This is a genomic window from Halopseudomonas sp. MFKK-1 (assembly GCF_027474385.1).
Lineage (GTDB): Bacteria > Pseudomonadota > Gammaproteobacteria > Pseudomonadales > Pseudomonadaceae > Halopseudomonas > Halopseudomonas aestusnigri.
Map to the genome: position 1 here is coordinate 629,751 of NZ_CP114836.1, position 461,373 is coordinate 1,091,123.

General features: G+C 61.9%; 410 protein-coding genes, 4 tRNA genes, 5 pseudogenes and 1 riboswitch (2 of these 420 running past the window's edge). Of the genes and pseudogenes, 199 read left to right on the forward strand and 220 right to left on the reverse strand.

Features of this window, described 5'->3' with window-relative positions:
- From O5O48_RS02865 to O5O48_RS02890, 6 genes are all read left to right on the forward strand, one after another.
- Positions 1–706 carry the 3' portion of a symmetrical bis(5'-nucleosyl)-tetraphosphatase gene (locus O5O48_RS02865; RefSeq protein ID WP_228245523.1) on the forward strand. 107 nt of this gene lie to the left of the window's left edge, so only the last 706 of its 813 coding nucleotides appear in the window; its start codon lies beyond the left edge, outside the window; it ends in the stop codon at positions 704–706.
- Positions 707–717: 11 nt separating this feature from the next.
- The gene (glpE, locus tag O5O48_RS02870; RefSeq protein ID WP_269688097.1) at positions 718–1,038 is read left to right on the forward strand and encodes a thiosulfate sulfurtransferase GlpE; all 321 of its coding nucleotides are present in this window, start codon (positions 718–720) and stop codon (positions 1,036–1,038) included.
- 511 nt (positions 1,039–1,549) lie between these two features.
- Positions 1,550–3,472: a PrkA family serine protein kinase gene (locus tag O5O48_RS02875; protein ID WP_269688098.1), complete on the forward strand. Its 1,923-nt coding sequence runs from the start codon at positions 1,550–1,552 to the stop codon at positions 3,470–3,472.
- A 149-nt stretch (positions 3,473–3,621) separates the two neighbouring features.
- Positions 3,622–4,893 carry a YeaH/YhbH family protein gene (locus tag O5O48_RS02880; RefSeq protein WP_269688099.1) on the forward strand — a complete coding sequence of 424 codons (1,272 nt, stop codon included), beginning with the start codon at positions 3,622–3,624 and terminating at the stop codon, positions 4,891–4,893.
- The gene (locus tag O5O48_RS02885; protein WP_269688100.1) at positions 4,890–6,443 is read left to right on the forward strand and encodes a SpoVR family protein; all 1,554 of its coding nucleotides are present in this window, start codon (positions 4,890–4,892) and stop codon (positions 6,441–6,443) included. Before O5O48_RS02880 ends, O5O48_RS02885 begins: the two co-directional genes overlap by 4 nt.
- A gap of 229 nt (positions 6,444–6,672) precedes the next feature.
- On the forward strand, positions 6,673–7,911 hold the full coding sequence (locus O5O48_RS02890; RefSeq protein WP_269688101.1) for a multifunctional CCA addition/repair protein: 1,239 nt from the start codon (positions 6,673–6,675) through the stop codon (positions 7,909–7,911).
- Here O5O48_RS02890 and folK read toward each other — a convergent pair.
- Positions 7,890–8,432, reverse strand: a complete 543-nt coding sequence (gene folK / locus O5O48_RS02895) for a 2-amino-4-hydroxy-6-hydroxymethyldihydropteridine diphosphokinase (protein WP_269688102.1) — start codon at positions 8,430–8,432, stop codon at positions 7,890–7,892. The genes O5O48_RS02890 and folK overlap by 22 nt on opposite strands.
- Complete coding sequence (folB, locus tag O5O48_RS02900; RefSeq protein WP_088274355.1) at positions 8,429–8,791, reverse strand: dihydroneopterin aldolase; 363 nt, start codon at positions 8,789–8,791, stop codon at positions 8,429–8,431. The genes folK and folB overlap by 4 nt, the downstream gene beginning before the upstream one ends.
- A 69-nt stretch (positions 8,792–8,860) precedes the next feature.
- On the opposite strand from folB, the gene plsY reads away from it, so the two are divergent.
- Positions 8,861–9,430, forward strand: coding sequence for a glycerol-3-phosphate 1-O-acyltransferase PlsY (gene plsY / locus O5O48_RS02905; protein ID WP_269688663.1), 570 nt, complete (start codon positions 8,861–8,863; stop codon positions 9,428–9,430).
- On the opposite strand, the gene tsaD is transcribed toward plsY, so the two are convergent.
- Positions 9,420–10,457, reverse strand: coding sequence for a tRNA (adenosine(37)-N6)-threonylcarbamoyltransferase complex transferase subunit TsaD (gene tsaD / locus O5O48_RS02910; protein WP_269688103.1), 1,038 nt, complete (start codon positions 10,455–10,457; stop codon positions 9,420–9,422). The two genes, plsY and tsaD, sit on opposite strands and share 11 nt — an antisense overlap.
- 208 nt (positions 10,458–10,665) lie before the next feature.
- Between tsaD and rpsU the strand changes: the two genes are divergently transcribed.
- The 11 genes and pseudogenes from rpsU (at position 10,666) to O5O48_RS02965 (ending at position 22,946) form a co-directional block, all read left to right on the forward strand.
- Positions 10,666–10,881 (forward strand): 30S ribosomal protein S21, encoded by a 216-nt coding sequence (gene rpsU / locus O5O48_RS02915; protein ID WP_088274353.1) that lies wholly within the window; start codon positions 10,666–10,668, stop codon positions 10,879–10,881.
- Between the two features lie 220 nt (positions 10,882–11,101).
- Positions 11,102–13,081, forward strand: a complete 1,980-nt coding sequence (gene dnaG / locus O5O48_RS02920) for a DNA primase (RefSeq protein ID WP_269688104.1) — start codon at positions 11,102–11,104, stop codon at positions 13,079–13,081.
- 86 nt (positions 13,082–13,167) lie between these two features.
- A complete protein-coding gene (gene rpoD, locus O5O48_RS02925; RefSeq protein ID WP_228245531.1) occupies positions 13,168–15,024 on the forward strand; it encodes an RNA polymerase sigma factor RpoD in 1,857 nt (618 codons plus the stop codon).
- Positions 15,025–15,174: 150 nt separating this feature from the next.
- Positions 15,175–18,207, forward strand: a complete 3,033-nt coding sequence (locus O5O48_RS02930; protein WP_269688105.1) for an EAL domain-containing protein — start codon at positions 15,175–15,177, stop codon at positions 18,205–18,207.
- Positions 18,208–18,228: 21 nt separating this feature from the next.
- A tRNA-Ile gene (locus O5O48_RS02935) sits at positions 18,229–18,305 on the forward strand.
- Positions 18,306–19,127: 822 nt separating this feature from the next.
- Complete coding sequence (locus O5O48_RS02940) at positions 19,128–19,862, forward strand: substrate-binding periplasmic protein (RefSeq protein ID WP_269688106.1); 735 nt, start codon at positions 19,128–19,130, stop codon at positions 19,860–19,862.
- Between the two features lie 130 nt (positions 19,863–19,992).
- Positions 19,993–20,088 (forward strand): annotated as a pseudogene (locus O5O48_RS02945) (LysR family transcriptional regulator); the annotation flags it as partial.
- Between the two features lie 73 nt (positions 20,089–20,161).
- Entirely contained in the window at positions 20,162–20,872 is a 711-nt protein-coding gene (locus O5O48_RS02950; RefSeq protein ID WP_269688107.1) for a LysR substrate-binding domain-containing protein, read from the forward strand.
- A gap of 75 nt (positions 20,873–20,947) precedes the next feature.
- Positions 20,948–21,301: a DUF7352 domain-containing protein gene (locus O5O48_RS02955; protein ID WP_269688108.1), complete on the forward strand. Its 354-nt coding sequence runs from the start codon at positions 20,948–20,950 to the stop codon at positions 21,299–21,301.
- Positions 21,302–21,386: 85 nt separating this feature from the next.
- Entirely contained in the window at positions 21,387–22,337 is a 951-nt protein-coding gene (locus O5O48_RS02960; protein ID WP_088277053.1) for a sodium-dependent bicarbonate transport family permease, read from the forward strand.
- A 114-nt stretch (positions 22,338–22,451) separates the two neighbouring features.
- A complete protein-coding gene (locus O5O48_RS02965; RefSeq protein WP_228245570.1) occupies positions 22,452–22,946 on the forward strand; it encodes a M48 metallopeptidase family protein in 495 nt (164 codons plus the stop codon).
- Here the strand turns inward: O5O48_RS02965 and O5O48_RS02970 are convergent.
- The 8 genes from O5O48_RS02970 to O5O48_RS03005 all read right to left on the reverse strand — a co-directional run bounded on the left by O5O48_RS02970 (position 22,943) and on the right by O5O48_RS03005 (position 30,592).
- On the reverse strand, positions 22,943–23,440 hold the full coding sequence (locus O5O48_RS02970) for a nucleoside 2-deoxyribosyltransferase (RefSeq protein WP_269688109.1): 498 nt from the start codon (positions 23,438–23,440) through the stop codon (positions 22,943–22,945). The two genes, O5O48_RS02965 and O5O48_RS02970, sit on opposite strands and share 4 nt — an antisense overlap.
- Positions 23,441–23,459: 19 nt before the next feature.
- Positions 23,460–24,044 carry a nucleotidyltransferase family protein gene (locus O5O48_RS02975; protein WP_269688110.1) on the reverse strand — a complete coding sequence of 195 codons (585 nt, stop codon included), beginning with the start codon at positions 24,042–24,044 and terminating at the stop codon, positions 23,460–23,462.
- Positions 24,044–24,337, reverse strand: a complete 294-nt coding sequence (locus O5O48_RS02980) for a putative quinol monooxygenase (protein ID WP_088277061.1) — start codon at positions 24,335–24,337, stop codon at positions 24,044–24,046. The genes O5O48_RS02975 and O5O48_RS02980 overlap by 1 nt, the downstream gene beginning before the upstream one ends.
- Complete coding sequence (locus O5O48_RS02985; protein WP_269688111.1) at positions 24,338–25,513, reverse strand: XdhC family protein; 1,176 nt, start codon at positions 25,511–25,513, stop codon at positions 24,338–24,340.
- Between the two features lie 19 nt (positions 25,514–25,532).
- Entirely contained in the window at positions 25,533–26,756 is a 1,224-nt protein-coding gene (locus O5O48_RS02990; protein ID WP_269688112.1) for a cytochrome c, read from the reverse strand.
- 12 nt (positions 26,757–26,768) lie between these two features.
- A complete protein-coding gene (locus O5O48_RS02995) occupies positions 26,769–28,952 on the reverse strand; it encodes a xanthine dehydrogenase family protein molybdopterin-binding subunit (RefSeq protein ID WP_088277067.1) in 2,184 nt (727 codons plus the stop codon).
- On the reverse strand, positions 28,949–29,410 hold the full coding sequence (locus O5O48_RS03000; RefSeq protein WP_088277069.1) for a (2Fe-2S)-binding protein: 462 nt from the start codon (positions 29,408–29,410) through the stop codon (positions 28,949–28,951). The genes O5O48_RS02995 and O5O48_RS03000 overlap by 4 nt, the downstream gene beginning before the upstream one ends.
- A gap of 240 nt (positions 29,411–29,650) precedes the next feature.
- Positions 29,651–30,592, reverse strand: a complete 942-nt coding sequence (locus O5O48_RS03005; RefSeq protein ID WP_228245539.1) for a LysR family transcriptional regulator — start codon at positions 30,590–30,592, stop codon at positions 29,651–29,653.
- A 120-nt stretch (positions 30,593–30,712) separates the two neighbouring features.
- Between O5O48_RS03005 and O5O48_RS03010 the strand changes: the two genes are divergently transcribed.
- Complete coding sequence (locus O5O48_RS03010) at positions 30,713–32,026, forward strand: serine hydrolase domain-containing protein (protein WP_269688113.1); 1,314 nt, start codon at positions 30,713–30,715, stop codon at positions 32,024–32,026.
- 146 nt (positions 32,027–32,172) lie between these two features.
- On the opposite strand, the gene O5O48_RS03015 is transcribed toward O5O48_RS03010, so the two are convergent.
- The 5 genes from O5O48_RS03015 to O5O48_RS03035 form a co-directional block, all read right to left on the reverse strand.
- Entirely contained in the window at positions 32,173–34,089 is a 1,917-nt protein-coding gene (locus tag O5O48_RS03015) for a metallophosphoesterase family protein (RefSeq protein WP_088277075.1), read from the reverse strand.
- A gap of 115 nt (positions 34,090–34,204) precedes the next feature.
- Entirely contained in the window at positions 34,205–35,140 is a 936-nt protein-coding gene (locus O5O48_RS03020; RefSeq protein ID WP_088277077.1) for an SdiA-regulated domain-containing protein, read from the reverse strand.
- Positions 35,141–35,245: 105 nt separating this feature from the next.
- Positions 35,246–36,721 (reverse strand): AMP nucleosidase, encoded by a 1,476-nt coding sequence (gene amn, locus O5O48_RS03025; protein WP_269688114.1) that lies wholly within the window; start codon positions 36,719–36,721, stop codon positions 35,246–35,248.
- Positions 36,722–36,888: 167 nt separating this feature from the next.
- A complete protein-coding gene (locus tag O5O48_RS03030; protein ID WP_088277081.1) occupies positions 36,889–37,227 on the reverse strand; it encodes a YegP family protein in 339 nt (112 codons plus the stop codon).
- A 109-nt stretch (positions 37,228–37,336) separates the two neighbouring features.
- A complete protein-coding gene (locus tag O5O48_RS03035; RefSeq protein ID WP_269688115.1) occupies positions 37,337–38,401 on the reverse strand; it encodes an AraC family transcriptional regulator in 1,065 nt (354 codons plus the stop codon).
- Positions 38,402–38,528: 127 nt separating this feature from the next.
- Here O5O48_RS03035 and O5O48_RS03040 point away from each other — a divergent pair, with 127 nt between their 5' ends.
- Entirely contained in the window at positions 38,529–39,437 is a 909-nt protein-coding gene (locus O5O48_RS03040; RefSeq protein WP_269688116.1) for a TauD/TfdA dioxygenase family protein, read from the forward strand.
- Entirely contained in the window at positions 39,434–40,207 is a 774-nt protein-coding gene (locus O5O48_RS03045) for a 2-keto-4-pentenoate hydratase (RefSeq protein ID WP_269688117.1), read from the forward strand. Before O5O48_RS03040 ends, O5O48_RS03045 begins: the two co-directional genes overlap by 4 nt.
- A gap of 290 nt (positions 40,208–40,497) precedes the next feature.
- On the opposite strand, the gene O5O48_RS03050 is transcribed toward O5O48_RS03045, so the two are convergent.
- The 3 genes from O5O48_RS03050 to O5O48_RS03060 form a co-directional block, all read right to left on the reverse strand.
- Entirely contained in the window at positions 40,498–41,508 is a 1,011-nt protein-coding gene (locus tag O5O48_RS03050) for a class 1 fructose-bisphosphatase (RefSeq protein WP_088277089.1), read from the reverse strand.
- Positions 41,509–41,659: 151 nt separating this feature from the next.
- Positions 41,660–43,438 (reverse strand): acyl-CoA dehydrogenase C-terminal domain-containing protein, encoded by a 1,779-nt coding sequence (locus tag O5O48_RS03055; protein ID WP_269688118.1) that lies wholly within the window; start codon positions 43,436–43,438, stop codon positions 41,660–41,662.
- 225 nt (positions 43,439–43,663) lie between these two features.
- Complete coding sequence (locus O5O48_RS03060; protein ID WP_269688119.1) at positions 43,664–45,454, reverse strand: acyl-CoA dehydrogenase C-terminal domain-containing protein; 1,791 nt, start codon at positions 45,452–45,454, stop codon at positions 43,664–43,666.
- A 187-nt stretch (positions 45,455–45,641) separates the two neighbouring features.
- Here O5O48_RS03060 and selO point away from each other — a divergent pair, with 187 nt between their 5' ends.
- Together selO and O5O48_RS03070 are read left to right on the forward strand one after the other, a co-directional pair.
- On the forward strand, positions 45,642–47,066 hold the full coding sequence (gene selO / locus O5O48_RS03065; protein ID WP_269688120.1) for a protein adenylyltransferase SelO: 1,425 nt from the start codon (positions 45,642–45,644) through the stop codon (positions 47,064–47,066).
- A gap of 131 nt (positions 47,067–47,197) precedes the next feature.
- Positions 47,198–48,985 (forward strand): SLC13 family permease, encoded by a 1,788-nt coding sequence (locus tag O5O48_RS03070; RefSeq protein ID WP_269688121.1) that lies wholly within the window; start codon positions 47,198–47,200, stop codon positions 48,983–48,985.
- A gap of 222 nt (positions 48,986–49,207) precedes the next feature.
- Here the strand turns inward: O5O48_RS03070 and O5O48_RS03075 are convergent, their stop codons facing one another.
- The 13 genes from O5O48_RS03075 to O5O48_RS03135 form a co-directional block, all read right to left on the reverse strand.
- Positions 49,208–50,482 carry a bifunctional O-acetylhomoserine aminocarboxypropyltransferase/cysteine synthase gene (locus O5O48_RS03075; RefSeq protein ID WP_228245553.1) on the reverse strand — a complete coding sequence of 425 codons (1,275 nt, stop codon included), beginning with the start codon at positions 50,480–50,482 and terminating at the stop codon, positions 49,208–49,210.
- A gap of 85 nt (positions 50,483–50,567) precedes the next feature.
- Positions 50,568–51,338 (reverse strand): ParA family protein, encoded by a 771-nt coding sequence (locus tag O5O48_RS03080; RefSeq protein WP_228245554.1) that lies wholly within the window; start codon positions 51,336–51,338, stop codon positions 50,568–50,570.
- A 55-nt stretch (positions 51,339–51,393) separates the two neighbouring features.
- Positions 51,394–52,476: a uroporphyrinogen decarboxylase gene (gene hemE, locus O5O48_RS03085; RefSeq protein ID WP_228245555.1), complete on the reverse strand. Its 1,083-nt coding sequence runs from the start codon at positions 52,474–52,476 to the stop codon at positions 51,394–51,396.
- Between the two features lie 114 nt (positions 52,477–52,590).
- Positions 52,591–54,009, reverse strand: a complete 1,419-nt coding sequence (locus O5O48_RS03090) for an FAD-dependent oxidoreductase (protein ID WP_088277105.1) — start codon at positions 54,007–54,009, stop codon at positions 52,591–52,593.
- A 108-nt stretch (positions 54,010–54,117) separates the two neighbouring features.
- Entirely contained in the window at positions 54,118–58,569 is a 4,452-nt protein-coding gene (gene gltB, locus O5O48_RS03095) for a glutamate synthase large subunit (protein ID WP_269688122.1), read from the reverse strand.
- 266 nt (positions 58,570–58,835) lie between these two features.
- Positions 58,836–60,407, reverse strand: a complete 1,572-nt coding sequence (locus tag O5O48_RS03100; protein WP_269688123.1) for an AAA family ATPase — start codon at positions 60,405–60,407, stop codon at positions 58,836–58,838.
- On the reverse strand, positions 60,404–61,483 hold the full coding sequence (gene aroB / locus O5O48_RS03105; RefSeq protein ID WP_269688124.1) for a 3-dehydroquinate synthase: 1,080 nt from the start codon (positions 61,481–61,483) through the stop codon (positions 60,404–60,406). Before aroB ends, O5O48_RS03100 begins: the two co-directional genes overlap by 4 nt.
- Before the next feature lie 87 nt (positions 61,484–61,570).
- A complete protein-coding gene (gene aroK / locus O5O48_RS03110) occupies positions 61,571–62,080 on the reverse strand; it encodes a shikimate kinase AroK (RefSeq protein ID WP_228245559.1) in 510 nt (169 codons plus the stop codon).
- A 5-nt stretch (positions 62,081–62,085) separates the two neighbouring features.
- Positions 62,086–64,221 (reverse strand): type IV pilus secretin PilQ, encoded by a 2,136-nt coding sequence (gene pilQ, locus O5O48_RS03115; RefSeq protein WP_269688125.1) that lies wholly within the window; start codon positions 64,219–64,221, stop codon positions 62,086–62,088.
- A 56-nt stretch (positions 64,222–64,277) separates the two neighbouring features.
- Positions 64,278–64,790: a type 4a pilus biogenesis lipoprotein PilP gene (pilP, locus tag O5O48_RS03120; RefSeq protein ID WP_228245571.1), complete on the reverse strand. Its 513-nt coding sequence runs from the start codon at positions 64,788–64,790 to the stop codon at positions 64,278–64,280.
- Positions 64,791–64,804: 14 nt separating this feature from the next.
- The gene (locus O5O48_RS03125; RefSeq protein WP_088277117.1) at positions 64,805–65,428 is read right to left on the reverse strand and encodes a type 4a pilus biogenesis protein PilO; all 624 of its coding nucleotides are present in this window, start codon (positions 65,426–65,428) and stop codon (positions 64,805–64,807) included.
- A complete protein-coding gene (locus O5O48_RS03130) occupies positions 65,425–66,003 on the reverse strand; it encodes a PilN domain-containing protein (protein ID WP_233048949.1) in 579 nt (192 codons plus the stop codon). The genes O5O48_RS03125 and O5O48_RS03130 overlap by 4 nt, the downstream gene beginning before the upstream one ends.
- Positions 66,003–67,067 (reverse strand): pilus assembly protein PilM, encoded by a 1,065-nt coding sequence (locus tag O5O48_RS03135; protein WP_228245562.1) that lies wholly within the window; start codon positions 67,065–67,067, stop codon positions 66,003–66,005. Before O5O48_RS03135 ends, O5O48_RS03130 begins: the two co-directional genes overlap by 1 nt.
- A 184-nt stretch (positions 67,068–67,251) precedes the next feature.
- On the opposite strand from O5O48_RS03135, the gene O5O48_RS03140 reads away from it, so the two are divergent.
- Positions 67,252–69,651, forward strand: a complete 2,400-nt coding sequence (locus tag O5O48_RS03140) for a penicillin-binding protein 1A (protein WP_269688126.1) — start codon at positions 67,252–67,254, stop codon at positions 69,649–69,651.
- Here the strand turns inward: O5O48_RS03140 and O5O48_RS03145 are convergent.
- Positions 69,606–70,556: a LysR family transcriptional regulator gene (locus O5O48_RS03145; protein ID WP_228247636.1), complete on the reverse strand. Its 951-nt coding sequence runs from the start codon at positions 70,554–70,556 to the stop codon at positions 69,606–69,608. The genes O5O48_RS03140 and O5O48_RS03145 overlap by 46 nt on opposite strands.
- Before the next feature lie 154 nt (positions 70,557–70,710).
- On the opposite strand from O5O48_RS03145, the gene O5O48_RS03150 reads away from it, so the two are divergent.
- Both O5O48_RS03150 and O5O48_RS03155 read left to right on the forward strand, forming a co-directional pair.
- Positions 70,711–72,411, forward strand: a complete 1,701-nt coding sequence (locus O5O48_RS03150; RefSeq protein WP_269688127.1) for an AMP-binding protein — start codon at positions 70,711–70,713, stop codon at positions 72,409–72,411.
- A 3-nt stretch (positions 72,412–72,414) separates the two neighbouring features.
- Positions 72,415–75,699, forward strand: coding sequence for an acetyl-CoA carboxylase family protein (locus O5O48_RS03155; RefSeq protein ID WP_269688128.1), 3,285 nt, complete (start codon positions 72,415–72,417; stop codon positions 75,697–75,699).
- Here O5O48_RS03155 and cydC read toward each other — a convergent pair whose 3' ends face one another.
- The 7 genes from cydC to O5O48_RS03190 all read right to left on the reverse strand — a co-directional run bounded on the left by cydC (position 75,700) and on the right by O5O48_RS03190 (position 83,112).
- Positions 75,700–77,334 carry a thiol reductant ABC exporter subunit CydC gene (gene cydC, locus O5O48_RS03160; RefSeq protein WP_269688129.1) on the reverse strand — a complete coding sequence of 545 codons (1,635 nt, stop codon included), beginning with the start codon at positions 77,332–77,334 and terminating at the stop codon, positions 75,700–75,702.
- Positions 77,327–79,057 (reverse strand): thiol reductant ABC exporter subunit CydD, encoded by a 1,731-nt coding sequence (gene cydD / locus O5O48_RS03165; protein WP_269688130.1) that lies wholly within the window; start codon positions 79,055–79,057, stop codon positions 77,327–77,329. Before cydD ends, cydC begins: the two co-directional genes overlap by 8 nt.
- Complete coding sequence (gene cydX, locus O5O48_RS03170) at positions 79,029–79,142, reverse strand: cytochrome bd-I oxidase subunit CydX (protein ID WP_083728321.1); 114 nt, start codon at positions 79,140–79,142, stop codon at positions 79,029–79,031. The genes cydD and cydX overlap by 29 nt, the downstream gene beginning before the upstream one ends.
- Before the next feature lie 15 nt (positions 79,143–79,157).
- Entirely contained in the window at positions 79,158–80,297 is a 1,140-nt protein-coding gene (gene cydB, locus O5O48_RS03175; RefSeq protein WP_172409678.1) for a cytochrome d ubiquinol oxidase subunit II, read from the reverse strand.
- The gene (locus O5O48_RS03180; RefSeq protein WP_228247641.1) at positions 80,297–81,853 is read right to left on the reverse strand and encodes a cytochrome ubiquinol oxidase subunit I; all 1,557 of its coding nucleotides are present in this window, start codon (positions 81,851–81,853) and stop codon (positions 80,297–80,299) included. Before O5O48_RS03180 ends, cydB begins: the two co-directional genes overlap by 1 nt.
- Before the next feature lie 180 nt (positions 81,854–82,033).
- Entirely contained in the window at positions 82,034–82,741 is a 708-nt protein-coding gene (locus O5O48_RS03185; protein ID WP_228247644.1) for an LrgB family protein, read from the reverse strand.
- A gap of 11 nt (positions 82,742–82,752) precedes the next feature.
- Entirely contained in the window at positions 82,753–83,112 is a 360-nt protein-coding gene (locus O5O48_RS03190; RefSeq protein WP_088277139.1) for a CidA/LrgA family protein, read from the reverse strand.
- Positions 83,113–83,298: 186 nt separating this feature from the next.
- Here O5O48_RS03190 and O5O48_RS03195 point away from each other — a divergent pair, with 186 nt between their 5' ends.
- On the forward strand, positions 83,299–85,824 hold the full coding sequence (locus tag O5O48_RS03195) for a bifunctional diguanylate cyclase/phosphodiesterase (protein ID WP_269688131.1): 2,526 nt from the start codon (positions 83,299–83,301) through the stop codon (positions 85,822–85,824).
- Between the two features lie 157 nt (positions 85,825–85,981).
- Positions 85,982–86,758, forward strand: a complete 777-nt coding sequence (locus tag O5O48_RS03200; protein ID WP_434006951.1) for an outer membrane protein OmpK — start codon at positions 85,982–85,984, stop codon at positions 86,756–86,758.
- A 59-nt stretch (positions 86,759–86,817) separates the two neighbouring features.
- Here the strand turns inward: O5O48_RS03200 and O5O48_RS03205 are convergent, their stop codons facing one another.
- The 3 genes from O5O48_RS03205 to O5O48_RS03215 form a co-directional block, all read right to left on the reverse strand.
- Complete coding sequence (locus O5O48_RS03205) at positions 86,818–87,960, reverse strand: acyl-CoA dehydrogenase family protein (RefSeq protein WP_269688132.1); 1,143 nt, start codon at positions 87,958–87,960, stop codon at positions 86,818–86,820.
- A 12-nt stretch (positions 87,961–87,972) separates the two neighbouring features.
- On the reverse strand, positions 87,973–89,151 hold the full coding sequence (locus O5O48_RS03210; protein WP_269688133.1) for an acyl-CoA dehydrogenase family protein: 1,179 nt from the start codon (positions 89,149–89,151) through the stop codon (positions 87,973–87,975).
- A gap of 115 nt (positions 89,152–89,266) precedes the next feature.
- Complete coding sequence (locus O5O48_RS03215; protein ID WP_269688134.1) at positions 89,267–90,301, reverse strand: AraC family transcriptional regulator; 1,035 nt, start codon at positions 90,299–90,301, stop codon at positions 89,267–89,269.
- A 93-nt stretch (positions 90,302–90,394) separates the two neighbouring features.
- Here O5O48_RS03215 and O5O48_RS03220 point away from each other — a divergent pair, with 93 nt between their 5' ends.
- Complete coding sequence (locus tag O5O48_RS03220) at positions 90,395–91,870, forward strand: flavin-containing monooxygenase (protein WP_269688135.1); 1,476 nt, start codon at positions 90,395–90,397, stop codon at positions 91,868–91,870.
- On the forward strand, positions 91,854–92,798 hold the full coding sequence (locus O5O48_RS03225) for an alpha/beta hydrolase (RefSeq protein WP_269688136.1): 945 nt from the start codon (positions 91,854–91,856) through the stop codon (positions 92,796–92,798). The genes O5O48_RS03220 and O5O48_RS03225 overlap by 17 nt, the downstream gene beginning before the upstream one ends.
- Here the strand turns inward: O5O48_RS03225 and O5O48_RS03230 are convergent.
- From O5O48_RS03230 to rutR, 8 genes are all read right to left on the reverse strand, one after another.
- The gene (locus O5O48_RS03230; RefSeq protein ID WP_233048940.1) at positions 92,777–93,553 is read right to left on the reverse strand and encodes an SDR family NAD(P)-dependent oxidoreductase; all 777 of its coding nucleotides are present in this window, start codon (positions 93,551–93,553) and stop codon (positions 92,777–92,779) included. The two genes, O5O48_RS03225 and O5O48_RS03230, sit on opposite strands and share 22 nt — an antisense overlap.
- Positions 93,554–93,719: 166 nt before the next feature.
- Positions 93,720–94,649, reverse strand: coding sequence for an ABC transporter permease (locus O5O48_RS03235; RefSeq protein WP_088277156.1), 930 nt, complete (start codon positions 94,647–94,649; stop codon positions 93,720–93,722).
- A complete protein-coding gene (locus O5O48_RS03240; RefSeq protein WP_269688137.1) occupies positions 94,649–95,743 on the reverse strand; it encodes an ABC transporter permease in 1,095 nt (364 codons plus the stop codon). The genes O5O48_RS03235 and O5O48_RS03240 overlap by 1 nt, the downstream gene beginning before the upstream one ends.
- Positions 95,736–97,253 carry an ABC transporter ATP-binding protein gene (locus O5O48_RS03245; RefSeq protein WP_269688138.1) on the reverse strand — a complete coding sequence of 506 codons (1,518 nt, stop codon included), beginning with the start codon at positions 97,251–97,253 and terminating at the stop codon, positions 95,736–95,738. Before O5O48_RS03245 ends, O5O48_RS03240 begins: the two co-directional genes overlap by 8 nt.
- On the reverse strand, positions 97,250–98,341 hold the full coding sequence (locus O5O48_RS03250; protein ID WP_088277159.1) for a BMP family ABC transporter substrate-binding protein: 1,092 nt from the start codon (positions 98,339–98,341) through the stop codon (positions 97,250–97,252). Before O5O48_RS03250 ends, O5O48_RS03245 begins: the two co-directional genes overlap by 4 nt.
- 33 nt (positions 98,342–98,374) lie before the next feature.
- Positions 98,375–98,761, reverse strand: a complete 387-nt coding sequence (locus O5O48_RS03255) for a VOC family protein (RefSeq protein WP_269688139.1) — start codon at positions 98,759–98,761, stop codon at positions 98,375–98,377.
- 1 nt (position 98,762) lies between these two features.
- On the reverse strand, positions 98,763–99,770 hold the full coding sequence (locus O5O48_RS03260) for an isopenicillin N synthase family dioxygenase (protein ID WP_269688140.1): 1,008 nt from the start codon (positions 99,768–99,770) through the stop codon (positions 98,763–98,765).
- 242 nt (positions 99,771–100,012) lie between these two features.
- The gene (rutR, locus tag O5O48_RS03265; RefSeq protein WP_269688141.1) at positions 100,013–100,741 is read right to left on the reverse strand and encodes an HTH-type transcriptional regulator RutR; all 729 of its coding nucleotides are present in this window, start codon (positions 100,739–100,741) and stop codon (positions 100,013–100,015) included.
- Positions 100,742–100,977: 236 nt separating this feature from the next.
- Between rutR and rutA the strand changes: the two genes are divergently transcribed.
- The 6 genes from rutA to rutF are packed head-to-tail and all read left to right on the forward strand — an operon-like array spanning position 100,978 to position 105,142.
- Entirely contained in the window at positions 100,978–102,066 is a 1,089-nt protein-coding gene (rutA, locus tag O5O48_RS03270; RefSeq protein WP_233048934.1) for a pyrimidine utilization protein A, read from the forward strand.
- Positions 102,066–102,818 (forward strand): pyrimidine utilization protein B, encoded by a 753-nt coding sequence (rutB, locus tag O5O48_RS03275; protein ID WP_269688142.1) that lies wholly within the window; start codon positions 102,066–102,068, stop codon positions 102,816–102,818. Before rutA ends, rutB begins: the two co-directional genes overlap by 1 nt.
- Positions 102,815–103,198 (forward strand): pyrimidine utilization protein C, encoded by a 384-nt coding sequence (gene rutC / locus O5O48_RS03280; RefSeq protein WP_088277171.1) that lies wholly within the window; start codon positions 102,815–102,817, stop codon positions 103,196–103,198. Before rutB ends, rutC begins: the two co-directional genes overlap by 4 nt.
- A 13-nt stretch (positions 103,199–103,211) precedes the next feature.
- The gene (gene rutD / locus O5O48_RS03285; protein ID WP_269688665.1) at positions 103,212–104,015 is read left to right on the forward strand and encodes a pyrimidine utilization protein D; all 804 of its coding nucleotides are present in this window, start codon (positions 103,212–103,214) and stop codon (positions 104,013–104,015) included.
- A gap of 12 nt (positions 104,016–104,027) precedes the next feature.
- Positions 104,028–104,618: a malonic semialdehyde reductase gene (locus O5O48_RS03290; RefSeq protein WP_269688143.1), complete on the forward strand. Its 591-nt coding sequence runs from the start codon at positions 104,028–104,030 to the stop codon at positions 104,616–104,618.
- Between the two features lie 11 nt (positions 104,619–104,629).
- Positions 104,630–105,142 carry an NADH-dependent FMN reductase RutF gene (gene rutF / locus O5O48_RS03295; protein ID WP_269688144.1) on the forward strand — a complete coding sequence of 171 codons (513 nt, stop codon included), beginning with the start codon at positions 104,630–104,632 and terminating at the stop codon, positions 105,140–105,142.
- A 45-nt stretch (positions 105,143–105,187) separates the two neighbouring features.
- On the opposite strand, the gene ppnN is transcribed toward rutF, so the two are convergent.
- The 9 genes and pseudogenes from ppnN to O5O48_RS03340 all read right to left on the reverse strand — a co-directional run bounded on the left by ppnN (position 105,188) and on the right by O5O48_RS03340 (position 120,918).
- Positions 105,188–106,561, reverse strand: coding sequence for a nucleotide 5'-monophosphate nucleosidase PpnN (ppnN, locus tag O5O48_RS03300; protein WP_269688145.1), 1,374 nt, complete (start codon positions 106,559–106,561; stop codon positions 105,188–105,190).
- Between the two features lie 153 nt (positions 106,562–106,714).
- Positions 106,715–109,555 carry a bifunctional diguanylate cyclase/phosphodiesterase gene (locus tag O5O48_RS03305; protein ID WP_269688146.1) on the reverse strand — a complete coding sequence of 947 codons (2,841 nt, stop codon included), beginning with the start codon at positions 109,553–109,555 and terminating at the stop codon, positions 106,715–106,717.
- A 485-nt stretch (positions 109,556–110,040) separates the two neighbouring features.
- Positions 110,041–110,814: pseudogene (locus O5O48_RS03310) on the reverse strand (IS256 family transposase); the annotation flags it as partial.
- Positions 110,808–111,563, reverse strand: coding sequence for a uroporphyrinogen-III C-methyltransferase (cobA, locus tag O5O48_RS03315; RefSeq protein WP_269688147.1), 756 nt, complete (start codon positions 111,561–111,563; stop codon positions 110,808–110,810). The pseudogene O5O48_RS03310 and the gene cobA, both read right to left, overlap by 7 nt.
- Before the next feature lie 75 nt (positions 111,564–111,638).
- Entirely contained in the window at positions 111,639–113,306 is a 1,668-nt protein-coding gene (locus tag O5O48_RS03320; RefSeq protein ID WP_269688148.1) for a bifunctional protein-serine/threonine kinase/phosphatase, read from the reverse strand.
- A 10-nt stretch (positions 113,307–113,316) separates the two neighbouring features.
- Complete coding sequence (locus O5O48_RS03325) at positions 113,317–114,531, reverse strand: nitrate/nitrite transporter (RefSeq protein ID WP_228247662.1); 1,215 nt, start codon at positions 114,529–114,531, stop codon at positions 113,317–113,319.
- 357 nt (positions 114,532–114,888) lie between these two features.
- Positions 114,889–115,464, reverse strand: a complete 576-nt coding sequence (locus O5O48_RS03330) for an ANTAR domain-containing response regulator (protein ID WP_228247667.1) — start codon at positions 115,462–115,464, stop codon at positions 114,889–114,891.
- Positions 115,465–115,479: 15 nt separating this feature from the next.
- Positions 115,480–116,673 carry a CmpA/NrtA family ABC transporter substrate-binding protein gene (locus O5O48_RS03335; RefSeq protein ID WP_269688149.1) on the reverse strand — a complete coding sequence of 398 codons (1,194 nt, stop codon included), beginning with the start codon at positions 116,671–116,673 and terminating at the stop codon, positions 115,480–115,482.
- A 126-nt stretch (positions 116,674–116,799) separates the two neighbouring features.
- Positions 116,800–120,918 carry a bifunctional nitrate reductase/sulfite reductase flavoprotein subunit alpha gene (locus O5O48_RS03340; RefSeq protein WP_228247666.1) on the reverse strand — a complete coding sequence of 1,373 codons (4,119 nt, stop codon included), beginning with the start codon at positions 120,916–120,918 and terminating at the stop codon, positions 116,800–116,802.
- Positions 120,919–121,525: 607 nt separating this feature from the next.
- Here O5O48_RS03340 and nirB point away from each other — a divergent pair.
- A complete protein-coding gene (gene nirB, locus O5O48_RS03345; protein ID WP_228247660.1) occupies positions 121,526–124,069 on the forward strand; it encodes a nitrite reductase large subunit NirB in 2,544 nt (847 codons plus the stop codon).
- Positions 124,069–124,473 carry a nitrite reductase small subunit NirD gene (nirD, locus tag O5O48_RS03350; RefSeq protein WP_228247659.1) on the forward strand — a complete coding sequence of 135 codons (405 nt, stop codon included), beginning with the start codon at positions 124,069–124,071 and terminating at the stop codon, positions 124,471–124,473. The genes nirB and nirD overlap by 1 nt, the downstream gene beginning before the upstream one ends.
- A 568-nt stretch (positions 124,474–125,041) precedes the next feature.
- Here the strand turns inward: nirD and O5O48_RS03355 are convergent.
- The 4 genes and pseudogenes from O5O48_RS03355 to O5O48_RS03365 all read right to left on the reverse strand — a co-directional run bounded on the left by O5O48_RS03355 (position 125,042) and on the right by O5O48_RS03365 (position 129,337).
- A complete protein-coding gene (locus O5O48_RS03355) occupies positions 125,042–125,812 on the reverse strand; it encodes a hypothetical protein (RefSeq protein WP_228247658.1) in 771 nt (256 codons plus the stop codon).
- Positions 125,813–125,832: 20 nt separating this feature from the next.
- Positions 125,833–127,842, reverse strand: coding sequence for a DUF262 domain-containing protein (locus tag O5O48_RS03360; protein ID WP_332367354.1), 2,010 nt, complete (start codon positions 127,840–127,842; stop codon positions 125,833–125,835).
- Between the two features lie 104 nt (positions 127,843–127,946).
- A pseudogene (locus O5O48_RS17740) lies at positions 127,947–128,072 on the reverse strand (helicase); the annotation flags it as partial.
- A gap of 41 nt (positions 128,073–128,113) precedes the next feature.
- Positions 128,114–129,337, reverse strand: a pseudogene (locus O5O48_RS03365) (IS256 family transposase).
- Positions 129,338–129,406: 69 nt separating this feature from the next.
- Between O5O48_RS03365 and O5O48_RS03370 the strand changes: the two are divergent.
- Positions 129,407–130,597, forward strand: a complete 1,191-nt coding sequence (locus O5O48_RS03370; RefSeq protein WP_269688150.1) for a UvrD-helicase domain-containing protein — start codon at positions 129,407–129,409, stop codon at positions 130,595–130,597.
- A gap of 390 nt (positions 130,598–130,987) precedes the next feature.
- Here O5O48_RS03370 and trfA read toward each other — a convergent pair whose 3' ends face one another.
- From trfA to O5O48_RS03420, 10 genes are all read right to left on the reverse strand, one after another.
- Positions 130,988–131,791, reverse strand: coding sequence for a plasmid replication initiator TrfA (trfA, locus tag O5O48_RS03375; protein ID WP_269688151.1), 804 nt, complete (start codon positions 131,789–131,791; stop codon positions 130,988–130,990).
- Positions 131,792–132,188: 397 nt separating this feature from the next.
- Positions 132,189–133,259 carry a site-specific integrase gene (locus tag O5O48_RS03380; RefSeq protein ID WP_269688152.1) on the reverse strand — a complete coding sequence of 357 codons (1,071 nt, stop codon included), beginning with the start codon at positions 133,257–133,259 and terminating at the stop codon, positions 132,189–132,191.
- A gap of 106 nt (positions 133,260–133,365) precedes the next feature.
- A tRNA-Thr gene (locus O5O48_RS03385) sits at positions 133,366–133,441 on the reverse strand.
- 337 nt (positions 133,442–133,778) lie between these two features.
- Positions 133,779–134,984 (reverse strand): class I SAM-dependent methyltransferase, encoded by a 1,206-nt coding sequence (locus tag O5O48_RS03390; protein ID WP_269688153.1) that lies wholly within the window; start codon positions 134,982–134,984, stop codon positions 133,779–133,781.
- A gap of 10 nt (positions 134,985–134,994) precedes the next feature.
- Positions 134,995–135,699 carry an ABC transporter permease gene (locus O5O48_RS03395; protein ID WP_233048825.1) on the reverse strand — a complete coding sequence of 235 codons (705 nt, stop codon included), beginning with the start codon at positions 135,697–135,699 and terminating at the stop codon, positions 134,995–134,997.
- Entirely contained in the window at positions 135,696–136,388 is a 693-nt protein-coding gene (locus tag O5O48_RS03400; protein WP_269688154.1) for an ABC transporter permease, read from the reverse strand. The genes O5O48_RS03395 and O5O48_RS03400 overlap by 4 nt, the downstream gene beginning before the upstream one ends.
- Before the next feature lie 42 nt (positions 136,389–136,430).
- A complete protein-coding gene (locus O5O48_RS03405; protein WP_228245753.1) occupies positions 136,431–137,180 on the reverse strand; it encodes an ABC transporter substrate-binding protein in 750 nt (249 codons plus the stop codon).
- A gap of 11 nt (positions 137,181–137,191) precedes the next feature.
- Positions 137,192–137,959, reverse strand: coding sequence for an ABC transporter ATP-binding protein (locus O5O48_RS03410; RefSeq protein ID WP_228245752.1), 768 nt, complete (start codon positions 137,957–137,959; stop codon positions 137,192–137,194).
- Between the two features lie 1,014 nt (positions 137,960–138,973).
- A complete protein-coding gene (locus tag O5O48_RS03415) occupies positions 138,974–139,462 on the reverse strand; it encodes an ImmA/IrrE family metallo-endopeptidase (RefSeq protein WP_269688155.1) in 489 nt (162 codons plus the stop codon).
- 105 nt (positions 139,463–139,567) lie between these two features.
- Entirely contained in the window at positions 139,568–139,942 is a 375-nt protein-coding gene (locus O5O48_RS03420) for a helix-turn-helix domain-containing protein (RefSeq protein WP_269688156.1), read from the reverse strand.
- 427 nt (positions 139,943–140,369) lie between these two features.
- On the opposite strand from O5O48_RS03420, the gene O5O48_RS03425 reads away from it, so the two are divergent.
- Positions 140,370–140,999, forward strand: coding sequence for a recombinase family protein (locus O5O48_RS03425; protein WP_269688157.1), 630 nt, complete (start codon positions 140,370–140,372; stop codon positions 140,997–140,999).
- 67 nt (positions 141,000–141,066) lie between these two features.
- Positions 141,067–141,423, forward strand: coding sequence for a KilA-N domain-containing protein (locus O5O48_RS03430; protein WP_269688158.1), 357 nt, complete (start codon positions 141,067–141,069; stop codon positions 141,421–141,423).
- 195 nt (positions 141,424–141,618) lie between these two features.
- On the opposite strand, the gene O5O48_RS03435 is transcribed toward O5O48_RS03430, so the two are convergent.
- Entirely contained in the window at positions 141,619–141,870 is a 252-nt protein-coding gene (locus O5O48_RS03435) for a hypothetical protein (protein ID WP_269688159.1), read from the reverse strand.
- 596 nt (positions 141,871–142,466) lie between these two features.
- On the opposite strand from O5O48_RS03435, the gene rnhA reads away from it, so the two are divergent.
- Positions 142,467–142,949: a ribonuclease HI gene (rnhA, locus tag O5O48_RS03440; RefSeq protein ID WP_269688160.1), complete on the forward strand. Its 483-nt coding sequence runs from the start codon at positions 142,467–142,469 to the stop codon at positions 142,947–142,949.
- A gap of 88 nt (positions 142,950–143,037) precedes the next feature.
- Here rnhA and O5O48_RS03445 read toward each other — a convergent pair whose 3' ends face one another.
- From O5O48_RS03445 to O5O48_RS03470, 7 genes and pseudogenes are all read right to left on the reverse strand, one after another.
- The gene (locus O5O48_RS03445) at positions 143,038–144,591 is read right to left on the reverse strand and encodes a site-specific integrase (RefSeq protein ID WP_269688161.1); all 1,554 of its coding nucleotides are present in this window, start codon (positions 144,589–144,591) and stop codon (positions 143,038–143,040) included.
- A gap of 51 nt (positions 144,592–144,642) precedes the next feature.
- Positions 144,643–144,780: pseudogene (locus O5O48_RS17745) on the reverse strand (DUF6538 domain-containing protein); the annotation flags it as partial.
- A gap of 97 nt (positions 144,781–144,877) precedes the next feature.
- Positions 144,878–144,953 (reverse strand) — tRNA-Phe (locus O5O48_RS03450).
- Between the two features lie 87 nt (positions 144,954–145,040).
- Entirely contained in the window at positions 145,041–145,313 is a 273-nt protein-coding gene (locus O5O48_RS03455) for an oxidative damage protection protein (RefSeq protein ID WP_088276171.1), read from the reverse strand.
- 13 nt (positions 145,314–145,326) lie between these two features.
- On the reverse strand, positions 145,327–146,385 hold the full coding sequence (gene mutY, locus O5O48_RS03460; protein ID WP_269688162.1) for an A/G-specific adenine glycosylase: 1,059 nt from the start codon (positions 146,383–146,385) through the stop codon (positions 145,327–145,329).
- Complete coding sequence (locus tag O5O48_RS03465) at positions 146,382–148,553, reverse strand: AsmA family protein (RefSeq protein WP_269688163.1); 2,172 nt, start codon at positions 148,551–148,553, stop codon at positions 146,382–146,384. The genes mutY and O5O48_RS03465 overlap by 4 nt, the downstream gene beginning before the upstream one ends.
- 45 nt (positions 148,554–148,598) lie before the next feature.
- Positions 148,599–149,639, reverse strand: a complete 1,041-nt coding sequence (locus tag O5O48_RS03470) for an NAD(P)/FAD-dependent oxidoreductase (protein ID WP_269688667.1) — start codon at positions 149,637–149,639, stop codon at positions 148,599–148,601.
- Positions 149,640–149,864: 225 nt separating this feature from the next.
- On the opposite strand from O5O48_RS03470, the gene hisB reads away from it, so the two are divergent.
- The 4 genes from hisB (at position 149,865) to hisF (ending at position 152,806) form a co-directional block, all read left to right on the forward strand.
- Positions 149,865–150,458 (forward strand): imidazoleglycerol-phosphate dehydratase HisB, encoded by a 594-nt coding sequence (gene hisB / locus O5O48_RS03475; RefSeq protein WP_269688164.1) that lies wholly within the window; start codon positions 149,865–149,867, stop codon positions 150,456–150,458.
- A gap of 3 nt (positions 150,459–150,461) precedes the next feature.
- Complete coding sequence (hisH, locus tag O5O48_RS03480) at positions 150,462–151,106, forward strand: imidazole glycerol phosphate synthase subunit HisH (RefSeq protein WP_088276176.1); 645 nt, start codon at positions 150,462–150,464, stop codon at positions 151,104–151,106.
- A gap of 95 nt (positions 151,107–151,201) precedes the next feature.
- The gene (gene hisA, locus O5O48_RS03485; RefSeq protein WP_269688165.1) at positions 151,202–151,951 is read left to right on the forward strand and encodes a 1-(5-phosphoribosyl)-5-[(5-phosphoribosylamino)methylideneamino]imidazole-4-carboxamide isomerase; all 750 of its coding nucleotides are present in this window, start codon (positions 151,202–151,204) and stop codon (positions 151,949–151,951) included.
- A gap of 81 nt (positions 151,952–152,032) precedes the next feature.
- Complete coding sequence (gene hisF / locus O5O48_RS03490) at positions 152,033–152,806, forward strand: imidazole glycerol phosphate synthase subunit HisF (RefSeq protein ID WP_088276179.1); 774 nt, start codon at positions 152,033–152,035, stop codon at positions 152,804–152,806.
- 444 nt (positions 152,807–153,250) lie between these two features.
- Here hisF and O5O48_RS03495 read toward each other — a convergent pair whose 3' ends face one another.
- The 4 genes from O5O48_RS03495 to gpmI are packed head-to-tail and all read right to left on the reverse strand — an operon-like array spanning position 153,251 to position 158,282.
- A complete protein-coding gene (locus tag O5O48_RS03495; RefSeq protein ID WP_269688166.1) occupies positions 153,251–154,201 on the reverse strand; it encodes a divergent polysaccharide deacetylase family protein in 951 nt (316 codons plus the stop codon).
- A gap of 3 nt (positions 154,202–154,204) precedes the next feature.
- On the reverse strand, positions 154,205–155,497 hold the full coding sequence (locus O5O48_RS03500; protein WP_269688167.1) for a S41 family peptidase: 1,293 nt from the start codon (positions 155,495–155,497) through the stop codon (positions 154,205–154,207).
- 55 nt (positions 155,498–155,552) lie between these two features.
- Positions 155,553–156,737, reverse strand: coding sequence for a murein hydrolase activator EnvC family protein (locus tag O5O48_RS03505; protein ID WP_088276182.1), 1,185 nt, complete (start codon positions 156,735–156,737; stop codon positions 155,553–155,555).
- 6 nt (positions 156,738–156,743) lie between these two features.
- A complete protein-coding gene (gene gpmI, locus O5O48_RS03510) occupies positions 156,744–158,282 on the reverse strand; it encodes a 2,3-bisphosphoglycerate-independent phosphoglycerate mutase (protein ID WP_269688168.1) in 1,539 nt (512 codons plus the stop codon).
- A gap of 159 nt (positions 158,283–158,441) precedes the next feature.
- Between gpmI and O5O48_RS03515 the strand changes: the two genes are divergently transcribed.
- The 6 genes from O5O48_RS03515 to O5O48_RS03540 all read left to right on the forward strand — a co-directional run bounded on the left by O5O48_RS03515 (position 158,442) and on the right by O5O48_RS03540 (position 161,455).
- Positions 158,442–158,864, forward strand: coding sequence for a rhodanese-like domain-containing protein (locus tag O5O48_RS03515; protein ID WP_228245743.1), 423 nt, complete (start codon positions 158,442–158,444; stop codon positions 158,862–158,864).
- Position 158,865: 1 nt separating this feature from the next.
- A complete protein-coding gene (gene grxC / locus O5O48_RS03520) occupies positions 158,866–159,123 on the forward strand; it encodes a glutaredoxin 3 (protein ID WP_228245742.1) in 258 nt (85 codons plus the stop codon).
- Between the two features lie 50 nt (positions 159,124–159,173).
- Positions 159,174–159,662: a protein-export chaperone SecB gene (gene secB / locus O5O48_RS03525; protein WP_228245741.1), complete on the forward strand. Its 489-nt coding sequence runs from the start codon at positions 159,174–159,176 to the stop codon at positions 159,660–159,662.
- Between the two features lie 136 nt (positions 159,663–159,798).
- Positions 159,799–160,308 carry a disulfide bond formation protein B gene (locus tag O5O48_RS03530; protein WP_269688169.1) on the forward strand — a complete coding sequence of 170 codons (510 nt, stop codon included), beginning with the start codon at positions 159,799–159,801 and terminating at the stop codon, positions 160,306–160,308.
- Between the two features lie 125 nt (positions 160,309–160,433).
- Positions 160,434–160,907: a sigma D regulator gene (gene rsd / locus O5O48_RS03535; RefSeq protein ID WP_228245739.1), complete on the forward strand. Its 474-nt coding sequence runs from the start codon at positions 160,434–160,436 to the stop codon at positions 160,905–160,907.
- A 29-nt stretch (positions 160,908–160,936) separates the two neighbouring features.
- Complete coding sequence (locus tag O5O48_RS03540) at positions 160,937–161,455, forward strand: hypothetical protein (protein WP_228245738.1); 519 nt, start codon at positions 160,937–160,939, stop codon at positions 161,453–161,455.
- On the opposite strand, the gene O5O48_RS03545 is transcribed toward O5O48_RS03540, so the two are convergent.
- Entirely contained in the window at positions 161,439–161,918 is a 480-nt protein-coding gene (locus O5O48_RS03545; RefSeq protein WP_228245737.1) for a TIGR02444 family protein, read from the reverse strand. The genes O5O48_RS03540 and O5O48_RS03545 overlap by 17 nt on opposite strands.
- Positions 161,919–161,959: 41 nt before the next feature.
- Between O5O48_RS03545 and O5O48_RS03550 the strand changes: the two genes are divergently transcribed.
- Positions 161,960–163,873, forward strand: coding sequence for an ATP-binding cassette domain-containing protein (locus tag O5O48_RS03550; RefSeq protein WP_269688170.1), 1,914 nt, complete (start codon positions 161,960–161,962; stop codon positions 163,871–163,873).
- 13 nt (positions 163,874–163,886) lie between these two features.
- A complete protein-coding gene (locus O5O48_RS03555) occupies positions 163,887–164,333 on the forward strand; it encodes a YaiI/YqxD family protein (RefSeq protein WP_088276194.1) in 447 nt (148 codons plus the stop codon).
- A gap of 4 nt (positions 164,334–164,337) precedes the next feature.
- Here O5O48_RS03555 and O5O48_RS03560 read toward each other — a convergent pair whose 3' ends face one another.
- Complete coding sequence (locus O5O48_RS03560; RefSeq protein ID WP_269688171.1) at positions 164,338–165,846, reverse strand: methyl-accepting chemotaxis protein; 1,509 nt, start codon at positions 165,844–165,846, stop codon at positions 164,338–164,340.
- Positions 165,812–166,411: a DUF6436 domain-containing protein gene (locus O5O48_RS03565; protein WP_233048814.1), complete on the reverse strand. Its 600-nt coding sequence runs from the start codon at positions 166,409–166,411 to the stop codon at positions 165,812–165,814. Before O5O48_RS03565 ends, O5O48_RS03560 begins: the two co-directional genes overlap by 35 nt.
- Positions 166,412–166,652: 241 nt before the next feature.
- Here O5O48_RS03565 and O5O48_RS03570 point away from each other — a divergent pair, with 241 nt between their 5' ends.
- From O5O48_RS03570 to ppk1, 3 genes are all read left to right on the forward strand, one after another.
- Positions 166,653–167,885: a GGDEF domain-containing protein gene (locus O5O48_RS03570; RefSeq protein WP_269688172.1), complete on the forward strand. Its 1,233-nt coding sequence runs from the start codon at positions 166,653–166,655 to the stop codon at positions 167,883–167,885.
- A 98-nt stretch (positions 167,886–167,983) separates the two neighbouring features.
- Positions 167,984–168,946: a porphobilinogen synthase gene (hemB, locus tag O5O48_RS03575; RefSeq protein ID WP_434006960.1), complete on the forward strand. Its 963-nt coding sequence runs from the start codon at positions 167,984–167,986 to the stop codon at positions 168,944–168,946.
- Positions 168,947–168,962: 16 nt separating this feature from the next.
- Positions 168,963–171,179, forward strand: a complete 2,217-nt coding sequence (ppk1, locus tag O5O48_RS03580) for a polyphosphate kinase 1 (protein ID WP_088276199.1) — start codon at positions 168,963–168,965, stop codon at positions 171,177–171,179.
- On the opposite strand, the gene ppx is transcribed toward ppk1, so the two are convergent.
- Positions 171,158–172,663: an exopolyphosphatase gene (gene ppx, locus O5O48_RS03585; protein ID WP_088276201.1), complete on the reverse strand. Its 1,506-nt coding sequence runs from the start codon at positions 172,661–172,663 to the stop codon at positions 171,158–171,160. The two genes, ppk1 and ppx, sit on opposite strands and share 22 nt — an antisense overlap.
- A 151-nt stretch (positions 172,664–172,814) precedes the next feature.
- On the opposite strand from ppx, the gene trxA reads away from it, so the two are divergent.
- The 5 genes from trxA to O5O48_RS03610 all read left to right on the forward strand — a co-directional run bounded on the left by trxA (position 172,815) and on the right by O5O48_RS03610 (position 178,044).
- The gene (trxA, locus tag O5O48_RS03590) at positions 172,815–173,141 is read left to right on the forward strand and encodes a thioredoxin TrxA (protein ID WP_088276202.1); all 327 of its coding nucleotides are present in this window, start codon (positions 172,815–172,817) and stop codon (positions 173,139–173,141) included.
- A 213-nt stretch (positions 173,142–173,354) separates the two neighbouring features.
- Positions 173,355–174,620, forward strand: coding sequence for a transcription termination factor Rho (gene rho, locus O5O48_RS03595; RefSeq protein ID WP_088276203.1), 1,266 nt, complete (start codon positions 173,355–173,357; stop codon positions 174,618–174,620).
- A 173-nt stretch (positions 174,621–174,793) separates the two neighbouring features.
- Positions 174,794–176,260: a 4-hydroxy-3-polyprenylbenzoate decarboxylase gene (ubiD, locus tag O5O48_RS03600; protein WP_088276204.1), complete on the forward strand. Its 1,467-nt coding sequence runs from the start codon at positions 174,794–174,796 to the stop codon at positions 176,258–176,260.
- Positions 176,260–177,237: a 2Fe-2S iron-sulfur cluster-binding protein gene (locus O5O48_RS03605; RefSeq protein WP_233048811.1), complete on the forward strand. Its 978-nt coding sequence runs from the start codon at positions 176,260–176,262 to the stop codon at positions 177,235–177,237. The genes ubiD and O5O48_RS03605 overlap by 1 nt, the downstream gene beginning before the upstream one ends.
- 72 nt (positions 177,238–177,309) lie before the next feature.
- The gene (locus tag O5O48_RS03610; protein WP_269688174.1) at positions 177,310–178,044 is read left to right on the forward strand and encodes a substrate-binding periplasmic protein; all 735 of its coding nucleotides are present in this window, start codon (positions 177,310–177,312) and stop codon (positions 178,042–178,044) included.
- Here the strand turns inward: O5O48_RS03610 and O5O48_RS03615 are convergent.
- From O5O48_RS03615 to O5O48_RS03640, 6 genes are all read right to left on the reverse strand, one after another.
- Positions 178,011–179,243 (reverse strand): heme biosynthesis HemY N-terminal domain-containing protein, encoded by a 1,233-nt coding sequence (locus O5O48_RS03615; protein WP_269688175.1) that lies wholly within the window; start codon positions 179,241–179,243, stop codon positions 178,011–178,013. The two genes, O5O48_RS03610 and O5O48_RS03615, sit on opposite strands and share 34 nt — an antisense overlap.
- Positions 179,236–180,366, reverse strand: coding sequence for a uroporphyrinogen-III C-methyltransferase (locus O5O48_RS03620; protein WP_269688176.1), 1,131 nt, complete (start codon positions 180,364–180,366; stop codon positions 179,236–179,238). Before O5O48_RS03620 ends, O5O48_RS03615 begins: the two co-directional genes overlap by 8 nt.
- A gap of 14 nt (positions 180,367–180,380) precedes the next feature.
- Positions 180,381–181,136: a uroporphyrinogen-III synthase gene (locus tag O5O48_RS03625; RefSeq protein ID WP_228245727.1), complete on the reverse strand. Its 756-nt coding sequence runs from the start codon at positions 181,134–181,136 to the stop codon at positions 180,381–180,383.
- Positions 181,133–182,071 (reverse strand): hydroxymethylbilane synthase, encoded by a 939-nt coding sequence (gene hemC / locus O5O48_RS03630; RefSeq protein ID WP_228245726.1) that lies wholly within the window; start codon positions 182,069–182,071, stop codon positions 181,133–181,135. Before hemC ends, O5O48_RS03625 begins: the two co-directional genes overlap by 4 nt.
- Positions 182,072–182,149: 78 nt before the next feature.
- Positions 182,150–182,899 carry a LytR/AlgR family response regulator transcription factor gene (locus O5O48_RS03635; RefSeq protein ID WP_088276212.1) on the reverse strand — a complete coding sequence of 250 codons (750 nt, stop codon included), beginning with the start codon at positions 182,897–182,899 and terminating at the stop codon, positions 182,150–182,152.
- On the reverse strand, positions 182,880–183,983 hold the full coding sequence (locus O5O48_RS03640) for a sensor histidine kinase (protein ID WP_233048807.1): 1,104 nt from the start codon (positions 183,981–183,983) through the stop codon (positions 182,880–182,882). The genes O5O48_RS03635 and O5O48_RS03640 overlap by 20 nt, the downstream gene beginning before the upstream one ends.
- Positions 183,984–184,077: 94 nt before the next feature.
- On the opposite strand from O5O48_RS03640, the gene argH reads away from it, so the two are divergent.
- Positions 184,078–185,472: an argininosuccinate lyase gene (gene argH / locus O5O48_RS03645; RefSeq protein WP_269688177.1), complete on the forward strand. Its 1,395-nt coding sequence runs from the start codon at positions 184,078–184,080 to the stop codon at positions 185,470–185,472.
- Between the two features lie 47 nt (positions 185,473–185,519).
- On the opposite strand, the gene O5O48_RS03650 is transcribed toward argH, so the two are convergent.
- The 7 genes from O5O48_RS03650 to O5O48_RS03680 all read right to left on the reverse strand — a co-directional run bounded on the left by O5O48_RS03650 (position 185,520) and on the right by O5O48_RS03680 (position 193,330).
- Positions 185,520–186,875 carry a hypothetical protein gene (locus O5O48_RS03650; RefSeq protein ID WP_269688178.1) on the reverse strand — a complete coding sequence of 452 codons (1,356 nt, stop codon included), beginning with the start codon at positions 186,873–186,875 and terminating at the stop codon, positions 185,520–185,522.
- Positions 186,876–187,016: 141 nt separating this feature from the next.
- Complete coding sequence (gene aguA / locus O5O48_RS03655; protein WP_269688179.1) at positions 187,017–188,117, reverse strand: agmatine deiminase; 1,101 nt, start codon at positions 188,115–188,117, stop codon at positions 187,017–187,019.
- Between the two features lie 4 nt (positions 188,118–188,121).
- A complete protein-coding gene (aguB, locus tag O5O48_RS03660) occupies positions 188,122–189,000 on the reverse strand; it encodes an N-carbamoylputrescine amidase (RefSeq protein WP_269688180.1) in 879 nt (292 codons plus the stop codon).
- Positions 189,001–189,164: 164 nt separating this feature from the next.
- Entirely contained in the window at positions 189,165–189,935 is a 771-nt protein-coding gene (locus tag O5O48_RS03665) for a zinc-dependent peptidase (RefSeq protein WP_269688181.1), read from the reverse strand.
- Between the two features lie 9 nt (positions 189,936–189,944).
- Positions 189,945–190,571, reverse strand: a complete 627-nt coding sequence (locus O5O48_RS03670; protein WP_269688182.1) for a TetR/AcrR family transcriptional regulator — start codon at positions 190,569–190,571, stop codon at positions 189,945–189,947.
- Positions 190,572–190,583: 12 nt separating this feature from the next.
- On the reverse strand, positions 190,584–191,843 hold the full coding sequence (locus O5O48_RS03675; protein ID WP_269688183.1) for an NAD(P)/FAD-dependent oxidoreductase: 1,260 nt from the start codon (positions 191,841–191,843) through the stop codon (positions 190,584–190,586).
- Between the two features lie 65 nt (positions 191,844–191,908).
- Positions 191,909–193,330 carry a glutamine synthetase family protein gene (locus O5O48_RS03680; protein ID WP_088276221.1) on the reverse strand — a complete coding sequence of 474 codons (1,422 nt, stop codon included), beginning with the start codon at positions 193,328–193,330 and terminating at the stop codon, positions 191,909–191,911.
- 277 nt (positions 193,331–193,607) lie between these two features.
- Here O5O48_RS03680 and O5O48_RS03685 point away from each other — a divergent pair, with 277 nt between their 5' ends.
- From O5O48_RS03685 to O5O48_RS03730, 10 genes are all read left to right on the forward strand, one after another.
- A complete protein-coding gene (locus O5O48_RS03685) occupies positions 193,608–194,369 on the forward strand; it encodes a gamma-glutamyl-gamma-aminobutyrate hydrolase family protein (protein ID WP_228245716.1) in 762 nt (253 codons plus the stop codon).
- 7 nt (positions 194,370–194,376) lie between these two features.
- Complete coding sequence (locus tag O5O48_RS03690) at positions 194,377–195,723, forward strand: glutamine synthetase family protein (RefSeq protein ID WP_088276224.1); 1,347 nt, start codon at positions 194,377–194,379, stop codon at positions 195,721–195,723.
- Positions 195,724–195,785: 62 nt separating this feature from the next.
- Positions 195,786–197,150 (forward strand): aspartate aminotransferase family protein, encoded by a 1,365-nt coding sequence (locus O5O48_RS03695; protein ID WP_228245715.1) that lies wholly within the window; start codon positions 195,786–195,788, stop codon positions 197,148–197,150.
- Between the two features lie 116 nt (positions 197,151–197,266).
- Positions 197,267–198,361 (forward strand): extracellular solute-binding protein, encoded by a 1,095-nt coding sequence (locus tag O5O48_RS03700; RefSeq protein WP_269688668.1) that lies wholly within the window; start codon positions 197,267–197,269, stop codon positions 198,359–198,361.
- Positions 198,362–198,478: 117 nt separating this feature from the next.
- On the forward strand, positions 198,479–199,570 hold the full coding sequence (locus O5O48_RS03705) for a polyamine ABC transporter substrate-binding protein (protein ID WP_269688669.1): 1,092 nt from the start codon (positions 198,479–198,481) through the stop codon (positions 199,568–199,570).
- A gap of 135 nt (positions 199,571–199,705) precedes the next feature.
- Complete coding sequence (locus tag O5O48_RS03710) at positions 199,706–200,842, forward strand: ABC transporter ATP-binding protein (RefSeq protein ID WP_228245713.1); 1,137 nt, start codon at positions 199,706–199,708, stop codon at positions 200,840–200,842.
- Positions 200,839–201,738 (forward strand): ABC transporter permease subunit, encoded by a 900-nt coding sequence (locus O5O48_RS03715; protein WP_269688184.1) that lies wholly within the window; start codon positions 200,839–200,841, stop codon positions 201,736–201,738. The genes O5O48_RS03710 and O5O48_RS03715 overlap by 4 nt, the downstream gene beginning before the upstream one ends.
- Complete coding sequence (locus O5O48_RS03720; protein ID WP_228245712.1) at positions 201,735–202,601, forward strand: ABC transporter permease subunit; 867 nt, start codon at positions 201,735–201,737, stop codon at positions 202,599–202,601. Before O5O48_RS03715 ends, O5O48_RS03720 begins: the two co-directional genes overlap by 4 nt.
- 103 nt (positions 202,602–202,704) lie before the next feature.
- Complete coding sequence (locus O5O48_RS03725; RefSeq protein ID WP_088276230.1) at positions 202,705–203,310, forward strand: TetR/AcrR family transcriptional regulator; 606 nt, start codon at positions 202,705–202,707, stop codon at positions 203,308–203,310.
- 185 nt (positions 203,311–203,495) lie between these two features.
- A complete protein-coding gene (locus tag O5O48_RS03730; protein ID WP_269688185.1) occupies positions 203,496–204,620 on the forward strand; it encodes an aminotransferase class V-fold PLP-dependent enzyme in 1,125 nt (374 codons plus the stop codon).
- 236 nt (positions 204,621–204,856) lie between these two features.
- Here the strand turns inward: O5O48_RS03730 and O5O48_RS03735 are convergent, their stop codons facing one another.
- On the reverse strand, positions 204,857–205,570 hold the full coding sequence (locus O5O48_RS03735) for a VC0807 family protein (protein WP_228245709.1): 714 nt from the start codon (positions 205,568–205,570) through the stop codon (positions 204,857–204,859).
- Positions 205,571–205,665: 95 nt separating this feature from the next.
- A complete protein-coding gene (locus O5O48_RS03740) occupies positions 205,666–206,637 on the reverse strand; it encodes a calcium/sodium antiporter (RefSeq protein WP_228245708.1) in 972 nt (323 codons plus the stop codon).
- 185 nt (positions 206,638–206,822) lie between these two features.
- On the opposite strand from O5O48_RS03740, the gene O5O48_RS03745 reads away from it, so the two are divergent.
- Positions 206,823–208,445: a methyl-accepting chemotaxis protein gene (locus tag O5O48_RS03745; protein WP_233048799.1), complete on the forward strand. Its 1,623-nt coding sequence runs from the start codon at positions 206,823–206,825 to the stop codon at positions 208,443–208,445.
- Between the two features lie 15 nt (positions 208,446–208,460).
- On the opposite strand, the gene O5O48_RS03750 is transcribed toward O5O48_RS03745, so the two are convergent.
- Entirely contained in the window at positions 208,461–210,158 is a 1,698-nt protein-coding gene (locus O5O48_RS03750) for a long-chain-fatty-acid--CoA ligase (RefSeq protein ID WP_233048798.1), read from the reverse strand.
- Between the two features lie 287 nt (positions 210,159–210,445).
- Here O5O48_RS03750 and O5O48_RS03755 point away from each other — a divergent pair, with 287 nt between their 5' ends.
- The 3 genes from O5O48_RS03755 (at position 210,446) to O5O48_RS03765 (ending at position 216,009) form a co-directional block, all read left to right on the forward strand.
- A complete protein-coding gene (locus tag O5O48_RS03755) occupies positions 210,446–211,537 on the forward strand; it encodes a methyl-accepting chemotaxis protein (RefSeq protein ID WP_269688186.1) in 1,092 nt (363 codons plus the stop codon).
- Between the two features lie 114 nt (positions 211,538–211,651).
- Positions 211,652–212,896 carry an efflux RND transporter periplasmic adaptor subunit gene (locus tag O5O48_RS03760; protein WP_228245704.1) on the forward strand — a complete coding sequence of 415 codons (1,245 nt, stop codon included), beginning with the start codon at positions 211,652–211,654 and terminating at the stop codon, positions 212,894–212,896.
- A complete protein-coding gene (locus O5O48_RS03765) occupies positions 212,893–216,009 on the forward strand; it encodes an efflux RND transporter permease subunit (protein ID WP_228245703.1) in 3,117 nt (1,038 codons plus the stop codon). Before O5O48_RS03760 ends, O5O48_RS03765 begins: the two co-directional genes overlap by 4 nt.
- 429 nt (positions 216,010–216,438) lie before the next feature.
- Here O5O48_RS03765 and O5O48_RS03770 read toward each other — a convergent pair whose 3' ends face one another.
- Together O5O48_RS03770 and O5O48_RS03775 are read right to left on the reverse strand one after the other, a co-directional pair.
- Positions 216,439–217,359, reverse strand: coding sequence for an SPFH domain-containing protein (locus O5O48_RS03770; protein WP_088276241.1), 921 nt, complete (start codon positions 217,357–217,359; stop codon positions 216,439–216,441).
- Positions 217,360–217,385: 26 nt separating this feature from the next.
- Positions 217,386–217,856 carry an NfeD family protein gene (locus O5O48_RS03775; RefSeq protein WP_088276242.1) on the reverse strand — a complete coding sequence of 157 codons (471 nt, stop codon included), beginning with the start codon at positions 217,854–217,856 and terminating at the stop codon, positions 217,386–217,388.
- 154 nt (positions 217,857–218,010) lie between these two features.
- Here O5O48_RS03775 and O5O48_RS03780 point away from each other — a divergent pair, with 154 nt between their 5' ends.
- From O5O48_RS03780 to O5O48_RS03795, 4 genes are all read left to right on the forward strand, one after another.
- Entirely contained in the window at positions 218,011–219,099 is a 1,089-nt protein-coding gene (locus O5O48_RS03780) for a transporter substrate-binding domain-containing protein (RefSeq protein WP_233048793.1), read from the forward strand.
- Between the two features lie 220 nt (positions 219,100–219,319).
- Positions 219,320–220,267, forward strand: a complete 948-nt coding sequence (locus tag O5O48_RS03785; protein WP_233048792.1) for a triacylglycerol lipase — start codon at positions 219,320–219,322, stop codon at positions 220,265–220,267.
- Between the two features lie 56 nt (positions 220,268–220,323).
- Positions 220,324–221,331, forward strand: a complete 1,008-nt coding sequence (locus tag O5O48_RS03790) for a lipase secretion chaperone (protein ID WP_269688187.1) — start codon at positions 220,324–220,326, stop codon at positions 221,329–221,331.
- Between the two features lie 37 nt (positions 221,332–221,368).
- Positions 221,369–222,019, forward strand: coding sequence for a DUF3047 domain-containing protein (locus O5O48_RS03795; RefSeq protein WP_233048790.1), 651 nt, complete (start codon positions 221,369–221,371; stop codon positions 222,017–222,019).
- Here O5O48_RS03795 and O5O48_RS03800 read toward each other — a convergent pair.
- The 3 genes from O5O48_RS03800 to O5O48_RS03810 are packed head-to-tail and all read right to left on the reverse strand — an operon-like array spanning position 221,994 to position 225,142.
- Positions 221,994–222,341 carry a YdbL family protein gene (locus O5O48_RS03800; protein ID WP_269688188.1) on the reverse strand — a complete coding sequence of 116 codons (348 nt, stop codon included), beginning with the start codon at positions 222,339–222,341 and terminating at the stop codon, positions 221,994–221,996. The genes O5O48_RS03795 and O5O48_RS03800 overlap by 26 nt on opposite strands.
- Before the next feature lie 23 nt (positions 222,342–222,364).
- On the reverse strand, positions 222,365–222,556 hold the full coding sequence (locus tag O5O48_RS03805; RefSeq protein ID WP_228245698.1) for a YnbE family lipoprotein: 192 nt from the start codon (positions 222,554–222,556) through the stop codon (positions 222,365–222,367).
- A gap of 12 nt (positions 222,557–222,568) precedes the next feature.
- A complete protein-coding gene (locus O5O48_RS03810; protein WP_269688189.1) occupies positions 222,569–225,142 on the reverse strand; it encodes a YdbH domain-containing protein in 2,574 nt (857 codons plus the stop codon).
- Positions 225,143–225,271: 129 nt separating this feature from the next.
- Between O5O48_RS03810 and O5O48_RS03815 the strand changes: the two genes are divergently transcribed.
- On the forward strand, positions 225,272–226,708 hold the full coding sequence (locus O5O48_RS03815) for a phospholipase D-like domain-containing protein (RefSeq protein ID WP_269688190.1): 1,437 nt from the start codon (positions 225,272–225,274) through the stop codon (positions 226,706–226,708).
- Between the two features lie 75 nt (positions 226,709–226,783).
- Here O5O48_RS03815 and gabT read toward each other — a convergent pair whose 3' ends face one another.
- The 3 genes from gabT to O5O48_RS03830 all read right to left on the reverse strand — a co-directional run bounded on the left by gabT (position 226,784) and on the right by O5O48_RS03830 (position 230,209).
- Positions 226,784–228,055, reverse strand: coding sequence for a 4-aminobutyrate--2-oxoglutarate transaminase (gene gabT, locus O5O48_RS03820; RefSeq protein ID WP_269688191.1), 1,272 nt, complete (start codon positions 228,053–228,055; stop codon positions 226,784–226,786).
- A gap of 63 nt (positions 228,056–228,118) precedes the next feature.
- The gene (gabD, locus tag O5O48_RS03825) at positions 228,119–229,579 is read right to left on the reverse strand and encodes an NADP-dependent succinate-semialdehyde dehydrogenase (protein WP_269688192.1); all 1,461 of its coding nucleotides are present in this window, start codon (positions 229,577–229,579) and stop codon (positions 228,119–228,121) included.
- A gap of 162 nt (positions 229,580–229,741) precedes the next feature.
- A complete protein-coding gene (locus tag O5O48_RS03830) occupies positions 229,742–230,209 on the reverse strand; it encodes a MarR family winged helix-turn-helix transcriptional regulator (protein ID WP_088276256.1) in 468 nt (155 codons plus the stop codon).
- Between the two features lie 248 nt (positions 230,210–230,457).
- Here O5O48_RS03830 and O5O48_RS03835 point away from each other — a divergent pair, with 248 nt between their 5' ends.
- Entirely contained in the window at positions 230,458–232,533 is a 2,076-nt protein-coding gene (locus O5O48_RS03835; protein ID WP_269688193.1) for a TonB-dependent receptor family protein, read from the forward strand.
- A gap of 9 nt (positions 232,534–232,542) precedes the next feature.
- Here the strand turns inward: O5O48_RS03835 and O5O48_RS03840 are convergent, their stop codons facing one another.
- Both O5O48_RS03840 and O5O48_RS03845 read right to left on the reverse strand, forming a co-directional pair.
- Positions 232,543–233,691 carry an MFS transporter gene (locus O5O48_RS03840; RefSeq protein ID WP_269688194.1) on the reverse strand — a complete coding sequence of 383 codons (1,149 nt, stop codon included), beginning with the start codon at positions 233,689–233,691 and terminating at the stop codon, positions 232,543–232,545.
- A gap of 208 nt (positions 233,692–233,899) precedes the next feature.
- Positions 233,900–235,399, reverse strand: a complete 1,500-nt coding sequence (locus O5O48_RS03845; RefSeq protein ID WP_269688195.1) for an aldehyde dehydrogenase — start codon at positions 235,397–235,399, stop codon at positions 233,900–233,902.
- Between the two features lie 241 nt (positions 235,400–235,640).
- Here O5O48_RS03845 and O5O48_RS03850 point away from each other — a divergent pair, with 241 nt between their 5' ends.
- From O5O48_RS03850 to O5O48_RS03865, 4 genes are all read left to right on the forward strand, one after another.
- Positions 235,641–236,978, forward strand: a complete 1,338-nt coding sequence (locus tag O5O48_RS03850; RefSeq protein WP_269688196.1) for an aspartate aminotransferase family protein — start codon at positions 235,641–235,643, stop codon at positions 236,976–236,978.
- 55 nt (positions 236,979–237,033) lie between these two features.
- Positions 237,034–237,396, forward strand: coding sequence for a cupin domain-containing protein (locus tag O5O48_RS03855; RefSeq protein ID WP_233048782.1), 363 nt, complete (start codon positions 237,034–237,036; stop codon positions 237,394–237,396).
- Between the two features lie 79 nt (positions 237,397–237,475).
- Entirely contained in the window at positions 237,476–238,231 is a 756-nt protein-coding gene (locus tag O5O48_RS03860; RefSeq protein ID WP_269688197.1) for a substrate-binding periplasmic protein, read from the forward strand.
- A 190-nt stretch (positions 238,232–238,421) separates the two neighbouring features.
- Positions 238,422–240,329, forward strand: coding sequence for a beta-ketoacyl synthase (locus O5O48_RS03865; protein ID WP_269688198.1), 1,908 nt, complete (start codon positions 238,422–238,424; stop codon positions 240,327–240,329).
- A 40-nt stretch (positions 240,330–240,369) separates the two neighbouring features.
- Here the strand turns inward: O5O48_RS03865 and O5O48_RS03870 are convergent, their stop codons facing one another.
- Both O5O48_RS03870 and O5O48_RS03875 read right to left on the reverse strand, forming a co-directional pair.
- Positions 240,370–241,377, reverse strand: coding sequence for an adenosine deaminase (locus O5O48_RS03870; protein ID WP_233048779.1), 1,008 nt, complete (start codon positions 241,375–241,377; stop codon positions 240,370–240,372).
- A gap of 450 nt (positions 241,378–241,827) precedes the next feature.
- A complete protein-coding gene (locus tag O5O48_RS03875; protein WP_233048778.1) occupies positions 241,828–242,487 on the reverse strand; it encodes a glutathione S-transferase family protein in 660 nt (219 codons plus the stop codon).
- Positions 242,488–242,645: 158 nt separating this feature from the next.
- On the opposite strand from O5O48_RS03875, the gene O5O48_RS03880 reads away from it, so the two are divergent.
- A complete protein-coding gene (locus tag O5O48_RS03880) occupies positions 242,646–242,888 on the forward strand; it encodes a TIGR02647 family protein (RefSeq protein ID WP_088276268.1) in 243 nt (80 codons plus the stop codon).
- Positions 242,889–242,896: 8 nt separating this feature from the next.
- A complete protein-coding gene (locus O5O48_RS03885) occupies positions 242,897–245,737 on the forward strand; it encodes a class I adenylate cyclase (RefSeq protein ID WP_269688199.1) in 2,841 nt (946 codons plus the stop codon).
- 12 nt (positions 245,738–245,749) lie between these two features.
- On the opposite strand, the gene O5O48_RS03890 is transcribed toward O5O48_RS03885, so the two are convergent.
- Both O5O48_RS03890 and cyaY read right to left on the reverse strand, forming a co-directional pair.
- Positions 245,750–245,947, reverse strand: a complete 198-nt coding sequence (locus O5O48_RS03890) for a DUF1289 domain-containing protein (RefSeq protein ID WP_088276270.1) — start codon at positions 245,945–245,947, stop codon at positions 245,750–245,752.
- Positions 245,944–246,288, reverse strand: coding sequence for an iron donor protein CyaY (gene cyaY, locus O5O48_RS03895; protein WP_269688200.1), 345 nt, complete (start codon positions 246,286–246,288; stop codon positions 245,944–245,946). Before cyaY ends, O5O48_RS03890 begins: the two co-directional genes overlap by 4 nt.
- Positions 246,289–246,410: 122 nt before the next feature.
- Here cyaY and lptM point away from each other — a divergent pair, with 122 nt between their 5' ends.
- The 6 genes from lptM to O5O48_RS03925 are packed head-to-tail and all read left to right on the forward strand — an operon-like array spanning position 246,411 to position 250,959.
- Positions 246,411–246,551: an LPS translocon maturation chaperone LptM gene (gene lptM / locus O5O48_RS03900; protein ID WP_103904635.1), complete on the forward strand. Its 141-nt coding sequence runs from the start codon at positions 246,411–246,413 to the stop codon at positions 246,549–246,551.
- Positions 246,552–246,558: 7 nt separating this feature from the next.
- Positions 246,559–247,812, forward strand: coding sequence for a diaminopimelate decarboxylase (gene lysA / locus O5O48_RS03905; protein ID WP_088276273.1), 1,254 nt, complete (start codon positions 246,559–246,561; stop codon positions 247,810–247,812).
- A 1-nt stretch (position 247,813) separates the two neighbouring features.
- A complete protein-coding gene (dapF, locus tag O5O48_RS03910; protein WP_088276275.1) occupies positions 247,814–248,644 on the forward strand; it encodes a diaminopimelate epimerase in 831 nt (276 codons plus the stop codon).
- On the forward strand, positions 248,641–249,345 hold the full coding sequence (locus O5O48_RS03915) for a DUF484 family protein (protein ID WP_228245681.1): 705 nt from the start codon (positions 248,641–248,643) through the stop codon (positions 249,343–249,345). The genes dapF and O5O48_RS03915 overlap by 4 nt, the downstream gene beginning before the upstream one ends.
- A complete protein-coding gene (gene xerC / locus O5O48_RS03920) occupies positions 249,329–250,252 on the forward strand; it encodes a tyrosine recombinase XerC (RefSeq protein ID WP_269688201.1) in 924 nt (307 codons plus the stop codon). The genes O5O48_RS03915 and xerC overlap by 17 nt, the downstream gene beginning before the upstream one ends.
- Positions 250,249–250,959 carry an HAD family hydrolase gene (locus O5O48_RS03925; RefSeq protein ID WP_228245679.1) on the forward strand — a complete coding sequence of 237 codons (711 nt, stop codon included), beginning with the start codon at positions 250,249–250,251 and terminating at the stop codon, positions 250,957–250,959. The genes xerC and O5O48_RS03925 overlap by 4 nt, the downstream gene beginning before the upstream one ends.
- A gap of 18 nt (positions 250,960–250,977) precedes the next feature.
- Here O5O48_RS03925 and O5O48_RS03930 read toward each other — a convergent pair whose 3' ends face one another.
- The 18 genes from O5O48_RS03930 to O5O48_RS04015 all read right to left on the reverse strand — a co-directional run bounded on the left by O5O48_RS03930 (position 250,978) and on the right by O5O48_RS04015 (position 265,867).
- Positions 250,978–251,295 carry a hypothetical protein gene (locus tag O5O48_RS03930; protein WP_088276279.1) on the reverse strand — a complete coding sequence of 106 codons (318 nt, stop codon included), beginning with the start codon at positions 251,293–251,295 and terminating at the stop codon, positions 250,978–250,980.
- A gap of 108 nt (positions 251,296–251,403) precedes the next feature.
- Positions 251,404–252,246: an ABC transporter ATP-binding protein gene (locus O5O48_RS03935; RefSeq protein ID WP_269688202.1), complete on the reverse strand. Its 843-nt coding sequence runs from the start codon at positions 252,244–252,246 to the stop codon at positions 251,404–251,406.
- Positions 252,247–252,250: 4 nt separating this feature from the next.
- Complete coding sequence (locus O5O48_RS03940; protein WP_269688203.1) at positions 252,251–253,093, reverse strand: ABC transporter permease; 843 nt, start codon at positions 253,091–253,093, stop codon at positions 252,251–252,253.
- The gene (locus tag O5O48_RS03945) at positions 253,090–253,848 is read right to left on the reverse strand and encodes a hypothetical protein (protein WP_269688204.1); all 759 of its coding nucleotides are present in this window, start codon (positions 253,846–253,848) and stop codon (positions 253,090–253,092) included. The genes O5O48_RS03940 and O5O48_RS03945 overlap by 4 nt, the downstream gene beginning before the upstream one ends.
- Complete coding sequence (locus O5O48_RS03950) at positions 253,845–254,627, reverse strand: N-acyl homoserine lactonase family protein (RefSeq protein WP_269688205.1); 783 nt, start codon at positions 254,625–254,627, stop codon at positions 253,845–253,847. Before O5O48_RS03950 ends, O5O48_RS03945 begins: the two co-directional genes overlap by 4 nt.
- Positions 254,624–255,271: a cysteine hydrolase family protein gene (locus O5O48_RS03955; protein ID WP_269688206.1), complete on the reverse strand. Its 648-nt coding sequence runs from the start codon at positions 255,269–255,271 to the stop codon at positions 254,624–254,626. The genes O5O48_RS03950 and O5O48_RS03955 overlap by 4 nt, the downstream gene beginning before the upstream one ends.
- 1 nt (position 255,272) lies before the next feature.
- On the reverse strand, positions 255,273–256,043 hold the full coding sequence (locus tag O5O48_RS03960; RefSeq protein ID WP_269688207.1) for a creatininase: 771 nt from the start codon (positions 256,041–256,043) through the stop codon (positions 255,273–255,275).
- Positions 256,043–256,924, reverse strand: coding sequence for a DMT family transporter (locus O5O48_RS03965; RefSeq protein WP_269688208.1), 882 nt, complete (start codon positions 256,922–256,924; stop codon positions 256,043–256,045). The genes O5O48_RS03960 and O5O48_RS03965 overlap by 1 nt, the downstream gene beginning before the upstream one ends.
- Complete coding sequence (locus tag O5O48_RS03970) at positions 256,924–257,679, reverse strand: SDR family NAD(P)-dependent oxidoreductase (protein ID WP_269688209.1); 756 nt, start codon at positions 257,677–257,679, stop codon at positions 256,924–256,926. The genes O5O48_RS03965 and O5O48_RS03970 overlap by 1 nt, the downstream gene beginning before the upstream one ends.
- Positions 257,679–258,470, reverse strand: a complete 792-nt coding sequence (locus O5O48_RS03975; RefSeq protein ID WP_269688210.1) for an SDR family NAD(P)-dependent oxidoreductase — start codon at positions 258,468–258,470, stop codon at positions 257,679–257,681. The genes O5O48_RS03970 and O5O48_RS03975 overlap by 1 nt, the downstream gene beginning before the upstream one ends.
- Positions 258,467–259,492 (reverse strand): fatty acid desaturase family protein, encoded by a 1,026-nt coding sequence (locus tag O5O48_RS03980; RefSeq protein ID WP_269688211.1) that lies wholly within the window; start codon positions 259,490–259,492, stop codon positions 258,467–258,469. Before O5O48_RS03980 ends, O5O48_RS03975 begins: the two co-directional genes overlap by 4 nt.
- Before the next feature lie 52 nt (positions 259,493–259,544).
- The gene (locus tag O5O48_RS03985; RefSeq protein ID WP_269688212.1) at positions 259,545–260,552 is read right to left on the reverse strand and encodes an ABC transporter substrate-binding protein; all 1,008 of its coding nucleotides are present in this window, start codon (positions 260,550–260,552) and stop codon (positions 259,545–259,547) included.
- A gap of 55 nt (positions 260,553–260,607) precedes the next feature.
- A riboswitch (guanidine-I (ykkC/yxkD leader) is annotated at positions 260,608–260,712 on the reverse strand.
- Between the two features lie 216 nt (positions 260,713–260,928).
- Entirely contained in the window at positions 260,929–261,354 is a 426-nt protein-coding gene (locus O5O48_RS03990) for a secondary thiamine-phosphate synthase enzyme YjbQ (RefSeq protein ID WP_096004567.1), read from the reverse strand.
- 26 nt (positions 261,355–261,380) lie between these two features.
- The gene (locus O5O48_RS03995; protein WP_065335639.1) at positions 261,381–261,842 is read right to left on the reverse strand and encodes a hypothetical protein; all 462 of its coding nucleotides are present in this window, start codon (positions 261,840–261,842) and stop codon (positions 261,381–261,383) included.
- Between the two features lie 61 nt (positions 261,843–261,903).
- Complete coding sequence (locus O5O48_RS04000; protein WP_269688213.1) at positions 261,904–262,644, reverse strand: glutaredoxin family protein; 741 nt, start codon at positions 262,642–262,644, stop codon at positions 261,904–261,906.
- 151 nt (positions 262,645–262,795) lie between these two features.
- Complete coding sequence (locus O5O48_RS04005; protein ID WP_269688214.1) at positions 262,796–263,515, reverse strand: copper resistance protein B; 720 nt, start codon at positions 263,513–263,515, stop codon at positions 262,796–262,798.
- Entirely contained in the window at positions 263,512–265,368 is a 1,857-nt protein-coding gene (locus O5O48_RS04010) for a copper resistance system multicopper oxidase (RefSeq protein ID WP_269688215.1), read from the reverse strand. The genes O5O48_RS04005 and O5O48_RS04010 overlap by 4 nt, the downstream gene beginning before the upstream one ends.
- Positions 265,358–265,867, reverse strand: coding sequence for a cupredoxin domain-containing protein (locus tag O5O48_RS04015; protein ID WP_269688216.1), 510 nt, complete (start codon positions 265,865–265,867; stop codon positions 265,358–265,360). Before O5O48_RS04015 ends, O5O48_RS04010 begins: the two co-directional genes overlap by 11 nt.
- Before the next feature lie 160 nt (positions 265,868–266,027).
- On the opposite strand from O5O48_RS04015, the gene O5O48_RS04020 reads away from it, so the two are divergent.
- Both O5O48_RS04020 and O5O48_RS04025 read left to right on the forward strand, forming a co-directional pair.
- Positions 266,028–266,693: a response regulator transcription factor gene (locus tag O5O48_RS04020; RefSeq protein ID WP_269688217.1), complete on the forward strand. Its 666-nt coding sequence runs from the start codon at positions 266,028–266,030 to the stop codon at positions 266,691–266,693.
- Positions 266,671–268,014 carry an ATP-binding protein gene (locus O5O48_RS04025; RefSeq protein ID WP_269688218.1) on the forward strand — a complete coding sequence of 448 codons (1,344 nt, stop codon included), beginning with the start codon at positions 266,671–266,673 and terminating at the stop codon, positions 268,012–268,014. Before O5O48_RS04020 ends, O5O48_RS04025 begins: the two co-directional genes overlap by 23 nt.
- Positions 268,015–268,132: 118 nt before the next feature.
- On the opposite strand, the gene O5O48_RS04030 is transcribed toward O5O48_RS04025, so the two are convergent.
- Complete coding sequence (locus O5O48_RS04030) at positions 268,133–269,380, reverse strand: ammonium transporter (RefSeq protein WP_088276302.1); 1,248 nt, start codon at positions 269,378–269,380, stop codon at positions 268,133–268,135.
- A gap of 51 nt (positions 269,381–269,431) precedes the next feature.
- Positions 269,432–269,770, reverse strand: a complete 339-nt coding sequence (glnK, locus tag O5O48_RS04035; RefSeq protein ID WP_088276303.1) for a P-II family nitrogen regulator — start codon at positions 269,768–269,770, stop codon at positions 269,432–269,434.
- 572 nt (positions 269,771–270,342) lie between these two features.
- Here glnK and O5O48_RS04040 point away from each other — a divergent pair.
- Both O5O48_RS04040 and O5O48_RS04045 read left to right on the forward strand, forming a co-directional pair.
- A complete protein-coding gene (locus O5O48_RS04040) occupies positions 270,343–270,588 on the forward strand; it encodes an accessory factor UbiK family protein (protein ID WP_269688219.1) in 246 nt (81 codons plus the stop codon).
- 83 nt (positions 270,589–270,671) lie between these two features.
- Entirely contained in the window at positions 270,672–272,177 is a 1,506-nt protein-coding gene (locus O5O48_RS04045) for a YifB family Mg chelatase-like AAA ATPase (RefSeq protein ID WP_269688220.1), read from the forward strand.
- Between the two features lie 127 nt (positions 272,178–272,304).
- On the opposite strand, the gene O5O48_RS04050 is transcribed toward O5O48_RS04045, so the two are convergent.
- Entirely contained in the window at positions 272,305–274,011 is a 1,707-nt protein-coding gene (locus O5O48_RS04050) for a putative bifunctional diguanylate cyclase/phosphodiesterase (protein ID WP_140418580.1), read from the reverse strand.
- A 302-nt stretch (positions 274,012–274,313) separates the two neighbouring features.
- Between O5O48_RS04050 and rep the strand changes: the two genes are divergently transcribed.
- The gene (gene rep, locus O5O48_RS04055) at positions 274,314–276,323 is read left to right on the forward strand and encodes a DNA helicase Rep (protein WP_228245657.1); all 2,010 of its coding nucleotides are present in this window, start codon (positions 274,314–274,316) and stop codon (positions 276,321–276,323) included.
- Positions 276,324–276,382: 59 nt separating this feature from the next.
- Here the strand turns inward: rep and O5O48_RS04060 are convergent, their stop codons facing one another.
- Positions 276,383–276,805 (reverse strand): c-type cytochrome, encoded by a 423-nt coding sequence (locus O5O48_RS04060; protein ID WP_160003183.1) that lies wholly within the window; start codon positions 276,803–276,805, stop codon positions 276,383–276,385.
- Between the two features lie 257 nt (positions 276,806–277,062).
- On the opposite strand from O5O48_RS04060, the gene O5O48_RS04065 reads away from it, so the two are divergent.
- Positions 277,063–277,139 (forward strand) — tRNA-Arg (locus O5O48_RS04065).
- A gap of 52 nt (positions 277,140–277,191) precedes the next feature.
- Here the strand turns inward: O5O48_RS04065 and rsgA are convergent.
- The 17 genes from rsgA to O5O48_RS04150 all read right to left on the reverse strand — a co-directional run bounded on the left by rsgA (position 277,192) and on the right by O5O48_RS04150 (position 291,653).
- On the reverse strand, positions 277,192–278,346 hold the full coding sequence (gene rsgA, locus O5O48_RS04070) for a ribosome small subunit-dependent GTPase A (RefSeq protein ID WP_269688221.1): 1,155 nt from the start codon (positions 278,344–278,346) through the stop codon (positions 277,192–277,194).
- 460 nt (positions 278,347–278,806) lie between these two features.
- Positions 278,807–279,406, reverse strand: coding sequence for a hypothetical protein (locus tag O5O48_RS04075; protein ID WP_269688222.1), 600 nt, complete (start codon positions 279,404–279,406; stop codon positions 278,807–278,809).
- 86 nt (positions 279,407–279,492) lie between these two features.
- Positions 279,493–279,684, reverse strand: coding sequence for a 4-oxalocrotonate tautomerase (locus tag O5O48_RS04080; protein ID WP_088277039.1), 192 nt, complete (start codon positions 279,682–279,684; stop codon positions 279,493–279,495).
- Between the two features lie 10 nt (positions 279,685–279,694).
- The gene (gene dmpH, locus O5O48_RS04085) at positions 279,695–280,498 is read right to left on the reverse strand and encodes a 2-oxo-3-hexenedioate decarboxylase (RefSeq protein WP_269688223.1); all 804 of its coding nucleotides are present in this window, start codon (positions 280,496–280,498) and stop codon (positions 279,695–279,697) included.
- Complete coding sequence (gene dmpG, locus O5O48_RS04090) at positions 280,495–281,529, reverse strand: 4-hydroxy-2-oxovalerate aldolase (RefSeq protein WP_118130074.1); 1,035 nt, start codon at positions 281,527–281,529, stop codon at positions 280,495–280,497. Before dmpG ends, dmpH begins: the two co-directional genes overlap by 4 nt.
- Before the next feature lie 10 nt (positions 281,530–281,539).
- The gene (locus O5O48_RS04095; RefSeq protein ID WP_269688224.1) at positions 281,540–282,478 is read right to left on the reverse strand and encodes an acetaldehyde dehydrogenase (acetylating); all 939 of its coding nucleotides are present in this window, start codon (positions 282,476–282,478) and stop codon (positions 281,540–281,542) included.
- Positions 282,479–282,542: 64 nt separating this feature from the next.
- Positions 282,543–283,328: a 2-oxopent-4-enoate hydratase gene (gene dmpE / locus O5O48_RS04100; RefSeq protein WP_088277031.1), complete on the reverse strand. Its 786-nt coding sequence runs from the start codon at positions 283,326–283,328 to the stop codon at positions 282,543–282,545.
- Between the two features lie 2 nt (positions 283,329–283,330).
- Positions 283,331–284,185, reverse strand: coding sequence for an alpha/beta fold hydrolase (locus tag O5O48_RS04105; protein ID WP_269688225.1), 855 nt, complete (start codon positions 284,183–284,185; stop codon positions 283,331–283,333).
- Positions 284,186–284,192: 7 nt separating this feature from the next.
- Positions 284,193–285,653, reverse strand: coding sequence for a 2-hydroxymuconic semialdehyde dehydrogenase (locus O5O48_RS04110; protein WP_233048738.1), 1,461 nt, complete (start codon positions 285,651–285,653; stop codon positions 284,193–284,195).
- Between the two features lie 31 nt (positions 285,654–285,684).
- On the reverse strand, positions 285,685–286,608 hold the full coding sequence (locus O5O48_RS04115) for a catechol 2,3-dioxygenase (protein ID WP_269688226.1): 924 nt from the start codon (positions 286,606–286,608) through the stop codon (positions 285,685–285,687).
- Positions 286,608–286,937: a 2Fe-2S iron-sulfur cluster-binding protein gene (locus O5O48_RS04120; protein ID WP_083727634.1), complete on the reverse strand. Its 330-nt coding sequence runs from the start codon at positions 286,935–286,937 to the stop codon at positions 286,608–286,610. Before O5O48_RS04120 ends, O5O48_RS04115 begins: the two co-directional genes overlap by 1 nt.
- Before the next feature lie 99 nt (positions 286,938–287,036).
- Positions 287,037–288,098 (reverse strand): NADH:ubiquinone reductase (Na(+)-transporting) subunit F, encoded by a 1,062-nt coding sequence (locus O5O48_RS04125; RefSeq protein WP_118130079.1) that lies wholly within the window; start codon positions 288,096–288,098, stop codon positions 287,037–287,039.
- Positions 288,099–288,108: 10 nt separating this feature from the next.
- The gene (locus O5O48_RS04130) at positions 288,109–288,468 is read right to left on the reverse strand and encodes a phenol hydroxylase subunit P4 (RefSeq protein ID WP_233048736.1); all 360 of its coding nucleotides are present in this window, start codon (positions 288,466–288,468) and stop codon (positions 288,109–288,111) included.
- 62 nt (positions 288,469–288,530) lie between these two features.
- Positions 288,531–290,075 carry an aromatic/alkene/methane monooxygenase hydroxylase/oxygenase subunit alpha gene (locus tag O5O48_RS04135; protein WP_269688227.1) on the reverse strand — a complete coding sequence of 515 codons (1,545 nt, stop codon included), beginning with the start codon at positions 290,073–290,075 and terminating at the stop codon, positions 288,531–288,533.
- Positions 290,076–290,085: 10 nt separating this feature from the next.
- Positions 290,086–290,358 carry an MmoB/DmpM family protein gene (locus O5O48_RS04140; protein ID WP_269688228.1) on the reverse strand — a complete coding sequence of 91 codons (273 nt, stop codon included), beginning with the start codon at positions 290,356–290,358 and terminating at the stop codon, positions 290,086–290,088.
- Entirely contained in the window at positions 290,355–291,356 is a 1,002-nt protein-coding gene (locus tag O5O48_RS04145) for an aromatic/alkene monooxygenase hydroxylase subunit beta (RefSeq protein ID WP_269688229.1), read from the reverse strand. Before O5O48_RS04145 ends, O5O48_RS04140 begins: the two co-directional genes overlap by 4 nt.
- Before the next feature lie 45 nt (positions 291,357–291,401).
- Entirely contained in the window at positions 291,402–291,653 is a 252-nt protein-coding gene (locus O5O48_RS04150; protein WP_088277011.1) for a phenol hydroxylase subunit, read from the reverse strand.
- Positions 291,654–292,018: 365 nt separating this feature from the next.
- Between O5O48_RS04150 and O5O48_RS04155 the strand changes: the two genes are divergently transcribed.
- From O5O48_RS04155 to O5O48_RS04185, 7 genes are all read left to right on the forward strand, one after another.
- Positions 292,019–293,734 (forward strand): sigma-54-dependent Fis family transcriptional regulator, encoded by a 1,716-nt coding sequence (locus tag O5O48_RS04155; RefSeq protein ID WP_269688230.1) that lies wholly within the window; start codon positions 292,019–292,021, stop codon positions 293,732–293,734.
- Positions 293,735–294,035: 301 nt separating this feature from the next.
- Positions 294,036–295,031, forward strand: a complete 996-nt coding sequence (locus tag O5O48_RS04160; protein WP_269688231.1) for a WD40/YVTN/BNR-like repeat-containing protein — start codon at positions 294,036–294,038, stop codon at positions 295,029–295,031.
- 9 nt (positions 295,032–295,040) lie between these two features.
- Positions 295,041–297,476 carry an efflux RND transporter permease subunit gene (locus O5O48_RS04165; RefSeq protein ID WP_269688232.1) on the forward strand — a complete coding sequence of 812 codons (2,436 nt, stop codon included), beginning with the start codon at positions 295,041–295,043 and terminating at the stop codon, positions 297,474–297,476.
- A 44-nt stretch (positions 297,477–297,520) separates the two neighbouring features.
- The gene (locus tag O5O48_RS04170) at positions 297,521–299,410 is read left to right on the forward strand and encodes a DUF1302 family protein (RefSeq protein ID WP_269688233.1); all 1,890 of its coding nucleotides are present in this window, start codon (positions 297,521–297,523) and stop codon (positions 299,408–299,410) included.
- A gap of 13 nt (positions 299,411–299,423) precedes the next feature.
- Positions 299,424–300,743: a DUF1329 domain-containing protein gene (locus O5O48_RS04175; protein WP_228245648.1), complete on the forward strand. Its 1,320-nt coding sequence runs from the start codon at positions 299,424–299,426 to the stop codon at positions 300,741–300,743.
- Between the two features lie 316 nt (positions 300,744–301,059).
- Positions 301,060–301,776, forward strand: a complete 717-nt coding sequence (locus O5O48_RS04180; RefSeq protein WP_269688234.1) for a hypothetical protein — start codon at positions 301,060–301,062, stop codon at positions 301,774–301,776.
- A 160-nt stretch (positions 301,777–301,936) separates the two neighbouring features.
- Positions 301,937–302,791, forward strand: coding sequence for an SDR family NAD(P)-dependent oxidoreductase (locus O5O48_RS04185; RefSeq protein WP_228245646.1), 855 nt, complete (start codon positions 301,937–301,939; stop codon positions 302,789–302,791).
- A gap of 149 nt (positions 302,792–302,940) precedes the next feature.
- On the opposite strand, the gene O5O48_RS04190 is transcribed toward O5O48_RS04185, so the two are convergent.
- Positions 302,941–303,096, reverse strand: coding sequence for a hypothetical protein (locus tag O5O48_RS04190; protein WP_228245645.1), 156 nt, complete (start codon positions 303,094–303,096; stop codon positions 302,941–302,943).
- Positions 303,097–303,234: 138 nt separating this feature from the next.
- Positions 303,235–305,418: a heavy metal translocating P-type ATPase gene (locus tag O5O48_RS04195; RefSeq protein WP_269688235.1), complete on the reverse strand. Its 2,184-nt coding sequence runs from the start codon at positions 305,416–305,418 to the stop codon at positions 303,235–303,237.
- A gap of 76 nt (positions 305,419–305,494) precedes the next feature.
- On the opposite strand from O5O48_RS04195, the gene cadR reads away from it, so the two are divergent.
- Complete coding sequence (gene cadR / locus O5O48_RS04200) at positions 305,495–305,941, forward strand: Cd(II)/Pb(II)-responsive transcriptional regulator (RefSeq protein ID WP_269688236.1); 447 nt, start codon at positions 305,495–305,497, stop codon at positions 305,939–305,941.
- Here cadR and O5O48_RS04205 read toward each other — a convergent pair whose 3' ends face one another.
- Positions 305,942–306,628, reverse strand: coding sequence for a tellurite resistance TerB family protein (locus tag O5O48_RS04205; protein WP_088276982.1), 687 nt, complete (start codon positions 306,626–306,628; stop codon positions 305,942–305,944).
- Between the two features lie 168 nt (positions 306,629–306,796).
- Here O5O48_RS04205 and O5O48_RS04210 point away from each other — a divergent pair, with 168 nt between their 5' ends.
- From O5O48_RS04210 to O5O48_RS04225, 4 genes are all read left to right on the forward strand, one after another.
- The gene (locus O5O48_RS04210) at positions 306,797–307,465 is read left to right on the forward strand and encodes an NAD-dependent dehydratase (protein WP_269688237.1); all 669 of its coding nucleotides are present in this window, start codon (positions 306,797–306,799) and stop codon (positions 307,463–307,465) included.
- 139 nt (positions 307,466–307,604) lie between these two features.
- Positions 307,605–309,209 carry a response regulator gene (locus O5O48_RS04215; protein WP_269688238.1) on the forward strand — a complete coding sequence of 535 codons (1,605 nt, stop codon included), beginning with the start codon at positions 307,605–307,607 and terminating at the stop codon, positions 309,207–309,209.
- Positions 309,206–309,904: a sensor histidine kinase gene (locus O5O48_RS04220; protein WP_233048723.1), complete on the forward strand. Its 699-nt coding sequence runs from the start codon at positions 309,206–309,208 to the stop codon at positions 309,902–309,904. The genes O5O48_RS04215 and O5O48_RS04220 overlap by 4 nt, the downstream gene beginning before the upstream one ends.
- Before the next feature lie 98 nt (positions 309,905–310,002).
- Positions 310,003–310,374 (forward strand): YbaN family protein, encoded by a 372-nt coding sequence (locus O5O48_RS04225; RefSeq protein ID WP_269688239.1) that lies wholly within the window; start codon positions 310,003–310,005, stop codon positions 310,372–310,374.
- On the opposite strand, the gene amt is transcribed toward O5O48_RS04225, so the two are convergent.
- From amt to O5O48_RS04245, 4 genes are all read right to left on the reverse strand, one after another.
- Positions 310,371–313,760: an ammonium transporter gene (amt, locus tag O5O48_RS04230; RefSeq protein WP_269688240.1), complete on the reverse strand. Its 3,390-nt coding sequence runs from the start codon at positions 313,758–313,760 to the stop codon at positions 310,371–310,373. The genes O5O48_RS04225 and amt overlap by 4 nt on opposite strands.
- A 262-nt stretch (positions 313,761–314,022) precedes the next feature.
- Complete coding sequence (locus O5O48_RS04235; RefSeq protein ID WP_088276970.1) at positions 314,023–315,045, reverse strand: NADP-dependent oxidoreductase; 1,023 nt, start codon at positions 315,043–315,045, stop codon at positions 314,023–314,025.
- A gap of 142 nt (positions 315,046–315,187) precedes the next feature.
- The gene (locus tag O5O48_RS04240; RefSeq protein WP_228245636.1) at positions 315,188–316,258 is read right to left on the reverse strand and encodes a GGDEF domain-containing protein; all 1,071 of its coding nucleotides are present in this window, start codon (positions 316,256–316,258) and stop codon (positions 315,188–315,190) included.
- A 53-nt stretch (positions 316,259–316,311) separates the two neighbouring features.
- Positions 316,312–316,857, reverse strand: a complete 546-nt coding sequence (locus O5O48_RS04245; RefSeq protein WP_233049917.1) for a gamma carbonic anhydrase family protein — start codon at positions 316,855–316,857, stop codon at positions 316,312–316,314.
- 128 nt (positions 316,858–316,985) lie between these two features.
- Here O5O48_RS04245 and prlC point away from each other — a divergent pair, with 128 nt between their 5' ends.
- Positions 316,986–319,028 carry an oligopeptidase A gene (gene prlC / locus O5O48_RS04250; protein ID WP_269688241.1) on the forward strand — a complete coding sequence of 681 codons (2,043 nt, stop codon included), beginning with the start codon at positions 316,986–316,988 and terminating at the stop codon, positions 319,026–319,028.
- Positions 319,025–319,291 carry a YheV family putative zinc ribbon protein gene (locus O5O48_RS04255; protein WP_233048718.1) on the forward strand — a complete coding sequence of 89 codons (267 nt, stop codon included), beginning with the start codon at positions 319,025–319,027 and terminating at the stop codon, positions 319,289–319,291. Before prlC ends, O5O48_RS04255 begins: the two co-directional genes overlap by 4 nt.
- 36 nt (positions 319,292–319,327) lie before the next feature.
- Here the strand turns inward: O5O48_RS04255 and O5O48_RS04260 are convergent, their stop codons facing one another.
- On the reverse strand, positions 319,328–319,972 hold the full coding sequence (locus O5O48_RS04260) for a hypothetical protein (RefSeq protein WP_269688242.1): 645 nt from the start codon (positions 319,970–319,972) through the stop codon (positions 319,328–319,330).
- A 405-nt stretch (positions 319,973–320,377) separates the two neighbouring features.
- Between O5O48_RS04260 and coxB the strand changes: the two genes are divergently transcribed.
- Genes coxB through O5O48_RS04280 form a run of 4 tightly spaced genes read left to right on the forward strand, consistent with a single transcriptional unit; the run spans position 320,378 to position 324,595 of the window.
- Positions 320,378–321,502, forward strand: a complete 1,125-nt coding sequence (gene coxB / locus O5O48_RS04265; protein WP_228245631.1) for a cytochrome c oxidase subunit II — start codon at positions 320,378–320,380, stop codon at positions 321,500–321,502.
- A gap of 10 nt (positions 321,503–321,512) precedes the next feature.
- On the forward strand, positions 321,513–323,096 hold the full coding sequence (gene ctaD / locus O5O48_RS04270) for a cytochrome c oxidase subunit I (protein ID WP_233048716.1): 1,584 nt from the start codon (positions 321,513–321,515) through the stop codon (positions 323,094–323,096).
- Positions 323,097–323,111: 15 nt separating this feature from the next.
- Entirely contained in the window at positions 323,112–323,678 is a 567-nt protein-coding gene (locus O5O48_RS04275) for a cytochrome c oxidase assembly protein (RefSeq protein WP_269688243.1), read from the forward strand.
- 29 nt (positions 323,679–323,707) lie between these two features.
- Positions 323,708–324,595, forward strand: a complete 888-nt coding sequence (locus tag O5O48_RS04280) for a cytochrome c oxidase subunit 3 (RefSeq protein ID WP_269688244.1) — start codon at positions 323,708–323,710, stop codon at positions 324,593–324,595.
- Positions 324,596–324,616: 21 nt separating this feature from the next.
- Here O5O48_RS04280 and O5O48_RS04285 read toward each other — a convergent pair whose 3' ends face one another.
- A complete protein-coding gene (locus O5O48_RS04285; protein WP_233048713.1) occupies positions 324,617–324,829 on the reverse strand; it encodes a DUF2909 domain-containing protein in 213 nt (70 codons plus the stop codon).
- Between the two features lie 52 nt (positions 324,830–324,881).
- Between O5O48_RS04285 and O5O48_RS04290 the strand changes: the two genes are divergently transcribed.
- The 5 genes from O5O48_RS04290 (at position 324,882) to O5O48_RS04310 (ending at position 328,871) form a co-directional block, all read left to right on the forward strand.
- A complete protein-coding gene (locus O5O48_RS04290; protein WP_269688245.1) occupies positions 324,882–325,646 on the forward strand; it encodes an SURF1 family protein in 765 nt (254 codons plus the stop codon).
- Positions 325,627–326,226, forward strand: a complete 600-nt coding sequence (locus O5O48_RS04295; protein ID WP_269688246.1) for a hypothetical protein — start codon at positions 325,627–325,629, stop codon at positions 326,224–326,226. The genes O5O48_RS04290 and O5O48_RS04295 overlap by 20 nt, the downstream gene beginning before the upstream one ends.
- Before the next feature lie 3 nt (positions 326,227–326,229).
- Positions 326,230–327,276 (forward strand): COX15/CtaA family protein, encoded by a 1,047-nt coding sequence (locus tag O5O48_RS04300; protein WP_269688247.1) that lies wholly within the window; start codon positions 326,230–326,232, stop codon positions 327,274–327,276.
- 63 nt (positions 327,277–327,339) lie between these two features.
- On the forward strand, positions 327,340–328,245 hold the full coding sequence (gene cyoE, locus O5O48_RS04305) for a heme o synthase (RefSeq protein ID WP_269688248.1): 906 nt from the start codon (positions 327,340–327,342) through the stop codon (positions 328,243–328,245).
- On the forward strand, positions 328,242–328,871 hold the full coding sequence (locus O5O48_RS04310; RefSeq protein ID WP_233049916.1) for an SCO family protein: 630 nt from the start codon (positions 328,242–328,244) through the stop codon (positions 328,869–328,871). Before cyoE ends, O5O48_RS04310 begins: the two co-directional genes overlap by 4 nt.
- A 7-nt stretch (positions 328,872–328,878) precedes the next feature.
- Here O5O48_RS04310 and znuB read toward each other — a convergent pair whose 3' ends face one another.
- The 3 genes from znuB to O5O48_RS04325 are packed head-to-tail and all read right to left on the reverse strand — an operon-like array spanning position 328,879 to position 330,918.
- Positions 328,879–329,664, reverse strand: a complete 786-nt coding sequence (znuB, locus tag O5O48_RS04315) for a zinc ABC transporter permease subunit ZnuB (protein WP_269688249.1) — start codon at positions 329,662–329,664, stop codon at positions 328,879–328,881.
- Positions 329,657–330,427 carry a zinc ABC transporter ATP-binding protein ZnuC gene (znuC, locus tag O5O48_RS04320; protein ID WP_088276938.1) on the reverse strand — a complete coding sequence of 257 codons (771 nt, stop codon included), beginning with the start codon at positions 330,425–330,427 and terminating at the stop codon, positions 329,657–329,659. The genes znuB and znuC overlap by 8 nt, the downstream gene beginning before the upstream one ends.
- The gene (locus O5O48_RS04325; RefSeq protein WP_088276936.1) at positions 330,424–330,918 is read right to left on the reverse strand and encodes a Fur family transcriptional regulator; all 495 of its coding nucleotides are present in this window, start codon (positions 330,916–330,918) and stop codon (positions 330,424–330,426) included. Before O5O48_RS04325 ends, znuC begins: the two co-directional genes overlap by 4 nt.
- A gap of 106 nt (positions 330,919–331,024) precedes the next feature.
- Between O5O48_RS04325 and O5O48_RS04330 the strand changes: the two genes are divergently transcribed.
- The 3 genes from O5O48_RS04330 to O5O48_RS04340 all read left to right on the forward strand — a co-directional run bounded on the left by O5O48_RS04330 (position 331,025) and on the right by O5O48_RS04340 (position 333,071).
- Positions 331,025–331,921, forward strand: coding sequence for a zinc ABC transporter substrate-binding protein (locus O5O48_RS04330; protein ID WP_233048708.1), 897 nt, complete (start codon positions 331,025–331,027; stop codon positions 331,919–331,921).
- Between the two features lie 388 nt (positions 331,922–332,309).
- Positions 332,310–332,645 (forward strand): hypothetical protein, encoded by a 336-nt coding sequence (locus tag O5O48_RS04335; RefSeq protein ID WP_233048707.1) that lies wholly within the window; start codon positions 332,310–332,312, stop codon positions 332,643–332,645.
- Positions 332,646–332,717: 72 nt separating this feature from the next.
- The gene (locus O5O48_RS04340; RefSeq protein ID WP_269688250.1) at positions 332,718–333,071 is read left to right on the forward strand and encodes a DUF4870 family protein; all 354 of its coding nucleotides are present in this window, start codon (positions 332,718–332,720) and stop codon (positions 333,069–333,071) included.
- 12 nt (positions 333,072–333,083) lie between these two features.
- Here O5O48_RS04340 and O5O48_RS04345 read toward each other — a convergent pair whose 3' ends face one another.
- From O5O48_RS04345 to O5O48_RS04355, 3 genes are all read right to left on the reverse strand, one after another.
- The gene (locus O5O48_RS04345; protein WP_233048705.1) at positions 333,084–333,614 is read right to left on the reverse strand and encodes a metal-dependent hydrolase; all 531 of its coding nucleotides are present in this window, start codon (positions 333,612–333,614) and stop codon (positions 333,084–333,086) included.
- An 89-nt stretch (positions 333,615–333,703) separates the two neighbouring features.
- Positions 333,704–334,657, reverse strand: coding sequence for a homoserine kinase (locus tag O5O48_RS04350; RefSeq protein ID WP_233048704.1), 954 nt, complete (start codon positions 334,655–334,657; stop codon positions 333,704–333,706).
- 8 nt (positions 334,658–334,665) lie between these two features.
- Positions 334,666–334,950, reverse strand: coding sequence for a DUF2782 domain-containing protein (locus O5O48_RS04355; protein WP_088276924.1), 285 nt, complete (start codon positions 334,948–334,950; stop codon positions 334,666–334,668).
- Between the two features lie 72 nt (positions 334,951–335,022).
- On the opposite strand from O5O48_RS04355, the gene polA reads away from it, so the two are divergent.
- Positions 335,023–337,764 (forward strand): DNA polymerase I, encoded by a 2,742-nt coding sequence (gene polA / locus O5O48_RS04360; protein ID WP_228245614.1) that lies wholly within the window; start codon positions 335,023–335,025, stop codon positions 337,762–337,764.
- Positions 337,765–338,145: 381 nt separating this feature from the next.
- Here polA and yihA read toward each other — a convergent pair whose 3' ends face one another.
- Complete coding sequence (yihA, locus tag O5O48_RS04365; RefSeq protein WP_228245613.1) at positions 338,146–338,796, reverse strand: ribosome biogenesis GTP-binding protein YihA/YsxC; 651 nt, start codon at positions 338,794–338,796, stop codon at positions 338,146–338,148.
- A gap of 323 nt (positions 338,797–339,119) precedes the next feature.
- Between yihA and O5O48_RS04370 the strand changes: the two genes are divergently transcribed.
- The 7 genes from O5O48_RS04370 to O5O48_RS04400 all read left to right on the forward strand — a co-directional run bounded on the left by O5O48_RS04370 (position 339,120) and on the right by O5O48_RS04400 (position 346,830).
- Complete coding sequence (locus O5O48_RS04370; RefSeq protein ID WP_088276918.1) at positions 339,120–339,728, forward strand: c-type cytochrome; 609 nt, start codon at positions 339,120–339,122, stop codon at positions 339,726–339,728.
- 162 nt (positions 339,729–339,890) lie between these two features.
- Positions 339,891–340,529, forward strand: a complete 639-nt coding sequence (locus O5O48_RS04375; RefSeq protein ID WP_233048701.1) for a thiol:disulfide interchange protein DsbA/DsbL — start codon at positions 339,891–339,893, stop codon at positions 340,527–340,529.
- Positions 340,530–340,580: 51 nt separating this feature from the next.
- Positions 340,581–341,390, forward strand: a complete 810-nt coding sequence (locus O5O48_RS04380) for an endonuclease/exonuclease/phosphatase family protein (protein ID WP_088277045.1) — start codon at positions 340,581–340,583, stop codon at positions 341,388–341,390.
- A gap of 53 nt (positions 341,391–341,443) precedes the next feature.
- On the forward strand, positions 341,444–343,129 hold the full coding sequence (locus O5O48_RS04385; protein ID WP_269688251.1) for a GGDEF domain-containing protein: 1,686 nt from the start codon (positions 341,444–341,446) through the stop codon (positions 343,127–343,129).
- Positions 343,126–344,010 carry an N-acetylmuramoyl-L-alanine amidase gene (locus O5O48_RS04390; RefSeq protein WP_269688252.1) on the forward strand — a complete coding sequence of 295 codons (885 nt, stop codon included), beginning with the start codon at positions 343,126–343,128 and terminating at the stop codon, positions 344,008–344,010. Before O5O48_RS04385 ends, O5O48_RS04390 begins: the two co-directional genes overlap by 4 nt.
- A gap of 7 nt (positions 344,011–344,017) precedes the next feature.
- Entirely contained in the window at positions 344,018–345,247 is a 1,230-nt protein-coding gene (locus tag O5O48_RS04395; RefSeq protein ID WP_269688253.1) for a nucleoside recognition domain-containing protein, read from the forward strand.
- A gap of 218 nt (positions 345,248–345,465) precedes the next feature.
- Complete coding sequence (locus O5O48_RS04400) at positions 345,466–346,830, forward strand: ribonuclease J (protein WP_269688254.1); 1,365 nt, start codon at positions 345,466–345,468, stop codon at positions 346,828–346,830.
- An 84-nt stretch (positions 346,831–346,914) separates the two neighbouring features.
- Here the strand turns inward: O5O48_RS04400 and O5O48_RS04405 are convergent, their stop codons facing one another.
- Together O5O48_RS04405 and O5O48_RS04410 are read right to left on the reverse strand one after the other, a co-directional pair.
- A complete protein-coding gene (locus O5O48_RS04405) occupies positions 346,915–348,219 on the reverse strand; it encodes an NAD(P)/FAD-dependent oxidoreductase (protein ID WP_269688255.1) in 1,305 nt (434 codons plus the stop codon).
- A 101-nt stretch (positions 348,220–348,320) separates the two neighbouring features.
- Positions 348,321–348,815 (reverse strand): Lrp/AsnC ligand binding domain-containing protein, encoded by a 495-nt coding sequence (locus O5O48_RS04410; RefSeq protein WP_088276904.1) that lies wholly within the window; start codon positions 348,813–348,815, stop codon positions 348,321–348,323.
- Between the two features lie 143 nt (positions 348,816–348,958).
- Here O5O48_RS04410 and O5O48_RS04415 point away from each other — a divergent pair, with 143 nt between their 5' ends.
- The 4 genes from O5O48_RS04415 (at position 348,959) to O5O48_RS04430 (ending at position 352,433) form a co-directional block, all read left to right on the forward strand.
- Positions 348,959–350,260 carry a D-amino acid dehydrogenase gene (locus O5O48_RS04415; RefSeq protein WP_269688256.1) on the forward strand — a complete coding sequence of 434 codons (1,302 nt, stop codon included), beginning with the start codon at positions 348,959–348,961 and terminating at the stop codon, positions 350,258–350,260.
- On the forward strand, positions 350,235–350,594 hold the full coding sequence (locus tag O5O48_RS04420; protein WP_269688257.1) for a RidA family protein: 360 nt from the start codon (positions 350,235–350,237) through the stop codon (positions 350,592–350,594). The genes O5O48_RS04415 and O5O48_RS04420 overlap by 26 nt, the downstream gene beginning before the upstream one ends.
- Before the next feature lie 113 nt (positions 350,595–350,707).
- Complete coding sequence (gene alr / locus O5O48_RS04425) at positions 350,708–351,778, forward strand: alanine racemase (protein WP_269688258.1); 1,071 nt, start codon at positions 350,708–350,710, stop codon at positions 351,776–351,778.
- A gap of 106 nt (positions 351,779–351,884) precedes the next feature.
- A complete protein-coding gene (locus O5O48_RS04430) occupies positions 351,885–352,433 on the forward strand; it encodes a cupin domain-containing protein (protein WP_228245601.1) in 549 nt (182 codons plus the stop codon).
- Between the two features lie 96 nt (positions 352,434–352,529).
- On the opposite strand, the gene O5O48_RS04435 is transcribed toward O5O48_RS04430, so the two are convergent.
- The 3 genes from O5O48_RS04435 to O5O48_RS04445 all read right to left on the reverse strand — a co-directional run bounded on the left by O5O48_RS04435 (position 352,530) and on the right by O5O48_RS04445 (position 358,356).
- The gene (locus tag O5O48_RS04435; protein ID WP_269688259.1) at positions 352,530–353,948 is read right to left on the reverse strand and encodes an efflux transporter outer membrane subunit; all 1,419 of its coding nucleotides are present in this window, start codon (positions 353,946–353,948) and stop codon (positions 352,530–352,532) included.
- Positions 353,941–357,111: an efflux RND transporter permease subunit gene (locus O5O48_RS04440; protein ID WP_269688260.1), complete on the reverse strand. Its 3,171-nt coding sequence runs from the start codon at positions 357,109–357,111 to the stop codon at positions 353,941–353,943. The genes O5O48_RS04435 and O5O48_RS04440 overlap by 8 nt, the downstream gene beginning before the upstream one ends.
- A 75-nt stretch (positions 357,112–357,186) precedes the next feature.
- Positions 357,187–358,356, reverse strand: a complete 1,170-nt coding sequence (locus tag O5O48_RS04445) for an efflux RND transporter periplasmic adaptor subunit (protein ID WP_269688261.1) — start codon at positions 358,354–358,356, stop codon at positions 357,187–357,189.
- A gap of 386 nt (positions 358,357–358,742) precedes the next feature.
- On the opposite strand from O5O48_RS04445, the gene O5O48_RS04450 reads away from it, so the two are divergent.
- Positions 358,743–359,699 (forward strand): AraC family transcriptional regulator, encoded by a 957-nt coding sequence (locus O5O48_RS04450; RefSeq protein ID WP_269688262.1) that lies wholly within the window; start codon positions 358,743–358,745, stop codon positions 359,697–359,699.
- Here the strand turns inward: O5O48_RS04450 and O5O48_RS04455 are convergent.
- Positions 359,696–360,259, reverse strand: a complete 564-nt coding sequence (locus O5O48_RS04455; protein WP_269688263.1) for a DUF4136 domain-containing protein — start codon at positions 360,257–360,259, stop codon at positions 359,696–359,698. The two genes, O5O48_RS04450 and O5O48_RS04455, sit on opposite strands and share 4 nt — an antisense overlap.
- Positions 360,260–360,596: 337 nt before the next feature.
- On the opposite strand from O5O48_RS04455, the gene O5O48_RS04460 reads away from it, so the two are divergent.
- The 4 genes from O5O48_RS04460 (at position 360,597) to O5O48_RS04475 (ending at position 364,716) form a co-directional block, all read left to right on the forward strand.
- Entirely contained in the window at positions 360,597–361,427 is an 831-nt protein-coding gene (locus tag O5O48_RS04460) for a BON domain-containing protein (protein WP_269688264.1), read from the forward strand.
- A gap of 71 nt (positions 361,428–361,498) precedes the next feature.
- The gene (locus tag O5O48_RS04465; RefSeq protein WP_269688265.1) at positions 361,499–361,930 is read left to right on the forward strand and encodes a ferritin-like domain-containing protein; all 432 of its coding nucleotides are present in this window, start codon (positions 361,499–361,501) and stop codon (positions 361,928–361,930) included.
- A 97-nt stretch (positions 361,931–362,027) separates the two neighbouring features.
- Positions 362,028–362,192, forward strand: coding sequence for a DUF1328 domain-containing protein (locus tag O5O48_RS04470; RefSeq protein ID WP_088276880.1), 165 nt, complete (start codon positions 362,028–362,030; stop codon positions 362,190–362,192).
- Between the two features lie 169 nt (positions 362,193–362,361).
- A complete protein-coding gene (locus O5O48_RS04475; RefSeq protein ID WP_269688266.1) occupies positions 362,362–364,716 on the forward strand; it encodes a xylulose 5-phosphate 3-epimerase in 2,355 nt (784 codons plus the stop codon).
- Here the strand turns inward: O5O48_RS04475 and O5O48_RS04480 are convergent.
- Entirely contained in the window at positions 364,702–367,389 is a 2,688-nt protein-coding gene (locus tag O5O48_RS04480; protein WP_269688267.1) for a cation-translocating P-type ATPase, read from the reverse strand. The genes O5O48_RS04475 and O5O48_RS04480 overlap by 15 nt on opposite strands.
- Before the next feature lie 13 nt (positions 367,390–367,402).
- The gene (locus O5O48_RS04485; RefSeq protein WP_269688268.1) at positions 367,403–368,806 is read right to left on the reverse strand and encodes an MBL fold metallo-hydrolase RNA specificity domain-containing protein; all 1,404 of its coding nucleotides are present in this window, start codon (positions 368,804–368,806) and stop codon (positions 367,403–367,405) included.
- Positions 368,807–368,951: 145 nt separating this feature from the next.
- Between O5O48_RS04485 and O5O48_RS04490 the strand changes: the two genes are divergently transcribed.
- Entirely contained in the window at positions 368,952–369,329 is a 378-nt protein-coding gene (locus O5O48_RS04490; protein WP_233048683.1) for a carboxymuconolactone decarboxylase family protein, read from the forward strand.
- A 12-nt stretch (positions 369,330–369,341) separates the two neighbouring features.
- On the opposite strand, the gene O5O48_RS04495 is transcribed toward O5O48_RS04490, so the two are convergent.
- Entirely contained in the window at positions 369,342–369,707 is a 366-nt protein-coding gene (locus tag O5O48_RS04495) for a glutaredoxin family protein (RefSeq protein WP_269688269.1), read from the reverse strand.
- Between the two features lie 125 nt (positions 369,708–369,832).
- On the opposite strand from O5O48_RS04495, the gene O5O48_RS04500 reads away from it, so the two are divergent.
- The 3 genes from O5O48_RS04500 to O5O48_RS04510 all read left to right on the forward strand — a co-directional run bounded on the left by O5O48_RS04500 (position 369,833) and on the right by O5O48_RS04510 (position 371,678).
- A complete protein-coding gene (locus O5O48_RS04500) occupies positions 369,833–370,066 on the forward strand; it encodes a DUF3820 family protein (RefSeq protein ID WP_233048681.1) in 234 nt (77 codons plus the stop codon).
- Between the two features lie 117 nt (positions 370,067–370,183).
- Positions 370,184–370,783: an NAD(P)H:quinone oxidoreductase gene (wrbA, locus tag O5O48_RS04505; protein ID WP_269688270.1), complete on the forward strand. Its 600-nt coding sequence runs from the start codon at positions 370,184–370,186 to the stop codon at positions 370,781–370,783.
- A 100-nt stretch (positions 370,784–370,883) separates the two neighbouring features.
- On the forward strand, positions 370,884–371,678 hold the full coding sequence (locus tag O5O48_RS04510; protein ID WP_269688271.1) for an SDR family NAD(P)-dependent oxidoreductase: 795 nt from the start codon (positions 370,884–370,886) through the stop codon (positions 371,676–371,678).
- Between the two features lie 34 nt (positions 371,679–371,712).
- On the opposite strand, the gene O5O48_RS04515 is transcribed toward O5O48_RS04510, so the two are convergent.
- Positions 371,713–372,267, reverse strand: a complete 555-nt coding sequence (locus tag O5O48_RS04515) for a TetR/AcrR family transcriptional regulator (protein WP_269688272.1) — start codon at positions 372,265–372,267, stop codon at positions 371,713–371,715.
- A gap of 87 nt (positions 372,268–372,354) precedes the next feature.
- Between O5O48_RS04515 and O5O48_RS04520 the strand changes: the two genes are divergently transcribed.
- Positions 372,355–372,855, forward strand: coding sequence for an HPP family protein (locus tag O5O48_RS04520; protein ID WP_269688273.1), 501 nt, complete (start codon positions 372,355–372,357; stop codon positions 372,853–372,855).
- A gap of 429 nt (positions 372,856–373,284) precedes the next feature.
- Here O5O48_RS04520 and O5O48_RS04525 read toward each other — a convergent pair whose 3' ends face one another.
- The 4 genes from O5O48_RS04525 to O5O48_RS04540 all read right to left on the reverse strand — a co-directional run bounded on the left by O5O48_RS04525 (position 373,285) and on the right by O5O48_RS04540 (position 379,287).
- The gene (locus O5O48_RS04525) at positions 373,285–373,848 is read right to left on the reverse strand and encodes a TetR/AcrR family transcriptional regulator (protein WP_233048675.1); all 564 of its coding nucleotides are present in this window, start codon (positions 373,846–373,848) and stop codon (positions 373,285–373,287) included.
- A gap of 30 nt (positions 373,849–373,878) precedes the next feature.
- Entirely contained in the window at positions 373,879–376,977 is a 3,099-nt protein-coding gene (locus O5O48_RS04530) for an efflux RND transporter permease subunit (protein ID WP_269688274.1), read from the reverse strand.
- A 1-nt stretch (position 376,978) separates the two neighbouring features.
- The gene (locus tag O5O48_RS04535; RefSeq protein WP_269688275.1) at positions 376,979–378,091 is read right to left on the reverse strand and encodes an efflux RND transporter periplasmic adaptor subunit; all 1,113 of its coding nucleotides are present in this window, start codon (positions 378,089–378,091) and stop codon (positions 376,979–376,981) included.
- A 65-nt stretch (positions 378,092–378,156) separates the two neighbouring features.
- Positions 378,157–379,287 carry a thiolase family protein gene (locus O5O48_RS04540; protein WP_269688276.1) on the reverse strand — a complete coding sequence of 377 codons (1,131 nt, stop codon included), beginning with the start codon at positions 379,285–379,287 and terminating at the stop codon, positions 378,157–378,159.
- Between the two features lie 228 nt (positions 379,288–379,515).
- Here O5O48_RS04540 and O5O48_RS04545 point away from each other — a divergent pair, with 228 nt between their 5' ends.
- The 3 genes from O5O48_RS04545 to O5O48_RS04555 are packed head-to-tail and all read left to right on the forward strand — an operon-like array spanning position 379,516 to position 381,431.
- A complete protein-coding gene (locus tag O5O48_RS04545) occupies positions 379,516–380,109 on the forward strand; it encodes a TetR/AcrR family transcriptional regulator (RefSeq protein ID WP_269688277.1) in 594 nt (197 codons plus the stop codon).
- Positions 380,099–380,980: an alpha/beta hydrolase family protein gene (locus tag O5O48_RS04550; protein ID WP_269688278.1), complete on the forward strand. Its 882-nt coding sequence runs from the start codon at positions 380,099–380,101 to the stop codon at positions 380,978–380,980. Before O5O48_RS04545 ends, O5O48_RS04550 begins: the two co-directional genes overlap by 11 nt.
- A gap of 19 nt (positions 380,981–380,999) precedes the next feature.
- Complete coding sequence (locus tag O5O48_RS04555; protein WP_269688279.1) at positions 381,000–381,431, forward strand: PaaI family thioesterase; 432 nt, start codon at positions 381,000–381,002, stop codon at positions 381,429–381,431.
- Between the two features lie 116 nt (positions 381,432–381,547).
- Here O5O48_RS04555 and O5O48_RS04560 read toward each other — a convergent pair whose 3' ends face one another.
- The gene (locus O5O48_RS04560; RefSeq protein ID WP_269688280.1) at positions 381,548–382,240 is read right to left on the reverse strand and encodes a type 1 glutamine amidotransferase domain-containing protein; all 693 of its coding nucleotides are present in this window, start codon (positions 382,238–382,240) and stop codon (positions 381,548–381,550) included.
- A gap of 143 nt (positions 382,241–382,383) precedes the next feature.
- Between O5O48_RS04560 and O5O48_RS04565 the strand changes: the two genes are divergently transcribed.
- Genes O5O48_RS04565 through O5O48_RS04575 form a run of 3 tightly spaced genes read left to right on the forward strand, consistent with a single transcriptional unit; the run spans position 382,384 to position 384,760 of the window.
- On the forward strand, positions 382,384–383,127 hold the full coding sequence (locus O5O48_RS04565) for a 5-oxoprolinase subunit PxpA (RefSeq protein ID WP_269688281.1): 744 nt from the start codon (positions 382,384–382,386) through the stop codon (positions 383,125–383,127).
- Positions 383,124–383,822, forward strand: coding sequence for a 5-oxoprolinase subunit PxpB (gene pxpB, locus O5O48_RS04570; RefSeq protein WP_269688282.1), 699 nt, complete (start codon positions 383,124–383,126; stop codon positions 383,820–383,822). The genes O5O48_RS04565 and pxpB overlap by 4 nt, the downstream gene beginning before the upstream one ends.
- On the forward strand, positions 383,819–384,760 hold the full coding sequence (locus O5O48_RS04575; RefSeq protein WP_269688283.1) for a biotin-dependent carboxyltransferase family protein: 942 nt from the start codon (positions 383,819–383,821) through the stop codon (positions 384,758–384,760). Before pxpB ends, O5O48_RS04575 begins: the two co-directional genes overlap by 4 nt.
- 87 nt (positions 384,761–384,847) lie before the next feature.
- Here the strand turns inward: O5O48_RS04575 and O5O48_RS04580 are convergent, their stop codons facing one another.
- Entirely contained in the window at positions 384,848–385,072 is a 225-nt protein-coding gene (locus O5O48_RS04580; protein ID WP_269688284.1) for a DUF2798 domain-containing protein, read from the reverse strand.
- 1 nt (position 385,073) lies between these two features.
- On the reverse strand, positions 385,074–385,580 hold the full coding sequence (locus tag O5O48_RS04585; protein ID WP_269688285.1) for a DUF2938 domain-containing protein: 507 nt from the start codon (positions 385,578–385,580) through the stop codon (positions 385,074–385,076).
- Between the two features lie 82 nt (positions 385,581–385,662).
- Between O5O48_RS04585 and O5O48_RS04590 the strand changes: the two genes are divergently transcribed.
- The 4 genes from O5O48_RS04590 to O5O48_RS04605 all read left to right on the forward strand — a co-directional run bounded on the left by O5O48_RS04590 (position 385,663) and on the right by O5O48_RS04605 (position 389,271).
- Entirely contained in the window at positions 385,663–386,097 is a 435-nt protein-coding gene (locus O5O48_RS04590; protein ID WP_269688286.1) for a helix-turn-helix domain-containing protein, read from the forward strand.
- Positions 386,098–386,808: 711 nt separating this feature from the next.
- Positions 386,809–387,399, forward strand: a complete 591-nt coding sequence (locus O5O48_RS04595; RefSeq protein ID WP_269688287.1) for a hypothetical protein — start codon at positions 386,809–386,811, stop codon at positions 387,397–387,399.
- A gap of 60 nt (positions 387,400–387,459) precedes the next feature.
- A complete protein-coding gene (locus O5O48_RS04600) occupies positions 387,460–388,230 on the forward strand; it encodes a hypothetical protein (protein WP_269688288.1) in 771 nt (256 codons plus the stop codon).
- A gap of 93 nt (positions 388,231–388,323) precedes the next feature.
- Positions 388,324–389,271, forward strand: a complete 948-nt coding sequence (locus tag O5O48_RS04605; RefSeq protein WP_269688289.1) for a DUF4062 domain-containing protein — start codon at positions 388,324–388,326, stop codon at positions 389,269–389,271.
- A 490-nt stretch (positions 389,272–389,761) separates the two neighbouring features.
- Here O5O48_RS04605 and O5O48_RS04610 read toward each other — a convergent pair whose 3' ends face one another.
- Positions 389,762–390,658: a pirin family protein gene (locus O5O48_RS04610; protein WP_269688290.1), complete on the reverse strand. Its 897-nt coding sequence runs from the start codon at positions 390,656–390,658 to the stop codon at positions 389,762–389,764.
- Between the two features lie 136 nt (positions 390,659–390,794).
- Between O5O48_RS04610 and O5O48_RS04615 the strand changes: the two genes are divergently transcribed.
- Positions 390,795–392,510, forward strand: coding sequence for a sulfatase-like hydrolase/transferase (locus tag O5O48_RS04615; protein ID WP_269688291.1), 1,716 nt, complete (start codon positions 390,795–390,797; stop codon positions 392,508–392,510).
- Positions 392,511–392,522: 12 nt separating this feature from the next.
- On the opposite strand, the gene O5O48_RS04620 is transcribed toward O5O48_RS04615, so the two are convergent.
- On the reverse strand, positions 392,523–395,591 hold the full coding sequence (locus tag O5O48_RS04620; protein ID WP_269688292.1) for an efflux RND transporter permease subunit: 3,069 nt from the start codon (positions 395,589–395,591) through the stop codon (positions 392,523–392,525).
- Complete coding sequence (locus O5O48_RS04625; protein ID WP_269688293.1) at positions 395,592–396,698, reverse strand: efflux RND transporter periplasmic adaptor subunit; 1,107 nt, start codon at positions 396,696–396,698, stop codon at positions 395,592–395,594.
- 223 nt (positions 396,699–396,921) lie between these two features.
- Between O5O48_RS04625 and O5O48_RS04630 the strand changes: the two genes are divergently transcribed.
- Positions 396,922–397,971: an MBL fold metallo-hydrolase gene (locus O5O48_RS04630; RefSeq protein ID WP_269688294.1), complete on the forward strand. Its 1,050-nt coding sequence runs from the start codon at positions 396,922–396,924 to the stop codon at positions 397,969–397,971.
- Between the two features lie 240 nt (positions 397,972–398,211).
- Positions 398,212–399,282, forward strand: coding sequence for a BMP family ABC transporter substrate-binding protein (locus O5O48_RS04635; protein WP_147811324.1), 1,071 nt, complete (start codon positions 398,212–398,214; stop codon positions 399,280–399,282).
- A 286-nt stretch (positions 399,283–399,568) separates the two neighbouring features.
- Here O5O48_RS04635 and O5O48_RS04640 read toward each other — a convergent pair whose 3' ends face one another.
- Positions 399,569–400,921, reverse strand: a complete 1,353-nt coding sequence (locus O5O48_RS04640) for an amidohydrolase family protein (protein ID WP_269688295.1) — start codon at positions 400,919–400,921, stop codon at positions 399,569–399,571.
- Between the two features lie 559 nt (positions 400,922–401,480).
- Here O5O48_RS04640 and O5O48_RS04645 point away from each other — a divergent pair.
- Entirely contained in the window at positions 401,481–402,494 is a 1,014-nt protein-coding gene (locus tag O5O48_RS04645) for an isopenicillin N synthase family dioxygenase (RefSeq protein WP_147811326.1), read from the forward strand.
- A 72-nt stretch (positions 402,495–402,566) separates the two neighbouring features.
- Here O5O48_RS04645 and O5O48_RS04650 read toward each other — a convergent pair whose 3' ends face one another.
- The 8 genes from O5O48_RS04650 to xdhA form a co-directional block, all read right to left on the reverse strand.
- Positions 402,567–403,100 carry an REP-associated tyrosine transposase gene (locus O5O48_RS04650; RefSeq protein WP_269688296.1) on the reverse strand — a complete coding sequence of 178 codons (534 nt, stop codon included), beginning with the start codon at positions 403,098–403,100 and terminating at the stop codon, positions 402,567–402,569.
- A 150-nt stretch (positions 403,101–403,250) separates the two neighbouring features.
- A complete protein-coding gene (locus tag O5O48_RS04655) occupies positions 403,251–404,468 on the reverse strand; it encodes a urate hydroxylase PuuD (RefSeq protein ID WP_269688297.1) in 1,218 nt (405 codons plus the stop codon).
- Positions 404,449–405,810, reverse strand: a complete 1,362-nt coding sequence (guaD, locus tag O5O48_RS04660) for a guanine deaminase (RefSeq protein ID WP_269688298.1) — start codon at positions 405,808–405,810, stop codon at positions 404,449–404,451. The genes O5O48_RS04655 and guaD overlap by 20 nt, the downstream gene beginning before the upstream one ends.
- Position 405,811: 1 nt before the next feature.
- Positions 405,812–406,153, reverse strand: coding sequence for a hydroxyisourate hydrolase (gene uraH / locus O5O48_RS04665; protein ID WP_083728547.1), 342 nt, complete (start codon positions 406,151–406,153; stop codon positions 405,812–405,814).
- Positions 406,150–406,650 carry a 2-oxo-4-hydroxy-4-carboxy-5-ureidoimidazoline decarboxylase gene (gene uraD, locus O5O48_RS04670; RefSeq protein ID WP_088277914.1) on the reverse strand — a complete coding sequence of 167 codons (501 nt, stop codon included), beginning with the start codon at positions 406,648–406,650 and terminating at the stop codon, positions 406,150–406,152. Before uraD ends, uraH begins: the two co-directional genes overlap by 4 nt.
- Positions 406,647–407,519 (reverse strand): xanthine dehydrogenase accessory protein XdhC, encoded by an 873-nt coding sequence (gene xdhC / locus O5O48_RS04675; RefSeq protein WP_269688299.1) that lies wholly within the window; start codon positions 407,517–407,519, stop codon positions 406,647–406,649. The genes uraD and xdhC overlap by 4 nt, the downstream gene beginning before the upstream one ends.
- On the reverse strand, positions 407,516–409,873 hold the full coding sequence (xdhB, locus tag O5O48_RS04680; protein WP_269688300.1) for a xanthine dehydrogenase molybdopterin binding subunit: 2,358 nt from the start codon (positions 409,871–409,873) through the stop codon (positions 407,516–407,518). Before xdhB ends, xdhC begins: the two co-directional genes overlap by 4 nt.
- On the reverse strand, positions 409,866–411,332 hold the full coding sequence (xdhA, locus tag O5O48_RS04685) for a xanthine dehydrogenase small subunit (RefSeq protein ID WP_338212550.1): 1,467 nt from the start codon (positions 411,330–411,332) through the stop codon (positions 409,866–409,868). Before xdhA ends, xdhB begins: the two co-directional genes overlap by 8 nt.
- Before the next feature lie 262 nt (positions 411,333–411,594).
- On the opposite strand from xdhA, the gene O5O48_RS04690 reads away from it, so the two are divergent.
- The 14 genes from O5O48_RS04690 to O5O48_RS04755 all read left to right on the forward strand — a co-directional run bounded on the left by O5O48_RS04690 (position 411,595) and on the right by O5O48_RS04755 (position 426,119).
- Positions 411,595–413,139, forward strand: coding sequence for an ABC transporter ATP-binding protein (locus O5O48_RS04690; protein ID WP_269688301.1), 1,545 nt, complete (start codon positions 411,595–411,597; stop codon positions 413,137–413,139).
- Complete coding sequence (locus O5O48_RS04695; RefSeq protein WP_147811335.1) at positions 413,126–414,208, forward strand: ABC transporter permease; 1,083 nt, start codon at positions 413,126–413,128, stop codon at positions 414,206–414,208. The genes O5O48_RS04690 and O5O48_RS04695 overlap by 14 nt, the downstream gene beginning before the upstream one ends.
- Before the next feature lies 1 nt (position 414,209).
- Complete coding sequence (locus tag O5O48_RS04700; RefSeq protein ID WP_228247627.1) at positions 414,210–415,136, forward strand: ABC transporter permease; 927 nt, start codon at positions 414,210–414,212, stop codon at positions 415,134–415,136.
- Between the two features lie 57 nt (positions 415,137–415,193).
- Positions 415,194–415,958 (forward strand): outer membrane protein OmpK, encoded by a 765-nt coding sequence (locus O5O48_RS04705; RefSeq protein WP_088277928.1) that lies wholly within the window; start codon positions 415,194–415,196, stop codon positions 415,956–415,958.
- Positions 415,959–416,023: 65 nt separating this feature from the next.
- Complete coding sequence (locus O5O48_RS04710) at positions 416,024–416,674, forward strand: TetR/AcrR family transcriptional regulator (RefSeq protein ID WP_147811338.1); 651 nt, start codon at positions 416,024–416,026, stop codon at positions 416,672–416,674.
- A complete protein-coding gene (gene puuE, locus O5O48_RS04715; RefSeq protein ID WP_269688302.1) occupies positions 416,671–417,603 on the forward strand; it encodes an allantoinase PuuE in 933 nt (310 codons plus the stop codon). Before O5O48_RS04710 ends, puuE begins: the two co-directional genes overlap by 4 nt.
- Positions 417,604–417,605: 2 nt before the next feature.
- On the forward strand, positions 417,606–418,622 hold the full coding sequence (gene alc / locus O5O48_RS04720; RefSeq protein WP_269688303.1) for an allantoicase: 1,017 nt from the start codon (positions 417,606–417,608) through the stop codon (positions 418,620–418,622).
- Positions 418,619–419,122 carry an ureidoglycolate lyase gene (locus O5O48_RS04725; protein ID WP_269688304.1) on the forward strand — a complete coding sequence of 168 codons (504 nt, stop codon included), beginning with the start codon at positions 418,619–418,621 and terminating at the stop codon, positions 419,120–419,122. The genes alc and O5O48_RS04725 overlap by 4 nt, the downstream gene beginning before the upstream one ends.
- A 93-nt stretch (positions 419,123–419,215) precedes the next feature.
- Entirely contained in the window at positions 419,216–420,562 is a 1,347-nt protein-coding gene (locus O5O48_RS04730; RefSeq protein WP_269688305.1) for an amidohydrolase family protein, read from the forward strand.
- Positions 420,563–420,594: 32 nt separating this feature from the next.
- Complete coding sequence (locus tag O5O48_RS04735) at positions 420,595–421,545, forward strand: isopenicillin N synthase family dioxygenase (RefSeq protein ID WP_269688306.1); 951 nt, start codon at positions 420,595–420,597, stop codon at positions 421,543–421,545.
- Positions 421,546–422,257: 712 nt separating this feature from the next.
- Positions 422,258–424,081, forward strand: a complete 1,824-nt coding sequence (locus O5O48_RS04740) for a DUF4365 domain-containing protein (RefSeq protein ID WP_269688307.1) — start codon at positions 422,258–422,260, stop codon at positions 424,079–424,081.
- 427 nt (positions 424,082–424,508) lie between these two features.
- A complete protein-coding gene (locus O5O48_RS04745) occupies positions 424,509–425,141 on the forward strand; it encodes an HNH endonuclease (protein WP_269688308.1) in 633 nt (210 codons plus the stop codon).
- A gap of 53 nt (positions 425,142–425,194) precedes the next feature.
- Positions 425,195–425,581, forward strand: coding sequence for a hypothetical protein (locus O5O48_RS04750; protein ID WP_269688309.1), 387 nt, complete (start codon positions 425,195–425,197; stop codon positions 425,579–425,581).
- Between the two features lie 22 nt (positions 425,582–425,603).
- A complete protein-coding gene (locus O5O48_RS04755) occupies positions 425,604–426,119 on the forward strand; it encodes a hypothetical protein (RefSeq protein ID WP_269688310.1) in 516 nt (171 codons plus the stop codon).
- A gap of 171 nt (positions 426,120–426,290) precedes the next feature.
- Here the strand turns inward: O5O48_RS04755 and O5O48_RS04760 are convergent, their stop codons facing one another.
- Positions 426,291–427,658: an 8-oxoguanine deaminase gene (locus tag O5O48_RS04760; RefSeq protein WP_269688311.1), complete on the reverse strand. Its 1,368-nt coding sequence runs from the start codon at positions 427,656–427,658 to the stop codon at positions 426,291–426,293.
- A 319-nt stretch (positions 427,659–427,977) separates the two neighbouring features.
- On the opposite strand from O5O48_RS04760, the gene O5O48_RS04765 reads away from it, so the two are divergent.
- Both O5O48_RS04765 and O5O48_RS04770 read left to right on the forward strand, forming a co-directional pair.
- Positions 427,978–428,907 carry an isopenicillin N synthase family dioxygenase gene (locus O5O48_RS04765; RefSeq protein WP_269688312.1) on the forward strand — a complete coding sequence of 310 codons (930 nt, stop codon included), beginning with the start codon at positions 427,978–427,980 and terminating at the stop codon, positions 428,905–428,907.
- 24 nt (positions 428,908–428,931) lie between these two features.
- Positions 428,932–429,921: an ABC transporter substrate-binding protein gene (locus tag O5O48_RS04770; RefSeq protein ID WP_228246050.1), complete on the forward strand. Its 990-nt coding sequence runs from the start codon at positions 428,932–428,934 to the stop codon at positions 429,919–429,921.
- Between the two features lie 36 nt (positions 429,922–429,957).
- Here O5O48_RS04770 and O5O48_RS04775 read toward each other — a convergent pair whose 3' ends face one another.
- Together O5O48_RS04775 and O5O48_RS04780 are read right to left on the reverse strand one after the other, a co-directional pair.
- On the reverse strand, positions 429,958–430,710 hold the full coding sequence (locus tag O5O48_RS04775) for an alpha/beta fold hydrolase (protein WP_269688313.1): 753 nt from the start codon (positions 430,708–430,710) through the stop codon (positions 429,958–429,960).
- Complete coding sequence (locus O5O48_RS04780; RefSeq protein WP_233048643.1) at positions 430,703–431,671, reverse strand: isopenicillin N synthase family dioxygenase; 969 nt, start codon at positions 431,669–431,671, stop codon at positions 430,703–430,705. The genes O5O48_RS04775 and O5O48_RS04780 overlap by 8 nt, the downstream gene beginning before the upstream one ends.
- A gap of 106 nt (positions 431,672–431,777) precedes the next feature.
- Between O5O48_RS04780 and wrbA (O5O48_RS04785) the strand changes: the two genes are divergently transcribed.
- The 11 genes from wrbA (O5O48_RS04785) to O5O48_RS04835 all read left to right on the forward strand — a co-directional run bounded on the left by wrbA (O5O48_RS04785) (position 431,778) and on the right by O5O48_RS04835 (position 442,246).
- The gene (wrbA, locus tag O5O48_RS04785; protein WP_233048642.1) at positions 431,778–432,431 is read left to right on the forward strand and encodes an NAD(P)H:quinone oxidoreductase; all 654 of its coding nucleotides are present in this window, start codon (positions 431,778–431,780) and stop codon (positions 432,429–432,431) included.
- A gap of 183 nt (positions 432,432–432,614) precedes the next feature.
- Positions 432,615–433,625 carry an ABC transporter substrate-binding protein gene (locus O5O48_RS04790; RefSeq protein ID WP_088277761.1) on the forward strand — a complete coding sequence of 337 codons (1,011 nt, stop codon included), beginning with the start codon at positions 432,615–432,617 and terminating at the stop codon, positions 433,623–433,625.
- Between the two features lie 49 nt (positions 433,626–433,674).
- Entirely contained in the window at positions 433,675–434,553 is an 879-nt protein-coding gene (locus O5O48_RS04795) for an ABC transporter ATP-binding protein (protein WP_269688314.1), read from the forward strand.
- On the forward strand, positions 434,550–435,353 hold the full coding sequence (locus O5O48_RS04800; RefSeq protein ID WP_088277757.1) for an ABC transporter permease: 804 nt from the start codon (positions 434,550–434,552) through the stop codon (positions 435,351–435,353). Before O5O48_RS04795 ends, O5O48_RS04800 begins: the two co-directional genes overlap by 4 nt.
- Position 435,354: 1 nt before the next feature.
- Positions 435,355–436,317 (forward strand): DMT family transporter, encoded by a 963-nt coding sequence (locus O5O48_RS04805; RefSeq protein ID WP_269688315.1) that lies wholly within the window; start codon positions 435,355–435,357, stop codon positions 436,315–436,317.
- Positions 436,318–436,546: 229 nt separating this feature from the next.
- Positions 436,547–437,542: an ABC transporter substrate-binding protein gene (locus O5O48_RS04810; protein WP_088277753.1), complete on the forward strand. Its 996-nt coding sequence runs from the start codon at positions 436,547–436,549 to the stop codon at positions 437,540–437,542.
- A gap of 2 nt (positions 437,543–437,544) precedes the next feature.
- Complete coding sequence (locus O5O48_RS04815) at positions 437,545–438,330, forward strand: ABC transporter ATP-binding protein (protein WP_269688316.1); 786 nt, start codon at positions 437,545–437,547, stop codon at positions 438,328–438,330.
- Positions 438,311–439,102: an ABC transporter permease gene (locus O5O48_RS04820; RefSeq protein ID WP_269688317.1), complete on the forward strand. Its 792-nt coding sequence runs from the start codon at positions 438,311–438,313 to the stop codon at positions 439,100–439,102. The genes O5O48_RS04815 and O5O48_RS04820 overlap by 20 nt, the downstream gene beginning before the upstream one ends.
- 57 nt (positions 439,103–439,159) lie before the next feature.
- Positions 439,160–439,642 carry a nucleoside deaminase gene (locus O5O48_RS04825; RefSeq protein WP_088277747.1) on the forward strand — a complete coding sequence of 161 codons (483 nt, stop codon included), beginning with the start codon at positions 439,160–439,162 and terminating at the stop codon, positions 439,640–439,642.
- Between the two features lie 126 nt (positions 439,643–439,768).
- Positions 439,769–441,697 (forward strand): methyl-accepting chemotaxis protein, encoded by a 1,929-nt coding sequence (locus tag O5O48_RS04830; protein WP_269688318.1) that lies wholly within the window; start codon positions 439,769–439,771, stop codon positions 441,695–441,697.
- A 156-nt stretch (positions 441,698–441,853) separates the two neighbouring features.
- A complete protein-coding gene (locus O5O48_RS04835) occupies positions 441,854–442,246 on the forward strand; it encodes a globin (RefSeq protein WP_269688319.1) in 393 nt (130 codons plus the stop codon).
- Positions 442,247–442,272: 26 nt separating this feature from the next.
- Here the strand turns inward: O5O48_RS04835 and O5O48_RS04840 are convergent, their stop codons facing one another.
- The 6 genes from O5O48_RS04840 to O5O48_RS04865 form a co-directional block, all read right to left on the reverse strand.
- Positions 442,273–442,629, reverse strand: coding sequence for a hypothetical protein (locus O5O48_RS04840; protein WP_269688320.1), 357 nt, complete (start codon positions 442,627–442,629; stop codon positions 442,273–442,275).
- A gap of 234 nt (positions 442,630–442,863) precedes the next feature.
- Positions 442,864–443,676, reverse strand: a complete 813-nt coding sequence (locus O5O48_RS04845) for an ABC transporter ATP-binding protein (protein ID WP_269688321.1) — start codon at positions 443,674–443,676, stop codon at positions 442,864–442,866.
- Positions 443,673–444,728, reverse strand: coding sequence for an ABC transporter substrate-binding protein (locus O5O48_RS04850; RefSeq protein ID WP_269688322.1), 1,056 nt, complete (start codon positions 444,726–444,728; stop codon positions 443,673–443,675). The genes O5O48_RS04845 and O5O48_RS04850 overlap by 4 nt, the downstream gene beginning before the upstream one ends.
- Positions 444,729–444,800: 72 nt before the next feature.
- The gene (locus O5O48_RS04855; protein ID WP_269688323.1) at positions 444,801–445,616 is read right to left on the reverse strand and encodes an ABC transporter permease; all 816 of its coding nucleotides are present in this window, start codon (positions 445,614–445,616) and stop codon (positions 444,801–444,803) included.
- A 9-nt stretch (positions 445,617–445,625) separates the two neighbouring features.
- Positions 445,626–446,642 (reverse strand): fatty acid desaturase family protein, encoded by a 1,017-nt coding sequence (locus O5O48_RS04860; RefSeq protein WP_269688324.1) that lies wholly within the window; start codon positions 446,640–446,642, stop codon positions 445,626–445,628.
- Positions 446,643–446,646: 4 nt separating this feature from the next.
- Positions 446,647–447,516: a sugar phosphate isomerase/epimerase family protein gene (locus tag O5O48_RS04865; RefSeq protein ID WP_269688325.1), complete on the reverse strand. Its 870-nt coding sequence runs from the start codon at positions 447,514–447,516 to the stop codon at positions 446,647–446,649.
- A gap of 192 nt (positions 447,517–447,708) precedes the next feature.
- Here O5O48_RS04865 and O5O48_RS04870 point away from each other — a divergent pair, with 192 nt between their 5' ends.
- On the forward strand, positions 447,709–448,089 hold the full coding sequence (locus O5O48_RS04870; protein WP_269688326.1) for a hypothetical protein: 381 nt from the start codon (positions 447,709–447,711) through the stop codon (positions 448,087–448,089).
- Between the two features lie 2 nt (positions 448,090–448,091).
- Here O5O48_RS04870 and O5O48_RS04875 read toward each other — a convergent pair whose 3' ends face one another.
- Positions 448,092–449,072: an AraC family transcriptional regulator gene (locus tag O5O48_RS04875; RefSeq protein ID WP_269688327.1), complete on the reverse strand. Its 981-nt coding sequence runs from the start codon at positions 449,070–449,072 to the stop codon at positions 448,092–448,094.
- Positions 449,073–449,220: 148 nt separating this feature from the next.
- Between O5O48_RS04875 and O5O48_RS04880 the strand changes: the two genes are divergently transcribed.
- From O5O48_RS04880 to fos, 6 genes are all read left to right on the forward strand, one after another.
- Complete coding sequence (locus O5O48_RS04880) at positions 449,221–450,555, forward strand: flavin-containing monooxygenase (protein ID WP_269688328.1); 1,335 nt, start codon at positions 449,221–449,223, stop codon at positions 450,553–450,555.
- Entirely contained in the window at positions 450,552–451,502 is a 951-nt protein-coding gene (locus O5O48_RS04885; RefSeq protein WP_233048635.1) for a bile acid:sodium symporter family protein, read from the forward strand. The genes O5O48_RS04880 and O5O48_RS04885 overlap by 4 nt, the downstream gene beginning before the upstream one ends.
- Before the next feature lie 2 nt (positions 451,503–451,504).
- Positions 451,505–452,434: an SDR family oxidoreductase gene (locus tag O5O48_RS04890; RefSeq protein ID WP_269688329.1), complete on the forward strand. Its 930-nt coding sequence runs from the start codon at positions 451,505–451,507 to the stop codon at positions 452,432–452,434.
- 146 nt (positions 452,435–452,580) lie between these two features.
- Positions 452,581–453,366: an SDR family oxidoreductase gene (locus O5O48_RS04895; RefSeq protein WP_269688330.1), complete on the forward strand. Its 786-nt coding sequence runs from the start codon at positions 452,581–452,583 to the stop codon at positions 453,364–453,366.
- Between the two features lie 22 nt (positions 453,367–453,388).
- Positions 453,389–454,144 (forward strand): sulfite exporter TauE/SafE family protein, encoded by a 756-nt coding sequence (locus tag O5O48_RS04900; RefSeq protein ID WP_269688331.1) that lies wholly within the window; start codon positions 453,389–453,391, stop codon positions 454,142–454,144.
- 499 nt (positions 454,145–454,643) lie between these two features.
- Complete coding sequence (gene fos / locus O5O48_RS04905; protein ID WP_269688332.1) at positions 454,644–455,060, forward strand: fosfomycin resistance glutathione transferase; 417 nt, start codon at positions 454,644–454,646, stop codon at positions 455,058–455,060.
- 69 nt (positions 455,061–455,129) lie between these two features.
- Here fos and O5O48_RS04910 read toward each other — a convergent pair whose 3' ends face one another.
- The 3 genes from O5O48_RS04910 to O5O48_RS04920 all read right to left on the reverse strand — a co-directional run bounded on the left by O5O48_RS04910 (position 455,130) and on the right by O5O48_RS04920 (position 457,295).
- The gene (locus tag O5O48_RS04910; RefSeq protein WP_269688333.1) at positions 455,130–455,909 is read right to left on the reverse strand and encodes a DUF4394 domain-containing protein; all 780 of its coding nucleotides are present in this window, start codon (positions 455,907–455,909) and stop codon (positions 455,130–455,132) included.
- 124 nt (positions 455,910–456,033) lie between these two features.
- On the reverse strand, positions 456,034–456,750 hold the full coding sequence (locus O5O48_RS04915) for an anti-sigma factor (RefSeq protein WP_269688334.1): 717 nt from the start codon (positions 456,748–456,750) through the stop codon (positions 456,034–456,036).
- Entirely contained in the window at positions 456,747–457,295 is a 549-nt protein-coding gene (locus O5O48_RS04920; RefSeq protein ID WP_269688335.1) for a sigma-70 family RNA polymerase sigma factor, read from the reverse strand. The genes O5O48_RS04915 and O5O48_RS04920 overlap by 4 nt, the downstream gene beginning before the upstream one ends.
- A 242-nt stretch (positions 457,296–457,537) precedes the next feature.
- On the opposite strand from O5O48_RS04920, the gene O5O48_RS04925 reads away from it, so the two are divergent.
- Together O5O48_RS04925 and O5O48_RS04930 are read left to right on the forward strand one after the other, a co-directional pair.
- Positions 457,538–458,320, forward strand: a complete 783-nt coding sequence (locus O5O48_RS04925) for an SDR family oxidoreductase (RefSeq protein ID WP_269688336.1) — start codon at positions 457,538–457,540, stop codon at positions 458,318–458,320.
- Between the two features lie 98 nt (positions 458,321–458,418).
- The gene (locus O5O48_RS04930; protein WP_233048627.1) at positions 458,419–459,096 is read left to right on the forward strand and encodes a cytochrome b/b6 domain-containing protein; all 678 of its coding nucleotides are present in this window, start codon (positions 458,419–458,421) and stop codon (positions 459,094–459,096) included.
- 76 nt (positions 459,097–459,172) lie between these two features.
- Here the strand turns inward: O5O48_RS04930 and O5O48_RS04935 are convergent, their stop codons facing one another.
- The 3 genes in view from O5O48_RS04935 to O5O48_RS04945 are tightly spaced (at most 30 nt apart) and all read right to left on the reverse strand, a layout consistent with a single transcriptional unit that may run on beyond the window.
- Positions 459,173–459,637, reverse strand: a complete 465-nt coding sequence (locus O5O48_RS04935; protein WP_269688337.1) for a c-type cytochrome — start codon at positions 459,635–459,637, stop codon at positions 459,173–459,175.
- 30 nt (positions 459,638–459,667) lie between these two features.
- The gene (locus O5O48_RS04940; protein WP_233048625.1) at positions 459,668–459,853 is read right to left on the reverse strand and encodes a YgaP family membrane protein; all 186 of its coding nucleotides are present in this window, start codon (positions 459,851–459,853) and stop codon (positions 459,668–459,670) included.
- Between the two features lie 2 nt (positions 459,854–459,855).
- Positions 459,856–461,373 carry the 3' portion of a SulP family inorganic anion transporter gene (locus O5O48_RS04945; RefSeq protein WP_269688338.1) on the reverse strand. 228 nt of this gene lie beyond the right edge of the window, so 1,518 of the gene's 1,746 nt are visible here — the last part of the coding sequence; the start codon falls outside the window, past its right edge; the stop codon is at positions 459,856–459,858.

A 461,373-nucleotide genomic window follows, 5' to 3' on the forward strand; every position in this document is an offset into this window, starting at 1 on the left:
TGACATGGTCAACCGCGGTCCCGACTCGCTTGGCACCCTGCGCTTTCTCAAGCAGCTCGACAACGCCTGCGTTGCGGTTCTGGGCAATCACGACCTGCACCTGCTGGCCGCCAGCCGAGCTGGCAGTCGCTTGCGCAAGTCAGACACCCTCAAACCCCTGCTCAAGGCCGACGACCGTGTCGCCCTGCTCGACTGGCTGCGCGAGCGCCCGCTTGCCCACCTCGACGCAGAGCTGGGCTATGTGATGACCCACGCCGGCATCCCGCCAATCTGGAGCGTACAGCAGACAATGGAGCTGGCCGCCGAGGTGGAAACCATCCTGCGCTGCGACAAGCGTCTGCCAGACTATCTGGACGAGATGTACGGTAACGAACCGGCGCGCTGGAAGCCCGGCCTCAAGGGCATCGACCGGCTGCGTGCGATTACCAACTACCTGACCCGCATGCGCTTCTGCAAGCCGGACGGGACGCTGGAGTTCAAATCCAAGGAAGGGCTGGATACCACGCCCAAGGGCTTTGCGCCGTGGTTTCGTTACCCGCGCCGCGACCCTGACATTCAGGTCATCTTCGGCCACTGGGCAGCGATCGAAGGCCGCACCGGCGTGCAGGGCGTACATGCGCTGGACACCGGCTGCGTATGGGGTGGCCGCATGACCCTGATGAACCTGGATACCCACGAACTGCATCACTGCGACTGCGCGACCTGAGAGGAACCAGCATGAGCGATTTCAAACGCATCGACCCGCAAACCGCCAGCCAGTTGATCGCCAGCAACGCCCAACTGGTCGACATCCGCGACCCGCAAAGTTTCGACTTTGGCCACATCCCCGGCGCCATCCGCCTGGACAACGACAACCTTGCCGACTTCGTCGCCAACGCCGACCAGCAGGCGCCCCTGATAGTCTGCTGCTACCACGGCAACTCCAGCCAGGGCGCCGCCGCCTATCTGGCCAGCATCGGCTTCGCCGACACCTACAGCCTCGATGGCGGCTTTGACCTATGGCGCCAGACCTATCCGGAGCAGGTAAGCTGCGACTGAGGCTCGGCCGCTTGACCGCCCAGTAGGGCGGACTAAGCGCAGCGTGTCCGCCGGCGTTGCCACACGAGCCCTTGCTCAAACGCAGCGCCGATCCCACACCTATCCGGTGGAGACGCTGCGCTTTCTCCACCCCACAGCCCCGCCCCCCTCACCCGATCCACACTAAACGAATAGCCCGCAGGCCACGCCAGCCGCGCCTTCAGCCTCCCGCAACAAAATTTCCCGAGAAATCTTCTGTTGCACTGCGTATTTGCAACTATCCTGAGGTCAGGCGAATCAAGAAAGAGAACGTCGGTCTGCCGGCTTCCGATAAACACGGGAGCCTGCCGGATCCACCGTACGACCAGTCATCGATTGGCCGCCCGGCGCCTCCGACAGACTCCTGACCGTGCTCGCAGTTGCGCCTTGGGGGATTCACGCATCAGGAAATGCCGTCGCCCGGTAAAGCGCGTCATGCGGGCTGCTGCCCGGAAGCGCCAGACCTCTTATCTGGTAACAGCGAGGTCGTGTCATGAGCATATTCAGCCATTTCCAGAACCGCTTTGAAGCCACCCGGCAAGAGGAGTACAGCCTTCAGGAATACCTGGAACTCTGCAAGACTGACCCTACCGCCTACGCGACCGCCGCCGAGCGCCTGCTGATGGCCATCGGCAAGCCCGAACTGGTCGACACCTCCCTCGACCCACGCCTGTCACGCATCTTTTCCAACAAGGTCATCAAGCGTTATCCGGCGTTCGCCGACTTCCACGGCATGGAAGACGCCATCGAGCACATCGTCTCCTTCTTCAAGCACGCCGCCCAGGGGCTCGAAGAACGCAAGCAGATTCTCTACCTGCTCGGCCCGGTTGGCGGCGGCAAGTCCTCGCTGGCGGAGAAGCTCAAAGAGCTGATGCAGCAGGTACCGTTCTATGCGATCAAGGGCTCGCCGGTGTTCGAGTCGCCACTCGGCCTGTTCAATGCCACCGAGGATGGGGCCATCCTCGAAGAGGACTTCGGCATCCCGCGGCGCTACCTCAACAGCATCATCTCGCCCTGGGCGGTGAAACGCCTGCACGAATACAACGGCGATATTTCCCAATTCCGCGTGGTCAAACTCTACCCCTCGGTGCTGCAGCAGATTGCTGTCGCCAAGACCGAGCCCGGTGACGAGAACAACCAGGACATATCTTCACTGGTCGGCAAGGTTGATATCCGCAAGCTGGAAGAGTTTCCGCAGAACGACCCGGACGCCTACAGCTACTCGGGCGGCTTGTGCCGTGCCAACCAGGGCCTGCTCGAGTTCGTCGAGATGTTCAAGGCACCGATCAAGGTACTGCACCCACTGCTGACCGCCACCCAGGAAGGCAACTACAACAGCACCGAAGGCATGGGCGCGATTCCGTTCAATGGCGTAATTCTGGCCCACTCCAACGAGTCCGAGTGGCACAGCTTCCGCAACAACAAGAACAACGAAGCGTTCATCGACCGCATCTACATCGTCAAGGTGCCCTACTGCCTGCGCGTCAGCGACGAGATCCAGATCTACGAAAAACTGCTGACCAACAGCTCGCTGGCCAATGCCCACTGCGCACCTGACACCCTGAAGATGCTCGCCCAGTTCACCGTACTCTCGCGGCTGAAAGAGCCGGAAAACTCCAATGTCTACTCGAAGATGCGCATCTACGACGGCGAGAACCTGAAGGACACCGACCCCAAGGCCAAGTCGATTCAGGAATACCGCGACGCGGCGGGCGTCGACGAGGGCATGAACGGCCTGTCGACCCGTTTTGCCTTTAAGATCCTCTCCAAGGTCTTCAACTTCGACACCACCGAAGTGGCCGCCAACCCGGTGCACCTGCTCTACGTGCTGGAGCAGCAGATCGAGCAGGAGCAGTTTCCCAATGACGTGAGCGAGCGCTACCTGCGTTTCCTCAAGGAGTACCTGGCACCGCGCTACGTCGAATTCATCGGCAAGGAAATCCAGACCGCCTATCTGGAGTCCTACAGCGAGTACGGCCAGAACATCTTCGACCGCTACGTCCTGTACGCCGACTTCTGGATTCAGGATCAGGAGTACCGCGACCCGGAAACCGGCGAGATCCTCAACCGCGCGTCGCTCAACGAGGAGCTGGAGAAGATCGAGAAGCCGGCCGGCATCAGCAACCCGAAGGACTTCCGCAACGAAATCGTCAACTTCGTGCTGCGTGCCCGCGCGCAGAACAACGGCAAGAATCCGAGCTGGCTGTCCTACGAGAAGCTGCGCGTGGTGATCGAGAAGAAAATGTTCTCCAACACCGAAGACCTGCTGCCGGTCATCAGCTTCAACGCCAAGGCCTCGACCGAAGATCAGAAGAAGCACAACGACTTCGTCCACCGGATGGTCGAGCGCGGCTACACCGAAAAGCAGGTGCGGCTGCTGTCGGAATGGTACCTGCGGGTGCGTAAGGCGCAGTGACGGCTGCGCCGTCGCTGGGCAGCTTCAAGCCGCAAGCGACAAGCGGCAAGCAGCGCGGCGCCGCCTGAGACCATGCGCTGCGCCTCAAAGCAGCACGGCCAGCTTCAAGCTTGCAGCTTATGGCTTGCGGCTGGCCCGGAGGGCCCTGAATGAGCTACGTGATTGACCGCCGTCTGAACGGCAAGAACAAGAGCACCGTGAACCGCCAGCGGTTCCTGCGGCGCTACAAATCACACATCAAGAAGGCGGTTGAAGAGGCCGTGGGGCGTCGTTCGATCACCGATATAGAGCACGGCGAAAGCATCAGCATCCCCAACCGCGACATCGACGAGCCGATTTTTCACCATGGCAAGGGCGGTCGCCAGACCCAGGTGCACCCCGGTAACCGCGAGTTCGCCACCGGCGACCGCATCGCCCGCCCGCAGGGTGGCGGTGGGGGCCAGGGCGGCAGTCAGGCGGGCGACAGCGGCGAAGGCATGGATGAGTTCGTCTTTCAGATAACCCAGGACGAATTCCTCGACTTCATGTTCGAGGATCTCGCCCTGCCCAACCTGGTCAAGCGCCAGTTGACCGGCACAGACACCTTCAAGCCGGTCCGCGCCGGCATCAGCCAGCAGGGCAACCCCTCGCGGATCAATATCGTACGGTCCATGCGCGCGGCGCAGGCACGGCGCATCGCACTCTCGGGCGGCAGCCGCAAGCGGCTGCGCGAGGCACGCGCCGAGCTGGAGCAACTCAAGCGTGAGCATCCGGATGACATTACCGGTATTGCGCAGCTGCAGGAGGAAATTGCCAGCCTCGAGGCACGCATCGAGCGCGTTCCCTTTCTCGATACCTTCGACCTGCGCTACAACCTGATCGTCAAGCAGCCAACGCCGTCGTCCAAGGCAGTGATGTTCTGCCTGATGGATGTCTCCGGCTCCATGACCCAGGCCACCAAGGATCTGGCCAAGCGCTTCTACATTCTGCTCTACCTGTTCCTGCGCCGTAACTACGAGCGCATCGAAGTGGTGTTCATCCGTCACCACACCAGCGCCAAGGAAGTCGACGAGGAAGAATTCTTCTACTCGCGCGAAACCGGCGGCACCATCGTGTCCAGCGCCCTGCGGCTGATGCAGCAGATCATTGAACAGCGCTACCCGCCCGGCGAGTGGAACCTGTACTGCGCCCAGGCATCCGACGGCGACAACTGGAACGACGACTCGCCGATCTGCCGCGACCTGCTGGTGCGCCAGATCATGCCGGCGATGCAGTACTACTGCTACGTGGAAATCACCCCACGCGAGCATCAGACCCTGTGGCACGAGTATGAAGCGGTCGCCGAGCACTTTGCCGACAGTTTCGCCCAGCAGCAGATTGTCGATGCCGGGGACATCTACCCGGTGTTTCGCAAGCTGTTCCAGAAGAGGATGGCGACATGAGCCGGAACCCCATATCCACCGGCTCGGAGTGGACCTTCGAGCTGATCCGCGAGTACGACCAGGAGATCGGCCGTATCGCCCACGAGGTCTACGGACTGGATACCTATCCCAACCAGATCGAGGTCATCACTGCAGAGCAGATGATGGACGCCTACGCCTCGGTAGGCATGCCGCTGGGCTATCACCACTGGTCCTACGGCAAGCATTTTCTCGCCACCGAAAAAGGCTACCGCCGAGGCCACATGGGGCTGGCCTACGAAATCGTCATCAACTCCGACCCCTGCATTGCCTACCTGATGGAAGAGAACACCATGTGCATGCAGGCACTGGTGATTGCCCACGCCTGCTACGGCCACAACTCGTTCTTCAAGGGCAACTACCTGTTCCGCAGCTGGACCGACGCCAGCGCGATCATTGACTACCTGGTGTTCGCCAAGCAGTACATCAGCGAATGCGAAGACCGCTACGGGATTGACGCCGTCGAGGACCTGCTCGACTCCTGTCACGCCCTGATGAACTACGGCGTCGACCGCTACAAGCGGCCCTACCCGATCTCTGCCGCGGAAGAACGGCAACGCCAGCAGGAGCGCGAGGAGCACCTGCAGCGCCAGGTCAACGAGCTGTGGCGCACCATCCCGGTCAACCCGCACCACGCGCAGGATGAGCAGGTACACCCCCGCTACCCGAGCGAACCCCAGGAAAACCTGCTGTATTTCATCGAGAAGAACGCACCGCTACTGGAGCCTTGGCAGCGCGAAGTCGTCCGCATCGTGCGCAAGGTCGCGCAGTACTTCTACCCCCAGCGCCAGACCCAGGTGATGAACGAGGGCTGGGCCACTTTCTGGCACTACACCCTGCTCAACCACCTGTATGACGAGGGCAAGGTCACCGACGGCTTCATGATGGAGTTTCTGCAGTCCCACACCAGCGTGGTCTACCAGCCACCGTTCGACAGCAACTGGTACAGCGGCATCAACCCCTACGCGCTGGGCTTTGCGATGATGCAGGACATTCGCCGCATCTGCGAACACCCGACCGAGGAAGATCGCCGCTGGTTCCCCGATATTGCCGGCAGTGACTGGCTGGAAACCCTCAAGTTCGCCATGCGCACCTTCAAGGACGAAAGTTTTATCCTGCAGTACCTGTCACCCAAGGTGATCCGCGACTTCAAGCTGTTTGCCATCGTCGACGACGAAGCCGACGACCACCTGGAAGTCGCCGCCATTCACGACGACAGCGGCTACCGCGCGGTACGCGAACTGCTGGCAGCGCAGTACAACCTCGGCAACCGCGAACCGAACATCCAGATCTGGTCGGTGGACCGCCGCGGCGACCGCTCCCTGACCCTGCGCCACCAGCGCCATCAGGGCAAACCGCTCGGCGAATCCACCGACGAAATGCTCCGCCACCTGCATCGCCTGTGGGGGTTCGACATTCACCTGGAAAGCGTCGACGGAGAACGAATCGTGGCCGAAGCCCACATCCCGCCCCGCCCCAAACCGGAGGAAGACCGCCTGCCGCGCTTCGACCTGAATATTCCGCCCATATAGGGGCGCGGTGCGCCAGCTGCAAGCTGCAAGCTGCAAGCTGCAAGCTGCAAGCTGCAAGCTGCAAGCCTAATCAGGGTGAGTTCGGCGGCTATGCCGTCAAGTGTTGCTCAAGTTTCTGCGGTCATGTGCAGCCAAAAGAAAACCCGCGCGACTAGACACCGCGCGGGTTTTGCTTGCAGCTTGCAGCTTGAAGCTTGAAGCTACTCCCCTTTAGCCAGAGTCCGTGTCGATGCCTGAGAGTTACTACACCTACCTGGTCGGCGGCGCAGTCCGCGACCAACTGCTTGGTTTGCCGGTAACAGACCGCGACTGGGTTGTGGTTGGCGCGACGCCGGAGCAGTTGCAGCAGGAGGGTTTCCGTCTGGTCGGCCAGGACTTTCCGGTGTTTCTGCATCCGACCTCGGGCGAGGAGTACGCACTCGCCCGCACCGAGCGCAAAAGCGGCGTTGGCTACGGCGGGTTTGTCTTCCACACCAGCCCGGACGTCACCCTGGAAGAGGATCTGATCCGCCGGGACCTGACAGTCAACGCCATGGCCCGGGCCGAGGACGGCCGGATCATCGACCCCTACGGCGGCCAGCGCGACCTGCAGGCGAAGATATTGCGCCACGTCTCCCCCGCCTTTGCAGAAGATCCACTGCGGGTGCTGCGGGTTGCGCGCTTCGCCGCCCGTTACGCCAGCCTCGGCTTTCGCGTGGCCGACGAGACCATGGCGCTGATGCGCCAGCTGAGTGAGTCGGGCGAGCTGCAGAGTCTGACTGCCGAGCGCAGCTGGATGGAAATCAGCCGCGCCCTGATGGAACCGAGCCCGGACGTATTCATTCAGGTACTGCGCGACTGTGGCGCACTGGCCGAACTGCTGCCGGAAGTCGACGCCCTGTTTGGCGTGCCGCAGCCGGAAGCGCATCACCCGGAAATCGACACCGGCGTCCACGTCCTGCAAGTACTGCAGATCGCCGCCAGAGACCAGCTGCCGCTGCCGGCCCGCTGGGCCTGCCTGCTGCATGACCTTGGCAAGGGGCTGACGCGCCCGGAGCACTGGCCAAAGCATCACGGCCACGAGACCAGCGGCCTGAAGGCCGTCAAAGCCGTCAACCAGCGCTGCAAGGCACCGCGTGAGTGTCAGGAACTGGCACTGCTGGCCTGTGAGTATCACACCCACTGTCACAGAGCACTGGAGCTGCGCCCGCAGACATTGCTCAAGCTGTTCAAGGCGCTGGATATCTACCGCCGCGGCGAGCGCTTCGAGCAGTTTCTGGCGGTATGCGTGGCCGACGCCCAGGGCCGCACCGGGTTTGAACAGCGCCCCTACCCGCAGGCGGACTACCTGCGCGGCGCGGCGCAGGCCGCGCGCGCGGTAGATATTCAGCCGTTACTGGATAAGGGCCTGCAGGGCGCCGAGATGGGCCGCGCCCTGGAGCAGGCGCGGCTGGAAGCGTTAAGCGACTACAAGGCCTCGCGCGGCTGATACCCCGCCAGCAGTTCGACCGGCGTCAGTGACCGACCACGCCATGTGAAGGCGACCGGCCACAGCGCCTGGTTCCCCTGCCAGCCCTCCCAGAGCTGACCGAATGTCTGCCCGCTGCCGGGCAGTTTGGCCTGCGCTGCGACCAATGCCAGCGGCCAGAGCACAAAGGCGTTGCGGATGACTTCCGGGCGCGGCAGGGTAATGCCGTCATGCACGCCGGCCAGATCGCCATAACAAAGCACGTCGATATCCAGCGTGATGCGCCCGGGTTGCGGCGACTCACGCCGGCCGCAGGCGGCCTCGATCGCCTTCAGCGCCGCATTCAGATCCGCCAGCGCCAGCCGCGTTTCGACGGCGACCACCATGTTGTAAAAGCGCCTGCCGAGCACCCCGACCGCGTCGCTTTCAAACACCGGCGACAACTGCAACTCGCCGCACAACTCGGCCAGCGCATCCAGCCCGCGCTGCAGGTGATATTCGCGTTCAGTGTTGGTGCCCACACCCAGATAGACGATGGTCACGCGGGTTTGACTCCCCGCTCGATCAACACCCCGACGCCGCCGGATGCCGCCGGCACCGCGCCCGGCTTGGTGACCTGCAGACGCAGCCAGGGAATGGAGAATTCGTTCATGAGCAGCGCAGCCAGCTGCTCGGCCAGCGTCTCGACCAGCAGGAAGCTGCTCTGCTCGACAAAGCCCTGCACGCGCTCGCTGATTGCCGCGTAGTTGAGGGTGTGCTCAAGCGTGTCGCCCGCGGCAGCCGGACGGATGTCCCAGCCCATATCGAGATCGAACACCAGCCGCTGGCGGATGGTGCGCTCCCAGTCATAGACGCCAATGACGGCATCTACCGCTAACCCTTTGATAAAAACCTGATCCACAGGTTGCTCCCGTGTCGACTACAATCAAACGTCATTTTGCCCGGGATCCGCTGCATGCATACCCAGTTTCTGTTCTGGCTGGTCATCGCCTATCTGCTCGGCTCGGTCTCCTTTGCCGTGCTGATCAGCCACCTGCGTCACCTGCCGGACCCGCGCAAACTGGGCTCCGGCAACCCCGGCGCCAGCAACATGCTGCGCCTTGGCAACCGCTCTCTGGCGCTGGCCACCCTGGCCGGCGATCTCGGCAAGGGCGCACTGGCCGTGGCGCTGGCACGCTATGCCGACCTTTCTCTGCTGCAACAGGGCTGGGTCGGTCTGGCCGCCGTGTGCGGCCATATCCTGCCTATCTTTCATCGCCTGCAGGGTGGCAAGGGTGTTGCCACCGCTGCCGGCGTTATGCTGATGCTCTGCTGGCCTGCGGCCCTGATCGCAGCGCTGGCCTGGGGCCTGACCTTTTACTGGCAGCGGATCGCCTCACTGGCATCGCTGCTGGCCAGCCTGACGCTGCCACCAGCCCTCGCCTGGCTGGCCCCGGCACTGCTGCTGCCGGTCACACTGATAGTGCTGCTTATTCTGCTGCGCCACCGCCTCAACATCGGCCGGCTGCTGGCAGGAGTAGAAAACCGCTTCAGGCCTTGACCGCAATCGGCGGCAACTGCTCCATCGGCCAACGCGCCCGCGTTTCGATACCGCCCTCATCCTGCTGGCCGGCCAGCAGCCGCTGGCATCCGGCATAGGCGATCATTGCGCCATTATCGGTGCAATACGCCGGGCGTGCATAAAACACGTTGCCCTTCAACTCGGCGGTCATGCTCTCCAGCTGCTGTCGCAGGCGGCGGTTGGCGCTGACGCCGCCGGCAATGACCAGGCGCTTGAGCCCGGTCTGTTTGAGTGCCCGGCGGCACTTGATGGTCAGCGTCTCGACTACCGCCGTTTCAAAGCCGAGCGCGATATCGGCCAGCGTCTGCTGATCCGGCTGCCCCTGCTGCGAACACGCCTGCCATGCCGTCAGCACGGCGGTTTTCAGGCCACTGAAACTAAAGGTCAGGCCGGGGCGGTCAGTCATCGGACGGGGAAATACAAAGGCACCGGGGCGCCCCTGCTCGGCCAGCCGTGCAATCTCGGGGCCGCCCGGATACGGCAGCCCCATCAGCTTGGCGGTTTTGTCGAAGGCTTCCCCGGCGGCGTCGTCCAGCGACTCCCCCAGCAACTGGTATTGGCCGATACCGTCTACCCGGACAAGTTGCGTGTGGCCGCCGGACACCAGCAAGGCGACGAACGGAAACTCGGGCGGATGCTCCTCCAGACAGGGCGCCAGCAGATGCCCCTCCATATGGTGAACACCCAACGCCGGCACGCCCCAGGCAAAGGCCAGCGCCCGCGCAAAGGCACCGCCAACCAGCAGGGCCCCCACCAGACCGGGACCGGCCGTGTAGGCCACCGCATCAACCTCACCCGGCTGCAAACCGGCCTTGGCAAACGCCTCGCGCATCAGTGGTACCATGCGCTTGACGTGATCGCGCGAGGCCAACTCAGGCACCACGCCACCGTACACCCGGTGCAGGTCGATCTGGCTGAACAACGCGTCCGCCAGCAGGCCTCGCTCACTGTCGTACAGCGCGATGCCGGTTTCGTCGCAGGAAGTCTCAATACCCAGAACGCGCATGCTTGGCCCTGTGCCTCGAATTACATGAATGTCATCTGCCGCGCATCATAATCAGCCAGACGCCCACAGGCCAGTTTTTTACCCTGATGGACGTCATAGGCTTTGCTTTTTACAGATGAAGGCGGTAACATCCGCGTCCCTTGAAATGCAATCGCCGCAGGCAATATTGCCTACGGCCATGACTACCAACGTTTGAGAAAGGTACGAAATGCCTGCCGTCAAAGTTAAAGAGAACGAACCCTTCGACGTGGCCCTGCGTCGTTTCAAACGCTCCTGCGAAAAAGCCGGTGTTCTGGCTGAAGTGCGTCGTCGCGAGTTTTACGAGAAGCCCACTACCGAGCGCAAGCGCAAGGCAGCTGCTGCTGTAAAGCGTCACGCCAAGAAAGTTCAGCGCGAACAGCGTCGTCGCGAGCGCCTGTACTGAGTTCCAATACTCAGCTCTGATCGGGCCTGATCACAGGCCCACCGATGCAGCGCACCGCGCTCGCATCACCAGACTGAACAGCACTGGAACACGCATCTTTCCGGCCTTCCGAAAGGAATTGGCTGGATTTTTGCGTCTTTGTGCATTTGCCAGCGCATAAAGCCACGAACAGTACAGTACGCCGGCAACGACGCACTCTCGCAGGGGCACCGCAGACAGCATGGCCGGACTTATTCCTCAGGGCTTCATTGATGACCTGCTCGGACGGATCGACATTGTCGAAGTCGTCGGGGCACGGCTGAAGCTGAAGAAGACCGGCAAGAACTACTCTGCGCTCTGCCCGTTCCACAACGAGAAGTCACCGTCGTTCAGCGTCAGCCCGGACAAGCAGTTCTACTATTGTTTCGGCTGCGGCGCCGGCGGCAGCGCACTGAGCTTCGTGATGGATTTCGATCGTCTGGATTTCCCCCAGGCGGTAGAAGAGCTCGCACGCCAGGCCGGCGTCGAGGTGCCGCACGAGGAGCGCAGCGATGGTCGCAAGAGCAACAACCGGACACCGCGCAAGGACAACCCGCTTTACGCCCTGCTGGAGCAGGCTGCCGCCTACTATCGGCAGCAACTGCGCCAGCATCCGGCTCGCCAGCGGGCGGTCAGCTACCTGAAAGGACGCGGCCTGTCGGGGCAGATCGCAAAAGTGTACGACCTGGGCCTCGCCCCGCCCGGCTGGGACAACCTGATGTCGCACCTGGCCCGCGACACCAGCGAACAAAAAGCCCTGATCGATGCCGGCCTGGTAGTGGAAAACCCGGACAGCGGCGGCCGGTACGATCGCTTCCGCGACCGCATCATGTTTCCGATTCGCGACAGCCGAGGCCGCACCATCGGCTTTGGCGGCCGCGTACTGGGCGACGAGAAGCCCAAGTACCTGAACTCCCCGGAGACCACGGTCTTCCACAAGGGACAGGAGCTGTACGGGCTTTATGAAGCCAAGCAACAGAATCGGCAACTGAACGAGATTCTGGTCGTCGAAGGCTACATGGACGTGATCGCGCTGGCGCAGCACGGCATCACCAATGCCGTTGCCACACTGGGCACCGCCACCAGCGAAGAGCACCTCAGGCGCCTATTCCGACTGGTGCACAATGTGATTTTCTGTTTCGACGGCGACCGCGCCGGACGGCAAGCCGCCTGGCGCGCACTCAATTCGGCGCTCCCGGTGCTGGAAGATGGTCGCCATGTGCGCTTTCTGTTCCTGCCGGATGGCCAGGACCCGGACACCATGGTGCGCGAAGAAGGCACCGACGCCTTCCGTCGTCGACTGGAACGTGAAGCGCTGCCGCTTACCGACTATCTGTTCCGGCACCTTGCCGAAGAAACCGGCGCCGACAGCCTGGAAGGCAAGGCGCACATGGCCTCACTGGCCCTGCCGCTGATTGACCAGATCCCCGGCAGCATGTTGCGCCGCCTGCTGAGGCAGTCGCTGCAACAACAGACCGGGCTTGACCTGGACAGCATTGAACCGGCAGCGATGCCGACGGCGACAGAGCAGCCTGCGGGCAACGACGCAGGCAACCATGCGTACCCGCGCCATGACGAAGCCGTACCAATGGACGCCTGGGGCGACTGGTCGGAAAGGGATGACTCCGACGGCGACTACTACCTGCCGGAAGGTATGGACAGCAAACCGCCGGCCACATCGGAGAGCCGCCGTTTCACTCCGCGCGACAGCGAACGCAAAGGTCGCAGCGGCGGCAAAAAGGCGCTGCGCAGGGAAGTAGACAGCCCGTTACTGCAAGCCGTGCGAACCCTGCTGCACCACCCGCACCTGGCCGCACATGCCCAACAGGCCAATCAAATGGCCGACGAGGACGACGACGAGGCAAGGCTGCTGGTAGCGCTGGTTGACGCTGCGCAGAAACAGCCCGGGCTGACTACAATTGAACTGCTGGCGCGCTGGCACGGCACGGCGATGGGGGAGCAGTTGAATCGCCTGGCAGAACAGGAGTGGCTGCTGACCAGTCCCGGCGTGAACCTTGAACAACAGTTTTTCGACACCATTAACAGACTAACCGCTCAACAAAACGAGCGACGACTTCAGCACCTCCTCGACAAATCGGTCACCGAACCGCTCTCTGCCGAGGAAAAGCAACAGCTGCGAGACCTGCTGGGCTCACGAAACACCCGGAAAAACGACGGCTGACCGCGCCTCAAGTGGCGTCAGCAGGCGAAATCAGGGTATAATCCGCAGCTTATTTTTTGCACACCTAGGCATCCACAAGGGTTGTTATGTCCGGAAAAGCGCAACAGCAATCCCGTCTTAAAGAGCTCATCGCCCGCGGTCGCGAGCAGGGCTATCTGACCTATGCGGAGGTCAACGATCACCTGCCCGAGGATATCTCCGATCCGGAACAGGTGGAAGACATTATCCGCATGATCAACGACATGGGCATCACGGTTTTTGAAACCGCACCCGATGCCGATGCGCTGTTGCTGGCCGATAATGATGCCGACGAAGCTGCCGCCGAAGAAGCTGCCGCTGCCCTGGCTGCCGTGGAAACCGATATCGGTCGCACCACCGACCCGGTCCGCATGTACATGCGCGAAATGGGTACGGTCGAGCTGCTGACTCGCGAAGGCGAAATCGAAATCGCCAAGCGCATCGAGGAAGGCATCCGTGAAGTCATGGCGGCCATCTCCATGTTCCCCGGCACCGTCGACGGCATCCTTGCCGACTACGCTCGCGTGGTTGAGGAAGGCGGTCGCCTGTCCGACATTTTCAGCGGCTATATCGATCCCGATGACGACGGCATGTCCGGCGTCAACAGCGACGACATACCCGCGGTCGCCTCCAAGGAAACCAAGAAGGACGACGACGAGGAAGACGACGAGGAAGACTCGGACGACGACAGCGATGACAACGAAGGCGATGGTGGCCCCGATCCGGAAGTGGCCCGCCTGCGCTTTACCGCCATCAAGGAACAGCTGGAAAAACTGCAGAAGGTGCTGAAGAAGCACCCGCGCAACAGCCCCAAAGCCGTTGCCGAGCAAGAGGCCCTGGCCACCCTGTTCATGCCGATCAAGCTGATCCCGAAACAGTATGAAGCGCTGGTCAACCGTGTCCGTGATGCCCAGGACCAGATCCGCAAGCAGGAACGCGCCATCATGCAACTGTGCGTCCGCGACGCACGCATGCCGCGCGCCGACTTCCTGCGCAGCTTCCCCGGCAACGAAGTCAATGAAGGCTGGGTCGACTCCCTGCTGGCCGACAGCCCGCGCTACAGCGAAGGCCTGGAAGCCCTCAAGGGTGACATCCTGCGCGCCCAGAAGAAGCTGGCCGAGCTGGAAGAAAACGCCAGCCTGACCATCTCCGAAATCAAGGACATCAACCGCCGCATGTCCATCGGCGAGGCGCGTGCGCGTCGTGCCAAGAAAGAGATGGTTGAGGCCAACCTGCGTCTGGTGATCTCGATCGCCAAGAAGTACACCAACCGCGGCCTGCAGTTCCTTGACCTGATTCAGGAAGGCAACATCGGCCTGATGAAAGCGGTAGACAAGTTCGAATACCGTCGCGGCTACAAGTTCTCGACCTACGCCACCTGGTGGATTCGTCAGGCCATCACCCGCTCCATTGCGGATCAGGCCCGTACCATCCGTATTCCGGTACACATGATCGAGACCATCAACAAGCTCAACCGAATCTCCCGCCAGATGCTGCAGGAGATGGGTCGCGAGCCGACCCCGGAAGAGCTGGGCGAGCGCATGGAGATGCCCGAGGACAAGATCCGCAAGGTCCTGAAGATCGCCAAGGAACCGATCTCGATGGAAACCCCCATCGGTGACGACGAAGATTCGCATCTGGGCGATTTCATCGAGGACGGCACCATGGAATCACCGATCGATTCGGCGACCGTGGAGAACCTCAAGGAAGCGACCCGCGACGTACTGTCCGGCCTCACTGCCCGTGAAGCCAAGGTACTGCGCATGCGCTTCGGCATCGACATGAACACCGACCATACCCTCGAGGAAGTCGGCAAGCAGTTCGATGTTACCCGTGAGCGGATTCGTCAGATCGAAGCCAAGGCACTGCGCAAGCTGCGTCACCCGACCCGCAGCGATCACCTGCGCAGCTTCCTCGACGACTGAGTCACCTGCATGCAGTCAATAGCAACGCCCGGCCTGTGCCGGGCGTTGTTGTTTGTGGCCCTGCGCCAGCGGGGGGTGGGCATGCACCGCATCCTGGGGCTAAACTGGCGAAACAATATCGAGTAGCCATGGATACAGGTTTCCCGTCGAATGAACGTCGCCGCAAAGGGATTGGTTGCCGCAGGGCTGGCAATGGCCGGCGCAGGATGCAGTGCCATCAATATCCCCATGGCACCCGACCTGCAGATCACGCAGGCTGGCGTGCTGCTGCTGTCCTGCATACTTCTGCTGGCGGCGCACGGCCTTAATCAGCTGCGCAGGCGCGCCGTGATGCAGCGCCAGGAAGCACTGGAGCTGCTCAGACAGCAGGAACACCGCTACCGCACCCTGGTTGAGAAGCTGCACGTCGTCACATGGGAAATGTCCTACCCCTCACTGCGTTTCATTTATACCTCGCCCCACGCAGCCGACCTGCTTGGCTACCCCGCCAGCAACTGGCTAAGCCCCGACTTTCTGGCCGACCACCTGCACCCGGAGGATCATCGCCGCGTTCTGGACAGCCTGCGCGACCATGCACTGACCCATCAGCAGCAAAGCTTCGATTTCCGCCTGTACCGCGAGTGTGGTGATTATGTATGGGTGCGCGCCATCATCAACCGCGTCACCAGCCAGGAATACGAGGCAGCCTCACTGCACGGCCTGCTGATCGACATTCAGGAACAGAAGCTCGCCGAACAGGCCCTGCGCAGCTCGGAACAGAAATTCTCGTCGGTCTTTCACAACTGCCCGGACACCATCGTTCTGGCTGACGCCGAAGAGGGCCGGTTGATGGCCGTCAACCAGACCTTCGAGGAGCAGTTCGGCATCAGCATGAGCGACGCCGTCGGCCATACCGCAACGGAGCTGAACCTGTGGAACGAACCGGGCACAGGGCCCAGGCTGCTCGCGCTCCTGCTGACCCGAACCAAGAGCAACGTTGAACTGGAGTTCCGGCGGGCTGACGGCAGCCGCTTTACCGGTCTGCTCTCGGCCCGACCGGTGAGCATCGACGGCCAGCCGGTCCTGGTTACCGTGATTCGAGACATCTCGGCCCTGAAGCTCACCCAGGAACAACTGCGCCTGTCCGAGCAGAAATTTTCCCGCGCCTTCCACGCTTCACCAGACGGCCTGCTGATCACCAAGGCCAGTGACGGCATGCTGCTCGACGTCAACGAAGGCTTCACCCGCATCACCGGCTACACCCGCACCCAGGCCATCGGCAGCAGCACGCTCGCCCTGCGAATCTGGCGCAACGATGCCGACCGCACGCGCATGGTGGACACCCTGCGGCGCGAAGGCCGGGTGCGTGACATGCTCTCGCAGATCACCACCGCAAACGACGAGGTACGCTGGGTCGAGATCTGTACCGAGGCGATCACCATCAACGACCAGGAGTGCATGCTCAGCATCGCCCGTGACGTCACCGAGCGCCTGGAAATGGAAAACTCCCTGCGCCAGGCCGCAACCGTCTTCGAGAACACGAACGAAGGCGTGATCATCACCGATTCCTCCGGCAATATCGCCGCAGTCAATCGCGCCTTCAGCCAGATTACAGGTGTCGACGCCGCCGACGCCATTGGCCAACCACTGCACATGCTGTCAGCCAACGTTGAAGATCAGGAGGTAGTCGCACAGGCATCTCGCGCCATCCGGGAACAGGGGCACTGGCAGGGAGAGTCCTGGAACCGCCGCCCCAACGGCGAACTCTACGCCTCCTGGTCCAACGTCAGCCAGGTGCTTAACGTCGACGGCAGCCTGAGCCATCTGGTTGCGGTGTTCAGCGACATCACACCGCTCAAGCACACCCAGGCGCGACTCGACCATCAGGCCCACCATGACCCGTTGACCGGTCTGCCCAATCGCACCCTGTTCGAGGCACGACTGCGAGAGTCGCTGCACAGCCAGGCACTCAATCACGAGGAACACATCGGCGCCCTGCTGTTTATCGACCTTGACCGTTTCAAGCAAATCAACGACAGCCTGGGCCACCCGGTTGGCGATAGCCTGCTGCAACTGGTCAGCCAGCGCCTGTGCTCGGTCCTGCGTGACATCGACACGGTCGCCCGGCACGGCGGCGACGAGTTCATCGTCCTGCTTCCCAATCTGCGTACCGACACCGACGCCGCCGCCATTGCCGACAAGCTACTTGCCGTCTTCCGCGCCCCGTTCATCTGCGCCGGCCACGAACTCTTCGTCAGCGCCAGCATCGGCATCAGCCTGTTCCCAACCGACGCCGACGACGTCAACAGCCTGATCAAGCATGCCGATGCCGCCATGTACAGGGCCAAGAACCAGGGGCGCAACCGCTACGCGTTCTATACCAGCGACCTGACAGCCAGCGCCCACCAGCGCCTGGAGATGGAAAACGACATGCGTCGCGGCCTGGAGCGCAACGAGTTTGTGCTTCACTACCAGCCCAAACTGGACCTGAGCAGCGGCAAGCTGGACGGCGCCGAAGCACTGGTACGCTGGAACCACCCCCAGCGGGGCATGGTCGAACCCGACCAATTCATCCCTCTGGCCGAAGAAACCGGCCTGATCGTGGATCTGGGCCGCACCATCCTCAACATCGCCTGCGCCCAGCTCGCCCAATGGCGCGACCAGGGCCTCACCGCACCGCGCATGGCCATCAACGTCTCCGGCGCCCAACTGATCGGGGACCACCTGGTAAACGATATTCGACGCGCCCTGGCCAAACACAGCCTGTCCGCCAGCCAGCTTGAACTGGAGATTACCGAAGACTTCGTGATGAACCAGAACCGCGAAGCCATCGTCCTGCTCGATCTGTTCAGCAGCATGGGCATTCACCTGTCCATCGACGACTTCGGCACAGGCTACTCCTCACTGGCGTACCTGAAGGAACTGCCGCTGGATACCCTCAAGATTGACCGCAGCTTTGTTGCCGGCTTGCCCGGCAACCACCACGATGCCGCCATCAGCCAGACCATCATCGTACTGGCGCACAATCTTGGCATGGCCGTGATCGCCGAAGGCGTGGAGAACGAACTGCAGCGCGAACTGCTGCTTGAACAGGGCTGCGACAGCATCCAGGGCTACCTGGTAAGCCGCCCGCTTCCCGCCGACGAATTTGCCAACGCCTTCCTCCGCCGAGCGCCTAGTCACCAGCCATCACAGCCCGTATAATCCCCGACGCTATAACAGCGTGGGCCTATAGCTCAGTTGGTCAGAGCAGGCGACTCATAATCGCTTGGTCCCAGGTTCAAGTCCTGGTGGGCCCACCACTCTCCCCTCCCCGCTGCACCCCGTATGCTCTTCGGACCATAGTCCGTCCACTTTGGCCAAACGTTGGTAAAAATTTTACCTGCCATGGCCGCGAGCAACTCTGCGTGCGCCTGACTCGACAGTAAGAACAAGCGACACTGGCAGACCGGCTTATCGCGGCCGCCTGCCCATTCCAAAGCTCGAACCAGACGCTTCTTCCTGACCAAGCTGATCAAAACCCTGCCTGGGTATCGTCTCGCACCATGGGGAAGGCTTTGCGCCGCTCAACTGATGGCCAGCCCAACACTCCAGAGATACTGCTTGCTGAAGAGCCTCCGCTTTCGGCCGATTCTGTTGAAAAACTCGGTTCAACGTGAGTAACGACCTGTGCAGCCGTTGATGCCATCGCAGATCCCGTAGCTTTTGGCCAAGCTATGGTCACAATCTAGAGCCAAACTATGGTTTCACGCACACGGCCCACTCGGGTTTGACTGATTTCGCCAAACCGCTAACCCTTTTTACCAACACCGCGATGCATGGCGCAGACAAAACTATCGGTTCAACGCAAACCGATTCATTTCACTCACGTCGCCAAAGCCACTCAAGCCCACTCGGCGCAGCCGCAACGAGCGCAACTCAATCGGGGCTGTAAAGCACAAAAGTATGGAAGCCTAAACGGTGTCATGCCGTGTACCCATCACAAATTTGCGGCAAAACTCGGCGCACCGTCTCGTCACTAAACCTGCCGCCATCTCGCCTTCATGCTGTTTGTACCTATCGCCCGCGTTTGACTATGCTGCAGCTAGCTACACACCGATCCTCATCAGGCCCAAAACTGTCCCGTGAAGAACAGCGTACTGCTCGTCACACTGCTATGCATCCTGCTCGGCGCAAGAGCCAAGGCGGATGAGTATCGAATCGTGACCGAGGAGTGGGCACCCTACAACTACCTGCAGGACGGACAACTGACCGGACTGACGACAGAGGTAGTGAACGCAATCATGGCGCTTACCGGTGATAACTTCCCGATTGAGGCGGTGCCCAGCATGCGAGCTACTTACGACCTTCGCCAGCAGCCGAAAACGATCATGTACTCATTGTTTCGCACGCCTGAGCGCGAGTCTAGCTACCGCTGGGTTGGCCCCATCGCTGAGGAAGCTATCTACCCTTACCAGCTAGCCAGCAGCGAAGCGCCCATACACTCGCTGGCACAGCTGATGCAGGCGCCGCGCATCACCACCCGGCATGCCGGTCTGGTACCCGACACCCTTGAATCGCTTGGCTTTAGAAATCTCGATCGCAGCGCGAATCAGAACGTTCAGCTGTATCGAATGCTGCTGGCCGGCCGCACTCAGATCATTGTCGGAGACACCCCGGCCGGGGTGGCCTACTACAGCAGGCTCTTGCAGATACCCGCTGGCACCCTGCGACAGATTCCGCTGGAGCTGTTTCGCTCTTCGCTGTACATCGCTTTCAGCCGCGACAGTTCAGAGGCCGTCGTTACCCGCTGGGCGGAGGCGCTTGACCAGTTGCGCAGCAGCGGAAAACTGGAACAAATTCGCCTCGCCTATGAATAGCGCGGCGCCGGCATAATCGACCGCTGCAAGCGCGGGACTGTTAACATCTAGCCTGCAACAAATCATCCCTCTAGCTGATGAGCGCAGACCAGTGGAACACCTCAACCTTCGCCACCTGCACTATTTTTGGATGATCGCTCGCTCAGGCTCGATTGTCCGGGCGGCGGAGAGTCTCGACCTTTCACCGCAGACCCTGAGCGGCCAGCTGGCAACGCTGGAGGCGTCGCTGGGTGGTGCACTGTTCAAGCGGGCCAACCGCTCGCTGCAGCTGACCGACTTCGGCAAGACGGTGTTTTCCTATGCCGACGACATTTTCCATGTCTGTGCAGTCGTTGACCGAGGTTCTGCAGCAGCCGCCGGAAAATCGCCCGTTGACGCTGGCTATCGGCATCGCCGCCTCCATCCACAAACTGATCGCCTACCATTTGACCGAGCCTGCGCTGTCGCAGCCGCGGCCGGTGCATCTGGTCTGCCAGACCGGGGAGACGGGGCAGTTGCTGCGCCAACTCGGCCAACGGGAGCTGGATATTCTGCTGACCGACCGCCAGCCCGACTTCAAGGACGCCGGCCAGTTTCGCGCCACGCGGCTGGCCAGCTCGTCCATATCCCTGTTTGCCACCCCGGAGCTGGCCGCGCGGCTCAGGCCCGGCTTTCCCTTGAGCCTGGACCGCCAGCCCTTTCTGACGACCTCTCTCAATGCGCCCTATATCAACGAGCTGATGAACTGGTTTGCAGCCAAGCGGATCCGCATCAATGTGGTGGCCGAGGTCGACGACAGTGCGTTGATCAAGGTATTCGGCCGCCAAGGGCTGGGCTACTTTGCCGCCCCGACGGTGATTCACGATGAGGTATGTCGCCAGTACGAAGTGGAGTGTATCGGCTCGATTGGCGAGGTCAGAGAGACGCTCTACGCCGTCACCCGCGCGCGCTCCAGCGGCAACCCGGCCATTGAGGCACTGTTGAAGTCTCGGCCCGAGCTGGACGATAGCATCGAAAAAATCGAACTATAAATTCCAAATAGATCGATTTATAAAGACCCTCATTTAGCTGACCCTGAATCCGTCAAAACTGTTCGGAGACAGGTCATGAAAACCATCCATCAGTATCAACTGGCCAATGACAAGCAGGTGACCAGCCTGGCCCTGCGCGAGGGGTTCCGGATCGTGCGCTGCGAGTATGTGGTTGCCCAGAAACGCGTATACCTGTGGGTCGAAGAGCCACTGAAGATCGACCTGCCGGTAAGCGAGCATCAGTTCATGGTGGTTGGCTCGGGTGTGCCGGTGCCGGTTAGCCATTGCTACGTAGACACGGCCGTTGATCCCTTTGGCCCGGAGGCCTTCCATGTCTATCAGGTGGTGAACAATGCTGCCAGCGCAACGGACGAGGAACGCTCGGTGCACAGACCGCCTGCAGAGAACGCACTCAGGCTCAGCGCCTGAAGCCTGAAACTCACCGACCAGAGCCCCGCACAGGGGCTCTTTTTTGGCCTACGCTTTTTAATCAAGCCCCTGCGGAACATGCTTCATGCCCGATATCATCGTCATGTTTTTCATTCTTGGTCTGATCGCCGGCTCCCTGCGCTCGGACCTTGCCATCCCCAAGGCGGTCTACGACATCCTGTCGCTGCTGCTGATGCTGACCATCGGCCTGAAGGGTGGCATGGCCCTGCACGGCAACCTGCACTGGTCGCTGCTGGGGGAAGTGCTTGCCGTTACCGCGCTGGGCTTTCTGATTCCCTTGCTGCTGTACCCATTGCTGCGCTATCTGGTGCGCCTGAACGGGGCGGATGCGGCCAGTTTCTGCGCCCACTACGGCTCGGTAAGCGCCGGTACCTTTGCGGTGGCGCTAGCCTGGACCGAGTCACGCGGAATGATGGTCAGCGGGCAGGTCACGCTGTATCTGGTGCTGCTGGAGCTGCCCGCAATTATCACCGGGCTGTGGCTGTATCGCCGACTCGGTAGCCCATCCGGCCCGGCCCAAACGGTTGCGAGTACGCCGCTCTGGCAGGAGACGCTGACCAACCGCAGCGTAATTCTGCTGGTGGGCGGTGTGGTGATTGGCCTGCTGTACGGCAAGCAAGGCGGCAGCCAGGTCACTGGCGCGCTGACCAGCGGATTTTCCCTGATTCTTGCGCTGTTCTTGCTGGAAATGGGTCTGGTAGCTGCAGAAACCCTGCGCAAGGTCCGACTGCAGCACTGGCGGGTTATCGCCTTTGCCCTGTGCATGCCCACACTGCTGAGCTTGCCGGGCATGGCGACCGGGCTGCTGCTGGGGCTGGCTCCGGGCACGACGGTAATCCTCGCGACCCTGACCGCCAGCGCCTCCTACATCGCCGCTCCGGTCGCGGTGCGCCACGCCATTGAAGAGGCCGACATCGGGCTGGTAATGCTAGCCTCGCTGGGCGTCACCTTCCCGTTCAACGTGCTGGTGGGCATTGAGCTGTACGCTAGCATCCTGCAGCGGCTGACCGGCTAACGGCTCAATGTACGGGCAGCCCGGAGGCTGCCCGTGACAGCGGCTGCCGGAGCACCGATACTGCGCGCAACAGAATCCACATCAACAGCTGGATGACCCGCGGAGGACAACACCCTGGCAACCCTGAAATACCTCGCGGGCTACAGCCCCGATCTGCGCCAGCAGGTCCAGCAGTTGATCGATCGTGGCCAGCTCGGCGCCTGGCTTGAGCAACGTTACCCGTCCGGCGAGCAGCATTCGATCCAGACCGACGCTGCACTCTACGACTACACCCAGCGCCTCAAGCAGCAGCACATGCGCAGTAGCGGGCCGATCAGCAAGGTGTTGTTCGATACCCGCATGCACGTGATCGACAATGCGCTGGGGCAACACCAGTTTGTCAGCCGGGTGCAGGGCGGCAAGTTGAAGAGCAAGAACGCGATCAAGATCTCGGCCATCCTCAAGAGCCTGCCCGAGCCGCTGCTGCGCATGGTGGTGGTGCACGAACTGGCGCACCTGCGCGAGAAGGAACACAACAAGGCGTTCTACCAGCTGTGCCGGCACATGGAGCCGGACTATCACCAGCTGGAGCTGGACCTGCGGCTGTTCCTGACCCTGCGAGACGGCTAGCGCGTTTGCGGGTTGGCGTGCAGCCAGGCGGCCAACTCGGCAACGGCCTGGGGCGCCGTTCTGCTGGCACCGACCCAGCTGCAGGCCAGCATCAGGTTGCGCGGCAGGCCGAAGTTCTCGACCACAAAGCCGTCCGGACACAGCCCCTGCTCATCACGCGGCAGTTGCTCGATCATAGGCTGTTGATCGGGGAAGTACGCCCACACCGGTTTGCCCAGCGCACAGGCAAAGCCCACCTCGAAGACGGTGCCGGAATCCGGCTCGTTACCGCGAAAGTGGCCCAGATTGGCCAGCACCGCGTCGGCGCGGCGCAGGCTGTCGAGGTTGGCCTGACAGATCCAGCCAGCCGGGTCGCTCAGCCCCTCCGGCAGGGCCGCATCCAGCGGATAGAGCCCTTCCAGGCCATGCGTGGCGCACAGCGCCTTGAGATACTCGCCGCGCGCCTGTGCGTCGGGATAGAACACGTCAAAACCGGCCAGATATACCGATGGCACCGGGGATCTCCTGCGTGGATCAGACAAGCGGATTCAGCGTGGCAAGGTCTGCGGCCTGGTCCAGATCGAGACAGACACCGGCATCCTCCACCGCCAGCACCTTAACGCAATCGGCATGGGCGCGCACAATCTCGCGTCCGCCGCGGTCACCACTGAGGGTCAGCAGCTGCGGCCAGAAACGCCGGCCGAACAACACCGGATGGCCGCGCTGACCCTGCCAGCTCGGCAGCACAATATCCTCCGGACCACACCGCTGCGCCAACGCTTGCAGGGTGGTCGGCTGGATACACGGCATGTCGGCGAGCAGCACGGCGATTGCCTCCGCATCACCGTGCCGCAGATATTCAATACCCAGTACCAGCGAGCTGGCCATGCCCTGCGCGCTATGCGGGTTGAACAGCACGTCGACCGCCTCCGGCAGCGCCAGTGCTTGCGGGTCATCATCGCTGCGCAGCACCAGAGTTACCGCGCCGAAGGCCGCCAGTGCGTTCTCCAGTGCACGATTGAGTACCGTCTGGCCGCTGGCCAGACGTGCCTGCCGTTTGTCGCCGCCGAAGCGCCGGGAGAACCCGGCGCCAAGCATCAGGGCGGCAACCCCTGGCATCAGGCCTTGGCGTCCAGCAGCATCACTTCGCGCTCGGCAATCAGGCCTGCCAGCGCCTTGCCCATTGCCTGATAGTGCGGCGCCTGACGGTGCGCTTCGATGGCCTCCATCCCGGCCCACTGCTCAACAAACACGAAGCGACTGGCATCGCTGCGGTCGTGGTGCAGCACATAACCTCGGCAACCGGCCTCGGCGCGCGACGGCTCGACCGCGTCGGCAAGGATGGCTGCGACCTGTTCGGCTGCGCCAGGAACGGCGCGCAGCACCGCTACGACGGTAATGATTTCGGACATTTAATTGCTCTCGATAGTGGAGGGTGCTGGCAAATCCTGCTCGCACCCGTCATGGATATGAATTGCAGAAGGTTCGTGGATGGCAGACCGCCGCTGCTGCAGCTGGCCACCGGCGCGTTCGTTGAGTACTGCTGTGATCTCGCCCAGAATCGCCAGCGCGACGGCTTCCGGGGTATCGCCCCCCAGGTCGAGACCGACCGGGTAATGCAGCCGCTCGACGCCCGGCAAGTTGGCTTGCGCCATGCCGGCCAGCAGCCGCTCGGTGCGCTCACGCGGTCCGAGCTGGCCGATGTAGCACGCCGACGACGCCAGCGCCTGCGCCAGCCACCAGGCATCCTGCTGCAGACTGTGGGTCATGACCACTACCGCCGCGTCGGCCAGCAAATCCTTCAGTGCGAAGCTGTTGTCCAACTGCCCGAGCAACACCGCATCGGCCTCCGGAAAGCGACTGCCCCGGGCAAAATGCGCCCGACTGTCAATCACCGTCACATGCAGGCCCTGCAGTTTGGCCATCCGCACCAGCGGCTGGGCATCGTGCCCGCCACCGAAAATCACCAGCCGCTGCGCCGGGCGCAGGTGCTCGATCAGCACCTCAACCGCGCCACCGGGCTGAAGAAAGCGATGCAACGCAGCACGTCGGGCAGAGCGCGCCAGGCGCAGCAGTGGCAGCAACGGCGCCGACCAGGCATCGGGCAGGCAGCCCTGCAGCTGATCATCGGCAGTCAGAAGCAGTCGCTGCCCGAGCAACTCAGGCTGTGATGCGCTGACGACGGTCGCCACACTGAGTCCAACAGCGCCATTGATCAGCGCCCGGCAGCCATCCAGCAACAGCTGACAGGCCGCGGAATCGACACGCTCGAACAGCAGGTGCACGGTACCGTTGCAGCCGAGGCCAAAACGCACTGCCGCATCGCCATCTTCATCATCTTCGGCGGTGCTGTAGCTGCGCAGCGCCGGCCCGCGTTCGGTCAACCAGCGCGCCGTGCGCGCCACCTCGCTTTCCAGGCAGCCGCCGCTGACAGTCCCCTCGGTCTGCCCCAGGGGGTTGATCAGCATCCGCGCGCCGGGGCGGCGGTAGGCCGAGCCCTCGACCTTGACCACCGTTGCCAGCACCGCATCGTCGCCCTGCAGGGCGGCCTCATCGACCGCCTTGAGCAGCTGTTCCACTGCAGACATCACACCTCCCGCTGTCGGCTCAGTGGCCGGTGTTACCGCGCTTGGCCGCAACATCCTCAGCACTGAGGCTGCTGCCACTCTGACCGAAGTGCTGCAGCACGAAGCTGCCGACCGCAGCCAGCTCGGCATCCTGATAGCCCGCAGCGAAGGATGGCATCTGCTGGTCTACCCGTGCGCCCGGGCCGCCGTGACCGCGCAGCAGGATACCCAGCAGGTTGGTGCCGGCCGGATCATTGACGGTTTTCAGGCCGCCGAGCGCGGCAATCGGCGACTGGGTGCCGCTGCCGTCCCAGGCATGACAACCGGCGCAGTTGCCGGCAAACAGCTTGCTGCCGAGCGCACCATCGGCTACCGGGGTCGCATCCGGCACCACCTCGGGCCGGGCGATGCCGGTGGCCTGCGCCGGGGTGCTGAGCAGGTAGGTCGCGATGGCAGACAAGTCGTCCGGGGTCAGATGGCGCAGGCTGTGATTGACTACATCACCCATCGGCCCGCTGGCCACGCCCTTGCCCGGGGCATACCCCTTGCTGAAATAACTGACCAGTTCGGCCGGCGACCAGGCACCGATGCCGTAGGTCTCGTCCGAACTGATGTTGTAGGCCTGCCAGCCCTGCACCAGGTTGCCCGCCAGCTGCTGGCTGCTGCTCAGCGCCTGGGCAAAGTTGCGCGGGGTATGGCACTCGCCGCAGTGACCCGGCCCTTCGACCAGATAGGCGCCGCGATTCCACTCCTCGGACTGGTTCGGGTCAGGCTCGAAGCGTTCGTTATCGTGAAATACCAGGTTCCAGAAGAACATGCCCCAGCGCTGGTTGTAGGGGAAACTCAGGGTGTTCTCCGGCACCGTATTGCTGACCGGTTCCAGGCTGAACAGATAGGCCTTGATGGCCTTCACTTCGTCGTCCGGCATCAGGGTGTAGGAGGTGTAGGGAAAGGCCGGGTAGTAGCGTTTGCCATCCTTGCCGACGCCCTCATGCAGCGCGCCGAGGAAGTCGGCGTCGGTCCAGTCGCCAATGCCGGTCGCCTTGTCCGGGGTGATATTGGGCGAATACAGCGAGCCAAACGGCAGCTTGAATTCGACACCCCCAGCGAACGGCTTGCCGCCCGGGACAGTGTGGCAGGCCACACAGTCGGCCGCGGCGGCTAGATACTTGCCACGGGCGATCAGCTCATCGTCAGCGGCCTGCACGGACAACGCCGAGGCAGCCAGCCCCAGCCCGAGAATCACGGATTTGCTCAGATGCATGGGTTCAGCTCCTTAAACCGGGAAGTAACCAGCGCGGCTCAGCGGCAGACGCCGCAGACGCTCGCCGGATGCAGCGGCCAACGCGTTGAGCAGCGCCGGACCAATCAGTGCGGTCCCGGTTTCGCCGACTCCGCCGGGTGACTCTGTGCTGGGCACAATGTGCACCTCGACGCCGGGCGCTTCACCGATGCGCAACTGCCGGTAGGTGTTGAAATTGCGCTGCTGCACCTGGCCCTGCTCAATCGTGATTTCATTGAACAGCGAGGCCGACAGGCCGAACAGGGTGCCGCCTTCAATCTGCGCCAGCACCGAGGTCGGGTTGGTCACCAGACCGCAGTCGATGGCGCTGACCAGACGTTTGATGCGGATGCCCTTGTCCGCCTGCATTTCCAGCTCGACCACGGTCGCGACGAAGCTGCCGAACACCGCGCTGACCGCAATGCCACGCCCCTGCCCGACCGGCAACGGCGTTTGCCAGTCGGCCTTCTCGGCAGCCAGCTTGAGCACCGCCTGGGCCCGCGGATGCTTGTCCATCAGCGCCAGCCGGTAGTCGACCGGATCCTTGCCGGCGTTGTGCGCCAGCTCGTCGATAAAGCACTCCACCGCCAGCGTGCTGCGCAGCGGCCCCACTCCGCGCCACCAGGAGACCGGAATCACCTTGGGCTCCTCGCGGATGTAATTGACCTGCAGACTGTCCAGCGCATAGAGCGGGTCAATGGCCACTTCCACCGCATCGGCATCCACGCCGCTCGCCGGCAGGCTGCCGACATAGCGCGCCAGCACCGACGCGCCGGCAATGCGATGCTGCCAGCCCTGCGGCTTGCCGTCGGCGTCCAGTGCGGCGGTCAGCCGGTCGACGTAGTGCGGACGGTACATATCGTGGGTCATGTCCTCTTCGCGACTCCAGATCAGCTTGATCGGGTAACTCACCTGCCGCGCAATCGCCACCGCCTGGGCGATAAAGTCGTAATCCAGCCGGCGGCCGAAGGCGCCACCAATCAGCTGGTTGTGCACGACCACCTGCTCCGGCTTCAGCCCGGTGATGCTGGCGGCAGTCTGCTGGGCAAACACCGGCACCTGAGTGCCGACCCACAGGTCACAGCCATCCGGGCGCACGTGCGCTACGCAGGTCATCGGCTCCAGCGGCGAATGGGACAGGAACGCCTGTTCGTACACCGCTTCAAAACGGCTGCTGGCCGCCTCCAGCGCTGCTGCAACATCGCCGCTGCTGTGAGCAACCACGCCGTCTGCGCTGGAAGCCTTTTGCAGCGCCGCATCCAGCTCGGGCGAGCTGATCGAGGCGTTCTCGCCCAAATCCCATTCGATCTTCAGCGCCTTGAGCCCCTGCTGACAGGCCCAGTAGTTGGTTGCAGTCACCGCAACAGCGTTATCCAGCGTGACCACATCGCGTACACCCGGTACCTGCCGCGCCGCGCTGGCATCAACCGATTTCAGGGTGCCGCCGTAAACCGGACAGGCCAGGCTGGAGGCAACCAGCATGTCCGGCACCTGCAGGTCGATGGTGAACTTCGCCTTGCCGTTGACCTTGTTCGGGGTATCAATGCGGCGCGCCGGGGTGCCGATCAGGCGGAACTGATCCGGGGTTTTCAGGGTAATGCTGGCTGGCAGCGGCAGGGTGCTGGCCAGATCGACCAGCTCGCCATAGCCCGCCTGACGATCGCCCGGCCCGTAGACCACGCCCTCGCGCGCCTCGCACTGGGCAGGGTCGACCGACCATCGCTGAGCAGCCGCCTGAATCAACAGCAGCCGCGCGGTGGCACCGGCCTCGCGCAGGGGCTGCCAGGCATGCCGTGTGGACGTCGACCCGCCGGTAGCCTGAAATTGCATGATCGAGTCCGTGTAGAGTTCGGCGTCCGGTGGTGCATCCTCGACGCTGACATCAGCCAGTCGCACTTCCAGCTCCTCGGCCAGCATCATGGCGATACCGGTATGCGCCCCCTGCCCCATCTCGATTTTCGGCGATATGACGGTCACCTTGCCGTCGTGGCCGACGCGCACATAGGCCCCGTAGCCGCGCGGCGTCTGATCACCGAGACGGCCGGCGGCGGTCGCTTCGGCCGCGACGCTGTCCGGGATAAATCCCGGCAACCAAGTGCTGAGCACCAGGCCGCCCATCACTGCGCCGGAGCCTTTCAGGAAGCCGCGCCGAGAGACCTGCCGTGATTGCCTGCTCATGCCTGATCCCCCTTGCCGACGTCCTTGATGGCCGCACGAATGCGGGTGTAGGTCGCGCAGCGACAGATATTGCCCGCCATACCGGCGTCAATCTCCGCATCGCTGGGGTTGGGTTGGCGCTGCAGCAGCGCGGTGGCCGACATGATCTGACCGGACTGGCAGTAGCCACACTGCACCACCTCGTGCTCCAGCCAGGCCTGCTGCACCTGACTGCCCAGCGCCGACTCGCCAACCGCCTCGATGGTGGTCACCGCACGGCCGGCCACAGCACCCACCGGCAGCACGCAAGAGCGCACGGCTTCACCGTCCAGATGCACGGTACAGGCGCCGCATTGGGCGATACCGCAGCCAAACTTGGTGCCGGTCAGACCGAGCACATCGCGCACTACCCAGAGCAGTGGCATGTCGGCGGGAACGTCGAGCTCATACCGCTCGCCGTTAACGGACAACTGGATCATAAGTACCTCGTCAGGCAACGCAGGTTATTGGAGTTCCGTTCACTGTAGCATTCGAGGCAGGCATGGGACGTTGCGACGCAGAACGCCCTCAACAAGACGCATGACAAACGCCGGGACAGCTGCCGCCAATGTCGTGAAAAACGGACAGAATGCAGGGAGGATAACCAGCACGACGGCAGGGCCGATAGCACAAAACCCCGAAAGCCTTGCGCTATTGCCCAGCGGCCGGCCCCGTTGGCACTACTGCCCACACTCCCGTTCGGCGACCTCGCGAATCATCGCAATGGCGCGCTTTGCAGGTGGTGACAAACTGCGATCGGCGAGCTGCATCAGGTGGCTGTGCAGACGGTATTGCAGCGCCGGAAGATCAGGCGGCAGCCAGGCCGTCAGGTCAACCAGCGCTTCCTGAGCCAGATCCTCCTGCAGCCAGCCATCCCAGGTAAAAAGCAGGCTGTCAGTGTTAAGCACGGTATGGCGCAACAGGGACAGGCTGTTGCAGCTCATCAACGCCCGTGGCCTGACCTCGGATGACAGCCCCAGCAACGCCAGCAACTGCGGCAAAGAGGCATCATCCAGCAAGGCGGCAGACCAGGGGTAGTCAACCAGCAGCTCGGCCCGAACCGGACGGCCGGCTGACAGCAGCGGATGCTGCGCACGACAATAAATCGCGGTGGCCCGAGACGGCAGTGGCGTGACCGCCAGACCCGGCGGAGGCTGCAACGGCCCGGTACCTCCGACCAGAAACTCGATGCGCTCCTGCTCCAGCAGACGCAGCAGATTCTGCCAGTGGTCGACCTCCACATTCAGCCGCAGCCCCGGGCAATCACGCCGCAGCCGCGGCAGCACCTCCTGCATATAACTGTGCGCTGCCAGCAGACCAACGCCGAAGTTCAGCTCGCCCCCCTCGGCATCGGCCAGAAACTGCGCCGACGCACTCAGGCTCTCGGCCCGTCGCAACAGGTCACGGGCCTGCTCCAGCAGTTGCCTGCCCGCCGCGGTCAGTTGCACGCTGCGGGTTCCCCGGTCGAACAGGCGCAGCTGCAGGTCGTTTTCCAGCGACTGAATGCTGCGGCTGAAAGCGGTTTGCGACAGGTGCGCACGCTTGGCCGCCCGGGAGAAATGCAGCTCCTCACTGAGCAGAACCATGTGAGTGAGACGCTTCAGATCAATTAATGAACTCATTGCATCAATAACTCGCAATATATGCATTGGACCTGATGTATAGCACTAACCAATACTGCCACCCAAGGGGCTGCTGCCCAGCCAGCCCGCCAAGAACAACAAGATAAAAGGGGGGACCCCATGAAACGCACAACCCGATGGCAGCACACCTGCCTGTCCCTGCTGCTCGGCGGCCTGCTGGCCGGCCCGGCACTGGCGGACCAGCAACCGCTCGACGCCCGCGCCAGCGATCCGAACGTCATGGGCTGGATGCAGGGCTTCCCGCCGGCAGCCGACAAACAGATCAACGCCCGCAACTACCTGCTGTTTCCACAGACCCGCTGGTCTTTCTCGCATATTCGCCAACTGCTGCCGACGGCGACAGTCGGCCGCGGCACCGGTGCCGTCAGCCCATTGCCCGACGCCCGCCGGGATGACATTGACGCGGTGCAGTTCAAGCTGGCCGACGGCTCGCAGATGAGCTGGGAGCAATCGCTGGCAGCCAATTACACCGACGGCATCGTGGTGCTGCACCGCGGCCAGGTGGTCTATGAGCGGTACTTCGGCGCCCTGCAGGCCGACCGCCCGCACATGGCCTTCTCGGTGACCAAATCGTTTATCGGCACCCTGGCGGCGATGCTGGTTGAAGAGGGTGTGCTGGACGAGCAGGCTCCGGTCTCGCACTACGTTCCCGAGCTGAAAGACAGTGGCTTTGGCGACGCCACCGTGCGTCAGGTGATGGACATGACCACGGCCATTCGCTATTCCGAGACCTACTCCGACCCGAGCGCCGAAATCTGGGAATACTCAAGGGCCGGCAACCTGATACCGCGCCCGGCCGACTATGACGGCGCCACATCCCTGTACGGTTTTCTGCAGAAGGTACAGCCCGAGGGGCAGCACGGCGAGGTGTTCGCCTACAAGACGGTCAACTCCGACGTCCTCGCGTGGATCGTTCAGCGCGCCACCGGCAGTTCCTTCGCCGACCTGTTGCAACAGCGGATCTGGAGCAAGCTGGGCGCCGAACAGGACGCCTACATCGTGGTTGACCAGATCGGCACCCAGTTCGCTGGAGGCGGCCTGAATGCCAGCCTGCGTGACATGGCCAGGTTCGGCGAAACCCTGCGCAACAACGGTCGCTTCAACGGCCAGCAGATCGTCCCGCAAGCCGTGGTTGCCGATATCCGCCGAGGCGGCGATCAAGGCAAATTCGCCCCCGCCGGTTACGCCACCCTGCCCGGCTGGAGCTACCGCAATATGTGGTGGGTGTCGAACAACGACCATGGCGTGTTTGCGGCGCGCGGTATCCACGGCCAGACCATCTACGTCGACCCCAAGGCAGAAATGGTGATCGCCCGCTTCGCCTCCAACCCGGTGGCGGCCAACGGCGCCAACGACCCGATCTCGCTACCGGCCTACAACGCGCTGGCACAACACCTGATGCGCCAGCCGTAACAGGACTGGCACAAGCGCCATGCCTGCAAGGTCAGCTTCGCCGGTCGATCCGGTTGCCCCGTAAAAGCACCGCGCCGGATACCAAGGGCATCCGGCGCGGCATGGCAAAAGCGGGGCTACCTGCATCGCAAAGGTAGCCGCTGCACTCAACGATCAATCAGGGCAAAGGCGCCCTCACGATCCAGCCGTACCCAGAAGTGCGGCGTGCCTACCGACACCAGGCCGGCAGCAGTGCTGCACTCGGCACCCACATCAGCCGGCAGGCTGGTCAGATAGCTGCTGTCGTAGTCCAGTGCACTGAGGCACTCGGCTGCTACCACCGGCTCCCAGCTGCCCTCTGCATCATTCCAGCGAGCCAACTGCAGGCTGCTGGCATCCGCGCCGGACGGCACGTTGAATTGCAGCACGAAGTCATCACCACGCGAATCATCATCCAGCGTCCAGTTGCTGTTGACCCGGCCTTCCGGCAACAAATAGGGCTGTTTGCCCAGCTCGCTGCCATCTCCGTAGCTGCCGGCGAAACCGGTGTCGACGGCCAGGCTCTTCTGCGCCCCACGCGCACCGTTGTAGGTGCCGTCCTGGCCCTGAATTCCGCTGACCAGCAGAACCGCACTTTTTGCTCCCTCACGCGCGGCTACCCAGCTGAGCGATACCTGCTTTTTGAGGTCGATGGTCGTCTGGCGGATTTCCACCTCTTCGTCTTCCGTGCCCGCGTTGATCAGGCGCACGCGCTGGCTGTTGTTCAGGTTCGGGTTATAGCTGGCATGGGGAATATGCAGCCAGCGGTAGTAGCGAGCGGCAAGTGCAGAGTTGCTCTGCGCGGTTGAGACACCTGGCTCGACGCTGGTGGTACGGGTGCGGGTGTCGTAGCGATTGAATATACGGTTCTCGCCATCCAGAATCCGCGCTGCCTCTCCCGATCCGGCCACACACAGACTGGTGCGGTAACTTTTGTCATGGGTCATGTTCAACTGATTGCCGGCGGGGATGCTCGCCGGAAACACGATCTTGTCGCAACGCTCGGCGGAGCGGGTAAAGCGGTCGATCAGCTTCCAGTCCGGCGTTGCCAGCTCGCGCATGCCATCTTCGTTGCTGCGAATCGTGTGGCTTTCGTAGTAGGAGCGATAATCGACCAGTGTGCCATTGAACGTCAGAATCGAGGCGTTGACGTCGAGAGTGCCATCGACACTGCCGTCGTTGATTTTGGTCATGACCACCTGCTGGATCAGTTCGCTCTCGCCATAGCGGCTGTCGTAGCCCTTGTAGGACGCGTTACCGCTGACCAGTTCGGTGTAGTGTCCACCGTAGTAGCCCGAAATCAGACTGCGAAGGTACTGATGCTCATGACCGGCGACATAGATGACGTCATTATCGGCAAACAACTGGCGATAATCCTCGTGCACCAGCAGAAACTGCTGATCCCCGGCGGAGGTGTCATAGGCTTCTACCGCACGCTCGCGGATGTTGCCGTAACGGCTGCCGACCATGGTGTTATGGGAAGACACGATGATGTGATCAACCTGATCACGGTAGGTTTCGATCATCTCCCGAACAAAGTCATAGGCGAACGGAATCTGTCCGTACGAAACCGTGACAATAAGCACGTTGTCCCGCACCAGGGCATAGTTCTTGTCTGTCTGACCGGCCATCTGAATGGCGTCGTCCGGAATCAGGTCACTGACGTTGTCATACCAGTCCTGATCAGTGCCCTTGATATCGTGGTTGCCCTGCAACGGCAGCATGACGAAGTCATCCCGGTAATCGTCGACAACACTGCGCCACTGGGCATATTCGGCAGGAGTGGCCTCCTCAGACAGATCACCGACAATCAGCAGCAGGTCGACGTCCTGCTCACGGTAAAACTCCATCAACGCGCGCATCGGCATCACCGACGCATTCTGACCTCCGCCCTGGGTATCGGGAATGATCCCGACCCGCAGGGTCGGTGCCTCCGGCGCAACCGGCGGCCCTCCAGCATCGCTGCTGCTACTGCTTTCCGACGAAAGGCAGCCGGTCAACAGACCTGCCGCCAGTAAACAAACCAATCCTGTACGAATAAACATGGCGCATCCTTAACGAACCATATGAGTGAGTCGCAAAGACTACCGATGCGCTGTGAAAACCCCGAGACAGAGCGGTTACACTCTGATCACAAGAATGTTGCATGGAGCAGCGGAGCTACCGCACGAAGCGATAGAAGAGGTTGGGCTCGCTGACGACAAACAGCTCGCCGCGGCTATCCAGCACCACCCCTTCCGGCTGCGGGATGTCGGCATCAAGGCCGCCACCAGCCCGCAGGCTGCGGCAGTCGAGAAGCGCCCCGTCAGAGCCCAGTTCAAACAACACCTGCGACTCATCACTGAGCAGCAACAGGTGGCCGCTGTCAGGCTCGACCGTGATGGCGGAAAGGTCTTTTGACACACCGGCGGCATCGATCCAGTCACTCAGATCCCGGATATCGAGTTGCAGATTTCCAGCCAGGGTGGGACGCAGGCCGCTGATGCGGTAGAGCTGCTGGGCGTCACGTTCCTTGACCACGTAAAGCAGATCACGCCGGTGGTCGTAAGCGGCACCTTCAAAACCCTTGTTGTCATCCGACAAGGCCAGTCCCAGCGTCAGTTGCCGCGCCTGATCACGCCTGATCGGGGCAGGATGCGCGGGAAGACGGACCACATTCAACCGCTGCACCCGCTCTTCAACAATCAACAGCAGCCCGTCGCCCAGCCAGGCCAGATCTTCCGGGTCCTCGAAGCCGATCAGTGGATAGAGGCCAAGCAGCCGGCCCTGTCGGTCAAGGGCCAGTACCTGAACAGGGCCCGCGTTGGTGATCGCCAGCAGCCGGTCGTTATCGGCATCGTGGGTGATGCCGGACAGGTCATTGCCGATGCCGGCAATGACCTGTGCCTGATGTTTCACCCGGTAATCCGCAAGCCCGAACACGCCGCGCCCGTCGCTGATCGCCGCACCGCTGAAGCGGAATCCGGTCAACTCGACCAGCGTGTATCGCCACGCAAAGACTGCCGCCATCACACTCGCGGCAAGCAGCAGTAACAGCAGGCGTTGCGGCCAGCGTCTGCGCCTGAGCGGCCCGCCCCATTCAAGCGTGCCCGACATGGAGACGCCCCTTGCTGTTATGCCGCTTCATCCAACCTGCTCCTGTTCGCTGTCGGGCCGATACTAGGCGACAGCGGTGACAGGGCAGTGACAGTGCAGTGCTGGCTAGCGGAACGGCGGCTCGTCGAAACTGCGCAGCTTGCGCGAATGCAGCGAATCGAGCTGGCTGCGCATCAGCTCCAGCGCATGAATGCCGATATGCAGATGCTGAGTCACGGCGCGCTCGTAAAAGGCGCCCGCCGCGCCCGGCAGCTTGATCTCGCTGTGCAGTGGCTTGTCCGATACACACAGCAAGGTGCCGTAGGGCACCCGCAGACGGTAACCCTGAGCCGCGATGGTGCCGCTCTCCATGTCGACCGCAATCGCCCGCGCCAGATTGATCAGCGGCCGTTCCTGGGCCCAGCGCAGTTCCCAGTTGCGGTCGTCATAGGTCAGCACCGTGCCGGTGCGCAGACGGCGCTTGAGGTCATCGCCCTGCTCGCCCGTCACGTCGGCTGCCGCCTGCTGCAGCGCCTGCTGCACCTCGGCCAGCGCCGGCAGCGGAATATTCGGTGGCAGCACCCGGTCGAGGATACCGTCGCGGCGCATGTAGGCGTGCGCCAGCACATAGTCACCGATGGTCTGCGACTGACGCAGACCGCCACAGTGACCGATCATCAACCAGCAGTGCGGCCGCAGCACGGCCAGATGGTCGGTGATGTTCTTGGCGTTGGATGGGCCCACGCCGATATTGACCAGGGTGATGCCTTCGCTTGGGCTATTGCCCTGCAGGTGATAAGCCGGCATCTGGAACCGGTGCCAGACCACCGACTCGATGATCGCCTGCATCTCGCCTTCGGACATGCCGCGTTCAACCACCACGTTACCGGGCAGTACCATGCGCTGGAAGCGCGAGTCGGCCTGCAGCATGTTCAGCCCGTGGCGGATGAACTGATCCACGTAGCGGTGATAGTTGGTCAGCAGAATCCACGGCTGTACATGCCGCCAGTCGCTGCCGGTGTAATGCACCAGACGACGCAGCGAAAAGTCGGTGCGGGCGGCGTCAAACAACGCCAGCGGCAGCGGGTCCTGGTCTTCCCAGTCGTACAGGCCGTCGGCGGTGCCGTCATTGGCGGCGGACAGGTCGGTACTCGGGAACACCCGCGCCAGCTCGGCAGCGGTCACGCCCGAGGCGCCCAGTTCGTCACCCTGTTCGACCACATACGGATAGGGAATATTGGCCTGACTCGGGCCCACTTCCACAGTGACGGTAAAGTCGGACATCAGTGGCCGCAGCTGATCCAGCAGGTAGGTACGGAAGGCGTCCGGCTGGGTCACGGTTACCGCGTAGGTGCCGGGCACCTGTACCTTGGCGTAGGCGCGCACACTGCTCGGCACTTCACCCTGGCAGTGATAGGTGAGCCGCAGCTCAGGGTAGCGGAACGCGCAGTGCGCGGCACTTGGCGGATTGCGATCCTTGAGGTACTGCTTGAGAGCGCTGCGCAGCGCATTGGTGGCCTGCTGGTAAAGCATGGCCAGGCGGTCGACCGCCGCTTCCGCGGAATCGACCTTTACAAAATCGTCAGGACAAACTTGATTCACGAGGTGCCTCTGGGTTGTTCACGTGCCCCCATATTGCGCCCTCAGTGCGGTCTGCAACAAGCGATGGCCGCACATTCCGGCCAGTCACTCTGACAACAGCGGGCACAACCGGGCCAGCCTGCCGGACAGGGCGCGTCAAGCAGGCAGGGGCAAAAACGAGGCCAAGCTCAGCTGCCGGTCTTGTCCTTGATGACGTCGCTGGTGCCGTTGCTCTTGACCGACTCGATGCCCTTCTCGCAGCTCGCCGCCGCGGAGTACATCTGGCTGGTGCCGATCACCTGATGATTGGCCGCCTTGAGATTGAAGAAATGGCGTCCGTCCTTTGCCTCCTTGCGCTCATAGCGCCCATCCTCCGTGCAATTTTTCTGTACTGACGCGATGCCGTTCTCGGCGCTGGCGCGGGTCTTGTACAGCTCACTGGTGAGGATGGTTTCAGCGTTTCCCGCCTTGAGGACAAAGCGGAACTGCCCGTCCGTGCTGTTGCTCAATTCATACCAACCAGACATATGAAGCACTCCTTATCCAACGTCGGTGGACTAGCTGCGCATCCGCCCGGATGCGGACGACTTGGTCAGTATAGACAGGAGATACGTACTGTCTCGCAATCGAGACCTATTAATATTGCCGAGACGGAACAACTGCCGGCGAAGACGGTTCAAGCCCCAGCGCTGCTGCCCGCTGAGCTGCACGCCAGTGCGACGGCGAGACGCCGGTCCAGCGCTTGAAGGCACGGGAAAAACTGGCCGCTTCGCTGTAGCCCAACTGCGCGGCAATGGCATCCAGCCCGAGGTCACTGTCGCCCAGCAGGCGTTCAGCCAGGCGCGCGCGCACCCGCTCATCGAGCTGACGAAAGGGTTGTCCCTCGGCCGCCAGCCGGCGATGCAGCGAACGCTCGGATATACCCAGTGCCGCCGCCACCTCGACGGCGGCGGGAGGTTCACCCGAATGGCTGATCAGCACCTGAAGAACCTGCCGCGCGAACGGCGACACCACGTCTTCAAGCCCATCACACAGTTGCCGGCACAGGGCCGCACAGGCGTTGCGGGTAAGCTCGTTGGCGAGCGGCAGGGCGCTGGTCAGGTCCGCGTCCGCAATCAGTACCGCGTTACTGGCAGCACCCATTACCACCGGGCATTCGAAGTAGGTTTCGTAACACTCGGCGGTGGCAGGGCGCGACAGCGCCAGCTCCACCCGAACCGGCACAAAGGGGCGCTGCAGCAACTCACCGAAGATACGCTTCCAGACAGCCAGCCCGCGCTCGGCAACCATATCCTGTGCATCCGGAGGCAGTACCCTGTGGTCCAGGCTCATGCGCACGCCACCGTCAAAGGGCTGCAACTGAACCGGACAGATCGACAGCGTCAGTTCACGAAACTGGGTACTGACCACCAGTGCCTCATGCAGATTGCGACAGGCCAGCATGGTGTAGCCGAGCAGCCCCAGACTGGTCAGTTGATATCGACTGCCCACCAGCAGCCCGAGACCGGGTTCCGGCGCCAGCGCCACCAGATTGCGGATCACGGCCAGTTCCTGCCAGCGCTGTATCCTGGCCCCGGCACTCAGCACGCCCTCGTCCAGCCCGCTGCCCTGCAGACACGCCTCGACGGAACAGCCAAGACTGCGCGCAGTGTTCAGCAGATGGCGCACGTTGGTGGCATCACGTACTTCACGCCAGTTCATACAACCTCGTGGCAGTTACTGTCATGTCATGGCAGAAATTATCATGGATAGCCACCGCGCACAGGCGCAATCTTGCCTGGCAGAACAAAAACATCAACAACAAGACAGACCACTGCAGGTGACAGCCATGCCCGAGTTCTTCTACACCACGGCGAAAAATAATCAGGCCCGCTCCAGCAACCATTTCCGCACCGTACCGGTGGCAGGCTCACTGGGTGCAGACATCCACGACATCGACCTCAACAACCTCAGTGACGCCGGACAGGCCGATCTGCGCCAGGCACTGATGGACCATGGCGTGCTGTTCATCCGGGACCAGAACCTGAGCGTCGAGCAGCTCGAAGCCGTGACGCTGCGTTTCGGCAAGTTCGGCAAGGAACCCTATGTGCAGCCGATGGCCGATCATCCGCATGTGGTGCATGTGCTCAAGGAAGCCGGCGAAGGCAGCCCATTCGTGTTCGGCGGCGCCTGGCACAGCGACTGGTCATTCCAGGAGCGGCCGCCGGCCTTCACCCTGCTGTACGGCCACGATGTGCCGGAAAGCGGCGGCGACACCCTGTTCAACAACATGTACCTGGCCTGCGAGTGGCTGTCTCCCACCTTGCGCAATCTGCTGCGCCAGCTCGACGGCATCCACACCCCCGAGTTCGGTTACGGCCCCAATGCCGTGCACAACGCGGGCATCGAGAACATGCAGATCCGCTACGGCAACAAGGTGGATGAGGATGTGCGCACTCACCCGCTGATCACGCGCCACCCGGAAACCGGCCGCGAGGTACTGTTCGCCAATCCGGCCTACACCCTCGGCATCGCCGGCATGAAGCCGGAGGAGTCACGCCCGCTGCTCGACTACCTGTTCAGCGTCGCCGCCGCCCCGGCCTTTACTTGCCGCATGCGCTGGACGCCGGGCACACTGGCGATCTGGGACAACCGCTGCGTCTGGCATCAGCCCATTTCGGACTACTTCGGCAAGCGCCGCGAGATGTTCCGCACCACGGTTGTCGGCGAAAAACCGAGCCGGGGAGAAACGGCATGAGTCATATAGAACAGGCCGCAGAGGCGCTGCTGGAGGCCCGCAGCAGCGGAATGCCGCGCGGCTCGATCGCCACCGAGTATGCCCTGACCGACCTGGCGTCCGCCTACGCGGTACAACACGCGCTGATCGCCCGCCAGCTGAACGGCGCGCGGCCGGCCGGTTACAAGCTGGGGCTGACCGACGCCCGGGCCCGAGCGGCACTCGGCGTCGCCGAACCACTGCGCGGCGTGCTGCTGGCGGCCAACGAATATAACGACGGCGCCACCCTGCGCCACGCTGACTTTATCGCGCCGCGACTGGAGGTTGAGGTTGCGATGCGCCTGGCTCGCGATATCGAAGATCCTCTGGCCGATCGCGCCGAACTGATCACGGCGCTCGAAGGTGTGATGCCCGCGCTGGAGGTGTGCGACTCAGCCTATGAGGGCTGGCCGAAGTCTCTGGCTGATGCGGTAGCCGACAACCTGTCCTTTGGTGCCCACGTGCTGGGCCAGTGCGTTGCAGCAGACAGCGTGCAGCTGGATGACCTGCCGGTGGCTCTGAAGCTCAACGGCGAAAAGGTGGGCAGCGGAAACACCGGCAGCAGCATGGGCAACCCGTTGGATGCAGCCCTGTGGCTGATCAATCAAATGGTCACTGCCGGGCAGCACCTGCGCAGCGGAGACGTCATCATGACCGGCGCGCTGGCGGGCATGCAGCCGGTTGCTGCCGGCGATCTGGCCGAAGTAGAGATGGGCACGCTGGGCAGTTTGAGCTGTCGTTTCAGCGGCTGAGCGGTGCAACGGGGGGTACGTGCTGACGTATCCCCGGACAAATCGCAGGCAAGAAAAAACCCCGCCGAGGCGAGGTTTTGCAGAAAGGATCCTGATCATCCCTAATGTGTTGTGCCTCCGAGGCACCGTCCCTGTTCCCTGTTGTTCTGGTCGCTTCCTGCGATGCTCCTAGCGCTTTTGATACTACGCAGCATCGCAGGGTGTGCCCATAGGCCAACGCCAGCACAACGCGTAAGCAAATGCTTACATCGGGTCATCAGGCCCCGACCAGGCCGGCGGCCTGACCCGGCTCAGCCCTGGTGATAGCCGGTAACCCGCTCAACTTCTTCCTTCGAGCCGAGGAACACGGCAACCCGCTGGTGCAGGGACTCCGGCTGAATATCGAGAATGCGCTGAGTACCGTTAGTCGCGGCGCCACCGGCCTGCTCGATCAGCATCGACATCGGGTTGGCCTCGTACATCAGGCGCAGTTTGCCCGGCTTCTCCGGCTCGCGGCCATCGCGCGGGTACATGAATACGCCGCCACGGGTAAGAATGCGGTGCACATCGGCGACCATGGAGGCAATCCAGCGCATGTTGTAGTTCTTGTTCAGCGGCCCCTCGACGCCTGCCAGCAGTTCGTCAACATAGCGCTTGACCGGTGCTTCCCAGTGACGCTGATTGGACATGTTGATTGCGAACTCGGCGGTACTGGTCGGCACCTTGAGATTTTCGTGAGTCAGGAAGAAGCTGCCCATCTCCCGATCCAGAGTAAAGCCCATGACGCCATCGCCCAGGGTCAGCACCAGCATGGTCTGCGGGCCATAGATGGCGTAACCGGCAGCCACCTGCTCGGTACCCGGCTGCAGGAAGGCGTGCTCATCGAGGCTGCCGGTCTGCTCGACATACTTGTCAGGGCAACGCAGCACGGAAAAGATGGTACCGACCGAGACGTTCACGTCGATATTACTGGAGCCATCCAGCGGATCGAACACCAGCAGGTAGGCACCTTTGGGATACTGCCCCGGAATCTGATAGGCATTGTCCATTTCCTCGGACGCCATGCCGGCCAGGTGGCCGCCCCACTCGTTGGCCTCCAGCAGGATTTCATTCGAGATCACATCAAGCTTTTTCTGCACTTCACCCTGGACGTTCTCGGTACCCATGCTGCCCAGCACACCACCAAGGGCACCCTTGGATACGGCATGGCTGATTTCCTTGCAGGCGCGCGCCACCACCTCGATGAGGAAACGCAGGTCGGCGGGGGTATTGTGACTGCGCGTCTGTTCGATCAGGTAGCGGCTGAGAGATACACGGGACATGAGCAAGCTCCGGGGAGAGAAAAGTAAAATCGCGCACAGTTTACCCGCTCCGGCAGCGCTTCGCCTCCTGAATAGGTCCGACGACAGCAACAATGCCGCGCAGAAACGAAAAAGCCCCGTCGAAGCGGGGCCTTTCGTGGCACGATCCGAGTTAGAACTGATCCGCTGTCAGCAAATACAGTGCATCACTGCCCGCCTTGACCGACGAGGTCAGTGAGTGGATACGCGGCAACAGACGGGCGAAGTAGAAACGCGCAGTGCCCAGCTTGCTCACGTAGAACTCGTCTTCCGCCTGCTTGGCCATGGCGGTACGCGCCATCAGTGCCCACATGTAGGCATAGGCGGTGTAACCGAAGGCCTGCAGATACTCGACCGAGGCCGCGCCGATTTCATTCGGGTTACCCTTCGACTGCTCGATAACCCAGGCGGTGAGTTCGTCGAGGTTGCCGATGGCCGCTTCCAGCGGGCCGGTGAACTCGGCCAGAGAAGCATCGGCACTGGCAATGAAGGCTTTGACCTCGTCGCTGAAGTGCTTGTAGAACGCCCCACCGCTGCCGACGATCTTGCGGCCCATCAGGTCCAGCGACTGGATTCCGTTGGTACCTTCGTAAATCTGGGTGATACGGCAGTCGCGGATCAGCTGTTCCTGACCCCACTCACGGATAAAGCCGTGGCCGCCGAAGATCTGCTGGCCGTGCACTGTGGTTTCCAGCCCCATGTCGGTGAGGAATGCCTTGGCAACCGGCGTCAGCAGTGCAACCAGTTCCTCGGCGCGCTTGCGGGTGGCCGGGTCCTCGCTGTACTTGGCGGTATCGAGCTGCATGGCAACGTAGCTGGAGAAGGCGCGACCGCCTTCATTCAGCGCTTTCATGGTCAGCAGCATGCGACGCACGTCCGGGTGAACGATGATCGGGTCGGCAGCCTTGTCCTTGTTGACCGGGCCGGTCGGCGCACGACTCTGCAGACGATCACGGGCGTACTCGATGGCATTCTGGTAGGAGCGTTCACCCAGCGACAGGCCCTGGATGCCTACACCCAGGCGCTCGTAGTTCATCATGGTGAACATCGCATTGAGGCCCTTGTTCGGCTCGTCGACAATCCAGCCGGTAGCGCCGTCGAAGTTCATCACACAGGTGGCAGAGGCCTTGATGCCCATCTTGTGCTCGATGGAGCCGCAGGACAGGGAGTTCCTCTCACCCAGCGAACCATCGTCATTGACCATGACCTTGGGCACCAGGAACAGCGAAATACCCTTCGGGCCAGCCGGTGCGTCAGGCAGCTTGGCCAGTACCAGGTGAATGATGTTCTCGGTCAGATCGTGTTCACCACCGGTGATGAAGATCTTGGTACCGGAAATCTTGTAGCTGCCGTCAGCCTGCGGCTCGGCCTTGGTGCGAATGATGCCGAGGTCGGTGCCGCAGTGCGGCTCGGTCAGGCACATGGAGCCTGCCCAGGTACCGGCATACATATTCGGCAGGTACTTTTCCTTCAGCTCTTCGCTGGCGTGGTTGAGGATCGACAGGCAGGCACCGGAGGTCAGCATCGGATACAGACCGAAAGACAGGTTGGCCGAGTTGACCATTTCCTCGACCTGGGCACCGATGACCTTGGGCATGCCCATGCCACCAAACTCGGGCGCCCCGCTGACACCAACCCAGCCGCCTTCGGCGTAGGTCTTGTAGGCTTCCCGGAAGCCGGCCGGCGTCGTTACGGCGCCATTGTTCCAGGAGCATCCTTCCTCGTCGCCACTGCGATTCAGCGGTGCGACCACACCACCGGTTACCTTGCCGGCTTCTTCCAGAATCGCGGCTGCGGTGTCTTCGTCAACAATCTCGGCAAGACCGGGCAGCTCGGCCCAGAGCTTGGAGATCTCGAAGACCTCGTTGAGAACGAAGCGCATGTCGCGCAGGGGAGCTTTATAGTCGGCCATGGATATCTCCTCATGATTCAGTGCCGGGATATACCGGCGCAGGCGGGAGATTGTATATCGACAACAAAAAAACCTGTAGCGTCTTTTTATGACTTTTTATTATTGATTGGTCACCATAAGCAACATCGGCAGATCAGGGTCAGACGTGCCAAGCATTACCCAAAGCCTGCACGCCAGACAATAAAAAACCCCGGCAAGCCGGGGTTTCCTGGACCAACGGATGGATCAGAACTGCTCGACAGCAATATCCATCAGAGTAGAGGCACCGGCGCTCAGCGCCTCGGCGTGAGCCTGGGCGCGCGGCAGCAGACGCTGGTAGTAGAACGCCTGGGTCGCCAGCTTGCCCTTGTAGAAGTCGACCTCGGTGGTGCCGGCATCCAGCTTGGCCTGAGCGACCAGTGCCATCTTCAACCAGAAGTAGGCGTGCACAACGTAGCCGGAGAACGCCAGGTAATCAACGGACGCTGCGCCCACTTCCTCGGGGTTCTGCATCGCCTTCATACCAACGGCGGTAGTCAGCTCGCCCCACTGGGTGTTGAGCTGGGCCAGTTTCTTGGCGTACTCGCCAAAGGTGGCGTTGCCTTCCACTTCCTTGCACAGCAGGTGAACCTGCTTGGTGAAGGTTTTCAGCAACTTGCCCTGGCTACCCAGCACCTTGCGACCGAGCAGGTCGAGGGCCTGAATGCCGTTGGTGCCTTCATAGATCTGGGCGATACGGCAATCACGCACCTGCTGCTCCTGCCCCCACTCACGGATGAATCCGTGACCGCCGAAGATCTGCTGACCCAGCAGGGTGGCTTCCAGACCGGTATCGGTCATAAAGGCCTTACAGATCGGCGTCAGGAAGGCCAGCTGGGCCTCAGCATCAGCGCGGGCCTCTTCTTCTGCCGCGTAGTGAGCCTGATCCAGCAGGCTGGCGGTGTGGTAGGCCAGCGCGCGGTTACCTTCGTTGAACGCTTTCATGGTCAGCAGCATGCGACGCACGTCCGGATGAACGATGATCGGGTCAGCCGCTTTTTCCGGGGCAGCCGGGCCTTTGAGCGAACGCATTTGCAGACGGTCTTTGGCGTAGGCCAGCGCCGACTGATAGGACGCTTCACCGTGACACAGACCCTGCATGCCGGTACCCAGACGGGCGTGGTTCATCATGGTGAACATGCAGTTCAGACCCTTGTTGATGTCGCCGATCAAAAAGCCGGTAGCATCGTCAAAGTTCATGACGCAGGTAGCGGAGGCCTTGATGCCCATCTTGTGTTCGATGGAGCCGCAGATCAGGCTGTTGCGCTCGCCCACTTCGCCGTTGGCGTCGGGCAGGAACTTGGGCACGATGAACAGCGAGATACCCTTGGTGCCAGCTGGCGCGTCGGGCAGCTTGGCCAGAACCAGGTGGACGATGTTTTCGGCCATGTCGTGCTCACCGCACGAAATGAAGATCTTGGTGCCGGTGACCTTGTAGGTGCCGTCAGCCTGCGGTACGGCGCGGGTCTTGATCAGGCCCAGGTCGGTCCCGCAATGCGGCTCGGTCAGACACATGGTACCGGTCCAGGTGCCGGGGGTCAGCTTGCTCAGGTAAAGGTCTTTCTGCGCCTGGGTACCGTGCGCTGCAATTGCCGCAGCACAGCCGTGGGACAGGCCCGGGTACATGCTGAACGAGTAGTTTGCAGAGGCAACCATCTCGCTGATGATCAGCCCCAGCGAAGACGGCAGGCCCTGTCCGCCGTATTCCGGCGATGCGGTCATCGAGCCCCAGCCGTTCTCGCAGTAGGCCTGATAGGCTTCCTTGAAGCCCTTCGGAGTGGTAACCACACCATTTTCGATATGGCAGCCTTCTTCGTCACCGCTGCGGTTAAGTGGAGACAGTACCTGGTTGGTGAACTTGGCGCCCTCTTCGAGGATCGCGCTGACCAGATCAGGGGTGGCATCTTCCAGACCATAGGCAGCATAGCTGCCGGTCATGTCCAGCAGTTCATCCATGACGAAGCGCATATCGCGCAAGGGGGCGTTATATTCAGGCATGTCGACTCTCCAGGGGGCGCCAGACAGAACTGGCAGCATGGTTTCATACAGGTGTTTGAACACTAGGGATGCCCGTCCCTGTGGTCAAGGTTTTGGCTCGTCCATTACCCCGCCTGATGGAGAGCCATAACACCGGAAGCATCCTGCTGTAGCATAGGCACTGCATCCATTGCTTCGGGAACCCGCTGTGTCCACTCTGGCCGATCTGCACTTTGATAACCGCTTCGCCGCACTGGGCGACACCTTCTCCAGCAAGGTCCTGCCCGACCCGCTGCACAACCCGCGACTGGTGGTATGCAGCGAGGATGCCCTGCGGCTGCTCGATCTGGACCCGGCCGAAGCAACAGACCCGCTGTTCACCGAGCTGTTTTCAGGCCACAAGCTGTGGAGCAGCGCCGAACCACGGGCAATGATCTATTCCGGCCACCAGTTCGGCGCCTACAACCCGCAGCTTGGCGATGGCCGCGGCCTGCTGCTGGGCGAGGCGGTAAACCAGGCCGGCGAGCATTGGGATCTGCACCTCAAGGGTGCCGGCAGCACGCCCTACTCGCGCATGGGCGACGGCCGTGCGGTACTGCGCTCGTCGATCCGCGAGTTCCTCGCCAGCGAGGCGCTGCATGCACTTGGCATCCCCAGCAGCCGCGCCCTGTGTGTGACCGTCGGCGACAACCCGGTCTACCGCGAACGGGAAGAGCGTGGCGCCATGCTGCTGCGCCTGGCGCGCTCGCATATTCGCTTCGGCCACTTCGAGTACTTTTATTACACCCGCAAACACAACGAGCTGCGCCAGTTGCTCGATTTCACCCTCGACACCTGCTACCCCGACTGCCGCAACCAGCCGGAACCCGAGCTGGCGATGTTTCGCAGTGTGCTCCAGCGCACTGCCGAGATGATCGCCCACTGGCAAGCCTGGGGTTTCTGTCACGGGGTGATGAACACCGACAATATGTCGATTCTGGGCATCACCTTCGACTTCGGCCCTTACGCCTTCCTCGACGCCTTCGATGCACGGCATGTCTGCAACCACTCCGACCACGAAGGCCGCTATGCCTTCCATCGGCAGCCGACGATCGCGCAGTGGAATCTCGCCTGTCTGGCCCAGGCGCTGACGCCGTTTATTGCGGTCGATACGCTGAAAGCCGAGCTGGCGCAGTTCATGCCGACCTTCGAGCAGCACTATCTGACGCTGATGCGCCGACGACTCGGCTGGGGCGACGCCCGCCCGGAAGACGTCGAGCAACTGGACGCACTGCTGCAACTGATGCAAACCAGTGGCGCCGATTACCACCTGACCCTGCGCAAGCTGGCCGAAGACAACCCGTTGGTGCGTGATCAGTTCATCGACCGCAGCGCTTTCGACAACTGGTATCGCGAGCACCAGCGCCGTTGCCAGGCCAGCCCGGCCGCGCGCCAGGCTGCCAACCCGCTGTATGTGCTGCGCAACTATCTGGCGCAGAACGCCATCGCCGCCGCCGAACAGGATGACTTCGATGAAGTACGTCGCCTGCACCACATCCTGCGCCGGCCGTTCGAGCCACAGCCCGGTGCCGATGCCTATGCGGCGACGCCGCCGGACTGGGGCAGGCATCTGGAAATCAGCTGTTCATCCTGAGCCTCGCTTATTCCTTGCAAGCATATAAAAATCAGTTTTTGTGCTTGGACAAATATAGCGCCGCCTCTTAATGTGACGCCCTGCAAGGGTCCAAGCATGGACCCGATACCTCACGAGAGAGTTCGGTACCGATGAGCTGGGATTCACTGCCACTGATTGGCGTGGCACTGCTGTTGTGCTGGGTGTTCTACGCGTTCGCACGGGAAAGGTTCAGCCCCGACGTGGTCGTCGGCATCGCCGTTGCCGTGCTGCTGGTCAGCCAATTGCTGAGCCCGGCCGAGGTAATGGGTGTGTTGTCGAACAGCGCGCCCATTACCATCGCCTGCATGTTTATTCTGTCTGCCGCGCTGGAGCGCACCGGTTGCGTTGAAACCCTGGGCAACTGGCTCGCGCGCATGGGCGGGGGCAGCCAGTGGCGCACCCTGTTCAGCCTGATGATGACCGCCCTGCTGCTGTCGACCTTTATCAACAATACCCCGGTGGTCGCGATTCTCACGCCGGTCGCCATCGCGCTGGCCACCGGAATTGGCAGCAAGCCTTCAAAAATGCTGATCCCGCTGTCCTACGCCACCATTTTTGGCGGCACCATGACCATGATCGGCACCTCGACCAACATTCTGGTCGACGGTGTAGCCCGGCAAATGGGCATGGAGCCCTTCGGCATGTTCGACATTACCCTGCCCGGCCTGATTCTGGCCGGTATCGGTATGGCCTTCGTGCTGCTGATTGGTCACCGCCTGCTGCCGGAACGCGAGAGCCTGTCGCGCCAGCTGCGCCCGGATCAGTCCCGTACATTCATGACCGAGCTGCTGGTACCGCACGACTCGCCGGTGATTGGCCAGACCATCAGCCAGGCCAACCTGAACGGCAACAGCGGTATCCGGGTGCTGAAAATCTTCCGTGGCGACGACGAACTGTCGACCCCGCTCAACGACACCCGGCTGCTGGCCGGCGACCGGCTGGTGCTGCATGCCGGCATGCGCGACTTCGTCGAACTGCGCCAGAACGGCCTGCTGGCGATCAACCGCCCGGACAGCTTCGAGACCATCTCGACCCGCGACGTGATGCTGGCCGAGGCCATCGTCGGTCGTAACTCACGCTACAGCCACCGTCCGATGCGCGACCTCAACCTGACTGCGCGCTACGGTATTCACGTGCTGGCAGTGCATCGCCATAACGAGAATATCCAGGACAACCTGGACGACTTCGAGCTGCAATTCGGCGACGTCATGCTGGTCGAAGGTACTCCCGCACAGATCAAGAAGTTTGCCGACAACGGCGAGCTGATCAGCCTCAACTCGGTACAGGAACGCGCCTACCGCCGCGACAAGGCGCCGATTGCCATCGCCGCCGTGCTGGCCGTGATGGTGCTGGCCGCCTTCAAGGTCATGCCGATCGAGGGGCTGGCAATGATCGCCGCCGTACTGGTAGTTGCCACCGGCTGCCTGGATACCGAGGACGCCTACAAGGCCATCGACTGGCGCATCCTGACCCTGATCTTCGGTATGCTGGCGATCAGCATCGCAATGAACAAGGTCGGCCTGGTCGACACCGTAGTCAGCCACGTCATGACCCTGGCACCGCTGCTTGGCCCGCTGTTCATGCTGTCGTTCATCTACCTGCTGACCTCGGTGCTTACCGAAGTCGTCAGCAACAACGCGGTCGCTGTACTGGTTACCCCGATTGCCATTGGTGTAGCCCAGCAACTCGGTGCCGACCCGACGCCCTTCGTTGTCGCCGTGATGTTCGCCGCCAGCGCCAGCTTCGCCACCCCGATCGGCTACCAGACCAATACCTTTGTCTACAGCGCCGGTGGCTACCGGTTCGCCGACTTTATGCGCATCGGTGTGCCGCTGAACCTGATCATGTGGGCAGCAGGCTCGCTGATCATTCCGCTCGTCTGGCCGCTGTTTCCCTAGCGCGCGCAGGCGCGCGCGAGCTGCAAGCTGCAAGCTGCAAGCTGCAAGCTGCAAGCTGCAAGCGCAGTCAGGATGAATTGGCCTACAGGCAGTCAAACGCTTTTTAGCATTCAGGGTGCTATCCCAGCCAAAAGAAAACCCGCGCGATTCAACACCGCGCGGATTTTGCTTGTGGCTTATGGCTTGCCGCTTGCGGCTCAGCTCCCGCAAAGCGGGAGGTGACTAAAGCGAAGCGTCGAGCGCCTGCGACAGGTCGGCAAGAATGTCGTCGATATGCTCGATACCGATCGACAGACGCACCATGTCACGCGGCACACCGGCCTTGGCCAGCTCCTCGTCGTTCAGCTGACGGTGGGTGGTCGAGGCCGGGTGGCAGGCCAGTGACTTGGCGTCGCCGATGTTGACCAGTCGCACCACCAGGTTGAGCGCGTCGATAAAGCGCGCACCGGCTTCCTGGCCGCCCTTGATCCCGAACGACAGTACCGAAGCCGGCTTGCCGCCCATATAGCGTTTGGCGAGGGCGTGCTCGGGGTGATCTTCCAGCCCGGCGTACTGTACCCAGGCGACCTGCGGGTGGTTCTTCAGGAACGCCGCCACCGCCATCGCGTTGTCGCAGTGGCGCTCCATGCGCAGCGCCAGCGTTTCCAGCCCCTGCAGGATCATGAAGGCGTTGAACGGCGACAGCGCCGCGCCCATGTTGCGCAGCGGCACAACGCGGCAGCGGCCAATGAAGGCGGCCGGGCCGAAGGCCTCGGTATAGACCACGCCGTGATAGGACGGGTCGGCGGTATTGAGCAGCGGGAAACGTTCCGCGTTCTCGGCCCACGGGAAACAGCCACCATCGACAACGATGCCGCCCAGAGTGGTACCGTGACCACCCATGTATTTGGTCAGCGAGTGGACCACGATGTCCGCGCCGTGCTCAAACGGGCGGCACAGTGCCGGTGTGGCCACGGTGTTATCGACGATCAGCGGGACGCCGTGGCGGTGAGCCGCGTCGGCCAGCGCCTGAATGTCGATAACGTTACCGGACGGGTTGCCGATGGATTCGCAGAACACCGCCTTGGTGCGCGCGTCGATCAGGCTTTCCAGCGCGGCGATGTCGTCGTGGGCGGCAAAGCGGGTCTCGATGCCCTGACGCGGCAGAGTGTGGGCAAACAGGTTGTAGGTGCCGCCATACAGCTTGGCCACCGACACGATATTGTCGCCGGCTTCGGCCAGCGTCTGGATCGCATAGGTAATCGCGGCCATACCGGAGGCCACCGCCAGCGCACCCACGCCGCCCTCGAGCGCGGCAACCCGCTGCTCCAGCACATCGTTGGTCGGGTTCATGATGCGGCTGTAGATATTGCCAGGCACCTTCAGGTCGAACAGGTCGGCACCGTGCTGGGTGTTGTCAAAGGAGTACGAGGTGGTCTGATAGATCGGCACGGCCACCGCGTGGGTGTTCGGGTCTGGGGTATAGCCGGCGTGAATGGCGAGCGTTTCAAGCTTCATTGCGCTGTCCTTGTTATCGAGTTGTTCAAGCCCAGCGCCGAGCATGCAGAAGGAAGCCCGGACGGTCAATCCGGACAGACGTGACTTATTGACTCTCGATGTGGTCGTGCAGCGCCATAAACTGCTGGGTCAGCTTGTGCCGACCGTCGAGGAAGATCAGCGGAGTGGCCGCCTCATGCGACTCGCGCATGCGTACCGAGCTGTTCAGATGAACCGGCAACACCGGCAACCCCTCGGCAATGAGTTCATCAAGCATCTTCTGCGGCAGCGCGGCACGCGGCTGGAACTGGTTGACGACGATACCTTCAACCGCCAGATCCTCGTTATGCTCTTCACGCACGTCTTCCAACTCGCTCAGCAGACCGTAGAGCGCCTGCCGGGAGAAGCTGTCGCAGTCGAACGGGATCAGCACGCGGTCGGCGGCAATCAGCGCCGACATGGTATAGAAGTTGAAGGCCGGCGCGGTGTCGATGTAGATGCGCTCGTAGTTGTCCTTCAGATCGTTCAGCAGCTTGCGCAGCTTCTGTATCTTGTAGCGCGACTCCAGCTTGTGCTGCAACTCGGCCAGCTCGGGGCTGGCCGGCATGAGCCAGAGGTTCTCGAACGGTGTCTCGGTGACGAAGTGCTCGGCCTTCTTGCTGAACAGGCCGCTGGACAGGGTCTGGGCGAAGAAGTCGGCGATGGTGGTATCGACATCCGCCATGCGCTCGCCCAGCAGGTAGTGACTGGAGTTGGCCTGCGGGTCCAGGTCAATCACCAGGGTCTTGTAGCCCGCCGCGGCACTGACCGCGGCGAGGTTGCAGGCGATGCTGGATTTACCGACCCCACCCTTCTGGTTGAACACTACCCTGCGCATACGCCTTCTCCTTGTTCAGTCGCTTCCGTCGTGCGCCATCTTGGCGCAGGAACCGTCAGACCACGATAGCATTCGGATCGTGATAGATCGCTGACAATTCATGCACCGCCTCGATAAAGGCACCGGCGTGAGCCGGGTCAACCTCGGGTGTAATACCGTGGCCCAGGTTGAATACATGGCCGCTGCCCTTGCCGTAGCTGGCGAGGATGCGTGCCACCTCGGCACGAATCGCCGCCGGCTTGGCGTACAGCACCGTCGGGTCCATGTTGCCCTGCAATGCAACCTTTGCACCAACCCGCGAGCGGGCGACGCCAATATCCATGGTCCAGTCCAGACCCAGCGCGTCGGCACCGGCATCGGCGATGCTTTCCAGCCACAGGCCGCCGTTCTTGGTGAACAGGATGACCGGAATCTTGCGACCGTCATGCTCGCGAATCAGACCGGAAACGATCTTGCGCATGTAGGCCAGCGAAAACTTCTGGTAGGCGTCGGCGGAGAGGTTGCCGCCCCAGGTATCAAAAATCTGCACCGCCTGGGCGCCGGCAAGAATCTGGCCGTTCAAGTAGCTGGTGACAGACTGGGCGAGCTTGTCGAGCAGCAGGTGCATGGCCTCAGGCTGGTCGTAGAGCATGGCCTTGGTCTTGCGGAAGTCCTTGGAAGAACCGCCCTCGACCATGTAGGTCGCCAGCGTCCAGGGGCTGCCGGAGAAGCCGATCAGCGGCACCCGGCCGTTCAACTCACGGCGAATGGTGCGCACCGCATCCATCACGTATCCCAGATCGTTCTCCGGATCGGGAACCGGCAGCGCCTCGATATCGGCCAGACTGTTAATCACCTTGCGAAAGCGCGGACCTTCGCCGGTCTCAAAGTACAGGCCCTGCCCCATGGCATCCGGAATCGTCAAAATATCGGAGAACAGAATGGCCGCGTCCAGCGGGTAGCGATCCAGCGGCTGCAGGGTTACTTCGCAGGCCATCTCCGGATTCATGCACAGCCCCATGAAATCGCCCGCCCGTGCACGCGAGGCGCGATACTCCGGCAGATAGCGGCCAGCCTGGCGCATCATCCACACAGGGGTGACATCCACCGGCTGACGCATCAGCGCGCGCAGGAAACGATCATTCTTGAGTTCGGTCATGGGGGCACATCCAGTCGAAAAAGTCAGCGGCCATTGTAGCGGCAATTGGCGGGAAAGATCAGGGCCAGAAACAACAAGGGCGCCCGAAGGCGCCCCTGTATGTGTGACCGGTTGTCACACGCCGAGGAAGTCGAGGATACCCTCGGCAGCCTGGCGACCTTCGAAGATCGCGGTCACCACCAGATCGGAGCCGCGCACCATGTCGCCACCGGCAAAGATCTTCGGGTTGCTGGTCTGGAACTTGTACTGACCTTGCTCAGGCGCAATCACGCGACCCTGGCTGTCAGTCTCAACGTTCTTGTCAGCAAACCAGTCGGCCGGGCTCGGACGGAAACCGAAGGCGATGACCACGGCATCGGCCGGCAGCACTTCTTCGGAACCCGGAATCGGCTCGGGACTGCGGCGACCGCGGGCGTCCGGCTCACCCAGACGGGTTTCCACCACCTTGACGCCTTCAACCTTGTCTTCGCCAACAATGGCGATCGGCTGGCGGTTGAACAGGAACTTCACGCCCTCGTCCTTGGCGTTCTTCACTTCCTTGCGCGAACCCGGCATGTTGGCTTCGTCACGGCGGTAGGCGCAGGTCACTGCGGTCGCACCCTGGCGAATGGACGTGCGGTTACAGTCCATTGCGGTATCACCACCGCCGAGCACAACCACCTTCTTGCCCTTCATATCGATAAAGTCGTCAGCGGACTTCTCGAACCCGAGGTTGCGGTTGACGTTGGCGATCAGGAAGTCCAGGGCGTCGTATACACCAGGCAGATCTTCACCCGGGAAGCCGCCCTTCATGTAGGTGTAGGTACCCATGCCCATGAACACGGCATCGTACTCGGCCAGCAGGTCGTCGATCATGACGTCCTTACCGATCTCGGTGTTCAGGCGGAACTCGATACCCATGCCTTCGAATACTTCGCGGCGGCGTGACAGCACGCTCTTCTCGAGTTTGAACTCGGGGATACCGAAGGTCAGCAGGCCACCGATTTCCGGGTAACGGTCGAATACCACCGGGCTGACACCGGCACGCGCCAGCACGTCGGCGCAACCCAGACCGGCCGGGCCGGCACCGATGATGGCAACGCGCTTGCCCGTCGGCACGACACCGGACATGTCCGGGCGCCAGCCCATGGCGAAGGCGGTATCGGTAATGTACTTCTCGACCGAGCCGATGGTGACCGCACCAAAACCGTCGTTCAGGGTACAGGCGCCTTCACACAGACGGTCCTGCGGGCACACGCGGCCGCAGACTTCCGGCAGGGTGTTGGTCTGGTGCGACAGCTCGGCGGCTTCGAGGATGTTGCCCTCGGAGACCAGCTTCAGCCAGTTCGGAATAAAGTTGTGTACCGGGCACTTCCACTCACAGTAGGGGTTGCCACAACCGAGGCAGCGGTGCGCCTGGTCGGACGCCGCTTCCGGCTTGAACTGCTCGTGAATCTCGACGAACTGGGTCTTGCGCACGCGCAGCGGGCGCTTCTTGGGATCTTCACGACCTACATCGATAAACTGGAAGTCGTTGTTCAAACGGTCTGCCATATCTCAACCTCTAAACTGCAGCGGCGGCTTCATCACACCACTGCAAGACTCATCAGGGCCAGCGGCAGGCTGGGGCGCTCGGTGCGCGGCAGCCTGCCTGCGGCGGCTTTATTGTGGGTTCGCTCGCGTGCTGGTCAGCAGGGCCCGCAGGCTTGCGGCCTTCGGCTTGACCAGCCAGAAGCGGCGGATGTAGTCGTCCAGGTTGTCCAGCACCTCGGCACCCCATGCACTGCCGGTTTCGGTGACGTACTCGGTCAGCACCTGGGTCAGGTGGCTGCGGTACATCTCCATCGCCTCGTTGCTGATGCGGTGCAACTCGACCAGCTCATGATTGAGCTTGTCGAAGAAGGTATTGTCCATATCCAGCACATAGGCAAAGCCACCGGTCATACCGGCACCGAAATTGTGGCCGGTACTGCCGAGTACGCAGACCATACCGCCGGTCATGTACTCACAGCAGTGGTCGCCAGCGCCTTCGATGACCGCGTGCGCACCGGAGTTACGCACCGCGAAGCGCTCGCCGGCCACGCCGGCTGCGAACAGCTTGCCACCGGTGGCACCGTACAGGCAGGTGTTGCCGATGATCGAGGTCTGCTCGGAGCGGAACGGGCTGCCCTTGGGCGGTACAATGGTCAGCTTGCCGCCGGTCATGCCCTTGCCGACGTAGTCGTTGGCATCGCCTTCCAGATACATGTGCAAACCACCGGCGTTCCAGACGCCGAAGCTCTGACCGGCCGTGCCCTTCATGCGGAAGGTGATCGGTGCGCTGGCCATGCCCTGGTTGCCGTGTACCTTGGCGATCTCGCCGGACACACGGGCACCGATGGAACGGTCACAGTTGGTCAGCGACAGCTCGAACTCGCCACCGGTACGACCGTCGATGGCGGCACGCGCCATCTCGACCATCTTCTCGGCAGTCAGGCCCTTGTCGAACGGCGGGTTACGCGGCGACTCGCAGAACTGCGGCTTGTCGGCCGGAACGTCCTTGCTGAACAGCAACGGCTCGAGATCCAGGTTTTGCTGCTTGGCGGTCGTGCCGGGCAGGATTTCCAGCAGATCGGTACGGCCGATCAGGTCCTGCAGACTGCGCACACCCAGCTTGGCCAGCCACTCACGGGTTTCCATGGCGACGTAGGTGAAGAAGTTCATCACCATCTGCACGGTACCTATGTAGTGGTTGTCACGCAGGTGCTGGTTCTGGGTCGCAACACCGGTCGCGCAGTTGTTCAGGTGGCAGATACGCAGGTATTTGCAGCCCAACGCGATCATCGGCGCGGTACCGAAACCAAAGCTCTCGGCACCGAGGATCGCCGCCTTGATCACGTCCAGACCGGTTTTCAGACCACCGTCGGTCTGTACCCGGACCTTGCCACGCAGATCATTGCCGCGCAGGGTCTGATGGGCTTCGGACAGGCCCAGCTCCCAGGGCGAGCCGGCATAACGGATGGAGGTCAGCGGCGAGGCGCCGGTACCACCGTCGTACCCGGAGATGGTGATCAGGTCAGCGTAGGCCTTGGCCACACCGGCGGCGATGGTACCCACGCCCGGCTCGGATACCAGTTTGACCGACACCAGCGCCTGCGGGTTGACCTGCTTGAGGTCAAAGATCAGCTGCGACAGATCTTCAATCGAGTAGATGTCGTGGTGTGGCGGCGGTGAAATCAGCGTCACACCCGGGACTGCATAACGCAGACGGGCAATCAGCTCGTTGACCTTGCCACCCGGCAGCTGGCCACCCTCACCGGGCTTGGCACCCTGGGCAACCTTGATCTGCAGCACCTCGGCGTTGACCAGGTATTCCGGGGTCACACCAAAGCGACCGGAAGCGATCTGCTTGATCTTGGAGGTGCGCTCGGTTCCGTAGCGAGCGGGGTCTTCACCACCTTCACCAGAGTTCGAGCGTGCGCCCAGACGGTTCATCGCCTCGGCGATGGCCTCATGTGCCTCGGGAGACAGTGCACCCAGCGAGATACCGGCAGAGTCAAAGCGCTTGAAGATCGACTCCAGCGGCTCGACCTCATCCAACGCAATCGCCTGCTGGTCGTCGCGCACCTTGAGCAGGTCACGCAGCGCCGCAACCGGACGGCTGTTCACCAGCGCGGCGTACTCCTGATACTTGTCGTAGCTGTCGCCCTGCACCGCATCCTGCAGCGCGCGGACCACGTCCGGGTTGTAGGCATGATATTCGCCACCAAACACGAACTTGAGCAGACCGCCCTGCTGGATCGCCTTGCGCGGGTTCCAGGCTTCCTTGGCCAGCAGCGCCTGTTCGGCCTGCAGGTCCTGGAAGCGGGCACCCTGAATGCGGCTGGCAACGCCCTTGAAGCAGACATCAACGACTTCGTCGGCCAGACCCACTGCTTCAAACAGTTGGGCACCACGATAGGACGCGATGGTGGAGATACCCATCTTCGACAGGATCTTCAGCAGGCCCTTGGAAATACCCTTGCGGTAGTACTTGAAGGTTTCGTACAGGTCGCCAATGACTTCGCCGGTACGGATCAGGTCACCCAGCACTTCATACGCCAGGTACGGGTAGACTGCGGTCGCACCGAAGCCGATCAGCACCGCGTAGTGATGCGGATCACGGGTGGTCGCGGTTTCAACCAGGATGTTGCACTCGCAACGCAGACCCGTCGCGGTCAGGTGGTGATGCACAGCACCTACAGCCAGCGCCGCGTGGACCGGCAGCTTGCCCTGCTCGATAGCCCGGTCGCTCAGCACGATCAGCGTCTTGCCTTCACGCACGGCGGCCTCGGCCTGGGCGGCGATATCGCGCACGGCCTCGCCAAGCGGCGTGCCTTCAGCGACGTTGAGGTCAATGACGTGGCGCGCAAAACCGGGACGCTCGTCCAGGTTCATGATGGTGCGCCACTTGGCCGGAGAGATCACCGGCGAGCTGAGAATCGCGCGATTGGCGTGATCGGCAGTCTCTTCAAAGACGTTGCGCTCGGCACCCAGGCAGGTTTCCAGCGACATGACGATGGCTTCACGCAGCGGGTCGATCGCCGGATTGGTCACCTGGGCGAACTGCTGACGGAAGTAGTCATAGACCGAACGCACGCGACCGGACAGCACCGCCATCGGCGTGTCGTCGCCCATGGAGCCGACCGCTTCCTGACCGTTCTCGGCCAGCGGGCGCAGCACCTGGTCACGCTCTTCGAAGGTGACCTGGAACATCTTCATGTACTGTTTGAGACGCTCGGACGAGAGGAAATCGGAGCCGTGGTCGCGATCATCCAGCGTAGCCTGGATGCGCAGGGCATTTTCCTTCAGCCACTTGCGGTACGGATGACGGGACTTCAGGCGATTAGCCACATCATCGGTGTGCAGCACTTCGCCAGTCTGAGTGTCGACAGCCAGAATCTGACCCGGACCAACACGGCCCTTGCTGACGACGTCTTCGGGCTGGTAGTCCCACACGCCGATTTCGGAGGCCAGGGTGATATAGCCGTTCTTGGTGATGACATAACGCGCCGGGCGCAGACCGTTGCGGTCGAGCAGACAGACCGCGTAGCGACCTTCGGTCAGTACAATACCGGCCGGGCCGTCCCAGGCTTCCATATGCATGGAGTTGTATTCGTAGAACGCCCGCAGATCGGCATCCATGGTCTCCACGTTTTGCCACGCCGGCGGCACAACCATGCGGATGGCGCGGAACAGATCCATGCCGCCGCAGATCAGCAGCTCAAGCATGTTGTCCATGCTCGAGGAGTCGGAACCGGTGGTGTTGACCAGCGGTGCCAGGCTGTCCAGATCGGGCATCAGATCGTTGGTGAACTTGTTACGGCGCGCCTGGGCCCAGTTACGGTTAGCGGTGATGGTGTTGATTTCACCATTGTGGGCAACCAGACGGAACGGCTGCGCCAGCGGCCACTTCGGCAGGGTATTGGTTGAGAAGCGCTGGTGGAACACGCTGATCGCGGTTTCCATTCGGGCATCACCCAGATCCGGATAGAACTTGTCCAGATCGGCCGGCATCATCAGGCCCTTGTAGGACACGACCTTGTGCGACAGGCTGCAGACATAGAAGTTGCTGTCGGCCTGCATGGCGATTTCGGCCTTGCGGCGCACGTAGAACAACTTGACGGCAAATTGCTGCTCGTCCAAGCCCTCGCCTGATACGAACACTTGCTCAATACGCGGCATGCTGCTCAGGGCCAGCGGGCCGAGAACCGACGGATCGACCGGCACTTCGCGCCAGCCCAGACCGGTCAGCCCCTGATCACTCAAGGCGTCGGCAAAAGCCTGTTTGGCAGCGGTGCTGGCAGCCTCGTCGGCACCCATGAACACCATGCCCACGGCGTACTGGTCGGGCAGTTCGACCGCCAGCGTCTCGCGGGCAACCTCGCGCAGAAAACGGTCCGGCTTCTGAATGAGCAGGCCGCAACCATCGCCGGTCTTGCCGTCGGCGTTAATGCCGCCGCGGTGGGTCATGCACGTCAGCGCTTCAATTGCCGTCTGCAGCAGGTGATGACTGGGCTGGCCTTCCATGTGGGCAATCAAACCAAAGCCACAGTTATCCTTGAACTGATCAGGCTGGTATAGACCTGCTTTCATAGGCACTCTCTCAAAAAGCTAGTAAATTCGGGCGCGTTAGACTCCAGATCACAGAGAAATCTGGCCCTGCGCCGGACAAAAGGGGAGTAATTGTACACAGCGGCATCAGCGCCCACAATTTTTTTTGGGCAAAAAATGCCGCTTGGGCGTATCCAAATGTCGTAAATAGGAAACTTTTGCCACCCCTGCCAAGCGCCCGAAGGCGCTTTACAGATCCTGCCACAGGGCGCGGCGCACCCGTCAGCCTTGCACCGACGGGCTCAGGCTCAGCGCAAACCGCCCTGAATGTCCCCAATGCTGCGCGGCCAGGGCTTGCTGTCGCGCAGAACAGCAGGCAGCTCGGCAATTCCGGCCTGGGCAGCCTGGCGGGAAGGATAAATGCCCTGGGTGACCACAAACCAGGCAGCACCCTGATGCGTCGTCTCGAAATAGCCCAGATCAGAGACGCCGGCGTGCTTACCGATAAAACTGCGGGCCGCCGCCTCTGAGCGCGTACCCAGCAACTGAACCACATACTCGGAACCCGCGCGCTGACGGTACCACTGCGCGTCATGCGTAACCGATGACGCAGCGGACGCAACAACCGGCGCCGTAACGGGAGCAGGCGCTGGCGTCGGGACTGGAGCTGGAGCTGGAGCTGGAGCTGGAGCTGGAGCTGGAGCTGGAGCTGGAGCTGGAGCTGGAGCTGGAGCTGGAGCTGGAGCTGGAGCTGAAACAGGCTGTGGCGAGGAATCGGATTGCGCAACCTCCAATTCGGGTGCACGAGCAGGGACAGTTTCATCGCCCTCTACCAGCACCGGCGCATCAACCAGGCCAGCCACTGACGGCGCTGTTTGGTTGCCGCCGTCATTCTGAGCAGCAGCCGAGGCCGGCGCCGGCGGCGCAATCGGCTCGGGTACTTCAATTTGCGCCTCAACGACCGGCTCCGGCAACTGCAGCACCGTGCGCTCCGGCTCAACCGGGGCTCGATCCCCCATGTACCAGGCCACGGCAACACCCAGCCCAATCAGGCCAAGCGCTGCCAGCGCCTTGAAGGGTATACCGCCTGAGCTTGAAGTGCGCGCTGCCAGTGGCGCCTGCTGCATCGCCCGAAGCATAACCTGACGTCCTGCCAGATTGATCCCGCCGGGCCAGCCGCCGCTGAGCCGGTGAATCTCCTCAATCTGCTCGTCGCTGAGCAGCTCGATTCCCTGACCGGCGCCTTCCAGGCGCTGGGCGAGATAGTCGCGGGTTTCGTTAACATCCAGCGCGGCCAGACTGACAACATGAACATTGCCAGCCTCCTCACCCGCAGCGGCAGAAGCAAAACGCCCCACCGATTCGCTATCGGCAAACAGGAATACCCGCGGTGCAAAGCTGCCGGCTTCAGCGATTTCACACAACATGCTGATGGCCGACGACTCAAGCAGTTCGGCATCATCAATGACCAGATAGAGCTGAATGCCTACCAGCTCGCTTTGCTGCGCCTTCTGCAGCAGACTGGCCACATCGCGCTGTTCGGTATTGAGCGCCTGACAAAGCTGGGCCAGCAGGGCCGCCTCAGACGCGTGCTCACGCGCAGACAATACAACACACTGAACGGTATCCTTGTTACTGCTGGCAACCAGCGCCTGGCGCAACAACGTCTTGCCGGCACCCTGCGGCCCCGCTACCACCAGCACCTTGTGGCCATAACGAGCGAGATGGTGCAACTCGGCGAGAACCGGCTTTCTTTTCGGCGTAAAGAACTTGAAGCCTGGAGCCCGCGCGGCAAAGGGATCGTGACTGAGCTGGTAATGCTCCAGCAACTCGTCCGGCTGACTCACCGCACTGAAAACCTCATCAAAACCATTACTCATTGTTCACTGTCCTGCAGGCATTCACGAAGCGCCAAGACATCATAATCGGCCGTCACTTCTGCGTCGCCAATCCGGCGCAGCAGCACCAGGCGCAGCTGACCGTCGAGAACCTTTTTATCCACTGCCATCAGGCGCTCAAAGTCGGACGCCCGCATACCGGCAGGCGCACGAACCGGCAATCCAGCTGCGGCGATGACGGATTCGCCACGCTTTCGATCAACATCCGAGATCCAGCCAAGCCGCTCCGACAGGTCAAGCGCCATGACCATTCCGGCGCCCACGGCCTCTCCGTGCAGCCAGCTGCCGTAGCCCTGGTGTGCCTCAATGGCGTGGCCGAAGGTATGACCCAGATTGAGAATCGCGCGCACACTGCCTTCGCGCTCGTCAGCAGCAACAACCTCGGCCTTGATAGCACAGGAGCGCATGATCGCCTCGGTCACCAGCGTCGTATCGAGTTGACGCAAGCCGACCATGTTCCGTTCCAGCCAGCCAAGAAAGGCTTCATCCCTGATCAGGCCGTACTTGATTATCTCCGCCAGCCCGGCGCTGACCTCACGACCCGGCAGGGTCTTGAGGCTGTCAGTGTCGATAATCACCGCCTTGGGCTGATAGAAGGCGCCGATCATATTCTTGCCTGCCGGATGATTGATGCCGGTCTTGCCGCCCACAGAAGAGTCAACCTGCGACAACAGGGTGGTAGGCACCTGAATGAAATCGACACCGCGCTGGTAGGCAGACGCAGCGAAGCCCGTCATGTCACCAATTACACCACCACCAAGGGCAATGAGCGTTGTTCGGCGATCATGGCGCTCCGCCAGCAGGGCATCGAAAATCTGCTGCAGTGTTGCCCAGTTCTTGTAGGCCTCACCCGTCGGCAAGACCACCGAGGTTACCTTGTAGTCACTGAGCACCTGCTGCAGAGACTCAAGATATAGCGGCGCGACGGTATCATCGGTGACGATGCACACCTGCCGACCGCCGATATGACGAGCGAACATCTCAGCCTGGGCCATCAGACCCGAGCCGATATAAATTGGATAACTGCGATCACCTAGATCGACATTCAGAACCTGCATCAATGCACTCCCCATTCAGCTGGCACAGGATACAACAGTCGCGGGAAGCTGCGATACGGGAGGGAGGAGAAGCAAAAGCTGTAAAACTCAGGCTTCCTGCAGCTTGGCCAGAATGGCGTTAACAACCACCTTGGGGCCGCGTTGATCCGTTTCGATGATCAGATCGGCAATTTCCCGATAGAGCGGATCTCGCTTGGCCATCAGGTCACGCAGCACCGCCTCGGGATCGGCGGTTTGCAGCAGAGGGCGCTGACGATCCTTGGCCGTCCGTTGCAGCTGCTGCTCGACACTGGTGCACAGGTAGACGACCAGACCACCGGATTTAAGCGCAGCACGATTGGCCGGGCGCATGACAACGCCACCGCCGGTCGCCAGCACGATTCCGTCCTCATGGACCAGCTCGGCAATCATCGCCTCCTCACGCTGGCGAAACCCCTCCTCGCCCTCAACATCGAAGATCCAGGGGATATCGGCACCAGTGCGCACCTCGATCTCTCGATCGGAGTCCTTGAAGGGGTATTTGAGCTCTTTGGCAAGCAAACGCCCGATGGTGCTTTTTCCAGCACCCATCGGGCCTATCAGAAAGACGTTACGCAAGAAGATTACCTGGCCAGCGTGATGGCACCGTTGTTGATGATCCGCGGCGTCAGGAAAATCAGCAGCTCGGTCTTGCTCTCTGCCGTTACGTCACGACGGAACATCCGACCGAGCAACGGCAGATCACCAAGGAAAGGTACCTTTTCCTGAGCACTGGAGGTCTCGCTCTGGAATACGCCACCGATCACGATAGTTTCACCGTCGGCAACCAGGATATTGGCATTGACCTCATTCTTGCGAATGGTCGGCACCCCATTCACCTGGTTGGAGAAGTCCGGCTCATCCTTGGTCACGATAACTTCCATGATCACCTGGTTGTCCGGAGTGATCTGGGGGGTCACTTCCAGCGACAGCACTGCATCGGCAAAGGACGTCGTGGTTGCACCGCTGGAGCTGGCTTCCTGATACGGAATTTCCGAACCTTTCAGGATCTTTGCCGTTTCCTTGTCGGAGGTCACCACTTTCGGCTGGGAAATCACCTCACCGTTACCGGTGCTCTCCATCGCGGACAGTTGCAGATCCAGAATGGTGTTGTCGGTAATAAAGCCGATGCCGATCCCCGAGGTGGAGCCCACTACGCCCATATCGACGAACGGAGAGTTTGCCGGGCGCTCCGGTACACCGTAATAGCCACCAGAGGTAGTATCCGGGGGCAGAAAGTCCGGCGCGTCAACGATGTCGGTCTGGCCGTCCTTACCGAAAGCGGAGAAGTTCCCGCCCAAATTGAACGCGCCACCCCAGCGCACGCCCAGCGCCTTGTCGAAGCCGACGTTGGCCTCAACAATCCGGGCTTCGATCATGACCTGACGAACCGGAATGTCCAGCTGAGTCACGATGCGGCGCAGCTCGTCCAGCTTTTGCTGGGTTTCCAGCGCGATAATGCTGTTGGTACGCTCATCAACCGTCAGCGAACCCCTTTGAGAGTCGGCGTCAGCTGCCGTCACTGAGGCAAACAGCTTGGCAATATCCGCCGCCTTGGCGTAATTGACCTGAATCAGCTCGCGACGCAGCGGCGCCAACTCGGCAATCTGCTTCTGCGCCTCCAGCTCCTGACGCTCGCGTGCAGCGATCTCGTCTGCCGGCGCTACCAGCAACACATTACCCACCTGACGCTTATCCAGACCTTTGGTCTTGAGCACCAGATCCAGCGCCTGATCCCATGGCACGTTCTGCAGGCGCAGCGTGATGCTGCCCTGAACGGTATCGCTGGCTACCAGGTTCAGGTCGGTGAAGTCGGCAATCAACTGCAGCACCGAGCGCACTTCGATATCCTGGAAGTTCAGCGACAGCTTCTCACCGGTATAGGCGAACGCGTCAGCACGACGCTGCTCCACCTCGGCACGGGTCAGCGGCTTGAAGCTGACGGTCAGGCGATTGTCAGCCTGATACACCAGATGCTCGTAATAGCCGGTCGGCTCAATCACGATAGACGCATTGTCGCCGCTGCCACTGGCATTGACGAAGTTCACCGGCGTGGCGAAGTCCTTGACGTCCAGCTGAACACGCAGCTCGTCAGGCAGGCGGGTATTTGGGAAGTTGAGCTTGACGCGACCGCCCTGCTCCTCCACGTCGACCCGGATAGTCGGATCACTCAAGTCAATGACGACATTACCGGAGCCGTCACTGCCACGCTGAAAGTCCAGGCTGGTGATAGCGCGACCACTGGCGACCGGACTGGATACCGCCGGCTCGTTGTCCGTGCGCCAGTTATTGTTGGTGGCCACCGGAGTGGCGGCGGCCGTGGTTGCCGGCGCTGCCGCTGCCGTTGCACCAACCATCACGTACAGGTCATTGCCTTCGGCGCGGGTGGTGTAGGGCGCCAGGCTGGTCAAATTGATGATCAGGCGGGTACGGTCACCGGCCTCAACGACGGTCACGCTCCGGGCATTACCCAGACCGAGTTCGCGGCTGCGCTCACCAAGCTTGTTCTTGACGCCTGGCAGGTCCAGCGCGATCCGCGCCGGCTGGTCGATGGTGTAACCCTTCGGCGAGCCGGTGACAGGCTCGTCGAAGCTCAGTTTGAGCTCTACCCGATCCCCCGGCAGAGAAGCGACATCCATACGTTGCAGATCAGCCGCAAGGGCCAACGGACTCAGCAGTGACATTACTGCTGCGAGCGGAAAAATTCTGGTCAGAGACATTTGCTTGCGTTCCACGCGTGACTGTTTGCAGTTCATGTTTTCTCTCCCTGGTTGTCCTACCCGCGCTCAGCAAGGCTGAGGGTGCGCGGTCGCTCCAACCACCCGCCTTCTCCGTCCGGCACGATTTCAACTACATCAACGCGATTTTCTTCGATCCCGGTGACACGTCCATGATTACGCCCTAGGTAATCGCCAATTCTGACCCGATGCACACTGCCGGCACCGGAGATGAGCGCCTGCATTCCCTCGGCGTTACTGATGGTACCGACCATCTGGAAACTCTCGATGTTGAACCCTTCAAGGAACTGCTTGACGCGGTTTTCGTCAGGCTTGATGTCCTGAGACCCTTTTTGCCGCTGCGACAGATCAATCTTGATCGGCGGCTGGAAGGGGCTGCGCAGGGACGCTGCGCTGTAGGTGAAGGCCTCATAGGGTTCAAAGCGTGGCAACGGCTCGATCTTGCCCGCAGGACGCGCGCGCACATCGTCCATGAATTTCTGCAGATCGGAAAAATCGTTACTGCCACAGCCACTGAGCGAAAACGCCGCCAGCAGCGTCAATCCGGTCATTCGCCAGGTCAAGTTCATTGCTGACCTCCGGCATCATTGTAGCGGTAGGTTTTCGCGACGATATTCATCGCCAGCAAATCAGGGTTGTTCCCGCTGACCGGTTTGATAGTGAAGTCACCGAGCGTCACGATCCGCGGCAGGCCGGCAACACCGCTGACGAAGGTCGCCAGATCATGGTAGCTGCCACGAACCACGATATTGATCGGCAGTTCAACATAGAACTGCTTGGCCTGCTCGGGACGCAGGGTGATCGACTCGAACTCCAGGCCGCTGTTCAGCCCCATCTGGGTAATGTCTTCGAGCAAACCGGGGACTTCGCTGTCCTTGGGCAGCTGCTTGAGGAGACCGCTGAAGCGCTCCTCGATTTCAGCCAGTTGCTCCTTATAGGCTTCAAGGTTCGCGGCGCGGAACGACTTGTCCTCGAACTCCTTGCGCAGAGCCACTTCCTGAGCCTGAACACGCTCCAGCCCTACTCTCAGATCCTTCAGATGGAACTGGTAGCCCGCCGCCAGCAGCGCGATGAACACCAGCACGCAGACGATGACCTTGAGCGCTCCCGGCCAGGAGCCAATATTGTTGAAGTCAAGATCGTTTAAATCGATCTTCTTCAGACTTTCCATGGATTGAGCGAAACTCATTGCTGCTGCTCTCCCTCAGCGGCACCGGCTCTGGGCTCGGTTTGTTTTACGGTCAACTCAAACACGTTGGCCTGATCCAGAGCACCCGAGGTAACCGCCTTGACGGCAGTCAGATTCGGAGCGGTCAGCCAGTCAGACGCATCCAGCTGACGCATCAGATTGGACACTCGGCTGTTGGACTCTGCCCCACCCTTGATGGAAATCGCACTGCCCTTCATGCCCACGTCAGTGAAATAGACTCCATCGGGCAGCGTACGCGCCAACTCATCAAAGACACGAACAATGATGGGCCGCTTGCCCTGCAGATCCTGAATAATCTTCATCCGATCCAGCAACTGGGCGCGCCGCGCCTGCAACTGTTCGATTTCCTTGATACGCCGCTCAAGCTGGGCAATTTCGCTCTTGATAAAGGCATTGCGCGCGTTCTGATTCTCGATCTGCCCATTGACGTAGCGGTCAGCCAAAAACACCAGCGCCCCTGCAAACAGGACAACCAGTGCCAGAATGGTCAGAAATTCCTTTTTTCGCTCTTCCCTCAGCTGCTCGCGCCAAGGCAACAGGTTAATGCGAGCCATCAGTCAAAACTCCTCATTGCCAGACCACACGCAATCATCAGGGCGGGCGCGTCATTGCTCAGGGCAACCGCATCAACCTTGTTTGACAGGGTCATGTTTGCAAAGGGGTTGGCAACCAGAGTGGTGGTACCAATTTTCTGCTGTACCAACTGATCCAGCCCTGGAATCGAAGCGGTACCACCGGCCAGCAAGATGTAGTCGACGTCGTTGTATTGCCCGCCGGCAAAGAAGAACTGCAGCGATCGAGATACCTGCTGCACCACTGCATCCTTGAAGGGACCCAGCACCTCGACTTCGTAATCGTCGGGAAGACCGCCCTGCTTCTTGGCCAGCCCGGCCTCGTCCTGGGACAAGCCGTAACGGCGCTGAATCTCATCCGTCAGTTGCTTGCCGCCAAACAGCTGCTCGCGGGTATAAATGGTACGACCACCACTGAGCACACTCAGGGTCATCATGGTTGCACCGATGTCGATCACCGCGATGGTCAGGTCGTCGTTGCCCGCATCCAGCTGCCCGATAACAAGCTCGCAGGCACGCTCCATCGCGTAAGCCTCGACCTCGACAATCTTGGCGGTCAGACCGGCAAGTGCCAGTGCGGCTTCGCGGATATCGACATTTTCACGGCGACAGGCAGCGAGCAACACTTCTTCTCTGGCGGGATTGCGGGGGGAAACGCCCTGGACTTCGAAGTCTATGGCAACCTCGTCCAGCGGGTAGGGGATGTACTGGTCGGCTTCGATCTTGATCTGTTCTTCCATCTCGTCAGGATCAAGCCCGGCATCCATCTCGATCACCTTGGTGATCACCGCGGATCCGGCTACCGCCACTGCGGCCTGCCTGAGCGACGATTTCGATCGCGCCAGTACCTTCTCCAGCGCCTGACCGACGCCTTCGAGTTCGACAATGTTCTTCTCCACTACCGAAGCGGGAGGGAGAGGTTCGACCGCGTAGGCCTCGACCTTGTAGCGGCCACCGGAGCGGCTGAGTTCGAGCAGCTTCACGGTGGTGGAGCTGATGTCGATGCCCAGCAGCGTATTCGCTTTTTTCTTGAAGAGCCCTAGCACAGCCAATTTCCTATCAGCATCCGACACTTACGGACGGTTTATGTTTTCCTACATTAAATAACAGGACTTGTACAAGCGCAAATGGCTAAAACAAAAAAAATACGCTTATAATGCAGACTGTTATCCCGTTCTCGTTTAGCAATCCTGCTAACGTTCTAATTAATCAGGGAATTCCGCATCCCTTATGCGATTGCTGAAGTTTCTATTCTGGTCAGTTCTGGCGCTTGTAAGCGCTCCAGCCATGGTGCTCAGCGGCGTCGCGCTCTATCTGAGCCCCTCGCTGCCTGACGTCGAAACCCTTCGAGACGTCGAACTGCAGACTCCGTTGCGGATATATAGCACAGATAATCGACTGATTGCAGAGTTCGGCGAAATGCGCCGTTTCCCGATCAGTTACGAGCAGATTCCACCGGCCTTCGTCCACGCCCTGCTTGCTGCAGAAGATGACAACTTCCTGAATCACCATGGCGTCGACCCAATGGGCCTGCTGCGCGCTGCCGCAGAGCTTGTGCAGACCGGTCACATCCAGACCGGCGGCAGCACAATCACCATGCAGGTCGCCAAGAATTACTTCCTGTCGAGCAAGCGCGTGTTCTCGCGCAAGCTGAACGAAATCCTGCTGGCTCTGCAAATCGAGCGCAATCTCAGCAAGCAGGAGATTTTCGAGTTATATGTGAACAAGATCTACCTTGGCAATCGCGCATACGGGATCGAAGCCGCCGCGCAGGTGTATTACGGCAAATCCATTAATGAGTTACCCCTGGCGGATCTGGCCATGATCGCCGGCCTGCCCAAGGCGCCTTCGCGCTACAACCCGATTGCCAACCCGGAACGCACCAAGGTGCGTCGAGACTGGATTCTCGACCGCATGCTGACGCTTGGCTATATCGATGAAGCGAGTTATCGAGAAGCCGTTGCGACGCCAATTACCGCACGCAATCACGGCGCCAACCCTGAAATGGAAGCACCCTATATTGCCGAGATGGCCCGCCTTGAGATGGTTGAGCGCTACGGCAACGAGGCTTACACCCAAGGCTTCAACGTCTACACCACCGTCGACAGTCGACTGCAGGAAATGGCCAACAGCGCCCTGCGTGACGGCCTGCAGGAGTATGACCGCCGCCACGGTTACCGTGGCCCTGAGTCGCGCAACCCCGAGATCACACTGGAGCAGGGCCTGGCCATGCTCGAAGGCTACCGCAGCATGGGCGGACTGGAGCCGGCGCTGGTTTCGGCAGTGAACAGCGACAATGTCGAGATTCGCCTGCGCCGCGAGCAGACGGGGATCATCGCCTGGGAGAACATGAACTGGGCACGCCCCTACCTCAGCGCCAACAGCATGGGGCCGCGTCCGGGCAAACCCTCCGACGTGCTCAAACCGGGTGACATCATCCGGGTCAGCCGTCTCGAAGGTGACCAGTTCCGCCTGGCGCAAATCCCGCAGGCGCAGAGCGCACTGGTGGTGCTGGGCCCGCAGGACGGCTCAATCAAGGCACTGATCGGCGGTTTCTCGTTCCTGCAGAGCAACTATAACCGGGTTACCCAGGCACGCCGGCAGCCCGGCTCCAGTTTCAAGCCATTCCTGTACTGCGCGGCACTGGATAACGGCTACAACCCGGCCAGCCTGGTCAACGATGCGCCGCTGATCTTTGTTGACGACTATCTGGACTCGATCTGGCGCCCGCAGAACTCGGGCGGTGATTTCCTCGGCCCGATCCGCCTGCGCGAGGCGCTGTATCGTTCTCGCAACCTGGTTTCCATTCGCCTGATGCAGGATCTGGGCGTCGACAAGGCACTGACCTATATCGAGCGTTTCGGCTTCAGCCGTGAGGAGCTGCCTCGCAACCTGTCTGCCTCACTCGGTACCTCCGAGCTGACGCCACTGCAGATTGCCCAGGGTTATACCGCCTTTGCCAATGGCGGCTATGCGGTCAAACCCTACCTGGTTGAGCGCATCGAAGACCGTTACGGCAACCTGATCGACTACGCCAGGCCGGCGGTAACGCCCGACCTGACCGAGGAGCAAACCGCTCGCCTGCAAAGCTATGCAGAACGCCAGGAAACCGAGACCGCAGAAGAGCCGGTCGCCGCGGAGCGCATCGTCGACGCGCGCACCATCTACCAGCTGAACAGCATGCTCCAGGACGTTGTGCGCCGCGGCACCGCCGTCCGTGCTCGGGCACTGCAACGCAATGATCTGGCGGGCAAGACCGGGACCACCAACGACCAGAAGGATGCCTGGTTCTCCGGCTACAACCCCGATCTGGTGGCCACCGCCTGGGTCGGATTCGACCAGCCCGCGACGCTGGGGCGCCGCGAATACGGTGGTACCGCCGCACTGCCAATCTGGATGCAGTTCATGGGCGCCGCGCTGGAAGGCGTCCCGGACCGGACCATCCCCATGCCGAGCGGGCTGGTAACGGCACGCATCGATCCCACTACCGGGCGCAGCGCGCCGCCCGGCAGCAGTGATGCCTTCCTGGAAATCTTCAAGCAGGAAGAGGCGCCGCCGCCCTACAGCGAATTGGAAATGGGTGGCTATAACAATGGCGACGGCAGCGTCTCACCGCTAGAGCTGTTCTGAGCCAACGCATGGACCTGGCGCCGCAACCAGCGGTTGACCGGGTCATGCTCCATGCCCTTGTGCCAGTAAAGCGTCAGACCAATCTCCGGTAGTGGTAACGGCATGTTCAGCAGCCGGTTTCCCAGCGGCCGGTTGATCAACTCGGCATGACGCCGCGACATGGTCAGCAACAAGGGCGTCTGCGCCACCACCAGGCTCGCCGCCTGATAACTCTGGCACTGCTGCACCACATTGCGCATCAGCCCCAGATGCCCCAGTGCCAGATCCTCGTAGGACAGCCCACGCCGCCAGGACGCCACCGCGATATGCTCGGCGGCCATATAGCTGTCGGCCGTCAGCTCGCCCTCAAACTGCGGCCCGGCCACCACGCAGAGCGGCTCCTTGACCAGTTGCATCTGCCGCAGACTGGCGTCCGCCGGTCGCGCGATCTGCACAGCGAGGTCAATCCGTCCCGCGGCTAATTCCAGCTTCAGCTCAGACCAGCGCACACCCACGGTGCGCACCCGGCTGCGCGGCGCCAATTCACGCAACCGGGTCAGCAGCGGCGGAATCAAGACCGGCTCCAGTTGCTCCGGCAGGCTGATGGTGAAGGTGCGCGCGTCTTCCTGCGGATCAAACTGCTGCAGATAGCCGAGGCTCTGCTGCAGCCGACTCAGACTATCGATAATCCCGGGCGCCAGCCGCATTGCCGCGGCGGTCGGGGTCACGCCCCTGCCCTCACGCACGAACAGCGGGTCGGAAAAGTGCTCTCGCAGCCGTGCCAGCGAGTGGCTGACCGCGGACTGGCTGACATGCAGCACCGCCGCCGCACGGGTCAGGTTGCGCTCGCGGTAAACCACCTCGAATACCCGAAACAGATTGAGATCAATCCGGGCCAATGATGGGGAATCATTCTTTTCACTCATCAACAAACACCTGCGCCATGGGCTATAGGCCCGAGATTACGCGCCTGCAGCCAAACCATGAATAGCAATCATGGTTCTGAATGAATATTGATCGCTTCTTATCCGCCTCGACAGCTCCTAAGCTTGAGCGATAACAACAGCAAGAGGCACGGACATGCACGAGCAGGACTATCTCGATACCCTCAAGGCGATTCAGGCCAAGGTCTGGCCGGCAGGCAAACCGACCAACCCCGTCTACCCACAGGGTGAAAGACCGCTGACCGAATATCTCGCCCACTGGGCGCACACCGCGCCGGACCGGGTTGCCGTGCATTTCTATGGTCACCAACTGACCTACGCCGAGCTGGATGACCTGAGCAACCGTTGCGCCGCCCTGTTGCAGGCCCAAGGTATCAAGCCGGGAGACCGGGTCGCGGTGTTCATGCCCAACTGCCCGCAGCTGCATATCGCCTTTTACGGCATTCTCAAGATGGGCGCGATCCACGCCCCGGTCAGCCCGATGGCCAAGGGCATGGAGCTGAGCTATCAGCTCGACGACTGTGGCGCCCGCGCCATCATCTGCTTCGACCAGTTGCTGCCGGTGGTACGAGAGATTCGCGAGCAGACCGCGCTGGAGCAGGTGTTCTCCACCAGCTTGTCCGAACTCTGCCCGGCCCAGCCGCCGATTCCGGTACCGGACCTGCTGCAGGCACCCAAACTGCCCGTCACCGACAGCATCGACCTGATGCCCGCACTGGCTGCCACAGATCCCGCTCCGCAGAACCTGCCCAGGCTGAATCTGGACGACACCGCCGCGCTCAACTACACCGGCGGCACCACCGGTCTGCCGAAGGGCTGCATTCATACCCACGGCGACATGCTCTACACCTGCGCCAGCTTTGTTCCGGTCGCCATGGGCTTTGACGAGGAGCGCATCGGCCTGAACTTCATGCCGGAATTCTGGATCGCCGGCGAGAACTCCGGCCTGCTGTTTCCCGTGTTCGCCGGCACCACGCTGGTGTTGCTGGCCCGCTGGGACGCGCTGACCTTTATGAGCGCCGTTCAGCACTATCGGGTTACCCAGACCGGTCTGCTGGTCGACAGCGCCTCCGAGGTGCTAGATCACCCGCAGGTCAGCGAGTTCGACTTCAGCTCGCTTGAAACCACCAGCTGCGTCTCCTTCATCAAAAAGCTGACTCCGGAATACCGTCGCCGCTGGCGCGAGCTGACCGGCTGCACCCTGTTCGAAACCAGCTTCGGCATGACCGAAACCCACACCTGCGACACCTTTACCGCCGGCCTGCAGGACGATGACTTCGATCTGAAATCCGAGCCCACCTTCGTCGGCCTGCCGGTACCCGGCACCGAGTTCAAGGTCTGCGACTTCGAGACCGGCGCGCTGCTGCCACTGGGCAGCGAAGGCGAGCTGTGCCTGCGCAGTCCGTCGCTGCTCAAGGGCTACTGGAACAAACCCGACGCCAGCGCCGAGGCACTGCGCGACGGTGGCTGGCTGCATACCGGCGACAGCGGCGTGATCACCGAGCAGGGTTTTATCCGCTACCTCGGTCGGCGCAAGGAAATGCTCAAGGTCAATGGCATGAGCGTGTTCCCCAGCGAGCTGGAAGCCATGCTCGGCCAGCACCCGGACATTCTCGCCTCGGCAGTCATCGGCAAGCCCGACCCGCAGCGCGGCCAGACGCCCCTTGCCTTCATCATCACCAAGCCCGGCAGCCACGCCAGCTCCGAGTCACTGCGCGACTGGTGCAAGCAGGCGATGGCAATCTACAAGGTGCCGGAGATTCGGCTGGTCGATACACTGCCGATGACCGCGACCGGCAAGGTCAAAAAACAGGAACTACAGGACTGGATCAACTAACCCATGGCATTCAACCGCATTCTTATCGCCAATCGTGGCGAAATCGCCATTCGTCTGGCCCGCGCCATCGCCGACTGTGACGCCACCAGCGTTGCCGTCTACGCCGAAGATGACGCCCAGTCGCTGCACGTACGCAGCGCCGATCAGGCCATCGCCCTGCAGGGCCAGGGTGTTGCCGCCTATCTGGACGCCGCCCAGCTGATTCGCATCGCCACGGAGCAAGACTGCGATGCGATCCACCCCGGTTACGGTTTCCTCAGCGAAAACGCCGACTTCGCCCGCGCCTGCCAGCAGGCCGGCATCACCTTTATCGGCCCCGCGCCGGAGGTGCTCGACACCTTTGGCGACAAGGCCAGTGCGCGCCGACTGGCGCAGCAGCAGGGTGTGCCCCTGACCCAGGGCACCAACGAGCCGACCACGCTGGAGCAGGCCCGCGACTTTATGCAGTCGCTCGGCGACGGCGCCGCGGTAATGCTGAAAGCCTTGGCTGGCGGCGGCGGGCGCGGCATGCGCGCGGTACACGACCTTGCCGAGCTGGACGACGCCTTCGCCCGCTGCAGTTCGGAGGCCACCGCCGCCTTTGGCCGCGGCGATCTGTATGTCGAACGGCTGATTCGCCGCGCCCGTCATATCGAGGTGCAGATCATTGGCGACGGCACTGAGGTTGCCCACGTCTGGGAGCGCGACTGCACACTGCAACGCCGTAACCAGAAGCTGCTGGAAGTGGCTCCGGCGCCGAGTCTTGATCCGGCTGTGCGCGAGCAACTGCACGCCGCCGCCTGCACCCTGACCCGCGCGGTCGGCTACCGCGGCCTGTGCACCGTCGAGTTTCTGCTCGACGAGGAGCGTGGCGACTTCGTGTTTATGGAAGCCAACCCACGCATTCAGGTCGAACACACGGTAACCGAAGCGGTAACCGGTCTGGATCTGGCGGTAACGCAGATTCAGCTCGCCGCTGGCAAGACACTGGCAGAGCTGGGTCTGACCCAGACCAACATCCCGGCTGCCCGCGGCTTTGCCGTGCAGCTGCGCATCAATCTGGAAAGCATGGCCGCCGACGGCAGCACTCGCCCGGCCGGTGGCACGCTCAGCGCCTATCAGCCGCCCAGCGGCCCGGGCATCCGCGTCGATGGCTACGGCTACGCCGGCTACACCACCAGCCCACGCTACGACTCGCTAATGGCCAAGCTGATCGTGCACGCAAACGGTGATTACCCGAACACCCTGCGCCGCGCCTACCGTGCGCTGTGCGAATTCCGTCTGGAGGGCGCCGCCAGCAACCTGCATCTGCTGCAGAACCTGCTGCAGCACCCGCAGGTGCAGAGCAACGACGTCTCCACCGCCTTTATCGAAGCCGAAGCCGCCAGCCTGACCGCCGCCCACCCCAGCGCCCACCCGCACCGTTTCTTCCAAGGCAGCGCAAGTAGCGCCGCCACCAGCAGCGCGCAGACCGACGCTCCGGCCGGCACCGAGCCGCTGAATGCGCCGGTACAGGGCGTGCTGGTCAGTCTGGATGTACAGGTTGGCGACAGCGTCGCCGTCGGCCAGCAGGTCGCGATCATGGAAGCCATGAAAATGGAGTTCGTGGTCAAGGCGACCCAGAGCGGTATCGTCCGCGCGCTGGCCGCCAACGCCGGTGACAGCCTGTTCGAAGGCAGCGCCCTGCTCTATCTGGAGCCTGCCGAAGTGGCGGGCAACGCCCAGCAGGATGAAGAGTCCGTCGCCATCGACCATATCCGCGCCGACCTGCAGGAAGTGCTGGAGCGCCGCGCCGAGCTGACCGACGAGCGCCGCCCGGACGCCGTCGCCAAGCGCCGTAAGACCGGTCAGCGTACCGCCCGCGAGAACCTCGCCGACCTGCTCGACGACGGCAGCTTTATCGAATACGGCGGCTTTGCCCTCGCCGCCCAGCGCACTCGCCGCACCCACGAAGAGCTGCTGAAGATGAGCCCGGCCGACGGCCTGATCAACGGCATCGGCACCATCAATGCCGACAAGTTCGGCGAACACGCCGCCCGCTGCATGGCGCTGTCCTATGACTACACGGTGTTCGCCGGCACTCAGGGTGTCACCAACCACAAGAAGACCGACCGCATGCTGGAGCTGGCCGAGCAGTGGAAGCTGCCGCTGGTGTTCTTCACCGAAGGCGGCGGCGGCCGCCCGGGCGATATCGACAAGGTCGGCGTGGCCGGACTGGATTGCACCACCTTCATGCGCATGGCGCGGCTGTCCGGCATGGTACCCACCGTCGGTATCGTCTCCGGCCGCTGCTTCGCCGGTAACGCCGCGCTGCTGGGCTGCTGCGACGTAATCATCGCCACCGAGAACGCCACCATCGGCATGGCCGGGCCGGCGATGATCGAAGGCGGCGGTCTGGGCCGTTTCACCCCCGAACAGGTTGGCCCGACCAGCATGCAGAGTCCGAACGGGGTAATCGACGTGCGGGTGCGCGATGAGGCTGAAGCCACCGCAGTGGCCAAACAGTACCTGTCCTACTTCCAGGGTGATCTGACGGACTGGGAAGCGGCGGACCAGCGCGAGCTGCGTCACCTGATTCCGGAAAACCGCCTGCGCGTGTATGACATCCGCAAGGTGATCGAAACCCTGGCCGACCGCGATTCGGTGCTGGAACTGCGCCGCGAGTTCGCGCCGGGGCTGATCACCGCGCTGATCCGTATCGAGGGCCGCGCCTTCGGCCTGATCGCCAACAACCCGATGCATCTCGGTGGCGCCATTGATGCCGTCTCCGGTGACAAGGCGGCGCGCTTCATGCAGCTGTGTCAGGCCCACGGCTTACCGATGGTTTCGCTGTGCGACACCCCCGGCTTTATGGTCGGCCCGGACGCCGAGCAGCAGGGCACCGTGCGCCACGTCTCGCGCATGTTCGTCACCGCCGCCAGCCTGAGCATCCCGTTTTTCACTGTGGTGCTGCGCAAGGGCTACGGCCTGGGCGCGCAGGCAATGGCGGCGGGCAGCTTCCACGCACCGATGTTCACCATCGGCTGGCCAAGCAGCGAATTTGGTGCGATGGGTCTGGAAGGCGCGGTGCGTCTGGGCTACTCGAAGGAACTGGCCGCCATAGAGAACGAGGGCGAGCGCCAGGCGACCTTCGAGAAACTGGTCGCCGAGCTGTACCAGCGCGGCAAGGGCATCAGCATGGCCAGCTTCCTCGAGATCGACGCCGTGATCGACCCGCTGGAAACCCGCGACTGGCTGATGCGTGGCCTGCACTCGGCGCCGGACGAGGCGCTGAAGAAGGGCACACGTCCGTTCGTCGACACCTGGTAATCAGCCAATACGCAGGTGGCGGGCCTCCGGGACCGCCACCTGCTGGTGGCTGACTATTACGATAATGCCCTGCTCGCGCCGACGCAGCAGGGACGCCAGCACCCGCTCGCGGGTATCAAAATCCAGCCCGGCAAAGGGCTCATCCAGCAGCAGTAGCGGCCGTTTGGTCAGCAGCAGACGGGCCAGGGCAATACGCCGCGCCTGCCCACCGGAGACTTTGGCACCGAACTCGCCCAGCGTGGTGTTCAGGCCATGCTTGCGCCCGCGCACCCAGTCAGCCAGCGCGACATCGTCCAGCACCTGCCAGAGCGCCTCGTCACTGGCCTCCGGATCGGCCAGACGCAGGTTCTGCGCCAGTGTCATATCGAAGATATCCAGCTGCTGCGGCAGGTAGCCGATCAGCTCACGCAGATTCCAATGCTCAAAGCCCTGACCGTTGATCAGCCGTTCCCCCGTGAACGCCAGCGGCTCGCCCGCCAGCACCTGCAGCAGGGTGCTCTTGCCACCGCCGGACGGCCCTTCGATCAGCAGCACGTCGCCCTGTTGCAGGGCGATGGACACATTTTCCGGGCCGTTCAGCGCGCCGGGCATTCTGGCGCTGAGGCCAGACAGCACCAGGCTAAGTGGCTGCTCAGGCGGCGCGGTTGCGGTGCCGGCAAGGTCGGTCTCGGCGGCGGTCAGCTGATTCAACCGATCCCGCGCCGCCTGGCTGAAGCCCAGCGAAATAAAGCTCGCTGCCAGCGGCAGCAGGGCTTCGGCCAGCCCCATTACCGACAGCAAGGCGGCCAGCAGCCAGGGCACCGACAACGCCCCCTGCTGCAACAGCGCATGCCCCTGCCAGAGCACCGCAAGCAACGCCAGCGCCAGGCCCAGTTGCTGCCCCAGCGCCGTCAAACTGACCAATTTCTGCTGTCGCAGGCGCTGCTGCAGCCAGGCATCATCCTGCTGCAGAAATGCCGCCTGCTGATCGTCCCAGCGCTGCCACAGCAGCAGCGAGGTCAACAGTTGCAAGCGGTCGAGCAAAAATTCGCGGCGTTGTTCGGCCAGTTCGGCATCACGGCGGGCCAGGCGCGCAGCCAGCCGACCGCCGAGCATTGGCACCACCAGCCAGGCCAACAGCAGGCCCGGCAGCGCGGCAACCGCCAGCGAGCTGTCGAGCAGCGCCAGCCAGCCAAGCACCAGCAGTGTGAGCATGGAGGCCCAGAACCAGGGCGCGACAAAGCGCAGCGGGAAGAAGTCGAGCAGATCGATATCGGCTACCAGCCGGTGCATGGCAATCGCCGAGCGCGCCGCCGGAGTGAGCCGGCGCTGCCCGGCAACGCGGGCAAACAGGCGCGTACGCAAATCCTTGAGCAGGGCCAGTGCAGCGTTGTGCGAAGCCAGCCGTTCGGCGTAGCGGCCGGCAGTACGAACGATGGCGAAGAAGCGGATGATGGCTGCCGGGCGGAAGTAATCGAAACCGTAGGCCGCGACCGTCGCCAGCCCGGCCAGCGCCGCCGCGCTGATAAACCAGCCGGAGGTGGCCAGCAGGCCGATTGCCGACCACAGCGTCACCGCGCCGAGAAACAGCGCCAGACTCCACTGCCCGAGGCGGCTGCGCAGCAGGGTCCGCAGACGAATGGGTTGCTCAGACATCGGCAGCCTCCAGGCGTTGCTCAGACTGGCCGAGCGTCACCACCCGATCAGCCCAGTCCAGTCCCTGCAGATCGTGGCTGACCAGCAGCAGTGTGCGCCCCTGGCTCAGGCGCTCCAGTAGCGCATGGATCAACTCGGCGGTGTCCGCATCCAGGTGGGCCGTCGGCTCATCCAGCAGCCAGACCGGGGTATCGCGCAGCAGCAGCCGCGCCAGCGCCAGCCGGCTCAGCTGCCCGCCCGACAGCCCCAGCCCGCGCTCCCCCAGCTCGGTCTCCAGACCCTTGGGCAGTTGGCGAATCAGCGGCCAGAGCGCGACCTGCTCCAGCACTGCGATCAGCTCGGCGTCAGTGGCCGCGGGCGCGGCAAGGCGCAGATTATCGGCGATGCTGCCGTGCAGGATCGGTACCTGCTGGGCCAGATAACCAACGTGCCGCAGCCAGTCGGGTCGCGACAGATCCAGCAGCGAGCGACCATTGATCAGCAACTCACCCTGCCAGGGCACAAAGCCCAGCAGCGCTTCGAGCAGGCTGGACTTGCCGCTGCCGCTGGCGCCCTGCAGCACCACCCGCTCGGCCGGCTGCACACGCAGATCGAGCGGCGCCAGGCGACCATCAATTGCCAACTGATAGCACTCGATACGCGGCGCGGCGCTGAGCGTCACCGGCTCACGCCCCGGGTGCGCCCACACCTGCTGATTGAGCAGTGGCAGCAGCTCGGTCATCGCCCCTTCGGCTTCCGCCTTGGCGTGATAATCCGCGCCGAGCTGACGCAGCGGCGCATAGAACTCCGGCGCCAGCAGCAGAATGAACAGCGCGCCCAGATAGGGAACCGGAATTTCGCCCTTGGCCCAGGGCAAAATACCGAGCAGCCCCAGCCCCAGGTAGAGCGCCACCAGCGCGATCGCCAGCGAGGAAAAGAGCTCCAGGACAGCACCGGAGAGAAAGGCCATACGCAGCACCCGCATGGTGCCGGCGCGGTAGTGTTCGGCGGCGGTTTCCACTTCCGCTTCGGCGGCGGGCAACGCGCCCAGATGGCGCAGCGTCCAGCTACCGCGCAGCAGGTCACTGAAGCGCCCGCTCATCCGCGCCAGCGCAACGAACTGGCGCTGACTGGCGGAGGCCGCGGCCTTGCCCAGCAAGATCATGAACACGGGCACCAGCGGCGCAGTCAGCAGCAACAGCACCGCTGCCAGCGGACTGAACACAGCGGTGCAGATGATCAGCAGCACGGGGACCAGCAACACCAGTTGACGCTGCACCCGGTAGCGGCTGATATAGCCGTCCAGCGCCTCGACCTGCTCCAGCAAACGGCTGCCGAGTTCCGCGTCAGCGCCCAGTTGCGCCCGGGCAGGCCCCAGCGCGGCAAGTCGTTGCAGCAGTGTGCGGCGCAACTCGCCGCGGGCGCGCAGACTGGCCAATTGGCTGGTCTGCTCGCGGCCGTACTGCAATAACGGCCGCAGGACCAGACAGAGCGCCAGCCAGGGCAGCAGACTGCTCAGCAGCTGCGTCTGCGTCTCACCCAGCCCGCCCTGCTGCCAGGCCACCAGCCAGCCGGAAAACAGCTGCGCCAGCAACCAGCACTGCCAGATAAAAAGCCCCGCCGCCGCCAACGCGAACAGCAGGGCCAGATTGAGCAGGGAAGCCTGCGGTGCCAGCAGCCGGGTCAGCCAGCCGCTGGCGGTACGCGAATCAATCTCAGTCGACTTGATCTTCTTCACCGACATAGCCATTGAGTTCCAGCCACATGGCATTGACGATGCCAAAAGCACAGGCCAGCAGTACGCCGAGAATCCAGGTGAAATACCACATAGTCTTCTCCTTCCGTTAATACATGCTGTGAGTGTTGTCGCGGATGTGCTGCTCGTTCAAACGGCCGCGCATCACGAAGTAGCCCCAGGCGGTGTAGCCGAGAATCAGCGGCACAAACACACAGGCCACACAGAACATGATGAACAGCGTGGTTTCACTGGCGGTGGCATCCCACATGGTCAGACTGTGGTTGGGCATGCTCGAGGACGGCATCACGAAGGGGAACATGCTGATGCCGGTAGTGATCAGCACCATCGCCATCGCCAGCCCGGAGCTGACAAACGCCATCGCATGCGCCCGCGCCTTGCTGAACAGTGCGCAGAGCACGAAGCAGATCACCCCGAGCGCCGGAACAGCCCACAGCAGCGGCGCCTTGCCGTAGTTGATAAACCAGGCACCGGACATGATCTCGACGGTCTTCTCGACGGTCCGGTTGCCACCGTTGGTGTCGATCACGCTGGTGACGATATAGCCATCAATGCCAACCCACAGCCAGACCCCGGCCATGACGAATACCACCGCACAGACCAGCGCCAGCAGCGAAGAGATCGCCTCGGCACGCGCCTTGATCTGCCCCTCGGTCTTGAGCTGCAGATAGGTCGCACCGTGGTTGACGATCATCAGCAGACTCAGCACCCCGGCGAGCAGCGCAAAGGGGTTGAGCAGCGCCCAGAAGCTGCCGGTGTACTCCAGCCGCAGCAGGTCGTCGAAATGGAATGGCACGCCCTGCAGCAGGTTGCCAAAGGCCACACCGAAGATCAGTGCAGGGATCGCCGAGCCGGCGGTCAGCGCCCAGTCCCAACGGCTGCGCCACAGCTCATTATCGATCTTCGAGCGGTATTCAAATGCCAGCGGGCGCAGGAACAACGCAAACAGGGTCAGCATCATGGCGATATAGAAACCGCTGAAGGAGGCCGCATAGACCGTCGGCCAGGCCGCAAACAGCGCGCCGCCAGCGGTCACCAGCCAGACCTGGTTGCCATCCCAGTGCGGCGCGATCGAGTTGATCATCACCCGGCGTTCATCGTTGCTCTTGCCAATGATCTTCAGCAGCGAGGCAACACCCATGTCAAACCCGTCGGTGACCACAAAGCCAATCAGCAGCACTCCGATCAGCACCCACCAGATAAACCGTAACGCTTCGTAATCCATGATCAGGCCTCCTGTGCTTCGGCAGTTTCCAGGTCATAGCGACCGGTGTGCAGGCTCGACGGCCCCTTGCGCGCGTATTTGGTCATCAGCCAGATCTCGATGATCACGAAAATGCTGTAGAGCACGGCGATCGAAATCAGGGTAAACAGCACATCGCCCGGGCTCAGCTGCGAGACAGCCAGGTGGGTCGGCAGGATTTCACCGATAGCCCAGGGCTGACGGCCGTACTCGGCGACGAACCAGCCCATTTCACTGGCGATCCACGGCAGCGGCAGGCTGAACACGGCAAACTTGAGCAGCCATTTGGGCTTGTCGACGGTGCGGCGTGCGCTATGCCAGAAGGCGCAGGCGAACAGCAGCAGCATCAGGAAGCCGCAGGCAACCATGACCCGGAAACTCCAGAACAGCGGCCAGACCTTCGGCACGGTCGCCTCGACTGCGTTGGCGATTTCTTCCGGCGTCGCGTTCAGCACATCATCGGTGTAGCCACTGAGCAGCAAACCAAAGCCCAGATCAACACGCACTTCGTTGAAGCGATCGACCGTGGCAGAGGACTTGTCTCCCGCGCGGATACGCTGCATCAGGTCATAGGCTTCCTGCCCGCGGATAATGCGCTGCAGGTTCTCTTCCTTGATCTGCTGCAGGCCCTTGACCTCTTCGCTGACCGAGCGGGTCGCAATCAGGCCGAGTACCGCCGGAATCTTCAGCGCGTAATCGGTGCGTTGCGTTTCCTCGTTGGGGATGCCGAACAGGGTAAAGGACGCCGGCGGCACCTGAGTTTCCCACTCGGCTTCCACCGCTGCCAGCTTGACCTGCTGCACCTCACCGACTTCGTAACCGGACTCGTCACCCAGCACGATGACCGACAGCGCGCTGGCCAGGCCAAAGGCCGAGGCAATGGCGAAGCTGCGGCGGGCGAAGGCCAGATCGCGGCCCTTGAGCAGATAGTAGCTGGAGATCGCCAGCACGAAGATCGAACCGGTTACATAGCCGGCCGAGACAGTGTGAACGAACTTGACCTGGGCCACCGGGTTGAGCAGCACCTCGGCAAAATTGGTCAGCTCCATGCGCATGGTTTCGATGTTGAACTCCGAGCCCACCGGGTGCTGCATCCAGCCGTTGGCAACCAGAATCCACAGCGCCGACAGGTTGGTGCCCAGCGCCATCAGCCAGGTCACCGCCAAATGCTTGACCTTGCTCATGCGCTCCCAGCCGAAGAAGAACAGACCGAACAGGGTCGACTCAAGGAAGAACGCCATCAGCGCTTCGATCGCCAGCGGCGCACCGAAGATATCGCCGACGTAATGAGAGTAATAGGACCAGTTGGTGCCGAACTGGAATTCCATTGCCAGGCCGGTGGTAACCCCCAGGGCGAAGTTGATACCGAACAGCTTGCCCCAGAACTGGGTCATGTCACGGTAGATGGTCTTGCCGGTCATTACATAGACCGACTCCATGATCGCCAGCAAAAAAGCCATACCCAGCGTCAGAGGGACAAACAGGAAGTGAATCATCGCCGTCAAGGCGAACTGCATTCGGGAGAGCTCTACAATATCCATCTGCGTACTCCGCTCGGAGAAGTCATCGTCAGGTCAATTCTGCACCGCAGGCAGGCCCGGTTTTCCGAGCCTGCCGACACAGTGTGCCGCAATCATCGCTCCAGCGGCGATTGGGCGAATTGACGCACAGCAAACAGAACGCAGATTAGTCCAGAATGCAGCCGCCGGCTGGCGACTTGCCTACCACATCATCCAGATGGATACCGCCAGCGGCAGCAACAGGGCCGTTGCCGTGCCCATCAGACTCATTGCCAGGGCAGCGAAGGCACCGGCCTCCTCGCCTTCCTCCAGCGCCCGAGAGGTGCCAACCGCGTGGGCGGTGAGACCCATCGCCATGCCCCAGGCTGCAGGATGATCGACTCCGCACCAGCGCAGCAGCATCGGGCCGAAAATCGCGCCCAGTACCCCGGTAAACATCACGAATACCGCTGCCAGCGCGGCAACACCGCCGATCTGTTCAGCTACCAGCATGGCGATCGGCGAGGTCACCGACTTGGGTGCCAGCGTCATCATGATCATGTCCTCGGCGCCCAGCGCCCAGGCCAGCACGATGGCCAGAACGGTCGCAAAGGTCCCACCCACCAGCAGGCAGGTAAGCACCGGCACCAGGTAGCTGCGAATACGCTTGAGGTTCATGTACAACGGCACGGCGAGCGCCACGGTTGCCGGCCCCAGCAGCACCAGCAACGGCTGCACCGCGTCACGGTAATGCGGGTAATCCTCACCGGCCAGCCAGATCGCCAGCACCAGCACCGGGGTCGAGACCAGTACCGGGTGAAACAGCGCCAGCCGGGTGCGCTGATAGAGCGCGAGGCCGAATTGATAAGCGGCCAGTGTCACTCCAACCCAGAACAGAGGATGGCCAAGAATCGCCTGCCAGGCCTGCATCAGCGTCCCGGTCACTGGCCGGCCCTCCGATCCTGTCGCTCGATCATCTTCTGCATCAGCCAGCCGCAGAACGGCAGGCTCAGCGCCAGCGACGCCCCCAGGGTCAGCAGAATCGCGGTAGCGTCCGCCAGGATTTCTGAGCCGTAGGCCATGATACCCACCGCCGGCGGCACCAGAATCAGCGGCAGATAGGTCAGCAGCCCGCTGGCCGCCAGGCTGATCGACTCGCTCACGCCGCCACGCAGGCTCAGATAGACCACCATCAGCAGCATGCCGATGATGGGGCCAGGGAGAAATGGCAACAGCAGGACATTGAGCCCGGTACCCAGCAACTGGAAGAACACCAGCCAGGTCATTCCACGTAAGAGCATTGATTTGAATCCAGCAGGACAGACACCCCGAAAGGGTAAACACTCCGCTGCGCAGTGCCTAGTACCGTGCGGCCTAAAACGCCCTTTTCGGGCAAATACCGACATGGATCAATGGATAATCGACAAGTGCCTGATAAAGTGCGTCACTTATCTCCCAACCCCCGGATCAGTTGTCGTACCGAGGCCATGCCGATACCCCTGCGCCACCTGTGGCTGTTTTCCAGCCGTCACGCCAGCCACCGCCAGGGCCTTCGTCGCTCGGCGCTGCTGCTGGGCACCCTGTGCCTGGCAATGCTGCTGTTCGCTGTTGTGCCGCTCCCGGCACTACTCGGCCAGGCAGGCTACCTGCCGCTGCACATGCTGCTGGAGACGCTGGCGATCGTGGTCGCTGCAATGGTGTTCGCCATCAGCTGGGCCAGTTATCGGCGACTGCGGGCCGATACCCTGCTGAGCCTGGCCTGCGGTTTTGCCGGCGTGGCGATTCTCGATTTCAGCCACATGCTGTCATTCCAGGGCATGCCCGATTTCATTACTCCGGCGGACCCGGAAAAGGCGATCTCCTTCTGGCTGGCCGCCCGGGGCATGGCCGCCGGCACCCTGCTGTGGGTTGCACTGCGCCCATGGAAAGCCTCCGGCCGACCCTTTGAACGCTGGGCCATACTCGGCCTCAGCCTGTTCGCGGTTGCCGTGGTTCACATCACCGTTTTCGGCTATCAGGAACTGCTGCCTCGTACCTTTATCGAGGGTGTGGGACTGACCCGGTTCAAGGTGGGCTGCGAGTACCTGCTGATTGCCGTTCACCTGCTCACCGCTGTGTGTTTCTGGCGCAGCATGCGCCGCCCACAACCATTCAACATTGCCGCGCTGTTCTGCGCATCGCTGCTGATGGCCCTGGGCGAGCTGTGCTTCACCCTCTACGCCAGCGTTACCGACCAGTTCAACCTGCTCGGGCACCTGATCAAGGTGATTGCCTACTGGCAGCTGTATCAGGGCATCTTCGTTGAGGCGGTCGAACAGCCCTACGATCAGTTGGCCCGCTCCCGCGCCCAGCTGCAGGCCACCTTCGACGCCATTCCGGACATGCTGTTCGAGCTGGATGAACAGGAGCGCGTAGTCAACTGCCACTCTTCGGCCGACGCTCGGTTGCAGGTAGACCCGGCCAGAGTTATCGGCAAATCGGTTGCAGACCTGCTGTCTGACGACACGCTGGAACATTGTCGGCAGACGATGGCCAGCGCCAGCGCGCAGGGCTACGCCCAGAGCCAGCCCTTCCTGTTCGAGCAGGGCAACCTGTCAATCTGGCTGCAGTTGTCGGTATCGGCGCGGCGCATCGGTCGCCACCTGACAGGGCATATCCTGCTGGTGCGCGACGTCAGCCAGCTGAAGCAACAGGAAGAGCGAATTCTCCATCTGGCCCATTTCGATACACTGACCGGCCTGCCCAATCGCACCCTGTTCCGCCAGCGAGTGACGCTGTCATTGGGTCTTGCCAGGCGCCATCAGCAGTCGGTGGCGTTGCTGCTGATTGACCTTGACCACTTCAAACATATCAACGATACCCTTGGACACAACGCTGGCGATCAGTTGCTGTGTGCCGTCGCCGAACGGCTGCGTCCGCATCTGCGCAGCGAGGATACCCTGTCGCGCCAGGGCGGCGACGAGTTCATCATTGCGCTACCCGACATCGACGCCGATGGTGCGATGCACATGGCCACCCGATTGCTTGAAAGCCTGACGCAACCGCTGCATTTCGACCATCACGTCACTACCACCAGCGCCTCTATCGGCATTGCCCTGTACCCGAACGACAGCGACGATCTGGACTGTCTTATCCAGCACGCCGATGCCGCCATGTACCTGGCCAAGCAGCGCGGTCGCAACAACGTGCAGTTCTACACGGCCGATCTGCAGGCGCGCATGTCCCGCCTGATGGAGCTGGAGAATGCACTGCGTACCGCAATCGATCGACACGAGCTGGCACTGCATTATCAACCGCAGTGGGCACTGGTAGGCCAACGGCTGACCGGTTTTGAGGTGCTGCTGCGCTGGCAACATCCGGTACTGGGGCAGGTCTCTCCGGCCGAATTCATACCGGTCGCCGAAAGCAGCGGTCAGATCGGCCAGATTGGCGAATGGGTACTGCAGCAGGGCGTGGCTCAACTGGCACGCTGGCGCGCGCAGGGCTTCACCTCTATTACCCTGGCAATCAATCTGTCGGCCGCGCAGTTCCGCCGCACCGATCTGGCCACCCAGGTGGCTGACCTGCTGCACCACCATCAGGTTCCGCCCGAACGTCTGGAGCTGGAGCTGACCGAAGGAACAGCCATGGAAGACCCGATGCAGGCGCGCCAGCAGTTGACCAGCCTGCATCGTCTGGGCGTCAGGCTGGCAATCGACGACTTTGGTACCGGCTTCTCCTCGCTGGCCCAGCTGCGCCACTTCCCGGTCGATACGCTGAAGATCGATCGCAGCTTCGTGCAGGACGTCGATGTCGACCAGGGCAGCGCCGACATGGTACGCAGCATCATCCAGATGGCCCACAACCTGGGCATCAGCACCCTGGCCGAAGGGGTAGAAACAGCCCGACAGCTGTCACTGCTGGAGCGGCTTGAGTGCGAGGCCATCCAGGGCTACCTGTGGGGCCGCCCCTTGACCTGTGCCGACGCGCAAAAACTGCTGATCAACCAGAGCCAGGCCGTCCTGACGCCCTGACAGACGGCGCGGCAAAATGTAGCAACATGCCCATGAACCGCTGCTTCCGGACGCGTTTTGCTATACCATGCGCGCCGGATTACTGGCCCAACCAAGCTGTGCATTACCGGGCCACTGCGTTACACCCACAATGCCAATACGAAATGGAGCAACATCCATGAACAGCCTGACCCGCGCCGCACTGGGTAGCACCCTGATGCTGGCCAGCAGCCTTGCACACGCCTATCCCCTGCTGTGGCAGAACAACAGCATTACCTATCTGTACGGCACCGACTTCCAGGTTGATCCTGACACCCAGCAAACCGTGACCTTCGAGCACGCCAGCGGCTGGACCAAGGGTGACCTGTTCGCCTTCTTCGACACCATCCACTACAACGGTGGTACCAACAGCGAAGACCAGAACAGCAGCTACTACGGTGAAATCTCCCCGCGCCTGTCGCTGAGCAAGATCACCGGCCAGAGCTTCGCCTTCGGCCCGATCACCGACGTACTGCTGGCCGGCACCTACGAGTTTGGCCGCAACGACGTTAAAAACTACCTGCTCGGCCCGGCCGTTGACCTGAGCATCCCCGGCTTCGACTACTTCCAGCTGAACACCTACTACCGTCATGCCGATACCGACGAAGGCGGCCGCGGCGTATGGCAGATCACGCCGGTCTGGGCCTACACCGTACCGGTGGGCAACTCCGACATCCTGATCGACGGCTTCATCGACTGGGTGGTCGACAACGACGGCGACAACTACCACGCCAACCTGCACATCAACCCGCAGGTCAAGTACGACCTGGGCAAGTCGCTGGGCTGGTCCGCCAAGCAGCTGTACACCGGTATCGAGTACGACTACTGGAAGCACAAGTACGGCATCCAGAACGGCAACTTCGGACTGGACACCCACCAGAGCGCGACCAACCTGATCGTCAAGTTCCACTTCTGATCAGGACATAAAAAAACCGCGGCCAAGGCTGCGGTTTTTTTACGCCAGAATCGCGCCGATCAATACCCCCGCAGCGCCGCAAAGCGGTTGGCGTGATAGCGGTAGTCGCCAAACAGCGTCTGCACACTGCGCGCGCGCTTCATGAACAGGCCGATATCAAACTCGTCGGTCATGCCCATGCCGCCGTGCATCTGCACCGCTTCGTTGGTCGCCAGCTCGGCCACTTCGCAGGCCTTGGCCTTGGCCAGACTGACCCACTGCGCTGCCTCGGCGTCACCGGCATCCAGCGCCATCTGCGCCTTCAGCACCGCCGACTTGACCAGCTCCAGCTCGCTGAACAGATGCGCGCAACGATGCTGCAGCGCCTGGAAAGTGCTCAGGGTTACGCCAAACTGCTTGCGCTCCTGCAGATAGGCGACAGTGCGCTCGAATACCTCCAGCGACAGGCCCAGCAGCTCGCCGGCCAGCTGTGCGTTAACCACGTCCAGGGTCAGCTCAAGCGCAGCCCAGGCATTGCCCGCTTCACCCAGCAAATCACCCGCGGCAACCTTCACGTTGTCAAAGCTGACAATCGCCGCATTGCGGCTATCCGCCATGATGGTGCGCTCGACACTCACGCCCGGCGCAGTGCGGTCCACCAGCACCAGACTGATACCGGCCTGATCAGCTTCGGCGCCCGCGCTGCGGGCGGAGACGATCAGTTTGTCGGCCACATGGCCGTCGACCACGAAGGTCTTGCGGCCATTGAGCAGATACCCGCCATCAGCCGCCTGCAACCGGGTTGCTACCCGGTTCGGCGCGTGCCGCGGCGCTTCATCAACCGCCAGCGCCAGCAGCAAACTGCCTTCGGCGACCTGCGGCAGCAGCGCCTGCTGCTGTTCGCTGGAGCCGGCCAGCAGCAGCGCGGCCACACCGCCAATGGCGGTCGAGATCAAGGGTGACGCACTCAGGTTGCGACCAGCCTGCTCGCTGACCTGACCCATGCCGACGTAGCCAAACTGGGCACCGCCGAGGGCTTCGGGGATCAGGGTGCCGACAAAACCCATCTCGACCATGCTCTGCCACAGCTCGCGGGAGAAGCCGGTTTCGTCGCGGCTGTCGCGCAGCGCACGCAGCTGGCTGACCGGGGCGCTCTCGCTCAGAAAACGCTTGGCCGCGTCCTTGAGCATCTGTTGTTCTTCGTTAAGTACCAAAGCTGCCATGATGCTGTCCCCTCACTGAAGGCCGAGAATGTTGCGGGCGATGACGTTGAGCTGCACCTCGCTGGTGCCGCCCTCGATCGAGTTGCCCTTCGAGCGCAGCCAGTTACGGGCGATGGCCCCCTCGCGAGACGCCTCCCCTTCCCAGAGCAGACCGTCACTGCCATGCAGGGCAACCATCAGCTCCTGCCGACGCTTGTTCAGCTCGGTGCCGTAGTACTTGAGCATGGCCGAGGCCGCGCCCACGCCCTGACCGGCCTTGGCTTCATCCAGCACCCGCTCGGCGGTCAGCGCAAAGACAGCCGCATCCAGATCCCATGTCGCCAGCTCGCCACGCAGCATGCCATCGGCCAGCTTGCCGTCTTCCAGCCCAACAGCATCCACCGCAATCTGCGGCAGGGTCTTCTGACCTGCGGCGGTGCGGCCCATGCCGCCAATCATTTCCCGCTCGTGGGTCAGCAGATACTTGGCGATGGTCCAGCCGGCGTTGATCTCGCCCACGACCTGGCTTTTTTCCACCCGCACATTGTCGAGGAAGGTTTCACAGAAAGGTGAGCTGCCGGAAATCAGCTTGATCGGCCGAGTGCTGACACCGGGGGTGGTCATGTCGAACAGCACCAGACTGATGCCCAGCTGCTTCTTGGCATCCGGGTTGGTACGCACCAGACAGAACATCCAGTCGGCCTTGTCGGCGTAGGAGGTCCAGATCTTCTGGCCATTGACGATAAAGTGGTCGCCGTGGTCTTCGGCACGGGTCTGCAGGCCGGCCAGGTCGGAGCCGGCACCCGGCTCACTGTAGCCCTGACACCAGCGGATTTCACCGCGGACAATCGGCGGCAGATGCTGACGCTTGAGTTCTTCGGAGCCGAACTTGAGAATCGCCGGGCCGATCATCCAGACACCGAAACTCGACAGCGGCGGGCGCGCATTGATGCGCGCCATCTCTTCACGCAGCACCTTGTGCTCCTGCTGACTGAGGCCACCGCCACCATACTCGGTTGGCCAGTCGGGTGCGGTCCAGCCGCGTGCGGCCATGCGTTCGAGCCAGAGTTTCTGGTCTTCGCTGGCAAAGGTGAAGTTGCGTCCACCCCAGCAGGCATCGTTATCCGAGCGCTGCGGCGTGCGCATGCTCTGCGGGCAGTTCTCTTCCAGCCAGTCGCGGGTTTGCTGGCGGAATACGTCCAGATCGGCCACGGGCATTCTCCTTTGTTGTCGTTGTGAGTGGTCCGACAGCAAAGATACTCCGGCAGGCGCCTCGCGGAAGCGGCTGTTGACTGACCGAATAGTCACCCATCATTGGGGATGATGCTCAAACACGCTCGCTGCGGCAGTACTGCCTCGGCGTCATGCCCTTCCAGCGGCGAAATGCATGAACAAAGTTGGACACCTCGCCATAACCAAGCCGCACCGCCACCGCCTCCAGTGACAGCCCCGGCATGCGCAGCAGTTCCTCGGCCAGCGCTTCGCGGGTTTCCTCCTGCAACTGACGGAAGCTGGTCTGCTCTTCGCCCAGACGACGGCGCAGCGTGCGCTCGGTCAGATGCAGCCTGGCCGCAACAGTCGGCATGTCCGGCAACGCAGCGCCCCCCTCCAGCAGCAACTCACGCACCCGTCCCGCCAGCCCGTCACGCGCCCGGTAGCGTTGCAGCAACTGATGGCATTGCAGCTCGCAAGCCTCACGCATGGCGGGGTTGTCGCCGGGCAATGCCCGGGCCAGTAGTTCCGGGTCCAACTCCAGCAGGTGCTCTTGGGCATTGAACTGGGGCGTACAGCCATAGGCTTCGGTGAAAGCCGCCAACTGCTCAACGGGCGGCGCAGGCAATGCCAGTTGGACCGACTTGAAAGGCTGCCGCAGCCCGGTCAGCTCACGGTGAATGCGCGCAATAGCGGAGCTGTCGCGCAGCAGCAGAAAACGGCGTACTGACGGCTCAACCCAGCTGTCATCCACCACCAGCCAGTGGCCAGAGGCATCCTTGCGGGCATGGATACGACAGAAGGCAAAGGTCAGATCGAGGTAGCGCAACCCCATGTCCAGCGCCTCGCCGAGTGAGGCACTGCACAGCAACGCATATCCCCAGATTCCGTAACGGCTGAGCTGGTAGCGACGCCCGGCCAGCAGCCCCAGCAGCGGCTGTTCGGGCAAACCGGCCAGCAGGTTGCTGACCACCTGCAGCTCCTGCGCGGCCTCGACCTGCGCTTGCCCGTCGGCCAGCGCCATCACATCCAGTCCGGTCTGGGCGAGGCATTGCGGCACCGTCAGGCCCAGTTCCGTGCCCAGCTGGGTCATCAGTTGCACGCTGCCAACATTGCGCAGGCGTGGCCAGGGAGGTGTCGAGGCGGTCATGGCGTGTCCGAAACTCACAATTTTTTGACCGACTATGCCATACCCGCGCCGCCAGGCAACACCTAATATGCTGACAACAGGAGGAAGCACACAATGACAAAAACACGCTCACCTGCCGCACCACTCGACGCCATCATCATTGGCAGCGGGTTTGGCGGCCTCGGTATGGCCATCCAGCTGGATCGCGCCGGCATCAGCCAGCTTCTGGTGCTGGAAAAGGCCGCCGACATCGGCGGCACCTGGCGCGACAACCACTATCCGGGTTCGGGCTGCGATGTGCCCTCACACCTGTATTCCTACTCGTTTGAACCGCGTACCGACTGGCCGCACAAGTACGCACGCCAGGACGAAATCCACGCCTATATCCGCCACTGCGCAGGCAAATACCACCTGCGCGAGCGCATTCGCCTCAATTGCGAAGTCCGCGACGCTCGCTTCGACGCCGACAGCGGCTGCTGGCAGGTCACTACCGCCAGCGGAGAAACCCTGGTCGCACGCAACCTGATCGCCGCCACCGGCCAGCTCAACCGCCCGCTGATGCCGAACATCGACGGGCTCGGCAGCTTTGCCGGCCCGGCCTTTCATTCTGCCGAGTGGCAGCACGACGTTGATCTGAAGGACAAGCGGGTCGCGGTGATCGGTACCGGCGCCTCGGCAATACAGTTCGTGCCGCAGATCGTGCCCGAGGTTGCCCAGCTCGACCTGTACCAGCGCAACGCCGCCTGGGTGCTACCCAAGGATGATGCCGAGTACAGCGATTCGCGCCGACGCTGGCTGAGTCGCCTGCCGCTGCTTCATCAGCTGGATCGTGCATGGCAGTACCTGACCCACGAAGTCCGCGCGCTGGCTTTCGTGCATTTCCCGGCACTGGTCAAAAGCAGTGAACGGGCCGCCAAGCGTCATCTGGACCGTCAGGTCAGCGACCTCGCCAAGCGCGCCGCACTGACCCCGGACTACCCGATGGGCTGCAAGCGCATCCTGATCAGCAACAACTACTACCCGGCGCTGGATCAAAAGCACGTCAACATCGTCAGTGACGGCATCGAGAAAATTGTCCCGGAAGGCGTCGTCACCAACGACGGCACCCTGTATCCGGCCGACGTGCTGATCTACGGCACCGGCTTTGCCGCCACCGAGTTCCTCGCGCCGATCCGCATCAGCGGGCTGGACGGCAAAGACCTGAACGACGCCTGGCGCGACGGCGCAGAAGCCTACAAGGGCATCTCGGTCTCCGGCTTCCCCAATCTGTATGTGCTCTACGGGCCAAACACCAACCTCGGCCACAACTCGATCATCTACATGCTGGAAAGCCAGTTCCGCTATGTCGTTGCCTGCGTAAAGGCCGTGCGCGATCGTGGTCTGCGTTACCTTGATCTGCAGCCCGAAGTGCAGGTGCGCTACAACCGGCAGCTGCAGGAAGATGCCCGCGGCACGGTCTGGGCCCGGGGCTGCCAGAGCTGGTACCTGACCGCCGACGGCAAGCAGACCGTCAACTGGCCCGGCTTTACCTTCACCTATCGATACATGACCCGCAAACCGACATGGAGTGACTATGTCCAGGTACGTTGATGAGCTGTATCGCAACCCAGGGCAGCCCGGGTTGCGCGCCCTGCTGCGCGGCATGCTGAAACTGCTGTTTCGCGGTCTGATCCGCCCGCCCGTGCCCTTTGCCGTGCAGGCACTGGTGCTGCGCCTGCTGACCCTCGGCATGCCGCTGGCCAAAGGCGTGACTCGCAGCGCAGAGCGGATCGCCGGACGGCCCTGCATGTGGCACCGCCCGGCCGCTGGGGGCAACGGCCGCGTGCTGCTGTACCTGCACGGCGGCGCCTTCGTCATCGGCTCGCCGCAGACCCACCGCGGCACCTGCTCGGCCCTGGCCGCCCGTGGCCAGTTCGATGTCTGCGCACTCGATTACCGACTGGCGCCGACGCACCCGGCACCGGCGGCCTGTGACGATGCGGTCGCCGCCTATCAGGCCCTGCTGCAGCGAGGCTATGCGCCCGCGCAGATCACCCTGATCGGCGATTCGGCGGGCGGCAACCTGGTACTGGTGACCGCGCAGAAACTGGCCGAGCTCAAGCTGCCGCTGCCGGCCTCGCTGGTGTGCTTTTCACCGGTCACCGACATGACCGCCGAACAGCTGCACGCGCCTGCGGCCGGCGATCCACTGCTGCATCCGTCCTGGCTAGACAGCGCCCGCGACGCCTACTGCCCGGCCGGGCTGGACCGCGCCGACCCGATGGTGTCGCCGCTGTTCGGCCAGCTCAAGGGCCTGCCGCCATTGCTGCTGCAGGTCGGTGAAGACGAGGTGCTGCTGAACGACAGCCTGCGGCTGGCCGAAGCCGCGCGCGCAGCCGACGTTGCCGTACGGCTGGAGCGCTACGAAGACCTGTGGCACGTATTTCAGGCCCACGCCGGGCTGCTGCACAGCGCCGATGCGGCGCTGCAGCGGGTGGTGGACTTTGTGAACAGCGCTCAGACCGACTCGGTAAGCTGATCCCGGTGAATCGCGTAAGGCCCCCAGGCCTGACGCACCGGCACCACTTCCAGCCGGTTGATGTTCATGTGCGCCGGCAGCGCGGCGATGTAGCCCACCTGTGCGGCTACATCGTCGGCGGTGAGCGGCACCGTGCCCTGATAGACCTTGTCCGCGGCACCCGAGTCCCCGGCGTTGCGCACCAGACTGAACTCGGTCTCGGCAATACCCGGCGCCAGATCAGTCACCCGCACGCCGGTGCCCTGCAGGTCACAGCGCAGGTTGTAGGAAAACTGCTGCACGAACGCCTTGCTGGCACCGTAGACATGACTGCCCGGATACGGATTGCCGGCGGCAGTGGAGCCGATGTTGATGATGGTTGCACCGCTACCCCAGGCGATCAGTTTAGGCAGCACCGCGTGGGTGACGTTGACCAGTCCGGTGATGTTGGTGTCGATCATGGTGTGCAGGTCGCTCAACTCAACCGCCTGCGCCGGGCCCGGCGCCAGCGCCAGCCCGGCGTTGTTGACCAGCACCTGAATCCCGGAGAACGGCTCCGGCAGCTCATCGATGGCGCGCTGCACGGCGATGGCATCGCGTACGTCCAGCTGCAGCGGCAGAACGCTGGTCAGCTCGCTGAGTTCATCGGCCAGCGCCTGCAGCCGCTCCAGACGGCGACCACAGAGAATCAGCGGCCAGCCCTGGCGCGCCAGACAGCGCGCGCTGGCGGCGCCAAACCCGGAGGTTGCGCCGGTAATCAATACTGCACCTTGCATGGGTATGTCCTGTTCATAATGAGATCACTAGCCGCAGTGGAAAGCGTTGGCGAGGCAGTCAGCGCAAGGCAAGAGTCGGCGAAACAGCGCAGTTTACGAACAGTAAATGAGCATGTTGAACCGACTCTTAACGCTGCGCTGGCCACGCAGCCAGCGTTCAACGCGGCTAGCGCCGTTCTTCTCGAATAAAAGGCTCCCCCAACGCCCCGGGCTGGCTGCTGCTGTCGCGGCTGGCCAGGGCTACCCAGATCATCACCCCGAGGGTGACGGCGTAGGGGGTCATGAATACGAAGTACTGCGGCAGGCGAATACCGGAGGCGGCCATCTGCGGAATCAGCGCCTCGATACAGCCAAACAGCACGGCACCGGCCAGCGCCTTCCACGGCGACCAGCGGGCAAAAATCACCAGCGCCACGGCAATCCAGCCGCGCCCGCCAACCATGTCGGCGATCCACATCTTGGTGCTCAGCACCGAGATATAGGCACCGGCCAGACCGATCAGCATGGAGCCGGCAACAATGGCGGCGCAGCGATAGCCCAGTACCGGAATACCGGCGGCATCCGCCGCCTGCGGGTTCTCGCCGACCGCACGCAGGCGCAGACCCAGCACACTGCGATTGAGCACCAGCACCACCACGACGAAGATCAGCGGCGTAACGAATACCAGCGGGTTCTGCACAAACAGCTTGCCCACTACCGGCAGCTCCGAAAACGGCCAGAGCGAGACCGCGTGCAGCCCGGCGACCGGCTTGTTGGTCCAGTCCAGCAGGGTGCCGAGCAAGCCGGTCAGGCCCTGACAGAAGAACACCAGTGCAAGGCCCGCGATCACCTGATTGATGCGCATCACCAGCACCATCAGGGCAAACAGCAGCGAGACAACCCCGGCCGCGCACATCGCCAGAATCAATGCCCAGACGGTTGCGCCGCCGGTCATCAGTGACGCGCCGATCCCTGCCAGCGCACCCACCAGCATCAAGCCCTCGGCACCCAGTGCCAGCACCCCGGAGCGTTCGATCACGATCAACCCGAGCGCCGCCAGCGCAAAGGGCACGGCAAAGTCGGGAATGTTGCCGATCCAGCTTGCAATCATGTCCATCAGACCTGCCCTCCCTGAATGCGGCGAATACGGTGGCGGATAAAGAACTCCGAAGACGCCACGCAGATCACCAGAATCGCCTGGATCAACTGCACCATCGAGAACGGAATCTGATAGAACACCTGCAGACTGCGCCCGGCGACAAACAGGGTGGCCACCAGCACCGCTACCACGGTCGCGGCAATCGGCTGATTGCGCGCCAGAAAGGCGATCAGAATCCCGGAAAAGCCATAGCCAGCGTAGAAGGAATGGGTCAGCCGCCCCTCCTGCCCGGCGGTAATCATCAGCCCGGCCAGACCTGCCAGCGCGCCCGACAGCAGAACGGTACCGAGGATTACCCGCTTGACCGGCACACCGACTGCGCGGGCCACGCCCGGGCTGCTGTCGACAAAGCGCAGGTACAGGCCAGCGCGCGAGATACCGGTAAACCAGAGCACGAACAGCGCGACCACCAGCGCCAGCACCACCGCCAGACTGACGCCATCGAACAGCTCGGGCAGACGCTCGAATACCTTGTACTGCGGCGAATAGGGGAAGGAGTCACGCGGGTCCTTCCAGCTGCCGTAGACCAGATGCAGCAGGAAGTTGATCGCAATGTAGTTGAGCATCAGCGTGGAGATGATCTCGTTGACCTTCAGGTGCAGCTTGAGCAGCACCGGCGCCAGCGCCCAGAGCAGGCCGCAGACCATGGCGCAGACCATCATCAGCGGCAGGCGCAGCGACGGCGGCCCGATCTCGAACAGCGAAACGGCCGTCGCGCCAATCGCGCCCCAGATCATCTGGCCTTCCAACCCCAGATTCCAGAACCGCGCACGGAACGCCAGGCAGCCGGCCAGACCGACCATGATCAGCGGCGCGGCCTGAAACAACACCGCGCGCAGACTCTGGCTGTCGAACAGGGTGAGGATGACAAACTCATTGAGCAGCTCACCGGCGGGCACCCCGGCGCTGACCAGAATCGCCGCCGAGATCAGCATGCCGACCAGCAACGCCAGCGCGATGACCAGCGCCTGCCAGTACCAGGCCATCTGCTGACGTACTTCAAGGGTGTACCGGCGCGCCAGCAGCGGTTGAAAATTCGTTGTATCAAACATGATTCACCATGGCCTGCCCGATTGCCTGGCGGTCCGCCGGCTGGGCAAACTCGCCGATGATACGTCCTGCCGACATCACGCCAATGCGGTCTGCCAGCGCCATCACTTCGTCCAGGTCTTCACTGATCAGCAACACCGCAGCGCCGGCATCACGCGCGCTGCGCAGCCGTTCGTGCACTGCCAGGGTGGCGCGCACATCCAGCCCGCGGCTGGGGCTGTGGACGATGACCAGTTGCGGGATGCGGGCAAACTCGCGGGCAATCACCAGCTTCTGCGCGTTGCCGCCCGACAGCAGCGCCGCCTTCTGCTGCAGCGAGCGCACGCCCTGCACATCAAACTCGGCGACCGCGGCGGCAGTGTCGGCCTCAATCCGCTTGCGGCGCAGAAACCAGAACGGCCCGTAGCGGCCGCTGTGTACATCGCCCATGGCAAAGTTGTCGCTGATCGACAGCGGTGCGGCGAGCGCCGAGCTGTAGCGGTCGGCGGGAATGCAGGCGATGCCCAGCTCGCGGCGACGGGCCGCGCTGAGGCTGTTGAGATCACCTTCACCGACCAGTTCCATCTCGCCGGACACCGGCTCGGGCAGGCCCATCAGTGCGCCGGCCAGTTCACTCTGACCATTGCCACCAACCCCGGCGATGCCGTAAATCTCGCCAGCGCGCAGCTCAAGATTGACACCGCGCAGCGCCGGCGCAGCGCCGCTGGAGCGCAGATCACGCACCGCCAGCCTGACCTCGCCCGCGTCTCGGCTGGACGGAATCTGCGGTGGAGTCGGCGCGTCGCCAACGGTCAGTTTGACCAGCTCACCGACCGACACGGTCTGCGGCTTGAGGCTGACAACCGTTGAGCCTGTGCGCATCACCGTCACCTGATCGGCGTAGCGCATGACATCATTCATTTTGTGGGTCACCAGGATGACGGCAGCGCCTTCCTGATGCGCGAAATTCTGGACCGTGGTCAGCAGGTTTTCTGCTTCCGCATCGGTCAATACCGCGGTGGGTTCATCGAGAATCAGAATGCGGGCACCGGCCAGCAGCACCTTGAGAATCTCGACCCGTTGCTGCTCGGCTACCGACAGTTGATCCACCCGCGCGTGGGGTTCGATGCTGAAACCCAGGCTGGCGGCCATGGCGGTGATCTGCTCGGCGGTCTGCGCCAGCCGCTGCCGGTAGGTACCGGCCTGCAGGTGACGAAGACCGAGCAGAATGTTCTCTGCCACGGTGAAGGGTTTCACCAGCTTGAAATGCTGGTGAACCATGCCGATGCCCTGTGCGGCAGCATCGAGCGGCCCCTTCAGACGAACCGGGTTGTCGTCGATGAACAGCGATCCGGTTTCCGGCGCATACAGCCCTGCGGCGATGTTCATCAGGGACGACTTGCCCGCTCCGTTCTCGCCCAGCAGAGCATGTACCTCGCCCCAGCGTGCGGTGAAGGAGGCCTCGGACAGCGCCTTGAAGCCGTCAAACGACTTGCTTACGCTGTCCAGCCGGATCGCGTTCGGGTTACTCATTGCTGGGTAATCACTCCCTTGACGAACCAGTCCATGGACCAGAGTTCACCGTCCGACAGCGCCTCACCCTCAGCAGCCTTGACGTTGCCGTCACGGTCAGAGATCGGGCCGGCGTAGATCAGTTTCTCGCCGTTCAGCAGTGCCTCGCGAGCAGCCATGATCTTGGCTTTCTCTTCTTCATCGATACCCTTGCCGCAGCAGGAGACGTCGGTACCGCCCTGCTCCATCGACAGCAGCGCACCGTTCTCCGCCGGGACCCAGTTGCCGGCCATGATTTTCTTCAGCTCCGGTGCCAGGAAGCGATCCCAGACCCAGACAGAGGAACACACGGTGGCCTCAGGCGCGAACTCGCTCATGTCACGGTGGTGACCAGTGCCATAGACGCCGCGCTCCTGAGCAACGATCTGCGGGGTCGGGCTGTCCACGTGCTGGCCGATGACGTCAGCGCCCTGGTCGATCAGTGCGGTGGCTGCCGCGCGCTCCTTGACCGGGTCGTTCCATGCGCCGGTGTAGATGACGGTGACGGTCGCATCCGGATTCATCTGCTGCGCGCCCATGGCGAAGGCGTTGACGGTCCAGTTCACCTGACCGAAGGGGTTGGCCGCTACAAAGCCCAGCTTGCCGGTTTCAGAAGCGGCACCCGCGGCCATGCCGCACAGGTACTGGCTCTCGTAGGTACGACCGTAGAAGGACTCCAGGTTGTGCGAGTTGGTGGTGCCGGAGCCATTCAGGAAGGCCACTTCCGGGTACTTGTCGGCCAGTTCCTTGAAGGTGTCGGAGTAACCAAAGGCGGTACCGATGATGATGTTGGCACCACGCTGAATCAGCCGTTCAACGGTCGGTTTAATCGCCGAGGCGGTTTCCGGCACGCTTTCTACGTACTGAATCTTCTGGCCAATCTCGCCTTCCAGACGCTGACGCGCCTCGTCGAACGCCTGGGTCCAGCCGCCGTCATTGCGCGGGCTGATGTAGAGCATGGCGATCTTCGCCGGGCCGGTCAGGGTAAAACCGCCTTCCTCGGCAGCAGCCAGGGTCGGCAGGCCGCAGGTGGCCAGGGCGCATACGGCGCCCGCAATCAGTTTTTTCATTGCCAAAGTCCTTCTTGCGATCAGGTGGTGTGACTACATCATGTGGTTGATACGGAACACGTTGCCTTCCGGATCCATCAGCACCGCCTGATACCAGTTGTAATAGGTGGTATACGGCGGCTTGATCAGGGTGGCGCCCGCCTCGACGGCGATCGGCACCATGCGGTCGACCTCGGCGGAGCTGTCGACGTCGATGTTGAGCAGAAACTTGCAACCGCGGGTGTCGGAGTGCTCGGCCAGATGCAGCAGCTCGTAGGCATCCGGCGCGTTGAAGCCGATACAGCAGGTGCCGGCATCCAGGCCGACGAAGATCGGCGAGCGAATCGCCTCCACTTCCGGAAAGTCGAACACCCGCTGGTAGAACCCGCTGAGCGCTTCGATGTCGCGGGCGAATACGTTGACGTAGGAAAGTTTGCTCATCTCAGGCCACCTTGCTGCCGCCAAAGGTCGTCTGACGGACGAACTTGGACTTGAGGTGATCGCCGGAGCTGACCGGTGCATACCGCGGCGTCTCGCCCTCGGCCAGGCAGCTTGGCAGGCATTCGACCATCACGTCGTAGTTGGGCTGATGGAAGAACACCAGCGACTGGCGCTGCTGATCGCCGGCGGCGTCTTCCGGCGGGTTGATCACGCGGTGCAGGGTCGAGATCCACTGGTCGTTGGTCCACTGCATCATCAGGTCACCGATGTTGACCACGAAACCGTCTTCAACAAAGGGCACATCGACCCATTCGCCGTCGCGGTTGCAAACCTGCAGGCCACCCAGTGCGCCGTCGGGTTTGACGATGGTCAGGCTGCCGTAATCGGTATGCGCACCGGCGCGCAGCTGACCTTCCTCGATACCCTCTTTCAGGTGCGGGTAACGCAGGCTGCGGAACATGCTGATGTGCTTGTCGATCTTGTCGTCGAAGAAGGTCTCCGGCAGCTCCAGCGCCAGCGCAAAGATGCGCATCAGCGAACGGGCCAGATCGCCCATGGCTTCAAAGTATTCGGTGTAGGCCTGCTGAAAACCGGGCAGGTCGGACGGCCAGACGTTAGGCGCAAAGTGCGGACCGGCCATGGCTTCGGAATAGTAGGGCTCGGCCGGTACGTTGCTCGGGCCGATCGAGAAGGATTCCTTGAGGTCGCCCGGCGCCGCCTCTTCCATCGAATAGGACAGGCTTTCCTCGGCGACTGCGCTGTAACCGCGCACCATGTCGGGACGCGGGCGGTTTGCCTTGCGCTTTTCTGCCATCGGCAGATCAAAGAACTGCGAGGTCAGGGCATAGACCCGCTCGATCAGTTCCCTGGGAATCTGATGCTCGGTAATGACCAGAAAGCCGATGTCGCGACAGGCCTGGTTGACCGCTCTGGCCACCTCAGCCTTGCCCTCGGCGGTGCCGCTGAAATAGGGTCCAAGATCGATGATGGGAACGTATTGAAGCGTCATACAACCGTTTCCTCCAAATGGAGCTCAGCGGGAGCGCTGGGCAGAAGAAGCGACGCGAGGAGTGTTCGACGCGCCATTTTCCAATCAGCGGAGACGGTTGCAGCAACTATGCCAAAAAGCGTTTTTACTTAAAAAACAAATAGATAATGAAAAGTGACCGCTTGCTTTGGAACAAACGGTCTGATCTAGAGCACTCGGTTTGTGCGTTTAGCCCAAAAAAGGGGCGGAGATATTGATCTGCATCAAGAGCGCGGACAAACGCCCTGCAACACCAATGCCTTGAGATTGGTCAGCGTCTCGGCAAAGAAGGCCGGATCTTCCAGGGTACGACCAGAGACGGCCTCAACCTGGGTACGAAAGTCGGCGTAATGCTGGGTCATCGCCCAGAGCGAAAAGATCAGATGGTGCGGCTCGACCGGTGCCAACTTACCGGCCTCGATCCAGGCATTGATGACGCTGACCTTGGATTCGACGATATCACGCAACGAGCCCTGCAGCTCGCCCAACAACAGCGGTGCCCCCTGAATGACCTCCAGACAGAACAGCCGCGACTCGGCCGGATGATCTCGCGACAGCTCCAGCTTTACGCGCAGGTAGTCACCAATCGCCTCGGACGGATCCTGTTCGACAGTGAACGCCTTGAGCGGGCTGAGCCAGACATCCATCAACTGACGCAGCACATTGATGTACAGATCTTCCTTGGAAGCAAAGTAATACAGCAGGTTGGTCTTGGACACGTCGGCCTGGCTGGCCACCTGATCAAGACTGGTGCCGTGCAAGCCGTAACGGGAAAACACATCCAGCGCCGCTTCCATGATGGCGCTGCGCTTGGTTTCCATCAGCCGCTTGCGCCGATTCAGCGTGGCCTCACTGGGCACCCGAGTCCGCGCCTTGGGCTTCTTGGCAGGTGTTGCGGGACGCTGTATCTGTTTGCTCACTGGGAGGTATGCCTCTTCTTTTAACGCCCGCATTCTACCCTTGGGGATGGCAGACAACTCAAGCCCCAAAATGGGCCCCAAAGCGAATCGGCATGCACAAACCAAGTGCTCTAATTCGGACTAAATGGTCTAACTTAAACCAGTAAAACCACCCAAACCATTGATTTAAATCAATAAAAAAAACATGGCCTGGATTGTGCTTTTCAGCTGTTCAGCGGCCGGCAGGGTATGCCGACCTTCCGAACAAATGGACCACGGAGTGCAATCCAATGAATGTAGGTATCTTCATCCCGATCGGTAACAACGGCTGGCTGATCTCCAAGAACGCGCCGCAGTACATGCCGACCTTCGACCTGAACAAGGCCATCGTGCAGCGCGCCGAGCACTACGGCTTCGAGTTCGCACTGTCGATGATCAAGCTGCGCGGCTTTGGCGGCGAGACCGAGTTCTGGGAACACAACCTCGAGTCCTTCACCCTGATGGCCGGCCTGGCCGCCGTGACCGAGCGCATCCAGCTGTTCGCCACCGCCGCCACCCTGACCCTGCCACCGGCCATCGTTGCGCGCATGGCCTCGACCATCGATTCGATCTCCAACGGCCGCTTCGGCGTCAACCTGGTGACCGGCTGGCAGAAGCCGGAGTACAGCCAGATGGGCCTGTGGCCGGGTGATGAGTTCTTCGCCAACCGCTACGACTATCTCGGTGAGTACGCCACTGTGCTGCGCGACCTGTGGACCACCGGTCGCAGCGACTTCAAGGGCGAACACTTCCAGATGGACGACTGCCGCGTCAGCCCCAAACCACAGGCCGACATGAAGGTCATCTGCGCCGGCCAGAGCGAGGCCGGCATGGCCTTCACTGCCAAGTACGCCGATTACAACTTCTGCTTCGGCAAGGGCGTGAACACCCCAACCGCCTTCGCCCCGACCGTCGAACGCCTGGTCAAGGCCACCGCAGAAAGCGGCCGCGACGTCACCTCCTGTGCGCTGTTCATGATCATCGCCGATGAGACCGACGAAGCCGCGCGCGCCCGCTGGGAGCACTACAAGGACGGCGCCGACCACGAGGCCATCGCCTGGCTCGGCGAACAGGGCGCCGCCGACACCAAGTCCAAGGGTGACACCAACATCCGCCAGATGGCCGATCCGACCTCTGCGGTGAACATCAACATGGGCACCTTGGTGGGTTCCTACGAAAATGTTGCGCGCATGCTCGACGAAGTCGCCACCGTGCCCGGCAACAGCGGCGTGATGCTGACCTTCGACGACTTCATCAAGGGCATCGAAGACTTCGGCAGCAAGATCCAGCCGCTGATGAAAAGCCGCCAACACGTTAACGAGATGCTGGAGAGCGCGTGATGAACAGCCTGACCAAACCTGTTGTCGGTCATGCACCGCTGCGCAATAACCCGACCGATGTGATTCTGCCCGCGCGCCCCGAGTCGCTGGCGATGAACAGCGGCGAGACCGCGCTGATCGTAGTCGACATGCAGAACGCCTACTCGACCAAGGGCGGCTATCTGGATCTGGCCGGCTTTGATGTTTCCAGCACCGGACCGGTGATCGAGCAGATCGCCCGCGCCATCGAAGCGGCCCGCGCCGCCGGCGTGCAGGTGATCTTTTTCCAGAACGGCTGGGACAGCGAGTACGCCGAGGCCGGTGGCCCCGGCTCGCCGAACTGGCACAAATCCAACGCGCTGAAGACCATGCGCAAGAACCCGGAACTGCAGGGCAAGCTGCTGGCCAAGGGCACCTGGGACTACGATCTGGTCGACGCCCTGCAACCGCAGCCGGGCGACCTAGTGGTGCCGAAACCGCGCTACAGCGGCTTCTTCAACACCGCTTTCGACAGCCTGCTGCGCGCCCGTGGCATCCGCAATCTGGTGTTTACCGGCATCGCCACCAACGTCTGCGTGGAATCCACCCTGCGCGACGGGTTCTTCCTCGAATACTTCGGCGTGGTGCTGGCCGACGCCACCCATCAGGCCGGCCCGGAATTCGTCCAGCAGGCCTCGCTGTACAACATCGAAACCTTCTTTGGCTGGGTCAGCAGCGTCGATGACTTCTGTAATGCCCTGACCAAGCCCGTTACCCAAGGAGCATCCGCATGAGCAAAACCACCGTACTCCCCGCCGGCACCGGCAAACCGCTGGCCCCCTACGTTCCGGGCTCGATGGCCGATGGCATTCTCTACGTCTCCGGCACCCTGCCCTTCGACAAGGACAACAACGTGGTTCACGTTGGCGATGCCGCCGCGCAAACCCGCCATGTGCTGGAAACCATCAAAGGTGTGGTCGAGGAGGCCGGCGGCACCATGGATGACGTCACCTTCAACATGATCATGCTGCGCGACTGGAGCGATTACGCCGCGATCAACACCGTCTACGCCGAGTACTTCCCGGGCGAAAAGCCGGCGCGCTATTGCATCCAGTGCGGTCTGGTAAAGCCGGACGCGCTGATCGAAATCGCCAGCATTGCCCACGTCGGCTGAGGCCGCGGCCGTGATGCATATCGAAATCCACGGCCGGCGTGATGCCGACGCCCCGACGCTGGTGTTCAGCTCGGGGCTCGGCGGCGCGGCGCATTTCTGGATGCCACAGCTGGATGCCCTGACCAGCGACTATCGCGTGGTGCTGTACGACCAGCTCGGCACCGGCAAGAGCCCCGCCACGCTGCCCGCCGACTACAGCATCGACGCCATGGCCAGCGAGTTGCGCACGCTGCTCGCCAGCCACGGCATCGGCGACTATCACCTGATCGGTCATGCCCTCGGTGGTCTGGTCGGCCTGGCACTGGCCATGCAGCAGGCGCCGGGGCTGCGCAGCCTGACGCTGATGAACGCCTGGTCGCGGGTCAGCCCGCATACCGCGCGCTGCTTCTCGGTACGCAAGCAATTGCTGGCCGGCAGCGGCCCGGCTGCCTACGTCGAGGCGCAGGCGCTGTTTCTCTACCCGCCGGACTGGATTGCCGCCAACATCGAGCAGTTGCAAATCGACGACCGCAAGCACGTGGCCGGCTTTCCGCCGACCGACAATCTGTTGCGGCGCATTGCTGCTCTGCAGGCCTTTGCGCCGGATCTTCAGGCGCTGGCCGGCATTCGCCAGCCAACGCTGCTGATCGCCAACCGAGACGACATGCTGGTGCCCTGGCAGTGCTCGCGAGAGCTTGCCGAGCAACTGCCGAACGCCCGCCTGGAATGCTTTGACTACGGCGGCCACGCCTCCAGCGTGAGCTGCCCGGACACCATCAATACGACGCTCAGGCGCTTTCTTGCCAGCGTCATTCACGACACCGAATACGCCGCCTGAGTGAGGGCAACCATGCACGAACCATTGGATCAAAGCGCCCTGGCGCAACTGTTTACCGAGGCCCGCAGCCACAATGGCTGGCTCGATCAGCCGGTGCCCGACAGTCTGCTGGAAGCCATCTACAACCTGACCAAGATGGGCCCGACCTCGGCCAACTGCAGCCCGGCGCGCTTCGTGTTCGTGCGCACCCGGCAGGGCAAGGAGCTGCTCAAGCCGTGCCTGTCATCGGGCAACCTGGAGAAGACCATGAGCGCGCCGGTCACCGTGATCGTCGCCTATGACTCGCGCTTCTACGACGCGCTGCCCGAACTGTTCCCGCATGCGGACGCACGCAGCTGGTTCACCGGCAGCCCGGAAATGATTTACGAGACCGCGTTTCGCAACAGCTCGATGCAGGCCGCCTACTTCATCATGGCCGCCCGCAGCCTGGGACTGGATACCGGGCCGATGTCCGGCTTTGACGCCAAGGCGCTGGACGCCGCGTTTTTCAGCGACAGCCACTGGAAGTCCAACCTGTTGATCAACCTCGGCTACGGCGACAGCAGCAAGGTGTTCGACCGTTTGCCGCGCCTGGCCTATTCCAAGGCCTGCATTCTCACCTGAAGGAGCCCGTCATGCTCGCAGTCAAGATAGTGGAACCCATGCCCGCCCCGGTCACCAAGGATGCTTTTCGCAACGCGATGTCGGTGCTGGCGTCAGCCGTCAACGTGGTCACCACCGATGGCCCTGCCGGCCGCGCCGGCTTCACCGCCACCGCCGTGTGCAGTGTGTCGGACGAGCCGCCAAGCCTGCTGGTCTGCCTCAACCGCAGCGCATCGGTCTACGACATCTTTCAGACCAACGACCATCTGTGCGTGAACACCCTGACCTGCGAGCAGCAGGCGCTGTCCAACCTGTTCGGCGGCAAGACGGCAATGGATGAGCGCTTCGCCAGTGCCGACTGGAGCACCGATGTCAGCGGTGCGCCGATGCTGGATGACGCGCTGATCAACTTCGATTGCCGCATCAGCAACCGGGTTGCCGCCGGCAGCCACGACATTCTGATCTGCGAGATTCTGGCGATCCGCCAGCGGGACAGCGGCGACGGTCTGGTCTACTTCCAGCGTCGTTACTGCCAACCGGTCTGAGCAAGCACTACCTCGCTGCAGCCGCAGCGAGGTAGCTCTCCTCCATCAGCTGACCACGCGGTAGCACGGCTCGTAGGCCGCGCCACCCGGCAGCTTCATCCGATGCTGATCAACAAAGGCCTGCAGCAGCGCATCCAGCGGCTGCATGATGCGCGGGTCGCCGTGGATGCGATACGGCCCGTGCTCCTCAATCAGGCGAATGCCCTTGTCCTTGACGTTGCCGGCGACGATGCCGGAAAACGCCCGACGCAGGTTGGCAGCCAGTTCGTGCGGCGGCATGTCGAGCGTCAGCTGCAGCGCTTCCATGTTGGCGTGGGTCGGGTCGAATGGCCGCTGAAAGCTCTCCTCGATGTGCAGCAGCCAGTTGAAGTGGAAGGCGTCGTTACGCTCGCGCCGGAACCGCTCCACCTCCTTGAGGCCGGCGGCCATGCCGCGCGCGACCTCGATCGGATCGTCGATGATGATGCGGTAGTGCTGCTGCGCCTCGGCGCCCAGGGTCGCACCGACAAAGGCATGCAGTTGCTGCAGATAGGCCTCGGCGCTGCGCGGGCCGGTGAGGATGACCGGGAACGGCAGATCACGGTTGGTCGGGTGCATCAAAATACCCAGCAGGTAGAGAAACTCCTCCGCCGTGCCGGCACCGCCCGGGAAGATGATGATGCCGTGACCGACCCGCACAAACGCCTCCAGACGCTTCTCGATGTCAGGCATGATCACCAGTTCGTTGACGATCGGATTCGGCGCCTCGGCGGCGATAATGCCGGGTTCAGTGATCCCCAGATAGCGCCCCTCGACGATGCGCTGCTTGGCATGCGCAATGGTCGCGCCCTTCATCGGCCCCTTCATTACACCCGGCCCGCAGCCAGTGCAGATGTCGAGATTGCGCAGGCCCAGTTCGTGCCCGACCTTCTTGGTGTACTTGTACTCCTCGATGCTGATCGAGTGCCCGCCCCAGCACACCACCATCTTTGGCTCGAGCCCGGGGCGCAGGGTGCGCGCGTTGCGCAGCAGATGAAAGACGTAGTCAGTGATACCGGCCGAGCTATCCAGGTCAACCCGTGGGCCGCCCAGCTCGCTTTCCGTGTAGACGATATCGCGCAGCGCGCTGAACAGCATTTCCCGGGTACTGGCGATCATCTCGCCATCGACAAAGGCGTCAGCCGGGGCATTGATCAGCTCGAGCCGCACGCCACGATCCTGCTGGTGAATCTGCACTTCAAAATCGGCGTAAGCCTCAAGAATGGTCTTAGCGTTATCGACGCGCGCGCCGGTGTTGAGAATCGCCAGCGCACACTGGCGGAATAGCTGATGCAGGCCACCGGAGCCGACCTTGCCGAGCTGTTGGACTTCACGTTGAGAGAGGGTTTCCAGGCTGCCTTTGGGGCTGACCGATGCATTGATTACGTTGGGTCTTGTCATGCGAGGCTTCCTTGGCAGACACCGACGACCACGCCGTCGGGTGACGATAGATACGACCGCGATGGTCGCAAAGGCGCCTTCATTCTCGACCCCGGCAGCCTGCCTTGGCAATCGCCGGTGGCGCAAAATGGCGCCCGAGAGGCAGGTAACCGATCAGCTGGTTGCCAATGACTCACGACTGCGTCCCAGCGCGGCCGCTTCAACCGGGCGACCAAACAGGTAGCCCTGAAACACCTCACAGCCGCTGTCGACCAGAAAACGCATCTGCTCGACGGTTTCCACGCCCTCGGCCACGACGCCCAACCCGAGCGTTCGCCCCAGCGCCACAATGGTGCCGGCTATCGCCGCGTCGTTGGCGTCGGTGAGAATGTGGTCGATAAAGGACTTGTCGATCTTCAGCTGATCCAGCGGCAGTCGCTTGAGATAACTGAGCGAGGAATAACCGGTGCCAAAGTCATCCAGCGAGAAACGGATACCCATCTGTCGCAGGGTGCGCATCTTGCCGATGGTACGCGGCAGGTTGTCCTGCAGCATGCTCTCGGTCAACTCCATGCGCAGCCTGGCAGCAGGTGCGCCCGTGGCGTCGATGACAGCGGTTACCTGATCGACAAACTCGACCTGATTCAGTTGCCTGGCACTGACGTTAACGGCGATATGCCAGTGGGCGCGTTCCGGGTCCTGTGCCCAGCTGACCAACTGGCGGCAGGCCGTTTCCAGCACCCATTGACCTATCGGCAGGATCAGCCCGCTGTCCTCGGCCAGCGGAATGAAGGTGGCCGGCGAGACCATGCCACGCTGGGGGTGTTGCCAGCGGATAAGGGCCTCGACACCCAGTATCCGCTGCTGCCCGTCCACTACCGGCTGATAGAACAGGCAGAACTCATGGTTCTCCAGCGCCTGACGCAGGTCGCGCAGCAGCATCGCGCGCGCCACCACCTCGGTCTGCATCGCCGGATCAAAGAAGCATACCTGATCACGACCCGCATCCTTGGCCCGATACATCGCCATGTCAGCCTGTTTGACCAGCTCCTCCGGCTGGTCATCGATCAGGGAGAACAGCGTGACGCCGATACTTGGTGACACACCCAGCTGCAGACTGCTGAGCTGATAGGGCTCACCCAGCCGCTGACGAATGTGCTCTGCGCGCGCGGCGACCCGGGCGACGACCTGGTCCAGATCACTGCCCAGGTCCTCAAACAGCAGCACAAACTCGTCCCCACCCAGCCGGGTCACGGTGTCCACGTCACGAACCACTTGCTGCAGCCGTCCGGCGACCTGACACAGCAGTGCGTCTCCCTGGGCATGACCAAGGGTATCGTTGATCTCCTTGAAGTTATCCAGATCGATCATCAACACCGCACCGTAACTGCCGCTGCGCACAGCCTTGCGGGTCGCCTGCAACAGGCGTTCGGTCATCAGCCGGCGATTGGGCAGGCCGGTCAACTCATCGTGCAGAGCGATATGCAGTGCCTGCGCTTCAGCCTGCTTGCGCTTGGTAATATCGGCGCGGATGGCGATATATTGCTCCGGCAGGCCGTTGTCACCGACAAAGGGCACGATGGTTGTCTGCACCCAATACAGCGAGCCATCTTTCGCCCGGTTGCAGACCTCGCCATTCCAGACCTCGCCCTGGGTAATGGTGCGCCACAGATCGACGAAGAAGGCCCGCGGATGGGAGCCCGAATTGAGCAGGCCATGGGTCTGACCGATCAGCTCATCACGGGCGTATTGGGAGATCGCGCAGAACTTGTCGTTGACCTTGGTAATCACGCCACGCGCATCAGTGAACGCAACAATGGCATGAGCGTCCAGTGCCAGCCTAATATCACTGTTCTCGCGCATCGACAGCTCCAGCTTTTGCAGGTTCCGCTCGCGCTCAGTGGTATCGGTAAAGATCGCCATGACGCCGTCGCCATCAGGCACCACGATGGCGTGGCCATGGCGCAGCTCTCCCTGCGGCGCGCGGTAAGCGCCATCAAGCTGTCCACGCTCACCGCGCAGTGCATTGCGCAGCAATGGCAACAGCTGCCCAAAAAGATCAGCATTGATCGCCCACTCAAATGGCCGCCCGGTCTCTGCAGAGGAAGCGCCGGCAAAGGCACGGTCAAAGGCCGGATTACGAAAGCGGATCGCCAGACTCGGATCCAGACGCACCACACCGACCGGCAGATTTTGCATCAACCTGTTCAGGTCCTGCTCCCTGGCCTGCGCAAGTTCGGTGGTTTGACTCAAAAGCGCATAGGGCTCATGAACCGCGACGATAAATGCTGCCCGATAGATAAAGATGTAGGCCAGCACCTTGTAGAAGTGCCCCAGCAGGCTGATGGCGTCAGACGGATCGACATAGCCGGTAAATGCCAGTTCACCCACCCCCATGACAAAGCTTGCCAGGCCGAGCCAGAAGAAACGGACATTGCCCTCGCGACGGAAGCGGATAAACAACCAGGCTGCCAAAACCAGGTTGGCCGTGCACAGCACATACTCGATCCCGGCCTTGAATGGGGTCACGCCCTGACCCGGTATAAAGGTGTCCGGCAGAAAGGATACCGCGTAGACACCGATCAGGATCAGTAGCACCAACAGCATCAGCCCGGCCAGCAACCAGCGCGCCGGCGAACCGGGAAAACGTATACCAGCGGCGACCAGCAGCAAACAAAGCGCCTCAAGAGTGCGCCCTGCCAGCCAGAAAAAAATGGTCAGCTCGATACTGCCATCGACAATCAGTGATGGCATGCCTTCATACACCAGGATATGAACCAGATCCGCGCCCGCCACAAGAGTGAAGCCGAAGATCAGCACATTGGCGCTTGGCATATCACGCTTACCCAGCGCACCCCAGGCAGTGGTAACGACCATCGCCGAAACAATGACCGCAACCAGCTCAAGCAACAGATGAAGCGACAGATAATCCTGCGGTCGCTCGACAAAAAGCGGGATACGCGGAAGAGACAGGGCAACCACCATCAACGCAGCCGACATCAGGCACGCAAGCATCGCGAACCGCCACTTAGGGTCACCACCAGGATGCATTCGAATACTCCGCAAAGCCAGACAGCTGCAGCGCCCGTCGCAGCAGGGTTACGCAAGACACAAGCAATGCCAGCCCGCCTGACGGGCCACCATTGATGCCCGGTTGCACTGGCGTATCGCCGCCGGGCGGCGGTGCATCCGAGCACGCCAAGGGTCGGGCAGATCCGATCTGCCTCTTGCAACAACCGCTGAAAAACAAAAAAGGCCTGCGATTTCTCGCAAGCCTTTTGTGTTGTGGTGCCGGCACCAAGAGTCGAACTCGGGACCTACTGATTACAAGTCGCTAGATGTTACGCCAAGGCCAGTAAAGTCTAGGCTAGTATTGCCGAGGGTACAATAGGGTTAACTAGTTGTTTATGCTTGGTTTTCACGAGTTTTCCCGAGATCGCAAAAACTGGGCACTGTACCGCGAGGGTGTGCAGAATTCTGTGTAACCGGGGATGGGGTTACTACTGTGGCAGCCTGCCTTCGTAGCTGATCGTAAAGCGTGTCAGTGCCGCTTTCCAGTCACGGATCGGCATCGTCCATTTCTTGCTGATGTTGCGTAGCGCCAGATAGAACAGTTTCAGCAGCGCCTCGTCGCTGGGGAACGAGCCGCGGTTCTTGGTTATCTTGCGCAAACTCATGTTCACCGACTCAATGGCGTTGGTGGTATAGATCACTTTGCGGATCTCCGGTGGGAAGTCGAAGAACGGCGTGATCCGAGCCCAGTTGCGCCGCCAGGACTGACCAATTGGCAGGTAGTCGTCATCCCATTTGGTTTCGAACTCGCCAAGGCGCAGCTCAGCCTCGTCCGCCGTGCTGGACTGGTAAATCCGCTTCAGGTCAGCCGCTACCTCGGCGCGCCGTTTCCAAGAGACGTAGTTCAGGCTGTGCCTGACCATATGCACGATGCACAGTTGCACGCTGGTGTGCGGGAAGACCGCCTCGATGGCCTCGGGGAAGCCCTTCAGGCCATCCACGCAGGCGATGAAGATGTCCTGCACGCCACGGTTGCGCAACTCGGTCACCACCTGCAACCAGAACTTGGCACCCTCGCTCTGGGCGATCCATAGCCCGAGGATTTCCTTCTCCCCGGCCAGGTTGATGCCCAGCGCCAGGTAAACCGCCTTCACCCGCACGGCACCCTCACGCACCTTGGTGTGGATGCAGTCGAGGTAGACGATGGGATAGACCGCGTCGAGCGGCCGTGACTGCCAGGCCTTCACCTCATCGGTTACGGCAGATGGCTATCGATGATCTCTAGGCATTCCCTTTTCACGCGCCCTTGTCCTGATACCTCTCCAATTACAATCACAGCAGGTGACTTAAGTCTGAAAGTTTGGGCGACGTTACTCATGTTGGCCAAATCACTTCGACACTCGCGCTGACGGGGTAGAGAGGCGTTTTCAATCATGGCGACCGGGGTGCTGGCAGTCAGCCCGCCGGCAAGCAATTCCCGTTGCACTTCTTCCAGCTTGGCCACACCCATGTAAACCACCAGGGTGGTGCCCGTCTGCGCTAGGGCCTGCCAGTTTAGGCTGCTGTCGTCCTGGGTGTGGGCAGTGACCAAGGTGACGCCTCGCGCCACGCCTCGCAAGGTCAGAGGAATGCCACATTGCGTGGCACCGGCTAAACCTGCAGTGATGCCGTTCACCAGTTCCACTTCAATACCTCGGGCGCCTAGCCATTCGGCCTCTTCGCTGCCACGGCCAAATATGCACGGATCGCCGCCCTTTAGACGCACCACACACTTGCCTTGACGCGCGTAGCGCAGCATCAAACGGTGAATGAAATCCTGCGGGGTAGAGCGGCAACCGCCACGTTTGCCGACGCCAATCACCTTTGCGCTTACACAGTGTTCGAGCACAGCTGGATTAACCAGGTCATCAATCATGACAATGTCGGCACTTTTAAGGGCGCGCACGGCCTTGAGGGTGAGCAATTCAGGGTCACCGGGACCGGCACCCACTAACCAGACTTTTGCGATCACAGGATCTTCCTTATCAGGGCTGTGTATGCGTCGCAGAGAGCTTTCACGCTTGCTGCGCTCTTGTGTTGTTTGAAGTCATGCGTGCAGCAACCAAATCAACAACAGGCCATTGACCAATAGCGAGGTCATTGCCACAACTCGCCACACTTTCAGCGGCTCTCGTTCAAGCAATGGCCGGGATCGAGTGCTAGGTTGGTGTTCGCCATGATGCAGAGCCAATAGCCACTCTTCGGCGGTTTCAAAACGCTTGGCGGGGTCGCTGGTCAAGGCTTTTTCGAGGTTGTGCACCAGCCATTCTGGAAGGTCCGGGCGGTAGCGATTAGCGGCCACAGGATTACCAAAGCGCGGGTGCTGAAACGCCTCTATTTCGCCGTAGGGGTAGTGCCCAGTAAGCAGGTAATACAGCGTAACGCCGGCGCTATAGATGTCTTGCGCAGCACTGGGCTGCGCGCCCGCATAGGCTTCCGGGGCAATAAAACTGGGCGTGCCGGGCAACTCACCCACTGCCTGATTGGAAAGTCCAGGGCAATAGGCCAAACCGAAATCCAGGATTCGCAGCTCGCCATCAGCACTGAGCAGCAGATTCTCCGGCTTGATATCCCGATGGACTATGTTACGTCGATGCAGCATGCCCAGCGCCTTTATAAGGCGCTGGGCGATTTCCAGCCATTGATTAAGGCCGAAGGCGCCGTGCATGTGATAGTGCTCGGCCAGGGTGATGCCGGAGTATTCGCGCATCAGGTAGTAAAGGTGCTGACGCTGGTTGGCGTGGTGCACTTCGGGAAAGTAACGCCCGGCCACCCGCCGCAGAAACCACTCTTCCTGCAATAGGGCATTCCCTGCTGTGCTGTCACTTTCCCTGCTGGCTGGTAGGGTTTTTAACAGCCAGGGTTGTTGCTGTTTGTCATACACCCGGTACAGCACTGACTGCCGGCTTTGCCCCAAGAGGGCTTCCACCTGCCAACCTTCAAATAGCTGCCCGGGTTTTAAAACTGGTGGAACTGGCCATTGCTCCAGCTGCCCCAGAGTGTCGCTCAAGCTGATCTCTCCCAGCTCATCGACCCGCACCAACACAGCACTTGCGTTGTCCTGGCTGCCAGCATGATGGGCAGCGCTAACCAGAGCCTGGGTGGCTGCTTGCAGTTGCTGTTCATCACACAGAATACTGGCAATCGAGGCCTCACTTAAGGTGGCCCAAACGCCATCGCTGACTAGCAGGAAACTCTCGCCAGGGCGCAACTCACCATTCAGGTAATCCACTACTACATGCTGCTCCAAGCCCATGGCTCGCTTGAGCACATGCTGCATACCCGGTTGGCCCCAGACGTGGTCTTCACTGATGCGCTGTAACTGCCCGCAAAACCAGCGGTACACCCGGCAGTCGCCGATATGCGCGAGCGTAAAGTACCTGCCGCGCAGCACCAAAGCGCTGAGGGTTGTGAGCAGCGGCTGGCCGCCGCCATTGGCATGTAACCAGCGGTTTTGTGCCAGCAGCAGACGGTCCAGGGCTTGCGCCACGCCCCAGGTTTCGGGGGTTGCGTAATAATCGTGAGCCAGGGCTTGCAAAGTTGAACGTGCAGCCAGGCCGCCGTCTGCGCATTGGCTTACGCCGTCAGCCAAGGCAAATAAAAACCCCTTGCTGCCAGCCAGCGAAGGCGCCGGAGTGACCAAGCGCACCGCGTCCTGGTTTTCCGCGCGCGGTCCGCTGGCGCTGTACTCGGCGCAGCTCAGTCGTAGGCCCATGATGGTTTACTCAGACCCTTGCAGCAGTCAAAGCAGCCGAACCCCACGTGGTTCTCCAGCGATTTTTCACGCCGTGCAAACCAAACCAAGCAATTAGACCCAAGCTGGCAAATAACCACAGTCCGATTTGGTAGTCGCCGGTATTCTGTTTGATTGCTCCGAGGCCAGCAGCCAGGAGGAAACCGCCTATACCGCCGGCCATACCGATAAGACCGGTCATCACGCCAATCTCTTTACGAAAGCGCTGTGGCACCAGTTGGAACACGGCACCGTTACCTGCACCCAATCCCAACATGGCGCTAACGAACAAGGCCAATGCCGCCACTGAACTGGAAAGATGGAAGCCCACCGCCGCAATACAAATGGACGCCACTGCATACATACCAAGTAAGGTGCGAATACCGCCGAAGCGGTCAGCGAGGGCTCCGCCCAATGGGCGCATCAAGCTACCACCAAACACGCAGGCCGCAGTGTAGTAACCGGCTGTGACCGGGCTAAGGCCGTATTGGTCGTGGAAATAACCAGGCAGAGCGCTGGCAAGGCCGATAAAGCCGCCAAAGGTGACGCTGTAGAAGAACATAAACCACCAGCTATCACGGTCGCCCAGAGCCTTGAAGTAATCGGCCATGGATTTTGCTTTGCTTCGATTGGGTGCGTTGCGCGCCATCAAGGCGAAGGCTATCAGGGTCAGTAGCAGCGGGATCAGAGCCAGGCCAAACACATTGTTCCAGCCAAAGGCGGTGGCTAACACGGGGGCAGCCAAGGCGGCGATAACAGTTCCAGAGTTACCCGCCCCGGCAATGCCCATAGCTTTGCCTTGGTGCTCTGCAGGGTACCACTGCGAAGCCAGCGGCAAGGCCACGGCAAAAGACGCACCTGCCATGCCGAGGAATACGCCCAGCAGCAACGCTTGTTCATAGCTATGGATGCCCAGTTGCCAAGCTGCCAGCAGTGCACCGATGACCACTACCTGACCGAAGATGCCTGCAGTTTTTGGCGACAACTGATCTGCCAGCATGCCCATAAAAAAACGCAATAGAGCGCCAGCAAGGATCGGCGTAGCCACCATAAATCCGCGTTGCTGAGTGGTTAATTGCAGGTCTGTAGCAATCTGAACTGCCATTGGGCCTAACAGGTACCAAACCATAAAGCTCAAATCGAAATACAAGAAGGCGGCAAACAACGTTGGGGTGTGACCGGCTTTCCAGAAACTGTTGGTGTTCATTCCCAGCACCTCATCTGCAAATAGGTAGTTATGTTTGCAGGTGGGTAGCTTGGAAAGCTGCCCACCAAGCCCCGTTTCCAAGGCCATAAACGCAAAAACGCCGCAGTCCCAAGTTCGCTTTAGCGAGGGGAGTGCGACGTCATTGTCGTGATGGGGCAACCGCCGTTGGCTACCTGTAAGAATAGTAAGCAGCTTCTATGCCATTATGTATTGGGGTCTCTAGATCAATGGTTTCGCTTCTGTTTACAGAGCCTTTCAGGCTGAACGCCATCGCTCTTGGTGCAGTGTGCTGTGTTATGGAGCAGGCGCAGCGTTTGGTTTTCTTAGAGGCCTATCGGGCAGTTACTGTTTTTACGGTTAACCCAGCAACTCATTCATCGCGATAATCTGCTCTGCCACCTGAATCAGCTTCTGTTGTTTGCTCATGGCTTGGCGACGCATCAGGGTGTACGCATCCTCTTCGTTGCAGTCTTTCATCTTCATCAACATGCCTTTGGCTAATTCAATCCGTTTGCGTTCAGCCAACTGCTGGTCTCGGGCGTGCAGTTGCGAACGCAGCATCTGGTCGCTTTCAAAGCGCGCCATGGCCACGTCCATGATCGGCTGCAGGCGCTGGGCATGAATGCCTTCGACGATATAGGCGCTCACCCCAGACTTAATCGCCTGGCGCATGACACCGGGATCGTGTTCGTCTGTAAACATCACAATCGGCCGTGGCTGATCGCGGGTCACAAGCACCACCTGTTCCATCACATCGCGGCTTGGTGACTCAGTGTCGATCAAAACCACATCCGGCCGCACGGATTCAACACGGGTGGGCAAGTCGATGGTCAGCCCAGATTCGTCGATCACTTCAAAGCCCGCTTCGCTCAAGGCAGTGCGCAAACGTCCAACTTTTTTGGATGTGTCGTTGATCAGCAAGATACGTAGCATGGCGGCCATCTTCAGTCAGTGGTCATTGAGGGCATGCAGGGTAAAACTGCGGGCATAGCCGGCAGGGTCGGCACCATTCCATACGCTTCCATCAAGCAGGCGGCTGCTGCGTATTGCGGTATCAGGCACAGGAATGTTCAGGGCGGTTGCGGCGGCGCTGTACAGCTCAGTTTGCTGTACCTGGCTAGTGACGGCGAGATAGTCAGGGTCCTCGCGCAGCAAACCCCAACGACGGAATTGAGTGAGAAACCACATCCCGTCCGACAGGTAGGGAAAGTTAGTGGCACCGTTGTTATGAAAGCGCAAGGAGTGAGCATCATGCCATCGATTGCCCAGGCCATCGCAGTACTCGCCTAGCAGGCGCGGTTCGACACTCGATAACGGTGCATCGAGGAACTCACTGCAGCTCAAAAGTTGTGCTGTGCTACGGCGGTTTTCGAGGCTTTTCTCAATAAACCGGCTGGCATCCAATACCGACATCACCAAAGCGCGGGCGGCATTGGGGTTTTGCTCAACAAATTCGCGTGTGCAGGCCAAGACTTTTTCCGGATGGTCCGGCCAGATTGCTTGGCTGGTGGTTAGGGTAAAGCCCTGGCCATGCTCCACGGCATGGGCAGACCAAGGCTCGCCCACGCAAAAGCCATCAATGCGTCCGGCTTCCAAATGCGCGAGCATTTGCGGCGGCGGCACTACCACGCTGTTTACATCCTGCAGCGGGTGAATGCCCTGGCTGGCCAACCAGTAATAAAGCCACATGGCATGGGTGCCGGTTGGGAAAGTCTGGGCGAAGGTAAGTTTTGTGCCTTTTTGGTGCGCGTGCTGTTGCAGTGCACTGGCGCTGGTCACGCCAGCTTCTTTCAGTGGCTGTGACAGATTGATGCTCTGGCCATTCTGGTTCAAACCCATAAGTATGGCCATATCAGTTGCAGCGGCGCCGCTGATACCCAACTGAATGGCATAGATCATACCGTACAGGCTGTGGGCAGCGTCCAGTTCGCCGCTAAGCAGCTTGTCATTTATGCCTGCCCAGGAGGTCTGGCGTCTGAGATTGAGGGTTAAGCCGTAGGGCTGGCCAAACCCCTGTGTGGCTGCCACGACCATGGAGGCGCAGTCCGTCAGCGGCATATAGCCGATATTAAGGGCATTCTTTTCTGGAGCATCGCTGCCCCCAACCCAGGCCAGAGAGTGCATATGCAGGCCATCGCTCATAGGGGTATTCCTGAAAACCTAGACCGCAAAAAGCACAGCAATTGCTGTGCCGTGGTCGTGTTAGGTGGGTTCACTTTTTGATCTGTGTAGGAGCGGTTTCAGTCGCAATCCCAGCAAACACGGGCATCAATACACATCGCGCAAATACCGCCGCTCTTTGCTCATACCGCTTACGTACAGGGCGGCAGCGCCACTGCTCATTTTCCCATGTACATGCACGATCTTTTTTAGGGCGGCGTCGACGTCTTTGGCCATGCGTGCGGCGTCACCGCAGACGCATACCGATGCACCTTGTTGCAGCCAGCTCCACAGCAACGCGCCATGTTCGAGCATGCGTTGTTGCACATAGATTTTTTCTGCCTGGTCCCGGGAGAAGGCAGTGTCTAAACGAGTGAGTAGGCCGCTAAGTTGCCAGTTACGCAGTTCATCGTGATAGTAAAAGTCGCTTTCGGCGCGTTGTTCGCCAAAGAACAACCAGTTTTTGCCAATTCCGCCTTGGGCTTGTCGCTCCTGCAGAAAGGCGCGGAACGGGGCAATTCCGGTTCCTGGGCCAATCATGATCAGCGGCATCTGCGGATCTTGCGGGGGGCGAAAGTGTGCCGAGCGTTGCAGAAATATCCTTGCGCCTTGGCTCTCTGCACGGTCGGCTAGAAAGGTTGAACAAACGCCGCCACGCTCCTTGTTCTGGTGCCGGTAGCGCACGGTAGAAACGGTGATATGCACTTGGTTCGGATGCGCTTTAGGGCTCGATGAAATGGAATATAGGCGCGGCTGCAGAGGTTTGAGAAAGCTCAGCAGTTCGTTGTTGTTGAGGTGTATGGGGAACTCCAACAACAGGTCGAGCAATTGACGTCCCCAGAGCCAATCCTTGAGGTCGTTTTGTTCGCCGCTGCGCAGCAGCTCCGCCAAGAGCGGACTGGCCGAGCGCTCGCATAACCATTGCAGTTGCTGAGGGGTGATTCGGGCGATTTCCAAATGCTCCTCAAGGGCTATGCGCAAGGGCATGGGTGGTTGTTCTTTCAGTTCAACGCTGCAATTACCATCAAGCTGCAAGGCCTCCAGAAAGGCGTTGACCTGCTCTGGGCAATTTTTTGGCCATACACCCAGGGCATCCCCGGCTTGGTAGGGGAAATCGTGGTCGCCGAGATCGAAGACGATATGGCGGGTTTCCTTCTGCGCCCCCGGGCTGTTGAGAATGCGGTTTTCTAGCAATCGACTGGTCAGCGGGCTGTGACGGTTATAGCGACTGCTCTCGACGGAGGCTTGCAGCACGTTGTAGTTTTTTTCCATTGTGGCAATGGACCCGCTTGGCATGGTTGTACAGATTTTTTCCAGCCATTGCTCAGCGACTTGTTGAAAGTCTGGTTCGCAATCTTGTCGCGGGTGCAGGCGTTCGCCGCCAAGGGCTGCTAGGCGCTCATCCAGCTTGCGACCAAAACCACAGAATTGGTCGTAATTGGAGTCGCCTAGCGCCAACACGCTGTAACGGATGTTTGCCAAGGCTTGGGCTTCGGCATTTTCTAGGCTGGCCCAAAAACTGATGGCATTGTCCGGTGGCTCGCCATCGCCAAAGGTGCTGGTCACCAAAAGTACGCAGGCAGCGCCTCGCAGGTCCTCCAGCTCGGCGTTATCCATAGCCAACATGCGCGCGCGTTGGCCTTTACTGACTAGGCGTTGTGTGAAGGCTTCGGCCAAGCCTTCGCTATTGCCGGTTTGTGAGGCCCACAGCACCAACCACTGCGGGCTCATCAGGTCAGCTTGTGTTGCGCTAAGCAGTCCTGACGTATCGCTGGTCATAGTCACACCGGCGCTTTGGCGAGAAAACAATCCTGCCAACATGCCGTCCAGCAAGAGGCGTTTGTTTTCCGTTAGCGGTGCACTGGTGGGTAGGGTAGGTACGCCACTTAAACACCCTTCAACGCTACTGAGACCCAACAGATAACCCTGCATATAAAGCTGCTCGGCAGCGTTTAGTTGCAAATTTGCCGGGGGGTCGAGGTTTAGCAGGCGAGCAAAGGCATTGGTCTGCATGGGGTGGGGCTCCTCGGAAACAGTTGTCCCTAGAATGGACAGCGCAGATCTGACGGCTTTTAGATTGACTGCGCAGAACTTGAATGCCGGCTGAAAGGATATGGGGTCTATGTCGTCGCTGGTCACAGCGTTAATGGCCAGCTGTTCACCAAACACATCGTTCCAGTGGAAGGGCGCAAAGCAGTTGCCTGGGCGCACACGGTCGCTGATTAGAGCTGGTAGTACCGCGACGCCATGGCGGGAGCGAATTTCCACGTCGTCGCGTTCATTAATGGCCAGGCGGGTGGCGTCGCTCGGGTGAATTTCTACAAAGGGGCCGGGATGGAGTTTGTTCAGCGTGGGCACTTTGCCGGTCTTGGTTAGGGTGTGCCAATGATGCTGCAAGCGACCTGTATTGAGCACCAGAGGGAATGCCTCGTCGGGCAGTTCTGCAGGCAGCAAATGGGGGCGTGCAAAGAACTGCGCTTTGCCGCTTTCTGTTGCAAACACTAGTGCAGGTTGGCTGCCATCTGCAGCCAGTTTCAAGCATTGACTGACATTGTTATTCAAGTAACGGATTGGATTGCGCGTGACCGCATTGCTATCGGCAATAGGCCATTGAAGCGGTTGCTCGCGTAGGCGTTCATAGCTGGCACCACGAATGTCATAGCCGGTTTGGGGGTTCCAGCAGCGTTTGATTTCTTCAAATACTTCGCTTGCGCTGGTGTAGCTAAACGCCTCGCTGTAGCCCATGGCGCAGGCTACACGGGCGATAATTTCCCAGTCAGGCAAGGTATCGCCTGGCGGCATTACGGCTTCCTGCATTAGCGTAAGGTTGCGCTCGGAGTTGATCATCACCCCCTCGGCTTCCGCCCACAGCGCCCCTGGTAGCAGGATGTCGGCGTAGCGATTGGTTTCGGTATCCAGGTAAGCGTCCTGAGTGATTACCAGTTCTGCCTTTTGCAATGCCTCAATCACGGTTTTGCGATTGGGCACACTGGCCACCGGATTGGTACAAATAATCCAACAGGCTTTAACTTCACCAGCGGCCATGGCCTCGAATAGGGCCACCGTGCCATCGCCACCCTCACTGCGCAAACTGCCGGGCTTGAGGGCCCAAATTCGTTCAATGAACGCACGGTCCTCTGCTATCAAGGCAGAGCGTTGTCCTGGTAGGCCTGGGCCCATATAGCCCATCTCGCGCCCACCCATGGCATTAGGTTGGCCGGTAAGGGAGAACGGCCCGCTGCCTGGACGGCAAATGGCGCCGGTGGCAAGGTGCAAGTTACATAGGGCGTTGGTGTGCCAGGTTCCTTGTATGCTTTGGTTAAGGCCCATGGTCCAGCAGCTCATCCAGTTTTTTGCTTCACCTAGCCATTGCGCAGTCTGGCGAATATCAGCCTCGTTCAGGCCGGTGATGGCGGCGACTTTTTCGGGCGAGTAGTCCTCAAGAAAACTCGGCATTACATCCCAGCCTTCGGTGAATTCAGCTATAAACGCTGGGTCGGTATGGCCGTTTTTCATCAGTAAATGAAGCAAACCATTGAGCAGCGCCAGATCTGTGCCCGGGGCGATTTGTAGGTACAGACTGGCCTTTTCTGCAGTGGCAGTGCGCCTCGGGTCGATGACGATCAGCTTGGCCCCGGTCTTAACTCGGTCGAGCAGGCGCAGAAATAGGATTGGATGGCAGTCGGCCATATTGGAACCGATCACTAAAAACACATCGCTGTGTTCAAAGTCGCTGTACGCGCCGGGTGGGCCATCGGCACCGAGGGATTGTTTGTAGCCGCTGCCGGCGCTGGCCATACACAGCCGAGAGTTGGATTCGATATGGCTGCTGCGAATAAAACCCTTGGTAAGTTTGTTGGCCAGGTACTGCGCCTCCAAGGACATTTGCCCACTGACATACAGGGCCACGGCATCCGGACCATGCGCGTCAATGATGTCGCGCAGGCGCCTGGCGGTAGTATCGATGGCTTCGTCGATGGCCACGCGCATAGGGTCGCAGCTGCGCGCCTGGCGCACAAACGCGTACTCCATACGTCCACTGTTAGCGACGGCTTGGCCGCAGGTAGTGCCCTTGGTGCACAGGCGACCGAAGTTACTTGGGTGCTGTTTATCTCCGGAAACTTTGACGATCAGGTTGTCTTCTACCTGCATAACAATGCCACAGCCCACCCCACAGTAAGGGCATACGCTTCGCACTGTTTTGCTGACCGTCGGTTTTGCTGACATCGTCGTATCCATCTGTGGAAACGACAAAGGCGCCATGCTGCTCCTCGTCTTTTAACGGGAACTGCACGGCGCCTTTGTCGTGTGTATTGCTTGAATGTTTCGACCATCTTCGTTGACGGCCTTTGCGTATACGAAGCAATGGTTGGGCCAAAAGCATCGCAAACTCTTACGCGGCACAGTGTGAGCGGCTTCAGTTGCGAGTTCTTGACTTTAAAAGCATCGAAGCTGAAACCACTTAAACGAGTACTTTGTGATGTCTAAATTGCGTCACATTGGGGCGATAGATCGAAAACTGCACTGTTTTAGTTCTGAATTGGTACGTGAGCTAATTCCCCTGTCTGGCAGGAAGCCCGTAAATGTGGCGTTTGCAGAAGGCTAATAAATTTCTGGCACAGCCACTGCATAGTCTCGATCAGCTCACTGCCATTGCGTAGGTGAGGCACCCCGTCGATCAATGGCGATCGTTGACTGAGAAAAGTCCGGGTGACAAGGACTGCATCAGGCGTATAGGCCGGCAGTACGAACAGGCAAAGGCGCCTGGAACCTCTTGGTTCCAGGCGTTTTTTTTTGCTCAAAACAAACCGTAGCGGCGTGGGCGGATTTACACATGAACAGTACAGATCTTCAGCAATTGGTCATCATTGGCAACGGCATGGTTGGTCATCACTGCTTAGAACAGTTAGTTCAACGCGGTGCGTTGAGCCGCTACCAGATTCATGTGTTCAGCGAAGAGCCGCTGCGCGCCTACGACCGTGTGCACCTGTCCGAATACTTCGGTGGCCGCGATGCAGAATCCCTCGCCCTTGGCGACTCGGCGCTTTATCAAACCCCAGGTGTCACTCTGCACCTGAGTGTGCCGGTGCTGGAAATCGACCGCGACAGCCGCAAGATAATTACCGCAAATGGTTGCGTGCTCTATGACCAGCTTGTACTGGCAACCGGCTCGTTCCCCTTTGTGCCGCCGATTGAAGGTGCCGCCGGTAACTCTCGATTGGTCTACCGTACTCTGGCCGACCTCGATACCATCCAAGCAGCCGCCAAGAACGCCCGCCGTGGCGTAGTGGTGGGGGGCGGTTTACTCGGTCTGGAAGCGGCCAACGCCCTTAAGAGTTTGGGCCTGGAAGCCCATGTGGTGGAGTTCGCTCCACGTTTGATGCCTGTGCAGTTGGATGACCACGGTGGCCATGCCCTGAAGTCGCGTATCGAAGCCCTTGGCGTTAGCGTGCATTTATCTCGCAGTACCCAGTCGATTTCAGCCGGCTGCGAATACCGCTACCGAATGAACTTCGCCAACGATGAGTTCTTGGAAACAGACCTGATCGTTTTCTCCGCAGGCATTCGCCCTCAGGATGCCCTGGCCAAACAATGCGAATTAGAGCTAGGACCACGTGGCGGTATCGCCATCGACAGCCAATGTCGCAGCAGCGACGCTAACATCTACGCTATCGGCGAATGTGCGGCATGGAATGGCAGCATCTTTGGTTTGGTTGCGCCGGGTTACCAAATGGCCCGCAGCGTAGCCGCGCAGCTATGTAACGAAGCAGCTGACCCGTTTATGGGGGCTGATATGTCGACAAAGCTCAAACTACTTGGGGTCGATGTCGGTTCCATTGGCGATGCCCAGGGCACCATTGCCGGATCGCGCAGCTACCGCTTTATTGATGAGGCCAGCGGCAGCTATCGTCGCTTGGTGGTTTCTGCCGACGGCAAGCAAGCCCTGGGAGCAGTTTTGGTAGGAGATAACAGCTACTACGACACCTTGCTGCAATATGTACAAAACGGCATTACTCTTCCTGCCGATCCCTCGTCGTTGATTTTGCCCCGGAGCGAAGCCGCACCTACGCTAGGCGTCGATGCCCTGCCAGCCACTGCCACCGTATGCTCCTGCCATAACGTCAGTAAAGGGGCGATCTGCAGCGCTATCGACGCTGGTTGTGACGACCTTGCCGGCCTCAAAACACAGACCAAAGCCGCCACTGGTTGCGGTGGTTGCGCCAGCTTGCTTAAGCAGGTGTTCGAGCATGAGCTTACTGCTCGTGGCGTTAGCGTTGACAAGAGCTTGTGCGAGCACTTTGCATTCACCCGTCAGGAGCTTTACTCCGTGGTTCGTGTTGAAGGCATCGAAACCTTTGACGAACTGCTGGCCCGCCATGGCAAAGGCCAACTGGGTTGTGATATCTGCAAACCGGTCGTGGGCTCCATTCTGGCGTCGTGCTGGAACCGCCAAATTCAAGAGCCCTGGCTGGTACCACTGCAAGACACCAACGACACCTTTATGGCCAACATGCAGAAGAACGGTACCTACTCAGTGGTGCCGCGGATTCCCGGTGGCGAGATCAGCCCAGATGGTTTGATTGCAATTGGTGCAGTGGCGAAAAAGTACGACCTGTATACCAAGATCACTGGCGGCCAGCGTATCGACCTGTTCGGCGCGCAACTGCACGAACTGCCAGATATCTGGGGGGAGCTGATTGCTGCCGGCTTTGAAACTGGTCACGCCTATGGCAAGTCCACCCGCACTGTGAAAAGTTGCGTGGGCAGTACCTGGTGCCGTTATGGCGTGCAAGATAGTGTCCAAATGGCTTTGAGGATTGAGGACCGCTACAAGGGTCTGCGCTCACCGCACAAGCTTAAATTTGCGGTATCTGGTTGTACCCGCGAATGCGCAGAAGCGCAAAGCAAAGACGTTGGCGTAATCGCTACTGAGAAGGGCTGGAACTTGTACATCAGTGGCAACGGCGGTATGCGCCCGCGCCACGCCGAATTGTTCGCCACCGACCTCGATGACGACACTTTGATCCGCTACATCGACCGCTTCCTGATGTTCTATATCCGCACAGCCGACAAGCTGCAACGCACGTCTGTATGGCGCGAAAGCCTGGAGGGCGGTTTGGACTATCTGAAGGCCGTGATTATCGACGACAGCTTGGGGCTGGCTGCAGAGTTGGAAGGGCAGATGCAGTTAGTGGTTGACCGCTATGAATGCGAATGGGCCAACGCCCTAAAAGACCCAGAAAAGCTCAAACGCTTCCGTACCTTCGTCAACAATAACGGCGCTGACCCAGATATTCAGTTCGTCAAAGAACGCGGCCAACGCCGCCCGATTCGTGCAGAAGAGCTGCACCTAGTAGCCGCAGAGGAGATTGTCTGATGAGCCAAGCTAATACTGCCGCTGTTGCCCAATACACCTACTGGCAAACCTTATGTCGCCGTCAGGACTTGGTCGCTAATTCCGGCGTGGTGGCTTGGTTGAATGGCGTCCAAGTGGCGCTGTTCTATCTGCCCAATGAGCCGGAAGGTAATCGCTTGTTCGCAATTGAAAACCGCGATCCGAAGTCGGGCGCAAATGTGATTGGTCGTGGTTTGGTGGGTAGCTTGGCTGGAGATTTAGTGGTGGCTGCGCCGCTTTATAAACAGCACTTTCGCTTACAAGACGGCACTTGCCTCGAATATCCTGAACAAACGTTAAACGTCTGGCCGGTGCGCTTTAATGGAGACGCCGTTGAGGTGCAGCTCCCCTCAAAGCAAAAAGTCGAGGGTGCAATTTGGGGTTGATTAACCCACAAATTATTATAAAAGCCTGATCTTGCTGACCCCTGCCAGCCATGACTGGCAGAGGTCGGACATTAGCGTTCGTCACATGTTTAAATCGACATGGCCACAAAATTTTGGTTGCCGGCAATCACGACGATGCAATCGAAAAGCACCCCGAGCTGATTCCAAAACTGCTTCCGACCACCCATTACCTTCAGGACAGCGGAGTAGAAATCGGGGGAGTTAAGTTCTGGGGATCACCGTGGACACCCCGCTTTCACGGAGGCGCATTCATGCTAGATCGAGGGAGTTCTTTGAGATCACAGTGGGGTCTTATTCCAGATGACACCGACGTCCTGATTACGCACGGGCCGCCCTACCTGAGCGGTGGCAGAGCCATAGATGGAATGCTCATTATCAACGTAGGTTGTGAAGAACTATATTACCGCACCCGAGACATGCCCCTGCAGACACACGTATTCGGACACATTCCAAGCCCGCTCAGCGCGGGCCTTTTTGTGCGATCACTTATGGCCCAAACAATGGTCGCGGTAGGCACGACAGTTACATTCGCCATTAGCTGAGCAGTTCAAAGCTGCTCAACATTCTCCATAGTTATCTGATCCAGGGACTGACCAGAAGCCTGCTCTCCCAGCCTGAGAATCAGTCGCTTGACCGCTTGCTCCAACCAGTTTTTTTCAATAGGGGAAAGCTCATCAAAGCCCGCTGACTGTGCTTTCCTGGCCGTCAAGGCACTACCGCGTTCGCTACACAGATCGCCCATTTTGGTACGCACTGCCATATCGATTTTAAACAGTTCGCAGGCCTTTGCTCTGCTGCCTGCAATTCGCTCGACGAGCGTGATGACGAAGTACGCCATGGCCTGCAATGGCTCCTGCCCATTTCGGTAGCTCAACCATCGCCGATAGGCATGTTGGGCATGCTCCGACGCACTAAAGCGCTCTGGCGGTTCGGGGTAACGCCCAAGAGCCACATGGAAATGGAAGTTATCGGCGATAGCAACCCCTGAGCAGATGCCTACGGCCTGTACAACTTGAGGCTTTCCTGGTGGCGGGGGATTACGATCAATCAAATCAACGTGGGAGTATGTGAATCTAATCGTTCCAGGATTCTTCTTGAGATCCGCCTCAATCTCCCAAGCACGAAGAAATCCGTCAATAGCCTGGCAAGCTTCCTGGCCGCTACCAAAATGCTCGGCTGGGACAACCTTCAGCACTCCGTCCGAGAGACAGTACTCGCCAAGATGGTTCTGGAACGTCAATGGATCCGGATCCTTGTAGGAGATGTCCTCGCCGGAGCTGACCTTGAAGTAGACCGCCTCTACATGTGGATCTCTCACACTGCCTCCTTATCGGGCAATCAAACGTCCTGAGCTGGGCACCTGGAGATCGCCGACGCTACCGCAACGGGTGCGGCGGTGCCGTCTACCGGCTTCTGCCACACAAGTAGCGCGGCTTTCAGCAGGGCTTTAGCTCGACTTTCAATGGCCAGATCGTCCCATGTCGCAAGCTCTGCCTGGTGGAAGTAGGTATTCAACAGAAGAGCGCTTTGACCTAGCCGAGATCGTTTGCCCAGAACCTGCTCGCCTTCAACACCTACGGTATCAGCAAAGGGGCCATTGCTGATTGAGCTGTTCAGCGGCTGAGTCAGAAGTGTCAGATTCCCAAAACTATGAACAGCAGCCTCTCTGAGTTGACGCTGTCCTTCGTTCATACCTTCGACCTGGTAAAAGGGGAGGGCTTCCCAGCTCTGTGGCAATACGTGCTCGACGGTCAAATCAGACTGGGTTGGTACATGGTTGCTCCCTTGCTGGGGGCCACGGGCTGCATATTCCAGTGCCCGAAGGACAGCACACGTTTTTGCGGGCCGAAGCTCCTCGTATACCCGGCGATGGCACCATTTGTCGCTAAAGAGCGCGTCCTCTGGCCAAACCTCGCTGGGTGCTGTTGCCACTAAAAGCACCTTGCGAAGAGCCATGTGCGGAGCTTCTGGCGCCCCCGTCACAGCTTGAAGCACTCGCATGAAAAAGCGGTTATAGCCCTTGGTAGTCAAACCGCATACCGCTCGGCGCGTCAGATAGGACGCTAGATCACCGAGCGCTTGTTTCAACTCGTCGCTATCGCTTGCTAGTTGCTCACGCAGTGCGAGGTAAACCGGCGTGACCGTACCCACATCTAGTGATTTAACCAACCGAGCAAACTCAGCCAAGTACCCAGTTCCCTCGGGAGATACCAGCTCCCGAAAGTGGCGGCTGGAGGTAACCAGTTGCTCCAGTTCGCCTTCAAGATCACGAGGCTGTTTTTGCCACCATGCTTTGAATGACTGAAATACGTGGTTGGCGAGGGTCACTTCCTGGCTACGCAAAGTCGCGTAGTTGTAGAAAAATAGATCAATGCGCGGATAGGTCAGACGCCCCTGGCGCTCCTTTTCCCTCCAGTAAGCATTGGCGGAGACACCTTTGCCGGTGGTCGCGACAAGGTCAAATTGGCTCCAGTAGCGCTCGTATAACTGTGGAACAGGCTTCCCCTGTCGAGCAGCTTCGAGGAACACGAAATTGCGTACTAGGTCAGACGCCAGTAGCGGTTCTCCTCGTGCATTGAGTGTTTCAAAGATGACTTGAGGATCATCCTCAACTTCCAGCGTCAGAGTCATGATCTGCACGTGATCGGACAAAGCCATATAGAGCGCCTGAGCGCGCTCTGGCTCTAGCTGTATATCGGCTTTCAGCGGTGACACCTCGTCATGGCGGCGGATATCCGCGATCAGCGTATTCCCGAACGTAGGGTCAGCCGCAGGGTCTACGACATCGGAGAGATCGACACCCCGCATGTAAGCGAGACAAGCGTGGTAGAGGTAAAGATAAGCCTGCACCATCAAAGGCCGCTCAAGCTTTGCACGGCCATCTCGTGCCGGATACATGGCGCATATGTCTTTGATGCTAGTAGCCGTGTCATTCAGGCGTCGCATCTCATCCTGCCCCGCCTGAGTAGGCCAGACCTTGTAATGGTCTTCTACGCGCTGATAAGGGCCGGGGTTTCGTACCAAACCATCGAGCATTTGCGGTATGGGACTACCCACCAACTCACGTGCAGCTTGGCGAAAAGCGAGCAGCAGGAGTTGTAACGTAGTGGAACGCTGCTGACCATCGATCACCTCAAAGGCAGGCACTCTGCCGAAACTGTTAGGGACCGGTGTCATCACAATGGAGCCCAAAAAGTGCTTCTGTAATGGCTTCAATGCCACAGTATTACCGTTAGATGCCAACGCTTGTTGCTCCAGGACAGCATCTGCTCGGTCCTGGATGTCAATCCACAAGGGGCCGACCTGCTTCTCCAGCGTCCAGACATAACCCCTTTGAAAAATCGGGATCTGATACTGATGAGGGGGTGCTGAATAAGCTAGTCACCGTAGCTTTGCTGGGTTGCATGCTGAATTCCTTATCTGCGTTTCAATAATCAATGACGTCAGTTGCCCTAGCCGATGTCGAGAGCAGGCAGCGCCTTGACGATTTTTTGAGTCTCCAGGCTGACGGTGACCACTCGCTGGAACAGCTCAAGCGGATACTTGGAGTTGCCCATGGTTTCGATAGCCCAGTCGTTAGGAGGGTGTGCAGAATTCTGTGTAACCGGGGATGGGGTTACTACTGTGGCAGCCTGCCTTCGTAGCTGATCGTAAAGCGTGTCAGTGCCGCTTTCCAGTCACGGATCGGCATCGTCCATTTCTTGCTGATGTTGCGTAGCGCCAGATAGAACAGTTTCAGCAGCGCCTCGTCGCTGGGGAACGAGCCGCGGTTCTTGGTTATCTTGCGCAAACTCATGTTCACCGACTCAATGGCGTTGGTGGTATAGATCACTTTGCGGATCTCCGGTGGGAAGTCGAAGAACGGCGTGATCCGAGCCCAGTTGCGCCGCCAGGACTGACCAATTGGCAGGTAGTCGTCATCCCATTTGGTTTCGAACTCGCCAAGGCGCAGCTCAGCCTCGTCCGCCGTGCTGGACTGGTAAATCCGCTTCAGGTCAGCCGCTACCTCGGCGCGCCGTTTCCAAGAGACGTAGTTCAGGCTGTGCCTGACCATATGCACGATGCACAGTTGCACGCTGGTGTGCGGGAAGACCGCCTCGATGGCCTCGGGGAAGCCCTTCAGGCCATCCACGCAGGCGATGAAGATGTCCTGCACGCCACGGTTGCGCAACTCGGTCACCACCTGCAACCAGAACTTGGCACCCTCGCTCTGGGCGATCCATAGCCCGAGGATTTCCTTCTCCCCGGCCAGGTTGATGCCCAGCGCCAGTTAAACCGCCTTCACCCGCACGGCACCCTCACGCACCTTGGTGTGGATGCAGTCGAGGTAGACGATGGGATAGACCGCGTCGAGCGGCCGTGACTGCCAGGCCTTCACCTCATCGGTTACGGCATCGGTCACCGAGGAGATCAGACTGGGCGATACCTCGGCGCCATACATCTCCTGTAGGTGTGCCTGAATCTCGCGCACGGTCATGCCCCGTGCGTACAGCGAAAGAATCTTGTCGTCGAACCCCACCCAGCGGGTCTGGTGCTTCTCGACAATCTGCGGTTCGAAGGTGCCATGCCGATCACGCGGCATCTCAATGGGCAGCTCGCCGAACTCGCCCTTGAGCTTCTTGCGGCTAAAGCCGTTGCGGGTATTGCCAGACGAGTTACCGACCGGCTGATGCTTGTCGTGCCCCAGATGGTGAGTCAACTCGGCATCCAGCGCACGCTCAACCAGCTTTTTGGTCAGCTGCTTGAGGATGCCTTCGGCACCAATCAGGTCTTCAGGTTTTTGATAGTTGGCCAAGAGCTGATCCAGCAGCTCGTCGGTGATGGGATGTAGTTTCTTGCTCATCGTGTCTCCGGTTCGGAGCGACAGTGTCGCTCATTAGCCGGTTACACAAAAATTCGTACACCTCCTTGCTTGGCCTACCCCCAAAGCTCCGGCTGGGCGACTGAAAACCCGACCGGCAAGCAGTGGAACAAACTCTATGAAAGCTGCTCTGGATTGCTGAAAAAGCAGTTCATTCGCCGTGTCGTATCGGCCACTTACACGGGAGTCTATGTAGACGAATACCAAGACTGCTCCGATTCTCAGCACTCTCTGGTCTGTGCCTTAGCAGATGTCTTTCACTGCCGGATCCTGGGCGATCCTCTGCAGGCCATCTTCGACTTTGAGGATGGTAAGCCTGTGGACTGGAACGAAAGTGTCTACCCTACTTTCGAACGCCTGGGCGAGCTAGATACCCCTTGGCGTTGGAAGCAGGCTGAAGCACATGAGCTGGGCGCTTGGCTGAAGGAGGCGCGGAAGCAAATTGAGCTGGGGCAGAAAATTGATCTAGTTGATGGACTGCCACGCAGCGTGATTCACGCTGAAACCGCCCCCGCGTTCCTGGAGGCCAAACAGCATTCATCGCTCTGCGGCCAGCTAGGGCACAACGAGAGCGTGATTGCTCTGCACGGTGGGGACCCCAGGTCCAAGAATAAGACCCACCGTTTGGCCCGAAGCATGGCAGGTCGATTTTCTTCTATCGAGGAAGTTGAAGGCAAAGACCTTCACTTATTCATCAAGAAGCTAGGAGCCGCGAAGACTGCCCAAGCAGGATTTCTTATCGTCTTGGATTTTGCGAAGAAGTGTTTTACTGGCGTGACCAAGGCTTTGACTGCTGGAACCCAGAGAGGCGAGGTGGCGAAACTTAGTAGAACCACAAAGCACCCCTTGGTCCTGCATGCGGCGAATGACTACCTCAACAACCCATCAAGCAGCCACCTCAAGTCGTTTTACCTGGCGTTGAATTCAAATCCAGAAACATCGCCGTATCGCCGTGACCTCCTGTATCGCTTACTCAACGTGCTCCAGCTACACATAGATGGAGAGGGAGCAACTCTCTCAGAGGCCGCAAACCTGTATCAGCGCGAAATGAGACATACGGGGCGACCTCTCAGCCACAGGAAGCTCATTGGGACAACGCTGCTGGTCAAAGGCCTGGAATACGACCATGCAGTCGTCCTCGATGCAGACTCGCTTGACGCTAAGCATCTGTATGTCGCGATGACACGTGGGGCGAAGTCCCTCACCATCATCGGTACGGGTAGATACATTCCAGCAAAATGATCTGACGCCATAGATCCATAGGGCAGAGACTTCTGGGGCGCCTGTGAGCCCCCTCTCAGTTTTTAGCAAATCAGTCCGCTTTTGGCCGATTTCTGCCGGTTACGATCGCAAGGCGTGACGGTCAAATCGAACGCAAACAGGTGGTCAAGTCAGCGCAATTACCCATTCCCCTGTTAGATAACTTGTAAACTGCAGGTAAAAACCACTAGCAAACACAGCCGTAGAGGAAAACTCTTTTATAATCGGCAGCTTACTGGAAAACCACCCGAGCACCCCTACCGCTGAGGCCGGACTTTTCTACCGTCAAGGACGGAAAAAACTACCGCTCAGAACGGCCGGTTCTACCGCCTAGGACAGAGTTCTACCGTTAAGAACGGACCCACCTACCGGCTAGAACGGCCTCTTTAACCAGAAAAAACTTACTCGCCCTTGAGCTCCCCCCTCTACCTCGAATTGACAATATTTTGCGTTTTCCTCCGCCGCCGATTGGACCCTTGCCAGAGCAACCCGCAATTGCTGGCAAAATTTATCCCGTGACGCCACGGTGCTGCCTGAAAGCTCTCGAAGGGTATCGACCTTGAGGGTGTAGGGGTCCCGGTGAGATACATAAAAACCATACAGCCACCCAGCAAGCGGCTGGCCGCGCAGAGCCAACCGAATTCTTAAATCGAGCAGTGTATAGCGGCCTGCAGAGAACATGGCTGCCATTCTCTCACTCAAACTAACCTCCAGCACTCCAAAATCATTGAGCTCTGCGGAATAGACGAGATTGCCAACGTACCTGAAGCCCGTGCCCTCGATTGTCAGATTCGTCTTGCTCAACCGCATCAATCTCGCCCAGGTTTTATCTCGATTTTTTCCACTGTCAGTGAGACCCTGAGCACGCAGAACCTTACTCATGCGGCACCTGACCGTTTGCCCGAACGGGGCTTGATGGAGAAGGGCTAGCAACGCCATCCAGAGTTCCAAATCCGCTTGGCATAACTGAGGCCCGGTATGAAGCACGCGCACGCCTTTTAGGCCACGGACCTCTCGGTCGCAATAAAAGTAGCGGTCTCTTTCCTCAGACAGGTCTGGTATGGCGGCAAAGAGTGCTGAGCGAATGATAGCGTTAGGCACGCCCACGCAGTCACGGGCCCAGGGTTGGATCGAAACACCACCAGCATCGAGCAACCCTCTCAATCTGCCAGCCATTAAGGGGCAATCCCCCCCGCAAGGATGATCGCCAGATCAGGTGCCCGATAGAATGTTCTGCGGCCAATTCGCAATGTTGCAGGCTCAAGGATCTGTCTAAGACTGCTATCAGCCCTGCCCAGCTCCCAACTGAGCCCGCTGGCCTTGCGATTTAGTACATTAGCAAGCTGCTCACGCGTGAGCAGGATGCCATAGAGTGAGACTAATTGAGCCTCAAGCTTTGCCACAGACACAGTGTCGGGGTTATGCATGATAGTGAAACTCCAATTTCAGAGGTGTTTCACTAATAGTGCGAAGGGGGGCCCCTAAATCGGGTCCTTTTTAGGCGATTCTCGGCTCAACTCGAAAAAAAATATTTGAACACCGAAAATCACTCTAATTTCACGGATCGACAGGCCTACCCCCGCCCCCTCTCATCAAGCTCGTCAATGGTGGCAACCAAGTCCTCAGCCCGCAGGTGCGTATAGCGCCGCAGCATTTGCATGGATTTGTGGCCACTGATCGCGGAAACCTGCATATCTGATAGCCCCGCCTCGACGAACCGTGAAACGGCCTCGTGTCGCAAGTCGTGGAAACGCAGGTCCGACATCCCAAGTTCTGCCCTGAGCGCTCGCCAGCATTTCGAGAAAACGTAAGGCCGGCGCTTCCCGTCCCTACCTGGCTCCCCAAAAAAGATCAGATCAGTATCGAGCGGCCTGATTGGGTGGCCCAAGGCTTTCCTAAATACAGTGGTCGCCTCACGGCTAAGGGGCACCAGACGCGAGGACCCGTTCTTGGTGTTGTCCAGCCGCACAATTCGCCGGGCTACATCAACCTGATCTATGCGTAGCCCCGTTATTTCGGAAGACCGCATTCCTGTCTCTACCGCGATACGGACGATCCAACCCCAAAAGGGATTGGTGTGAGCATCAACCGCAGCGTACAAACGAGCCTCCTCACTTACACTGAGACGACGATCTCGACCAGCACCAGGGGAAGGCTTTCTAATGTTTAGCAGCGGATTCCCAGAAAGCCCCACCCCCCATTCTCGAATGGCGGTATTAAAGAGATGACTGAGAAGAGCAAGCTCTAACCGAACCGTATTGTTGCTAACCGGGGTTTTACGCCTGGTGCGCTCTGATAGACGTTTATCGCGATACTCGGAAATGACTTCTGCTGACAGCGCCGCCAATGAGTAGCTACCAAGCTTTTCCATGAGCTTCTTCGCGCTGCCAATCTCGCTTTGGGCGGTCTTAGGGGCTTTTGTAGGGCTTACCTCTGCGAGGTAGCGCTTGAGTGCCTGTTCGAGCGTCATACGCTCGGAGGCTGTGCGCTGAATATAAACGCCGCGCACCATCTCATCCTCGACACGCCGGGACCAGTCAAGGGCATCACGTTTTGTACGAAAGGTCTTCGAGGTGGTAGGCCATCCGTGCTTGCGGATGAGAGCCTTCCAAGTACCAGAGGGGGTTTTGACGATCGTTGCCATGCTGTTCTCCGAGGTGGCGATCAGTACGACTGTACTGAAACTGTACCTCGGGAACATCTGAATGCGGGGTCAAAAACTGCAGAATCGCTGCAGCCCTTGATTTGTCTGGTGCCGGCACCAAGAGTCGAACTCGGGACCTACTGATTACAAGTCAGTTGCTCTACCAGCTGAGCTATACCGGCGCGGGGTGCATTATATATCGCCAAATTTCTGTGTAAAGAGATCAGCGGCGTGCAGGCGCTGATTATCCTCTATTTTTTCCTGTGGATACCGTTCGTCCACTTGTGCATGACTTTTCGATCAACACTTCATAAAGGCTACGCAAGCCCTTGTTTTCATGCATCAAACACAACTGATCAACAATTGACCTGACACCGCAAAGCCGCGTGGATTCTCGCTTTGAGGTAGTTACTACAACCTCATCAACACAGTTATGCACAGAAGGCGTGGATAACCACAGATACACACAAGTTGTGGATAAGTCTGTGCGCAAGCGGTACATAGGCTGGTGATGGCCTGTCAGTTATCCCGCTGAGCCAGCAACAGCAGGTTGCGCGGTGTCAGTGCCGGCTCGCAGAACTCGCCGAGCCGCACCCGATAGCCCGCCTCCTGCAGATACAGAGCCCGCTCCAGCACCAGCCACAGCTCCAAAGGACGCCGGAACAGGCCGCCAACCAGTTCCAGATTGCGTACCTGGGCCAAGCGCTGCCAGCCATGCGCTTCCAGCGCCTGCCAGTCCGCCGGTACCGGCAGCTGCAGGTCGTGGTAAGCGGCCATGGCGAGGCAAAAGTCTGCGAGCGTTTGTGGCTGCGGGCCGGGCGCACGTGACGGGGTAGGCAGGTAGCTATCCACTCCCCTGCCCTCACGCTGCCAGTGATCAAACGCCAGCCGCCAGGCCATCGAGCGGTCACGCTGGCGCAGCTCACGGGCGCCGGCGGTGGCACTCTGCTGCAGTGCCAGCCCCAGCTCATCGCGGCTGAGCGGCAGCGCCGCCGTCTTTCCGGCCAGCGACAGCGGCTGGTGGCTCGCGCCGGCGATGCGGTTGTAGCAGCAGGGCGACAGCGCCAACTGTCGGCACTGACGAGCAACTACCTGCTCGATCAACTGTCGATGCAGATCGCCACAGGCATGCAGCGCCACTAGCGTATCGCTGCGTTCAAGTCGTTCGGCATTGCTGACCTGCATGACGTCGGCATCCAGATGCTGCGCATCAACCTGCAGCCGCGCACTCAGTTCGGCGCCGGCGCGGTTCAATTCGGCATCCCACTCCAGGCAGCAGACCGGGCAACCGCTCTGCCAGGCCAGCAACCGGCCCAGATGACCCTTGCCGGCACACCAGTCGACCCAACGTTCAACCGGCGCCGGCGTGCGCGCGGTGGCTACCGCAGCAAAGCGGGTAATCTGCTGCCACTTGCGGCCGGGGATGTGACGGTGCAGCAGCTCGGGCACCGACGGGGAAACGGCGGCCTCCCAACGCGGCAGCACGCAAAGCGCTTGCGCCTCTGCGGCCAGCTGGCCAAATGGCTCCGGCGCCCCCAGAAGCTGGACCGGTTGCGACTGCGCCGCTTCGGCATCGGCCAGCGAGCGTGCGCGCAACCAGCCGGCCAATTCGGGCCAGTCGGCTTCCCACGCAAGCACAGGGGTTGTGAAAGGTCGGGCTCGCCACAGCGCCTGATGGCGCTGCAGCCAGTCCGTCAGGCGGGTGAACCGCGTGAGCAGATCCACGCCGCAGGGGTCAGCGCTGCGGGCGACTGGCGTCAACCTTGAGCCAGCGCTCGACCAGCCGGAACAGCTGGGTAAAGACCAGCGTGATGATCAGATACATGACCCCGGCCACCAGGAAGAACAGCTCGTACTGGTAGGTGCGCGAGTTGATGGTGCGGATTACACCCATGATGTCCATCATGGTGATGGTGTAGACCACGGCACTGGCCTTGAGCATCAGGATCACTTCATTGCCGTAGGCCGGCAGGCCGATGCGAATGGCACGTGGCAGGATGATGTACTGCAGCGCCTGACGGCGGGACATGCCCAGCGCCCGCGCAGCTTCGACCTCACCCGGCGGTACCGCCTGAATCGCGCCACGCAGGATCTCGGCGATATAGGCTGCGGTATGCATGGTCATGGTGATCAGCGCGCACCAGTATGGCTCGCGCAGATAGGGCCAGAGGAAACTCTTGCGCACGACTTCGAACTGGGAGATGCCGTAATAGACCAAAAACAGCTGCAATAGCAGCGGTGTGCCACGGAAGAAGAAAATGTAGCTGTAGGGCAGCGCCCGGATATACCAGTGCCGCGACGCCCGCGCCAGCCCGAGGGGAATGGCAAAAAACAGACCGATGACCACCGCCAGCCCGACCAGCTGCAGGGTAACCAGGGTACCGTCCCAGAGTTGCGGCAAAAAGCGCTCGATCAGCGCCCAGCGTTCGGCCCAGGTCATAGTTCAGTCCTCACAAAACCCCGGTTGGCACGACGCTCGAACCAGTGCATCGCTGCCATGATAAAGACCGTGAGGAACAGGTAGATCAACGCGGCCAGCAGATAGAAGGTGAACGGTTCCTTGGTCGCATTCGCCGCGGTCTGGGCTTTGCGCATGATCTCTTCAAGGGTAATCAGCGAGACCAGCGCGGTATCCTTGAGCATGATCAGGTACAGGTTACCGAGCCCGGGCAGCGCCACACGCCAGAGCTGAGGCAGAGTAATGCGCCAGAAGATCCGCAGGTTCGACATGCCCAGCGCCAGGCCGGCTTCCTTCTGCCCCTTGGGAATGGCCAGCAACGCACCACGGAACACCTCGGTCGCGTAGGCACCAAAGCACAGCGCCAGCGCCAGGGTACCAGCAACAAACGGGCTCAGTGACAGGGTCGGATTGCCAAACCAGGCACCGATGGCATTCATCGCCGACACCGTGCCGAAGTACATCATCAGTACCCAGACGGTCTCCGGCACGCCACGCACAACCGACGTGTAAAAGCCGCCGCACAACCGCGCAACGCGATTGCCGGAGACCTTGGCGGAGGCACCCAGCAGGCCAAACAGCAGGCCGAACACCAGCGCGGCCAGTGACAGACGTAGAGTCATCCAGGTCCCTTCGAGCAGGGCTGGACCAAAACCTTGAAGATCAGGCATGAGTTTACATCCAGGTCGGGCCCCGCAGGGCCCGACTGGTCATCAGTAGATGCTGAAGGGGAAGTACTTGGCGTTGATGGTCTCGTAGGTACCGTTCTCGACGATCGTCTGCAGCGCCGCATTCAGACGCTCGCGCAGCGGGTCGCCCTTGCGCACGGCAATACCGATCTGGTCGTTGTCGAACACCGGCTCGCCCTTGAACTCGAAGTCTGCGCCAGCATCGCTCTGCAGCCACTCGTACTGCACGAAGTTGTCGGCCAGCACACCGTCAATACGGCCCGCGCTCATGTCCAGGTAGGCGTTCTCCTGGGTGTCGTACAGGCGGATGTCGACCACATCACCCAGATTGTCTTCCAGCCACTGGCCGGCGATGGTCGCGCGCTGCGCACCAATGGTCTTGCCCTTCAGGCTTGCTTCGTCGGTAGCGAAGTCAGACGACTTGGGCGCAACGAACTGCAGCTTGTTGGTGTAGTAGGGGTTGGTGAAGTCTACCGCCTGCTTGCGCTCGTCGGTGATCGACATGGAGGCGACTAGGAAGTCGAACTTGTTGTTGTTCAGAGCCGGAATGATGCCATCCCAGTCCGAGGTCACAACGGTGCACTCGACCTGCATCTCGGCACACAGTGCCTTGGCGATATCCAGGTCAAAGCCGACAACCTCTCCACTGGCGTCGATCTGGTTGAAGGGAGGGTAGGCCCCTTCTGTGCCGATACGCAGGCTCTCGGCAACGGCGGGAGCACTTACAAACAACGCTGTGGCGACTGCCAGCAAGACTTTCTTGTATTGCTTCATGGAAGGACTCCTTACTTATGGCTTGACATGAACTGTCGGCAGCGTTCGGAAACGGGATTGCCGAATACCTGCTCCGGAGTGCCGATCTCTTCGACCTGCCCCTGGTGCAGAAATACCACTTCACTCGATACCTGCCTGGCGAACCCCATCTCGTGGGTTACCAGAAGCATAGTACGCCCCTCTTCCGCCAGCGCGCGGATCACGTTCAATACTTCCTGCACCATCTCGGGATCGAGGGCGGAGGTAGGCTCGTCGAACAGGATCACGCGTGGCTGCATGGCCAGTGTGCGGGCAATCGCTGCGCGCTGCTGCTGACCACCGGAAAGCTGTGCCGGGAAGGCGTGGCGCTTGTCGGCGATCCCCACCTTCTCAAGAAAGGCCTCAGCCGCCTCAACGGCCTCGGCCTTGGACTGGCCCAGCACACGGCGCGGCGCCTCGATAATGTTGTCGAGGATGCTCATGTGCGGCCAGAGATTGAAGTTCTGAAAGACAAAACCGACGCGGGCACGCAGTCGGTTGATCTGGCTGTTGTCTGCGGCAACCAGGTCGCCCTGCCGACTGCGCTTGAGCTTGAGCTCTTCGCCAGCGATCAGGATCTGCCCTTGATGGGGGTTCTCCAGCAGATTGATGCAGCGCAGCATGGTGCTCTTGCCGGACCCGGAAGAGCCGAGAATCGAGATAACGTCGCCGTCGCGGGCGACCAGATCAACGCCCTTGAGAACCTCAAGGTCGCCGTAACGTTTGTGCAGGTTGCGCACTTCCAGAGCGGGTGAAGTCACGTATCAATATCCACCAGGCTGTGTTGGCCGTCAGGTATGGGGCTATCACACTCGTGGTGCGATGCCATCGGGAAGCGTTCCCTATGCAGTCATCCGAGTGCGGTACTGATGGCAAACCTAGCACAGCTGCCAACCATGACCAAGATCAGCCGTTCGGTCACACCGGGCAATTAACAGGCAAGAGTCTTGCCAACCCCGATGCCAGACGCCTCGAATCACTAAAAACAAAAAAGCCCGCTGGGGTTGCCAGCGGGCTTTCTAAATAGTGGTGCCCGGGGACGGAATCGAACCGCCGACCAGTGGGACCACCTTGAAACCCCTTGCAGAATGCCGCCTAGCGGTCATTCGGAAGCGCGGCAGTGTACGCATTAGGTGTACTCAACTCAAGAGGGGACGGGCTGCTTTTCATCTGAAAAAACCGTGACGCACCAGCCAACAGAGGTTTCATCTATCACCCCCGGCGGCACCTTCAAGCGCAACCGAACGAAAACCAGCAGGGTATTATTGGCCAATACCAGAGCACGACCAAACGGTGATGAGTACTAAGTGAGCAGAGCCATTCCCCCGCATCGCCAGCCAGAAGGAGTCCCTTCAAAACCCGGGGATAAGCAGCATATGCGCCAGAAAAAGCAGCGTTAGTGTCCGCAGAAAGACCAAGCCGAAAACCGCAGGCGACGGCCCAGAGGGCCGCCACCTTTGGACTTAAAACAGGTCAAGTTGACCCGGGTGTGTACGCCAGTGTTGGCAAACGCTTTCCCAGCGGCCGAAACGGAACCGCATATAGGCGTGCACGAACACTGTCTTGATACCGGAATGAGCCATGATTCGGCCCTCCTTACGACAGACGGAAGGGTTTTGGCTTGCCCGACACAGTCGCAAGGACTACACTCCCTATCGTCTTCCCCAAGACAGATAAGTAGGTTATCGGGTGGTTCGGTAGACCCTCGTTCACCTCACCAAAGGCTCAGGGTGTTAGCGCACTTCTGAGCTTTTTTATTTGGCTGAGCTAGTTTCTCAGTAGAAAAGCCTCCTCTGCCCCTTCATCTCTCCTTGCTGCTTCAGCTTGTCCAGTCTGTAGGAAGCACTTGCCACGCTCGTACCACACAGTTCTGCGAGACGCTCTGGCGTTTCAGCTTCTTTACATGCCGAGACGGGCATCATAATCGCAGCAGTTAGTGCCTTGGCTTGCCATTCCGAATCTTCATAGAACTTATGCTGCCCAAGCACTGCCCCTCGATGGAAGGTAGCCGCATGATTGAGAACAATATGAGCCATCTCGTGCACCACAGTACTGCGCCCGAAAACGTGCTGCGCATGCAGCATGTCGTAAATGTCCTCTCTGAAAACCAATAGACTCTCGGTGGGGACAGTAAAGGCAGCGCAGTCTTCTAACTGATCTATCTCGGCAATTTTGAGATTGTAACCAGCGCTTGGGAGGAGCTTCTCAAGTATCTGAACGCAGTTCAGGTTGTACTTCTCACCTGGAAGCACCGGCAGGGCCATTCGTATACCCTCCGCTACGCGCTCAAGCGACGCGTAGCTTTGAGGGCTCACTTTAAGACCTTGCGGCGTTCGAGGCTGACCATTCGAGTAAAGCGTTGCCAAACCTTATTTCTCCTTCATCGGTTGCGCTTGATCTTGAAGCCATCGCTTGATTTCTTCTGTAGGTGCACTGCCCTCCTGAAGGCGACGCGCAAACGCCGCTACCAACCCTCTTGCTTCCGCGTCTAGGTCAGCCGTATTGACAACGTCTTTGGAGCGTTCCGCAGCAATCCTTAACTTATGGAGCTGCTCTGCGTCCGCATACTTTGCAAAAAATTCAATAGCCGAATCGATATGCTTATCTGAGAGGCGCTTCTCGCCGTACTCAATTCCGCTTAAATGTGCGGAGCTAATAGTCATCGCTTCCGCCATGGCCTTGAGAGACAGGTCGAACCTCATCCGAAGCGTACGAGCCGCTTCTCCAAAAGGTGTAAGTCTCATCTGCTCATCATCCCGTAAACCCCACTCATCGGCACCTTCTCCTTGGCTATGATATTTTCCATTTAGAGAAGATCGTAGCCAAACAAATGAAAAAGCGCAAGCGGGTATCTGGACAGAGCACAAACCAAGCCCTTTTGGTGCAGAAAATCTGCGAGGCCTCAATAGATAATGGCTTCAAACCTGTTCCCCCCGTACCGGGTACGGGTCACGTTTTTTCGCCAACCTCTCCCGCAAACTTGAGCGCACCAAGCGAGCCCACAGCCTGCTCTCACCAGCCACAGGCCTACGCTCTTCTGCTGCTTCGTTTGGGTATACCTGAGCGACCACGCTAACACAGCCGCCATTCGTAGTCGTATAGGACCAATTGACAACGTATGCGAGCACACCAATACTGACCACACCTTAACGAACACAAGGAGCAGTCAGCATGTACGTCCGGGCATACCTCCGAGCATCCACCCAAGAGCAGGACGCGACACGCGCCAAGGAAGCACTGACAGCCTTTGCAGAGCAGCATGGGCAGAAGGTTGCCGCCTACTACGTCGAGAACCAGAGCGGAGCGTCTCTGCAGCGTCCTGAGCTGTTCCGTCTGCTGGACGATGCACACCCCGGCGATGTTCTGCTGATTGAGCAGGTCGACCGCCTATCACGCCTGACGGAGGATGACTGGCAGCAACTGCGGCAGACCATCAGAGCCAAGGGCGTCTTGGTTGTCGCTCTCGATCTGCCCACCTCTCACCAGTCTATGCAGCAGACCAACGCTGACGAGTTCACCGGGAGGATGCTGGCAGCAATCAACAACATGCTCCTAGACATGCTCGCAGCCATCGCCCGGAAGGACTACGAAGACAGACGCAGGAGGCAGGCTCAGGGCATCGAAAAGGCCAAGGCCAAGGGAGCGTTCAAGGGTAAGCAGATCGACAAGCAACTACACCAGCGCATCCTGACCTGTCTGGCAAAAGGCATGAGCATCAGGGAGGCTGCAGCAGCGACAGGCGCAAGCACAGCTACAGTGCAGAGGGCCAAGAACAGAGCGGCAGAGTCAGAGGCAGGCTGACACCACCATCATCACCCGCGAATACAACAACAACGTCTTCCACTTCCGCGAGGACGGCTACTTCAACATGACCAAGGCCGCTAAGGCGTTCGGGAAAGACGTCTACGAGTTCCTACGCCTGCCCAGCACTGTTGAGTACACCGAAGCCTTAACCGGGATTTTCCCGGATAAGGAAATCGTAATCCGCAAGCGCGGCTCCGGCCTGCACCCACAAGTCGGCACCTGGGGTCACCCCAAGCTGGCCGTCTTCTTCGCCCGCTGGCTGGACGTGAAGTTCGCCGTCTTCTGCGACATGGTCATCGACGACATCCTGAACAAGAAGGCTGAGCTGACCATCACCAAGCCGGAAGAGTCTGCCGCCATGGCGCTGCCGAAGACGCAAGAGACCATCAACAATAGTTATAAGACCATGCACCCAATATAACTGGAGATTTACCCCCAGTCATAGCACTCAGTTACCTCTAAGAGATTGCCTAGTCCAAAGAAAAGACCAAAGCAAAGACAACTCTAAAGACTATCTATAAGAGAACCTACAGAGTCCCTGAAGATACCTTATAGACAATGGGAAGCAGTGGAGGAGAATGCAGCCCCAAGCAATGGACTCAGGGCTGGCCTATCATCAGGCAAGGAAGGAAGTCAGCCCCAACCGATGGATGGCAGCTTCAGGGGACAGTAGCGAGCCTTTGTAGGGTCTTGCCCACCAGCAGCCGAGGCCGTCGTTTATCACTATCTGCCCTCCGACCTTCTCCAATGCTTCTGCCAATGGCTTGGATATACACCACCACTCTGCAACACCTGCGCTCTCGTACAGCTCAGGCATCAACACGGCGATGAGTTCGGATTGCTCAACGAAGATATGCGGGCTAGCCATCGTTCATGCTCCTTGTGTTAGTGATGTGAGGTGCAGAAGGATGCAACAGAACAGCCCAGCGGGGAAGGCTGCAAATACGGAGAAAACAGACGTATAATCCTTTTACTTTCAAAGAGATAGATACGCAGACGTAGTAACATGCAGAGCGCCAAGTAATCTCGGAAGCGTAGCGTTTCCCAGTGCTGCACCGAGACTACACAGCCGGTCGCTCAGACTGCCACCTCGGACGCTCTCAAAGGCCCAGATACGCGCGTAGAAGAGGTCGTCACGCCAACCCAAAGGACAACCATTGCCAGAGTCAAAAAGCGACTCCTAGCGCCCTCTGAAGCCGTTACAACCCTACCTCAATAGCCGCACCTAGCGATGACGGAAAGACTCCTGAATTAACGTCGCAATATACAAGACCACAAAGACCAACGCTCAAGACCACCAAGCCACCCTCTGAGTGTTTGTCGTTGTAGTTGTCTCTTCACCTCCCCTATCACCAAGCCTTCAACGCCTCGACACCTGACAGCCTCTTTCCAAGCGCCAGCAAAGCGCACGTCAGGTCACGAGGCCAGTCACCTAGCAATCCACCTGACAGGAAATCACCAACAATGACTGCAATCATGGTCTTCACCGATGGAGCATGCTCCAACAATGGCAACAACTCTGCCCAAGGCGGCTGGGGAGCCGTTCTAATCAATGCTCAGGGCCAGCGTCTTGAGTTAGCCGGGCCGCTGTCTGGAGACAACCAGACCAGCAACAGAGCGGAACTCACGGCAGCAATCGAAGGACTGTCTGCGTTGAAGCGTCCCTCCTCCGTCATCCTCACCACCGACAGCCGCTATGTGGAGCAAGGCTGCAGGGAATGGCTCCCCAAGTGGCAAAGCAACGGATGGAAGAGCAGCAACGGAAAGCCGGTGAAGAACCAAGACCTATGGCAGCAGATGGCAGAGCTGCTAAAGCTGCACACCGTCGAGCTGCGCTGGGTCAGAGGCCACACCGGCCACCCAGAGAACGAAAGAGCGGACACGCTTGCAACGATGGGCGCAGCAGGCAAGCGCATCAGGCGTCGGAGCAAGCGGAAGGCGGCTTAGGCAGCAAGCCAAGGGGACACCAAGGCAATGGACAGGGGACGTCCAGACCAACGGGGGAAGCAGCCATCTGCTCCCCTGTCGTTTTTCTTCAGTCGTCCAGCAAGCCAGCCATACGGGCCAGACTCGGGAGCCTCTTCACTTCCTCGTACATCCTCCGCATCGGGTAATGCCCATAGGTTGCACCGACGTTTGCAGGCGCATGCCCGGTCAACCAGTCGGCCAACCGCTCATCAATACCAACGTCTCTGCACAGAGTCTTGAACGAATGCCGGAAGCCATGCGAGGGAGAGGCAGCAGTCTCCAACCCCACCACATCATCAAGGTAGCCGCTCCAAGTCTTGCCTATGGCATGGCCGTAACCGTCTACCGGATGCAGGGTCAGCTTCGGGAACAGACGCCCATCAGCAGGCAAGCTGTTACGGTAGTCGATGAATCCCAGCGCCAGCAGGTCAGGATGCAACGGCACCTTGCGGAAGCTGCTGTAGGTCTTCAGCGTCTTGCCTGCCCCCGGGCGAATGTCCAGATACCAGCAGTCGGCCTCTTCGTCGTAACAGACATCAGACACCAGCAACTGCGCCATCTCTTCCCGGCGGGCACCGGTGTATGCCATCAGCAACGGCAACCAGTACAGAGCCTGCCCATAGTCAGCACGAGGGGGCGACCACTGCCCACGGAAGAGCGGGCTGCTGAAGATGCGCTGCAGCTCCTTGCGGCTGTATCCCTTCTCGTCCTGTGAGCGGGTCTCGGACTTCTTCACAGACTTAGCCAGGGTACGCAGCAAGCCAGAGGCAGACACTGGCTCTTCCTGAATCAGGCCCAGACGCTCACGGGCAAAATGCAGAACCGTTGAGAGCACCTTGAGCTGCTTGCGCACGGTTGCAATGCCCGGCAGCGGTAACCCTTCAGCTTCCCCCCTTGCGATTGCCTGAGCCACAGTCAGCGAGCGGATGCCCTTGCCACTGGTAGGAATCTTGGCAAGAGAGGCCCGGAACTCTTGGCAGGTCGCCCGGGTGATGCTGGTCACTGGCATGTCACCGTGCAGCTCAATGAAGCGGCCTATCACAGTCTCAAACTCAGCGATGGTCTTGGCCGTGCTGCGGTCGTCGCCATCGTCCAGACGCTTGGCCTCAGCCCACGCCTTGAGAACCTCAGAGATGGGACGATTGGCTGCAGCGTCCCGCTCCTGCTTTCGGGCCTGCTCAACTGAGAGAGGCTCACGGGGAGCGACAGGAGGTGCAGCAATGTATCTGCCCTGCGCGTGAGCCTGAGCATAGGCCCAGTCCGACAGCAGCAACAGCTTATCCCTGAAGGCTTCCAGCAGTTGAGAACGTAGCGGCGTACCTGCAGGGGGCATGGGCAGGCTATGCGCTGACAGGGCTGCTTCAACGAAGGGGAGGACAACGTCAGCAATGGCTGCTTCTGTCAGGTCACTGAAGACGCTGTGCATGCTGTCCCAGTAGGAAGCCACTCCCTCACCATCCTCTGCATCGGAGCCGGACACACCACGGCACTCCAGCAGGTAATCAGTGAAGGCACCGCTGCGGCGCATCTTGGCGTGTTCTTCGGTAAACCACCGGGAGGCGAGCTGCTCCACGTCTGCAGCATTGAGGAGGCTGTTGCCTGCAAGCTGCGCACGAGCCAAGGCGAACCGCTCAACGGACTCTTGGTATGCAGCAGGGAAACGCCGCGCAGCCTCTTCAGGGTCACGGGTCGATAGGGAGCGTTTGTATTCGGTACGCCCAATGATGGGCCGAAGCTCTGCGGGAACCTTCCGGCGTAGCCAGTAAACGCCACGCCTATCCTTGTGCGGTCTACTCATTGCCAAAACCATCTGGTGTACCCTCCCGGTGTACGCAAATCGGAAGGGGTTAAGGCAGCCCAGATACAAAAAACCCCCGAAACCGTTAGGAATCAGGGGCTTAAATGTATGGTGCCCGGGGACGGAATCGAACCGCCGACACGGGGATTTTCAATCCCCTGCTCTACCAACTGAGCTACCCGGGCAACGTGGGCGCCATTAAATAGATTGCGCCTCGACCTGTCAAGCACCCTGGAAAATATTTTCCATTTTTTCAGCTGCTTACCGGCAAATTACTCGCTGGGAGGAACGTAACCCTCGGCCTGCGCGTACTCTTCACCGGCCAGGAACTTGTCCATTTCCTGCTGGATGAAGCGGCGATCCTCGGGATCCATCATGTTCAGACGGCGCTCGTTGATCAGCATGGTCTGGTGCTTTTGCCACTCATCCCAAGCCTTGCGCGACACTTCGTTAAAAACCGCCTGCCCCTTCGGGCCCGGATAGGGTGGTCGGTCCAGCCCCGGCAGCTCCTTCTTGTACTTGCGGCACATCACCATGCGTGTCATCGACAAACTCCTCTCAGGCCAGTGACGGAACTCGCGCTTCGATCTGGCGCAGCAACTTCTTCACGGGAGCCGCCAGACCCAGCGATTCAGGGTGCCGCAGGTTATACCAGACCTGCCCGGATTCGGCCACGGCAGGACGCGCCGAGACCCGCAGCAGCAGGGGCTGAATGTCCAGATGAAAATGGCTGAAGGTATGCCGCAGGGGCGCCAGCGCCTCGCGCTCATGCGCAGCCATCTGCAAGCGGCCGAGCAGGTCGGCCAGCTCGTCTTCGGCATCCAGTTCCGGCGGACACCAGAGCCCGCCCCAGAGGCCGCTGGACGGCCGGCGCTGCAACCAGACGGCGCCCTCCTCGTTCATCAGCAGCGGCATCACGCAGCTGCGCACCGGCAACACCTTGCGCGGCCTCGATGCCGGAAAGCGCTTCGGTTCGCCCAGCGCGCGCGCCTTGCAGCCATCGCGCAGCGGGCAGAGCAGACAGGATGGATTGCTGCGGGTACACAGGGTCGCGCCGAGGTCCATCATCGCCTGGGTGTAGTGGGCCACCCTGTTTTGGGGCGTGAGCGACTCGGCCATGCGCCACAAACGGTCATGTACCGCCTTCTCGCCGGGCCAGCCGTCGACCGCCTCGAAGCGGGTCAGCACCCGCTTGACGTTGCCATCCAGGATCGGTGCACGAATGCCCATGCTGAGCGATGCCACCGCGCCCGCAGTGGAACGACCAATGCCCGGCAGCGCGCACAGCCCCTCGACACTGCGCGGAAACTCGCCGCCGAGCTGACTGACAACCAGCCTGGCAGCCTTGTGCAGATTGCGCGCTCGGCTGTAATAACCCAGCCCGGTCCACAGGTGCAGCACCTGATCCTCGTCAGCCGCCGCCAGCGCCTCAACGCTCGGCAGTTCCTGCATGAAACGCAGATAGTAGGGAATGACCGTGGCCACCTGCGTCTGCTGCAGCATGATCTCAGACACCCAGACCCGATAGGGGGTCATATCCTGCTGCCAGGGCAGGTCGTGCCGCCCATGCTCGTCATACCAGTCCAGCACGCGCTGGGCAAAAACCTCAGGTATCACCGTGAAAACAGCCCTTTGATGGCGTCACGCAGTTCCGGTGCCTTGTCGCCGAGAGAATCGTCAATGCGCTCTTCCAGTTTGCGCTGCACTTCGTTACCCACCAGTTTGGCGGCGATCTTGCCCACACCCTCGGTATCCACACCACAGCTGCTGCCGGCGTTATGCAGATAGCCATTGCAACGGATCGGCCACTCGATATCGGCATAGCGCTCATTAACCTGGCAGGCCTCGTCCGGCATCTCGCTGCGATCACCTTCCAGCAGCAAGCCGAGCCGATAATCAATCCGCTGATCCGGCAGATTGATCTCGCCCTGCCCCTTGCCGGCCAGCCCCGGCAGGTCAGCCACCAGATCACGGTTGCTGACCACGCCATTTCGAATGGTGAAGCTGCCGCTCAGTTGCTCGAACGGCGTGTCTTCACTGCCGTGCTCGGCGCTCAAGGACTTACGATTGGCCAGTGCAATAGCGCGACAAACCTGCTGCTCCAGATTCACGCCGAGCAGCGCGCCATCATCTACCTTGAAGTTGGCCGAGCCGTTCAGGCTGTTCATCCAGCGACGCAGGCTGTTGCCGCCAGCGGTGACATCCAGATTCAGATCCATCAGGCCGCGAACCTGCTGCGGCACATCATAAGCCTGCTGCGCGGCCGCCGAATCAATCCCCTTGAGCTGCGCTTTCAGCGCATTGCTGACCGGCGTCTTGCGGGTGTCGATACTGCCACTGGCCGCGAAGGTGCCACCGAAGATGCCGCCATCGAGCTGCGTCAGCCGTACCAGACCGTCACGCGCCTTTACTGCCACACTGAACGGCTTGATATTTTGTCCGGTCAGGGTGACTTGCTGCAGCGCCAGCTTGCCGTCCACGTCTAGGCTCGCCAGCACATCCAGTGGCAGCAGCGCTTCATCGCTCCACTCCTCCGGCGCCGACTGTGAGCGGCTGCCACCGGAGCCGGCAGCAGCACCAGTGCTCTCACCCGCCTCGCGCGGCGGCAGGTAGTTATCCAGATTGAGGTTGTCGCCACTCAGGTCAAAGCGCAGCGCCTGACGCTCGAAGTCAGCGACGCCCAGCGAGCCGTTTAGCGCAAAGCCGTCCAGCGCCAACTGCAGGTCGTTGAACATGATGCTGCTCGCACCGCCCTTGAGGTTGGCCGACAGCGCCACACTCGAGAGCGCACCGGGGTCTGCCATCTCCGGCAATTGCTGGCCGATGTCACGCAGCAGGTCACGGGCATCGAAGGCAGCGACGTCAAGCCGACCGGTCAGCTGCGGCTCGGTGCTGAGCCCCGTCACCTTCACCTGGCCAGTCGCGCGCATATCCGCCAGCGACAGCCGCAGCTGGCTCAGCTCGGCAACCTGCTCGGCAAGGTCAAGCATGCCGTCGCCCTGAAGCTGGAAATTAACCGCACGACCGTCGAACGGCTCACCGCTGGCGTCGACCTTCAGGTCCACAGCGCTGAGCTGATAGCGCTGACTCTCAGGCTGCAGGGTCGCCACCGAGGACAGATCCACACGCACCCGCATGGCCGGTTGATCAGTCGTCAGCAGTCCCTGAAAAGACACATCGAAGGGCTCGTCGGGAATCAGTGCGCCAGTCATGAAGTTGGCCTCATCCAGACTCAGGATGCGGCCGCTCTGGCGGTCTTCGTAGCGCACGCTGGCGTTGGTCACCCGCACGCTTTCGACGGTGATATCGAAGCTGCGGCCACTGTCCGCCGACTCTTCGCCGGCTGCACCGTCGCCTCCCGCACCTGCCGTTTCGGGCTTGGCTTGCGGGCCGACGCTTTCCCAGTTGCCAACACCCTTGTCGTTACGCACCAGTTGCAGCTGGATATCGTCGAGAATCACGTCACTCATGCGCAGCTGCTTGCGCAGCAGCGGCAGTACCTTCACGCCCAGGCCAAGGCTGCCAACGGAGGCCAGCGGCTGATCGGGCGTTGCCACCGGCGCCACACCCACGTTCTTGAGTTCGATACCAAGCCAGGGAAACAGCGACCAGCCGATATCACCATCCAGCGTCAGCTCGACATTGGCCTGCTCACGCGCGGCCTGACGAATGTCGTCCTTGTAGTCATTGGGGTCAAACATCCGGGTCAGGAAGAACAGCGCGCCGATCACCAGAATGACGATGCCTGCCAGCACCATCCCCAATACCTTGGCAAAGGATTTCATACTTGCTCCTTGTCGTTTGCGGCCTCCGCGCCGCCTGCATGCAGCCTACACGGCATCCAGCCTGATCGCGACCTGTTCGGCCAGCGCCAAACAGGCAGTCAAGCCCGGGGACTCGATCCCCAGCAGGCTGACCAGCCCGACAATACCGTGAGTCGTGTGGTCTTGGATGACGAAATCCCGGGCCGGTTCCCCCGGGCCGGACAGCTTGGGCCGCACGCCGGCGTAAGCCGGCTGCAGCCGCCGGGCATCGCAATCGGGCCAGTAGCGGCGAATCGCGCCGGCAAAGACATCGCGCAAACCCTCGTCGACCTGATAATCCAGTTGATCGATATAGCGCACATCCGGGCCAAAGCGCAGCTGTCCACCAAGATCCAGCGTCGCATGCACGCCGAGCCCTGCCGCATTGGCTTCCGGCATGGGGTAGACCAGGTGGGAAAAGGGCGAGCGACCGCTGTAATTGAAATAGCGCCCCTGACACAGCTGCAACGGCGGGATCTCACCCGCACCGGCGGCAGCCTGCACCTGCTGCGCGAACAGCCCGCCGGCGTTGACCACCTGTCGAGCGCTGACAACGAAGGGCTCGCCCGCGCTGGTGCCGGTCACGCGCAGCCCTCCGCTGATCGACTCCAGCCCGGCGACCCGGGTGTTGCAGTACAGCTCGCCGCCGGCGACCTGCAGCGCCGCCTCGAACGACTGCATCAGCGCATGACTGTCGACAATCCCGGTGAGCGGAGAGAACAGTCCGGCCACCGCCCGCACCTGCGGTTCACGTGCGGCGACATCGTCGGCACTCTGCCAGAGCAGCTCGACGCCATTGGCCGCGGCGTTGGCCTGCAACCGTTCAAGTGCGGGAATCTCGTCTTCGGTGACCGCCACCAGCAGCTTGCCGATGACGTGATGCGGCACCGCATGGGCGCGGCACCAGTCATACAACAGGTCGCGCCCATGCCGGCAAAGCTGCGCCTTGAGCGAGCCCGGCGCATAGTAGATACCCGCGTGAATCACCTCGCTGTTGCGGCTGGAGCAATGCTGACCAATGCTGCTTTCCTGCTCCAGCACCAGCACGCTGCGGCCGCCGCGCGCCATGCGCTGTGCGACAGCCAGCCCGACAACCCCTGCTCCGATGACCACCAGATCCACATCCACGCGCAGCTCTCCTCCTGTTTCGCTGCCATTGTGCCGTCAGCCATGGTCCGGCAACAGCCCTTCCTATCAAGCCGATTGGCAGACCCCATCAGTCACCGGTAGCCCTTCTGGCTGGCAGGCACGTATAATGCACGCCTTTGAATGCATCCATCAGCGGAGACACCCATGGCTGAGCGTAAGGCCAGCGTCGCGCGCGACACGCTGGAAACCCAGATCCAGGTCGCCATCAATCTCGATGGCACTGGCCAGGCCGATTTCGACATCGGGGTTCCCTTCCTTGAGCACATGCTCGACCAGATTGCCCGTCACGGCCTGATCGACATGACCATCAAGGCCCGCGGCGACCTGCACATCGACGACCACCACACCGTCGAAGACGTCGGCATCACCCTCGGCCAGGCTTTTGCCAGGGCCATCGGCGACAAGAAAGGCATCCGCCGCTACGGCCATGCCTATGTGCCGCTGGACGAGGCGCTGTCGCGCGTGGTGATCGACTTCTCCGGCCGCCCCGGCCTGCAGATGCACGTGCCCTTTACCCGCGCCAGCGTCGGCGGCTTTGACGTGGATCTGTTCATGGAATTCTTCCAGGGCTTCGTCAACCACGCCCAGGTCACCCTGCACATCGACAACCTGCGTGGTGTGAATACTCACCACCAGATCGAGACCGTGTTCAAGGCCTTCGGCCGCGCGCTGCGCATGGCGATTGAAGAAGATCCACGCATGGCCGGCATCACCCCGTCGACCAAGGGTTGCCTGTAAGCCATGAGCAGCCATGTAGCCGTCATCGACTATGGCATGGGCAACCTGCACTCGGTTGCCAAGGCGCTTGAACATGCAGGCGCCCGCCAGGTCGACGTGACCAGTGATCCGCAAATCATCCTCGCCGCCGACCGCGTGCTGTTGCCGGGCGTTGGTGCCATTCGCGACTGCGTCAGCGAACTGCGCCAGCTCGAACTCGACGGCGTGGTCCGTCAGGCCGCCAGGGAAAAGCCCCTGCTCGGCATCTGCGTCGGCATGCAGATGCTGCTGGAGCACAGCGAAGAGAATGGCGGTGTTGACTGCCTCGGTCTGTTCCCGGGCAAGGTGCGCTTCTTTGGCAATGAGCTGCATGAAGCCGACGGCACCCGCCTGAAGGTCCCGCACATGGGCTGGAATCAGGTCAAGCAGGCCATCGACCACCCGCTCTGGCACCGCATTGAGCAGGATGCCCGCTTCTACTTTGTGCACAGCTATTACGCTGCGCCGGACAAGAGCGGCCAGCTGGCCGGGCGCTGCCACTACGGTGTCGACTTCGCCGCCGCACTGGCCCAGGACAACGTATTCGCCACCCAATTCCACCCCGAGAAAAGCCACACCAACGGCCTGCAGCTGTTGAGCAACTTTCTCGCCTGGGATGGGCGCTGGTAAACATCGAGCGACAAGCCACAAGCTGCAAGCCACAAGCCAGACCGCTTGAAGCTTGAAGCTTGAAGCTTGAAGCTCTTTTTCCAAAGGAAAAAGACATGCTGATCATCCCCGCTATCGACCTGAAAGACGGTGCCTGCGTGCGCCTGCGTCAGGGCCTGATGGAAGACGCCACCGTGTTCTCCGACGACCCGGTCGCCATGGCCGCCAAATGGGTTGAAGCCGGCTGCCGCCGCCTGCATCTGGTTGACCTGAACGGCGCCTTCGAGGGCAAGCCGGTCAACGGCGATGCGGTCACCGCGATCGCGCGCCGCTACCCGAACCTGCCGATCCAGATCGGCGGCGGTATCCGCTCGCTGGAAACCATCGAGGAATACGTCAAGGCGGGCGTCAGCTACGTCATCATCGGCACCAAGGCGGTCAAAGAGCCGGAGTTCGTCGGCGAAGCCTGCCGCGCGTTCCCGGGCAAGGTGATCGTGGGTCTGGACGCCAAAGACGGCTTCGTTGCCACCGACGGCTGGGCCGAAGTCAGCAGCATTCAGGTGGTTGACCTGGCCAAGCGCTTTGAAGCCGACGGCGTCAGTGCCATCGTCTACACCGACATCGCCAAAGACGGCATGATGCAGGGCTGCAACGTTGAAGCGACCGCCGCGCTGGCCAACGCCACCTCGATCCCGGTGATTGCCTCCGGCGGCATTCACCACATCGGCGACATCCAGACCCTGCTCGACACCCGCGCCCCCGGCATCATCGGCGCCATCACCGGCCGTGCAATCTATGAAGGCACGCTGGATGTAGCTGAAGCGCAGGCGCTGTGTGACAACGCAGCGGCAAGCCACAAGCCATAAGCGGCAAGCTGTCCGCGCCGGTTTACTGATTTTGCTTGCAGCTTGAAGCTTGTCGCTTGCAGCTGCTTTCGGAGAAAGCCCATGCCCCTGGCCAAACGCATCATCCCCTGCCTCGACGTCGATAACGGTCGCGTGGTCAAGGGCGTCAAGTTCGAGAACATCCGCGACGCCGGTGATCCGGTGGAAATCGCTCGTCGTTACAACGAGCAGGGCGCGGACGAAATCACCTTCCTCGATATCACCGCCAGCCATCAGGAGCGCGACACCACGCTGCACACGGTCGAACGCATGGCCAGCCAGGTGTTCATTCCACTGACCGTCGGTGGCGGCGTGCGCACCGTGCAGGATATTCGCAACCTGCTCAACGCCGGCGCGGACAAGGTATCCATCAACACCGCAGCGGTGTTCAACCCGGAGTTCGTCGGCGAAGCGGCGGATCGCTTCGGTTCGCAGTGCATCGTTGTGGCGATCGACGCCAAGCGCGTGTCCGGCCCGAACGAGCCCGGCCGCTGGGAGATCTTCACCCACGGCGGGCGCAAGCCAACCGGTCTGGACGCGGTTGAGTGGTCGAAGAAGATGGAACAGCTGGGCGCAGGCGAGATTCTGCTGACCAGCATGGATCAGGACGGCGTGAAGAGCGGCTACGATCTGGGCGTCACCCGCGCCATCAGCGACGCCCTGCACATCCCGGTGATCGCTTCCGGCGGCGTCGGCAACCTGCAGCACCTGGCCGACGGCGTACTGCATGGCGGCGCCGATGCGGTGCTGGCGGCGAGCATTTTCCACTTCGGCGAATACAGCATTGCCGAAGCCAAGGCCTATATGGCCGAGCGCGGCATCGAGATGCGTCTCTGATATCACTGACGGCTTCCACGCTCTGCCTGGGATACTGACCGCACGGACGTTACCCATACCGATAAGCGGCGGTGAGACGCAGAGCATTGGAACGATCAGCGACGGCGGAGCGCGCACGGACTCCAGTCCCGTTTACGCGGGCGAGTAGCGCAGGGCTGGCGGGAAACAGGACGGCAGCATGTCTGAGGAGCGCAGCGACGAGTTCTGCCGTCCCCCGCCAGGCCGAGCAACGCAGCGAACCCGAAGGGCCGCGTAGCCGGGTGCCCCGGGGGATCGCTAAGGGGGGCTGGGCAAGCGGCCCCCCTTGGCTCGCCGTAAAAGGCGAAAAGCCATCGGTCAGGCGACACCGCAGCCGGCAATGCCATGCAAAACTGAACGCACCAGAGATGCACGCCCTGACGGGCGCTCCCACGCGGAGCATGGGAGCGATCAACGATCAAGCAGCTAACGCTCCAACAACGCCTGCACACTCACCAACCGCACACCCTCTCCCTCCAGTTGCGGCAACCGCCGCTCCAGATAGCGCACGGTCTCAGGATACGGATGACCGATCAGTACCGCCGCGCCGTCCTTGCGCGCCTTCGCGACAGCCAGAGCGAACTCGTAATCAATCTCCGCCTCGGTCCGCTGGTTATCGAGGAACACGTCGCGTGACACGCTCGGCACCTGTGCAGCCTTGGCGGCAAAAACAGCCTGAGTCTGAGCGGTGGTGCGACTGTCGACAAAGAACAGCTGCCGCTCGGCGAGCACCTGCATCAGCCAGTCCATGCGCTGACGATCCGCAGTCAGACGACTGCCCATGTGGTTGTTGACACCCTGAATCGGACTGAAGGCATTCAGGGCGAGTTGCAAACGGGAGCGAAACTCGGCTTCCGGCATGGCCGTGGTCAACCCGCCGGGGCCAATCGACAGGCCGGCCATGTTTTCCATCGGCAGATGCAGCATCACCGGCTTGCCGGCTGCCGCGGCTTCGGTGGCCAGCAGCTGTGAGTGGGGAAGAAACGGCAGGATGGCCAGTGCAACCGGACCGGGCAAAGCCACCAACTGGCGACCACCTGGCAGGCTCTGGCCCACGTCATCAATGATGATCGCCAACTGCGGCATCAAGGGCGGTTCGATGGGCGGCGCCGGCGGAACCGGTTCGGGCTCGACAACCACCGAGGGCACCTCGTCCGCTGAGGCCGGCGGCGCATCACCCGGGACGACGGGACCAACAGCAGCGTCCGCCTCGACCACGGGCAGGTCAGACGACTCGGTTGATGGTGCCGTTGCTGTCACCGGGACGGGCGCAGGTTTTTCCGGCGATTCCTCGTCCGAGCAGGCGCCCAGCAACAGCGCAAAACCCAGCACAAGCGCAGGCAACACGCCAACGCGCGACAGAAAGGTCCAGCTCATTTATCAGTCTGCGGCGCGCGCACGTGTGGCGATGTTCAGCCCCTTGAGCAGGCTCAGCGCCTGGGTCAGTTGATAGTCGTCGTCGAGCAGGCTGCGCTCCGGCTTGGGCTCGCTGCCCGTGGGCCGCTCGTTGCCACTGGCGTTATTGATGTGGCCAGCCAGATCGGCCTCACGGAAGCCGACCTCACCCTCGTCGACTGTCAGATGTCCGCGCTCGACACGGATATCCGGCACGATGCCCTGGGCCTGAATCGAGCGTCCGCTCGGCGTGTAGTAAAGCGCGGTAGTCAGCTTGAGTGCCCGGTCATTGTTCAGCGGCAATACGGTCTGCACAGAGCCCTTGCCAAAACTGTCGGTACCCATGATCACACCGCGCCCCAGATCCTGCAGGGCACCGGCAACGATCTCGGAAGCCGAGGCCGAGCCACCGTTGATCAGCACCACCAGCGGCACGCTGCCGGAGGGATTGGCACTGGTCGCATTGAAACGCATCTCGGCGTTACTCAGGCGGCCCTTGGTGTAGACGATCAGGCCGCTATCGACAAAGCTGTCGACCACCTCGACCGCCGCCTGCAAAACGCCGCCGGGGTTGTTGCGCAGATCGAGCACCAGCCCCTTGAGCTGACCGTTGGCATTGAGGCGATTGATCGCCGCCCGCACCTCGTCACCGGTGTTGATCTGAAACTGGGTAACGCGCAAATAGGCATAGCCCGGCTCAAGCTCCTCGGTCTTGACGCTCTTGACCTTGATGATGGCGCGCGTGAGGGTCACCTCAAACGGACGTCCTTCGCCACGCACCAGGGTCAGCCGAACCTCGGAACCCGGCTCGCCGCGCATGCTGTCGACCGCGTCCATCAGACTCATGCCCTTTACCGGCTGATCGTCGATCTTGATGATCAGGTCCCCGGCCTCGATACCCGCCTCGGCGGCTGGGGTGTCGTCAATCGGAGATACGACCTTGAGGAAGCCGTCTTCCTGCCCCACTTCAATGCCCAAACCGCCGAACTGACCTTCGGTGGAGTCTTGCAGGCCGGTGTAATCTTCCGGGGTAAGGTAGGCGGAGTGCGGATCAAGCCCCTCGAGCATCCCGCGAATGGCGTTTTCCAGCAGGGTGGCGTCGTCCACCGGCTCGACATAGGAGCCGCGAATGCGTTCGAACACCTCAGCGAAGGTGCGCAGCTCGTTCAGCGGCAGCGGTGCGGCAGCGGGCTGGGAAGCCGACTCCTGAGCCTGAACCTGTGACAGGCCAAAGGCCAGGGCAAACCCGGCCACCAACAGACGACGCGCTGCGATCATGTAACTCTCCAGTCCGGAATATTCAACAACCACCCGTGATCTGCAGCGGGCGCTGTCACCCGGACAGCATACACCAGCCCAGCGGATCCAGCGCCTGACCACGGTGACGAATGGCAAAATACAGTGACGGCTCGCTCAACCCGCCACTGCTGCCGACGGTGGCAATGGGCTCACCGGGCTGCACCCAGGCTCCCACTTCCTTCAGCAAGGTCTGGTTGTGGCCATACAGGGTCAGATAGCCACCGCCGTGATCGAGAATCAGCAGCAGCCCAGAGCCACGCAACCAATCGGCAAACACCACCCGGCCTCCGTGAATGGCATTGACCGGGGTTCCGCTCGGCGCATTGATTACCAGCCCATCCCACTTCAATCGGGAATCGGCACCGCGCTGACTGCCGAAACGCGCCGCCACCTGCCCCCTGACCGGCAACGGCATCTTGCCACGTGCCTGGGCGAAGGGCAGGTTACCTGCCGGCACCGGGATGCTGACTACGGCTTCCTCGAGACGCTTGATCAAGCGTGTCAGCTCGGCGCGCTCGGCTTCACGGGCGCGCAGCTGTTCGGCCTGACTGCGCTGCTGACCTTGCAGTGACGCCAGCAACTGGCTGCGCTTGCGCTGCTGGGTTTCAAGCGCGGCAGTACGTTCGGCCAGCCCTTCGCGCTGCTGCTGCAGGCTCGTCTGCTGGGTGACTATCTGTGCACTGGCCTGCTGCAACTCGGCGATGGTGTCGTTGAAACGGGTGATTTCCCCGACCCGCGCCTGGCCGACATAGTCGTAATAGCGCAGCATCCGCGCCATACGGCCCGGGTCATCCTGATTCAGCAGCAACTTCAAATAGCTCTGCTGACCGGCCATATAGGCGGCGCGCACCTGACGGGCGATCTGCTCCTGCTGGGCCTTGAGCGAAGCCTGCAGGGTGCGGGTCTGCTCTCGCAGGTCGATCAGACGGCTCTCGCCATCGCGAATCTGCTGCTCAAGCTCGCGTCGTTCGCGCTGCAGGCGACCAATGTCCGTCTCGCTTTCCTTCAGCTCGGCCTCCATGCCGGAGACCTCCTGCCGCAGGCCCTGCAACATGTCCTTCAGCCGCTCGATGTCCGCCTGGGCCTTCTCCAGCTCGGCACGGGCAGCACGCGAATCTGACGGCTGATCTGCGGCCAGCGGTGCAACCCAACCACATATCGCAGCCAGCAGCATGGCCATCAGCGGCCGACGCCAGCGTCCCTGCTGAGCACTGGGCATCGGCGCTTACTTCACGCTGGTGATGATGCTGCGGCCCGTCATCTCGGCCGGTTGCGGCAGGCCGAGCAGGGTCAGCAGGGTTGGTGCAACGTCGGACAGGATGCCGCCGTCACGCAGCTCGACCTGACGTGGACCGACATAGACGAAGGGCACCGGCTCGCAGGTGTGCGCCGTGTGCGCCTGCCCGGTGTGCTCGTCGGACATCTGTTCGACGTTGCCGTGGTCGGCGGTGATCAGCGCCTCGCCACCGACCTTGGCCAATGCGGTGCTGATACGGTCAATGCAGCTGTCGAGACATTCGACTGCAGCGACTGCCGCGTCGAAGACACCGGTGTGGCCAACCATGTCGCCGTTGGCGTAGTTGACGATGATCACGTCGTAGCGCTGCTGCTCGATGGCCTCGACAATGCGATCGGTCACTTCCGGCGCACTCATCTGCGGCTGCAGGTCGTAGGTCGCCACCTGCGGGGACGGGATCAGGATCCGCTCTTCGCCCTCGAACGGTTCTTCACGGCCGCCGGAGAAGAAGAAGGTCACGTGGGCGTACTTTTCGGTTTCGGCGATACGCAGCTGGGTCTTGCCCTGCTTGGCCAGGTATTCACCCAGCACGTTTTCCAGTGTTGCCGGCGGGTAGGCGCAGGGCGCCGGAATGTCGGCGGCGTACTGGGTCAGCATCACGTAGCCGGCCAGCTTCAGCTCGCGCTGGCGGGCAAAGCCGCTGAAACCCGGCTCAACGAAGGCACGGCTCAGTTCGCGGGCGCGGTCGGCGCGGAAATTCATGAAGATGACAGCGTCACCATCCTCGACCCTGACCGGCGCACCGATAGTGGTGGCCTTGACGAATTCGTCACTCTCGCCGCGCTCGTAGGCGGCAGCCAGACCATCGGCTGCGGTCTGCGCGCCGAACTCGCCGCGACCCTCGGTGATCAGATTGTATGCAGCCTCGACCCGCTCCCAGCGATTGTCACGATCCATCGCGTAATAGCGGCCGATCAGGCTGACGGTGCGACCCTTGCCGAGGCGGGCATAGGTATCTTCCATCATCTGCAGCGAGGGCTCGGCGCTCTTCGGCGGCGTATCCCGACCATCGAGGAAGGCGTGCAGATAAATGTGCTCGGCACCACGGCGGGCCGCCAGCTCGACCATCGCCGCCAACTGCTCTTCATGGCTGTGCACGCCGCCCGGCGACAGCAGCCCCATGACGTGGACGGCGCGACCGGCAGCCACGGCTTTGTCGACCGCTGCGCAGATCACCTGATTGTCGAAGAAGTCGCCGTCCTGAATCGACTTGGTCACCCGGGTGAAGTCCTGATAGACGACGCGGCCCGCACCCAGGTTCATGTGGCCAACCTCCGAGTTGCCCATCTGGCCGTCCGGCAGGCCAACATCCATGCCCGAGCCGGATACCAGCGTGTGCGGCGCGCTGGCCCAGAGCTTGTCCCAGACCGGCGTCCTGGCTGCCATGATGGCGTTGGAGTCGGGAGATTCACTGTAACCGAAGCCGTCCAGAATCATCAAAACCACAGGTTTGGGCGCTGCTGTCATGGCAAAAACTCGCGTTGAAAAGATCGGGAAAAAGTACTGCGTGCCTGTCGGCCGCCAACAAGGCCCCCAGTTTACTGGTCGGGCGGCGGCCTGTCATGCTCGGTTCCCGCCAACCTTGGTGTATACTCGCGAGCTTTCAGCGTCCCGGAAGCCAGTTCAATGCAGTTTCTTCAACATCTGATCGAATTCATCGGCAATCACTATCTGCTGACCACCGCCTTTCTTGTCGTGCTTGCCCTGCTGCTGTTCACCGAAGGCCGCAAGTCAGGCAAGGCCCTGACTGCCAGCCAGGCCACCACCCTGATCAACCGGGAGCAGGCCGTCGTGATTGACCTGCGCTCGAAGAAGGACTTCAGCGCCGGCCACATCGTCGACTCCATCAACATTCCCTACGACGCGCTCGAAAAACGCATGGGCGAACTGGACAAGCACAAGGGCAAGCCGTTGCTGCTGGTCTGTGCCGCAGGTCAGCACGCAGGCAGCTGCGCCAAGCAGCTCAAAGCTGCCGGACACGAGAACGTCGCCCGCCTGGCAGGCGGTATCTCGGGCTGGCGCGCCGACAACCTTCCATTGGTCAAATAACATGGCAGACGTCGTCATCTACAGCAGCAATTATTGCCCTTTCTGCATGCGCGCCAAGCAGCTGCTGGCCAGCAAGGGCGTGCAGTTCCGCGAGATCTGTGTCGATGGTCAGCCCGCCGTACGCGCCGAGATGACCCGCCTGGCTGGCGGGCGCACGTCGGTTCCGCAGATCTGGATCGGCAACACCCATGTCGGCGGCTGTGATGACCTGGTCGCCGCGCAGCGCTCTGGACAACTGGATGCGCTGCTGGCAGGGTAAGCAGCGCTTTCAACCCGAAAACACAACCATCACTTCAAGGATTTTTCACGATGGCCGAAGAACAGAACAATCAAGCCGCCAACGGCGCACAGGCAGGTCAGCCGCAGTTCAGCCTGCAGCGCATCTACGTCAAGGACCTTTCCTTCGAGTCGCCGAAGTCGCCGGCCGTTTTCCAGAGCCAGTGGAATCCTCACGTCAATCTGGACCTCAATACCCGCAACACCGAGCTGCAGCCGGGTATCTATGAAGTGGTTCTGACCGTCAATGCCACCGTCACCACTGGCGAGAACGAAGTCTGCTTCATCGCTGAAGTACAACAGGCCGGCATCTTTGCCATTGACGGCCTGGATGAAGCGGCCATGCGTCACACCCTCGGCGCGTTCTGCCCGAACATCCTGTTCCCCTACGCCCGTGAAACCATCGACAACCTGGTACTGCGTGGCAGCTTCCCTCCCCTGATGCTGTCCCCGGTCAACTTCGACGCCCTGTTCGCCCAATCCGAACAGCGTCGTGCCGCCGAGGCCGCAGGCACTGCCTGATCAGCCGCTGCTTGCCGGGCCGCAAAGCCCGGCAAGCACCTCGCATCAATACCGGCAACCACCGGATCTTGTGCGCGCCAAGGCGCATGATCTAAGGTAGGCGTCCGCCCCCCCCCGAACGAAGACGGAATCTCGCATGACCCTGCCGGCATCTCGCCCTCTCTACCTGCTTGCCCTGATTGTGTCCGCCCTGCTGATGGCAGCCGCTCTTTATCTGGAGCACGTGGTTGGCCTGGAGCCCTGCCCGCTGTGCATCATCCAGCGCATTGCGCTCATCATCGTCGGTCTGATCTGCCTTGCCGCAGTGCTGCATAACCCCGGCCCGAGGAACGGCAAGCGCACCGGCGCACGAACCTACGGCGTTCTGCTGACGCTGGCCAGCCTTTTTGGGGCAGGCACTGCCGGCCGCCAGGTCTGGCTGCAGCACTTGCCACCAGATCAGGTGCCATCATGCATTCTGCCGCTGGACTACATGCTCGAAACCCTGCCCTTCTGGGATGTGCTGAGCCAAGTCTTCAGCGGCACCGCCCAGTGCGCAGAAGTGACCTGGACCTTTCTCGGCCTGAGCATCGCCGAAGGCACCCTGATCGCGTTCATCTGCTTCTCTGTCTTCGGTGTAATGCAGATCCTGCGCAAGGTCGACTGATTGCTGCAGAACCGGCATCAGAAGCCTTGATGCGGCGATACCGACTGGCCTATTCTGATGCCAGCCCGGGATTCATTCACACCCACTAAGTCGGCCAGACCGACACTGCCGAAAAGAGGTGGAAGATGCTGGAAACCTGCAGAACCTCCCAGGAGCGCTGGGGCGGTGTTCACCAGTTGATCGACCGCTGGCTCGCCGAACGCAACCAGCTGATCCTGGACTACACCCAGCTGCGCAAACGCACGCCGGTGCCCGACTCCGCCGACACGGCACTGTCGGCCTTCTGTGACGTGCTGGTCGACTACGTTTCCGCCGGTCATTTCGAAATCTACGAACAGCTGCTGCGTGAAGCACAGGATTTCGACGACCAGCGCGGCATTGAGCTGGCTCATCAGGTCTACCCGCGCATCGAAGCCATTACCCTCGAAGCCGTTGCCTTCAATGATCGCTATGGTCAGGCAGCCAGCATCATCGACGAGACGCAGATGCAACAGCAGCTGGAACAGCTGGGCGGCCTGTTGCATGAACGTTTCGAGCTTGAAGACTGTCTGATCGAAGTACTGCATACCGCTCACAAGGATCTGCTCGGCGCCGTCTGAGCAATCCGCAGACCAAGGAACAGCTGCTCGTGACCAGCACAGACAAGCCAAAAACCGCCGACAGGGTTGCCTCACCTCTGCATCTGCTGAAGACCCTGACACGCACCCTCAACGAACACCTCACCGAGGCCTGCGAGAAAGCGATCAAGGATGCGGGCAAGGCCCTGGAGAAGCTCCAGCGCCAGCAGGAAAAGCTTGAGGACAAACTCAAACAGAGCGAAGCCAGGCTGGCCGAGCGCACCGCCGAGGATCCGAACAAGCCGGCAAGCAAGACGCGCCGCAAGATTGCCGACCTGCGCGCGGCGCTGGAAACGCTTGAGCAATCGCGCAACAACGCCGAGCGCTATATCGCCCAGCTGGAAGCCGATGTGCGTCAGACCCTGCGCCTGGCCAAGGGGCTGGACCGCATCGACGCCCAGGTGACCCAGGCCCTCGACAAGCGCGACGCACCCAAACCGGCCGCCAAACCGCGCAACCGCCGCGCGCCGACCAGGCGCAAACCCTCGGCAGCCAAGTCTGCAGCTCAGCCCGCTACTGAAGCGAACTGAGCTGACGCTCCAGGCATAGCGCCAGCTGCTCTACCAGCTCGGCGCGACGCCCGTCCATCTGCCCAATGCAGCCCGCCGCAAGGCACTGCTGCAGCCCGGCTGCGGTCAACTCGCTGCGCTCAAGCCAGACAGCCAGGCGCGCCAACTGACTCAGTTCCGCCTCGACCTCCGCCTGCTTGGCTATCTGATACAGCGCCTGAGACTGGGGGTCGCCGGCGAGACCGCGACGAGCCTCACGCGCCGGCAGAATAACCGCATCCCGCCAGGCTGCCTGCTGCAGATGCAGCGCCTGCCATTGCGGCGCCGGGAGTGCGCGCCGCTGCAGCCAGAGCCAGATAGTCAGCAACAGAAGCAGCACGTCTTCGTCGCATTCGTCCTGCAACGCCAGCAGCAGAGGCGCTGCACCCGGCCTGGCATACAGCCACTGCGCCCATTGCGGCAAGCCGATGGTTGTCTTACTCATTGTGCTTCTCCCGCCTTGCGGCGCTGATATACTCCCGCCCCATGATAAGCATCGACTCCCTTACCCTGCAGCGCGGCCCCCTGCGACTGCTTGAACACGCCAACCTCACCCTGCATGCCGGCCAGAAAGTCGGCCTGCTGGGGACCAATGGTGCCGGCAAATCCAGTCTGTTCGCCCTGTTGCGCGGCCAGATCGAACCCGACGCCGGCAGCTGCAGCGTACCGGCCGACTGGCGTATCGCCCACATGCAGCAGGAAGTCAGCGCGCTGGACCGCAACGCGGTCGACTATGTGCTCGACGGCGACCAGCGCCTGCGCGATATCCAGCGGCGACTGGCCGAGGCCGAGCGCCTGGAGCAGGCCGAGCAACTCGGCGCACTATACGCCGAACTGGAAAGCCACGGTGGCTTCAGCGCCGACAGCCGCGCGCGTACCCTGCTGGCCGGCCTGGGGTTCACGACCGAACAATGCAGCCGCCGCGTCGGCGACTTCTCCGGCGGCTGGCGGATGCGCCTGAACCTGGCGCAGGCGCTGATGTGCCCGTCCGACCTGCTGCTGCTCGACGAACCGACCAACCACCTGGATCTGGACGCCATCCTCTGGCTGGAAGACTGGCTGCGCAACTACCCCGGCACCCTGCTGCTGATCTCCCACGACCGCGACTTCCTGGATGCGGTAGTTGAGCACATCGTGCACTTTGAAAACCGTACACTGCACCTGTACCGCGGCGGTTTCAGCCAGTTCGAGCGCACCCGGGCAGAGCGCCTGGCACAGCAGCAGTCAGCCTTCGAGAAGCAGCAGGCCGAGCGCGAGCACATGCAGAGCTACATTGCCCGCTTTCGAGCCAAGGCCAGCAAGGCCAAGCAGGCACAAAGCCGCCTGAAGGCGCTTGAGCGGATGGAAGAACTGAGTCCGGCGCACATCGACTCGCCCTTCTCGTTCAGCTTCCGCGAGGCCAGTAACCAGTCAACCCCGCTGCTGGACCTGCATCAGGGCACCCTTGGCTACGATGGAACGGCGATTCTCGAGCAGGTCAAACTGCAGCTCGCACCGGGCGCGCGTATCGGCCTGCTGGGGCCCAACGGCGCCGGCAAGTCTACCCTGATCAAATCACTGGCCGGCAGCTTGCCGCTGCTTGGCGGCGAACTGAAAACCGGCGAACATCTGGCCATCGGCTACTTTGCCCAGCACCAGCTCGACAGCCTCGACCCGCAAGCCAGCCCGCTACTGCATCTGGCACGCCTGGCACCGGATGAGCGCGAGCAGGTACTGCGCAACTTCCTTGGCGGCTTTGACTTCAAGGGCGACCGCATCGAAGAGCCGGTGCTGAATTTTTCCGGCGGCGAGAAGGCCCGTCTGGCACTGGCGCTGATTGCCTGGCAACGCCCCAACCTGCTGCTGCTGGACGAGCCAACCAACCACCTCGACATGGAAATGCGTCACGCGCTGACCGTCGCCCTGCAGGCCTTTGAAGGGGCCATGCTGCTGGTCTCCCACGACCGCGCCCTGATCCGCGAGACTACCGACGAGCTCTGGCTGGTCGCCGATGGGCGTGTGCGCAGCTATGAAGAAGACCTCGACAGCTACACCCGCTGGCTGGCGCAGTTCCGCCAGCAACAGGCCGCGGCGGCGGCCCCGGAAGCCAGCTCAGGTGCGCCCAAGGTAGACGCCAAGGCCCAGCGCCGCGCCGCGGCCGAACAGCGACAACTGCTGGCGCCACTGAAAAAGGCCGCAGAAAAGCTGGAGAAGGAACTGAACAAGGTCAGCGACCTGAACGCCGAGGTGGAGAACGCGCTGGCCGACAGCAGCCTGTACGAGGCTGCCAGCAGAGACAGGCTGAAGGAGCTGCTGAACCGCCAGGCCGAGTATCGCCAGCAGATCGCCCAACTGGAAGAAGACTGGCTGATGGCTCAGGAAGAGCTCGAAGCCCTGCAACAGGAACTCGGCAACAGCTGAGCGAGGAGCCCGCATGACCCTCTGGATCGACGCCGACGCCTGCCCCAGGCCAGTACGTGACGTTACCGTCAAGGCCGCCCGACGCAAGCAGATCGAACTGGTACTGGTGGCCAACAGCGCCCAGCAACTGCCGCCGGGCCCCGGCATACGCCAGGTAACAGTAGCCGCCGGCGCCGACGCTGCCGACCATTACATCATCGAGCACTCACGACCCGGCGACCTGGTGGTCACAGCCGACATCCCACTGGCTGCCGGCCTGGTCGACCGCGGCGTCACCGCCATCAACCCCCGGGGCCAGATCTACGACAAGGGCAGCATCGGCGAGCGCCTGGCAGTGCGCAACCTGATGGACGAGCTGCGCGGTGCCGGACTGGCCGGCCGCAGCGGCCCGGCCCCCTACAGTGACAAGGACAAGCAGGCCTTCGCCAATGCCCTGGACCGCCTGATCGCGAGACTCTGAGACCTCAGCGGCCGGTCCGGAACTGAGCCGCATCGCGCATCAGCACCACACGCACCTTCTCCAGCTCGGCGGACAGGCGATCCAGCTCGACCGCTTCGGCGGTGTTGGCCAGCGCAACGGCTTCGACCTCGTGCAAATGGGTAGCGACATCTTCGCCGACCGCCGACTGCTCCTCCGTCGCAGTAGCGATCTGCGCGTTGCGCCCGACGATACTGGCGATCTCGCTGACAATGCCGGCAAGAATCTCGGTACTGCTTTGCGTTACCTGCAGACAACGATGCACCGAGGTGCGACTCTGCTCCATCGCACTGCGGGCCGACTCCGAGGCCTGCTGCAGACGGGAGATGAAGTCCTGGATCTCGCTGGTCGACTGCGCCGTGCGCTGCGACAGGTTGCGCACCTCGTCGGCCACCACGGCAAACCCGCGGCCCTGATCACCGGCGCGCGCGGCCTCGATGGCGGCATTGAGCGCCAGCAGGTTGGTTTGCTCGGCGACACCCTTGATCACATCAACCACCTGGTCGATATCGATGGCGAGCTGCGCCGCACCATCGACCGCCTCGCCGGTTTGCGCGATGTTATTCTCCAGTGACGCCACCTCGCGGGCAATCTCCTGCATCGCCGCATGGCCGTCCTGGGCACGCTTGTCAGCCTCACTGGAGGCCCGCGCCGCATCGGCCGCATTGCGCGCGACGTCGGCAGTCGCCTGGCTCAGCTCCAGCATGGCCTGCACCATATACCGCGTCTTGTCCTGCTGCTGCTCCGAGCCCTGACGCAGGTCACTGGCGCCCTTGCTGACCGAGCTGCCGAGCTGGCCAAGTTGCTGCATGCTGGCGCTCAAACCGGAGACCATATTTTCCAGGGTATCGAGCAGGGCATTGAAAGAATCAAGCATGGGCGAGCGCATATTGGCCCGACAGGTGAGATCCACGCCGCTGCCGTCACCAATCATCCGGGCGACGGTCTGCCCCATGACTTCGCCTTCGCGCGCCTCATTGAAGGACATGCGTGCCAGATACACCAGCACGCCCGCTTCGATGATGACGTATCCGGCGTGCACCATTACCAGCCCGAAGGTCACGCCCTGAGCCAGCCAAACCCCGGCTTCCTGCATCTGCAACACATAAAACGCCAGGTGATGAACGGCAATGACGATGGTGGCTACGACGATCGGTCGCCAGTCGCGATAGATGATCAGGAACGCCAGCAGCACGAAGATCGAAAAGTGCATCTCCAGCGTGCCCTGCGCCTGGTTGATGTGCAGCGCCGACATGACCATAAACGCGGCGGCGACAAAACAGCGGAACAACAGGCTGCCGCGGATCAGCGCATAAAGGATATGGGCCAGCAGCACCGTTCCGCCACCAACCAGCATTGCCTGCAACCAGGTGCCGTGCCAGACGGCGAGCCCCAGCGCACCCAGCAGGCAAAGCCAGAGTACGCCCAGCATGGCGCGATCGGCATGCAGGTAGTGCGCTTCAAGGGTCAGACTTTCGGGAACCGGTTTCGACATCGGCAGAGCTCTCCACGACAGGCAGATCACATAGACAGGCAACGGCGTCCTGCCGGGTGATGTTCACCTTGCGCCCCGCTAGCAAAGCCTGAACAACCGGCTCCACAAAACTGCTGTCGGCACTGCAGTGCGCTCCATCGCTGTAAGGTCCAACATAGGCCAGACTTCCGTCCGCTGCCCAGATGGCAATAGACGGCGCGCCCGGCCAACCGGACCATGCTTGAGGTATCGGCCAGTAAGGCAGGTTACTCAAGCCGGCCGGCATACCACTCGTCGGATACTGTCCGGAGCGGGCGAAACGCACGCCCTGCTCCGCGAAGCGTCTGGTCATTTCCTCAACATAGGCCTCGTGGCCGGCGCTGCAGGGGCAGCTTGACTGCCAGACATGCACCACCTGCACCTGCCCGGGAGCAAACGGCGGCGCCACCTGCTCGGCCTGAAAGAAAACAGGTCGCTCAAATGCCTTGATATAGCGCCCCTCAAACCACCAGTAGGCCCACACCAGACCAGCCAGCCAGACAAGCAACGCAACTCCGACAAGCACTCTGCGCAGCCAGATATTCATCTCCGATTAACCCCGCAATTCGATACAGCATTGTGCCACAACCACCTCACAGCAATACCGGGTGCGGCATTCTGACCTGATCAGGATTTGTGCAAACCCGACCACATCTGTGCGGCCTCGGCGTTGGCAGCGCGCCGGTGATGATTTAACGTCTGCCGTAACGGTGGCCGGATATGGCCCCGCTCCCCGTCACGGACGAAACAGCGCTGACGACCTGCCAAGGTCGAGGATGAGTGCGCACATGCTGGCTGATCTGGATATCAAGACCCTCACCGTCACCCTGACGGTCGTTACCCTGGCTGTAACCCTGCTGCTCGCTCTGGCAGCCTGGCAGGCACCTGCCGAACGCGGCGTGCGGCAATGGGCTCTGGGCAATGCATCGCTGATGCTTGGCCTGCTGCTGAATATCAATCAGGACCGTATCCCGCACGGGCTGTCGATTATTCTGGCCAACGGTCTGATGACCCTGGGGCTCGGGCTGGTATGGCTGGGCCTGCGTCAATTTCGCAGCCGCACCCAGCCGCAATGGGCGCCGATAGCGGTCAGTCTGATCACCATGCTGCTGCTTTGGGTGTTCCGCTATCAGATCGACAACCTGACAGTACGCTATGCCATCAGTTCGCTGGTGCTGGGCGGATTCTGCCTGCTCTGCGCAACCGAGCTGCTGGTTGCAGAACGGCCGCCGATGCGCACCGCCAGTTGGTTCAGCGGGATCATCGCACTGACCTACGGATTCATCCTGGTTGCCCGACCGGCAGCCTCGCTGACCGGCTGGAACAGCCCAAACGACCTGCTCGGCGGGCCGCTTCAACTGATTACGGTGCTTGGCGCAATGGCCGCACAAATCGGCATGGCCTGCGGCCTGATTCTGATGACCCACTACCGCCACCTCGACAGCCTGCGAAGGCTGTCGGAACTCGACCCGCTGACCGAAACGCTGAACCGACGCAGCCTGCTGCTGCAGGCGGAACAACTGCTCCGGCGCATGGCGGCGAGCAACGAGCCTCTTACGCTGATCATGCTGGACGCAGATCACTTCAAGCATATTAACGACGAATTCGGTCACCAGATCGGTGACGAGGTGCTCTGTCACCTGGTCAACCGGGTTCGCCTGCTGCTGCGCGGCCGGGATCTGCTCGGGCGCTTCGGCGGCGAGGAGTTCATCGTCGTGCTTCCGGGGCTCGACAGTGTCGACGCCGGCCAGGTAGCCGAGCGCATCAGACAGTCGATCTGCCAGCATGAAGGACAGTCCCTGCAACGGCCAATCCATCTGAGCGTCAGCCTTGGAGTAGCCTGTTCCGAACATCACGGTTATGATTTCAACACGCTGCTCGGCGCTGCCGATGCCGCGCTCTACCGTGCCAAGGCGCTTGGACGCAATCGCGTCGAGCTGGCACCTGGTCCTGATGGTGCCCCACAGGAGCAGGTTGCCCTGCGTCTGTTGTCACATTTCCGTCACAATCTGGACGTATAACGTCAATCAGACAGGTGCACAGCGGCCCGCACCCCCCTGGAGTCCCCGTGAGTTATTCCCCTGTTCAGCGCCCCTTCCCATTCAGCCGTCCCCGTCGCATGCGCAAGGATGACTTTTCCCGCCGCATGATGCGTGAAAACACCCTGACCGCAGACGACCTGATCTATCCGGTGTTTGTCCTGGAGGGCGAGCAACGGCGCGAAGCCATTGCCTCCATGCCCGGCATCGAGCGGCTGTCGATCGATCTGTTGCTGGAGGAAGCCGCCGAGCTGGTGGAGCTGGGCATCCCGGCCATCGCCCTGTTCCCGGTCACGCCGCTGGAGAAGAAATCGCTGGACGGCGCCGAAGCCTGGAATCCCGACGGCCTGGCACAGCGCGCGGTGCGCGCCCTCAAGGCTCGCTTCCCGGAGCTGGGCGTCATCACCGACGTCGCCCTGGACCCGTTTACCACCCACGGACAGGACGGCATCATCGACGACAACGGCTATGTGATGAACGATGTCACGGTCGAAGCGCTGGTCAAGCAGACCCTGTCCCACGCCGAGGCCGGCGCCGACATCGTTGCCCCGTCGGACATGATGGACGGACGGGTTGGCGCCATGCGCGAGGCGCTGGAAGCCGCAGGTCACATCCACACCCGTATCCTTGCCTACTCCGCCAAGTACGCCAGTGCCTACTACGGGCCATTCCGTGATGCGGTCGGCTCCGCCGGCAACCTTGGCAAGGGCAACAAGTCGACCTACCAGATGGACCCGGCCAACAGCGACGAGGCACTGCACGAAATCGCCATGGATCTGTCCGAAGGGGCTGACATGGTGATGGTAAAGCCCGGCATGCCGTATCTGGATGTGGTGTACCGGGTGAAAGACACCTTCAAGGTACCCACCTTCGTCTATCAGGTCAGTGGCGAGTACGCCATGCACTGCGCCGCCATCAACAACGGCTGGCTCAGCGAAGCGGTGATTCTGGAGTCACTGACCGCCTTCAAACGTGCAGGAGCCGACGGCATCCTGACCTATTTTGCCAAAACCGCGGCGCGTCAGTTACGCAGCCGTCAGTAGCTGCACAGAGGAAACCATGTCAGAGCTCAACAGCACCCGTGATACCAGCAAGGACGATATCGCGCCGCCAGCCGAAACCAGCGCACGCAGTGATCTGGTTACCCGTCCGGCGCAGCTCAGCGAAAAGGTGGTCGAAGCCACCCCGGTTCCCGATCTGAACGCGCCCGAGCTCTACATTCATCGCGAACTGTCGCAACTGCAGTTCAATATCCGCGTGCTCGAACAGGCGCTGGACGAATCCTATCCGCTGCTTGAGCGGCTGAAGTTTCTGCTGATCTTTTCCAGCAACCTGGACGAGTTCTTCGAGATCCGCGTTGCCGGTCTGAAGAAGCAAATTACCTTTGCCCGCGAACAAACCGGCCCAGACGGGCTGCAACCGCAGCAGGTACTGAGCAAGATCAGCGAGACCGCGCACTATCAGGTCAGCCGCCAGTACAGCATCCTCAATGACATTCTGCTGCCGCAGCTGAATGAGAAGGGCATCCGCTTCCTGCGCCGCTATCAGTGGACGCACAAGCAGACCCTGTGGATTCGCCGCTTCTTCCGCCAGCAGGTCGCGCCGATCATCAGCCCGATCGGGCTGGACCCGACGCATCCCTTCCCACTGCTGGTGAACAAGAGCCTGAACTTTATCGTTCAGCTCGACGGCATCGACTCCTTCGGTCGCGACTCCGGCATGGCGATCATTCCTGCGCCGCGCTCGCTGCCGCGCCTGATTCGCCTGCCCGACGAGCTCTGTGATGGTGGCGACAACTTCGTGTTCCTGTCGTCAATGATCCACGCCCATGCCGACGAACTGTTCCCCGGCATGAAAGTCCTCGGCTGCTACCAGTTCCGTCTGACACGCAACGCCGACCTGATTGTTGATCCGGAAGAAGTCGACGATCTGGCACGTGCGCTGCGCGGCGAGCTACTGTCGCGCCGTTACGGCGATGCAGTACGCCTGGAGGTTGCCGACAACTGTCCGAAGCCGCTGACCGATTTTCTGCTGCGCCAATTCGGCCTGACAGAAGCGGAGCTGTACGAGGTCAACGGTCCGGTCAACCTGACCCGGCTGTTCTCGATCACCGGCCTGGAAAATCACCCGCAGCTGCAGTTCCCGCCATTCAGCCCGGGGCTGCCGCGGGCGCTGTCCGGCGCTGACAACCTGTTCCAGGCCATCAGCAAGCAGGACATCCTGCTGCAGCATCCCTATGAGTCATTTTCACCGGTCGTCGACCTGCTGCGCCAGGCGGCCCAGGATACGAACGTGCTGGCGATCAAGCAGACCCTGTATCGCACCGGTGCCAACTCCGAAATCGTCAACGCGCTGGTCGATGCCGCCCGTAACGGCAAGGAAGTGACCGTGGTGATCGAGCTGCGGGCGCGTTTCGACGAAGAGTCCAACCTGCAGCTGGCGAGCCGTCTGCAGCAGGCTGGGGCGGTAGTGATCTATGGAGTGGTCGGCTTCAAGACCCACGCCAAGATGATGCTGATCCTGCGCCGCGAAGAGCGCAACCTGAAACGCTATGTGCACCTCGGCACCGGCAACTACCACGCAGGCAATGCGCGGCTGTACACCGACTACAGCATCCTGACCTCTGACGTGGCGCTGACCGAAGACGTGCACAAGCTGTTCAACCAGCTGATCGGCATGGGCAAGACCCAGCGCATGAAGAAACTGCTGCAGGCGCCTTTCACACTGAAGAAACGCCTGCTGGAACTGATCAATCGGGAAACCCTCAACGCCCAGGCCGGCAAGCCCGCGCATATCATCGCCAAGGCCAACTCGCTGACCGATGCCAAGGTGATCAAGGCGCTCTACAAGGCATCCCAGTGCGGCGTGAAAGTCGACCTGATTATCCGCGGCATGTGCTGTCTGCGCCCGGGCATTCCCGGCGTATCACACAACATAACCGTGCGTTCGATCATCGGCCGCTTCCTGGAGCACAGCCGGGTCTACTACTTCCTCAACGACGGTCAGGAACAGGTCTGGATGTCCAGTGCCGACATGATGGAACGCAATCTCGACAAGCGGGTCGAGACCTGCTTCCCGCTTGAGGGCAAGAAGCTGATCACCCGCGCCAAGCAGGAGCTGCAGGTCTTTCTGACCGACAATACCCGCAGCTGGATTCTGCAACCTGACGGCTCCTACGTGCTGAGCTCACCGAGCGGCAACCAGATTCCCCGCAGCGCCCAGGCAACGCTGCTGGAGAAACTGGCCAACTCGTCTCAGCGAACCGTCAACCTGTAACCAGCCTTGGCCCAGTACTGCGCTTCGCGTTCGAAGTCAGCCTGGGTCAGCGGGTTCTGCTCCAGCCAGCCGTCAGGGAAGGTTACGGCCAGCGCGTCTTGACTGGCCTCGACCGCCATTTCCGGCATGTCCTGATAACCGCGGATATGGTGATAGAGAATCGCCAGCCGCAGAATCATGCACAAGCGCAGCAGGTTGACCGCCTCATCACCGAATTCGGCCAGCCGGTCGGCGCTTGGCATATTGCGCCGGTGCCCGCGCACCAGCAGTGCCAGCGCCTGCTGGTCCTGGCGCGAAAACCCGGGCAGATCGGAGTGCTCGATCAGATAGGCGCCGTGCTTGTGGTACTGGCTGTGGGCGATATCCAGCCCGATTTCATAGACCCGCGCCGCCCAGGTCAGCAATGGTGCCTGCTTGCTGGCGACCAGTTGCCAGGCGTCATCCACCTTGCCCAGCAGTTTCTGGGCCTTGGCCTCGACGCGGGCGGCCTGTTCCAGGTCAACGTGATAGCGCTCCATCAGCGCGCTCAGCGTGCGCTCACGCACATCCTCATGGCTATGGCGCCCCAGCAGGTCGTAGAGCACCCCCTCACGCAGGGCGCCCTCGGAGTGGTGCATGGATTCCACTCCGAGGGCGTCGAACAGCGCTTCCAGAATGGCCAGTCCAGCCGGCAGGATCGGCTGGCGATCCGCCTTCAGCCCCGGCATATCCAGCTTGTCGACGTGGGCTGCCTTGAGCAGTCTCCGCTTGAGCCACTGCAGCCCTTCGCGGGTTACCTCTCCCTGGCCGCGACCGCCGGCCTGAATGCACTGACCAACCGCACGAATGGTGCCCGAGGCGCCAACCGCCTCGCTCCAGCCCAGGCGCTGAATGGCCTGTTCAATATTCATCAGCTCCAGCCGCGCAGCGGTATAGGCCTGACTGTAGCGGGCCGCGGTAATCTTGCCGTCGGAAAAAAACTGGCGAGTGAAGGATACGCACCCAACGCTCAAGCTCTCACGCAGCAACGGCTCAAAGCGCTCGCCAACAATGAACTCGGTACTGCCACCACCGATGTCGACCACCAGGCGCTTGCCTTCGTCGTCAGCCAGGGTGTGGGATACGCCCAGAAAGATAAGCCGCGCTTCCTCACGGCCGGAGATCACCTCCACCCGGTGCCCGAGCACCTGTTGAACCTGACGAATGAACTGGCCACGGTTGCGCGCCTCGCGAAGGGCGTTGGTCCCGACGATCCGTACCGCACCCTGTGGCAGACCATTGATCAGTTGGGCGAAGCGGCGCAGGCAATCCAACCCGCGCTGCATGGCTTCGTCACTGAGCATGTTGTCGTCATCGAGTCCGGCGGCCAGCTGCACCTTTTCACCCAGCCGCTCGAGGATCCGTATCTCCCCCTGATCAACCCGCGCCAACACCATGTGAAAGCTGTTGGAGCCCAGATCAATTGCGGCTACCAGCGAAAAATCATTCGGCTGTGCGTCTGCCATGCACTCTTCCTGTCAGGTCTGAATTGGTTCGATTCTAGCACCTGCTCGATGACAATTGCCTGCACAACGGTACTGATCATCGCCTTTCGCAGCCGTATAGGGTGGTGCTATGATTCGGCAATTCCGCCTTTTTATCCCTCTGGAGAAACACATGAGCGATCTGATTGTGCACGTCACTGACAGCAGCTTCGAAGACGAAGTGCTCAAGTCCGATACCCCTGTCCTGGTTGATTACTGGGCAGAGTGGTGTGGTCCCTGCAAAATGATCGCCCCGGTACTGGACGAAATTGCCAAGGACTACAGCGGCAAGTTGAAGATCTGCAAACTGAATATCGACGAAAACGCAGAAACCGCACCAAAGTACGGCGTGCGCGGCATTCCGACGCTTATGCTGTTCAAGGACGGCAACGTTGAGGCCACCAAGGTCGGCGCCCTGTCCAAGTCGCAGCTGGCAGCCTTCCTCGACAGCAACATCTGATGTATCAAGCCCTGGCGAATCCCGCCGGGGCTTTTTTTGCACCCGCAATGCTGGACGTCACCGGCCGGCGGTGCTAGATTTGGCTTCCAACGCCCTGACGCACCCTGCGCAGCGGCTTCTCAAAACACACCGCAGCCAAGCTGATCGCCCCATGTTCCATGGCGGCCGAAAAGAACCTTTCCTGCCGAAACCCTTACATCACTCTCCGAACCTATGAACCTGACCGACCTCAAACAAAAACCTATTACCGAACTGTTGGAAATCGCCAACCAGATGGGCCTCGAGAACATGGGCCGATCGCGAAAACAGGATGTGATTTTCGGCATCCTGAAAAAGCACGCCAAGGGCGGTGAAGACATTCTCGGTGACGGCGTTCTGGAGATTCTGCAGGACGGCTTCGGCTTCCTTCGCTCGGCTGACTCGTCCTATCTGGCCGGCCCGGACGACATCTACGTCTCGCCCAGCCAGATCCGCCGTTTCAACCTGCGTACCGGTGATACCATTTCCGGCAAGATTCGCCCGCCAAAAGACGGCGAGCGCTACTTTGCCCTGCTGAAGGTTGATTCGATCAACTTCGACAAGCCGGAAAACACCAAGAACAAGATCCTGTTCGAAAACCTTACCCCGCTGTTCCCCGATGAGCGCCTGGTCATGGAGGCCGGCAACGGTTCCACCGAAGACCTGATGGCCCGCATCATCGATCTCTGCGCCCCGATCGGCAAAGGTCAGCGTGGCCTGCTGGTTGCACCGCCGAAGGCCGGTAAGACGCTGATGCTGCAGAACATCGCTTCGAACATCGCCCGCAACAACCCCGAGTGCCACCTGATCGTTCTGCTGATCGACGAGCGCCCGGAAGAAGTAACCGAAATGCAGCGCACCGTGCGCGGCGAAGTGGTTGCCTCCACCTTCGACGAGCCGCCGGCCCGTCACGTTCAGGTTGCCGAAATGGTGATCGAGAAGGCCAAGCGCCTGGTTGAACACAAGAAAGACGTGATCATTCTGCTCGACTCCATCACCCGTCTGGCCCGCGCCTACAACACCGTGATCCCGAGCTCCGGCAAGGTGCTGACCGGTGGTGTTGACGCCCACGCCCTGGAGAAGCCCAAGCGCTTCTTTGGCGCCGCGCGCAACATCGAAGAAGGCGGCAGCCTGACCATCATCGCCACCGCGCTGGTCGACACCGGCTCGAAGATGGACGAGGTGATCTACGAGGAGTTCAAGGGCACCGGCAACATGGAGATCCACCTGGATCGCAAGATTGCCGAGAAGCGCACCTTCCCGGCCATCAACATCAATCGTTCCGGCACCCGTCGCGAAGAGCTGCTGACCAGCGAAGACGAACTGCAGCGCATGTGGATTCTGCGCAAGATTCTGCATTCGATGGACGAGATCGCGGCGATCGAGTTCCTGCTGGACCGTCTGAAAGATACCAAGACCAACGACGAGTTCTTCCTGTCGATGAAGCGCAGCAAGAATTAAAGCGACAAGCTGAAAGCCACAAGCTGCAAGCAGTCCGCTGTAGCTGGTCGCTTTCAGCAGGTCAGGCCGCCTAGGCGGCCTGACTGTCAACCCACTGTGCTTCTGACCAAACACCACAGGCTGCGGCATACCACGCACTGCTTGCAGCTTGAAGCTTGAGGCTTGAAGCTCAAATGCAATATTCCGATCTACGCGATTTCATCAAGGGCCTGGAACAGCGCGGCGAACTCAAGCGCATCCAGACTCCCATCTCTCCCGTGCTGGAGATGACCGAAGTCTGCGACCGCACCCTGCGCAAGGGTGGCCCTGCCCTGTTGTTTGAAAATCCCACCGGTTTCGACATGCCGGTACTCGGCAACCTGTTCGGTACGCCCGAACGCGTCGCCATGGGCATGGGCGCCGAAAGCATCAGCGAGCTGCGAGAAATCGGCAAGCTGCTGGCCTTTTTGAAGGAACCCGATCCGCCAAAAGGTCTGAAAGACGCCTGGTCCAAGCTGCCGATCTTCAAGAAGGTCATCAACATGGCGCCCAAGGTCGTCAAGGATGCCCCCTGTCAGGCGCAGGTATTCGAGGGCGATGACGTCGACCTCGGGCGCATTCCGGTGCAGACCTGCTGGCCCGGCGACGCCGGCCCGCTGATCACATGGGGGCTGGTGGTCACCCGTGGCCCGCACAAGGAACGGCAGAACCTGGGCATCTATCGCCAGCAGGTGATTGGCCGCAACAAGGTCATCATGCGCTGGCTGAGCCATCGTGGTGGCGCACTGGACTTCCATGAGTGGCAAAAGGCCCACCCGGGCGAGCCGTTCCCGGTTGCCGTGGTGCTGGGCGCCGACCCGGCCACCATTCTCGGTGCCGTGACCCCGGTGCCAGACAGCCTGTCCGAATACGCCTTTGCAGGCCTGCTGCGCGGCCAGCGCACCGAGCTGATCAAGTGTCGCGGCTCAAACCTGCAGGTTCCCTCGAGCGCCGAGATCGTGCTGGAAGGGGTCATCCATCCGGGCGAAATGGCTGACGAAGGTCCGTTTGGCGACCACACCGGGTACTACAACGAAGTGGATCGCTTCCCGGTGTTTACCGTTGAACGCATTACCCAGCGCGAGAAGCCGATCTACCACAGCACCTACACTGGCCGGCCGCCGGATGAGCCGGCGGTGCTGGGCGTGGCGCTGAATGAGGTTTTTGTGCCACTGCTGCAGAAGCAGTTTCCCGAGATAACCGACTTCTACCTGCCGCCGGAAGGCTGCTCCTACCGCATGGCGGTGGTGTCGATGAAGAAACAGTATCCGGGCCATGCCAAGCGCGTGATGCTCGGCGTCTGGAGCTTCCTGCGTCAGTTCATGTACACCAAGTATGTAATCGTGGTGGACGATGACATCAACATCCGCGACTGGAACGACATTATCTGGGCCATCACCACCCGCATGGACCCCAAACGCGATACCGTGATGATCGACAATACACCGATCGACTACCTCGATTTCGCCTCACCGGTCTCCGGTCTCGGCAGCAAAATGGGGATGGATGCCACCAACAAGTGGCCGGGGGAAACTACCCGCGAGTGGGGCGTGGCGATTGAACAGGACGCGCAGGTACGTCAGCGCGTGGACGCACTCTGGGCAGAGCTGGGTATTGATTGATGAGAATCACACTGGAGCCGGGCGGCCTGGACCTGGAGACCGCACCAGGCGAAACCATTCTGGATGCAGCGCGCCGCGAGGGATTTGATGCGCCCAATAGTTGCCGCAACGGCAACTGCCATGTCTGCGAAGCGGTATTGCTGCATGGCCGCGTGAAACTGCCGGACAGCCGTGAGGCCGGCCCGGGCGAAGAGATATTCACCTGCGTGGCCGAGCCGCTGGAAGACTGTGCGCTGCATTGGGAAGGGATCCTGGCGCCCGGCCAACTACCCGTGCGCAAACTGGCCTGCCAGGTGGTTGAATGCAGCCCGATTGGCGGCGACGTCTGGCGGGTGCGCTTGCGCACGCCGGCTGGCAAACCCCTGCGTTATCACCCAGGTCAGTATCTGCTGCTGGAGCGCGACGGCGCAGAACCTGCAGCCTTTTCCATTGCCTCCGCGCCCAGCGAAGAGCGCATGCTAGAGCTGCATATCCTTACCCGCGACCCGGTCACCCAGGCAGTCATCGACTATCTGCAGCAACACAAGGTGGCACGCATCCAGGCGCCCTTCGGCGAGGCATGCCTGTCGGAGCTGCCGGATCAGCCACTGGTACTGATTGCCGCCGGCACCGGACTGGCCCAGATGCAGAGCATCGTTGAACAATGTCTGCAGCAGGGATTTGCCCACGCGATCCATCTCTACTGGGGCGTGCGCCACAGTGATGACCTGTATGAGGCTCCACACTGGCAACGCTGGCAGCAGGCACCTAACCTGTACCTGCACAGAGTCATCAGCGACCAGCCGGACTGGCCGGAGCGTCAGGGAATGCTGCACCAGGCAGTTTGTGAGGATATCGCCGATCTGGCCGACTACCGCTTTATTGTCAGCGGCTCCCCTGCCATGGTCTACGGGACACTGGACGCGCTGGTGGCTTCCGGCATGCCGGAAGATCACATGCTCGCCGATGCCTTCGCCTACGCGCCACGTCAGCCCTGACAGCACATGACAGCGGTTGTCCGGCGACCTAGACTGAACGCCATCAGACACCGCTGAGATCAGGGAGGTCCCATGCGCACTGCCAAGCTGAGAGCATCGCTGCTGAGTCTGCCATTGCTCTGCACCCCCGCCGGAGCGATGGAGCTGAGCAGCCTGGAGTGGCCACCCTACAGCGGCGCGGAGCTGCCGGAGCAGGGAACCCTGTCGCACCTGTTGCATCAGGCACTGGCGACACAGAATGAACCCCTGCTGATCCACTTCCAGCCCTGGAGCAGAGCCATCCGATCGGCAACAACCGAGCCGGAGATCGTGGGCTATTTCCCCCGCTACTTCGCCAATGACAACCTGTGTCTCTACTCCGACAGCATTGGCACCAGCCGCGTCGGCCTGGCAGTTCGCAGTGATATATCTGTGCGCTGGGACAAGCTGGAGGACTTGGCGCAGTACCGAATCGGCGTGGTACGCGGCTATCGCAACGCGCCCGAGTTCGATGCTCTGGTGGCCGAAGGCACGCTCAAGGTCAAGGAAGCCGCCAGCGATGAACTGAATCTCCTGAAGCTGGTGTACGGCAGACTGGATGCAGCAGTCATCGATGAGCAGGTCATGCACTACTGGATGGCCCATGACCCTCAGCTGCGCCAGAGTGCAGACAAGCTGGCGTTTGCACCTCAACTGCTGGCCGAGCCGACCATGCACGTTTGCTTCACCCCGGGTGAGGCGGGAGAGCAGGCCCGCTTGCAGCTCAACCGGGGCCTGCAACAGGTCGCACAGCCTCAGGCGTCAGGCAACGGTAACGTCGGCAGGTGATCTTCCAGCATTTCGAAGCCGTCCCGAATGGTCCGCTGAGCTCCTGCGCTATCCCCCATGCGATCAAGCAGGCGAGCCAGCTCGGCGCAGGTCTGGATATCCCGGCGGCTGGCGAAGCTCGCTTCCAGATAATCACGGGCCTTACCCCACAGACTGTTCCGCTGGGCCAGCCGTCCCGCCGCCAGCAGCAGCGTTGCGTTATGCGGGTGCTTGAGTAGCCATTGCTCGGCATTGGCCAGCTGACGCGCGCAGTCCTTGCCCCTGACCAGCCCATAGAGGTTCGCAAGGCGCTCGTCGAACTGCTGCAACAAGGCAGCTCGCAGCACCTGCTCGGCCATTTCCTCACGACTATGCCCGCGCAACTGCAAGGCATAGGCTTCGATAAGCTCGGGATCCTCACGCAGCCGGGTCGGCATCCGCTCCCAGGCAGCAATGACCAGACTGGCAGGGTCGCTATCGGCGGCTGCCAGACGCTGGCCAGCCTGCGCCAGCAACGCGGCATGCACCCGGCGCTCCAGCGCCTGCAGTTCGTCCTCGCGCAACGCATTCTGCCTGCGCAACTCCGGCAGCAGTTCCAGCAGACGCGCCCAGTCCTCCAGTCGCAAATAGACCTGGCTCATCAACTTGAGCGCGTAGAGGTGCTTGGGGTGATCCTTGCGCAGGCGAGTGAGCGTCGCCAGCGCCTGCTCGAACTGGCCACGGACCATCTGCAGCTGCGCCTGGGTCACCGCAATGGCGACATCGGCCTCGGGGGTAACCTCATAGGCTTCACGCAGCAGCGCGTCGGACTCGGCATAGTCTTCCAGTTCGTTGGCAGCCCGGGCAGCAGCAAGATAGTTGATCAACGGCAGTTCGGAGTGTGGGGCAGATCGCTTGAGCAGGCGCACGGCCTGCTTCCAGTGCCCTTCGGCAAATTCCAGCAGCCCGCGGGTAGCCAGCGCACTGGCGCGCTGCTGCAGGTTGCGGCGCGACCACGGGTTGATCCGGCGACCAGACGCCGTCAGCAAACGCCAGAGCGAGCGCGCAAGCCAGAGCAACAGCCAGCACGCCAACAGAAAGCCGATACCGACCCAGATGCTGGTCTCGATCGACACATTGCGCCAGGCAATCAGCAGGTATCCCGGGTCCTCGGCGATCGCCATGCCGAGCAATGCGGCGACCAGTACGACCGCCAGGATGGCCACATAGCTTTTACTCATCGGCAGGCTCCTCCGCCTGCGGCGCCCCGCGCGACTGCAGGTAGTTGGCCAGACTTTGCTGCAGCGGTGTCAGATCCGGCGGCGACAGGCTGACTGCACGCTCACGCAGCCCCTGCAACTGGGCCTGCATGGCTTGCACTCTTGGGTTCTCCAGCTCGAAGTACTGGGCCAGCAATTTTTCCGCCTGCGTAAGACTGGCCTGATAGACCTCTTCCTCTCCCCTGAGCGCGGCCCACTGGGCCTGTTCCAGGGTCAGCTGCAGCGTACGACGAACCCGCTGCAGCTCCGCATCATCAAGCAGCGGAGTGATGACCTTGCCACGCTGGAAATCGACCCGCACGTAACGCTCAAGACGCATCAGCACACGATCCCAGCGATCACGGCGCTGCAGGCGATCGGCGTATTCCTCTTCGGTGCTGAGCTCATCGGGATCAAATTCGGGTACCGGTAATGCAGCCAGCGTCTCGGCCTGATCACGCAGGGCACCCAGGCGCAGGAACACGCCGGCACGATCCAGTTCGGGCAAGCTTTCCAGCTCAGCCTGATAACTGGCCAGTTGTTCGCGGACGCCATACAGGCCGCTGTCAGGCATCGACTTCAGAATGCCGTCGACGGTTCCCAGTAATTCACGCGCGGCGGCGACATCCTGCACCGCCAGCAGCCGGAGCGAGGCCAGGCGCAGCAGATACTGTGCCTCAGCCAGTTTCCATTCGTCACGGCCATCACCCTGCAGGACTTTCAAGCGGTCAGCCAGCGCCTGCTGACCACGCTGCATTTCGGCGATCAACCTCTGTGCCGCCGCCCAGTCGCTGCCCTGTGGCACGCCATCAAGGCGCTGATCAAGACGGGCATTGGCGCTGGCGAGCTGACTCGCCTGCTGCGCCAGCAAATCAAGCTGGGCCTGCTGTTGCTGGCGGGCCTGCTGCCATTGCCAGCCGGACAGTCCCAGAGCAGCGGCAGCCAGCAAAAGCGCCAGCAAACTCACCCCGCGGCCGCCTCCACCAGTGCGCGCCGGTTTACGGCTGGCTGCAGGATTCGGCTTGCCCGGCTCGGCCTTGTCGACTTCGGGCTTGGCCACACTCGGCGGCTGTTCGGTCTTGTTATTCGCTTCGCTCGGTTCCACACGCATCCCCTTTGTCATCCCGACGAGCCAGTCAGCACGGCCTCGACCAGCGCGGCATCATCCGCACCTCGACAGGTTACTACATCTGTACAACCCCAGGCGGCGGCCTGCGCCGCAATCCGCTCACTCGGCACCCAGCAGCGCCAGTGGCGCTGCTGCTCCCAGTGCGCTCCGGCGGCCACGCGCCAGTTGCTCAAGGCCTGCACGCTGAGCACGATCAACCGGTCCACCCGCGGAGCTACAGCTGCCAGCTCGGCTGGCAGCGACTCCGGCGCGCTGCGCGCGTAAAGCGGCAGATAGTGCACCGTACCACCGGCGGCGCGAATCCGGTCGGCCAAATGCTCACGTCCGTCCTCGCCGCGCCAGATCAGCACACGCAGATCCGGCCGGGCAAAGTGTGCCTGCCACAACGGCATGGCGAGCAATGCCTCGCTGTCCTGCCCCTGCGCCGGGCACTGCGCCGCAAGCCCGTAATCGCGCAGCACCTGCGCGGTTCCTGCGCCAACCGCCAGCCAGTCGATACCAACCGGTGGCTGAGGCCAGTAGCGGTCGAGCCGCTCCAGACCCAACCGGGCTGCGGTCGGACTGACCACAACCACCGCGTGATAGCGATCCAGGTCAAGCATGTACTGGCGCTCGACCGGCCCTTCCTCGCAGGGCCGCAGCTCGAGCAACGGCACGCTGCAGGTCTCGACGCCTTCGGCTGCAAAACGTGCAGCCAATCGCTGATTGTCCGCCGCCTGACGGGTCAGCAGCAAACACCCGCTCACCGCGCAGGCGCCTCCTCGTATACGGCGTCCAGAATAGCCTGTGCACCCTGCGCCAGCAGGTCCTCGGCGACCGAAATGCCGAGTGTCTCCGGATCGCTTTCCGCGCCACGCGCCTCGGCCCGCAGCAGGCGCTGACCATCCGGATCGCCAACCAGTCCGCGCAGCCATAGCTGGCCATTCTCGCGCTCGGCATAACAGGCAATCGGCACCTGGCAGCCACCGTTCAGGCGGGTATTGAGCGCTCGCTCGGCGCGCACACGCAGGGCACTATCCTCATCATTCAGCTTGAGCAGCAGTGCCTGCAGCTCGATATCGTCACTGCGGCACTCGATGCCGACCGCGCCCTGCCCACCCGCTGGCAGGCTCTCCTCAGGCGGCATCGAATAGCGAATACGCTCGCCAAAGCCAAGACGCACCAGACCCGCCGTAGCCAGAATGATCGCGTCATATTCACCGGCATCCAGTTTGGCCAGGCGCGTATTCACATTGCCGCGCAGGAAACGGATCTGCAGATCAGGTCGACGCGCCATGATCTGCGCCTGACGGCGCAGACTGGATGTACCGACGACGCTGCCGGCAGGCAGGCTGTCGAGATGATCGAAGTTGTTGGAGACAAAGGCGTCGCGGGGGTCTTCACGCTCGCAGATGGCATACAGCCCGAGGCCTTCAGGGAACTGCATCGGCACATCCTTCATGGAGTGCACGGCCAGATCCGCCTCGTCGTTCAGCATGGCGGTTTCCAGCTCCTTGACGAACAGGCCCTTGCCGCCGATCTTGGCCAGCGGCGAGTCCAGCAACTGGTCGCCACGGCTAACCATCGGAACCAGACTGACGCTGAGCGCCGGGTCAAGCTGTTCGAGACGCGCCTTAACATACTCGGCCTGCCACAGGGCCAGGGCGCTCTTTCGGGTGGCAATTCGCAGATGTCGACTCATGGGACTCTCGCTTCAAACCAGGTCGCATCATACGCCATGGTCAGGCAGGCATCCACGCGGGCGGGTGTCGCAGGTCACTCACAGGCGATCCATGAGCCTGCGCACACCGGGAACATGACGACGACTGACTGTCAGCGTCTCTCCTTCCAGGTCCTTCAGACACAACTCGAAGTGACCCATTGAGGTACGTTGCAGGCACTCGATACGCGACCGCGCCACAAGGGCGTTACGATGGATGCGGACAAAACGATCGCCAAACTCCTCCTCCAGCGCCTTGAGCGGTTCGTCGAGCAGCACCTCGCCGTTGACATGCCGCAGGGTGACGTACTTGTGATCGGCAATGAAATACAGCACGTCCTCAATCGGTATCAACTCGATACCCTTGCGGGTCCGCGCGCTGATGTGGCTGCGGGCCGGCATGTCATCGCCAGATGCCGTAGCCTTGCCGAGACTGGCCAGCTGCATGCGGTTGGGCCGCTGAGCCTTGGCCAGCGCCTCTTCCAGCGCTTCGCTGCGCACCGGTTTGAGCAGATAGCCAACCGCGCTGACCGCGAAGGCGTCGAGCGCATACTCGCCGTGTGCGGTACAAAACACGACGGCCGGGGCCTCCGGGCTTTCACATAACTTGGCCGCCGTCTGCAGGCCATCCAGTCCGGGCATGCGGATATCCAGCAGAACAATGTCCGGATGATGCTCCTGCACCAACTGCAGCGCCTCGTGACCGTTGCTGGCCATCTCCGGTAAGACCTTGTAGCCCGGCAGTGAACCGACCAGTCGCGCCAGCCGCTCGCGGGCCAGCGGTTCATCATCAGCGATCAGTACTTTCATTCGGTAATGACTTCTCTGCCATTGTTGGACGTTGTTTAACAGGATAGACCAGCCTGCTGAAGAAGCATTCCCCTTCCCGCCAGCCTGTCAGCTGCGCCTGCTCACCGAACAGCGCCTGCAGCCGAGCCCGGATATTGCTCATCGCCATGCGCGAGCCGTGATGGGTGTCTGTCTGTTCAGGACAGGTATTGCGCACCACAAGTTCCACCTGCCCCTCATGCAGCCGACCCTCGATATAGATATCGCCCCCGTCGAGCCGGGGCTGCAGTCCGTGCAAAATGGCATTTTCCAGCAGGGGCTGCAGCGTCAGCAGAGGCATCGGCACCTCATCCGGCAACGCAACGACCGACCAGTGCACGCGCATGCGCTGCCCCAGGCGGTACTGCTCGATGCGCAGATAACCTTCGCACAGGCGGCGCTCCTCGCCCCAGCTCGACAACGTGTCCGGGCTGGCCAGATTGGCGCGAAACAGGTCCGACAGATCGAGCACAGCCTGCTCGGCCTTGGCAGGATCAATCTCGATCAGGCTGGCAATACTGTTGAGGCTGTTAAACAGAAAGTGAGGGCGAATGCGCGACTGCAGAGCCTGCAGCCGCGAGCGCAATTCGGCCTGATGCTGACGCTGCCATTGCTGCTGCAGGTAAAAGTAGCGCAGCAGCAAACTGGTCATGATCAACGCAATCAGGCCATGGCGAAGCAACTGCTGAGCATCCCAGTGCAAGGCGCCCTGCAAGCCGCGGTAGATAACCCAGTCGCCGAGCACGGTAAACAGCAGGGTCGGCGCAATCACCACCGCGTAGCATACCGCCACCGCCAGCACCAGCGGCCGACGCTGCATCCATCCGCGCAACCGGCACAGCGCGGCGGCCGACAGCAGCACAATCCACTGCACGAACAGCGACGCCATGGCCAGCTGGACCCAGTCAAAGACACCGGCGACCGGCTGTGCCAGCACCCACACCAGCACTACCAGTTGCGCCAGCACGATCAGGGTAAAAACGGCCACGGACGAGCACAGGTCGGGGAGAAAAAAGTCCTCTCCGTCGTAGGGTTGTTTGAGCAACGTCCAGAATCCGTTCTTCATGTCATCAGTGTCTGCCAGCCCGCCGCCATCGTGCAAGCGTGAAGTGGTATGCTACCCGTTTTCTGATACTACACGCAGCGGACCCATCCGAGACATGACCCAAGACAAGACAACCAACCAATCCTGGGGTGGCCGGTTCAGCGAACCGGTCGACGCCTTCGTTGCCCGTTTCACCGCCTCGGTGGATTTCGACAAGCGTCTGTACAAGCACGACATTCAGGGCTCGATCGCCCACGCCACCATGCTGGCCAAGGTCGGCGTACTGACCGATGCCGAGCGCGACACCATCATCGACGGGCTGAATGCCATTCGCGCTGAAATCGAAGCCGGGCAGTTCGACTGGCGCGTCGACCTCGAAGATGTGCACATGAACATCGAAGCCAGGCTGACCGACCGCATCGGCATCACCGGCAAGAAGCTGCACACCGGTCGTTCACGTAACGACCAGGTCGCCACCGATATCCGCCTCTGGCTGCGCGAAGAGATCGACGCCATCGTCGCCGAGCTGATCCGCCTGCAGACCGGCCTGCTGGATCAGGCCGAGCGTCACAATGCCGTAATCATGCCCGGCTTCACCCATCTGCAGACTGCCCAGCCGGTAACCTTCGGCCACCATCTGCTGGCCTGGTTCGAAATGCTGCAGCGTGACCGCGAGCGCCTGATCGACTGCCGCAAGCGGGTCAACCGCATGCCGCTCGGTTCAGCCGCACTGGCCGGCACCACCTACCCGATCGACCGCAGCGTGACCTGCGAGCTGCTCGGTTTCGAAGCCATCTCCGGCAACTCGCTGGACGGTGTTTCCGACCGCGACTTCGCCATCGAATTCTGCGCCGCAGCCTCGCTGGCGATGATGCACCTGTCGCGCTTCTCCGAAGAGCTGGTGCTGTGGACCAGCGCCCAGTTCAACTTTATCGCCCTGCCCGACCGCTTCTGCACCGGCTCGTCGATCATGCCGCAGAAGAAGAACCCGGACGTCCCGGAGCTGGTACGCGGCAAATCCGGCCGCGTCTACGGCCACCTGATGGGCCTGCTGACCCTGATGAAGAGCCAGCCGCTGGCCTACAACAAGGACAACCAGGAAGACAAGGAACCGCTGTTCGACGCGGTAGACACCCTGCGCGACAGCCTGCGCGCCTTTGCCGACATGATCCCGGCCATCGAGCCGCGTATCGAGATCATGCGCGAAGCAGCGCTGCGCGGTTTCTCCACCGCCACCGATCTGGCCGACTATCTGGTACGCAAGGGGATTCCGTTCCGCGACTGTCACGAAATCGTCGGACATGCAGTCAAGTACGGTGTCGACTCAGGGAAGGATCTGGCAGAAATGTCGCTGGATGAACTGCGCCGCTTCAGCGACCAGATCGAACGGGATGTATTTGACGTGCTTACACTGGAAGGATCGGTCAACGCCCGTGACCATATCGGCGGCACCGCACCGGCTCAGGTGCTGGCAGCCGTCCAGCGCGGCCGCGCCCTGCTCAACGGCTGATCTGTCGTTGATAACCGGCAGCCCGAGCGGGCTGCCGGCCTTACCTCTTACTGCTCGCGCTCGGCGCTGATCACAAAGCTGCCACGACCATTGTTGTCATAGCTGCTGGCAGTCAGCGTGTAACGGCCAGCTTCCAGATAGCTGCTGATACGCGAGTTGGTACCACCCGCACCATCATCATCTTCCAGTTCGACACCGTTGCCGCTCAGTCTGAGCATGGCGTCAAAGTCACCGGCATACAGCTCGACCTTGTAGGCACCCGCCTCGCTGATCACCAGCGTCTTTTCGGCACTGGCACCGGCCAGCGAACCGGAGACCGCTTCCCCCGGACGCAGGGTTGAACCGCTGCCGCTGACCGGCTGGGTCGCCGTAGTCAGGGTGAACAGACCGGCACTGCCGTCGGCAGTAGACGCACTCAGGCGGTAGGTGCCGGGACTGACCAGCGTGGTGATGCCGGCATCCAGGTTGTTGCCCGCGCCATCATCATCGGTAACGTCAACCCCCGGCCCCTGCAGGCTGAGGTAGCTGTCAACCACCGGCGAGGACATGACCACCCGCAGCAGCGCGCGCTCGGTGATGGTCAGGCTGTAGACCTTCGGGCTGCTGTCGGCCAGACCGGTAATGCTGGCACCCAGCTCGATCGGCCCGCCATTAACCAGCTCAACGCCCTCCGGCAACGGCCGACTGGTGACATTCAGGTCGTAGGCGCCCTCTGCCGGATCATCCAGAGCGGTTGCGGTGACCTGGTAGGTACCCGGCTCCAGCTGCACGGTAATGCGCGAATTGGTACCGCCGCCGCTGTCGTCATCCTCGGCAGAGACTGCTCCGCCATTGAGCTTGAGTACGGTATCCAGCTCATCGGAGGTCATCAGGATTTCGTACAGACCGGCCTCGGCCACATTCAGAGTGTAGGTGTTGGCGTTGCCATTACGGGTCAGCAGGCCAAACACCGACTGATCCAGTTCAAGCGCGCCGCTGTTGCGTGGAGTGACCTTTTCCAGGCTCAGCTGGAAGGGACCGAACGTGCTCGGGCTGCTCCCGCTGACACCGAGACGATAGGTACCGTCGGCTTCAGGGGTCAGGTGCAGCGCGCCCTGGTTAGGGCCATTGACCAGTTGATTGCGCTCGTCGACGAGGGTGAGTACCGCACCGTCAAGCGCACCGCTCTGCTGCACACGCACCAGATCACCCTGCTTGAGCTTGAGCGCGAACACCTGGTGGTGCGAACCATCGCTGAAGTTCACCGGACTGCTGCTGGTGATTTCGCCCTGCAGACGCGCCTGGCCGGAAGCGTCAAAGCCGCTGGTGCCTTGGGTTGCGGCGCAACCGGCGAGGGTGACCGCCATACCCAGCGCTGCAGCGCCGCGAATCAGCGGAAAGGGAAGGGACTTGGTAAACGACATGGAAATTCCTTCTGGACGGATAGACATCCTGAGACCGCCGAGCTTGACCGCCCGGCTCCGTAGTGGTGCCCGCTGATTATGCCCGCTGACCCGATCCGGCTCCAGTACTCGAACCGGGTATGTGAGCCAGGTCCGCTTGGCCTACCCGACCAACGGCTGTTGCTGGGTAATGCAGTGAATATTGCCACCGCCGAGCAGGATTTCCCGCCCCGGCACCATAACCACCCTGCGCTCGGGAAACACCCGCTGCAGCACCTCCAGCGCCTCGGCATCAAGCGGATCATCGAAGCTGGGCGCGACAATGCCGTCGTTGACGATCAGAAAGTTGACGTAGGATCCCGCCAGACGAATGGTCGGGTCACGGGGCTGACTGCCTTCCACCACCAGCACATCCGCGCATTCCTCAGCGGTTGCATGAAGCGGCCCGGGAATCGGAATTTTGTGGATGACAAGCTCACGGCCCTGCGCATCGCGCTCGGCAGCCAGCACAGCAGCCGCCGCCTGACAACGCGGATAATTTGGGTCGTCTGGATCATCTGTCCAGGCCAGCAACACTTCACCCGGGCGAACGAAACAGCAGAAGTTGTCGACGTGCCCATCAGTTTCGTCATTGAACAGGCCCTCAGGCAGCCAGATGACCTTGCTGATACCCAGATACTCGGCCAGCCTGAACTCGATTTCCTCTCGCTGCAGATGCGGATTGCGATTGGGGTTGAGCAGGCACTCCTCGGTCGTGATCAGCGTGCCTTCGCCGTCAACGTGTATTGAGCCGCCCTCAAGCACAAAGCCTTCGGTACGATAGCGCGGGCAGCGCTCCATCGACAGAATCTTGCTGGCCACCTGATCGTCCAGCGCCCAGTCGCTGTAGAGGCCACCCAGCTCGCCGCCCCACGCGTTGAAGGTCCAGTCGACGCCGCGCAATCCGCCCTGACCGTTGATGACAAAGGTCGGGCCGGTATCCCGTACCCAGGCATCGTTGCTGCTCAGCTCAACCACTCGGATACCCGGATGATCCAGCTGGGCACAGGCGCTGACATACTGCGCCGCCGAGACGCCAACGGTGACCGGCTCAAAGCCGGCTATCGCCTGCGCCACGGCGGCAAAGGCGGCCTGCGCCGGCACCGCCTGCTGGCGCCAGTTGTCCGGCCGTTCAGGCCAGATCATCCAGGTCTGGCTGTGCGGCGCCCACTCGGCGGGCATGAAGTAGCCATCGTGGCGTGGCGTGGTATGCAGGTTGAACATCGGCTCAGGACTCCAGCTCGCCATCCAGGGTTTTGACCGGGCCGTACAGGTTTGGCCGGCGGTCGCGGAATACACCCCAGGCGCTGCGGATGTGCTCCAGCTCGTCCAGATCAAAGGTCTGCACCAGCACGCCGGTGTCCGTTTCGTTCAGTTCCTGCACCTTTTCACCGAACTGATTGGCGATAAAGGACGAGCCGTAGAAGGTAATGTCGTAGCCATCCTGTTCTTCGCGGCCAATGCGGTTACTGGCAATCAGCGGCATCAGGTTGGCGCCGGCATGGCCCTGCTGCACGCGCTGCCAGTGATCCCGCGAGTTGATGCTGTGATCATGCGGCTCGCTGCCAATGGCAGTCGGATAAAACAGCAGCTCGGCCCCCATCAGCGCCATGCTGCGGGCACACTCGGGGAACCACTGATCCCAGCAGATACCGACGCCGATCTTGGCGTAGCGGGTCTGCCAGACCTTGAAGCCGGTGTCACCCGGGTTGAAGTAGTACTTCTCGTGGTAGCCGGGGCCATCGGGAATATGGCTCTTGCGGTAGATACCCAGGTTGCTGCCGTCGGCGTCAATGATGGCAACACTGTTGAAGCGCGCCCGCCCGGCCAGCTCGAAGAAACTGATCGGCAGCACGACCTCAAGCTCCCTGGCCAGCGCCTGAAAGTGCCTGATCGCCGGGTTGTCTTTAACCCGCGTCGCGAGCTGCAGGTAGTCCGGATTGGGCTTCTGACAGAAGTACGGGGTTTCGAACAGCTCCTGAATCAGGATGATCTGCGCGCCCTTGGCTGCCGCCTCACGCACCAGCCTTTCTGCCTGTGCGAGGTTGGCCTGACGATCCCAGGAACAGCCCATCTGGGTTGCGGCTACGGTAACGGTACGGGTCATGACGCTCTCCTGAAGGTAGAATTCGACAAAAAGCCGATATTTATCGACTTATAACCAATTAAAAACTGATTGACAATGACTTTCCCGCCGCCTCGCCGATATTTAACGAGAAAGCCGGCATAACATCAGCCATAAGCATAGCGCTGCCTGCGCACCACCACCGCTCAGGCATGCCAGCGCAGCGGATCCTGCCGATAAAAATCGACCAAATGCCGGTAGACTGCAGGCCAGCTGCGGTGCAGCACCTGTGGGCATTCGAAAAAGCTCTCCGACAACACGGCAAAGAACTCAGCCGGCGCCTCCAGCGCGTAGGCATCCAGGGGCAGGTGCTCACCGCGTTCGGCACGCTGGGCCAGATCATCCCAGGCGGCTTGCATGTCACGCGCCCAATCGGCCTGGCTCATGCCGCGGTGCAGCGGCGGCGAACCATTGGCGGCGGATGAGCGCATATCCAGCGTATGCGCCAGCTCATGAATAACCACGTTGAAGCCGTCCGCTTGCCCAGAATGGCGAACATCCTCCAGCGACAGCACCACCGGGCCATGCAACCAGGCCTCGCCGCTCAGCTCGCGCACCGCTTCGTGCACCACGCCGGCCTCGTCACGCCATTGCTGCCGGGTGCGGAACGGACCGTCGTAGAGCACCAGGGTCTGCCAGCCGTCGTACCAGTGCAAACCAATCTCCAGCACCGGCAGAACAGCCATTCCGGCGACCCGCAAACGCAGAACATCGTCCAGCTCAACACCCTCCAGCGGATGCAGATGCTTGCGCAGCAAAAAACGCAGCGCGGTGTCATGCAGACGCTCACGCTGGGCCGCGCTCAGGTGCCGGTAACAGGGCCAGTCACCCAGCGCCTGCTGCCACAGGGCCGGATCAAGCTCACCCTGCACACGCTGCAAGCGACGCTGTTCGCTGCGCTCACGCCACCAGCGCACCAGCCCCACTCAGCGCCCCTCGACCCGCGCCAGTACCGGCGGCAGATAGACGCCCAGGTAGGCGGTCATCAGCCGTGTTGCTTCACGGCAAATGGGGTCGCTCAACTCGCCAGACTGCTGATAACCGACGGCGAGCAGCTTGTCTGCCGCCTGCATGGCCAGCGCGAAGATATCCACATCATTCGGCAACGGCGGCAGCACGAAGACCTCGGCCAAGCACTGCTGAAACCGCCGCCCCAGCAGTTGATCGTGCTGCTGGTCGGCCTGGCGAATGGCGGCCAGATCATGCCCGCCCAACAGCAGCTCACGGGCGGCCGGATTGCCGCGGTAATAGTCCTGAAAACGCTGTTCGATGTCGGCGACCAGCGCCATCCAGCTGGACGGGTGGGAGACTGGAGGTATCTGGAGAATCCCGTCCAGCTCAAGGAACAGGCGCTCGGCCAGCGCCGCCAGCACGTCGCTGACCTGAGGAAAAAAGTGATACACCGAAGACGGGGGAATGTCGGCCTGCTCGGCGATGGCGTAGATCGACAGCGCGCTCAGCCCGCCCTGGTCAAGCAGCGCAGTGGTAGCCTCGAGGATACGGTCGATCCGTTCCTGACTGCTGGCGCGGCGTTTCGGGGCGGATCTGCTCATAGGGGTTCCGTATCAACGACTGTCCTGCAGACGATACCACAGCAGCGCCAGCGCCCGGATAGCGGTCTGCAGCGGCGCACCCGGCGGAACCGGCAGATGACGCCAGCGCGCCATCAGGTCAAAGTTGCGGGCATCGCCCAGCACCGTCTCGGCCATCAGCTTGCCCGCCAATCCGGCCAGCGCCACGCCCTGTCCGGAATAGCCCTGGGTAAACAGCACCCGCGGCCCCAGCCGACCAAACACCGGCGCCTTGCTCATGGTCATCGCGACCTGACCACCCCAGAGGTATTCGAAATCCTCACCCGCCAGTTGCCCAAACACCTGCGCCATGCGCTCACGCATGGTCTGGCGCAATGCATCGGGACGGGCATCGCGGGCACTGGCGCGCCCACCGAACAGCAGACGGTTATCCGGCGTCAGCCGGTAATAATCGATCAGGGTGTTCATGTCGCAGACCGCTGCGCGGGAGGGAATCAACTGTTCGGCCAGATCGCCGAGCGGCCGAGTCGCACCGATGTAACTGCCGATCGGCATAAAGCCCTTGCGGTACCAGGGCAGCAGCTTGCCGAGGTAGGCGTTACCCGCCAGCAGCAGATGACCGGCGCGTACCTGACCGCCAGCCGTACAAACCTGAACCTGCCCGCGCTGCTCGCGATAGCTGCGGACCGCGGAGCGCTCGAAAATGCGCACACCGGCCTGCTCGGCAGCACGAGCCAGCCCCTGTACATACTTGAGCGGGTGCAGATCGCCACCACCCAAATCCATCACGCCGGCCTGATAATCCGCGTTCAGCAAGCCCTGCAGCGCCGCCCGATCATGAAACTCCAGCCGGTCGTAGCCAAGCTCACCCAGCTCCTGCTGCCAGGCCCGCAACTCGGGAACCTGCCGCGCCTTGTTGGCAACCAGCAAAATCCCCCACTTCAGATCACAGTCGATGCCGTAGCGCTCGACCCGGTCGCGCAGCAGGTCTACACCATCGAGCCCGAGCTGCCAGACGCGGCGAGCGTCCTGCTCGCCCAGCTCACTAACCACCCTGGCATGATCGCAGGCCACCCCGGGATTGATCTGCCCGCCATTACGACCCGAGCAGCCCCAGCCGACATCCTCTGCCTCGAGCACAATCACGCTGCGCCCGGCCTCGGCCAGCTCCAGCGCCGCAGACAGGCCGGTAAAACCGGCGCCGACAATACAGACATCCGCATCCAGCACACCCTGCAGCTGTGCGCGGGGCGGAACGGCGGGCACGCTGGCCCGATACCAGGAATCGTTCATCACAAAGGCTCTCGCATAACGAACAATCCCGCCGGAGGGCGGGATTGTGATTGGCCACAACGTGGTCAGACGGTGTGCAGGTACCACATGTACTCAAGGTCGGAAATGGTCTTCTCGAACTCCTCCATCTCACTTTCCTTGCAGAGTACAAATACGTCGAGATATTCCTCGCCGATATACTCCTTCATTACCTCGGAGGCTTCCAGCTCACGCAGCGCATCACGCAGGTTGGTCGGCAGCGACGGCTCATGCTGATCGTAAGCGTTGCCCTCGGTCATCTCCGGCGGCTCGACCTGATTGCTGATACCGTAGTGAATGGCCGACAGCAATGCTGCCATCAGCAAGTACGGGTTGGCATCGGCGCCGGCCAGGCGGTGCTCGATACGCATTGCCTCCGGGTCGCCACCGGGCACACGGACTGCCACGGTGCGGTTATCAATACCCCAGGTCGGCGCACAGGGCACGAAGAAACTCGGGCTGAAACGACGATAGGAGTTGATATTCGGACACAGGAAGGCCATGTACTGCGGCAGGGTTTCCAGCAGGCCACCAACAGCCCAGCGCAGGCGATCGCTCAAACTGCCGTCGGCATTGGGCGCAAAGACATTGCGGCCGTTCTCGTCCATCAGGCTGATATGCACGTGCATACCGTTACCGGCCTGATCGTGATAAGGCTTGGCCATGAAAGTGGTATCCATTTCATGGTCGTAGGCCACGTTCTTGATCACCCGCTTGAGCAGCACGTTGAAGTCACAGGCCTTAACCGGATCATCAACATGGTGCAGGTTGACCTCGAACTGCCCCGGTGCCGACTCGGCCACGATGGCGTCAGCGGGGATGCCCTGCTCGTGGGCAGCTTCGATGACGTCCTCAAGGAACTCGGCGTATTCGTCCAGATCATCCATGGAATAGACCTGCACCGAATTGGGACGCTTGCCGGACATCGGAGAGCGCGGCGGCTGCGGGCGGCCGGTAATGTTCTCCTGGTCAATCAGGTAGAACTCCAGCTCGAAGGCAGACACCGGGGTCAGCTTGAGATCCTTGAAGCGTTCTACGATACGTTGCAGAACATAGCGGGGGTCGGCGAAGAAGGGGGTCTTGCGGTCCAGCTCGTACATGGTCATCAGCAGTTGTCCGGTTGGACGCTTCTGCCATGGTTCAACCGTCAGGGTTCCGGGAATCGGCAGGCAAATGCGGTCCGCATCGCCGATTTCCAGACCGAGACCGGTCTCTTCTACGGTCGTACCCTGAATGTTCAGCGCAAAGACCGATGCCGGCAATGCGATGCCCTTCTCGAAGGCTTTGGCCAACGCAGAACGATCAATGCGCTTGCCGCGCACGATACCGTTCATATCGGCAATAAGAAGGTCAATAAAATGGGTTTCCGGATGCGCGGCCAGAAAGGCCTCCGCTTCCTGGATGCCTACCGGCTCACTGGGCGTGGCGGGGACGGCGGTTACAGCATCCGCTCCGGCTTGGGGCTGCATGGGATTTCACCTGTTATTTGTAAAATATATCAATCACAGAACTTACACGATGTGAGTTAATCCGAAAGGCCCTTCGGAGTCAATAGAACTGATACCGCACAAACATGGTGCGCACTGCCCTATAAAAGGCCACAGACGGGCGTTAAAGACCAAAATGACTACCTCGCGTGTTCGTTATTTTTGCTCTTTGTGTTAATTATTTTTTATTGCTATTGTACGAAAAAACGAACAACAATCGGTTCGCATTCACTTTGTCTCTGACTTGCTGGAACATCAAATGTCCGTCGTACGCAAACCCGTCATTGGTATCGTCTGCTGCTCGGAACAGCTCGGGCTGCACCCTTTCAACATCGTCGGCGAGAAATACATTCTCGGCGTCGTGGACGGTGCCAACGGCCTGCCGCTGCTGATTCCGGCCCTGGGCGAGCGACTGGACAGCGATCAGCTGCTGGACCTGCTGGACGGCATCCTGTTTACCGGCTCGCCGTCCAACGTTGAGCCCCATCATTACAGCGGGCCGGGTAGCGCCGAAGGCACCAAGCACGACCCCAAGCGCGACGCGACCACCCTGCCATTGATTCGCGCCGCAATTGACCACGGCGTTCCGGTACTCGGCATCTGCCGAGGCTTTCAGGAAATGAACGTCGCCTTTGGCGGCACTTTGCATCAGCGACTGTACGAAGTCGGCGGTTATATCGAACACCGCGAGGACAAGAATCAGCCGGTCGACATTCAGTATGGCCCAGCTCACGAGGTTCGTCTTGAGCCCGGGGGGTTGCTCTACGAAATTTCAGGCTGCAGCTCGGCTCAGGTCAATTCCCTGCACACTCAGGGAGTCGCTACACTGGGAGCCGGTCTGCAGCCTGAAGCGACAGCACCCGATGGACTGATTGAGGCCTTCTCGGTCAGCCAGGCAACCCAATTCGCTCTCGGCGTACAGTGGCACCCCGAATGGCAGGTAACCCGCAATCCGTTTTACCTGTCGATCTTCCAGGCGTTCGGAAACGCCTGCCGGGCCCGTGCGTCGCGACACTCCTGAGGCGGTTATGAACAAGATTGAAAGCTGGCTTAAAGAAAACAAGATTACTGAAGTGGAATGCATGGTGGGCGACCTGACCGGTATTGCCCGCGGCAAGATCGCTCCGACCATGAAGTTCATCTCGGAGAAAGGCATGCGTCTGCCCGAAAGCATCCTGCTGCAATCGGTTACCGGCGACTATGTAGAAGATGACATCTATTACGACCTGCTCGACCCGGCCGATATCGACATGATCTGCAAGCCGGACGAGACCGCCATGTTCATGGTGCCGTGGGCACTGGAACCGACTGCGCAGATCATCCATGACTGCTTTGACAAGATGGGCAATCCCATCGAGATGGCGCCGCGCAACGTCCTCAAGACCGTGCTCAAGCTGTATGAGAAAAAGGGCTGGAAGCCGATCGTCGCGCCCGAGATGGAATTCTATCTGACCCGCCGCAACGAAGACCCGGACCTGCCGCTGCAGCCGCCGATCGGCCGCTCCGGCCGCCAGGAAACCGGCCGCCAGTCCTTCTCCATCGACGCCGCCAACGAATTCGACCCGCTGTTCGAAGACATGTACGACTGGTGCGAGGCTCAGGGCCTGGATCTGGACACCCTGATCCACGAGGAAGGCACCGCGCAGATGGAAATCAACTTCCGTCACGGTGACCCGCTGCATCTGGCCGATCAGATTCAGGTGTTCAAGCGCACCATGCGCGAGGCTGCGCTCAAGCACGATATGACCGCGACCTTTATGGCCAAGCCGATCACCAATGAGCCGGGCAGCGCCATGCACCTGCACCAGAGCATCGTTGACGCCAAGACCGGCAAGAATATTTTCTCCAATGATGATGGCAGCATGAGCGAGCTGTTCCTGCACCACATCGGCGGTCTGCAACGCTACATCCCGGAAGTGCTGCCGCTGTTCGCGCCGAACGTCAACTCGTTCCGCCGCTTCCTGCCCGACACCTCGGCACCGGTGAACGTCGAGTGGGGTGAAGAGAACCGTACCGCCGGCCTGCGCGTGCCGGACTCCAACCCGCAGAACCGTCGGGTCGAAAACCGCCTGCCCGGCGCAGATGCCAATCCCTACATTGCCATTGCGGCCAGTCTGCTGTGCGGCTACCTGGGTATGGAAAACCGCATGTCACCGTCGGCACCGGTCAAGGGCCGCGCGTATGAACGCCGCAACCTGCGCCTGCCGCTGACCATCGAATCGGCACTGGAGCGCATGGAGCAATGCAAGGACATTGAAGCAGTGCTCGGCAGCAAGTTCTGCCGCGGCTATGTGGCGGTCAAGCGCGCCGAACACGAAAACTACAAACGGGTGATCAGCTCCTGGGAGCGCGAGTTCCTGCTGCTGTCCGTCTGATCCCTCAACCCTGTAACGGTCGCTGCCGGAGGGCAGCGACACCACGGAAACCGGAGTACCGTATGAGCAAACTCAATACCGCCGAACTGCAGGCCATGGACGCCGCCCACTATCTGCACCCCTTTACCGACCACAAGGAGCTGGGTGAGCGCGGCACGCGCATCATCGAGCGCGCCGAGGGCGTGTATCTCTGGGACAGCGAAGGCAACAAGGTGCTCGACGGCATGGCCGGTCTGTGGTGCGTGAATATCGGCTACGGCCGCAAGGAACTGGCTGAGGCCGCCTACCAGCAGATGCTGAAGCTGCCCTACTACAACAGCTTCTTCCAGTGCGCCAACCCCCCGGCCATCGAGCTGGCCACGGCTATCGCCGAAGTCGCACCTGAGCATATGAATCATGTGTTCTTCACCGGCTCAGGTTCCGAATCCAACGATACCGTGCTGCGCATGGTGCGCCGCTACTGGGACCTCAAGGGCAAGCCAACCAAGAAAACCATCATCAGCCGTATCAACGGTTATCACGGCTCGACGGTAGCCGGCGCCAGTCTCGGCGGCATGTCGGTAATGCATGAACAGGGTGACCTGCCGATCCCCGGTATCGTGCACATCCCGCAGCCGTACTGGTATGGCGAGGGTGGTGACATGTCGCCGGACGAGTTCGGCATCTGGGCGGCCCAGCAGCTGGAAGCCAAGATTCTCGAACTGGGCATCGATCAGGTCGCAGCCTTCATCGCCGAGCCGATTCAGGGTGCCGGCGGCGTGATCATTCCGCCGGATACCTACTGGCCGGAAATCAAGCGCATTCTGGCCAAGTACGAGATCCTGCTGGTCATCGACGAGGTGATCTGCGGCTTTGGTCGCACCGGCCAGTGGTTCGCCAGCCAGCACTATGACCTGCAGCCCGACCTGATGCCGATCGCCAAGGGCATGACCTCGGGCTATCTGCCAATGGGCGGGGTGATCGTCAGCGACCGCGTTGCCGAAACCATGATCGAGCACGGCGGCGAGTTCTACCACGGCTACACCTACTCCGGTCATCCGGCATCCGCGGCCGTCGGCCTGGAAAACCTGCGCATCATGCGCGACGAGAAAATTGTCGACTACGTTCGCAACGAAGCGGCACCGTATTTGCAGGACAAGATTGCCGGCCTGGCAGCACATCGCCTGGTCGGTGAAGTTCGCGGTGTCGGCCTGCTCGGCGCCATCGAGCTGGTCAAGGACAAGGCAACCCGTGAGCGCTTCCCGGACAAGGGTACCGTTGGCACACTGTGCCGTGATCTGTGCGTCGCCAACGGTCTGGTGATGCGCGCGGTCGGCGACACCATGATCATGTCGCCGCCGCTGATCATCAGCCGCGCCGAAATCGACGAACTGGTCGACAAGGCCTGGAAGGTGCTGGATCTGGTAGCCGAGCAACTGGGAGTCTGATCGCCCCGAGTCCGACCAGCGGCTATGCTGGCCTGTAGGGTGCCTTTTTCGCTCACCGAAATGGCACCCATGCCAACACCGCGTTTCCAAACAATGGATGGAGAGTTGAAACGATGATGAAACATCTGGGCAAGACCCTGCTGGCAACAGCCACTGCTGTATCCATCAGCACCGCAGCCACCGCAGAGGAAGTGGTAAACGTTTACAACTGGTCGGACTACATCGCCGAGGACACGCTCGACAACTTCCAGAAGGAAACCGGCATCCGCCCGGTCTACGACGTGTTCGACAGCAACGAAGTACTGGAAGCCAAGCTGCTCTCCGGCAGCTCCGGATTCGACATCGTCGTTCCCTCCAACCAGTTCCTCGGCAAGCAGATCAAGGCTGGCGCCTTCCTGCCGCTGGACCGCAGCAAGCTGCCGAACTGGGAAAATCTGGATCCGACACTGCTCAAGGCACTGGAAACCAACGACCCCGGCAACCAGTACGCCTTCCCGTATCTGTGGGGCACCACCGGCATCGGCTACAACGCCGAGAAGGTCAAGGCTGTGCTGGGCGAAGATGCACCGCTGAACTCATGGGATCTGGTATTCAAGCCGGAAAACATGGAGAAGCTGGCCTCCTGCGGCGTGGCCTTCCTGGACGCACCGGCCGAGATTATTCCGTCGGCCCTGTTCTACCTCGGGCTGAACCCGAACAGCACCGACGCTGCGGATTATCCGAAGGCCCAGGAGCTGCTGATGAGCGTGCGTCCGCACATCACCTACTTCCACTCCTCCAAGTTCATTACCGACCTGGCCAATGGCGACATCTGCGTTGCGGTTGGCTGGTCCGGGGATATTCTGCAGGCCGCAGCGCGGGCTGAAGAGGCCGAAAACGGGGTTGAAGTCAGCTACGTGATTCCGAAGGAAGGCGCGGCCATGTGGTTCGACATGATGGCCATTCCCAAGGACGCAAAAAATGTCGATAACGCCTACGCGTTTATGGATTATATTCTGCGCCCCGAGGTGATCGCCGGCATATCCAACTATGTTGCCTATGCCAATGGCAACGCGGCCTCCAAGCCGATGATTGATGAAAGCGTGCTAACCGATCCGGGCGTATACCCCAGCGACGAGACCCTGGCCAAACTCTTTACTCTGGCAGAGTTGCCGGCCAACATCGAGCGTACCCGGACCCGAGTCTGGACGCGCGTCAAGTCCGGTCAGTAACGCCAAAGAAAGTAACAAGAAACGGTCGACTGCAGGACTCCCCTCCTGCATCGACCAGAAACCAGAAGGGCCCGGCGCAAGCCGGTGTCCGAATCAGGAGACACCATGAAGCATCCAATGCAAAAGTCGCTGCTGGCACTGACCACTGCCGCCCTGCTGGGCGGAGCCGGTGTCACGCATGCCGCAGGCCAACTGAACATTTACAACTGGTCGGACTACATCGCCGAGGACACCATTGCCAACTTCGAGAAGGAAACCGGCATCAAGGTGACCTACGACGTCTATGACTCGAACGAAGTGGTCGATGCCAAGCTGCTGACAGGTCGCTCCGGCTTCGACATCGTCGTACCGTCCAACAACGTCCTGACCAAGCAGATCAAGGCCGGTGTCTACCTTGAGCTTGATCACAGCAAGCTGCCCAACATGGTCAACCTCAATCCCGAGCTGATGAAGCAAATGGAAAGCATCGACCCGGGCAGCGCGCACTCCATTCCCTATCTGTGGGGCACCAACGGTATTGGCTACAACGTCGAGAAGGTTAAAGCCGCTCTCGGTGACGACGCACCGCTGGACTCCTGGGCGCTGATCTTTGATCCGCAATACGCCAGCAAGCTCGCCAGCTGTGGCGTGAGCGTGCTGGATTCGGCGGATGAAATGCTGCCCTCAGCGCTGAGCTACCTCGGCCTGGACCCGAACAGCAGCGATGCCGATGACCTGAAGAAGGCCGAAGAACTGATGCTGGCGGTTCGTCCGTACATCACCTACTTCCACTCCTCGCGCTACATTTCCGATCTGGCCAACGGCGACATCTGTGTCGCGGCAGGCTACTCGGGCGATGTTTTCCAGGCCGCCTACCGCGCCGAGGAAGCCGAGAACGGCGTCGAGATCAACTACATCATTCCGAAGGAAGGGACTGCCCTGTGGTTCGACATGATGGCCATCCCGAAGGATGCGCCGAATCCGGAAGAAGCCCACGCCTTCATCAACTACATCCTGCGCCCGGACGTAATCGCGCCGATCACCGACTATGTTGCCTACGCCAACCCGAACAAGGCATCCGACGAGCTGGTTGACCCGGAAGTGCGCAATGATCCGGCGATCTACCCGAGCGACGAGGTGATGAGCCGACTCTACGTCAACGTGCCGCGTCCGATGGCCGCACAGCGACTGATGACCCGCACCTGGAGCCGCATCAAGTCAGGTCAGTAAGACACTCAAGGGGCTGCCTTCCGGCAGCCCCTTGTTGAATCAACAGAACAAACACGCAAGGTGCCGCTGCGGCGGCCCGCCAATATCTTTGTGTGCAGCGGTGCTGCACAGGTGGAAAGAGATCCGGAGACGACTATGGTTGGTGCAGCAGGAGCCATGAAACAGGCGATGGCCAAGGCCGAGCCCAATGACTTTGTGAAGATTGAGCGCATCAGCAAGCGGTTCGATGAAGCGCTGGCGGTAGACGACGTCAGTCTGAGCATCAATCGCGGCGAAATCTTCGCTCTGCTCGGCGGCTCGGGGTCGGGCAAGTCGACCTTGCTGCGCATCCTCGCCGGCTTCGAGCGCCCAACAGAGGGCCGCGTACTGCTCGATGGTCAGGACATCACCGATCTGCCGCCCTACGAGCGCCCGATCAACATGATGTTCCAGTCCTACGCATTGTTCCCGCATATGACGGTCGAACAGAACATCGCCTTCGGCCTCAAGCAGGACAAACTGCCAAAGGCCGAAATCAACGAGCGCGTAAAGGAAATGCTCAAGCTCGTGCACATGACCGAGTACGCGCGGCGCAAGCCGGATCAGCTCTCCGGCGGGCAACGTCAGCGTGTGGCTCTGGCCCGCTCGCTGGCAAAGCGTCCGAAGGTCCTGCTGCTGGACGAACCCATGGGCGCGCTGGACAAGAAGCTGCGCACCCAGATGCAACTGGAGCTGGTCGAGATCATCGAGCGCGTCGGCGTGACCTGCATCATGGTCACCCACGACCAGGAAGAGGCCATGACCATGGCCCAGCGTATCGCCATCATGCACCAGGGCTGGATTGCCCAGGTCGGCACGCCGATGGATATCTATGAAAGCCCGGTCAGCCGTCATGTCGCCGAGTTCATCGGTAGTGTGAACATCTTTGAAGGCGAGATCAGCGCCGACATGGAAGACCACGCGATCATCCAGTGCGACTGCCTCGACAAGCCGATCTACGTCGGCCACGGCATCACCACCCGCGCCCAGGACAAGAGCATCATCTACGCCCTGCGCCCGGAGAAAGTCTGGGTCAGCACCGAGAAGCCCGAGGGCGAGTACAACAGCTCCCACGGCGTGGTGCATGACATCGCCTATCTCGGCGGCCACTCGGTTTACTACATCAAGCTCGATAGCGGCAAGATGGTCCAGGCCTTCTTCGCCAACTCCGAGCGTCGCCTGCCTCGCCCGACCTGGGAGGACGAGGTGTACATCAGCTGGGAAGACGACAGCGGGGTCATTCTGCACTCATGAAAATGCCACGCCTGACACCGACGGGGCGCTTCTGGGTCATCAGCGTCCCCTATCTCTGGCTGTTCCTGTTCTTCCTGCTGCCCTTCGCCATCGTGCTGAAGATCAGCTTTTCGGAAGCCGCGATCGCCATTCCGCCCTATCAGCCGATCTTCCAGTACGTCGAGCAGAAGCTCAACGTCATGCTCAACCTCGGCAACTACATCTTCCTCAGCCAGGACGGTCTCTACCTGTCCGCCTATCTGGGTTCGCTGAAAATTGCCTTTTTCTCGACCCTGATCTGCCTGCTGGTCGGCTACCCGATGGCCTATGCCATCGCCCGGGCGCCGCGCGAAAAGCAACTGGTCTACCTGCTGCTGGTGATGATGCCGACCTGGACCGCGATCCTGATCCGCGTCTACGCCTGGATGGGTATCCTCAGCAACAACGGCCTGCTCAACAGCACCCTGATGAGTCTGGGTCTGATCAGCGAGCCGATGCAGATCCTCAACACCAACACGGCAGTCTATATCGGCGTGGTCTACGCCTACCTGCCGTTCATGGTGCTGCCGCTGTACGCCAACCTGGTCAAGCACGATCACAGCCTGCTCGAAGCGGCCATGGACCTGGGCGCCGGTCGCATCAAGGCGTTCTGGAGCATTACCGTGCCGCTGTCGAAAACCGGCATCATCGCCGGCTCCATGCTGGTGTTCATTCCGGTGGTCGGTGAGTTCGTTATCCCCGAACTGCTGGGCGGCCCGGAAACCCTGATGATCGGCAAGGTACTCTGGCAGGAATTCTTCAACAACCGTGACTGGCCGGTTGCCTCGGCGCTCGCCATTGTCATGCTGGTTATCCTGATCGTCCCGCTGGTGCTGTTCCACTACAACCAGGCCAAGGAAATGGAGAAAAAAGCATGAGCAAGCGCCCCAACTTCTCCACCCTGATGCTCTGGCTGGGCCTGGTATTCATCTACCTGCCGATGATCATTCTGGTGATCTACTCGTTCAACGCCTCCCGGCTGGTTACCGTCTGGGGCGGCTGGTCGGTGCACTGGTATGTCGGTCTGCTGGACAACACCCAGCTGATGAATGCGGTCAAACGCAGCCTGCAGATTGCCTTCTTCACCGCCACAGCGGCGGTGGCGCTCGGCACCCTGGCGGCCTTCGTCATGACCCGCATCAAGCGCTTCAAGGGCCGCACCCTGTTTTCAGGGCTGGTCACTGCGCCGCTGGTCATGCCCGAGGTGATTACCGGTCTGTCGCTGCTGCTGCTGTTCGTCGCCATGGCGCAGATGATTGGCTGGCCGGCAGAGCGCGGCATGGTGACCATCTGGATCGCCCACGTGACCTTCTGTACCGCCTACGTGGCAGTCGTGGTCAGCGGTCGCCTGAGCGAGCTTGACCAGTCGATCGAGGAGGCCGCGATGGATCTCGGCGCGCGCCCGTGGAAGACCTTCCTGCTGATCACCGTGCCGATGATCGCACCATCGATCGCCGCTGGCTGGCTGCTGTCCTTTACCCTGTCGCTTGATGACCTGGTACTGGCCAGCTTCGTATCCGGCCCGGGCTCCACCACTCTGCCGATGGAGGTATTCTCCGCCGTGCGTCTGGGCGTGAAGCCGGAGATCAACGCGGTCGCCAGTCTGATCCTGCTCGCCGTGTCGATCTTCACGTTGATCGGCTGGCTGATTGCGCGCAGCGCCGACAAGCGCCGTTCGCAGCCGCCGGAGGACGAGGACGTCATCACCTGGCAAGCGGTTATCGACAGCCGTCGCAACTGATCAAATCGCGGCAAGCACGGGGCAGTCAGACTGCCCCGTTTGCCGTTAACAGCTCCCCCTCCCCACTCTGCACAAACCCGGCGCTGGTCGCTAGAATGCCAACATGAAGACACCGACTGAAACCGGGAAAGCAGCCCGACCGCGCATCAGGGACAAACGCCAGGCCATTCTGGACGCGGCCCTGAAGGTATTTGCCGCCGGTGGCGTAAACGGTGTGCCAATACCTGCCCTGGCCGAACAGGCACAGGTGGGTACCGGCACCATCTATCGCTATTTCAGCAGCAAGGAGGCACTGGTCAACGAACTGTTCCGCAGCCAGCGACAGTTCAAACGCGACCTGCTGTTTGACGGCCTCGATCGCAGCCTGCCGGCCCGGGCGCAGTTCGACATTGTCTGGCAGCGCATGATCGACTACAGCCGCCAGCATCCGGACACCTATCGTTTTCTCGAGATGCAGGATCACCGGCCCTATCTGGACGAACAGAGCCGGCAACTCGAACAGCAGTTCTTTACCCCGCTGGTCAGACAATATCGGCAGTATCAGGAGCAAGGCATCTACCGTCGCGACCTGCGGGCCGAAGTACTCATGGCCATGGTCTGGGGCAGCTTTGCCAATCTGGTCAAGTGCGAACGCGAAGGCCTGCTGGTCTTGCAGCCGGAAGACCTGAAGGCTGCCTGCGAAACCTGCTGGTCAATGCTGACCGGCTGAGCCCCCCCGCCAATCCGGTCTGGGCGCACAACCTGGGCGAAACGGATACGCGCCCGGGCAACTGTTCCCGGAGTTAACAAAACGCCGCTTTTCCGAACTGCGTCCGGCCCGGAATCGGGGTAGGATTGTCAGCACATCAACGCAGGCAACGCCGGCGTTTCCTGTCAACCGTCTGGAGAAACCCCGTGTCCAAACTGGTTCCCGCCATCGATCCCGAAGGCTTGCTGGAATACTCGGTCGTCTTTACCGATCGCTCGCTCAATCACATGTCGCAAACCTTCCAGCAGGTCATGCGTGACATTTCCACTACGCTCAAGAGCGTGTACAACGCCCACGCGGTGGCAGTGGTTCCCGGTGGCGGCACCTATGGTATGGAAGCCGTTGCGCGCCAGTTTGCCCAGGACAAGAAGTGCCTGGTCATTCGTAACGGCTGGTTCAGCTATCGCTGGAGTCAGATTTTCGAGATGGCACGCATCCCGGCCAGCGAGACCGTACTCAAGGCGGTCAAATCCGATACCGGCAACCAGCCCGCGTTTTCCCCGGCGCCGATTGACCAGGTTGTCGCCGAGATTCGCGCCAGCAAGCCGGATGTGGTATTCGCCCCGCACGTCGAAACAGCCGCGGGTATCATTCTGCCGGATGACTACCTGCGCGCGGTTGCCGATGCCGTACACGAAGTCGGTGGCCTGTTCGTCCTCGATTGCATCGCCTCCGGCACCGTCTGGGTCGACATGCAGGCCTTCGGTATCGACGTGCTGATCAGCGCGCCGCAAAAGGGCTGGAGCGCCTCCCCGTGCAGCGCCCTGATCATGTTCAGCGAACGCGCCGAGCAGGTTCTGGAACAGACCACCAGCACCAGCTTTGCCGCCGACCTGAAGAAGTGGCGGCAGATCATGCAGGCTTACGAGAACGGCGGCCACGCCTACCACGCCACCATGCCGACCGATGCCCTCAAGGCCTTCCGCGATACCATGCTCGAAACCCGCGACTACGGCTTCGCCAAGGTCAAGCAGGAACAACTGGCGCTCGGCACCGCCGTGCGCGAGCTAATGCAGGAGCTGGGCTACAAGAGTGTTGCGGCTGACGGCTTCGGCGCCCCCGGGGTCGTCGTCAGCTACACCGACAACGACGCTATCCAGAGCGGTAAGGCCTTCGCCCCGCTCGGCCTGCAGACCGCAGCCGGCGTACCGCTGATGTGCGACGAACCGGAAGGCTTCAAGACCTTCCGCCTCGGCCTGTTCGGCCTGGACAAGCTGCACAACCCCGAACGCACGGTTGCCACGCTGCGGGAGGCCTTTGCTGCGCTGTAGGCGCGCCAAGCGCAGCCTCAAGCTGCAAGCTACAAGCAAACCCGGTCTCGATGCCGGGTTTTGTTTTTGCGCTGGAAAATGGCGGCTGCGCTGCATGCGGCCCTGCTGTTACACCCGTCCACTATCTGCCCCCATGCAACCGTAAAAAAACCCGCACGGCTGAACACCGCGCGGGTTTGCTTGTAGCTTGTAGCTTGTAGCTTGTGGCTTGCCGCTGGCTAGCCCACCTAGCTTCGCTAGCCCTTTTGCTGCGCCATGATCTCTTCCATGCTCAGACCGGTCAGGCCGTGGATGGTGCGCCAGAGGTAGAACAGAATGGCCATCATCATGATCATCGACGGAATCGCGATCATCGGATAGCTGACCAGCGTCATCTGCCCCAGTTCTTCATTGAAGGCTTCGGTACCCGCCGGGCTGACGACGATCCATTTGGCGACGATGTAGTTCATCGCCGAAGAGAAAAAGAAGGTGCCGGCCAGAAAATAGGTCGCGCGCAGCAGGCGCAGATTGAAGATGTCGACCAGGCCGCGTTCCTGCAGGCGCTCCTGCACCAGCGCGACGTTGATCACCTTCTCGTTGTACAGCAGGGTACGAATCAGCGGGTAACGCGTGCGGGTAGAAATCAGCACGGCCAGGCCGATGACACCCGGTACCGCGGCTTCCTTGATCGCAAGCCAGCGGGTATCAAGTTGCAGCACGCCGATGCCACCGGTCAGCAGCACGCTGATCACGCCCAGCAAGGCAATGAAGTTGAACTTGCGATACTGCACCAGTTCGAACAACCCCCAGCCCACCGGAAAAGCCAGCGCCAGCAGCAGCGCATTGGTAGCGCCGAGGTTGTCGTCGCCACTGAGCTTCATGAGAATGATCGAGGGCAGGAGGATGCTGACCAGCAGGTCGATCAGCGGGCGCGGCTTATGCTGCGCAGGAGCGGTTTTCGCGTCAGACATGGCGGAACAGAAAGTCTCTGGCGGAATGAAGATGGGCCATCATACACCGGCTGGGCGGCTCGCATAGCAACACGAACCTCCCAACCGCCAGTCGGTCAGCGCAGCATGGTGCTGACCAGCCACCCGGTATAGCCCACGTAGGTTGCCAACAGCAGGATACCGTTGAAGCGAGTCACCTCGCCCTGCTTGCCGAACCGCCCGATGCCCATAAATAGCAAAACCGCGGTCAATACGAACATGATTACCCAGTCGCGCTGCAGCACGACCGGGTCGACTGCCAGCGGCGCGATGCCGGCGGCGATGCCCACCACCGCAAGGGTATTGAACAGGCCGGAGCCGATCACATTGCCAAGCGCAAGGTCATGCTCGTTGCGGCGAATGGCGGCCAGCGAGGAGGCCAGCTCCGGCAGCGACGTGCCGATGGCGACAATGGTCAGCCCGATGACCAGGTCACTCACACCCAGGCTTTCGGCAATAAACACTGCGCCCCATACCAGCACGCGGGAACTGACGATCAGCAGTACCAGACCCAGTACCAGCCAGAACAGGGCTTTGGGGAGCGGCATTGCGTGGGCAGCCACCTCCTCGGCGTACTCACCGGACAAGGCATCATCCTTGCCGCGCAGGCCTTGAACGATGGACCAGCCCATCAACACAAAAAACACCCCGATCAGCACCCAGGCGTCGTTGCGCGAAAGCTGCCCGTCAAGCAGCTGGTAGCCCGCCAGAAGGGTGATGCCGAGCAGAATCGGCAACTCCTTGCGAATCACCTGCGAATGCACCTTGATCGGGCTGATCACCGCAACAAGACCGATGATCAGCGCAATATTGGTGATGTTTGAGCCATAGGCGTTACCCAGTGCCAGCCCCGGATTGCCCTGGCCGGCGGCCAGCGCAGACACCACCATCTCGGGCGCCGAGGTGCCGAAGCCGATGATCAGCATGCCGATCAGCAGCGGCGGCATGCCCGCATGACTGGCGGTCGCCGACGCACCATCAACGAAGCGATCTGCGCTCCAGACCAGAAGCGCCAGTCCCACTACAACCGCGGCCAAAGCCAATAACATCATCAAATTCCTGTGCCAGACTCAAATTAGCGGCCATTATCAATGAAAGTGAACAGTGTAGACAGTGGCAGGCAGCAGCAGCCGTTACAAAAAAATTCAGCTCTGCGCGCAACGGTCGATACACTGAACAATCGCTTTTTCCCGAGGTGAAGGACCGCCCGACAACCCTGACGACAGGTGTTCACATGGCTATAAACCGCTCCTTGCGACTGCAAACCCTCACACTCATGACCGGCAGCCTGGCGCTCATGCTGCTGGTTGCACTCATTATCACGCTGACCCTGTCTGGAAGCGTCAACAGCTATCGCAACCTGCTGGCCAGCCCGCTGGCCAGCGCCACACTGATCAATCGCGCCAACCTGGAATTCAAGACCCAGGTGCAGGAGTGGAAGAACGTATTGCTGCGCGGCGCAGCACCGGCTGATCGGGAGAAGTACTGGAGCCAGTTTGAGGCATCAGAACAGGCAGTACAGGCCACCCTGCAGCAGATAGGCACCCTTGAGCTGGAGCCGCAGACACTGGCGGAGGTGCGCGCGCTGGCTGAAGAGCACCGCCAGCTGGGTTCACGCTATCGCGACAGTCTGCAAGCCTACGAGGCCGCGGGAATGGAGCCGACCGCAGGCGACAAGGCTGCGCGCGGAATCGACCGTCAGGTCAGCGAGCACATGAACCAGCTGTCCAGCCAGCTGAACGGAGCCGCACAGCAACAAGGCAACGAGATCAACGCAACCGCTGCGACCACCGTCTGGATCGGGCTTGCAATACTGGTCATCGCAGCAGTGGTGATCGGCGTACTCAGCCTGTGGCTGGTAAACCGGCGCCTGGTCAGCCCGATAACCCAGCTGATCGAGCAGGTTGAACAGCTGAGCCAGGGCCGACTTGGCAAGCCCATCACCCTGCGTCGGGACGACGAGCTGGGCACCCTCGCCCGGGCGGCCAACCAGCTGCGCAGCTTCCTGGAAGACACCTTCAGCCAGCTGCAGCGCAGTACCAGTGAGCTGGATCGCGCCAGCGGAGAGCTGAACACCATCGCTACCCGCATGGCCCATGGCAGCCGAGAGCAGTTCTCGCGCACGGACCAGGTAGCCACCGCCATGCAGGAAATGTCTGCAGCCTCCATGCAGGTTGCGCAGCATGCCGCCGAGGCTGCCCGCGCCGCAGACGATGCCGACAGCAATGCTCAGGAAGGCGGCCGGGTCATGCAGCACACGATCCAGGCGATGCAGGACATGCTGGCACAGATCACCCAGACCACCGAGGTTATCCGGCGCCTGGAAGGAGACAGCAATCGCATCGGCAAGGTACTGGATGTGATTCAGGGGATCGCCGAGCAGACCAACCTGCTCGCCCTGAACGCGGCCATCGAAGCGGCACGCGCCGGTGAGGCCGGACGCGGCTTTGCTGTCGTCGCCGACGAAGTCCGCACGCTGGCCAAGCGCACCGCAGAATCAACCGCTGAAATTCAGCAGATCATCAATGATGTGCAGTCCGGGGCCGACGCAGCGGTCAAGGCCATCGCCATCGGTCAGACCCGCAGCGAGTCGAGCATGCAACAGGTCAACCTGGCGGGTGAGCGCCTGACCCAGATCACCGTCGCGATCGAGTCGATCCGCGACATGAACCGACAGATATCAACCGCAGCCGACGAACAGACCAGCGTTGCCGAGGACATTACCCGCAACATCACCGAGATCACCGATATTGCCGCAGCCAACCAGAGCGAAGTCGACAACACCGCTCGCGCCAGCCAGTCCCTGCATGAGTTGTCCGGGGAGTTGAGCACCCTGACCCAGCGGCTCTCCGCCTGAGTCAGGGCATCGCGATCAGGCCGTCGCCGGGGCGGCCTGCCGCTGGCGCTCCTCTTCGTAGAGCTCCTTCTTCGACAATTTGCCCACCGGCGTCTTCGGCAGCTCCGCGCGAATTTCCATCGCGCTCAGACGTTCATGCTTGCCAAGACGCGAAGCGAGAAACGCCTGCAGGGTTTCGAAGTCGAAGGGCTCGACGCCGGCACGCAGCTTGATAAAGGCTTTCGGCGCCTGCCCGCGATAGGGGTCATCGACCCCGATGACCGATACCTCCTCAACGCCCGGGTACTCGTAGATGGCCTCTTCGATCACCCGCGGATAGACGTTGTAGCCGCTGCACAGGATCATGTCCTTGGTACGATCGACGATGTAGACGTAACCATCCTCGTCCATGTAGCCCACATCACCGGTACGCAGGAAGCCGTCTGCAGTCATTGCCTCTGCCGTCGCGTCCGGGCGCTTCCAGTAGCCTGCGGTAATATTCGGCCCCTTGATGCAGACCTCACCACGCTCGCCGATCGGCAGCTCGGTTTCGCCGCCGTCGAGCGGCAGGATGCGAATCTGCGTGCCCGGCACCGGCACACCGCATGACCCGGGGCGCGGCTGGGCGTCGCGCGGCGTAAAGGTGCCGCTGGTGGTGGTTTCGGTCATCCCCCAGCCCTCACGCAGGGCGCAACCGGAACGGGAGAAGTACTGCTGCTGGACCTCGACCGGCAACGGCGCGCCACCGGAGTTGGACATTTTCAGCGACGACAGGTCGTGCTTGTCGGTCTCCGGATGGCTGAGCAGACCGATGAACATGGTCGGCACGCCCGGGAAGGTGGTAATGCGGCTCTGACTGATCTCGCGCAGTACCGTCAGCACGTCAAAACGCGGGTGCAGGTAGATCTCGGCGGCAGCACGCAGGCCAAAGATCATATTCACCATCAACGCGTAGATGTGGAACGGCGGCAGCACTGCCAGCACCCGCTCCTGCCCGGGCACGATCGCCGAACGCAACACCTCGCGCAGCTGGGCACAGGAGGCCGTGATATTGCCGTGGGTCAGCATCGCCCCCTTGGGGACGCCGGTGGTGCCGCCGGTATATTGCAGCACAGCCAGCGTGTTGGCCGGATCGGCCAGCAGGTGCTCCCGATAATCGCCGGCATTGTCCAGCAGCTCGGCAAAACTGCAGCACTGATCGCCCCAGGCCACCATCGCCGGTTTGCCAAGCAGATGGCGCTGCTCGTCACTGACCTCACCACAGAACTCGACCAGACTGCCCACGACCAGCTGACGCAGCCGAGTGCGCGTCATCAGGCTCGCCATACGCGGGTAAAAGGCCTCCAGATCCAGCGTCAGCATGATGTCGGTCTGACTGTCCTCGATCTTGTGCTCGAGGGTGCGTTCAGCATCCAGCGGTGAATAGTTCACCACCGTCCCGCCGGCGCGCAGCACACCCAGAAAACCGATGAAGTAATGCGGGCAGTTGGGCAGATACAGCCCCACATGGACGCCGGGGCCAACCCCCAGTTTCTGCAGACCACAGGCCGCGCGGGAGACCAGCGCGTCGAGTTCGCTGTAGGTAAGCTTGTGGCCAAGGAAGTCGATTGCCGGATTATCGGGGAACTCGGTGACGGCCGCGTCCAGCAACGCCGGAATGGCCTCCGGGGTATAGGCAAGCTCCCAATTCACGTCCGACGGATACGACTTCAACCAGCGCAATTCGGTGTCCACAGCATGCTCTCCATTGTCTGCCCGGGCGGCTTTGGCGCGGGGCGCTTTTTGTTTTCCCAACCCTAGTCGCTGTGCCGTGCTCCGGTGAAGCTTGATCGACTGCGGATATGTCGGGCCATAGCCGCTGCCAACGCTGAGCGACAAGGCAAATCCTGCCGCAAATCAATAATCTGCCAGTCGAATCAACGCATCATTACAGTTTGATGTTACTCGGCCGATAGCAAGTCCGAGTCGGCCCGATAACAGTATCGTCCCTATACCCCTCCCTGCCCATCCAGGAGCAAAACGTGTTCAAAAGCCGTCAATTGCGCGCAGAGCTGCAACAATCCCAAGAACTGAACCGGCAACTGCAGGAGCAACTCGGCGCCCTGACGGCACAACTGGACGAACGACAACGGCAGTTCGATGCGCGTATCGGCATTGCCGAGAGCGAGCAGACCCTGTCCCAGAAGCTGCTCGGTTGCCGGGAAATGGGTGATCATCTGGTCCAGGATGTGCGCGAATCGGTGGCCGGCGCAGCGAGCCGTCTGATGGATGAGCAACAGACCCTGACCGCGCTGAGCGAGATATTCGCCCAGACCCAGCAGGCGGTGCGCAGCCTGCAGGCACGCTCCGACACGGTCGGCAACCATGCCGAGCGCAATGCCGAATCTGCCAGCAGCCTTGACGAAACCGCCGGCCGCATTCGTGCCTTCATTGCCGTCATCCAGGACATATCCAAACAGACCAGCCTGCTGGCCCTGAATGCGGCCATTGAGGCAGCACGAGCCGGCGAAGTGGGTCGCGGCTTTGCCGTGGTAGCCGATGAGGTACGCAGTCTCGCCGAGAAGGCACAGCACGCCAGCGAAAACATTGAGGTTCTGGTAACCCAGGTAATGGAAAAGAGCCAGACCCTGTCCGGCATGGCTGAAGAATCCATGCAGAGCAGCCTGGAAATCGCCGCCTCTGCCCAGCAGATTGATCAGGTAACCCATCAGGTCATCGACCATGCCGACCGGATGAAGCAGGTGATCAACAGCTCTGCCACGCGCAGCTTTCTGTCGACCGTTAAGCTCGATCATGTGGTCTGGAAGATGGATCTATACCAGCGCATCGCCGCCGGCAACCTGAGCCAATCACTCACCGATCACCACGAATGCCGCCTGGGGCAATGGTATTACCGTGGCCAGGGAGCTGACCTGTACAGCCACCTGCCGGCATATCGTCAGCTGGAAAACGTGCATCGCCAGGTACATGAATGCGGTCTGCAGGCGCGCGACGCCGCTCTCAAGGGTGACAATGACAGGCTGCACCGGCTGCTCCTGGACATGGAACAGGCCAGTGTCCAGGTCGCCCAGCAGCTCGACCGCCTCGAGCGGGAGATCGGCAGCAGTCACTGATCTGCGCAGTGTCCGCAAGGACACTGCCGCGACACTCAGCGCTATTGCGACCATCGCCGTCACACGCTATACAGAGAGACCCTTACGCCCGCAGGAAAGAACAAGAGAGAAGGAATGCGTAAACGTCTCACACCGCTGTTGATCGTTGTCGTCGGAATCATCATTTTCATCCTGCTGCGCGTCACCCGTGATCAACCCGAGCCGCTGGGCACCCAGGAGCGCGCCTGGCGGGTTGCGACCGAAGCCATTGCACCTGACGCCTTCCAGCCACGCCTGACCCTGTACGGCCAGCTGGAATCACCACGTCGCTTTACCGTGGTCGCACCGCTGGCAGGCCGCATCGCCGCGCTTCCCGCCAGCGATGGCAGTCATATCAAGGCCGGCGAGCTGGTAGTGGCGCTGGACGAGGCCGACATCACGCCACGGATCGAGCAGGCCAGAGCCGAACTGGCCGACGCCAGGGCGCAGCTGGAAAGTGAAAAACTGGCACATCAGGCCGACCAGCAGGCCCTGCGCATGGAGCAGCGGCTGGAAGCCAACGCCCGCAAGACGCTTGAGCGCATGCAGCAACTGGTAGCCCGCGAGATGGTGCCTGCGGTCGAGGTCGACAACGCCCAGGATGCACTGGATCGCGCCGCCCTGACGGTTGCCAACCGCCAGCGCAGTCTGTCCACCTACGCCTCGCGTCTGGCTGCCCAGCAGGCACGCGTTGAGCGCGCCAGTGCGGCGCTCGACAGCATCCAGCGCGATGCCGAGCGCAGCCGTTTTGTCGCCCCGTTCGACGGGGTCGTCGGGGCGGTTCAGGTCGCCGTCGGCGATCAGGTCAACGCCAACGCGCCGCTGCTCGATTTCTATCCGCTGGAAGGCCTGGAGCTGCGCGCGCTGGTCCCGCAGATTCACAGCCAGGACTTTATCAACGCGTTGAGCCAGGGCCAGACGCTGGATGGTCACAGTCTCGACAGCACGCCCGAGATCAAGCTGACCCTTGCCCGCATCGCCGGCAAGGCTGACGCACGCGGCATTGAAGCCATCTTCACCGTCACCAATCCGCGCCCGGAATTACGCCTTGGCACCCTGCTGGCCATCAGTGTCGCCCGGCCGGCCCACGACAACAGCGTCGCCCTGCCCTACAGCGCCCTGTACGGTAACAACACCCTGTACACCGTCGAGGACAGCCGACTCAAGGCGATCGCCGTCGAACGTGTCGGCGAAACCCTGGACGAGCAGGGTAACCGCCGGGTACTGGTGCGCTCCAGCGCGCTGGAAAGCGGTATGCCGATTGTGACCACCCATCTGCCCAATGCCATGACCGGTCTGAAGGTAGATACCGGTGAAGCGGCGGCGGAGCCGGCACAATGAGCAACACCGGACCGCTGGGCTTCTTTGTTCGTCACAAGGTTGCCGCCAACCTGCTGATGCTGGTCATGCTGATGGGCGGAGTGATCGGCCTGTCGCGCATGAACATCCAGTTCTTCCCGACCTTCGCCCTTGATTTCGTTACCGTCCGGGTGGTCTGGAATGGCGCCGCGGCGGAAGACGTCGAGCAGGCGATCACCATCCCGCTGGAGCAGCGCCTGCGCAGCATCCAGAACCTCAAGAACATGACTTCAACCTCGGCCCAGGGTGTATCCAGCATCACCCTGGAATTCCGCGAGGGTACCGACCCGATCGTCGCGCTCGATGACGCCCGCCAGCAGGTCGATGAATTCCGCAACCTGCCGGCGGCGGCAGAAAAGCCCGAGGTGGTGCGGGTTGCCCGCTACGATCCGATTGCCAACCTGCTGCTCTACGGCCCGTTCGAACCCCACGAGCTGCGCACCATCGCCAACCGTATGGAAGACGATCTGCTGAACAAGGGCATCGACCGCATTGTCATCAACGGTGTGCCCGAGCAGCAGATCAGCATTGAGGTACCCAATGCCGAGCTGCGCCGACTGGGCATGTCGCTGGACCAGCTTGCGGCACGTATCAACGCCGAGTCACGGGATCTGCCGGCAGGCCAGGCCGGCGAACAGGATTCGGCCCGCGAGCTGCGCGCCATCGAGCAGCGCCGCGATCCCCAGGCTTTCGGCAGCATCGCCCTGCAACCTGAGGGTGACAGCCACCTGCGCCTCGGCGACATCGCCGACATTCGCCAGGAGCCGAGGCGCAACCAGGTGCTGCTGCGTTACGACGGCCAGCCCGCCGTGGAGCTGCAACTGGAGCGCAGCGAGGACGGCGACTCGCTTGAGTCGGCGAAAATCCTCAATGACTGGCTGGAGGAAATCCGCCCAACCCTGCCTCCGCAGCTGAAAATTCACGTTTATGACCAGGCCTGGCAACTGATCGATGACCGTATTCGCCTGCTGGTGAACAACGGCCTGAGCGGTCTGGTGCTGGTTCTCATCCTGCTCTACCTGTTCCTGCCGGCTCGGGTCGCGCTGTGGGTGGCGGTCGGTATTCCCACCGCCTTTCTCGCCGCCCTGGGGGTGTTCTGGATGATTGGCGGCTCGATCAACATGATCTCGCTGTTCGCGCTGATCATGGCGCTTGGGGTGATCGTCGACGACGCCATTGTGGTAGGTGAAGACGCCGACGCCCACCACCGCAGCGGCGAAGCCTCCGAGCGCGCTTCCGAAGGCGCCGCCAAACGCATGTTCTGGCCGGTGGTTGCCTCCTCGCTGACCACCATCGCCGCCTTCATGCCGCTGCTGATGGTCGGAGGCATCTTCGGCAATATCCTCGGCGATATCCCGATTGTCATGATCTGCGTACTGATCGCCTCGTTGCTTGAATGTTTCGTTGTGCTGCCGCACCACCTGCGTGAGGCCTTCCGTCCGAGCAAACCGCGCGGCGGCGCCCTGGGCGCAATCGGCAATCGTCTGGATGCCGTCCGAGGCCGCTTTGACAGCGCCTTCAACCGCCTGCGCGACGGCCATTTCCGCCAGCTGTCACAGGCGGCGCTGGCCCACCGCGGCACGACCCTGGCCTGTGCATTGGTCAGCGTCATCATTACCATCGGCCTGCTGAGCAGCGGCCGTATCGGCTTCAGTTTCTTCCCGACCCCCGAACCCCAGGTGGTATATGCCAATGTCAGCTTCGTCGCTGGCACGCCACGCGACAGCATGGTCGCGTTCATGCGCGAGCTGGAACAGAGCCTGAACGAAACCGAGCAGGCACTGGGTGGCGATCTGATTCTCACCGCGCTGACCCGCGAGGGAGAAGTGCTGGGCGACAACGGGGTCGCCCGTCAGGGCGACAACCTTGGTTCGCTGATGGTCGAGCTGGTGTCACCCGACCACCGGGAGGTGCGTAACAAGACCTTTATCCGTGAATGGCAACAGCGCATTCAGCGCCCGCCGGGAATCGACCGAATCAGCATCACCGAACAGCAAAGTGGCCCACCCGGCAAGGACGTGGATATCCGTCTGACCGGCTCCGACCCGCAGCAGCTCAAGGATGCTGCTGATGCCCTGTCGGTACTGCTTTCCGGCATCGAAGGGGTCGTCAGCACCGAGGACGACATGAGCTGGGGGCGTGAGCAACTGGTCTACAGCCTGACGCCCTACGGCCAGGCACTGGGGCTCAGCATCGAAAGCGTCGGTACGCAACTGCGTGCGGCCTATGACGGTCGACTGGCGCAGATCTACCAGGACAAGCGCGACGAGATCGAAGTCCGGGTTCAACTGCCCCGCGCAGAACGGGAAAGCCTGGCCAGCCTGAGTGATCTCAACATTCGTCTGGATGACGGCCGCTTCGTGCCGCTGCGCCAGGTCATCACCTTCACCAGTAATCAGGGCTTCTCGGCGCTGCGTCATGCCGATGCCCAGCTGGCAACCGACGTTACTGCGGATATCGACAGCAGCCAGACCACTGCCGGCGTTGTTCTCAAGGCAGCCGAGCTGGAACTGCCAGCGCTGGCCAGCCGATATAACGTGCGCTACAGCTTCGAAGGGCGCTCGGTCGATCAGCAGGAAACCCTCGCCGACATGCGCGACGGCCTGATCATCGGCCTGCTGCTGATGTACGCGGTGCTGGTCTGGGTATTTTCCTCCTGGAGTACACCGCTGATCGTCATGTCGGTTATCCCGCTGGCGCTGGTCGGCGCACTGCTGGGTCACTGGGTCATGGGCTTGAACCTGACCATCCTGTCGCTGTTTGGTCTGTTCGGCCTGTCCGGTATCGTGGTCAACAACTCGATCATCCTGGTCAGCTTCTACCAGGACCAGCGCAAACGCGGGCTGGCGGTGAACGACGCGCTCAACGAGGCCGTCGTGCAGCGTCTGCGCGCGGTGCTGCTGACCTCGCTGACCACCATCGGCGGCCTGCTGCCGCTGCTGTTCGAGACCTCGCTGCAGGCCCAGTTCCTGATTCCGATGGCCACCTCCATCGCCTTCGGCCTCGGCTTCTCGACCCTGCTGGTGCTGCTGGTGGTGCCGGCGCTGCTGTCGCTGCTGGAGGGGTGGAAAGCGCGGCGGGCCCGGCCGGCCTAGCGGCCTGGGCGACCGCCAGCTGCAAGCCTCAAGCTGTAAGCTGCAAGCAAACCCGGCCTTGGTGCCGGGTTTGTTTTTTGGGGCTGGAAGCTGGAAGCTGGAAGCTGGAAGCTGGAAGCTGGAAGCTGGAAGCCAGGAGCTTGCGCGGGTGGTTGGATCAAGCGAAGGACCGTTGCCAAGTGCTTCGCGTTGGCATGACATGAACAGCACCCAACTGTAGGCACGCGACATGTCGCGTCCGCTGCAGCTTTCCAGCAGCCGGACGCAGGGCGTGGGAACGATCAAACCTTGCCCTACCGTGAGGCCGAAAAAAAACCGCGCGACTCACGCCGCACGGTTTTCTCTTCCAGCTTCCAGCTTCAAACTTGTAGCTTGTAGCTTGTAGCTTGTAGCTTGTAGCTTGTAGCTTGCAGCTAAGCCGCTTGCGGCTTACTTGCGAGCCGTTTCCAGCGTCTTGGTGATCGCTGCGACGGCCGAGCCGATATTGCTCAGTTCGGCCGGCAGGATCATGGTGTTGTTGGTTTGCGCCAGCTTGCCGAATTCCTTCACATACTGTTCGGCAACCCGCAGCGAAACGGCCTCCTGGCCACCCTGGGTATTGATCGCCTCGGCAACGCGACGCAGACCTTCGGCGGTAGCGGTTGCGATCAGCTCGATCTCGCGGGCCTTACCTTCGGCTTCGTTGATCTGACGCATCTTGTCGGCTTCGGACAGGTTGATAGTTTCCTGCTTCTGACCTTCGGAAATGTTGATCTTGGCTTCTCTCTCGCCTTCGGACTGGGCCACGACGGCACGACGTTCCCGCTCGGCGCGCATTTGCTTCTCCAGCGCGTCCAGAATGGTTGCCGGCAGCTCGATATCGGCAATTTCGTAGCGCAGCACTTTCACGCCCCAGGGCTTGGCGGCTTCATCCAGTGCCTCAACCACCTGGACGTTGATGGTTTCACGCTCTTCAAACGTCTTGTCCAGGTCAATCTTGCCGACTACCGAACGCAGAGTAGTCTGCGCCAGTTGAATGGAGGCGTAGCGGTAGTCATTGATGCCATAGCTGGCCAGCTTGGGATCAACCACCTGCAGGTAGATCACGCCGTCGACTACCACCTGAATGTTGTCCTTGGTCACACAGGCCTGGCTCGGCACGTTTATCGCCTCTTCCTTGAGCGTGTGCTTGTAGGCCACCCGGTCGATAAACGGGATCAGGATGTGAAAGCCCGCTTCGAGGGTCTTGGCGTACTTGCCCAGCCGCTCGACGATAAAGGCCGAACGCTGCGGCACGATGCGGGCGGTTTTGGTGAGGGTAATGATGACCAGCACCAGAAACCCGAGTGACAGCATTGTTGCGATTTCCATATGAAAAGCTCCTTGGTCCGAAAAGATCATTTATTGTTGTCGGGATGGGACGCACTGACCCGCAGGACGATGCCCGCATGATCCGTCACCCAGGCCGACTCGCCGCTCTTGAGCGGGTCAGACGACTCCGCATCCCATTTGGCTCCGTTAAGCTGCACGTGACCGACGCCATCAACAAAGTCGGTCAGCACACGCACGCGCATGCCCAGCAGACCTGCGTCGTCCTGATCCCTGGCGGCCAGATCGACTTCGCTGCCACGCAGCCAGCGCTGGAAGCGGCGGCGCAGCAGCCAAAGCGCCAATATGCTCGACAGCGAAAATACCGTCACCTGAGCAGGCAGCGAATCGATCAGGCCAAGCAACGTCAACAGCCCGACCAGCAGTGCCCCAAGGCCAAAGAAGGCCGCAATCAAACCGGGGATGAAAAACTCCGAGGCCAGCAACAGCAGGCCCAGCAACAACCAGAACGCGTAACTTTCCAGATAACCCGTCAACATCTGCACTCCCTGCTCTTTTGTTCAGACTGCAGGAAGACTACCAGATGGACAGATCGCACGCCCCGGGAAAAACGCCGGAGCGTTACCGGGTAGGCAAACTGGCACCCTGATTTCAGTCTGGTACCCTGAAGACATCATCAACAGGGAGTTACGCATGACCGATCGCCTGATTACCCGCCTGCTATTTTGTCTGCTGCTGCTCGCCCCGCTGGCCGGCGCCACCGAGACCGGCAGCACCAGCCAGCCACCGCTCAGGGTCGGAATTACCGAGGTCCCGCCCTTTGTCATCGCCGATGGCAAGGGCGGCTGGGAGGGGATCAGCATCGACCTCTGGCGCAGCATTGCCGAGCAGAAGGGGTGGGCGTTCGAGTTTCGGCCAATGGGCTTTACCGACCTGCTGCAGGCGGTCGAAAGCGGTGAGATCGATATCGCCGTGGGTGCGCTGACCATGACCTCCGAGCGCGAACAACGCTTCGATTTCAGCCACCCGTTCTATCAGACCGGTCTGTCCATCGCTGTCGCACGCGCGCCCAAATCAGGTCTGCTGCAAAGCCTGCGAGCGCTGTTCAGCTGGGGTTTCCTCAGTGTCGTCGGCGGTCTGGCCCTGCTGCTGCTCGCGGCAGGCACCCTGCTCTGGCTGTTCGAGCGCCGTCGCAACCCCGAGCAGTTCGGCGGCAGTGCAACCGAAGGCATCGGCGCCAGTTTCTGGTGGGCAGCGGTGACCATGACCACCGTTGGCTACGGCGACAAGGCACCGGTCACCTTTGCCGGCCGGCTGGTTGCACTGATCTGGATGTTTGCCGGCCTGATCATGGTCGCCAGCTTTACTGCGGCGATCACCAGTGCGCTGACCGTCAGCAATCTGCAATACCAGATACGCGGGCCACAGGATTTGCCCGGCAGCACGGTGGCGACCATCGCAGGCACCGCGAGCGCCCGTTATCTCGACGAGCAGCGCATCGTTTCACGCGCCTATCCGGATCTCACCGGTGCCATGCAGTCGGTCACCGCAGGCGAGACCGACGCCGTGGTCTACGACCGCCCCCTGATGCAGTACCGCAATCAGCAGCTCGGGCGAGAGCGGCTGGAGCTGCTGCCCGGCGTATTTGATCAGCAGCTTTACGCGCTGGCCATGCCTGCTGGCAGTCGCCTGCGCGAACCGCTGAACGAGGCAGTGCTGCGGCTGACCGAGTCCGCCGACTGGCGGCTGATTCAGCGCGCCTACCTCGGCGAACAGCTATAGCGAGCCAAGTCCTGAATTGCCGTTCATCGGATTAACAAGCTGAATGGCCCCGTCGCAGAGCCAATGACCCGCCGGTCATTTTCCTGCAATGCCGGTGCGCTGCCGTTCTGCCGATCAGTCGCTACTCAGCCTTGCCGAGGCTGGCTATGCTCAGCGCCCAGGCACTGGAAAAAGTGCCTCAAGACGATACAAAACAAGCACAACAACAAGGAGTTTCGTCATGTCGCGCAAGACCCGACTGAGTCTTGCCTGCGGGCTGATCGCCGCGTTCGGCGTCAGCACCCAGGCCCATGCCTTCTGGTTTGGTTCCTCCGGCTACACCAAAACCAAATATCCCATCGTGCTGACCCACGGCATGCTTGGCTTCGACAGCCTGCTTGGCGTCGATTACTGGTACGGCATCCCCAGTGCCCTACGCAAGGATGGCGCCACCGTCTACGTTACCGAAGTCAGCCAACTGGACACCTCCGAGGCCCGCGGCGAGCAATTGCTCGAGCAGGTCGAGGAAATCGTTGCCATCAGCGGCAAGGGACGGGTGAACCTGATCGGCCACAGCCACGGCGGCCCGACCGTGCGCTACGTCGCGGCGGTACGGCCGGATCTGGTCGCTTCGGTGACCAGCGTTGGCGCTCCACACAAGGGGTCCGCCACCGCCGACTTCCTGCGCCAGGTGCCGGAAGGCTCAGGCGGCGAGGCCCTTTTGGCGGGCATCGTCAACGGCCTCGGCGCACTGATCAACTTCCTGTCCGGCAGCAGCTCCGACAGCCAGCAGAATGCGCTCGGCTCGCTGGAGTCGCTGAACAGCGAGGGCGCCGCGCGCTTCAATGCCAGGTTCCCGCAGGGCCTGCCCACCACCGCCTGTGGCGAGGGCGCCTATGTGGTAAATAATGTGCGCTACTACTCCTGGAGTGGCACCCGCCCGCTGACCAACGCGCTGGATGTGTCCGATCTGCTGCTCGGCGCCTCGTCGCTGACCTTCGGCGGTGAAGCCAACGACGGTCTGGTCGGCCGCTGCAGCTCGCACCTGGGCATGGTGATTCGCGACAACTACCGCATGAACCACCTCGACGAGGTCAACCAGACCCTGGGGCTCACCAGCCTGTTCGAAACCGATCCGGTCACGGTCTACCGCCAGCAGGCCAATCGCCTGAAAAACGCCGGCCTGTAAGTACACGGGCCGCCAGCTTCGCGGCGGCCCGCTTCCCCGACCTGCCCGAGTACATCATGAAAGCGCTTGTCTATCTTCCTTTACTCGCCGCTGCACTGCTGCTCGGCTGGCAGCTGAGTGAACCTGCGCAGGAACCGGAGATCGAGGCGGCCGACAGCCAGCTCGCCCCGAACCCGACGCCGCGCTCAGACGGGCCTCCGGCCGGCCTGCTGCGCAGCGCGCCCGTCGCGAGCCCGGCTGCCGTCGCGCCATCGCTGCGAGGCACCGATATCGACGGCCGGCTGCAGGCCAACCCCGATGGCAGCCTGCTGATCAGCGACCAGCTGCGTCACCTGTTCGACTACTACCTGAGCACCGCTGGCGAGCAGTCGCACGCCGACATCGTGCGTCAGCTGCAAGCCCTGATCAGCGCCAGCCTGCCGGACCCGGCCCGCGGTCAGGCGCTGGACCTGCTGCAGCGCTATCTCGCCTATCAGCAGCAGTTGATCACACTTGAGCAGACCTTTCCGGTCGCCGCCGATCTGGATGCGCTATGGGCGCGCCAGGACGCCGTGCAACGCCTGCGGGCCGAGCTGTTCAGTGCCGAGGAGCACCAGGCGTTTTTTGCCGGCGAGGAACTGTATAACCGCTTCACCCTGGAGCGTCTGGCGATCTTACGCAACCCTGAGCTGAGCGACGCCGACATGGCCTATGAAATCGAGGCATTGCGCGAGCGCCTGCCCGAGGACTTGCAGGCGCTGCTGGTGCCGCAGATTCATCAGGACCTGCGCCAGCAGACCAGCGCCCTGCGCGACAAGGGCGCCAGTGAAGCCGAGGTGCGGGCGCTCAGGCTGTCGCTGGTCGGTCCGGAGGCAACCGACAGGCTGGAAACACTGGATCAGCAACGCGCCGCCTGGCGGCAACGTGTGAGCGACTTCAACCGCGAGCGCGAGGCAATTCTCAGTCAGCCGGGACTGGCCGACAGTGATCGCGCCAGCGCGGTACAGGCGCTGCTTGAGGAACGCTTCGACCACACCGAACAGCTGCGCCTCAGCGCCATTGAGCCAACGGCACCCGAGAGCTGAAGCTGCCATACTGGGGCTCCCGACACAGGAGCCCACTATGCGTCAAACCCTCTTGCTGATGCTGACAGGCTTGCTGGGCAGCAACATCTGCGCTGCCCAACGCTATGATCCAGCCGACATCGTTCAGTGGCCCGAGCGCACCTTCACCCAGCCGACCGACTATCAGCTGGCAGAGCGCGACGGTCAGACCCTGCTGCGCGCCGATTGCGGCGACGGCCAGGCCAGCGCCCGTTATCTGGAACACCCGGTTGACCTGCGAGAGACACCGATCCTGCGCTGGTCCTGGAGCATAAGCCAGCCGTTCAGCCAGCTCGACGAGACCCGCAAGCAGGGCGACGACTATCCGGTGCGGCTCTATGTGGTCAGGGACGGCGGCCTGTTGCCCTGGCGCACGCTGGCGGTGAATTACGTCTGGTCATCCGTCCAGCCGACCGGCAGCCAGTGGCCCAACGCCTACACCGCCAACGCGCAGATGCTGGCAGTCAGCAGCGGCGCACCGGACGGCACGGCGCTGGTGCCGCTGGAGCGTAATGTCAGGGAGGATTTCCAGCGTCTGCACGGGCAGACGCTGGATCAGATCGACGGGCTGGCGATCATGACCGACTGCGACAACAGCGGTCAGACCGTCACCGGCTGGTACGGCACCATCGAGTGGCTGCCGGCTACTTCTGGCGCCACTGGCCGTTAAGTTTGATGTACTGCCCGCGCGGGGTACGGTCAATCGCCTTCTGGCCGGCAATCAGCTCGACGTCATTCAGCGAGATGCCGTTGTCGCGGGCCACCTTCTGGTACTCGGCCCTACGCGCCGCGTTGATCTGCTGCGCCACCTCGGCGGCGTTGCCCGACGCCCGCACCACGCCCAGATAACCGTTGGACTGCTCGCCGAGCAGCCCCGCTTCCTTGGCCGCCGGCAGGGCCGACATCGCCTCGTTCAGGCTCAGCGCCCAGGCCGAACCGCTGCCGATCAGCAGCGCCAGCAGGCAACAGGTCAGATATATCGTCTTGCGCATTGTCTTGTTCCTTATTCGCCGGCTCAGAACAGACCGCTGGATTCGTCAAAGACGTCGTCCAGTTGGCGGTCCACCTTGACGTAGATTTCGTGCTCGATCTTCACATTCAGATTGATGTTGATCGGCTCGCTCGGCGCAGCCAGCTGCACCGTGGGTCCGGCACAGGCGACCAGCAGGCCGGCCAGTGCCGCGATTATCAGACTTCGCCCGTACATAGGCGCTCCTCGTCAGGGTTGCTCTATCCGCCTTTTGAGCAGGTATTGCTGCACCCGTTGTTCAATGATGTCGCTGACCTTGCCGCTGAGTTGCAGGCTGGCCAGCAACGCCGGAATGTTCTCCTGCAGATTGATGTTCAGGTTGACCTGCCGCCCCTGCTGAAAATCGGGGTTGCTGCCCTGCAGGCGCAGCGCCAGCGTCAGATCACCGCCTTCGGCCAACTCTACCTGACTGCTCAGTACAGTGTAGTGAAATTCCTCCAGTGCTCCGGCCAGCTCGCGCATGCTCGGGTTGCTGGCCGCCAGTCGCTGCAGCTTGTCGGACTGGTAACGCAGCACACCACCGGGGTCGCGCGCAGCGACCGCGCCCTGATCGACCAGCAACTGGCCATCTCGCAACAGCACCGGCAGCCGCCCATCCAGCGTACCGCCGCCACTGAGCCCCTCAGTTGGATAGACTTCGAACAGACGGCCCAGTTCCAGCCCCTGCAGCACCAGCTCCGCGTGCTGTTCGGGCTGCGCCAGGTCCAGCGTGGCCGGGGTCAGCGACACCCGCCCTCCCAGCAGTTCGAGGGTCAGTCGCCTGGCCTCCAGGGTCCCGGTTGTCGGATGGGCCAACGCCCCCTGATAGTCCAGACTGGCCTGCAACGGTCCGGCCGGAATACCGGCGTTCAACTCGCCGACCTCCAGATCCGCCAGCACGGCGCTGAAGCGATCACCTTGCAACGAAACCTGCACTGGCGTTGTAAGCCCACTGAACGCGGTCCGATCGTAAATCCCCTTGGCACCACTGAGCCGCGCGCTCAACCCGGCGCGCAGCCCCTTGCCACTGTCTCCGGCCTGCAGCTCGGCATTAAGCTGACCGCTCGACAGGCTAAGCAGCGCAGGCCAACTGGCCAGGGTCTGCTCAAGCGGGTTACCTGCGCGGAAATAAATCGGCGCCAGCGTGCCGTCAAGCTGCCACTGGCCATTGCTGCTGACGTTCGCCTGATGATCGAGGTGCAGGCCGGCCGCGTTGGCCACCTGCCCGCGCCAGACCAGCCCGCCATCCTGCCACTCCCAGTCACCAGAGAGCGACCAGCTTTGCGGTTTGAGCTGTGCGTGCTCGGCCCGGTTGATCTCGGCGGCAAGTTCGCCGGTGGCGCTCGCTGACTGGCCCTCATCCAGCGGCAGGGTGATCGCCAGAGTGCCTACCCGCGCGGAGGTCGCCGTCAGCGCAAGCTCGGCCGCCGGTAATTGCAGACGCTGCCAGCCCAGTTCACCGACCTTGCTCAAACCGATGGTTGCCGACCGGGCATTGGCCTGCAGCTGCAACGGCAAACGCGCGGTAACCGAGCGCGCCGCCAACTCCGGCAGGGCCAGCCGTGGCAGTTGCAGCTGCACCAGCAGCGCGTCGCTGTTGATCTGCCAATCAGCCAACCCCTGCACTTGCAAAGGCCCATCCAGCTGGGCGGTGCCGCCGCTAGGCAAGGTCGCGTCAGCAGAAAACTGCAGCGCCAAAGGCTGCCCCAGCACCAGCTGTTGCTCGCTGGCCGGTTGCAGCCGCAACGCTACTTGCGCCGGCTGCAACGCGCTTGGCAGCTGCTGCAGTGTCGCCAGCAGGTCAGGCACCAACACCATGTTCAGTTGTGCGTCGGGTAACGCCCAGCGGCCTTGATCACCGCTCAGTTGCAGACTCATCTCACCGGTCAGCGAGCCCACCCCGGCAATCGCCCAAGGCTCAGGCAGCAAGACGTTCGCCTGCAGGGCAACCGCCCCGCCCAGCCAATCCTCAACGCGGGCGGGCTTCTCTGCCGGATGCAGCTGCCAACTCAGGTCGGCCTGAGCCGCGGTCGGTATCTGCTCGAACGGCAAGGCGCCCAGCGTCAGCCAGCGGCCGAGATAGCCGAACAGCCAGGGTGTCTGCGGCCAGTCGGGAATTGCCAACTGCCCCTGCCAGGCGTGCCCCTGCTGCCACTGGCTGTCGAGCCGAGCAGCCGGCAGGCCGTCAATCGCCAACGCGGCCTGCAGCGCAACACGCTCGGCGTCCAGCTGCAGGCGCGGGCTCAGCGCCAACTGCTGGCCCTCCAGATCCAGCAGCAATTGGCTGGACAGGGTTGTGCTGCCAACAGAGCGCTCACTATCCAGCCGCCAGCTGCCGGCCAGCAGGCACTGCCCCGTGCGACAGGGCAAGGTTGCCTGAATCTGCTGCAAACGTGCGGAATCAGGCAACCAGCGCGCCAGCGTGCGCCAGAAGGTTTCGTCGCCGAGAAGCACTAGAGGAGAGTCGGTTTCCGCCGCTGATGGGGCCTGCTCGGCCGCCGGCAGGTTCAGGACCAGTCGACCCGCCTCGGCACGCTTGAGCATAACGCCTGACCGCCAACCTGGCGCCAGCGCCAGTTGCTGCAGCTCGAAGGTGCTGCCGTTGTCCAGCGTCAGCGTCAACTCATCCAGCGTGAGCGCACCGGAGTGCCAGCCAGGCCCAGCCCACGTCAGCTCGCTGACACCGGCGCGCTGCAGCTGCTGGTGCAGATACAGGCGCCCGAGCAGCCCTGCCAGCACCAGCAGCAACCCAAGCAGCAGAAAAATGGAAACGCGTCGACGCATCGTCCCTACACCCAACCGGAATCCGCCCACAGGTTAGCACGCAGCCGACCCAAGACGCCTGCCAGCACCCCATTGCATTACCCAGCCCGCTTCGGCAGGCTGAACACCTGCCCACAACCGACGCGCACCATGCTCACAACAAACCTGCTCCGCCTCGGCGTTCTGCTGCTCGCCACCGCGATCCTTGTCGCTTGCCTGATCGCCGCCTGGCGCCCGATGCCCGCAGGCCTGTCTGCCAGCACCCCACTGCGCCCGGCAGACGACGCCCTGCTGCTGTTTGATCAGACCTGGCGCGACAGCAACGGCGACGAACAGATCCGGCAAGAGATCATGAACCATATCCTCGCGCTGATCGGCGAGGCCCGTGAGCTGCTGGTGATCGACATGTTCCTGTTCAACGACTTTGCCGGCACGGACAGCTATCGACCACTGTCGGCCGAACTGACCGACGCCCTGATCCACGCGCGCCAGCAGCATCCCGAGATGCCGGTGGTATTGATTACCGACCCGTTCAACACCCTGTACGGCGGTCTTGAACCTGCCCACTTCGCACGACTGCGCGCCGCCGGAGTGGATGTGGTCATGACCGATCTCAGCCGGTTGCCGGCGTCCAACCCGCTGTGGACCGGCATCTGGAGCCTGTGCTGGAGCTACCTGGGCAACAGCACCGAAGGGGGCTGGCTGCCGAACCCGGTTGGCCCGGGCAAGGTCACCCTGCGCAGCTACCTGCACCTGCTGAACTTCCGCGCCAACCACCGCAAGACGCTGGTGGTCGGCACCGGCAGCGAATGGAAGGCGCTGGTTACCTCGATGAACCCGCACGATGCCAGCAGCCGGCACGATAACAGCGCCGTGCAGTTCAGCGGCGCCGCGGCGCTGGACCTGCTGCAGACCGAACGCGCCGTCGCGCTGATATCCGGCTATCCGGCCGCGATCAACTGGCCGTCTGCACCGGCGCTTGATACCAGGCCCGCGGCTGGCAACCAGCTGCAGGTACTGACCGAGGGCGAAATCGAGGCTGGGCTGCTGCAACTGATCAACTCGGCGCAGGGTAACGACCAGCTCGACGTTGAGGTATTTTACCTGTCGTCACGGCCCATCATTGAGGCGCTGATCGCTGCCCGGGAGCGCGGCGCACGGATACGCGTGATGCTGGACCCCAACCGCGATGCCTTTGGCCGCGAGAAGAATGGCATTCCCAATCGACAGGCGGCATGGGACCTGCACGACGCCGGCATTGAGGTGCGCTGGTGCGCGACCGTCGGGGAGCAGTGTCATCGCAAGTGGGTTCGTCTGGACAGGGCTGACGGCAGTGCCGAGCTGATCACCGGTTCCGCCAACTTCACCCGGCGCAACCTGCACGACCTCAATCTAGAAACCAGCGTACGGCTGGTCAGCCACAGCGATGACCCGCAGATCAGCGCCCAGCGAGCCGACTTCGAACGCCAATGGCAGAACGCCAACGGTGCGGTCTACAGCCTGCCCTACGCAGATTTTGCAGACCACAGCCGTTGGCGCTATCTGGTCTATCGCGTTATGGAAGCGAGCGGGCTGTCGACCTTCTGAGCACCGCTCGGCGCCCATATCCGGGATGGCCGCACCAGCGTGCGGTCAGGACCACGGGCACGGCATGCTGTGCCCCTACAGCTCGGCGAAGCAGGCGGCGATGATGTCCATGCCGGCGTGCAGCTCGACATCGGTCGCGGTCAGCGGCACCAGAATGCGGATAACATTGCCGTACTGACCGCACGACAGCAGGATCAGCCCCTTGTCGCGCGCTGCCGCGACGATGCGGCCAGTCAGCTCGGCATCCGGCGAACCATCGGCAGTGAACAGCTCACAGGCGACCATCGCGCCAAGGCCGCGCACATCACCGATACGCTTGTCGTCTGCCGCCAGCGCATTCAGGCGGCCGGTGAGGATCTCGCCCACGGTACGGCTGCGCGCCAGCAGGTTTTCCTCTTCAAACACCTCCATCACCGCCAATGCCGCAGCACAGGCCAGCGGGCTGCCGGCGTAGGTACCGCCGAGGCCGCCGGGGGCGATGGCGTCCATTACCTCCGCCCGGCCGCACACGCCTGCCACCGGAAAGCCACCGGCGATGGACTTGGCGAAGGTAGTCAGATCGGCAGCGACGCCCATCTGTTCCATGGCGAAGAAGGTGCCGGTCCGGCCAGCGCCGGTCTGCACCTCGTCTGCCACCAGCATGATGCCGTGCTGGTCACAGAGCGCGCGCAGGCGCTGCATAAAGGCCGGGCTGGCGACATAGAAACCGCCCTCGCCCTGCACCGGCTCGATGACAATGGCGGCGATATCCTGCGGCTGGGCATCGTTCTTGAAAATCCGCTCGATACTGGCAATCGCGTCATCGTCACTGACCCCGTGCAACGGGCAGGGGAACTGGGCGCGATAGACGCCACCCGGCATCAGGCCCATACCTGCCGAATAGGGCACAACCTTGCCGGTCATCGACAGGGTCATCATGGTGCGGCCGTGGTAGGCGCCGGTGAAGGCAATCACACCCGCGCGGCCGGTCGCGGCACGGGCGATCTTGACCGCGTTTTCCAGCGCTTCGGAGCCGGTCGTCACCAGCAGGGTCTTCTTCGCGAAGCCGCCGGGTACCTTCTCGTTCAGGCGCTCGCACAGGGCGATATAGGGCTCATAGGCCAGAACCTGAAAACAGGTGTGGGTGAACTGATCCAGCTGACGGCGCACGGCATCCATCACCTTGGGGTGACGGTGGCCGGTATTGAGCACCGCAATGCCGCCGGCAAAGTCGATGTACTGTCGGCCTTCCACATCCCAGACGGTCGCGTTTTCCGCACGCTGTACCGCAATCGGGTGAATCTGGCTTACACCACGCGCGACAGCATTGTGCCGCCGCTGCATCAGGGACTCGTTGGTCTTGCTCATAACCGCCTCGCGGGAAGTAAGGGGAGCAAACGGCTCCCCGTCAGGTTGGTGCACAGGGGCGGCTCAGATGCCGCCCAGACAGAGGTACTTGATCTCGATGTATTCCTCGATGCCGTACTTCGAACCTTCGCGGCCAAGACCGGAGGCCTTCATACCGCCGAACGGCGCGACCTCGGTGGAGATCAGGCCGGTATTGATGCCCACCATGCCATACTCCAGCGCCTCGGCAACGCGGAACACACGGCCAAGATCACGGGCATAGAAGTAGGCCGCCAGGCCAAACTCGGTATCGTTGGCCTGACGAATCACGTCAGTCTCGTCGCTGAAGCGGAACAGCGGCGCCAGCGGGCCGAAGGTCTCTTCGCGGGCGACGGCCATGCTGCTGTCCACGCCGGTCAGAATGGTCGGCTCGAAGAAGAAGCCGCCCAGTTCATGCGGCTTGCCACCAGCGATGACCTTGGCGCCCTTGTCGGTGGCATCCTTGAGATGGCGCTGCACTTTTTCCACAGCGCGGGCGTCGATCAACGGCCCGGTCGTGACGCCCGCTTCGGTGCCGTCACCGACCTTGAGCTTGGCCACCGCATCGGCCAGCTTGGCAGCGAACGCGTCGTAGACCGAATCCTGTACGTAGATACGGTTGGCGCAGACGCAGGTCTGACCGGCGTTGCGGTACTTTGAGATCATCGCGCCCTCGACCGCGGCATCCAGATCGGCATCCTCAAAGACGATGAAGGGCGCGTTGCCGCCCAATTCCAGCGACAGCTTCTTCAACGTCGGAGCGCACTGCTCCATCAGCTTGATGCCAACACCGGTGGAGCCGGTGAAGGACAGCTTGCGCACCACCGGGTTGCTGCACAGCTCATCACCCACTTCGCGGGAGCGATCCACATCGGCAGTGACCACGCTGAACAGGCCGGCCGGCACGCCGGCCTGCTCGGCCAGGTGGGCCAGCGCCAGTGCCGAGAACGGCGTTTGCGGTGCCGGCTTGAGTACCATCGAACAGCCGGCGGCCAGCGCCGGGCCGACCTTGCGGGTAATCATGGCTGCGGGGAAGTTCCAGGGCGTAATGGCCGCGGTCACACCGACCGGCTCCTTCTGCACCAGAATGCGCTTGTCGGCCTGATGACCGGGAATCACGTCGCCATAGACCCGTTTGGCCTCTTCGGCGAACCATTCCAGGAAGGAGGCGGCATAAGCCACTTCGCCACGGGCCTCGGCCAGCGGTTTGCCCTGTTCTGCGGTCATGATGCGCGCCAGGTCTTCCTGGTTCTGCATCATCAGCTCAAACCACTTGCGCAGTACCTGCGCGCGTTCCTTGGCGGTGCGCTGACGCCATTGCTGCTGCGCCTCGCGGGCCGCTTCAATGGCGCGACGGGTTTCTTCGCCGCCCATGTTCGGCACACTGCCAAGTCGTTCATGGGTCGCCGGATTGGCGATCTCGGTACGGGCGCCCTTGTCGGCCTCGCACCAGTGACCGGCGACATAGGCTTGCTGGCGAAACAGGTCAGGGCAATGCAGTTCCATCCGAAAAGTCCTCGTAACAGGGAGTGCTTCGGCTGTCGTAACGCATTTAAAACAGCCTTGTTTGATATTTCAAACATGCTAAGCGTGCGGACGCGCGCAGGCAATACCCGGACAAAGAAAAAAGCGTTGGGACAATCGATGCCCGCGAACCGGGCACCGGAATCAGGCGGCGGTTTCGCCGTCGAACAGTTCGGGGCGTACCTGCTGACCTTCTTCAAGCAGCCCGGCAACGCGCTGCAAACTGGCCAGCAGCATCAGTTGCTCCCAGTCCGCCAGTTGGCCAAAGCGCTCAAGGAAGGCACCCGGCAGCAGCGCGGGTTCGGCCTGAATGGCCGCCAGCCCCTTTTCAGTCAGGGCCAGATGCACCTTGCGCTTGTCGCTGGTACTGCGCACCCGATGCAACAGGTCGCGACTTTCCAGACGATCAATGATGGTACTGAGCGTGGCTTGCGATACACTCACCTGCCGCGCCAGATCTCCCAGGGTGCTTTCTCCCATGGCCTTGATGCTGTGCAGAATGAGCAGTTGAATGGGCGTCAGGCCACTGTGGCGACCAAGACGCTTGGCGTGAATCTCGCTGGCGCGCTGCAAACGGCGCAGGGCAAGATAAAGATCGTGCATCATATGCATGCGTTATACCTCCCGACGACGAAGACGCTCCTTGCAAAAGTTACAGCAAGAAAAAGAGCATCTCCCAGAAAAACCTTAATAACGCGCAAAGATACACCCAATTTACTTTCACTTCAAAACAATAAGCCTCGTTCGGCTCCCCCAAATCCCCCCTGCCATTCCAGCTGCCCTGACAAGAGCCCCCTGATAGACTGCTGCCAGACACCGCCATTCAGGCGAAACACATCCGATAACAACAGTCCGTGCCGATGAAACCCACTTCGTTTCGGGTCGTGATCAGCAGCGCGTTGCTCTGCACAACCCACCTCGCGTACAGCGGCCCAGATGCGCTCAGACTGCCCTCCCAGACCGTGCTCGGTGCCAGCGATGACAGCCGTGACCTGGGCCTGCCACTGGCGCGCAGCAGCCTGTTCGCCGAGCAGCTACCAACAGCCAATCTCGGTGCCAACCTGTCCGAGCCCCTACAAAGGGTGCCGGGCCTGCTTGCGCTGAACCGCCAGAACTACGCCCAGGACGTACAGATTTCATCCCGCGGCTTCGGCGCCCGCGCCCAGTTCGGCGTGCGCGGTGTGCGCCTGCTGCAGGACGGCATCCCACTGACCATGCCCGACGGTCAAGGCCAGCCAGCGTTATTCGATCTCGATAACCTGCAACGCATCGAAGTGCTGCGTGGCCCGCTCAGCAGCCTGTACGGCAACGCCTCGGGCGGCATCATTCAAGGCTTCAGCAGCGAAGGCAGCTACTACCCTACCCTGAGCAGCCGCAGCAGCATCGGCAGCGACGGACTCTGGCGAGAACGCCTGAAGTACGGCGCTCAATATGGCGACCTCAATGTCGCCGCCAACATTTCCCGACTCGAAACCGACGGTTACCGCGACCACAGCGAAACCCGCCGCGACATGGCCAACCTGCGTCTGGGCTGGGATATCGACGATACCTCCAGCCTGACCCTGCTGTTCAGTGCGCTGGACCAGCCGGACACCCAGGACCCGCTGGGCCTGACCGCCGCCGCGCTGGCCGCTGACCGCCAGCAGGCCGTAGCCCAGGCCGAGCGATTCGATACCCGCAAAAGCGTCAGCCACCAGCAAACCGGGATGAACTACCAGCGCCGCCTGGCCAACGATGACCAGATCACCGTAATGGTCTACGGCGGCGAGCGCGACGTGCAGCAGTTTCTGGCTTTCCCCGGCGATTCGCAGTATTCCGGCGGGGGCGTCATCGAGCTTGATCGCCGTTTCGGCGGCAGCGAGCTGGGCTGGCAACGCGACACATCGCTGTTCGCATTGCCGGTCACCCTGGCCGCGGGCCTTGGCTGGAATTATCAGGGCGAAGGCCGCAAGGGCTTTGTAAACCAGTTCGGCCGCAAGGGCGGTCTGCAACGTGAAGAGTTCAACCGGGTGGAAAGCCGCGAAGCCTACCTGATCAGCACCTGGCAGCTGGCACCGCGCTGGAGCCTGACTGCCGGCGCGCGCTACAGCAAGGTCAACTTCGATTCCGACGACAAGTACCTGGCCGACGGTCAGGACGACAGCGGTTCGGTCCGCTACGACGAAACCACGCCGGCACTCGGGTTGAGCTACCAGTGGACACCGACCGTCAGCGTCTACGCCGCCGTTGGCAAGGGATTTGAAACACCGACCGCACAGGAGCTGGCCTACCGTCCGAACGGCAGCGGCCTGAATCTGGACCTGCGCCCGAGCACTGCCGATAACGCCGAGGTCGGCTTCAAACTGCGCCGTGACCGGACGCAGATCGATGTGGCGCTGTTCCATGCCCGGGTCGACGATGAAATCGTCACCGGCGAGCCGCAGCTGAACACTGACCGCTCCACCTATGCCAATGCCGGCAAATCGACCCGTCGCGGCCTTGAGCTCAGCGTCGAGCAGCAGCTTGCCTCAAGCCTGACAGGCTACCTGGCCTACACCTGGCTGGACGCGCATTTCGACCGCTACATCAACGGTAACGGCGATGATCTGGCCGGCAACCGCCTGCCCGGCGTACCGCGCCACAGCCTCTACGCCGAGTTGGCCTGGCAACCGACCGAACAGGTGAGCACCGCGCTGGAAATGCAGAGCCTGAGCCAGCGCTACGCCAACGACGACAACAGCGCCGACGCCGCAGGCTATGCGGCCTTCAACTGGCGCGCCAGCTACCGCCAGCAGCTCGGCAATCTGCAGCTGGAGCCGTTCGTCCGCATCGACAACCTGACCGACCGCGAGTACATCGGCTCACTGATCGTCAACGGCGCCGGCGCGCGCTACTACGAACCGGCGCCGGAGCGCAGCTGGCTGCTTGGCCTGGACGTAGAGTACCGCTGGGACTGAGCCCAACCATCAGGCGCGGTCGATGCTGACCGCGTCGAACGCCCCGGGCCGGCGCGCCAGCAGCACGAAGATCAGCGCAGCAATGGCCATCATGATCGGCAGTGCGTGGCCGGTCAGCCACTGGCTGACCGCGCCCGTCAGCATCGGCCCGAGCAAACAGCCAAGGCCCCAGAGCATGGCGATGTGGGCATTGGCGCGCACCAGTTCATCATCCCGGTAACGCTGCCCAACCAGAATGATCGACAGGGTATAGAGCGCGCCGGCACTGGCGCCAAACAGCACCAGCACCGGCCAGATCAGCACCGTATGCAGTACCAGCGGCAAGGCAATACTGCTGAGCAGCAATATCAACCCGCAGAACCTGAACAGCGCGGTGCGCGAGACTCGATCCGCCAGCGCACCAACCGGCACCTGCAGCACCGCATCGCCGACCACCACGGTGCTGACCATGATCAGCGCCAGCTGCTGGGCAAAGCCCTCGCGGATCAGATAAACCGGCAGCAAGGTCAGGGTCATGGTTTCAAACCCGGCAAACAGCACCATCGCCCAGGCAATCGCCGGCAGCTGACGGATGAAGCGGCGCAGGCCACGCCCGCCTGCGGCGGCCGCATCCACCACCGGCGCACCGGAGACGGTCATCAGCATCAGACTGCCGAACACCAGCAGCCCGGTGGACAGCCAGAAACCACTGTCCGCCTCGGTGCCGATAAAGCCCAGCAGCAACGGCCCGCACAGTTGGCTGAGGGCAAAACCGCTGCCGTATACCGCCACCAGCCGCCCGCGCAGGCGATCCGGCACAATCTGATTGATCCAGCTTTCGCCAAGGATAAAGGTCACCGTCAGCGAAATGCCCAGCACCAGCCGCAGCAGCAGCCAGACCGCATAGCTCGGCCAGATCGCCAGCAGCGCAACCGATACCGCACTGCAGACCATTACCAGGCGCAGGGTATTCTCCGAACCAAGCCGTCCCGCCAGCCGCCCGCTCAAACGCGAGCCCAGCACAATACCCACCGCCGGCATCCCCGCCATGATGCCAATGGCAAAGGTGCTGTAACCCCATTCGTGCAGGCGCAGCGACACCAGCGGCAGGGTCACGCCAAGCGCCAGCCCGACGATCACCACCGCGGCGGTGACAACGGTGTAGGTTTTCCAGTTCATAGGGGTCTCAAGCTGCAAGCTGCAAGCTGCAAGCTGCAAGCTGCAAGCTGCAAGCTGCAAAAGGATTAGTTGCGCGGCGGGGCCGTCAACGATTGTTTCGTTTTTTACTATGCAAGACTGCGAGACAACCCGCGCAGCTCGGTGCTACGCGGGTTTTACTTGCAGCTTGAGGCTTGCAGTTTGCCGCTGCTCCAAGCAGCGCAGCTGCTTAGAGCTTGATCCACGTCGCCTTCAGTTCGGTGTACTTGTCGAAGGCGTGCAGCGACTTGTCGCGGCCGTTACCGGACTGCTTGAAGCCACCAAAGGGCGCGGTCATGTCGCCGCCGTCGTACTGGTTGACCCAGACGCTGCCTGCGCGCAGGGTACGCGCCGCGCGGTGCGCCTTGGACAGGTCGCTGGTCCAGACTGCAGCGGCCAGACCGTAGATGGTGTCGTTGGCAATTTGCATGGCTTCGTCGAAGCTGCTGAAGCCGATGACCGACAGCACCGGCCCGAAGATTTCCTCGCGGGCAATCCGCATGCTGTTGGTGACGCCATCGAACACGGTGGGCTCGACAAACAGCCCGCCGGTTTCTTCCATCACCCGCTTGCCGCCGAGCTTCAGGGTTGCACCGTCGGCGTGACCGGCGTCGATATAGCGCAGCACGGTTTCGATCTGGGTTGTATCGACCAGCGCACCCACGCTGGTATTCGGATCCAGCGGGTGACCCGGTGCCCAGCTGCGCTTGAGCGCCTCAACCACCTTGGCGACAAACGCCTCGCGGATCGACTCTTCCACCAGCAGACGCGAGCCGGCGGTACAGACCTCGCCCTGGTTATAGGCGATAGCGCTGGCCGCAGCTTCAGCCGCGGCATCCAGATCCGGTGCATCGGCGAAGACCACGTTCGGACTCTTGCCACCGGCTTCCAGCCAGACGCGCTTCATGTTCGACTCGCCGGCGTAGATCATCAACTGCTTGGCTACGCGGGTGGAGCCGGTGAACACCAGGGTATCGACATCCATGTGCAGCGCCAGCGCCTTGCCGACGGTGTGGCCGTAACCGGGCAACACGTTCAGCACGCCCGCCGGGATACCAGCCTCAACCGCCAGCGCAGCGACACGGATGGCAGTCAACGGAGACTTCTCCGACGGTTTCAGAACCACCGAGTTACCGGTTGCCAGTGCCGGGCCCAGTTTCCAGCTGGCCATCAGCAGCGGGAAGTTCCACGGCACAATGGCCGCAACCACACCGACCGGCTCGCGGGTCACCAGACCCAGCTCGTCGTGGGCGGTAGGTGCCACTTCGTCGTAGACCTTGTCGATTGCCTCAGCGCTCCAGCGGATCGAGCGGGCTGCACCGGGAATGTCGACCGCCATGGAATCGCCAATCGGCTTGCCCATGTCGAGGGTTTCCAGCAGCGCCAGCTCCTCGCTGTGCTGTTCGATCAGATCGGCAAAGCGCTGCATGATGCGCTTGCGCTGAACCGGCGCCTTGCGTGACCAGACGCCGCTGTCAAACACCGCACGGGCATTGGCCACCGCCTGGTCGGCATCGGCCTGATCGCAGCTGGCGATCTGCGCCAGCACGCGACCGTCGATCGGCGATACACAGTCAAAGGTCTCGCCGCTGATCGCCGGCTGATATTGGCCGGCCACAAACGCCTGGCCCTGAATCTGCAGCGCGGCCGCGCGCTGCTCCCAGTCCTGCAGACTGACTGCCTTGCTCATGTTCTGCTCCTCGCTGCTGTTGCGCTGAAGGGAATTGAAATTCCGGCAACAGTAATTCAGTCCGCGGGAATAATTCAATATTTTTGACAAACGATAATAAAAGAACCGCTCTGTTTCGCTAAACACCCCTTTGACGTTTGTTATTTTTGACATAGACTTTCCTGCATCAGCGCCACCGCCCACCCCTCCCGACGATGACGTTGCAGTCTGCCTCACTTCACCCCTCAGCCAGGATTGCATCATGACCAGCTTGCAGCACCCGACACCCGCCCAGGACCTCAGCCTTGACCCGTTCTGGATGCCCTTTACCGCGAACCGTCAGTACAAGGCCAAGCCCCGGCTGCTGGCCAGCGCGTCCGGCGTCTACTACACCGACGTCGAAGGGCGCCAGGTGCTCGACGGCACTTCGGGGCTGTGGTGCTGCAACGCGGGGCACGGTCGTCGCGAGATCTCCGAAGCCGTCAGCCGCCAGATCCAGCAGATGGACTTTGCGCCTACGTTCCAAATGGGCCACCCGCTGCCGTTCCAGCTGGCCGAGCGGCTGAGTGAGCTGGCCCCGGCAGGCCTGAACCGGGTGTTTTTCACCAACTCGGGGTCCGAGTCGGTCGATACCGCCCTGAAGATTGCACTGGGCTATCAACGCGCCATCGGCCGGGGCACCCGGACCAGACTGATCGGCCGTGAGCTGGGTTATCACGGCGTCGGTTTTGGCGGCGTATCGGTCGGCGGCATGGGCAACAATCGTAAGGCGTTCATCCCGCAACTGCCGGGGGTAGACCACCTGCCACACACCCTGGATCTGGAGCGCAACGCCTTCACCAAGGGCCTGCCGACCTTCGGTATCGAGCGGGCCGAGGCCCTGGAAGCACTGGTTACCCTGCACGGCGCCGAGAACATTGCCGCCGTCATCGTCGAGCCGATGTCGGGCTCGGCGGGCGTCATCCTGCCGCCCCAGGGCTATCTGCAGCGGCTGCGCGAGATAACCCGCAAGCACGGCATTGTGCTGATCTTTGACGAGGTCATTACCGGTTACGGCCGCGTTGGCGCACCCTTCGCCTCGCAACGCTGGGGCGTCACGCCGGACATCATCACCACCGCCAAGGGGCTGACCAACGGCTCAATCCCGATGGGCGCGGTGTTTGTTGCCCAGCATATTCACGACGCCTTCATGCAGGGCCCGCAGGGGCTGATCGAGTTCTTCCACGGCTACACCTACTCCGGTCACCCGGTCGCTGCCGCCGCCGCGCTGGCAACGCTCGATATCTATGCCAACGAACAGCTGCTGACCCGCGCTGCCGAGCTGGAAGACTACTGGGCCGATGCGCTACACAGCCTGCGCGACCTGCCGAACGTGATCGACATCCGCAACACCGGACTGGTCGGCGCCGTGCACCTGGCCAGTCGTCCGGACGCCCCCGGTGTCCGTGGCTACGAGGTGTTCGATGGCTGTTTCTGGGAAGGCGCAATGGTGCGTTGCAGCGGCGACATCATTGCCATGTCGCCACCGCTGACCGTGGAGAAGGCCGAACTGGATCGTCTGGTCGACACCCTCGCTACCGTGATTCGTCGCACCGCCTGAGCTTGTCCGGCTGCTGTCGGAAACGACGGCAGCCAAAACCTTACAGGGAGCCATCATGAGTATTTCCAGCATCATTGATTTCGCCACTGCCGACACCCCGGCAGAGCACTACCGTCCGGACGCCGCCAAGATCATCAGCGGCGACCCGGCACAGAACGTGCGCAATCACTACAGCAGCCCGGACGGCCAGTTCAGCACCGGCATCTGGGAAGCCGAACCCGGCCACTGGACCGTCAGCTACAGCGAGCACGAGTACTGCGAGATCCTCGAGGGCGAGTCGGTACTGCATGACGCCGACGGCAACAGCCGGGTACTGCGCACCGGCGACCGCTTCGTCATCCCCGCCGGTTTCAGCGGCAGCTGGGAAGTCCGCGAGCGCACCCGCAAGGTCTACGTGATCTACGAACCGGCCAGCTGATCAGCACCGCCGGTTTGACGTATCACGCCCCACCACCTAGGTTGGAGAAGAAGCCATACGGATAAGGCGGGAGCAATTGGTGAGGCGTCTTGTCTTTCTTGTCAGCCTGTTATCACTGTCACTGACGGTACTTCCAGCCTGTGCCCAGGAGCCGGCTCCGCTCGAGTTCGCGCTGGCCGACTTCCCCCCGTACTTCCAGATCGACGACCAGGGGGAGCCCGGCGGCCCGGTGCTGGCGCTGGCCGACGCGCTGTTTGCCGAGGCCGACTTGCCCTTTGCCACACGCGCTTACCCCCCCGCCCGTCTGTACAGCAGGCTGCAGCAGGGGCAGACGACCGTCTCCATGGGCGGCGAAGGGCACCCGGGAATGCTGGTCGGCGCCCTGCAGGGCAATGTCCCGGTGTTCAACCTGGCCCTGAACATCTACCGCAAGCCGCTGCAACCGGCCATCCGCAGCCCGGCGGACCTGGCAGGCAGCAGCGTGATTCTGATTGGCGCCTACCGTTATGGCGCACTCGGCGAACAGCTCAAGGCCCCCGGCGCTCGGGTTCGGATTGCCTACGCCAACAGCCACTCCGGGGCGTTGCAGATGCTGTTGCACAATCGCGCGCCCTATCTGCTCAACTATGACGATCCGATGCGCAGCCTGATCGATGCGCTGCCGGCCGACAGCATTGCCAGTGACCCGCTGGTGCGTATGGATGTCTACCTTTTCATATCCCGCGCCCATCCCGATGCCGAAGGCCTGCGTGATCGGCTGGATGCCGCACTGCGCAGGGTAAAACAGCGCGGCGATGTACAACGGATTCTGGCCGCAGCGCTTTACCGGCAGTGACCTGCAGCCCGGCCCGATTACAAAACACAGTGGTCTAAACGTGACCAGCCGGTTACATTTCTCGTCAGCACTGACATCGAAACCAACAATCCAATAGTCCCATTGATCGGGCAGCGGCTTTCAATAGCCAGGTAGCGCCCGATTACGCCCCTGTTGCAGGAGCTCAGGACACAGCCAGGAGTCCAGTCTGATGTCGCGTTTACCGGTCATTGTCGGCTTCGGCGGCTACAACGCCGCCGGCCGCAGCTCTTTCCACCACGGTTTTCGGCGCATGGTGATCGAGTCCCTGCCCGCTGCCGAGCGGCAGGAGACACTCGCAGGCCTGGCCGTACTGATGAAGCTGGTGAGCGTCGAGAACGATCAATATATCGATACCGATGGCCAGCCGCTGACTCTCGCCGACATTGAGCAGCGTTTTGGCCAGCAGATCCTCGACGGCACCCTGGTACGCCGCATCGAAAAGCGCTATCTGGACGTCGACGCCGCCCACTGGCAAAAGAATCTGACCGTCACCGGTGAAGCCGGCAAGCCCTTCTCCTTCATTACCCTGAGCAAGCAGCTGCCCGAGCCGCTGCCGAGCGACTGGGTGGTTGAGCCGCTGAACGACACCGAAGTCATGGTCACCGTGTATGACGGCTGCGATCTCAAGGTCGACAGCTTCCGCGCCCTGCCGGTGAAGTCGGCCGGCCAGTTGCCCAGTGGCCTGGAGCCCGGTGAGCTGTACGCCTCGCGCTTTCATCCGCGCGGCCTGCAGCTGACCATCGTTGCCGCCACCGACGCCCTGCGCTCGGTCGGCATCGACTGGCAGACCATCGCCAACAGTGTTGAACCCGACGAAGTCGCGGTGTTTGCCAGCAGCGCCATGAGCCAGCTTGACGAAAACAGCTTCGGCGGCCTGATGCAGTCGCGCCTGAAAGGCGGCCGGGTCAGCGCCAAGCAGCTCGCGCTCGGCCTGAACAGCATGCCGGCCGACTTTATCAATGCCTATATTCTCGGCAGCGTCGGCACCACCGGCGCCATCACCGGCGCCTGCGCCAGCTTCCTCTATAACCTGCAAAAAGGCAGCGACATGATCACCAGCGGCCGCGCCCGCGTGGTACTGGTCGGCAACGGGGAAGCGCCGATTACCCAGGAATGCATCGAGGGCTACGGCGCCATGGGCGCGCTGGCCACCGAAGACGGTCTACGCCAGATTGGCGGCAGCGACGAGGTCGACTTCCGCCGTGCCAGCCGCCCGTTCAGCGCCAACTGCGGTTTTACCCTGGCAGAGTCCGGCCAGTTCTTTGTGCTGATGGACGACGCCCTGGCGATGGAGTTGGGCGCAGATATTCACGGCGCGGTGCCGGACGTGTTCATCAACGCCGACGGTTTCAAGAAATCGATTTCCGCACCCGGCCCCGGCAACTATCTGACCATGGCCAAAGCGGTCCACGCGGCCATGCAGATCGTTGGCCCGGAGGCGGTGCGCCAGCGCAGTTTCATTCAGGCTCACGGCTCCAGCACCCCCGCCAACCGGGTAACCGAGTCGGAAATTCTCGACCGCGTGGCCGAGGCGTTCGACATCAGCAGCTGGCCGGTCGCGGCGGTGAAAGCCTACGTCGGGCATTCACTGGCCAGCGCCAGTGCCGATCAGTTGGCCGCAACCCTCGGCAGCTTCAAGTACCAGATTATCCCGGGCATCAAGACCATTGATCAGGTCGCCGATGATGTGCACCAGCACCGTCTGCTGATCAGCACCCACGATATCGACCGCAGCCAGCTGCCGCTGGAAGTCGCCTTTATCAACTCCAAGGGCTTTGGCGGCAATAACGCCAGTGCCGTAGTGATCGCCCCGACGGTCGTCGAACGGATGCTGAAAAAACGCTACGGGGCCGAGGCATTCGAGGCCTGGCAGCAGCGCCGCGAACAGACCCGCGCCGCGGCCGCGGCCTATGACCAGCGCGCACTCAAGGGCCAGCTGGATATCATCTACAACTTCGGTCAGAACATGATCGACGAGTCGGCAATCGAGATCAGCGACGCGCAGATTCAGGTGCCCGGGTTCAGCAAGGCGCTGACCTTCCGCACCGATGAGCGCTTCAAGGACATGCTGGACTGATTTGACCGCAGGGCACGGCCTGCCGTGCCCCGCTCCCGCCTCAGGCCGCCTCGGCCAGTTTTGCCAGCCATCCGGCTTGCTCGGCTTCACTCAGCAGACTCGCCGTAATGCTGTTGCGCGCCAGCGCAATCGCCTGCTCACGGGTCATGTTCAGGGCATCGCGCACCGCGACAAAGTTGGCCAAAAGATAACCGCCAAAATAGGCCGGATCATCCGAGTTGATGGTGACCTTCACGCCCTGCTCCAGCAACTGCAGGATGTTGTGCTCGCGCATGTCGGCAAATACCTTCAGGCGGGTATTGGACAGCGGGCAAACGGTCAACGGCATCTGCTCGGCGATCAGCCGCTGGACCAGCGCCGGGCTTTCGACACAGCGTACACCGTGATCGATACGCACTACCTTGAGCAGATCCAGCGCCTGTTCAATGTACTCGGCCGGCCCCTCTTCACCCGCATGGGCCACGCAGGCCAGCCCGGCCTCCCGGGCCATGGCAAACACGCGCTGGAACTTGTCCGGCGGGTTGCCCCGCTCGGAACTGTCCAGCCCGACGGCGACGAAATGCTCGCGCAGCGGCAGCGCCTCTTCCAGCGTGGCGATGGCATCGTCCTCACTGAGGTGGCGCAGGAAGCTGAGGATCAGCCGCGAGCTGATACCCAGCTGCCGCTCGCCCTCGGCCAGCGCCCGTGAGATACCGGCCAGTTGCACCGCAATGGGTATACCGCGCACCGTGTGCGTCTGCGGGTCAAAGAACGGCTCGACGTGCACCACACCGTCGGCAGCGCAACGCTGCAGGTAGGCCCAGGTCAGGTCAAAGAAGTCCTGCTCGGTACGCAGGGCATCGGCGCCCTGATAGTAAAGATCGAGAAAGTCCTGCAGGTTGCCGAACTCATAGGCGCCGCGCAGCGCCTCCACATCGGCGTAGGGCAAGGTGATGCCGTTGCGCTCGGCCAGCGCAAACATCAATTCGGGCTCAAGACTGCCCTCCAGATGCATGTGCAGCTCGGCCTTGGGCAGCGCACGGAGAAAATCGGTATCGGGAAAAGACATGGGCAACTCCTGGAATCCTGCTGCACGAACGTGCAGTTCATGCAGCAAAGGATATGCCAAGGACGGGTTTGCTGTCCTCACATAAGGCGCTTCGCAGACACCCGCGCGACACAGTAGGGAATGACACCATGGAAATTAACCAAGTGCTCAAATGCTTGAGTGTGCACCCGGGGTTCGTCCCGTTTACGCGGGCGAGTAGCGCAGGGTTGACGGGAAAAAGAGTCATAGGATGTCTGAGGCTCGAAGAGCCGAGTTTTATGACTCCCCGTCAGCCCGAGCAACGCAGCGAACCCGAAGGGCCGCGTAGCCGGGTGCCCGGGGGGATCGCCAAGGGGGGCTGGGCAAGCAGCCTCCCCTTGGCTCGCCGTGAAAGGCGAAAAGCGGATTCGACACCAGCACAATGCGGGAAACAGCTAACCGATATTCACCGCTCCGCAACCAACCGACCGCTTACTTACGAGCCCGAATCGCCGCCATAAACGCAGCCATTTCGGCGTCACGATCGGCTGCGACCTGCTGCACATTCGGGTTCTGCGCCAACAGCTCCAGCAGCGCCACGCCCTGCGGCAACTCGGCCTTGAGGTCAAGATCAAACAACTTCTGCGCCACAGTGCAGGCCAGATCAAAGCTGTAGAGGAAGAACAGGTCGGCGATGGTCATTTCGCTGCCGGCCACGTAGGGCGCAAAGCGGGCATGACGGGCCAGGGTGGCAACACCGGCCAGCAACTCGACGCGGGCCTTGTCCTTGATCGCCTGATCGACCTTGCCACCGAAAAACACTTCCATAAAGCAGGAACGGGCCGGCAGTTCGATATACAGCTCGATCTCCTTGGTCAGCGCCCGCACCACCCCGCGCTCATAGGGATCGCTCGGCAGCAGCGGCTTGCCACCCTGGGTTTCCTCGATGTATTCCAGGATGACATTGGTTTCATTGAGAAAGCCCTTGTCGGTCTCCAGTACCGGAACCTTGCCGCGCGGACTGATTGCCAGAAACTCGGGGTCCTGGCTGCCATGCACGTGATTGATTTCGAACTCGACGCCCTTTTCCAGCAGCCCCAGCTTGACCATGTTGAAGTAGTTGCTGGCGGCAAAGCCGTGTAGTCTGATCATCCTGTTGTTCTCCATTGTTAGGCGGAAGTGGCGACACCGTGACGCGCCCTGATTTGTACCCGCTCAGGTGATAATGCGCCAGTGTCATCATGGCTCTGAATGCGCCAACAACGACACCCGGCTAGACTGACTGTAAACCCGATAAAAAAGGCCCCGCCATGCTGACATCCGACGAAATCATCGAAATCAACCTGCTCAGCCAGTTCAACCTGGCCAACTCCCTGGAAGGACTCAAGATCCACAGCCACGATGCCGATCCAGCGATTGTCGCCGCCGCCGAGCGTCTGTTTGCCAAGGGCCTGATCACCCAGCACGACGGCGGCTATCTGACCAGCCTCGGCCTGGACGCCGCCGAACACAGCCAGACCCTGCTGACCATTCTGCGTACTGCTGCATCCTGACACGCCACATGCAGTCGCACGGTGAAATCCAGCCACGCATTGAAGAGGGCATTGACCGCAAGGCTCTGAATACCCTGCGCAAGCGCTTCATGGCACTCAACGCCACGCGCTTGCGCCGAGTTCTGCAGGCACTGCCCACCCGGCAGTACAACGTGCTGCAGCTGATCCCGCTGCTGTTTGACGTCAACTATCCCTTGTTGCCCGGCTTTGTTTCCCGCGACACGCCCTGCGGGCTGGCCAATTTCGAACCGGAAACCGCCAGCCTGCAGGTGGCCCAGAGCCTGACCCGCAGCTTCCAGTACCGCCGCCATCCCGCAGGCTTCACGCCGCACATTCAGGGGCTGTACCTGATGGGCAGTGGCGGTACCATCGGCCAATCCGAACAAAGTGACCTGGATATCTGGGTCTGCCACACCCCCAATCTGTCTGCCGCCCAGCGAGACGAGCTGAGCCGCAAGTGTCAGGCGATCAGCGACTGGGCAGCGACCCAGAGCTGCGAAGCCCACTTCCACCTGGTCGACCCGACCCACTTCGCCCAGGGCGCGCGTGAGAACACCCTCGGCATCGAGGACTGCGGCACCACCCAGCACTACCTGCTGCTGGACGAGTTTTATCGCACCGCCATTTTGCTCGGCGGCCGTTTTCCGCTGTGGTGGCTGGTGCCGGTATACGAGGAGGCGCGCTACGCCCACTACACCGACCAGCTGATCAGCAAGCGCTTTATCAAGCAGGCCGACAGCCTCGACTTCGGTCATGTCGCCGGCATCCCCGCCGGGGAATTTGTCGGCGCCGGTCTGTGGCAGCTGTTCAAGGGTATCGACTCGCCCTACAAATCGGTGCTCAAGCTGCTGCTGACCGAGGTGTACTCCAGCGAACACCCGCAGGTGCGCTGCCTCAGTCTGGATTTCAAGCAGGCCATTTTTGCCGGTCAGCTGGACGAGGACGAGCTGGACCCCTACGTCATGCTGTACCGCAAACTGGAGCGTTATCTGGTCAACCGCGGCGAATCCGAGCGACTGGAACTGGTGCGCCGCTGCCTGTACATCAAGGCCAATGTGCGCCTGAGCCGGCGCAGCGGCATGATGGACTGGAAGCGCAATATCATGGAAAAGCTGGTGCGCGAGTGGCACTGGGGCCCGCGTCAGCTGCAGCAGATGGACGACCGCACCCAGTGGCGCATCCGCGAGGTCAGCGCCGAACGTCGCCAGCTGGTCAACGAGCTGACCCACAGCTACCGGCTGCTGTCGCAGTTTGGTCGCAGCCAGGATGTGATCAATCAGGTCAGTGCCCGCGACCTGTCACTGCTCGGCCGTCGTCTGTATGCCGCCTTCGAGCGCAAGGCCGGCAAGATCGAGTTCATCAATCCCGGCATCAGCCCGGATTTGAGCGAACCGGTGCTGACCATCAGCCAGAACCTGTCGGCAGACGAAGGGGAGCCCTACTGGAGCCTCTACCGCGGCACACTGAACGTGCAGGAGCTGAGCGACCATCTGCCACTGAAACGGTCGAGGCAGTTGCTGGAGCTGCTGGCCTGGGGGCAGCGCAACGGCGTGATTGACGGGGCTACCCGCTTTGCCCTGCATCCGGGCGACAGCGCCCTGACCGAGTACGAACTCAACAGTATCGTGCATTGCCTGCGCCAGCAGTTCCCGCTGCCGTTGCCGGCACTCACCGAAACCGCCCTGTCGCGCGCCAGCGAGCCGTGCAAGGTAGTGCTGCTGGTCAATATCGGCCTCGACCCGCTACCCGGCAACAGCCAGAAAAACCTGCACCTGATCAGCAGCCATACCGATGCGCTGGGCTACTCGGGGATGCGCGACAACCTGATTCTGAGCATCGATCAGATCACCCTGAACAGCTGGAACGAGCTGCTGGTGCATCAGTACAGTGGCGAAGAAGCCTGCATGCAGGCCCTGCAGGACTACCTTACCAGCGGTCGCGAACATCAGCGCCTGCCCGAGCTGGAGGTACGCTGTTTCTGCCGCAACCGGGCCAGCGCGATCGCCGAACGTGTAGAGCAGCTGTTTCGTGACGCCTCAAACCACCTGCTCTCGGGTCAGCCAGAGCGCTTCCTGCTGCAGTTGCAAAACGGCTACCGTGCGCTGGAATGGCAGGATGAGCAGATCCGCATGCAGACCCTCAGCGACCGTGAACAGCTGCTGCGCTACCTCGGCAAACCCACACCACGCTACAGCAAGCTGGCATTGGACAACTACGCCCTGCAAGGCCAGGATCTGGCGCTGATCCTGCCGCAGGACCAGCCAGGGCGCATCCAGCTGTTCTACCGTCTCAAGCCGCAGGGCTATGCCGAGATCAGCCTGCTGGATGAACGCGGTGCGCTATGGAGCACACGCCAGAGCTACCGCGACGAACAGACCCTGCTGCTGCCGCTGCTGCGGTTTCTGCAGAGCATTCGGCAGCGCCGCCAGGCCAACCAGCCACTGGACAGCAGCGTGAACGAAGGGGATTTGCTGGTATACGCCATTCTGCCGGCCCTTGACGGTCATCCGCTGCGCATCGAGCAGCGCCCACTGCCGCGTGGCGGCATGGATCCCGACATCTACGCGGTCCAAGCGATCGCCGAGCCCGGCGGCAGCCGCGGTCCGCGGGTAACCATTTTCTGCGATCACCGGGAGTTCTCCGAGCTGGAGTACGGCGAACGCCTGTACCGGGAAGTGGCGAGCCATATCCTCGGCCAGCGCCGCCACCGCGAAGCCTATCCGTGCTACATCACCGATCTGGACCTGTCCGCCATCGACCCGGGCGGGCGCATGCAGACCGTTCAGTACCTGCGCTATCGGCAGCAGCTGGAAACGGCATTGAACGACGCCATGCAGGCGCTGGCCTGACGTCCGGCGGGCTCAGCGCGATGCGGCGGAGGGATTCTGCCAGGCCGCGCGGCGCTGCGCGGCTGCATCAATGATCTCGCACTGACGACGGTCGGACGCCTTGCCCCACTCAAGGATTTCATCCAGCAGACGGCCACAGCCCATGCACAGATCGCCGTCCAGGCAGCACTTGCGCACGCAGGGGGAAGGCTGGCGCCCGCGGCTGCTCACAACGACTCCGCGTCGATATCCAGCTCGACATCTTCACCACTGAACTCTTCCAGCACGCCAGCCAGTACCTCCCCCAGCGTGCCTTCACCGCTGTCATGCAACCAGCCGCGCTCGTGATCAAAGTTGAAGTGCAGCGTGCGGTCCGGGGTCGCCAGCCACAGCTCGCGTGACGCCGGCTGGCGGCCGACCACCAGCCGCTGCCCCTCCGGCAGTATCAGCACCAGCGAACCGTCAATGTGCTCCATCTCCAGATCCAGGTCGCCGCCGTCAAGGGCGTGCTCGATCAGGTCCTGCACCCGATCCACGGTCTGGTGAAATGCCGCTTCGCTCATGTCCTGCATTGTCTGTCTCTCATCTGGCTCGGGCGCCTGTGCGCCGTTTTCCGTCCGCCCGGCCGCTGGCTGATGCGTCCGACCGGGTGGCTGGGTATACTGCCGGGTATTCTACCTGTAAGGATTTCAACATGAAGCCATTCGCTGCGGCCCTGTTTACGCTCCTGGTTCTAACCGGTTGCGGTCAGAAAGGCCCTCTCTACCTGCCCGAGGACACGGCTGCCACTTCCGCGGTCCAAACCGAGACCACCGAGCAATCGACCGAGAAGTGATGCATCCATGACCGCGTTTGATTATCGCAACGGCGAACTCTACGCCGAAGGCGTCGCCCTGTCCGCTATTGCCGAGCAATACGATACGCCCTGCTTCGTATACTCCCGTGCTGCCATCGAACAGGCCTATGACGCCTGGGACAGCGCGCTGGAGGGCGTTCCCCATCTGGTTTGCTTCGCCGTCAAGGCCAACTCCAACCTGGGCGTGCTGAACCTGCTGGCCCGCCGCGGTGCCGGCTTCGACATCGTTTCCGGTGGCGAACTGGAGCGCGTACTGGCCGCCGGCGGTGATCCGGCCCGGATTGTCTTCTCCGGACTGGGCAAGACCGCCGCCGAAATGCGCCGTGCTTTGGAAGTGGGTATCCACTGCTTTAACGTCGAATCCGCCGCCGAGCTGGAGCGTCTGCAGCAGGTCGCTGCGGAGCTGGACGTCAAGGCCCCGGTTTCGCTGCGGGTCAACCCGGATGTGGATGCCAAGACCCACCCGTATATTTCCACCGGGCTGAAGGAAAACAAGTTCGGCATCGACATCGCCCAGGCACCGGCCGTCTACCGCCGCGCCGCCGAGCTGAGTCACATCGAGGTCTGTGGCGTTGATTGCCATATCGGCTCCCAGCTGACCGACGACACGCCGTTTATCGACGCCCTGCAACGCCTGCTGCAACTGATCGACGGTCTGGCAGCGGAAGGCATCAGCATTCGCCACCTCGACCTCGGCGGTGGCCTCGGCGTGACCTACCGTGACGAAGTGCCGCCGAGCCCCGGCAGCTACCTGGCCAAGGTCCGCGAGGCGCTGGCCGGCCGCGACCTGACCCTGGTGTTCGAGCCGGGCCGCTCGATCGTGGCCAACGCCGGTGTACTGCTCACCCGCGTCAACCTGCTCAAGCCGACCGAACACAAAAACTTCGCGATCATCGATGGCGCCATGAACGACCTGATCCGTCCGGCCCTGTACAGCGCCTGGATGGGCATCGATGCGGTCAAGCCGCGCAGTGACGTTGCCGTGCAAACCTGGGATCTGGTCGGCCCGGTCTGCGAGACTGGCGACTTCCTCGGCAAGGACCGCGAACTGGCGCTGGCCGAAGGAGACCTGCTGGCCGTGCGCTCGGCCGGTGCCTACGGCTTTGTCATGAGCTCCAACTACAACACCCGCCCACGGGCCGCCGAAGTCCTGGTCGACGGCGAAACCACCCATCTGGTCCGTCGCCGCGAAACCGTCAGCGAGCTGCTGGCCGGCGAATCACTGCTGCCCGAGGCCTGAGATGCTGCTGCGATTCACCAAGATGCACGGGCTGGGCAACGACTTCATGGTCATCGACCTCGTCACCCAGCACGCCCAGCTGTCAGCCAAGCAGATCCGCCAGTGGGGCGACCGCCACACCGGTGTCGGCTTTGACCAGCTGCTGCTGGTCGAGCCGCCAAGCACGCCCGATGCCGACTTCCGCTACCGGATTTTCAACGCCGACGGCAGCGAAGTCGAACAGTGCGGCAACGGTGCGCGCTGCTTTGCCCGCTTCGTACAGGACAAGCGCCTGACCGCAAAGCAGACCATCCACGTCGAAACCGCCGGCGGCCCGATCGTGCTCAAGGTAAACCGCGACAAGCAGATCACCGTCGACATGGGTGCGCCGCGTTTCGTGCCGGCCGAGATCCCGTTCCAGGCCGACGCCGAAGCCTGCGAATACAGCCTCGAGGTTGGCGGTGAGACCCTGCAGGTCGCCGCCGTATCCATGGGCAACCCGCATTGCGTTACCCTGGTATCGGATGTACGCGACGGCACACTGGAGCGCCTTGGCGCCCTGATCGAAGCGCACCCGCGCTTTCCGCGCAAGGTCAACGCCGGCTTTATGCAGGTGGTTGACCGCCAGCACGCCCGTCTGCGGGTATACGAGCGCGGCGTCGGCGAGACCCAGGCCTGCGGCACCGGCGCCTGCGCTGCTGCCGTTGCCGGTATCCGCCTCGGCCTGCTCGACTCACCGGTACAGATCGATCTGCCCGGCGGCCGCCTGCAGATCGAGTGGGCCGGCCCGGGCCAACCGGTACTGATGACCGGCCCCGCCACCCGAGTTTACGAGGGACAGATCCGCGTATGAAGGAACAGCAGACACCGCAGCCGGAACAGATCAACGCCGAACAGGTCGCAGACTTCCTGCGTCGCCACCCGGCCTTCTTCGTCGAGCACGACGAGCTGCTGGCCGATCTGATCGTCCCGCACGAGGCCGGCCATGCGGTGTCGCTGGTGGAGCGTCAGGTCAAGCTGCTGCGCGAGCGCAATATCGATGTTCGCCATCGGCTCAATCAGTTGATGGACACCGCCCGCGAGAACGACAGACTGTTCGACAAGAGCCGTCGACTGATTCTCGGCATGCTGGAAGCGCAGAGTCCGGATCAGGTGATTGCCACCCTGGAAGACAGCCTGCGCACCGACTTTCAGGTGCCGCATGTCAGCCTGATCCTGTTTACCGAGGCCGATCGCTACAGCAACGCCCACTGCGTCACCCACGCGGCGGCCAAGGAGGCCATCGGCCACCTGCTGGACAGTGACAAGCCGCTGGCCGGTGCGCTGCGTCCTGCCGAGCTGAGCTTCCTGTTCGCCGAGTCAGCCGAACAGGTGGCCTCCACCGCGCTGGCACCGATCCGCTACCAGGGCCTGCATGGCGTGCTGGCACTGGGCAGCGAAGACCCCCAGCAGTACCGCAGCGCCACCGGCACCCTGTTTCTGGGCTACGTCGCCGACGCGCTTGCCCGCGTGCTGCTGCGCCAACGCCCGCTGGCCGATGAAAGCCACACCTGAGCCGGCCGGCGTCGCCGACCCTGACATCAGCGCGTTTCTCGATCAGCTGCGCATTGAGCGCAGGCTGTCGCCGCGTACCGTCGAAGCCTACCGCCACGACCTGCTCCGCCTCGACCTTTACCGGTCCGAACGCAGCTTGCCCGGCTGGGGCCAGCTGGACACCCAGCACCTGCGCCACTTCATCGCCAGCCAGCATCAGCATGGGTTGGCACCGCGCAGCCTGCAGCGCCTGCTGAGCGCCATTCGCAGCTTTTACCGCTTTCTCCAGCGCGAAGGGCGCAGCCGCCAGAACCCGGCACAGGATCTGCGCGCGCCCAAGGCACCGCGCACCCTGCCACGCACCCTCGACGCCGACCTGACCGCACAGCTGCTCGACAACACTGGCGAAGACGACTGGCTGCAGCGCCGCGATCAGGCCATGCTTGAGCTGTTCTACTCCTCCGGCCTGCGGCTGTCGGAGCTGGCTGGTCTAGACATGGCCGACCTCGATCTGCAGCAAGGCGAAGTACGGGTAACCGGCAAGGGCAACAAGACCCGCGTGTTGCCGGTCGGGCGCATGGCGCGCCGTGCCCTGCGCGACTGGTTCAGCGTGCGCCCGGCGCGCGAAGGGGCGCAGCAGCCGGTATTCGTCAGCCAGCGCGGCAGCGCACTGACCCCGCGCGCCATCCAGCTGCGCCTGCGCCGTCACGGCATCGAGCGCATCGGCCAGCATCTGCACCCGCACATGCTGCGCCACTCCTTCGCCAGCCACATGCTCGAATCCTCCGGCGACCTGCGCGCCGTGCAGGAGCTGCTCGGCCACGCCGATATCAGCACCACCCAGATTTACACCCATCTTGATTTCCAGCACCTGGCGCAGGTGTATGATCAGGCCCACCCCAGAGCCAAACGCAAGGCAGACAAATGATTCAACTGGTGACCTTTGACCTCGACAACACCCTGTGGGAAACCGAATCGGTGGTAGCCAATGCCGAACGGGTGCTGGCCGACTGGCTTGGCAAGCAGGCACCGGATTACACCGCCGCCCGTGACAAGGAGGCCCGCAAGGCATTGCTGGCCGAGGTACTGGATGCCGACCCCGAACTGCGCCACCGGGTCACAGCCCTGCGCATCGCGGTGCTGGAGCTGGGCCTGCGCCAGGCAGGCTATTCAGCGGACGAGGCAAAGCGACTGGCGCTGGCAGGCTTCGAGGTATTCATCGACGCACGGCACCGGCTGGAATACTTTCCGCATGCCGAACTGGTGCTGGAACTGCTGTCACGCCAGTACCAGCTGGCGTGTATCTCCAACGGCAACGCCGACGTGCGCCGGCTGGGTCTGGACCGCTATTTCAGCATTATCGTTTCGGCCGACGAAGTGGGCCTGAGCAAGCCGCATCCGGCACCCTTTGTCACCGCACTGGAACGGGCTGGCGTCGAGCCGCAGCAAGCGGTCCATATTGGCGATCATCCGGGTGATGACATCCAGGGGGCACTGGATGTGGGCATGCATACCCTGTGGTTCAACCCACAGGGTAGTGCCTGGGCGGGCCAGCAACGGGCCCATGGCGAAGTGCGCTGCCTGAGCGAGATTCCGCCCTGGCTGAACCGCTACCAGCGCTACGCCAAGCGCTGAACGGTGGCTACGGCAGCGTCAGATAGGACGGCTGCCGTACTTGCTCTCAGGCTTTCTCGGCGGATCAGAGACGACGTTGTCGTCAATCTGCTGGACCTTGCCGCCTCGGGCCATGAATTCTTCGATCTGACGGGCCAGCATCTCGCGCTCACGCTCCTTGGCCTCCATCGACGCCCCTTCCAGGTCATCCGCCGAGGACGATGCCTTCTTGCGCGACTTGCCGCTGGAAACCGGCTCGCCGTCGTCACCGTCATCGCTATCGTCTACCACATCATCCTGATCGTCGACCTCGGAGTCGTCCATACCATCCAGATCGTCGTCCAGATCATCACTCATGCCTGAATCCTCAAAGTGGAAAACAGGCTATATATAGTTCATCGAGGGGATTTGGCTAGTCTTGCGAAAAAAAATTTTCGCCTGTAGCGCCTGCCCTAGACAGCCAGCCTATAAAACAGCTCCCTCGCTCAGGCGCGCCAGCTGATCCAGATCGGTCTGCACCCCGGACGTTTCCCGAATGCGGGTCAGAATCTCGCGCTTGAGGGCGATAAATTCCGGCTCCAGCTTCATATCCTGATGCCGCACCTTGGGCAGCGGCACCTCGTAAATGCTGTCGATCCGACCCGGGCGCGGCGCCATCAGCACGATGCGGGTGCCCAGATAAATAGCCTCCTCCACATCGTGGGTGACGAACAGGATGGTGCTCTTCTCCAGCCGGTGCACGTGCAGGATCAGATCGTGCATCACCTCGCGGGTCTGCGCATCGAGCGCGCCGAAGGGCTCATCCATCAGCAGAAAATCCGGCCGCGGCATCAGCGCGCGGGCAATCGCCACCCGCTGCTGCATGCCGCCGGACAACTGACTGGGATAGGCACCGGCAAAGTTCTTCAGCCCCATCAGATTAAGCAGCGCATCGGCGCGGCCGCTGGCAGCCTCGACATCGGACTGGCTGTGTACCGAGTCGGCGATGACCTTGAGCTGGCGGCAGAACTTGATGTTCTCGGTGACCGTCAGCCACGGGTAGAGACTGTAGTGCTGGAACACCATGGCGCGGTCCACACCGGGGCCGTCAATCGGCTCGCCACGCAGCAGAATGTCGCCGCTGCTGTGGGTTTCCAGCCCGGCCATGATGCGCAGCAGGGTCGACTTGCCGCAGCCGGAAGCGCCGACAAAGGTAATGAACTCATTGGGCCGCACTTCAAGATTGACGTCGCGCAGAGCCTCAATAGTCTGATTGCGGGCTTCGAACTGCTTGCCCACGTTGCAAATGCTGATACAGGACTGGTCCATGGGCTTACCTCTTCTGCCAGTGGAAGGCGCGGCGGCCGAGCCAGCGGAACGCCTGGTCGGTCAGCAGACCGATCAGGCCGATCAGCAGGATGCCGGCGAAAATCTTGTCGGTGTGCATGTAGCGCTGGGCGCGCAGGATGGCGTAGCCAAGGCCCGAGTTGGAGGCCACCAGCTCGGCCACCACCAGATAGGTCCAGGCCCATCCGCAGGTAATGCGCAACGTGTCGAGCAGCGCCGGGCGGGCCGAGGGCAGCACCACCAGACGGATGACCTCGCTGCGCGAGGCGCCCATGGTCTGCGCCGCTTCGATCTGCGCCATCGGCACCCGGCGAATGTCCTCCGCCGCCATCAGCACCATCTGAAAGAAGGTCCCGATAAAGATGATCAGAATCTTCGAGCCCTCGCCGATCCCGACCCAGAGCATTACCAGCGGAATAAAGGCGACCGCCGGCATGTAGCGGATGAAGTCGATCAGTGGCTCCAGCGTCGCCTGCACCGGCTTGTAGGTACCCAGATATAAACCAAGCGGCAGCGCGATCATCGCCGAGAGCAAGAAGCCCGCCATCACCCGGTACACGCTGATCCAGATGTCATCCCACAGGCCGTCTTCCTGCCACCAGTTGACCACCCGTTCCAGCACCGCACCGGGGCCGGGCATGAACAGCGGATCATTCAGGCCGAGCGCGCTGTAGAGCCACCAGATGAAAAACGGCGCAGCCAGACCAAAAGCTGTCAGCAAGGCACTGGTGCGAGAGGACAAGGTACCGCGCACGGTCCACCAGCGCGAACGGGGTTTGCGCTTGGCCACGGCCACAGCGGTTTCAGGCACGGGGGCTGGTGCGTTCATACCAGAGTCTCCTTGGTGAGGTCCTGCAGGCGAGGCACGGGTGCCGGACGCCAGCCATTTTCAGGGGGGTGAATACCCAGCCAGGCGACCGGCAGCGCATCCCAGCGCGCCGGGTCGGCAGGTACGGAAAACAGGCCGCCGGTCGCCGCCGGCAGTGTGCTGAAGACGATCTGCCAGGGACGATCACCGCCCTGAATGCGGCCAAAGGTCAGCTCACAGCCAAGCAGGTGCTCGGCACTCCGGGCGCTGTCGTGTTGCAGGTATTCCTGCAGCGAGCGGCCGCGGCCCAAGCGCACAGGGCGGTCAGCGGCAAACATGAAATAGTCGCCGGCGCGCAGCAGACAGGCCTGACGGCCGGAGCCATCGGCGCTCTGCAGCCAGAGTTCGGCGACCGGGCCCCGCGAGTCGGGCAGCCGCCGCCAGATTTCCAGATAGCTGTCGTCGAGCGCCGTTTCATGCACTTCTTCACTACTGATGAACTGCATGTTGCCAATATCGCTGCCGCTGTCGGGGTGAAAGTCGATCACGCGGTGCCACTGGCAACGGCCGAGACTGGCTTCGGTCAGGCCTGCGAATCCGGCCTGCCCAGCGCGCTCAAACGGCAGTTTCGGCGTTGGATCGGGAATCCGCAGATCCGCGTGCAGATGCGCGCACTGCAACCAGAACACCCGGGTGGTGGTGTCCTCGGTGCCGTCAGACAGGCGCAACAGCGTCCGCTGCCAGACGCCGTGATACGCCTCGGGAACCGCTCTCATGCGTGGTACTCCGGGAAGCGTTTGAGGGTGCGCCAGAACGCCATGTCGTGGTTGGGCCAGAGTTCTGCGCCGGTTTCACCGGCAATGCGCTTGAGTTTGCGAATGCTGTCCAGCGCCATGTCCTCGCGGTCGCGCCAGCACAGGCCCGGGGCGATTTCATCGTCGAGGTTTTCGCTCAGGTCGGCGGCATCACCGGTGAGGATCACCGGCGCGCCGGTCGGCAACTCGATCATCAGCGACATGTGTCCGGCGGTGTGGCCCGGCGTGTTGATCGCCCGCAAGCCCGGCAGCAGGTCGTACTCGTCCTGCTGCAGGCGCCAACGCACGTTGCCGGCAAAGTCGTCGGCGAAGTAGGCATCATCAGCCGGCTCGCGGGCGGCGTGCAGTTCGTCTTCGTGCACGTGGACTTCGGCGCCGCAGACGTCGCACAGGCCACCGGCGTGATCGAAGTGCAGGTGGCTGAGAAACACCATGTCGATGTCCTTGCAGGTCAGCCCGAGCTTCGCCAGATGGACTTCAAGCCGCTGCTCCTCGCTCATCTGCGGCGGCCCCATGGGAAACTCCACCGGGTCATACCAGCGGGCGCGCAGCGTTGGATCGCTCAGCTTGTTGTAGTCACAGCCGACGTCGAACAGCACCCGGCCCTGTCTGGTCTCGATCAGAAAGGCCAGAATCGGCGCCTCGATCTGCACGCCGTGGCCACGGCCGCGGGTCGAGATTGATTTGTCGTAGTGGTGGGTCGCGGTCAGCAGCGGCCAGAGTTTCTGTACCTGAGTCATGCCGCCTCCCGCAGTGCGCCGAGCAACGCGGCGCTGTCACAGACTTCGCCAAAGATGCCGCCCTCGACGCCAATCATCGCCAACGCGGCGGCGTGCAGCTCGGGATGCGCAGACGCGCAGGCGTCGCTGACGGTCAGACAGTTGAAGCCGCGGTCAATCGCGCTGCGCAGGGTCGAGCTGACACAGACCTCGGTGGTTACCCCGGTGATGATCAGCGTGTCGATGCCGCGGCTGCGCAGGATCAGCTCCAGGTCGGTGGCGGCAAAGGCGCAGTAGCCGGGCTTGTCGATCACCGGCTCGCCGACCTGCGGCTGCAGCTCGTCGATCAGGTCATGGCCGTACTCGCCACGCACCAGCAGCCGACCGAGTGGGCCCGCTGCGCCAATCGGTGCGCCACTGCGCTCGGCGCGGATGCGTTTCCAGGCAGGCAGGTCGGACAAATCGCTGCGATGCCCTTCGCGGGTGTGCACCACCAGCATGCCGCTGGCCCGCGCCGCTGCAAGCAGGCGCTGCTGAGCCGGAATCGGCGCGCGCAGGCAGGCGATATCCAGCCCGGCCTGATCGGCGTAACCGCCGAGGGCGCAGAAGTCGCGCTGCATGTCGATCAGCAGCAGCGCGGTACGTGACGGCAACAGCGGCAGCATCTCAGGCCTCCAGCTTGAATTCGTGACGCACCGCAGCGGCGATGCCGGTGACGATGTCGTCAGCCATGCGTGCGCCCTTCTCGGCGGTCGACCCCAGCGCCGAGGACAGCACCCCGGACGGCGGCACCCACTCAGTGCGGGTCGGGTACATGTCGTAAGGCGGAAAGTCGGCCGGCGGGTCGTTCGGGATCTTGTCGAGGCTGACCAGATGCGGCAGGTAATGCAGCATCAGCGAGGTTTCGATCACCGCGGCGTGCTCCAGCGCAAAGCCGGGAAAGCCGTCGGGGAAGATGTCGTCCAGGGTGTCTTCGCGGCAGAAGTCCCAGTGCTCAAGGCGCATGACTTCAAGCTCGCAGCCGGGCCCCAGTTCGCGCAGCGCCAGCTGAATACCCTCGGTGACAAACCAGGTGTTCTCGTAATGCCCCAGCACCAGTACCAGGCGCTTCGCGCCATGACGGGCAAACTCGCGTACCGCATCCTGCACCAGCGCGATCAGAGTCGCGCCGTCGAGGCTGGTGGTGCCGCAGAAATGCTGACCGCCGCCGCACTTGGGCTGAGACTTGTAGCCGTAGGCCAGCGCCGGGGCGACGATGCCACCAATCTGCGCCGCCACATCGGCGCTCAATGCGGTCGACAGCAGCGCATCGGTGCCCAGCGGCAGGTGCGGGCCGTGCTGCTCGGTCGCGCCGCAGGGCAGAAACACCACCGCACCCTGCTCGACCCGTTGCTGGTATTCGACCCAGCTGATCTGATCCATATAGACACTTGCCATCAGGACGTACTCCTCATCAGTTGCGCGGGTGAACGCTCGGGCCAGCCGGCCATCACCGCCGCCAGGGTGATCATGCTGGCCCCCAGCCAGGTGCGCGGGGCGATCACCTCATCGTTGAACCAGGCCACCGACAGCACGGCGGCAATCAATTCGAAGACCACCAGCACAGCGGCGCGGCTGGCCTCCAGGTGGGTCACGCCGTATTGCGCGCCCAAGGTCGCGAGCAACAGCCAACCCACCGCAAACAAGGCGATCCACAGCCAGATCGTCGGCGCCAACGTTGGCAGCGTCTGGGCAAACAACAGGCAGGCAGCACCGGCAAACACGCTGCTGCCAACGAAGGCGGCAACGGTCTTGCTCAGCATCGGCACTTGGTCAGCAGCCCTGGTGGCCAGATTGTTCAGGGCAAAACCCAGCCCCGCGCTCAGCGCCAACCAGTCGATCGCGGTCAGACTGGAGAAGGTCTGCGCGTTGACGCCCAGCGTCAGCCCGATGCCAGCCAGCGCCAGCACCAGCGCGACCAGACGCAGCGCTGTCAGTCGTTCGCGCAGCAGCAGCCAGCCGCCAAGCACACCCCAGACCGGGGCCAGATAGAACAGCAACATGACCCGCACCAGATCCTCGGCCAGCGACAGCGATGACAGCAGCGCCGCGTTCGCCCAACCGCCAAACAGCACGATGCCCAGCACCCCCCAGCGCTGCTGCCACCAGCCGGCGCGCTGCCAATACAGCAGCGGCAGGGCAAACACTGCGATCAGGCCGTAGCTGGCCAGCACCATGGGAAAGCCATCAATACCCTGCGCCGCGAACGCCTGCAGCGGCAGCCAGCTGGTGCCCCAGAGCACCGTTGCCAGAATCAGTACCCATTCCGGACGCAGCATCAGCCACCCATCCAGGCGCCGCCGTTGGCGCCAAGAACCTGTCCGGTAAAGAAACTCGCTGCCGGCGACAGCAGGAAGCAGACCGCCGCAGCAATCTCTTCCGGCTGGCCGAGGCGCGCGGCCGGAATGGCCAGCTCCCTGGCAATCCACTTTTCGCTCATGTGCTCCAGCGAGACCATCGCGGTTTCCACCGGGCCGGGCGCCACCGCGTTGATGCGAATAGCGGGCGCAAACTCCCGCGCCAGTGCCTTGGTCATGCCGATCACGCCCGCCTTCGCGGTGCAGTAGGCAACGTAGTTTTCGCGCCCCAGCTGACCCAGCTCGGAGGCGATATTGACGATGGCGCCGCGGCCGGCACCGCTCATGCTTTCCAGCGCACAGCGGCAGCAGCGATACACGCCGTCCAGATCGACCGCCATGATCCGTCGCCAGTCGTCTTCCGAGGTGTCCAGAAAGCCCTGCTCCTGAATGATCCCGGCGTTGTTGACCAGCCCGTGCAGCGGGCCGGTGGCGGTGATGCAGGCGAACATTTCCTCCACCGCATCCGGGTCGCTGACATCCGCTTCGATCGCCACCGCACGACCACCGGCCGAGCGAATCTGCTCCACCAGATCGGCGCTGGCACCAGCCTGGCCCAGATGGTTGATCCAGACTTCGGCGCCCTGCCCCGCCAGCATCAGCGCGCAGGCGCGGCCAATACCGGTTGCCGCGCCGGTGACCAGAATGCGCTGGCCTTTCAACTCGAACTTCAACATCAGTGCATGACCTCCCCGCGACTGACCACGATGGCCTGCCCGGTAATGGCGGCCGAGGCCGGCGCGCCGAGAAACAGAAAGGTGCCGGCCAGGTCGGCCGGGGTCAGCAATTCAGGGATCGCCTGCGCGGCGAGGATGTGCTCCAGCTCCTCGGCCTCACTGCGGCCGCTGCCCTGCGCCATATTGCGCAGGGACGCCATGGCCGCGTCGGTGCCCACCCAGCCGGGGCACACGGCATTGACGCGAATACCCTGCCCGCCCAGCTCCCAGGCCAGCGAGCGGGTCAGACCGATCACCGCGTGCTTGCTGGCAACGTAGGCGGAGAATCCGGCCACGGCACTCAGCCCCCAGATCGAGGACTGGTTGATCACGCTGCTGCCCTTGCCCAGCAGCGGCAGCAGCGCGCGGGTCAGCCGCAGCATCGACACCACGTTGTTATCCAGCTGGTGTTGCCAGCGCCGGTTGGCGTCGGCGGCGCTATCACTGAGCGGCGTTGGCTGTTCCATGCCGGCGTTGTTGATCAACACATCCACCTGCGGCTGACGCTGGCCCAGTCGGCTGGCGTAATCGGCCACCGCCGCGTCGTCGTTCAGATCCAGCACCCGGCCGTGCACCTGGGTCACCGCCGAGAGCTGCTCGACGGTAGCCACCAGCGCCTGTGCATTGCGGTCGACCAGCTCCAGCCGCGCGCCCTGCGCGGCAAAGGCCTGCGCCAGCCCCAGACCGATGCCACTGGCGGCGCCGGTAATCACCACGGTGCGGCCCTGATAATCCAGCGTCTGCATATTCATACCGCCGTCAGGAAGGACACGCCCACCGCGCCGTAGAAGTTCTCGGCACGCTTGGGACCATCAACGAATTCACCGTAGTCATCGCTCAGCACCCGGCGCACCCGGTGGCGGTGGAAGCTGCTGAGCAGCTCGCTCATCGGCACTACCTGACGGTAGGCATCGCCGTACAGCTCTGCGTGCAGTTTGGGCAGGCGATACCAGGGCGCCACCGGCTTCTCGTGATGGGCGTTGTGATAGGCAAAGTTGAGCAGCAGCAGGTTGAGCGACGGCCAGCGCAGCGACACCACATTGCTGAAAGTGTTGAGCTGCTCATAAGCGCGGTCGCGCAGCTTGTCGGCCGGGATCTTGCCGTCCTCTTCCAGCACCGCAAAGGCGTCGTAGGTGTGCTGGTAGGCATCGGCAAACCGCAGCACGGTGACCATGATCAGCCAGGCAACGCAGTAGAGCAGCAGCGCACTGAACGACAGCCAGCCGAGCAGGGCAAAAAGCGCGGTACGAATCAGCAGCACCGTCAGCACCTTGCCGCGGCGGGCACGGTGTTTCTCGCTCTGGCTGATAAACGGCAGCAGCACCACGTAGAAGTGCATGATCAGTTCAACCGCCGGGATATACGCCCACTCAAGGGCCAGAATCAGTTTGCGCACCCAGCTCGGCAGGCCGTTGATGAATGCCTTGCTGTCGAAGGTGATGACGTCGGCGCGATCGACGTGATGGCGCATGTGCTTGCGCCGCAGATCCTGAAAGTCGGCGTAGCAGCCGCCGGTCATCCAGCTGAAAACCTCGCCGGCCAGCGCGTTGTGGGCTGGCTTGCTGAAAATGGTGCCGTGGGCAAATTCGTGAATCAGGTAGGCGCCGATGATCATCGCGTGCGCCAGCAACAGCAGCCCGCCCAGCTTGGCCAGCCAGAACGGGGTCAACAGCAGGCCGAGGCCAATCAGGTAGCCGCCGACGCTGTAGGCAATCGCCAGGCTGTTCCAGACCCGGCCATCGGCGTAACGGTAAAGTGGTTTGGACGTGGACATGATTCCTCCGCAAGTCCCGGTCAGGGCAGGCGCAAAGCGCCTGCCCTTGGCCTTACTGGGTCAACTCAGTGACAAAGCTGGCGTCGAAGGTGTCGGCAAAATCCGGGATCGCCGGGATTTGCTTGTTCTTCAGCAACAGGTCGGCGATCACCGCACCACTGCCATAGAACGACGTGGTTTCGCTGGACTCGACAAAGTTCTGGCCCATCTCGGCAAGCGGAATGTTGTAGACGCCTTCCATCTGCTCCAGCGCCTCGGCACCGCTCACGCCCAGCACCTTGCCGATGATCTCTGCGCTCTCTTCCGGGTGCGCCTGCATGTACTCCAGACCGGCCTGATAACCCTTGATCATGGCGGTGATGGCTTCCGGGTTTTCCTCGATCTGCTCTTCGCTGAAGGCCAACACGTCGGTGATCAGACCCGGTGCGTCCTTGGAGGAGTAGACAACGTGGAATTTGTCGCCGCCGCCCATCGCGAGGATCTGCGACACGTTCGGCTCATAGGTCACGCCAATCGGCAGGCTGCCGGAAGCCATGGCGCTGGGAATGCCTTCAGGCGTCATGTTGACCGACTGAATGTCCTTCTCGCCCATGCCGTTGATCTGCAGCGCGTAAGCCAGCAGAAAGTCGGACGGTGACAGCGGGTTGAAACCCACCTGCTTGCCCTTGAAGTCGGCTACCGAGGCAATCGATTTATCCGCGACGATGGCGTCACCGCCGTAGGAGAAGTCGATCGGCATCACCACCCGGTGCGGCAGGCCCTTGGCCACCGAACCGACCACCTGGTCGTAGGTCAGCATCGCGCCATCGACAGCGTTACCCGCCATGGCAGACGGCAGCAGCGCCGGGTCATTGAAGAACTGCAGCTCGACATCCAGACCAAACTGGTCGTACAGATCGAGTTTGTCAGCCACATAGAACGGACCGTAACCGGCCCACACAACCGTACCGATGGTCATGGAGTCGGCGGCGTGTGCGGCAACAGGAGACAGGGCGGCAGCGGCAGCCAGACTGATGCCGGCCAGGGACTTGCGGACAAAACTGAAGCGTGGGGCGGTCATGGGTACAACTCCTACACAGTAAGAAAAGGCGCACGGGGACAACGTCGTCATGACGGTCTCCCGGGCTTTTATCCCGCCGTGTAGCCCTCATTCCTTGAGAGCCGGAAAACTCTCGGACCAGACACTTGCCACGCAAGCCGGAACCCTAGTTCGCCTGAGTACCACTCCAGTGTGTGATGCGTCATGAGTCAATGACGACTCATCCCGTTTCACTGAGACTCAATGCACGGTTGGTGCCAGCTTTTTGATACCTGTCGGAAATGATCTATTTATCAGCCAGTTGCGAGCATTGCTGGCGACGGCGCTGATGCAATGGTCACCTGACGTCACTCAAATTCGCCCTGATTTGGGGCGAGCGCCCCGGGATGCACCCGGTTCAGTCGCACTGTCCCTGCAAGGTTGCCAGCACCCGGCGACTGCCGGCATGCTCCCGGTGTTCCCCGAGATAGAGACCTTGCCAGGTGCCAACGGCGAGTCTGCCCGCAGTTACCGGCAGGGTCAGTTGCACACCCAGCAGGCTCGACTTGATATGCGCTGTCATGTCGTCCGGGCCTTCGTAGGTATGCTTGAAGTAGGGGGCGTCATCCGGCACCGCGCGCCGGAAGAACGCCTCGAAGTCGCCGCGTACCAGCGGATCGGCGTTCTCGTTGACAGTCAGCGACGCCGAGGTGTGTTGCAGCCACAGATGCAGCAGCCCCACGCGCACCTCGGTCAGCTCTGGCAGCGCACGCAGAATCTCGTCATCGATCAGATGAAACCCGCGCGCACGGGGCTTGAGGCGAATTTCTCTCTGCAGCCACATTTACCTTCACCGCTCCCGGCCAAGTCTCAAAGATCCTGGCCGCGCTGGACCTGCTCGGCCAGCCGCAAGGTTTCGTGCTCTTCCATGGCCAGCAGATCCTGCATCAGCTCGCGACCACCCGCCGTTTCCGCCCGGCCCTGCAGGTAGCGATACAAGTCCAGCGCATCGTTGTGCAGGTCAAATACCATGGTGCACAGCGCATCGTAGTCCAGCCCGGCAAAGCTGGGCCGGGTATTAAGCAGGCGCACGCGCGGGTTGTCGGTAAAGTAGTCGTAGACCCAGCTATCGAGCACCTTGATATCGGCCTGCTGCTCAAAGCGCAGCACCATCTGCTGCATGCGCCGTTCGTGCTCGGCCAGGTACTGCAACAGCGCGCGCATGCGCTCGCCGGTCCCGCTGTCCGCGGCGCCAGCCTCCAGGCTGCTGGCCAGATGACCGTGCAGCTGCTGTGTCCACTCAATCAAATCGCGATAGGTTTCCGCCTTCATCAAGCCTCCTGCTGTCGTGCAACAAATGTGCATGTCGAGGTGTCAGTGTATGCGTCTGGAGCTACTTGATCAGCATCCAAATCGCCATCCCCACCATCATCAGGTTTTCGGTCAGCGAAATGAAACCCAGCGGCACGTTACTGTCGCCACCCACACAGGCACACCTCAGATCGCGTCGCTCGACATACACCGCCTTGAATACCGAAACCGCGCCGACCACCCCGATCAGCATAGCCACCGGAATGGCCAGCCACAGCAGCGCACCGGCAATCATCAGAATGCCGGCCAGTGCCTCGCCGAAGGGGTAAAGATAGGCATAGCGCACCCAGCGCTGCGCCAGCAGGTCATAACCGAGAAACATGTTGGAGAAGCTTTCAAGGTCACGCAGCTTGAGTATCGCCAACACGCACATCGATATAGCGACGAACCATTCCAGCGTGCGCACACCGAATAACGTACCCAACGCGGCCCAGCTGACACCCAACGCCATCAGCGCCGTGCAGGCAAAGACCGCGATAACCGGCTGATAAGTCACCTCATCCGCCTCCTTGACCGGCTTGCCGAAGTACCGTCGCAGCTCGTCGTAGCCGCCGATGCGCTTGCCGTCGATAAAGGCCTGCGGCGTGGTGTCCACGTCGTATTCGCGCTGAAATGCGTCGGTTTCCTCGCGACTGGTCAAGTGATGGTCTTGCACCTTGAAACCCTCACGCTTGAGCAGATCGAGGGACTTTAGCCCGAAGGGGCAAAGGTGGTTTTTCATCACCATGCGATAGAGTGTCGCTTCATGCGGTCGATCCGTCATCGGGTCACTCCTGCTGTCCGGTTTGTGTCATCTGGGCAGTGCCTGCACCGGCTGGCACAACGCCGCCCCAGCGGCACAGAACACGATCACCCTGACCTTGCGACTGCGCTACCGGCTGCGAGGTTCCAGCCGGCGACGCAGCACTGCGTAGCTAGAACATCAGCCTTACGCCCGCGACCGCAAACCAGCCGTCGCGATCTTCACCGTCCTGCACGGCAAAGTCGGCGCTGCGCCCGAAGGCCCGTTCGTAGTGCACCCCCACATAAGGCACGACGGCACGATCAACCAGGTCGTAGCTCAGCCGCAGGCCGGCTTCCATACCGCTGAGACCACGACCAACCCCAACTGCTTCGTCATCCGAGAGGGCGGCATCGAACTCCAGCTCCGGGGTCAGATGCAGGCGGTTGGTCAGCAGCAGCTCGTATTCCAGCGCGAGATCCAGCGACAGATCGCCGTGCTCACTCAGGTACAGATTGCTGTCCATCTCCAGCCAATAGGGCAGCAGACCACTCAGGCCGACAAAGGCGTAGTGCCGGTTCTCACCGTCGGGCGTGTCGAAACGCAGGCCACCACGCAGGTCCATAAAGTCGCTGACCGGGGTTTGCAGCGCCAGGCGGTTGTCGAGGGTTTCCCAGCTGTCATGATCAAAGTCGTACTCGGCTTCGCTCAGCCACAGCGCCTTCAACTCATCGGTGCCCCACCAGGCTTCGGTGCTCCAATACCCCAGCTCCTCACCACTGTCACCGTAGCGGTATTCCAGGGCATCGGCCTGCAGGCCATAGAAGAAACCATGATGCATGGAGTGACGCATTTCCTCGGCGCCCACTGATGCCGAGGCCGACAGCAGTAACGCCGTCATCAGGCGCTTCATGAGTCACCTCCTTCGGGGCCACCCTCAACAATCACGGTGCGGAACATCCCGGCTGCCGCGTGATAGGCCAGGTGGCAATGGAAGGCCCACTTGCCCGGCGCGTCGACCTCGGTCTCCATATAGACGGTCGTGCCGGGTGCCACGCTGATCACGTGCTTGACCGGATTCCACTGGCCTGCGCCAACGTCGAGGATCGACCACATGCCATGCAGGTGCATCGGGTGAGTCATCATGGTTTCGTTGACGAACTTGAAGCGCACCCGCTCGCCGTACTGCAGGCGAATCGGTTCGGCGTCCGACTCCTTGATGCCGTTGATCGACCAGATATAGCGCTCCATATTGCCCGTCAGCCGCAACTCGATCTCGCGCGTCGGCTCACGCTCTTCATACAACGGCTTCTGCGCACGCAAGTCGGCATAGGACAGGAAGCGACCGTCGTTATAGGCCTGGGGAATGAGGCCACTGCCTTGGGCGTAGAAGGGATCAGCGGGCAGTGCTGCGGCCTCGCCATGACTCATGTTGCCGTGATCCATGCCGGCCATAGCGCCGTGGTTCATGCTGCCGTGATCCATACCGGCCATGTCGCCGTGGTTCATGCCGCTGTGATCCATACCAGCCATGTCGCCGTGGTTCATACTGCCGTGATCCATACCAGCCATATCGCCGTGGTTCATGCCGCTGTGATCCATGCCGGCCATATCTCCGTGGTTCATGCTGCCGTGATCCATACCGGCCATCTCACCATGGTTCATGCTGCCGTGATCCATGCCGGCCATGTCACCGTGGCTCATGCTGCCATGATCCATACCCGCATGCGCCATGCCCATATCAGCCATGGTCAGCAACGGTGCCGGACGCAGCTCGGGAATCTCGCCCAGCATGCCCTCACGCGGAGCCAGCGTGCCGCGGGCAAAACCCGAGCGCCCCATGGATTCGGCGAATACCGTGTAGGCCCGATCTTCCTTGGGCTGGACGATAACATCGTAGGTTTCCGCCACACCGATACGCAGCTCATCCACGGTCACCGGCTGGACGTTGTTGCCGTCCGCCTGCACCACGGTCATCTTCAGGCCGGGCAGGCGCACGTCAAAATAGGTCATCGCCGAGGAGTTGATCAGGCGCAGGCGCACACGCTCACCCGGCTTGAACAGCCCGGTCCAGTTCTGCTCCGGCCCCTTGCCGTTGATCAGGCCGGTAAAACCCTGCACGTCCTCGATGTCGCTGGCCATCATGCGCATATCGCCCCACATCAGGCGATCCTTGAGCGTCGCTGCAAGGCCGTGTTCCTGGCTGTCGCGCCAGAAGTCACCGACGGTCTGCTGCTGACGGTTGTAGTAGTCCGCCGAGCTCTTGAGGTTGCGCATGATGCGGTCGCCCGAGTGCGGGTGCTTGTCAGTCAGCTGCACCACGTACTCGCGGTCATAGCGAAACGGCTCACGACCATTCGGTTCGATGATGATCGCGCCATAGGCGCCATCCGGCTCCTGAAATCCCGAGTGACTGTGGAACCAGTAAGTGCCGGACTGCGTGATCGGAAAGCGATAGGTGAAGGTTTCACCCGGCGCGATGCCCGGATAACTCAGTCCGGGCACTCCGTCCATCTGGTACGGCAGTATCAGTCCGTGCCAGTGCACCGAGGTCGGCTCATCGAGGTTGTTGGTGACATGAATGGTGACGTCCTCGCCTTCGCGAAAGCGCAATACCGGCCCCGGCGATGCACCGTTGTAGCCAATGCCCTGCTTGCGGAAGTCGCCGGTGTCGATGGTCACCTCGTCGACAGTAAGCCGGTACTCACCGGCCCAGCTCAGCGCCGGCAGCAGTGCCAGCGCCGAGAGCAATGCTCTACTCGACATCGATGCCCCCCATCATGCCGGCCTGATAGTGCCCGGGCACATTGCAGGCAAATTCCAGGTGGTCGGCGTGGTCGAACTTCCAGACCAACTCAGCCTCCTGCCCCGGCTCCAGCAGCAGGCTGTTGGCATGATCGTGCGCCATACTGTGCCCACCGCCCATGTCCATCTTCATCAACTCGCGATTGAGGTGGTCGCCCCGGATAACGCCATGATCGACCATCATCTGCATCTGTCCCTGATGAGCTTCGTGCATGGCCGCCGTGCCGATGTTGAATTCGTGGACCAGGGCGCCTTCGTTGCGCACCTTCAGGCGCACGGTCTCGCCTGCTGCAAACGACAGCTGCTCAGGCTCGAAGTAGTTGTCGTGCATGACTACCTCGATGGTCCGCGTTACCTGCTGCGGGTCACCGGGCTGCCCGCCGGCGCCGGAAGCAGCGCCTGCAGCGGTCGTTGCACTCAGCAGCAGCGCTGCGGCCAGTCCGTTCAATATGCGATTCATGCTGTCTCTCCTGTTAACCGATGGGGCGACGTTCGACACAGAATTGACAACCACCCCGGTTGCCGATGCACTCTCTGCCCCATCATCTCGGTGCTGAACCCAAGATTGCCGAGCGAAACTGAATCCTGACTGAACCACTTGGATAAAAAGGAACCTGCCGATGCGCCTGTTGCTTGTGGAAGATGACGACCTGCTGCGCAGCAGCCTGCAGGACAGCCTGAATCAGGCCGGATTCGCGGTCGACGCAACCGGCTCGGCGGTGACCGCCGAACAACTCGGACTGCAGGAAGACTACCGGCTGATTGTGCTGGATATCGGCCTGCCCGATGGCGACGGCCTGCAGCTGCTGGCGCGCTGGCGCGACGCCGGGCGAGATCTGCCGATTCTGCTGCTGACCGCCCGCGACCGCTGGCAGGACAAGGTCAACGGCCTGAAAGCCGGGGCCGACGACTACCTGACCAAGCCCTTTCACCCGGAAGAGCTGCTGGCCCGGCTACAGGCGCTATTGCGGCGCAGCGAGGGCCGCAGTCACACGCAGATTCAGGCCGGCAACTACCTGCTCGATGAGGAGCGCCAGCGGGTGCGCACCCCGGACGGTGCATGGCAACCACTGACCGGTACCGAGTTTCGTCTGCTGCGCTGTCTGATGAGCCGCCCGAATCGCTTGCATCCAAAGGAAGCACTGCTGGAGCAGCTCTATAATCTGGACGCCGAGCCCACGCTCAACACCATCGAAACCTATATCCGCCGGCTGCGCCTGCTGATCGGCCGGGACGCCATCAAGACCCAACGGGGGCAAGGCTATGTCTTTTCTGCCGACGACTAGGCGCACCCGCTCGATCCGCACCACATTGCTGCTCTGGCTGCTGCCGTTTGCCACCCTGTTCATGCTGCTCGCGTGGTATCTGCATGGGGCACTGCTGGATCGCATGTCCCGCGACTTCGTGCGCGAGCGCCTGCAGCAGGAGGTGGCCATGATCGAGCAGCAACTCGGCTCTCCCGCCGGGCTGGAGGCGCTCGACGGCAACTATTTCGGTGCACTGTCACATCACTTGTTTGTACTCAGGATCGGCGAACACGCGCGCCTGTCACATCCACAGTGGTCCGATCTGCTGCTACCCTGGCTGGACTTGCCCGATCAGGGTCTGATCGAACTGCACGGCGTACCCGAGGGCGAACCGGCGGCCCACCGCTATATGGCCTGGCGCACCGAAACGCAGATCAACGGCCAGCCGGTCACCATTGTCGCAGCCGAAGACTACAGCCAGCTGCAGGCCAGCGCCCACGAGCTGCATCTATGGACTGCGGCGGTTGCGATCGGGCTGCTGGCCGTCCTGTTTGCCCTGATTCTGCTGGCTGTGCAGCTGTCGATGCGCCCGGTACGCCAACTGCAGCAGGATCTCAAAGCGCTCAAGCAAGGGCACCTGCAACGGCTCGGAGACGCCGTACCCCAGGAGTTCAGCGGCCTTATCGGTCAGCTCAATCAACTGCTCGACACCTTGCAACACCGCCTGCAGAAGGTCCGTGAGGCCAACGCCAATCTGTCGCACCGGATCAAGACCCCCATCGCAGCAATCAATCAACTGATCAGCAGCGAGCAACCGATTACACCCGAGACCCGCAGCCAGATCAGCCAGCGCCTGGACGACATCAGTCGCCAGCTGGACGGCAGCCTGCATGCCAGCCATTCCGGCGGCCCGCTGGCCGGCAGCAGTTGCCAGCCGCTGGAACAGGCCCGCGAGCTGCTGTGGATGCTCGGCCGGCTGCACAATCATATTGAATTCGAACTGGACTCCAGCCTCGCCGAGTCTGCCCGCTGGCCGGTGGAAGAGCAGGATTTCAGCGAGCTACTGGGCAACCTCGCCGATAACGCCGGCAAATGGGCACGTAGCCGCGTTCGGGTGCGCCTGAGCGAGCAGGCCGATCAGCGTATTCTGGAGGTCCACGATGACGGGCCGGGCGTAGCGCCCGAGGAACGCAGCCAGCTCGGCACCCGCGGCTGGCGACTGGACCAGCAGATGCCGGGGCACGGCCTTGGGCTGGCGATTGTGCGGGACCTGGCAGCACGCTATCAGGGCGCTGTGCAGTTTGAGGCCAGTCCACTGGGTGGCTTGCTGGTGCGGGTCGAGATCCCCACACAGGCCTGATCCTGCCCACTCACGGGAAGGTCGTATATGGTCTCCTCCCTCATTGCAAGGGTTACAGGCACAAAAAAACGGGGCGCCCAATGGGCGCCCCGTCTGGTGTTGCGTGTTCTACCAGCGATTACTTCTTGCTGGTGAACTCCGGATAGGCTTCCATACCGCACTCGGAAATATCCACACCTTCGTACTCTTCCTCTTCGCTGACGCGCAGGCCCATCACCAGTTTGATGATGCTCCAGACGATCAGGCTGGAGATGAACACCCACAGGAAGATCACTACGATACCCATCAGCTGAGCGGTCAGGGTAGCGTCGCTGTTGGTCAGGCATACAGCCAGCAGACCCCAGATACCGACCACACCGTGAACGGAGATGGCACCGACCGGATCGTCGATCTTCAGCTTGTCCAGAGCCAGGACAGAGAAGACTACGATCACGCCGCCTACAGCACCGATCAGGGTGGCTTGCAGACCGCTCGGAGTCAGCGGCTCGGCAGTGATGGCAACCAGGCCAGCCAGTGCACCGTTCAGTGCCATGGTCAGGTCAGCCTTGCCGAACAGGATGCGGGCAACAACCAGACCAGCGATCAGGCCACCAGCAGCAGCAGCGTTGGTGTTGACGAAGATCTGGGCAACAGCGTTGGCATCGGAGATGTTGGATACAACCAGCTGCGAGCCACCGTTGAAGCCGAACCAGCCAAGCCACAGGACGAACATACCCAGAGTGGCCAGCGGCAGGTTGGCGCCCGGGATGGCGTTGATCTGACCGTTGGAGCCGTACTTGCCCTTACGAGCGCCCAGCAGCAGCACACCGGCCAGAGCAGCGGTAGCACCGGTCATGTGAACCACACCGGAACCGGCGAAGTCGAGGAAGCCAGCTTCGTTCAGGAAGCCACCGCCCCACTTCCAGAAGCCCTGGATCGGGTAGATGAAGCCAGTCATGATCACGGCGAAGACCAGGAACGCGAACAGCTTCATGCGCTCGGCAACCGCACCGGAAACGATGGACATGGCAGTCGCAACGAACACGACCTGGAAGAAGAAGTCCGAAGCAACCGAGTAGTACGGTGCATCGTCGCCACCGGCGAGTACGTCTTCAACGGTGTTCTCGGCACCGATCAGCACGCCGAAGCTCGGGAAGATACCGCCTTCCGGGCTGGAGTACATGATGTGGTAGCCGATCAGCAGATACATGGTGCACGCCGTTGCGTACAGGGCCACGTTCTTGGTCAGAATTTCAGTGGTGTTCTTGGCGCGGACCAGACCGGCTTCGAGCATGGCAAAACCCGCCGCCATCCACATCACCAGAGCACCGCAGATCAGAAAGTAGAATGTATCAAGCGCGTACTTGATTTGTACGATGTCTTCCATTTTAAGCCCCCCATATAGGCTTGGTTACTGCTGTCTGTTGAACAACCCGCCTTAGATGGCGTCGGTGCCGGTCTCGCCGGTACGGATGCGGATGGCCTGTTCGAGGTTGACCACGAAGATCTTGCCGTCACCGATCTTGCCGGTGTTGGCTGCCTTGGTGATGGACTCGATAACGCGATCCAGCATGTCGTCAGCGATGGCAACGTCGATCTTCACCTTCGGCAGGAAGTCGACAACGTACTCAGCGCCACGATACAGCTCGGTGTGACCTTTCTGACGACCAAAGCCCTTGACCTCGGTTACGGTGATGCCCTGAACGCCGATTTCAGACAGCGCTTCACGCACGTCATCCAGCTTGAAAGGCTTGATTACAGCCGTTACTAGTTTCATTTCGATACTCCCGTGTGATGGACTGCCCTGGGGGACAGCACAAGTCTATGCCGAGTTAGAGGCTTTTAGAAACGGACAAAACAAAAGTGCTGTCGCAGTCGTCAGAATCGCCGACACGCCCTGCACATGCCGGCGCACTCATCTCGACACAGGCAGAGATCAATTGCGTCCCTGCCCCCGCTGGCAGCGCCTGGGTGTTCCCGATGCCTAACCGCGGATTACGGGTCAAACCTGCCAGGGTCAATCGCTTCATTATTGTGCTCCCGATGTGATCGCTCACGATTCTGGCTGCGCCCCGATGCCGTGCCCCGTAGAGGGACATGCCGCCGGGATCAGCTGGAGCAAGCTTTGCAGAAACCCTGCCAATTTTGTTTTCCCGTTAATTTTCAATTGGTTGCAAATAAACAGGGACAGCAGGCCATCATCAACGCACTACCCATGCACCAGCATAGTGCACAAGCGTGGTGCGCGCGCACAAAGTACGCACAAGCACGGCGCGGATTTCGGCGAGCCGGATCGGAGTGCTACACTTGCAGGCCCGTCAGCCCTCTTGACCCGCAGGTAACAGGCATATGCTGCACAAACTGGTGATAGACACCATCAGCGCTCAGGCGACCAAACTGCTGATGAGCGAACAGGGGCTACCCAACGTGGAAGTCGAGAAGCATCTCAAGGCCTTGCTGCAAAGCGCGCTGAGCAAGCTGGATGTGGTCAGCCGTGACGAGTTCGATACCCAGCAGGCCGTGCTGATGCGCACCCGCGAGCGCCTGGAAGCGCTGGAAAAGCGCGTCAGCGAGCTGGAAGCCAAAGCCCCCTGATGCCCCTTGGCAGCAGCCTTGCTGCCAACCCACACGTTATCGCCTGACCCTCGGCAGTATCAGGTATTGATCAAGGAGCGATCATGTCCCTGGCCACCATCCACAGCCGCGCGCGTCTGGGTATCGACGCGCCGGCCGTCCAGGTCGAAGTCCATCTTGCCAACGGTATGCCCAGCCTGACCCTGGTCGGCTTGCCGGAAACGGCGGTCCGTGAAAGCAAGGACCGGGTGCGCAGCGCGTTGCTGAACGCGCAGCTGGAGTTCCCGGGCAGCAAGCGCATCACCATCAGCCTGGCGCCCGCCGATCTGCCCAAGGATGGCGGCCGCTTTGATCTGGCCATCGCCCTCGGGCTGCTGGCGGCAAGCGGGCAGATTCCGGCGCAGGCGCTGACCGACTGCGAGTGCATCGGCGAGCTGGCGCTGTCCGGCGAGCTGCGACCGATCCAGGGCGTGCTGCCGGTGGCGCTGGCCTGCCGCGATGCCGGTCGCAAGCTGATTCTGCCGGCCGCTAACGCGGCCGAAGCCGCCCTGGTCAGCGGGATCGAACTGATCGCTGCCGATCATCTGCTGCCGCTATGTGCGCACTTGCGCGGTGAGCAGCGCTTGCCCGACCTCCCCCCGACAGCGCCCTCAGAGCCAGCCAGGCATGCCGACCTCGCCGACGTACAGGGACAGGAGCAGGCCAAAAGGGCGCTGATCATCGCCGCAAGCGGCGGTCACAATCTGCTGCTGTTCGGGCCACCCGGAACCGGCAAGACCCTGCTGGCCAGCCGTCTGCCCGGCATTCTGCCGCCACTTGCGGAGCAGGAAGCACTCGAGGTCGCGGCGATTCAATCGGTCTGCGACCGCATGCCGCTGAGCGCCTGGCCTGCGCGCCCCTTCCGCTCGCCCCATCACGGTGCATCCGCTGCAGCGCTGGTTGGCGGCGGCAGCCAGCCACGCCCCGGTGAAATCAGCCAGGCACATCATGGCGTGCTGTTTCTGGATGAGTTGCCGGAGTTCGATCGTAAGGTACTGGAGATGCTGCGTGAGCCACTGGAGTCCGGTGCGATTCACATCGCCCGCGCCCGCGAGCAACTGCGCTTTCCTGCCCGATTTCAACTGGTAGCGGCGATGAACCCCTGCCCCTGCGGCTATCAGGGTGACCCATCGAGCCGCTGCCGCTGCACGCCGGAGCAGGTTCAGCGCTACCGCAGCAAGCTGTCGGGCCCCCTTTTGGACCGCATCGACCTGCATCTGGCGATGCGCAACGAGCCATTCAGCCTGCAGGGCAACAACGAGCCCGGCCGGCCGGACAGCGCGACTGCTGCGGCGCAGGTGGCAGCCGCCAGGGCGCGCCAGCTGAATCGGCAGCAGGGTCTCAATGCCCATATGGGACTGGAGAGCTTGCGTACGCACTGCAAGCTGAGCGACGCCGATGGTCAGTGGCTGGAGCAGGCGGTCACCCGCCTTGGGCTCTCCCATCGGGCCAGTCACCGGGTACTCAAGGTCGCGCGGACGCTGGCGGATCTGGACGCCGTAGCGCAGATCAGCCGTTCACATTTGGCAGAAGCGCTGCAATATCGGCAGCTGGACCGCCAGCCCGGCTAGAGAAAAGGTATGCAATAACTGGCAGGCGCGAACAGGTGGACTATAGTGAGTAGCAGCGGGGCGGCACCGGTGTCGAGACGCTGGCGCCAGCGGTGCCGGTCGTCGCCTTGCGTTTAACCTGCAGCAATCAGGAAATCAGTGACAGACCGGTTGCCGATCCGCACTCTTCCTCACGCCCCATCGCGTAGGCATCCATGAAGTAACACAGCTCCTCGAATGCCAGCGCCGGGCTGATGAAATAGCCCTGTACCTGATCACACCCGAGACTGCGCAGAATCTCCAGTTGGTCGCGATATTCGACGCCTTCGGCAACGACTTCCAGCCCCAGGCTGTGCCCCATGTCGATCATCGCCCCCACCAACTGACGATCGGCCGTACGCTCGGCAATCGCCTTGACGAAACTGCGATCAATTTTCAGCAGGTTGATCGGCAGGCTGTGCAGGTGAACGAACGACGAAAACCCGGTGCCGAAGTCATCCAGCGAAAAACGCAGCCCCAGGCCGGTCATCCCGTCCATGGTCATCAGCACCTGCTCCGGCTGCTGCATGACCGCGGTCTCGGTCAGCTCGAACTCCAGCCAGTGCGGGTCGATGCCGGTGCGTTCGAGCAGGCGCTTGACCGTCGACAGCAGCGCGCTGTCCTGGAACTGGCGGAACGACATGTTCACCGCCACGTGCACCGGTGCCATATTGCGCTTCTTCATCTGGGCCAGATCGTGGCAGGCGCGGGCAATGACCCAATAGCCCATTGGCACGATCAGGCCGGTCTCCTCGGCCAACGGAATGAATTCGTTGGGACCGAGCAGACCGCGCTCGGGATGACGCCAGCGAATCAGCCCCTCAAGGCCAACGATCTTGCCACTGCCGAGATCAACCCGAGGCTGATAGTGCAGCTCAAACTCACCGCGCCGCAGCGCATGGCGCAGCGAAGCCTCAAACTCGATCAGGCTGTGCGCCTGCAGATTGATGCGCTCGTCGTAAAAGTGGAAATTGCAGCCGCGCTGCCCCTTGGCCTGCAGCATCGCCAGATTGGCGTGCAGCAACAGACTGTCGACGGTCTGGCCACCCTCAGGATAGGTGGCAATACCGACACTGCAGCCGAGCAGCATGCCTTCACTGTTGACGTTGAAGGGCTCGGCCAGCTCGTTGATGATCTTCTGCGCGATCTGCAGCAGGTTGCTGGACGAGCCGTAATCCTCGACTACCAGAGCAAACTCGTCGCTGCCCATGCGGCCGATGGTGTCGGTGTTGCGCAGCACCGAGCGCAGCCGCTCGACCACTTCGCAAATAATGGCGTCGCCGGCACTGTGGCCGAGGGTATCGTTGACGTGGCGAAAGTTGTCCATGTCGACACAGAACACCGCCAGCGGCTGATTGGTACGCAGGGCGCGGCGCATGCCCTGCTTGAGGCGATCCTGAAGCATCTGCCGATTGCAGGTGCCGGTCAGCGGGTCGAAGCTTGCAGCCCTTTCAAGGGCACTGCGCAGCCGGTGGCGTTCAATGGCGTACTGCAGGCAACGCACCATCTCGCTGGCTGACGCCTGCTCCCAGAGACTGTCGTTCAAGCCGCTGTTAAACCCGGAGAAATCCGGCTCGCTGACCAAGTGAATGACGGGGACGCCACAGTCCTGCAGCAGGGAAAGATTCGCCGAACGCGACAGTACCGCCTGTACCTCACCCTGATTGATTCGGGTCTGCAGCTGATGCCAGTCATCCATACGCTCCAGCACGAAGGGCAGACGTGCCAATGCCGATAGCCGCCGACAGAGCTGCACGTAGGCTCCGTGGTCGCTATCGAGCATTACTACCCGCTGCGTCGCACTGTCATCGCTCAACTGGCGATCCCCCAAGGTTCGAGAACAACACTGACACTCACCATCCCACCCTCCAGCTAGCCAAGCTATCTACTTGATTTGGCTGACATCTTTCTGGAAGCCACTGCGACATCAGGCAGGGCTGACAGCGTCACATTACGTCTCGAAAGGCAAAGATTCTTTTAAATTTAGATATATACAGCATTTTTGTGAAGTTACTTATAGCGAAATTTTGCGTAATTACCAAGCTTCACCCGCACCGCTCATCCGGTCTCAACACGAAAACTGCTACTATTGCCCGCCCGTTCAGGAGTATCAAAGCCGTGTCACGCCTCAACCCCCGCCAACAGGAAGCCGTCGAATATATCAGCGGGCCGCTGCTGGTACTGGCAGGGGCCGGTAGCGGCAAGACCAGTGTGATCACACGCAAGATCGCCTATCTGGTCAAGGAGTGCGGTATCCGCGCGCAAAACATCATCGCCGTGACCTTCACCAACAAGGCCGCACGCGAGATGAAGGAGCGGGTCAGCCAGCTGATCAAGGGACCGGACGCCCGCGGCCTGACCGTCTCGACCTTCCACAACCTCGGCCTGAACATCATCCGCAAGGAACATCAGCGACTCGGCTACAAGCCCGGCTTCTCGATCTTCGATCAACAGGATGCCACGGCATTGATTACCGATCTGATGCACAAGGATTACGGCGCCGAAGACGGCATCGAAGGCATCCAGGCACAGATCTCCAACTGGAAGAACGACCTGATCCTGCCGGATGAAGCACTGGCCAAGGCCAAGACCCCGCAGGAGCAGACCGCCGCCAGCGTCTACATGCACTACCAGCGCACCCTAAAGGCCTACAACGCGGTCGACTTTGACGACCTGATCCTGATTCCGGTGGTGCTGTTTCGCGATAACCCCGATGTGCTCGAGAAGTGGCAGTTTCGCATCCGCTACATGCTGGTCGACGAATACCAGGACACCAACGCCAGCCAGTACCTGCTGGTCAAGATGCTGGTCGGCGCGCAATCGCGCTTTACCGTGGTCGGTGACGATGACCAGTCGATCTACGCCTGGCGCGGCGCCCGCCCGGAAAACCTGGCGCTGCTCAAGGAAGACTTTCCGCAGCTCAAGGTAGTCATGCTGGAGCAGAACTACCGCTCAACCAGCCGTATCCTGCGCGCCGCCAACACCCTGATTGCCAACAACCCGCATGTGTTCGAGAAGCAACTGTGGAGCGAGCTGGGCTACGGCGAGCCACTGCGCGTGATCCGTTGCCGCAATGAAGAGGCCGAGGCCGAGCGCGTGGCGGTCGAGATTCAGAACCAGCACCACCAGCACAAGCGTGCGTGGCGCGACTTCGCCATTCTCTACCGCGGCAACCATCAGGCGCGGCTGATCGAACTCAAGCTGCAGCACCATCAGATCCCCTATCACCTGTCCGGCGGCACCAGCTTCTTCAGCCGGCAGGAGGTCAAGGACCTGATGTCCTACCTGCGCCTGCTGGTCAACCAGGATGACGACAACGCCCTGCTGCGGGTTATCAACGTCCCGCGCCGCGAGATCGGCCCGGCCACTCTGGAAAAGCTCGGCACCTACGCCAACGAACGTCAGATCACCATGTACCAGGCCTGCACCGAGATCGGGCTGGGCGAGCGACTGGATGCCCGTTACACCGAAAAGCTGCAGCGCTTCATCACCTGGCTCGACGGCATTCGCAAGCAGTGCTACGAAGGCGACCCGATTGAAACCCTGCGACGCATGGTGCTCGATCTGGACTACGAGAACTGGATTCGCCAGAACTGCTCCAGCGACGAGATCGCTGCCAAGCGCATGGGCAACGTCTGGTTCCTGCTGGACTCGATCAAAAGCATCCTGGAAAAGGACGAAAGCGGCGAGAGCAACATCGAAGATGCCATTGCCAAGCTGGTCCTGCGTGACATGCTCGAACGCCAGGAAGAGGAAGAGGACTCCGACCGGGTGCAGCTGATGACCCTGCACGCCTCCAAGGGTCTGGAGTATCCGCACGTGTTTATCATGGGCATGGAGGAAGAGATTCTCCCCCACCGCTCCAGCATCGAAGCCGACAGCGTCGAAGAAGAACGCCGGCTGGCCTATGTCGGCATTACCCGTGCGCGCAAGACGCTGACGTTTACCTTCGCTGCCAAGCGCCGCCAGTTTGGCGAAGTCATCGACTGTGCGCCCAGCCGCTTCCTGGACGAAATTCCGTCCGAGGATCTGGAGTGGGAAGGCACCGAGGAAGCACCGGTCGAGCAGAAGCAGGCCCGCGGTAAAGCGGCACTGTCCAACCTGCGCGACCTGCTCAAAGGCTCCTGAGCCACAAAGCAAAACGCCCCGCACAGGGCGGGGCGTTCATAGCGGGACGAAAGGTCAGATCAGAGACCGGACATTTCCTTGATCGCCGCCATCAGCTCATCGTCAGAGCAGTCGCCGCAAGTGCCTTTCGGCGGCATCGCGTTCAGACCGGCAATGGCGTTCTTCAGCAACTCGTTCAGGTCACCACCGTGACGGGCTGTCCAGGCAGCGGTGTCGCCAATCTTCGGAGCGCCCAGTACGCCGGCGCTGTGGCAGGCAGAGCAGAACTTGCCAACCACATCGGCACCGGAGCGCGGGCCCGCCGCAGCAGCAGCGCCACCGCCAGCAACCTCGTCAGCACACGGATCACCTGCCAGGCAGACGGTACCGTAAGGCTTCAGACGTTCAGCGATAGCCTCTTCGTTCGCGGTGGCAGCGAAAGCATTACCGGCAACTACGGCCAGCATGGCCGCCGAGGCCAGCAGAATCTTCTTCAAAGTCATCACCTTGTGCATCCTCATCATGGCTATAAGTGTTGCGCCCAAGTGCATTGCCCGGACAATGTGCGCGAGTATACCGATAAACCCCCACCCGACAAAGTACCCGACTTGCCACAGCACGCAAGGAATCCACCCTGAGGCATGGACGCGGCCCCGTTCAATGCGTATCATTGCCGCGCTGAAACGCACCTGCCGCCGACTGCAACACACAAAGGCAGCCAAGGTGCGGCCAAAGGTCGCAATGACCGCAACAGCGCAACGCACTCGTAGCTCAGCTGGATAGAGTACTGCCCTCCGAAGGCAGGGGTCGTGGGTTCGAATCCCGCCGAGTGCGCCATTTTCCCTTGAAGAAAACGCTTTCCCGGTAGCCCCCTTCTTCTGTCTTGACCCTAATACCTGTCCTGCTTTCCCTTGCCTTTCTTGACGGAACGCACGAACTTTCCAAACGCCCTGTCCTTCCTGCGTTTTTCAAGATTCGACATCTCGTGAAATTCGGATTCCTTCTTGAGCTTGAGATAATTTTGGAAATGCTCAGGGTCCAACTCCTCGTTAGCGATGCCCTCCCGAATGGCGCAGCCCGGTTCGCTGGTATGCGTACAGTCGGCAAACCGACATTTGTGCGAATACGCCCGGATATCACTGAAGCTGTCGTCGATACCTTCACTGACGCCAAGCATCCCCAATTCGCGCATACCAGGCATGTCGATCAAAGACCCACCTTGCTCAAGCACGATAAGCTGGCGCCGGGTGGTGGTATGTCTGCCCTCGCCGGAAGCGCTGACTGCGCTGGTAGTCAGATCGCAGTCACCGACCAGAGAATTGATGAGCGTTGTCTTGCCTACGCCGGATGAGCCGAGTAGACAGCAGGTTTTACCTGGCTCAATCAGTTCGCGAACCTGGTCAACGCCATTGCCACTGAAATTGCTCAGCGCGATGACTCTGGCGCCTATCCCGGCGTCGCGAATCCTCGAGATCAATTGCTCCAATGCAACCGGACTGACCAAATCGCTCTTGGTCAGCAGTATCACTGGCTCGATACCCCCTTCGCTCGTTATCACCAGATAGCGCTCCAGTCTTCGCACATTGAAGTCAACGTGGCAGGACTGAACAACGAAGGCCAAATCGATATTGACGGCAATCATCTGGAACTCACCTTTGGCGCCAGGCTTTCTCCGCCGCAGAAACGACGTGCGCGGCAGCACCTCAAGGATGCTCGCATGGGCACCGGAGTCGTGATACCTGACGCTCACCCAGTCACCAACGCAAGGCAGATCGACAGAAGATGCGCTGGCGTAGATGGCTTTTCCCGTCAGCCTGGCAGGCACTTCGCTCTCGGCATTCCTGACGGTGTACTGATCGCGATCAACAGCAGTCACCCTGGCGATGGACTCGCCGTGACGACAATATCTGTCAGGAGGTGATAAATCCTTATGGCGATCGCATGCGACAGGCGCAGAACAGCCTGAGTCGCCGGATGCATCGGTGGTGTGGCAATCAGGGGCAAGCTTATGAAGAGCCGCTTGCTTCGGCTTGGACGTAGTCATGTGGATAATCCATTTGCAGTAATCAGGACGAACAAAACCCGCAAACCACCGCTGGTGGCCTGCAATTGTTTGTGAACGCGACAACCTGAATCCCCTGCGTGTGCAGGGTTCGGGTTATCGGATTACTGCAATCTCCAACATCCAAACCTCGATAAATGATGCGGGCTGAATCGAGCGCCGCTGGTTGATGTTAGCCACCTCGAGAGTTCAACTCAAGAACTCTCCAATCTCGAATACAAAGGCCACTGCAAGATGGCAGTGCTTGACCGCGAATGTCGGCCATCAAGTGACTAGTCAACCGTCCGATCCTGGCCGAAAGCAGCCACACCAGCGCGTCTGAACGATCAGGGTCGATGGAAAGTTGTTTCTCTCTCCATCGGCAGAAGGGCTGGGGTCAGACTTGACGTCAGGGACGGCCCAAGTCTGGGCCTGCCTCAGAGCAACGCTCGAGAATCGTTAATCAACTCATCCAGCCAAAGCCAACCAGCGCGCGGCGCGCATCGTCCAGGTCAAAGCCGACGAGGCGCTCGGGTAATCGCATGCCGGCCAACCCCAGGGCTGCCTGCAGCAGGCAAAGCGTTCCGATTCCGGGCTGGTCGTTACTGCCGCCAGCATTAAAGCCGGTGACAACCTGACGCCACTGATGCTGCTCAATCCACGAGGACATCAGGTCAAGCCAGGAGGAGTCGTACAGCGATTTCAGGCGCTGGCCCCCGTCAACGCGATCCAGACACACCAGCAGCGTACCTTTCTCGCGCCAGTCGCTCAGTGCCTGGCCAATACCGCTGTAACCCGGCTCGTCAAAGATTGCTCCCAACCGCAGCTCAATGCATTCGCCGGCGAAGTCGCCAAACAGTTCTGCGGCAATCTGGTCCAGCGGTGAGCTGGCGCTGCGCTGCACCGATGCGCAAACACCTCGACTTGAAAGCCCTTCGGCCAGGGCTGACAAGCGCTCGCCGTCCGTGCCGCTGCCGATCAGTTGCAGCCTGTCATCCTGATCGGCAATCGTGATAAACAGCACTGCCTCCGGCGTTGCACCAGAGGCAAGCAACCGGGCCATCAAGGGCCCCCTGCCCGGATCTGCCTGCCGTTCTTCCCGGCAGGACAGAAACAGCACGGGCAGGGGCGGTCTTTGCGCTGACGCCACTAGCGACGCACCTTGCTGGCCGGCTCGCCACCAATGCCGAAGTGCGACTTGGGCATTTCACTGATGATCACCCGAACGCTCGGCAGGGGCGCATCCAGCGCCCGGACAATGGCCTCGCTCACTTCGCGAATCAGCGCTTCCTTCTGCTCGTCGCTGCGCCCTTCCAGAATATGAATCTGTGCAATCGGCATGGCATGCTCCTTAAATGAATCGGCAGGTGACGCTACCCAGCCCCTGGTAGCGCACGCTGATATTGTCACCCGCTTCGACGGTAATGGCCGCGGTGATACCGCCGGTCATGATGAAGCTGCCGGCGGGGATGTGTTCGCCGCGCTCGGCCAGCAGATTGGCCAGCATGGCGACGCTCGACGCCGGGTGGCCGAGGACCGCTGCGCCGGCACCGACATCAACCACTTCGCCGTTCTTCTCCACCACAACACCAAAGTTTTTCAGGTCAACGTCTTCGACATTGGCCATCATGCCGCCAGTGATAAAGCGTGTTGAGGAGGCGTTGTCTGCCACCACACTGATCAGGTCGAACTTGAAGTTCTCGTAGCGTGAGTCAATCACCTCGACCGTCGGCACCACATAATCGGTCGCCGCGAGCACATCGCCGATGTGGCAACCCGGGCCCTTGAGCGGCGCCTTGGTCACAAAGGAGATTTCCGCCTCGATCTTCGGGTGGATCAGCTCGCTGGTGTCCACCACGCCGCCGTCTGGCACACTGAAATAGTCGGCCAGGAAGCCGTAGATCGGGGTTTCCACGCCCATCTGCGCCATTTTTGCCCAGGAGGTCAGACCCATCTTCAAGCCGACGACCTTGTTGCCGCGAGCCTCCTTGCGCCGGCGGATTTCCCACTGGATATCGTAGGCATCGGCGAAGGTCATCTGCGGGTAGTCGTTGGTGATCTTGTGGATGTCGTGCGCCTGCAGCTCTGCGTTCTCGATGTGCTCGGCCAGTGCCAGTACCTGCTCGGGCGTCAGGGTGCGTTTCTGCTCTTTCATGCCGACTGCTCCTGTTTTTTCAGCAGATCCAGTGCTACATCCACGATCATGTCTTCCTGGCCGCCGACCATGCGGCGCCTGCCCAGCTCGACCAGGATGTCGACCGTTTTCAGGCCGTATTTCTGCGCCGCCACCTCGGAGTGACGCAGGAAGCTGGAGTAGACGCCGGCATAGCCCAGCGCCAGGGTTTCGCGGTCAACCCGCACCGGGCGATCCTGCAGCGGGCGGACGATGTCATCGGCGGCGTCCATCAGGGTGTAGAGGTCGGTACCGTGTTCCCAGCCCAGCCGTTCGGCGGCGGCGATGAACACTTCCAGCGGCGCGTTGCCGGCGCCGGCGCCCATGCCGGCCAGGCTGGCGTCGATGCGGTCACAGCCCTCTTCCACCGCGGCAATCGAGTTGGCGACACCCAGGCTCAGGTTGTGGTGGGCGTGCATGCCGGTCTGGGTTTCCGGCTTGAGTACATCCTTCAGCGCGCGGAAGCGGTCACGAATATCCTGCATGCCCATGGCGCCGCCGGAGTCGACCACGTACAGACAGGTCGCGCCGTAGTCCTCCATCAGTTTGGCCTGCTGCGCCAGGCCCTGCGGGGTCTGCATGTGGCTCATCATCAGAAAGCCTACGGTATCCATGCCCAGCTTGCGGGCATGCTCGATGTGCTGTCTGGAGACGTCGGCCTCGGTGCAGTGCGTGGCGACCCGCACGATGCGTGCCCCGGCGCTGTAGGCGTTGTCCAGGTCATGGGTAGTACCGATACCGGGCAGCAGCAGGGTGGCGATTTGCGAGTGGGTGATCACTTCGGCTACCGCCTCGATCCATTCCAGGTCGGTGTGGGCACCAAAGCCGTAGTTGAAGCTGGAGCCCTGCAGGCCGTCACCGTGGGCCACTTCGATGGAGTCGACCTTGGCCTTGTCCAGTGCGCGGGCGATGTCCTGCACGTTCTTGATCGAATACTGGTGGCGGATCGCATGGCTGCCGTCACGCAGGGTGACGTCGGAGATATAGAGTTTCTTGCCGGGATTGAATGTCATGGTCGTGTCCTCAGGCCAGGTTCATCGACTGCGCCATGCGCTCGGCGGTCGCCAGCGCCGCAGAGGTCATGATGTCGAGGTTTCCGGCGTAGGCCGGCAGGTAATGGGCGGCACCTTCGACTTCCAGGAAGATCGAGGTTTTCAGCCCGCTCAGGTGGCCGAGGCCCGGTACGTTCAGCGGCTGCTCCGGCGGGATCACGTCGAACTGCACCTTCTGCTTGAGGCGGTAACCCGGCACGTAGCTGTTGACCGCCTGCACCATTTCCTCGACCGAGGCTTCAACGGCGGCCTGATCGGCCAGTTCACTGAGCACATAGACGGTATCGCGCATGATCAGCGGCGGCTCGGCCGGGTTCATGATGATGATCGCCTTGCCGCGACGGGCACCGCCGATCACTTCAATCGCCTTGGAGGTGGTTTCGGTGAATTCATCGATGTTGGCGCGGGTGCCCGGGCCGGCCGACTTCGAGGAAATCGAAGCGACGATTTCGCCGTAGTGCACCTTGGCCACACGCGAGACCGCAGCCACCATCGGGATGGTCGCCTGACCGCCACAGGTGACCATGTTGACGTTGGTCTCGTTGATGTTCTGCTCCAGGTTTACGACCGGCACGCAATAGGGGCCGATGGCCGCCGGGGTCAGATCGATGATGCGCAGGCCCGGCTTGTGACCGCGCAGCAGCACTTCGTTGTGCCTGTGGGCACCGGCCGAAGTGGCATCAAAGATAAAGTCGATGTCGGCAAATTCCGGCATCTTGACCAGCCCGTCCACCCCTTCGTGGGTGGTGGCCACGCCCATGCGCGCAGCACGCGCCAGGCCATCGGATTCGGGGTCGATACCCACCATGGCACCCATGGCGATATGCTGACTGTTACGCAAAATCTTGATCATCAGGTCGGTGCCGATGTTGCCCGAGCCGATGATCGCGGCTTTCAGTTTCTTGCTCATTGTCTTTTCCCTCTCTGGGAATAATCCGCTGTGCAGGCGTGACCGCGGGGCCACGCCCGTCGAGTCACACGAAACGCACGCTGGCCGTGCCCATACCACCAATGCTGACCTGCATGAAATCACCGGCCTTGACCGGCTCAAGCGGCACCAGCGAGCCGGACAGGATGACCTCACCGGCCTTCAGGGAAATGCCGAAGCGGCCCAGGGTGTTGGCCAGCCAGGCAACGCAGTTGACCGGTGAGCCCAGCGCCGCAGCGCCCGCGCCGGTACTGATGATCTGGCCGTTCTTTTCCACCACCATGCCGCAGGTCACCAGATCGACCTTGCGCGGCGATACCGCCTGATCGCCCAGCACGAACAGCCCGCAGGAGGCGTTGTCGGCGACCGTGTCCTGAATCGCGATCTTCCAGTCCTGGATACGCGAATCGACGATCTCGAAGCACGGCATCACGCATTCGGTCGCCGCCAACACATCGGCGTTGGTGACCCCGGGGCCGGTCAGGTCGCGCTTGAGAATGAAGGCAATCTCGCCTTCGGCGCGCGGCTGCATCAGCTTTTCGCTGATCGGCATGGCTTCACCGCTGTTGTAGACCATGGCATCGGTCAGGTAGCCGAAATCGGGCTGGTGCACATTGAGCATGTTCTGCACCGCCTTGCTGGTGACGCCGATCTTCTTGCCGATCACCCGCTCACCGGCGTCCAGCCGGTTCTGCAGCATGCGCAGCGAAATGTGGTAGGCATCGTCGATGCTGATATCAAAGCCGCGACTGGTCAGCGGGCTGACCGCCTCGCGCTTGAGCATTGCCTGGTACAGCTCGTCGCCAAGCTGATTGATCTGAGACTGATCCATGGTCAAAGCACTCCTGAAGCGCTGTCGGCTTCGCTGAGAAAATCTTCCACCAGCCGCGCAAAGCGACCGGCATGTTCGATCTGGGTCCAGTGGCCGCAATGGCCATAGACATGCAACTGGGCATTGGGAATCAGCTGTGCCAGCTGCAGTGAGGCCTGCAACGGGATGACCTGATCCTCGCGCCCGTGGATAACCAGGGTTTCGTGCTGCACGGCGCGGATATCCGCCTCGTTGCTGGCAAGGCCGTCGACCCAGCGCTGGCGTGGTGCCGGGAACATCTGCGCAAAGGACTCCTGGAACCCGGGGCGGATACTGGCCTGGTAACGCAGCTCGGCCAGTTCGTCGGTGACCAGCGCGCGGTCGTAGGCAAAGGTATCCATCAGGCTGCGCATGGTCTGGAAGGACGGCTCATAGCCCCAGACCCGATCCAGCCCGTCGGTAATCGGGAAGCTCACGCCAACGCTGCCCATCAGCACCAGCCGGCGCACCCGGTGCGGATAGCGAATGGCGAGCGCCAGCGCGATACCGCCGCCAAACGAGTTGCCGACCAGATCGGCCTGTTCGATGCCCAGTGCATCGAGCACGCCGATGGCATGCTCGACCCAGACATCGCGCTGATAATCCGGGTTGGCCGGGCGCTCGCTGTAACCGAAGCCCAGCATGTCGGGCGCAATGACCCGGCGCTGCCTGGCCAGCTCGGGCATCACCAGACGCCAGTTGGCCCAGGCGGTAACGCCCGGCCCGGAGCCGTGAATCAGCATCAGCGGGAAGCCTTCGCCATGCTCATGCACGTTGGTCTGGTAACCGCCGGCGGTGATACTGCGGCCCAGCTCGGGACTCTCTACTGCAACATTCATGAGCACCTCACAACTTCACGCAGATGTTTTTCATTTCGGTGTAGAACTCGAGCGAATGCACCCCGCCCTCGCGCCCGATGCCCGACTGTTTGCTGCCGCCAAAGGCGGTACGCAGATCACGCAGGAACCAGCTGTTGACCCAGACAATGCCAGCCTCCAGCTGACCGGCAACCCGGTGCGCACGGGTGACGTTTTCGGTCCAGATGGCCGAGGCCAGGCCGTAGGGCAGGCTGTTGGCCAGAGCCACGGCTTCTTCTTCGCTGTCAAACGGGCGGATATGGCAACAGGGGCCGAAGATCTCTTCGGTGACCACGGCCGAGTCGTCCTTGAGGCCGGTCCAGATGGTCGGCTGCACCCAGGCGCCGTGGGCCAGCTCTGCCGGCATGTCCGGCACGCCGCCGCCGGTAATAACGGTTGCCCCGTCCTCAACGGCTTTCTGGTAGTAGGACAGCACCTTCTCGCGGTGCTTGAGGCTGATCAGCGGGCCAAAGTTGCTGGTGGCATCGTCCGGCGGGCCCAGCACCAGTTGCTCGGCACCGGCTTTCAGGCGCGCGACAAACTCGTCGAAGATCGGCCGCTGAACGTAGACCCGCTCGGTGCCCAGACACACCTGACCGCAGTTGGCAAAGGCCGAGCGCAGCGTGCCCTCAATCGCCTTGTCCATGTCGCAGTCGGCAAACACGATGCCGGCATTCTTGCCACCCAGCTCAAGGGACACCTGACGCACGCCGTTGGCGGCCGCCTTCATGATGGTTTCGCCGGTGCCGGTCTCGCCGGTGAAGGTGTAGGCATCCACATCCGGATGCTCGGTCAGGAAGGCGCCGGCCGAGTTGCCGCCAAAACCGTGCACTACGTTGTAGACCCCATCGGGCACCCCGGCCTGCTGCATGACCTCACCCAGCAGCGCAGTGGTAGTCGGCGTCTCCTCGGAGGGTTTGACCACCACGGTATTGCCGCAGGCCAGCGCCGGGCCGACCTTCCAGGTCATCAGCAGCAGCGGCAGGTTCCACGGACTGATCACACCGATCACGCCCTTGGGCCGGCGAACCGCGTAGTTGAGCGCACCAGCGCCGTCCGGCGTAGCCATCTCGAACGCCTCGGCGGCGACATTCTTGACCAGGTCGGCGAAGACCTTGAAGTTGGCGGCGCCACGCGGAATGTCGATATGGCTGGCCAGCGAACGCGGCTTGCCGGTGTCCAGACATTCGGCTTCGAGGAACTCGTCAAAGCGCGCCGTGATGCCATCGGCGACCCGGTGCAGGATGGCAGTGCGCTCCTCGACCGACATCTTTCCCCAGGGGCCTTTCAGCGCCGCCCGCGCAGCGCGCACGGCGGCATCGACTTCCTCGCGTCCGGCTTCGTGCACCTTGCTCAGCACCCTGCCGTTGGCCGGGTTGATATTGTCGAACAGCCGACCGCTGGCCGAGCCGACGTACGCGCCGTTGATGTAATGCTTGATTTCTTTCATGGCTAAACAGCTCCCGCCAAAATGGGTAAGGTCAGGTCAGTACGGTGAGAAAACGCTCATTGAGCTGACGGTCGTGGTAGAAAATCGCCTTGCCCAGCTGCTCGGCTGCCCAGGTCACCGGCTTGTGGTCCGGGTAGTTGTAGTCACCGCCGCAGAACACTTCATTGCGGTTGCCGGAGGGGTCGAAGAAGTAGATGGTCTTGCCGTGGGTCAGGCCGTGGCGGGTCGGGCCGATGTCGATCGAGGTATCGGTCATGCTGATCAGGTCGGCGGCGCGCAGCACGTCCTCCCAGGTTTCGAGGAAGAACGAGGCGTGATGAAACTTGCCCTTTTCGGGGTGCATGATGAAAGCCACGTCATGCGCTTTGGTCGAGATGCTGAGGAACTGGGCGATGCGGTCGCCGTTCTCGTCCAGCACCTGCTCGGCCAGGTAAAACCCGAGCACATTGACGAACAGATCGTAGGTGGCCGCCAGCTCATCGCCATACATCAGGCAGTGGTCGAAACGCACCGCGCGCATGCCCTTGAGGTCCATTGGCCAGGCCTCCGGGTTAACCTCGGTGACGCCCCACTTGCCGGTGTATTCCTTCTCGGCATAGAGCTCAAAGGCGTGCCCGCTGGGAGCGACAAAGCGGATGCGGCGGCCACAGCCGCGCAGCTCGCCGGCCGGAATATGCTCTACTGGGCAGCCCCAGGCGAGCAGGTCCTGCTCCAGCTGCACCAGCGTTGCCTCGTCCACCACCTTGAAGCCCATGAAATCCATGCCGGGCTCATCGGACGGATTGAGCACCACCGAGAATTTGTCGACCTCGGTCCAGGCTTTCAGGTAAATCCGGCCCTGTTCGTCGCGGTCGGTTTCAATCAGGCCGACCAGGTCGCGATAGTGTTTCAGGGCGGCTTCGGCATCCAGTACCCGGATCTGCACGTGACCGGGACGCATCACACCTTTTCTCATCACATCACCTCATTGGAATTGTTGTTGGTGCCTGCCAGCTCGGGTGCTGGCCGATATTCAAAGCTCAGGTCACTGCGCGGATAGACCCGACAGGCCAGTACCCGTCCGCAGCGGCGCGATGCCTCGTCTACGTGTTTTTTGCTCATGGGCCCGCAGCTGAACTCGCCGCTGATCACATGGACCTTGCACAGACCGCAGCCACCGCCGCGGCAGCCCACCGGAATGCAGCGCTTGCCGGCCAGCTCCATCGCCTTGAGCAGTGAGTTATCGCTTGCGCAGTTGAAGCGCAGGCCTCTGACCAGCTCGGTCATTTCGAATGTGTCAGTCATCGTTGTTATTCTCGACTGCCGTTCGTTTGCTCACGCCAAGGCCCTGTCACCCGTCGCTGCGCCACTGCGCAACCGAGGGCCGGCCTTCGCGTCCCGGATTCAGATCCGCTTGAATAGCGCGGAGCGCTGGGTGTCCTCTGCGCCGTCGGCCGCGGTGTAGAAACGCTCCATAAAAATGTCGCGCTCAAACAGCCGGCCCTGCATCAGGGCGGTAATCGCCGCATCGATCATCGGCGGCGGGCCGCACAGGTAGGCCTTGTGACCGGCAAAGCGGCCGTCAAAGTGCGCCTTGGCAGCGTCGTGCACATAGCCACGGAAACCCTGCCACTCGCTGTCATCGGCGGCCTGGCTGAGCGCCGGTACATAGGTGAAATTGGCGTGGCTGGCAGCCAGTTGCTCGAACAGTTCGGCGTTGTAGAGTTCGCTGCGGTTGCGCGCGCCCTGAAACAGGGTGATCTGGCGGCTGTCGCCCTGTTCCAGCAGGTCGAGAATCATCGACTGCGGGCTGGACAGCCCCGAGCCGCCGGCAATAAAGATCAGATCGCCCGGCTGCGAGTTGCGCACAAAGAACATGCCGTAGGGCCCGGACAGCGACAGCTGATCACCCACCTTCAGTTGCTGATGGATGTAGCCGGTGGCTGCGCCACCTTCTACCAGCCGCACATGCAGCTCGACCTCGTCCGGCCGGCTCGGCGGATTGGCCAGCGAGAACGCACGGCTGCCCTCAATGCCCGGCAGTTCCAGGTTGATGTACTGGCCCGCCTGAAACTGCATCGCGCGATCCAGCTTCAGGCGCACGCCCAAAATGGTCGGTGACAGTGGCAGCAGTTCGCTGACCGTGGCCTGGTAGTCCTCTACCGAATAGCCCTCGAAGTCCTCATCCACATCGATATCGGCTTCGATGGTCACATCGCTCTGCACCGTGGCGCAGCAGGCCAGCACCTTGCCTTCGTCGCGCTCGACATCCATCAGCGCGAACGGCGAGGCCTCGCCGATATCCACGTCGCCCTCCAGCACCTGCACCTTGCAGGTCGCGCAGGTGCCGTGGCCGCAGGCAAACGGCAGCCAGACGCCCTGACGCAGCGCGGCCTGGAGGATGGTCTGGTCTTGCTCGACTTCGATCTGTTCGCCGGTCGGCTCAATCGTGACTGTGTAGCTCATGACCGCCTCCTCAGACTACGCCGCCGGCGATACCGTCAAGGCCGGGCACGCGCAGGGTCAGCATCGCTTTGTGCGTCACCCCATTCTGCGCCAGGCTGAGCGCAGGGTCCGGGCTGAACGGCTGGTGGTTGAGCTGCCACTGGGCCTGGCCAAAGTCCAGGCCGGCGGCCTGCGGGTGGGCGGCAATGGCCGGGCGCACAACCTCCTCGCAGAACTCGCCCATGCTCATCTCGGGCGACGCTAGAAAGGCAAACGGCGAACAGAACAGCAGATGGTTCGGCCAGTACAGATAGACCAGTTGCATGCCATTGAAGTTGGCCTGCAGGTCACGCGGCTCGGCGGTGTATTGATAAAGGGCTTTAACGCTCATGGAGATCACCTTGTTCTTGTTGTCGCCCCGACCTGTCGGTCGGGGACGGGTGTTGTGAAAGCTCAGGCGGCGTCCCGGGAGTCGTCATCGCCCCCGAGCGGCCGATTGCCCTTGATCGCCTGCCAGCGCTGGTGATCCGGCGACCCCACGTAGTCGAAATTGTCCTGGCCGATATTGATGTGGTAGTACTTCGAGACCACGGTCTCGACGTCTGCACCCTCGCAGTTGCCCTGATAGATCTGGTGCACCGGCAACCAGGACTGGATGTACTTCTCGGGCTCGTACTTGAAAATGTCGCAGCAGCCATCCGAGCAGAAGTGATAACGCTCGCCCTCGTGCTCCAGTGTGCGCAGGCTCAGCTGGGTCGGATCGCCGTGCTCGGTGAACAGGGTCGGTACCTGACACACCTGGCACAGTTGCGGCAGGGTGTTGTTGTAGAAACGCTCACCCTGGTCCTGCATCTTCTGCCAGTGCTCGAAACGCGGGCGGTAGTACTTGTCGAAGGTGTCCGGGTACTGCTCGGACAGCCAGTCCATTTCCGCGGCACTGGGCAACCAGGTATGGAAGTTGGTGGCGTGGCTGTACTGATAGAAGGTTGCCCACAACTGATGGCTGATATGGTTCTTGCCGTCGTTGGCCACGTCCTGATACTTGGGCGGGCGAATGCCGTAACGCTCCAGATCCTTGAACAGGGCGCCGCCGTTCTGCTCGTAATAGACCTCCCACGCATCCTTCCAGGACATCACCTTGTTGGGCAGCATGTAGTCCATCATCATGCTGACCAGGCTGAGCAGGCGGTAACCGCGCCAGAACCACTTGTCGATCCAGTGCTGCACGATCGGCACGTTGTCCTCGTGCTGTTCGAGCATGAACTTGATGACCTCAAGGCCCAGGGTCATGTGGCGGGCTTCGTCCGATTGCGCCGAGAAGCCGAAGGTCACGGTGGCCATATCGCCGTTGTAAGCCGCGCCGGACATGAACGGCACGAACAGCAGGTTGGTCAGCACGTATTCGAACGAGAACGAAATGGCAGTCAGAAACTCGAATGGGCCAGCCGAGCGGGCGTCGTCAAAGAACGACTTGGGCACCGACAGGAACCAGACCCGGTCGTGCATGTGGGCAAAATCGTGCAGGCCGTTGAAGTGCTTGTTGTAGTGACTCATGGCGTGCAGCTGGGTCTGCACGTGACGCAGCTCGTCAATCGACTGCATCTGGCAGGCGACCCGCGCACCGGCACCGCTGAAATGCCGGCCGACCTTGGCGTAGCCCTGAAACGCGCCGTATTCCAGCGGCGAAACACCGGTCAGAAACAGCTTGAGGGCGTTTACGTAGCGCGCATCGGAAATGTTCTGGTGGCCGTTGTTCTGGGCGAAGGCGTCGAAGATGGCGTACAGCTTCTTCTCTTTCTCGGCCTGATACTTCCAGTAGGCATCCATGGTCAGGCGGAAGGGGTCTTCCCACTTGTCCCAGTCGGTGATCTTGATCCCTTCGAAGCGTTCGTAGGGAAAGATGTCTTCCTTCTTCTGGTAGCTCGGTTCCCAGGCCATGTCGCGGGTCAGGTACTGGTACTTGTCTTTGAGGCTGAGCTTCTTGTTCTTGGTAGCCATGAGGGGTCTCCTAGTTTTTCCACTCGAGGATGAAGTGGTCTTCATCCTCATCCACGTTGCCGCCGATGCTGATCACGTCCAGGAGCATTTCCTGCACGTCCCACTCACGACCGATCTTTTCCTCAACCGTGGCACGGTTGATTACCAGGCGCTTTTCAGCCTGGATGCGGATCATGGCCGGGTGGTACTGCACTTCGGCGTGAGGGTTGTCTTCGGCCATCGCCTCTACCAGGTAGCGGGCGTTGTCGTTGTCCTGAAAAACGATGAAGGCGAGCTGGCTCATGCGGCGACCTCCTCGGCGACCAGGCCGAGCTTTTTCAGCCGCTGGTCGAATTGGCCAACCACCTCGTCCAGCGCTGCGACACCGACGCTGGCGTTGGCGAGCGGCTGCAGGGCAGCGATGACCCGCGGCTGCCAGTGGGCAATCCAGCGCTGCAACTGCTCGGCATTGGCATCACTTTCCGCGCGCACGGTCTTGAGCATGGCGTCGACCCAGCGGCAGGATTCGGCGTGCCAGTCACGCATGAACTCGGTGAGCATCGAGACATCCTCGGCCCCCTGCTCCGCCAGCCATTGATCGAACTTGTGATACATCAGCGGGTACAGCAGGCCATCAATCAGCAGGTTCTGCAGTACGGTCAGCTCGAACCAGTCCTTGACCACCAGACTGTCCTCAACCAGCTTGCGCAGCGGCTGCCAGAGTGCGTCGTCCATCCAGTAGGTCTTCGAGCGATCCAGTGCCTCGCCAGTGCTGCCATCGATCAGCAGGGCAATGCGCGACAGGTACTGGCCCATGCCCAGGCGGTCCATGGCCTGATAGATGTGCATCTGGGTGACCGTGCCGGCCACCGCATCGCCAGCGATGCTGCTGTTGTTCATGTTGGCGCCCAGCTCCATATGGCGCAGCGGCACCAGCAGACGCAGCAAAGTTTCCTGCAGCGCCTCCGGCATGCGGGTCAGCAGATTGCGCTTGTCGCAGAAGCTGAAGCTGTGCTCGGCGGCCTCCTGCATCTTGGCGCGGTTCTGCACGTAGGCACCGTAAAAGAACTGACGGGGATCGCTTACCGCGTACCAGTCGGCCATGCGGATGGCGGTGCGGGTCGGGTCATTCAGACCGTGCTCGGCATCCCACAGGGGGCGGTAATGGAAGTTGGTGGTCGCCTCGATATCGAAGCTGGCTTCCTGATAGCGCGAGGCAGGCTTGTCGCCAAAGCGGCGCTTGATGTTGCTGTAGGTGTGCCGAATCGGCTCCACCGAGTTGGTTTTGATTTCAATGCTCATGACAACCGTACCGTTTTGTTTTTGTAGGGGTGTGTCGGATCGCAATCAGCGCTGGCCTTTCTCGCCGAAGCGCCACTTCACCATGTCCTCGTCAACCTGACGGGCCATGGCCTCATCCATGTGAACAACCTGGTTGTGTTTGCAGAACTGAACGAAAGCGTCCTTCGGAAGCACCAGTTCGACGAACAGATCGGGGTGACCGATGGCAAAGTCGAACTCGACAAAGCGGGCGTCCGGTTCGCTGCGTACCCGAATCCAGCGGGTCATCTGGTCAAAGCTTTGGGCGGTCTGGCTCATAGGGCTTCACCGTGCTTGTTGTTGTGAGCAGACCTACAGCAACGGCTATGCCAGCCACCGATAACGGCGCGAAATCAGATTTCAACCAATTGATATTCAAGACTTTTTATTTTTATCCATTGATAAACCGCATCACCGGAAGCGCTCGGCGGCGGAGGGAATCGCGGGGGGGAATTTGATGATTTGATGAAACAGCGCTGCGCATGTCAGCAAATGCTCACCCAGCGCGACGCCCCCTTGGCCAATTAATCATTTGGTTGATTTTTAACCGCAGACAGCGTCAAGATGCCGAGACACTCAGCGCGTCACAGCATGTTGTGAGACAGCGCAAACCGCCCAACAAAAACAACAGGGGCTAATGCATCATGGCGACCAGCTACAAGCCGCACCTGCAGTATTCGGACTATCACGATCTGACCGAGCAGATCCGCTTTCAGAGCACTGACGGCAAAATCTGGTTTGCCGAGCAGCGCATGCTGCTGATGCAGGTGTCCGCCATGGCCAGCTTCCGGCGTGAGCTGGTAAACACCCTCGGTATCGAGCGCGCCAAGGGCTTCTTTCTGCGCATGGGCTACCAGTCGGGACTCAAGGATGCCGAGCTGGCTCGCAAACTCAGGCCACACAACAACGAACTCGATATCTTCCTCGTCGGTCCGCAGCTGCATTCACTCAAGGGCATGGTCAAGGTCAAGCCAATCCAGATTGATCTTGACCACCAGAAGGGCCACTTCTACGGCGAGCTGGAGTGGGTAGACTCGTTCGAGGTCGAGATTTGCCAGACGGAATTGGGGCTGATGCATGAACCGGCCTGCTGGTCGTTGCTGGGCTATGCCTGTGCCTACAGCTCCTCATTCATGCGGCGTGAAATCATCTTCCGCGAAGTCAGCTGCCGCGGCTGCGGCGATGAGCGCTGCCTGATCGTCGGCAAGCCGGCGGAGGAATGGGATGACGCGGAGCAGTTCAAAAGCTACTTCAGGGAAGACCCCATTATCGAGGAGCTTTACGACCTGCAATCGCGGCTGAGTTCGCTGCAAAACGACCTGGATCAGCAGGAAGGTCAGTACTACGGCATCGGCCAGTCGAGCGCCTACAAAAAGGTCTGCCAGACCATCGACAAGGCCGCCAAGGGCAAGGTCTCGGTGCTGCTGCTGGGCGAGACCGGGGTTGGCAAGGAGGTGATTGCCCGCAGTGTGCATCAACGCAGCGAGCGCGCCGACAAGCCGTTCGTGGCCGTCAACTGCGCCGCCATCCCGCCCGATCTGATCGAGGCAGAACTGTTCGGCGTTGAAAAAGGCGCCTACACCGGTGCTCACCAGGCACGTGCCGGCCGTTTTGAACGGGCCAATGGCGGAACCATCTTTCTCGATGAGGTGATCGAACTGCCGCCAAGGGCCCAGGCCACCCTGCTGCGCGTGCTGCAGGAAGGTGAACTGGAGCGGGTAGGTGACTCGCATACCCGCAAGATCGATGTGCGGGTGATTGCCGCCACCAACGAAAGCCTGGCCGATGCCGTCGAAAAGGGACGCTTCCGAGCTGACCTGTACTACCGCCTGAATGTGTTCCCGGTTCATATTCCGCCACTGCGGGAGCGGCAGGAGGACATTCCGCTGCTGGCCGAGCACTTCCTGCGCAAATCGCACCATGCCTACCAGAAGCGCACCCTGGGGCTGTCGGACAAGGCGCTGGAGCTGTGCCTGAACTACCACTGGCCAGGCAATATCCGCGAACTGGAAAACGTCATCGAACGCGGCGTGATTCTGACCGACAGCAACGAGAGCATCAGCCAGGACGCGCTGTTCGCAGTCAGCCCGGAGCTGATGGAGAGCCCCAACGATGATCGTCTCAACGATTTCGGCACCATCGTCCATGGCAGCGACATCGCATCCGGAAGCGACTGGGTAGCGCAGATTCTGACCTCCGGCGTCAGCCTGGAAGAGGTCGAAAACAGCCTCATGCGGCGCGCCATGGAGGACGCCGGCCAGAACGTATCCGAGGCCGCCAGGAGGCTGGGGCTGACGCGCCCGGCGCTGGCATACCGGCTGAAGAAGTCCGGCATTCTCGAAGACAGCGAACAGCAGTAGCCCGGCAGCGGCTACCCGCCCGAATAGCTCCTTGCACCGGGCAAGGAGCGCCCTCTCACCCGTCAGAGCAACCCAGTCCGAACCCGCGCTTTACCAAATCAGCAAGCCCCGCCTGCACTTTTATCAATTGATCAAATTACCCTGCCCGAAACGCAGCTGCATTCCTGCGTAAAAACCACCATCCAATAAAAAATCGTTGCCAATCAGCCAGTTGGAATTATGCGAAAGCGCTGGCACAGCGCTTGCTACCGAGCTTCTGTCGCTCCGTGAATAAAAATAAAACCCTGATTGGTGACATACCATGTTTGACATACCAACACCTCTCCGAGGTGCGCCGGGTCGTCGGCATCTGCTTGCCGGACTGGCTTGCTCGATGTTCCTGACCGGCTGCGAGGCGCCGCTGAATCTGGACGCGGTAGAGCGCCAGCACAGCGAAGCCCTGCAACGCACCGACTTCTACCAGGCCATGGCCAGCAATGGTGAAACCACCCTCATCGTCGGTAACGATGGCGTGGTGCTGCGCAGCAGTGATCAGGGCACCAGCTGGCAACGCCAGCCGCTACCGACCAGCATGAGCCTGGTCGACCTGGATGTGTGTCCAGACCGCAGTTTCATTGCCCTGAGTTTCGACAACCAGCTCTGGCACGGCAGCCCGGATGCCAGCCAGTGGCGCAGCCACGCGCTGCCCAGCAGCGAACAGATGATGGCGACCGCCTGCGCGCCGGACGGCAGCTGGTGGACGGTCGGCAGTTTCAGCACCCTGCAGCACAGCGCAGACCAGGGCGCCAGCTGGGACGAATCCAGTCTGGATGAGGACGCCATTCTCACCACCCTGCAATTTATCGACGCCGAGCACGCTGTGGTAACCGGCGAATACGGGCTGGTCTATCAAAGCCGCGACGCCGGGATCAGCTGGGAGCCGGCCGGCAGCCTGCCTGACGAGTTCTACCCCCACGCCAGCTTCTTCCGCGACCTCAATGAAGGCTGGGTTGGTGGCTTGAACGGCTTTATCTGGCACACCCGCGATGCCGGAGAAACCTGGCGCAAGCAGCCCAGCGGCACCGAAGCGCCGATCTTCGGCTTTGTCAGTGATGGCAACGCACTCTATGCCCTCGGCGAAAACACCACCGTACTCAGCCTGCACGGCAGCCGCTGGCAGCCGCTGGCCACGCCCAATCAGCCCCTGTATCTGCGTGCCGGTCTGCTCGTGCCCGAGCAGCATCTGCTGGCGGCCGGCGGGCGCGGCACGCTGCTGAATATTCAACTCCCAAAGGCCCTGGCGGCCAGCGCTGACTGAGGAACCGACATGTCTGGATTACATCGTTTTACCCATGCCATGCACGGTCTTGAGGTGTGGATGTTCAACAATCCACGCAAGGTGCTGGCCGCCATCGCCCTGCTGACCCTGCTGTTTGCGCTGCGCATACCGGGGCTGAAAATCTATACCGACTTTGCCGATCTGCTGCCGCAGGAACACCCCTATATCGAGCTGCACAACAGCATCAAGGACAGCTTCGGCGGGGCCAACGTGCTGGTCGTGGGCGTTGCCTTCGACAACGGTGACATTTTCTCCAACGCCAACCTGGCCACCATTGACCGGGTCACCCAGGCCGTCGACAACCTGCCCGGCGTCAACCACAACCTGGTGACCAGCGTCACCCACCGCAACTCGCGCAAGATCTGGCTGACCGAGGTCGGCTCGATCAACTCCGAGCCCTACTTTGACCCGCAAAGCGGCAACTACAGCGATGAGCAACTGGCGCAGATGCGCGCGGATGTGGCCGCCAACCCGCGCATCTACGGCCCGCTGGTGTCCTCCGACTTCAAGATGGCGCTGGTCAAGGCGCAACTGATTGAAGGCCAGCTCGACTACGCCGCCACCTTCGCCCAGTTGCAGGCCCTGCGCGAGGCGGAAAGCGGCAATGGCGTGACCCTGTATGCCACCGGCCAGCCGGTGCTGGTGGGCTGGGCCTACACCTACATGGACCAGATTCTGCAGATCTTCATCTTTACCGTGCTGATCATGCTGTCGCTGCTGGTATTCCATTTCCGCAAGGCCTACGGGGTGCTGATTCCCCTCGGCGGCGTGCTGATCTCGACCATCTGGGGCCTGGGCATCATCAGCCTGCTGGGCTTCAACCTGGATCCGCTGGGGCTGGTTATTCCCTTCCTGATTGCCGCGCGGGCGATGAGCCACGGGGTGCAACTGGTCGAGCGCTACTACGCCGAGGTGCGTGTTCTTGGCAACGGCCCGAAAGCGGCCAGGGCGACCTTTGACAGCCTGTTCCGCCCGGGCTCGCTTGGCGTGGTCTCCGACGCCGTAGGCCTGTCGCTGATCGCCATCGGCTCCATTGCCCTGAATACCAAGCTGGGCGTGTATGCATCGCTGTGGGCGATGACCGTGATCCTGACCGTGCTGATTGGCGTACCGCTGCTGCTGTCGATCCTGCCGACACCGAAAAACCCCGAGATCAAGGAAACCTTCCTGCGCCATATCGGCGCCACCTGTGCCCGCACCGTCAGCCGTCCGGGCGCGGCGCGGGTCGTGCTTGGCGCTGCCGCGCTGGCCATTGCCTTGGGTCTGGTCGCCGCCTCCCAGGTACGTATCGGCGACTCGGAGCCGGGTTCACCCATCCTCTACCCCAACCACGACTACAACCTGTCGTCCAAGGAAGTAAATGACCGCTTCCCCGGCTCAGAAGAGCTGTACATCATCGCCGAACACGCCGAGAAAGGCGGGCTGAAAAAGCCCGAGGTTCTGCGCGCCCTGCAGGACTTGCAGGCGCACATGCTGGCCGATCCCGCGGTCGGTGGCAGCAAGGGTCTGCCGGACCTGATCAAGCAGGTCAACCGGCTGATGCACAACGACGATCCACGCTGGTTCCAGATCCCCCATGAAGCGGACTACGTCGGCGGCCTGATGTTTACCTATATGGCGTCGAGCCCGATTCCCGGGGCGTTGAACGAGTTCAACGATACCGACGATCGCATCGCCAACCTGGTGTTCTACTACAAGGATCGCCAGGGCGAGACCATCCGTCGTGCCATTCACATGGCGCGCGAATGGATCGCCGAACACGACGGCCAGGTTGAAGGCCTGACCATCCGGCTGGCCGGCGGCACCCTCGGCGTTGCCGCGGCCATGAACGAGTCGGCCTTCGAAACCAATCTGGTCGTGCTGCCGCTGGTATTTCTGCTGATCTTCGCCTTCGTGATGCTGTTCTACACGTCCTGGCACGCCGGGCTGATGATGCTGCTGGCGATGACCTTCGCGACCACCCTCACCTACGCCTACATGGGCCTGGCCGGGCTCAACATCGACATCAACACCGTGCCGGTCATCGCCGTCGGCATCGGCGTGGGCATCGACTACTCGATCTACATGATGGACCGCATCCGCGAGGAGATGGCCAAGAGCGGCAGGCTGGTCGATGCCGTTCGCCAGGCGATCGCCACCACCGGCATGGCCATCAGTTTCACCGCCGTCACCCTGATGGCCGGCATCGTCATGTGGGTGTTGCTGTCGGACCTGCGCTTCCAGTCCGACGCGGCAATGCTGCTGTGCGTGATGATCGTCATCAACGGTCTGGCCGCCATGCTGCTGGTGCCCTCTTGGGTGCTGGTAATGCGCCCGCGCTTCATCACCGATGTCTACGCCGACGAGGATGGCATCCTGCATGCCGACCGCCCGGCAGCCAGTGCCCCGCAGCCTGTCGGGGCGCTGATAACGGGGCAAGGTTGAGCTCGACTCGTCCTGCCCTACCCCACTGAAATGAGGAACTGCCAATGCAAACAAAAATAAAAGGCCTCGGACGCTGGAGCCTCGCTCTGGCGAGCGGCACCGGGCTGCTGCTGAGCCCGCTTAGCGCCGCGATTGCCAGTGAGGAAACGGAGATCACCGGCTTCTATGAAAACGCTACCTATGTGCGCGACTCCGTCGGTCTGTCGAAATTTCGCAACACGGTGCAGATCAACGCTGAACGCGAGTTCGGCGAACTCGGCATCTTCAGCAACGTTTCCTGGAACGGCGTATTTCGTGGCAGCTACGACGGGGTCTACGACCTCAACAGCAGCGAGTACGGCCGCAGCGCCGGCGGCAGCATTCGCCTGGAGAACACCAGCGGTTTCGGCGGCAGCACCAGTGTGCCCCACGGTGGCGGTCTGCAATTGCCCAACACCTTTAATGTGGCCGATCACCCCAACAAGGGCATGATTGTGCTCGGCGAGAACCTGCACAGCACCAGCGGCGGCGTCGCCTTCGGCGTCCCGGTGCGGCCCTGTGATGTCGATAGCCGCGGCTGTATCAACGGCTATCTGGACCAGGACACCAACGAACTGCGCTTCTCCGAGTTCAATGACCGGCTCGACTTCATCCGCGAACTGTATGTCGACTTCGACTACAGCTTCGACAACGGCCACATCCTCAGCACCCGCCTGGGCAAGCAGCAGGTCATCTGGGGCCGCACCGACCTGTTCCGGGTGCTGGACGTCATCAACCCGGTCGACTTCTCGCGCAACAATATTTACGACGAGCTGGAAGACATCCGCATCCCGATGTGGATCGTCAAATCCGACTACCGCATGGGCGCTGGCGACATCTTCGACGACCTGAACGTATCCTTCGTCTGGAACTTCGACCGCTTCCGCCCGCACAACATCGGCCAATGCGGCTCGCCCAACGTGATTCTCGACGCGGGTTGCTTCTTCCGCGGCATGAACACACTCTGGGAGCACGGCGGCACCGTCGCCAACTTTGCCAATGGCTCGATTGCCACCGACTTCGGCCCCGGCCAGATCGGCATCCGCAAAGCCCACATGCCCGGGTGGAGTTTGTCCAACACCCAGTTCGGTATCAAGCTTGAGGGTGTCTACCGTGACGTTGGCTTCTCGCTCAATGCACTCACCTACCGCAGCCAGTTGCCTTCGCTGCGCGGCGGTATCCCGGCGCAAAATGCATTCACCGGCGTCACCGGAATCTGGCCATCCCTCATCGCATTCGATATCCACTTCCCCCGCGTCAACCTGATCGGCGGCTCGCTGGACTACTACGCCCAGGGTCTGGATACCGTGTTCCGCGTCGAACTCGCTCACACCGAAGGCGAAGAGTTCGCCAACACCATCCAGACCAGACTGTTCTCGGAGAGCAACGTCACGCGCTATGTGGTCGGTGCCGACAAGAACATCTTCATACCATGGCTTAACAGCCGCCGCGCCTTCCTGTTCTCGGGCCAGATCTTCGGCCAGCACATTCACGAGTACCAGAGTGAGCAGCGTCTCCTGGGCCGGGTAGGCATACCGGACTGGAAGGCCAACTGGACCGGCACCCTGCTGGTCAAGGGCTGGTGGATGAATGACCGGCTTAGCCCTCAACTACTGGCTGCGCATGACTTCCGCGCCGGTGCCACCACCATCGCACCAAGCATCGAATGGCTGGTCAGCGACAACCTGCGGGTCATCGGGGGCGCCAACCTGAAGGTCGGCAGCGGTGCCAACAAGTTCGATGACTGCCGCACCTGTAACCCCTGGGACCCCTTCACCGCCGGGTACCCGGGCCACCCAGAAGGTTTCAGCCTGGGTCTGACCGGTTATGAGCCGCTGGGTCGCTTCCGCGCCGGCCCGCTGGGCATGGCCAAAAACCAGGACGAACTGCAACTGACCGTCCGCTACAGCTTCTGATTCGGAGAACAGCATGAACAACAACAAGCACACCCGTATCCTGGCCGGCGTACTGACGGCACTGGCGATGGCCTGCACCGCGCAGGCCCAGGCCGATGTCGTCGACAACAGCTTCTATCCCTATCGTGAGTCCGCGCCCAGCGCACCGGGGCTCACCACCGGCATGACCATCAACCAGGCCAACGTTGCCCAGTTCCGGGACATCATCGATCCGGCGTTCTACAACTTCATCGAGCAGGGCTGGGTTGAAATCAAGGTCGGCGAGACCACCTCCTTCGACCTTCATCCCAACTACGTGGAAGCCAGCCGGGCGGGTCTCGGCAACGTCAGTCTGGGCGCCAAGCCAGGCGAGCTGAATGGCTGGCAGGCCGGACGGCCATTCCCGGAAGAGCCGGATGCCAACGATCCGCGTGCCGGCGAGAAACTCGCCTGGAACTACAAGTACGGCTACAACTGGGGCGACAGTGCCGCCATCTCCCCGTTCTACTGGAAGTATCGGGACATGAACACCGACAAGGTTGAGCGCACCATCAAGTTCAACTTCCACTTCCTGAACTTCACCGGCCGGGTCAATCAGGAGCCGCTGCCGGCGATCACGCCCAACCCGTCGGAGCTGTTCCGCGGTATCTACGTGCAGGTGCTCGAGCCGCATGATGTGCGCAATACCCAGCTGCTCATCCACCGTGCCATGGACGACCTCAAGCGCGACAACTCCTGGCTGTATCTGGGCTTTCAGCGCCGCGTACGCCGCCTGGCCACCGGTCAGGTCACCGACGCCTTCCTTGGTTCAGATCTGATGATCGAAGACTTCGAGGGCTACAACGGCCGTATTTCCGACATGAACTGGGCCTACAAGGGCACCCGTTACATGCTCATGCCTTTCTACAACCACAACGAGCTGCAACTCGATACCGAAACCCATCAGGACAGCGACGGTTATCAGGTAGTAGCGTTCTCCGGCAAGGGCGGTTGCTTCCCGAACATCACTTGGCAGCTGCGCAAGGTCTACGAAGTGGAGGCCACCCCGGTCGACGGCAGCCACCCGCTGTCCCGCCGCGTGCACTTCATGGATGCCCAGACCTTCACCATCCCGCGCACCGTGGCCTATGACCGCAAGGGCAGCATGTGGAAAACCTTCACCATCGGCCAGGCCCACCCGGACCACCACCTGCCTGCCAACCAGGGCAGTGGCGTATCCATTGACGACAGCTTCAGCATGATCGACGTACAGGCCATGCACTGCACCACCGGCCAATTCAAGGGCCAGGTCGACCCCAGCCTGAGCACCCCGGACATGTTCAGCGTTCAGCACATGCGCGCCACCGGGAACTGATCAGCAACACCGGCACTGCTCCGTATTAAGCCCGCGCAATGCGGGCTTTTTTTGGTTTATTAGGGCATGGCGGTAGGTAGACGACGCTCATCCCGCAAACGCTGCTCCGCCTCGCCCAAGCACTCACGGCCCGATAACCTGTCAGCATCTATCAACTGCACCTGCTCCCGCCGGGGGCTCGAATCGGGTAGAGTGCGCGCTGCGTCGGGTAGCCCCGCTTTGCCATTGCGTTTGCAGCACGCCGGCAGCATTGCAGGAAGGACCTCTGGAACGACGCAAATCCACGACGGAGCCCCATTCAGGAGAATATGGAAAGATGAAGAACACCCGCATCCACGCAGGCCTGCTGAGTCTGATCGCCGCCGGCATGCTGGCCGCCAGTCAGGCCCAGGCATTTGGTCTGGACTCGCTGAAGGCCGCCGCAGGCGCAGCGCTGAACACAGCAGCGCAAGGTGGCGAAGCCGCCGGTGCCGAGAACCTGGCCCAGCAGCAGGATCTGCTGATGCAGCGCTTCAACGCGAGCATGAACAACATGCTGATGGCCCAGGCCAAAACCCTGGAAGCGACGGGACAAACCGACATCGCCAGTCGCACGCTGGCTGCGGCCGCCAACTATGCGCAGGGGGCAAACACGGACACGGCATCGATCGCCGCTGACACCGAGCTGACCAGCAGCAACCAGGCACTGATTCAGAGCCTGCTCGCACAGGGCGGCACACTGAGCGGGGCCAACCGCAGCACCCTGGCCGAGGCGATTCCCTTCTACCAGAACGGTCTGAAGGAAGGCTCGCTGCTGAGCGGCGCGTTCCAGAGCTGGCTGGACAGCGCCAAGGGCAGTGCCGGCTCGCTGCTGTCCAACCCGATGGCCGCCGGTGAGCTGACCCGCAGCATCGGTGAGGCAAGTTCGGTCGCGCGCAATCTGCCCAGCCTGATCAACGCCTGGAGCGGTACCAGCCAGTCGTTCCTGAGCCTGGCCAACGCCAATCAGGTCGACGCCGGCCAGCTGCAGTCTATCCTCGCCGCGCTCAACTGAGCGCCTTCAGGTCTTGTCCGGGCGCGCCATGCGCCCGGTCAGGACCTGATCCTGCCGTTGCAGACTGTCGCCCCGGCGACAGATTCCTTCCTCCCTGTCTCCCTATGGTGAACGCCCGGCCGGGCCAGTCGCGGCACGACCATAACAGGAGAACAAGAAGATGAGTTTCGCATCCAGAGTGGTATGGATCACCGGCGCCTCCTCGGGCATCGGTGAAGCGCTGGCCAGGGCCATGCTGGCACAGGGCGCCGAGGTAATCCTGTCCGGTCGCCGCGCCGACGCGCTGCAGGCTCTGGCCGCCGTGGCGCCCGAGCGCACCCTGGTACTGCCCTTCGAAACCACCGACTACGACCGCCTGCCGGCATTGGTCGAGCAGGCCTGGGGCTGGCGTGGCCGCATTGATCTGCTGATCAACAACGCCGGGATCAGTCAGCGCAGCCTTGCGCTGGATACCAGCCTGCAGGTCTATCGCCAGTTGATGGAAGTCGACTATCTCGCGCCGGTTGCCCTGACCCAGTTGCTGCTGCCGCGCCTGGTCGAGCAGGGCAGCGGTCAGCTGGCGGTGGTCAGCTCGGTTGCCGGCAAGCTCGGCGCGCCCCTGCGCACGGGCTACTGCGGAGCCAAGCACGCGGTAGTCGGCTACTTCGAGGCATTGCGCGCCGAAGTCGAGCAGGCCTACGGCATTGGCGTGAGCGTGATCATTCCCGGTTCGGTGCGCACCGCCATTGCCGCCAACGCGCTGGAGGGAGGCGGTAACGCACGCGGCCGGTCGGACGCCAACATCGACAACGGTATCGATCCTGACGACGCCGCGCGCACGATCATTGAAGGCCTGAGTGCCGGCAAGCACGACATCGTTGTTGCCGAAGGTATGGAGCTGATGGCGTTGCAGATGCGCGCGAGCGACCCGGAGCGCACCTTCGCCTTTACCGCTGCCGAAGGGGCAAAGCTGGCGCAACAGCGGGCGGAGCTGGGGGCCGGCGCCTCGATCGACCCTAACGCGGTCAACCGCTGAACACACATGGCAAAGAGCAGGGAAGTTTTGGCTCTGGGCGACTAGCACGCCACGCCGTCAGCAACACTGACGGCGCACCAGCCTGGCACATCAGCTATGGCATAGAGTATTTGCGGCTATGGGCAAAACCCGTTGATCAGCCATTCGGCTCAAAAACGGCTGAACATATCGCTGACGAAGACCACCGGGATGGATGCAAAGGACGGCGCAGGCAGATCGGACTGCCCGGCCACAACCAGCGTTGCAGAAACGAATCCCAGCGCCAGAAGCGCCGGCACGAACCACGCGGAATAACGGCGTGTCATGTCTTTCTCCTTGCGCACCTCCGGCAGAGATGCGCCAATCTTGTTTTTGTTAGCGGAGAACAGTCTGTTGCAGAAATTGCTACACGTCCAGCAAAAAACACCACCTTCTGACAATTTTTTCTTCGTCGCAGCCCCACTCTAGAGCGGGTAACGCAATAGTCGCAGGCCGTTGAACACCACCAGCAGACTGACGCCCATATCGGCAAACACCGCCATCCACATGGTTGCCGAGCCGGTCAGCGTCAGGGCAACAAACACCGCCTTGATACCCAGAGCCAACCAGATATTTTGCCGAAGGACGCGCAGAGTGCGCCGCGACAGGCTGATAAACGCCGGCAGCTTGCGCAGGTCGTCATCCATCAGCGCAACATCGGCTGTTTCAATTGCGCTGTCGCTGCCGGCTGCAGCCATGGCAAAGCCGATATCGGCAGCGGCCAGCGCCGGCGTATCGTTGATGCCGTCACCAACCATGGCAACGCGCTTGCCGCGGGCCCGGGCCTGACGAATCAGCGCCAGCTTGTCGTCCGGTAACAGGTTGCCATGAGCCCGGTCGATGCCAACCTGGGTAGCGATTGCCTGCACCGTTGGGGCGTTGTCGCCGCTGAGAATAATGCTTTCCACACCCAGTGTATGAAGCTCACGTATGGCGTCGCGGCTGCCCCGTTTGAGGGTGTCGGCTACGGCGAACAGGGCAAGCACCTGATCCTCGCCGATCAGCAGGACCAGCGACTTGCCCTCCCGTTCGAGCAGCCCCAGACGCTCCTGCAGCGTGGCGCTCAGCAAACCGCGGGCCTCGGCCAGCCGCGCGTTGCCCAGCCAATAGCGCTCGCCGTTGATCAGGCCGCTGACGCCCTGCCCCGGCAGGGCAGCGAAGTCGTCCACCGTCAGCAGAGGCTGGCTGTTGGCTTTGGCGAGCGCCCGCGACACCGGGTGATCCGAGCGCGCGGCCAGACTTGCGGCCCGTTGCTGCGCGGCATCGGCGTCACTGCCTGCCAGCAGCTGAAAGTCGGTTTGTACCGGGCGCCCTTCGGTCAGGGTGCCGGTCTTGTCGAGGGCGATCAGATCGATCTGATCACCCTGTTCAAGGTGCACGCCACCCTTGATCAGCAGGCCCCGCCGGGCGCCCGCCGCCAGTGCGCTGACAATGGTCACCGGGGTCGAGATCACCAGCGCACAGGGGCAGGCCACCACCAGCAATACCAGCGCCCGATAAATCCACTCGTACCAACCGGCATCGGTTAACAGCGGCGGCAGCACTGCCATCAGCAGCGCCAGCAGGCAGACGACTGGCGTGTAGATGGCGGCGAAGCGGTCGACGAAGCGCTGCGTCGGCGCACGGTCGCTCTGGGCCTGCTCTACCGCATGGATAATGCGCGCCAGGGTGGTCTGCCCGGCCACCGCGGTAACGCGGTATTCCAGCGTGCCATTCTGGTTAATGGTGCCGGCAAAGACCGGATCGCCCTGCTGCTTGTCGACCGGCATGCTCTCACCGGTAATCGGCGCCTGGTTGACCGCCGAGCGTCCGCTGACCACCTCACCGTCCAGCGCGATGCGCTCCCCCGGCCGGACCCGAACCCGGGCACCCAGGGCAACGTCACTGGAGGCACGTACCGCCCAGCTGCCATCCTCAAGTTGCACACTGGCTTGCTCCGGCGCCAGCGCCAGCAGGCTGCTGATCGCCTCGCGCGCCCGCCCCAGCGACCGGGCTTCGATATGCTCGGCGATGGCAAAGAGCACCATCACCATGGCTGCTTCCGGCCACTGCCCGATCAGCACCGCGCCGGTGACCGCAATGCTCATCAGTGCATTGATATTGAGCGTGCGGTGACGCAGGGCCACCCAGCCCTTGCGGTAGGTGTCGATGCCACTCAGGGCAATCGCCAGCAGTGCCAGCAACGCCCCAAGCCAGACCGGCCCGGAGGCGAAGTGAACGATCTCGGCCAGTAACGCAACACCACCCGCCAGCGCCAGCGGCCACCAGGGCTTGCCGGCGCTGGCCTCCGGCCGATGGTCATCGACCAGTAACCGGGGGCTGAAACCCAGCTCGTTTATCGCCGTCAGCACCGCCTCGCGCCGCTCGGGCAGATGGCTTACCGACAACACCCGTTGCAGCAGATTGAAATGCAGCGTACCGACACCGGCCATGCCGGTCAGACGCTGACGAATCAGCCGCTCCTCGGTGGGGCAGTCCATCTGTTCGATATGAATGCGACTGACCTGCTCCCCCGCGCCCGGCGCAAACACCGGGGCCGTCGAGCTAGCTGGCGCCGCGCCGCAGCAGGGGGCAGGCGTGACGTGATCATGCGAATGTTGGGCAGACATGTGACCTCCGGGCAACTTTAGGGCAAAGTAAAAACCCTATAGCCACTACAGAGTCAAGCCTGCCCGGGAGGTACCTGTGAAAATCGGAGAATTGGCACGCCGCACCGACTGTACGGTAGAGACCATTCGTTACTACGAACGTGAAGGCCTGCTGCCGGAACCGCAACGCAGCGAGGGCAACTACCGTCAGTATGGCGAGCGCCATGTCGAGCAGCTGGTGTTCATTCGCAACTGCCGTCTGCTGGACATGACCCACAACGAGATCCGCGAGCTGCTTCAGCTGCGCCGCCGGCCAGAGGCAAGCTGTGGCGATGTAAACGGCCTCATCGAAGCGCACATTGAGCACGTCGGCGAGCGCATTGCGGCACTGAATCAGCTGCAGCAGCAACTGCTGGAGCTACGCCGGCAGTGTCACGACGATAATGATGTTGACCACTGCGGCATCATCGCCCAGCTGCAAACCAGTGGCAGCGTGAGTCCCCCCGACGCGGACTCGCATGTTGGTCGCAGCCACCGGCACTGATCAGACGGCGGTTGCCTGACGCTCCAATTCGGTGCGCAGTTGCGGGTCCAGCCTCAGCTGAGTCGCCAGCTCCTGCAGATATGCCCGCTCCATGAAATTCTGCTCATCAACCACCAGCAGGCTGGCGAGGTACATTTCGGCCGCCATCTCCGGCGTCTGCGCCGCGCGGGCAATTTCGGTCGGATCCAGCGGTTTGCTCAGCTCGGCGTCAAACCAGGCATGCAGCTGCGCGTCACCGGTCAACCGGGCGATTTCGCCATCAATCAGCTCCCGCTCCCGGTCGTCGATATGCCCGTCCGCCTTGGCGGCACCAATCAGCGCCCGCAATATCGCATGGCTGTGCTGCTCGGCCTGCGGCGCGGGCAGCCGATCCACCGTCTGCGGCTCGCCTTGTGGTGCACTGGCACTATTCTGCTGCCAATGCTGCCAAGCCTTGTAGGCAACCACGCCCAGAGCCGCAAGACCACCATACTTGACCGCCTTGCCGCCCATTTTGCGTGCCTTCTTGCTGCCCAGCAGCAGGCCTACCGCACCCGCTGCCAGCGCCCCGCCGCCAGCACCGGTCAGCAGGCTTCCCAGCGCGTTCGAGCTCGATTGTCCCTTGGCCGAGGGCGCGGCATCGCCTGCGCCGGACAGGGCACCGCTGGCAGACTTCAACAGTTGATCAAGCAGGCTTCGGGTATTCATGGACTTCTCCGTCAATGGCATGTCAGTTGCTTGGACCACAGAGTGAGTCCGAGCACTCATGGCAACCAAGGCGAACTTTGTTGCCGTATTTTTCCGTCAGGCGCAGGCAGCATGCCCAACTTGCGCTTAACTGAACCTTAACGAACAGGCGTCATCGGGGGGAGCAGAATGGAAGAAAGCAATGGCAAGACCCTGCTGGTACTCGGCGGCAGCGGGCTGGTTGGCATGGAGGTACTGCGTCAGGCGCTGGTCAACCCGGCCATCAGCCGGGTCGTCGCACCCAGTCGCTCGCCGCTACCCATGGCGGTCAGGCATTACAGCTACCTCGACAACCCGCAGGTCGATTTCGCAGCGCTGCCCGAAGACGCCGACTGGTGGCAGGCCGACGCGGCAATCTGCGCCCTTGGCACGACCCGCCAGAACGCCGGCTCCAGAGACGCCTTCCGCGCAGTGGATCGCGGCTATGTCGTCTCCTGTGCCCGTCACGCCCGCCGCGCCGGTACGCGAACCTTTGTGCTGAATTCGTCGCTGGGCGCCAGCCCGCGGTCCGGCTCGTTCTATCTGCGGGTCAAGGGTGAAGCGGAGCAGGATCTGGCGGCCATGGATTTTCGTTCCCTGACCCTGATTCGGCCATCCCTGCTCGACGGTGCCCGCGCCGAGAACCGACCGGGAGAGCTGGTTGGTCTGCTGCTGTCGCGTACCTTCAAGCCGGTGATCCCGAAACGGCTGCGGGCGGTCAAGGCTGGCGACGTCGCAGCGGCGATGCTGCAGGCGGCCCTGATGGCGCCGGTCGGCCAGCATGTCATCGAATCCGACGCAATCGTCAGACGGCATTGAGCACAGGCCGGCTGCAGGCGAGCGGCCCGATTTGCCATTCTGCAGAGTGGATCAATAGTGGCTCTTTGATTTCACTGTATACTTGCGCCAAGGGTCTAAACTGACATTCGGCATTCAACGGCAGGAATATGGCGAAATCATGATCGTCTACAGCAACAAGCGCTTTCTGGTCGTCGACGACTTCAGCGACTTCCGCTCGTCGGTGAAGGCCATGCTGACCCAGATGGGTGCACAGCATATCGATGTCGCCGCCAGTGGGGCAGAAGCAATCGCGCTGTGCGGCAAGACCCGCTATGACATCATCCTGCATGACTACAATCTGGGCGATGGCAAGAATGGTCAGCAGGTGCTTGAGGAGCTGCATCAGCGCAAGCTGATAGGCCCGCACTGCATTTTCGTCATGGTCACTGCCGAGAGCAGTCAGGCCATGGTGATGGCGGCGCTGGAATATGAACCCGATGCCTATCTGACCAAGCCCTTCAATCGTGCCAGCCTGCAGCAGCGACTTGATCGTCTGGTTGAGCGCAAGCAGGTGCTGGCGCCCATTCTTGATGCGCTGGCTGCCGGCAATCAGGCCGGCGTGCTGGCCGCCTGCGACACCCTGCTGGCAACTCAGCCGCGTCTTGCCCCGCTCTGCCAGCGCTACCGGGCCAACGCCCTGGCCGCACTGGGACGCGATGCCGAACTGGAGACCTTGCTGCAGGCCATCATCGATGAGCGTCCACTGCCCTGGGCGCTGGTCATGCTGGCCGGGCACCTGCTTGAGCGCGGCCATCTGGACCGCGCCGAGGCGCTCTACGAGCAGGGCATCAGCCAGTTTCCGATGCTGCCCACGCTGTATGACGGACTCGCCCGCGCCAAACAGTTGCGCGGCGAGCAGCTCAAGGCACAGGTTTTTCTCGAGCAGGCGGTCAAGATCTCGCCCAACAACCCGCAGCGTCAGGCCGAGCTGGGACGGCTCGCCCGCGCCAACCAGGACCCTGACAGGGCTGTGCGCGCCTTCCGTCAGGCAGTCAACCTGGGCCGCCACTCGGCCTTTCGCGATCCCGAGCATCACCTGAGTCTGGCCGACAGTCTGTGCGCGCAGGCTGGTGACAGCGCTCCCGGCCCCAAGGTGCTGCTGGAGATTCGTCAGACAATGGACGATCTGAACAACAGCTGGCGCGACAACGATGCCCTGGCCGCCCGTGGAGAGCTGTTGCAGGCCACGGCGCTCCAGCGAGCAGGCAAGACCGCAGACGCCGCCCAGATGGCGAAAAACGCGGCCGAGCGTCTGGCCAACATGGAAGACTTCTTTGCCGCCGATACCGCGCTGCAGGTCGCAGCGCAGCTGCGCGTGCTTGGCCAGGAGGCCCAGGCCGACCAGGTGCTCAGCAGCTGTGCAGAAATCTATGGCGACGACCCCAAGGTCATGGCCGGCATCGCCGAACAGACCAGCGACCCGGATATCCTGCGTGGCGGTGACCAGGCCATGGAACTGAACCGGCAAGGCATGCAGCTCTATCAGGGCAAGCAGTTTCCGCAGGCGCTGGAGGCATTTCGCAACGCACTGGCGCTGCAGCCGCGCAACATCAGCTATGCGCTCAACACCGCACAGTCGCTGCTGCGCCTGCTGCTCAGTGCTCCGGACCCGGCGCTGCGCGAAGAATGCCTCGACTGCCTGCAGCGGGTCCGCAACATGCCACCCGGTGACCCGCGATTCGAACGCTACAACAAGCTGCGCGAAAAGGCCGAATCGCTATGAGCGACGTACCCGAGGAGCAATCGCTGGATTTCTCCACCGTCATCGCCTCCACCGTTCACGACATGAAGAACTCGCTGGGGCTGCTGATGCAGTCCTACGGGCAACTGGTCGAGCGGCTACCCGCCAACGAGCACGACAGCACCGAGCGCGGCGTCATCGAATACGAGTTCCTGCGACTGAACGGCATGCTGGTGCAGATGCTTGGCCTGTACAAGCTGGGGGTCAATCAGTTGCCGCTGCGGCCGAGCTATCTCGAGCTGGAGGAGTTCCTTGAGGATCAGCTGGCGCGCCACCACGACATCCTGCGCTCGCGTCATATCGAAGGGACCTACGAAGTCGATGAATTCGGTCTGATGGGATTCTTTGATGCCGAACTGGTCGGCTCGGTGGTGGGCAACGTGATCAACAATGCGATTCGCTATACCCGCTCGGCTATCCACCTGCGCGCAGCGATGGACGGCGATCAGCTGGTCATCACCATCAGCGACGATGGCAGCGGCTACCCGCCAGCAATGCTGGAAAACCAGTCCGACTATATTCTCGGCATCAACATGAGCACCGGCAGTACCGGTCTGGGCCTGTATTTTGGCCAGCGCATCGCCGAGCTGCATCAACGCAACGGCAACAGCGGGCATATCGCCCTGAGCAATGGCGGCGCGCTGGGCGGTGGCGAATTTCGTATCTGGCTGCCCTGAGCCGCCGTGACGTGCGCTGGCACTTCGAGATAAGCTGACCCCGAGTTCTGCGGATCGACAGCCATGCCCTACTTCATCTGTTCCCAACCGGCCAGCCCATGATCTGGTTCTGGCGCTCACTGGCATCACTGTGCGTCGCCCTCGGCGCCATCGGTGTCGTGGTTCCCGGTTTGCCGACCACCCCCTTTCTGCTGGTCGCCGCCTGGGCCTCGGCACGTGGCTGGCCGGAGCTGGAGGCCCGCCTGCTGCTGCACCCGCACTATGGCCCGCTGATTCGTGACTGGCGTACGCGCCGGGCGATTCCGCGGCGGGCGAAATGGGCCGCAAGTCTGCTGATGCTCAGCAGCGTAGTCATGATCTGGCTGCTGCCCGCCCCCGACTGGCTGCGCTGGAGCCTGCCGCCATTTCTCTGTTGCGTTGCGCTCTGGTTATGGACACGCGCCGAACCGCAGCCGCCTGCCGGCCGCTAGCGCGGCATCATCCGCACGCCATCCAGCTCGCTCAAGGGTTGCGGGTGCCCGAGAAAATAGCCCTGGGCATAGTCCACCCCCAGCTCGCGCAACTGATCAAGAATGGCCTCGGTTTCGACAAACTCGGCAACCGTCTGCAGGCCCATTTCGTGGCCGATGGTATTGATTGACGCGACCATCGCCCGGGCAATCGGATCCGCCACGATGTCCTTGACGAACACCCCGTCGATCTTCAGAAAATCCACCGGCAGCGACTTCAGATACGCGAACGACGACAGTCCCGAGCCAAAGTCATCCAGCGCAAACTGACAGCCGATATCCTTGAGCCGCTGCATAAAGACGATGGCCTTGTTCAGGTTGGCAATGGCGCTGGTCTCGGTAATCTCGAAACAGATCAATTGGGCTGGCACGCCGTGACGCTCGATCGCCGCCAACACGAAGTCGAGAAAACTCTCCTCACCAATCGACGCCGCCGACAGGTTGATCGAGTAGCTGCCCAGTGCACCGCCATGCCGTCGGCTGTAATCTCCGAGCCAGGCCAGAAAGTTGCCGACCACCCAACGGTCGATGGCCGACGCCAGATCATAGCGCTCGGCAGCCGGCATGAACGCTCCCGGCGGGATGATACGGCCATCCTCACCAAGCATTCTCACCAGCACCTCATAGCCAGGCTGGGTCTCGCGCTCGCTGATAGCGTAAATGGGCTGGACATAGAGCCGCAGCAGATCGGCATCCAGTGCCTGACGCAAGCGATTGACCCATTGCATCTCACCGCGCCGCTCCTGCATCTGCGCATCATCGGCCTGATACAGGTGAATACGGTTGCGACCGGCGTCCTTAGCCGCATAACAGGCGCTGTCTGCGGCGCTGAGCAGCACATCGAGACTGGCCACCTGCTCTTCGATCTGGACCAGGCCGATACTGACCCCGACAGCGAACGTCTTCCCTTCCCAGCTGAACCGGTACTCTTCGACCAACGCGCGGATGCCATCAACCACCGGAATGGCTTCTTCCAGCGTGCAACCACTGAGCAGCAAGCCAAACTCGTCGCCACCGAGGCGCGCCAGCACGTCTGAACTGCGAATGTGCGACTGGAACAGCTTGGCCAGTTGCCGCAACAGCTCGTCTCCGGCCGCGTGACCACAGGTATCATTGACGATCTTGAACTGATCGAGATCCATATAGCACAGCACCTGGTCGACGCGCGCGCCCGGCCCGCGCTGCAGCGCCTGGGCCACCCGCCGCTCGAACTCCTTGCGGTTGACCAGGCCGGTCAGGGTGTCATGGGCCGCCTGATGGGACAGTTCGAGCGCCAGCCGGCGGTTGACGGTCACATCGCGAAAGGTCAGCACCGCGCCAATGATGTGCCCTTCGGCATCGCGGATCGGCGCCACCGCATCCTGCACCGTCACTTCGCTGCCATCGCGCCGGCGCAGCTGGTTCATGCTGCCGGCCGGGCGGCTCAGTGCCTGCCGGTAACGCCGCAACATGGCGCTGACCGGATTGAGCAGTTTTTCTCCGGTGCTTTCCTCGAACAGGCAATACACCTCATCCAGCGGTTTTCCTGCCGCATCAGCCTCGCGCCAGCCAGTCAGCTGTTCCGCTATCGGGTTGAGGTAGCGCACGCGCGCATCGGGACCGGTGGTAATCACGCCGTCGCCGATCGACGCCAGGGTCACCTGCGCCAGCATCTTCTCCTGAAACAGCTGCTGCTCGATACGCCGACGCTCGGTGATATCACGGATCATGCAGGTATACAGGTCGTCCTCCAGTGACCCGCTGCTGACCGTCAACTCGGCAACAAACTGATCATGGTCGTTGCGACTGAACAGCACCTCCTGCTTGATCTCGCTGCCGGCTTCCGGCAAGGGCAGGCCTGACCAGTCACGCTCCGCCACCAGACGCGCCATCGGCTGGCCGATCAGGGCGCCGGCGGGCAGCCCGAACAGGCGCTCGGCTCCGGGGTTGCAGGTCGCAAGGATGCCGTCCCGGTTACAGGTAACAACGCCGTCGCGAATGTCACGGATGATGCTTTGGGTCACGCCTACGGCGCGGCGCAGGGCGTGAATGACCTTGTTGTACTGCGCCGCGATCTGGCCCACCTCGGTAAAGGGTTCCACCGGCACATCCCGCTCAAACCGGCCATCGCGCTGATGGGCGGCCATTGCTTCAAGCAGCTCGATCAGTTCGGTACGGGCGCCATGCTCGGACACGTTCAGGCCAGCCAGCTCATCGTCCGGCGTTACCCGCATCGGCCAGAAGCGATTGACCGCGCGCAACAGCAGCCAGGTCAACCCGAAGGCCCACACCCCTGCGACCAGCACCCCTTCCAGCTGGGCAATAAACTGCTGACTACGGGTCAGCCCGGTGCCCAGCGCACCCAGATCGGCGAACAGCGCAACTGCCAGCGTGCCCCAGATACCGCTGGCCAGGTGCACCGGCACGGCACCGACCGCATCATCAATCTGAAACCGAAGCAGCAACCGGTCCGCCAGATACATCACGACCGCACCGATCAGGCCGATAAAGAACGCAGCCGACGCATCGACAACATGCGCGCCGGCGGTTACCGCAACCATACCGGCAATCATGCCGTTGAGCGGGTAGACCGGATCGACCAGTCGCCAGCGCAGCCAGGACATCACCATGCCGCCCAGGGTTCCGGCAATGGCGGCCAATACCGTGTTGGCGATGATGCCCGGCACCCGGCCATCAAAGCTCAGCGTGCTGCCGCCGTTGAAGCCGAACCAGCCAAACATCAGCATCAACGCGCCCAGCATCGCCAGCGGCAGGTTCGATCCGGGCATGCTGCGCCCGTCCCGGTCCTGCTCAAAACGCCCCTGGCGCGGGCCCAGAATCAGAATTACCGCCAGCGCCACCCAGCCGCCTACCCCGTGCACCACGGTAGAACCGGCAAAATCGACAAAGCCGCGTTCGGCCAGCCAGCCCAGGCCATCGGCAAAGACGCCGCCCCAGGCCCAGTGACCAAACAGCGGGTAAATGAAGCCGGCGATGATCAGTGTCACCAGCAGGTAGGACGCAAACCGCATCCGCTCGGCAGCGGCACCCGACACGATGGTCGCTGCCGTGGTACAGAACATCGCCTGGAACAGAAAGAACGCCGAATGCCAGGTATCGGCAAAGGGCAGCATGGAGAAGCCCTCGCCATACCAGCCGCCGGCAGTAGCCCCGAACATCAAACCGAAACCGAACAGCCAGTAGCAAAAAATGGCAACGCTCAGGTCAGCCATGTTCTTGACCGCAACGTTGATGGCATTTTTGCTGCGAGTCAGCCCCGACTCCAGACAGAGAAAGCCGATCTGCATGTTGAATACCAGTCCGGCACACAAAACCAACCACAGAACATCGAGCATCGGGATGGGCATGGGAGATACCTGTTCCATTTGGTAACTGGCACTTTGATAGCGCAACTGCTCAGGTCATGCACCCCACTGGTGCAGCGGCCGGCCAGGTTCGCGCCATGCGGCTCAGGATAGTGCAGAGCCTTGCAGGTTCTGTACCAAAAATCGTCGATTTGGTCAGAAAGTCGTCGCCAGAAAGGCGAATATGCATAACCCGGAGGGGTGTGCAGGAGAGGAGAAGTGCACTATCCCGGGCGCTGCTGCGCCCGGGATAGTTACGACAACATCAGTCGGCAATATGAACCAGCTGCTTGCCGAAGTTCTTGCCCTTGAGCATGCCCTTGAACGCCTCAACCGCGTTCTCCAGACCCTCGGCAACGGTCTCGCTGTACTTCAGGGCACCCGATGCGACCTGACCAGCCAGCAGCGCGGTGATTTCCTGATGCTTGTCCTGCCATTCGGTGACCAGGAAGAAGCGGTGTTCCGGCTTGGGATCAAGCGCACCAAAGATATGGAACGGGGTTTCGACCTTGCTCTGGTCTTCGGCATTATAGGCCGATACATAACCACAGATCGGCACGCGGGCACCCGGGTTGATCAGCTTGGCTACCGCCTTGGCTACCTCGCCACCGACGTTCTCGAAATACACGTCGATGCCGTTCGGACAGGCTGCGGCCAGATCCGCATCCAGGTTACCGGCCTTGTAGTCGATGCAGGCGTCGAAACCGAGTTCTTCCACGACATAGCGGCACTTCTCGGGGCCACCGGCGATGCCGACAACACGGCAGCCTTCCTGCTTGGCGGTCTGGCCAACCACGGTACCGACCGGACCGGACGCAGCGGCAACCACGACGGTTTCGCCAGCCTTGGGCTTACCCACATACATCAGACCGCAGTACCCTGTGCGGCCCGGCATACCGGCCACACCCAGGTAAGCCTGCAGCGGCACGCCCTGATCCTTGATCTTGTAAACCATAGGGGCGTTGCCCGGAATGATGCAGTACTCCTGCCAGCCGGAGTAGACAGTCACAACGTCACCCACTGCATAGTTTTCAGACTTGGACTCGACAACGCGGCCAACGCTTTCGCCGACAATCGGCGCGCCGATTTCAATCGGGTCCATGTAGCCCTTGCTGTCGTTCATGCGCGGACGCATGTAGGGGTCAAGCGACAGCCACAGGGTCTTGATCAGAACCTCACCATCCTTGAGCTCACGAACTGGTTCTTCCTTCAGAACCAGATCACCATCCTGAATTTCGCCCTGCGGGCGCTTGTTGAGCACGATCTTGCGGTTGATATGAGCAGACATGTGATGCCTCTTGCATGAATGAGTGAATGGGCGGAAACCTCCGCGAACCCCCGGATCATAAACGAACCGGGGCCGCTACCAGCCCCGGCAGGCCTACTATTCACAGACTTGATTGCCTGCCAATCCGTCGGCCGAAACGGCATCAGGCAATATCGCTGACCGTCAGTGCTCCGCCGGAACTGACCACCCGGTTGCGACCGTAGGCCTTGCCCCGGTAAAGACGCTGATCGGCGCAGCGGTACAGACCGCCAGCATCACGTGCGTCCCGGGGCCAGCAGGCCACCCCGAAGGTAGCCGTAATCGGCAGCGCCTGGCCCTGCCAGACCAGCGGCGAACGCTCAAGCTGCAGGCACAGCGTCTGCACCAGTTGTTCGGCAGCCACCGCGTCGGTATTGCGCAGCAACAACCCGAACTCCTCGCCACCCAACCGCCCAATCACATCGGTGCCACGCAGCCGCTGCCCCAGCACCCGGCACAGGTGCTGAAGGGCACGGTCGCCCGCTTCGTGGCCCCAGCTGTCATTGACCTGCTTGAAATGATCGACATCCAGCAGCACCAGGGCAAACTCGTCGCTGCTGCGCTGACTCTGCTCGATGCACTGGGCAAACAACTGATGAAAACGGGCGCGATTGAATACGCCGGTCAATCCATCCATTTCCGCCATGCGCTGCAGCGATTGCTGCGCCACCGCGCGCCGGCCCTCATAAAAGTGCACGAACAGCAGAATCATCAGGCCGCAGATCACCGCGTTGCCGATATCGATCAGCCCGGCAGCCGATTCCGGGTCGGCATAGCGCCACAGATAAAGCAGCAGGGCCGCGACCATGAACGGGATCGACAGCAGCAATCCGGCACGGCGCCCCAGCAGCAGATAGGCGAGCACCGGCACCATATACACCCAGACGAACGCGGTGACCGACGCCTCGGGCATCAGCATGATATAGAGCTGAAAGCAGAAGGTAGGCAACAGGTAGCCGTAGATCCAGGGCGTCAGCCAGCGGACCCGCATGACTGTGCGGGCCGACCACAGCAGGAACAGGCCAACGATGATTTCCAGCGTTGCCAGCACGGCATTGTCATTGCCAAACTGCAGCAGCGCAAAGCCGCAGAGTACGACGCCAGTGCAGGCAAAGATAAGACGCAGCAATGAGCGCCGGGCAGAATCCTCCAGCCCGGCTGCCGCCCGTCGATGTATTCCGTGCTCCGAATCCAATGGCTTTCCTGTCCGATGACTGTCCGTAGCGGTGCAGTATAGCGAAGCCCGGCTCAGCTGGAGGCCCAGTTTTCCAGCAGGTGCTGATCCTTCAGCCGTACATAGTTGGCAGCCGAGTAGGTAAAGAACTCACGTTCCCTGTCGGTCAACGGGCGCACCTGTTTGGCCGGGCTGCCCATATACAGATAACCACTTTCCAGCGTGCGCTTGGCCGGCACCAGAGAGCCGGCACCGATGATCACCTCGTCTTCGACCACCGCGCCATCCATGACGATGCTGCCCATGCCGACCAGCACACGGCTGCCGATGCTGCAGCCATGCAGCAGCACCTTGTGGCCAATGGTCACGTCATCGCCGATGTTCAGCGGATAACCATCCGGGTTGAACGGGCCGGCGTGGGTGATGTGCAGCACACTGCCATCCTGCACGCTGGTGCGGTCGCCAATACGAATGCTGTGCATGTCGCCACGAATGATCGCGCCGGGCCAGACCGAGCAATCGTCACCGAGGTGCACGTCGCCCAATACCACCGCCGACGGATCAACAAACACCCGGTCACCCAGCACCGGCTGCCAGTCCCTGAAGCCACGTACGTTCATCGCATCACCCTTGAATTTTGCGGCTATCGCCGTCATTGAGAACTTCTAACGAAGTCACGATGCCAAGCGCGCCGGAGTTGATTACCATGGGCGCATTGTAAGTCATCGATCGAATCAGGATACCCGCCATGCCCAATCCGCTGCTGCAACCCTACGATCTGCCGCCCTTTGCCGAGATCCGTGCCGAGCACGTCAAACCGGCCATCGAGCAGATTCTGGCTGACAACCGCGCACAGCTCGATGCCCTGCTGGCCAACCCTCCAGCGCAATGGACCTGGGCCAACCTGATCGAGCCGCAGGATGACATGGGCGAACGCCTTGGTCGTGCCTGGTCGCCAGTCAGCCATCTCAATGCGGTCATGAACAGCCCCGAGCTGCGTGAAGCCTATGAAAGCTGCCTGCCGCTGCTGAGCCAGTATTACACCGAGATGGGCCAGAATCAGGCGCTGTTTGAAGCCTACCAGCAGCTCGCCTCCAGCGACGAGTTCGCCACGCTGGACAAGGCCCAGCAGACCATCCTTGAACACGCCCTGCGCGACTTCAAGCTGTCCGGCATCGCCCTGCCGCCGGAGCAGCAGAAGCGCTACGGCGAACTGCAGATGCGTCTGTCCGAATTGCAGAGCACCTTCTCCAATCAGGTGCTCGACGCCACCCAGGCCTGGACCAAGCACATCACCGACGCGGCCCAGCTGGACGGCCTGCCCGAGTCCGCGCTGGCGCAGGCCAAACAGGCCGCCGAAGCCCGCGAGCTGGACGGCTGGCTCATTACCCTGGAGTTCCCCAGCTACTTCCCGGTGATGACCTACGCCACCGACCGCGCCCTGCGTCAGGAGGTCTACACCGCCTTCTGCACCCGCGCCTCCGATCAGGGTCCCAACGCCGGCCAGTTCGACAATGGCCCGGTGATCGACGAGATTCTCGTGTTACGTCAGGAGCTGGCCGAGCTGCTGGGTTTTGCCAACTATGCAGAGCTGTCGCTGGCGACCAAGATGGCCGAAAGCACCGATCAGGTGCTCGGCTTCCTGCGTGATCTTGGCGAGCGCAGCAAGCCGTTCGCGAAACAGGACCTGGCCGCCCTGAAGGCTTTTGCCGCAGAACAGGGCTGCGACGACCTGCAGCCCTGGGATGTTGGCTTCTACAGCGAGCAGCTGCGCCAGCAGCGTTACGCCATTTCTCAGGAAATGCTGCGCCCCTACTTCCCGATCGATACCGTGATCAACGGCATGTTCGCCATCGTCCAGAAGCTCTACGGTATCGAGCTGCGCGAAGTCGCCGAGTTCGAGCGCTGGCACAAGGACGCGCGCCTGTTCGAGGTGATCGAGCAGGGCGAAGTCATCGGCCGCTTCTTCCTCGATCTGTACGCCCGCGCCAACAAGCGCGGCGGCGCCTGGATGGATGGCTGCCGTGACCGGCGCCTGCTGCCCGACGGCGCCCTGCAGCGCCCCATCGCCTATCTGGTCTGCAACTTCACCCCGGCGGTCGGCGGCAAGCCGGCATTGCTGACCCACGACGAAGTCACCACCCTGTTCCACGAGTTCGGCCACGGCCTGCACCATCTGCTGACCCGGGTGAACTACGCCTCTGCCAGCGGTATCAATGGCGTGGCCTGGGATGCGGTCGAGCTGCCGAGCCAGTTCATGGAAAACTGGTGCTGGGAGCCGGAAGGCCTGGCGCTGATCTCCAGCCACTATGAAACCGGCGAGCCGTTGCCGCAGGACCTGCTGGACAAGATGCTGGCGGCCAAGAACTTCCAGTCCGGCCTCGGCATGCTGCGTCAGATCGAGTTCTCGCTGTTCGACTTTGAGTTGCATGTGCGCAAGCACCCCGAGCTGAGTGTGCAGCAGGTACTTGATCAGGTGCGCGATGAGATTGCGGTCATCAAGGTACCGTCGTTCAACCGCTTCCAGAATGGCTTCAGCCATATCTTTGCCGGTGGCTATGCAGCCGGTTACTACAGCTACAAGTGGGCAGAAGTGCTGTCGGCAGATGCCTTTTCGCGCTTCGAGGAGGAAGGGGTGCTGAACGCCGAGACCGGCCGCGCCTTCCGCGACAACATTCTTGCCCGTGGCGGCAGTGAAGCGCCGATGGCGCTGTTCGTCGCCTTCCGTGGTCGTGAGCCGTCAATCGATCCGCTGCTGCGCCACTCGGGCCTGACCGGAGAAGCCGCATGAGCCAGCAACCGATCAAGCGTTTCATCGCCGGCGCGGTCTGCCCGGCGTGCAGCGCGATGGATACCATCAAGATGTACGAGGAAGACGGCGTACCACACCGCGAATGCGTGGAGTGCGGCTACGCCGATACGCTGGATGCCCGCGGCAACTCGGTACCCAAAGAGCTGACCACCCGGGTCAACGAGGCACGCAAGGCACCAAAGAAGCCGAGCAGTCAGACGGTGCAGTTCTTCCCCAACCCGCGTTTGAAAAAAAAGGACTGACCGGGCAGCCGGCTCGCAATACGGGCCGGCTGCTGTTCAGGCAGCGCCGCGCAACTCAATCTCGACCCCCAGCTGACGGGACATACAGGGCCATTGTGCCCATAACCGGCGCACCTGCGCCGGGTCCTGACTGGCCTGATAGGCCCTGAACGGCTCCGACTGAAACAGATCCTCCGGCAGCAGGCCGGAAACCGCTGTTTCCACCGCCGTATCCAGCTGGTTGGCAAACCCCTCGCCCATCAGTTGATGCACAATCAGGTTGGCCCGCGTGGTATCCATCGGAATCAGCGGCGCAATGCCGTTGGCGACGTAACGATCGTTGACCTCCTCGACCAGGCGATGCGCCAGATAGGCCTCGTCCAGCAGCATAATCAGCCCTTTGTGCTCACTGGGCAGATCCGGGGGCTGCAGGAAAAAGGCTTCCGCCACCTTCAGCACCGGCAGCATGCGCTCGCGCAAGTGAGCGGCCTGCGCTACTGCAGCTGCCGCCTCCAGCACGTCCGGTACCTGCTCGATATAGGCCCGAGCAAACCGATACAGGGTTTCGACCTGATTATTCTCCACCCGGATCGACGGGTGCAGGGCCGGCAGACGGGATTCAAGCCAACGCTGCATTGCCCCGACCGAGTCAGGTTGCGCCATGGCATCGGCAATACGGCGTTTCAGGCCGGTTATATTCATGTTTCACGCTCCACAACGACGGCTGAATGCTGCAAGCGGCCAACAGCATATTGATATCATTCTCATTTCGAGAAAAGCTAGCAGAGGCACCCCATTCCGTCAAAGTGACTCATCGGGAGCCATTAGATCCAATTGTAATAACTGCAACCTCAGGGCGGACACCCTCCCCCGCGTTCCAACTATCGCGGCTCGCTGTCAGTGAGACGCAACATTGCCAAGCCGCAACCCCTGTCTATACTCGATTGTGTCGGTAGCCTGTGGGGGAGTTCCGACCGGGGGTGATTCATCGCGATCTTCGCGCTGCGCATCCCGCGGTTTCGGGTATCTGCGCAGTGTTGTACCTGCTCCAGATACCCCTCATTCCGTGCACCGGAAGCGATAACAACAATAAAAGGGGAACCGGGAATGTTGCGAGCAGCAATCACCTGGCCTGTTGGCCTGTTCCTGTGCGCGCTTGGCCTGTCGGCCAACGCCGAGTGGGGCATCAACATGCGCCGTGGCGTCACCGACGTCAGCCAGTCCGTGTTCGATCTGCACATGACCATCTTCTGGATCTGCGTCGTCATCGGCGTCGTGGTATTCGGTGTGATGTTCTGGTCGATGCTGATGCACCGCAAATCGGCCGATAGTAAGCCGGCGACCTTCCACGAGCACGTCGGCGTCGAAATCCTCTGGACCGTCATCCCGCTGGTCATCCTCATTGTCATGGCGGTTCCGGCCACCAAAACCCTGATCGATATCTACGACGCCGACGAAGCCGACGTCGATATTCTGGTCACCGGCTATCAATGGCGCTGGCAATACCAGTACGTCGGCGAAGGGGTCAGCTTTTTCAGCACCCTGACCACGCCGCGCGACGAAATCACCAACGTCAGCGCCAAGAGCCCGGACTACCTGCTGGAGGTCGACAACCCGCTGGTTATCCCGGTCGGCAAAAAGGTCCGCTTCCTGGTCACCGCCTCCGACGTCATTCACTCCTGGTGGGTACCGGATTTTGCGGTGAAGAAGGATGCCATCCCCGGCTTTATCAACGAGGCCTGGACCCGGGTTGAAGAACCCGGCATCTACCGCGGCCAATGCACCGAACTGTGCGGTAAGGATCACGGCTTCATGCCGGTCGTGGTGCAGGTGCTGCCGCAGGATGAATACGACACCTGGCTGGCTGAGCAGAAAGAGGCGGCGGCGAAGGAAGCCGAGCTGCGTGACAAGACCTGGACCCTCGACGAACTGGTCGAGCGTGGCGAGAAGGTCTACACCACCGCCTGCGCCTCCTGTCACCAGCCCAACGGTGAGGGCCTGCCACCAATGTTCCCGGCGCTCAAGGGCAGCCAGATTGCCACCGAAGACATGGCCGCGCACCTCGACATCGTGCTTAACGGCAAGCCCGGCACCGCCATGGCGGCGTTCGGCAAGCAATTGTCTGAAGTCGACATTGCTGCCGTGATCACCTACGAGCGCAATGCCTGGGGCAACGACACCGGCGAAATGCTCTCGCCCATCGATGTTCTGAAGGCGAAAGAAGGCCAATAGGAGACCTGCCATGAGTGCTGTGATCGATACCCATCACCACGACCATGCCCACGGTCCGGCCAAGGGCCTGATGCGCTGGGTGCTGACGACCAACCACAAGGACATCGGCTCGATGTACCTGTGGTTCAGCTTCGCCATGTTCCTGCTCGGCGGCTCGATGGCCATGGTCATTCGTGCCGAACTGTTCCAGCCGGGCCTGCAGCTGGTGCAGCCCGAGTTCTTCAACCAGATGACCACTACCCATGGCCTGATCATGGTGTTCGGTGCAGTCATGCCCGCCTTTGTCGGCCTGGCCAACTGGATGATTCCGCTGATGATCGGCGCGCCGGACATGGCGCTGCCACGGATGAACAACTTCAGTTTCTGGCTGCTGCCGATGGCCTTCGGGCTGCTGGTCTCGACACTGTTCATGGAGGGAGGTGGCCCGAACTTCGGCTGGACCTTCTATGCACCGCTGTCGACGACCTATGCGCCGCCCAGCGTCACCTTCTTCATCTTCGCCATTCACCTGGCAGGCATCAGCTCGATCATGGGCGCGATCAACATCATCGCCACCATCCTCAACCTGCGCGCACCCGGCATGACGCTGATGAAGATGCCGCTGTTCGTCTGGACCTGGCTGATTACCGCCTTCCTGCTGATCGCCGTCATGCCGGTGCTGGCCGGCGTGGTCACCATGATGCTGATGGACATCCATTTCGGCACCAGCTTCTTCAATGCCGCCGGCGGCGGTGATCCGGTGATGTTCCAGCACATTTTCTGGTTCTTCGGCCACCCCGAGGTCTACATCATGATCCTGCCGGCGTTCGGTGCGGTCAGCCAGATCATTCCGGCCTTCAGCCGCAAGCCGCTGTTTGGCTACACCTCCATGGTCTACGCCACCGCGGCCATCGCCTTCCTGTCGTTCATCGTCTGGGCGCACCACATGTTTACCGTCGGCATCCCGATTACCGGGGAGCTGTTCTTCATGTACGCGACCATGCTGATCGCGGTGCCCACCGGGGTGAAGGTATTCAACTGGGTCAGCACCATGTTCCGGGGGGCGCTGACCTTCGAAGCGCCGATGCTGTTCGCCGTGGCCTTCGTCATCCTGTTTACCATCGGCGGGTTCTCCGGTTTGATGCTGGCCATTGCACCGGCCGACTTCCAGTATCACGACACCTACTTTGTGGTCGCGCACTTCCACTATGTGCTGGTGCCCGGCGCCATCTTCGGCATCTTCGCCTCGGCCTACTACTGGCTGCCAAAGTGGACCGGCCACATGTATGACGAAACACTGGCCAAGACCCATTTCTGGATGAGCTTCATCGGCATGAACCTGGCGTTCTTCCCGATGCACTTTGTCGGACTGGCTGGCATGCCGCGGCGCATTCCCGACTACAACGTGATGTTCGCCAACTTCAACATGATCTCCTCGGTTGGCGCCTTCATGTTCGGGGTGACCCAGCTGCTGTTCCTGTTCATCGTCATCAAGTGCATCAAGGGTGGAACGAAGGCGGCGGCCAACCCCTGGGAAGGTGCAGAAGGGCTGGAGTGGACGGTGCCGTCGCCGGCGCCCTATCACACCTTCACCACACCCCCCGAGGTGAAATGACCGGAGGCGCTGGCCATGAGCGAGCAGCAATCCAACAAACCGGTAGTAACGCGTCTGGTGCTGACCGTGATCGGCATGTTTGCCTTCGGTTTTCTGATGGTGCCGCTGTATGACGTGATGTGCGATGCCCTGGGCATCAACGGCAAGACCAGCGGCACAGCCTATCGGCAGGAGGTCGAGCACATCGACGAGAGCCGCACCCTGCGGGTGCAGTTCGTCGCTACCCGGGCGCAGGGCATGGCATGGGACTTCAACCCGGACGCAGAGCAACTCAGTCTGCATCCGGGTGAAACCCGCGAGATGCTGTTTTATGCCCACAACCCGACTGACCGGCCGATGGTGGCGCAAGCCATTCCCAGCGTCTCGCCAGCCAAGGCCGCCGCTTTCTTTCACAAGACCGAATGCTTCTGTTTTACCCAGCAGGTGTTGCAACCGGGGGAAAGCGTGGAGATGCCGGTGCGTTTCATTGTCGACCCGGCACTGCCGACCGATGTGAAACACCTGACGTTGGCCTACACCCTGTTTGATGTATCGGAGCGGATGCCTGACAAGCTGGCGAGCGCGTCAGCCCAGGCTCACTGAACATGATTGCCGGATAAGGAGAACAACAGATGGCCAATCACGAAACCTATTACGTTCCGGCCCAAAGCAAATGGCCGATCATTGCCTCGGTCGCCCTGCTGCTAACGGTATTTGGCGCCGGCAGCATGATGAATGGCGATGCCGCCGGCGCCGGCAGCAGCCTCGGCAAATGGATCTTCTTTGCCGGTGCATTGATGATCGCCTACATGATGTTCGGCTGGTTCAGCAACGTGGTGAAGGAAAGCCGCGAGGGGCTCTATAGCCCGCAGATGGACCGCTCCTTCCGCATGGGCATGGGCTGGTTCATCTTTTCCGAGGTGATGTTCTTCGCCGCGTTCTTCGGCGCACTCTTTTATGTGCGTACCTTCGCTGGCCCCTGGCTCGGTGGTGAGGGCGACAAGGGCGTGGCCAACATGCTCTGGCCCGAGTTCGTCTATCAATGGCCGCTGATGGTCAACCCCGATCCCGGAGCCTTCCCCGGCCCGAAAGAGGTGATCAGCGCCTGGCAGCTGCCACTGATCAACACCATCCTGCTGATTTCTTCCAGTGTCACCGTCACCTTCGCCCACCATGCGCTGAGAGCCGACAAGCGGGGCGCCACCAAGGCCTGGCTGGGCCTGACCGTGGCGCTGGGCACCGTGTTTCTGATTCTGCAGGCGCTGGAGTACCAGCACGCCTACCACGATTTGGGGCTGACCCTGAACTCCGGCATCTACGGCGCCACCTTCTTCATGCTGACCGGCTTCCACGGCGCTCACGTGACCATGGGTACGCTTATTTTGGCGATCATGCTGATCCGCATCACCAAGGGTCACTTCACGCCGCAACAGCACTTCGGCTTCGAAGCGGCCAGCTGGTACTGGCACTTCGTTGATGTGGTCTGGGTCGGCCTGTTCATCTTCGTCTACATTTTCTAACCCATGCGGGCGGCGGCGTTGTCAATGCAGCCAGGGCGTATTCCAGACCAGGTTGCCGGACCAGAAGCCCCAGGCGATCAGGCCCAGCAGCAGGATCGTCAGGCTGATGCGTACGCTCAGGGCGGTTACCAGCCGCCCGCGACCATCCGTGTCCTTCATCAGAAAAAACAGCCCGCTGAACAGGCTGATCACAATCAGCGCCAGCAGCATCAAAATGGTCAGTTTGAGCCACATGGGCGTCCCCTTCCTGTTGTTATGTTGGGCTCAAGTATAGCGAGGGCGCACCATGCTGCTCGCTGATTCCAGCCGCAGTGGCCGCCGCTTTGCGCCTGGCTGGCCGCTGTGGGTGCTCACGCTGACCCTGCTGCCGGCACTGCTCGCGCTCGGCAGCTGGCAGCTGCAGCGCGCGGGGGAAAAGCAGCAGATGCAGGCGTCGATTGACGCACTGCATCAAACCCCGGCGATGCCACTGTCTGCGTTCGCGCAAACGCGGCCGTCTGACTGGCAACCGCTGATTCTGCGCGGGCAGCTGGAGGCTCGGCACACATGGCTGCTCGACAATCGCACCCGCGACGGCCGAGCCGGGGTAGAAGTGTTGCAGGCCTTTCAGGACACCAGTGGCCAATGGTTGCTGGTTAACCGCGGCTGGCTGCCCTGGCCGGACCGCCGTCAGACGCCGCAGATCGAGACGCCGTCGGGAGAACTGCAGCTGCTGGCAGAGAAGCTGCCAGGCAACGGCACCGGCTGGCGCCCGGGTAGCCGGCGTTGCGCAGCTGGCACTGCCAACTGCGTGGTAGCCCAGCTTGACCTGACAGCCTTGCGCCTGCAGTCCGGTATTGCGCTGCAGGACTGGAGCGTCCGCTTGACCGGGGACGGTTCATCGGCAGCACTGCAACTCGACTGGCCAGCGCTGCCGATGAGCGCAAGCCGACATACCGGGTATGCCGTCCAGTGGTTCAGCCTCGCTGCGGCGCTGATCGCTTTGTTTATCTGGGCCGGTTTCCGGCCCGACCATCGGGGGAATAATAATGATGAGCCTGACCGAGCCTGACCGGACCCGGCAACGCCCACGCGGCCAGCTAAAGCTGCTCGCCGTCATCGGTGTCGTGGTCGTACCCATTCTGATCGCCGCGCTGATGGCGCACTTCGGCATCGGTGTGCCGCAGGCACATTCAAACAAATCCGCCCTGGTCGAGCCGGCCATTCAGGTCAGCGACTGGCAACTGGCGCTGGAGCCCGTCGGCTATGGCGGGCCCTGGCGGCTGCTGGTTACCCACACCGGCGCCTGCGAACGCGAATGCATGGCGCTGATCCACGAAGCCCGGCAGATCAATGTGGCCGTCGGCCGCGAGGCGGGCCGCGTCGAGCATGTACTGGCCTCGCCGGTCGCCCTGCGCGACGATGAACTGGCCCGGCTGGAAACCGAATTTCCGCGCCTGCAGCGTACACGCTTCGACAGCAATGCCTATCTTCACAGCCTGCAGACCCAGCCAGACAGCTGGCTGATCGGCCCGCAGCTCTGGCTGGTCGACCCACTCGGCCGTGTGGTGCTGCATCACAGTGCCGGTCAGCCAGGCAAAGACCTGCTTGATGACCTCAAGCGTCTGCTGAAACTCTCGAAGGTGGGCTGAGCCATGCGCAAACCTGGCTACAACCTGGCACTGGCAGGGCTCCTGCTGTGCTTTATCGTCGTCATCCTTGGCGCTTACACCCGGCTGGTACACGCCGGACTCGGCTGCCCGGACTGGCCAGGCTGCTACGGCTTTCTGACCGTACCGCAAAGCGATCATGCGCTGGAAACGGCGCAGCTGCGCTTCCCGGACGACCCGGTCGAAGCCTTCAAGGCCTGGGCGGAGATGATTCACCGCTACGCAGCCGGCACCCTCGGCTTGCTGATTCTGGGCCTGGCCGTGATTGGTATCCGACAGCGCCGCGACCCCGGCTACCCGACCGGCCTGTGTGTCGGGCTGCTTGCCCTTGTCGTCTGCCAGGCACTGTTCGGCATGTGGACCGTGACCCTCAAGCTCTGGCCGCAGGTCGTCACAGCCCATCTGCTAGGCGGCTTCGCGACCCTGAGCCTGCTGTTGCTGCTGGTACTGCGCCTGTCGGGCCGGCTACCGGCACTCCATCCCACCCGCTCGCTCACCAGACTGCGCCTGCTGGCGCGCTTTGCACTTGCGGTGGTGATCCTGCAAATCATGCTCGGCGGCTGGACCAGCACAAACTATGCCGCGGTGGCCTGCATCGACCTGCCGACCTGCCACGGGGAATGGTGGCCGGAGATGGACTTCCACACCGGCTTCAACCTGCTGCATCAGGAGATCGGCCCGAACTACCTGGGCGGCATGCTGGAAGGCCCGGGGCGGACAGCGATCCATTTCACCCACCGCCTTGGCGCATTGCTCACCACGTTCGTTGTGCTGCTGCTCGGCTGGCAACTCTGGCGCGCACGCCTGCACGGTCTGGCGCTGCTGCTGTGCCTGGCACTGACTGCCCAGGTCGGCCTGGGCATCACCAACGTACTGGCAGCGCTGCCGTTGGCGGTGGCTGTCGCGCATAACGGCATGGCAGCACTCCTGCTGCTGTGCACACTGGCCGTCAACTATCGCGTGCGTGCGCCGGCAACGGTGCGGGTCCGACTGGACGCACGACCACGCCGTTCACTGGCGAGTCACGCCTGAGGCATCCATACTCCAGACACAACAACACAGGTGCGCAGCACGCACCGACAGGGGGAACAGACCATGGCGAGCCTCTCTCAAGCGGTGCCGGTCCGAGCCGGCTGGCGCGACTATCTGGAGCTGACCAAGCCGAAGGTGGTGGCTTTGATGATCATCACCTCGGCCATCGGCATGCTGCTGGCCAGCGAGCAGGCGGTGCCCTGGAGCACGCTGCTGCTGGGCAACCTCGGCATTGCCCTGTGCGCAGGGTCGGCAGCGGCGATCAACCATGTGGTCGACCGCCGGATTGACATTCATATGGCCCGCACCCAGCGGCGCCCACTGGCGCAAGGCCGCGTCGAACCGCTGAACGCGGTGCTGTTCGCCATCCTGCTCGGCAGCGCCGGACTGGCGGTCCTGCTGTCATGGACCAACACGCTCACGGCGCTGCTGACACTGGCGTCGCTGCTCGGCTATGCGCTGATTTACACGGCCTTTCTCAAGCGCGCAACGCCGCAGAACATCGTCATTGGCGGCGTCGCCGGCGCAGCACCGCCGCTGCTTGGCTGGACCGCCGTCACCGGACAGATTCAGGCCGAAGGTCTGCTGCTGGTGTTGATCATCTTCGCCTGGACACCCCCGCACTTCTGGGCGCTGGCCATCCACCGCAAGGCAGAATATGCCAAGGTCGACATCCCGATGCTGCCGGTTACCCACGGCGAGCACTACACCAAGCTGCACATTCTGCTGTATACCTTTATCCTGCTCGCTGTGAGCCTGTTGCCGTTCGTGATCCACATGAGCGGCCCGCTCTATCTGGTGGCCGCGGTGGCGCTGGGCCTGCGCTTTATCGACTGGGCTGTCGCCCTGCTGCGTGACAGCCGTCCGCACGCGGCCATCAAGACCTTCAAGTATTCACTGTGGTACCTGCTGTGGCTGTTTGTAGCCCTGTTGCTGGACCACTATATCGAGGTGGCTGGATGGCTTTGACCGGGGTACAGAAAACCGTACTGGTATGTGTGGCCAGCATTGCGCTGGTAGTGGGAGCAGTCGTCAACAAGGTGACGCAACCGGCGCCGCTGGATCGCACAGCGCTGCAGGAAGCGGGCATCTATCTGTTCGACAGCCCCCGCCCCATACCCGATGTCAGCCTGCGATCCGCAGCAGACCAGCCCTGGGGACGGGATAACCTGACCGGCCAGTGGGATTTGCTGTTCTTTGGCTATACCTTCTGTCCGGACATCTGCCCGACCACACTGGCCGAATTGCGCCAATTGATGCAGAAACTGCCCGAGGCCACTCGCAGCCAATTGCAGGTCACCTTTGTCAGCGTTGATCCCAACCGCGACACACCAGAACAGATCACGACCTATCTGAACTTCTTCAGCGCCGGCTTCGCTGGCGCAACCGGCGAGTCCGAGCAACTGGCAACACTGGCCAAGGCCCTGTCGATTGCCTATATCGAACCGGACACCAGCAGCGAAAATTACCTGGTCGATCACAGCGGCCAGGTCGTCATCGTCGACCCGAACGGCCGCTACGTCGGCTTTATCCGCCCGCCACTGAACACCGAAAAGCTGGCCCAGTGGCTACCTCGGATCATCGGCGCCGAATAGAAGCCGCTCAGGCGCGGCGAGGAATCGCCAGCGCCAGCATGAACATGCCAGCCGCGCAGACCACGATGGAGGGACCCGCCGGGGTATCCAGCTGCCAGGACAACGCCAGCCCACCGAGTACCGCCAGCATGCCCAGCACACTGGCACCCAGCGCCATCTGCTCCGGTGTTCGGGCATGACGCTGGGCCGCCGCTGGCGGAATAATCAGCAACGAGGTGATCAGCAGTACGCCCACCACCTTCATCGCCACCGCAATGACGATGGCGATCAGCAACATCAAGGCGAGCCGAATCGCCGTTACCGGCAAGCCTTCTACCCGTGCCAGCTCCTCGTGAACGGTAATCGACAGCAGGCTGCGCCAGAGCATGCTCATCAGCACCAGCACGATCAGCAGCCCGCCGAGCATCCAGGCCAAGTCCGTCGCCGTGATCGCCAGAAGGTCTCCGAACAGGTAGGCCATGAGGTCGACCCGCACGTTTTCGGTCAGCGCCAGCACCACCAGTCCGAGTGACAGGGTACTGTGCGCGAGAATCCCCAGCAGGGTATCGCTGGCGAGCCACTCCTTGTGCTGCAACGCCACCAGCAGTACCGCGATCAGAACGCAGCCCGCCGTCACCGCCAGCGTCAGGTTAATGTCCAGCAACATGCCGAGCGCCACACCCAGCAGCGCCGAGTGCGAAAGCGTATCGCCGAAATAGGCCATCCGCCGCCAGACCACAAAGGAACCCAGCGGACCGGCTACCAGCGCCAGCGCCAGACCGGCCAACAGCGCGTAAACAAGAAAATCAGGCATGCTTGCAGTCAGGTCCGTGGCTGTGTTCGTGGGGTACGACTTCGCCGTGCAGGTCATGGGCGTGGTCGTGATGGTGGTTGTAGACCGCCAGCGCGCTGGCCTGCTCGCCAAACATGGCAACAAACGCCGGATCCAGGCTAACCTGCTCGGGATGGCCCGAGCAGCAGACATGACGATTGAGGCATACCACCGTGTTGGTGGTGGCCATGACCAGATGCAGATCATGGGAGACCATCAGCACGCCGCAGCCGTAGCGATCACGCAGCCGGGTAATGAGTTGATACAGCTCGATCTGACCATTGACGTCGACGCCCTGTACCGGCTCATCGAGCACCAGCAGATCGGGCTGGCGCAACAGGGCCCGCGCCAGCAGAATGCGTTGCAGCTCGCCACCGGACACCTGCTGCAGCGGCCGTGCGATCAGGTGCTCGGCGCCGACTTCGGCCAGCGCCGCCTCGACTGCCGGGCGCCTGGTACCCGGCACCAGCAGTAGAAAACGCAGTACCGTCAATGGCAGCGACGGATCGATCTGCAGCTTCTGCGGCATATAGCCGATGCGCAGGCGCGGCTGGCGCCAGACCTTGCCGCCACTCGCCTTGAGCAGGCCGAGTACAATCCGTACCAGGCTGGTCTTGCCGGCACCATTGGGACCGATCAGGGTAACGATCTCGCCGCGCCTGACGCTCAGGTTCACACCCTCCAGCACGTCGGTTGCATTCAGCCGCAGACTGACGTTGCCGAGAGACAGCAGCTCGTCGCTCATGCTGCCGCCTGACACTGGGCACACAGCCCGCTGATTTCGACCGTTTCACTGCTGACAGAAAAGCCGTGGGTTGTGGCAGCTGCCGCGATGGCATCACTGATCCCGGCTTCCTCCAGTTCGATGGCAATATGGCAGTTAAGGCAGATCAGAAAATGGCCCTGATGGCGGTGCTCCGGACTCGGGCAGCCGATGAAGGCATTGAGCGAGGCAATTCGATGCACCAGCCCCTGCTCCTGCAGAAAGTCCAGCGCCCGGTAAACCGTCGGCGGCGCCGCACGGCGACCATCGTCGCGTGACAGGGTTTCCAGAATATCGTAAGCACCCAGGGGCTTATGGCTTTGCCAAACCAGCTCAAGCACACGCTTGCGCAAGGCGGTGAAACGCACGCCGTCACGGGCGCACACCTGTTCGGCTGCACTCAGTGCATGACTGACACAATGCGCGTGGTTGTGCGGCTGCTGCGGATCGGGAAGGGTAGTGGAGTCGCTCATGCTGACGCCTCGCTGGCTGCGTACCGCAGTCGAATGACAAGCGGGACTTTTCAGAGGTCAATGACCTGTTATCATATAACAACTCTGCTTCCCGAGGTATTCCCCCATGTCGATCCGTTTCCTGCTGGCCCTGGCAGCCGGCCTGCTGCTGTCTTTTCCGTCAATGGCAGACAGCCGCATTCTGACCAGCATCAAGCCAATCCAGCAGATCACAGCCGCTCTGCTCGACGGTATCGACGAGCCCGCAGTACTGCTGCCACCGGGCGTATCACCACACGCCTTCGCACTCAGACCTTCCGATCGCCGCGCCCTTGCCGAGGCGGAGCGTATTTACTGGATAGGCCCCGACCTTGAGCGCTTCCTTGACAGCCTGCTGCACGACAATGCCCGGGCCCGCGAACTGATGGCGGTTGCCAATCTCACCCTACGCGAATTCGACGAGGAACACGCCGACGACCACCACAGCCACGATCACGACGCCAACAGCCTCGACCCGCACATCTGGCTGTCACCCGACAACGCATTGACGCTGGCACGCTGGATGAAGACCGACCTGGCACCGCTCTACCCGGAACAGGAAGCTCGTCTGGACGCCAACCTGCATCGGTTCGAGCAACAGCTCAGTGCCTTGCAGGCGCAACTACGCACACGCTTCGCCCCGCTCAAGAACAAGCCCTACTTCGTCTTCCACGATGGTTACGGCTATCTGGAGGAATACCTCGGCATCGAACACCGCGGCGTATTCAGTCTGGCCCACGAGATCCAGCCGGGCGCACGGCACGTCAACGAGCTGCGTGAAGACCTGCGCAGCGCGGGCCGCGCCTGCGTATTCAGCGAACCCCAGTTCACCCCGCGGCTGATTGCCAGCCTGACCGAAGGCCTGCCGGTCGAAACCGCCCAGCTTGATCCTCTGGGCGCCGACATTGCAGTTGGTGCGGACGGCTATGTCACATTACTGACCAACCTCACAGACCACCTGGCCGGCTGCCTGACGAAACTCTGAGCTCTGACGCCGCTTCGAAACAAACCGAACGCCATACCCTGACACGGCGTTCGGTCCATGTGCAGACAAAAGGCAATTTGCTGACGCCAATTTGTAGACCTGCAATATCAAAATGCCTTAACCTTGCCGACAGACTTGCTGACAAATTCGACCCAGAGGCTGCCAGCACCTGCGACTCGCATCGATGTCGCGCGCCAAACGCCATGAAATTAACGCTCTACCCGGAGCAAGATGATAAGGACATCAGATGCGATTTCAGCCGCCCCTGAAGTTTGCAGGTACCGCCACTGACCTGCTCATCCCCTGCTCAAGCACACACCTGATCGGGGCATCCGCCCTGAACAGTTGGTCATACTAGTTCCCGCCCGCCACGTTAAGGACAACCTGCATGCTCACCACTACGAAGCATCTTTTTCTGGCCGTCAGCGCCATCACCCTGACCGCATGCTCCGGCGGGCCCTCGGAGGGCGATATCCAGGCCATGATGGAGAAGGAACTGGAGCAGACCAACAGCGCTGTCACCAGCATGGTTGGCGCGGACATGGCAAACGCCATGCGCACCGAAATCCACGACGTAACGCTGCATGGCTGCGATGAGGTGCGCGACGACGTTTACCGCTGCGATGTGGAGGTTGACCTTACCGCGCCCCTCATTGGTCGCAATGTTCAGCGCTCCAGCATCACCCTGGCAGAAACAGACGCTGGCTGGACCGTAACCCGCTGATCGCAGCACCAGAAACCGCGATCGGCACACACGCAGTAAACATCAACAACAGCAGGCAACAAGGAAGCACGCATGACTGACACAACTGTCCCCAACTCCTCTACCGACACCGGCTCCGCCAAAATCGTCTACATCCTCTACCTTGTGGGCCTGGTTATTGGTATCACCGGCATCATTGGCGTGGTCCTGGCCTACGTCAACAAGGACGGCGCACCGGACTGGCTCAAGAGCCATTACCAGTTCCAGATCCGCACTTTCTGGATCGGTGCGCTGTACATCCTGATTGGCGCGCTCCTGTCTATCGTTGTGATCGGCTGGCTGGTCCTGCTGTTCTGGATGGTATGGCTGATTGTCCGCTGCATCAAAGGCATGAAGGCGCTGGACAGCCAACAGGCGCACCCGAACCCGACCGGCTGGATGTTCTGATTCAGCAACATCTCAGGGCCCAGCAACGGGCCCGTTTGCCGAAGACATCCAGCGCCGCCTGGTGCGCCAGCGCCACAACGCCCATCCCCAGATCGCCAGCTCAACCAGAAATACCCAGTGAATGACAAAGTTCAGCCACCAGGGTTTGTAGCGCGCCGTGACGGTGACCAGTGAGTAACGCTGGTCAACAAAGGGTGCCAGCCACCAGATGTCGCCCGCCAGGGTATCAAGCAGCACATGCAGCATTCCGCCCAGGCTGAAGGCCAGCAGTAACCAGCCACCCGGCGCACGTCGTCGACACCGCGTCCAAAGCAGCGCAACAGCCAATAGACAGAGCCACAGCAACGGCCAGTGGCTGGGATAGCGATGGTGGTGCTTCATGCCCATATCCACGAAGTGGAAATAGAGCATATCGAAGTCGGGCGCGATGCCACCCAGCACACCCGCCGCAAGCAGCCAGGATGCCTTTGCGGGCGCTCGCCGTAACCGCTCCAGCAGATAGCTGGAGAGTACGTAGCCGGACGGCAGGTGGGCGGTCAGCATTCAGCAGACACTCCGCAACAGGGTTAAGAGGCAGTAGACACTACTGCGCTGTGACCCCGCGACCGCTGCGCGGTTCACCCGAGCGGCGGCTAAAGCGCAAGCGGCAAGCCGATACCCACCTGCTGATGCCGCCGCAGCAGCTGCAGAAAGTGCTCCGGGTCCTTGACCAGGACGCCGGGCTGCCCGGCATGCTGCTCCGCAGCGATATGTCGCGACAGCCAGAAGCGCAGCGCAGCCAGCCGCAACATGTCCGGCCAGCACTCCTGTTCGGCCGGGGTAAAGCGTCGCAGGGAGGCATAGCCCGCAAGTAGATTGCGAGTGAGGCGTGGCTCCAGTCCGCCGGTTTCATCCAGACACCAGTCGTTCACCGCAATGGCCACGTCGTAGAGCGCCCAGCCACTGGCGGCGTTGTAGAAATCGATCACCCCGCTCAGGTGATGGCCGTCAAACATGACGTTGTCACGGAACAAGTCGGCATGCAGCACCGCACGGGGCAGATCGGGCGACTGCTGCCGCCAGGCAACGATCCGATCCAGCAGCGCCTGCAACAGGCTCTCCAGATCGGCAGACTGCCGGGCAGACAGCCGTGGGAGATGATCCTGCATCCATGCCAGCCCGCGCTCACTGGTTCGTTCCAGCGAACTGGCGGCCGTGGCTGCATGCATTTGTGCCAGCCAGCGTCCGACCGCCTCGCAATGCGCCGCATCCGGCCGCTCGACATGCCGACCGGCCAGCCGTGGCTGTAGCATGGCGGGCTTACCGTTCAACTGATGCAATGCCACGCCCTGCCGATCGGTGACCGCATAGGGCACCGACAACTCGGCCCGGTGCAAGCAGTCGAGCAATTCGACGATAAACGGCAGGCCTTGCGGATCGCCGCGCTCGACCAGGGTAAGCACAAACTCGCCGCCGGTGCAGCTGACGAAGAAGTTGCTGTTCTCGCTGCCGCCCTCAATGCCCTGAACGTCGATCAGCCGACCGACCTCAAACCCGTCAAGAAAGGCATCCAGTTGCTCGCGACTGACCGGCGTAAAAACCGACATGCCTCAGCTCACCACTCGAAGATTTTCCACGACGGAATACGCAGGCCATTGGGCTGGTCGGAACGCACGTAGTTGCCGTCCTCATCCACCGCCACCAGATAATAGGGCGCGCCGGTCTTGGGGGTTACCTTGATGGCATAGAGAAAGCCGTTGACCCGGTACTCCTCAACGGTACGATCGCCTTCCTGACGGATGGTGACCTCGGGTTCGGTGGGAACTGCGTCCTGCGCCATGACCGAAACACTGCCCAACATCAGGAACGCGGCCAATCCAAAGCCAAGTTTGCGAATCATGATAGTCTTGTCCTTTGCATGAATGATGCACTCATTCTAGCCCCATTGGCCTTCGAAATGTTGACCTGACGCATGACAGACACTACCCCCCTCGTTCTTGTGGACGGCTCGTCCTACCTTTATCGCGCCTTCCATGCCCTGCCGCCGCTGACCACCAGCAAGGGCCAGCCCACCGGCGCGGTCAAGGGCGTTCTGAACATGCTCAAGAGTTTGCGCAAGCAGTACCCGAAAAGCCCCTTTGCCGTGGTTTTCGACGCCAAGGGCCCGACCTTCCGCGACGAGATGTTCGAGCAGTACAAGTCACATCGCCCGCCCATGCCCGACGACCTGCGTGCCCAGATCGAGCCCCTGCACGCGGCGGTGCGCGCGCTCGGCCTGCCGCTGCTGTGCGTGGACGGCGTAGAGGCTGACGACGTGATCGGCACCCTGGCCAGGCAGAGCGCCGACGCCGGCCGGGAGGTCGTGATCTCCACCGGCGACAAGGACATGGCCCAACTGGTCGATGAGCACATCACGCTGGTCAACACCATGACCAATACGGTGATGGATATTCAGGGCGTACACGACAAATTCGGCATCGGGCCGGAGCTGATCATCGACTACCTGGCGCTGATGGGCGACAAGGTCGACAACATCCCCGGAGTGCCCGGCGTCGGCGAAAAAACCGCGCTCGGCCTGCTGACCGGTGTCGGCGGCGGCCTGGACGTCATCTACAACAGTCTCGACAAGGTGCCCGAGCTGCCGATTCGCGGCGCCAAGAAGCTGCCCGAGAAGCTGCAGGAACACAAGGAGATGGCCTACCTCTCCTATCAGTTGGCAACGATCAAACTGGACGTTGAGCTGGAGGTAAAGGTCGATGCCCTGATGCCGGGCGAAGTTGACCGCGATACGTTGATCGCGCTGTACCGCGAGATGGAGTTCAAGACCTGGCTGGACGACCTGTTGCGCGAAGCCAAGGCTGACCCGAGTGCCGATGGCGCTGACGACGACAACGCGGAAACCGAGAAACGCTACGAGATCATCACCGAACAGGCCGATTTCGATCGCTGGCTCGACAAGCTCGAGAACGCCGAGCTGTTCGCCTTTGACACCGAAACCACCAGCATCGATGCCCAGCGCGCCGAACTGGTCGGTGTATCGCTGGCGGTCGAAGCCAACGAAGCCGCCTATATCCCGGTCGCCCACAGCTATATGGGCGTTCCCGATCAGCTCGACCGCAACGCGGTGCTGGCGGCGCTCAAGCCATATCTGGAAGATCCGAACAAGGCCAAGGTCGCGCAGCACGCCAAGTACGACATCAATGTGCTGGCCCATTACGATATCCGCGTGCAGGGCGTCGCCTTCGATACCATGCTCGAATCCTATGTGCTCGATGCCACCGCTACCCGCCACGACATGGACAGCCTCTCGCTCAAGTATCTGGGCCAGAGCACCATCAAGTTCGAAGACATCGCCGGCAAGGGCAGCAAGCAACTGACCTTTGATCAGATCGCACTGGAACAGGCCGGCCCCTACGCCGCCGAAGACGCCGACGTGACCCTGCGCCTGCACCAGGCCCTGTGGGCCAAACTGCAGCCACAGCCATCGCTGGCCAAGGTCCTGCAGGAAATCGAAATGCCGCTGATGCCGGTCCTGGCTGGCATCGAACGCAACGGTGCGCTGGTTGACGCCAAGCTGCTCGGCGAACAGAGCATCGAGTTGGGCGAGAAAATGGTCGCTCTGGAGCGTCAGGCATTCGAGCTGGCCGGCGAGGAGTTCAACCTCGGCTCACCCAAGCAACTGGGCGCCATCCTGTATGAAAAGCAGGGCCTGCCGGTGCTGTCGAAAACCGCCAAGGGCCAGCCATCGACCGCCGAGGCGGTGCTTGCAGAACTGGCCGAGCAAGGCTTCGAGCTGCCGCAGGTGATCATGCAGTACCGCAGCGTCAGCAAACTCAAGAGCACCTACACCGACCGCCTGCCGGAGCAGATCAACCCGCGTACCGGACGCATCCATACCTCCTATCATCAGGCGGTGGCGGCAACGGGTCGCCTGTCGTCCTCTGATCCGAACCTGCAGAACATCCCGATCCGCACCGCCGAAGGCCGCCGCATTCGCCAGGCCTTTATCGCGCCAAAGGGCTACAAACTGCTGGCGGCGGACTACTCGCAGATCGAGCTGCGGATCATGGCGCATCTGGCACAAGATGCCGGTCTACTGGACGCCTTCCGCCATGATCTCGATGTGCACCGCGCAACCGCTGCCGAGGTATTCGGCGTGGACCTGGAGGAGGTCACCACCGACCAGCGCCGCAGCGCCAAGGCCATCAACTTCGGCCTGATCTACGGCATGAGTGCCTTTGGTCTGGCCAAACAGATCGGTGTCGATCGCAAGCAGGCGCAGGCTTACATTGACCGCTACTTCACCCGCTACCCGGGCGTGCTGAGCTATATGGAACGCACCCGCGAGCAGGCCAGCGAGCAGGGCTACGTCGAAACCCTGTTCGGTCGCCGCCTGTACCTGCCGGAAATTCATGCCAAGAACCAGGCCATGCGCAAGGCTGCCGAGCGCACCGCGATCAACGCACCGATGCAAGGCACCGCTGCCGATATCATCAAGCGCGCCATGATCAAGGTCGCCCAATGGCTTGACGACAGCGCGCTGGACGCCCGTGTGATCATGCAGGTCCACGACGAACTGGTGCTGGAAGTGCGCGAAGACCAGATTGAGGCCGTCAGCCAGGGACTCAAGGAGCGCATGGGCCAGGCCGCAGACCTGGACGTACCGCTGGTGGTCGAGGTCGGCGTGGGCAACAACTGGGACGAAGCGCACTAAGGGCGGCCCTTTGGGCCGAGCCGCAAGCTTCAAGCTTCAAGCTAAACCCTATCACTCACTACCGAGTGGCTTGCGGCTTGCGGCTTGCGGCTTGCGGCTTGCGGCTTGCGGCTTGCGGCTTGCGGCTGAAAACGGCAGCGCCTAAGCGCTGCCGTTTTCATAACCAACCCATCTAAAAATTTTTTTGAACTTATCCCGAACCTGCCCGGTCAGAGCTTATGAACGGCTTGAGAGCCATTCATGCTCCTTAGATGTGATTTAGTGTTGGCAGAAAAACCGGGCACTCCCTTTCCTAGCACAGCCCGGTTAGTTGAACCCCGAGCCTCCCTCCCCATAGAAGCTCGGGGTTTTTTTTACGTTTTTTTTGCCAACTCCGGAGAATCAGGACTCCAACTCTTCCTGCCCAGCCTCTGCCTCCGGCGGGAACAGCCAGCCAGCCAGCACCTCATGCGCCTGCTCAACCCCCTGGCGCTTGGGCGATGAAAACAGCTGCACTGTGGCATCGGAACGCAGCTCCTTGCGCATTCTCGCCTGCACCTTGAGCAGCTCGTTCTTGGCCGCACCATAGGCCAGCTTGTCCGCCTTGCTCAGCAGTACATGGGCCGGGATGCCACTCTTGCGAGCCCATTCCAGCATCATGCAGTCGAAATCCGACAGGGGATGACGCAGATCCATGACCAGCACCAGGCCCGCCAGACTGCGACGGCCGGTGAGATAGGCGTCCAGATGCTGTTGCCAGTGCGCCTTCAATTCCAGTGGCACCTTGGCGTAGCCGTAACCGGGCAGGTCCACCAGCCGTCGCTCATCATCCAGCCGAAAGAAGTTGATCAATTGCGTGCGGCCAGGCGTTTTGGAGGTCCGCGCCAGTCGGGCGTGGGTCAGCGTATTGAGCGCGCTGGACTTGCCGGCGTTGGAGCGTCCGGCAAAGGCCACTTCCAGACCGATATCAGGCGGGCACTGGGTAACCAGACTGGCGCTTTTGATAAAGGTGGCCTGCTGGCAGAGAGAAACAAGTGGAGTACTCGAGGACATGGGATTTCCGTTTGGGCCGACATACCAAAGCCGGGCACTGATGACATTCACGTTTGCGGCAGGCTTAGTATATAATGCCGCGGTTATGGGAAGCACTGACCAATTGACCCGCGCCCAGGCGCAGGGTGATGGTCGGTCAGCCCGAGAACCCAGAAGCGCCGCAGGTGCGACCCGGGGTGCGGCATTTCAGCCATTGCACCCTGCGCAGCGCGCGGCTAGCATGGGGCAAACAATCACGGCTGCCTGCCCTTGATAACGCGGTCATTAAGGCCGGACTGCAGGCACTGCCAACCGTTTTCTTTTAGCCGTTATTGGATTAGCCGATGAATAAATTACTCGTTAGTCTGGCGTTGACCCTGGGCGTCGCCACTGGTGCGCACGCTGTTGAGGGCAATGCTGAAGCTGGCCAGGCCAAGGCTGCCGTTTGCGGCGCCTGCCACGGAGCAGACGGCAACAGCGCTGCACCAAACTTCCCGAAACTGGCCGGTCAGGGCGAGCGCTACCTGCTCAAGCAGATCACCGACATCAAGGAAGGCCGTCGCAACGTCATCGAGATGACCGGCATTCTTGACGGCATGAGCGAACAGGACATGGCTGATCTGGCTGCCTATTACGCCTCCCAGACCGGCACCCTTGGAGTTGCTGATCCGGCGCTGGCAGCCCGTGGCGAAGAAATCTTCCGTGGCGGCAACCTGGAAACCGGCCTGCCTGCGTGCACCGGCTGCCACTCCCCGACCGGTCAGGGTAACGCTCCGGCAGCCTACCCGCACCTGGCTGGCCAGCACGCGGCTTACACTGCCAAACAGCTGACCGACTTCCGCGAAGGCAACCGTACCAACGACGGCGACAGCATGATCATGCGCACCGTTGCCAGCCGCCTCAGCAACAAGGATATCGAGGCTGTTGCCAGCTATATCCAGGGCCTGCGTTAAGCGCGCGCACTGTTGCAATGAAAAGGGGTAGCCATCGGCTACCCCTTTTTGCATGCGCGCTTTACTACGGTAATACCGCGCCACAGTTACGTCTGGTAATCGCGGAATCTTTGCTCTACTGTCGGGTCTGAAATCTGTCACTACCCCGTAATGGAGAACTACATGCGTGTGTTGTTCAGCGTTGCCCTGATCTGGCTGCTCGGCAGCTTTGCACTGGCCCAGGCTCAAGAGACTACCTACCAGGAAGGCGTCCACTACGTCGTTCTGCCAACTCCGGCGCCCACCCAGGATCCTGACAAAATCGAAGTAGCTGAACTGTTCTGGTATGGCTGTTCACACTGCTATGCCTTCCAGCCAACCATCGATGCCTGGTCCAAGACACTGCCGGAAGACGTCAACTTCCGTCCGGTGCCTGCGATGTTCGGTGGAGCCTGGAATACCCACGGCCAACTGTTCTACACCCTGGACAGCCTCGGCAAGCTGGAAGAAACCCACAACGCGGTGTTTAACGCTATCCATCGTGAAAAAAACCCGCTGCAGAACACCGAAGCAATGGCTGAGTTTCTTGCCCCCTACGGCGTCAGCAACGAAGAATTCGAGCGCGCCTGGTCGTCCTTCGGCGTGAAAAGCCGCCTCGATCAGGCCGGGCGCCTTGCCCGCGACTACCGCGCTACCGGCGTTCCCTGCCTGATCGTCAATGGCAAGTACCGCATCGAAGGCAGGATGGCCGGTACCTTCGAGAACATGCTGAAAATTGCCGAGTACCTGGTCGAGCAGGAGCGCCAGGCCAAGCAGGGCTAAATGATGCTGTCCGTCGGCAACATCAGCTCGACCCGCACCACCCGGGGCCATATGGCGCCGGGTGAACTGCGGATCAACAGCCAGTGCCAGACAGAGCAGCGCCCACTACCGGAAATACTCCGCCTGTTGAGCTTCAACATTCAGGTCGGCATCAACACACAGAAGTATCATCACTACCTGACCCGCAGCTGGCAGCATCTGCTGCCCAGCGCCAGCCGTCAGCACCAGCTGGGCAAGGTCGCCCAGCTGCTCAACGAGTTTGACCTTGTTGCCCTGCAGGAGGTCGACGGCGGAAGCCTGCGCTCAGGCTTCGTCAATCAGGTTGAGCATCTGGCCAGGGAAAGCGGTTTCCCTTACTGGTACCAGCAATTGAACCGCAATCTTGGCCGCTTCGCCCAGCACTCCAACGGGCTCCTGAGCCGCTATGCGCCGGACCTGCTGGAAGACCACAAGCTGCCGGGCATTCTGCCGGGCCGCGGCGCCATCCTGACCCAGTTCGGCCAGGGCGAGGAGTCATTGCTGGTGGTCATGATGCATCTGGCACTGAGCACCAAGGGCCGCGCCAACCAGCTCGCCTACGTACGCGAACGCATCGCCGATCACCGCCACGTCGTCCTGATGGGCGACATGAACACCCACGCCGAAGATCTGCTGCAGCACTCGCCACTGAAAGGGGCAGACCTCCAGGCCCCCGACCTGCCCGGCACCTATCCCAGCTGGAAGCCGGCGCGTGTACTTGACCACATTCTCGTTAGCCCCAGCCTCAGCGTTGAGCAGGTTGATGTGCTGCCACATGCCATTTCCGACCACCTGCCGGTTGCCATGCATATCAAATTGCCTTCCCCCCTATGTAAAGGCTAGTCAGAACATCTGCATCACCTATAATCTCTGAGACACCAATCCTTGGAGCACCCATGCCGGATATCCACCCTATCGCCGAAGGCTCTTGCCAGACTGTTGAGCCCGGCGAGCAGACGGAACTGCTCAAGCGAGGGTTGGTTCGCGTCAGTATTGCCGCATCAGGCATCGACCCCCTGCTGGACAAGCGCCTGAACGAGTTGCGTCGTGCCCTGCGGGCGGATGCACCACCCAGCATGCTGGCCGACCTGCTGCCCAAGCTGGAACATGCCGTGCTCACCGCTGACCAGAAACGTCAGGAGCGCGCCAGCAATATCGCCAAAAGCCTGCAGACCATCATCGAACAACTGCAGGACAGCGAACCGCCGAAGGACGCAGCCAAGGCACTGCGCACGCTCGGTCGCCGTCTGACTGATCTGGGTGAGCTGCCACGCCAGCTCGACAGCATTCTTGGAGACCTTCAGCAACTGCAGGGCGAGATCCTCCAGTCCGAGCCGGAAGCAGAAACCGCCGGCCTGTGGGGGCGTCTGTTCGGTCGCGGTGAACGCCGCGCTGACAATGAACCCAGCCAGGCGGACCCTCTGCCTGAGGCGAGCGAACAACTCGCGCATCATGAAGATGATCAGGCCGGGCCTGTCGAGCCAGAGCAACCGGCCATCACAGGTGTGATCAGCGGAGAACAACAGAGCTTCTCCCAGGTCGCCGCCCATATAGAGTCTATCCTGCTGAACCTGCTTAACGAGCTGCAGGTGATAGAAGTCCAGCAGACCATTCGCGACCGCCTGCGTGAGCAGGTCAGTCGCGGGCTCAACTGGTATGAACTGGCTGCGCTGCTCGACAGCCTGACCGGCTTGATACTGGGTGCCCAGCAGAGTCGCCAGGCGGAGTTTGAGGGCTATCTGCAGCAGTTGAACCAGCGTCTTAGCCAGTTCCAGGGCAATCTTGAGCAAGCACACACCAACTACAACGGCTCACTTGAGGCGGAACGGGAACTGGCCGGCGATATTCGCAACCAGGTCGCCGACCTCAATGAGAACGTGCGCGACGCAGACGATTTGAGCTCACTCAAGGCCAATGTGGAGTTGCGACTCAACTCCCTGCTGGAAAACATCGACCGCGCCCGTGAACTGCGCGAGGAACGTGATAACAAGGTTTCGCAACAGCTCACCACCATGGTCGAGCGCATTCAGGTGATGGAGGTAGAAGCGCAGACCTTCCGCCGCCACCTGGAGGAGCAGCGCCGCCAGGCCATGATCGATAGCCTGACCGGGCTGGCCAATCGCGCCGGACTGCAGCGCCGCATGGAAGAGGAACACGAGCGCTGGCAACGCTATGGCGGCCGGTTGCTGCTGGTGGTGCTGGACGTGGATCACTTCAAGTCGATCAACGACCGTTTCGGCCATCTGGCAGGCGACAAGGTATTGCGACTGATTGCCCAGCAACTCTCGCGGCGACTGCGCAAGACCGACTTCATCGGCCGCTTTGGTGGTGAGGAGTTTGTCATCCTGATGCCGGGCGTCACGCCTGAGCAGGGAGCCACCGCACTGGAAGAGCTGCGCAACGGGATTGAACACGCCCCGTTCCACTTCAAGAACGAACCGGTGCCGGTGACCATCTCCATCGGTTTCACCGAGTTCCGCGAAGGCGACACTCTGGACAGCACCTTCGAGCGCGCAGACCGAGCCATGTACCAGGCCAAGGAAGCCGGCCGCAACCGGATAGTCGCCGCCGATTCACCATGAGCCATGCCCTGCGCCTTACCCTGCTGTTCTTCTGCGCGGCGCTGCTCAACGCGTGCAGCCCGGCACTCATTATTGATGACCGCTATCAGGCTCGCAGCCAGGACAGTCGCAGCCAATATATCGTCCTGCACTACACCTCGTCCGGGTTCGAGCGCTCGCTGCATACCCTGACCGAGAAGGACGTCAGCAGCCACTATCTGATCAGCGACCATGATCCGGTTATCTACCGGCTGGTCGACGAGAACCGTCGGGCGTGGCACGCAGGAGAAAGCAGCTGGCGCGGCAGAACCTGGCTCAACAGCAGCTCGATCGGCATTGAGCTGGTACACCCGGGCTATATCGACCAGGCAAGCTGTCGCCAGTGGCCGCCCTGGGATCCGCGTCAGATTGAGGCGCTGATTCGGCTGCTGCGCGACATCCAGCAACGCCACGGCATTAGCCCGGAAAATGTGCTCGGACACAGTGATATCGCTCCCCAGCGCAAGGTCGATCCGGGGCCGCTTTTCCCCTGGCAGCAACTGATCGACGCCGGCGTCGCCGTCGGCCCAGACCCTCAGCGTCAACGCGTCATGCAGCACTGGCTGGGCGGGCGTATACCGACTATCAGCTGGTTCCAGAACGCCCTGCACGACTGGGGCTACGACGCTCCGTTGCATGGCGAACTGGATGAGGCAACCCGCAACGTGATTGCGGCGTTCCAGATGCGTTTTCGCCCCGCCCGCTTCGACGGTCTACCCGACAGCGAAACCGCCGCCATTCTGGCCGCGCTGGTACCGGGCCAGGCCAGCATCCTGCTGAACCAGTCGGCGCCACAGTGGTTCGACCCGGACGCCAACAGCCTGCCTCCGCGCCTGCCCCCCTGCAGCGCCAGCGGGGACTGACAGGCCCATGCTCAACTGGATCTGGCTTGGTTTTTTCCTCAGTGCCTTCGCCGCCGCGCTCTGGCAATGGCTGGGGCTGGGTGACGCGGAGGTATTCAGCCGGCTGGTCGCCGCACTGTTCGATATGGCACGCCTCAGCGTCGAGATCGTTCTGGTGCTGGTCGGCACCATGACCCTGTGGCTGGGCTTTTTGCAGATTGCCGAACGCGCTGGCCTGATTGCCGTCATGGCGCGCCTGCTTGATCCACTGTTCCGCCGACTGATGCCCGAGGTGCCCAGCGGGCATCCCGCCCTCGGTCATATCACCATGAACTTTGCCGCCAACGTGCTGGGGCTGGACAACGCCGCCACCCCCATCGGCCTCAAGGCCATGCACTCTCTGCAAAGCCTGAATCCCAGCAAGGATACGGCGAGCAACGCGCAGATCCTGTTCATGGTGCTGAACACCTCATCGCTCACCCTGCTGCCAGTCACCATCTTTATGTACCGCGCCCAGCAGGGCGCCAGCGATCCGACCGAAGTATTTCTGCCGATTCTGCTGGCAACCAGCGCCTCCAGCCTGGTTGGCCTGCTCAGCGTTGCCCTGATCCAGCGGCTGAAACTCTGGGACCCTGTAGTGCTGGCCTATCTGGCCGCCGGTGCAGCAGCGCTTGGGTTGCTGCTGACGATACTCGCCGGATTGTCGGCTGAAGCACTGGCCGCGACCTCGACCCTGGTGGGCAATCTCACCCTGTTCGGCATCGTCATCGCCTTTTTGCTGATTGCAGCGCTACGCAAGGTCAACGTGTACGACAGCTTTATCGAGGGGGCCAAGCAGGGTTTCGAGGTCTCCATCTCGCTGCTGCCATTTCTGGTCGCCATGCTGGTCGCCGTTGGCGTCTTGCGTGCCAGCGGCGTGCTCGACGCACTGCTCGATGGTATCCGCTGGCTGGTAGAGGGGCTTGGCTGGGACACTCGCTTTATCGACGCACTGCCCACCGCGTTCATCAAGCCACTCTCGGGCAGCGGTTCACGCGCGATGATGATCGAGACCATGAACACCTTCGGAGTCGACAGCTTCGCCGCCCAATTGGCCGCGACCTTTCAGGGCAGCACCGAGACTACGTTCTATGTGCTGGCGGTCTACTTTGGCGCGGTCGGCATCAGCCGCGTGCGCCACGCCCTCGGCTGTGCCCTGCTGGCCGACCTGGCCGGCATGCTTACAGCCATTGGGGTGTGTTATTGGTTTTTTGGCTAAAAGCAGCGGCAAGCGGCAAGCGGCAAGCGGCAAGCGGCAAGCAAAATCAGGATGCGCTCGGCCGCAGACCCAGCAACTGTTTTCGGCTCACCTATACTGCCGCCTGTTGCTGCAAGTAAAACCCGCACGATTCAACACCACACGGTTTTTACTTGCAGCTTAAAGCTTGAGGCTTGAAGCTGTCAGTTCCCGCTTCACAACCGATATAAGGCTTCCCAATGCGCGCCCGCTTCGATCAACTCCACCGCCAACCCGGCCCCTGGTTTGTGGCCCTCGGCGGCGCTGGCATGTTCGGGGCGAACTTTTATCTGTACGGCTCGGGTGGCGAATGGATTGCGGTGGACTGCGGCTTTGCCCTGAATCCGACACCCAGCGGGCGCAACAGTGTTTCGGTGCCAAGCCTGTCCGCACTGGAGCGGCACGACATCAAGCTGTCGGCGCTGCTGATTACCCACGGGCATGAAGATCACATCGGCGCCATTCCGCACCTGTGGCGTGCGCTGGATTGTCCGATTTACGCCAGCCCCTTTGCCGCCCAGCTGATTCGCGCCAAGCTTGATCCCGGCCTGACCTGGCCGCGCCTGCAGGAAATACGCCCGCTGGAGCCCATCGGCATCGGCGCCTTTCAGGCCGAATGGATTCCGGTCACCCACTCGATCCCCGAGTCGCACGCCATCGTGCTGGAGGTTGCCGGCAAGCGCCTGTACCACAGCGGCGACTGGAAGCTGGACAATCATCCGGTCGTTGGCGAGCTGACCGCGCAGGCCCGCTTACAGCAACTGGGCCGAGCCGGCATTGATGTCATCATCGGCGACTCGACCAACGCCCCGGTACCCGGCGCCAGTCGCTCCGAAGCCACGGTGCAAAATGGCCTGCAGGACGCCATTCGGCCCTGCCGCCAGCGAGTCATCGTCACCTGCTTTGCCAGCAACCTGGCGCGCCTGCACAGTCTGGCAGACATTGCCTTCGATTGCGGCCGCTACGCCGCGCTGCTCGGCCGCAGCCTGACCCACATGCACAGCATTGGCCGCGCCCAGGGCTATCTGCCTGGGCGTCCCGGTTACATCGGGCCATGGGAACTGGGCCATCTGCCGCGCGAGCAGCAGCTCTGGGTCTGCACCGGCAGCCAGGGTGAACCCGGGGCCGCGCTCGGCCGGCTGGCCGCCGGCAGCCATCCGCAGCTGAGCCTGGAGCCGGGCGACACGGTGATTTTCTCCTCGCGCCTGATTCCCGGCAACGAACTGGCACTGGAGCGCATCAAGCAGGGTCTGAAAGAGCAGGGCGTCGAACTGATCGACGACGACATGCAACCCGATGTGCACGCCTCTGGCCACCCGCCACAAGACGACCTGCGCCAGCTCTACAGCTGGCTGAAGGCCCGCCACCTGCTCCCCGTACACGGCGAGCGCTACCACCAGCAGGCACACATGGCGCTGGGACGCGAGCTGGGACTGGGCGGGCTGATACCCGCCAACGGCGACCTGATCGACCTCAGCGCTCACCCAGCCAAGGTGGCCGAACTGCCGTGGGGGTTGATCGACCTAAACCCGAGCGACAAGCCGCAAGCCTCAAGCCGCAAGTAAAACCCCGCAGCGCACGACTTTGCTGCCAGCTCACGCTTGTTTAGCTTGTAGCTTGCAGCTCCCCGCGCGCCCAAGCGCGCGGGGCTAAAACAGCTCTTTCGTCCGCTCCCACAACATGCCCATCGCCAGCAGCGGCGCGCGGAAGCGCTGACCGCCCGGGAAGGCCATATGCGGCACCTTGGCAAAGATATCGAAGCCGCTGCCAGCTTGGGCAGTAATGGCCTCCGCCAACAGCCGCGCGGCCAGGTGGGTGGCGTTGACGCCGTGGCCAGAGTAGGCCTGGGCGTAGAACACGTTCGGCTGGTCATCGAGGCGCCCGATCTGCGGCAGACGGTTGGCGCCGATGCCAATCATGCCGCCCCACTGGTACTCGATTTTCACATCCGCCAGCTGCGGAAACACCTTGAGCATTTTCGGCCGCATGTAGGCCGCTACGTCTGCCGGGTCGCGGCCAGAGTAGTGACAGGCACCGCCGAACAGCAGACGGTGATCGGCGGAGAGGCGGTAGTAATCCAGCGCAACGCGCTGGTCACACAACGCCATATTCTGCGGGATCAGGCTGCGCGCGCGTTCCTCGCCCAGCGGTTCGGTGGCAATCACGTAACTGCCGGCCGGAATCACGGTGCCGCCGAGTTTCGGATTCAGTTGTCCCATATAGGCATTGCAGCCCAGCACCAGCTGTTTGGCCCGTACCCGCCCAGTTGCGGTATGCACGGTCAGGGTGTCGCCATAGTCAATGCGGGTGACCGGCGAATGCTCGAACAGGCGCGCACCCAGCTGCCGCGCTGCCGCCGCTTCACCCAGCACCAGATTGAGCGGGTGCAGGTGGCCTGAGCCCATGTCGGTCATGCCGCCGATGTAGCGGTCGGAGCCGACCACGGTATGCAGCTGATCACGCTCGATGATAGTCATATCGTGACGATAGCCTAGCGACTTGAGCTCCTCGCGGTCGGCGAGAAAGCCCTCCATGTGCGCCGGCTTGTTGGCCAGATCGCAGTAGCCCATGGTCAGATCGCAGTCGATGTTGAAACGTGCCACCCGCTGGGTGACGATTTCGACCGCCTCGATGCCCATCAGCTTGAGGTTGCGTACGCCGTCTGCGCCAATCTGCTTTTCGAACCGGTCAACATCGTGACCAACGCCGCGAATCAGCTGACCACCATTACGGCCACTGGCGCCCCAGCCGATCTGATGCCCCTCCAGCAGCACCACCGACAGCCCGCGTTCGGCCAGTTCCAGCGCGGTGTTGACGCCGGTAAAGCCACCGCCAACGATGCAGACGTCGGCCTGCTCCTCCCCCTGCAGGACCGGCAGCCCGAGCTGCTGGTTGGTGGTCGCGGCGTAATACGAAGGAGCGTGCTCGTGGGTATGGGTTGAACTGCGCAGCATGGGGCTATCCGTTAGCGGTCGTTGGCGTTTGAAATCGTGAAACAGCGTAAATAAAAATTGACGCCCAGCATAACCAGATACCGCCGGCCCGACAATCCCGCTCAGTCTGCATCGGGAATCGGCAGCGCCAGCGTCTCCTTCAACTCTTCCATGACAATGTAGCTTTTCGACTCCCGCACACCCGGCAGACGCAGCAGGATGTCGCCCAGCAGCTTGCGATAGGACGCCATTTCGGAAATGCGCGCCTTGATCAGGTAATCGAAGTCACCCGATACCAGATGACACTCCAGCACATGCGGCAGCTTGATCGCGGCGCGGCGAAAGTCGTCGAAGATGTCGGCAGACTTGGAGTAGAGGCTGATCTCCACGAACACCAGCAGGTTCGCCTGCAGCTTGTGCGGGTTGAGCCGGGCACCGTAGCCAAGGATGAACTTCTCCCGCTCCAGCCGCTTCACCCGCTCCATGCACGGAGTGGTCGACAACCCCACCCGCTCGCCCAGCTCCACATAGGACATCCGCCCCTCTTCCTGCAGCAATTGCAGGATGTGCCGGTCAATCCGATCCAGCTCGCGACTGGAGGCCTTTCTTGTTTTCATGAAATACCCCTGAAAAACGTATTCGCAAAAGGATCTTGCTCTGTAACACGCAAAATAAACGAAAAATCAGCCCAGATCACTTGCCATAGAATAGCGATATCGCCCAAGGGCAAATTCACAGGAAATTTTCCGGGAGCAATGTCATGCAGGTTCTCATCCTCGGTAGTGGCGTCATTGGCGTTACCAGCGCCTGGTACTTGGCCCGCGCCGGCCATCAGGTCACCGTGGTTGATCGCCAGCCGGGTGCCGGGCTGGAAACCAGCTTCGGCAACGCCGGCATGATCTCCCCCGGCTACTCCGCCCCATGGGCTGCGCCGGGCGTGCCGTTCAAGGCGATCAAGTGGATGCTGGCCAAGCACCCGCCGCTGTCCATCCGCCCGACCAGCGACCCGCACCAGTACCGCTGGATGGTGCAGATGCTGGCCAACTGCACCGAAGCCCGTTATGCGATCAACAAGGAACGCATGATGCGCCTGGCGGAATACAGCCGCGACTGCCTGATGGACCTGCGCACCGACAGCGGCGTCGACTACGAACACCGCGAGCTGGGCACCCTGCAGGTATTCCGTACCCAGAAGCAGATGGACGCCGCCGCCCAGGACATCGCCGTGCTCGAACGCTGCGGGGTGCCTTACGAAGTCCTCGACCGTGAGGGCTGCGTGCGCGTAGAGCCCGGTCTGGCCGCCAGCGCCGACAAGATCATCGGTGGCCTGCGCCTGCCCAACGACGAGACCGGCGACTGCCACCTGTTCACCACCCGCCTTGCCGCCAAGGCAGCCGAGCTGGGCGTCGACTTCCGCTACAACTGCGCCATTGACGAGCTGCTCAGCGATGGCGCGCAGATCACCGGCGTGCGCCTGGAAAACGGCGAAGTGCTGACCGCCGACCGCTACGTGCTGGCCCTCGGCAGCTACTCGCCCAAGCTGGCTCGCCCGCTCGGCGTCGATCTGCCGATCTATCCGGTCAAGGGCTATTCGCTGACCCTGCCGGTTGCCGACGACGCCATGGCACCGGTTTCCACCATCATGGATGAAACCTACAAGGTTGCCGTCACCCGCTTCGCCGACCGCATCCGCGTGGGCGGTATGGCAGAGCTGACCGGTTTTGACGACACCCTGAAAGAAAAGCGTCGCGCAACACTGGAAATGGTTGTCTCCGACCTGTTCCCGCAGGGTGGCAAGGTGGCCGAAGCCACCTTCTGGACCGGGTTCCGCCCGATGACCCCGGACGGCACGCCGATCATCGGCGCCAGCCGCCTGCGCAACCTGTATTTCAACACCGGTCACGGCACCCTGGGCTGGACCATGTCCTGCGGCTCCAGCAAACTGCTGGCCGACCTGCTGTCCGGCGAAAAGCCCGCGCTAAACGCCGGCGATTACAGCTTTGACCGTTATACCAACCACAAGGAACACCAGCACCATGGCCATCCAGCGTCTGCACACTAACCACCGCATGAGTCAGATCGTGATTCACCAGAACACGGTCTACCTTGCCGGTCAGGTTGCCGCCGATGACGACCTTGCCAAGGACGCCGCCGAGCAGACCCGCAGCACCCTCGCAGAGATCGAGACGCTGCTGGCCGAGGCCGGCACCGACAAGACCAACATTCTGTCGGTGACCATCTACCTGAAGGATATCGACGCCGACTTCGAGGCCATGAACAGCGTCTGGGATCAGTGGCTGCCCGCCGGCACCGCTCCAGCCCGCGCAACCGTTGAAGCCAAACTCTGCGAGCCGGACATTCTGGTCGAGATGTCGGTCGTTGCTGCACTGCCCTGAGATTGCAGAAAAACCTGTTTCACCCTCTCAGTCACCGCTCCCACGCGTTCAGTGGTGTCTGATATTCTGACGGGGCACATTGCCCCGTCTTTTTTATTCAAGATGCCTTACCCATGCGCCCAGCCCAAGCACTGATCGATCTGTCTGCCCTGCGTCACAACTACCAACTGGCCAAATCGCTGTCCGGTCGCCGCGCGCTGGCGGTGGTCAAGGCCAACGCCTACGGGCATGGCGCCGTTCAATGCGCCGAAGCGCTGCAGGCCGATGCCGACGGCTTCGCCGTCGCCTGCATCGAGGAAGCGCTGGAGTTGCGCGCAGCCGGCATTCGCGGCCCGATCCTGCTGCTCGAAGGCTGGTTCGATGCCGACGAGCTGCCACTGCTGGCCGAGCATGACCTCTGGGCGGTGCTGCACCACGATGCCCAGCTGCAGCAACTGCAAGCGGCCACCCTCAGCCGACCGCTGCACATCTGGCTGAAGCTTGACAGCGGCATGCACCGGGTTGGTTTCAGCCCCGAGGAATACGCCACGATCTGGGGCCGTCTGGCCGCGCTGCCACAGGTAGCCAGCCTGACCAAAATCACCCACTTCTCCCGCGCCGACGAGCCCGACACCGGTCGTACCGAACAGCAGCTGGCGACCTTCGCCGTCGCCACTGCCGGGCTCGATGGCCCGGCCAGCCTGTGCAACTCACCCGGCATTCTGGCCTGGCCGCAGGCCCACAACGACTGGCTGCGCCCCGGCATCATGCTGTATGGCGCAACCCCGTTCGAGTTCGAGCAGGAGCATGCCGCGAAACTGCGTCCGGTGATGCAACTGACCTCGCGCATCATCGCCGTGCGCGAGTTGCCAGCGGGCGAGCCGATCGGCTACGGCTCACGCTTCGTCACCACCCGGCCAACCCGCGTCGGCGTGGTTGCCATGGGCTATGCCGACGGATATCCACGCCACGCCAAAGACGGTACACCGGTGCTGGTCGACGGCCAGCGCAGCCGACTGATCGGCCGGGTATCAATGGACATGCTGACCGTCGAACTGACCGACCTGCCCGGCAGCGGACTGGGCAGCAGCGTGACCCTCTGGGGTGATGGCCTGAACGCCAGTGAAGTGGCAGGCTGGGCCGACAGCATCCCGTACCAGCTGTTCTGCAACCTGAACCGGGTACCCCGTCACTACATTGGGTGATGGCGGCGGCACGGCTGTTGAAAATTCTGAACAGCCGTGCAATTATCCCCCGGTCGAATGCCCCCCTGCGGCGTTCAGTCCGACCATTCCCCGGAGGAATCTGCCATTGGACGTTGGTGCCCGTCTCAAAACCATCCGCAAACTCAAAGGTTTATCCCAACGTGAACTGGCCAAACGCGCCGGCGTCACCAACAGCACTATCTCCATGATCGAGAAAAACAGCGTCAGCCCCTCGGTCAGTTCACTGAAGAAAGTGCTCTCAGGCATCCCGATGTCGCTGGTCGATTTCTTCTCGCTGGAGCTGGAGGAAGACACCCAACGCAAGGTGATCTACCGCGCCGACGAATTGCTGGATATCGGCTCCAACGAAGTCACCATGAAACTGGTCGGCAAGGGGCACCCCAACCGTGCCTTCTCCTTCCTCAACGAGACCTACCCACCCGGCTCCGATACCGGCCCGGACATGCTCAACCACGAAGGCGAAGAAGCCGGCACCGTGGTCAGCGGCCAGCTGGAAGTGACCGTCGGCAGCGAGGTTTATGTACTGGAAACCGGCGACAGCTACTACTTCGACAGCAACCAGCCGCACCGTTTTCGTAACCCGTTCGACGAGCCCTGCGTGCTGATCAGCGCGACGACACCCGCCAACTTCTAAGCTTCCGCCGATGACTCGTAGGGTGGAGAACGCCACAGGCTTCTCCACCGCGCGATCTGGACCACCTCGCCCAGCGCCGTCTGCAAGGCCGTCCGGTCATGGCATGCCGTGACCCTGCGCCGCGGGTACCGGCGGGGCTCCGGCGAGGGAACGATAGACGCTGACCATGGCGGTCGCCGTCTCGATCCGGCTCTGCACCAGATCACTGCGCACAGCGGTCAGTTGCTGCTCGGCATCCAGCACTTCGAAGTACTCGATATAGCCCTGCTCGTAGCGCAGCCGCGCCTGATCCACGGCAGCCTGGGCAGCTTCGCTGGAGGCCTGCAGCCAGCGGCTGCGCTCCCGCGCGTGGCGGTAGCGCACCAAGCCGTTTTCGGTTTCTTCCAGCGCCAGCAACACGGTCTGCTGGTATTGCGCCAGCCGCTCGGCGCCGGTGGCGTCGGCCGCGGCGATGCGTGCCCGCACACCTTCCACATCAAGAAACGTCCAGTCGATGCCCAGGGTCACCGCGCGCGATTGCGCCCCGGCACTGAACAGGTCACCGTCGCTGCCCACCACCGAGCCGAGCAGCGCGCCGAGGGTAAAGCGCGGGAACAGGTCCGCAGTCGCTACGCCAATCCTTGCCGTCGCCGCCGCCAGACGGCGTTCTGCTGCCTGTATATCCGGGCGCCGGCGCAGCACCTCGGCCGGGGTAGCAACCGGGATGCGCGCACGCATGGCCGGCAGCGGGCGGGCCTCTGCCAGCTGCTGATTGAGCGCCGCCGGTGGTTGCCCGGTGAGTACTGCCAGCCGGTGCAGGCTCAGCTGCACATCGGCCTGACGCTGCGGCACCGCCGCGCGCAGGGCATCCAGCTGCGCCTGCGCTCGCACCCGATCAAACTCGGTACCGCGGCCGGCATCCAGCCTGGCGGTGACGATATCCAGTGATTGCTGCTGCAGGTCGACATTCTGCTCGGCAACGGCCAGCAACTGCTGCTGGCCGCGCAGGGTGAAGTAGCCACTGGCGACCTGCCCGGCAATGGCGACCTGCAGCGCCTGCAGGTCTGCGGCGCTGGCCTGCAGATCCGCCTCGCCGGCCTCCACCGCCCGCTGCAGACGACCATAGAAGTCCGGCTCCCAGCTGGCCACCGCGCCGAGCGAGTACTGCTCGACCCGGTCGCGGCTCGGCTCACTGCGCTCGACTTCGGCCAGGCGCTGCTCGCCGGCACTGCCCTGCAGGGTCACGCTGGGCCAGCGGTCCCGACGGGCGCCGCGCAGCAGCGCTTCAGCCCCCTGATAACGTGCCAGCAGGGTTTGCAGATCCAGGTTCTGCGCCAGCGCGCGGTCGATCAGCGCCGCCAACTGCGGGTCATTGAAGCCGGACCAGAAGCGCTTCTCGCTGTCCTGACTTTGGTCGGCCACTGCATCGGCCTGGCTGAAGCCGGCCAGCGGTACCGGCTCCGGCGCCTGGTAATCGGGCCCCACCGCACAGGCCGTCAGCATCACGCTGAGGGCCAGAGGCAACAGCTTATGCATGATTTTTTTCCTCCGCGTGCGCTGTCGGCTCAACGGCAAGCGAGGTGCCAGCCAGTTTGCGCAGCGCCACATAGAACACCGGCGTCAGCAGCAACCCGAACAGGGTCACACCGAGCATGCCGGTAAAGACGGTAATCCCCATGGCGTTGCGCACTTCGCTGCCGGCGCCAGCGGCCAGCACCAGCGGCAGCACGCCGGCGATAAAGGCCACCGAGGTCATGATGATCGGGCGCAGACGCAGGCGGCTGGCTTCCAGCGCGGCCTTGACGGTCTCCATGCCGTGCATCTCCAGCTCGCGGGCAAACTCGACGATCAGGATCGCGTTCTTGCACGCCAGCCCCATCAGCACGACCAGACCGACCTGGACGAAGATGTTGGCGTCACCACCGGTCCACCAGACCCCGAGCATCGCCGCCAGCAGACACATCGGCACGATCAGGATCACCGCCAGCGGCATCACCCAGCTCTCGTACAGCGCCGCCAGCACCAGGAACACCAGCAGCAACGCGACCGGGAACACCACCAGCGCGGCGCTGCCCTGATTGACCTGCTGGAAGCTCAGATCGGTCCACTGAATCTGCATGCCGGGCGGCAGCGCCTTGGCTGCAACCGCAGTGACCGTATCCAGCGTCTCGGTGGACGACAGCATGGCCGGATCGGACTGGCCGATCAGATCTGCCGCCGGGTAGCCGTTGTAACGGATCACCGGGTCCGGGCCAAAGCTCGGCTTCAGGCTGACCATGGTATTGAGCGGCACCATCTCGCCGGCGGCGTTGCGCACGTAGAGGTGGTCGATATCGCTTGGCTCATCCCGGTAGGGCGCATCCGCCTGGGCGCGCACCTGATAGGTCCGACCAAACAGGTTGAAGTCGTTGATGTACTGCGCGCCGAAATACAGCTGCAGGGTGCCGAACAGTTCATCCAGGCGCACGCCCTGTGCCTTGGCCTGCAGGCGGTCCACCTCGGCGTCCAACTGCGGCACGTTGGCCTGATACGAGGTAATCGGGAAGCTCAGGCCCGGCGTCTGGCTCAGTTGCATCGCCAGCCCGTCGGTCGCCTGCTGCAGGGCACCGTAGCCGTTGCCGCGGCGATCCTGAATGTACAGCGAATAACCCGACCCCGCGCCCAGGCCAAACACCGGCGGCGGCATAAAGGAAATGGCAAAGCCTTCCTTCAACTGCCCCAGCTTGCCGTTGATCTCGCCGGCAATCTCATCGGCCGTGCGCTCACGGATGTCAAAGTCATCAAACAGGATAAACACGGTACCGACGTTCGGCGTATTGGTGCCCTGCAATGCGTTAAAGCCGACAAAGGCCGCCGCGTTGGCCACGCCCTCGGTTTCCAGTGCCAGGTCACTGACCTGACGCGCCAGCGCCTCGGTCCGATCCAGTGTGGCGCCTTCGGGCAGCCGGATGCTGCCGATCAGGTAGGTCTTGTCCTGAACCGGGATAAAGCCGCCCGGCACCTGACGGAACATCACCACGGTGACGCCCAACAGCAGCAGATAGACCACAAACACCATGCCGCGTCGTCCAAGGCTGCGGCCTACCAGCCCTTCATAGCGCTCGGCATTACGCTGGAAGAAGCGGTTGAACGGGCGGAACAACCAGCCGAAGCTGCGGTTGATTACCCGGGTCGGCAGATCCGGCGCGGCGCCATGGGGCTTGAGCAGGGTGGCAGCCAGCGCCGGCGACAGGGTCAGCGAGTTGATCGCCGAGATCACCGTGGTAATGGCAATGGTCACGGCGAACTGGCGATAGAACTGGCCGGTAATGCCATCCAGAAACGCCATCGGCACAAACACCGCGCAGAGCACCAGACTGATCGCCACAATCGGCCCGCTGACCTCGCGCATCGCCTGGTGCGCCGCCGCCAGCGGAGCCAGCCCCTGCTCGATGTTACGCTCGACGTTCTCGACCACCACGATGGCGTCGTCCACGACAATGCCGATCGCCAGCACCATGGCAAATAGCGTCAGGGTGTTGATCGAGAAGCCCAGCATCAGCAGCACGGCAAAGCTGCCGACAATCGACACCGGCACCGCCAGCAGCGGAATCAGCGACGCGCGCCAGGTTTGCAGGAACAGAATGACCACCAGCACCACCAGCGCTACCGCTTCGAGCAAGGTGGTGATCACCGAGCTGATGGAGGTGCTGACGAACACGGTCGGGTCGTAGGCCACTTCCCAGCTCAGGCCCTCGGGAAAGTCCTCGGCCAGCTCGGCCATCTTGGCGCGCACCGCGGTAGAGACATCCAGGGCATTGGAGCCCGGTGACTGGAAGATCGGCAGGGCCACCGCCTGACGTCCGTCGAGCAGGGCGCGCAGGGAGTCTTCCTGCGCCGCCAGCTCGACTCGGGCTACGTCACGCAGGCGGGTAATCTCGCCGTCATCACCGGTCTTCAGCACGATATCGCCAAAGGCTTCGGTGCTGTCCAGACGCCCCTTGGCGTTAATCGAGATCAGCAGATCCGAGCCCTGCGGCATCGGTGGTGCGCCGATCTGCCCGGCCGACACCTGCACGTTCTGCTCGCGCACGGCAGCGACGATATCGCCGGCGGTAACGCCGAGGGAGGTCGCACGCTGGGGGTCAACCCACAGGCGCATGGCATAGTCGCCGGCACCGAACAGGCCGGCCTGACCAACACCCGGAATACGCGCCAGCTCGTCACGGATGTGCAGCACCGCATAGTTGCGAATGTAGGTCGCATCCAGGCTGTCATCCGGTGAGATCAGGTGCACCGCCATCATCAGGTTGGGCGACTGCTTCTGCGTGGTCACCCCCAGCTGACGTACATCCTCGGGCAGGCGCGGCAGGGCCTGCGACACCCGGTTCTGCACCTGCACCTGCGCCTGATCCGGGTCGGTACCCAGGGCAAAGGTCACGGTCAGCGCCAGGCTGCCGTCACTGCCGGCTACCGACTTCATGTAGATCATGTCTTCCACGCCGTTGATGGCTTCCTCCAGCGGCGTGGCGACGGTTTCCGAGATGGTCTTGGGGTTGGCGCCCGGATAGCTCGCGCTGACCAGCACGCTGGGCGGCACAACCTCCGGATATTCGCTGACCGGCAGCATCGGGATGCTGATCAGGCCGACCACAAAGATGATGATCGACAGCACCGAGGCAAAGATCGGCCGATCGACAAAGAAACGTGAAATATTCACGGCAATACGCTCCCTTGGCGTGCTCGAGAGAGCACGCCCCAGCAATATCGTTAAAAGGGGAAAATCAGGTCAGGGTCAGAACGCCGTCTGCAGCGCTACCTCGTTGCGAACCGGCTGGCTGCGGTCCATCGCCACCAGCTGCGGCGCGACCTCGAAACCCGGATAGAGAATCTTCTGCAGTCCATTGACCACCACCCGGTCGCCGGCCTGCAAACCGCCACGGATCACCAGCAGGCCATCCACCCGGCGGCCGGTCTCGACAAAGCGGCGAGTCGCCCGGTTCTGCTCGTCCAGCACGTAGACATAGCGCCGATCCTGGTCAGTCAACACCGCCTTCTGGTCGATCAGAATCGCCTGGCGGGCCGCCGCGACCGGCATCTGCACCCGGGCGAACTGGCCGGGACGGAACAGCCCTTCGGGGTTGGCGATCACGGCCCGGTACTGCAGCGTTCCGGTGCCGGCATTGAACTGGTTGTCGACGAAGTCGAGCTGACCCTGGTAGGGGTAATCCTGACCGCTGCCCAACCCCAGTCGCACCGGTATGGATATGGCATCAGCATACGGGTTGCTCTCGACGGTCTGCTGGTCGCTCTCGAAGTAGACATACATGGGGTCGACCGAGACCAGCGTCGCCAGCAGTGTCGCATCGGCGGTCGCCAGGTTGCCGCGGGTAATCTCGGCACGGCCCATGCGGCCGGACACCGGCGCCCTGACCTCGGTATAGGCCAGCTCCAGTTCGGCGTTGTCCTGCGCCGCTTGCGCCGAGGCCAGCGCGGCCTGCGCCATACTGCGCGCGGCGCTGCGCTGTTCCATCTCCTCGCGGGAAATGGCGCGGCGCTGCCACAGCTGCTCGGCCCGCTCGGCCTCACGCGCCGCCAGCGTCACCTGACTGCGGGCGCGCGCCACTTCCGCTCGGGCCATCTGCAGGCGCGCCTGATACGGGCGCTGGTCGATGACAAACAGCACGTCCCCCTGTTTGACCAGCTCACCTTCTGCAAAAGCCACCTTGTCGATATAACCGCTGACACGGGCTCGCAGCTCCACGGTTTCCGGCGCGGCCATGCGGCCGGTAAAGCTGTCCCAAAGGGTCACATCGCGCGGCTGCGCCACCGCCACATCGACCTCAGGAGCCGGTAAGTTCGGGTTATTGGCCTGGTCGCCGCTGGCCTCGCAACCAGCTAGTAGCAGCAATAGCGCGGTGACCGCGCCAGCACGGGCAAAGCCGTTAAAAGCATGCGTGTTCATGTAATCCATCGCTCCCTGTGTTGTGGGCAATAGTTGGCAGGCAAAAAAAGGGATCCCCGCGCGCCGAGGGGCACGTCGGTTGGTTGAAGGGGATCGGGTATGGCGTAAACGATACGTGCGGCGGGCCACACTCAGGTAGCTCGGTCCTGCGCGAAGATTGCCTAATTCTGTAAATACGGAGAATTTGGCAATCGCCTAATTCTGCTGTAGCAAGCACTGACCCTGTAACAGAAAGCGCCCAAAAGGAGCAGAACAAGCCTTACCGCACAAGGATTTGCGCAATCCTGCAAGCTTATTGCCTGATCCTGCAATTGCCTGAAGACTGTAATCTGGTTATCAATTGATCTGCGTATACTGTCGCGAAACTCCGAAGGAGGTCATTGACCGTGTCACACGACAACACTCAGCCAGCGCCACTGGACCTGCCCATGTGCCGCCAGCTGGCCGACCTGGTCAGCGAGCATGCGATCAACGAGGGGATCAATGAAACGCGTATTCCCGGGCTTGAGGTCTACCGTGCAGACCAGCCGACCAGCTTCAGTTCCGTCGTCTATGAACCTGCGCTCTGTGTCATCGCCCAGGGCAGCAAAACCGTGCAGCTGGGCGACAAGGAGATTCTCTACGGCCCCCTGAGTTACATGATTTCGGCAGTCGAACTGCCGGTCGGCGGTTGCGTCATTGATGCCACCCCGAACGCGCCCTATCTGGCGGTCAAGCTATCGCTCAATCAGCAGGAGATCGCCGAGCTGGTGCTGGAACTGGGCGATGAACTGCCGCCACTGGATCAGCAACGGGATTGCCCGGCGGCGTCTTGCGGGCTGTGCGTGGCGCCGCTGGATACCGGCATTCTGCAGGCCATGACCCGACTGGTCGCGCTGCTGTCATCGCCAACCGATGCGCGCGTTCTGGCGCCACTGGTGCGTCGCGAAATCATCTATCGGGCGCTGATGGGCGAGATGGGCTGGCGCCTGCGCGACTTTGTCGCCACCGATACCCAGGCCCATCGCATCTCCAGGGTCATTGCCGTTCTGAAGGACCGCTTTGCCGAGCCGTTACGGGTGCGGGAGCTGGCTGAAGACGTGAACATGAGCGAGTCGACCCTGTTCCACACCTTCAAACAGGTCACCCGCATGTCGCCGGTGCAGTTTCAGAAGAAGCTGCGCCTGCACGAAGCCCGGCGCCTGATGCTGACCGAGGGGCTGGAAGCGGCAACCGCCAGTTACCGGGTTGGCTACGAAAGCCCCTCACACTTCAGCCGCGAGTACCGCCGCATGTTTGGCGCACCGCCGCGCGCGGATGTCACCAAGCTGCGCGGCGATCAGGCGATGGTTGCCTCGCTTTAATACGGAGGAAACGCCGCCAGGATGCGGCTCACCAGCCGCTGCACCTGTTCGTCTCGCTGGCTTGGCGTCAGCTCGCGTTCGCTCATGCGCTCGCTTTCAACCCCGCGCCAGACCAGCCGACCGGTATCGCCATCGAGCAGATCAATCTGCAGCGTCAACTCGCGGTAGTCCAGCGGGTATGTCTGAACCGCCGGGCCACCCCAGAACCCGCCCCAGCCGGTGCCCCAGTAGCCGCCAAAGCTGGTAGTGACGTTCTCCTGCCGCTTCTCGACCAGCACATAGCTTTTGACCTGCAGATCAGCATCTCTGCCCTCCAGCACCGGGCGCAGGCCACGGGCGTCGAGCTGCTCGGCCACCGCCTGCTCGATCCGTCCGGCCATCAACTCACCACCGATCCGCGGATCATCGCTTGGTCGAAATTCCACCCGCGGCTCGACCCACTCCCAGGTCTGATCGCCGGCAAAGTCGTGAGTGAGATCATAATCCGGTTTGACTGCTGCGCCCTGGCAAGCCGCCAGCGACAGCAACAAAGGCATAACAGCAAGTACGCGCGCATACATGGGAACAGACTCCGACAAAAAATGAAAAAGGACCAACCTCCGCAGCGGGCCAGACCATGACGGCTCACTACCTCAGGCAGTGTAGCGAGCTGTCGGGTGCATCACAGCAACACTCTGCCCAGCCTACGGGAGATAGACAGCAAATCCGCTTGCAAATTGCACGACCCATATTGCCCATTCGTGCAATGCGCATGTCATGGCATTCCGCCAAAGAACCATAACCATCTGATTTAAAAGGATTTGCTGAAAATAAAAAAGCTGGCACAGGCCCTGCAATCATCCTCACAACGGTCGACGAAAAGGCCGCTGATGGAAACCGATTACAGGAGAGACACCCATGAACAAGCTGAAAACCATCGCACTCGCCACTGCCACCGCCAGCCTGATGGGCATGATGCCGCTGGCCGCCCATGCTGCGGAAGGCGATCTGACCGAGGCGCGTCAGGAAGGCTCGATCTGGACCGCCATCGCCCTGAACCGTCACCTTAATCCCTTTAGCATCGACGTCGATGTGGAAAGCGGCGTCGCGACCCTGAGCGGGGAAGTCGAAAGCGATGTTGACCGCGATCTGGCCGAGCAGGTTGCCAAGAGCATCGAAGGCGTGCAGCGCGTCGACAACCAGCTGACCGTCAACCCGGACGCCAAGCGCAAGGAACAGACCGCCGGCACACCGAGCCTGTCGCAAAGTTTCACCAATGCGACCACCACCGCCAGCATCAAGTCCAAGCTGATGTGGAACAGCAACACCGAGGGCCTGGACATTAATGTCGATACCCGCGGCGATGTCGTCACCCTGACCGGTACCGCCCAGAGCGAGGAAGCCAAGGATCTGGCCGGCATGCTGGCCAAGGACACCGAGGGCGTGCATCGCGTCGACAACCAGATCCGCGTCGACGGTGAGGCCACCGCCGCTGCCAAGGCGCAGAACGCCGCCGATGAGGCAGGCGCTGCGATCAGTGACGCCTGGATCACCAGCAAGGTGAAATCCAGCTACCTGCTGAGCAGCAACCTAAGCGGCCTGGATATCTCGGTCGACACCGATAACGGCGTAGTCACGCTGGGCGGTACTGTCATGACCGAGGCCGAGAAGGAGCTGGCCATCGAGACCGCCAAGAATATCCGCGGCGTCAAGGGCGTGAGTGCAGAGAACCTGCGCACCGCCAACTGATCACCCGGCGCCAGCCTTACCCCGGCTGGCGCCCGCATCTGTCACATACACCCAAGAGACGGACAACGATCATGAGCAACACAGCCACTCAACTGAACGAACTGATCGAAATTACCCGCGACGGCAAACGCTTCTACGAACATGCCCGCGATGAGGTCAAGAGCAGCGAGCTCAAGACCCTGTTCAGCAACATGTCACAGGCCAAAAGCAATGTGATCATTGCCCTGGAAAAACGCGTTGCCGCCAACCAGGAAACACCCGCCAGCGGCGGCACGCTCACCGGCAAGGTTCGCCAGGTATACGCCGATACCCGGGCGGCGCTGTCCAGTGATGAAGAAGCGACCTACATCGCCCAGCTGGAAGAGGCCGAGGATCGCATCCTGCACGCATTCGAAGACGCCATGCAGAGCAACGATCCTGACATGCGCGCCGAACTGGTCAGCGAAATGCCCAAGGTCCGCGCCTGCCATGACCTGATGCGCGACCTGAAGAAGGCGCAATAACCGACCGGCCGGGGTGGCGAGATGCCACCCCGGCGTCCCCGGAACCTGTGGCGCATCAAACCGTAGCGCTCGGGATCTGCTGATAAGGAGAACGACCATGCTTAGCTGGGCCATTACCTTTCTGATCATTGCCATCATCGCTGCGGTTCTCGGTTTTGGTGGCATCGCCGGCACCGCGACCGGGATCGCCAAGATTCTGTTTCTGGTCTTTCTGGTGCTGTTTATCGTGTCCTTCATCATGGGCCGCCGACCCAAGCTGTAGCGTCCGGCTGGCCACAGGTACCCGGCACCCGCTTCATGCGGGTGCTTGTGCGTTTGCCCCTGCCGAAGATCGCCCGCAGCCATCGCAAATGCCGCCTTCGTGACCCAGCGCAAGGCAGCCGCGGTTTTCTCTGCTAACGTGGCAGACAGACAGGGCAAGGAGACCCAGCATGACCGATACGTTGCACGACTGGAGCCAAGGCTTCGGCGTCATTCACCACGATTTTCTGACCCGTGACCGCATCAGCGACCTGCTTGCAGAGCTGGCCGCCGACGGCACCTGCACCGTGGCTCAGGCTACGCTGCTGCTCAAGGCCGCCGACCGGCTGTGCAATGCGGCGATGCGCCAGGTGGCGCACATGACCTACGCCCGCCAGGTCTATCTGGACGGCCGCCCGCTCGCGCAGAGCGACTTCAAACCCCAGCCCGAAGGCCACACCGGCGGCGCACTGAATATGGTGCCGGCCTACGTTGGTTACCTGCTGGCCAACGCCCTGACCGGCACTACCCGCAGCTGGCTGATGGGCCAAGGGCACTGCGTGGCGGCGATTGATGCGGTCAACGTGCTGCTGGGCAACACCGACGCGGCGCAGGCCGAGCGCTACCCGTTCAGCGATGCCGGGCTCAGCCAGCTTTGCCAGGACTTCTACAGCTACGCCATTGATGCCGAAGGCCGCCCGGCGGTACCGCTTGGCAGCCACGTCAATCCGCACACCGGCGGCGGCATCAGCGAAGGCGGCTACCTCGGCTTTGCCGGCCTGCAGTACGTACACATGCCGCTGCCGGGGCAGGAACTGGTGACCTTCCTCAGCGACGGCGCCTTCGAGGAGCAGCGCGGCAGCGACTGGGCGCCGCGCTGGTGGCGCGGTGAAGACAGCGGGCTGGTGATGCCGATCATGATCGCCAACGGCCGGCGTATCGACCAGCGCTCGACCATGGCGCAGGTTGGCGGTGTCGACTGGCTGCGCGAGCATCTGACGCTCAACGGCTTTGACCCGATCGATATCGACGGCCGCGATCCGGCCGCCTTTGCCTGGGCCATCATCAGCATGGCCCGCAGCCTGCGCCGCGCCCACGAATCCGTCATCAACGGTGACGCGGAATACCCGGTGCGCCTGCCCTACGCCATCGCCGAAACCGTCAAGGGCTTCGGCTTTCCGGGCGCCGGCACCAACGCCGCCCACAACCTGCCGCTGGTCGACAACCCGGCCGTCAACGAAGCCGCCCGCGAGCGCTTCAATCAGGGCATCGCCGCGCTGCACGTGGACGAAGCCGAGCTGCGCGCCGCAGTCGCCGCCCTGAGCACCCACAGCCAGCAGCAGCGTCCGCAGGAAAAGGATCATCCGCTGGCCCGCATTCAGGTCCCCACGCCACGACTGCCGCCCATCGCCGCTGAACAGCCCGCTGCGCCGATGGCCGCCATCGACCAGTGGTTCTGTGCCCTGACTCGCGCCAATCCGCAGCTGCGCGTGCGGGTCGGCAACCCGGATGAAATGCGCAGCAACCGCATGAACCAGACCCTCGATCAGCTGCTGCACCGGGTCACCGCCGCCGAAGACGGCATCGCCGAAGGTCTGCAGGGCAGCGTGATCACCGCGCTAAACGAGGAGGCCGTGGTCTCCGCGGCACTGGCCAACCGCCAGGGCATCAACCTGGCCGTCAGCTATGAAGCCTTTGCGGTCAAAATGCTCGGCGCCATGCGTCAGGAGCTGATCTTCAGCCGCCACGCCCGCGAACTGGGCCGCGCCCCCGGCTGGCTCAGCGTGCCGATCATCGCCACCTCGCACACCTGGGAGAACGGCAAGAACGAGCAGTCCCACCAAGACCCGACCCTGTGCGACGCCTGGCTGCAAGAGATGAGCGACGGCGCCCCGGTCTACTTTCCGGTCGACAGCCACAGCGCCGTCGCGGTGATGCGCAAGGTCTACGCCAGCCACGGCAAGGTGGCGCTGATCGTCGCCCCGAAAAATCCGGTGGAAGCCTGCCTCACCGTGCCCGAAGCCGAAGCGGCCGCGGAAACCGGCTTTGCCGTGCTGAATGCCGATCCGGGTGCCGAACTGCAACTGCTGGCCGTCGGTGCCTACCAGCTGCAGGCGGTGCGTCAAGCCGCCCAGCACCTGCGCTATCACGGCGTGCCCTGCAGCGAGGTGGCAATCATCGAGCCGGGGCTGCTGCGCGAGGGGCGTGACGCCATGGAACAGGCGGTGGTGCACAGCGACGCCGAGCTGGCCCGGCAGATCCCGGCGGCGCGCTGCCGGCTGTTCGTCTGCCACGGCCATGCCGAGGTGATGACCGGGGTGCTGCGGCGCCTCGACACCGGCCCGCGCACCAGTCGCTTCCTCGGCTACCGCAACCGCGGTGGCACGCTGGATACCTTCGGCATGCAGTTCGCCAACCGCCAGAGCTGGGCGCATCTGGTCGCCGAGGCAGCACAGCTGCTGAACCGCCCGCTGGACGACCTGCTCGGCAACGCCGAACAGGCGGTGCTCAGGGGCGAGGGCGATCCGCTGCTACTGGCGCGCTGAGTGACGCGCCGCCCGCCAGCGGCGCAACGCCTTTTCCAGCTCAACCACCACAAAGATCGACAGGGCGACCGCTGTCAGCCGCCGCCAGTCTGCGGCCGACAGCGACTCCAGCCCGAACAGCTGCTGCGACCAGGGCAGGTAGCTGTAGAGCAACTGCAGCACCACTACCCCGACGATGGCTCCCAGCATCGGCCCGGCGCGGCGGAAGATTGCCGGTGTCAGCACCGAGGCATCGAGGAAGCGGCAGTTGATCAGATACACCGCCTCGATCATTACCAGCGTGTTGACCGCGACCGCCCGCGCCAGCTCGACTGACGCGCCGTGGCGCAGGTAATCGCCGAACTGCCAGAACACCAGCCCCGCGGCCCAGACCGATACCAGCAGCGTGCGCCAGGCCAGCTCGGCACTGATCAGGCTCTGGCCGGCCGGCCGTGGCGGACGCGCCATCACCCCCGGCTCCGGTGGCTCGAAGGCCAGCGCCAGCGCCAGCGTGACCGTGGTCACCATGTTGATCCAGAGAATCTGCGCCGGGGTAATCGGCAGGGTCCAGCCGAGCAGGATGGCGAAAATGATCACCGTCGCCTCGGCCAGACTGGTCGGCAGGATGTAGAGAATCGATTTGACCACGTTGTCGTAGACGGTGCGGCCTTCAGCGACCGCGTGGGCGATGGTGGCGAAGTTGTCGTCGGTCAGTACCATGTCACCCGCTTCACGCGCCGCATCGGTACCCTTGCCGCCCATGGCGATGCCGATATTGGCCTGACGCAGCGCCGGTGCGTCATTAACCCCGTCACCGGTCATCGCCACCACCCGCCCCTGACGCTGCAGCGCCTCGACCAGCTGCAGCTTGTTGGCCGGGCTGGTGCGGGCAAAGATATCGACAGCAGACGCGGCCTCGTCCAGCCCCTTGCTGTCGAGTCGATCCAGCTCGGCACCGGTCAGCACCCGCTCGACATTCAGCCCCATCTCCGCGCCGATGGCCGCCGCGGTCAGCGGGTTGTCACCGGTGATCATCTTGACCCGGATACCCGCCTGATGGCATCGGGCGATGCTGTCGATCGCTTCCGGTCGGGGCGGGTCATTGATGCCGATCAGCGCCAGCAGACACAGGCCCTTCTCGACCAGCCCGTGCTCGGCGTGGACATCGGCCGGTAACCGTCGCTCGGCCAGCGCCAGCACCCGCATCCCCTCGGCACCAAGGCGTTTCAGCTCGGCCTGCCAACAGGCCAGATCCAGCGGCTCGGGACCGTTGGCACCGAACTGCGTCTCACAGCACATCATCAACCGGTCCGGCGCGCCCTTGACCGCCAGCAGGGCGGTTGGCTCACTGTCACAACGGTGCAGGGTCGCCATATAGCGGCGCTCACTTTCAAACGGCAGCTCCTCGACCCGCGGCCACTGTTCAAGCACCTGACCGAACTGCGGCAGCGCCTTGCGCGCCAGCACCAGCAGTGCACCCTCGGTCGGGTCGCCATGCAGCTGCCATTGGCCGTTTTCCTGCGACAGGCTGGCGTCGTTGCAGAGCAGCGCCACCCGCGCGGCAGCAATCAGGGCAGCGTCTGCCGGCGGCATGATGCTGCCCTCGGGCCGATAGCCATCGCCTTCGATGCGGTGCAATTGCAGCGCAGTCACACACTGGCGGGCGGTCATGGCGTTGGCGGTCAGGGTACCGGTCTTGTCCGAACAGATCACATCGACCGAGCCGAGTACCTCGACGCTGGGCAGCCGCCGCACCAGCGCCTGCTGCCGTGCCATGCGCTGCACGCCGATGGCCAGGGCGATGGTGACAATCGCCGGCAGCCCCTCGGGAATGGTCGCCACGGCGATACCGATAGCCGCCTGCACCATGTCGTCCAGCGCCAGTCCTCGCAGCAGGTTGCCGACCACAATGGTCAGCACGGCAATAATCAACGTCAGGATGCTGAGCTGGCGAGCGAAGCGCGCCAGTTGCTGCTGCAGTGGGGTATCCACCAGGGTGGCCTGACGGGTCAGCTCGCTGATGCGGCCGATTTCGGTCTGGGCGGCAGTACGGCACACCAGACCGCGGCCCACCCCGGCGGTCACCAGCGTGCCCATAAAAGCCATGCCGTGCTGCTCGGCCAGCGGCGCAGCGGCCGCCGTCGCCGCCAGGTGCTTGCGCACCACTACCGATTCTCCGGTCAGCATCGACTCGTCGCAGGCCAGATCCTTCAACTGCAACAGACGCAGGTCCGCCGGCACCTTGTCGCCCGCCTGCAGGCTGACCAGATCACCCGGTACCAGCTCGCTGCTGTCGACGGTCCGCAGCTGGCCGTCGCGCCAGACCAGCGAGCGGGTGCGGGTCATACCGAGAATGGCCTGCAAGGCGGCGGTTGCCTTGCCCTCCTGCACAAAACCCACCAGCGCGTTGATCAGCACCACGCCGAAGATCACCCCGGCGTCGACCCGATGGCCCATCAGCAAACTGATCACGCCACTGACCAGCAGCACATAGATCAGCGTGTTCTGAAACTGGCGGGCAAAGCGCCGCCAGGCCGGTTCCGGCGGTGCTGGCGGCAGGGCGTTGGCACCGTGCTCCTGCAACCGCGTTTGCGCCTCGGCCTGACTCAGCCCTTGATCGGTGCTGTCCAGACGCTCAAGCGCGCTGGCCGGGTCAATGGCGTGCCAGTCAACCGACGTTCCCTGCTCGGCCATGCTGCTGCTCCACTCAGAATGCCAGACACTGGCCCGGGGTCGGGATCATGGCTTCAATCTGATGCTCATCCCACAGCCGCTTGGCCAGCGCATCCAGCGCTTCCGGCTCGCCGTGTACCAGCACCACCTTCGGGTTGTTTTCAAAGTGGCTGACCCACTCCACCAGCCCGGTTTGCCCGGCATGGGCCGAGAAGCCGCCGAGGGTTTCAATCTGCGCGCGCACCAGATACTCCTCACGGAACAGCTTGATGCGCTGCACCCCGTCAATCAGGATGCGGCCCAGCGTATTGCGTGCCTGAAAACCGACAAACACGATGGTATTGCGCTCATCCCAGATGCGTTGCTTGAAGTGGTGACGAATCCGCCCGCCGGTACACATGCCGCTGCCGGCGATGATCAGCGCGCCGCGCTTGATCTTGTTGATCATCATCGACTCGTCGGTGCTGGGCGTCAGCTGCAGGCGCGGCAGGAAGTCACGCAGCAGAGTCTGATCGCCACTGCACAGCCCCTTCACACCCTCGCAGTCGAGCTGGCTGAGCCAGCGGTCGTAGAGCCGGGTGACTTCGATCGCCATCGGGCTGTCGAGGAACACCTGCCAGTTATCCAGCTTGCCCTGCTCATGCAGCTGGCCGAGGTAAAACAGCAGCTCCTGGGTACGGCCGACCGCAAAGGCCGGAATCATCACGTTACCGCCCCGCTCCCAGGCCTCGTGCAGGACCTGCTCGAACTGCTCCAGAGTATTGCCCAGGGTGCGGTGATCACGGTCACCGTAGGTACCTTCCATCATTACCAGGTCGGCGCGGGTCAGCACCTCGGGGTCAAACAGCAGCACGCTATCCTTCTTGCCCAGGTCGCCGGAGAACACCAGACGCTTCTCCCGGCCCTGCTCCTGCAGGGTCAGCTCGACAATCGCCGAACCCAGAATGTGGCCGGCGTCGTGGAAGGTCACGCTGCCCGCCTCACCAATCGCAAACGGCTGGTGGTAGCGCTGCGGCGAGCATTGCTTGAACACCCGCTCGACATCGTCGCGGGTATAGGCCGGCGGCAGGTCCGGCGCACCCCGACGGGCACGGCGCAGATTCTCACGCTCCAGATCACGCTCATACAGCCCGGCGGCATCATTGAGCATGACTTCCAGCAGATCGGCAGTCGCGCGCGTGCAGTAAATCGGCCCGCGAAACCCTTCGCTGACCAGCTTGGGCAGCAGCCCGGAGTGATCGATATGGGCATGGGACAGGATCACTGCATCGATCTCGGCGGGCTTGAAGGCGAAACGCTCCTCCTGCAGGCGGTCTACCGCGTCGCCACCCTGATGCATGCCACAGTCGAGCAGCACCTTGCCCACCGCAGCCGAACTCAGCAGGTGGCAGGAGCCTGTTACTTCCTGCGCTGCACCGAGAAACCGAATACTCGCCATGCCTGTCTACCTCCAGTGTTTCGTTATGATTGCACCACTCTGGCACAGTTTAATGATCTCTGCTGCCGATACGCGCTGATCTGCGTCAGCTTTCGCAAGGCAGCCTGATAGACTGCGGCCAGCACCGTAGAAAGAGGACCAAAACATGAGCAAGACCAGGCAGGAAGGCGTGCAGGTACGCCGGGAAGTCATGGGCGACGCCTTCGTCGACCGTGCGCTGAACAATGCAACCGAATTCAGTCAGCCGCTGCAGGAGTTCGTCAATGAACACGCCTGGGGTGGGGTATGGAATCGCGAGGGGCTGGACCGCAAGACCCGCAGCCTGATTACCCTGGCCGCCCTGACCGCGCTGAAGTGCCCGCAGGAGCTCAAAGGCCATGTGCGAGGGGCCCTGAACAACGGCTGCACGGTGGAAGAGATCCGCGAAGCGCTGCTGCACTGCGCAGTCTATGCCGGCGTACCGGCCGCCATCGATGCCTTCCGTGCGGCGCAGGAAGTCATCGACAGCTATCAGCAGGCCTAGTGCAGCGCCTGCTCAGGCAAAGCGGGATTCGAGGTAGGCGTTGATCGCATCGGACTCGTACAGCCAGCGGGTCTGATCGTCTTCCTCGATACGCAGACAGGGCACCTTGATCTTGCCACCCTCGGCCAGCAGGGTCTGGCGGTGCTCGGCGTTGCCGGAGGCATCGCGCAGCTCAACCGGTACATTCAGCCGCCGCAGGGTACGACGGACCTTCACGCAGAACGGGCAGCCGTTGAACTGATACAGCGCCAGCGCCGACGCGGCGTCATCCACCGCAGCCTGCGCGGCGGGTTCGCGCTGCATCGGGCGCGGCCGGGTAAGGAAGCTGATAAAGACGACGAGCTGGCCAACAATGACCCGCAGTGCCTTGACGATCATGGCAATAACTCTCTGTGGCGGTGAAAACGGCTGCGCAGGATACCCTGTTGGCCGCGACCTGCCCAACATGACCTGACGAAGCGGGGAAGGCATAATCGCCTTTCACTCCGAATCTGCGAGCCGCAATGAAACCCGAAGATCTTGTGCTGCTGGTCACCCGCGAAATGCCCTTCGGCAAATACAAGGGTCGCCTGCTCGCCGACCTGCCCGGCCACTACCTCAACTGGTTCGCCCGGGAGGGCTTTCCCAAGGGCGAGATCGGCCGCCTGCTGCAACTGATGCAGGAGATCGACCACAACGGGCTAAAACCGCTGCTCGACCCGCTGCGTCAGGGTCCGCACCGCCGCTATCAGGATTGATCGGCGCGATCGCCTGAACTTGCCCTGCACATCATGCTCTATGCTTTGAGGCGCGCCGATCAATCGCGAACCCGAGCGCCGGCGCGGCAACGCCCATCACAGCAGGAGCAGACAGCAATGGCCAAGGTACTAGTGCTTTACCACTCCATGTACGGACATATTGAAACCCTCGCCCAGGTCGTCGCCGAAGGCGCGCGGCAGGTTCAGGGGGTTGAGGTCACCATCAAGCGGGTGCCGGAAACCATGCCGGAAGACGCCTTCAAGGCAGCCGGCGGCAAGGTTGATCAGGCCGCTGACGTTGCCAGCCCGGGTGAACTGGCCGACTACGATGCCATCATCGTGGGCACGCCGACCCGCTTCGGCAACATGTCCAGCCAGATGCGCACCTTCTTCGATCAGACAGGCGGCCTGTGGGCCAAGGGCGCACTGCACGGCAAGATCGCCAGCGTATTTACCTCCACCGGCACCGGCGGCGGCCAGGAGATGACCATTACCTCCACCTGGACCACCCTGGCGCACCACGGCATGGTCATCGTGCCCATCGGCTACGGCACCAAGGAACTGGCCGATATCGAGCACGGCAAGGGCGGCACACCCTACGGCGCATCGACCATCGCCGGCGGTGATGGCTCCCGTCAGCCAGATGCCCGCGAGCGCGCCATTGCCCGTTATCAGGGCAAGTACGTCGCCGGTCTCACCCAAAAGCTGTTTGGCTGAAACCACCGACAACCGCTGGTCGGCGTGCGTCAGGGCCTATTGAATTATGATCATCATGCTAATAGCATGACGGCCATAATTCAAAGCTAGGAGTACGACCATGAAAGCCTCCTCTCATGCCCAGACCGCGCTGATCACCGGCGCCTCCAGCGGTATCGGTGCGACCTACGCCCGCCGCCTGGCCGCCCGCGGCTATGACCTGCTGCTGGTCGCCCGCAACGAAACACGTCTGCGGCAGCTCGCAGATGAGCTTACTGCCGCCCACAGGGTGCGCGTCGATCTGCTCAGCGCCGACCTGGAACAACACGCCGACATCGAAAAGGTTGCCGCCAGGCTACGCAGCGACGAGCAGATTACGCTGCTGGTCAACAGTGCAGGCATCGCCCTCAACGGCAGCCTGGCCGAGGCCGACCTGGACAGCACCCACAGCCTGCTGCAGATCAATCTGCTGGCGCTGACCATGCTCGCCAGCGCTGCTGCAGTACGCTTCAGCCTCGGTGGCGGCGGCGCGATCATCAATATCGGCTCGGTGGTGTCGCTGCTGCCGGAGCGCTTCAACGCCATCTACAGCGCCAGCAAGGCCTACGTGCTGAGCCTGAGCCAGAGCATGCACGCCGAGTTGGCAAGCCACGGCGTGCAGGTTCAGGTGGTGTTGCCCGGAGTGACCCGCACCGAGATCTTCGAGCGCTCTGGCAGCTCGCTGGCGCAGATCCCTCCAGGCATGGTGATGGAGGTGGAGGATCTGGTCGATGCCGCACTGCGCGGTTTCGATCAGGGCGAACTGGTGACCATTCCCTCCCTGCCGGACAGCAGCGAATGGCACGCGCTGACCCAGGCACGGTTGCAACTGGCGCCCAACCTGTCGCACAACCGGCCTGCGGCCCGCTACCTTTGAGCCGAGCCGCAGACTCGCTGCAGCGCCAATCAGGTCACTGGCTCGCCGACCAGATAACCTGCGCGGCAGCCTGTGCACCATCAACCAGGGCAACGCGCTGTGCCTGCTGCACCTGACTGCCGACAATCAGCCCCTCACCAATCAGAAACAACTGGGTAGACACCACCTCTGGCTGTTGCGCGCCGGCGCTGGCGCACAGACTCAGCAGGTACGCCTGAATTTCACCCTTGTGGCGTGCCGCCTGCTGATGCGGAGCACTGTCGGACTGCGCGAATTCTGCCGTTGCGTTGATAAACGCGCAGCCGCAGAAGTCGTCTTCCTGAACCCAGTTGGCAATGAAATCGATATAGGCCAGCGGCCGCTGTGCAGCGTCTGCCCGCTCAACGAACGTGCGCATCCGGGTCATGAACTGCTCATGGCGCAGTGCCAGGGCCGCATCGATCAGCACGTCCTTGCTCGGATAATGCCGATACAGGGTCTTCTTGGTGACACCTGCCTCCCGGCTGAGCAGCTCAACCCCGGTCGCATGAAAACCATTGCGGTAAAACAACTGCAGCGAGGAGGCAACGATATGTTGGGCTATGTCCATTAAGTATACCGATCGGTTGACTGAAAGATACTGATCGGTATACTAGCCCGAAATCGCTTCCCTTTCACTCTTTGTCAGGATGTCCCCATGTCAATCCGCCGCTTGCTGCACTCTGATGCCCCGCCCGCGCCGCCGCTGAAATTCGTTCTGCTCTCGTCGCTTGGCGCCCTCATCGCGATTGCCATTACTGGCGGGCTGAGCGTGCTATCCGGCATTCCGTGGTTGATGGCGCCATTCGGGGCCAGCTGTGTGCTGGCGTTTGGCGTACCGGATTCGCCGCTGGCGCAGCCGCGCGCCATTGTCGGCGGCCATCTGGTGGCGACCGCGGTCGGTCTGGCGGTAGTCACCTTACTCGGCGACAGCTGGCTGGCCTGCGCGGTCGGTGTTGCGCTGGCACTGGCGGCCATGCAGGTCACCCGCACCGTGCATGCGCCAGCCGGCGCTGACCCGCTGGTGGTGATCATGGCTCACGCGCCGCTGAGCTATCTGGTGTCTCCGGTGCTGGTGGGGTCACTGGTGATCGTGCTGACCGCCTGGGCGGTCAATAATCTGCGTAGCCCGCGGAGTTATCCGAAGTATTGGTTGTGAAGTGGGGCGGCAAGCCTTTTTATGACAGCCCAGCAAAGACCTATGCGTCTCCGTCGTTGCACAAACGGCCAGCGTGGAAGAGGTCGGGACTAACTTCCGCGAACAGGTTTCCAGCCTGAGCGGTGGCGGAATCTGCCTTTCGCCTTTTACGGCGAGCCAAGGGGGGCTGCTTGCCCAGCCCCCCTTAGCAATCCCCCGGGGCACCCGACTACGCGGCCCTTCGGGTTCGCTGCGTTGCTCGGTTTATCGGGGAGTCGCAGAACTCGTCGCTCCGCTCCTCAGACATGCTGCGACTCTTTTTCCCGATAAATCTGCGCTACTCGCCCGCGTAAACGGGACGAAACCCGGTGCACACTCCACCATCCGAGCATTCGGCTTCAAAAAAAGCCCCGCTGTTCCCAGCGGGGCTTTTCATTTAGCACCTACGAATCAAGCCGACTCAGTCAGCGCTTTCAACTGCTCGCGAGTGCTGCTCAGCAGCTCGGCAGACAGGGCTTCATCCTTGACGCTACGCGACAGCATCAGGGCGCCGACCATCGCGGAAAGCACCAGCATGGCCTGCGCGCGGCTGTCGTCGCCGTCCAGCTTGCCGGCGATGTTAGCCAGCCGGTCCTGCACCACCTCGTCGGTGATCTCGCTCTGCTGACCGCGCTGGCCCAGTTCGGCGGAGATGGTCGGCAACGGGCAACCCTGATCGGGGTTGGCCCGGTGGCCTTCGGACAGATAGGTATCGAGCAGCGCAGACAGCGGCACGTCCGGCCCGGTGTGCATGGCCAGCGAGGCTTTCAGGCCATCGACTGCGTGGCGCAGGGCCTTTTCGACCAGCTCGTCCTTGGATTTGAAATGCGCGTAGAAACCGCCATGGGTCAGACCGAGCGCCTTCATCAACGGCTGCAGACCGGTCGCACCGACGCCATCACGGCGGAAGCGGCGCGCCGCTTCGTCGAGAATCAGCTGATGGGTTTTCGCCTTGTGATCTTCTGAATAGCGCATGCCGCCTCCCGTTGAATGCCGGTCATCATCTTACATCGAATGACCGGCCGCCGCCTCTGTCGATCCCGCTGCTGCCGACGAACGTGTCTGTCTGCCCAGCACCAGCGCACACAGCGCTGGCAGGAACAGCAAGGTCAGCAGTGTGCCCATGGTCACCCCGCCGATCAGCACGAATGCCAGCGACGACCAGAACACCGAGAAGGTCAACGGCACGAACGCCAGCGCCGCCGCCAGGGCGGTCAGCACCACCGGCCGGGCACGCCGCACGGTCGCCTCGACGATGGCCTCGCGAATCGCCATTCCGGCGTGCTGGTTCTGCTGAATCTGGTCGGTAAAGATCAGCGTATTGCGCATCAGAATGCCGCCGATACCGATCAGCGCCAGAATCGCGTTGAAGCCGAACGGCTGGTTGAACAGCAGCAGCGCCGGCACCGCCCCGATCAGGCCCAGGGGCGCGGTAGCGAAGACCATGAACATCAGCCCGAACGAACGCACCTGGAACATGATCACTACCAGCATCAGCAGAATCATGATCGGGAACAGCACCGCCAGCGCCTTGTTGGCAATCGCGCTTTCCTCCACCGGCCCGCCGATGATGATGTGATAACCGGCCGGCAGGTTCTCGACGATATCGCCCAGATCCCGGTAGGCGGCCATGGCTGCATCCGGCGGCTGGGTCCCGGCAACGATATCGGCGCGCACCTCGAAGGTCAGCTCGCGGTCACGGCGGCGCAGGATCGGGTCCTCCATGACCGGCTCGAACTGCCCGACCTGGCGCAGCGCAATCGCCTGACCGGCGTCATTGGTGATGGTCAGATCATCGATGCTGTCCAGATTCTGGCGCTGCGTCTCGACCGCGCGTACCACCACCGACACCGTGCGCGTGCCCTCGCGCACCTCGGTGATCGGGTTACCCGAGAGCAGCGCGTTGAGCTGCGACTTGACCTGGGCCGGGGTAAAGCCGAGCAGGCGCAGGCGGTCCTGATCCAGCACCAGCCGGTAGCTGCTGGCCTTCTCGCCCCAGTCGATAAAGGTGTCGCGGGTCAGCGGATTGGCCTCAACCCGCTCGCGCACCTGCTCGGCAATGGCACGCAGTGGCCCCAGCTCAGGCCCGCTGACGCGGAATACCACCGGGAACGGCACCGGCGGCCCGAACACCAGCTGGGTGACCCGCACCCGCGCCTCCGGGAATTCCCCGGCGCTGACCCGCTCACGCAGGCGCGCAATCAGCGCATCACGGGTGCCGGCGTCAGGCGTCTGCACGATCAGCTTGGCAAAGGCGGCATCGGGCAGCTCCGGGTTAAGCGACAGGAAGAAGCGCGGTGCGCCGCCGCCCACGTAGGAGTCGACCATCAGGGTCTGCGGCTCGGCCATGATCGCCCGCTCGACCCGCTCCACCACCGCCTCGGTGTTCTTGAACGCAGTGCCCGGCGGCATGTAGACCTCGACGATGACCTCCGAGCGGTCGGAGTTCGGAAAGAACTGCTTGTTGACCAGCTTCATGCCCATCACGCAGAGCACGAAAGCCGCCAGCACAAGAGCGGTCACCAGCCAACGCTGACGCACGCAGAACAGCACGGCGCCGCGCAGGCGCTGATAGACCGGGCCATCATAAAGGGCATCATGGCCACCTGGCTTGGCGGCAATGTTCGGCAGCATCTTCACCCCGAGATACGGCGTGAACACCACGGCCACGACCCAGGAGGCAATCAGCGCAAAGCCGACGATCCAGAAAATGTTGCCGGCGTATTCTCCGGCACCGGAGCGGGCGAAACCCACCGGCAGAAAACCGATGATGGTGACCAGCGTGCCGGTCAGCATCGGCGCGGCGGTGGACGACCAGGCGTAGGTAGCGGCGCTCAGCCGGTCCATGCCTTCTTCCAGCTTCACCACCATCATTTCGATGGCGATAATGGCATCGTCCACCAGCAGCCCGAGCGACAGGATCAGCGCGCCGAGGGTGATGCGATCGAACTCGCGGCCGGTCATCATCATCACCACAAACACCACCGCCAGTGTTAGCGGTACCGCTGCGGCCACCACCAGCCCGACCCGAAAGCCCAGCGCCACCAGGCTGACCAGCATCACCACAGCAAGCGCGACGAAGAACTTGAGCATGAACTCGTCTACCGCCTTGCGGATCTTGCTGGCCTGGTCCGAGACCTTGGTGAACTCGATGCCCAGCGGCAGATTCTGCCGGACCTGCGCCTCGTGCGCCTGCAGCGCACTGTCGAGGTCCAGCCCGTTGAAGTGCTTCTCCATGATCACGCCGAGCATCAATGCCGACTCACCCTGATGGCGAATGCGATAGCTCGGCGGATCTTCATAGCCCTGCCGCACCTCGGCCACATCAGCGATGCGCAAGACCCGGCCGTTGGCGACTACCGGCACGTTTTCGATCTGCTCCAGACTGTCGAACGCGCCATCAAGACGGATATAGGCCCGCGGCCCGGCGGTTTCCACCGAGCCGGACGGCGCCACTGCGTTCTGCCGCGCCAGGGCGGTAAAGATCTGCTCCGGCGTCAGCCCCAGGGTTGCCAGCCGCTGATAGGAGAACTCGACGTAAATGCGTTGCGCCTGTTCTCCGAGGATGTTGACCTTCTTCACCCCCGGCAGCTGCAGAAAGTCCTGACGCATGCGCTCGGCCAGCTGCACCAGCTGGCGGTGTGGCAGTTGCCCGGCCTCCAGCGCGTAGAGCGCGAAGTAAACGTCGTTATATTCATCGTTGAAGAACGGACCGGCGACGCCATCGGGCAGCTTGCTGGCTTCATCGCTCAGCTTCTTGCGCGTCTGGTAAAACAGTTCGGGCACCAGCGCCGGCGGGGTGGAATTGAGAAACTGCACCTTCATCGACACGAAACCCGGCTGCGCGGTGGTCTCCACCCGGTCGTAGTAGTCCAGCTCCTGCAGCCGCTTTTCCAGCCGGTCAGCGACCTGCTCCTGCATTTCCCAGGCGGTCGCCCCCGGCCAGACGGCGGTGATGGTCATCACCTTGACGGTAAACGACGGGTCTTCAGCCCGGCCCAGCTTGCTGAAAGCAAAGGCCCCGGACAACAGCACCGCGATAATCAGAAACAGCGTCACCGCCGGGTTGCGAACCGCCAGCGCAGACAGATTGAAACGGCTCATGTCAGAGGCTCCGTGCAGCGTCGGTCCCGACCAGCTTGCCATCGGGCAGCGGCGTCACCGCATCCCCCTCGTGCAGCAGATGCGCGCCCAGCGCCACCACCCGCTGGCCATCCTCAAGGCCGGCGCCGAGTAGCGCAAACTCCTGCCCCAGGCGCACGACCTCAACCGGGGTAAAGCGCACCCGGCTGTCCTCATCAATCACCCAGACGCCGGTGCCCTCGCCCTGATCCAGCAAGGCCCCGATCGGCACCTGCAGCCGGGGCGCCTGTTCGCGCGCCTGCAGGCGGATGCTCACGGTCGACCCAATCGGCAGCGACTCAACGGCGCTGTCCAGCACATAACGCGCGCGGTAGGTGCGGGTGACCGGATCCGCCACCGCCGACAACTCGCGCAGGGTCGCGCCAATCGGTGTATCCGGCTGCCCGAACAGAAACGCCTGGGCCGGGCTGTCGGCCAGCGTCCGCTGGGTTTCCGGAATACTGATCACCGCCTCGCGGGCACCGCTGTGCGCCAACTGGGCAACTACCTGACCGGCGGCAACCACCTGCCCCTGATCAACCAGCACCTCGGTAATCACCCCGTCGGCATCAGCGGTCAGGGTGGAATAGCCACGGCGGTTTTCCACCTGCGCGGCGTCGGCACGGGCCGAGGCCAGATTGGCTTCGGCGACGCGCAGTTCGGTTGCCAGTTGATCGTAGGCCTGACGGGAGACGGCGCCGCTCTCTGTCAACTGACGATAGCGCTGCTCATCACTCTGCAACTGACGTACCGAGGCTTCGGCCGAGCGCACGCGCTGGCGGGCGGCCCGCAGGGCCAGCTCAAAGTCGTCCACATCGAGCACCAGCAACACATCCCCGCGCTTGACCCGGTCACCCGGATCAACCCGCCGCTCGATCACCTCACCGGCGACGCGGAAACCCAGCTCGCTTTCGGTGCGGGCAGCAACAACGCCGGTAAACAGGGCACCATCGCGGGTAACCGGGTGGACCTCCATCGACAGCACCAGCCGCGCCGGAGCCTCGCTGTTATCGGCAACGGGTGCCGCTTCCTCGCGGCATCCGAGCATTCCACCCAGAATTCCTACCAGCACGGCCAGTTTGGCTGCGGACCTCATGTGTTCTCCCTGCGGGCCAGCTGGCCCAATTCAATTGTTATTGCTTTATACCGAGACGCATGGCGCTAAATGGCCTCCAGCAGCGTCGCTACCCCCTGACCACCGGCAATGCACTGGGTGGCCACAGCGTAACGGCCGCCCGTGCGCTTGAGTAGCGCCGCCGCCTTGCCGGTGATGCGCGCACCGGTCGCACCCAGCGGATGCCCCAGCGCCAGTGCGCCGCCGTCCAGGTTGACGCGTTCCAGCGGCATGCCCAGTTCCCGCAGGCAAGCCAGTGACTGGCTGGAAAACGCCTCGTTGATTTCCATCAGGTCGACATCATTGATTGTCAGACCGCCGCGGGCAAGTACTTTACGCGTCGCCTCGACCGGCCCCATGCCCATGATCTCAGGTGCGCAGCCACCCACTGCGGTGGCCTTGATGCGCGCCAGCATCGGCAGATTGTGGCGCCGGGCAAAGTCTTCGGTGCAGACCAGCACCGCGGCGCTGCCGTCGGTCAGCGGCGAGGATGTACCGGCGGTGACAACCCCGCCAAAGGCCGGTTTCAGGCCAGCCAACGCCTCCATGCTGGTCCCCGGACGGATGCAGCCATCTTCGCTGACCACCCCGTCCGGCGTCGTAACCGGCACGATCTCATCGGCCAGCAAGCCCTCGTCACGCGCCTTGGCGGCCTTGCTGTGCGACAGCACCGCCAGCGCATCCTGGTCCTCGCGGCTCACATCAAAGCGCCGCGCCACTTCCTCGGCGGTATGCCCCATCGCCATGTAGACCTCGGGAAATTCCTGCAGCAGGGTCGGATTGGGTGAGGGGGTGAAGCCGCCCATCGGCACCCGGGTCATCGACTCGACCCCGGCAGCGATATAGGCCTCTCCGGCGCCGAGCAGCAGTTGCCCGGCGGCAAAGTGGATCGCAGTCATCGACGACCCGCAGAAACGGTTCACCGTCACGCCACCCAGGGTCTCGGGGAAGCCGGCACGGAAGCTGGCAATACGCGCGACATTGGTGCCCTGTTCACCCTCGGGGTAGGCGCAACCCATGATCACATCTTCCAGCAGGGCAGGGTCCAGATCGAGCTTTTCCACCAGGCCGCGCAGCACCTGTGCGGCCAGATCATCCGGGCGCAGATTGATCAGCCCACCCTTGCGGGCGAACTGGAATGGGGAACGCAGATAACCGGCGATAACGATGGAGGTCATGGCATTGCTCCTTGGGGTAAGAGGGCGCTGACACCTTTTGAATTACGGTCATAATTTAAATGGACGCATTTAAATGTCAATCATAATTTAAAACAGCAGAGGTCACCGCGCGCCCACACGTCTTGCGCAGGGTCACGACATGCCGTGACCGGCAGGAGAGCTAAACGCTTGTCGCCTGGCCGTACATCACGCTTTACTCCATAGACCGATCGGTCTATAACTAGCACCATGAGTAAAGAAGATAGCCGCCATATCCTCGTCAAAACCATGCAGAGCGCCTTGCAAAGCAAGGGGCTGCACGGCGTTGGCCTGAACGAGATCCTGAAAACCGCAGGTTTGCCGAAGGGCAGCCTGTATTACCACTTTCCCGGCGGCAAGGAAGAGCTGGCGCTGGCCGCCATTGCCAACGCCGAGCAGGAGATGACGCGGTTTCTGGAGCAGATGTTTGCGCGCTTCGATGACCCGCTGGAGGCACTTGCCGCCTGGATCGACAGCGCGCTGCAGCGTATCGCCGCCAGCCGCTTCAAGCTCGGCTGCCCGCTGGCGGCCGCCGCACTCGACTGCTCGCCCGAGGACACCGATCTGCTGCTCGCGCTGAACGGCGCGTTCGGCAACCTGCGCGACCTGCTGACCCGACAGATCAGCCGCGCCGGCTTCCCCGCCGAGGCCGCCGCCGACCTCGCCGTGCTGGTGCTGACCAGCTACGAGGGCGGGCTGATGATGGCCCGCGCCGCAGGCAGTACCGACCCGATCGAGCGTTCGTTTCGCGCTCTGCTCAGCCACGTTCGCCTGCAACAAAAGGAGTTTGCCAATGGCCACTGAATCGCTCGCCCCGCAAGGCCTGACCCTGACCGCCGCCGATGGCTACCAGCTCGCCGCCACCCTGTACCCGGCCAGCGAGCCACGCGGGCAGATTCTGGTCGGCAGCGCCACCGGTGTGCCGCAGGGCTTCTACCGGCGCTTTGCCGAGTTCGCCGCTCGCAACGGCTTCACCACCCTGACGCTGGATTACCGCGGCATTGGCGCTTCCGCGCCGGCCAGCCTCAAAGGCTTCGAGATGGATTATCTGGACTGGGCCGACAAGGACCTAGCCGCCGGCGTCGACTATCTCGGCCAGCAGGATCTGCCGCTGTATCTGGTCGGCCACTCGTTCGGCGGCCACGCCTTCGGCCTGCTGCCCAACCGCGATGCCATCGACGCCGTCTACACCTTCGGCACCGGTGCCGGCTGGCACGGCTGGATGCCCAAGGGTGAGCGCCGCAAGGTGCAGTTCATGTGGAATCTGGTGCTGCCGCTGATCGTCGCCATCAAGGGCTATCAGGCGTGGAACTGGCTGGGCCTCGGTGAAGATCTGCCCAAGGGCGTTTACCGCGACTGGAAACACTGGTGCCGCTTCCCGCGCTACTTCTTCGATGACCCGAAGATGGCCTGGCTGACCGAGCACTTTGCCGCCGTGCGCACACCGATTGTCGGCGCCGTCTCGCTCGACGATCTCTGGGCCGGCCCCGAGTCACGTGACGCCTTTATGAGCGCCTTCAGCGGCGCCGCCTATCAACCACGGGATATCGACCCCAAGGCCCTCGGCCTCAAGCCGCTGGGCCACATGGGTTACTTCCGACCCTACGCCGAACCGCTCTGGCGCGATGCGCTGGACTGGTTCGCCAGCCAACCCCGGGCTGCCGCTGCGGCCTGATCGACTCAAGGAACACGCAATGAACCCGAAAGACATGACCGGCCTGCAGATCATGCAGGCCGCCGCAGCCGGTCACCTGCCGATAGCGCCGATTGCCCAAACCATCCCCATGCAGGTCAAGCTGGCCGAAGAGGGCCGCGTGGTATTTGAAGCCACCGCCGACGAAAGCCACACCAACCCGCTCGGCGGCGTACACGGCGGCTTTGCCGCCACCGTCATGGACTCGGTCACCGGCTGCTCCGCGCACACGACTCTAGCCGCAGGCGAAGGCTACGGCACCATCGAACTCAACGTGAAGATGTGCAAACCCGTGCCCTTCAACAAAACGCTGATCGCCGAAGGCAAGGTCATCAACAAGACCCGCCGGCTGATCATCAGCGAAGGGTATCTGCGCGACGAAAGCGGCTCGCTGTATGCCTATGCCACGGCGACCAATATGATTCTCAGCTAGAAGCTGGAAGCCTCAAGCCTCAAGCCTCAAGCCTCAAGAATGGTGGACTACGGGAAGGCCGAGTTCCAACTCGGCCACCGCTATGCACCCACGTCCGCTGGTCGAGCGGGAGCACCTCACACCCCCGGCAACACCTTCAACAGCGTCAGCAGCTCACGCGCCGCCTTCTCGGATGACGCCGGGTTCTGGCCGGTGACCAGCAGGCCATCCACCAGCACATACTCGCCCCAGTCCTCGCCTTTGCTGTAGACGCCGCCCTTGTCCTTCAACGCGTCTTCCAGCAGCAGGGGCACCGCATCGCTCAGGCCTACCGCGTCCTCCTCCGCATTCGAGAAGCCGGTTACCCGCTTGCCGCCAACCAGTGGTTCGCCGTCCGCCGCCCGGGCGTTGAGCAACACCACCGGCGCATGACACACCGCGCCGATGGGCTTGCCTGCGCGGGAAAAGGCATTGAGCAGCGCCACCGAATCCGGATTGTTGTGCAAATCCCACAGCGGGCCGTGGCCGCCGGGATAGAACACCGCATCGAAGTCGTCTGCCGACACCTCACTCAGTTTCACCGTCTGTGCCAGCTGCGCCTGGGCGGCGCTGTCGGCGTCAAACCGCTTGGTCGCCTCGGTCTGCGCGTCCGGCTCGGCGCTCTTGGGGTCCAGCGGAGGCTGGCCGCCCTTGGGCGAGGCCAGGGTGATTTCGGCACCGGCGTCGCGCAGCACGTAATAGGGCGCGGCAAACTCCTCCAACCAGAAGCCGGTTTTATGGCCGGTATCGCCAAGCTTGTCGTGTGAGGTGAGAACCATGAGAATCTTCATATCGCTCCTCTCTACAATCGATGAACCAACGGCTGTGACGCGAACGCGCGCCAGACAGCATGAATACACAGTAAATCCGGCAGCAATCGACGCAAATGGTTCAGTCTCGCCGCGCCGGTGACAGCACAGGACAACCAGCAACCATGCAGCCGCTACAACTCAACTGCGACATGGGCGAAAGCTTCGGCGCCTGGACCATGGGCATGGACGAGGCCGTGATGCCGCATGTGCACAGCGCCAACATCGCCTGCGGCTTTCACGCCTCCGACCCGTCCACCATGCGCCGCACCGTCGCGCTGGCGGTGCAGCACGGCGTGCGTATCGGCGCCCACCCGGCCTACCCGGATCTGGTCGGTTTTGGCCGCCGCTCGATGGCCTGTTCCGCGCAGGAAGTGGAAGACCTGCTGCTCTACCAGCTCGGCGCGCTCGACGGCATCTGCCGCGCCGAAGGGGCCAGCCTCAGCTACGTCAAACCCCACGGCGCGCTCTACAACGACATGATGAAACAACCCGCGCTGCTCACCGCCGTGATGCGCGCCGTCGCCCGCTTCAACCCGCAACTGCCGCTGATGCTGCTGGCCCGCCGCGACAACAGCGAAGCCGAGCAACTGGCCGCGGAGCAGGGCATCGGCCTGCTGTTTGAAGCCTTCGCCGACCGTGGCTACGACCCGGACGGCTACCTGCTGCCGCGCAATCGGCCCGGCGCCGTCCATCACGACCCGGAGCGTATTCTGGCCCAGGCGCTAAGCTTCGCCAGTGGTAAGCCGATCACCGCCAGCGACGGCAGCCAGCTGACCCTGCGCGCCGACAGCCTCTGCGTGCACGGCGACAACGCCGAATCGGTCGCCGTGGTCGCCCGTATCCGCGCCGCACTGGACGCCCTGTGAACCTGCGCATCGAGAGCGCAGCCATCGACAGCCTGATGGTGCGGCTGTTTGATCAGATCGACGAAGCCAACATGCCCTGGCTGATCACCGCCGCAGAAAACCTGCGCGCAGCCTTCGGCGCGCAGCTGATCGATCTGGTGCCGTCCTACACCACCTTGCTGCTGCACTACGACCTGCACGCCCTGAGCGAAGCAGACGCCATCGCGCTGATCCACAGCAGCCTGCACAACCTGCAGCCGCTGGCGAATGAGACCGGCACCCTGCACGCCCTCCCGGTCTGGTATCACGAGAGCGTCGGCCCCGAACTGACCAGCATCGCCCAACGCGCCGGGCTCACCCCCGAGCAGGTGATCGAGCAGCATTGCAGCCGCGACTACCCGGTGTTCACCCTCGGCTTCGCACCCGGGTTTGCCTACATGGGGCTGGTGGATGAAGCGCTTGCGTCCGCCCGCCTCGCCACCCCGCGCCAACGCGTACCCAAGGGCAGCGTCGGCATCGCCGAACGCCAGACCGCCATCTACCCGCTGACCTCACCCGGCGGCTGGAACCTGATCGGCCGCTGCCCGCTCACCCTGTTCAGTGCCGAGCGCGGCAGCCTGCTGCAACCCGGCGACCGGGTGCGCTTTGTGTCTATCGACCACGCCGAATTTATCCGCCTGGGCGGCGACGACACGGCGATGGAGGCCAACGCATGATCGAGCTGCTGGTCGAACACAGCCTCGGCTTTGCCCAACTGCAAGACGGCGGCCGCTTTGGCGTGCGCCATCTGGGCATCACCCAGGGCGGCGCGCTGGACTGGGTCGCCATGCAGCAGGCCAACTGGCTGCTTGGCAACGCCGCCGATGCCCCCGTGATCGAAATCCCCCTTGGCGGCCTGCAACTGCGCGCACAAGCCAGCGGCTGGCTGGCGCTGACCGGCGCCGACCTGAATACCCGGCTCGACGACCAACCACTGACACCCGGTCAGGCATTTCAGCTGCACCACGGCCAGACCCTGCGGTTCAACAGCCCCAAGCGCGGCGTACGCGCCTACCTCGCCACCCCCGGCGGCTTTGCGGCAGAACCGGTGATGGGCGCCATCGCTACCGTCATGCGCGAACAGCTCGGCGGCCTGCATGGCAATGGCCGCGGCCTGCACAACAGCGACCGCCTGCAGGGCAAGGCCAGCGATGCAGAACCGCGCGCTCTGCCCGCAGACGCGCTCTGGTATCCGGGTAATGAAGTCGTGCTCGACCTGATCCCCGGCGCACAAATCGCCGCTTTCGCCGGTGCAAGCCTGTTCGCCGCCTTCAACCAAAGCTGGACCCTCGACCAACGCGCCGACCGCATGGGCATGCGCCTCACCGGCCCCGCGCTGCGCTATCAGGGCCAGCCGCTGATCTCCGAAGGCATCCCCCTCGGCGCCGTGCAGGTACCGCCAGACGGCCAACCGATCATCCTGATGAACGACCGCCAGACCATCGGCGGCTACCCCCGGCTGGGCGCAGTCACACCGCTGTCGCTGGCGCGGTTGGCGCAGTGCGCGCCGGGGCAGAAAGTGAGGTTGCGGGTGGTGAGTCAGGAAAGCGCGAGGCGGGAGATGCTGAACGTTATCAGCGCCCTGCAAGCACAGGGCGCACCATTCGGGTCGTAGGGTGGAGAAAAGCGCAGCGTTGTCCACCAAGCGGCATCTGACGCTACGCGGAGTTGGGGCATACGCCGTCCGACGCTCCACCACCACTCACACCGTCAACCACCCCACCAGCCGCCGCACCCAAGGCGCTACCAGCGTCACCGTCGGAAACGCCACCGGCCAGGTCAACGCGCAGCTTCTGAGCCACGCCGCAACAAAGTGCTCGTCAAAGCCTTGGGTGGCCGCAATCACAAAGGCCGACACCAAGGTCACCATGATCGCCGACAGCAACGCGCCAAACACAATCGGGGCAAAACGCGCAGGAATAGCCATGTCAGACTCCTTTAACAGCATTGAGAAGCAGCGCTGAACCATACAGGCCCAAACCAAACACGCTATGGGTGATCAGGCTCTGCAAGCGCGCAGCGTTCGGGCGTGGCGTGCGACTCGCCGCAACGCCTGCGCCCATGCCGCCTGCGCCCATGCCGGGCTGCATCAGCAAAAAGGGCGCCGCCACCGTAACGATGCCCCAAACCAAAGCGGGCAATAACGTAGGCTGACGAAGCCATTCAGCCCCGCACATCGCCACCAGCAACAGCGCAAACACCACCCCAATCAGATAATGCGCGCCCCAGCCAAGCAGCCGTTCCGCAGGCACCGGTGAAGCCGCAGCGATGCGCTCATGCCGAAAGCGCCCCTGCTTCATATGCCCCAACCAACGCCCCACCAACCCATAGTCCGCTGGCGGAATCCCCAGCAGCTGTTTACGCACCAACCCCCACGCATCCATCACCAGCGTTGCGCCAATTCCAATGATCACCGCGCTCGCAATCTCATTCATTTTCTGCCTCCTGTGAGTTGCCCTATACGGGCAGAAAATGCACGATGCCACTTAAAGTCGACTTGAAGTCAAGGGCGCACCAATGGACATTAACGAGGTCTCGAAAGCATCCGGCCTGCCGGCCTCAACGCTGCGGTATTACGAAGAAAAGGGGCTGATCAAATCGATTGGCAGACGCGGCCTGCGCCGGGCATTTAACCCGCGCGTGGTGCAGCAGCTGGCGCTGATCGCACTGGGCCGCGCGGCGGGGTTTTCACTGGATGAGATTGCGCAGATGTTCTCGCCAGACGGCCGCCCCGAGATTGATCGCGAACAGCTGTCCAACCGAGCCGACGCACTGGACCGCAAGATCCGCCAGCTCAGCAACCTGCGCGACGGCCTGCGCCACGCCGCCGCCTGCTCCGCGCCCAATCACCTGGAGTGCCCTAAGTTTTGTCGGTTGATGGATGCGGCGGCGATGGCGGCGAAAGGTAAGAAGACGCGAAAGAGAAAGGTGAGTCCGCCAGAGGGGGTGTGAGTGCAGCCTCAACGTCATGTCAGCCGATACTCGCACCAACCGCAGGGGCACAGCGTGCTGCGCCCATGCTGCCGTCACCACAGCACCATTGCTCAACATACGCGCCACCTTCTAACTCGCTTTTCGCCTTCCCGGCGAGCCAAGGTGGGCTGCTTGCCCAGCCCCCCTTAGCAATCCCCCGGGGCACCCGACTACGCGGCCCTTCGGGTTCGCTGCGTTGCTCGGGCTGACGGGGAGCCGTAAAACTCGGCGCTTCGCGCCTCAGACATCCTACGGCTCTTTTTCCCGCCAGCCCTGCGCTACTCGCCCGCGTAAACGGGAATTGGGTCCGTGCATTCGCCACGTTCGCAGATGCGGGCAAAGCCGCGTTACTTGATCTAGCCTTTAGCCGTATTCAGGGTTGGCAAACGCGGCGTGTAGTAGCACTATCAAATCACCGCACTTCTCGCGGCCCCATCAGGAGGCATGGATGCTAGATAGACTCTACTCATTTCACTTCGGAAATCACCTGCGTGCAAACCCAGAACGCCGACTAACGAAACATCAAGCCTCGCGCGGCTTAAGAGCACGCGCGCGAGATGACCATTACTGCGTTGAAGGACAAGAGCATCCGAAGCAGCCTAATTCGGCGCCATGCCGAGTGTTAAAGTTAACGCGATCAAATCACTGTTAAGCAATAAGCGGCATTCAAAGAGAATGAGTATAAAAAAGATGCTTGCTTACGCGGGAATTGTAATTTCAGTTATTGCAATTATTGTTTCAATAAGAAGCTGCCAAATTTCGCAGGACGCACTCGACATTCAGTCTCAGCAGGCATATGCACTTAATTTGACCAACTACGTCGGCGTCTACTCCGACGACAATAAAACACTTTCCATAAAGACTACCAATCCGAACGTAACGCTACAAAGCATGAAGGTATATTACCCATCCGAAGTTTCGGATATAGCATGGGATGTGGAACAGCCAAGCTTCCTTCTTCACTTGACCTCACCCATTTTTGAAATAAAAAGAAAGGTTGAACAAGAGATTGAGCAGCAAGAAGGAATTGTAAAAATTCTCGATGGAGGAAGGATCCCAATAATAATAGAATCAAACTATCTATCTAATGGTTCTGGCTTCCTTGAGAAGTCGTTGTACTCGCTAGATTTTGAGGGAATCATCTGGGAAGAAGTAGGCAGAAGCCCTGACATAAAAATTAAAGGAATTACGTTCATTAATCGCCTTCCTATTACAACGGTGCCTACAGAGTACTTGGACGCACTGACTGGAGCGAGCACCCAGCAAGCTCTTCCAGACTGACGCCAAAACACTCCGACGCCGGCGCAGCTGAAGCCGGCGCAAACCAAATTAGGAGCAGTCTTGGAAGAAAAAGAATATATACAAAAAGCTAGAGACTATTTACTCTCGTTTGAACAAGTGACTAATGAAATAATCGATAGCCATCTTAATCACTGGAAATCCCGAAAGCCAAAGACAATTCCCGAGCTTTTTCGGGCATCTCTTCTCCATGCCCAAAATCGCAGGGGCATGCCGAATAGCATTGGCAACATTGAGGGCTTGAGGTCTGTTCTTTTCGATTTTTCACCATCCGAGGTATCAAAAAAATATCAATCTTGGTCTGAGCTGTTTGATGCAATATCCCGAGGCAATTACAAGCCACCAGGTAGGCTTGAGAAAGAAAACAACAAGAGCCACTGGGTAATTTACTGTAAATCGATAGTTTCCATTGCCGAATTCTTGTCCACTTACTCTTCAATCGAAGAGTTTGATAATTTTGTTCATGGATTCCTTACGAATAAACATTCTCGCTTAGCGCTCCCATTGCTTTTAAAGGAAGAAATTTTCGGTTTTGGTTTTGCGTTGGCATGTGATTTTCTCAAAGAGACCGGCTACCCAGACTTCGTGAAGCCAGACACCCATATCAATGATATTTCAAGAGGCCTGGGTATCACCGACGCAAAGAATGATTTTGGCGTTTTTAAAGATCTCGAGGCGTATTGCCAGCGTATAGATATGTTGCCTTATGAAGTCGACAAGCTATTTTGGTTGGTAGGCAGCGGGCGTTTCTATCTCAACAATCTAAAAGTCAACACCTCAAAGTGGGATTTTATAAAGAACATCAATAGTTAATCACCGGCTGTCGCCAACCTGTTTGCGAGCACCGCGCACCTCCAAACCGGCGACCACGCCTGAGCATTAGTAATAAATGGAGGTTGAGGAAAAATGGCCAAACCCAGAATTTTCGTGAGCTCAACGTACTACGACCTGAAACATATCAGGGCTGATCTCGAGAGGTTTATTCGCGAGCAAGGCTATGACCCCGTCCTTAACGAAAAGGGTCATATACCTTACGGCAGTGAAAAAAAGCTTGAAGAATATTGCTATAAAGAGATTGAGCTTTCCGACGTTCTAATCTCGATTATTGGAGGGCGTTTTGGGTCCGAATCAAAGGAAGAAAAATACTCGATTTCCAATCTAGAGCTGAAAACGGCAATAGACCGAGGAAAACAGGTTTATATATTTGTTGAAAATTCAATACTCCACGAATACAAAACCTACGAATCAAACAAGGACAATCAGACAGTGAAGTATACGTCTGTCGACGACGTTCGCGTATTTAAATTTCTTGAAGAGGTATACTCACTTCCGCTCAACAACCAACTCAAAGGATTCGATACAGTCCAAGAAATAAACAGCTACTTGAAAGAACAATGGTCAGGTCTTTTTCAGAGGCTATTAAGTGAAAACGCAAGACAAAAAGAAGTAAACATTATTGAAGACCTAAAAAGCACCTCCAAGACATTGAATCAGCTAGTCTCCTATCTAATTGACGAGAAGTCCAGAGGAGACCAAGCGGTGAAAGATATTCTCTTAAGCAACCACCCTGCTTTCGACGAACTTAGAAGAAAGCTGAATATCCCATACCGTGTTATCTTTCAGAACTACGAAGAGCTCAATCAGCTAGTTACGGCGCGACAGTTCGAAGAAGAAGATATGTTTGACGACTGGAGCAAAGAAGGGTTTCATACCTGGAAGCAAAAGAAGCGAGATATCTACCTTAGAGTGAGCCATAAAATATTCGAGTCAGAGAACAAGCTTAAGATCTTCACTCCAAGCGAGTGGGACCCAAACTATATAGAACTAGACGACCAAGAAGACGTCCCATTTTAATAAAAAATAGCCATTGCCGAATCGCTTAACCTATGCGCGGCCTCAGAGCTGCCGCAAAGCTGTGCTACATAAAGGTTATAGGCTGCATTATCTGAGTCTATCGCTCCTAATACTTGACCATAAGAGCTCGCCCCTTCGGTCAGCAGCAAGAACGCGACCCAATGCACGGACCCAAGGGTCCCCGTTTACGCGGGCGAGTAGCGCAGGGCTGGCGGGAAAAAGAGCCGTAGGATGTCTGAGGGGCGAAGCCCCGAGTTTTACGGCTCCCCGTCAGACCGAGCAACGCAGCGAACCTGAAGGGCCGCGTAGTCGGGGTGGCCTAGGGGGTGCAGGGGGAAAAGGCCATGCATTTCCCCCTGCTCGCCGTGAAGGCGAAAAGGTGACGTGAAGCATCAGCGCAGCCGAGCGGGACCGAACGAAAGCCGGACGCGGAGCGTCCGTACAGGCGTTCCCACGCAGAGCGTGGGAACGATCAACGGCGCAACGTCGATCACCCACTCCGCCACGGCAACGCCGGCGCCGCCAACCGCTCCCCATCAAACCCCGCTACCTTGCCAAAACGCGCAGACGCCGCCTGCCACTCCCGCGTTGCTTCGATGATGTATTCCCGGCTGTAACCGACAAAATTCCAGAACATCAGCACCTTCTCGGCCGGTTCTCCGCCGATGAGGATGAGGCGGCTGCCGGGGCTGAGAGTCAGGTGCAGGGTGCTAGGGCTGGTGCTGGTGCCGGGGTCCAGGGCGGCGAGTTCGTTTTCGGCGAAGCGTTCTCCGTCCAGCTCCAGTTCACCTTCCATCACCAGCAGGCCGTGCTCGAATGCGGGGTCCAGGGTCAGTTCGCACTCGCCACCGCTGGGGCTGTGGATATCCATGCCGAGCAGCGGGCTGTAGACCTCGACCGGGGAGGTGTGGCCGGCGAAGTCGCCGACCAGCAGGGTGAAGTCGATGCCCTTTTGCTGCCATCTGGGCAGATCCGGGTAGTGGGTAAAGGCGGGCTCTGCGTCGGCCATGTGCGGTGGCAGGGCGATCCACAGTTGGGCGGCGTGGAGGCGGTCGGTGGCGGCGGTGGAGTCTTCGGTGTGGCTGATGCCGCGGCCGGCGGTCATCAGGTTGACTTCGCCTGGGCGAATCAGTTGCTCATTCCCGAGGCTGTCGCGGTGCAGCACGTCGCCTTCGATCATCCAGGTGAAGGTCTGCAGGCAGGTGTGCGGGTGGGCGCCCACGTGCATGCCTTCTCCGGATTCAAAGCGGGCGGGGCCGGCGTGGTCGAGGAAGCACCAGGCGCCGATCTGGCGGCGTTGGCGGGTGGGCAGGACACGATTGACCGGCAGGGTGCCGCCGATTTCGGCGGTGCGGGCCACGATTCGCTGTGGTGCAGGTGTCGGCATGGGACGGTTCCTCCGTTGCTGGGTCGCCGGGCGACATAACTCGATACACACGGCGCGGAAACTCGGGCACGCCTCCACGGTCGGTGTTTCAACGCGAATAACGATCATGCGGCCACCCGCGGCCCGAGGCAATGCCATGCAGGAACAGAGTCTGCCATCCCGCCATCTGACCCGGCGCTATCTGCCGGCCCGCTACCTCCCGCTACTTGCCACCCTGAGCTGCCTGTTGCTGCTCGCTGACGACGTTATCCAGCAGTGGTTTACCAGCATCAATCACGCCGAACTGGAGCTACGCTACGTGCTGGTGCTATGGCTGTTCAGTCTCGGCCTGTGGCTGGCTGCCAACCGCTGGCTGACTGCACTGGTGCTGACGCTGCTGGCAGGCATGCAACTGATCCAGTTGGGCAACATGGCCTACACCGGCATGCCGTTGCTGCCCTCTGACCTGAGCGGGCTGTTCGGGGAGTTCGCCGATGTGCAGCAAACCGCCGTCGCCCAGCTCGGCAATCACTGGCATGTGCTGCCCAGTGTGCTGCTGCCCTACGGCGCGCTGTTTGTGCTGCATATGAGCCTGACGCCACGGATCTCTCCGCGCGCGCGCTGGGTGGGCTGGATTCTGGTGCTGATCGTGCTGGCGGCCAAACCCTACCGGGCAACCTACCGCGACATGACACACTTCATGCCGGGGCCGACCCGCTCGTCGCTGCACAACAGCCTGAACAGCTTTGCCTTCTACGCAGTGAACCTGGCTGGCCGTGAGCAGCAGGCACTGCCACAGAGCCCGTTCCAGCCCTACCAGGTGAGCTTTGCCGCGCCCACGGCCAAACACGTCTGGATCGTGATGGCCGACTCGCTGCGCAGCGACCGGCTGGGCGTCATGGGCTACCAGCGCGATACCACGCCATTCCTGTCCCGGCTCAGGGACGACGGAGAACTGCTGGTACGCCAGGGCATTGCCGCGGGCGTCTCCACGGCGGTCAGCCTGCCGGTATTTCTGAACCTGATTCGCGAGCCGGGCCAGAATCATCTCTTGCGCGAGCAGCCGCACAACCTGTTCCGGCTGGGCCGCGAGCAGGGCTTCAATACCTTCTGGCTGTCATCCCAGGAGTCCAAGCTGCTGACCTTCGCCGGCAAGCGGTTTATCGACGTGTCGATTACCCGCGAGGACTTTCCGCTGCTGTTTTCCCAACGGCAGGACCACGCCCTGAGCGACCTGCTGCCACGCAAGCAGTGGGGCGAGCGCAACCTGGTAATGATCAATCTGCGCACTGCGCACAGCCCGTACGATCACAACTACGAGAACCACGACGAGCCGATTGCCCGCTGGCCCACAGACGGTCCGCTCAGCCGTGACGTGCGCGAGGGTAATGCCTATGACAATGCGGTGCGCTACTTCGACGATGTGGTCGCCGATATTGTCGCCCAGTTCGATCAGCTGGAAGGCGAGCGCTATCTGCTGATTACCGGCGACCACGGGCAATTGCTCGGCGAGAACGAGGTCTGGGGCCATAACCGGCTGTTGCCGCCGGTGGTAGACGTACCGGTGATGGTGCTGGCACGGGATGCACCGCAGGGGGCGCTGGACGATCTGGCCGGCCAGCGCTGGGTCAGTCACTACGAGGCCGGTCTGTGGCTGGCCCAGCGCCTGGGCGCGCGGGTGCTCAATCCCAATGCCGACCCGAACGTGCACTTCGTCAAGGGTAAGCTGCTGCTCGGCGATAACAGCATCATGCAGGTGAAAGAGTCCGGCGACGATTTGCAGTTCAGCGAACCCATGCTGCTCAGCAAGTGGCTGCAGGGCCCGGCCCAGCGCACGCTGCCCGCACCCGATCAGCCAGCGGATCCTGGCTGATCGGGTGCGGGGTCAGACCCGCCGCCCTTCGACCGGGATCTTGTAGAACAGGCTGTAGATCACCGGCAGCACCACCAGCGTGAGCACGGTGGCAAAGCCCAGACCAAACATGATCACCACGGCCATGCTCTGGAAGAAGGCGTCGGTGAGCAGCGGCGCCATGCCGAGGATGGTGGTCAGCGCGGCCATGGAGACCGGGCGTACCCGGCTGATGGCCGAGTCCACCAGGGCGCTGTAGGCCTCCTTGCCGGAGTCGATCTGCAGGCGGATTTCATCAACCAGCACGATGCCGTTCTTGACCAGCATGCCGCTCAGACTGAGGAAGCCCAGCAGCGCCATAAAGCCGAACGGGATACCGGTAAGCAAAAAGCCGAGGGTCACACCGATCACCGCCAGCGGTACGGTCAGCCAGATGATGGCGGCGCGCTTGAGCGAGTCGAACAGCAGGATGGTGATCAGGAACATCGCCAGATAGCCAAGCGGCAGGCTGCCGAACACCGCTTTCTGGGCATCTCGCGAGCTTTCGTATTCCCCGCCCCACTCCAGACTGTAGCCGCGCGGCAGCTCGATCGCCTCGACCTGCGGACGGATGCGGGCGAACAGTTCGGCGGCGGTCTGGCCGCTGATGATGCTGGGGTCGGCCTGCACGGTCAGGGTGCGCTTGCGGTCCTCGCGCAGGATCAGCGGGTCCTCCCAGTCGGTGACAAAGCCGCTGACCACCTGGGTGATCGGAATATAGGTACTGCGCGCCGAGCTCCAGACCAGCAGGTCGTTGAGGGTGCTGGCATCCAGGCGCTCGTCTGCCGGGGTACGGGCGACGATGGGCAGCATGCGGGTGCCGTCACGGTAGAGCCCGACGTTGACGCCGCTGAAGTTCATTCTCAGCAGGGTATCCAGATCACGCTTGTCGACCCCCAGTTCACGCGCCTGCGCCTCGGCAAACTGCGGCCGGACCAGCTTGGTGCGCTCGCGCCAGTCGTGCATCACGGCATCGGCGACCGGGTCGGCCTTGATGATGTCGATCGCCTGCGCACCGAGCGCGCGCAGCACCTGCGGATCGGGCCCGGTGAAGCGGGCTTCGATCTTGCTGTCGCTGCCGGGGCCGAGCATCAGTTGCTTGAGCTTGACCTTGGCGGTCGGGTGCTGCTGCTTGAAGTACTCGTCAAGCTGGGCAATCAGCGGGGCGATCTGGTCGCGCTGCTCGGTACGGACCAGCAGCTGGGCATAGTTGGCGTGAATGCGCTGGGGGAAGTAGGTGAGGATAAACCGCAGCGCGCCCTGACCGATGGTCGACGTCACCTCGGTCACGCCGTCCTGCGCCAGCACATGACGATCAATCTCGGCCACCACCTGCTCGGTGTAGCGAATGTCGCTGCCCTTGGGCAGCCAGACATCGACAAAGAACATCGGCGTATTGGACGGCGGAAAGAAGCTTTTGCGCACCTGACTGAACCCGCCGACCGCGACCACCAGCAAGGCGGCGAGCATGATCAGCGTCAGCACCCGGTGGTGCAGGGCGGCGGCGAGCAGTTTGCGGTACAGCACGAAGACGATGCCGCGGTAAGGGTCCTGCGGCTCGCTCTGTTCGCTCTGCGCGGTCTGATCGCGGAAGAACAGGCTGGCGAAGAAGGGTGTCAGGGTGATGGCGGTCACCCAGCTCAGGGTCAGCGAGATCAGCAGCACCTGGAACAGCGACAGGCAGTACTCGCCGGTGGAGTCGTCCGACAGCCCGATGGGGGCAAAGGCGATGATGGCGATGGCGGTGGCGCCGAGCAGCGGCAGGTTGGTCTGACGCACGATGTCGCCGGCGGCCTGCAGGGTGGTCTGGCCGCGCTGTCGGCCGACCAGAATGCCTTCGACAATGACGATGGCGTTGTCCACCAGCATCCCCAGCGCGATCACCAGAGCGCCGAGCGAGATGCGCTGCAGCTCGATCCCCAGCATCTGCATGAAGATAAAGGTGCCGAGCACCGTCAGCGCCAGCACCAGGCCGATCAGCAGGCCGCTGCGCAGGCCCATGAAGACCAGCAGCACCACCACGACGATGGCCACCGAGGCCAGGAAGTTCCAGACAAAGCCGCCGACCGACTGCTCCACCTCGTCCGCCTGGTTGTAGAACACGTCGACGTGCATGCCGGCCGGGCGCTCTGCGTCCAGCTCGGCCAGACGTGCGGCTACCGCGTTGCCCACATCGACCACGTTGACGTGGGCGGCGTAGGATACGCCCAGCCCCAGCGCGGCCCGACCCTGGGCTCGGTAGAGGCTGGTCGGGGTTTCGGCAAAGCCGCGGCTGACCCGCGCCACATCGCCCAGATACACACGTTTGGAGCTGCCGGGCTGGCTGATGATCAGCCGCTCCAGTTCCTCGACATCCTGAAACTCACCGGTCGGATGCAGGCGGATCGACTCGCTGCCGACCAGCATGCGGCCGGCATCCGAGACCACGTTCTGCCGGCTGAGCAGGTCGTAGAGTCGCTGCGGGGCGATGCCCAGCGCGGTCATCCGCGCACGCGAGATTTCCAGGTGCACCTGCTCCTGGGGCACGCCGGCCAGAGAGACCTTGCCGACGCCGTTGACCAGCACCAGCTCGCGGCGCAGGTAATCGGCGTAGTCGCGCAGCTCGCGGTAGTCGTAGCCGTCCCCGCTGATCATCATGAAGGTGCCGTAGACGTCGCTGAAGTCATCCTGAATCTGCGGCTCGCTGACGCCCGGCGGCAGATTCGGGCGCAGGTCGTTGATGCGCCGGCGCATCTCGTCCCAGATTTGCGGCAGCTGGTCCGGGCCGTATTGTTTCTGCACCTCGACAATAATCTGCGACAGCCCGGCGCTGCTGGTGGAGGTAATGGTGTCGATATACGGCAGCTGCTGAATGGCGTTTTCCAGCGGGTAGGTCAGCTCCTCCTCAACCTGCTGCGGGGAGGCGCCGGGGTAGGGAGTAATGACCATCGCCATCTTCAGGGTAAAGGCCGGGTCTTCCAGCCGCCCCAGATCCAGGAAGGCGATGATCCCGCCGATACCGAGCAGCAGCGCCACCAGCCAGCTGGTGACCCGGCGCTGGATAAAGTATGCGGCTATGTTCATTTACAGCCCCCGCTCACGAACCCAGGGGCGCACCACCTGACCGTCACTCAGCTCGGCGCCGCCGGCGGCGACGATTCGCTCGCCGGTCTGCAGACCGGTCAGCACCTCGATACCGTCGCGGGTCAGCTGCCCGACGGTCACGGCCCGGGCAACAACCTGCAGCGCGCCGTCCTGCTCGGCGACCACCCAGACCTGGCGATGCTCGCTGTCTTCGCTGTCCGGGCTGAATACCGCCTCTACCGGCACCACAACCGGAATCTCGGCCTGGCGGCTGATCTCGGCAAAGTTGACGATCACGGTGGCGCTCATGCCCGGCAGCAACACCAGACCATCGGGGATCGGCATGCTCAGGGTAACGTCATAGGCCAGGGTCGAGGGGTCCGGCTGGCTGGCGTACTCCTTGTAGTCGGCGTCAATCAGCGCCTCGGGGTAGTTGTCCAGCCGCACCTTGGAGCGCAGCTCGGCCGGCTGCAGGTCGCGGCGCAGGTTGCTCAAGAGGTTTTCCGGCAACTGGAACACCACGTCCATACTGTCGCCACTGTAGAGGGTCGCAATCGGCTGGTTCGGCTGCACCACCTGGAACTGCTCAACGTGGGTGCGGGCCACCACGCCGTCAAACGGGGCGGTAATGCGCGTGTAGGCCAGTTCCTGACGCGCCAGATTGAGCGCCGCCTCGGCCGAGTTGAACTGCGCCTTGCGCTGGTCGTATTCGGCCTGCGACACCATCTGCCGCTCAACCAGCTGCTCCATCCGCGTCAGCTGGCTGCGGGTCAGGTCATAGCTGGCCTGGCGATCACTGAGCTTGAGCCGGTAATCGGTATCGTCCAGCCGGGCGATCAGATCACCGCGCTGCACCTTTTGGCCCTCATGAACCTCCAGACTCTGCAACTCGCCGCCCAGCCTGAAAGACAACTGCGCCTCTTCCGGGGCCTTCAGCCGGCCCGGGAACTCGCGAATGCGCTCCGCGCCCGGCTCGGTGACGGTAAACAGCTTGACCGGGCGGGGCTTGTCCGCCTGCGGGGCGGGCGGTTCGGAACAGCCTGCGAGCGAGGCGGCAACGACAATGGCCGAGAGACCTGTGGCAATCCAGCGTGCGACGCAATCCATAGGTAACCTGTGACGTAGATGGTAAAAAGAAGGAAAAATAGCTGACGGCATTATAGGGCTACAAAACGCTACATGGCGGTTAATCCTGACCATTCCCGGCCATTTTGTCGGCTTTTTCTGCCATGCGACCCAGTGCCGCAACATTCGGGCTTGCACTCTGGCAACCTTCAATCTATTTTTTTATATATTGTTTTGACCTTAATCGTACTGCCGTGAGGTGACCATGCTGTTTCGCCAACTGTTCGACGCTGCTTCCTCTACCTACACCTACCTGCTGGGCGACCCGGCCAGCGGCGAAGCCCTGCTGATTGATCCGGTGTTCGAGCAGACCACCCGCGACCTGTCACTGCTGCAGGAGCTGGGCCTGACCCTGAAGCTGGTGGTCGACACCCACGCTCACGCCGACCACGTCACCGCCGCCTGGCTGCTGAAGCAGAAAACCGGCTGCCAGATTGCATCAGCCGCGGTCATCAACGCCGAGTATGTCGACCTGCCGCTGCACCACGGCCAGCGCTTCGGCGTTAAAGGCGTCGAGCTGGAAGCCCGTGCCACCCCCGGCCACACCGACGGTTGCATGAGCTACGTGCTCGCCGATCAGTCGATGGTGTTTACCGGCGATGCACTGCTGATTCGTGGCTGCGGACGCAGTGATTTCCAGCAGGGCAACCCGCACACCCTCTACCACTCGATCACCGAGCAGCTGTTCAGCCTGCCCGACAGCTGTCAGGTGTATCCGGCCCACGATTACAACGGCCGGACCCAGAGCAGCATCGGCGAAGAGCGCGCCTTCAACGCCCGGGTCGGCGGCCAGGCCAACGAAAGCGACTTTGTCGGTTACATGGACGCCCTGCGCCTGCCCCACCCCAAACGCATCGACGAGGCAGTCCCGGCCAACCTGCGCAGCGGCAAGCCGCCGGAAGACCAGCTGCCGCTGCAGCACGACTGGTGCGACGACCTGCGCATCACCTACGCCGGCGTGCCGGAGGTGGGGCTGGAGTGGCTGATGGCACACCGCAATGGCGTGACCCTGCTCGACGTGCGCGAGCCCGCCGAGTGGGAGCAGGAGCCTCTGCCGGCCTACCTTGGCGACACCCTGCAGATTCCGGTCGGCAGCCTGCACGAGCGCATTGCCGACATACCGGATGTGTTGCCGGTGGTCGCCCTTTGCCGCTCGGGCAGACGCTCTGCGCTGGCCACCAACATCCTGCGCGAAAAGGGCAGACCGCAGGTTGCCAGCCTGCGCGGCGGCTGGCTGGCCCTGCCGCAGGGCTGACCGACTCGGTGCGCCAGCCCGGATAATGCTTCAGATTGGTGCATTATCCGGGTTGGCGTGCTGCCATTTCCTGCCATGCCTGCGCGCGAAGAACGTCGTACTGGCGGCGAGCCCGGCGGACGGCTAAAATTTTTCGTCATTTCCTGAACAAATGGCCAGTTTTTTGCTGCAGGGAAAGATCGGCCCCGCTCCAACGGACGCGGAACGGTCGCCAACAACTAGATCCCAGGAGAAGCATTCATGAGTTTCAAACGCACACTCGCTCTGGCAGCAGCACTCGTCATGCCGCTGCAGGTCATGGCAGCAGATGACCCGCTGAAAGTCGGTTTTGTTTATGTTGGTCCCATCGGTGACCACGGCTGGAGCTACCAGCACGACCAGGGCCGCAAGGAGCTGGAAGCCCATTTCGGTGACAAGGTGCAAACCACCTACGTTGAAAACGTCAACGAAGGCGCCGACGCCGAGCGCACCATCCGTCGTCTGGCCCAGGCCGGCAACGACGTGATCTTCACCACATCGTTCGGTTTCATGAATCCGACTGCCCGCGTCGCCGCCGACTACCCGGAAAAGACCTTCCTGCACGCGACCGGCTACAAGCGCGCTGACAACCTGAGCACCTACCTGTCCGTAACCTACGAAGGCCGTTACGTCACCGGCACCGCTGCCGGCATGGTCACCAAGAGCAACGTGCTGGGCTACATTGCTTCCTTCCCGATTCCGGAAGTTATCCGCGACATCAACGCCACCTACATGGGCGCCAAGGCGGTCAACCCGGATGTTGAGCTGAAAGTCGTGTGGGTCAACACCTGGTTCGATCCGGCCAAGGAAGCTGACGCTGCCAACACCCTGATGGACCAGGGCGCCGACGTTATCGTTCAGCACACCGACAGCCCGGCACCGCTGCTGGCAGCCCAGAAGCGTGGCGTATGGGGCGTTGGTCAGGCTTCCGACATGAGCCACTTCGCACCTGAAGCGCACCTGCTGTCCGTGGTCAACGACTGGGGTCCGTACTACATCAAGAGCGTTCAGGACGTTATGGACGGCACCTGGGAATCGTCTGACTACTGGGGCGGCATCCACGATGGCGTGATCAAGATCGAGTCCATCAGCGACAAGCTGACCGAAGAGCAACGCGCCAAGGTCGACAGCGTTATCGAGTCGATCCGCAGCGGCGAATTCCACCCCTTCACCGGCCCGATCAACGACCAGAGCGGCACCCTGCGCGTGGCCGACGGCGTGGAAATGACCCACGAAGAACTGGCCGGCATGGACTGGTACGTCGAAGGCATGACCGCCTCCATTCCGAAGTAAGCGCATGCACCACACCGGCAGCGTGCCCATCAAACGTCGCCGGTGAACCGCAGGCAACGAAAAACCCGAGCAATGCTCGGGTTTTTTATGGCATCCGCAGGGAATCAGCACAACGCACACCCGTAGGGGCCCAGCACGCCGTGCCCGCGGTCAAGATTGCACGCGACAACCTGGACCCACGGGATACCCCGCAAGCCGCTCGGGCACAGCATGCTGTGCCCCTACGCAGGGAATGGTGCACGGCGCGCGTTCGCAGGGGCAAGGCATGCCGTGCCCGATCAGACGGTCAGCTACGAATCAGCTGCGCCACCGATTCCTGCACCCGCGCGGTCAGCTCGGCCTCATCCAGCCCGCAGATATTGCCGTTATCGACCGCCGGGCGGCCCTGGATAAAGCTGTATTTGACGCTGGCCGGTTCGCCGCACATCAGCGGCGCGGTGAGCGGGCTGTGGACGCCGGCAAAGCGCGGCTGGTTGATATCGAACAGGACCAGATCGGCAGCCATGCCGACTTTGATCTCGCCGACCTCATCAAGCCCCAGCAACTTGGCGCCGTTGCGGCTGCCCCAGGTCAGCACCTGTTCCAGCGTGGTGGCGTCCGGGCCATGCACGGCGCGGTGAATCAACCAGGCGAGGTTCAGTTCCTGAAGCATGGAACCGGACTCGGCCGAGGCCGAGCCGTCCACACCCAGGGTGATCGACATGCCGGCCTGTTCCATCTTGATCGCCGGGGCGATGCCGCTGCCCAGACGGCAGTTGGAGGTGGGGCAGTGGGCTATGCCGGTGCCGGTGCTGGCGAGGCGGTCGATGATGTAGTCGTCGCAATGCACCAGATGGGCAAACCAGACGTCATCGCCCAGCCAGCCGCAATCACCGGCGTAGTCCACGGCGCGTTTGCCGTACTTTTTCAGCGAGGCGACTTCGTCAAAGTCTACTTCCAGCAGGTGCGAGTGCATGCCCAGTTTGAACTCGCGGGCGTAGGCCGCCTGTTCGCGCAGGCCATCCGGGTCGCTGGAGTGAATCAGGCTGGTCGGTGCCACCACCAGCTTGCGCATGGCATCGCCACCGTCCTGATGATAGCGCGTACGACTGGCATCCAGCCGCTCGATGATCTGGCCAATGGTTTCCGGCGCGATGCCGTGCTCAATCATGCCGTGGTGGCTGCCAACCGAGGTGGCGCTGCCGCGGCACAGTACCAGCCGCATGCCCAGCTCGTCGGCGGCGCGCCAGACGGCGTCTTCCAGCTCGGGGCTGGTGGTCGCGTGATACAGGTAGTGGTGATCGGCGCAGGTGGTGCCGCCAGAGCGCAGCAGTTCATACAAGCCCAGACGCGCAGCGTGGTACATCAACTCCGGGGTGACCTTGGGCCAGTAGCGGTAGGGTACCGAACCCAGCCAGTCGTTGAGGTTCTGGTTCAGGCCACCGGGCACGCCCTTCATGATCGACTGGGCAAGGTGATGGTGAGTGTTGACTAAACCGGGCCAGACCACGCAACCGCGCGCGTCGATCAGGGTTTCACCCGCTGCCGGCGCAAGATCCCGTCCCAGCTCGGTAATCTTGCCGTCGCTGATGCGGATATCGGTGGCGTCGGCCACGCTGGGGGAGAAAACGGCTTGTGCATTCTTGATCAGGTACGCCATGCAGGTACTGCTCCTCTGTTGCTGCCAAAGAGCAATGTCCCGGAGCTGGGGAAGCACGGATCAATGCCTCACGCCCCTGACCGCTTCTACTCTGTTGCGTTGTGTTGATATCACCGCAGCATGCGGTGCCAAGGCGATGAGTGCAATTTTTTGACCAACCTGCCTGCGGCGCTACAGCTCCCATTCCATCAGGCATCCAGCGCCAGAAGCCCATGCAGCGCGACCAAATCCGGTGCAGATGGTCAGCTTTTGCGCAATCAAGGTGCAGCCTGCACGGCAGCCGCAAGCGGAACGGCGTACGCCGAGCCACAGCAGCCGGGGCGTTGCCCGGATTTGCCCATCTTGGCGCAAAATCTGCTTGAGTATTCGTGCCGCAGGATTATCCTCGGCAACATGAGTAGAAGCTGTCAGGGGGAAACACCCCAGGTCATTGCTCAGTTAGCGGACAATGCGCATCGCGCGGTGGACGCCGGACTGACTGACCACAGCCTCTTTCCGACTCCCCGCCTGCGTCATTCTCCGCACCATTCGCCCCAATGGAACTACTCGGAGATTCAACATGACAACCGCAACAACCCCTGAATACGGCCTGAAAGAACTGCAGCTGGAAACCACTTTCGGCGGCATGGGCAAGGAAACCGTCCGCGAGATTCCGCTGATCGACCTGACCGACTTCGAGAACCGCCGCAGCGAGATAACCGAGCAACTGTGGAGCGCCGCCACCGAAGTCGGCTTCTTCCAGCTGGTTAATCATGGTCTGGATATCAAGCTGGTGCAGAGCGCCTTTGCGCTGTCCGAAGCCTTCTTCGCCCTGCCGAACGATCAGAAAGCCCGCTTCCCGCTGAAGAAGGGTCTGAACGCCGGCTGGGAGTTCATGTCGCAGGTACGCCCCTCGACCCGCACCGCCGACCAGAAGGAATCCTTCCAGATCACCCTGCCGCACATGGATGATCTGTGGCCGAACCAGATCGTGGTACCGGAGTTTCACCGCATCATGCTGGACTTCGAATACCGCGCCTGGCGCCTGGGCATGGACGTGCTGTCCTGTTTCGCCGAGCGCCTGGGTTTTGCCCGCGACTTCTTCACCAAGGCCCATGACCGCAGCCTGCCGGACTACCAGAGCACCCTGCGGCTGCTGCACTATCTGCCGCTACCGGAAGACGATCTGGACGAAAGCCTGTGGCGCGCCGGAGCACACACCGACTTCGACTGCCTGACCATGGTGTTCCAGAAGGAAGGCCAGGGCGGTCTGCAGGTCAGCCCGGGCAAGGACGCCGAAGGCGCCGGCGACAACCGCGAGTGGAGCAGCGTGATCCCGCGTGACGACATCATCACCTGCAACATCGGTGACATGCTGATGCGCTGGAGCGACGACCAGCTCAAGTCCACCCTGCACCGCGTGCGCATGCCCAAGCCGGGCGAATACCGTGGCCCGCGTTACAGCATGGCGTTCTTCTGTCAGGCCAACAAGAACGTGATGATCGAAAGCCCGGCCGGCAAATACCCGCCGATCTCGGCAGCGGATTACCTGCTGCAGCGCATTCAGGCAAACTTTGCCGAAGCGAAGAAGTAACGCCGCAAGACTCGATATCTGATCGTTCCCACGCTCTGCGTGGGAACACCCGTCCGGACGCTCTGCGTCCGCTCACCGCCAACGGTCAATCTCGATCAGTCCATCCTGTCCTGTGTAGGTTCGAGCACTGGAATAGCGCCAGTGCTCGGGCACATCAACGTAGCCACGCTTGACCGGATTCAGGTGAATGTACTCAAGTTTTTGCAGCATCACCGCCTCGCTACATACCAGCTCCGCGTGACTGCCTTCTTGCCAGATCTGGTGGTCTCTGTCCCGTTTGTGTGCTCGCTTGCCAACGCGAAACTGCCTCAAGGTGGCCTCGGCCCCCCGCTGGGTCAGGTAGTCGAGTATCTGCCGTGCGGTGTAGGACTTGAAAGTCTGGACGCACTTGGCCAGATCGGGTGCCTGTGCCACATAGTGCAGATGGTTCTCCATGATGACGTAGCCAAACAGCTTCAAGCCCTGGTTTGCCTGCTGGTAGCGCCAACTGGCGAACAGAATGTCCACCAGCGCTGGCCGGGTGAACAGAGGAAGCCAGTCCGTCACCGTGCAGGTCAGGAAGTGAGCCTTGTCGGGCTCGGTAATGACGTAGCGGCTGCGGCCCATGACGGTCTTCCTTGATCGTGCGTCAGTGGTTTCCATGCAGTTTAGGCGGACAGCGAGATGGACGCGGAGCGTCCAGGCAGGCATTCCCACGCAGAGCGTGGGAACGATCACAGATCACAAAAGACGGGCGCGCCGGAACGCGCTCTCGGCTCAGGGATTTTCCCGCAGCCACTTGCCGAGCAGGTCACGCTCCTCGGGGGTAATGCCGGTCATGTTGCCGAGCGGCATGTACTCGGTGGCAACCGCGGCCTGATAGACCTTGTCGCGGTGCTGCTGGAGGTGCTCGAGACTGTCCAGCACGATGCCGGCCGGCGGGGCCTGGAAGGCCGGGCTGGTGGGCTTGACCGCGTGACAGGCCTGGCAGTGGGTGGCCAGCAGCTGGCTGATGTCGGCGTCGGCAACCCGGGTCACTGCAGCCCCTTCTTCTGCCGCGTGGCTGTCGATTCTCGCCGGTGCGCTCGGCGCCATAGCCCAGATCAGGGCAACGGTGGCCAGCGCGCTGACAACCAGAATAGACGGTTTGAACTGGCCCTGATTGCGCAGGTTGAAGAAGTGCCGCGCGTAGGCCGTGATCGCACCGATCGCCGCCAGCACCGCCCAACCGTAAGCGTTGGCGTAGAACATCGGGTAGTGGTTGCTGATCATGATGAACAGCACCGGCAGGGTCAGGTAGTTGTTGTGGCGCGAGCGCAGCATGGCGCGCTGAGCCAACATCACCACCTCTGCACCCGGTTTCTCGCCACGGGCCACCGCATTCACCAGCGCGCGCTGGGCCGGCACGATACCGAGGAAGACGTTGCCGACCATGATGGTGCCGATCACCGCACCAACGTGAATGTACGCTCCGCGACCGGCAAACACCTGATACAAACCGAAGGCAACCGCCACCAGAATCAGATACAGCACCACGCCAAAGGCCATGCCGTTGCGCGCCAGCGGGCTGCGAATCAGCGCCTCATACAACGCGACGACCGCCACCAGCGTGCCCACTCCGATGGCAACAGCGCCGGCACCGCTGAGCGCCAGCTTGCTCGGATCGATCAGGTAGCCGGGGTTGCCCATGTAATACACCACGGCCAGCAGCGCCAGGCCGCTGAGCAGGGTGCTGTAGGCCTCCCACTTGAACCAGTGCAGGTCAGACGGCATCTGCTCCGGCCCAACCTCGTATTTGGCCACCTCGTAGAAGCCGCCACCGTGGATGGCCCACAAGTCGCCCTTGATGCCCTTTTGCTTCTTCCACGCCGGGGGCTCGCGCAGGTTGTTGTCGAGCCAGACGAAGTAGAACGAGGCGCCGATCCAGGCGACCCCGGCAATCACGTGGAACCAGCGGATGATCAGGCTGAGCCATTCAGACAGATAGACCAGCATGGGCTGCTCCTTGTGCGGCGTCGCGATCGTAGCGGCACTGGCCGGCGATGTAGGTGCGACGAATGCTGCGGTCGTCGCCGAGGATCATCAGGTCGAACAGGATGCCCGACAGATCGCGCTCGGCGCTGTGCTTGAGTTGCTGAATCGGGCTGGCGGCACGGTCGATGATCAGAAAGTCCGCCATCTTGCCGGGTGCCAGGTTGCCGGTCTCGGCCTCCTGATGCAGCACCCTGGCGTTGCCGAGGGTCGCCATGTAGAACGCCTGGAACGGGTTGAGGCTCTGGCCGCGCAGCTGGCAGACCTTGTAGGCCTCGGCCATGGTGACCAGCATCGACAGGCTGGTGCCGCCGCCAACATCCGACGCCAGACCCACCTCGACATTCGCCGCGCGGGCGCTGGCCAGATCGAACAGGCCGCTGCCGAGGAAGGTGTTGGAGGTCGGGCAGAAGGCGATGCGGGTGCCGGTTTCGGCCAGCCGGGCACGGTCGGTATCGTCGATATGAATGCCGTGCGCCAGCACGCTGCGTGGGCCGAGCAGACCAAAGTGATCGTAAACATCCAGATAGCTGGCGCGGTCCGGGAACAGCTCGGCAATCCAGGCGATCTCGGCCTTGTTCTCGGCCCAGTGGGTCTGCATCAAGAGGCCCTCGGCCTCGGTCATCAGCTTGCCGGCGTAGGTCAGCTGCTCATGGGTCGAGGTCGCAGCAAAGCGCGGGGTCACGGCGTAACGCTGACGACCGGTGCCGTGCCAGCGGGCGATCAGCTCGCGGCTCTCCTCATAGCTGGCCTCGGCGGTGTCGCGTACGCCGTCCGGGGCGTTGCAGTCCATCATCACCCGGCCGGTGGTGATCGCCATGTTGTACTCGTGCGCGGCGCTGAACAGCGCCTCGCTGGCGACCTTGTGCGAGGTGCTGAACACCAGCGCCGAGGTGGTGCCGTGCGCCAGCAGCAGGTCGAGGAAGACCTTGGACTGTTTGGCCGACCAGTCGGCGTCGGCGAAGCGCGATTCGGTCGGGAAGGTATAGGTTTCCAGCCACTCCAGCAGCTGGGTGCCGTAACTGGCCATGACCGCCAGCTGCGGCATGTGTACGTGGGTATCGATCATGCCGGGCAGGATTAGCCCCTCCGGCGAATGCTCGACCGCGGTACCCGCCGGCAGGGTCGGCAACAGCTCGGCGGCGTCACCCACCGCCTGCACCCGGCCATCGGCAACCACCAGCAGGCCGTCGCTGAAGTAGCTGTAACTGGCCGGATCGGGCGCACCGAGGCCCGGTTCGGACAAAAAGTGCAGCAGTGGGCCGCGGAAGGCCGACACGCCAACGGCATCAGAGTTGGTCGTCATCCTAGCTCCCCCGGTAGGTCGAATAGCCCCACTGGTTGAGCAGCAGCGGCACGTGGTAATGGGCCTGCACATCGTCCAGGCGGAAGGCGATGGTGACCTGCGGGTAAAAACAGCGCAGGCCCTGGGCCGCGTAATAGCCGTCGGTGTCGAAGGTCAGGCGGTAGACACCGGCGACCGCTTCGCTGCCGAAGCCGTTCAGCACGCGACCATCGGCGTCGGTCTCGGCACTGGCCAAGGTGACCCAGCTGTCGCCCTGTTGCTGCTCAAGGGTGATACGCACGCCGGCGGCGGGCTTGCCGCTGCCGAGGTCGAGAATATGGGTGGTAATCGGGCTCTTGCTCATAGCAGCTTGTCCAGACGAATGTGGGTGATCTTGGCCTGCTCTTCGGCGGCGATGCGCAGTTCCTGCTCGCGGCTGTTGGGCAGGCGTTGCTCCAGCAGCTCAAGCATCTGTTCGGCGCTCTTGCCGGTGGCGCAGACGATGAAGATAAAGCCGAATTTGTGCAGATAGGCGTCGTTGCCATCCTTCAGGCGCTGCAGTACCGCATCGGGCGCAACGCGCGCACCGGCCTGCTCGCCGCTGGCCAGCGCTTCGGTGCTGGCGTACTTGGCCTTCAGGCTCTTGATGTCACCGATCTTCGGGTGTGCTTCAAAGGCGACCAGCCAGTCGGCCTCGTGCAGATTGGGCCAGAGCGCTCGGGCCGTGCCATGCAGCGCTTCGGCACTGTGGTAGGGGCGGGCGGCAACCATAGGGCGCGCCCAGGCGTCGGCGGCGCAGCAGTCACGAAAGACCGCCAGCGCCTCATCTTCAGGCAGGGTGTTCAGCTGTTCCAGGGTCATTTTGTCTCCACCGGCTGTTGCGGTGTTTCAGGCTCGTGTTTCATCAAATCTCGCAATTGCGGCCAGCTGACCCCGCGGCGCGGGCCACGGCTCTGGCTGGCGGTGCCGAACGACAGCAGCTCGGCGCTGATCGATACGGCCACTTCCATCGGTCGCTTGCCGGGTACGTCGCTGCGGCCGACCGGGCAGCGAATTCGGGCGATCTGCTCGTCGCTGTAGCCGCGATGGGCCAGCCGCTGACGGAAGCGGTCGGCCTTGGTCTGCGAGCCGATCAGGCCGATCGAGGCAGCATCGCCGGCGTCCAGCAGGGCGCGGCACAGGTCGTAGTCGAGCTGGTGATTGTGGGTCAGGATCAGCACATGGCGGCCACGGCACAGCACCGGGGCATCGCCGACCGGATCGTCGCTGTGCAGCGCCCTGATATTCGGCGCCAGGTCAGCCGGGAACACCTCGGCGCGGGAATCCACCAGCGTCACCTGCCAGGGCAGCTGGCCCATGATCGCCATCAGCGCCTGCGCCACGTGGCCGGCGCCAAACACCACCAGTTGCGCATCACTGCCGGGCTGGCCTTCGAGCAGCACCGAGACGCTGCCGCCGCAGCACTGGCCCAGCGAAGCGCCCAGCGGGAAGTGCTCCAGCACCGTCTCGAAACGGCTGGCGGCCAGCTGCTCGCGGGCCCGGGCGGTCACCAGATACTCCAGATGACCGCCACCGATGGTGTCCCAGGTGTGTTCGCCGGTAATCACCATCTTGCTCGACGGCTCACGCGGCACCGAGCCAGTGACGCCAACCACGGTCACCAGCACATAGGGCTCGCCGCGCTGCTCGCAGTCGGCGACCGCCTCGAACCAGCGCAGGTTTCTGTTCATGACACGGCCTCCTGCTGCGCGGCCTGCCAGGCCTTCGCGGCGCTGACGGCATTGAGCATGCGCTCGGGCGTGGCCGGGGTATCCAGCGGCGGACAGTAGCAGCCCTCGTTGATGCTGGCGACCGCATCGCGCAGCGCGCTCCAGACCGCAATGCCGAGCATCAGCGGCGGCTCGCCGACCGCCTTGGAGCGGAACACGGTGGCTTCCTTGTTCGGGCTGTTGGCCAGCAGCTTGACGCGCAGATCCGGCGGCGTATCGGAAATTGCCGGGATCTTGTAGGTCGCGGGTCCGGTGGTCAGCAGCCGGCCGTTATCGCTGTAGACCAGCTCCTCGGTGGTCAGCCAGCCCATGCCCTGAACGAAGCCGCCCTCGATCTGGCCGATATCAATGTCCGGGTTCAGCGACTGGCCGGCATCGTGCAGGATGTCGGTACGCAGCACGCGGTATTCGCCGGTCAGGGTATCGAGTACCACCTCGGAGCAGGCCGCACCGTTGGCGTAATACAGGAACGGATGGCCCTGACCCTTGGCGTGGTCGTAGTAGATATTCGGAGTCGCATAGAAGCCGGAGGACGACAGCGACACCCGATTCAGATAGGCCTTCTGGATGAAGTCGCCCCAGTCCATCCGGGCGTCACCGGCGACCACCTGGTTGTTCTCGAAGCGCACCTGCGCTTCTTCGCAGCCGAACAGCTCGGCGCCAAAGGTAACCAGCCGCGCCTTGATCTTCTCGCAGGCGTCCAGCGCGGCCATGCCGTTCAGATCCGAGCCGGAGGAGGCGGCGGTCGGCGAGGCATTGGGCACCTTGTCGGTGCGGGTCGCAGTCACCTTGACCTTATCGACATCGATCTGGAACGCCGCAGCAACCACCTGCGCGATCTTGATGTACAGGCCCTGACCCATCTCGGTGCCGCCGTGGTTCACCTGCAAGCTGCCGTCGGTATAGATCAGCACCAGCGCGCCCGCCTGATTGAGGTGCTTGGCGGTGAACGAGATGCCGAACTTGACCGGGGTCAGCGCCAGCCCACGCTTGAGCACCGGGCTCTGGCGGTTGAAGGCGGTAATCTCGGCGCGGCGGGCCTGATAGTCGGCGCTGGTTTCCAGCTGACTGATCAATTCCGGCAGTACGTGATGGGTGATGGTCTGGCCGTAATGGGTGGTATCGCGGCCTGCGCGGTAGAGATTGCGCTTACGCACCTCCAGCGGGTCCAGACGCAGATGGCGGGCAATGTCATCCACCGCCTGTTCGATCACCATCATGCCCTGCGGGCCGCCAAAGCCGCGGAAGGCGGTGTTGGAGACCGTGTGGGTCTTGCAGCAGTGGCCGGTGACCCGCGCCTGATCCAGGTAGTAGGCGTTGTCGGAGTGGAACATCGCCCGCTCGACAATGGCGTTGGACAGGTCCGGCGAGAAGCCGCAGCGGCCGGCCACCATGATCTCGGCGCCCTGAATTACGCCCTGCTCGTCAAAGCCGATGTCGTAGGTGTTGTAAAAGTCGTGGCGCTTGCCGGTCTGCACCATGTCATCCGGGCGCGAAAGACGGTACTTCACCGGGCGCTTGGTGGCATTGGCCAACAAGGCGGCGACGCAGGCCACCGGCGCGGCCTGGGTTTCCTTGCCGCCAAAGCCGCCACCCATGCGCCGCACCGAGGCGGTCACCGCGTGCAGCGGGATGCCCAGCACCTCGGCGACCAGCTTCTGCACTTCGGCCGGGTGCTGGCTGGAGGTGTGCACAAACATGCCGCCGTCTTCCTGTGGCAGCGCCAAGCAGGCCTGGCCTTCCAGGTAAAAGTGTTCCTGCCCGCCGACGTTGATCTCACCCTGCAGGCGGTGCGGTGCAGCCGCCAGCGCAGCATCCGGATCACCGCGCTGCTGGGTGTGACTCGGGCGGACGAAGAACTGTTTGGCCAGTGCCTCGCGGGTATCAAAGATGGCCGGCAGATCCTCGTATTCGACCTCGGCCAGCTTCGCTGCCTTGCGCGCGGCGGTGTGACTGGTCGCAGCGACGGCAAAGATCGGCTGGCCGATATGCTCGACCACCTCACCCGCCAGCACCGGATCACCCGGGAACACCGGGCCGATGTCGGTGTGACCGGGTACGTCGGCCATGGTGAATACGGCAACCACGCCGGGGTAGGCACGCACGGCTTCCAGATTGAGTCTGGTGATACGCGCATGCGGCCGGGCGCTGTGACCCACCGCTGCGTGCAGCAGGCCTTCGGGCTCGAGCAGGTCGTCGATATAACGGGCGGTGCCGGTTACATGCAGCCAGGCGCTTTCGTGCAGGGTGCTCTGACCGGCAACACCGAGCGGCTGGCCACTCGGACGGGGTACATCACGGGGCAGTTTACGCATAGTCGGTCACCATCAGCTGGGCCTTGCCGGCATCGCCGGCGCGGAATTCATACAGGGCGCGCAGCAGCAGGTTGCCGGCTACCGTGGTGCGGTAGCTGGCCGAGGCGCGCACATCGGACAGCGGCGTGAAGTCGGTTGCCAGCGCCGCCTGCGCAGCGGCCACCGCCGTTTCATCGAACCGGGCACCACGCAACGCCGCCTCGGCGCCCGCTGCACGCTTGGGAATGCCGGCCATGCCACCGAAGGCCAGCCGGCAGTCACCGACGGTATCGCCGTCGAACTGCAGCCAGAAGGCGCCCAGCACCGCAGAAATATCGTCATCCAGCCGCTTGGAAATCTTGTAGATGAACAGTTTTTCGTTGGCCTGTGGACGCGGCACCCGCACCGCGCGGATGAACTCGCCCGGCGCCAGCACGGTTTTCTTGTAGTCCACGAAGAAGTCTTGCAGCGCAATCCAGCGCTCGCCATTTTCACTGTCGAGCTGAATGTCGGCACCCAGGGCAATCAGCGGTGGCGGCATGTCACCGATGGGCGAAGCGTTACCGATATTCCCGCCGAGGGTGCCACGGTTACGGATCTGCAGCGAACCGAGGCGTTCGAGCATCGGCGCAAAGGCCGGCCAGTCGGCACTGAGAGTCGCTCCGAACTCGCTGTAGGTCGCAGCCGACCCGATGGTCAGATTTTGCTCGTCACATTCCACGGCATGCAGTTCGGTGATCTGCTCGACCGAGACCAGTTGCGGCAGCACCTTCAACTGCTGGGTGATTTCCAGCGCCAGATCGGTGCTGCCGGCGACTAGACGGGCATCCGGATTGGCCGCCAGCAGGCTGCGCAGTTCACTCAGCTCGACCGGCGCGTCGAAGCGCTTGCCCTCGTCGTCCTGCAGGCTGGCCGCAGTGGAACGGGTCGCGGCGAACTGCCCGGCCGGCGCCGGCTCGAACAGCGCAGCACCATCCCAGTGCTGCACCGCATCCACCAGGGTGCGCCGGCCGGCCTCGATAATCGGCCGATAACCGGTGCAGCGACAAAGGTTGCCGGCCAGTGCTTCCATCAACTGATGCTCGCTGGCGCTGCCGTTCTTGCCGGCTACCTGCTGGTGCAGGCCAACCATCGACATGATGAAGCCCGGCGTACAGAACCCGCATTGCGAGCCGCTGCATTCGACCATCGCGGTCTGCACCGGATGGGCGTTATCAGCCTGCAGGGCGTCAACGCTGATCAGATGTTTACCGTGCAGCGAACCGACCAGGCTGATGCAGCTGTTGATTGCCGTATAATGCAGCCCGCCGTCGGCCGAGGGGCTGCCGATCAGTACGGTGCAAGCCCCGCAGTCGCCGGATGCGCATCCTTCCTTGGTGCCGCTAAGCCGCTTTTTGGTGCGCAGCCAGTCAAGAATGCTCATGTTTGGGTCAGCTCGGTCAAGTTTTTCCGGCTGACCATTCAGGTAGAACTCAATCACGTTCGTCTCCGCTCTATCCGCAGTTTGGCCCGTTTCAGGCGGTGTTCAGGCTCAGCGCCGCACAACGGCGCACACAGGCTCTGAGCGTAGATTTGCAAAAACTTGACCAACTAGTCCGAAAAATATGTTTTTTATACTTTTTCCGGTTTTGGCAAGCAAATTGCTGTCGTTGCAAATGTTGATTGATTGGTCAGTTATTAAATAGGGCGTTGCCCGGCCGGTCACCCTGAATCGCCGGCAAAGCGCCTATAGAGGAAACTGAATGGCAACCGCAGAACGCCTGAAGCTGGAACACATCGTCAAGGAGTACCCGGGATGCCGGGCGAACGATGGCGTCCAGCTCACAGTCAACGCAGGCGAAATCCATGCCCTGCTCGGCGAGAATGGCGCCGGCAAGAGCACCCTGATGAAGATCATCTACGGCGTCATCCAGCCCGACGCCGGCAGCATCACCTGGAATGGCCACCCGCTGACCCTGCAGGGTCCTGCCCATGCCCGCGAACTGGGCATCGGCATGGTTTTCCAGCATTTTTCCCTGTTTGAAACCCTGACTGTCGCCGAAAACATCGCGCTCAGCCTGCCAGCCGATCAGGCCCGCGACCGGCGCAAGCTGGAGGCGCGCATCAGCGAGGTCTCCGAGCATTACGGCATGGCGCTGGATCCGCGCCGTTACGTCAACACCCTGTCGATTGGCGAACGCCAGCGCGTCGAAATCGTGCGCTGCCTGATTCAGGAAAGCTCTCTGCTGATTCTGGACGAGCCGACCTCGGTGCTGACGCCGCAGGAGGTCGAAACCCTGTTCCGCACCCTGCGCCAGCTGTCGCACGAGGGCTGCAGCATTCTGTTTATCAGCCACAAGCTGCAGGAAGTGCGCGACCTGTGCCACCGCGCCACCGTGCTGCGCCAGGGCCGGGTGACCGGCGAGTGCAATCCGGCCGAAGTGAGCACCGACGACATCGCCCGCATGATGGTCGGCAATGAAACCCCGCTGTCGACCCGTGTTGAGCCGCGCGCGCCCGGCGAAGTGCTGCTGAACGTCAGCCACCTGAACTACCGCACCAGCGACCCGTTCGGCACCAGCCTGCAGGACCTGTGCATGAGCCTGCGCGCCGGCGAGATCGTCGGCATCGCCGGCGTGGCCGGTAACGGTCAGGACGAGCTGCTGCGCGCGCTGTCGGGCGAAGCGCTGGTCAGCAACGACAGCATCACCCTCAGCGGCGTGGCGATCGGTCAGGCCAAGCCGGGTCTGCGCCGCCGCCTCGGCGTCGCGGTGGTGCCGGAAGAACGCCTCGGCCGTGGTGCGGTGCCATCCATGTCGCTGGTCGACAACAGCCTGCTGACCGCCTACGGCGAAGGTATGGTGAACAAGGGCTGGGTGGCGCTGAACAAGGTGCGCGACTACGCCAGCCGTATCGTCGATGCCTTTGGTGTACGCACCGCCAGCATCGACAGCCATGCCACCAGCCTGTCCGGCGGCAACCTGCAGAAATTCATCATCGGCCGTGAAGCCATGCAGCAACCCAAGCTGCTGGTTGCCTCGCACCCGACCTGGGGCGTTGACGTCGGCTCGGCAGTGGCCATCCACGAGGCGCTGGTGCGGCTGCGTGACGAGGGCGCTGCGGTACTGCTGATCTCGGAGGATCTGGACGAACTGTTCCAGCTCTGTGGCCGCATGGGCGCGATCTGCGCCGGCCGGCTGTCGCCGCTGGTCAACACCAGTGACCTGACCATTGAACAACTCGGCCAGTGGATGGCCGGTGATTTCCCCAGCGCTGCACCTTCGGAGGTTTCCCATGCTGTCGCTTGAGCGTCGCGCCGTCGACTCCCGGGCCATGCAATGGGCATCCCCGTTGCTGGCTCTGGTCCTCACCATCATCACCGGCATGGGCATTTTCATGGCCCTCGGCAAGGACCCGGTGGAAGGTCTGACCTTCTTCTTCCTGACCCCGCTGAGCGATACCCACGGCTGGGCCGAGCTGGGCCTGAAGATGGCACCGCTGCTGCTGTGCGCCGCCGGCCTGACCATCTGCTACCGGGCCAAGCTGTGGAATATCGGTGCCGAGGGGCACTTTCTGATGGGCGCGCTGTGGGCCAGCGTGGTGGCCCTGCAACTGGGCGGCCAGAGCGGCCCCTGGGTGCTGCCGCTGGTGCTGATTGCCGGCATCGTAGCCGGCGCAGTCTGGGCGCTGCTGGCGGGGCTGCTGAAAACGCAGTTCCACTGCAACGAGATCCTGACCACCATCATGCTCAACTACATCGCCCTGAACCTGCTGCTGTACGCGGTTCACGGTCCGCTGAAGGACCCGTACGGGTTTGGCTTCCCGCAGTCGGAGATGTTTGCTGCAGCCGCCCTGCTGCCCAAGCTGATCCCTGATACCCGCCTGCATATCGGCCTGCTGTTCGGTCTGCTGGCAGCGGTGGCGGTCGGCGTGCTGTTTGCCCGCACCTTTATCGGGTTCCAGCTCAAGGTCCTCGGTCAGGACGAGCGCGCCGCCGCCTTCGCCGGCTTCCCGGCCAAGCGTCTGACCCTGCTGGCGTTCATTCTGGCCGGTGGTCTGGCCGGTCTGGCGGGCGCGTCGGAGGTGACCGGCCCGCTCGGCCAGCTGGTGCCGCAGGTGTCACCCGGCTACGGCTACACCGCGATCATCGTGGTGTTCCTCGGACGCATGCAGGCGGTCGGCATCGTGCTGGCAGCCGCGCTGCTGGCGCTGACCTTCATGGGCGGCGAGATGCTGCAGATAGCCATGGCCCTGCCCAAGGCGATCACCGGACTGTTCCAGGGGCTGCTGCTGTTCTACCTGCTGACCTGTGACGCCTTTATTCACTACCGCATTCGCATTCGTCGGGCCCCCAAGGCCGTGGCAGGAGAGGCCTGATATGGACAGCGTACTGATTACCAACGTACTGGCCGCGACCGTGGTCGCCGGCACCCCGTTGCTGCTGGTCGCCCTGGGCGAGCTGGTGTGCGAACGCTCAGGCGTTCTCAACCTCGGCCAGGAAGGCATGATGCTGATGGGCGCGGTGATCGGCTTTATCGCCGCCACCTCGACCGGCAGCCTGAGCATGGGCGTGCTCGCTGCCATGCTCGGTGGTGTGCTGATGGCCATGCTGTTTGCGCTGATGGCCATTACCCTGGCGGCCAACCAGTATGCCGCCGGCCTGGCACTGACCATCTTCGGTATCGGCCTGAGCTCCTTCGTCGGCGCAGGCTTTGTCGGTCAGTCGATCGACGGCTTTGACAAGATCGCCATTCCGCTGCTGTCGGACATCCCGGTCATCGGCCAGGTGCTGTTCAACCAGGACCTGCTGGTCTACGGCTCGCTGCTGATCTTCGCGCTGGTGTTCTGCTTCCTCAAATACAGCCGCGGCGGCCTGGTTCTGCGCGCCGTCGGCGAGTCCCCGGAAGCGGCCAATGCCAACGGTCTGAAAGTGCTGCCGGTGCGTTACATGGCGGTGGCCTTCGGCGGCGCCATGGCCGGCCTGGCGGGCGCCTACCTGTCGCTGGCCTACACCCCGATGTGGACCGAAAACATGACTGCCGGTCGCGGCTGGATCGCGCTGGCCCTGGTGGTGTTCGCTACCTGGAAACCCGAGCGTGTGCTGCTCGGCGCCTACCTGTTCGGCGCCGCCAGCATCTTGCACCTGGTGCTGCAGGGGCTCGGCTGGAACAGCTCAACGGAGCTGCTGGCCATGCTGCCCTATGTCGTCACCATCATCGTTTTGGTGTTGTTGTCGTGGAATCCCGCGCGGACCCGCCTCAACACACCCCTATCAATCGGCCAACCCTATAGGCCGAGCAAATAACTTGAGCACCCACTATGCCAATCAAAACTAAATCACTGATTCCAGGAAGCATTGAATATGAGCACACTGCAAAAAACGCTGATCGCCGCTTGCATCGCAGGCGCCTTTGTACCGAGCGCCTACGCTGAGAAGTATTTCTCCGACTCCAGCATCTCTGTCCTGTACAGCGATGACTACGCCCGCGTTAACTTCGACGGCGCCGGCAAGAAGACCTCGCAGACGTTCTTTACCTTCGAGAACGCCAGCGGTCACGACTGGGGCAGCACCTTCTTCTTCGTTGACCGTAACCAGGGTCACGGAAAAGACACCGATTCTGACGATCTGTACGGTGAATTCGCGCCTAACCTGAGCCTGAGCTGGCTGACCGGCAGCAAGCTGGGCGGCGGCCTGATCAAGGACTACACCCTGTCCGCTCAGTACGAATTTGGCGGCGGCACCAACGTCAACAACTACATGGTTGGTCCGGGTATCGACTGGAACATCCCGGGCTTTATGTACGTCGGCACCCGTTTCTACTATGTAGACAACAGCGAAACCTCTGACGATTATCAAACCACCGTCGTCTGGGGCAAGGCGATGGAATTTGGCAGCACCCGTATCCTGTTCGACGGCTATATCGACTGGTCCACAGCGGAAGACGATCACAAGTCCGACTTCCACTTCAACCCGCAGCTGAAGCTGGACCTGGGTAACTACCGTGGCAAGCCGGGCGTGCTCTACGCAGGTATCGAATACTCGTACTGGAACAACAAGTACGGTCTGAACGACGATGTAATGGAAACCGAAAACGCGGTCAGTGCGCTGGTGAAATTCCACTTCTGATCACGGCAATGGGGGTTCGGCCGTGATGGTCGAACCCCTGCAATGGTGTAAAGGCGATGGAACAGATGACAAACAAAAGCGCATCCAAGACCTACCGACCCGGTCGCATCCGCGAGCGTAACCACGAAATCATTCTGGCGGCCGCCGAGCAGGAATTTGCCCTGCACGGTTTTCGCGGCGCCACCATTCAGAACATTGCCGAACGGGCCGAACTGCCCAAATCGAACGTGCTGTACTACTTCAGCAACAAGAAGAAGATCTACGCAGCCATGTTCGACGATATTCTTGCGCGCTGGAACGCCGTGTTCTCCAGCGTGACCGTCGACGACGACCCCGCCGAGGCGCTCGCCAGTTTTATCCGCGCCAAGGTCGAGATGGCCCGCCTGTATCCGCTGGCCTCCCGTCTGTTTGCCATGGAAATCATCCAGGGCGCCCCTTTTTTGATGACCCACCTGCGCACCAACATGCGCGAATGGGTGCGCGGCCGCGCCGGGGTCATGCAGCAGTGGATTGATCAGGGCCGCATGGCGCCGGTAGACCCGGTGCAGCTGATCTTCCTGATCTGGTCCTCAACCCAGCACTACGCCGACTTCCAGGTGCAGGTGCTGATGGTGGAAAACAAGGCCGAATACGAGAAGCAGGACTTCGACCGCGTGGCCGACTTCCTTACCGACATCATTCTTCGCGGCTGCGGCCTCGAGGTACCCAAGAAATGAGCAATTCGCACTACCCGCGTGATCTGATCGGCTACGGTGCCGAGCCGCCCAAGGCCAACTGGCCGGGGCAGGCACGCATCGCCGTGCAGTTCGTGCTGAACTACGAAGAGGGCGGCGAGAACTGTGTGCTGCATGGCGACAGTCACTCGGAAGTCTTCCTCTCCGACATCATTGGCGCGCAGGCCTTTGCCGACCGCCACATGAGCATGGAATCACTCTACGAATACGGCTCGCGCGCCGGTGCCTGGCGCATCCTGCGCGAGTTTCGCCAGCGCGGCCTGCCGCTGACCGTATTTGGCGTCAGCATGGCCATGCAGCGCCACCCGGACATGGTCCGCGCCTTTATCGAAGACGGCCACGAGATCGCCTGCCACGGCCTGCGCTGGATTCACTATCAGGACATGAGCGAAGCGCGCGAGCGCGAGCACATGCAGCAGGCTATCGAGCTGCACACCGCACTGACCGGCCAGCCACCGCTCGGCTGGTACACCGGCCGCGACAGCCCGAATACCCGCCGGCTGGTGGTCGAGGCCGGTGGCTTCGAGTACGACAGCGATTACTACGGCGACGACCTGCCGTTCTGGACCACGGTCGACGCCGGCGCCGGCCCGCAGCCGCACCTGGTTGTGCCCTACGCGCTGGACACCAACGACATGCGCTTTGCCATCGCCGGTGGCTTCAACAGCGGCGAGCAGTTCCTCCAGTACCTAAAGGATGCCTTCGACGTGCTCTACGCCGAGGGCGCGGAAACGCCCAAGATGCTGTCGATCGGTCTGCACTGCCGCCTGGTCGGCCGCCCCGGCCGCTTCCGCGCGCTGCAACGCTTTCTTGATCACATCCAGAGCCACGACAAGGTCTGGATCACCCGCCGCATCGACATCGCGCGGCACTGGAAACAGACGCACCCTTACCAGCCTGCCAAGGATTAACCATGAGCACCGCCATCATCGCCCCGGCCGTCGACGGCCCGGCGTTTACCAAGACCGGCCTGAACCTGGCCGACGCCAGCCTTGGCGCTGAATTCCTCTGGGCGACCGACCAGTTCTTTGCCCCCGGCATCCGCATGCTCAACCCGGAACCGGCGGCGTTTTACCCCGGCCTGTACGACGACAACGGCAAGTGGATGGATGGCTGGGAAACCCGCCGCCGCCGCACCACCGGGCACGACACCGCGATCATCAAACTGGCGCTGGCCGGCACCCTGCAGGGCGTCGACTTTGACACCAGCTTCTTCACCGGCAACTTCGCCCCGGCGGTCTCGCTGGAAGCCTGCTACAGCCCGGACGCCGAACCGAGCAACGACAGCGACTGGACCGAACTGCTGGCTGCCGTGGAGCTGGGCGGCAACGCGCATCACTTCCATGAACTGACCTCCGATCAGGTCTGGACCCACCTGCGCCTGCACCTGTACCCGGACGGCGGCGTCGCCCGCCTGCGCGTCTACGGCACCCCGCACTGCGACTGGTCGAACCTCGACAGCAGCCAGACCATCAACCTGATCGCGCTGGAAAACGGCGGCAATCAGGTGGCCTGGAGCGATGCCCACTACGGCGAGCCGCGCAAGCTGCTGCGCCCCGGCCGCGGCACCGACATGGGCGATGGCTGGGAAACCCGCCGCCGCCGCGAGCCCGGCAACGACTGGTGCATCCTCAAGCTCGGCCACAAGGGCCTCATTGAGCACGTGGAAGTCGACACCGCGCACTTCAAGGGCAACTTCCCGGCACGCTGCTCGATCCAGGCCGCCTGCGTTGAACAGGGCACCACCAAGAGCCTGATCACCCAGAGCATGTTCTGGCACACCCTGATGGACGAACAGCCGCTGACCGCCGACGCCATCCACCAGTTCACCGAACTGAACGATCTCGGCCCAATCACGCACATTCGCTTCAATATCATTCCCGATGGCGGCGTCAGTCGCCTGCGCCTGTTCGGCAAACCGGTTGTATGAGCAGCCCGCGCGTACTGACCGTCGAGCCACTGACCCGCGAGGCCTTCGCCCCGTTCGGCGATGTGATCTCCACGGTTGATGCCGACAGCTTCCCGATCAACAACGGCCGCACCCAGCGCTTCCACGCGCTCGGTACGGTGCAGTTTCTGGGCGAGGGTGCCGAAGGCATTTTCTCGATCTTCCGCGGCCAGCCGCTTGAGCCGCTGGAAATCAATCTGATGGAACGCCATCCGCTGGGCAGTCAGGCCTTTGTGCCGCTCAACGGCACGGCGTTTTATGCGGTGGTCGCCGCCCCCGGCGACTTTGATGAATCCGCCGTGCGCGCGTTCTACGTGCCAGGCGACCAGGGCATCAGTTACCATGCCGGAACCTGGCATGCACCACTGCTGCCGGTCACTGCGGACGCCGATTATCTGATCGTCGACCGCCGTGGTGCAGGTAACAATTGCGATGAAGTAACCCTTAACCAACCCCTTGTGCTCCGCTCGGACAGCCTCTGAGGAAACCATCAGCCACGCTGATGCATTCCGTGCCCGCCGTGCCGTCACAGTGTCCGGAACCGCTAACCCGGTTCAGATTGCTATGAGGTACATATGAACCACTTTGCGCTGCACGATGCAGCCATCTTTACCGTTGACCCAGGCAACCGCGTCATCCCGCGCGGCACCCTGATCGTCGAGGACGGGCGCATCAGCGCCGTCGGCCCCAGCGACGAGCTGATCATCCCGCCCGGCATGCCGGTGATCGACGCCAGCGGCCACGCGCTGCTGCCGGGGCTGATCGACGCCCACTCCCATTCCAGCCTGATGCGCGGCGTGACCGAAAACATGCAGCTGATGGAATGGCTGCCCTACTACCAGCTGGAACACCGCGCCCTGACCGAGGAGTACGCCTTCCACTCGGCACGTCTGTGCTATCTGGAGGCGCTGAAAAGCGGCACCACCTGCGTGATGGACATGTACCGCTTCATGCACCGCTGCGCCGATGCCGCTGGCGAGATCGGCCTGCGGGTGAATCTCGCGCCCTACGTGGCCGACGATCCCGGCAAGGACTTCTTCGCCACCCGCGCCGAAAACCGCGCGCTGATCCACAGCCACCACGGCGCACAGAACGGCCGCATTCAGGTCTGGATGGGGCTGGAACACCTGTTCTACTGCACACCCGACGCCTACCGCGAAGCGCTGGAATGCCAAGCCGAATACGGTGTTGGTATTCACACCCACGCCTGCGAGCAGAAGGAAGAGGACGACGCGGTCAAGGCGCACTTCGGCCGTCGCTCGATTGCCCAGCTCGATCACTACGGCATCCTCGGTGAGCGCACCCTGATCGCCCACTGCGTGTGGCTCAACGACGCCGAGATCAAGCGCATCGCCGATACCGGCACCAGCATCGCCCACTGCCCGATCAGCAACGCCAAGCTCGCCAGCGGCGTGGCCCGTGTACCGGAAATGCTCGCCGCCGGCATCACCGTCGGCCTCGGCACCGACGGCCCGGTCTGCAACAACAGCCTCAGCCTGTTCGAAGAAATGAAGTTCGCCTCGCTGATCCAGAAGGCCACCCGACTGGACGCCACCGTGCTGCCCGCCGACCAGATCCTGCGCATGGCAACCATCAACGGCGCGCGCGCCTTGGGCCTCGGTGACCGCATCGGCTCGCTGGAAGTCGGCAAACAGGCGGATCTGCTGCTGCTCGATCTGGCGCAACCCAACCTGACACCGACCGAGATCAATACAGCGGGCGGCAATTTGCTGTGGAATCTGGTCTTTGCCGCCGACGCCCGCAACGTCGCCGCGGTCTGGGTCGATGGTCAGCAGCTGGTCGCCAACGGCCGCGCCACCCGGGTGAACGAACAACAGGTACTCAGCGAGGCCCAACAGCATGGGCTGGCGCTGTTTCAGCAGTGTCGCGATATATCGCACCTGCGTACGTCTATGGTTTAAGCGACTGCACGCACGCAGTCAGGAGTCATCACATGCAATCACTACCCCTTATCTCCGTCGCTGGCCTGAACAGCGAAGACCCCGCCGTCCGCGCCGAAACCGCCCGCCAGCTGGGCGTTGCCTGCCGTGAAATCGGCTTCTTCTACGCCATCGACCACGGCATCCCGGAAGACGTCATGGCTGGCGCGTTCGCCAACTCCAAACGGGTGTTCGAGCTGCCGCTGGAAACCAAGCAGGAAATGTCGATCAAGAAGTCGCCACACAACCGCGGCTACGTCGCCATGGCCGACGAAAAGCTCAACCCGGAAGCAGGTGCCGACATGAAGGAAGCCTTCAACATCGGCACCGACTTCCCGGCCGATCACCCGGACGTACTGGCCGGCAAACCCTTCCGCGGCGTCAACTTCTGGCCACCGCTCGATGGCTGGCGCGAAGCCATGCTCGGCTACTTCGACGGCTGCCTGAACCTTGGCCGGCTGATCCACAAGGGGTTTGCGATTGATCTGGGCCTGCCGGAAGACTTCTTCGTTCAGCACCTGACCAGCCCCATCGCCACCCTGCGGATGCTGCGCTACCCCGCCAGCGCCGGTCAGATCGACCGCGAAGACGGTGGCGCCGGCGCCCACACCGACTACGGCAACGTCACCCTGCTGGCCACCGACAAGGTTGCCGGCCTGCAGGTGCTGACCCGTCAAGGCCAATGGATCGACGCCCCGCACGTACCGGGCGCCTTCGTCTGCAACATCGGCGACTGCCTGATGCGCTGGAGCAACGACACCTACGTCTCCACCCCGCACCGCGTACGCCCGCCGGAGCAGGAACGCTACTCCATCGCCTTCTTCCTGGAAGTGAACCCCGACTCCATCGTCGACCCTCGCGACGTGATCCCGGGTGAAGCGCCGAAGTACGAGCCGATTAGCTGTGCCGAATACCTGACCGCCCGCCTGAATGCCACTTACGAGCATCGGGTAGAGCCGTCGTAACGGCCGACGTTGATCGTTCCCACGCTCCGCGTGGGAATGCTCCGATGGGGCGCTCTGCGTCCATTCCTGACTGCTTCATCACCCACGCACCGCTGCTCAACCTCTGCGCCGGTATCTAACTCGCCTTTCGCCTTCTCCGGCGAGCCAAGAGGGGCTGCTTGCCCAGCCCCCCTTAGCAATCCCCCGGGGCACCCGGCTACGCGGCCCTTCGGGTTCGCTGCGTTGCTCGATTTATCGGGGAGCCACAAAACTCGGGGCTACGCCCCTCAGACATCCTGTGGCTCTTTTTCCCGATAAATCTGCGCTACTCGCCCGCGTAAACGGGACTTGGGTCCGTGCATTAGTCAGGTTTTGCGAATCTCACAGCCCAAGCAGCACCTGATCCGACCGCAATTCAGGGTTGGCAAACGCCGGCCCTAGTAGCACTATCAAATCACCGCACTTCTCGCGGCCCCGTCAGGAGGCATGGATGCTACATAGACTCGACACATTTCTCTTCGAATACCCAACAGCGCCATCATCTGCGCGCAAGGCCACACCGTCGACCAACGGAACATTAAGCCTCGCGCGGCTTAGCGTTCCGCGCTCGCGCGAGAAAGCTGTTACCAGTTGAAATACAAGAAAAATACGGAGCAAGCCCATTCGGCACTATGCCGCGTATTAAAAGTTAGCGCGGTCTCACCACTGTTAACTGCCTACTCATGGAGAATCAATGAACGCGAAAGAAATTGGACGCAAAGCAGGCAGAATACTCGCGTTTCATCTACCTGATCACTGGATATTTAGATCACAGGAAGATCAAGAAGATTACGGCATAGATGGTGAGATTGAACTCACTAATGAATATGACAATGCAACCGGCTTTATTTTTAAAGCTCAAATAAAAGGACAGGAAGCAGTTTCTATTATCGAAAATGGGACCATTGCATCTTTCAACCTTAAGCTTGAAAGACTTAGATATTACATGCAGGAAGTAGAGATCCCTGTAATTCTGATTGTAGTGGACGTAACCACAAATAAGATTTTTTGGAAAAGCCTACAGGATGATTCTCAGCTTAGGGAAAGCATGAAGCTGGCCTTGGACAATAGCCAGAAGAGTATTGCTATTCATATCCCAGTAACCGATACACTACCTGAAAAGCAGGAAGAACTTTTGGCGTCCGTCGAGACCAATATGAATTGGTTGCGGGCTAGCGCACTAAGCAGAATGACATCACCAATCGAGACTATGATTAAAAAGTCGCCTGATGCGCTTATTGCAGAAATGCTAGAAAAATCAAAACAGATGAATTTTCATTTGTTTGGTGAAGCCTTCGAAAGACTCTATGTAAGTGGCGAGTTCGATGCGTTATTTGATAATGCTAAGGACGTCTTAAACTCTGCAACTGAAAAAGTAGAAACTAGATTTTGTGCAGGCCTATATATAGAGCGCGTCTACTTGCAAAAGATATATCCAAGGCCAGAAGAATATCAAAGATTATGCTTCAATTTGTATGTATTGCTTATAGGTCTGGTTAGAGAAAACAAAGCAAAAAAGCATATTCGCCTATATTCCATACTGTTATTGCGAAGCATTAGATTAAAAATTTCAGTTGATGCCGACTATCACTATTATCTGTCTGCAAAAATGTCAGAAAATGATGGCTTAACTAAGTGGGTTGTGGGTTTTTCAAGATCTCAAATAGTGCTGAAGGCCGCAAAGGAAATTGAAAAAGTCGTTCATCTTATAAATAGAATAATCCTCTCAGGAAATAAGTATATACTGCTTGAAACCTTACCAAGAATAGGGCCCAAGGTTGCAATATTCGCACATAGGTTGTCGATGGATGGCCTGGATGAACAATCGAATCACTTATATGCATGGATGAAATTTTGCATTGACCTATCCATCGAACTTTCGAAAGAGCTTGACCAAGAAAATTTCATAGCTGAAATGCTCATTTTAAATTCAACCTTTAAGATAAACACCCCAGAAGCGGACTTTCATCTCGATGAATCTTTTGAGTTGGCCAAACTCATTAAGAGTGAATTTATAAGAGCTAGCGTTACTGATACGATTACTAAAATAAAAGCTGACATTAAGAAAAGCAATGAAGATGCAAGCCCAGAAGATGAGCTAAAGTTTTTTCGTGAAAGGGCAAAAGCTTTAGGGTTCGACTACGATGACCCTAAAGATGAAATTGGCCAGATAATAAAACAAGGGCTTAAAGATTATAATCCTGAGAGAGTCATCAAGGATTGTGAGAATTTAATAGTATTTCCGTCTAGAGCACAAGGAATCCCTGCTAGAATGCTGGGATTACCATCCGCAGCGATGAAGTGGGTGCATTGTATAAAAAAGGGGTATGCCATGGGTGGCTGGGACTTGGATAATATTTACAAGTCGCCTATTGAAGAATTCGGTTTCGAAAATCAGTATTGCAGAAACTGTGAGCATAAAAATCCAAGGCCCAGCGACTGGAATTGGAATAGTAAATGGCAAAACGAAGAGATGCGAAAGCATAAAGACATCATCGCCAAAATCGACTCGATGTGATCACAGTGAACAAAGCGCTACTGCCGGACAAGTTTTCCGCTGCGCTCCAAACTTGCCGCCGAGCGCGGCGTTAATGCGAAAAAAGCACCGAAAGAATTCGCGCCCCTGAAATGTCCAAACTGTGCTTAACCGCCAAAATACATGACCAATGCACGGACCCCGAGTCCCCGTTTACGCGGGCGAGTAGCGCAGATTTATCGGGAAAAAGAGCCACATGATGTCTGAGGCTCGAAGAGCCGAGTTTTGTGGCTCCCCGATAAATCGAGCAACGCAGCGAACCCGAAGGGCCGCGTAGCCGGGGTGGCCTAGGGGGTGCAGGGGGAAATGGCCATGCATTTCCCCCTGCTCGCCGTGAAGGCGAAAGGCGAGCAAGACCAAGCAAGGCCGCCCAAGAAATGAGCGTTCAAAATGGCTATCCGAGGCAACAATGAGCAATTACGACCATCCCAAACGCTGCTTTAGAGAGCCAACCCCAGAAATATTTGATGCTGCTCGCTATCTAGACGCAGCCGTTTCTGCTCATTTAAACGGCCATAGCAGCTTGGCTATCGAGCTATTCACTCTCGCAAACGACCCAAAAGTTTGGGCTTGGACTGACTCTATTTGGGGAAAGAAAAGCCCTTTCGTGCGGATCAAGAAACAGCCTAACAAAGCGCCTGGAGAGAGAGTAAAGGCAAGAATGCCCACCGCCATCCGGAAAGCTGAATTGCACAGCAGGGATGGCTTTCATTGCAGATTTTGTGGAATTCCGGTCATCCGTGCAGAAATAAGAAAAGTGCTGCACATTGCTTATCCAACTGCGGTTCCCTGGGGCCGCTCGAATGCATCTCAACATGCCGCCTTCCAGTGCATGTGGGCTCAGTATGATCATGTGGTTCCACACTCTCATGGCGGAGCAAACGATCTTGATAACCTTGTTGTAACCTGCGCCGCGTGCAATTTTGGGAAGATGGAGTACACCCTTGATGAACTCGGCTTAATAGACCCAAGGACTATCCCTCCGATTCAATCAAGCTGGGACGGCCTAGAACGAGTCGCAGGATTTATTGGCAAGCCCTGACAAAGTGAATGGTCGCCACCCGAGCCTGCTCGCCGTGAAGGCGAAAGAGTGACGTGAAGCATCAACGCAACCGCTCGTTAAAGCACGAAGACCAAACGCAGAGCGCCCAAACCATCAACAGGCCATCTGATCACATGGAACAACAGCTGCTTTTGCTCATCAGTTTTGCGCTCCTGATAACGCCCGTCCTGCTCACACGCTGGCGCTGGTTCTGGATATTTTGCTGTGCGCTTGGCATACCAACGGTATTGGTGTGGGCGCAGCATTTCTACGTCATATCCAGACCAGAGCACACAGAGTCGCCCGGTGCCGCGCTTGGTATGGCTTTTTTGATGGTGCCCACGGTGGCACTCGCGCTGGGCATGTTCTTGCGCTATCTCCGCTGGATTGTCGAGGTGCTGATCAGCGAGCACAAAGAGCGGCGGAGCAACGGCCGGTAGGTATCACGCGGCCACAGGAACGATGGCCACCAGCCTGCTAGGCTGTCCGAGCATGTTTTTTCAGACTTACCTAAAACAACGGACGTTTACCATGCGACAGCTTTTGACGAACAACACCCTGCGCTATCTGTGCCTCTTGGTCCTTTTGATTCTGGTGCTCCCAGAAGCGCACGCATGTCGGGGCCGGAGTGTTGAAAACAAACTGTTCTTCACCAACCTGCCCGATCCGCTGCCTGATGCAGACGTTGTAGCCAAGGTAATCTTGCTCGACGTGTTTATTGAGGATTACCGCATAGGCTGGGCAACAGCCAGAGTCCATCAGGTGATTGAAGCAGCAGAGGGCGTAATCGAAGAGGGTGACGTTCTCACTCTGAAGTACCCGATCTCAAGTTGTGGCCCTTGGCATAAACCCGGCGAGACTGGTGCCATTATCGCGATTACAGGCACCGACAGCGATAGCAGTGTTGTGTGGTTTCCATATTTCTATCGTGAAAGTGACGATAGAACCTTTGCTCCAGAGACGGAGTTTGATTGGTGAGTGGCGCGCCACAATACGGTCGCAGAGCGGCCTGATCAACAATCCCGATAAACGTCTTTCCCGCGCAGGCGGAAATCCAGTGATACTGCCAGCCCGCATGGATCCTCGCCTGCGCGAGGATGACGGGTGTCGGTGGGTATCGTTATGCGCTCGGCAACAGCCAAACAGCCCCTATTTACCCAACACCAACTCCCTTGCCAACGCATTGTGCTCTTCAATAATCAGCGGCAACTCCCGCGTCAACAGCACGCCGTCTTCAATCACCTGACGGCCGTTGATGATGCTGTGGGCGACGCGTTGCGGGGTGCAGAAGACGAGGGCGGCGATGGGGTCGATGAGGGCGCCGGCGAGGGCGATGTCGTCGGTGCGGAAGGCGATGATGTCGGCGCAGTAGCCGGGCTGGATACGGCCCAGCACATCGCTGCGGCCGAGCACGTCGGCGCCGCCGCGGGTGGCAATGTAGAGCGCTTCGCGGGCGCTCATGGCGGTCGGGTTTTCATCGCGCACGCGGGCCGAGAGCATGGCCTGGCGGGCTTCGTCGAGCAGGTTGTTGGTGTCGTTGGAGGCGCTGCCGTCCACGCCCAGGCCGACCTTGACGCCGGCGTCGCGCATCTTGCGGATCGGGGCGATGCCGGAGGCCAGCCGCATGTTGGAGCAGGGGCAGTGGGCGACGCCGGTGCCGGTGCGGGCGAACAGGGCGATACCCGGGTCGTCCAGATGCACGCAGTGGGCGTGCCAGACGTCGTGGCCGACCCAGCCGACCGATTCGGTGTATTCGGTCGGGGTCATGCCGTAGCGCTCCTTGCTGAAGGCAAGGTCCTTGGCGTTTTCTGCGGTGTGGGTGTGCAGGCCAACACCGTAGGAGCGCGCCAACGCCGCGCCTTCGCGCATCAGGTCGGTGGTCACGGTAAAGGGTGAGCAGGGGCCGAGGGCGACCTTGATCATGGCGTCGGGCGTGGCGTCGTGCAGCTCTTCGACCACCCGCTGCATTTCCTTGAGGATGGCGTCTTCATCCTGTTCGACCAGCGCATCCGGCGGCAGCCCGCCCTTGCTCTGGCCCAGACTCATGGCACCGCGCACGGCGTGAAAACGCATGCCCATTTCCTGCGCGGCCTGCACGCTGTCATCCAGCCGGGTGCCGTTGACGTAGAGGTAGGCGTGATCGGCGGCGGTGGTGCAGCCCGACAGCATCAGCTCGGCCAACGCGGTGCGGGTGGCGGCGCGCTGCATGGCCGGGGTGATGTTCTGCCAGACCGGAAACAGCGCGGTCAGCCAGTCGAACAGCTCGGCGTCCTGGGCGGCGGGCAGGGCGCGAGTCAGTGACTGGAACATGTGATGGTGGGTGTTGATCAGGCCGGGGATCAGCACGTGGCCGGTCATGTCGATGACCTTGTCGGCGGTGTCCGGCAGCTCGCTGGCGGGGCCGACCGCTTCGACGCGGTTTCCGCGAATGAACACGGAGCCGTTGGCAATTTCACGTTGCTCGTCATCCATGGTGGCGATGACCAGCGCGTTCTTGAGCAGCAGGGTGGGCGTCATAAGATTCCTCGGCATTCGTTATGTTGACCAGAAGGACAAACTTTCTCCTGCCGCGCGGCATGCAATTGTGGGGCCGCCGTAAACCGCGCAAATCAGGTGCCGTTGGCCCCATTTCAGCACAGTATCAGTGCATTCGCCGGCCAAACTGGCGCGTAATCGCGCACCCACCCCCATGCCAGAGCGCTTGGCACAGCCCTTGCTTTTTCAATTCCTGCTTATTTGGTCAGGTTATGAGTCGTGTCGTCCTGTTGCAGGTGCGAGGACTAAACCACAGGCGCTCCGGCGCGCGCTGGAGCTTCACTCGCAACAGGAGACACTGATGACAACGGACTCAATACCGGTAATCGACTTTTCACCCTTTATCGACGGCGACGCAGCGGCCCGCGCCGAGGTAGCGCGGCAGATGCGCCAGGCCAGCAGCGATTGGGGCTTTTTCTATCTGTCTGGCTGCGGCATGCCAGCGGCGCAGCTGGCCGAGGCTTTCGCTGCCTCCAAGGCCTTCTTCGCCCTGCCCGACGACGACAAACAGGCCATCGCCTGGCAGAGCGCCGAGAGCAATCGGGGTTACGTGGGTGTGCGTCGCGAGCGGCTGGACGCGAGCAAGCCCGGTGATCTGAAAGAGGCGTTCAACCTCGCACCTGAGCAGCCGGGTGGCCCGCTCAACCTGTGGCCTGCGGCGCAACCTGCTTTCCGACCTGAGATGGAAGCCTTTATGGCCGAGTGCATCGCTACCGCCGACCGCGTGCTGGAAGCCTTTGCCGTGGCGCTTGACCAGCCAGACGACTTTTTCGTCACCGCCCACAACCGCCATCACCACACCCTGCGGCTGCTGCATTACCCGCCGCTGCCAGAGGGCTTCAGCCCGCAAGGCGGCGAGAACCGCGCGGGCGAGCATACCGATTACGGCAGCATCACCCTGCTGTTTCAGGATGACGCGGGCGGGCTGGAAGTGCGCACCCGCGCCGGTGAATGGCTGGCCGCGACGCCGATCCCCGGCACCGTGGTGGTCAACACCGGTGACCTGATGCACCGCTGGACCAACCACGTGTTCTGCTCAACCCCGCACCGGGTGAACGTGCCGCCGCAGTCGCTGCACCGCGATCGCTATTCCATCGCCTTCTTCTGTCATCCGAACAAGGATGCCGAGATCGCCTGCATCGACACTTGCGCCAGCGCCGACAACCCCGCGCGCTACGCCCCGATTTCTGCTGGCGACCACCTGCTGGAACGCCTCAACGCGACTTACTGAGTTCACCATCAAGGAGTTTTACCCATGCAATTCAAATCTCTGAAACTGACCGGTCTGGCCCTGGCGCTGGGCTTCAGCGCCGCCACTACCAGCGCCGCCGACCTGATCCCGGTGACCGTCACCACCACCTGGTATGCGCAAGCCGAGCACGGCGGGCTGTACGCCGCCAAGGCGGCAGGTATCTATGAAAAGTACGGCCTGGACGTGACCATCAATATGGGCGGCCCGCAGGTCAACAACGTGCAACTGCTGATGGGCGGCAAAACCGACTTCAGCATGGGCTACGCGCTGCAGTCACTCAATGCCGTGAAAGAAGACATCCCACTGGTGACCGTGGCCGCCTGGTTCCAGAAAGACCCGCAATCGCTAGTAGTGCATGAAGGAGCCGGTAACGACAGCCTCGAAGACCTGAAGGGCAAGGGCATTCGGATTCCCACTGCTGGCCGCGTGGCCTACTGGCCGTGGATGAAGGCGCAGTACGGATTCTCCGATGAGCAGCTGCGACCGTATGACTACAGCTTTGGCCCGTTCATCGCCGATCAGCAAGCGATCCAGCAAGGCTACGTGACCAACGACGGATATTTTCTGGCCAAGGAGAACGTAGCGGCCAAGAGTCTGCTGCTGGCCGACTACGGCTGGGATGCCTATGCCTGTACGCTGGATACCACCGCCGAGATGCTGGAAAAGAACCCGGACGTGGTTAAGGCCATGGTTGAAGCCACCGCCGAAGGCTGGGCAGCCTACTTCGCCGACCCGGCACCGGCCAACGCGCTGATCAAAGAGGCCAACCCGGAAATGGCCGATGAGCTGCTGGCCTACAGCACCGCCAAGATGCAGGAAGAAGGCATTCTGCTGTCGGGCGATGCGGCCGACGGCCAATACGGCATCATGACCACCGCGCGCTGGAAAGGCTTCTTCGAGGATATGGTCGCAGCCGGCACCCTGCCCGCCGACCTTGACTGGCAGAAGGCGTTTGACCTGACCTTTGTTAAAGCAATGTACGGCGCGGAGTAAGTAAAGCAGGGAGCCGCTTGCGGCTCCCTGCTTCCATCAACTGGCAAACGCCAGCAAGGCTTCAGCAACCGCCGCCGTCTGCACTACCTGCGGTACATGCCCACAGGGCAGGCTGACGACCTGCGCGCCCGGCACCAGCGCTTGCATCTTGCGCTGCGCGGCGAGCACCACGGAGCGGTCTTCTGTGGCCTCTACATACAGCCGTGGCAGACGGCCAAAGCGCTCGGCGGTCCAGTTGGCGACCAACGCTCGGGTGCCTTCGGGTTGGCTACAGAAGCGTTGCGCTGCGGCCATGGCCTGGTCGCGCGGCAAATCCTGCAGGAATACCTCGCATACGGCCTCGGGCGGCACTTCGGACGACTGACGATCCTCGGCCCAAACCAGATGCGGCCAGATGCCTGCTGCTTCCGGGTTGGTCGCGAGCAGCGAGTTGCTCAACTCGGCAAAGCCCAGCCCGGAAGGCAACATCATGCCCGCCAGATAGGCTACGCCCACCACGCGCTCGGCGAGCATCTCGGCCGCTTGGGTAACAATCACGCCGCCACCTGAATGGCCAACCAACAGCAGTGGACCGTCAATCTCGGCACAGGCACTGGCGATATGCGCCATGCAGCCGGCCATGCTGATGTCTTCGGCTGTGGCCGGATGCTGCGGGTTGCCCGGCATGTCGAGCGCCAGCACGCGATGGCCGGCGGCTTCCAGTTCGGGTTTGAGGGCATCCCATACCCAGCTGCCGGCCCAGGCGCCGTGGATCAATAAAAAGGTCGGCTTGTTCACTGGCTCAGGCATAGGTCCTCCGGTACATCTCCTGCAGATGCGCCTCGACCGTGGTCACCGGATAACGCGGCGCATCGCCCGGCTGCAGACAGACCGGCAGACAACGCACTTCGTGATCGGGGTTGCCGCTGTAGAAAAACGGCACCGAGTAGCGCTCCGCGCCGGAGGTGTTGACCACCCGGTGCAACGTCGAGCGGTAGCGATCGTTGGTCCAGCGGGCAATCATGTCACCGAGGTTGACCACGAAGGTGCCGGGGATCGGGTTTGCATCAATCCAGCGCTCGCCCTTGGTGTCCCAGACCTGCAGGCCGGGTTTGTCGTCGAGCAGCAGTACGGTGATGCCGCCAAAGTCGGTGTGCGCGCCGCAGCCCTTTTCACCTGGCTGGGGGTTGCCCGGCTGGGGCGGGTAGTGCAGCAGGCGCAGGGTACACAGCGGCGATTCGCAAAAATCGGCAAAGAACTCTCCCGGCAGGTTCAACGACAACGCCAGCGCGGCCATGATCCGGGCGCTGAGCTCGGTCATTGCAGCGTAATACTGCTCCATCACCGGGCGGAAATCGGCGACGCCTTGCGGCCATTGGTTGGGGCCCATATTGAAGCGGGTCAGCGCGCGCGGGTCATCGGCGGGCACCTCCTCACCGATATAGAAGCCTTCCTTCAAATCCGGCGGCGCACCGGCTTCAAGGGTCTGGCCGCGCAGCGGCTCGTAGCCCCGGTTGGCCTTGGACTGGGCCTTGTCGACCGCCAGCTTGTCGGTCATCGGCAACTCAAAGAACCGCTTCGACGCCGCGAACACCTGCTCGATCAACGCAGGTTCGATGCCGTGGCCGCTGACGTAGAAAAAGCCGCTGTGCTCGCAGGCATCGCGAAGCGTCGCCGCCATCGCCGCTTTGTCCCCGATGCTGCCGCCCTGCATCGGGCTGATGTCGATCACCGGCAGGTTGGCTGCCACTGACCCATACTGCTCTGTCATGTCGTTCTCCAGATGAATCAAAACAGGTTGTCCATCTGGTCAGGTATTCATATTGCATGCCAGCCCGTGTAGCGATTTGTTCAACGTCACTCAGGAGCATCCATTCATGACCCCATCGCGCATCACCATCGTTGTTGATTCCCGCTACGGCACCACGCTGACGCTGGCCAAGGCCATCGCCGAAGGCGCCGCCAATGAGCAGGCCGAGGTCCGTTTGCGCCGGGTGGCGCTGTCGGAACCGGAGTTCAGCGTCGATACCGAACGCGCCGACTTTATTGCCGCCCAGGCCGAATACCGTGATCTGCCGCAGGCCAGCATGGCCGATCTGGAGTGGGCGACCGGCATCATCTGGGGCTCGCCGACCCGCTACGGGCTGATGAGCACGCCGCTGCGTGCCTTTATCGACGAGGTCGCACCGCTGTGGCGCCAGGGCGCGCTGATCGGCAAGGTGGGCGCGGCTTTCACCTCCACCGGCGGCATGCACTCGGGCAACGAGATGACGCTGATCAACCTGCTGCTGCCGTTCCTGCAGCACGGCATGATCCTCGCGGGCGTACCGCACAGCGTGCCGGAGCTGGTGCACACCCGCAGCGGCGGCTCGCCCTACGGCGCCTCGGCGGTCACCGGCTTCAACGGCACGCTGGGCGTAGATGACGGTGAGCAGGCGATTGCCCGCGCCCTCGGTGCACGGGTTGCGCGTCTGGCCGCGCAAATCACCCCGGAACCGGCCTCGGTGGATCTGGCTGCGGGCAGCCACTGACTCGCGAAAATTGAGCCGTCGCAGTGCAAGGCGCCCGCACTGCGACGCAATCCGGTGCACATTTTTACTGACCAACTGTTCAGGAAATGCAAATAACGGCACTTACGGCACATGGCACGGCGCTTGCTGCAGGAGAAATGTTGAATAACTGGTCAGCTATCTACTGCAAGCAAGGAGCAACACATGCGCCACCCCCGCAAGAATCTGAAGTCGTCTGCACTGCTCGGCATGGCCGGCGCGGTGCTTGCCAGCGGTTTGTCCACATCCCTGATGGCGGCCGAGCTGGACGAAGTCGTATTCGGCACCAACTGGTATGCCCAGGCCGAACACGGTGGGTTCTATCAGGCCAAGGCCACCGGCCTGTATGAGAAATACGGTCTGGATGTGTCCATCGAGATGGGCGGTCCACAGGTCAACGGCATGCAACTGCTGGTCTCCGGCAAGCGCGACTTTTCCATGGGCTACGCCGTCGGCGCCGTCAAGGCAGTAGAGCAGGGCATGCCGGTCACAACCGTGGCCGCCGCCTTTCAGGGCGACCCGCAGGCACTGATCGCGCACCCGCACATCACCTCGCTGGAACAAATCAAGGCCGAGGGTCTGCCGGTCTACATCGCTGCTTTTGCCAACACCACCTTTTGGCCCTGGCTGAAGTCCAAGTACGGCTACACCGATGACATGATCCGCCCCTACACCTTCAGCGTCGCGCCCTTCCTCGCGGACACCAATATCGTGCAGCAGGGGTATCTGTCGTCCGAGCCCTTTGCCATGGAGAAGGCGGGCATCAAGCCGTCCGTGTTCCTGCTGGCGGACTACGGCTACCCGGCCTACGCCACTACCATCGAGACCACTGACGGGCTGATCGAGAAAGATCCCGATCTGGTGCGCCGCTTTGTGCAGGCCAGCATGGAAGGCTGGGCCAGCTACTTCAAGGACCCGGCACCGGGTAACGCGCTGATCAAGGAAGCCAACCCGGAAATGACCGACGAGCAGATCGCCTACGGCATCGCCAAGATGCAGGAATACGGTCTGGTGACCGGCGGCGACGCGGCCACCCGCGGTATCGGCGTGATGACCGACGCACGCTGGGCGAAGATTCACGAGTTCATGCTGGAAGCCGGCCTGGTGGATGCCAGCCTGGATATCCACGACGTGTACAGCCTGGATTACCTGCCCGCCGAACCCGTCCTGCCCTGATTAACCGACCAGCCGGCGGCCCGCCTGCGGGCCGCCCCGGGAGATACCCATGACAAGCTCCAACGTGACGCCGCTCAAGGCCACACCGGTCGATGACAGCGCCGCCGAGCTGGCGCATACCGACAGCAACGGCAACCCGCGGCCAGTGCTGCAGGTTGAAGGCGTAAACAAGATATACGCCAACGGTACCATCGCGCTGAAAGGCGCCGACCTGACCATACGCCAGGGCGAATTCGTCAGTCTGCTGGGCCCCTCCGGCTGCGGCAAGAGTACCCTGCTGCGGATCATGGCCGGCCTTGGTGAGGTGACCACCGGCACCGTCAAGTTCTGGGAGCAGGGCTATGACGTGGTTGGCGACAAGGGCCGCAAGCTGGCCTTCGTATTTCAGAACGCCACCCTGATGCCCTGGGCACGGGTGCGCAAGAATGTACGCCTGCCGCTGGATCTGGAACACCAGCGCGGGCCGGAGGTCGAGGCCAAGATCGATGATGCACTCGAGATGGTCGGCCTCAAGGGCTTTGACAACGCATTCCCGCGCGAGCTGTCAGGTGGCATGCAGATGCGCGCCTCGATTGCCCGCGCCATGGTCACCGAGCCCAACCTGCTGCTGATGGACGAACCCTTCGGCGCGCTCGATGAGATGACCCGCAACAAGCTCAACGACGATGTGCTCAAGCTGTGGCAGAAGAACGGCTGGACCATCGTGTTCGTTACCCACAGTGTCTACGAGGCGGTTTACCTGTCCAGCCGCGTGGTGGTGATGGCTGCCCGCCCGGGCCGCATCGTCGACGACATCCGTATCGATCAAAGCTTCCCGCGCAACGCCGACTTCCGCGTTTCGACCGAGTTTGCCGGCTACTGCCGCCAGGTCTCGCAGGCGCTTGAGCGTGCCAGCGCCATGGGCCAGCCACAGGAGATCAAGGCATGAGCACGCCGCTGATCCAGAACGAAAACTTCGTCAAAGTCGCCGCGCCCCTGGGCGTCGGTATCCTGTTTCTGCTGTTCTGGGAAATTGCCGTCCAGGCGCTGGAGATGCCCAAATACATCCTGCCGGGGCCGATCGAGATCTTCAAAGCCCTGATCGACGGCTGGCAGCCGCTGCTGGGGGCGCTGTACATCACGTTGAAAGTGACCTTCCTGGCCTTTGTCATCGCGGTGGTGCTGGGCGTGGCCGCCTCCTTGCTGTTTGTACAGAGCAAGTGGATCGAGATGAGCCTGTTTCCCTACGCGGTGCTGATGCAGGTGACGCCGGTGGTAGCGATTGCCCCACTGATTATCATCTGGGTGGATGACACCACCTGGGCGCTGACCGTCTGCGCGGTGATCATCGCCATCTTCCCGATCATCTCCAACACCACACTGGGGCTGCGCAGCGTCGACCCGAACCTGCTGAGCATGTTCCGCATGTACCGCACCAGCCGCTGGCAGGAGCTGGTCCGCCTGCGTATCCCGGGCGCGCTGCCGTACTTTTTTGGTGGCCTGCGCATCAGCTCGGGTCTGGCGCTGATCGGCGCGGTCGTCGCCGAGTTCGTCGCCGGTACCGGCGGTGCCAAGGCCGGGCTGGCGTACATGATCCTGCAGTCGGGCTACAACCTGCAGATTCCGCGGATGTTCGCCGCCCTGCTGCTGATCACCCTGACCGGTATCGCGCTGTTCGCCCTGATGGTCTGGCTGTCCAACCGCGCCCTGCAGAACTGGCACGAAAGCGCCCTCGAAGTGGAGCACTGAGGTGGCCCGGAACGCGACCGCCGGCAGCACCGGCGGTCACAGCTACGCCTTCCGGCTGGGCTATCTGCTGCTGTGCTTCAACGCCCTCGGCTGGGGGCTTAATTTCCCGGTTCTCAAACTCGGGCTGGCCTACAGCCCGCCGATGCTGTTCACCTGCCTGCGCATGGCGCTGGGCACGCTGGCGATGTTTGCCATCGCCGCCGCGCTCGGCGTGCTGCGCTTGCCTCGGCGCGCGGATGTGCCGGTGCTGCTGTCAGTCGGGATTATGCAAAACATGGCCTTCATTACCCTGGTCACCCTCGGCGTGCAGTATTTGCCGGCGGGACGGGCGGCGATTCTGGCCTACACCACGCCGATCTGGGTGGTGCCGGCGGCAGCGCTGTTTCTGGGCGAGCGCTTTACCCTGCCGCGCGCCATCGGCGTCGGCCTGGGGCTGGCCGGCCTGCTGACCGTGTTCAATCCGTTGAGCATCGACTGGTCCGATCATGAGGTGTTCATCGGCGGCGGCTTGATCATGCTCGGCACCATACTCTGGACCGCCGGGCTGATTCATGTGCGCAGGCATCACTGGCAGGGCGACGTGCTGTCGCTGATCCCCTGGCAATTGCTGACCTCGGTGTTGGCGCTATTGCCGCTGGCGTTACTGGTAGAAGACCCGGGACAGATCGACTGGCAGCCGGACTTCATCTGGATGCTGATTTTCAGCGGGGCGATTGCCTCCGGCATCTGCGTTGCGGCGCAGGTGGCAGCGATTCGCTCTCTGCCCGCGGTCAGCCTGTCGCTCAGCTCGGCCTCGGTACCGGCAGTTGGCATGCTCTCGGCTGCCTGGTTCCTGCATGAGGTACCCACACCAAGCGACCTGACCGGCTTTGCGCTGATCGCACTGGGCATTCTGATCGTGGGCCTGGCAGATCGCCGCCTTGCCCTGCGCAGCCGCAAGGTCGCCCCGGACCCGTCCGGCTGAGAACGCACGAGACTGGTTCACGCCGCACCAAAAACGCGCGGCGCCCTGGTCAGGAATTCAGGTGCACCGCCGGCCAAGCCCGTGACAGAGCAATAAGATCCTGAAAATACGGGGTTTTCAGCCAATTTCCGACATTTCCGAAAGCTGGCCCGCAACTTGCTGAATAGAAATAAAACCTGCCCAACTGGTCAGGATAAAAAGCCAAGCACATCACTCTGGAGAATGACTCATGTTGAAAAAAGCGTCCGGCGTTCTGGCGATGGTCATCGCCATGTCTGCCAGCGGGTTCGCCGCTGCAGCCGACAAGGTTACCTACCAACTGGACTGGCTGCCGGGGGGCGACAAGGCTCCGGTCTACGCCGGTATCCAGCAAGGCTTCTTCGCCGACGAAGGGCTGGAAGTCACCGTTGCCAGTGGTCGCGGCTCCACTGACGCCATCACCAAGATCGCCACCGGCCAGGCTGACATCGGCAGCGCCGATATTGGCGCCCTGATGGCCGCCCGCGCACAGGACACCGTGCCGGTCAGCGCCGTCTACATGATCTTCAACCAGGGCCCGCACGCCTTCTTCGCGCTGTCCGACAGCGGTATCAACAGCTTCACCGATATCGCCGGCAAGAAGGTCGCAACCTCGCCGTTTACCTCCTCCAACGCGTTTCTGCCGCTGGTGCTGGAAGCCAACAGCATGCCCGCCGATTCGGTCAGCCTGACCAAGTCCGACCCGGGTGCCCTGGGTCCCATGCTGGTCACCGGCAACACCGACGCCATCATCGCCTGGGTCACCAACATTGCGCTGTTCAAGCAACAGGCTGCGGCCGCCGGCAAGGACATCAACGTGATCCGCTGGTCGGATGCCGGCCTGTCGCTGTACAGCTCCGCCGTTGTTGCTGCAGACAAGTTCCTGACCGAGCGGCCAGACGTTGCCAAGCGCTTCATGCGCGCCTATGACAAGTCCCTGCGCTTCACCCACGAGCACCCGGAACTGGCTGCCGCCGATCTGCACACCATGGTGCCGGAAGTCGACGCCGCGGTTGCCACCGCGCAGATCGCCGACTCCATGCCGCTGACCTTCAACGAAATCAGCGAAGCCGACGGTCTGGGCACCATGACCCCCGAGCGCATCGCTTCCACCTGGGAGTGGGTCGCCAAGGCCAACGAGCTGAGTGTTGACTCGCTGGATCCGGAAACCATCGTCAACCGCGACTTCATGCCTGTAGCGGAGTAACCATGGAGCACACTAGCGAACGCGCTTTCGTGCGGATGTCAGGGGTCGGTCATCGCTATGACCCGACCCCCGGCAGTCCGATGGCGGTGCAAAACATCGACCTCGACATCAACCGCCACGAGTTTGTGGCGGTCGTAGGCCCCTCCGGTTGCGGCAAGTCCACCTTGCTGCGCATGGTCTCGGGCCTGCTGGTTCCAAGCGAAGGCACAGTCAGCGTCTTCGGCAAGCAGGTAGACGGCCCCCGTGACGACGTTGGCATCGTGTTTCAGAAGCCGACCCTGCTGCCGTGGCTGACTGTTCGCAAGAATGTGCTGTTCCCGCTCAAGCACAAGTTTGGTCGCTACTCGTCCCAGGACGAAAAGCGCGCCAACGAACTGCTGGCGATGGCCGGTCTGGAGGCCTTTGCCGACAAGATGCCGGACGAGCTGTCCGGCGGCATGCAGCAGCGGGTCGGCATTGTCCGCGCCCTGCTGCTCAACCCCGATATTCTGCTGATGGACGAACCGTTCTCGGCACTGGATGCCATGACCCGTGAGCAGATCGGCTTCGATCTGCTGAAAATCTGGGACGAAAACCCGAAAACCGTGCTGTTTATCACCCACTCGATCTCCGAGGCGGTGCTGCTCACCGACCGCGTGCTGGTGATGAGCAAGCGCCCGGGCAGCGTGCTCGATCTGATCGAAGTGGATCTGCCCCGCCCGCGCAGCGCGGACACCATCAAGCAACCCCGTTTCAGTGAGCTGACTGACCGCATAAGGAAACACATCTATGAGCCAGACGCCCACTGACGCCGCCGCGCGTCGCGCGCTGCTGCTGAACCTGTCGCCGTGGCTGTTCTTTGTCGGCCTGATCCTGCTCTGGGAGCTGGTCTGCCGCATCTTCGAGCTGCCGACCTACGTGCTGCCGGCACCGAGCGAAATCGGCAAGGCGTTCTTCGACGTCGAGTTCAGCCGCTGGATGATGCACCTGTGGGCGACCCTGCGGGTGGCGCTGATGGGCTTTGCGCTGTCGATCGTGATCAGCATTCCGCTGGCCATTGCGATGATGCGCTCGGAGTTTCTCTCACGCACCCTGTACCCGATGCTGGTGGTGGTGCAATCCACCCCGGTGGTTGCGGTGGCACCGCTGATCATCGTGATGATGGGCTCGGACGACCCGTCGCGGGTGCTGATCACCTGCCTGCTGACCTTCTTCCCGCTGGTGGTCTCGACCGCCACCGGGATCAACGAGACGCCGGCCGAACTGATCGAACTGAGCCGCTCGCTGGATGCACCGACCCGCCGCGAAACCTGGCAGATCCGCATCCCCTACGCGATTCCGCACATCTTCAGCGGCCTGAAGGTGGCGATCACCCTGGCGATCATCGGCGCGGTGGTGGCGGAGTTCGTCGCCGCCGAAGAGGGGCTGGGCTACTTCATCCAGTTCTCGACCTCGTTCTTCAAGATTCCGCAGGCCTTTGCCGGTCTGTTCTTCCTCGCCATTGTCAGCCTGCTGCTGTTCAAGTCGGTGCAGTGGACGCAACAGATCTTCTTCGCCTGGAGCCTGCCGAAGAAGAAGTGATAACAGCCGGCGGTGCCTGCGCCGCCGGCCTTCAAGCTACAAGCAAGGACACCCCCCGTGAGTCATACCGAGCGCGATATTTATTTTCTGCGTGAAAGCTTCCGCCTGGCTGAAGAAGCCGGCAAACAAGGCATCCACCCGTTCGCGGCCATCCTGGTCGACGCCGACGGTAACGTCCTGATGGAGCAGTTGAACGCCTTTCTGCCCGATCACGACATGACCGGCCACGCCGAACGGGTGCTGATGACCCGTGCCAACACCACCTACAGCCCCGAGGTGCTGGCCGGCTGCACGATGTACACCAGCGCCGAACCCTGCGCCATGTGCTCCGGCGCGGTGTACTGGGCCGGCGTGGGCCGGGTGGTCTACGGCGCCAGCGAAAAGCGCCTCAAGGACATGACCGGCAACCACCCGGAAAACCCGACGCTGGATCTGCCCTGCCGCACGGTATTCGAGTCCGGCCAGCGCAGCGTCGAGGTGATCGGCCCGCTGCTGGAAGAGGAATCCATCCGCGTCCACGAAGACTTCTGGAAAGACTGATTATCGGGGCTACAGGCGACTCGCCCGGCTCATCTGTCACCGCAGCCCCTCTACCTCCCCCTGACCGTTGCCCCTCCGCAGGCCCTGCACCTGTGGCGACGGTCAGGCTTTGTCGAGAGCACGTCCATGACCCTTTGGAAACGCAGTATTCAATGGCAGCTGATCATCAGTATGGGCGCCGCGCTGGGCGTCACCACCCTGATTGTGGTGCTGATCTACTCCTCGGTGCTGCGCCAGATGACCGAGCGCTATCTGATCAATCAGGCATTACCCGCGCAGGTGAGCGCCATTCGCAACGACCTGGAACGTACCCTGGCTGGCCCCATATCCGCCACCGAGGCCATCGCCGGCAACAGCCTGGTGCAGGACTGGCTGGCCTATGGCGAGAACCCGATCCGGATGAGCGCCTTTGCCCGCTATCTGGATGGCGTCAAGCAGCAGCAGAACGCACTCACCACCAGCATCGCCGTGCTGGAAAGCGGCAATTTCTACTCCGAGCAGGGCCAGATTCGGGTGATGAGTCGCGACAACCCGGCAGACAGCTGGTTTTATACATTGGTCGACGGCGACCAGGATCAGGTCGCCTCAATCGACACCGACAAGACCTCTGGCCTGCCGACACTGTTCATCAATCAACGCATCGCCCTCAAGGACAAGACCCTTGGCGTCGCCGGTCTGGGCTACAGCCTGCAGAGCCTGTCGGAGCTGATTGGCGGCTTTCAGTTTGGCGAGCGTGGCGTGATTTTCCTCATCGGTGCCGATCAGCAGGTCAAGGTTCACCCCAACGCCAGCTTCAACGACAGCCGCAGCCTGAGTGACCTGACCAGCGTCGAGGCGGCCAACACACTGACCGCAGGCAGTGAGCCGGTGCGTTTTCAGCGTGACAACGAAGCCTGGCTGGCCAGCGCACAGCCGCTGCAACGCCTCGGCCTGACCCTGGTCAGTCTGGTGCCGGAAGACGAAATCTACGCCGACGCCCGCGCCGCGCTGCTGCGCACCAGCCTGATCGCGGGTGCCGTCGGCCTGCTGGCACTGGCGCTGATGGCACTGCTGGTGCGCGGCCTGGTGCAACCGCTGCGCCGCGTGTCGCAAGCCCTAGGCGCCATCTCGGCCGGCGGCGGCGACCTGAACGCCCGACTGGACGACAAGCGTGACGACGAACTGGGCGAACTGGCCCGCGGCTTCAACGCCTTCGTCGCCAGTCAACGCCAGTTGATCAGCGATGTACTTATCACCAGTCGTCAGCTGAGCAGCGCCGTCACACAGGTAGCGCAAGTGGTCGATAACACCGCCGAGCGCGCCGTGCGCCAGCATGAGATGACCGATCTGGTCGCCACCGCTGCCCACGAAATGGGTCTGACCGTGCAGGAAATCGCGCGCAATGCCAACAGCGCTGCCAACAGCTCAAGCGCCGCGCAGTCCGAAGCGGTCGAGGGCAGAGCCGTGGTTGGCCGCTCAGTCGAGGCGATTGAACGTATGTCCGCCGACATTGGCCGCGCCGCCGACTCAGTGACCGAACTGGCAGACCAGATCACCTCCATCGACCGGGTGCTGACGGTGATTCGCAGCGTTTCCGAGCAGACCAACCTGCTGGCGCTGAATGCCGCCATCGAGGCGGCGCGGGCAGGGGAGTCGGGCCGTGGCTTTGCCGTGGTCGCCGACGAAGTCCGTACCCTGGCCAGCCGCACCCAGGCATCGACCGACGAAATCCAGCAAATGATCGAATCGCTCAAGAGCCGCGCCGAGCAGGCGGTTGGCGCCATGCGCGCCGGCCTGAACGCCACCGCCAGCGGGGTTGAAGCCAGCCGAGAGGCGGGTGAGTCGCTGCAGACCATTGCCGGCCAGGTCGAGCAGATCAGCGACATCAACCACCAGGTCGCCACCGCCACCGAGGAGCAGTCCAGCGTCACCGAGGACGTTACCCGCAATGCCCAGGGTATCGCTGACCTGGCGCACGCCACGGCGGATGAAGTACGTGCCTGCCAGGCTGACTGTCAGACGCTGTCCCGGCTGGCGGCCAGTCTGCGTCAGCAGATGGAGCGCTTCCAGTTATAGCAGCATGCGTATCCAGCACCCTTGCGGGTTACGGTTAAAGGACTGCAACCCGCGTGTTAGAGCGGTGCGCGGCGGCAAATTGCCAGCAGCGAGCGGCGCGGCAGAACCTGCTACACTCCGCGCCCCGCGTCACGTTGCTGCACCGCAAGGATCACCATGAAAGCCCCTGATATTGTCATGCAGAGCTACGGCCGTTGCTGCGCGTCTGCTACCTTTTTCGATGACTTCTACCAGCAATTCCTGCAAAGCTCGCCGGAAGTCCGCGCCAAGTTCACCAACACCGATATGCCCGCGCAGAAACTGCTGCTGCGCCAGGGCATCCTCAATCTGGTGCTGTTCTCCCGTGGCCTGCCGCCCACCAAACTGCAGGCGCTGGCCAAATCGCACTCGCGCGAGAACCTCAATATCCAGCCACATCTCTACACCTATTGGGTCGACGCCCTGGTGCGCACCGTAGAGTTGCACGACCGGCAGGCGACACCCGAGGTCAGTTACGCCTGGCGCGATGTGCTGGCCAAGGGCATTGAAGTGATTCAGGCCGGCTATTGAACCGGCGCCGGCCTGCGAGCGAAGGCTCAGCCCGGTCTTACCTGCACCAGCAGCAGGCGCCAGCCGGAACCAAACCCCTCCAGCGTCACCACATCGCCGGCCCGCGCGGCCAGCAAGCGGGCACCCAGCGGTGAGAAGATCGAGACCTCCTGCGCCCCGCGACTGCGCTCACCCAAAAGCAGATTGAACAGGGTCTGGCTGGTCAGGTCGAGCAGCACCAGCTGGCTACCAGGCCGCGCCGACTGCGGGCAGGGGTCACGCTCCAGCCGTTCCAGCCGACCAATCACACTGGCCAATTCCTGCGGCCCGGTCAGATACCAGGCCCCACGATCGCGCAGCAGCGCGCGCAGGCGCGGATGTGCGCCAACAGCAACAGACGTCATGTCTGCAGTCTCCAGCAAGGGAAAAAGGGGAAAGGGAAAACCGATAACGGCAGCCGGGCGCGGACGAACCGCCCCGGCTCAGATCAGGAAGGCGACAGCAGGGGTGCTGACAATGAAGGGCACGCGCACAGCTCCACTCGAAGAAACAACAGTAGGCCTACCATACGCCAGCGGCAATTAAAGGCAAGCCGTGATGCTGGTCTTTCCGGCCCACATGCAGGTGCGCAAGGCGGCCTAGTGCCCGCCTTCATCCCGCATCATGCCGAGAATCTGCTGCTCCATCGGTGCGTACTGCGAATGCGAGCGCAAAGCCTCACGGGTGGCGATACTGCCATCGGCCTTAAACGGCGGCTGCATCAGGCTGCGCACACGACCCGGGTGACGCGACATGAAGACGATACGATCACCCAGTAGCAGTCCCTCCTCGACGTCGTGGGTCACCATCACCACCGTCATGCGCTCCTTGCGCACCACATCCAGCAACAGCTCCTGCATCTGCCAGCGGGTTTCGGCGTCCAGAGCGCCGAATGGCTCATCCATCAGCAAAACTTTAGGTGCATTGGCCAAAGCCCTCGCCAGCGCCACGCGCTGACGCATGCCGCCGGACAGTTCGTGCGGGTAGGCCTCGGCAAAGCGCCGCAGGCCAACTCGATCGATGAAGTAGTCGACCGTGCCCTCGCGCAGTGCGAGCGTATCGCCATTGATCTTCAGACCGTAGGCGACGTTCTCGCGCACGGTCAGCCAGGGGAACGAGGTGTACCCCTGAAAGACCATGCCGCGATCCCGGTGCGGGCCGCGCACCGGTTCACCAGCCAGCAAGATCTCGCCGCTGGTAGGTTGTTCCAGTCCGGCCATCATGCGCAGCACCGTAGACTTACCACAGCCGGAAGGGCCCAGCAGGATGCAGACCTGGTGGGCCTCAACATCAAAGGTCACCCGATCTACTGCCACTACCTCCCGACCACGATCGCCAAACGACTTGCTGAGTTCGCTGACACGCAATGCCTGCCCTACGCTCAGCGGTACCGGTTTAACCGCCGCGTTCATGGCTGTTCTGCCTGCAGCACCGCCCGCAGTGGTTCCAGGTTCACACCTGTAGTCCAGTCATGCATGGCATCCACCTGACCGAACTTCTTCCACCAGCTATTGGTGGTGTTCCAGTGCTCGACGATCTGGCCGTTTTTCATCCCCAGCGGCAGCTCACCATCAACTACCCCCATGAAGCGACCGGCCTGCTCACGGTCAAACACCATGATTCCGCCCTTGAGGATTTCGCCATCGGCACCAATCACCATTTCGACGTCACCTACGGAGAATTGGATAGCATCGGCAATGATCCGGTTGCCTTCTTCAGGATTGGCCTTCCACCAGTCAACTGCCTTGAAGTAGGCATCCATCGCCATTGCCGCTGCCTCGGGGCGCTCCTCCAGGAAGGTCTGGCTCATGTACATGCCATCACCCAACAGGGCAGTGCTGATCCATTTTTCCTCGCTGGAGGTAGCCATGACGCGCGAGCCCGGCATATTGTTCAGCACCTGACTGCCAAAGGGTTCCCAGAACTCGGCCGCGCTGACGGTGCCGCCCAGCATCGCGCCTGCGGCTTCGTCCATGATCACATTGACGAACTCGACCTCATCAATTCCGACACCGTTTTCCTCAAGCCAGATGCCCATGAATATCTGGGTCAGCCCACCCTCCAGCACGGCCACCTTTTTACCCTTGAGCTCGCTTGGCGATGAAATCGAAGGAGCTAGAATGATCTTGTCGGTGCCGTAGGACGGGTTGGTATAGGTCACCAGTCTGACCGGCACATTCTTGTCGACCGCGATAGGGCCGTACTCGACTGTGCTGGAGGTCACATCCAGCTGCCCGGCACTCATCAGTGCAAAGCTCTCGTAAGGGTCTTCGATGATACTGATTTGCAGGTCCAGATCCGGCACCAGATTCTTTTCCTTGGCGATATACCAGAAGGCATAACCGGGCCACGAAAATAGTGAGACATTGACCTTCTCGACTGCCTGGACCACACCGGCGGTGCCCATCAGCGCAGCCCCCAGCAGACACCCCTTGAACGCTTTACTCCAGTTGTTCAACTGCATGTTGTCTCTCCCGCGTGATTAACCTTGTCCGGCAGCGCCAGCAGGCCCTGCCGCTCTCAACTGTGTCAAGTACTAGCTGGCGCGCCGCCTGAGATAGGGAAACCACCACCAGTGCAACGCCCTGAATCCCAGATCACAGAGCAGGCCGAGCACGCCGATTACGACGATGCCGGCCATGATTTCATCCACGTGTACAAAGCGCCGGGCACGCATCATCATTGCGCCGATGCCGTCGGTCGCCGCGACGATCTCGGCGATCACCAGATAGGTCCAACTGACCGCCATCATCTGTCGGCAGGTATCGACGATGCCCGGCAAGGCCGAACGCACAACCACCGTCCAGAGCACAATGCGCTTCGAGCCGCCGAGGGTTTTCGAGGTTTCTATAAAGTCCTGCGGCACTTGGCTGGTGACATCGCTCACCAGGGTGATCAGGAACCAGACCACCCCGAGCATCAGCAGCGCGATCTTTTGTTCATCCCCGGTACCCAGCCACATCAGCAGCAGCGGAATAAAGGCTGGAGCAGGCAGGTAACGGAATGCGGACACCAGCGGATTGAAGAACGCGGATACCGAAGCAAAACTCCCCATCAGTACCCCTAGCGGGATGGCGATCAGTGCTGCGAGCGCAAAGCTGATACCGATCCGGGTCAGGCTGCTCCATACGTCGCTGATAAAACCGCGCTCGAAGAACAGTTCGCGCAGCGCCTCAAGCACCTGCAGTGGCCCCGGAAACAGTGGGCTGACCTCGCCCCGCCATGTCGCAGCCCAATGCCACCCCAGCAGCAGCAGGCACCAGGCCGCAACGCCGAGGACCACCTTTGTGCTCGGCGTGACCGGCTGTTTGAACTCGAACAGGTCACCAAAGCGCATCAGCCACTGCTCCATAAACACCTCTCAGAACGCAGTCAGGAATGACAGCGCGTTGACGCCCACAGCGTCGCCGTTACGCACCGTCTCGCGGACATCAGCGGTGCCGTACTCCTCAGCCAGCACGCGCTCGACGCGGTGACGGTGAAAGCACTTGACCTGCCCCCAGAAGCTCAATAGCTGTGGGCAATCATCACCATAGAGCTCTCGGTGATAAGCCGGCAGACGATGCCAGGCCACCGTTGGCCGAGTGTGATGCGCGTTGTGATAGGAAAAGTTCAGCGCCAGCAGGTTAAGCCAGGGCCAGCGCCGGGAGATCAGGTTGCTGTAGGTGTTGGCTTCCTCGTACTCGCGGTTGCCCTTGTAGGGCGCCGGCTGCCCGGACTCATCCAGCGTGTAGACGATTTCGTAGTTGTGCTGGAACGAGTCCATAAAGCGCAGAAAGGTGAGAAACAGCAGGTAGGCAAGTACGTAGCCGAGCGCTGCCAGCGGTGCCAGATACAGCACCAGAGCAAACAGTCCCGCGCGTACCAGGGTAACGCGAATTACCCGGGAGCGCTGGTCGCGCTTGCTATCCATGCAGAACGGCGCGGCAATCAGCATACCGTGCATCAGCAGCTCTACCGCCGGGATGTATGCCCACTCCAGCGCGCGCACAAACTTGTGAATGCGCGGGCGAGCGAGCAGCCAGGCACGATAGTCAAAGCTGAGCGGTTCGCAGTTATCGACATGATGGCGCATGTGCTTGTAGCGCACGTCTTCGTAGGTGCCGTAGTTGGCGCCGGCGATCACATTCAGCCAGCGCCCGAGACGGGTGTTGTGCTCGACCTTGCGAAAGATCGCATTGTGCCCGCAGTCATGCAGCAGGTAGGCAGCGATGGCCATGCCGTGCGCCACCGCCAGCACACCAAGGGGCCAGCTCCACCAGGTGGCAATCCACAGGGCGTACCAGCCACCCAGATAGGTCAACAGGATGTAGGCGACGGCCAGCAGATTCGACAACATGCCCCGCTCGTCACGCCAGATGCTTTTTGCAGCAGACATCAGTTCACTCCTCGATTGCAGCAGCAGCGCGCTGGCCATCGAGCCAGCGCGTAAATTGGTCTTGCTGGCGCTTGCCGATCCAGCTGTTGACCTGCCACAGATCCGCCACCGGCTGATGGGTGAAGGGCAGGGTATGCAGGTAGCCGTCAGGGCCAAACTCGGGGGTCATGGTGGTACGCCGGTATCCGCGCCGCACTTGCGAGGCCCAGATCGCCTGCCAGCAACGTTCATGCGAAGCCAACGCCTCGGCGTACTCGGGCGCAGCAGGGTGCGGTACCTGCGGGCCCTGGTCATACCCCACGCGACCATGGATGTGATGGGCACGCTCGGCTACCTCGAGGATGGTTTCCCACTCGCTGTCCATCAGCCGCTCGCAAACCACAACCCAATGACTGAAGTCACAGGTAATGCGCAGATCAGGCAGAGCACGCAGCACGTCTCGCGTTACCCAGGGATTGAAAAAGGAGCGGCCGCGGTGAGTTTCGAACGAACACAGCACGCCAAGCCGGTCAGCCAAAGCTTGGGCCCGGCCGAAAAAATCGATCTGCACGTCCAGCGACCAGGCATCACAGCCACCCATGACATTGAAAAACAGGGGCTCCAACGGGAGGCTGCGCTGAATCTTCTGCTCCAACGACTGCAGATGCTCATCCGGGGTCGCATGGCGGTCGGGCACATAGCTGCCGGTGGTACAAATTTCGGAGATGTAGCGTAAGCCGTGCCGCCGCAGCACTTGTGCCAGTTCGGCCCGCTGGTCATCATGCTCGGGGGCTGGGGCTTCGATGCCAGTGAATCCCGCCGCGCTCGCCAGCAGGGCCGCACTCTCGAACGAGCCCTGATGGCCCCAGAGCGTCTTGAACAAATCGCATTGCATGCCGCTTCTCCGCTCGTATCATTGCCTGAGCAGAACAAAGCAAGCGTCATGCCATATAGGTGCAGATTTGCATATGTTGCTGATTTACATGCTCATCGGCATGTAAATCAAGTGGTCGCCTTGCACCCGTCTGCGCTGCCCTGGTGCAGACGGACAAAAAGCGCCCCATGATGAGCAGAGCGAAACAAACGGATGAGCAGGAAATACAGCAATACCCAGCGCGCCTTGGCCAGCCGCGCGATTCTGGAGATGGACGCCTTCTGGGCAAAGACCTTCGCCGACACCGGGACCAGCGATCTCAACTACTGTGACCTGTTTACCCATCTCTGGCTTGTGCGCGACCAGCCACCCCAGCCCAAGACAGAACTGTACCCACTGATGCCCAACATCAGTCGCCGCACTGCGGTGAAATATGTTCAGCAGGCAATTGAGAGGGGAATGCTGGAAGAACAACCCTGTGACAGTGACCGCCGCATTCGACTGGTGAGTCTTACCCCGCAGGCAATAGAGCTGATCGAACGCTTTCTCGACTACACCTGCCTGAGTTTCAGTGCTGTCGGCAAGGAGTCCTGACATCAGGCTTGGTGGCGGGACGCCCGATATCGCGCCGGCGTCTCGCCCTGCCAGCGGCGGAAGGCGCGAACAAAGGCGTTCTCGTCGGAAAAGCCCAGCTGCTCCGCAATCTGCGCCACGCTCAGGCGCCCCTGTTGCAAGGCCTGACAGGCCATCTCCTGCAGCACCGATTCACGCAGGGTCTTGAACGACAGCCCTTCCTCGGCCAGCTTGCGGTTGAGGTGGCGGCCGCTCAGGCCCAGCTGCTCGGCAATCCGTTCCTTGCCCCAGCGCGGCTGGCTGCGCACCTGCGCCTGCACCTCGGCGGCCAGGCTGTGCTGGCCGAGGCTGGCGAGGGTCTGGTCGGCCAGCTGGCGCAGGTGATCGCGCAGGGCGCTGTTGGCCTGAATCTGCGGCAGGTCGAGCTGATCGGCAGAGAACGTGATGCGATTGCAGCCGGCCTCGAAGTGCAGCGGGCAGTCGATCAATGCGCGGTAGTCTTCCAGCGGCGCCAGCGGGGCGTGCGCGAGCCAGATGCCACTGGGGGCAAAGCGGCCGCCGGTGGCCCAGCGTGTCAGGTTAAGCTGGCTGGCGAGCACGGCCTCAACCCGCTCTGCCTGGCGCACCTTGAGATGCGGCTGGTAGTCGATCGCCATCTCGTCGCCGTCGCGCAGCAGCTGAAACTCGCCACCGGCGCCGATCAAGGGGGCATACTCAACCTGCTCGGTCAGCGCTTCGCCGAGGGTCTCGCAGGTCACCAGCAACATGCCGGCGCTGTCCAGATGACCGACCTGCATATCCAGCCCCAGCCGCAGCCCGACCAGCGGGTCGGCGGCCAGCTCGCAGTAGCGGTCCCAGAGTTCGTCCTGTACCGCCAGCGGGATACGCTCGCTGCCCTGCAGCCGCGCGATCAGGTCGACGGGCAGGGTAATACCAAGCCGCTGCGCGGACTGCAGCAACGCCTGGGCATAAAGAGGAGTAACGCTGTGGTCGACGCTCAACATGGCTTGAATTGCCGGATTCCTGTCCCGTTTTGTCCGATACCGCCGCAGGGCGTTTGGCTAGACTCGTGATCATACCTTGCCGCCGTTCGGATGTAACACGCGCAGCGCAGGGCCCATAACAAAGACAAGAACAAGTTGAGGTATCCCCATGTACGCTGTCATCGGCGCCGGCCCTATGGGTCTGGCCACTGCCCGCAACCTGCAGAAGCTGGACATTCCCTTCATCGGCCTTGAGCTGCACAGCGACGTTGGCGGGCTGTGGGACATCGACAATCCGCACAGCACCATGTACGACAGCGCGCACCTGATCTCCTCCAAGCGGATGACCGAGTTCGCCGAATTCCCGATGGAAGACAGCGTCGCGCTGTACCCGCACCACAGCGAGATGAAGCGCTACTTCCAGGCCTATGCCAGGCACTTTGATCTGTACCGTCATTACGAATTCAACACCCGGGTGCTGAGCGTCGAGCGCGATGGCAGCCACTGGAACATCATCACCGAGCGCGAAGGCCGGCAGCAGAGTCGCCGCTTCGAGGGCCTGCTGATCGCCAACGGCACCCTGCACACGCCGAACCGGCCGACGCTGCCGGGGCGCTTCGACGGCCAGATCATGCACTCGGCCGAGTACCGCAGCGCCGAGGTGTTCAAGGGCAAGCGGGTGCTGATCGTCGGCTGCGGCAACTCCGGCGCCGACATCGCGGTCGATGCGGTGCACCACGCCAAATCAGTCGATATGAGCCTGCGCCGTGGCTATTACTTCCTGCCCAAATTCATCAAGGGCAAGCCGACCGATACCCTCAGCGCCGGCCGCAAGTTCAAGCTGCCACGCCCGCTGAAGCAGCGCATGGACGCTGCCCTGATCCGCTTCATCATGGGCAAGCCCTCGGACTACGGGCTGCCCGATCCGGACTACCGCATGTACGAGTCGCACCCGGTGGTCAACTCGCTGATCCTGCATCACCTGGGTCATGGCGATATCCACGCCCGCCGCGACATTCAGGGCATGGACGGCAACCGGGTTGATTTTGTCGACGGCGAAAGCGCCGAATACGACCTGATTCTGCTGGCCACCGGGTATCAGCTGGATTACCCGTTCATCAAGCGCGAGCACCTGAACTGGCCGGCGGCGCTGGATGCACCGCAGCTGTACCTGAACGTATTCCACCCCGAGTACGACAACCTGTTCATGATGGGCATGATCGAAGCCGCCGGACTCGGCTGGGAAGGCCGCAACCTGCAGGCCAGGCTGACCGCGCTGTATATTCACCGGCACCGTCAGGGCAGCGCCCAGGCGGCCAGCTTTGCCGCCACCAAACGGCAGAAGGCGACCACCAATCTGGACGGTGGCTACGACTACATCAAGCTCGCGCGCATGGCCTACTACGTCAACAAGGATGCCTATCTGGACGCCCTGCACCAGCACATCACCGAGCTGGAGGCCGGTCTTGAGCAGGCCGCACCGCAGCCGGTGCCGGCGACATGAGCGGCGCGCTGCCGATCCAGTTCGACCCGGCCAGCCTGATCACCCTCAACCTGATCATGGCGGCGATGATGTTCGGCGTGTCGCTGAGCCTGACGCTGGATGACTTCAAGCGCATCCTCAAGGCGCCGGTGGCGCCGGTAGCCGGGCTGATTGCGCAGTTTCTGCTGCTGCCGGCCGCTACCTGCCTGTTCACCTGGCTGCTGAACATCGACCCGGAACTGGCGCTGGGCATGATCCTGGTCGCCTCCTGCCCGGGTGGCAGTTTCTCCAACGTCATGACCTGGCTGGGCCGCGGCAATGTCGCCGTTTCCGTCAGCATGACGGCGGTTTCCAGTCTGGCCGCGACAGTGCTGACGCCACTCAACTTTGCCTTCTATGGCTGGCTCAACCCGCACACCCGCGAGTACCTGACCCAGATCAGCCTCGACCCGACCGGCATTCTGGTCATCGTGCTGCTGGTGCTGGCCCTGCCATTGCTGCTTGGCATGGTCAGCGGCAAGCGCTGGCCGGCGCTGGTGACGCGCAGCGAAAAGCCCCTGCGGGTGATCTCGCTGCTGGTGTTCCTCGGTTTTGTCGCCATCGCCTTTACCAACAACTTCGATCTGTTTATCGAACGCTTCCACAGCTTCTTCTGGCTGGTGGTCGCCCACAACCTGCTGGCGCTGAGCCTGGGCTACGGCATGGCACGGCTGCTGCGCCTGCCGCTGGCTGACCGCCGGGCCGTGACCATGGAAGTGGGCATCCAGAACTCCGGCCTGGGGCTGGTGATCCTCTTCACTTTCTTCCCCGACGCCGGCGGCATGATGCTGATCACGGCCTTCTGGGGCGTCTGGCATCTGGTCTCCGGGCTGACCCTGTCGCAGCTGTGGGCACGTCAGAGCCGCCGCACCGAACGCCACGAACAACAACAAGAAGCCGCTCGCCGCGGCGTATCGCAGAGCCTGTAACCATGAGCAAACGCATTCTGATCACCGGCGCCGCCGGCTATATAGGTCATCAACTTGGCAACCGCCTGGCCAGGGACTTTTACGTCATCGGCACCGACATCCGCAGCCGTGACGATCTGGATTTTCCGCTGCAGGTCATGGATATCCGCGACACCGGCCTGGTCGATCTGCTCAAACGCGAGCAGATCACCCACGTGGTGCATCTGGCGTCTATCCTGCAGGCCTCGAAGGACCGCGAACGCGACTTCGACATCGACGTCAACGGCACCCGCAACGTACTCAAGGCCTGCGTGGAGGCTGGGGTGCAGCATCTGACCGTGACCAGTTCCGGCGCAGCCTACGGCTACTACCCTGATAACCCGGCCTGGATTGACGAACAGGACGCCATCCGCGGCAACCGCGAGTTCGCCTACTCCGATCACAAGCGCCAGATCGAGGAACTGCTGGCAGAGTACCGCCGCGAACATCCGGCTCTGCAGCAACTGGTGTTCCGCCCGGGCACCGTGCTCGGCAGCGAAACCCGCAACCAGATCACCAATCTGTTCGAAGCCAGGCGCGTGCTGGCGATCAAAGGCAGCGACTCGCCGTTCGTGTTCATCTGGGATCAGGACGTGCTGGCCGCGATGGAGATGGGCATCCGTGACGACCGCCAGGGCATCTTCAACATGGCCGGCGACGGCGCCCTGACCATGCGCGAAATCGCCCGGAAGCTGAACAAACCGCTGCTGACCGTCTCACCGTGGATTCTGAAAAGCGCGCTGCAGGTCGCCAAATGGCTCGGCAAACCCACCGGCCCGGAGCAGATCAACTTCCTGCGCTACCGCCCGGTGCTGAGCAACCGGCGGCTGAAGGAGGAGTTTGGGTATCAGTTGCAAAAGACCTCGGCGGAGACATTTGAATATTTCATCGAGCAGCGCGGCCTGAGGCAGTAATAGCTGCAAGCCACAAGCTTCAAGCGATAAGCGAAAACCACTCAGCGCGCCCGGCAGTGAGGCGCTAACCCCAAATGCAAAGGATGCAGCGGCCCGCTTGAGGCTTACAGCTTGAAGCTTGCCGCTGCGACCAAAGGGAGCTCTCCATGAAAGTAATTCTGATCACCGGCGCCGCCTCCGGCCTAGGCTGGGCGATGGCCAAGCGCTGGTTCGACGCCGGCCACAGCCTGGTCATGGCCGACGTCAACGAGGCGCTGCTCAGGCAGCGCGAGCAGGAACTGAATGCCCCCGAGCGGGTACTCGCGGTCACCGCCGACATCACCAGCGCCGACGACATTCAGCGGCTGATCAAGGCCACCAGCGACCACTTCGGTCGCCTTGATCGACTGGTCAACAACGCCGGCATCACCCACCGCTCACCAGCGCATCAGACCGATCCGGCGGTGTTCCGCAGGGTCATGGCGGTGGACTGGCAGGGTCCGGTTGAGCTGACCATGGCTGCGCTGCCACTGCTGCGCGCCAGTGAAGGCGAGATTCTCTGCATCGGTTCAATGGCCGGCTGGATGCCGGTACCGGGGCGCGCGGCCTATTGCGCTGCCAAGGGCGCGCTGACCCAGTTCTTCGAGGTGCTGCGACTGGAGCTGGAGCGCGACAACATCCACGTGCTGATGGTCTACCCGAGCTTTCTCGACACCCCGATCGAGCACAATGCCTTGGGCAAGGACGGCAAACCCGCCAGCCACGCGCGCTCCATGGTCGGCGGCATGCGCACCCCGGAATGGATGGTCGGCCTGATTGACGAAGCCCTGGTAAAACGGCACCGTTGGCTGCTGCCCGAACCGGTTTCCCGCTTCGGCAGCCTGCTCTGGCGTTTTGCCCCGGCGCTGTATCTGCGCCAGGTGCGCAAGCGCTTTGCCGGTGAGCTGGGCTAATCCTCCACTACAAGAAAACACCATGTCCCTCGACACCCTGCTGCTCAATCCCTGGCTATGGCTGGGGCTGTTTATCCTGCTGGCCTACACCATCGAAGCCATCACCGGCTTCGGCAGTATCGTCATTGCCCTGTCGCTCGGCGCATTGCTGTTGCCGATTCCGGCCATGCTGCCGGTACTGGTGCCGCTCAATATCTGCATGAGCGGCTATCTGGCCTGGCGCAACCGCCAGCACATTCACTGGCCAACCCTGCTCAAACTGATCCTGCCGCTGATGCTGATCGGTATGCTGCTCGGTTACGGACTGCGGCCGTGGCTCAGCGGCGAGCTGCTCAAGGCACTGTTCGGTGTGCTGGTGCTGTGGTTTGCCGGTCGTGAGCTGCTACGCATGTTCCGTGGTCATATCAGCCCGCCGCACCCGAGCTGGCTGAGCCGCAGCCTGACCCTCGGCGCCGGCCTGACCCACGGCCTGTTCGCCTCCGGCGGCCCGCTGCTGGTCTACGCGCTGGCCGGCACCCGACTGGACAAGAGCCAGCTGCGCGCCACCCTGATCAGCGTCTGGTTCACCCTCAACAGCAGCATGACCGTGCTGTTCCTGCTCGACGGCAGCCTGCTGCCCAACCTGCCACGCATCGCCAGCTACCTGCCGCTGCTGGTGATCGGCGTCATCCTCGGCGAAGTCCTCCATCACCGCCTGAACGAACAGCGCTTTCGGCAGGTGGTATACGGGCTGCTGGTGGTGACCGGCGTGTTGTTGCTGGGCAAGGCGGTGCTCTGACGGGCCAACGCGGCACGGTAGGGTGGAGTAAGCCAGCGGCGTCTCCACCAACAATGCGCTACGCTCGTTTCCGCCGTCCACGCCCCAAACATAGCCGATATTCGGCTCACTTAATGAGCCGAATACGCAAGTTAATCGGCTCATCGCAGTCCGGGCCTCCGTGCCCCATGGCTTTCGCCCTGCCGCAACTCATCGACTACACTTCTTACTCTGCAGCAGCCCTGCAGAGACGTAACGCCAAAAAGGACGTAATAGCCACGCAAAGGAGAAGGATCATGGCCGTGAAGCACACCCCTACTGGTATCGTTCATTCGGGCAGCAAAGGCGGTAGAACCGGGTGCGGATTTAACACCCGAGAGAATGCACATCACTGGGTACAATCCTCCGAGCGCATTACCTGCGACAAGAACGGCTGCAAAAACTGACGCCGCCACCCGCGAGGTTGTCGGGGCAGTTCATGCCATCGCCCTGCTCGCACCTTCGGTTCTCGACAGACGCCATGATCCAGGCCCTCAACCACATCACGATTACTGTCCGCGACCTCGGCACATCGATCACTTTCTACCGCGACCTGCTGGGCATGCAGTTGCATGTCAGTTGGGATAAAGGCGCCTACCTTAGTGCAGGTGAACTGTGGTTCTGCCTGAATCTTGGGCAGCCAAAACCCGCTGCGGACTACAGCCATATCGCCTTCTCAATGCAGGTAGACGCATTGGCTGCGCTGCGCGCACGCTTGCCGGACCTGGCCGTGCAGCAATGGCAAAAGAACAGCAGCGAGGGCGACTCGCTCTATCTGCTGGCCCCAGACGGGCACAAGCTCGAACTGCACTGCGGTTCACTAGAGTCACGATTAAGGGCACTTGAAAAAGCTCCTTACCGCGGCCTGAGGTGGCACTCAAACCCGCCACGCAGCTGATCGACAGCACCATAACCCAGACACAAAAAACCCCGCGCCAGCGCGCGGGGCGGTTCCCTTCAGCCGGGCTTACATGCTGCCGAGCACGGCGATATCGACAATCCCGTCTGCCAGACCGGCGACCTCGCCCAGCGTGGTCGGTGTGCCAGTTGCCAGATCAACCGTGTGCAGGGTCTTGCCGGTCAGCACGTAGGCGGTGTTGTTGCCGCTGCCATTACTGACGATATCCATGGCGGCTCCATTGAGGCCCTTGGCGAGTTCGCCGACGGCCTGCTGGACACCGTCGTTCGGCGGGTTCTGCAGCATCAACATGCCGGTGGCCAGATCCACGGTGAACAGCTCGGTGGTTTCGGTGCCGGGGTAGGAATTGGTGTAGGCACCGGCGACGACCTGAGCGGTCTGCCCAGCGTAGGCACCTTCGGCGGCGTAGGCAACGCTGCCGTCGACCGCAACGTCGCCGTTATCAACATTGACGCGGAAGTTGGTGCCATCGGCAGCGAGCAGGCGCAGGCGATCAGCCTTGGGGTTGAAGTCAACGACCGCGGCGGCGTCACCGGGCAACGCGGACTTGAGTGTGGTGGCCGCGGTTGCCGCACCGTTGGCGGTGTTGATGGTGTAGATGCCGTCGCCGCCGCTGAGGGCGTAGAGCATGCCGTTGGCCGGGCGCACGTCGATACCGCGCAGGTCGCTGGCGCCGCTGACCATCATGCTGCCGGTGACACTCAGGCTGTCGATATCGACCTTGTGCAACATGCCGTCCTGACCCAGGGCGATCAGTTGTGCCGCGCTGGCGCCGCTGGCGGCCAGTACAAGGGAGCTGCTCAGAATCAGGGTATTGATTGTTTTCATCGGTGAATCCTCGCTTGCAGGTGGTGACGGAAAGCCCGTCTGTCGTGGTGCTTTTGCAAGACACCTGCAAGCTATACCCGCCACCACACACGCTGGATGTCAGCGCGCAAACCTTTTTTCTCCCTCAATTGCTGGCGGTCAGCACCGCCCGCCCGATATACAGCACCGGACCGGTCGGCCGATTGAGCGGCGAGCCGCCCTTGGGCTCCAGCGTCAGCTCGAACAGCTGGCCGGCCTGCACCGCGCCAATCTGCTCGGCGCTGAGGGTGACGCCCTTGCCCGGTTCGATCAAACCGAGCGAGCGCGGGCCGTCCTTGGGATCGATCAGGGTCCAGAACTGCACGCTGTTGTCCGGTGGAATCTGATCGGCCACCAGCGATTCGAGGTGCAAGGTGCCGCTGGCGTCCACGGTGATCACCCATCCCGGCCGCGCACTTTCGCCCGGCACCTGCAGCACGGCGGTGTAACTGGGGCCAGAGGCGCTGTCACGCAGCACGCCTGGCAGCCAGCTGAGCAGCACCAGCAGGGCGAGGCCGGCGCTGGTCAGGCGCCAGAGGCCGAGGCTGTTCCACCAACGGGCCAGGCTGCTATCCGCCTGATCGACTGACGACTGCCAGCCAAGGCTTTGCTGCAGGCGTTGCCAGAGTGCCGGTGAGGGCGTTTGCGCGGGCAGGGCATCAGCCAGATCAAGCAGATGACGCTCCCATTCCAGCGCCATACTGGCGGCATCACGGTCATGCTCGATCAGTTCGCGGACTTCTGTGGCCTCGGGCTCCTCCAGCAAGCCCAGGACGTATTCGCCGATCAGAGCACGGCGCTGCTCGGGCGCTTGCGGAATCATGGCTGCAGACACTCCTGTAGTGCGCGCAATCCGGCGCGGATTCGGCCCTTGATGGTGCCCAGCGGCGCGCTCAGACGCGCAGCAATCTGGTCATGGGTCAGGCCCCGGTAGAACGCAAGCAAAATCGGATGGCGACGCGGGCGCTCCAGCAGCCGCAGGCAGTCCCGCAGCTGGCGCCCAGAAGAACGCGCATCGGCCAGTTCTTCGGCCTGAGCTGTCTCGTCCGCCATGTCGTTGATAAAGCCGTCATTGGATGCCACCAGCTGCTTGCGGCCGCGCAGCTGGTTGAGCGCGCGGTAACGCAGGATGCTGTAGATCCAGGCCCGGCCGGAGCCCAGGCTGCGATCGAAGCGGTCGGCATTGACCCAGACTTTGAGCAGCGCATCGTGCAGGCAATCTTCCGCCTGATCGCGCCGCCCCAGCAGGGTGATCGCCAAGCCCAGCAACTGACCTGCTTCCTGCTGATACAAGCGCTTGAACGCCGCGCGGTCGCCGCCGGCGCATGCTTCAAGAGTACCTTCATAATCGAATTCGCTGCCCGACATGCGCTGTTCCTGTATGCGATCACCCTTTGCCTTGCTGAAGGCTATACCGCTGAGCACAACCTGCAGATGTCCAGGCCGAGAAAAACCAGCTTTTTAATGAGCAATTGTTTCGGCGCCAAGCGACCCACGGCACCATCACGCCACTGATTGCCCATCAATCAGCCCCACTGGCGGTTGGCTCCCAAGGCCGCCTTGCGGTGCTAACGTCGAACCATCCACAACACCAACAAGAGGATAGGCGCATGACACTGGCAGCAGGGCGGCAGGCGATTTTCATCACCGGGGCAGCGTCGGGCATGGGCCGCGAAACCGCGCGGCTGTTCCACGAAAAGGGCTGGTTTATCGGTGCCTTTGACCTGAATCTGGGCGGTCTGCAGGCGCTGCAGGCAGAACTCGGCGCCGACAACTGCGTGATCCAGACGCTGGATGTCAGCGACAAGGGTCAGTTTGACGCCGCGGTCGCTACCTTTGGCGAAGCCACCGGCGGGCGCATGGATATTCTGTTCAACAACGCCGGCATCGTCATGCGCGGCTTCTTCGACGAAATGCCGTTCGAGGATCAGCTGAAGATCATCAACGTCAACGTCATCGGCGTGCTTAACGGGACCCACAGCGCGCTGCCGCTGCTCAAGGCAACTCCGAATGCGCTGTGCTTCAACACCTCGTCTTCTTCCGCCACCATGGGCATGCCGCTGATTGCGGTCTACTCGGCCAGCAAGCACGCGGTAAAGGGCCTGACCGAGGCGCTGTCGAACGAGTTTCGCCGTTACGATATTCGCTGCGCCGACGCGCTGCCGGGGCTGATCCGGACCGGGATGCCCAGCGAGGAGATGATGGCGGCGGCGCCGGACAAGGGGCCATTCCGGCTGATTGAGGCCATTGAAGTAGCCAGGGCGGTGTGGGACAGCTACCACTCGGACCAGCTGCACTGGTACATCCCCGAGGAGCTGGCCGAGCTGGACAAGGCCGCCGGCAACAACCCGGAGCTGCTGCGCGACAAACTCGGTCGCCACATGCAGCCCTGAGCGACATATCAGCGCACCCCGCAGCCCAGACGCTTGCGAGCGCGGGCTGCAGAGGGGTAGCCTTGCAGCCTCTTTCCGACAACCACGAGTCTGCCCCAATGAAAACCCTGGTCTGGGATCTTCCCCTGCGTCTGTTTCACTGGCTGCTGGCACTGACCGTCACCGGCGCGCTGGTGACCATCAGCCTCGGCGGCAACTGGATCGAATGGCACGAGCGCTTCGGCATCGCGGTCGTCGGCCTGCTGGCCTTCCGTCTGGTCTGGGGCGTCTGTGGCTCGACCCACTCACGCTTTGCCAGCTTCTTTCCGACACCGGCTCGTATCAAGGCCTATCTGGGCGGCCGCTGGCAGGCACTGGGGCATAATCCGATCGGCGCGCTGTCGGTATTCGCGTTGCTGGGGCTGATGGCGTTTCAGGCAGTAACCGGGCTGTTCAGTAACGACGACGTGGCCTTCTATGGTCCGCTCAGCCGACTGGCTTCGAGCGACACCGGCAGCCTGCTCAGCGGCTGGCACCGTTCCACCGAAGAGCTGATCTACGCCCTGCTGGCGCTGCACATTCTCGCCATTGTGCTGTACCGCCTGCGCGGCAAGAACCTGGTTGGTCCGATGATTCACGGCAAGGCAGAGGTGCCGGCCAATCAGGTTGAACAGGTCAGGGGCGGCGGCTGGGTTGCGCTGATCATCACGCTGGTCATCGCCGGCGCAGCCATCTGGTTTGCCACCGGCACCTGGATTCCCGCACCGCCGCCGGCGCCCGCCGTGCCAGCCTGGTAAGCCCCGGGAAGGCCGATAACCGCCCGATCAAACAAAAACCCGCCAATTGGCGGGTTTTGTCGGCTAACCTGACGACTCAGTCCATCTTGTACTTGTCGTGGCAGGCCTTGCAGGTCTTGCCCACTTCGGCGAACGCCAGGCGAATTTCCGACTGGTCGCCGGTTGCCGCTTTCTCGGCCAGGGTGTTGGCGGCGGTACCCATGTTGCCGGCCAGTTGAGCCACATCCTGCATGTTTTCAAACAGCGACGGATCTGCACTGGTACGCACATCGCCGATGTCCTTCTCGGTACCCGGACCAAACAGCGCGCCGATGCCCGAGTTGGCAATCGCAGCAATGGTATTGGCAGCGGCTTCTACCTGCTGCTGGTTGTACTCGACGCTGCCATCAATGACCTGCGCCTTGATCTTGCCCATGTTCCAGGCCATGTAGCTGAAACCGGCCTGACGGGTTTCAATCTGCTTCTCGGGGTCCATCGCAGCGGCGGACAGGCTGGCAGCGAGCAGGGCGGAGCCCAGCAGGGTTGTCATCACGGTTTTCATACAAACTCCTTTTTTTACTGTTATGACGCTTCACTTTCCGCAGGTGTTGATCCCGAGCAGCGGATACAGCGGGCAGAAGCGAAAGACGCCGGTTGCCAGCGGCACCAACCCGATCCAGCCCCACAAACCGATGGTGCCGGTCAGGGTCAGGGCAATCAGCACGACTCCTGCGAGGATGCGAAGAACACGGTCAATAGTACCTACATTGGCTTTCATGGCTACTCTCCTGAGTGCTCTGGGGCGCGGTCTCTGACCTTGCCCAGGGTGTTGAAGGCGATATCCGTGCTGGGGAAAACCCCGGCGATCTGCTGCCGTATCCAGTCGGTGTGCTGCAGTTGATCCATGACCGGGCCCTTGACCTCCGCGAGGTGCAGACGAATGTCCCGCTCGCGCAGCCCTTCGGTCAGCTCGCTGAGCATGTCCAGCCCAGTGCTGTCGATGTGGTTGACCGCTGACAGAATCAGTAACACTTCTCTGGTATCAGGATAGTCGGCCAGCGCCTGTGAAATGGCCTGTTCGACCGCCTTGGTGTTGGCAAAAAAGATGTTTTCATCGATCCGCAGGGCCAGCAGGTGCGGTTCAATTTCAACCAGATGGCGTTTGGTATTGCGGAAGTAGTGGGTATCCGGCACCCGGCCGACCACTGCCACGTGGGGGCGACTGCCGCGCCAGAGCTGGGCGACGATGGCAAAACACACGCCCAGCACGATGCCCGCCTCGATCCCCAGCACCAGCACGCCAACGGCGGTGCTGAGCAGGGTCAGACCTTCGGCCCGGTCATAACGCCAGGCCCGGCGCAAGCTGGCCAGATCGACCAGCGGCACCACTGCAACCAGAATCACCGCCGCCAGCACAACCTGCGGCAACCAGGCAAACAGCGGCGCGATGCTGATCAGAATCAGACCAACCAGCAGCGCCGAGAAGACGCCGGCAAGCGGTGTATTGGCACCGGCCTCGATGTTGACACTGGAGCGGGAGAAGCCGCCACAGACGGCAAAGCCGCCGCTCAGACCGGCACCAATGTTGGCGGCACCCAGCCCGAGCAGTTCGCGATCCGGGTCGATGCTCTGGCGCTTGCGCCGCGCCAGTGACTGGGCGATCGAGACACTTTCGACAAAGCTGACCAGACTGATCAACGCCGCCGGCAGCAGCAATGAGCGCAGCGCCGACAGATCCGGCGTATTCCACACCAGCTCCGGCAGTCCGGCGGGAATCTCCCCGACTACCGGGACGCCCTTGCTGGGCAAATCGGCCAGCAGGGTAATCACCACACCCAGCACCACCACCAGAATCGGCGCCAGCTTGGCCAGCAGACTGGCGAGTGTCGCAGACAGGCCGAGCCCGCGCAGGTGACCAGCCAGCTTTCCGCGCGCATACAGCAACCAGCCGAGCGCGACCAACCCCATCGCCAGCACCAGTGAATTGCCGGTATTCCAGCTGCCCAGCAGATCAAGTGGGGAATCCGGCCAGCCACGCAGGCCGAGCAGCTTCGGCAACTGACTGAGCACAATCAGAATCGCCGCACCGCTGATAAAGCCGCTGATCACCGGATGGCTGAGAAAATTCGCCAGAAAACCGAGGCGCAGCAAGCCGAACCCCAGCAGCATCAGCCCCGACAGCAGCGCCAGCCAGATCGCCAACTGCAGGTAATCAGCGGAGCCAACCGTCGCAAGCGGCGCGAGCAGAGTGGCGGTCATCAAGCCGGTGACCGCCACCGGCCCGACCGACAGGGTCAT

Coding starts and splice junctions, on each gene's coding strand:
- glpE (WP_269688097.1), top strand. CDS start 718: ATGAGCGATTTCAAACGCATCGACCCGCAAACCGCCAGCCAGTTGATC.
- O5O48_RS02875 (WP_269688098.1), top strand. CDS start 1,550: ATGAGCATATTCAGCCATTTCCAGAACCGCTTTGAAGCCACCCGGCAA.
- O5O48_RS02880 (WP_269688099.1), top strand. CDS start 3,622: ATGAGCTACGTGATTGACCGCCGTCTGAACGGCAAGAACAAGAGCACC.
- O5O48_RS02885 (WP_269688100.1), top strand. CDS start 4,890: ATGAGCCGGAACCCCATATCCACCGGCTCGGAGTGGACCTTCGAGCTG.
- O5O48_RS02890 (WP_269688101.1), top strand. CDS start 6,673: ATGCCTGAGAGTTACTACACCTACCTGGTCGGCGGCGCAGTCCGCGAC.
- tsaD (WP_269688103.1), bottom strand. CDS start 10,457: ATGCGCGTTCTGGGTATTGAGACTTCCTGCGACGAAACCGGCATCGCG.
- rpsU (WP_088274353.1), top strand. CDS start 10,666: ATGCCTGCCGTCAAAGTTAAAGAGAACGAACCCTTCGACGTGGCCCTG.
- dnaG (WP_269688104.1), top strand. CDS start 11,102: ATGGCCGGACTTATTCCTCAGGGCTTCATTGATGACCTGCTCGGACGG.
- rpoD (WP_228245531.1), top strand. CDS start 13,168: ATGTCCGGAAAAGCGCAACAGCAATCCCGTCTTAAAGAGCTCATCGCC.
- O5O48_RS02930 (WP_269688105.1), top strand. CDS start 15,175: ATGAACGTCGCCGCAAAGGGATTGGTTGCCGCAGGGCTGGCAATGGCC.
- O5O48_RS02950 (WP_269688107.1), top strand. CDS start 20,162: ATGCCGACGACATTTTCCATGTCTGTGCAGTCGTTGACCGAGGTTCTG.
- O5O48_RS02955 (WP_269688108.1), top strand. CDS start 20,948: ATGAAAACCATCCATCAGTATCAACTGGCCAATGACAAGCAGGTGACC.
- O5O48_RS02960 (WP_088277053.1), top strand. CDS start 21,387: ATGCCCGATATCATCGTCATGTTTTTCATTCTTGGTCTGATCGCCGGC.
- O5O48_RS02975 (WP_269688110.1), bottom strand. CDS start 24,044: ATGCCAGGGGTTGCCGCCCTGATGCTTGGCGCCGGGTTCTCCCGGCGC.
- O5O48_RS02980 (WP_088277061.1), bottom strand. CDS start 24,337: ATGTCCGAAATCATTACCGTCGTAGCGGTGCTGCGCGCCGTTCCTGGC.
- O5O48_RS02985 (WP_269688111.1), bottom strand. CDS start 25,513: ATGTCTGCAGTGGAACAGCTGCTCAAGGCGGTCGATGAGGCCGCCCTG.
- O5O48_RS02990 (WP_269688112.1), bottom strand. CDS start 26,756: ATGCATCTGAGCAAATCCGTGATTCTCGGGCTGGGGCTGGCTGCCTCG.
- O5O48_RS02995 (WP_088277067.1), bottom strand. CDS start 28,952: ATGAGCAGGCAATCACGGCAGGTCTCTCGGCGCGGCTTCCTGAAAGGC.
- O5O48_RS03000 (WP_088277069.1), bottom strand. CDS start 29,410: ATGATCCAGTTGTCCGTTAACGGCGAGCGGTATGAGCTCGACGTTCCC.
- O5O48_RS03005 (WP_228245539.1), bottom strand. CDS start 30,592: ATGAGTTCATTAATTGATCTGAAGCGTCTCACTCACATGGTTCTGCTC.
- O5O48_RS03010 (WP_269688113.1), top strand. CDS start 30,713: ATGAAACGCACAACCCGATGGCAGCACACCTGCCTGTCCCTGCTGCTC.
- O5O48_RS03015 (WP_088277075.1), bottom strand. CDS start 34,089: ATGTTTATTCGTACAGGATTGGTTTGTTTACTGGCGGCAGGTCTGTTG.
- O5O48_RS03020 (WP_088277077.1), bottom strand. CDS start 35,140: ATGTCGGGCACGCTTGAATGGGGCGGGCCGCTCAGGCGCAGACGCTGG.
- O5O48_RS03030 (WP_088277081.1), bottom strand. CDS start 37,227: ATGTCTGGTTGGTATGAATTGAGCAACAGCACGGACGGGCAGTTCCGC.
- O5O48_RS03035 (WP_269688115.1), bottom strand. CDS start 38,401: ATGAACTGGCGTGAAGTACGTGATGCCACCAACGTGCGCCATCTGCTG.
- O5O48_RS03040 (WP_269688116.1), top strand. CDS start 38,529: ATGCCCGAGTTCTTCTACACCACGGCGAAAAATAATCAGGCCCGCTCC.
- O5O48_RS03045 (WP_269688117.1), top strand. CDS start 39,434: ATGAGTCATATAGAACAGGCCGCAGAGGCGCTGCTGGAGGCCCGCAGC.
- O5O48_RS03050 (WP_088277089.1), bottom strand. CDS start 41,508: ATGTCCCGTGTATCTCTCAGCCGCTACCTGATCGAACAGACGCGCAGT.
- O5O48_RS03055 (WP_269688118.1), bottom strand. CDS start 43,438: ATGGCCGACTATAAAGCTCCCCTGCGCGACATGCGCTTCGTTCTCAAC.
- O5O48_RS03060 (WP_269688119.1), bottom strand. CDS start 45,454: ATGCCTGAATATAACGCCCCCTTGCGCGATATGCGCTTCGTCATGGAT.
- O5O48_RS03070 (WP_269688121.1), top strand. CDS start 47,198: ATGAGCTGGGATTCACTGCCACTGATTGGCGTGGCACTGCTGTTGTGC.
- O5O48_RS03075 (WP_228245553.1), bottom strand. CDS start 50,482: ATGAAGCTTGAAACGCTCGCCATTCACGCCGGCTATACCCCAGACCCG.
- O5O48_RS03080 (WP_228245554.1), bottom strand. CDS start 51,338: ATGCGCAGGGTAGTGTTCAACCAGAAGGGTGGGGTCGGTAAATCCAGC.
- hemE (WP_228245555.1), bottom strand. CDS start 52,476: ATGACCGAACTCAAGAATGATCGTTTCCTGCGCGCGCTGATGCGTCAG.
- O5O48_RS03090 (WP_088277105.1), bottom strand. CDS start 54,009: ATGGCAGACCGTTTGAACAACGACTTCCAGTTTATCGATGTAGGTCGT.
- gltB (WP_269688122.1), bottom strand. CDS start 58,569: ATGAAAGCAGGTCTATACCAGCCTGATCAGTTCAAGGATAACTGTGGC.
- O5O48_RS03100 (WP_269688123.1), bottom strand. CDS start 60,407: ATGAGTAATGGTTTTGATGAGGTTTTCAGTGCGGTGAGTCAGCCGGAC.
- aroB (WP_269688124.1), bottom strand. CDS start 61,483: ATGCAGGTTCTGAATGTCGATCTAGGTGATCGCAGTTATCCAATTTAT.
- pilQ (WP_269688125.1), bottom strand. CDS start 64,221: ATGTCTCTGACCAGAATTTTTCCGCTCGCAGCAGTAATGTCACTGCTG.
- pilP (WP_228245571.1), bottom strand. CDS start 64,790: ATGACCGGATTGACGCTGCTGGCGGCGTTTTCGCTCAGTGGCTGTGGC.
- O5O48_RS03125 (WP_088277117.1), bottom strand. CDS start 65,428: ATGAGTTTCGCTCAATCCATGGAAAGTCTGAAGAAGATCGATTTAAAC.
- O5O48_RS03130 (WP_233048949.1), bottom strand. CDS start 66,003: ATGGCTCGCATTAACCTGTTGCCTTGGCGCGAGCAGCTGAGGGAAGAG.
- O5O48_RS03140 (WP_269688126.1), top strand. CDS start 67,252: ATGCGATTGCTGAAGTTTCTATTCTGGTCAGTTCTGGCGCTTGTAAGC.
- O5O48_RS03145 (WP_228247636.1), bottom strand. CDS start 70,556: ATGAGTGAAAAGAATGATTCCCCATCATTGGCCCGGATTGATCTCAAT.
- O5O48_RS03150 (WP_269688127.1), top strand. CDS start 70,711: ATGCACGAGCAGGACTATCTCGATACCCTCAAGGCGATTCAGGCCAAG.
- O5O48_RS03155 (WP_269688128.1), top strand. CDS start 72,415: ATGGCATTCAACCGCATTCTTATCGCCAATCGTGGCGAAATCGCCATT.
- cydC (WP_269688129.1), bottom strand. CDS start 77,334: ATGTCTGAGCAACCCATTCGTCTGCGGACCCTGCTGCGCAGCCGCCTC.
- cydD (WP_269688130.1), bottom strand. CDS start 79,057: ATGTCGGTGAAGAAGATCAAGTCGACTGAGATTGATTCGCGTACCGCC.
- cydX (WP_083728321.1), bottom strand. CDS start 79,142: ATGTGGTATTTCACCTGGATTCTCGGCGTACTGCTGGCCTGTGCTTTT.
- O5O48_RS03180 (WP_228247641.1), bottom strand. CDS start 81,853: ATGGATATTGTAGAGCTCTCCCGAATGCAGTTCGCCTTGACGGCGATG.
- O5O48_RS03185 (WP_228247644.1), bottom strand. CDS start 82,741: ATGCAGGCCTGGCAGGCGATTCTTGGCCATCCTCTGTTCTGGGTTGGA.
- O5O48_RS03190 (WP_088277139.1), bottom strand. CDS start 83,112: ATGCTCTTACGTGGAATGACCTGGCTGGTGTTCTTCCAGTTGCTGGGT.
- O5O48_RS03195 (WP_269688131.1), top strand. CDS start 83,299: ATGCCGATACCCCTGCGCCACCTGTGGCTGTTTTCCAGCCGTCACGCC.
- O5O48_RS03200 (WP_434006951.1), top strand. CDS start 85,982: ATGAACAGCCTGACCCGCGCCGCACTGGGTAGCACCCTGATGCTGGCC.
- O5O48_RS03205 (WP_269688132.1), bottom strand. CDS start 87,960: ATGGCAGCTTTGGTACTTAACGAAGAACAACAGATGCTCAAGGACGCG.
- O5O48_RS03215 (WP_269688134.1), bottom strand. CDS start 90,301: ATGACCGCCTCGACACCTCCCTGGCCACGCCTGCGCAATGTTGGCAGC.
- O5O48_RS03220 (WP_269688135.1), top strand. CDS start 90,395: ATGACAAAAACACGCTCACCTGCCGCACCACTCGACGCCATCATCATT.
- O5O48_RS03225 (WP_269688136.1), top strand. CDS start 91,854: ATGTCCAGGTACGTTGATGAGCTGTATCGCAACCCAGGGCAGCCCGGG.
- O5O48_RS03230 (WP_233048940.1), bottom strand. CDS start 93,553: ATGCAAGGTGCAGTATTGATTACCGGCGCAACCTCCGGGTTTGGCGCC.
- O5O48_RS03235 (WP_088277156.1), bottom strand. CDS start 94,649: ATGGACATGATTGCAAGCTGGATCGGCAACATTCCCGACTTTGCCGTG.
- O5O48_RS03240 (WP_269688137.1), bottom strand. CDS start 95,743: ATGTTTGATACAACGAATTTTCAACCGCTGCTGGCGCGCCGGTACACC.
- O5O48_RS03245 (WP_269688138.1), bottom strand. CDS start 97,253: ATGAGTAACCCGAACGCGATCCGGCTGGACAGCGTAAGCAAGTCGTTT.
- O5O48_RS03250 (WP_088277159.1), bottom strand. CDS start 98,341: ATGAAAAAACTGATTGCGGGCGCCGTATGCGCCCTGGCCACCTGCGGC.
- O5O48_RS03255 (WP_269688139.1), bottom strand. CDS start 98,761: ATGAGCAAACTTTCCTACGTCAACGTATTCGCCCGCGACATCGAAGCG.
- O5O48_RS03260 (WP_269688140.1), bottom strand. CDS start 99,770: ATGACGCTTCAATACGTTCCCATCATCGATCTTGGACCCTATTTCAGC.
- rutR (WP_269688141.1), bottom strand. CDS start 100,741: ATGCGGGCGTTAAAAGAAGAGGCATACCTCCCAGTGAGCAAACAGATA.
- rutA (WP_233048934.1), top strand. CDS start 100,978: ATGAATGTAGGTATCTTCATCCCGATCGGTAACAACGGCTGGCTGATC.
- rutB (WP_269688142.1), top strand. CDS start 102,066: ATGAACAGCCTGACCAAACCTGTTGTCGGTCATGCACCGCTGCGCAAT.
- rutC (WP_088277171.1), top strand. CDS start 102,815: ATGAGCAAAACCACCGTACTCCCCGCCGGCACCGGCAAACCGCTGGCC.
- rutD (WP_269688665.1), top strand. CDS start 103,212: ATGCATATCGAAATCCACGGCCGGCGTGATGCCGACGCCCCGACGCTG.
- O5O48_RS03290 (WP_269688143.1), top strand. CDS start 104,028: ATGCACGAACCATTGGATCAAAGCGCCCTGGCGCAACTGTTTACCGAG.
- rutF (WP_269688144.1), top strand. CDS start 104,630: ATGCTCGCAGTCAAGATAGTGGAACCCATGCCCGCCCCGGTCACCAAG.
- ppnN (WP_269688145.1), bottom strand. CDS start 106,561: ATGACAAGACCCAACGTAATCAATGCATCGGTCAGCCCCAAAGGCAGC.
- O5O48_RS03305 (WP_269688146.1), bottom strand. CDS start 109,555: ATGCTTGCGTGCCTGATGTCGGCTGCGTTGATGGTGGTTGCCCTGTCT.
- O5O48_RS03320 (WP_269688148.1), bottom strand. CDS start 113,306: ATGGGCCTACGACTGAGCTGCGCCGAGTACAGCGCCAGCGGACCGCGC.
- O5O48_RS03325 (WP_228247662.1), bottom strand. CDS start 114,531: ATGAACACCAACAGTTTCTGGAAAGCCGGTCACACCCCAACGTTGTTT.
- O5O48_RS03330 (WP_228247667.1), bottom strand. CDS start 115,464: ATGCTACGTATCTTGCTGATCAACGACACATCCAAAAAAGTTGGACGT.
- O5O48_RS03335 (WP_269688149.1), bottom strand. CDS start 116,673: ATGAGCGATGGCCTGCATATGCACTCTCTGGCCTGGGTTGGGGGCAGC.
- O5O48_RS03340 (WP_228247666.1), bottom strand. CDS start 120,918: ATGTCAGCAAAACCGACGGTCAGCAAAACAGTGCGAAGCGTATGCCCT.
- nirB (WP_228247660.1), top strand. CDS start 121,526: ATGAACAGTACAGATCTTCAGCAATTGGTCATCATTGGCAACGGCATG.
- nirD (WP_228247659.1), top strand. CDS start 124,069: ATGAGCCAAGCTAATACTGCCGCTGTTGCCCAATACACCTACTGGCAA.
- trfA (WP_269688151.1), bottom strand. CDS start 131,791: ATGGCTGGCAGATTGAGAGGGTTGCTCGATGCTGGTGGTGTTTCGATC.
- O5O48_RS03380 (WP_269688152.1), bottom strand. CDS start 133,259: ATGGCAACGATCGTCAAAACCCCCTCTGGTACTTGGAAGGCTCTCATC.
- O5O48_RS03395 (WP_233048825.1), bottom strand. CDS start 135,699: ATGACCTGGGCCGAACGCTGGGCGCTGATCGAGCGCTTTTTGCCGCAA.
- O5O48_RS03400 (WP_269688154.1), bottom strand. CDS start 136,388: ATGCCTGATCTTCAAGGTTTTGGTCCAGCCCTGCTCGAAGGGACCTGG.
- O5O48_RS03405 (WP_228245753.1), bottom strand. CDS start 137,180: ATGAAGCAATACAAGAAAGTCTTGCTGGCAGTCGCCACAGCGTTGTTT.
- O5O48_RS03415 (WP_269688155.1), bottom strand. CDS start 139,462: ATGGCCCTGCCGGTGCTTCCAGGTGAGAAGTACAACCTGAACTGCGTT.
- O5O48_RS03420 (WP_269688156.1), bottom strand. CDS start 139,942: ATGAGACTTACACCTTTTGGAGAAGCGGCTCGTACGCTTCGGATGAGG.
- O5O48_RS03425 (WP_269688157.1), top strand. CDS start 140,370: ATGTACGTCCGGGCATACCTCCGAGCATCCACCCAAGAGCAGGACGCG.
- O5O48_RS03430 (WP_269688158.1), top strand. CDS start 141,067: ATGACCAAGGCCGCTAAGGCGTTCGGGAAAGACGTCTACGAGTTCCTA.
- O5O48_RS03435 (WP_269688159.1), bottom strand. CDS start 141,870: ATGGCTAGCCCGCATATCTTCGTTGAGCAATCCGAACTCATCGCCGTG.
- rnhA (WP_269688160.1), top strand. CDS start 142,467: ATGACTGCAATCATGGTCTTCACCGATGGAGCATGCTCCAACAATGGC.
- O5O48_RS03455 (WP_088276171.1), bottom strand. CDS start 145,313: ATGACACGCATGGTGATGTGCCGCAAGTACAAGAAGGAGCTGCCGGGG.
- O5O48_RS03465 (WP_269688163.1), bottom strand. CDS start 148,553: ATGAAATCCTTTGCCAAGGTATTGGGGATGGTGCTGGCAGGCATCGTC.
- O5O48_RS03470 (WP_269688667.1), bottom strand. CDS start 149,639: ATGGCGCGCGGCGGCCGCAGCGTGCTGGTGCTGGAGCAGGAAAGCAGC.
- hisB (WP_269688164.1), top strand. CDS start 149,865: ATGGCTGAGCGTAAGGCCAGCGTCGCGCGCGACACGCTGGAAACCCAG.
- hisH (WP_088276176.1), top strand. CDS start 150,462: ATGAGCAGCCATGTAGCCGTCATCGACTATGGCATGGGCAACCTGCAC.
- hisA (WP_269688165.1), top strand. CDS start 151,202: ATGCTGATCATCCCCGCTATCGACCTGAAAGACGGTGCCTGCGTGCGC.
- hisF (WP_088276179.1), top strand. CDS start 152,033: ATGCCCCTGGCCAAACGCATCATCCCCTGCCTCGACGTCGATAACGGT.
- O5O48_RS03495 (WP_269688166.1), bottom strand. CDS start 154,201: ATGAGCTGGACCTTTCTGTCGCGCGTTGGCGTGTTGCCTGCGCTTGTG.
- O5O48_RS03500 (WP_269688167.1), bottom strand. CDS start 155,497: ATGATCGCAGCGCGTCGTCTGTTGGTGGCCGGGTTTGCCCTGGCCTTT.
- O5O48_RS03505 (WP_088276182.1), bottom strand. CDS start 156,737: ATGCCCAGTGCTCAGCAGGGACGCTGGCGTCGGCCGCTGATGGCCATG.
- gpmI (WP_269688168.1), bottom strand. CDS start 158,282: ATGACAGCAGCGCCCAAACCTGTGGTTTTGATGATTCTGGACGGCTTC.
- O5O48_RS03515 (WP_228245743.1), top strand. CDS start 158,442: ATGCAGTTTCTTCAACATCTGATCGAATTCATCGGCAATCACTATCTG.
- grxC (WP_228245742.1), top strand. CDS start 158,866: ATGGCAGACGTCGTCATCTACAGCAGCAATTATTGCCCTTTCTGCATG.
- secB (WP_228245741.1), top strand. CDS start 159,174: ATGGCCGAAGAACAGAACAATCAAGCCGCCAACGGCGCACAGGCAGGT.
- O5O48_RS03530 (WP_269688169.1), top strand. CDS start 159,799: ATGACCCTGCCGGCATCTCGCCCTCTCTACCTGCTTGCCCTGATTGTG.
- rsd (WP_228245739.1), top strand. CDS start 160,434: ATGCTGGAAACCTGCAGAACCTCCCAGGAGCGCTGGGGCGGTGTTCAC.
- O5O48_RS03545 (WP_228245737.1), bottom strand. CDS start 161,918: ATGAGTAAGACAACCATCGGCTTGCCGCAATGGGCGCAGTGGCTGTAT.
- O5O48_RS03550 (WP_269688170.1), top strand. CDS start 161,960: ATGATAAGCATCGACTCCCTTACCCTGCAGCGCGGCCCCCTGCGACTG.
- O5O48_RS03555 (WP_088276194.1), top strand. CDS start 163,887: ATGACCCTCTGGATCGACGCCGACGCCTGCCCCAGGCCAGTACGTGAC.
- O5O48_RS03560 (WP_269688171.1), bottom strand. CDS start 165,846: ATGTCGAAACCGGTTCCCGAAAGTCTGACCCTTGAAGCGCACTACCTG.
- O5O48_RS03565 (WP_233048814.1), bottom strand. CDS start 166,411: ATGAATATCTGGCTGCGCAGAGTGCTTGTCGGAGTTGCGTTGCTTGTC.
- O5O48_RS03570 (WP_269688172.1), top strand. CDS start 166,653: ATGCTGGCTGATCTGGATATCAAGACCCTCACCGTCACCCTGACGGTC.
- hemB (WP_434006960.1), top strand. CDS start 167,984: ATGCGCAAGGATGACTTTTCCCGCCGCATGATGCGTGAAAACACCCTG.
- ppk1 (WP_088276199.1), top strand. CDS start 168,963: ATGTCAGAGCTCAACAGCACCCGTGATACCAGCAAGGACGATATCGCG.
- ppx (WP_088276201.1), bottom strand. CDS start 172,663: ATGGCAGACGCACAGCCGAATGATTTTTCGCTGGTAGCCGCAATTGAT.
- trxA (WP_088276202.1), top strand. CDS start 172,815: ATGAGCGATCTGATTGTGCACGTCACTGACAGCAGCTTCGAAGACGAA.
- rho (WP_088276203.1), top strand. CDS start 173,355: ATGAACCTGACCGACCTCAAACAAAAACCTATTACCGAACTGTTGGAA.
- ubiD (WP_088276204.1), top strand. CDS start 174,794: ATGCAATATTCCGATCTACGCGATTTCATCAAGGGCCTGGAACAGCGC.
- O5O48_RS03605 (WP_233048811.1), top strand. CDS start 176,260: ATGAGAATCACACTGGAGCCGGGCGGCCTGGACCTGGAGACCGCACCA.
- O5O48_RS03610 (WP_269688174.1), top strand. CDS start 177,310: ATGCGCACTGCCAAGCTGAGAGCATCGCTGCTGAGTCTGCCATTGCTC.
- O5O48_RS03615 (WP_269688175.1), bottom strand. CDS start 179,243: ATGAGTAAAAGCTATGTGGCCATCCTGGCGGTCGTACTGGTCGCCGCA.
- hemC (WP_228245726.1), bottom strand. CDS start 182,071: ATGAGTCGACATCTGCGAATTGCCACCCGAAAGAGCGCCCTGGCCCTG.
- O5O48_RS03635 (WP_088276212.1), bottom strand. CDS start 182,899: ATGAAAGTACTGATCGCTGATGATGAACCGCTGGCCCGCGAGCGGCTG.
- O5O48_RS03640 (WP_233048807.1), bottom strand. CDS start 183,983: ATGAAGAACGGATTCTGGACGTTGCTCAAACAACCCTACGACGGAGAG.
- argH (WP_269688177.1), top strand. CDS start 184,078: ATGACCCAAGACAAGACAACCAACCAATCCTGGGGTGGCCGGTTCAGC.
- O5O48_RS03650 (WP_269688178.1), bottom strand. CDS start 186,875: ATGTCGTTTACCAAGTCCCTTCCCTTTCCGCTGATTCGCGGCGCTGCA.
- aguA (WP_269688179.1), bottom strand. CDS start 188,117: ATGTTCAACCTGCATACCACGCCACGCCACGATGGCTACTTCATGCCC.
- aguB (WP_269688180.1), bottom strand. CDS start 189,000: ATGACCCGTACCGTTACCGTAGCCGCAACCCAGATGGGCTGTTCCTGG.
- O5O48_RS03670 (WP_269688182.1), bottom strand. CDS start 190,571: ATGAGCAGATCCGCCCCGAAACGCCGCGCCAGCAGTCAGGAACGGATC.
- O5O48_RS03675 (WP_269688183.1), bottom strand. CDS start 191,843: ATGAACGATTCCTGGTATCGGGCCAGCGTGCCCGCCGTTCCGCCCCGC.
- O5O48_RS03680 (WP_088276221.1), bottom strand. CDS start 193,330: ATGCAGCCCCAAGCCGGAGCGGATGCTGTAACCGCCGTCCCCGCCACG.
- O5O48_RS03685 (WP_228245716.1), top strand. CDS start 193,608: ATGTCCGTCGTACGCAAACCCGTCATTGGTATCGTCTGCTGCTCGGAA.
- O5O48_RS03690 (WP_088276224.1), top strand. CDS start 194,377: ATGAACAAGATTGAAAGCTGGCTTAAAGAAAACAAGATTACTGAAGTG.
- O5O48_RS03695 (WP_228245715.1), top strand. CDS start 195,786: ATGAGCAAACTCAATACCGCCGAACTGCAGGCCATGGACGCCGCCCAC.
- O5O48_RS03700 (WP_269688668.1), top strand. CDS start 197,267: ATGAAACATCTGGGCAAGACCCTGCTGGCAACAGCCACTGCTGTATCC.
- O5O48_RS03705 (WP_269688669.1), top strand. CDS start 198,479: ATGCAAAAGTCGCTGCTGGCACTGACCACTGCCGCCCTGCTGGGCGGA.
- O5O48_RS03710 (WP_228245713.1), top strand. CDS start 199,706: ATGGTTGGTGCAGCAGGAGCCATGAAACAGGCGATGGCCAAGGCCGAG.
- O5O48_RS03715 (WP_269688184.1), top strand. CDS start 200,839: ATGAAAATGCCACGCCTGACACCGACGGGGCGCTTCTGGGTCATCAGC.
- O5O48_RS03720 (WP_228245712.1), top strand. CDS start 201,735: ATGAGCAAGCGCCCCAACTTCTCCACCCTGATGCTCTGGCTGGGCCTG.
- O5O48_RS03725 (WP_088276230.1), top strand. CDS start 202,705: ATGAAGACACCGACTGAAACCGGGAAAGCAGCCCGACCGCGCATCAGG.
- O5O48_RS03735 (WP_228245709.1), bottom strand. CDS start 205,570: ATGTCTGACGCGAAAACCGCTCCTGCGCAGCATAAGCCGCGCCCGCTG.
- O5O48_RS03740 (WP_228245708.1), bottom strand. CDS start 206,637: ATGTTATTGGCTTTGGCCGCGGTTGTAGTGGGACTGGCGCTTCTGGTC.
- O5O48_RS03745 (WP_233048799.1), top strand. CDS start 206,823: ATGGCTATAAACCGCTCCTTGCGACTGCAAACCCTCACACTCATGACC.
- O5O48_RS03760 (WP_228245704.1), top strand. CDS start 211,652: ATGCGTAAACGTCTCACACCGCTGTTGATCGTTGTCGTCGGAATCATC.
- O5O48_RS03765 (WP_228245703.1), top strand. CDS start 212,893: ATGAGCAACACCGGACCGCTGGGCTTCTTTGTTCGTCACAAGGTTGCC.
- O5O48_RS03770 (WP_088276241.1), bottom strand. CDS start 217,359: ATGGAAATCGCAACAATGCTGTCACTCGGGTTTCTGGTGCTGGTCATC.
- O5O48_RS03775 (WP_088276242.1), bottom strand. CDS start 217,856: ATGTTGACGGGTTATCTGGAAAGTTACGCGTTCTGGTTGTTGCTGGGC.
- O5O48_RS03780 (WP_233048793.1), top strand. CDS start 218,011: ATGACCGATCGCCTGATTACCCGCCTGCTATTTTGTCTGCTGCTGCTC.
- O5O48_RS03785 (WP_233048792.1), top strand. CDS start 219,320: ATGTCGCGCAAGACCCGACTGAGTCTTGCCTGCGGGCTGATCGCCGCG.
- O5O48_RS03790 (WP_269688187.1), top strand. CDS start 220,324: ATGAAAGCGCTTGTCTATCTTCCTTTACTCGCCGCTGCACTGCTGCTC.
- O5O48_RS03795 (WP_233048790.1), top strand. CDS start 221,369: ATGCGTCAAACCCTCTTGCTGATGCTGACAGGCTTGCTGGGCAGCAAC.
- O5O48_RS03800 (WP_269688188.1), bottom strand. CDS start 222,341: ATGCGCAAGACGATATATCTGACCTGTTGCCTGCTGGCGCTGCTGATC.
- O5O48_RS03805 (WP_228245698.1), bottom strand. CDS start 222,556: ATGTACGGGCGAAGTCTGATAATCGCGGCACTGGCCGGCCTGCTGGTC.
- O5O48_RS03810 (WP_269688189.1), bottom strand. CDS start 225,142: ATGCGTCGACGCGTTTCCATTTTTCTGCTGCTTGGGTTGCTGCTGGTG.
- O5O48_RS03815 (WP_269688190.1), top strand. CDS start 225,272: ATGCTCACAACAAACCTGCTCCGCCTCGGCGTTCTGCTGCTCGCCACC.
- gabT (WP_269688191.1), bottom strand. CDS start 228,055: ATGAGCAAGACCAACGAGTCCCTGATGCAGCGGCGGCACAATGCTGTC.
- gabD (WP_269688192.1), bottom strand. CDS start 229,579: ATGGAACTGCATTGCCCTGACCTGTTTCGCCAGCAAGCCTATGTCGCC.
- O5O48_RS03830 (WP_088276256.1), bottom strand. CDS start 230,209: ATGCATATGATGCACGATCTTTATCTTGCCCTGCGCCGTTTGCAGCGC.
- O5O48_RS03835 (WP_269688193.1), top strand. CDS start 230,458: ATGAAACCCACTTCGTTTCGGGTCGTGATCAGCAGCGCGTTGCTCTGC.
- O5O48_RS03840 (WP_269688194.1), bottom strand. CDS start 233,691: ATGAACTGGAAAACCTACACCGTTGTCACCGCCGCGGTGGTGATCGTC.
- O5O48_RS03845 (WP_269688195.1), bottom strand. CDS start 235,399: ATGAGCAAGGCAGTCAGTCTGCAGGACTGGGAGCAGCGCGCGGCCGCG.
- O5O48_RS03850 (WP_269688196.1), top strand. CDS start 235,641: ATGACCAGCTTGCAGCACCCGACACCCGCCCAGGACCTCAGCCTTGAC.
- O5O48_RS03855 (WP_233048782.1), top strand. CDS start 237,034: ATGAGTATTTCCAGCATCATTGATTTCGCCACTGCCGACACCCCGGCA.
- O5O48_RS03865 (WP_269688198.1), top strand. CDS start 238,422: ATGTCGCGTTTACCGGTCATTGTCGGCTTCGGCGGCTACAACGCCGCC.
- O5O48_RS03870 (WP_233048779.1), bottom strand. CDS start 241,377: ATGTCTTTTCCCGATACCGATTTTCTCCGTGCGCTGCCCAAGGCCGAG.
- O5O48_RS03875 (WP_233048778.1), bottom strand. CDS start 242,487: ATGATCAGACTACACGGCTTTGCCGCCAGCAACTACTTCAACATGGTC.
- O5O48_RS03880 (WP_088276268.1), top strand. CDS start 242,646: ATGCTGACATCCGACGAAATCATCGAAATCAACCTGCTCAGCCAGTTC.
- O5O48_RS03885 (WP_269688199.1), top strand. CDS start 242,897: ATGCAGTCGCACGGTGAAATCCAGCCACGCATTGAAGAGGGCATTGAC.
- cyaY (WP_269688200.1), bottom strand. CDS start 246,288: ATGCAGGACATGAGCGAAGCGGCATTTCACCAGACCGTGGATCGGGTG.
- lptM (WP_103904635.1), top strand. CDS start 246,411: ATGAAGCCATTCGCTGCGGCCCTGTTTACGCTCCTGGTTCTAACCGGT.
- lysA (WP_088276273.1), top strand. CDS start 246,559: ATGACCGCGTTTGATTATCGCAACGGCGAACTCTACGCCGAAGGCGTC.
- dapF (WP_088276275.1), top strand. CDS start 247,814: ATGCTGCTGCGATTCACCAAGATGCACGGGCTGGGCAACGACTTCATG.
- O5O48_RS03915 (WP_228245681.1), top strand. CDS start 248,641: ATGAAGGAACAGCAGACACCGCAGCCGGAACAGATCAACGCCGAACAG.
- xerC (WP_269688201.1), top strand. CDS start 249,329: ATGAAAGCCACACCTGAGCCGGCCGGCGTCGCCGACCCTGACATCAGC.
- O5O48_RS03925 (WP_228245679.1), top strand. CDS start 250,249: ATGATTCAACTGGTGACCTTTGACCTCGACAACACCCTGTGGGAAACC.
- O5O48_RS03930 (WP_088276279.1), bottom strand. CDS start 251,295: ATGAGTGATGATCTGGACGACGATCTGGATGGTATGGACGACTCCGAG.
- O5O48_RS03935 (WP_269688202.1), bottom strand. CDS start 252,246: ATGGACCAGTCCTGTATCAGCATTTGCAACGTGGGCAAGCAGTTCGAA.
- O5O48_RS03940 (WP_269688203.1), bottom strand. CDS start 253,093: ATGAACGCACCAGCCCCCGTGCCTGAAACCGCTGTGGCCGTGGCCAAG.
- O5O48_RS03945 (WP_269688204.1), bottom strand. CDS start 253,848: ATGAGAGCGGTTCCCGAGGCGTATCACGGCGTCTGGCAGCGGACGCTG.
- O5O48_RS03950 (WP_269688205.1), bottom strand. CDS start 254,627: ATGACTCAGGTACAGAAACTCTGGCCGCTGCTGACCGCGACCCACCAC.
- O5O48_RS03955 (WP_269688206.1), bottom strand. CDS start 255,271: ATGCTGCCGCTGTTGCCGTCACGTACCGCGCTGCTGCTGATCGACATG.
- O5O48_RS03960 (WP_269688207.1), bottom strand. CDS start 256,043: ATGGCAAGTGTCTATATGGATCAGATCAGCTGGGTCGAATACCAGCAA.
- O5O48_RS03965 (WP_269688208.1), bottom strand. CDS start 256,924: ATGCTGCGTCCGGAATGGGTACTGATTCTGGCAACGGTGCTCTGGGGC.
- O5O48_RS03970 (WP_269688209.1), bottom strand. CDS start 257,679: ATGTTGAAGTTCGAGTTGAAAGGCCAGCGCATTCTGGTCACCGGCGCG.
- O5O48_RS03975 (WP_269688210.1), bottom strand. CDS start 258,470: ATGAATATGCAGACGCTGGATTATCAGGGCCGCACCGTGGTGATTACC.
- O5O48_RS03980 (WP_269688211.1), bottom strand. CDS start 259,492: ATGTCCACGTCCAAACCACTTTACCGTTACGCCGATGGCCGGGTCTGG.
- O5O48_RS03985 (WP_269688212.1), bottom strand. CDS start 260,552: ATGACCGCCCCACGCTTCAGTTTTGTCCGCAAGTCCCTGGCCGGCATC.
- O5O48_RS03990 (WP_096004567.1), bottom strand. CDS start 261,354: ATGTGGCTGCAGAGAGAAATTCGCCTCAAGCCCCGTGCGCGCGGGTTT.
- O5O48_RS03995 (WP_065335639.1), bottom strand. CDS start 261,842: ATGAAGGCGGAAACCTATCGCGATTTGATTGAGTGGACACAGCAGCTG.
- O5O48_RS04000 (WP_269688213.1), bottom strand. CDS start 262,644: ATGACGGATCGACCGCATGAAGCGACACTCTATCGCATGGTGATGAAA.
- O5O48_RS04005 (WP_269688214.1), bottom strand. CDS start 263,515: ATGAAGCGCCTGATGACGGCGTTACTGCTGTCGGCCTCGGCATCAGTG.
- O5O48_RS04010 (WP_269688215.1), bottom strand. CDS start 265,368: ATGTCGAGTAGAGCATTGCTCTCGGCGCTGGCACTGCTGCCGGCGCTG.
- O5O48_RS04015 (WP_269688216.1), bottom strand. CDS start 265,867: ATGAATCGCATATTGAACGGACTGGCCGCAGCGCTGCTGCTGAGTGCA.
- O5O48_RS04020 (WP_269688217.1), top strand. CDS start 266,028: ATGCGCCTGTTGCTTGTGGAAGATGACGACCTGCTGCGCAGCAGCCTG.
- O5O48_RS04025 (WP_269688218.1), top strand. CDS start 266,671: ATGTCTTTTCTGCCGACGACTAGGCGCACCCGCTCGATCCGCACCACA.
- O5O48_RS04030 (WP_088276302.1), bottom strand. CDS start 269,380: ATGGAAGACATCGTACAAATCAAGTACGCGCTTGATACATTCTACTTT.
- glnK (WP_088276303.1), bottom strand. CDS start 269,770: ATGAAACTAGTAACGGCTGTAATCAAGCCTTTCAAGCTGGATGACGTG.
- O5O48_RS04040 (WP_269688219.1), top strand. CDS start 270,343: ATGCTGCACAAACTGGTGATAGACACCATCAGCGCTCAGGCGACCAAA.
- O5O48_RS04045 (WP_269688220.1), top strand. CDS start 270,672: ATGTCCCTGGCCACCATCCACAGCCGCGCGCGTCTGGGTATCGACGCG.
- O5O48_RS04060 (WP_160003183.1), bottom strand. CDS start 276,805: ATGACTTTGAAGAAGATTCTGCTGGCCTCGGCGGCCATGCTGGCCGTA.
- rsgA (WP_269688221.1), bottom strand. CDS start 278,346: ATGACTACGTCCAAGCCGAAGCAAGCGGCTCTTCATAAGCTTGCCCCT.
- O5O48_RS04075 (WP_269688222.1), bottom strand. CDS start 279,406: ATGGCCCGGTTGCTTGCCTCTGGTGCAACGCCGGAGGCAGTGCTGTTT.
- O5O48_RS04080 (WP_088277039.1), bottom strand. CDS start 279,684: ATGCCGATTGCACAGATTCATATTCTGGAAGGGCGCAGCGACGAGCAG.
- dmpH (WP_269688223.1), bottom strand. CDS start 280,498: ATGAAAGAGCAGAAACGCACCCTGACGCCCGAGCAGGTACTGGCACTG.
- dmpG (WP_118130074.1), bottom strand. CDS start 281,529: ATGACATTCAATCCCGGCAAGAAACTCTATATCTCCGACGTCACCCTG.
- O5O48_RS04095 (WP_269688224.1), bottom strand. CDS start 282,478: ATGAGCAAGAAACTGAAAGCCGCGATCATCGGCTCGGGCAACATCGGC.
- dmpE (WP_088277031.1), bottom strand. CDS start 283,328: ATGGATCAGTCTCAGATCAATCAGCTTGGCGACGAGCTGTACCAGGCA.
- O5O48_RS04105 (WP_269688225.1), bottom strand. CDS start 284,185: ATGAATGTTGCAGTAGAGAGTCCCGAGCTGGGCCGCAGTATCACCGCC.
- O5O48_RS04110 (WP_233048738.1), bottom strand. CDS start 285,653: ATGAAAGAAATCAAGCATTACATCAACGGCGCGTACGTCGGCTCGGCC.
- O5O48_RS04115 (WP_269688226.1), bottom strand. CDS start 286,608: ATGAGAAAAGGTGTGATGCGTCCCGGTCACGTGCAGATCCGGGTACTG.
- O5O48_RS04120 (WP_083727634.1), bottom strand. CDS start 286,937: ATGACTGACACATTCGAAATGACCGAGCTGGTCAGAGGCCTGCGCTTC.
- O5O48_RS04125 (WP_118130079.1), bottom strand. CDS start 288,098: ATGAGCTACACAGTCACGATTGAGCCGACCGGCGAACAGATCGAAGTC.
- O5O48_RS04130 (WP_233048736.1), bottom strand. CDS start 288,468: ATGAGCGTTAAAGCCCTTTATCAATACACCGCCGAGCCGCGTGACCTG.
- O5O48_RS04135 (WP_269688227.1), bottom strand. CDS start 290,075: ATGGCTACCAAGAACAAGAAGCTCAGCCTCAAAGACAAGTACCAGTAC.
- O5O48_RS04140 (WP_269688228.1), bottom strand. CDS start 290,358: ATGAGCCAGCTCGCCTTCATCGTTTTTCAGGACAACGACAACGCCCGC.
- O5O48_RS04145 (WP_269688229.1), bottom strand. CDS start 291,356: ATGAGCATTGAAATCAAAACCAACTCGGTGGAGCCGATTCGGCACACC.
- O5O48_RS04150 (WP_088277011.1), bottom strand. CDS start 291,653: ATGAGCCAGACCGCCCAAAGCTTTGACCAGATGACCCGCTGGATTCGG.
- O5O48_RS04155 (WP_269688230.1), top strand. CDS start 292,019: ATGGCGACCAGCTACAAGCCGCACCTGCAGTATTCGGACTATCACGAT.
- O5O48_RS04160 (WP_269688231.1), top strand. CDS start 294,036: ATGTTTGACATACCAACACCTCTCCGAGGTGCGCCGGGTCGTCGGCAT.
- O5O48_RS04165 (WP_269688232.1), top strand. CDS start 295,041: ATGTCTGGATTACATCGTTTTACCCATGCCATGCACGGTCTTGAGGTG.
- O5O48_RS04170 (WP_269688233.1), top strand. CDS start 297,521: ATGCAAACAAAAATAAAAGGCCTCGGACGCTGGAGCCTCGCTCTGGCG.
- O5O48_RS04175 (WP_228245648.1), top strand. CDS start 299,424: ATGAACAACAACAAGCACACCCGTATCCTGGCCGGCGTACTGACGGCA.
- O5O48_RS04180 (WP_269688234.1), top strand. CDS start 301,060: ATGAAGAACACCCGCATCCACGCAGGCCTGCTGAGTCTGATCGCCGCC.
- O5O48_RS04185 (WP_228245646.1), top strand. CDS start 301,937: ATGAGTTTCGCATCCAGAGTGGTATGGATCACCGGCGCCTCCTCGGGC.
- O5O48_RS04190 (WP_228245645.1), bottom strand. CDS start 303,096: ATGACACGCCGTTATTCCGCGTGGTTCGTGCCGGCGCTTCTGGCGCTG.
- O5O48_RS04195 (WP_269688235.1), bottom strand. CDS start 305,418: ATGTCTGCCCAACATTCGCATGATCACGTCACGCCTGCCCCCTGCTGC.
- O5O48_RS04205 (WP_088276982.1), bottom strand. CDS start 306,628: ATGAATACCCGAAGCCTGCTTGATCAACTGTTGAAGTCTGCCAGCGGT.
- O5O48_RS04210 (WP_269688237.1), top strand. CDS start 306,797: ATGGAAGAAAGCAATGGCAAGACCCTGCTGGTACTCGGCGGCAGCGGG.
- O5O48_RS04215 (WP_269688238.1), top strand. CDS start 307,605: ATGATCGTCTACAGCAACAAGCGCTTTCTGGTCGTCGACGACTTCAGC.
- O5O48_RS04220 (WP_233048723.1), top strand. CDS start 309,206: ATGAGCGACGTACCCGAGGAGCAATCGCTGGATTTCTCCACCGTCATC.
- O5O48_RS04225 (WP_269688239.1), top strand. CDS start 310,003: ATGATCTGGTTCTGGCGCTCACTGGCATCACTGTGCGTCGCCCTCGGC.
- amt (WP_269688240.1), bottom strand. CDS start 313,760: ATGCCCATCCCGATGCTCGATGTTCTGTGGTTGGTTTTGTGTGCCGGA.
- O5O48_RS04235 (WP_088276970.1), bottom strand. CDS start 315,045: ATGTCTGCTCATATCAACCGCAAGATCGTGCTCAACAAGCGCCCGCAG.
- O5O48_RS04245 (WP_233049917.1), bottom strand. CDS start 316,857: ATGAACGTACGTGGCTTCAGGGACTGGCAGCCGGTGCTGGGTGACCGG.
- prlC (WP_269688241.1), top strand. CDS start 316,986: ATGCCCAATCCGCTGCTGCAACCCTACGATCTGCCGCCCTTTGCCGAG.
- O5O48_RS04255 (WP_233048718.1), top strand. CDS start 319,025: ATGAGCCAGCAACCGATCAAGCGTTTCATCGCCGGCGCGGTCTGCCCG.
- O5O48_RS04260 (WP_269688242.1), bottom strand. CDS start 319,972: ATGAATATAACCGGCCTGAAACGCCGTATTGCCGATGCCATGGCGCAA.
- coxB (WP_228245631.1), top strand. CDS start 320,378: ATGTTGCGAGCAGCAATCACCTGGCCTGTTGGCCTGTTCCTGTGCGCG.
- ctaD (WP_233048716.1), top strand. CDS start 321,513: ATGAGTGCTGTGATCGATACCCATCACCACGACCATGCCCACGGTCCG.
- O5O48_RS04275 (WP_269688243.1), top strand. CDS start 323,112: ATGAGCGAGCAGCAATCCAACAAACCGGTAGTAACGCGTCTGGTGCTG.
- O5O48_RS04280 (WP_269688244.1), top strand. CDS start 323,708: ATGGCCAATCACGAAACCTATTACGTTCCGGCCCAAAGCAAATGGCCG.
- O5O48_RS04285 (WP_233048713.1), bottom strand. CDS start 324,829: ATGTGGCTCAAACTGACCATTTTGATGCTGCTGGCGCTGATTGTGATC.
- O5O48_RS04290 (WP_269688245.1), top strand. CDS start 324,882: ATGCTGCTCGCTGATTCCAGCCGCAGTGGCCGCCGCTTTGCGCCTGGC.
- O5O48_RS04295 (WP_269688246.1), top strand. CDS start 325,627: ATGAGCCTGACCGAGCCTGACCGGACCCGGCAACGCCCACGCGGCCAG.
- O5O48_RS04300 (WP_269688247.1), top strand. CDS start 326,230: ATGCGCAAACCTGGCTACAACCTGGCACTGGCAGGGCTCCTGCTGTGC.
- cyoE (WP_269688248.1), top strand. CDS start 327,340: ATGGCGAGCCTCTCTCAAGCGGTGCCGGTCCGAGCCGGCTGGCGCGAC.
- znuB (WP_269688249.1), bottom strand. CDS start 329,664: ATGCCTGATTTTCTTGTTTACGCGCTGTTGGCCGGTCTGGCGCTGGCG.
- znuC (WP_088276938.1), bottom strand. CDS start 330,427: ATGAGCGACGAGCTGCTGTCTCTCGGCAACGTCAGTCTGCGGCTGAAT.
- O5O48_RS04325 (WP_088276936.1), bottom strand. CDS start 330,918: ATGAGCGACTCCACTACCCTTCCCGATCCGCAGCAGCCGCACAACCAC.
- O5O48_RS04330 (WP_233048708.1), top strand. CDS start 331,025: ATGTCGATCCGTTTCCTGCTGGCCCTGGCAGCCGGCCTGCTGCTGTCT.
- O5O48_RS04335 (WP_233048707.1), top strand. CDS start 332,310: ATGCTCACCACTACGAAGCATCTTTTTCTGGCCGTCAGCGCCATCACC.
- O5O48_RS04340 (WP_269688250.1), top strand. CDS start 332,718: ATGACTGACACAACTGTCCCCAACTCCTCTACCGACACCGGCTCCGCC.
- O5O48_RS04345 (WP_233048705.1), bottom strand. CDS start 333,614: ATGCTGACCGCCCACCTGCCGTCCGGCTACGTACTCTCCAGCTATCTG.
- O5O48_RS04350 (WP_233048704.1), bottom strand. CDS start 334,657: ATGTCGGTTTTTACGCCGGTCAGTCGCGAGCAACTGGATGCCTTTCTT.
- O5O48_RS04355 (WP_088276924.1), bottom strand. CDS start 334,950: ATGATTCGCAAACTTGGCTTTGGATTGGCCGCGTTCCTGATGTTGGGC.
- polA (WP_228245614.1), top strand. CDS start 335,023: ATGACAGACACTACCCCCCTCGTTCTTGTGGACGGCTCGTCCTACCTT.
- yihA (WP_228245613.1), bottom strand. CDS start 338,796: ATGTCCTCGAGTACTCCACTTGTTTCTCTCTGCCAGCAGGCCACCTTT.
- O5O48_RS04370 (WP_088276918.1), top strand. CDS start 339,120: ATGAATAAATTACTCGTTAGTCTGGCGTTGACCCTGGGCGTCGCCACT.
- O5O48_RS04375 (WP_233048701.1), top strand. CDS start 339,891: ATGCGTGTGTTGTTCAGCGTTGCCCTGATCTGGCTGCTCGGCAGCTTT.
- O5O48_RS04380 (WP_088277045.1), top strand. CDS start 340,581: ATGGCGCCGGGTGAACTGCGGATCAACAGCCAGTGCCAGACAGAGCAG.
- O5O48_RS04385 (WP_269688251.1), top strand. CDS start 341,444: ATGCCGGATATCCACCCTATCGCCGAAGGCTCTTGCCAGACTGTTGAG.
- O5O48_RS04390 (WP_269688252.1), top strand. CDS start 343,126: ATGAGCCATGCCCTGCGCCTTACCCTGCTGTTCTTCTGCGCGGCGCTG.
- O5O48_RS04395 (WP_269688253.1), top strand. CDS start 344,018: ATGCTCAACTGGATCTGGCTTGGTTTTTTCCTCAGTGCCTTCGCCGCC.
- O5O48_RS04400 (WP_269688254.1), top strand. CDS start 345,466: ATGCGCGCCCGCTTCGATCAACTCCACCGCCAACCCGGCCCCTGGTTT.
- O5O48_RS04405 (WP_269688255.1), bottom strand. CDS start 348,219: ATGCTGCGCAGTTCAACCCATACCCACGAGCACGCTCCTTCGTATTAC.
- O5O48_RS04410 (WP_088276904.1), bottom strand. CDS start 348,815: ATGAAAACAAGAAAGGCCTCCAGTCGCGAGCTGGATCGGATTGACCGG.
- O5O48_RS04415 (WP_269688256.1), top strand. CDS start 348,959: ATGCAGGTTCTCATCCTCGGTAGTGGCGTCATTGGCGTTACCAGCGCC.
- O5O48_RS04420 (WP_269688257.1), top strand. CDS start 350,235: ATGGCCATCCAGCGTCTGCACACTAACCACCGCATGAGTCAGATCGTG.
- alr (WP_269688258.1), top strand. CDS start 350,708: ATGCGCCCAGCCCAAGCACTGATCGATCTGTCTGCCCTGCGTCACAAC.
- O5O48_RS04435 (WP_269688259.1), bottom strand. CDS start 353,948: ATGCATAAGCTGTTGCCTCTGGCCCTCAGCGTGATGCTGACGGCCTGT.
- O5O48_RS04445 (WP_269688261.1), bottom strand. CDS start 358,356: ATGAACACGCATGCTTTTAACGGCTTTGCCCGTGCTGGCGCGGTCACC.
- O5O48_RS04455 (WP_269688263.1), bottom strand. CDS start 360,259: ATGTATGCGCGCGTACTTGCTGTTATGCCTTTGTTGCTGTCGCTGGCG.
- O5O48_RS04460 (WP_269688264.1), top strand. CDS start 360,597: ATGAACAAGCTGAAAACCATCGCACTCGCCACTGCCACCGCCAGCCTG.
- O5O48_RS04465 (WP_269688265.1), top strand. CDS start 361,499: ATGAGCAACACAGCCACTCAACTGAACGAACTGATCGAAATTACCCGC.
- O5O48_RS04470 (WP_088276880.1), top strand. CDS start 362,028: ATGCTTAGCTGGGCCATTACCTTTCTGATCATTGCCATCATCGCTGCG.
- O5O48_RS04475 (WP_269688266.1), top strand. CDS start 362,362: ATGACCGATACGTTGCACGACTGGAGCCAAGGCTTCGGCGTCATTCAC.
- O5O48_RS04480 (WP_269688267.1), bottom strand. CDS start 367,389: ATGGCCGAGCAGGGAACGTCGGTTGACTGGCACGCCATTGACCCGGCC.
- O5O48_RS04485 (WP_269688268.1), bottom strand. CDS start 368,806: ATGGCGAGTATTCGGTTTCTCGGTGCAGCGCAGGAAGTAACAGGCTCC.
- O5O48_RS04490 (WP_233048683.1), top strand. CDS start 368,952: ATGAGCAAGACCAGGCAGGAAGGCGTGCAGGTACGCCGGGAAGTCATG.
- O5O48_RS04495 (WP_269688269.1), bottom strand. CDS start 369,707: ATGATCGTCAAGGCACTGCGGGTCATTGTTGGCCAGCTCGTCGTCTTT.
- O5O48_RS04500 (WP_233048681.1), top strand. CDS start 369,833: ATGAAACCCGAAGATCTTGTGCTGCTGGTCACCCGCGAAATGCCCTTC.
- wrbA (WP_269688270.1), top strand. CDS start 370,184: ATGGCCAAGGTACTAGTGCTTTACCACTCCATGTACGGACATATTGAA.
- O5O48_RS04510 (WP_269688271.1), top strand. CDS start 370,884: ATGAAAGCCTCCTCTCATGCCCAGACCGCGCTGATCACCGGCGCCTCC.
- O5O48_RS04515 (WP_269688272.1), bottom strand. CDS start 372,267: ATGGACATAGCCCAACATATCGTTGCCTCCTCGCTGCAGTTGTTTTAC.
- O5O48_RS04520 (WP_269688273.1), top strand. CDS start 372,355: ATGTCAATCCGCCGCTTGCTGCACTCTGATGCCCCGCCCGCGCCGCCG.
- O5O48_RS04525 (WP_233048675.1), bottom strand. CDS start 373,848: ATGCGCTATTCAGAAGATCACAAGGCGAAAACCCATCAGCTGATTCTC.
- O5O48_RS04530 (WP_269688274.1), bottom strand. CDS start 376,977: ATGAGCCGTTTCAATCTGTCTGCGCTGGCGGTTCGCAACCCGGCGGTG.
- O5O48_RS04535 (WP_269688275.1), bottom strand. CDS start 378,091: ATGAGGTCCGCAGCCAAACTGGCCGTGCTGGTAGGAATTCTGGGTGGA.
- O5O48_RS04540 (WP_269688276.1), bottom strand. CDS start 379,287: ATGACCTCCATCGTTATCGCCGGTTATCTGCGTTCCCCATTCCAGTTC.
- O5O48_RS04545 (WP_269688277.1), top strand. CDS start 379,516: ATGAGTAAAGAAGATAGCCGCCATATCCTCGTCAAAACCATGCAGAGC.
- O5O48_RS04550 (WP_269688278.1), top strand. CDS start 380,099: ATGGCCACTGAATCGCTCGCCCCGCAAGGCCTGACCCTGACCGCCGCC.
- O5O48_RS04555 (WP_269688279.1), top strand. CDS start 381,000: ATGAACCCGAAAGACATGACCGGCCTGCAGATCATGCAGGCCGCCGCA.
- O5O48_RS04560 (WP_269688280.1), bottom strand. CDS start 382,240: ATGAAGATTCTCATGGTTCTCACCTCACACGACAAGCTTGGCGATACC.
- O5O48_RS04565 (WP_269688281.1), top strand. CDS start 382,384: ATGCAGCCGCTACAACTCAACTGCGACATGGGCGAAAGCTTCGGCGCC.
- O5O48_RS04575 (WP_269688283.1), top strand. CDS start 383,819: ATGATCGAGCTGCTGGTCGAACACAGCCTCGGCTTTGCCCAACTGCAA.
- O5O48_RS04580 (WP_269688284.1), bottom strand. CDS start 385,072: ATGGCTATTCCTGCGCGTTTTGCCCCGATTGTGTTTGGCGCGTTGCTG.
- O5O48_RS04585 (WP_269688285.1), bottom strand. CDS start 385,580: ATGAATGAGATTGCGAGCGCGGTGATCATTGGAATTGGCGCAACGCTG.
- O5O48_RS04590 (WP_269688286.1), top strand. CDS start 385,663: ATGGACATTAACGAGGTCTCGAAAGCATCCGGCCTGCCGGCCTCAACG.
- O5O48_RS04595 (WP_269688287.1), top strand. CDS start 386,809: ATGCTTGCTTACGCGGGAATTGTAATTTCAGTTATTGCAATTATTGTT.
- O5O48_RS04605 (WP_269688289.1), top strand. CDS start 388,324: ATGGCCAAACCCAGAATTTTCGTGAGCTCAACGTACTACGACCTGAAA.
- O5O48_RS04610 (WP_269688290.1), bottom strand. CDS start 390,658: ATGCCGACACCTGCACCACAGCGAATCGTGGCCCGCACCGCCGAAATC.
- O5O48_RS04615 (WP_269688291.1), top strand. CDS start 390,795: ATGCAGGAACAGAGTCTGCCATCCCGCCATCTGACCCGGCGCTATCTG.
- O5O48_RS04620 (WP_269688292.1), bottom strand. CDS start 395,591: ATGAACATAGCCGCATACTTTATCCAGCGCCGGGTCACCAGCTGGCTG.
- O5O48_RS04625 (WP_269688293.1), bottom strand. CDS start 396,698: ATGGATTGCGTCGCACGCTGGATTGCCACAGGTCTCTCGGCCATTGTC.
- O5O48_RS04630 (WP_269688294.1), top strand. CDS start 396,922: ATGCTGTTTCGCCAACTGTTCGACGCTGCTTCCTCTACCTACACCTAC.
- O5O48_RS04635 (WP_147811324.1), top strand. CDS start 398,212: ATGAGTTTCAAACGCACACTCGCTCTGGCAGCAGCACTCGTCATGCCG.
- O5O48_RS04640 (WP_269688295.1), bottom strand. CDS start 400,921: ATGGCGTACCTGATCAAGAATGCACAAGCCGTTTTCTCCCCCAGCGTG.
- O5O48_RS04645 (WP_147811326.1), top strand. CDS start 401,481: ATGACAACCGCAACAACCCCTGAATACGGCCTGAAAGAACTGCAGCTG.
- O5O48_RS04650 (WP_269688296.1), bottom strand. CDS start 403,100: ATGGGCCGCAGCCGCTACGTCATTACCGAGCCCGACAAGGCTCACTTC.
- O5O48_RS04655 (WP_269688297.1), bottom strand. CDS start 404,468: ATGCTGGTCTATCTGTCTGAATGGCTCAGCCTGATCATCCGCTGGTTC.
- guaD (WP_269688298.1), bottom strand. CDS start 405,810: ATGACGACCAACTCTGATGCCGTTGGCGTGTCGGCCTTCCGCGGCCCA.
- uraH (WP_083728547.1), bottom strand. CDS start 406,153: ATGAGCAAGAGCCCGATTACCACCCATATTCTCGACCTCGGCAGCGGC.
- uraD (WP_088277914.1), bottom strand. CDS start 406,650: ATGACCCTGGAACAGCTGAACACCCTGCCTGAAGATGAGGCGCTGGCG.
- xdhC (WP_269688299.1), bottom strand. CDS start 407,519: ATGAACAGAAACCTGCGCTGGTTCGAGGCGGTCGCCGACTGCGAGCAG.
- xdhB (WP_269688300.1), bottom strand. CDS start 409,873: ATGCGTAAACTGCCCCGTGATGTACCCCGTCCGAGTGGCCAGCCGCTC.
- O5O48_RS04690 (WP_269688301.1), top strand. CDS start 411,595: ATGGCAACCGCAGAACGCCTGAAGCTGGAACACATCGTCAAGGAGTAC.
- O5O48_RS04695 (WP_147811335.1), top strand. CDS start 413,126: ATGCTGTCGCTTGAGCGTCGCGCCGTCGACTCCCGGGCCATGCAATGG.
- O5O48_RS04700 (WP_228247627.1), top strand. CDS start 414,210: ATGGACAGCGTACTGATTACCAACGTACTGGCCGCGACCGTGGTCGCC.
- O5O48_RS04705 (WP_088277928.1), top strand. CDS start 415,194: ATGAGCACACTGCAAAAAACGCTGATCGCCGCTTGCATCGCAGGCGCC.
- O5O48_RS04710 (WP_147811338.1), top strand. CDS start 416,024: ATGACAAACAAAAGCGCATCCAAGACCTACCGACCCGGTCGCATCCGC.
- puuE (WP_269688302.1), top strand. CDS start 416,671: ATGAGCAATTCGCACTACCCGCGTGATCTGATCGGCTACGGTGCCGAG.
- alc (WP_269688303.1), top strand. CDS start 417,606: ATGAGCACCGCCATCATCGCCCCGGCCGTCGACGGCCCGGCGTTTACC.
- O5O48_RS04725 (WP_269688304.1), top strand. CDS start 418,619: ATGAGCAGCCCGCGCGTACTGACCGTCGAGCCACTGACCCGCGAGGCC.
- O5O48_RS04730 (WP_269688305.1), top strand. CDS start 419,216: ATGAACCACTTTGCGCTGCACGATGCAGCCATCTTTACCGTTGACCCA.
- O5O48_RS04735 (WP_269688306.1), top strand. CDS start 420,595: ATGCAATCACTACCCCTTATCTCCGTCGCTGGCCTGAACAGCGAAGAC.
- O5O48_RS04740 (WP_269688307.1), top strand. CDS start 422,258: ATGAACGCGAAAGAAATTGGACGCAAAGCAGGCAGAATACTCGCGTTT.
- O5O48_RS04745 (WP_269688308.1), top strand. CDS start 424,509: ATGAGCAATTACGACCATCCCAAACGCTGCTTTAGAGAGCCAACCCCA.
- O5O48_RS04755 (WP_269688310.1), top strand. CDS start 425,604: ATGGCCACCAGCCTGCTAGGCTGTCCGAGCATGTTTTTTCAGACTTAC.
- O5O48_RS04760 (WP_269688311.1), bottom strand. CDS start 427,658: ATGACGCCCACCCTGCTGCTCAAGAACGCGCTGGTCATCGCCACCATG.
- O5O48_RS04765 (WP_269688312.1), top strand. CDS start 427,978: ATGACAACGGACTCAATACCGGTAATCGACTTTTCACCCTTTATCGAC.
- O5O48_RS04770 (WP_228246050.1), top strand. CDS start 428,932: ATGCAATTCAAATCTCTGAAACTGACCGGTCTGGCCCTGGCGCTGGGC.
- O5O48_RS04775 (WP_269688313.1), bottom strand. CDS start 430,710: ATGCCTGAGCCAGTGAACAAGCCGACCTTTTTATTGATCCACGGCGCC.
- O5O48_RS04780 (WP_233048643.1), bottom strand. CDS start 431,671: ATGACAGAGCAGTATGGGTCAGTGGCAGCCAACCTGCCGGTGATCGAC.
- wrbA (WP_233048642.1), top strand. CDS start 431,778: ATGACCCCATCGCGCATCACCATCGTTGTTGATTCCCGCTACGGCACC.
- O5O48_RS04790 (WP_088277761.1), top strand. CDS start 432,615: ATGCGCCACCCCCGCAAGAATCTGAAGTCGTCTGCACTGCTCGGCATG.
- O5O48_RS04795 (WP_269688314.1), top strand. CDS start 433,675: ATGACAAGCTCCAACGTGACGCCGCTCAAGGCCACACCGGTCGATGAC.
- O5O48_RS04800 (WP_088277757.1), top strand. CDS start 434,550: ATGAGCACGCCGCTGATCCAGAACGAAAACTTCGTCAAAGTCGCCGCG.
- O5O48_RS04810 (WP_088277753.1), top strand. CDS start 436,547: ATGTTGAAAAAAGCGTCCGGCGTTCTGGCGATGGTCATCGCCATGTCT.
- O5O48_RS04815 (WP_269688316.1), top strand. CDS start 437,545: ATGGAGCACACTAGCGAACGCGCTTTCGTGCGGATGTCAGGGGTCGGT.
- O5O48_RS04820 (WP_269688317.1), top strand. CDS start 438,311: ATGAGCCAGACGCCCACTGACGCCGCCGCGCGTCGCGCGCTGCTGCTG.
- O5O48_RS04830 (WP_269688318.1), top strand. CDS start 439,769: ATGACCCTTTGGAAACGCAGTATTCAATGGCAGCTGATCATCAGTATG.
- O5O48_RS04835 (WP_269688319.1), top strand. CDS start 441,854: ATGAAAGCCCCTGATATTGTCATGCAGAGCTACGGCCGTTGCTGCGCG.
- O5O48_RS04840 (WP_269688320.1), bottom strand. CDS start 442,629: ATGACGTCTGTTGCTGTTGGCGCACATCCGCGCCTGCGCGCGCTGCTG.
- O5O48_RS04845 (WP_269688321.1), bottom strand. CDS start 443,676: ATGAACGCGGCGGTTAAACCGGTACCGCTGAGCGTAGGGCAGGCATTG.
- O5O48_RS04850 (WP_269688322.1), bottom strand. CDS start 444,728: ATGCAGTTGAACAACTGGAGTAAAGCGTTCAAGGGGTGTCTGCTGGGG.
- O5O48_RS04855 (WP_269688323.1), bottom strand. CDS start 445,616: ATGGAGCAGTGGCTGATGCGCTTTGGTGACCTGTTCGAGTTCAAACAG.
- O5O48_RS04860 (WP_269688324.1), bottom strand. CDS start 446,642: ATGTCTGCTGCAAAAAGCATCTGGCGTGACGAGCGGGGCATGTTGTCG.
- O5O48_RS04865 (WP_269688325.1), bottom strand. CDS start 447,516: ATGCAATGCGATTTGTTCAAGACGCTCTGGGGCCATCAGGGCTCGTTC.
- O5O48_RS04870 (WP_269688326.1), top strand. CDS start 447,709: ATGAGCAGGAAATACAGCAATACCCAGCGCGCCTTGGCCAGCCGCGCG.
- O5O48_RS04875 (WP_269688327.1), bottom strand. CDS start 449,072: ATGTTGAGCGTCGACCACAGCGTTACTCCTCTTTATGCCCAGGCGTTG.
- O5O48_RS04880 (WP_269688328.1), top strand. CDS start 449,221: ATGTACGCTGTCATCGGCGCCGGCCCTATGGGTCTGGCCACTGCCCGC.
- O5O48_RS04885 (WP_233048635.1), top strand. CDS start 450,552: ATGAGCGGCGCGCTGCCGATCCAGTTCGACCCGGCCAGCCTGATCACC.
- O5O48_RS04890 (WP_269688329.1), top strand. CDS start 451,505: ATGAGCAAACGCATTCTGATCACCGGCGCCGCCGGCTATATAGGTCAT.
- O5O48_RS04895 (WP_269688330.1), top strand. CDS start 452,581: ATGAAAGTAATTCTGATCACCGGCGCCGCCTCCGGCCTAGGCTGGGCG.
- O5O48_RS04900 (WP_269688331.1), top strand. CDS start 453,389: ATGTCCCTCGACACCCTGCTGCTCAATCCCTGGCTATGGCTGGGGCTG.
- fos (WP_269688332.1), top strand. CDS start 454,644: ATGATCCAGGCCCTCAACCACATCACGATTACTGTCCGCGACCTCGGC.
- O5O48_RS04910 (WP_269688333.1), bottom strand. CDS start 455,909: ATGAAAACAATCAATACCCTGATTCTGAGCAGCTCCCTTGTACTGGCC.
- O5O48_RS04915 (WP_269688334.1), bottom strand. CDS start 456,750: ATGATTCCGCAAGCGCCCGAGCAGCGCCGTGCTCTGATCGGCGAATAC.
- O5O48_RS04920 (WP_269688335.1), bottom strand. CDS start 457,295: ATGTCGGGCAGCGAATTCGATTATGAAGGTACTCTTGAAGCATGCGCC.
- O5O48_RS04925 (WP_269688336.1), top strand. CDS start 457,538: ATGACACTGGCAGCAGGGCGGCAGGCGATTTTCATCACCGGGGCAGCG.
- O5O48_RS04930 (WP_233048627.1), top strand. CDS start 458,419: ATGAAAACCCTGGTCTGGGATCTTCCCCTGCGTCTGTTTCACTGGCTG.
- O5O48_RS04935 (WP_269688337.1), bottom strand. CDS start 459,637: ATGAAAACCGTGATGACAACCCTGCTGGGCTCCGCCCTGCTCGCTGCC.
- O5O48_RS04940 (WP_233048625.1), bottom strand. CDS start 459,853: ATGAAAGCCAATGTAGGTACTATTGACCGTGTTCTTCGCATCCTCGCA.